390 protein-coding genes, 7 tRNA genes, 2 rRNA genes, 1 other RNA gene, 1 pseudogene and 1 riboswitch (2 of these 402 only partly in view) are annotated in these 460,209 nt (G+C 63.8%); of the genes and pseudogenes, 239 read left to right on the forward strand and 162 right to left on the reverse strand.

Features of this window, described 5'->3' with window-relative positions:
- From HA399_RS02885 to rlmM, 3 genes are all read left to right on the forward strand, one after another.
- Window positions 1-1,074 (forward strand): 23S ribosomal RNA (locus HA399_RS02885) (it extends 1,812 nt beyond the left edge of the window).
- A 136-nt stretch (window positions 1,075-1,210) separates the two neighbouring features.
- Window positions 1,211-1,326 (forward strand): 5S ribosomal RNA (gene rrf / locus HA399_RS02890).
- A gap of 210 nt (window positions 1,327-1,536) precedes the next feature.
- Window positions 1,537-2,610: a 23S rRNA (cytidine(2498)-2'-O)-methyltransferase RlmM gene (rlmM, locus tag HA399_RS02895; protein ID WP_043335379.1), complete on the forward strand. Its 1,074-nt coding sequence runs from the start codon at window positions 1,537-1,539 to the stop codon at window positions 2,608-2,610.
- A gap of 123 nt (window positions 2,611-2,733) precedes the next feature.
- On the opposite strand, the gene HA399_RS02900 is transcribed toward rlmM, so the two are convergent.
- Window positions 2,734-3,018, reverse strand: a complete 285-nt coding sequence (locus HA399_RS02900; RefSeq protein WP_043335322.1) for an antibiotic biosynthesis monooxygenase — start codon at window positions 3,016-3,018, stop codon at window positions 2,734-2,736.
- Between the two features lie 62 nt (window positions 3,019-3,080).
- On the opposite strand from HA399_RS02900, the gene tusA reads away from it, so the two are divergent.
- A complete protein-coding gene (gene tusA / locus HA399_RS02905) occupies window positions 3,081-3,326 on the forward strand; it encodes a sulfurtransferase TusA (protein ID WP_054555155.1) in 246 nt (81 codons plus the stop codon).
- A 35-nt stretch (window positions 3,327-3,361) separates the two neighbouring features.
- Here the strand turns inward: tusA and HA399_RS02910 are convergent, their stop codons facing one another.
- Window positions 3,362-4,096, reverse strand: a complete 735-nt coding sequence (locus HA399_RS02910) for a hypothetical protein (protein WP_052384769.1) — start codon at window positions 4,094-4,096, stop codon at window positions 3,362-3,364.
- 317 nt (window positions 4,097-4,413) lie between these two features.
- A complete protein-coding gene (locus tag HA399_RS02915; protein ID WP_404326895.1) occupies window positions 4,414-5,853 on the reverse strand; it encodes an MATE family efflux transporter in 1,440 nt (479 codons plus the stop codon).
- Window positions 5,854-6,231: 378 nt separating this feature from the next.
- Here HA399_RS02915 and HA399_RS02920 point away from each other — a divergent pair, with 378 nt between their 5' ends.
- The 5 genes from HA399_RS02920 to HA399_RS02940 all read left to right on the forward strand — a co-directional run bounded on the left by HA399_RS02920 (window position 6,232) and on the right by HA399_RS02940 (window position 12,645).
- On the forward strand, window positions 6,232-6,804 hold the full coding sequence (locus HA399_RS02920) for an elongation factor P hydroxylase (RefSeq protein ID WP_107335481.1): 573 nt from the start codon (window positions 6,232-6,234) through the stop codon (window positions 6,802-6,804).
- Between the two features lie 235 nt (window positions 6,805-7,039).
- Window positions 7,040-8,086 (forward strand): Fe(3+) ABC transporter substrate-binding protein, encoded by a 1,047-nt coding sequence (locus HA399_RS02925; protein ID WP_225347558.1) that lies wholly within the window; start codon window positions 7,040-7,042, stop codon window positions 8,084-8,086.
- 306 nt (window positions 8,087-8,392) lie between these two features.
- Window positions 8,393-10,036, forward strand: a complete 1,644-nt coding sequence (locus HA399_RS02930) for an iron ABC transporter permease (protein ID WP_107336652.1) — start codon at window positions 8,393-8,395, stop codon at window positions 10,034-10,036.
- A 113-nt stretch (window positions 10,037-10,149) separates the two neighbouring features.
- Complete coding sequence (locus HA399_RS02935) at window positions 10,150-10,686, forward strand: HPP family protein (protein WP_166019098.1); 537 nt, start codon at window positions 10,150-10,152, stop codon at window positions 10,684-10,686.
- Between the two features lie 216 nt (window positions 10,687-10,902).
- The gene (locus HA399_RS02940; protein WP_404325999.1) at window positions 10,903-12,645 is read left to right on the forward strand and encodes a DEAD/DEAH box helicase; all 1,743 of its coding nucleotides are present in this window, start codon (window positions 10,903-10,905) and stop codon (window positions 12,643-12,645) included.
- Window positions 12,646-12,736: 91 nt separating this feature from the next.
- Here the strand turns inward: HA399_RS02940 and HA399_RS02945 are convergent, their stop codons facing one another.
- Together HA399_RS02945 and HA399_RS02950 are read right to left on the reverse strand one after the other, a co-directional pair.
- A complete protein-coding gene (locus tag HA399_RS02945) occupies window positions 12,737-13,303 on the reverse strand; it encodes a hypothetical protein (protein WP_404326000.1) in 567 nt (188 codons plus the stop codon).
- Between the two features lie 48 nt (window positions 13,304-13,351).
- On the reverse strand, window positions 13,352-14,302 hold the full coding sequence (locus HA399_RS02950) for a TatD family hydrolase (protein WP_286989322.1): 951 nt from the start codon (window positions 14,300-14,302) through the stop codon (window positions 13,352-13,354).
- A gap of 326 nt (window positions 14,303-14,628) precedes the next feature.
- Between HA399_RS02950 and HA399_RS02955 the strand changes: the two genes are divergently transcribed.
- Entirely contained in the window at window positions 14,629-16,566 is a 1,938-nt protein-coding gene (locus HA399_RS02955; protein WP_404326002.1) for an ATP-binding cassette domain-containing protein, read from the forward strand.
- Window positions 16,567-16,745: 179 nt separating this feature from the next.
- Here HA399_RS02955 and HA399_RS02960 read toward each other — a convergent pair whose 3' ends face one another.
- Complete coding sequence (locus HA399_RS02960; protein WP_043335309.1) at window positions 16,746-17,198, reverse strand: universal stress protein; 453 nt, start codon at window positions 17,196-17,198, stop codon at window positions 16,746-16,748.
- Between the two features lie 209 nt (window positions 17,199-17,407).
- Between HA399_RS02960 and HA399_RS02965 the strand changes: the two genes are divergently transcribed.
- Window positions 17,408-17,956, forward strand: a complete 549-nt coding sequence (locus HA399_RS02965; protein WP_404326004.1) for a preprotein translocase subunit YajC — start codon at window positions 17,408-17,410, stop codon at window positions 17,954-17,956.
- A gap of 124 nt (window positions 17,957-18,080) precedes the next feature.
- Here HA399_RS02965 and slyA read toward each other — a convergent pair whose 3' ends face one another.
- Window positions 18,081-18,527, reverse strand: a complete 447-nt coding sequence (slyA, locus tag HA399_RS02970; RefSeq protein ID WP_043335305.1) for a transcriptional regulator SlyA — start codon at window positions 18,525-18,527, stop codon at window positions 18,081-18,083.
- Window positions 18,528-18,744: 217 nt separating this feature from the next.
- Window positions 18,745-19,857, reverse strand: a complete 1,113-nt coding sequence (locus HA399_RS02975; protein WP_043335301.1) for a DUF5924 family protein — start codon at window positions 19,855-19,857, stop codon at window positions 18,745-18,747.
- A gap of 426 nt (window positions 19,858-20,283) precedes the next feature.
- On the opposite strand from HA399_RS02975, the gene fadB reads away from it, so the two are divergent.
- The 3 genes from fadB to HA399_RS02990 all read left to right on the forward strand — a co-directional run bounded on the left by fadB (window position 20,284) and on the right by HA399_RS02990 (window position 24,843).
- Complete coding sequence (gene fadB, locus HA399_RS02980; RefSeq protein ID WP_404326005.1) at window positions 20,284-22,434, forward strand: fatty acid oxidation complex subunit alpha FadB; 2,151 nt, start codon at window positions 20,284-20,286, stop codon at window positions 22,432-22,434.
- Between the two features lie 93 nt (window positions 22,435-22,527).
- A complete protein-coding gene (gene fadA / locus HA399_RS02985; RefSeq protein WP_043335293.1) occupies window positions 22,528-23,706 on the forward strand; it encodes an acetyl-CoA C-acyltransferase FadA in 1,179 nt (392 codons plus the stop codon).
- Window positions 23,707-23,910: 204 nt separating this feature from the next.
- Entirely contained in the window at window positions 23,911-24,843 is a 933-nt protein-coding gene (locus tag HA399_RS02990) for an amidohydrolase (protein WP_107335475.1), read from the forward strand.
- Between the two features lie 194 nt (window positions 24,844-25,037).
- Here the strand turns inward: HA399_RS02990 and HA399_RS02995 are convergent, their stop codons facing one another.
- From HA399_RS02995 to leuS, 4 genes are all read right to left on the reverse strand, one after another.
- Entirely contained in the window at window positions 25,038-25,388 is a 351-nt protein-coding gene (locus HA399_RS02995; RefSeq protein WP_404326007.1) for a hypothetical protein, read from the reverse strand.
- A 21-nt stretch (window positions 25,389-25,409) separates the two neighbouring features.
- A complete protein-coding gene (holA, locus tag HA399_RS03000) occupies window positions 25,410-26,468 on the reverse strand; it encodes a DNA polymerase III subunit delta (RefSeq protein ID WP_043335288.1) in 1,059 nt (352 codons plus the stop codon).
- 315 nt (window positions 26,469-26,783) lie between these two features.
- The gene (lptE, locus tag HA399_RS03005) at window positions 26,784-27,329 is read right to left on the reverse strand and encodes an LPS assembly lipoprotein LptE (protein WP_404326009.1); all 546 of its coding nucleotides are present in this window, start codon (window positions 27,327-27,329) and stop codon (window positions 26,784-26,786) included.
- Window positions 27,330-27,514: 185 nt separating this feature from the next.
- Entirely contained in the window at window positions 27,515-30,115 is a 2,601-nt protein-coding gene (leuS, locus tag HA399_RS03010; protein WP_279837238.1) for a leucine--tRNA ligase, read from the reverse strand.
- A gap of 319 nt (window positions 30,116-30,434) precedes the next feature.
- On the opposite strand from leuS, the gene HA399_RS03015 reads away from it, so the two are divergent.
- Both HA399_RS03015 and HA399_RS03020 read left to right on the forward strand, forming a co-directional pair.
- Window positions 30,435-31,115, forward strand: coding sequence for a zinc ribbon-containing protein (locus tag HA399_RS03015; protein WP_404326010.1), 681 nt, complete (start codon window positions 30,435-30,437; stop codon window positions 31,113-31,115).
- Window positions 31,115-32,329 (forward strand): tetratricopeptide repeat protein, encoded by a 1,215-nt coding sequence (locus HA399_RS03020; protein ID WP_404326011.1) that lies wholly within the window; start codon window positions 31,115-31,117, stop codon window positions 32,327-32,329. The genes HA399_RS03015 and HA399_RS03020 overlap by 1 nt, the downstream gene beginning before the upstream one ends.
- 124 nt (window positions 32,330-32,453) lie before the next feature.
- Here the strand turns inward: HA399_RS03020 and HA399_RS03025 are convergent, their stop codons facing one another.
- The 6 genes from HA399_RS03025 to miaB form a co-directional block, all read right to left on the reverse strand.
- A complete protein-coding gene (locus tag HA399_RS03025) occupies window positions 32,454-33,206 on the reverse strand; it encodes a YdcF family protein (RefSeq protein WP_043335281.1) in 753 nt (250 codons plus the stop codon).
- Between the two features lie 103 nt (window positions 33,207-33,309).
- On the reverse strand, window positions 33,310-34,827 hold the full coding sequence (gene lnt / locus HA399_RS03030; protein ID WP_404326013.1) for an apolipoprotein N-acyltransferase: 1,518 nt from the start codon (window positions 34,825-34,827) through the stop codon (window positions 33,310-33,312).
- Window positions 34,828-34,912: 85 nt separating this feature from the next.
- Window positions 34,913-35,821 (reverse strand): HlyC/CorC family transporter, encoded by a 909-nt coding sequence (locus tag HA399_RS03035; RefSeq protein WP_052384764.1) that lies wholly within the window; start codon window positions 35,819-35,821, stop codon window positions 34,913-34,915.
- 128 nt (window positions 35,822-35,949) lie between these two features.
- Window positions 35,950-36,759 (reverse strand): rRNA maturation RNase YbeY, encoded by an 810-nt coding sequence (ybeY, locus tag HA399_RS03040; protein WP_404326016.1) that lies wholly within the window; start codon window positions 36,757-36,759, stop codon window positions 35,950-35,952.
- Window positions 36,756-37,865 carry a PhoH family protein gene (locus tag HA399_RS03045; protein ID WP_052384763.1) on the reverse strand — a complete coding sequence of 370 codons (1,110 nt, stop codon included), beginning with the start codon at window positions 37,863-37,865 and terminating at the stop codon, window positions 36,756-36,758. Before HA399_RS03045 ends, ybeY begins: the two co-directional genes overlap by 4 nt.
- A gap of 273 nt (window positions 37,866-38,138) precedes the next feature.
- Window positions 38,139-39,488, reverse strand: a complete 1,350-nt coding sequence (gene miaB, locus HA399_RS03050) for a tRNA (N6-isopentenyl adenosine(37)-C2)-methylthiotransferase MiaB (protein WP_043335279.1) — start codon at window positions 39,486-39,488, stop codon at window positions 38,139-38,141.
- A gap of 836 nt (window positions 39,489-40,324) precedes the next feature.
- On the opposite strand from miaB, the gene HA399_RS03055 reads away from it, so the two are divergent.
- Together HA399_RS03055 and tmpT are read left to right on the forward strand one after the other, a co-directional pair.
- On the forward strand, window positions 40,325-41,023 hold the full coding sequence (locus tag HA399_RS03055; RefSeq protein ID WP_082388145.1) for a TIGR04211 family SH3 domain-containing protein: 699 nt from the start codon (window positions 40,325-40,327) through the stop codon (window positions 41,021-41,023).
- 40 nt (window positions 41,024-41,063) lie between these two features.
- Window positions 41,064-41,735, forward strand: coding sequence for a thiopurine S-methyltransferase (gene tmpT, locus HA399_RS03060; protein WP_225996460.1), 672 nt, complete (start codon window positions 41,064-41,066; stop codon window positions 41,733-41,735).
- Between the two features lie 149 nt (window positions 41,736-41,884).
- Here the strand turns inward: tmpT and HA399_RS03065 are convergent, their stop codons facing one another.
- The 3 genes from HA399_RS03065 to ggt all read right to left on the reverse strand — a co-directional run bounded on the left by HA399_RS03065 (window position 41,885) and on the right by ggt (window position 45,902).
- Window positions 41,885-42,490 (reverse strand): YajG family lipoprotein, encoded by a 606-nt coding sequence (locus HA399_RS03065; protein WP_052384762.1) that lies wholly within the window; start codon window positions 42,488-42,490, stop codon window positions 41,885-41,887.
- A gap of 202 nt (window positions 42,491-42,692) precedes the next feature.
- Window positions 42,693-43,976, reverse strand: a complete 1,284-nt coding sequence (locus HA399_RS03070) for an MFS transporter (RefSeq protein ID WP_404326019.1) — start codon at window positions 43,974-43,976, stop codon at window positions 42,693-42,695.
- 165 nt (window positions 43,977-44,141) lie between these two features.
- Window positions 44,142-45,902 carry a gamma-glutamyltransferase gene (gene ggt / locus HA399_RS03075; RefSeq protein ID WP_404326021.1) on the reverse strand — a complete coding sequence of 587 codons (1,761 nt, stop codon included), beginning with the start codon at window positions 45,900-45,902 and terminating at the stop codon, window positions 44,142-44,144.
- Between the two features lie 338 nt (window positions 45,903-46,240).
- Between ggt and rpe the strand changes: the two genes are divergently transcribed.
- Entirely contained in the window at window positions 46,241-46,948 is a 708-nt protein-coding gene (gene rpe / locus HA399_RS03080) for a ribulose-phosphate 3-epimerase (protein ID WP_043335268.1), read from the forward strand.
- A gap of 7 nt (window positions 46,949-46,955) precedes the next feature.
- The gene (locus tag HA399_RS03085; RefSeq protein WP_404326897.1) at window positions 46,956-47,294 is read left to right on the forward strand and encodes a GIY-YIG nuclease family protein; all 339 of its coding nucleotides are present in this window, start codon (window positions 46,956-46,958) and stop codon (window positions 47,292-47,294) included.
- 100 nt (window positions 47,295-47,394) lie between these two features.
- Here the strand turns inward: HA399_RS03085 and HA399_RS03090 are convergent, their stop codons facing one another.
- Window positions 47,395-48,696 carry an NAD(P)/FAD-dependent oxidoreductase gene (locus HA399_RS03090; RefSeq protein ID WP_153635139.1) on the reverse strand — a complete coding sequence of 434 codons (1,302 nt, stop codon included), beginning with the start codon at window positions 48,694-48,696 and terminating at the stop codon, window positions 47,395-47,397.
- Window positions 48,697-48,947: 251 nt separating this feature from the next.
- On the opposite strand from HA399_RS03090, the gene HA399_RS03095 reads away from it, so the two are divergent.
- From HA399_RS03095 to trpC, 5 genes are all read left to right on the forward strand, one after another.
- A complete protein-coding gene (locus HA399_RS03095; protein WP_404326022.1) occupies window positions 48,948-49,652 on the forward strand; it encodes a phosphoglycolate phosphatase in 705 nt (234 codons plus the stop codon).
- A 201-nt stretch (window positions 49,653-49,853) separates the two neighbouring features.
- Window positions 49,854-51,341, forward strand: a complete 1,488-nt coding sequence (gene trpE / locus HA399_RS03100; RefSeq protein WP_043335326.1) for an anthranilate synthase component I — start codon at window positions 49,854-49,856, stop codon at window positions 51,339-51,341.
- A 321-nt stretch (window positions 51,342-51,662) separates the two neighbouring features.
- On the forward strand, window positions 51,663-52,298 hold the full coding sequence (locus HA399_RS03105; RefSeq protein WP_107336649.1) for an aminodeoxychorismate/anthranilate synthase component II: 636 nt from the start codon (window positions 51,663-51,665) through the stop codon (window positions 52,296-52,298).
- Between the two features lie 77 nt (window positions 52,299-52,375).
- The gene (gene trpD, locus HA399_RS03110; RefSeq protein ID WP_043335260.1) at window positions 52,376-53,422 is read left to right on the forward strand and encodes an anthranilate phosphoribosyltransferase; all 1,047 of its coding nucleotides are present in this window, start codon (window positions 52,376-52,378) and stop codon (window positions 53,420-53,422) included.
- Window positions 53,422-54,246, forward strand: coding sequence for an indole-3-glycerol phosphate synthase TrpC (gene trpC / locus HA399_RS03115; RefSeq protein WP_284727419.1), 825 nt, complete (start codon window positions 53,422-53,424; stop codon window positions 54,244-54,246). The genes trpD and trpC overlap by 1 nt, the downstream gene beginning before the upstream one ends.
- Window positions 54,247-54,413: 167 nt before the next feature.
- Here trpC and HA399_RS03120 read toward each other — a convergent pair whose 3' ends face one another.
- The 7 genes from HA399_RS03120 to ugpB form a co-directional block, all read right to left on the reverse strand.
- Window positions 54,414-55,232, reverse strand: a complete 819-nt coding sequence (locus tag HA399_RS03120; RefSeq protein WP_107335461.1) for an HAD-IIB family hydrolase — start codon at window positions 55,230-55,232, stop codon at window positions 54,414-54,416.
- Window positions 55,233-55,337: 105 nt separating this feature from the next.
- On the reverse strand, window positions 55,338-56,159 hold the full coding sequence (locus tag HA399_RS03125; protein WP_064503346.1) for a DeoR/GlpR family DNA-binding transcription regulator: 822 nt from the start codon (window positions 56,157-56,159) through the stop codon (window positions 55,338-55,340).
- The gene (locus HA399_RS03130; RefSeq protein ID WP_215823886.1) at window positions 56,156-56,983 is read right to left on the reverse strand and encodes a glycerophosphoryl diester phosphodiesterase; all 828 of its coding nucleotides are present in this window, start codon (window positions 56,981-56,983) and stop codon (window positions 56,156-56,158) included. The genes HA399_RS03125 and HA399_RS03130 overlap by 4 nt, the downstream gene beginning before the upstream one ends.
- Before the next feature lie 180 nt (window positions 56,984-57,163).
- On the reverse strand, window positions 57,164-58,285 hold the full coding sequence (locus HA399_RS03135) for a sn-glycerol-3-phosphate import ATP-binding protein UgpC (protein ID WP_404326025.1): 1,122 nt from the start codon (window positions 58,283-58,285) through the stop codon (window positions 57,164-57,166).
- A gap of 102 nt (window positions 58,286-58,387) precedes the next feature.
- Window positions 58,388-59,233, reverse strand: a complete 846-nt coding sequence (gene ugpE, locus HA399_RS03140) for a sn-glycerol-3-phosphate ABC transporter permease UgpE (RefSeq protein WP_404326026.1) — start codon at window positions 59,231-59,233, stop codon at window positions 58,388-58,390.
- The gene (ugpA, locus tag HA399_RS03145; RefSeq protein ID WP_404326027.1) at window positions 59,233-60,108 is read right to left on the reverse strand and encodes a sn-glycerol-3-phosphate ABC transporter permease UgpA; all 876 of its coding nucleotides are present in this window, start codon (window positions 60,106-60,108) and stop codon (window positions 59,233-59,235) included. Before ugpA ends, ugpE begins: the two co-directional genes overlap by 1 nt.
- A 200-nt stretch (window positions 60,109-60,308) precedes the next feature.
- Entirely contained in the window at window positions 60,309-61,679 is a 1,371-nt protein-coding gene (ugpB, locus tag HA399_RS03150) for a sn-glycerol-3-phosphate ABC transporter substrate-binding protein UgpB (protein WP_131431339.1), read from the reverse strand.
- A 388-nt stretch (window positions 61,680-62,067) separates the two neighbouring features.
- Here ugpB and HA399_RS03155 point away from each other — a divergent pair, with 388 nt between their 5' ends.
- Window positions 62,068-62,655 (forward strand): hypothetical protein, encoded by a 588-nt coding sequence (locus tag HA399_RS03155; protein WP_404326028.1) that lies wholly within the window; start codon window positions 62,068-62,070, stop codon window positions 62,653-62,655.
- Between the two features lie 140 nt (window positions 62,656-62,795).
- On the opposite strand, the gene HA399_RS03160 is transcribed toward HA399_RS03155, so the two are convergent.
- The 4 genes from HA399_RS03160 to betI all read right to left on the reverse strand — a co-directional run bounded on the left by HA399_RS03160 (window position 62,796) and on the right by betI (window position 69,851).
- Window positions 62,796-65,264, reverse strand: a complete 2,469-nt coding sequence (locus tag HA399_RS03160) for an acyl-CoA dehydrogenase (RefSeq protein WP_404326029.1) — start codon at window positions 65,262-65,264, stop codon at window positions 62,796-62,798.
- Window positions 65,265-65,643: 379 nt separating this feature from the next.
- Window positions 65,644-67,359, reverse strand: a complete 1,716-nt coding sequence (gene betA / locus HA399_RS03165; RefSeq protein WP_248379582.1) for a choline dehydrogenase — start codon at window positions 67,357-67,359, stop codon at window positions 65,644-65,646.
- A 361-nt stretch (window positions 67,360-67,720) separates the two neighbouring features.
- Complete coding sequence (gene betB, locus HA399_RS03170) at window positions 67,721-69,202, reverse strand: betaine-aldehyde dehydrogenase (protein WP_043335915.1); 1,482 nt, start codon at window positions 69,200-69,202, stop codon at window positions 67,721-67,723.
- Window positions 69,195-69,851: a transcriptional regulator BetI gene (gene betI, locus HA399_RS03175; protein WP_215823890.1), complete on the reverse strand. Its 657-nt coding sequence runs from the start codon at window positions 69,849-69,851 to the stop codon at window positions 69,195-69,197. Before betI ends, betB begins: the two co-directional genes overlap by 8 nt.
- Before the next feature lie 412 nt (window positions 69,852-70,263).
- On the opposite strand from betI, the gene HA399_RS03180 reads away from it, so the two are divergent.
- From HA399_RS03180 to HA399_RS03200, 5 genes are all read left to right on the forward strand, one after another.
- Window positions 70,264-71,217: a choline ABC transporter substrate-binding protein gene (locus HA399_RS03180; protein ID WP_054555132.1), complete on the forward strand. Its 954-nt coding sequence runs from the start codon at window positions 70,264-70,266 to the stop codon at window positions 71,215-71,217.
- Between the two features lie 86 nt (window positions 71,218-71,303).
- Window positions 71,304-71,380, forward strand: a tRNA-Met gene (locus HA399_RS03185).
- Between the two features lie 174 nt (window positions 71,381-71,554).
- Window positions 71,555-71,630 (forward strand) — tRNA-Asn (locus HA399_RS03190).
- A gap of 78 nt (window positions 71,631-71,708) precedes the next feature.
- Window positions 71,709-71,784: transfer RNA gene (locus HA399_RS03195), tRNA-Asn, on the forward strand.
- A 97-nt stretch (window positions 71,785-71,881) separates the two neighbouring features.
- Window positions 71,882-71,957: transfer RNA gene (locus HA399_RS03200), tRNA-Asn, on the forward strand.
- A gap of 510 nt (window positions 71,958-72,467) precedes the next feature.
- Here the strand turns inward: HA399_RS03200 and HA399_RS03205 are convergent.
- Window positions 72,468-74,576 (reverse strand): carboxy terminal-processing peptidase, encoded by a 2,109-nt coding sequence (locus HA399_RS03205; RefSeq protein WP_404326031.1) that lies wholly within the window; start codon window positions 74,574-74,576, stop codon window positions 72,468-72,470.
- Between the two features lie 293 nt (window positions 74,577-74,869).
- Between HA399_RS03205 and HA399_RS03210 the strand changes: the two genes are divergently transcribed.
- Complete coding sequence (locus HA399_RS03210; RefSeq protein WP_404326032.1) at window positions 74,870-76,198, forward strand: M18 family aminopeptidase; 1,329 nt, start codon at window positions 74,870-74,872, stop codon at window positions 76,196-76,198.
- A gap of 213 nt (window positions 76,199-76,411) precedes the next feature.
- Here HA399_RS03210 and HA399_RS03215 read toward each other — a convergent pair.
- Together HA399_RS03215 and HA399_RS03220 are read right to left on the reverse strand one after the other, a co-directional pair.
- Window positions 76,412-76,488 (reverse strand) — tRNA-Met (locus HA399_RS03215).
- A gap of 81 nt (window positions 76,489-76,569) precedes the next feature.
- Window positions 76,570-77,904, reverse strand: coding sequence for an FAD-dependent oxidoreductase (locus HA399_RS03220; RefSeq protein WP_404326033.1), 1,335 nt, complete (start codon window positions 77,902-77,904; stop codon window positions 76,570-76,572).
- A 177-nt stretch (window positions 77,905-78,081) separates the two neighbouring features.
- On the opposite strand from HA399_RS03220, the gene HA399_RS03225 reads away from it, so the two are divergent.
- Window positions 78,082-79,032 carry a LysR family transcriptional regulator gene (locus HA399_RS03225; protein ID WP_404326034.1) on the forward strand — a complete coding sequence of 317 codons (951 nt, stop codon included), beginning with the start codon at window positions 78,082-78,084 and terminating at the stop codon, window positions 79,030-79,032.
- A 185-nt stretch (window positions 79,033-79,217) separates the two neighbouring features.
- On the opposite strand, the gene ychF is transcribed toward HA399_RS03225, so the two are convergent.
- The 8 genes from ychF to HA399_RS03265 all read right to left on the reverse strand — a co-directional run bounded on the left by ychF (window position 79,218) and on the right by HA399_RS03265 (window position 86,597).
- A complete protein-coding gene (ychF, locus tag HA399_RS03230) occupies window positions 79,218-80,309 on the reverse strand; it encodes a redox-regulated ATPase YchF (RefSeq protein WP_043335902.1) in 1,092 nt (363 codons plus the stop codon).
- A 286-nt stretch (window positions 80,310-80,595) separates the two neighbouring features.
- Window positions 80,596-81,180 carry an aminoacyl-tRNA hydrolase gene (gene pth / locus HA399_RS03235; protein WP_043335900.1) on the reverse strand — a complete coding sequence of 195 codons (585 nt, stop codon included), beginning with the start codon at window positions 81,178-81,180 and terminating at the stop codon, window positions 80,596-80,598.
- Window positions 81,181-81,209: 29 nt separating this feature from the next.
- Window positions 81,210-81,845, reverse strand: coding sequence for a 50S ribosomal protein L25/general stress protein Ctc (locus HA399_RS03240; protein ID WP_043335898.1), 636 nt, complete (start codon window positions 81,843-81,845; stop codon window positions 81,210-81,212).
- Between the two features lie 179 nt (window positions 81,846-82,024).
- The gene (locus HA399_RS03245; RefSeq protein ID WP_172978614.1) at window positions 82,025-82,966 is read right to left on the reverse strand and encodes a ribose-phosphate pyrophosphokinase; all 942 of its coding nucleotides are present in this window, start codon (window positions 82,964-82,966) and stop codon (window positions 82,025-82,027) included.
- A 72-nt stretch (window positions 82,967-83,038) separates the two neighbouring features.
- Window positions 83,039-83,113: transfer RNA gene (locus HA399_RS03250), tRNA-Gln, on the reverse strand.
- Window positions 83,114-83,142: 29 nt separating this feature from the next.
- Window positions 83,143-84,015 (reverse strand): 4-(cytidine 5'-diphospho)-2-C-methyl-D-erythritol kinase, encoded by an 873-nt coding sequence (gene ispE, locus HA399_RS03255; protein ID WP_404326035.1) that lies wholly within the window; start codon window positions 84,013-84,015, stop codon window positions 83,143-83,145.
- A 56-nt stretch (window positions 84,016-84,071) separates the two neighbouring features.
- Window positions 84,072-84,716 (reverse strand): lipoprotein insertase outer membrane protein LolB, encoded by a 645-nt coding sequence (gene lolB, locus HA399_RS03260; protein WP_404326037.1) that lies wholly within the window; start codon window positions 84,714-84,716, stop codon window positions 84,072-84,074.
- A gap of 114 nt (window positions 84,717-84,830) precedes the next feature.
- Complete coding sequence (locus HA399_RS03265) at window positions 84,831-86,597, reverse strand: tetratricopeptide repeat protein (RefSeq protein WP_404326038.1); 1,767 nt, start codon at window positions 86,595-86,597, stop codon at window positions 84,831-84,833.
- Between the two features lie 598 nt (window positions 86,598-87,195).
- Between HA399_RS03265 and hemA the strand changes: the two genes are divergently transcribed.
- The 13 genes from hemA (at window position 87,196) to HA399_RS03330 (ending at window position 102,041) form a co-directional block, all read left to right on the forward strand.
- Window positions 87,196-88,467 carry a glutamyl-tRNA reductase gene (gene hemA / locus HA399_RS03270; RefSeq protein WP_043335883.1) on the forward strand — a complete coding sequence of 424 codons (1,272 nt, stop codon included), beginning with the start codon at window positions 87,196-87,198 and terminating at the stop codon, window positions 88,465-88,467.
- Window positions 88,464-89,549 (forward strand): peptide chain release factor 1, encoded by a 1,086-nt coding sequence (gene prfA, locus HA399_RS03275; protein WP_348473686.1) that lies wholly within the window; start codon window positions 88,464-88,466, stop codon window positions 89,547-89,549. The genes hemA and prfA overlap by 4 nt, the downstream gene beginning before the upstream one ends.
- A gap of 1 nt (window position 89,550) precedes the next feature.
- Window positions 89,551-90,399, forward strand: coding sequence for a peptide chain release factor N(5)-glutamine methyltransferase (gene prmC / locus HA399_RS03280; RefSeq protein ID WP_192838327.1), 849 nt, complete (start codon window positions 89,551-89,553; stop codon window positions 90,397-90,399).
- Window positions 90,400-90,686: 287 nt separating this feature from the next.
- Complete coding sequence (locus HA399_RS03285; RefSeq protein WP_043335877.1) at window positions 90,687-91,187, forward strand: Lrp/AsnC ligand binding domain-containing protein; 501 nt, start codon at window positions 90,687-90,689, stop codon at window positions 91,185-91,187.
- Between the two features lie 72 nt (window positions 91,188-91,259).
- Window positions 91,260-92,012 (forward strand): molybdopterin-synthase adenylyltransferase MoeB, encoded by a 753-nt coding sequence (locus tag HA399_RS03290; RefSeq protein WP_192838328.1) that lies wholly within the window; start codon window positions 91,260-91,262, stop codon window positions 92,010-92,012.
- Between the two features lie 267 nt (window positions 92,013-92,279).
- Window positions 92,280-93,617, forward strand: coding sequence for an NAD(P)/FAD-dependent oxidoreductase (locus HA399_RS03295; protein ID WP_404326040.1), 1,338 nt, complete (start codon window positions 92,280-92,282; stop codon window positions 93,615-93,617).
- 75 nt (window positions 93,618-93,692) lie between these two features.
- Window positions 93,693-95,021: an ABC transporter ATP-binding protein gene (locus HA399_RS03300; protein ID WP_404326041.1), complete on the forward strand. Its 1,329-nt coding sequence runs from the start codon at window positions 93,693-93,695 to the stop codon at window positions 95,019-95,021.
- A gap of 2 nt (window positions 95,022-95,023) precedes the next feature.
- On the forward strand, window positions 95,024-95,947 hold the full coding sequence (locus HA399_RS03305) for an ABC transporter permease (RefSeq protein WP_279838993.1): 924 nt from the start codon (window positions 95,024-95,026) through the stop codon (window positions 95,945-95,947).
- Window positions 95,944-96,744 (forward strand): ABC transporter permease, encoded by an 801-nt coding sequence (locus tag HA399_RS03310; RefSeq protein ID WP_404326043.1) that lies wholly within the window; start codon window positions 95,944-95,946, stop codon window positions 96,742-96,744. The genes HA399_RS03305 and HA399_RS03310 overlap by 4 nt, the downstream gene beginning before the upstream one ends.
- Before the next feature lie 112 nt (window positions 96,745-96,856).
- Window positions 96,857-97,921, forward strand: coding sequence for a spermidine/putrescine ABC transporter substrate-binding protein (locus HA399_RS03315; protein WP_279838995.1), 1,065 nt, complete (start codon window positions 96,857-96,859; stop codon window positions 97,919-97,921).
- Between the two features lie 69 nt (window positions 97,922-97,990).
- Window positions 97,991-99,055, forward strand: coding sequence for a PotD/PotF family extracellular solute-binding protein (locus HA399_RS03320; RefSeq protein WP_404326044.1), 1,065 nt, complete (start codon window positions 97,991-97,993; stop codon window positions 99,053-99,055).
- A gap of 73 nt (window positions 99,056-99,128) precedes the next feature.
- Window positions 99,129-100,511, forward strand: coding sequence for a glutamine synthetase family protein (locus HA399_RS03325; RefSeq protein WP_404326045.1), 1,383 nt, complete (start codon window positions 99,129-99,131; stop codon window positions 100,509-100,511).
- A 237-nt stretch (window positions 100,512-100,748) separates the two neighbouring features.
- Entirely contained in the window at window positions 100,749-102,041 is a 1,293-nt protein-coding gene (locus HA399_RS03330; protein WP_404326047.1) for an NAD(P)/FAD-dependent oxidoreductase, read from the forward strand.
- A 160-nt stretch (window positions 102,042-102,201) separates the two neighbouring features.
- Here the strand turns inward: HA399_RS03330 and HA399_RS03335 are convergent, their stop codons facing one another.
- A complete protein-coding gene (locus HA399_RS03335; protein WP_404326049.1) occupies window positions 102,202-103,701 on the reverse strand; it encodes a Na+/H+ antiporter NhaC family protein in 1,500 nt (499 codons plus the stop codon).
- Between the two features lie 214 nt (window positions 103,702-103,915).
- The gene (locus HA399_RS03340; protein WP_404326051.1) at window positions 103,916-105,292 is read right to left on the reverse strand and encodes a glutamine synthetase family protein; all 1,377 of its coding nucleotides are present in this window, start codon (window positions 105,290-105,292) and stop codon (window positions 103,916-103,918) included.
- 260 nt (window positions 105,293-105,552) lie between these two features.
- On the opposite strand from HA399_RS03340, the gene HA399_RS03345 reads away from it, so the two are divergent.
- Genes HA399_RS03345 through HA399_RS03355 form a run of 3 tightly spaced genes read left to right on the forward strand, consistent with a single transcriptional unit; the run spans window position 105,553 to window position 109,321 of the window.
- Window positions 105,553-106,341 carry a gamma-glutamyl-gamma-aminobutyrate hydrolase family protein gene (locus HA399_RS03345; RefSeq protein ID WP_404326052.1) on the forward strand — a complete coding sequence of 263 codons (789 nt, stop codon included), beginning with the start codon at window positions 105,553-105,555 and terminating at the stop codon, window positions 106,339-106,341.
- Window positions 106,342-106,343: 2 nt separating this feature from the next.
- On the forward strand, window positions 106,344-107,822 hold the full coding sequence (locus HA399_RS03350; protein ID WP_404326053.1) for an aspartate aminotransferase family protein: 1,479 nt from the start codon (window positions 106,344-106,346) through the stop codon (window positions 107,820-107,822).
- A 2-nt stretch (window positions 107,823-107,824) separates the two neighbouring features.
- Window positions 107,825-109,321 carry an aldehyde dehydrogenase gene (locus HA399_RS03355; RefSeq protein ID WP_404326055.1) on the forward strand — a complete coding sequence of 499 codons (1,497 nt, stop codon included), beginning with the start codon at window positions 107,825-107,827 and terminating at the stop codon, window positions 109,319-109,321.
- 122 nt (window positions 109,322-109,443) lie between these two features.
- On the opposite strand, the gene HA399_RS03360 is transcribed toward HA399_RS03355, so the two are convergent.
- From HA399_RS03360 to gatC, 4 genes are all read right to left on the reverse strand, one after another.
- Window positions 109,444-109,995 (reverse strand): cupin domain-containing protein, encoded by a 552-nt coding sequence (locus HA399_RS03360; protein WP_043332584.1) that lies wholly within the window; start codon window positions 109,993-109,995, stop codon window positions 109,444-109,446.
- Between the two features lie 165 nt (window positions 109,996-110,160).
- On the reverse strand, window positions 110,161-111,615 hold the full coding sequence (gene gatB / locus HA399_RS03365; protein ID WP_248379540.1) for an Asp-tRNA(Asn)/Glu-tRNA(Gln) amidotransferase subunit GatB: 1,455 nt from the start codon (window positions 111,613-111,615) through the stop codon (window positions 110,161-110,163).
- Window positions 111,615-113,093, reverse strand: a complete 1,479-nt coding sequence (gene gatA, locus HA399_RS03370) for an Asp-tRNA(Asn)/Glu-tRNA(Gln) amidotransferase subunit GatA (protein ID WP_153635165.1) — start codon at window positions 113,091-113,093, stop codon at window positions 111,615-111,617. Before gatA ends, gatB begins: the two co-directional genes overlap by 1 nt.
- Window positions 113,094-113,223: 130 nt before the next feature.
- Window positions 113,224-113,511 carry an Asp-tRNA(Asn)/Glu-tRNA(Gln) amidotransferase subunit GatC gene (gatC, locus tag HA399_RS03375; protein WP_054555110.1) on the reverse strand — a complete coding sequence of 96 codons (288 nt, stop codon included), beginning with the start codon at window positions 113,509-113,511 and terminating at the stop codon, window positions 113,224-113,226.
- A 329-nt stretch (window positions 113,512-113,840) separates the two neighbouring features.
- Here gatC and HA399_RS03380 point away from each other — a divergent pair, with 329 nt between their 5' ends.
- From HA399_RS03380 to tldD, 7 genes are all read left to right on the forward strand, one after another.
- Window positions 113,841-114,878, forward strand: coding sequence for a rod shape-determining protein (locus HA399_RS03380; protein WP_043332576.1), 1,038 nt, complete (start codon window positions 113,841-113,843; stop codon window positions 114,876-114,878).
- Between the two features lie 64 nt (window positions 114,879-114,942).
- A complete protein-coding gene (mreC, locus tag HA399_RS03385; RefSeq protein ID WP_404326899.1) occupies window positions 114,943-115,920 on the forward strand; it encodes a rod shape-determining protein MreC in 978 nt (325 codons plus the stop codon).
- Window positions 115,920-116,402: a rod shape-determining protein MreD gene (gene mreD, locus HA399_RS03390; RefSeq protein WP_043332574.1), complete on the forward strand. Its 483-nt coding sequence runs from the start codon at window positions 115,920-115,922 to the stop codon at window positions 116,400-116,402. The genes mreC and mreD overlap by 1 nt, the downstream gene beginning before the upstream one ends.
- 267 nt (window positions 116,403-116,669) lie before the next feature.
- Window positions 116,670-117,278 carry a Maf family protein gene (locus HA399_RS03395; RefSeq protein ID WP_404326057.1) on the forward strand — a complete coding sequence of 203 codons (609 nt, stop codon included), beginning with the start codon at window positions 116,670-116,672 and terminating at the stop codon, window positions 117,276-117,278.
- Window positions 117,279-117,463: 185 nt separating this feature from the next.
- On the forward strand, window positions 117,464-118,927 hold the full coding sequence (rng, locus tag HA399_RS03400) for a ribonuclease G (RefSeq protein ID WP_043332570.1): 1,464 nt from the start codon (window positions 117,464-117,466) through the stop codon (window positions 118,925-118,927).
- 80 nt (window positions 118,928-119,007) lie between these two features.
- Window positions 119,008-123,276 (forward strand): YhdP family protein, encoded by a 4,269-nt coding sequence (locus tag HA399_RS03405; protein ID WP_404326058.1) that lies wholly within the window; start codon window positions 119,008-119,010, stop codon window positions 123,274-123,276.
- Entirely contained in the window at window positions 123,273-124,733 is a 1,461-nt protein-coding gene (tldD, locus tag HA399_RS03410; protein WP_107335429.1) for a metalloprotease TldD, read from the forward strand. Before HA399_RS03405 ends, tldD begins: the two co-directional genes overlap by 4 nt.
- Before the next feature lie 136 nt (window positions 124,734-124,869).
- Here tldD and yjgA read toward each other — a convergent pair whose 3' ends face one another.
- The gene (gene yjgA, locus HA399_RS03415; RefSeq protein WP_043332563.1) at window positions 124,870-125,373 is read right to left on the reverse strand and encodes a ribosome biogenesis factor YjgA; all 504 of its coding nucleotides are present in this window, start codon (window positions 125,371-125,373) and stop codon (window positions 124,870-124,872) included.
- A 76-nt stretch (window positions 125,374-125,449) separates the two neighbouring features.
- On the opposite strand from yjgA, the gene pmbA reads away from it, so the two are divergent.
- Window positions 125,450-126,826, forward strand: a complete 1,377-nt coding sequence (pmbA, locus tag HA399_RS03420; protein ID WP_404326061.1) for a metalloprotease PmbA — start codon at window positions 125,450-125,452, stop codon at window positions 126,824-126,826.
- A gap of 105 nt (window positions 126,827-126,931) precedes the next feature.
- On the opposite strand, the gene mgtE is transcribed toward pmbA, so the two are convergent.
- The 12 genes from mgtE to HA399_RS03480 form a co-directional block, all read right to left on the reverse strand.
- Window positions 126,932-128,287, reverse strand: a complete 1,356-nt coding sequence (gene mgtE, locus HA399_RS03425) for a magnesium transporter (protein ID WP_404326063.1) — start codon at window positions 128,285-128,287, stop codon at window positions 126,932-126,934.
- 382 nt (window positions 128,288-128,669) lie between these two features.
- Window positions 128,670-128,939, reverse strand: coding sequence for an HPr family phosphocarrier protein (locus HA399_RS03430; RefSeq protein WP_404326064.1), 270 nt, complete (start codon window positions 128,937-128,939; stop codon window positions 128,670-128,672).
- Entirely contained in the window at window positions 128,926-129,873 is a 948-nt protein-coding gene (rapZ, locus tag HA399_RS03435) for an RNase adapter RapZ (RefSeq protein ID WP_404326065.1), read from the reverse strand. Before rapZ ends, HA399_RS03430 begins: the two co-directional genes overlap by 14 nt.
- Window positions 129,874-130,010: 137 nt before the next feature.
- Window positions 130,011-130,481 (reverse strand): PTS sugar transporter subunit IIA, encoded by a 471-nt coding sequence (locus HA399_RS03440; protein WP_404326066.1) that lies wholly within the window; start codon window positions 130,479-130,481, stop codon window positions 130,011-130,013.
- Window positions 130,482-130,490: 9 nt separating this feature from the next.
- Complete coding sequence (hpf, locus tag HA399_RS03445; RefSeq protein WP_043332555.1) at window positions 130,491-130,799, reverse strand: ribosome hibernation-promoting factor, HPF/YfiA family; 309 nt, start codon at window positions 130,797-130,799, stop codon at window positions 130,491-130,493.
- 660 nt (window positions 130,800-131,459) lie between these two features.
- Window positions 131,460-132,908, reverse strand: a complete 1,449-nt coding sequence (locus HA399_RS03450; protein ID WP_054555105.1) for an RNA polymerase factor sigma-54 — start codon at window positions 132,906-132,908, stop codon at window positions 131,460-131,462.
- Between the two features lie 233 nt (window positions 132,909-133,141).
- On the reverse strand, window positions 133,142-133,879 hold the full coding sequence (gene lptB, locus HA399_RS03455) for an LPS export ABC transporter ATP-binding protein (RefSeq protein ID WP_225347606.1): 738 nt from the start codon (window positions 133,877-133,879) through the stop codon (window positions 133,142-133,144).
- Window positions 133,880-133,882: 3 nt separating this feature from the next.
- Window positions 133,883-134,461: a lipopolysaccharide transport periplasmic protein LptA gene (lptA, locus tag HA399_RS03460; protein WP_225347607.1), complete on the reverse strand. Its 579-nt coding sequence runs from the start codon at window positions 134,459-134,461 to the stop codon at window positions 133,883-133,885.
- A 108-nt stretch (window positions 134,462-134,569) separates the two neighbouring features.
- A complete protein-coding gene (gene lptC / locus HA399_RS03465; protein ID WP_404326067.1) occupies window positions 134,570-135,253 on the reverse strand; it encodes an LPS export ABC transporter periplasmic protein LptC in 684 nt (227 codons plus the stop codon).
- A complete protein-coding gene (locus HA399_RS03470; RefSeq protein ID WP_052384400.1) occupies window positions 135,253-135,822 on the reverse strand; it encodes an HAD family hydrolase in 570 nt (189 codons plus the stop codon). Before HA399_RS03470 ends, lptC begins: the two co-directional genes overlap by 1 nt.
- Window positions 135,823-135,948: 126 nt before the next feature.
- Window positions 135,949-137,016: a KpsF/GutQ family sugar-phosphate isomerase gene (locus tag HA399_RS03475; RefSeq protein WP_404326068.1), complete on the reverse strand. Its 1,068-nt coding sequence runs from the start codon at window positions 137,014-137,016 to the stop codon at window positions 135,949-135,951.
- A 99-nt stretch (window positions 137,017-137,115) separates the two neighbouring features.
- Window positions 137,116-138,060, reverse strand: coding sequence for a calcium/sodium antiporter (locus HA399_RS03480; RefSeq protein WP_043332549.1), 945 nt, complete (start codon window positions 138,058-138,060; stop codon window positions 137,116-137,118).
- Between the two features lie 315 nt (window positions 138,061-138,375).
- Here HA399_RS03480 and HA399_RS03485 point away from each other — a divergent pair, with 315 nt between their 5' ends.
- From HA399_RS03485 to hisD, 9 genes are all read left to right on the forward strand, one after another.
- Window positions 138,376-139,296, forward strand: coding sequence for an ATP-binding cassette domain-containing protein (locus HA399_RS03485; RefSeq protein ID WP_284726413.1), 921 nt, complete (start codon window positions 138,376-138,378; stop codon window positions 139,294-139,296).
- Window positions 139,293-140,093 carry a lipid asymmetry maintenance ABC transporter permease subunit MlaE gene (mlaE, locus tag HA399_RS03490; protein ID WP_043332547.1) on the forward strand — a complete coding sequence of 267 codons (801 nt, stop codon included), beginning with the start codon at window positions 139,293-139,295 and terminating at the stop codon, window positions 140,091-140,093. Before HA399_RS03485 ends, mlaE begins: the two co-directional genes overlap by 4 nt.
- Window positions 140,093-140,557: an outer membrane lipid asymmetry maintenance protein MlaD gene (mlaD, locus tag HA399_RS03495; RefSeq protein ID WP_043332545.1), complete on the forward strand. Its 465-nt coding sequence runs from the start codon at window positions 140,093-140,095 to the stop codon at window positions 140,555-140,557. The genes mlaE and mlaD overlap by 1 nt, the downstream gene beginning before the upstream one ends.
- A 139-nt stretch (window positions 140,558-140,696) precedes the next feature.
- The gene (locus tag HA399_RS03500; protein ID WP_043332543.1) at window positions 140,697-141,359 is read left to right on the forward strand and encodes a phospholipid-binding protein MlaC; all 663 of its coding nucleotides are present in this window, start codon (window positions 140,697-140,699) and stop codon (window positions 141,357-141,359) included.
- A 14-nt stretch (window positions 141,360-141,373) separates the two neighbouring features.
- Window positions 141,374-141,745 carry a lipid asymmetry maintenance protein MlaB gene (locus tag HA399_RS03505; protein ID WP_054555102.1) on the forward strand — a complete coding sequence of 124 codons (372 nt, stop codon included), beginning with the start codon at window positions 141,374-141,376 and terminating at the stop codon, window positions 141,743-141,745.
- 223 nt (window positions 141,746-141,968) lie between these two features.
- Entirely contained in the window at window positions 141,969-142,223 is a 255-nt protein-coding gene (locus HA399_RS03510) for a BolA family protein (protein ID WP_043332541.1), read from the forward strand.
- Window positions 142,224-142,235: 12 nt separating this feature from the next.
- A complete protein-coding gene (murA, locus tag HA399_RS03515; RefSeq protein ID WP_043332539.1) occupies window positions 142,236-143,501 on the forward strand; it encodes a UDP-N-acetylglucosamine 1-carboxyvinyltransferase in 1,266 nt (421 codons plus the stop codon).
- Window positions 143,502-143,584: 83 nt separating this feature from the next.
- Window positions 143,585-144,229 carry an ATP phosphoribosyltransferase gene (gene hisG / locus HA399_RS03520; protein WP_131431369.1) on the forward strand — a complete coding sequence of 215 codons (645 nt, stop codon included), beginning with the start codon at window positions 143,585-143,587 and terminating at the stop codon, window positions 144,227-144,229.
- 226 nt (window positions 144,230-144,455) lie between these two features.
- Entirely contained in the window at window positions 144,456-145,760 is a 1,305-nt protein-coding gene (gene hisD, locus HA399_RS03525) for a histidinol dehydrogenase (RefSeq protein WP_107335420.1), read from the forward strand.
- A 135-nt stretch (window positions 145,761-145,895) separates the two neighbouring features.
- Here the strand turns inward: hisD and HA399_RS03530 are convergent, their stop codons facing one another.
- Window positions 145,896-147,212, reverse strand: coding sequence for a S1C family serine protease (locus HA399_RS03530; protein WP_404326069.1), 1,317 nt, complete (start codon window positions 147,210-147,212; stop codon window positions 145,896-145,898).
- 186 nt (window positions 147,213-147,398) lie between these two features.
- Here HA399_RS03530 and HA399_RS03535 point away from each other — a divergent pair, with 186 nt between their 5' ends.
- Window positions 147,399-148,166, forward strand: a complete 768-nt coding sequence (locus HA399_RS03535; protein ID WP_404326072.1) for a Nif3-like dinuclear metal center hexameric protein — start codon at window positions 147,399-147,401, stop codon at window positions 148,164-148,166.
- A gap of 100 nt (window positions 148,167-148,266) precedes the next feature.
- On the opposite strand, the gene HA399_RS03540 is transcribed toward HA399_RS03535, so the two are convergent.
- Window positions 148,267-148,719 carry a YhcB family protein gene (locus HA399_RS03540; RefSeq protein ID WP_043332529.1) on the reverse strand — a complete coding sequence of 151 codons (453 nt, stop codon included), beginning with the start codon at window positions 148,717-148,719 and terminating at the stop codon, window positions 148,267-148,269.
- Between the two features lie 498 nt (window positions 148,720-149,217).
- On the opposite strand from HA399_RS03540, the gene zapE reads away from it, so the two are divergent.
- The 8 genes from zapE (at window position 149,218) to HA399_RS03580 (ending at window position 155,949) form a co-directional block, all read left to right on the forward strand.
- The gene (gene zapE, locus HA399_RS03545) at window positions 149,218-150,375 is read left to right on the forward strand and encodes a cell division protein ZapE (protein ID WP_404326074.1); all 1,158 of its coding nucleotides are present in this window, start codon (window positions 149,218-149,220) and stop codon (window positions 150,373-150,375) included.
- Window positions 150,376-150,626: 251 nt separating this feature from the next.
- Entirely contained in the window at window positions 150,627-151,055 is a 429-nt protein-coding gene (gene rplM / locus HA399_RS03550) for a 50S ribosomal protein L13 (protein ID WP_043332524.1), read from the forward strand.
- A 13-nt stretch (window positions 151,056-151,068) separates the two neighbouring features.
- Complete coding sequence (rpsI, locus tag HA399_RS03555) at window positions 151,069-151,458, forward strand: 30S ribosomal protein S9 (RefSeq protein ID WP_043332522.1); 390 nt, start codon at window positions 151,069-151,071, stop codon at window positions 151,456-151,458.
- A 217-nt stretch (window positions 151,459-151,675) separates the two neighbouring features.
- Entirely contained in the window at window positions 151,676-152,272 is a 597-nt protein-coding gene (gene petA / locus HA399_RS03560; RefSeq protein ID WP_043332520.1) for a ubiquinol-cytochrome c reductase iron-sulfur subunit, read from the forward strand.
- The gene (locus tag HA399_RS03565; protein ID WP_216059708.1) at window positions 152,272-153,534 is read left to right on the forward strand and encodes a cytochrome bc complex cytochrome b subunit; all 1,263 of its coding nucleotides are present in this window, start codon (window positions 152,272-152,274) and stop codon (window positions 153,532-153,534) included. Before petA ends, HA399_RS03565 begins: the two co-directional genes overlap by 1 nt.
- The gene (locus tag HA399_RS03570) at window positions 153,531-154,343 is read left to right on the forward strand and encodes a cytochrome c1 (RefSeq protein WP_404326078.1); all 813 of its coding nucleotides are present in this window, start codon (window positions 153,531-153,533) and stop codon (window positions 154,341-154,343) included. Before HA399_RS03565 ends, HA399_RS03570 begins: the two co-directional genes overlap by 4 nt.
- A gap of 215 nt (window positions 154,344-154,558) precedes the next feature.
- Window positions 154,559-155,185, forward strand: coding sequence for a stringent starvation protein SspA (gene sspA / locus HA399_RS03575; protein ID WP_043332516.1), 627 nt, complete (start codon window positions 154,559-154,561; stop codon window positions 155,183-155,185).
- A gap of 167 nt (window positions 155,186-155,352) precedes the next feature.
- Entirely contained in the window at window positions 155,353-155,949 is a 597-nt protein-coding gene (locus tag HA399_RS03580) for a ClpXP protease specificity-enhancing factor (protein ID WP_404326079.1), read from the forward strand.
- A gap of 199 nt (window positions 155,950-156,148) precedes the next feature.
- Here HA399_RS03580 and HA399_RS03585 read toward each other — a convergent pair whose 3' ends face one another.
- From HA399_RS03585 to HA399_RS03600, 4 genes are read right to left on the reverse strand one after another with little or no spacing between them, the layout of a single operon-like run.
- Entirely contained in the window at window positions 156,149-156,727 is a 579-nt protein-coding gene (locus tag HA399_RS03585) for a BON domain-containing protein (RefSeq protein WP_404326081.1), read from the reverse strand.
- A 37-nt stretch (window positions 156,728-156,764) separates the two neighbouring features.
- Window positions 156,765-157,358 carry a phosphoheptose isomerase gene (locus tag HA399_RS03590; RefSeq protein ID WP_043332512.1) on the reverse strand — a complete coding sequence of 198 codons (594 nt, stop codon included), beginning with the start codon at window positions 157,356-157,358 and terminating at the stop codon, window positions 156,765-156,767.
- Window positions 157,359-157,379: 21 nt separating this feature from the next.
- Entirely contained in the window at window positions 157,380-157,781 is a 402-nt protein-coding gene (locus HA399_RS03595) for a YraN family protein (RefSeq protein WP_248379495.1), read from the reverse strand.
- Window position 157,782: 1 nt separating this feature from the next.
- Window positions 157,783-159,684 (reverse strand): penicillin-binding protein activator, encoded by a 1,902-nt coding sequence (locus tag HA399_RS03600; protein ID WP_404326082.1) that lies wholly within the window; start codon window positions 159,682-159,684, stop codon window positions 157,783-157,785.
- A 196-nt stretch (window positions 159,685-159,880) separates the two neighbouring features.
- Between HA399_RS03600 and rsmI the strand changes: the two genes are divergently transcribed.
- From rsmI to lpxC, 17 genes are all read left to right on the forward strand, one after another.
- Entirely contained in the window at window positions 159,881-160,744 is an 864-nt protein-coding gene (rsmI, locus tag HA399_RS03605; protein ID WP_404326083.1) for a 16S rRNA (cytidine(1402)-2'-O)-methyltransferase, read from the forward strand.
- 102 nt (window positions 160,745-160,846) lie between these two features.
- Window positions 160,847-161,199: RNase P RNA component class A (rnpB, locus tag HA399_RS03610), an RNA gene on the forward strand.
- A 285-nt stretch (window positions 161,200-161,484) separates the two neighbouring features.
- Entirely contained in the window at window positions 161,485-162,471 is a 987-nt protein-coding gene (gene rsmH, locus HA399_RS03615) for a 16S rRNA (cytosine(1402)-N(4))-methyltransferase RsmH (RefSeq protein ID WP_054555089.1), read from the forward strand.
- A 250-nt stretch (window positions 162,472-162,721) separates the two neighbouring features.
- On the forward strand, window positions 162,722-163,042 hold the full coding sequence (gene ftsL / locus HA399_RS03620) for a cell division protein FtsL (RefSeq protein WP_043332508.1): 321 nt from the start codon (window positions 162,722-162,724) through the stop codon (window positions 163,040-163,042).
- A 116-nt stretch (window positions 163,043-163,158) separates the two neighbouring features.
- Window positions 163,159-164,820, forward strand: coding sequence for a penicillin-binding protein 2 (locus tag HA399_RS03625; RefSeq protein WP_054555193.1), 1,662 nt, complete (start codon window positions 163,159-163,161; stop codon window positions 164,818-164,820).
- A 105-nt stretch (window positions 164,821-164,925) separates the two neighbouring features.
- Window positions 164,926-166,524: a UDP-N-acetylmuramoyl-L-alanyl-D-glutamate--2,6-diaminopimelate ligase gene (locus HA399_RS03630; protein ID WP_404326084.1), complete on the forward strand. Its 1,599-nt coding sequence runs from the start codon at window positions 164,926-164,928 to the stop codon at window positions 166,522-166,524.
- Window positions 166,521-167,972: a UDP-N-acetylmuramoyl-tripeptide--D-alanyl-D-alanine ligase gene (gene murF, locus HA399_RS03635; RefSeq protein WP_404326085.1), complete on the forward strand. Its 1,452-nt coding sequence runs from the start codon at window positions 166,521-166,523 to the stop codon at window positions 167,970-167,972. Before HA399_RS03630 ends, murF begins: the two co-directional genes overlap by 4 nt.
- Before the next feature lie 9 nt (window positions 167,973-167,981).
- Complete coding sequence (mraY, locus tag HA399_RS03640; RefSeq protein WP_043332504.1) at window positions 167,982-169,064, forward strand: phospho-N-acetylmuramoyl-pentapeptide-transferase; 1,083 nt, start codon at window positions 167,982-167,984, stop codon at window positions 169,062-169,064.
- A gap of 13 nt (window positions 169,065-169,077) precedes the next feature.
- Window positions 169,078-170,589: a UDP-N-acetylmuramoyl-L-alanine--D-glutamate ligase gene (murD, locus tag HA399_RS03645; protein ID WP_404326087.1), complete on the forward strand. Its 1,512-nt coding sequence runs from the start codon at window positions 169,078-169,080 to the stop codon at window positions 170,587-170,589.
- Window positions 170,582-171,811 (forward strand): putative lipid II flippase FtsW, encoded by a 1,230-nt coding sequence (ftsW, locus tag HA399_RS03650; RefSeq protein ID WP_248379489.1) that lies wholly within the window; start codon window positions 170,582-170,584, stop codon window positions 171,809-171,811. Before murD ends, ftsW begins: the two co-directional genes overlap by 8 nt.
- 77 nt (window positions 171,812-171,888) lie before the next feature.
- Window positions 171,889-172,965, forward strand: a complete 1,077-nt coding sequence (murG, locus tag HA399_RS03655; RefSeq protein WP_404326901.1) for an undecaprenyldiphospho-muramoylpentapeptide beta-N-acetylglucosaminyltransferase — start codon at window positions 171,889-171,891, stop codon at window positions 172,963-172,965.
- Window positions 172,966-172,987: 22 nt separating this feature from the next.
- The gene (murC, locus tag HA399_RS03660; protein WP_216059803.1) at window positions 172,988-174,400 is read left to right on the forward strand and encodes a UDP-N-acetylmuramate--L-alanine ligase; all 1,413 of its coding nucleotides are present in this window, start codon (window positions 172,988-172,990) and stop codon (window positions 174,398-174,400) included.
- Window positions 174,401-174,432: 32 nt separating this feature from the next.
- Window positions 174,433-175,398, forward strand: coding sequence for a D-alanine--D-alanine ligase (locus HA399_RS03665; protein WP_404326088.1), 966 nt, complete (start codon window positions 174,433-174,435; stop codon window positions 175,396-175,398).
- A gap of 3 nt (window positions 175,399-175,401) precedes the next feature.
- A complete protein-coding gene (locus HA399_RS03670; protein WP_286987197.1) occupies window positions 175,402-176,130 on the forward strand; it encodes a cell division protein FtsQ/DivIB in 729 nt (242 codons plus the stop codon).
- 289 nt (window positions 176,131-176,419) lie between these two features.
- Window positions 176,420-177,700 (forward strand): cell division protein FtsA, encoded by a 1,281-nt coding sequence (ftsA, locus tag HA399_RS03675; protein ID WP_043332496.1) that lies wholly within the window; start codon window positions 176,420-176,422, stop codon window positions 177,698-177,700.
- A gap of 40 nt (window positions 177,701-177,740) precedes the next feature.
- Window positions 177,741-178,907 carry a cell division protein FtsZ gene (gene ftsZ / locus HA399_RS03680; RefSeq protein ID WP_043332494.1) on the forward strand — a complete coding sequence of 389 codons (1,167 nt, stop codon included), beginning with the start codon at window positions 177,741-177,743 and terminating at the stop codon, window positions 178,905-178,907.
- Between the two features lie 451 nt (window positions 178,908-179,358).
- Window positions 179,359-180,270: a UDP-3-O-acyl-N-acetylglucosamine deacetylase gene (lpxC, locus tag HA399_RS03685; RefSeq protein WP_404326089.1), complete on the forward strand. Its 912-nt coding sequence runs from the start codon at window positions 179,359-179,361 to the stop codon at window positions 180,268-180,270.
- Window positions 180,271-180,484: 214 nt separating this feature from the next.
- Here lpxC and HA399_RS03690 read toward each other — a convergent pair whose 3' ends face one another.
- Complete coding sequence (locus tag HA399_RS03690; protein ID WP_404326090.1) at window positions 180,485-180,964, reverse strand: DUF721 domain-containing protein; 480 nt, start codon at window positions 180,962-180,964, stop codon at window positions 180,485-180,487.
- Window positions 180,965-181,026: 62 nt separating this feature from the next.
- On the opposite strand from HA399_RS03690, the gene HA399_RS03695 reads away from it, so the two are divergent.
- The 4 genes from HA399_RS03695 to HA399_RS03710 all read left to right on the forward strand — a co-directional run bounded on the left by HA399_RS03695 (window position 181,027) and on the right by HA399_RS03710 (window position 186,718).
- Window positions 181,027-181,407, forward strand: coding sequence for a hypothetical protein (locus HA399_RS03695; protein WP_043332488.1), 381 nt, complete (start codon window positions 181,027-181,029; stop codon window positions 181,405-181,407).
- Window positions 181,408-181,582: 175 nt separating this feature from the next.
- Entirely contained in the window at window positions 181,583-184,345 is a 2,763-nt protein-coding gene (gene secA, locus HA399_RS03700) for a preprotein translocase subunit SecA (protein ID WP_404326091.1), read from the forward strand.
- An 89-nt stretch (window positions 184,346-184,434) separates the two neighbouring features.
- Window positions 184,435-185,658, forward strand: coding sequence for a bifunctional glutamate N-acetyltransferase/amino-acid acetyltransferase ArgJ (argJ, locus tag HA399_RS03705; protein WP_404326092.1), 1,224 nt, complete (start codon window positions 184,435-184,437; stop codon window positions 185,656-185,658).
- A gap of 106 nt (window positions 185,659-185,764) precedes the next feature.
- The gene (locus HA399_RS03710) at window positions 185,765-186,718 is read left to right on the forward strand and encodes a Nudix family hydrolase (RefSeq protein WP_107335407.1); all 954 of its coding nucleotides are present in this window, start codon (window positions 185,765-185,767) and stop codon (window positions 186,716-186,718) included.
- A gap of 130 nt (window positions 186,719-186,848) precedes the next feature.
- Here HA399_RS03710 and yacG read toward each other — a convergent pair whose 3' ends face one another.
- From yacG to pilB, 5 genes are all read right to left on the reverse strand, one after another.
- Window positions 186,849-187,094, reverse strand: a complete 246-nt coding sequence (gene yacG / locus HA399_RS03715; RefSeq protein ID WP_043332481.1) for a DNA gyrase inhibitor YacG — start codon at window positions 187,092-187,094, stop codon at window positions 186,849-186,851.
- Entirely contained in the window at window positions 187,087-187,737 is a 651-nt protein-coding gene (gene coaE / locus HA399_RS03720; RefSeq protein ID WP_404326093.1) for a dephospho-CoA kinase, read from the reverse strand. Before coaE ends, yacG begins: the two co-directional genes overlap by 8 nt.
- The gene (locus tag HA399_RS03725) at window positions 187,734-188,594 is read right to left on the reverse strand and encodes an A24 family peptidase (protein WP_303568750.1); all 861 of its coding nucleotides are present in this window, start codon (window positions 188,592-188,594) and stop codon (window positions 187,734-187,736) included. Before HA399_RS03725 ends, coaE begins: the two co-directional genes overlap by 4 nt.
- A gap of 91 nt (window positions 188,595-188,685) precedes the next feature.
- A complete protein-coding gene (locus HA399_RS03730; protein WP_404326095.1) occupies window positions 188,686-189,924 on the reverse strand; it encodes a type II secretion system F family protein in 1,239 nt (412 codons plus the stop codon).
- Between the two features lie 174 nt (window positions 189,925-190,098).
- Window positions 190,099-191,835, reverse strand: a complete 1,737-nt coding sequence (gene pilB, locus HA399_RS03735) for a type IV-A pilus assembly ATPase PilB (protein ID WP_404326097.1) — start codon at window positions 191,833-191,835, stop codon at window positions 190,099-190,101.
- Between the two features lie 574 nt (window positions 191,836-192,409).
- On the opposite strand from pilB, the gene HA399_RS03740 reads away from it, so the two are divergent.
- Together HA399_RS03740 and HA399_RS03745 are read left to right on the forward strand one after the other, a co-directional pair.
- The gene (locus HA399_RS03740; protein WP_404326099.1) at window positions 192,410-192,856 is read left to right on the forward strand and encodes a pilin; all 447 of its coding nucleotides are present in this window, start codon (window positions 192,410-192,412) and stop codon (window positions 192,854-192,856) included.
- A 220-nt stretch (window positions 192,857-193,076) separates the two neighbouring features.
- The gene (locus HA399_RS03745; protein ID WP_404326101.1) at window positions 193,077-194,252 is read left to right on the forward strand and encodes an O-antigen ligase family protein; all 1,176 of its coding nucleotides are present in this window, start codon (window positions 193,077-193,079) and stop codon (window positions 194,250-194,252) included.
- 37 nt (window positions 194,253-194,289) lie between these two features.
- On the opposite strand, the gene HA399_RS03750 is transcribed toward HA399_RS03745, so the two are convergent.
- From HA399_RS03750 to HA399_RS03775, 6 genes are all read right to left on the reverse strand, one after another.
- Window positions 194,290-194,592 carry a hypothetical protein gene (locus tag HA399_RS03750; protein ID WP_043332474.1) on the reverse strand — a complete coding sequence of 101 codons (303 nt, stop codon included), beginning with the start codon at window positions 194,590-194,592 and terminating at the stop codon, window positions 194,290-194,292.
- A gap of 172 nt (window positions 194,593-194,764) precedes the next feature.
- Window positions 194,765-196,051, reverse strand: coding sequence for a cation diffusion facilitator family transporter (locus HA399_RS03755; protein ID WP_404326102.1), 1,287 nt, complete (start codon window positions 196,049-196,051; stop codon window positions 194,765-194,767).
- Window positions 196,052-196,120: 69 nt separating this feature from the next.
- On the reverse strand, window positions 196,121-197,680 hold the full coding sequence (locus HA399_RS03760) for an ABC transporter permease (RefSeq protein ID WP_404326103.1): 1,560 nt from the start codon (window positions 197,678-197,680) through the stop codon (window positions 196,121-196,123).
- Entirely contained in the window at window positions 197,670-198,398 is a 729-nt protein-coding gene (locus tag HA399_RS03765) for an ATP-binding cassette domain-containing protein (RefSeq protein WP_404326105.1), read from the reverse strand. Before HA399_RS03765 ends, HA399_RS03760 begins: the two co-directional genes overlap by 11 nt.
- 4 nt (window positions 198,399-198,402) lie before the next feature.
- Complete coding sequence (locus HA399_RS03770; RefSeq protein WP_199852379.1) at window positions 198,403-199,284, reverse strand: putative selenate ABC transporter substrate-binding protein; 882 nt, start codon at window positions 199,282-199,284, stop codon at window positions 198,403-198,405.
- 220 nt (window positions 199,285-199,504) lie between these two features.
- Window positions 199,505-200,362: a MurR/RpiR family transcriptional regulator gene (locus HA399_RS03775; RefSeq protein ID WP_043332471.1), complete on the reverse strand. Its 858-nt coding sequence runs from the start codon at window positions 200,360-200,362 to the stop codon at window positions 199,505-199,507.
- A gap of 390 nt (window positions 200,363-200,752) precedes the next feature.
- Here HA399_RS03775 and zwf point away from each other — a divergent pair, with 390 nt between their 5' ends.
- Genes zwf through HA399_RS03790 form a run of 3 tightly spaced genes read left to right on the forward strand, consistent with a single transcriptional unit; the run spans window position 200,753 to window position 203,656 of the window.
- Window positions 200,753-202,243: a glucose-6-phosphate dehydrogenase gene (zwf, locus tag HA399_RS03780; protein WP_043332469.1), complete on the forward strand. Its 1,491-nt coding sequence runs from the start codon at window positions 200,753-200,755 to the stop codon at window positions 202,241-202,243.
- 1 nt (window position 202,244) lies between these two features.
- The gene (gene pgl / locus HA399_RS03785; protein WP_054555072.1) at window positions 202,245-202,937 is read left to right on the forward strand and encodes a 6-phosphogluconolactonase; all 693 of its coding nucleotides are present in this window, start codon (window positions 202,245-202,247) and stop codon (window positions 202,935-202,937) included.
- Window positions 202,938-202,993: 56 nt separating this feature from the next.
- On the forward strand, window positions 202,994-203,656 hold the full coding sequence (locus tag HA399_RS03790) for a bifunctional 4-hydroxy-2-oxoglutarate aldolase/2-dehydro-3-deoxy-phosphogluconate aldolase (RefSeq protein WP_043332465.1): 663 nt from the start codon (window positions 202,994-202,996) through the stop codon (window positions 203,654-203,656).
- Between the two features lie 231 nt (window positions 203,657-203,887).
- On the opposite strand, the gene HA399_RS03795 is transcribed toward HA399_RS03790, so the two are convergent.
- The 3 genes from HA399_RS03795 to HA399_RS03805 all read right to left on the reverse strand — a co-directional run bounded on the left by HA399_RS03795 (window position 203,888) and on the right by HA399_RS03805 (window position 209,136).
- Window positions 203,888-204,934 (reverse strand): ketopantoate reductase family protein, encoded by a 1,047-nt coding sequence (locus HA399_RS03795; protein WP_404326106.1) that lies wholly within the window; start codon window positions 204,932-204,934, stop codon window positions 203,888-203,890.
- A 77-nt stretch (window positions 204,935-205,011) separates the two neighbouring features.
- A complete protein-coding gene (locus HA399_RS03800) occupies window positions 205,012-207,159 on the reverse strand; it encodes a DNA topoisomerase III (protein WP_404326107.1) in 2,148 nt (715 codons plus the stop codon).
- 69 nt (window positions 207,160-207,228) lie between these two features.
- Window positions 207,229-209,136 (reverse strand): hypothetical protein, encoded by a 1,908-nt coding sequence (locus HA399_RS03805; RefSeq protein WP_043332458.1) that lies wholly within the window; start codon window positions 209,134-209,136, stop codon window positions 207,229-207,231.
- A 267-nt stretch (window positions 209,137-209,403) separates the two neighbouring features.
- On the opposite strand from HA399_RS03805, the gene HA399_RS03810 reads away from it, so the two are divergent.
- Together HA399_RS03810 and HA399_RS03815 are read left to right on the forward strand one after the other, a co-directional pair.
- Window positions 209,404-210,342, forward strand: coding sequence for a homocysteine S-methyltransferase family protein (locus tag HA399_RS03810; protein WP_404326108.1), 939 nt, complete (start codon window positions 209,404-209,406; stop codon window positions 210,340-210,342).
- A gap of 143 nt (window positions 210,343-210,485) precedes the next feature.
- Window positions 210,486-212,312 carry an SEC-C domain-containing protein gene (locus HA399_RS03815; protein ID WP_153635197.1) on the forward strand — a complete coding sequence of 609 codons (1,827 nt, stop codon included), beginning with the start codon at window positions 210,486-210,488 and terminating at the stop codon, window positions 212,310-212,312.
- Between the two features lie 178 nt (window positions 212,313-212,490).
- Here the strand turns inward: HA399_RS03815 and HA399_RS03820 are convergent, their stop codons facing one another.
- The 9 genes from HA399_RS03820 to HA399_RS03860 all read right to left on the reverse strand — a co-directional run bounded on the left by HA399_RS03820 (window position 212,491) and on the right by HA399_RS03860 (window position 223,705).
- Window positions 212,491-213,735, reverse strand: a complete 1,245-nt coding sequence (locus HA399_RS03820; RefSeq protein ID WP_404326110.1) for a hypothetical protein — start codon at window positions 213,733-213,735, stop codon at window positions 212,491-212,493.
- Window positions 213,736-213,805: 70 nt separating this feature from the next.
- On the reverse strand, window positions 213,806-215,260 hold the full coding sequence (locus tag HA399_RS03825; protein ID WP_404326111.1) for a WecB/TagA/CpsF family glycosyltransferase: 1,455 nt from the start codon (window positions 215,258-215,260) through the stop codon (window positions 213,806-213,808).
- The gene (locus HA399_RS03830; RefSeq protein WP_404326112.1) at window positions 215,260-216,342 is read right to left on the reverse strand and encodes a glycosyltransferase family 2 protein; all 1,083 of its coding nucleotides are present in this window, start codon (window positions 216,340-216,342) and stop codon (window positions 215,260-215,262) included. Before HA399_RS03830 ends, HA399_RS03825 begins: the two co-directional genes overlap by 1 nt.
- Window positions 216,339-217,715, reverse strand: coding sequence for an oligosaccharide flippase family protein (locus HA399_RS03835; RefSeq protein ID WP_404326114.1), 1,377 nt, complete (start codon window positions 217,713-217,715; stop codon window positions 216,339-216,341). The genes HA399_RS03830 and HA399_RS03835 overlap by 4 nt, the downstream gene beginning before the upstream one ends.
- A 146-nt stretch (window positions 217,716-217,861) precedes the next feature.
- Window positions 217,862-219,241: an O-antigen ligase family protein gene (locus HA399_RS03840; protein ID WP_404326115.1), complete on the reverse strand. Its 1,380-nt coding sequence runs from the start codon at window positions 219,239-219,241 to the stop codon at window positions 217,862-217,864.
- A gap of 7 nt (window positions 219,242-219,248) precedes the next feature.
- Complete coding sequence (locus HA399_RS03845) at window positions 219,249-220,703, reverse strand: hypothetical protein (RefSeq protein WP_286987162.1); 1,455 nt, start codon at window positions 220,701-220,703, stop codon at window positions 219,249-219,251.
- Between the two features lie 58 nt (window positions 220,704-220,761).
- Window positions 220,762-221,934 carry a polysaccharide biosynthesis/export family protein gene (locus HA399_RS03850; protein ID WP_225347637.1) on the reverse strand — a complete coding sequence of 391 codons (1,173 nt, stop codon included), beginning with the start codon at window positions 221,932-221,934 and terminating at the stop codon, window positions 220,762-220,764.
- Entirely contained in the window at window positions 221,934-222,293 is a 360-nt protein-coding gene (locus HA399_RS03855; protein WP_404326117.1) for an STAS domain-containing protein, read from the reverse strand. The genes HA399_RS03850 and HA399_RS03855 overlap by 1 nt, the downstream gene beginning before the upstream one ends.
- A gap of 206 nt (window positions 222,294-222,499) precedes the next feature.
- The gene (locus tag HA399_RS03860) at window positions 222,500-223,705 is read right to left on the reverse strand and encodes an AmpG family muropeptide MFS transporter (protein ID WP_082388128.1); all 1,206 of its coding nucleotides are present in this window, start codon (window positions 223,703-223,705) and stop codon (window positions 222,500-222,502) included.
- A gap of 253 nt (window positions 223,706-223,958) precedes the next feature.
- Between HA399_RS03860 and rfaH the strand changes: the two genes are divergently transcribed.
- Window positions 223,959-224,486, forward strand: coding sequence for a transcription/translation regulatory transformer protein RfaH (rfaH, locus tag HA399_RS03865; RefSeq protein ID WP_176676340.1), 528 nt, complete (start codon window positions 223,959-223,961; stop codon window positions 224,484-224,486).
- 68 nt (window positions 224,487-224,554) lie between these two features.
- Window positions 224,555-225,061 (forward strand): peptidylprolyl isomerase, encoded by a 507-nt coding sequence (locus HA399_RS03870; protein WP_043332448.1) that lies wholly within the window; start codon window positions 224,555-224,557, stop codon window positions 225,059-225,061.
- Window positions 225,062-225,696: 635 nt separating this feature from the next.
- Here the strand turns inward: HA399_RS03870 and HA399_RS03875 are convergent.
- Complete coding sequence (locus HA399_RS03875; RefSeq protein WP_263643035.1) at window positions 225,697-226,161, reverse strand: helix-hairpin-helix domain-containing protein; 465 nt, start codon at window positions 226,159-226,161, stop codon at window positions 225,697-225,699.
- Window positions 226,162-226,455: 294 nt separating this feature from the next.
- Here HA399_RS03875 and pyrF point away from each other — a divergent pair, with 294 nt between their 5' ends.
- Window positions 226,456-227,157 (forward strand): orotidine-5'-phosphate decarboxylase, encoded by a 702-nt coding sequence (gene pyrF, locus HA399_RS03880; protein ID WP_153635206.1) that lies wholly within the window; start codon window positions 226,456-226,458, stop codon window positions 227,155-227,157.
- A gap of 120 nt (window positions 227,158-227,277) precedes the next feature.
- On the opposite strand, the gene HA399_RS03885 is transcribed toward pyrF, so the two are convergent.
- Window positions 227,278-228,102: an SIMPL domain-containing protein gene (locus HA399_RS03885; RefSeq protein WP_216059733.1), complete on the reverse strand. Its 825-nt coding sequence runs from the start codon at window positions 228,100-228,102 to the stop codon at window positions 227,278-227,280.
- Between the two features lie 166 nt (window positions 228,103-228,268).
- Here HA399_RS03885 and HA399_RS03890 point away from each other — a divergent pair, with 166 nt between their 5' ends.
- Window positions 228,269-229,117 (forward strand): helical backbone metal receptor, encoded by an 849-nt coding sequence (locus HA399_RS03890; RefSeq protein WP_404326119.1) that lies wholly within the window; start codon window positions 228,269-228,271, stop codon window positions 229,115-229,117.
- A 63-nt stretch (window positions 229,118-229,180) separates the two neighbouring features.
- Here the strand turns inward: HA399_RS03890 and cobO are convergent, their stop codons facing one another.
- The 5 genes from cobO to HA399_RS03915 all read right to left on the reverse strand — a co-directional run bounded on the left by cobO (window position 229,181) and on the right by HA399_RS03915 (window position 239,368).
- The gene (cobO, locus tag HA399_RS03895) at window positions 229,181-229,780 is read right to left on the reverse strand and encodes a cob(I)yrinic acid a,c-diamide adenosyltransferase (RefSeq protein ID WP_284892186.1); all 600 of its coding nucleotides are present in this window, start codon (window positions 229,778-229,780) and stop codon (window positions 229,181-229,183) included.
- Window positions 229,781-229,903: 123 nt separating this feature from the next.
- Window positions 229,904-231,787, reverse strand: a complete 1,884-nt coding sequence (locus HA399_RS03900) for a TonB-dependent receptor domain-containing protein (protein WP_404326121.1) — start codon at window positions 231,785-231,787, stop codon at window positions 229,904-229,906.
- Between the two features lie 131 nt (window positions 231,788-231,918).
- Window positions 231,919-232,190: riboswitch (cobalamin riboswitch) on the reverse strand.
- Window positions 232,191-232,423: 233 nt separating this feature from the next.
- A complete protein-coding gene (locus HA399_RS03905; protein WP_043332439.1) occupies window positions 232,424-233,665 on the reverse strand; it encodes a NupC/NupG family nucleoside CNT transporter in 1,242 nt (413 codons plus the stop codon).
- Window positions 233,666-233,915: 250 nt separating this feature from the next.
- Entirely contained in the window at window positions 233,916-235,853 is a 1,938-nt protein-coding gene (locus HA399_RS03910; protein ID WP_107335386.1) for a sodium:proton antiporter, read from the reverse strand.
- Between the two features lie 281 nt (window positions 235,854-236,134).
- The gene (locus HA399_RS03915; protein WP_404326123.1) at window positions 236,135-239,368 is read right to left on the reverse strand and encodes an FAD-binding and (Fe-S)-binding domain-containing protein; all 3,234 of its coding nucleotides are present in this window, start codon (window positions 239,366-239,368) and stop codon (window positions 236,135-236,137) included.
- Window positions 239,369-239,726: 358 nt separating this feature from the next.
- On the opposite strand from HA399_RS03915, the gene HA399_RS03920 reads away from it, so the two are divergent.
- The 5 genes from HA399_RS03920 (at window position 239,727) to HA399_RS03940 (ending at window position 246,258) form a co-directional block, all read left to right on the forward strand.
- Window positions 239,727-240,611, forward strand: coding sequence for a hypothetical protein (locus HA399_RS03920; protein ID WP_404326125.1), 885 nt, complete (start codon window positions 239,727-239,729; stop codon window positions 240,609-240,611).
- Window positions 240,612-240,865: 254 nt separating this feature from the next.
- Window positions 240,866-241,243, forward strand: a complete 378-nt coding sequence (crcB, locus tag HA399_RS03925; RefSeq protein ID WP_054555054.1) for a fluoride efflux transporter CrcB — start codon at window positions 240,866-240,868, stop codon at window positions 241,241-241,243.
- A 131-nt stretch (window positions 241,244-241,374) separates the two neighbouring features.
- On the forward strand, window positions 241,375-242,652 hold the full coding sequence (serS, locus tag HA399_RS03930) for a serine--tRNA ligase (protein WP_043332430.1): 1,278 nt from the start codon (window positions 241,375-241,377) through the stop codon (window positions 242,650-242,652).
- Window positions 242,653-242,915: 263 nt separating this feature from the next.
- Entirely contained in the window at window positions 242,916-244,121 is a 1,206-nt protein-coding gene (gene cobA / locus HA399_RS03935) for a uroporphyrinogen-III C-methyltransferase (RefSeq protein ID WP_404326127.1), read from the forward strand.
- A 307-nt stretch (window positions 244,122-244,428) separates the two neighbouring features.
- The gene (locus HA399_RS03940; RefSeq protein WP_404326128.1) at window positions 244,429-246,258 is read left to right on the forward strand and encodes an acyl-CoA dehydrogenase C-terminal domain-containing protein; all 1,830 of its coding nucleotides are present in this window, start codon (window positions 244,429-244,431) and stop codon (window positions 246,256-246,258) included.
- Between the two features lie 140 nt (window positions 246,259-246,398).
- Here the strand turns inward: HA399_RS03940 and HA399_RS03945 are convergent, their stop codons facing one another.
- From HA399_RS03945 to HA399_RS03955, 3 genes are all read right to left on the reverse strand, one after another.
- On the reverse strand, window positions 246,399-246,659 hold the full coding sequence (locus HA399_RS03945) for an Mpo1-like protein (protein WP_404326129.1): 261 nt from the start codon (window positions 246,657-246,659) through the stop codon (window positions 246,399-246,401).
- Entirely contained in the window at window positions 246,659-246,943 is a 285-nt protein-coding gene (locus HA399_RS03950; protein WP_404326130.1) for an Mpo1-like protein, read from the reverse strand. The genes HA399_RS03945 and HA399_RS03950 overlap by 1 nt, the downstream gene beginning before the upstream one ends.
- Window positions 246,944-247,164: 221 nt before the next feature.
- Window positions 247,165-247,617 (reverse strand): nucleoside diphosphate kinase regulator, encoded by a 453-nt coding sequence (locus HA399_RS03955; protein ID WP_404326132.1) that lies wholly within the window; start codon window positions 247,615-247,617, stop codon window positions 247,165-247,167.
- 171 nt (window positions 247,618-247,788) lie between these two features.
- Between HA399_RS03955 and HA399_RS03960 the strand changes: the two genes are divergently transcribed.
- Together HA399_RS03960 and HA399_RS03965 are read left to right on the forward strand one after the other, a co-directional pair.
- Complete coding sequence (locus HA399_RS03960; RefSeq protein ID WP_318527676.1) at window positions 247,789-248,175, forward strand: YnfA family protein; 387 nt, start codon at window positions 247,789-247,791, stop codon at window positions 248,173-248,175.
- Window positions 248,176-248,309: 134 nt separating this feature from the next.
- Window positions 248,310-248,681 (forward strand): hypothetical protein, encoded by a 372-nt coding sequence (locus tag HA399_RS03965; protein WP_404326134.1) that lies wholly within the window; start codon window positions 248,310-248,312, stop codon window positions 248,679-248,681.
- 238 nt (window positions 248,682-248,919) lie between these two features.
- Here HA399_RS03965 and HA399_RS03970 read toward each other — a convergent pair.
- From HA399_RS03970 to bioB, 6 genes are all read right to left on the reverse strand, one after another.
- A tRNA-Leu gene (locus tag HA399_RS03970) sits at window positions 248,920-249,004 on the reverse strand.
- Between the two features lie 99 nt (window positions 249,005-249,103).
- Window positions 249,104-249,892, reverse strand: coding sequence for a dethiobiotin synthase (gene bioD, locus HA399_RS03975; protein WP_279836437.1), 789 nt, complete (start codon window positions 249,890-249,892; stop codon window positions 249,104-249,106).
- 58 nt (window positions 249,893-249,950) lie between these two features.
- On the reverse strand, window positions 249,951-250,805 hold the full coding sequence (locus HA399_RS03980; protein ID WP_404326136.1) for a methyltransferase domain-containing protein: 855 nt from the start codon (window positions 250,803-250,805) through the stop codon (window positions 249,951-249,953).
- A gap of 1 nt (window position 250,806) precedes the next feature.
- Entirely contained in the window at window positions 250,807-251,634 is an 828-nt protein-coding gene (locus HA399_RS03985; protein ID WP_404326137.1) for a hypothetical protein, read from the reverse strand.
- Entirely contained in the window at window positions 251,631-252,983 is a 1,353-nt protein-coding gene (locus HA399_RS03990; protein WP_404326139.1) for an aminotransferase class I/II-fold pyridoxal phosphate-dependent enzyme, read from the reverse strand. Before HA399_RS03990 ends, HA399_RS03985 begins: the two co-directional genes overlap by 4 nt.
- Window positions 252,984-252,989: 6 nt before the next feature.
- Entirely contained in the window at window positions 252,990-254,168 is a 1,179-nt protein-coding gene (gene bioB / locus HA399_RS03995) for a biotin synthase BioB (protein ID WP_404326140.1), read from the reverse strand.
- Window positions 254,169-254,588: 420 nt separating this feature from the next.
- Between bioB and HA399_RS04000 the strand changes: the two genes are divergently transcribed.
- The 6 genes from HA399_RS04000 (at window position 254,589) to HA399_RS04025 (ending at window position 259,883) form a co-directional block, all read left to right on the forward strand.
- On the forward strand, window positions 254,589-255,200 hold the full coding sequence (locus tag HA399_RS04000; protein WP_404326141.1) for a ComF family protein: 612 nt from the start codon (window positions 254,589-254,591) through the stop codon (window positions 255,198-255,200).
- A 182-nt stretch (window positions 255,201-255,382) separates the two neighbouring features.
- The gene (locus HA399_RS04005; RefSeq protein ID WP_404326143.1) at window positions 255,383-256,480 is read left to right on the forward strand and encodes a serine/threonine protein kinase; all 1,098 of its coding nucleotides are present in this window, start codon (window positions 255,383-255,385) and stop codon (window positions 256,478-256,480) included.
- Window positions 256,481-256,814: 334 nt separating this feature from the next.
- Window positions 256,815-257,366: a GTP cyclohydrolase I FolE gene (folE, locus tag HA399_RS04010; RefSeq protein WP_043332418.1), complete on the forward strand. Its 552-nt coding sequence runs from the start codon at window positions 256,815-256,817 to the stop codon at window positions 257,364-257,366.
- A gap of 86 nt (window positions 257,367-257,452) precedes the next feature.
- Window positions 257,453-257,857 carry a dihydroneopterin triphosphate 2'-epimerase gene (folX, locus tag HA399_RS04015; RefSeq protein ID WP_043332416.1) on the forward strand — a complete coding sequence of 135 codons (405 nt, stop codon included), beginning with the start codon at window positions 257,453-257,455 and terminating at the stop codon, window positions 257,855-257,857.
- Between the two features lie 125 nt (window positions 257,858-257,982).
- A complete protein-coding gene (locus tag HA399_RS04020; protein WP_225347653.1) occupies window positions 257,983-258,327 on the forward strand; it encodes a hypothetical protein in 345 nt (114 codons plus the stop codon).
- 98 nt (window positions 258,328-258,425) lie between these two features.
- Window positions 258,426-259,883 carry an NAD-dependent succinate-semialdehyde dehydrogenase gene (locus tag HA399_RS04025; protein ID WP_043332412.1) on the forward strand — a complete coding sequence of 486 codons (1,458 nt, stop codon included), beginning with the start codon at window positions 258,426-258,428 and terminating at the stop codon, window positions 259,881-259,883.
- 697 nt (window positions 259,884-260,580) lie between these two features.
- On the opposite strand, the gene glsB is transcribed toward HA399_RS04025, so the two are convergent.
- A complete protein-coding gene (glsB, locus tag HA399_RS04030; protein ID WP_054555045.1) occupies window positions 260,581-261,522 on the reverse strand; it encodes a glutaminase B in 942 nt (313 codons plus the stop codon).
- Between the two features lie 350 nt (window positions 261,523-261,872).
- Here glsB and HA399_RS04035 point away from each other — a divergent pair, with 350 nt between their 5' ends.
- Window positions 261,873-262,112 (forward strand): DUF2061 domain-containing protein, encoded by a 240-nt coding sequence (locus HA399_RS04035; protein WP_043331997.1) that lies wholly within the window; start codon window positions 261,873-261,875, stop codon window positions 262,110-262,112.
- A 61-nt stretch (window positions 262,113-262,173) separates the two neighbouring features.
- The gene (locus HA399_RS04040) at window positions 262,174-263,283 is read left to right on the forward strand and encodes an amidohydrolase family protein (RefSeq protein WP_404326144.1); all 1,110 of its coding nucleotides are present in this window, start codon (window positions 262,174-262,176) and stop codon (window positions 263,281-263,283) included.
- Between the two features lie 118 nt (window positions 263,284-263,401).
- On the opposite strand, the gene purH is transcribed toward HA399_RS04040, so the two are convergent.
- The 8 genes from purH to dsbD form a co-directional block, all read right to left on the reverse strand.
- Window positions 263,402-264,979 carry a bifunctional phosphoribosylaminoimidazolecarboxamide formyltransferase/IMP cyclohydrolase gene (gene purH, locus HA399_RS04045; RefSeq protein ID WP_404326145.1) on the reverse strand — a complete coding sequence of 526 codons (1,578 nt, stop codon included), beginning with the start codon at window positions 264,977-264,979 and terminating at the stop codon, window positions 263,402-263,404.
- 62 nt (window positions 264,980-265,041) lie between these two features.
- Window positions 265,042-265,338: a DNA-binding transcriptional regulator Fis gene (fis, locus tag HA399_RS04050; protein WP_043331993.1), complete on the reverse strand. Its 297-nt coding sequence runs from the start codon at window positions 265,336-265,338 to the stop codon at window positions 265,042-265,044.
- Window positions 265,335-266,369 (reverse strand): tRNA dihydrouridine synthase DusB, encoded by a 1,035-nt coding sequence (dusB, locus tag HA399_RS04055; RefSeq protein WP_215823965.1) that lies wholly within the window; start codon window positions 266,367-266,369, stop codon window positions 265,335-265,337. Before dusB ends, fis begins: the two co-directional genes overlap by 4 nt.
- Window positions 266,370-266,535: 166 nt before the next feature.
- Window positions 266,536-267,450 carry a 50S ribosomal protein L11 methyltransferase gene (gene prmA, locus HA399_RS04060; protein ID WP_404326147.1) on the reverse strand — a complete coding sequence of 305 codons (915 nt, stop codon included), beginning with the start codon at window positions 267,448-267,450 and terminating at the stop codon, window positions 266,536-266,538.
- A gap of 124 nt (window positions 267,451-267,574) precedes the next feature.
- Window positions 267,575-268,915, reverse strand: a complete 1,341-nt coding sequence (gene accC / locus HA399_RS04065) for an acetyl-CoA carboxylase biotin carboxylase subunit (RefSeq protein ID WP_043331987.1) — start codon at window positions 268,913-268,915, stop codon at window positions 267,575-267,577.
- 19 nt (window positions 268,916-268,934) lie between these two features.
- On the reverse strand, window positions 268,935-269,408 hold the full coding sequence (gene accB / locus HA399_RS04070; protein WP_043331985.1) for an acetyl-CoA carboxylase biotin carboxyl carrier protein: 474 nt from the start codon (window positions 269,406-269,408) through the stop codon (window positions 268,935-268,937).
- Window positions 269,409-269,581: 173 nt separating this feature from the next.
- Window positions 269,582-270,022, reverse strand: a complete 441-nt coding sequence (aroQ, locus tag HA399_RS04075) for a type II 3-dehydroquinate dehydratase (RefSeq protein ID WP_043331983.1) — start codon at window positions 270,020-270,022, stop codon at window positions 269,582-269,584.
- A 256-nt stretch (window positions 270,023-270,278) separates the two neighbouring features.
- Window positions 270,279-272,312 (reverse strand): protein-disulfide reductase DsbD, encoded by a 2,034-nt coding sequence (gene dsbD, locus HA399_RS04080; RefSeq protein ID WP_404326148.1) that lies wholly within the window; start codon window positions 272,310-272,312, stop codon window positions 270,279-270,281.
- A 552-nt stretch (window positions 272,313-272,864) separates the two neighbouring features.
- Between dsbD and HA399_RS04085 the strand changes: the two genes are divergently transcribed.
- Entirely contained in the window at window positions 272,865-273,968 is a 1,104-nt protein-coding gene (locus HA399_RS04085; RefSeq protein WP_043331981.1) for a DUF2333 family protein, read from the forward strand.
- Window positions 273,969-274,102: 134 nt separating this feature from the next.
- Here HA399_RS04085 and ppa read toward each other — a convergent pair whose 3' ends face one another.
- The gene (gene ppa, locus HA399_RS04090; protein WP_043331979.1) at window positions 274,103-274,633 is read right to left on the reverse strand and encodes an inorganic diphosphatase; all 531 of its coding nucleotides are present in this window, start codon (window positions 274,631-274,633) and stop codon (window positions 274,103-274,105) included.
- Window positions 274,634-274,897: 264 nt separating this feature from the next.
- On the opposite strand from ppa, the gene HA399_RS04095 reads away from it, so the two are divergent.
- Complete coding sequence (locus HA399_RS04095; protein ID WP_043331977.1) at window positions 274,898-276,625, forward strand: bifunctional protein-serine/threonine kinase/phosphatase; 1,728 nt, start codon at window positions 274,898-274,900, stop codon at window positions 276,623-276,625.
- 47 nt (window positions 276,626-276,672) lie between these two features.
- Window positions 276,673-277,332 carry an NAD-dependent epimerase/dehydratase family protein gene (locus tag HA399_RS04100; RefSeq protein ID WP_404326150.1) on the forward strand — a complete coding sequence of 220 codons (660 nt, stop codon included), beginning with the start codon at window positions 276,673-276,675 and terminating at the stop codon, window positions 277,330-277,332.
- A 162-nt stretch (window positions 277,333-277,494) separates the two neighbouring features.
- Here HA399_RS04100 and HA399_RS04105 read toward each other — a convergent pair whose 3' ends face one another.
- Window positions 277,495-278,757 carry a 6-phosphofructokinase gene (locus HA399_RS04105; RefSeq protein WP_043331973.1) on the reverse strand — a complete coding sequence of 421 codons (1,263 nt, stop codon included), beginning with the start codon at window positions 278,755-278,757 and terminating at the stop codon, window positions 277,495-277,497.
- A gap of 194 nt (window positions 278,758-278,951) precedes the next feature.
- On the opposite strand from HA399_RS04105, the gene mpl reads away from it, so the two are divergent.
- The 3 genes from mpl to HA399_RS04120 all read left to right on the forward strand — a co-directional run bounded on the left by mpl (window position 278,952) and on the right by HA399_RS04120 (window position 281,759).
- A complete protein-coding gene (gene mpl / locus HA399_RS04110; RefSeq protein WP_404326152.1) occupies window positions 278,952-280,394 on the forward strand; it encodes a UDP-N-acetylmuramate:L-alanyl-gamma-D-glutamyl-meso-diaminopimelate ligase in 1,443 nt (480 codons plus the stop codon).
- Window positions 280,391-281,044: a flavin prenyltransferase UbiX gene (locus HA399_RS04115; RefSeq protein WP_215823969.1), complete on the forward strand. Its 654-nt coding sequence runs from the start codon at window positions 280,391-280,393 to the stop codon at window positions 281,042-281,044. Before mpl ends, HA399_RS04115 begins: the two co-directional genes overlap by 4 nt.
- Window positions 281,045-281,129: 85 nt before the next feature.
- On the forward strand, window positions 281,130-281,759 hold the full coding sequence (locus HA399_RS04120) for a LysE family translocator (RefSeq protein ID WP_192838401.1): 630 nt from the start codon (window positions 281,130-281,132) through the stop codon (window positions 281,757-281,759).
- A gap of 92 nt (window positions 281,760-281,851) precedes the next feature.
- Here the strand turns inward: HA399_RS04120 and HA399_RS04125 are convergent, their stop codons facing one another.
- The 4 genes from HA399_RS04125 to HA399_RS04140 all read right to left on the reverse strand — a co-directional run bounded on the left by HA399_RS04125 (window position 281,852) and on the right by HA399_RS04140 (window position 286,312).
- Window positions 281,852-282,730: a DMT family transporter gene (locus HA399_RS04125; RefSeq protein ID WP_404326153.1), complete on the reverse strand. Its 879-nt coding sequence runs from the start codon at window positions 282,728-282,730 to the stop codon at window positions 281,852-281,854.
- A 122-nt stretch (window positions 282,731-282,852) separates the two neighbouring features.
- Window positions 282,853-284,325, reverse strand: coding sequence for a bifunctional DedA family/phosphatase PAP2 family protein (locus HA399_RS04130; RefSeq protein WP_404326155.1), 1,473 nt, complete (start codon window positions 284,323-284,325; stop codon window positions 282,853-282,855).
- Window positions 284,322-285,281: a diguanylate cyclase domain-containing protein gene (locus tag HA399_RS04135; RefSeq protein ID WP_052384343.1), complete on the reverse strand. Its 960-nt coding sequence runs from the start codon at window positions 285,279-285,281 to the stop codon at window positions 284,322-284,324. The genes HA399_RS04130 and HA399_RS04135 overlap by 4 nt, the downstream gene beginning before the upstream one ends.
- Window positions 285,281-286,312: a hypothetical protein gene (locus tag HA399_RS04140; RefSeq protein WP_404326156.1), complete on the reverse strand. Its 1,032-nt coding sequence runs from the start codon at window positions 286,310-286,312 to the stop codon at window positions 285,281-285,283. Before HA399_RS04140 ends, HA399_RS04135 begins: the two co-directional genes overlap by 1 nt.
- A 336-nt stretch (window positions 286,313-286,648) precedes the next feature.
- Here HA399_RS04140 and HA399_RS04145 point away from each other — a divergent pair, with 336 nt between their 5' ends.
- The 12 genes from HA399_RS04145 to lipA all read left to right on the forward strand — a co-directional run bounded on the left by HA399_RS04145 (window position 286,649) and on the right by lipA (window position 298,815).
- On the forward strand, window positions 286,649-287,932 hold the full coding sequence (locus HA399_RS04145; protein WP_404326157.1) for a glutamate-5-semialdehyde dehydrogenase: 1,284 nt from the start codon (window positions 286,649-286,651) through the stop codon (window positions 287,930-287,932).
- A 239-nt stretch (window positions 287,933-288,171) separates the two neighbouring features.
- Window positions 288,172-288,807, forward strand: a complete 636-nt coding sequence (gene nadD, locus HA399_RS04150; RefSeq protein ID WP_107336631.1) for a nicotinate-nucleotide adenylyltransferase — start codon at window positions 288,172-288,174, stop codon at window positions 288,805-288,807.
- A gap of 196 nt (window positions 288,808-289,003) precedes the next feature.
- On the forward strand, window positions 289,004-289,363 hold the full coding sequence (gene rsfS, locus HA399_RS04155; RefSeq protein ID WP_043331961.1) for a ribosome silencing factor: 360 nt from the start codon (window positions 289,004-289,006) through the stop codon (window positions 289,361-289,363).
- A gap of 150 nt (window positions 289,364-289,513) precedes the next feature.
- Window positions 289,514-289,981 carry a 23S rRNA (pseudouridine(1915)-N(3))-methyltransferase RlmH gene (gene rlmH / locus HA399_RS04160; protein WP_043331959.1) on the forward strand — a complete coding sequence of 156 codons (468 nt, stop codon included), beginning with the start codon at window positions 289,514-289,516 and terminating at the stop codon, window positions 289,979-289,981.
- A gap of 42 nt (window positions 289,982-290,023) precedes the next feature.
- Window positions 290,024-291,970, forward strand: a complete 1,947-nt coding sequence (gene mrdA / locus HA399_RS04165) for a penicillin-binding protein 2 (protein WP_279836410.1) — start codon at window positions 290,024-290,026, stop codon at window positions 291,968-291,970.
- Window positions 291,960-293,108 (forward strand): rod shape-determining protein RodA, encoded by a 1,149-nt coding sequence (gene rodA / locus HA399_RS04170; protein WP_043331958.1) that lies wholly within the window; start codon window positions 291,960-291,962, stop codon window positions 293,106-293,108. The genes mrdA and rodA overlap by 11 nt, the downstream gene beginning before the upstream one ends.
- Before the next feature lie 71 nt (window positions 293,109-293,179).
- Window positions 293,180-294,223, forward strand: coding sequence for a lytic murein transglycosylase B (mltB, locus tag HA399_RS04175; protein WP_404326159.1), 1,044 nt, complete (start codon window positions 293,180-293,182; stop codon window positions 294,221-294,223).
- The gene (locus HA399_RS04180) at window positions 294,220-295,251 is read left to right on the forward strand and encodes a septal ring lytic transglycosylase RlpA family protein (protein WP_404326161.1); all 1,032 of its coding nucleotides are present in this window, start codon (window positions 294,220-294,222) and stop codon (window positions 295,249-295,251) included. Before mltB ends, HA399_RS04180 begins: the two co-directional genes overlap by 4 nt.
- 102 nt (window positions 295,252-295,353) lie before the next feature.
- Window positions 295,354-296,556: a D-alanyl-D-alanine carboxypeptidase family protein gene (locus HA399_RS04185; protein ID WP_225347667.1), complete on the forward strand. Its 1,203-nt coding sequence runs from the start codon at window positions 295,354-295,356 to the stop codon at window positions 296,554-296,556.
- A 196-nt stretch (window positions 296,557-296,752) separates the two neighbouring features.
- Window positions 296,753-297,040 carry a YbeD family protein gene (locus HA399_RS04190; RefSeq protein WP_043331948.1) on the forward strand — a complete coding sequence of 96 codons (288 nt, stop codon included), beginning with the start codon at window positions 296,753-296,755 and terminating at the stop codon, window positions 297,038-297,040.
- Window positions 297,041-297,097: 57 nt separating this feature from the next.
- A complete protein-coding gene (lipB, locus tag HA399_RS04195; protein ID WP_082388119.1) occupies window positions 297,098-297,823 on the forward strand; it encodes a lipoyl(octanoyl) transferase LipB in 726 nt (241 codons plus the stop codon).
- Window positions 297,823-298,815 (forward strand): lipoyl synthase, encoded by a 993-nt coding sequence (lipA, locus tag HA399_RS04200; RefSeq protein ID WP_052384342.1) that lies wholly within the window; start codon window positions 297,823-297,825, stop codon window positions 298,813-298,815. Before lipB ends, lipA begins: the two co-directional genes overlap by 1 nt.
- 104 nt (window positions 298,816-298,919) lie before the next feature.
- On the opposite strand, the gene HA399_RS04205 is transcribed toward lipA, so the two are convergent.
- Entirely contained in the window at window positions 298,920-299,909 is a 990-nt protein-coding gene (locus HA399_RS04205; RefSeq protein WP_404326162.1) for a LysR substrate-binding domain-containing protein, read from the reverse strand.
- Window positions 299,910-300,102: 193 nt separating this feature from the next.
- Here HA399_RS04205 and HA399_RS04210 point away from each other — a divergent pair, with 193 nt between their 5' ends.
- From HA399_RS04210 to HA399_RS04235, 6 genes are all read left to right on the forward strand, one after another.
- Window positions 300,103-301,518: an acetyl-CoA carboxylase biotin carboxylase subunit gene (locus HA399_RS04210; RefSeq protein WP_043331944.1), complete on the forward strand. Its 1,416-nt coding sequence runs from the start codon at window positions 300,103-300,105 to the stop codon at window positions 301,516-301,518.
- Between the two features lie 83 nt (window positions 301,519-301,601).
- Window positions 301,602-303,434 (forward strand): sodium-extruding oxaloacetate decarboxylase subunit alpha, encoded by a 1,833-nt coding sequence (gene oadA / locus HA399_RS04215; RefSeq protein ID WP_404326164.1) that lies wholly within the window; start codon window positions 301,602-301,604, stop codon window positions 303,432-303,434.
- 118 nt (window positions 303,435-303,552) lie between these two features.
- A complete protein-coding gene (gene gloA, locus HA399_RS04220; RefSeq protein ID WP_404326165.1) occupies window positions 303,553-304,104 on the forward strand; it encodes a lactoylglutathione lyase in 552 nt (183 codons plus the stop codon).
- 212 nt (window positions 304,105-304,316) lie between these two features.
- The gene (locus HA399_RS04225; protein WP_404326166.1) at window positions 304,317-305,069 is read left to right on the forward strand and encodes an SDR family oxidoreductase; all 753 of its coding nucleotides are present in this window, start codon (window positions 304,317-304,319) and stop codon (window positions 305,067-305,069) included.
- 95 nt (window positions 305,070-305,164) lie between these two features.
- Complete coding sequence (locus HA399_RS04230) at window positions 305,165-305,872, forward strand: prephenate dehydratase domain-containing protein (RefSeq protein WP_404326167.1); 708 nt, start codon at window positions 305,165-305,167, stop codon at window positions 305,870-305,872.
- A 63-nt stretch (window positions 305,873-305,935) separates the two neighbouring features.
- Entirely contained in the window at window positions 305,936-306,790 is an 855-nt protein-coding gene (locus tag HA399_RS04235; RefSeq protein WP_404326169.1) for an isochorismatase family protein, read from the forward strand.
- Window positions 306,791-307,047: 257 nt separating this feature from the next.
- Here the strand turns inward: HA399_RS04235 and HA399_RS04240 are convergent, their stop codons facing one another.
- Together HA399_RS04240 and pyk are read right to left on the reverse strand one after the other, a co-directional pair.
- Window positions 307,048-307,521, reverse strand: a complete 474-nt coding sequence (locus tag HA399_RS04240; RefSeq protein ID WP_054555025.1) for a methylglyoxal synthase — start codon at window positions 307,519-307,521, stop codon at window positions 307,048-307,050.
- A 79-nt stretch (window positions 307,522-307,600) separates the two neighbouring features.
- Entirely contained in the window at window positions 307,601-309,070 is a 1,470-nt protein-coding gene (gene pyk, locus HA399_RS04245; protein ID WP_043331933.1) for a pyruvate kinase, read from the reverse strand.
- A gap of 772 nt (window positions 309,071-309,842) precedes the next feature.
- On the opposite strand from pyk, the gene topA reads away from it, so the two are divergent.
- The 3 genes from topA to HA399_RS04260 all read left to right on the forward strand — a co-directional run bounded on the left by topA (window position 309,843) and on the right by HA399_RS04260 (window position 313,456).
- Entirely contained in the window at window positions 309,843-312,485 is a 2,643-nt protein-coding gene (gene topA / locus HA399_RS04250) for a type I DNA topoisomerase (protein WP_404326171.1), read from the forward strand.
- Window positions 312,485-312,964: a DUF6586 family protein gene (locus HA399_RS04255; RefSeq protein ID WP_288988838.1), complete on the forward strand. Its 480-nt coding sequence runs from the start codon at window positions 312,485-312,487 to the stop codon at window positions 312,962-312,964. The genes topA and HA399_RS04255 overlap by 1 nt, the downstream gene beginning before the upstream one ends.
- A 252-nt stretch (window positions 312,965-313,216) precedes the next feature.
- Window positions 313,217-313,456 (forward strand): hypothetical protein, encoded by a 240-nt coding sequence (locus HA399_RS04260; RefSeq protein ID WP_052384340.1) that lies wholly within the window; start codon window positions 313,217-313,219, stop codon window positions 313,454-313,456.
- Window positions 313,457-313,600: 144 nt separating this feature from the next.
- Here the strand turns inward: HA399_RS04260 and lexA are convergent, their stop codons facing one another.
- On the reverse strand, window positions 313,601-314,230 hold the full coding sequence (gene lexA, locus HA399_RS04265) for a transcriptional repressor LexA (RefSeq protein ID WP_043332079.1): 630 nt from the start codon (window positions 314,228-314,230) through the stop codon (window positions 313,601-313,603).
- Between the two features lie 566 nt (window positions 314,231-314,796).
- Between lexA and HA399_RS04270 the strand changes: the two genes are divergently transcribed.
- The 6 genes from HA399_RS04270 (at window position 314,797) to HA399_RS04295 (ending at window position 320,381) form a co-directional block, all read left to right on the forward strand.
- Window positions 314,797-315,474 carry a TetR/AcrR family transcriptional regulator gene (locus HA399_RS04270; RefSeq protein WP_043331928.1) on the forward strand — a complete coding sequence of 226 codons (678 nt, stop codon included), beginning with the start codon at window positions 314,797-314,799 and terminating at the stop codon, window positions 315,472-315,474.
- Entirely contained in the window at window positions 315,474-316,016 is a 543-nt protein-coding gene (locus HA399_RS04275) for a L,D-transpeptidase family protein (protein ID WP_404326172.1), read from the forward strand. The genes HA399_RS04270 and HA399_RS04275 overlap by 1 nt, the downstream gene beginning before the upstream one ends.
- 259 nt (window positions 316,017-316,275) lie before the next feature.
- Window positions 316,276-317,430, forward strand: a complete 1,155-nt coding sequence (gene nagZ / locus HA399_RS04280) for a beta-N-acetylhexosaminidase (RefSeq protein WP_404326173.1) — start codon at window positions 316,276-316,278, stop codon at window positions 317,428-317,430.
- A 48-nt stretch (window positions 317,431-317,478) separates the two neighbouring features.
- On the forward strand, window positions 317,479-318,825 hold the full coding sequence (locus HA399_RS04285) for a mechanosensitive ion channel family protein (protein ID WP_404326174.1): 1,347 nt from the start codon (window positions 317,479-317,481) through the stop codon (window positions 318,823-318,825).
- The gene (locus HA399_RS04290) at window positions 318,806-319,387 is read left to right on the forward strand and encodes a hypoxanthine-guanine phosphoribosyltransferase (protein WP_043331927.1); all 582 of its coding nucleotides are present in this window, start codon (window positions 318,806-318,808) and stop codon (window positions 319,385-319,387) included. The genes HA399_RS04285 and HA399_RS04290 overlap by 20 nt, the downstream gene beginning before the upstream one ends.
- A 256-nt stretch (window positions 319,388-319,643) precedes the next feature.
- A complete protein-coding gene (locus tag HA399_RS04295) occupies window positions 319,644-320,381 on the forward strand; it encodes an S-methyl-5'-thioinosine phosphorylase (RefSeq protein ID WP_404326175.1) in 738 nt (245 codons plus the stop codon).
- 220 nt (window positions 320,382-320,601) lie between these two features.
- On the opposite strand, the gene mfd is transcribed toward HA399_RS04295, so the two are convergent.
- Window positions 320,602-324,129, reverse strand: a complete 3,528-nt coding sequence (gene mfd, locus HA399_RS04300; protein ID WP_404326177.1) for a transcription-repair coupling factor — start codon at window positions 324,127-324,129, stop codon at window positions 320,602-320,604.
- A 555-nt stretch (window positions 324,130-324,684) separates the two neighbouring features.
- Here mfd and HA399_RS04305 point away from each other — a divergent pair.
- The 11 genes from HA399_RS04305 to HA399_RS04355 all read left to right on the forward strand — a co-directional run bounded on the left by HA399_RS04305 (window position 324,685) and on the right by HA399_RS04355 (window position 335,924).
- Window positions 324,685-326,133: a glyceraldehyde-3-phosphate dehydrogenase gene (locus HA399_RS04305; RefSeq protein WP_043331922.1), complete on the forward strand. Its 1,449-nt coding sequence runs from the start codon at window positions 324,685-324,687 to the stop codon at window positions 326,131-326,133.
- A gap of 341 nt (window positions 326,134-326,474) precedes the next feature.
- Window positions 326,475-327,824, forward strand: a complete 1,350-nt coding sequence (locus tag HA399_RS04310; protein WP_054555019.1) for a Na(+)-translocating NADH-quinone reductase subunit A — start codon at window positions 326,475-326,477, stop codon at window positions 327,822-327,824.
- Window positions 327,824-329,056, forward strand: coding sequence for an NADH:ubiquinone reductase (Na(+)-transporting) subunit B (locus HA399_RS04315; RefSeq protein ID WP_043331920.1), 1,233 nt, complete (start codon window positions 327,824-327,826; stop codon window positions 329,054-329,056). The genes HA399_RS04310 and HA399_RS04315 overlap by 1 nt, the downstream gene beginning before the upstream one ends.
- A 1-nt stretch (window position 329,057) precedes the next feature.
- On the forward strand, window positions 329,058-329,840 hold the full coding sequence (locus HA399_RS04320; protein ID WP_153635247.1) for a Na(+)-translocating NADH-quinone reductase subunit C: 783 nt from the start codon (window positions 329,058-329,060) through the stop codon (window positions 329,838-329,840).
- Between the two features lie 2 nt (window positions 329,841-329,842).
- Entirely contained in the window at window positions 329,843-330,511 is a 669-nt protein-coding gene (locus tag HA399_RS04325; RefSeq protein ID WP_043331917.1) for an NADH:ubiquinone reductase (Na(+)-transporting) subunit D, read from the forward strand.
- A 1-nt stretch (window position 330,512) separates the two neighbouring features.
- The gene (gene nqrE, locus HA399_RS04330) at window positions 330,513-331,133 is read left to right on the forward strand and encodes an NADH:ubiquinone reductase (Na(+)-transporting) subunit E (protein ID WP_043331916.1); all 621 of its coding nucleotides are present in this window, start codon (window positions 330,513-330,515) and stop codon (window positions 331,131-331,133) included.
- Window positions 331,134-331,158: 25 nt separating this feature from the next.
- A complete protein-coding gene (gene nqrF, locus HA399_RS04335) occupies window positions 331,159-332,391 on the forward strand; it encodes an NADH:ubiquinone reductase (Na(+)-transporting) subunit F (protein ID WP_043331915.1) in 1,233 nt (410 codons plus the stop codon).
- Window positions 332,392-332,394: 3 nt separating this feature from the next.
- On the forward strand, window positions 332,395-333,468 hold the full coding sequence (locus HA399_RS04340) for an FAD:protein FMN transferase (protein ID WP_404326179.1): 1,074 nt from the start codon (window positions 332,395-332,397) through the stop codon (window positions 333,466-333,468).
- Between the two features lie 218 nt (window positions 333,469-333,686).
- Entirely contained in the window at window positions 333,687-333,938 is a 252-nt protein-coding gene (nqrM, locus tag HA399_RS04345; protein WP_043331913.1) for a (Na+)-NQR maturation NqrM, read from the forward strand.
- 132 nt (window positions 333,939-334,070) lie between these two features.
- The gene (gene sthA, locus HA399_RS04350; RefSeq protein WP_404326180.1) at window positions 334,071-335,462 is read left to right on the forward strand and encodes a Si-specific NAD(P)(+) transhydrogenase; all 1,392 of its coding nucleotides are present in this window, start codon (window positions 334,071-334,073) and stop codon (window positions 335,460-335,462) included.
- Window positions 335,463-335,591: 129 nt separating this feature from the next.
- Window positions 335,592-335,924 (forward strand): YrhK family protein, encoded by a 333-nt coding sequence (locus HA399_RS04355; RefSeq protein ID WP_404326181.1) that lies wholly within the window; start codon window positions 335,592-335,594, stop codon window positions 335,922-335,924.
- Between the two features lie 73 nt (window positions 335,925-335,997).
- Here HA399_RS04355 and HA399_RS04360 read toward each other — a convergent pair whose 3' ends face one another.
- The 3 genes from HA399_RS04360 to HA399_RS04370 all read right to left on the reverse strand — a co-directional run bounded on the left by HA399_RS04360 (window position 335,998) and on the right by HA399_RS04370 (window position 339,142).
- Window positions 335,998-336,867, reverse strand: coding sequence for a DNA replication terminus site-binding protein (locus HA399_RS04360; protein ID WP_043331911.1), 870 nt, complete (start codon window positions 336,865-336,867; stop codon window positions 335,998-336,000).
- Window positions 336,868-337,160: 293 nt separating this feature from the next.
- Window positions 337,161-338,081 (reverse strand): carbon-nitrogen hydrolase, encoded by a 921-nt coding sequence (locus HA399_RS04365; RefSeq protein WP_054555016.1) that lies wholly within the window; start codon window positions 338,079-338,081, stop codon window positions 337,161-337,163.
- Window positions 338,081-339,142: an agmatine/peptidylarginine deiminase gene (locus HA399_RS04370; protein WP_107335343.1), complete on the reverse strand. Its 1,062-nt coding sequence runs from the start codon at window positions 339,140-339,142 to the stop codon at window positions 338,081-338,083. Before HA399_RS04370 ends, HA399_RS04365 begins: the two co-directional genes overlap by 1 nt.
- A gap of 253 nt (window positions 339,143-339,395) precedes the next feature.
- On the opposite strand from HA399_RS04370, the gene HA399_RS04375 reads away from it, so the two are divergent.
- Complete coding sequence (locus tag HA399_RS04375; RefSeq protein ID WP_043332064.1) at window positions 339,396-340,640, forward strand: lipoprotein-releasing ABC transporter permease subunit; 1,245 nt, start codon at window positions 339,396-339,398, stop codon at window positions 340,638-340,640.
- 52 nt (window positions 340,641-340,692) lie between these two features.
- The gene (locus tag HA399_RS04380) at window positions 340,693-341,415 is read left to right on the forward strand and encodes an ABC transporter ATP-binding protein (RefSeq protein WP_054555014.1); all 723 of its coding nucleotides are present in this window, start codon (window positions 340,693-340,695) and stop codon (window positions 341,413-341,415) included.
- A gap of 90 nt (window positions 341,416-341,505) precedes the next feature.
- Here HA399_RS04380 and HA399_RS04385 read toward each other — a convergent pair whose 3' ends face one another.
- The gene (locus tag HA399_RS04385; protein ID WP_404326184.1) at window positions 341,506-342,087 is read right to left on the reverse strand and encodes a DUF2062 domain-containing protein; all 582 of its coding nucleotides are present in this window, start codon (window positions 342,085-342,087) and stop codon (window positions 341,506-341,508) included.
- 201 nt (window positions 342,088-342,288) lie between these two features.
- Between HA399_RS04385 and HA399_RS04390 the strand changes: the two genes are divergently transcribed.
- From HA399_RS04390 to murB, 9 genes are all read left to right on the forward strand, one after another.
- A complete protein-coding gene (locus HA399_RS04390; RefSeq protein ID WP_404326185.1) occupies window positions 342,289-345,213 on the forward strand; it encodes a ComEC/Rec2 family competence protein in 2,925 nt (974 codons plus the stop codon).
- 107 nt (window positions 345,214-345,320) lie between these two features.
- Window positions 345,321-346,100: a MotA/TolQ/ExbB proton channel family protein gene (locus HA399_RS04395; RefSeq protein ID WP_082388116.1), complete on the forward strand. Its 780-nt coding sequence runs from the start codon at window positions 345,321-345,323 to the stop codon at window positions 346,098-346,100.
- Window positions 346,097-346,522 (forward strand): biopolymer transporter ExbD, encoded by a 426-nt coding sequence (locus HA399_RS04400; protein ID WP_153635253.1) that lies wholly within the window; start codon window positions 346,097-346,099, stop codon window positions 346,520-346,522. The genes HA399_RS04395 and HA399_RS04400 overlap by 4 nt, the downstream gene beginning before the upstream one ends.
- Before the next feature lie 28 nt (window positions 346,523-346,550).
- Window positions 346,551-348,299, forward strand: a complete 1,749-nt coding sequence (gene msbA / locus HA399_RS04405; RefSeq protein WP_225347686.1) for a lipid A export permease/ATP-binding protein MsbA — start codon at window positions 346,551-346,553, stop codon at window positions 348,297-348,299.
- Complete coding sequence (lpxK, locus tag HA399_RS04410; protein WP_054555010.1) at window positions 348,296-349,285, forward strand: tetraacyldisaccharide 4'-kinase; 990 nt, start codon at window positions 348,296-348,298, stop codon at window positions 349,283-349,285. The genes msbA and lpxK overlap by 4 nt, the downstream gene beginning before the upstream one ends.
- 54 nt (window positions 349,286-349,339) lie before the next feature.
- Window positions 349,340-349,534: a Trm112 family protein gene (locus tag HA399_RS04415; RefSeq protein ID WP_043331901.1), complete on the forward strand. Its 195-nt coding sequence runs from the start codon at window positions 349,340-349,342 to the stop codon at window positions 349,532-349,534.
- Window positions 349,534-350,373 carry a 3-deoxy-manno-octulosonate cytidylyltransferase gene (kdsB, locus tag HA399_RS04420; protein WP_216059770.1) on the forward strand — a complete coding sequence of 280 codons (840 nt, stop codon included), beginning with the start codon at window positions 349,534-349,536 and terminating at the stop codon, window positions 350,371-350,373. The genes HA399_RS04415 and kdsB overlap by 1 nt, the downstream gene beginning before the upstream one ends.
- Window positions 350,373-350,930: a low molecular weight protein-tyrosine-phosphatase gene (locus tag HA399_RS04425; RefSeq protein WP_404326187.1), complete on the forward strand. Its 558-nt coding sequence runs from the start codon at window positions 350,373-350,375 to the stop codon at window positions 350,928-350,930. Before kdsB ends, HA399_RS04425 begins: the two co-directional genes overlap by 1 nt.
- Window positions 350,927-352,006, forward strand: a complete 1,080-nt coding sequence (gene murB / locus HA399_RS04430) for a UDP-N-acetylmuramate dehydrogenase (protein WP_404326188.1) — start codon at window positions 350,927-350,929, stop codon at window positions 352,004-352,006. The genes HA399_RS04425 and murB overlap by 4 nt, the downstream gene beginning before the upstream one ends.
- 2,570 nt (window positions 352,007-354,576) lie before the next feature.
- Here murB and rne read toward each other — a convergent pair.
- Window positions 354,577-356,514: pseudogene (gene rne, locus HA399_RS04435) on the reverse strand (ribonuclease E); the annotation flags it as partial.
- 1,036 nt (window positions 356,515-357,550) lie between these two features.
- Here rne and HA399_RS04440 point away from each other — a divergent pair.
- The 3 genes from HA399_RS04440 to HA399_RS04450 are packed head-to-tail and all read left to right on the forward strand — an operon-like array spanning window position 357,551 to window position 360,327.
- Complete coding sequence (locus HA399_RS04440; RefSeq protein ID WP_054555007.1) at window positions 357,551-358,510, forward strand: RluA family pseudouridine synthase; 960 nt, start codon at window positions 357,551-357,553, stop codon at window positions 358,508-358,510.
- Entirely contained in the window at window positions 358,503-359,189 is a 687-nt protein-coding gene (locus HA399_RS04445; RefSeq protein WP_279831465.1) for an HAD-IA family hydrolase, read from the forward strand. The genes HA399_RS04440 and HA399_RS04445 overlap by 8 nt, the downstream gene beginning before the upstream one ends.
- A 34-nt stretch (window positions 359,190-359,223) precedes the next feature.
- Window positions 359,224-360,327 (forward strand): S49 family peptidase, encoded by a 1,104-nt coding sequence (locus HA399_RS04450; protein WP_404326189.1) that lies wholly within the window; start codon window positions 359,224-359,226, stop codon window positions 360,325-360,327.
- 45 nt (window positions 360,328-360,372) lie between these two features.
- Here the strand turns inward: HA399_RS04450 and HA399_RS04455 are convergent, their stop codons facing one another.
- Entirely contained in the window at window positions 360,373-360,969 is a 597-nt protein-coding gene (locus HA399_RS04455; protein ID WP_404326191.1) for a Maf family protein, read from the reverse strand.
- Window positions 360,970-361,182: 213 nt separating this feature from the next.
- On the opposite strand from HA399_RS04455, the gene HA399_RS04460 reads away from it, so the two are divergent.
- The 16 genes from HA399_RS04460 to HA399_RS04535 all read left to right on the forward strand — a co-directional run bounded on the left by HA399_RS04460 (window position 361,183) and on the right by HA399_RS04535 (window position 376,944).
- The gene (locus tag HA399_RS04460) at window positions 361,183-361,758 is read left to right on the forward strand and encodes a YceD family protein (RefSeq protein ID WP_346428200.1); all 576 of its coding nucleotides are present in this window, start codon (window positions 361,183-361,185) and stop codon (window positions 361,756-361,758) included.
- 33 nt (window positions 361,759-361,791) lie between these two features.
- Entirely contained in the window at window positions 361,792-361,962 is a 171-nt protein-coding gene (gene rpmF, locus HA399_RS04465) for a 50S ribosomal protein L32 (RefSeq protein ID WP_065392644.1), read from the forward strand.
- Between the two features lie 29 nt (window positions 361,963-361,991).
- On the forward strand, window positions 361,992-363,014 hold the full coding sequence (plsX, locus tag HA399_RS04470; RefSeq protein WP_404326192.1) for a phosphate acyltransferase PlsX: 1,023 nt from the start codon (window positions 361,992-361,994) through the stop codon (window positions 363,012-363,014).
- A 287-nt stretch (window positions 363,015-363,301) separates the two neighbouring features.
- The gene (gene fabD / locus HA399_RS04475) at window positions 363,302-364,264 is read left to right on the forward strand and encodes an ACP S-malonyltransferase (RefSeq protein WP_043331894.1); all 963 of its coding nucleotides are present in this window, start codon (window positions 363,302-363,304) and stop codon (window positions 364,262-364,264) included.
- 60 nt (window positions 364,265-364,324) lie between these two features.
- A complete protein-coding gene (fabG, locus tag HA399_RS04480) occupies window positions 364,325-365,068 on the forward strand; it encodes a 3-oxoacyl-ACP reductase FabG (protein ID WP_043331893.1) in 744 nt (247 codons plus the stop codon).
- Between the two features lie 100 nt (window positions 365,069-365,168).
- Entirely contained in the window at window positions 365,169-365,402 is a 234-nt protein-coding gene (gene acpP, locus HA399_RS04485; RefSeq protein ID WP_024950601.1) for an acyl carrier protein, read from the forward strand.
- A gap of 339 nt (window positions 365,403-365,741) precedes the next feature.
- A complete protein-coding gene (gene fabF, locus HA399_RS04490; RefSeq protein WP_043331892.1) occupies window positions 365,742-366,986 on the forward strand; it encodes a beta-ketoacyl-ACP synthase II in 1,245 nt (414 codons plus the stop codon).
- Between the two features lie 119 nt (window positions 366,987-367,105).
- Window positions 367,106-367,996, forward strand: coding sequence for an aminodeoxychorismate lyase (gene pabC / locus HA399_RS04495; RefSeq protein ID WP_404326195.1), 891 nt, complete (start codon window positions 367,106-367,108; stop codon window positions 367,994-367,996).
- A 71-nt stretch (window positions 367,997-368,067) separates the two neighbouring features.
- Window positions 368,068-369,069 (forward strand): endolytic transglycosylase MltG, encoded by a 1,002-nt coding sequence (gene mltG / locus HA399_RS04500; RefSeq protein WP_404326196.1) that lies wholly within the window; start codon window positions 368,068-368,070, stop codon window positions 369,067-369,069.
- A gap of 100 nt (window positions 369,070-369,169) precedes the next feature.
- Entirely contained in the window at window positions 369,170-369,919 is a 750-nt protein-coding gene (tmk, locus tag HA399_RS04505; protein WP_404326197.1) for a dTMP kinase, read from the forward strand.
- A complete protein-coding gene (locus HA399_RS04510; protein ID WP_404326198.1) occupies window positions 369,916-370,941 on the forward strand; it encodes a DNA polymerase III subunit delta' in 1,026 nt (341 codons plus the stop codon). Before tmk ends, HA399_RS04510 begins: the two co-directional genes overlap by 4 nt.
- Window positions 370,942-371,218: 277 nt before the next feature.
- A complete protein-coding gene (locus HA399_RS04515; RefSeq protein ID WP_215823996.1) occupies window positions 371,219-371,569 on the forward strand; it encodes a PilZ domain-containing protein in 351 nt (116 codons plus the stop codon).
- 110 nt (window positions 371,570-371,679) lie between these two features.
- The gene (locus HA399_RS04520; RefSeq protein WP_213113335.1) at window positions 371,680-372,513 is read left to right on the forward strand and encodes a TatD family hydrolase; all 834 of its coding nucleotides are present in this window, start codon (window positions 371,680-371,682) and stop codon (window positions 372,511-372,513) included.
- Window positions 372,514-372,555: 42 nt separating this feature from the next.
- Complete coding sequence (locus HA399_RS04525; protein ID WP_404326199.1) at window positions 372,556-373,215, forward strand: DUF1285 domain-containing protein; 660 nt, start codon at window positions 372,556-372,558, stop codon at window positions 373,213-373,215.
- A gap of 106 nt (window positions 373,216-373,321) precedes the next feature.
- Window positions 373,322-375,871 (forward strand): ATP-dependent helicase, encoded by a 2,550-nt coding sequence (locus tag HA399_RS04530; protein ID WP_404326201.1) that lies wholly within the window; start codon window positions 373,322-373,324, stop codon window positions 375,869-375,871.
- Between the two features lie 131 nt (window positions 375,872-376,002).
- The gene (locus HA399_RS04535; protein ID WP_404326202.1) at window positions 376,003-376,944 is read left to right on the forward strand and encodes a sulfurtransferase; all 942 of its coding nucleotides are present in this window, start codon (window positions 376,003-376,005) and stop codon (window positions 376,942-376,944) included.
- A 110-nt stretch (window positions 376,945-377,054) separates the two neighbouring features.
- On the opposite strand, the gene HA399_RS04540 is transcribed toward HA399_RS04535, so the two are convergent.
- Window positions 377,055-378,290 (reverse strand): dicarboxylate/amino acid:cation symporter, encoded by a 1,236-nt coding sequence (locus HA399_RS04540; RefSeq protein ID WP_404326203.1) that lies wholly within the window; start codon window positions 378,288-378,290, stop codon window positions 377,055-377,057.
- Between the two features lie 251 nt (window positions 378,291-378,541).
- Window positions 378,542-380,185, reverse strand: a complete 1,644-nt coding sequence (locus tag HA399_RS04545) for an electron transfer flavoprotein-ubiquinone oxidoreductase (protein ID WP_404326204.1) — start codon at window positions 380,183-380,185, stop codon at window positions 378,542-378,544.
- 593 nt (window positions 380,186-380,778) lie between these two features.
- Here HA399_RS04545 and HA399_RS04550 point away from each other — a divergent pair.
- The 8 genes from HA399_RS04550 to HA399_RS04585 all read left to right on the forward strand — a co-directional run bounded on the left by HA399_RS04550 (window position 380,779) and on the right by HA399_RS04585 (window position 388,370).
- Window positions 380,779-381,531 carry an electron transfer flavoprotein subunit beta/FixA family protein gene (locus HA399_RS04550; protein WP_404326205.1) on the forward strand — a complete coding sequence of 251 codons (753 nt, stop codon included), beginning with the start codon at window positions 380,779-380,781 and terminating at the stop codon, window positions 381,529-381,531.
- Window positions 381,528-382,454 (forward strand): electron transfer flavoprotein subunit alpha/FixB family protein, encoded by a 927-nt coding sequence (locus HA399_RS04555; protein WP_404326207.1) that lies wholly within the window; start codon window positions 381,528-381,530, stop codon window positions 382,452-382,454. Before HA399_RS04550 ends, HA399_RS04555 begins: the two co-directional genes overlap by 4 nt.
- 321 nt (window positions 382,455-382,775) lie before the next feature.
- Window positions 382,776-383,687, forward strand: coding sequence for a DUF3450 domain-containing protein (locus HA399_RS04560; RefSeq protein WP_235506905.1), 912 nt, complete (start codon window positions 382,776-382,778; stop codon window positions 383,685-383,687).
- Window positions 383,687-385,138: a MotA/TolQ/ExbB proton channel family protein gene (locus tag HA399_RS04565; protein WP_248379285.1), complete on the forward strand. Its 1,452-nt coding sequence runs from the start codon at window positions 383,687-383,689 to the stop codon at window positions 385,136-385,138. The genes HA399_RS04560 and HA399_RS04565 overlap by 1 nt, the downstream gene beginning before the upstream one ends.
- Window positions 385,131-385,754 carry a MotA/TolQ/ExbB proton channel family protein gene (locus HA399_RS04570; RefSeq protein ID WP_084589252.1) on the forward strand — a complete coding sequence of 208 codons (624 nt, stop codon included), beginning with the start codon at window positions 385,131-385,133 and terminating at the stop codon, window positions 385,752-385,754. Before HA399_RS04565 ends, HA399_RS04570 begins: the two co-directional genes overlap by 8 nt.
- Window positions 385,747-386,145 (forward strand): biopolymer transporter ExbD, encoded by a 399-nt coding sequence (locus tag HA399_RS04575; RefSeq protein ID WP_043331884.1) that lies wholly within the window; start codon window positions 385,747-385,749, stop codon window positions 386,143-386,145. Before HA399_RS04570 ends, HA399_RS04575 begins: the two co-directional genes overlap by 8 nt.
- 1 nt (window position 386,146) lies before the next feature.
- Window positions 386,147-386,941: a TonB family protein gene (locus tag HA399_RS04580; RefSeq protein WP_404326209.1), complete on the forward strand. Its 795-nt coding sequence runs from the start codon at window positions 386,147-386,149 to the stop codon at window positions 386,939-386,941.
- 133 nt (window positions 386,942-387,074) lie between these two features.
- Complete coding sequence (locus HA399_RS04585) at window positions 387,075-388,370, forward strand: hypothetical protein (RefSeq protein ID WP_404326210.1); 1,296 nt, start codon at window positions 387,075-387,077, stop codon at window positions 388,368-388,370.
- A 137-nt stretch (window positions 388,371-388,507) separates the two neighbouring features.
- On the opposite strand, the gene xthA is transcribed toward HA399_RS04585, so the two are convergent.
- Window positions 388,508-389,320 (reverse strand): exodeoxyribonuclease III, encoded by an 813-nt coding sequence (gene xthA, locus HA399_RS04590; protein WP_054554994.1) that lies wholly within the window; start codon window positions 389,318-389,320, stop codon window positions 388,508-388,510.
- Entirely contained in the window at window positions 389,320-389,586 is a 267-nt protein-coding gene (locus HA399_RS04595) for a hypothetical protein (protein ID WP_043331879.1), read from the reverse strand. Before HA399_RS04595 ends, xthA begins: the two co-directional genes overlap by 1 nt.
- Window positions 389,587-390,601: 1,015 nt before the next feature.
- On the opposite strand from HA399_RS04595, the gene HA399_RS04600 reads away from it, so the two are divergent.
- Both HA399_RS04600 and dinG read left to right on the forward strand, forming a co-directional pair.
- Entirely contained in the window at window positions 390,602-391,906 is a 1,305-nt protein-coding gene (locus HA399_RS04600) for a DEAD/DEAH box helicase (protein ID WP_248379281.1), read from the forward strand.
- A 217-nt stretch (window positions 391,907-392,123) separates the two neighbouring features.
- Entirely contained in the window at window positions 392,124-394,262 is a 2,139-nt protein-coding gene (gene dinG, locus HA399_RS04605; RefSeq protein ID WP_404326211.1) for an ATP-dependent DNA helicase DinG, read from the forward strand.
- A gap of 171 nt (window positions 394,263-394,433) precedes the next feature.
- Here the strand turns inward: dinG and HA399_RS04610 are convergent, their stop codons facing one another.
- A complete protein-coding gene (locus tag HA399_RS04610; protein ID WP_043331875.1) occupies window positions 394,434-395,522 on the reverse strand; it encodes a 3-deoxy-7-phosphoheptulonate synthase in 1,089 nt (362 codons plus the stop codon).
- 533 nt (window positions 395,523-396,055) lie between these two features.
- On the opposite strand from HA399_RS04610, the gene rpoE reads away from it, so the two are divergent.
- Complete coding sequence (gene rpoE / locus HA399_RS04615) at window positions 396,056-396,658, forward strand: RNA polymerase sigma factor RpoE (protein WP_404326212.1); 603 nt, start codon at window positions 396,056-396,058, stop codon at window positions 396,656-396,658.
- Between the two features lie 367 nt (window positions 396,659-397,025).
- Entirely contained in the window at window positions 397,026-397,763 is a 738-nt protein-coding gene (locus tag HA399_RS04620; RefSeq protein WP_404326213.1) for a sigma-E factor negative regulatory protein, read from the forward strand.
- A 186-nt stretch (window positions 397,764-397,949) separates the two neighbouring features.
- Here HA399_RS04620 and HA399_RS04625 read toward each other — a convergent pair whose 3' ends face one another.
- Entirely contained in the window at window positions 397,950-398,195 is a 246-nt protein-coding gene (locus tag HA399_RS04625; protein WP_043331871.1) for a VF530 family DNA-binding protein, read from the reverse strand.
- Between the two features lie 127 nt (window positions 398,196-398,322).
- Here HA399_RS04625 and HA399_RS04630 point away from each other — a divergent pair, with 127 nt between their 5' ends.
- The 9 genes from HA399_RS04630 to acpS all read left to right on the forward strand — a co-directional run bounded on the left by HA399_RS04630 (window position 398,323) and on the right by acpS (window position 407,845).
- On the forward strand, window positions 398,323-398,793 hold the full coding sequence (locus HA399_RS04630; protein WP_404326214.1) for a SoxR reducing system RseC family protein: 471 nt from the start codon (window positions 398,323-398,325) through the stop codon (window positions 398,791-398,793).
- A 317-nt stretch (window positions 398,794-399,110) separates the two neighbouring features.
- Window positions 399,111-400,526, forward strand: a complete 1,416-nt coding sequence (locus HA399_RS04635) for a DegQ family serine endoprotease (protein WP_404326215.1) — start codon at window positions 399,111-399,113, stop codon at window positions 400,524-400,526.
- A gap of 321 nt (window positions 400,527-400,847) precedes the next feature.
- Entirely contained in the window at window positions 400,848-402,668 is a 1,821-nt protein-coding gene (gene lepA / locus HA399_RS04640) for a translation elongation factor 4 (protein WP_043331869.1), read from the forward strand.
- A gap of 55 nt (window positions 402,669-402,723) precedes the next feature.
- Complete coding sequence (lepB, locus tag HA399_RS04645) at window positions 402,724-403,527, forward strand: signal peptidase I (protein WP_054554987.1); 804 nt, start codon at window positions 402,724-402,726, stop codon at window positions 403,525-403,527.
- Window positions 403,528-403,867: 340 nt separating this feature from the next.
- Window positions 403,868-404,560, forward strand: a complete 693-nt coding sequence (gene rnc, locus HA399_RS04650; RefSeq protein WP_043331866.1) for a ribonuclease III — start codon at window positions 403,868-403,870, stop codon at window positions 404,558-404,560.
- 92 nt (window positions 404,561-404,652) lie between these two features.
- The gene (era, locus tag HA399_RS04655) at window positions 404,653-405,597 is read left to right on the forward strand and encodes a GTPase Era (protein WP_052384345.1); all 945 of its coding nucleotides are present in this window, start codon (window positions 404,653-404,655) and stop codon (window positions 405,595-405,597) included.
- 203 nt (window positions 405,598-405,800) lie between these two features.
- Window positions 405,801-406,517, forward strand: coding sequence for a DNA repair protein RecO (gene recO / locus HA399_RS04660; RefSeq protein WP_404326217.1), 717 nt, complete (start codon window positions 405,801-405,803; stop codon window positions 406,515-406,517).
- Between the two features lie 123 nt (window positions 406,518-406,640).
- Window positions 406,641-407,471 carry a pyridoxine 5'-phosphate synthase gene (gene pdxJ, locus HA399_RS04665; RefSeq protein WP_054554985.1) on the forward strand — a complete coding sequence of 277 codons (831 nt, stop codon included), beginning with the start codon at window positions 406,641-406,643 and terminating at the stop codon, window positions 407,469-407,471.
- Window positions 407,468-407,845: a holo-ACP synthase gene (gene acpS, locus HA399_RS04670; protein ID WP_043331863.1), complete on the forward strand. Its 378-nt coding sequence runs from the start codon at window positions 407,468-407,470 to the stop codon at window positions 407,843-407,845. The genes pdxJ and acpS overlap by 4 nt, the downstream gene beginning before the upstream one ends.
- Before the next feature lie 111 nt (window positions 407,846-407,956).
- On the opposite strand, the gene HA399_RS04675 is transcribed toward acpS, so the two are convergent.
- Entirely contained in the window at window positions 407,957-411,199 is a 3,243-nt protein-coding gene (locus HA399_RS04675) for a response regulator (protein ID WP_404326219.1), read from the reverse strand.
- 221 nt (window positions 411,200-411,420) lie between these two features.
- On the opposite strand from HA399_RS04675, the gene cysM reads away from it, so the two are divergent.
- The 5 genes from cysM (at window position 411,421) to ppc (ending at window position 420,077) form a co-directional block, all read left to right on the forward strand.
- The gene (gene cysM, locus HA399_RS04680) at window positions 411,421-412,407 is read left to right on the forward strand and encodes a cysteine synthase CysM (protein ID WP_131431465.1); all 987 of its coding nucleotides are present in this window, start codon (window positions 411,421-411,423) and stop codon (window positions 412,405-412,407) included.
- On the forward strand, window positions 412,407-413,810 hold the full coding sequence (locus tag HA399_RS04685) for an RsmD family RNA methyltransferase (protein ID WP_404326221.1): 1,404 nt from the start codon (window positions 412,407-412,409) through the stop codon (window positions 413,808-413,810). The genes cysM and HA399_RS04685 overlap by 1 nt, the downstream gene beginning before the upstream one ends.
- 56 nt (window positions 413,811-413,866) lie before the next feature.
- Complete coding sequence (gene relA, locus HA399_RS04690; protein WP_404326222.1) at window positions 413,867-416,131, forward strand: GTP diphosphokinase; 2,265 nt, start codon at window positions 413,867-413,869, stop codon at window positions 416,129-416,131.
- Window positions 416,128-417,096: a nucleoside triphosphate pyrophosphohydrolase gene (gene mazG, locus HA399_RS04695; protein ID WP_404326224.1), complete on the forward strand. Its 969-nt coding sequence runs from the start codon at window positions 416,128-416,130 to the stop codon at window positions 417,094-417,096. The genes relA and mazG overlap by 4 nt, the downstream gene beginning before the upstream one ends.
- A 332-nt stretch (window positions 417,097-417,428) precedes the next feature.
- Window positions 417,429-420,077, forward strand: a complete 2,649-nt coding sequence (gene ppc / locus HA399_RS04700; RefSeq protein WP_404326225.1) for a phosphoenolpyruvate carboxylase — start codon at window positions 417,429-417,431, stop codon at window positions 420,075-420,077.
- A gap of 211 nt (window positions 420,078-420,288) precedes the next feature.
- Here ppc and HA399_RS04705 read toward each other — a convergent pair whose 3' ends face one another.
- The 8 genes from HA399_RS04705 to HA399_RS04740 all read right to left on the reverse strand — a co-directional run bounded on the left by HA399_RS04705 (window position 420,289) and on the right by HA399_RS04740 (window position 427,956).
- Window positions 420,289-421,335 (reverse strand): asparaginase, encoded by a 1,047-nt coding sequence (locus HA399_RS04705; protein WP_054554979.1) that lies wholly within the window; start codon window positions 421,333-421,335, stop codon window positions 420,289-420,291.
- A 102-nt stretch (window positions 421,336-421,437) separates the two neighbouring features.
- Window positions 421,438-422,097, reverse strand: coding sequence for a pyroglutamyl-peptidase I (gene pcp, locus HA399_RS04710; RefSeq protein ID WP_404326227.1), 660 nt, complete (start codon window positions 422,095-422,097; stop codon window positions 421,438-421,440).
- A gap of 76 nt (window positions 422,098-422,173) precedes the next feature.
- A complete protein-coding gene (locus HA399_RS04715) occupies window positions 422,174-423,085 on the reverse strand; it encodes a DUF979 domain-containing protein (protein ID WP_043331855.1) in 912 nt (303 codons plus the stop codon).
- Entirely contained in the window at window positions 423,082-423,855 is a 774-nt protein-coding gene (locus HA399_RS04720; protein ID WP_404326228.1) for a DUF969 domain-containing protein, read from the reverse strand. Before HA399_RS04720 ends, HA399_RS04715 begins: the two co-directional genes overlap by 4 nt.
- Before the next feature lie 367 nt (window positions 423,856-424,222).
- Complete coding sequence (locus HA399_RS04725) at window positions 424,223-425,413, reverse strand: MFS transporter (RefSeq protein ID WP_404326230.1); 1,191 nt, start codon at window positions 425,411-425,413, stop codon at window positions 424,223-424,225.
- A 222-nt stretch (window positions 425,414-425,635) separates the two neighbouring features.
- Window positions 425,636-426,250: a hypothetical protein gene (locus tag HA399_RS04730; protein ID WP_404326232.1), complete on the reverse strand. Its 615-nt coding sequence runs from the start codon at window positions 426,248-426,250 to the stop codon at window positions 425,636-425,638.
- Window positions 426,251-426,500: 250 nt separating this feature from the next.
- On the reverse strand, window positions 426,501-427,115 hold the full coding sequence (locus HA399_RS04735; RefSeq protein ID WP_043331851.1) for a CBS domain-containing protein: 615 nt from the start codon (window positions 427,113-427,115) through the stop codon (window positions 426,501-426,503).
- 340 nt (window positions 427,116-427,455) lie between these two features.
- Complete coding sequence (locus tag HA399_RS04740) at window positions 427,456-427,956, reverse strand: hypothetical protein (RefSeq protein WP_284726300.1); 501 nt, start codon at window positions 427,954-427,956, stop codon at window positions 427,456-427,458.
- A 707-nt stretch (window positions 427,957-428,663) separates the two neighbouring features.
- Here HA399_RS04740 and HA399_RS04745 point away from each other — a divergent pair.
- The 3 genes from HA399_RS04745 (at window position 428,664) to HA399_RS04755 (ending at window position 431,498) form a co-directional block, all read left to right on the forward strand.
- Window positions 428,664-429,866 carry a GGDEF domain-containing protein gene (locus tag HA399_RS04745; RefSeq protein WP_404326233.1) on the forward strand — a complete coding sequence of 401 codons (1,203 nt, stop codon included), beginning with the start codon at window positions 428,664-428,666 and terminating at the stop codon, window positions 429,864-429,866.
- 87 nt (window positions 429,867-429,953) lie between these two features.
- Window positions 429,954-430,589 (forward strand): hypothetical protein, encoded by a 636-nt coding sequence (locus tag HA399_RS04750; protein WP_404326234.1) that lies wholly within the window; start codon window positions 429,954-429,956, stop codon window positions 430,587-430,589.
- A gap of 369 nt (window positions 430,590-430,958) precedes the next feature.
- On the forward strand, window positions 430,959-431,498 hold the full coding sequence (locus tag HA399_RS04755; RefSeq protein ID WP_043331847.1) for a glycine zipper 2TM domain-containing protein: 540 nt from the start codon (window positions 430,959-430,961) through the stop codon (window positions 431,496-431,498).
- Window positions 431,499-431,616: 118 nt separating this feature from the next.
- Here HA399_RS04755 and HA399_RS04760 read toward each other — a convergent pair whose 3' ends face one another.
- The 8 genes from HA399_RS04760 to HA399_RS04795 all read right to left on the reverse strand — a co-directional run bounded on the left by HA399_RS04760 (window position 431,617) and on the right by HA399_RS04795 (window position 444,193).
- Complete coding sequence (locus HA399_RS04760) at window positions 431,617-432,327, reverse strand: membrane integrity-associated transporter subunit PqiC (RefSeq protein WP_404326236.1); 711 nt, start codon at window positions 432,325-432,327, stop codon at window positions 431,617-431,619.
- On the reverse strand, window positions 432,327-433,961 hold the full coding sequence (gene pqiB, locus HA399_RS04765) for an intermembrane transport protein PqiB (protein ID WP_054554969.1): 1,635 nt from the start codon (window positions 433,959-433,961) through the stop codon (window positions 432,327-432,329). The genes HA399_RS04760 and pqiB overlap by 1 nt, the downstream gene beginning before the upstream one ends.
- On the reverse strand, window positions 433,958-435,460 hold the full coding sequence (locus tag HA399_RS04770; RefSeq protein WP_279837964.1) for a paraquat-inducible protein A: 1,503 nt from the start codon (window positions 435,458-435,460) through the stop codon (window positions 433,958-433,960). The genes pqiB and HA399_RS04770 overlap by 4 nt, the downstream gene beginning before the upstream one ends.
- A gap of 389 nt (window positions 435,461-435,849) precedes the next feature.
- Window positions 435,850-438,981, reverse strand: coding sequence for an efflux RND transporter permease subunit (locus tag HA399_RS04775; RefSeq protein ID WP_404326238.1), 3,132 nt, complete (start codon window positions 438,979-438,981; stop codon window positions 435,850-435,852).
- 101 nt (window positions 438,982-439,082) lie between these two features.
- Window positions 439,083-440,381: an efflux RND transporter periplasmic adaptor subunit gene (locus tag HA399_RS04780; protein WP_404326239.1), complete on the reverse strand. Its 1,299-nt coding sequence runs from the start codon at window positions 440,379-440,381 to the stop codon at window positions 439,083-439,085.
- 557 nt (window positions 440,382-440,938) lie between these two features.
- Window positions 440,939-442,087 carry an ArsA family ATPase gene (locus HA399_RS04785; RefSeq protein ID WP_404326241.1) on the reverse strand — a complete coding sequence of 383 codons (1,149 nt, stop codon included), beginning with the start codon at window positions 442,085-442,087 and terminating at the stop codon, window positions 440,939-440,941.
- A gap of 47 nt (window positions 442,088-442,134) precedes the next feature.
- Complete coding sequence (locus tag HA399_RS04790; RefSeq protein WP_199852375.1) at window positions 442,135-442,455, reverse strand: cory-CC-star protein; 321 nt, start codon at window positions 442,453-442,455, stop codon at window positions 442,135-442,137.
- Entirely contained in the window at window positions 442,445-444,193 is a 1,749-nt protein-coding gene (locus tag HA399_RS04795; protein WP_284726292.1) for a carbon starvation protein A, read from the reverse strand. The genes HA399_RS04790 and HA399_RS04795 overlap by 11 nt, the downstream gene beginning before the upstream one ends.
- 490 nt (window positions 444,194-444,683) lie before the next feature.
- On the opposite strand from HA399_RS04795, the gene coxB reads away from it, so the two are divergent.
- From coxB to HA399_RS04815, 4 genes are read left to right on the forward strand one after another with little or no spacing between them, the layout of a single operon-like run.
- Window positions 444,684-445,859 (forward strand): cytochrome c oxidase subunit II, encoded by a 1,176-nt coding sequence (coxB, locus tag HA399_RS04800; protein ID WP_404326242.1) that lies wholly within the window; start codon window positions 444,684-444,686, stop codon window positions 445,857-445,859.
- Window positions 445,860-445,889: 30 nt separating this feature from the next.
- Window positions 445,890-447,542: a cytochrome c oxidase subunit I gene (gene ctaD, locus HA399_RS04805; protein WP_404326244.1), complete on the forward strand. Its 1,653-nt coding sequence runs from the start codon at window positions 445,890-445,892 to the stop codon at window positions 447,540-447,542.
- A gap of 27 nt (window positions 447,543-447,569) precedes the next feature.
- Complete coding sequence (locus tag HA399_RS04810; protein WP_192838461.1) at window positions 447,570-448,166, forward strand: cytochrome c oxidase assembly protein; 597 nt, start codon at window positions 447,570-447,572, stop codon at window positions 448,164-448,166.
- Window positions 448,163-449,023 (forward strand): cytochrome c oxidase subunit 3, encoded by an 861-nt coding sequence (locus tag HA399_RS04815; RefSeq protein ID WP_286987297.1) that lies wholly within the window; start codon window positions 448,163-448,165, stop codon window positions 449,021-449,023. The genes HA399_RS04810 and HA399_RS04815 overlap by 4 nt, the downstream gene beginning before the upstream one ends.
- Before the next feature lie 17 nt (window positions 449,024-449,040).
- Here HA399_RS04815 and HA399_RS04820 read toward each other — a convergent pair whose 3' ends face one another.
- On the reverse strand, window positions 449,041-449,232 hold the full coding sequence (locus tag HA399_RS04820) for a DUF2909 domain-containing protein (protein WP_043337068.1): 192 nt from the start codon (window positions 449,230-449,232) through the stop codon (window positions 449,041-449,043).
- Window positions 449,233-449,323: 91 nt separating this feature from the next.
- On the opposite strand from HA399_RS04820, the gene HA399_RS04825 reads away from it, so the two are divergent.
- From HA399_RS04825 to HA399_RS04835, 3 genes are all read left to right on the forward strand, one after another.
- Entirely contained in the window at window positions 449,324-450,055 is a 732-nt protein-coding gene (locus HA399_RS04825; protein WP_404326246.1) for an SURF1 family protein, read from the forward strand.
- Window positions 450,056-450,130: 75 nt separating this feature from the next.
- Window positions 450,131-450,772: a hypothetical protein gene (locus HA399_RS04830; protein ID WP_404326247.1), complete on the forward strand. Its 642-nt coding sequence runs from the start codon at window positions 450,131-450,133 to the stop codon at window positions 450,770-450,772.
- 362 nt (window positions 450,773-451,134) lie between these two features.
- Window positions 451,135-452,241 carry a heme A synthase gene (locus tag HA399_RS04835; protein ID WP_404326904.1) on the forward strand — a complete coding sequence of 369 codons (1,107 nt, stop codon included), beginning with the start codon at window positions 451,135-451,137 and terminating at the stop codon, window positions 452,239-452,241.
- A gap of 111 nt (window positions 452,242-452,352) precedes the next feature.
- On the opposite strand, the gene HA399_RS04840 is transcribed toward HA399_RS04835, so the two are convergent.
- Together HA399_RS04840 and HA399_RS04845 are read right to left on the reverse strand one after the other, a co-directional pair.
- Window positions 452,353-452,748, reverse strand: coding sequence for a glutathione S-transferase N-terminal domain-containing protein (locus HA399_RS04840; RefSeq protein ID WP_043337063.1), 396 nt, complete (start codon window positions 452,746-452,748; stop codon window positions 452,353-452,355).
- A 75-nt stretch (window positions 452,749-452,823) separates the two neighbouring features.
- Window positions 452,824-453,891, reverse strand: coding sequence for a LysR family transcriptional regulator (locus HA399_RS04845; RefSeq protein WP_404326249.1), 1,068 nt, complete (start codon window positions 453,889-453,891; stop codon window positions 452,824-452,826).
- Window positions 453,892-454,022: 131 nt separating this feature from the next.
- Between HA399_RS04845 and HA399_RS04850 the strand changes: the two genes are divergently transcribed.
- The 6 genes from HA399_RS04850 (at window position 454,023) to HA399_RS04875 (ending at window position 459,404) form a co-directional block, all read left to right on the forward strand.
- Window positions 454,023-455,228, forward strand: a complete 1,206-nt coding sequence (locus HA399_RS04850) for a multidrug effflux MFS transporter (protein WP_225347735.1) — start codon at window positions 454,023-454,025, stop codon at window positions 455,226-455,228.
- A gap of 198 nt (window positions 455,229-455,426) precedes the next feature.
- A complete protein-coding gene (gene yegS / locus HA399_RS04855) occupies window positions 455,427-456,335 on the forward strand; it encodes a lipid kinase YegS (protein WP_404326251.1) in 909 nt (302 codons plus the stop codon).
- Window positions 456,336-456,498: 163 nt separating this feature from the next.
- On the forward strand, window positions 456,499-456,975 hold the full coding sequence (locus HA399_RS04860) for an NfeD family protein (RefSeq protein WP_404326253.1): 477 nt from the start codon (window positions 456,499-456,501) through the stop codon (window positions 456,973-456,975).
- A gap of 102 nt (window positions 456,976-457,077) precedes the next feature.
- Window positions 457,078-458,103, forward strand: coding sequence for an SPFH domain-containing protein (locus tag HA399_RS04865; RefSeq protein WP_043337056.1), 1,026 nt, complete (start codon window positions 457,078-457,080; stop codon window positions 458,101-458,103).
- Window positions 458,104-458,176: 73 nt separating this feature from the next.
- A complete protein-coding gene (locus HA399_RS04870; RefSeq protein ID WP_373456560.1) occupies window positions 458,177-458,635 on the forward strand; it encodes a nucleoside deaminase in 459 nt (152 codons plus the stop codon).
- A gap of 220 nt (window positions 458,636-458,855) precedes the next feature.
- Complete coding sequence (locus tag HA399_RS04875; RefSeq protein ID WP_052384908.1) at window positions 458,856-459,404, forward strand: hypothetical protein; 549 nt, start codon at window positions 458,856-458,858, stop codon at window positions 459,402-459,404.
- A 259-nt stretch (window positions 459,405-459,663) separates the two neighbouring features.
- Here HA399_RS04875 and HA399_RS04880 read toward each other — a convergent pair whose 3' ends face one another.
- Complete coding sequence (locus tag HA399_RS04880; protein ID WP_043335501.1) at window positions 459,664-459,867, reverse strand: cold-shock protein; 204 nt, start codon at window positions 459,865-459,867, stop codon at window positions 459,664-459,666.
- Window positions 459,868-460,114: 247 nt separating this feature from the next.
- Here HA399_RS04880 and HA399_RS04885 point away from each other — a divergent pair, with 247 nt between their 5' ends.
- Window positions 460,115-460,209, forward strand: the beginning of a protein-coding gene (locus tag HA399_RS04885; RefSeq protein WP_043335503.1) for an isopenicillin N synthase family oxygenase. 745 nt of this gene lie beyond the right edge of the window; the window shows 95 of its 840 coding nt (coding positions 1-95); it begins with the start codon at window positions 460,115-460,117; its stop codon lies beyond the right edge, outside the window.

A 460,209-nucleotide genomic window follows, 5' to 3' on the forward strand; every position in this document is an offset into this window, starting at 1 on the left:
GCCTGCCCGGTGCCGGAAGGTTAATTGATGGGGTTAGCTCACGCGAAGCTCTTGATCGAAGCCCCGGTAAACGGCGGCCGTAACTATAACGGTCCTAAGGTAGCGAAATTCCTTGTCGGGTAAGTTCCGACCTGCACGAATGGCGTAATGATGGCCACGCTGTCTCCACCCGAGACTCAGTGAAATTGAAATCGCAGTGAAGATGCTGTGTACCCGCGGCTAGACGGAAAGACCCCGTGAACCTTTACTATAGCTTTACACTGGATGCTGATGTTGTCTGTGTAGGATAGCTGGGAGGCTTTGAAACCACGTCGCCAGATGCGGTGGAGCCAACCTTGAAATACCAGCCTGACATCATTGGCGTTCTAACTCAGGTCCGTTATCCGGATCGAGGACAGTGTATGGTGGGTAGTTTGACTGGGGCGGTCTCCTCCTAAAGAGTAACGGAGGAGCACGAAGGTACCCTCAGCACGGTTGGAAATCGTGCATTGAGTGCAAGAGCATAAGGGTGCTTGACTGCGAGACAGACACGTCGAGCAGGTACGAAAGTAGGTTCTAGTGATCCGGTGGTTCTGTATGGAAGGGCCATCGCTCAACGGATAAAAGGTACTCCGGGGATAACAGGCTGATACCGCCCAAGAGTTCACATCGACGGCGGTGTTTGGCACCTCGATGTCGGCTCATCACATCCTGGGGCTGAAGTCGGTCCCAAGGGTATGGCTGTTCGCCATTTAAAGTGGTACGCGAGCTGGGTTTAGAACGTCGTGAGACAGTTCGGTCCCTATCTGCCGTGGGCGTCGGAAGTTTGAGAAGAGCTGCTCCTAGTACGAGAGGACCGGAGTGGACGAACCTCTGGTGTTCGGGTTGTCATGCCAATGGCATTGCCCGGTAGCTACGTTCGGACGGGATAACCGCTGAAAGCATCTAAGCGGGAAGCCCCCTTCAAGATGAGACTTCCCTGAGGCCTTGCGCCTCCTGAAGGGCCCTTGAAGACTACAAGGTTGATAGGCTGGGTGTGGAAGCACAGCAATGTGTTGAGCTAACCAGTACTAATTGCCCGTGAGGCTTGACCATATAACACCCAAGGGGTTTGCTAAGGCAAACGCCGGGATTGCGACAGGATCGAGACATATCGGTCAGCATGATTCATATTGCGAGTCGCGAGGCCAAAAGCCTCGAGACTCAGGCATCGCAAGATGCCACCGTTTCGCCTGACGACCATAGCGAGCGTGAACCACCCGATCCCATGCCGAACTCGGAAGTGAAACCGCTTAGCGCCGATGGTAGTGTGGAGTTTCTCCATGTGAGAGTAGGTCATCGTCAGGCACTTATACTGAACCGCCCCTGTAGCCTTGCTGCAGGGGCGGTTCTCTTTGTGGTGAGAAAAGTTGCGCAAAGCAAGAGATGTACGCGCTTCGTGAGGCGTCTGCTGCGCCCATGACGACGGCCTGAGCGTTGTCACAGCCCCATCACGTACATGCACGCTTGTAGAAGGCAGCGGCGAGAAGCTAGACTCCCCAGCCTTCTGTATTGGAGATGATGATGCAACCTCAAGAACTGTTGCTGTATTGCCGCCCTGGCTTCGAGGCCGACCTGGCCTCAGAAGTCAGCGAGAAAGCGGCGTATATCGGCACGCCGGGTTATCCGATTGCGGCACGCGACAGTGGCTTCGTGCGTTATGTGGTGACGGGTGATGAGCCCGCCAACGCCCTGCATCGTGACATGCCGCTACAGGCGTTGGTCTTCGCTCGTCAGACCCTGGTGGCACTGGAGCCGCTGGTCGGCATGTCGCGGGAGAATCGTGTCTCGCCGATTCTGCAGCAGGTGGTCGATGCCGGCTGGAGCTTCGAGGAGATCCGCCACGAGATGCCGGATACCAATGATGGCAAGGCGCTGTCGGGGCTGGGCAAGGCCGTCGGTCGCCCGCTGGAATCTGCGCTCAAGAAGCGGGGCGCCCTGCGCCGCAAGGCCGGTGGTCGGGCGTTGCATGTCTTCTGGACGGATGGCGATGAAGTCCAGCTGGGCATGAGCTTCCCCGGCAACCGCAGCGAATATGCCAATGGCATTCGTCACCTGCGTTCGCCGAGTCGTGCGCCCAGCCGCTCCACGCTCAAGCTGGAAGAGGCGTGGCACGAATTCGTGCCGCGCGATCAGTGGGAGCGTCGCATCGCCACTGGCATGCAGGCAGCGGACCTCGGTGCCGCCCCGGGTGGCTGGACCTTCCAGCTTGTCGAGAAGGGCATGTTCGTGTTCGCGATCGACAATGGCCCGATGAACAAGGACCTGATGGCGACAGGGCAGGTCGAGCATCTCAAGGAAGATGGCTTCACCTGGGAGCCGCCGCTGCGCCTGGATTGGCTGGTCTGCGATATCGTCGACAAGCCGATTCGTGTGACCGAGATGGTCGAGCGCTGGCTGAAGAAGCGCTGGTGCAACGAGGCCGTCTTCAACCTCAAGCTGCCGATGAAGCAGCGCTGGAAGGAAGTCTCTCGCTGCCTCGACTATCTGGCCGCCAGTCTCGAGCGTTCCAACGTCGGTGCCGAGATTCGCTGTCGTCATCTGTATCACGACCGTGAAGAGGTCACTGTGCACGTGCGCATCACGCACTGATTGGCTGTTGCTCAATCAGCATGCACGAGTGGCACATGCCCCATACAAGAACCCCACGGCCTGCCCAGGTCGTGGGGTTCTTGTATGGGGCGCCTGATGCCTTCGCTCGCCGGAGAGATGCGCTCAGGTATGCTCCAGCAGGATTATCCGCTCCGGTTGGGATAGCATGGGCGCCAGGCGCGCCATCATGCGATCTCTGGCCGGACTGACCGACCATTCCTGCCACGCTCGTGCATCGCGCCATGAGGTGATCAGGATGCGGTGACCCGCGCGGCCGGTTTCCATCAGATTCTCGCCCGAGATGAAGCCCGGGACATGCGTGGCCTCGCGTACGACTTCACGCGAGGCCTGTTCGTAATCCTGTTCCAGTCCCGGCATGATATGCCGTTCGATCAGAACCTTGATCATGCCTGTCTCCCCTTTTTTGTACGTGCCGCCAGCCAGGGCGGCAGGATTGTCAGGAGTCTTCGATGACCGATATCACATTGCCCGAGGCCGATGCCGAGCTGGAAACCAGTGGCCTGTATTGCCCGGAACCCATCATGATGCTGCACAACAAGGTGCGTGAGCTTGCCTCGGGCGACCTGTTGCGGGTAGTGGCGACCGACCCTGCCACCACCCGTGATGTGCCCAAGTTCTGCGCCTTTCTCGGCCACACCCTGGAACTGAGCCACGAGACGCCGGAACAGTTCCTGTATTACATCCGCATCAGTTGAGCCGCATCCGCTGAGTCGTTGGCCATGACTGGCCCTCAGGCTTCACGGTCATGAACCTCGACGCAGACCTGGTCGCTCTCGCCGGTCATCATCAGCGCGAGAGCCTCCAGCGTCGCCGGGTCCTGCTCGCGAATCTGATTGGCGATGGCGCGCTGGAAGAAATAGACCACATCATGCCGGCTGCGCCCCGGGTACAGGCAGTCGTCGCCGGCCAGCACCGGTGTCTGGGTGACGCGAGCTTCATCGACCAGCAAGGCCTCGATGTTGCCATCGCTGTAGAGACGCCAGCCGAAGACCTGCTTGAGCTGCCACTGTGTCTCGCCGTTGGTCATGCACAGCGCATGGGTACCCAGCGTGTCCGGCAGTTGTTGCAGCAGCGTCGTCTTGTCCGAGACTTCATAGTCGTAATAGGCCGCGGCATGCTCGAGCTCGAACACCTTGTGGTCAGGCGCCAGCATGAAGACTTCGTCGGTTTCCGGGTCGCGATAGCCGACGAAATGCCCCTGCTGGGGGTCTTCCAGCTCGTGGCAGGGCATCAGCCCCTCCATCCACGGCACCATGCCGACGACTTCACCATCCTCGCGCAGCCCCCAGGCCAGCACCGGAATGCTGTAATAGCTGTCCGGATCGCTGTCGAGCTGATAGAGCATTTCCAACCCGTCGTGTTCCGGCGCCAGCCGGAGAATACGACGTCGTGCACGCATCCTGTCACGCATGACACTCAGGTCGATGACCTTGGCGGAGCGGGGGGAAGATACTGGTACGCCCATGACGAACCCTCCTCAGCAGCTTGTCGATCGTCCTCGGCGTGTGCTGGTGCGTTCTCTCGCTTCTGCCATGTGTGTCGTCAGCGAGAGAGCACTGCCTTGAATAACCATTAGCACAGCCAGAGCCCTGACGGTAACCCCTCCTTGGACGAAATGACCGTCTATCAGCTTTTTCGTGTTTAAACGCAAAAGCCCCGCGTCACCCTGTCGGGTGTCGCGGGGCTTGCTCATCAAGGCGACTCAGGCAGCTGTCAGCCCAGTATCCAGGCCGTGCTTCCTGTTGGGATGCAGGCTGAGATGCAGGCGCTATCCGCCAGGCGTCACTGGCTCGCCAATGCCTCGTCACGCACGCCACGGCGCGCGATGATCCACAGGCGCCAACCGAGCAGCAGCGCCGCCACGGTCAGACCGGCCACCATGCCGATCCAGTAGCCATAGACGCCCATCTGCTCGATGGACCAGGGCGAGATCGGGAAGGCCTCACTGCCGACGCCCAGCAGGTGTCCGCCTCCCAGCCCGACCACCCAGTAGGCGAACATGGTGATCAGCATGATGATGCGCGTGTCCTTGAAGCCGCGCAGTGCGCCTGCCATGGCGACCTGCAGGGAGTCCGAGACCTGATAGAGCATCGCCAGGGTAATCAGCGACATGGCCAGGGCCTGGACCTTGAGGTTGCTGGTGTAGAGCGCCACGGCCGGCTCGGCCAGTACCCAGATCACGATGTCATTCACCAGCGCGACCACCAGCGAGAAGGCCACGCCATTCCAGGCCACGAAACGTGCTTCGCGCATGTCGCCACGGCCGATGGTGTGGCCGACGCGCACGGTCAGGGCCATCGCCATCGACAGCGGCAGCATGAACAGCAGCGAGGTGAAGTTGAGCGCGACCTGGTGGGCCGCAACCTTGATCTCGCCGAAGCTGGCCACGAACAGGGCGATGACCGTGAACAGCGTGACCTCGAAGAAGATCGCGATCCCGATCGGCAGACCGACCTTGAGCAGTTCGCCCATCTGCTTGAACTGGGGGGCGCTGGGCTGGCACCACAACGCCACGGCGCGATACGCGCTGCTGTAACGCGTGTAGGCGAACATGCTAAGGCACATGATCCACATCGCAAGGCCGGTGGCGATACCGCAGCCGGCGGCGCCCATGGCCGGAATGTCGCCCAACAGTCCCGGCAAGGTGATCCCCAGCAGGTCATCCACGCCCGCAGACCCGTAGATCAGCACGTAATTGAGCGGGATGTTCGATATCAGGCCGATCAGGCTGATGATCAGTGCCGGGCGGGTATGGTTCATGCCGTCCGAGTAGGCGCGCAGGACCTGATAGAAGGCGGCACCCGGCATGCCCCAGGCGATGGCCATCAGGTAGAGGGTCGCCTGCTCGGCCACGGCCTCAGGCACCTCCATCAGCGTGAAGATCGGCGCGGCCAGATACCACAGCGCAAGCCCGGACAGGCTGCCGAGCACCAGCGAGATCCACAGCGATTGATGCACGTTGCCACGCACCTCACCGCTGCGATTGCCCCCCATCAATTGCGCGACCACCGGCGTCAGGCCCATCAGGGTGCCCGCCATCAGCAGCAGCAGAGGCACCCACAGGCTTGAGCCCACCGACACGGCTGCCAGGTCCGTGGCCGAGGAACGTCCCGTCATCAACACGTCCACGGCACTCATGCCTGCCTGTGCCAGCTGCGCGCCACAGATCGGCAGCGCCAGGGTCAGCAGGCGTGAGGTTTCCGCTCTGACGCGGGGAATCAGTGGCGGAGGCGGAGAACCGGGGGCCGTCTGAGGCTTGGAGGGGGTGGATGAATCGGCGGGGGGCACGGCAGGCTCCTGCTAGTAATCGAGAATCATTCTTGCTTGGCGCGCCATCCTAGCAGATAAGCAGGTTTCATGAACGCAAGCTGATGAATTATCACGGCTGTGAGCGACACTGTCAGCTGAAATGACGCGCTATACGCTAGCCACGTACAATGAGCCATCCGACTGAGCAGGGTTTCCTGCCGCCATCGAATGCCCACACACTGCCAGCGCTTGCCGAGAATTGCCGTGTCGTCCCATGAGTCCCTACCTGCCGCCCTTTCCTCTGATTCCGCCAGCGAAAGCCCCCTTCGTGCGCATGACCTCGCCACCTTGATGGCATTGTTTGACGGCCTGTTCGGCGACACCTTCAACACCTTGCTGCGCTGTGATCCTGAAGAGCCGCTGTATCTTCCGGCCGGCATGCAGGGGGAAGGCAGGCATGTCCCGGAATCAGAGCTTGGCTATCACCGCATCTATCTGGCACGTGGCTTCTTTTCCAGCGCGCTGCATGAGATCAGCCATTGGTGCATCGCAGGCGCTAGACGGCGGCTCGAGGAAGATTACGGCTACTGGTATGCGCCGGATGGTCGCGACGCCGAGCAGCAACGCGCCTTTGAGAGTGTCGAGGTCGCGCCGCAAGCGCTGGAGCTGCTGTTTCACCGGGCGGTGGGCAAGCCGTTTCATGTCAGCGTCGACAATCTTGAACTGGAGGTGGATCGAGACGCCTTCGCGCAACGTGTGATGCAGCGCGCCGCCGATGTCGAACAGCGCGGCCTGCCCGCCCGCGCCGCTGCCTTCCGCCACGCACTCGCCGGTGTCTGGCAGCAAGGGATGCCGCTTGAGCAGGCCATCGCCCATGCCAGGCCCCTGTTGCCTGCGGTGGGGGAGGACGGCCGGCTGGCGTGATGCCTTCCTGCATATGCCAGGCGGCAGTGGCGTCGCCCGCTGGGCTTGCCTCACGGATCTCACCTCCCTGAGCGGGATTGCATTATCTGCAAATCAGCGTTGCACTCACGTTGCAGGTGTCAGGGCTTTGTGATTAGAATGATTCGCATTGACACAATGGTTCCGCTTTTACTGGCCTGCAGGTCTGCTCATGGCAGTCCTCGTCAGGACAGGACACCTTGAACAGGGGTATTCGATGACTGCTGTATCCATGATTTCTGCATCCTCCGCTCGCAAACTGTTGTTGAGTGCGCTGGTCGGCGTGACGGCTGTCACGGCCATGCCGGCGCAAGCCCAGGAAGAGGTGAACGTCTACTCCTATCGTCAGGCCTATCTGATCGAGCCGTTCCTCAAGGAGTTCACCGAGGAGACCGGCGTCAAGGTCAACGTGGTATTCGCGAAGCAAGGTCTGGCCGAGCGTCTCAAGCGTGAGGGTCGCAACACGCCGGCTGACGTCCTGCTGACGGTGGATATCGGTCGCCTGCAGGAGCTGGTCGACGAAGAGCTGGTCAAGAGCGTCAATGACGACGTCATCGAAGCCAACCTGCCCGAGCAGTATCACGGTCCTGACAACCAGTGGTTCGGTATCACCACCCGTGCCCGCGTGCTCTACACCAGCGTCGAGCGTCTCGAGGCCGGTCAGGTCGCAAGCTATGACGACCTGGCGGACCCGAGCCTCAAGGGCCGTGTCTGTTCACGTGCCGGGGATCACCCCTACAACGTGGCGTTGATCGCCTCGCGTATCGCCCACAACGGCGAGGAAGCGACCCGCGAATGGCTGGAAGGCTTCAAGGACAACCTGGCGCGCAAGCCGCAGGGCGGGGACCGCGATCAGATCAAGGCGATTCGTGACAACGTCTGTGACGTGGCCATCGGCAACAGCTACTACTACGGCAAGATGCTCGACAACGACGAGCAGCGTCCGTGGGCCGAGAAGGCACGCATCGAGTTCCCGGACCAGAACGGTGTCGGCACGCACATGAACATCTCCGGCATGGCGATGACCAAGTACGCGCCGCACGAAGAGAATGCGCTCAAGCTGATGCGCTTCTTGACCGAGAAGACCGCCCAGCACATGTATGCCGAGGTCAATTTCGAGTACCCGGCCAACCCGGCTGCCGAAAGCTCGGAGCTGCTGACGTCCTGGGGCGAGTTCAAGCAGGATGACCTCTCGCTGACCGAGGTCGCCAAATACCGCAAGCGTGCTGCTCAGATGGTCAATGAAGTCGGCTTCAACCAGTAACGGCACTCACCGCTGGCGTAAGCCATCGGGTGGGATGTCATGAACGAAGAGGGGCTGTCGCGATGCGACAGCCCCTCTTCGTTTGAGTGAACAATGTAAAATAGACGCAATTGCAGTTGGCAGGTCAGTGAGGAAGAACAGATGACGCAAGGCAAGCGGCTGTTGGCAAAGCGAGGTGCGAGCCTTGAAGAGGAAGCCTGCACGGCAACCAGCGCGACGGAGCTCGCCCTGGAGCGCGCGACTCACAGCACGTCAGGCGCCGAAGACGCGGCGATAAGACGTCGTCAGCGGCGCCTGGGTACTCACATGGGGTGGTTCGCGACGGCCTGGGGGGTCGCCGCGCTGGTGGTGATGCCGGTGCTGGCCGTCATCTGGCTGGCGTTGTTCGGCGATGATGGCAGTGATCAGGCCGGTGACGGCATCTGGCCGCACCTCGTCTCCACCGTGCTGCCTGACTACGTCATGACGAGTCTGGCGCTGGTGGCCGGCGTGGCGGTGCTCAGCGGCAGCATGGGCGTGGTGTCGGCGTGGCTGACCACCATGTATCAGTTCCCGCTGCGGCGTACCTTCGAGTGGTCGTTGCTGCTGCCGTTCGCGATTCCCGCCAACGTCATCGCCTACATCTACACCGATGTCTTCGAATATGCCGGGCCCTTCCAGGGCGCGCTGCGTGCGCTGTTCGGCTGGGACTCGCCGCAGGATTACTACTTCCCCGAGATACGCAGTCTGGGCGGCGCCATCCTGATGCTGTCGCTGGTGCTGTTTCCGTATGTCTTCATGCTGGCGCGCTCGGCATTTCTCGATCAATCACCGTCACTGCGCGATGCCAGCCGCACCCTGGGCTGCAATGGCTGGCAGAGCTTCTGGCGCGTGGCGCTGCCCAGTGCACGCCCGGCGATCGCCGTCGGCCTGGCGCTGGCGATGATGGAGGCGCTCAACGACTTCGGCACCGTCGATTACTTCGCGGTGCGTTCGCTGACTGCCGGTATCTTCAATGTGTGGCTCAACATGGGCAGCCTGCGGGGCGCGGCCCAGATCGCGCTGTGTCTGATGATCTTCGTGGTCACGCTGATCTGGCTGGAGCGGCATGCCCGGCGCCGGCAGCGTCAGTTCGGCAAGGGCGATCGCTATCGTCGCTATCGTCGCCCGACCCTGCATGGCTGGCGCGCCGGACTGGCGACACTGGCCTGCCTGCTGCCGCTGCTGTTCGGCTTCCTGTTGCCGGTGGGGCTGCTGACGCGGCATGCCATTCGCTACTTCGAGGAGTCGTGGACGCCGGACTTCGCCGGTTACGCGCTCAATAGTCTGATGCTGTCGGTGAGTGCTGCCGTGCTGACGCTGATCATCGGGGTGCTGCTGGCCTACGCCAAGCGGCTGGATCGCACCGCAAGCGTACAGCAGGCGCTCAAGCTCTCGAGTCTCGGCTATGCCATGCCGGGCGCCGTGCTGGGGCTGGGCGTGCTGGTGCCGCTGTCCGGTTTCGACAACGCGCTGGACAGCTTCCTGCGCGCCAACTTCGGGTTCTCCAGCGGTCTGCTGCTGACGGGCACCATGGGCGCGATCATCATCGCCTATGTGGTGCGCTTCCTTGCCATCGCCGCGGGTTCCATCGAATCGAGCCTCGACAAGGTCACGCCCTCGATGGACATGGCGGCGCGTTCGCTGGGCGAGAACACCTTCTCGACATTGCGCCGGGTGCACCTGCCCTTGATCCGTCCCGGCTTGCTGACCGCGGCGCTGGTGGTGTTCGTCGATGCCATGAAGGAGCTGCCGGCCACCTTGCTGCTGCGGCCCTTCAACTTCGACACGCTCGCCACCCACGTCTATCAGTACGCCTCGGATGAAATGCTCGAGCAGGCGGCGCTGCCGGCGCTGGTGATCGTGGTGGTCGGCATCCTGCCGGTGATCGTGATCTCGCGCACCATCGTGGCCTCGCGCAGCGAGTCATGATGAAGACAGCGTCGGCATCAGCTTATTGCCAAACGGGAGTTGTTCCTCGTGTGGAGATCGCCTAGGGTGCAGCGCTCGACATTGACAGGACAACGCCGGAGATGGTTCGCACGATGCTCAAGCCTTACGTAGCCAAGATGCGTGGTGGCCCCCTGAAGCGGGGCAGGCCGCATGTTGCCGATGCCCTGTGGTCATGGCTCGGGGCCTTTCTGGGCATGGCGCTGATCGGCTGGCTGTCCTCGCACTATCTGGCGGTCAGCTCGCTGTTGCTGGTGGGGTCCTTCGGCGCGACCTCGGTGCTGCTCTACGGCGCGCCGCACAGTCCGCTGGCCCAGCCGCGCAATGTGCTGGGCGGCAACATGCTGTCGGCACTGGTCGGTGTCGCCTGCTATCACTGGCTGGGCGATGGCTGGCTGGCAGCGGCCATGGCGGTCTCGGTGGCACTTCTGGTCATGCAGCTGACGCACACCCTGCACCCGCCGGGCGGCGCCACGGCCTTGATCGCGGTGATCGGCGGTCAGCCACTGCACGAGCTGGGCTACTGGTACGCTCTGTTGCCGGTGGGGCTTGGCTGTGCGGCGATGCTGGTGCTGGCGGTATTGATCAACAATCTGGCGCGTCATCGCCGCTATCCGCTGCACTGGCATTGAACCCATCGGATGCGCGTTTCTGCAGGCGACGGCGGAAGATGGTAGACTGGGCCATCGCCTGACGCGAGCGACTGGCAGCAGCCGGATGAGGTCCCTCTGACCGACTCTTTCTTCTCTGCGCCTGATACGCCTCGCTCCCTCTCCCGGCACGTGCCCGGCCAGGCGCCATTCCTTAATGATCGACCAGCACGTGGCCGGTCAGCCGAAGAGATATTGATGACTGAGACTACTGCCAATTCCGTCCCGGCGTTTGCCTCCCTGGGGCTGTCCGCTCCTGTCCTGAAAGCGATCGCCGAGATGGGCTATTCAACGCCGTCTCCCGTCCAGGCAGGTGCGATTCCTGCCGTGCTGGAAGGCCGTGATGTGATGGCTGCCGCGCGCACCGGTACCGGCAAGACCGCCGGTTTCGCCCTGCCGCTGGTCGAGCGCCTCTCGCAGAGCGCTCCCGCGGGTGCCCGCAAGATCAAGGCCTTGATCGTCACGCCTACGCGTGAACTGGCCGCGCAGATCGACGAGAACGTCACTGCCTATTCCCGTCACCTGAAGCTGCGCAATGCCGTGGTATTCGGTGGCGTGAAGATCAACCCGCAGATCAGCCGCCTGTCCTCTGGCGTCGAGATCCTGACCGCCACGCCGGGCCGCCTGCTGGACCTGCACTCCCAGAAGGCCATCGATTTCTCCGATCTCGAGACGCTGGTGCTGGATGAAGCGGACCGCATGCTGGACATGGGCTTCATCCACGACATCCGCCGTCTGCTCAAGCTGCTGCCGACCAAGCGTCAGACGCTGCTGTTCTCCGCGACCTTCTCCGATGAGATTCGCGGCATGGCCAACAAGCTGCTGAATGACCCGGTGGCGGTGGAAGCCAGCCCGCGCAACACCACGGCCGAGAAGGTCGAGCAGCATATCCACACCGTGGAGAAAAGCCACAAGCCTTCGCTGCTCAAGCACCTGATCATCAAGGAAAACTGGCACCAGGTACTGGTCTTCACCCGTACCAAGCACGGTGCCAACCGTCTGGCGACCAAGCTCGAGAAGTCCGGCATCAGTGCTGCGGCGATTCACGGCAACAAGAGCCAGAATGCGCGTACCAAGGCACTGGCCGGCTTCAAGAACGGCGAAGTGCGCGTGCTGGTCGCGACGGACATCGCGGCGCGTGGTCTGGATATCGAGCAGCTGCCACAGGTCGTCAACTACGAACTGCCCAACGTGCCGGAAGACTACGTGCACCGCATCGGACGTACCGGCCGTGCCGGCGCCAGCGGGCGTGCCATCTCTCTGGTCTCCAGCGATGAGCGCAAGGAACTCGGCGGCATCGAGCGTCTGCTCAAGGGCAAGCTCAAGCGCGTCGAAGTGGAAGGTTTCGTGCCGGAAGTCGATGTCGAGCCGGAACGTGAGCCGCGTCAGCCGCGTGGTGGCCAGCGCTCGGGCGGCCAGCGTACTGGCGGCAAGCCTGCCGCTGAAGGCCGTGGCAATGGCGGCCAGCGTTCGGGCGGCGCGCGCTCTGAAGGTCAGCGTTCTGGCGGCCAGCGTACTGGCAGCAAGCCTGCCGGTGAAGGCCGTGGCAATGGCGGCCAGCGTTCTGAAGGTCAGCGTTCTGGCGGTCAGCGCACTGGCGGCAAGCCTGCTGGTGAAGGTCGTGGCAATGGCGGCCAGCGTTCTGGCGGTCAGCGCTCTGAAAGTCAGCGTTCTGGCGGCGCGCGCTCGGGCGGCCAGCGTACTGGCGGCCAGCGCACTGGCGGTCAGCCTCAGCAGACCGCGCGTGTCGATGATGATAACCGCGGCAACCGTGCGCCGGTGCAGCGTGAAGTCGATGGCAATCGCGTCGCGCCGCAGCCGGAGGTGAACGGCAACCGTGCGCCGAACGCGCCGAGCAATGATGAGCGTCCGCGTCGCCGCTCGCGTGGTGGTCGCAACCGCTCCAGCGGTGGCAACGGTGGTGGCCGCTCCAACGGCTGAGCCGCGTCGTAGAGGCCAAGGCTTGAACGCAAACGCCCCGACAACCGCAAGGTTGTCGGGGCGTTTGCGTGTCAGGAGCGAGAGCGTCTGATCAGACGTCTTCTTCCCAGTCGATCTCGTAATCCGGGCCAGTGCCCTGGATGTCTTGCTCACCACGCACGCCATCACCGCGCAGGCGGGTATGGATGGCCAGCATCACCAGCACCTCGTTGTCCGGGCGGAAGGGCTGCAGGCCCTGTTCGAACAGCATGTTGTTGCGCTCGCGCGCCCAGTCACCCAGGGCAAGCTCAGGGTAGAGGCCTTCCGCCGGCGCGAACTCGATGAAGGGGTCCATGTTGTAGGCGTCGAACAGGCGGGCCAGTGCCTGCTCGTCATCCATGACGCCGGTGGTATAGAGCGTGGTCTGGTAGTAGTCCTGCTCCAGCTCCTTGAGCACATCGAGGGGGCTGACGCCGAAGCTGCGCAGGTCGTCCAGGCTGTAGTCGCCCAGCTCCAGCATCTCGCCATCCAGCCATTCGTCATCCGGCTGGATCAGCACATGCTTCATCTGGCCATCGGGGAGCGCCCAGGCGATGGCCAGCGGCAGACTGGAGTCCTCGCCGGTCTCGACGGCGATGAAGGCGGGGAAGTCCCCTGTTTCGGGTTCATATTCGTGCATGGTGATGTCCAGAGCAGGGAAGCGTGCAGGGAAAGTCGTTGATGCCGATTACAGGCGGAAGAAGCGTGTGGCAGTGGCGGTGGTGGCCTCTGCGAGTTCTTCCATGTCGATACCGCGCAGCGCCGCGACCTCCGCCATGATCCACACCAGCAGTGAGGGTTCATGACGCCGCCCCTTGAGCTTGGCGGGCAGATTGCGCGGTACCAGGTAGGGGCAATCGGTTTCCAGCATCAGACGCTCGAGGGGAATCTCGCGGCACAGGCTGCGCAGGTGTTCGCCTCGGCGCTCATCACACAGCCAGCCGGTCAGGCCGATGTGCAGGTCGAGATCGAGATAGCCGTAGAGCGTCTCGCGCTCACCGGTGAAGCAGTGCACGACGGCGTGACTGATATCGTCGCGCCAGTGCTTGAGCATCTCGAGCATCTGGCGACCGGCGTCACGTTCATGCAGAAACAGCGGCAGGCCTGTCTCGGCGGCCAGCGTCAGCTGCGCTTCGAACGCCCGGGCCTGCTCGGCGGGCGTCGAGAAGTTGCGATTGAAGTCGAGGCCACATTCCCCCACCGCGACGACCTCCGGCTGCGCCAGTAGCTCCCGGATGCCGCGTTCGACGCCGTCGTTCCACTGGCTGGCATCATGTGGATGCACGCCGGCGGTGGCAGAAAGGCCACGATAGCGTGCCGCCAGCGCCTGGGCCTCACGCGAGCCATCCAGGCTGGTGCCGGTCAGGATCTGCCGGCTGACGCCCGCCGCGCGTGCTCGCAGCAAGGTGCCCTCGATGTCGCGCGCGTAGCTCTCATGCGTCAGGTTGACACCGATGTCGACCAGCGCAGAGGGGCTGGCGAAACGCAGCTCCGGTGCCAGCAGCGTCAGCGCGGCCGCGATATCGGCCTCGCCGAGTTCAAGGTCGTCACACAAGGCGGCAAGCGTCTCGTCGGACAGCCGCTCGCTATCATAGTAGGGCAGGGACGCAGGATCGGCATGCGGGGGAAGCGCGGACATCGGACACCCTTGGGATCGCGGGGAGGGAGAAGACACGTGACAGCGCAAGGCCGGGCAACAGCTCGTCGGCCTGGCACTCGATAGCGCTGCATGCCAGGCGGGTCTTGGCAGTGCAGGGCACGTGACGTGATTTCAAGCGGTCGGCCATTCTACCCAAGGCGCCGGCGTCTTTCAGCCCTTGCGGCGTCTTCCATCGCCTGCACGCTGCGCCTCGGGTAGAATGGCAGCATTCTCCGGCGCGCGTCGCTGGCGGCGGCCTGTCCGCCTGACTCCCACTTCCTCCGTGGCCTTCCCGGCCGTGGACCCGTCACGAGTTGCTGCTGCACATGGCATTGTTACGACTGGAAAATCTTCAGCTGGCCTATGGCCATCACGTCTTGCTCAACGGGGCGGACCTTGTCGTCGAGCGCGGCGAGCGTCTGGCGCTCGTCGGCCGCAACGGCACCGGCAAGTCGACCCTGCTCAAGCTGATCACCGGCGAATTCCAGGCCGATGCCGGTGAGCTGTGGAAGGCACCGGGCCTCAAGATCGGCGTGCTCTCGCAGGACTTGCCGGCCGCCGAAGGACGCACCATCTTCGATGTCGTCGCTGAAGGCCTGCCGAAGGCGGGCGCGCTGCTGGCGGAATATCATCACCTGATCAGCGACCCCGAGCCGGACCTCAAGCGTCTCGAGCATGTGCAGGTCGCGCTGGAAAGCGTCGATGGCTGGCAGTTCCAGCAGCGTATCGATACCGTGCTGACCCGCCTGGGCCTGCCGGAAGACACCATGATGGAAGACCTGTCCGGCGGCTGGCGCCGTCGTGTCGCACTGGCGCGTGCGCTGGTGTCCGACCCGGACCTGCTGCTGCTCGATGAGCCGACCAACCATCTGGATCTCGATACCATCGCCTGGCTGGAAGAGCAGGTCGCGGCCTTCTCCGGCGCCGTGCTGTTCATCACCCACGACAGGGCCTTCCTGAAGCGCCTCGCGACCCAGATTCTGGAGCTGGACCGTGGCCGTCTCGGGCGTTATCCGGGCGATTACGCGGCCTACCAGGCCCAGAAGCAGCACGAGATGGATGTCGAGGCCAAGGAGAACTCCGAGTTCGACAAGAGACTGGCCCAGGAAGAGACCTGGATCCGCCAGGGGGTCAAGGCGCGTCGTACCCGCAATGAAGGCCGTGTGCGTGCGCTGGAGAAGATGCGTGCCGAGCGTGGCCAGCGGCGTGAAGTGCAGGGTCGTGCGCGTATCGCCGTCGACTCCGCCGAGCGCAGCGGCAAGCGGGTCGTGGAGCTGGAGAACGTCAGCTATCGCTACGACGAGGCGCAGGAGCAGTGGGTCATCCGTGACTTGAGCGTCGAGATCCAGCGCGGCGACAAGGTCGGCCTGCTGGGGCGCAACGGCGCGGGCAAGACCACGCTGCTGCACATTCTGCTCGGTCAGCTGGAAGCCAGCGAAGGCAAGCGCATCGAAGGCACCAAGCTGCAGATCGCCTACTTCGATCAGCTGCGCAAGGGCCTCGACATGGAAGCCACCGTCTACGACAACGTGGCGCGCGGCAGCGACCGTGTCACGGTCGGCGGGCGTGACATGCACGTGATGAGCTACCTGCAGAATTTCCTGTTCACGCCGGACCGCGCGCGTCAGCCGGTACGTTCGCTGTCAGGGGGCGAGTCCAACCGTCTGCTGCTGGCGCGTCTGTTCACCATGCCGGCCAACGTGCTGGTGCTCGATGAGCCGACCAACGACCTGGATGTCGAGACGCTGGAGCTGCTCGAGGAGCTGTTGCTCGACTTCGATGGCACCGTGCTGCTGGTTTCCCACGACCGTGCCTTCATGGACAACGTGGTCACCAACATCCTCGCCTTCGAGGGGGACGGGGTCGTCAAGCCGTATGTCGGGGGTTACAGCGACTGGATACGTCAGGGCGGGCATCTGCCGCCGGCGCCGTGGGAAGTCGAGCGTGAGCGTGAGGAAAAGCACCGTCGTGATGCCCAGGCAGAAGACGAGCGCCGCAAGCGTGAGGCCGCCCAGGCGCAGCAGGCCAACAAGAAGGTCAAGCTGCCCTACAAGTTCCAGCGCGAGCTGGACCTGATTCCGGCGACCATCGAGAAGCTGGAAGCGGAGATCGCGACGCTGGAAGCCGAGATCGCAGCGCCGGAGTTCTACACCGGGGATGCCAAGACGGTGAAGAACACGCTGGAGAAGCTCAGCCACAAGCAGCAGGTGCTGGAAGAGACGATGGAGCGCTGGATGGAGCTTGAGGCCATGCAGGAAGGCTGAAGCCGCAAGTGACGGTCATGCACACGTACGGTCATGAACTACGGTCATGAGTGACGATGCTTGATGACCGTGCGGTGCAGAAAGTCCGTCAGCTGAACACACAAGAGGGCTGCCCATGGGCAGCCCTCTTGTCGTCCCTCACATGTCATCGACGTGAGGTGTCGTCTAGCCGGCCGCCATCATTCCTCGCTGTCATCCGCGCCGACGCGCACCGCCAGCACGTCACACTGGGCACCGTGCAGGACACCCGTGGAGGTGGAGCCCAGCAGCAGCGCAAAGCCATGTCGACCATGCGAGCCGACCACGATCAGGTCCACGTCGTGTTCGGCCGCGAAGCGATGAATCTCGCTGTCCGGCATGCCGACCACCACGTACTGGTCTTCGGCGGCGATATCATGAGGGGAGGCAATCTCGCCAAGCCGTTCACGGGCGTGGGAATCCAGCTGGTCCTGGATGCTGGTCAGGTCCATCGGGATATCACCGCCATAGGCAAAACCCAGCGGTTCCAGCGTATGGATGATGGAAATCTTGGCGCCGTTGCGCTTGGCGATCGGCAGTGCCCGCTCCAGCACCAGATGGGAATCCTTGGTCAGGTCGACAGCGACCAGTACATGCTTGTATTCGTTGCTCATCCTGAGGTCCTCCCGCAGAGGTTGGCCATTCGAGTGGCGTCGTGCACCTGCTTCCATGCTAGGCTTGCCGCCCCCTTGAACACAATGACTTACATCAACGTAATGGCAGTGCGTGATACGCAACACTGCGGGGCTGCATAGCCTATCCTGCGCTTTCACGCCACGTCCTGCTTGATGAAACCCTTGAATAGACAACCGTTGGATAGACGATGACGACTGCGCTGATCATCATTTTTGTCGTGCTGGCGATGCTGTCGCCGCTGACCTGGCTACGCCCCAGCAAACGCGAGACGCGCACTTCACTGGTCCGCAAGGCGGTGATCGCCGATGGCATGCGGGTGGATCTCAAGGCGCCGGCGCTTTCTGACGCGCCCAAGGGCATCGTCGGTTACCGCCGCCCCTGGCCGACCGAGCGCGATGTCACGCCCTTCATTCTGGTGCAGGATGAATGGGCCAGTGATGCCCTGCGTGAAGCGGTGCCGGGCTATCGCTGGCGCGAAGAGAGTCGCCTGGCGGATGACCCTGATGTCGCCGCGGCGCTGCTGCGCTTCACGCGCACGCTGCCGGAGGATGCCCTGATGCTGGAGTCGTCGCTCTCCGGCCTGACGCTGTGGTGGGGCGAGAGTCTGGATGTGGAGAGCTGCCACGACTGGCGGCGCGAATTCGAGGCCTTGCATGCGATGTTGATCGACAAGGCGCCTATCTCGCACAAGCGTCGTCCGCTGGTGGGCACCGAGCCGAAGATGCCGGACGCCTGACACGCGTAGCCTTCCTGCCCGCAGAAAAAAGCCCCCATCGAGTCACTCGATGGGGGCTTTTTCATGTTCCGCTTGCGCTCATGTCCTGCAGGCGCGGCCGGCCATTTCCGGTCGGCGTGTAGTCTCAGGCGCTCTCCGGCACCTTCTCGGAGATTTCCAGGCCATTGCGCTCCATGACGCGCAGGCATTCACAGAATTGATCGACCTGCGCCTCGCTCAGGCCCTCGAGCATCTCGATGCGAGTCTGCTCGGCGATGGCATCGATCTTCTCGATCAGTGGCAGCGCCTTGCGGGTCAGGAAGATGCGCTTGGTGCGGCGGTCTTCCTCACAGGCACGGCGCTCGACCAGGCCCTGTTCGGTCAGTTGGTCCAGGGTGCGAACCAGCGACGGGGCTTCGATACCGATGGAGCGAGCCAGATCACATTGGGGCTGACCATCGCCCATGCGCCACAGGTGTACCAGCGTCATCCAGCGAGTCTGGGTCAGCCCTAGTGGGGACAGTCGCTGGTCCAGAATGGCGCGCCACAGGCGCGGCAGGCGGGAAAGCTTGAGTCCGATATCTTCATGCATGGATAGGTCGTCCGCTGAGTGCAAATGTGAAGGGGCTTTTGTCATTGGCGCGCGTCCAGTATCACTCAAACCTGAATGAGACTGATTCCTTGTGCGCGCCGCCCTTCACATCAGCATGCTAGGCAGTCTGGATAATTACAAGCCTGCGAACGAATTTTACGTCCAAGGTCGAGTAACTCAGCGTTCCCGCTTGCAAAGTGACTCATGATGGCGACTGTCACAAACCCGGAATCAGGTTGGTGATACGCCAGCCGGGGATGCCGGGTGGCTGGCTGATGGTGCTGTCGGCCAGGGTCGCCTGCTGCGGATCATCGCTGACCACGAAGCGCAGACTGCCGATGCGCTGTCCGTTCATCGTCTCGACATCGATGCGCCACTCGCCCTCGCTGCCCTGCGGGAAGGCGGTCTTGTGCGTCCAGGCGCGGTAGCCTTCGCTGCGCCCGCCGTTGATGTTCAGGGCGATGCGATCGACGACTTCGCCGTCATGCCGCCAGACGTGATAGACCTTCTCCGATAGGCCGCGCGGCGCGCGGATGGCCGTGAAGGCGTAGAGGCCTCGGGCGGAGAGCTGCGCAGGCGTCAGCTGCATCTCGCCACGCGGTGCGCGCGCCGCGGTATCGAAGTCCGGCGACAGGCTGCTGGCATTGATCCACAGCGTGGCGGGCGGAATCCAGGCGCGTGCCCCCCATGCGCCTACCCCGAGCATCACGCTGATGCCGATCATCGCCAGCCCGCCGACCACCCCACGCGCGATGCGCAGGTTGGCGACGCTGGGCAGCGCGAACAGGCTCATGGCGGCACAGGCGGCCAGCAGGCTCTCGCCCGTGGTCAGCTCCAGCAGCAGGGGCAGGGTGACCAGTACCACCACGAACACGCACAGGGCGTGGAAGCCGAAGTACAGCCAGCGATGGCGCTCGGCCAGCCGGTAGTAGAAGGGATCGAGAATCGACAGCAGGGTCGCGCCGCACAGCAGCAGCGTGAAGCCCGCCTGGCCGCTGGCCCAGTCGGTGGTCGCCAGGAAGAACGGCAAGGTGAAACACAGTGTCTCCTGCTGGATCAGCTGGGCCACGAAGGTCGCCAGCTTGCGGGGCAGGGCATTCTGACCGCGATGGCGGCGCAGACGGCTCCACAGGCCTTCGGCGATCAGGATCAACCAGGCCAGCATCATGCCCAGCGCCAGCATGCCGCCCAGCCATTGCTGACGATTGACGAGGAAGAAACTGCAGATGCCGGCGGCGAAGCCGATGGGCGGCCATAGCCAGTGCCAGCGCTTGGTGCGTTCGACAAGGCCGGTCAGGCGCAGATACAGGGCGGTGAGAGTGCTGCTCATGAAAGCATGATATCGATGAGGCCTTTGAAAGCCTGCTGGCGCGCGAGGAGGTGTCGCGGCCAGCCTGCGGGTTGGGAAAGCGTTCAGGGTAACGCGGCTGCCTTGTGCGGTGTAGCGTCGATCTTTGCCTACATCGGCTGTCGATGGCGTGCGCCAGTCAGCCCGGGCCAGTATACAGACGGCCCGTGACCCCCGACCTTTCGCTAATGTCCGCAGGCTTGATCTTTGCCCGTCACTGGCCCAAGCTGGCTGTATTCAAACGCTTGTATGAAGCGCTGTGATGAGAGATGACTCTCGCGCGGTGCCTCAGCCAGCGGCGAGTCCGGCGAGGCCGGTTGCCAGCACCCTCATGGCCAACGCCCAAATGGCAGTGACCCTCGAGCGCCCGGCAGCCCCTTCACCTCTTTCTCTTGTGGAGATCCGTGGATGATCTATTCAGGCAAAACGCTAACCGTCGAGGCCAATCAGGACGCCATCGCCCTGTTGACCCTCGATCTTGAAGGCGAATCGGTCAACAAGCTGGCCAGCTACGTACTCAAGGAGCTGGGAGAGGCGGTCGAGGCCATCAAGGCGACGGCCGATCTCAAGGGGCTGGTCATCCGCTCCGCCAAGGAAGCGTTCGTGGTCGGTGCCGACATCACCGAGTTCCATCAGATGTTCGAGAAGGATGAAGCCTTCCTCATCGACATGAACATGAACATCCATGGCATCTTCAATGCCATCGAGGACCTGCCGTTCCCCACCGTCACTGCCATCAATGGGCTGGCGCTGGGCGGCGGCTGCGAGATCACCCTGACCACCGATTTTCGGGTCATGGCCGACAGCGCCAGGATCGGCCTGCCGGAAACCAAGCTCGGCATCATCCCGGGCTGGGCGGGCTGTGTACGACTGCCGCGGCTGATCGGGGCGGACAACGCCATCGAGTGGATCTGTGGTGGCACCGAGAACCGTGCCGACAAGGCGCTGGCAGTGGGCGCCGTCGATGCCGTCCTGCCGGTGGCCGAGCTGGATGCCGCGGCACTCGATATTCTGGCGCGTGCCAACGCCGGCGAGCTGGACTATCAGGCGCGTCGTCTCGAGAAGACCTCGCCACTCAAGCTCAATGCCATCGAGCAGATGATGGCCTTCGAGACCGCCAAGGGCTTCGTGGCCGGCAAGGCCGGTCCGCACTATCCGGCGCCGGTGGAGGCCATCAAGGTCATCCAGAAGGGCGCGGGGGAATCGCGTGAGCGTGCCCAGGCCATCGAGGCCAAGACCTTCGCCAGGATGGCGCTGACCGACGTGGCCTTCAATCTGGTCGGCCTGTTCATGAACGATCAGGTGGTCAAGAAGAAGGCCAAGGGTTACGAGAAGCAGGCCAGTGAGATCAAGCAGGCCGCCGTGCTGGGTGCCGGCATCATGGGTGGCGGCATCGCCTATCAGAGCGCCAGCAAGGGCACGCCGATCCTGATGAAGGACATCAACGGCGAGGCCATCGAACTGGGCCTCAAGGAGGCTCGCAAGCTGTTCGGCAAGGGCGTCGAGCGCGGCAAGCTGACCACCGAGAAGATGGCGCAGGGCCTGTCCAACATCCGCCCGACGCTGTCCTACGGTGACTTCGGCAATGTGGACCTGGTCGTCGAGGCGGTGGTCGAGAATCCCAAGGTCAAGGCCTCGGTGCTGGCCGAGCTCGAGGACAACGTCGCCGAGGACGCCATCCTGACCTCCAACACCTCGACCATCTCCATCACGCGGCTGGCCGAGTCGCTCAAGCGTCCCGAGAACTTCTGCGGCATGCACTTCTTCAATCCGGTGCACCGCATGCCGCTGGTCGAGGTCATCCGTGGCGAGAAGTCCAGCGATGCGGCCATCGCCGCGACCGTCGCCTATGCCCGCCAGATGGGCAAGACGCCGATCGTCGTCAACGATTGCCCGGGCTTTCTGGTCAACCGCGTGCTGTTCCCCTACTTCGGTGGCTTCAGCCTGCTGGTCGAGAAGGGCGCCGACTATCAGCGCGTCGACAAGGTGATGGAGAAGTTCGGCTGGCCGATGGGCCCGGCCTACCTGCTGGATGTGGTCGGCATGGATACCGCGGTGCACGCCAATGCCGTGATGGCGGAAGGCTTCCCGGACCGCATGGCGCGAGACGGCAAGACCGCCATCCAGGTGATGTACGACAACAAGCGCCTCGGCCAGAAGAACGATCTGGGCTTCTACCGCTACGAGGAGGACCGCAAGGGCAAGCCGAAGAAGCTGGCGGATGATGAAGCTCAGGCACTGGTGGCCCAGGTCGTCAGCGAGACGCGCGAGTTCTCCGATGAAGACATCATCGCGCGCATGATGGTGCCGCTGTGCATGGAAACCATCCGCTGCCTGGAAGACTACATCGTCGGCAGTCCGGCCGAGGCCGACATGGCCTTGATCTACGGCATCGGTTTCCCGCCGTTCCGTGGTGGCGCTCTGCGCTATGTCGATGCCATGGGCGTGGCCGAGTTCGTCGCGCTGGCCGACAGCCTGGCCGATGAGCTGGGGCCGCTGTATCGCCCGACCGAGGCGCTGCGCGAGCGCGCCAAGCGTGGCGAAGCCTTCTACTCCTGAGCCTTTGATGGCTGAGCGCCCGAGTGGCCGCCAGCACTATCCGACCAGAATTTTCGGCTCTCGCGACAGCGAGGGCCATGAGGGAGCCAGACAATGAATCTGAATCCGAGAGATGTGGTAATCGTCGATGGCGTGCGTACCGCCATGGCCAAGGCCAAGAACGGCGCCTTCCGGCACGTGCGCGCCGAGAATCTGTCCGCCGCGGTGATGCAGGCGCTGTTCGATCGTAATCCCGGCCTGGTGCCGGCCGAGGTCGACGACATCATCTGGGGCTGCGTCAACCAGACCCTGGAACAGTCCATGAACATCGCGCGCAACGCCGCCATCATGACTGGCATTCCGCGTACCGTGCCGGCGCAGACGGTCAACCGCCTGTGTGGTTCCTCGATGAGTGCCCTGCATATCGCCACCGCCAACATCAAGGCCGGCATGGGCGACTTCTATATCATCGGCGGTGTCGAGCACATGGAGCACGTGCCGATGGCACACGGGGTCGACGTCAATCCGGCGGCCAGCAAGCATGCGGCCAAGGCGGCGATGATGATGGGCCTGACCGCGGAACTGCTTGGCAAGATGCATGGCGTGAGTCGTGAGCAGCAGGATGAGTTCGGCGTGCGCTCTCATCAGCGTGCCCAGGCCGCCGCTGATGAAGGTCGCTTCGATGACGAGATCATCGGCGTCGAGGGCCATGATGCCGAGGGGCGTCGCGTGATGGTGACCCGCGATGAGGTCATCCGTGGCGATGCCAGCATGGAATCCATGGGCAACCTCAAGCCGGTGTTCGATCCCAAGGGCGGCAGCGTGACGGCGGGCACCTCCTCCGCGCTGTCGGTGGGCGCCTCGGGCATGGCGGTGATGAGTGCCGAGCGCGCCGAAGCGCTGGGCCTCAAGCCCATCGCTCGTGTGCTCTCTACTGGCGTTGCGGGCTGTGACGCCTCCATCATGGGTTACGGGCCGGTGCCGGCCTCCAAGCAGGCGCTCAAGGCGGCAGGCCTGACCATCGAAGATATCCAGACCGTCGAATTGAATGAGGCCTTCGCGGCGCAGTCGATTCCGGTACTCAAGGACCTTGGCCTGCTGGAGCGTGTCGATACGGCGGTCAATCTCAACGGCGGCGCCATCGCGCTGGGCCACCCGCTGGGTTGCTCCGGTTCGCGTATCTGCACCACGCTGCTCAACGTCATGAAGCAGCAGAACACGCGCCTGGGCCTGGCGACCATGTGCATCGGCATGGGCCAGGGCGTCGCGACCGTGTTCGAGCGACTCGACTGAGCGTCAGCGCCTTCCGTCAGCGTCTTCGATAAGCGATCAGGCCCCGCCTGATACCTCAAGCGGCATGTCTTCGGACATGCCGCTTTTTCGTTGGCAGGCTTTTGTCTGGAAACGAGAAGGGGGGCGCAGTATCGTGGCAGTGGGCGATCGAGCGTCACGTCGCCCCGGGCTTGATGATTGAGGTTACGCGAGGGAGTCGCATCGATGGACTGGAATCATGTCGAGCAGGATCTGCCGCGCGCCACGCCGCCCAGACCCTTGCCACACCCCCTGACCTTCCGGTTGCCGGCGGGCAGTATAGATTGTCACCTTCACCTGTTTGGTGACCCGGTGCGTTACCCATTGGCGGCGGACAGAACCTATGACCCGGCCCCCGTGGGGCTCAATGAAGCACTCGAGATGCATCATGCATTGGGCGCCAGCCATGGCGTGCTGATACAGCCCAGTGTCTATGGCTATGACAATCGCCTGTTGTGCGACAGCCTGCAGAGCTGTCGTGAGCGTGGGCTGGATTACCGTGGCGTGGCGGTTGTCACCCCCGACATCAGTGATGCCGAGCTTGAGCGGCTCTCCGAGCTGGGAGTCTGTGGCGTTCGCCTCAACCTGATCTTCGCCGGCGGGTTGCGCTGGCGTGATGTGGTGCTGCTGGCGGATCGCCTGGCACGCTTCAAGTGGCACCTGGAATGTCTGATCGATGTCTCGACCTTCCGTGACATGGAAGCGCGCCTCGGCAGCTTGCCGGTGCCGGTGGTGATCGACCACATGGGCCATCTGGCGGCCACGCGTGGCCCTGAATGTCCCGGCTTTGCCGCGCTGTGTCGACTGCTCAAGCAGGGGCGCACTTGGGTCAAGCTGTCGGCGCCTTACCGACTGACCACGCGTGGTCGCTTGCCTTACTCCGATGTCACGGCGCTGGTGCGGGCGCTGGTAGCGGCCAATCCGGAGCGCGTGGTGTGGGGCAGTGACTGGCCGCATCCCTATATCGGCGTCGAGATGCCGGAGGAGGACACCCTGGCCGAGCTGATGCAGCGCTGGTTACCGGAGCGCGAGATGCGCGAGAAGATCTTCCGCGACAATCCGCGCAAGCTTTATGGCTACAAGGCGTTCGTGAAGTCCAAGGCGGATGCGGCGCACTGAGCAAAGAGTTGCCACGCTTGCAGGGCGCAGTTGAGTGACGCGGCATCACTTGTATAAGCCGAAAAGCCGCATAAGGCAGAGAAGTCGAATGACAAGACGCCCCCATCAGCCTGCTGGTGGGGGCGTCTTGATGATTGGCGAAGAAAGACAAGCGAGGAGCAGGGGAGAAAGACAAGCGAGAAGGCGCGCAGCGTCTAGCGGGTCTGGAAGGCCACGCGGGTGCCATGGGCCAGCAGGCTGGCATTGTCGATCGGCGTCGTGGGCAGGCCGATCATCTCATTCTGTACTTCCGCCCAGGTCTGAACGCCGTGGGTCAGCCCCAGCGGCAACAGCAGGCGACTGACCCACTGGGTGCCGGTGAAACGCAGGGACTGGCCGCTGTCATCGACCAGACGACTGATGCCAGCGGCATGATGCAGGCGGACCACATGAAGCCCTTGATCCAGCGTCTGCACTTCCACTGTCAGGGTATTGCCTTCGGCGAGCCACAGCCGCAGGGTCTCGACGTCGACGGCTTCGCCAAGCGTGCTGGAGGAAGTCTGCATGCGTTCTCCCGGGTGTCTGAATCACACCACCTTGTAGGCGTGGGGCAGTTCGGCCAGTGGGCCGCGTCCGCCGGCGAGCGTCAGGGCGAGATCGACCATCCCGTCCCAGATGGGCAGCGTCATCCCGCCCTTGATCGCCATGTCGAGTCGCTGCGAGAACAGCAGCAGCTTGTGCAGGCGCTTGTGGGGCAGGCGGTTGAGCGCCTGTTGATAGAAGGGGCGACGCTTGTCGAAGATCATCGGCTTCTGCGCCTTGCAGGCATGCTCGAAGCTCTGGCCTTGATCGAGGTGCTGGCGCAGCGAGAGCAGGGTGCGCAGCTCGCGGGTCAGGGCCCACAGGATCACCGGCGGCTCGACGCCTTCTCCCCGCAGCCCGAGCACGATGCGGCCACTGCGCTCGACTTCCCCCTTCAGACACGCATCGGCCAGCGTGAAGACATCATAGCGGGCATTGTCCTCGACGCCCTGGACGATGGCATTGCCATCCAGGCGTGCGCCCGGCGGGTGCAGCAGCGCCAGCTTCTGCAGCTCCTGATCCGCGGCCAGCAGGTTGCCCTCGATGCGCTCGGCCAGCAGGCGAGCGGCGTCCTGATTCAGCTCGAGGCCGTGACGACGGGCGCGGTCGCGAATCCAGAAGCCGAGGCGGGAATGGTCCACCGGCCACACCGCGATGAAGACGCCGACCTTCTCCAATGCCTTGAACCACGCCGTCTGCTGCACCTTGCGATCGAGACGCGCTGCGGTGATCAGCAGGATGTCGCCATCCTTCTCGATGCGCTCGGCGTAGGCCTTGAGGACCTTGCTGCCTTCCTGGCCGGCACTCTGGGTGCCCATGCGCAGCTCGATCAGCTTGCGCGAGGCGAACAGTGACATGCTGGCGGCAGACTCGGTCAAACGGCCCCACTGAAAGCCGTTCTCGACATGCAGTACCTCACGCTCCTCGACACCGGCAGCGCGCGCCGCACGTCGGATGGCGTCGCAGCTTTCCTGGTGAATCAGCGGCTCATCACCGGCCACGATGTAGACGGGAGACAGGCGCTTGTTGAGCTGCTCGTCGAGCTTGTCGGGATAGACCTTCATGAATGTCCTTCGATACTGCGCGGGTCTGGTGGGCAAGTGCGCCTAAAGGCTCGGGCGGCCATTCACGAGCGGGGTGCTTAGCCCCGACGTGATGGTGGCCCTGAACAGGCACGGCCCCATGATGATCGGTTGCCCGATATCGTGGAGCCGTGCCTGGCGAACGTTGCGACTTCCAATCTCTACCAACTGCTGCCAGCTTTCTTCCACTTCTCCCGGCTTCGCCTGTCGTCAATCGTCTGGCCTTTCAGCACTCATGGATCACGATTCACGACTCATGACTTACGAACGGGGCGCCTCAGTGCGGGAGCGTGGAGCTCAGGGCTTGATCGCGCGCAGGCGCTCCAGCAACTGACGGCTCAGGTCACGATTGACTTCCCCGGCCGCACGCTCATGTACGTTGTCGGTGTTGAGCAGGTCATCATCGTTGGTATAGAAGAAGCTGCTGGCCTGCAGCTCCTGCTGGTTGGCCAGGTAGGCCCCATCGGACTTGCGCTGCAGCGAGTAGGTCAGGCGATAGGTCAGCTCACGCTTGATGCTGCCGGCATCGCCGTAGGTGATCTGCTGCACGTTCTCACGGACCTTGCCCAGGTTGAGGGTCAGCGGGGCGCTGTCGCTCAACCGGACGTCGGCACGCTCGAGAGCGTCGCGCAGGGCGTCGTGGGTCTTGGTGATCGGTGCCTGGACGTCCAGCTCGGTGATGGCCATCGGCGCATCGTTCACGCCGCGCAGCTGGAAGCCGCAGCCGCTCAGTGTCAGCGCCAGGCCGACGCCGAGGGCGGCCAGCACACGACGGCGGCCGAGGCCGCGGGATGCATGCTCTGATGTGTCTGCTGAAACACTGGAAGACTTCGCTTGCGTCACCGTGACCTCCTGTCATGAACGAGTGTCATGAATATTTTGCGAGAGCGCTGCGTGGGGCCTGTCAGCATCACGCAGCGCACGGAATATGGCCGTCAGAGACCGACATCCTTCCAGCTGCCTGTCGGGCTCTGACGGGACCGGCGACTCGGGCCGCCGGTATCTTGCTCGGTCTGGTCGGGTCGCTATCAGTTGGCGACGATATTGACCAGCTTGCCCGGCACCACGATCACCTTGCGCACCGTCTTGCCATCGGTGTGCTTGGTGACATTGGCATCTGCCAGCGCCGCGGCTTCGATGGCGTCGCGATCGGCATCGGCGGCGAAGGACAGACGCGCACGCAGCTTGCCGTTGACCTGCACGACCAGCTCGATGCTGTCCTTCTTCATCGCCTCGGCATCGGCGGCCGGCCAGCTGGCGTCGATCACGGCTTCGTCGTGGCCCAGTGTCGCCCACAGCGAGTGGCTGGCATGCGGGATGATCGGCGACAGCAGCAGCACGCAGGCCTCGACGGCTTCACGGCTGACGGCCAGACCCTGCTCGGAGGTGTCCTCGAAGCGGCTGATGGCGTTGACCAGCTCCATCACGGCCGCGATGGCGGTGTTGAAGGTGGTGCGGCGGCCGATGTCGTCGCTGCACTTGGCGATGGTCTCGTGTGTCTTGCGACGCAGTGCCTTCTGATCATCGTTCAGGGCGGTCACGTCCAGCGCGCCCGGAGTGCCGGCGGCGACATGCTCGTGGACCAGACGCCAGACGCGCTTGACGAAGCGGTGTGCGCCCTCGACACCGGAATCGGACCATTCCAGCGACTGCTCAGGCGGCGCGGCGAACATCATGAACAGGCGCACGGTGTCGGCGCCGAAGCGGTCGATCATCGACTGCGGGTCCACGCCGTTGTTCTTGGACTTGGACATCTTCTCGGTGCCACCGATTTCCACCGGCAGACCATCAGACTTCAGCACGGCCTTGATGGCGCGGCCCTTGTCGTCGGTCTCGACGTCCACGTCCAGCGGGTTGAACCAGTCGCGGCCGCCCTTGGCGTTGATGCGGTAGTAGGTGTCCGCGATCACCATGCCCTGGGTCAGCAGCTGCTTGAACGGCTCGTCGCTGTCGACCAGGCCGAAGTCACGCATCAGCTTGTGGAAGAAGCGCGAGTAGAGCAGGTGCAGGATGGCGTGCTCGATGCCGCCGATGTAGTAATCGACCGGCAGCCAGTAGTTGGCGCGCTCGTCGAGCATGGCATCGGCGTTGTCCGCACAGCAGAAGCGCGCGTAGTACCAGGAGGACTCCATGAAGGTGTCGAAGGTATCGGTCTCGCGCTGCCAGCCATCGCCCAGGTCACTGAAGGACGGCATCTTCTTGATCGGCGAGCCACCGGAGGCGTCGAATTCGACTTCCAGCGGCAGTGCGACCGGCAGTTCGTCGTCGGTCAGCGGGATGGATTCACCGTTCGGGCCATTCTTGACCGGGATCGGTGCGCCCCAGTAGCGCTGACGGGAGACGCCCCAGTCGCGCAGACGGAAGTTGGTCTTGACCTCACCACGGCCCTGCTCGACCAGGCGCGCGGCGATGGCATCGAAGGCGCTCTCGAAGTCGAGGCCATCGAAGTCACCGGAGTTGATCAGCACGCCGTGCTCGGTGAAGGCGGCTTCGCTGACGTCAGGCGCATTGCCGTCGGCATCGGCGATCACGGCTTCGATCGGCAGGTCGTACTTGGTGGCGAATTCGTGGTCACGCTCGTCGTGGGCCGGCACGGCCATCACGGCACCGGTGCCGTATTCCATCAGCACGAAGTTGGCGACGAAGACCGGCACTTCACGGCCGGTCAGCGGGTGGATGGCCTTGAAGCCGGTATCCATGCCGCGTTTTTCCATGGTCGCCATGTCGGCTTCGCTGGTGCCGCCACGCGCGCACTCGGCGTTGAACTCGGCAAGCTCGGCATTGTGCTCCGCCGCGGCCTTGGCCAGCGGGTGAGCGGCGGCGACGCCGACGTAGGTCACGCCCATCAGGGTGTCCGGACGGGTGGTGAAGACGGTCAGGGATTCCTGCACCTGGCTGGCCTTGGCATCGAGGCCGAAGCTCAATTCGACACCGCGCGACTTGCCGATCCAGTTGCGCTGCATGGTCTTGACCTGCTCCGGCCACTCGACCTTGTCGAGGTCGGCCAGCAGCTCTTCGGCATAATCGGTGATGCGCAGGAACCACTGCGGGATTTCCTTGCGCTCGATCAGCGCGCCGGAACGCCAGCCACGGCCGTCGATGACCTGCTCATTGGCGAGCACGGTCTGGTCTGCCGGGTCCCAGTTGACGATGGAACTCTTCTTGTAGACGACACCCTTCTCGACCAGCTTGGCGAAGAACCACTGCTCCCAGCGATAGTATTCCAGGTCGCAGGTGGCGAATTCACGGCTCCAGTCGTAGGCGAAGCCCAGCGCCTTGAGTTGATCGCGCATGTAGGCGATGTTCTCGTGGGTCCACTTGCCCGGCGCGACGTTGTTCTTCATCGCGGCGTTTTCCGCCGGCAGGCCGAAGGCGTCCCAGCCCATCGGCTGCATGACGTTCTTGCCCTGCATGCGCTGGAAGCGCGAGATCACGTCACCGATGGTGTAGTTGCGCACGTGACCCATGTGCAGCTTGCCGCTGGGGTAGGGGAACATCGACAGGCAGTAGAACTTCTCGCGGTTGGCATCTTCCACCGCCTTGAAACACTGATTTTTCTCCCAGTACTGCTGGGCAGCCTGTTCGATCTGATCGGGAGCGTACTGTTGAGAAGTATCCTGTGAATCCATCGGGTCCGTCACTACCTTGGCATTGGCCGCTACCCGTCACCAGGGACAGGCAGGGCGTGAAGAGGTGGGCGGTCACATCGGGATGGGCCGCCGCTGTCTGCGATGGGGTCAAGTCTACCCCAGACGCCAGGCCTCAGGTAGGGGAGGCGAGCCCTGTGGCGCCAGGCGAATGCGCTTCATGCTGCCAGTGTCACGCCCTTGATGCGTGTCAGGGAGTGGAAGAGTGTGGCTTGTGTCGCAACGCCAACGCCACCATGCTGAAGGTAGAGCGCCATGCCCTCCCGCAGTACGGGAGAAGGTGAAGACACAAGGAGAGTCCATGAGCCAACCACGTGAACCCCGCGATCCCCATGAGCCGATCAGCGCCACGGATCGTGATACGGCTGCCACGTCCTCGCACGACAGTGGCTTTGAAGATACGCCGATGCCCTCGCGCTCAGCCTCCAGTCAGCCACAGGGCGAAGGTGAAGGACGTCTCGGCGATGCCTATGGGCGAATCCTGACGCGGCTGGAAGACAGCAGCGGTGAGCTGTCGTGGGATGGCCTCAAGGCCGAGCTGGATGAAGCGGTCAAGTTCGAGGCCGAGGTCGAGGAATTCACGCTCGACGAGCTGGCGCTGCTGCGTGCCTGGGTCGAGCGTGACATGCGTGAATTCCGCCGCCACCTGGCGACCGGTGGAGAAGGGATCGCCAGTTGGCTGGGGATCGATCTCTCGGTGCTGTCGCGCAGTGTCAGTTCCGCGCTGATGTCGATCGCGGATCGCACCGTGGTGGATCGCGCCCACTTCGAGGAAGACCTCGAAGCCGCGCGCGCCGACTACACCAGCGGCGAGGTCATCGCGCCGGGGCTATTGCATTGCGTGCACTGCGAGTCGACCACCACGCTCACGCGGCCCAGCGTGCTGGAACCCTGCCATGCCTGTGGACATCGTTTCTTCTCGCGTGGCGCGCCGCCCGTCACTCGTCAGTCTCCCGCGGCCGATGAGAGTGATCAGGGCTGATGGCGACACCGTCAGACTGGTTCGCCCCGGCGCATGCCACCTGGAGCGCCGGTCAGCGCCACAAGGCATTGCAACAGCTGATCGATCACTTCAATCAGCGCCCGCGTCCACGTGAGGCGGGCCTCTTCAAGCAGATCTCCTATTACCTGTTTCTGCTCGCGGATTATCGCTCGGCCAGCCAGATTCTGGCCCAGGGGCATGTGGAGTGTCCGGCCGATGAAGAGATCGCGCTCAATCAGGTGGTGTGTCTATCGCGCGCCAATGATGCCGCCGGCTCGCTGGCGGCCGGTGAGGCATTGGCCGCACGAGGCTGTCTCAATCCGGTGCTGTTCGACTCGCTGGCCAGTAGCGCGGCCAGACTCAAGCGCCATGACGAGGCACGCGAGCATGGCAGTCGCGCCCTGGCGCTCAAGGACGAGCAGCATGGGGGCCTGGCGTTTGCGAAGAGCTGGCGGCTGCCCGCCGAATCCCCCTCGGCAGTCGCCGCCGGCAAGACGCGCGTGCTGTCCTTCGGCCTCTGGGGCAAGGGGCCGCGCTACTTGAACGGCATGCTGCATAACCTGCTGTTGGCACCGGTGCTGTATCCGGGGTGGCGGGTTCGGCTCTATCACGATGACAGCGTGCCCGATGATTTCCTGGCTCTGGCGCGGGAACTGGACGCCGAGCTGATCGAGCGTCCCTCCAGTGACACCCTGAGACAGCGGCTGTGTTGGCGCTTCGCGGTCGCCGATGACCCGGCGGTGGGCTACTTCGTGGTTCGCGACTGCGACAGCGTCATCAGCCTGCGCGAAGTGCGCGCGGTGCAGATGTGGCTGACGTCCGGGCGCTTCTTCCATGTCATGCGTGACTGGTGGAGTCATACCGATCTGGTGCTGGCGGGGCTGTGGGGCGGGGTGGCCGGAGTCCTGCCGCCACTCGAGACATTGCTGGCCCAGTGGCAGCCACAGCATGTCGAGACGCCGAATATCGATCAGTGGTTCATGAAGGAATGCGTGTGGCGCTACCTGCGCGAAAGCCTGGTCAGCCACGACCGGTGTTACTCGCTGCAGATCAAGGGTCGCGACAGCCTGAAGTTCCCGGACGACGTACTGGGAGAAGCACCTGGCGGCACGGCGCATGTCGGCAGTGACGAGTGGACGCGTGATCGCGCCTTCCAGCTCCGCCAGCTGGGGCCATGGCTCAAGGAGGCCAGCTGGATGCGTGACAGCGAATGAGCACAATCCTGCGATAAGCTCCCGATGAGCGGGTTATATAGACACACGAAGGGCTGCCCATGGGCAGCCCTTCGTGTGTCTTGCCAGCAGTCCTTTGCTTGTCTTGCCAACAGCGCTGTCGGGTCTAGCGACCCACCAGCCAGCCGATCCATTCGTGCAGTGCCCAGCGTGACTGGGTCAGCGCGGAGCTGTTGGGGATCCAGGCATCGATACCCAGTCCGGACACCGTGGTGTAGCCCACCGGCGCCGGGATGATGGTGCGGAAGCCCTGGTTCTGGAAATTGCGCATCGCGCGCGGCATGTGCCAGGCGCTGGTCACCAGCACGATCTTGTTGATGTCGTCCTGCTCGAGCATCTCGCGCGTGAAGAGCGCATTCTGCTGGGTGTTCTCGCTGCGGTTCTCCAGCCAGCGCGCCGGGTAGTCGAATTCATCGATCAGCGAGCGCTGCATCAGCTCGGCGAGGGTGCCGTCATCGGAGGACGATACCTTGCCACCGGTGAGCAGAATCGGCAGCTCCGCGTTGCGGGCCACGCGGACGCCTTCGTCCAGGCGGCTGAGCGTCTCGCCATTGATGCGATCGCGGCCCTGCAGCTCCGGGGCGTCGTAGTAGCGTCCGCCGGAAAGCACGACCACGGCCTGCGCCTGGATCCACTCTGCCGGCTCACTGGGCTGAATGCGCTCCAGCCCTGACATCAGGCGCGTGGAGACGACAGGCGAGGACAGCAGCCACATGCCCAGGATGGCCACGACCATCATGGCGCGTGCCAGGCCCGGCCAGCGCTTGAGCACGAGCATGGCCAGGAACAGCAGCAGGAGAGGCCCGCCGGGCGGCAATACCAGGTCCTTGATGATGCCGAGTAACTCGGTGATGCCCATTGTGGTCTCGCTTGTGCAGAGGCAGTGCCGGGCATCGGCCCGGCAACGGGTAAGGTTGAGCGTTCAAGCGTCTGAGGCCCTGGGGACTCACACGTTCTGGCCCTCAGGCGTCCTGCGGGCGTTGACGGCGCGCCTTGAGGCATTCGTTGATGCCCAGCACAAGGCCCGGCGCCAGCAGCAGCGCGATCAGGATCCACACCGGCAGCAGGCCGTAGTGCATCCAGGGCGTCATGCCCAGTTGCAGGCGGATATCGCCAGTGACGGTGGCCTCCTCGAACTGGGGTGCCTGGGCGATGATCTCACCCTGCGGCGAGATGATCGCCGTGACGCCATTGCTGGTGGCTCGCAGAAGATAGCGGCCGTTTTCCAGCGCGCGCAGCTGAGCCATCTGCAGGTGCTGCAGCGGCCCGATGGAGTGACCGAACCAGGTGTCATTGGAGACGGTCAGCAGCACGGTAGAGCTCAAGGCGCGCTGGCGGACCAGCTCTGGATAGACGATCTCATAGCAGATCGCCACGCCGATGCGCAGACCGCTGACCATCAGCGGCGGCTGCTGGCTGTCGCCCGACTGCATGCTCGACATCGGCAGGTCCAGGAAACCGATGATGCCCCGCAACCAGCTTTCCAGCGGCACATACTCGCCGAAGGGCACCAGATGTTCCTTGCGATACTGGGCCGACGGGTCATCGATGGGAATCACGCTGTTGTAGAAGCGATTGTCGGCGTCACGCTCGACGATCCCGGTAATCAGACCGGTCTTGGGCGGCAGAGTTGCCTGGATGCGCTCGAGGAAGGGCTCGGCCTGGTCGCGCAGCATCGGCAGTGCCGTCTCCGGCCACACGATCAGATCAGCATCGTCCTGCACGGCGCGCGTCATCGCGGCGTAGGTATTGGCCGCACGACGCTGCCCTTCGGCGCTCCACTTGATCAACTGCGGCAGGTTGCCTTGCAGCAGGGCGACGCGTGCCGGCTGGCCGCCGGACTGTGTCCAGCTGGTCGGCAGCAGCAGACCCGCGCTCCACAGCACGAGCAGCGGCGCGATCGCCCACCAGCGGCGGCGCAGCGCCAGATTCCACAGCAGCGCACCGGACAGCGCGATGATCAGCGAGATGCCGTAGACGCCAAGCACCGGCACCCAACTGGCCAGCGGTGAGCCCACGGCACTGTTGCCCAGCAGCAGCCACGGGAAGCCGGTGAAGGCCCAGGTACGGAACAGCTCGCTGAGCACGAACACCGCAGCGAATGACAGCACATCGAGCTTGCGTGAGCAGAAGCGCTGCCACAGGCCCATCCACAGCATCGGGAACAGCGCCATGCAGGCCACGAACAGCATCGTCAGCAGCACCGCCAGCGGCATGCCGGTATAGCCATAATCATGGATCGAGACGTAGACCCAGCTGGCCCCGCTGCCGAACAGGCCGACCCCGAACCACCAGGCGCGCAGGAAGCCACCGCCTTCCATGCGCAGCGCCCCGTAGAGCAGGCCTGCGCCGATCGGGCCCAGCCACCACTGCTCGAAGGGGGCAAAGCTCAGGGTGACCAGTACCCCGGCAATGATCGCCAGTACATTGGCCAGCAACGAGGCGCCCGGGAAGCTCCTCGCGCGGGGGGAATCTGACATGCCGCTCTCCTTGAAAATGCCAGACACATCGGCGGATGTGTCTGGCATTGTCCTCTATCGGGTCAGCCTGTGGTCAGGCCATGAATCACTCGCCGCTGATGTGCGCACGATGCTCGGCCGAGGGCGGCGCGTCACCGGTGGCATCTTCCAGACGGCATACCTGTACCTGACGAATGCGACGATTGTCCGCATTGAGCACCGTGAAACGCCAGCCGGCGAAATCGGTGGATTCCTGACGGCGCGGCATGTGACCGAAGCGCTGAATCATCAGACCGCCGATGGTGTCGAATTCCTCATCGGAGAAGTCGGTATCGAAGTGCTCGTTGAAGTCATCGATGGTGGTCAGCGCGCTGACGGCGAATTGGCCATCGCCCAGCTCGCGGATGTCCTCATCCTCATCGGTGTCGTGCTCATCCTCGATATCCCCGACGATCTGCTCGAGGATATCCTCGATGGTGACAAGGCCTGCCGTGCCGCCGTACTCGTCGATGACCACCGCCATGTGATTGCGGGTCTCGCGGAATTCCTTGAGCAGGCTGTTGAGGCGCTTGGATTCGGGGATGAACATCGCCGGACGGATCGCTTCGCGCAGATCGAAGCGCTTGCGCTCGCTGTCATTTTGCAGAATCAGCGGCAGCAGGTCCTTGGCCAGCAGGATGCCGAGCACCTCGTCGAGGTTCTCGTCGATGACGGGATAGCGGGAGTGAGCCGATTCGAGAATCAGCGGCAGGTACTCCTCCGGGCGCTGATCGACCTGAATGGCCTGCACCTGGGAGCGGGGGATCATCACCTCGCGCACCTGCTGGTCGCTGATTTCCAGCGCGCCTTCGATGATGGCGATGGCGTCCTGATCGAGGTTGAGGCGTGGGCCTACCTCAGCCAGAAACTGGAGCAGCTCGCTACGGGAGCTGGGTTCGTCGGTGTCGCTTGAGAAGGCGCCGAACAGCTTATCGAGCCAGGTTTTCGATTGGCTTCCCGATCGGTCTTCGCTCATGCGTTAGTTTCTCTTTTCCTCGGTGGCGATACCCCATCGTCGTGGTGGTATCGGGGCAGCCGAGTGACCCGGGGACAAGCCCCGAACCACCCGACGGCGGGTGCTGCCGATGCGCAGGGGCGCCGGCATCAGTGATTCTCTTCCCGGTAGGGGTCGGCGATGCCGAGCCCTGCCAGCACATGACGCTCGAGCGCTTCCATGCGTTCGGCTTCATCGTCCTCGATATGGTCATAGCCGAGCAAGTGCAAGGTGCCATGGACCAGCATGTGGGCGAAATGATTTTCCAGCGACTTGCCCTGTTCCCGCGCCTCGCGGGCGACGACATGCACGCTGATGATCAGGTCGCCCAGAAAGCGCTGCTCATCAAGAGCTTGCTCAGCCGCGGTCTCGGTAGCCGCAGAGCCGAGGGCAGAAGACGCGGCGCCAGAAGTCGAGAAGCCAGAAGACGCGGCGTCAGAGGCATCTGCCTCGTCAGCTTCGCTCATGGCGTCTGACGCCAGCATGACATCGTCGCTGTTGTGACCGTCGAGACCTTCCTCTTCGCCGGCGTCCAGGTCGCCCTCCGGCATGCCCGCAAGCGGCAGGCTGTCGTCATCGCCTTCCTCGGCGAAGCGCGCGGCCAGTTCCGGCGGCAGGGCGAAGTCGTCCAGATCCAGTGGCTCATGCGGGAAGGACAGCACGTTGGTCGGGGAGTCCTTGCCGCGATAATCGCGATTGAGGCCCTGACTCTCGGCTTCTTCCACCAGACGCACGGTCAGCTCGTACGGCGCCGCGGCGGCGCTGGCATCGCGCTCCAGCGCGCCATCTTCCGCGGCGGCCAGCAGCGCAGCCGCCACCCAGGCTTCCAGCTGATGGCTGGCCGGCAGCGGCTGGCCATCGAATTCACTCTCGCCGATGGCCAGTTGCAGGTCCACGACGACCGCAGGGGCTTCGCTCACTGGCTACCTCCCGTCGGGGTGCTGGCAGGCGGCACGTTGCTCTGGGCATTCAGCGCCGCCATGCGGGCTTCGCGCTCGGCCTGACGCTGCTCGCGACGCTCGCCTTCCTGCTGCTCTTCCGCGGCTTCGAAGGTGTCGTAGGCCTCGACGATGCGCTGCACCAGCGGGTGACGCACGACGTCCTTGGCCAGGAAACGCGTGATGCTGATCCCCGGGGTGTCCTTGAGGACCTCCATCACGTGCGCGAGACCTGACTGGGTGCCACGCGGCAGATCGACCTGTGAAACGTCACCGGTGATGACGGCGGTGGAGCCGAAACCGATGCGCGTCAGGAACATCTTCATCTGCTCGCGCGTGGTGTTCTGGGACTCATCGAGAATGATGTAGGCGTTGTTGAGCGTCCGGCCGCGCATGTAGGCCAACGGCGCGATCTCGATGATCTGGCGCTCGATCATCTTGTTGACGTGCTCGAAGCCGAGCATCTCGTACAGGGCGTCGTAGAGCGGGCGCAGGTAGGGGTCGATCTTCTGGGCCAGGTCCCCCGGCAGGAAGCCGAGCTTCTCGCCGGCCTCGACCGCCGGACGCACCAGCAGGATGCGTCGCACTTCGTTGTTGTTGAGCGCTTCCACGGCAGCGGCGACGGCAAGGTAGGTCTTGCCGGTACCGGCCGGGCCGATGCCGAAGTTGATGTCGTGATTGCGCATCTCGGTGACATAGCCCTGCTGGTTGAAGCCGCGCGGGCGCACCAGCACCTTGGGCGTGCGGATCACCACATCACCGTAGGTGGCGCCCTGGTCCTCGGCGGCCTCGACCAGTGCCTCGACGCCGGATTCCTGCAGGAACAGATGAACGGTCTCGGCATCGACTTCGCCGGCGCCAGTCTCGCGATACAGATGCTCCAGCACGTTGGCGGTCGCCTTCACGGCGGCCGCGGGGCCTGCGATCTGGAAGTCGTTGCCGCGATTGCGCAGGGTGACACCGAGCCGGGATTCGATCAGCTTGAGATGCTCGTCGCGCTGGCCGGTCAGGCTGGCCAGACGCTGCGGGTCTGCCGGCTCAAGCGTCATGTTGAGAATGCGATTGGCTTGCTGTGACTGGTGGCTCAAGGCGTCGAATATCCTGATAGTGATGAGTGACGATGATGCTTGGCGATGAGGGGCAGCCGCGATGGCAGATGCACGCGCGTGATGCACGGGGCGCTCTGCCCGCCACGGCGCATGACGGCGCCATTTCAGTGTCAATGGTGACGCGTTGCCGAAGTCTCAAGAGAGCTTAATGCGCGATGGCCGTACAGGGCAATTGTCCTGTACGGCCAGCGTGGCTATCTGCTTGATAGTGGGGGCTGATGGCGCCTCGTCAATGTCGTGAGCGACGAGCGATCAATAGCGGTAGGGCGAGCTGAGCTCACCGCGCAGCGAGTTGGGGTAGGCCTCGGTGATCTCGACATCCACCAGGTAGCCGATCAGCTCGGTCGGGTTGGCGGCGCGGAAGTTGACCACCCGATTGTTCTCGGTGCGCCCTGACAGCAGGCCCGGGTCACGCGGCGAGAAGCCGGAGACCAGGATGCGCTGGGTGGTGCCGACCATCTTGCGACCGATCTGCATCGCCTGCTGGTTGATGCGCTCCTGCAGGATGAGCAGGCGCTCCTTCTTCACCTCTTCCGGGGTGTCATCTTCCAGATTCGCCGCCGGGGTGCCCGGACGCGCGGAGTAGATGAAGCTGAAGGAGTGATCGAAGCCGATCTGGCCGATCAGGTCCATGGTGTCCATGAAGTCCTGATCGGTCTCGCCCGGGAAGCCGACGATGAAGTCGGAGGAGAAGCTGATGTCCGGGCGCAGCGCGCGGATGCGTTCGAGCTTGTCGATGTAGAGGTCACGCTCGTGGCCGCGCTTCATCGCCGCCAGGATGCGGTTGGAGCCCGACTGCACCGGCAGGTGCAGGTGGCTGACCAGCTCCGGGATCTCACCGAAGGCCTCGATCAGCGAGTCCTTGAACTCCAGCGGATGCGAGGTGGTGAAGCGGATGCGGTCGATGCCCTCGACCTGCGCCACGCAGCTGATCAGCTCGGCGAGGTCGATCTCCTCACCCAGCTGGTTGAGACCGGCGTAGGCGTTGACGTTCTGGCCCAGCAGGTTGATCTCGCGCACGCCCTGGTCGGCCAGGTGGATGACTTCATCCATCACCTTCTCGAAGGGACGCGAGACTTCCTCACCGCGGGTGTAAGGCACCACACAGAAGGTGCAGTACTTGGAGCAGCCTTCCATCACCGAGACGAAGGCGCTGGCACCGTCGCTCTTGGGCGCGGGCAGGTTGTCGAACTTCTCGATCTCGGGGAAGGTCACGTCGACCACGGAAATCTGCTTGAGGCTGTCGCGGCGGGTGTCGAGCATCTTCGGCACGCGGTGCAGAGTCTGCGGGCCGAACACCATGTCCACATGCGGGGCACGCTTGCGCAGGTTGTCGCCTTCCTGGCTGGCCACGCAGCCGCCGACGCCGATCACCAGCTCCGGGTTCTTTTCCTTGAGCTTCTTCCAGCGTCCCAGCTGGTGGAACACCTTTTCCTGCGCCTTCTCGCGGATGGAGCAGGTGTTGAGCAGGATGACGTCTGCTTCGGATTCGTCGCTGGTGACTTCCATCTGATGCGATTCGCCGAGCAGATCCGCCATGCGCGCGGAGTCATACTCGTTCATCTGGCAGCCGTGAGTCTTGATGAAGAGTTTCTTCGCCATTGCCTTGTGTGAACGCTCTGAGCTGCGCGCCGGGGCTTCATTCACTTCACGCTCGGACACTCAACACGGTGAGGGCAAGAGGAAGCGGTCAGGAGAAGCGGGCGCGACTTGTAATGAATGAGCCCCGGCGCCGATGGCTGGCCGGGAATCGAGGGCGCGACGATACTGTGCCAAGCGGCACGCTGATCGGGTCGAGGCCAAAATCGGGACGGCACAGTATAGGAGTCTGCCGGCCATGCGGCCAGCCCTGTCGCATCGCTGTCAGCAATGAGGAGGATGCCTGCCAACCACCGGTTCAGCCTGATGGTGGCTGTGGTATCCTCACGAGAAAGCCCGCGCATGCCCTGACGCTACAACAGGGGCTTGGCATGTTTCATAGTTATCAGGCAGGTGTTGCGCAACGCACATCAGGCTGTCAATGGCTTGATTTGTTGAGGTTTTCATGCCGATAGCCCGGCTGCCTGAGCTGGTTAAAATTTGATCGATTTGTTGGCGGGGCAGGCATTTCGCCGTGCGCAGACCTGCCCCTTTGAGGTTGTCCCAAGACTTATCCACAGAAAGTGTGGATGTCTGAAGACACTGAAATGACAGTCTCGGATTTTTCTCGCGGCAATTTCGTTACCGTACGTCCAAGCGCGACAGCGATGCCAGGCAGGACGCCTTGCATTGCGCAACCTGGCAGACACCGCATGGGCAGACAGGGCGAGGCTTCCTTCGCCCAAAAGCGGTCGATCATGTTCGGCATGTGGGGACGCAGGATTCAGCGCGCTTGCTCCTCATGCCCACACGCCTGACACGGTCGGCTTACGCCCTTAGACAGCCATGAAGAACACGATATGACGCGATTCTCCATTACCAGCACCCCTTCATCTTTCGGTCTCCTGTCACCCCGATCGCCGTGTTCGACGCTTGCGCGCTCACTGCGCCGTGTGGTGCTGGGGGCTGGCGTCGCCGGCAGCCTGCTGCTGGGCGCACCGCTGGCCAATGCGGCCACCGACCGCTGGGTCGCCGATGACCTCACCACCTTCGTGCGCAGTGGCCCGACGGATGGCTACCGCATCGTGGGCACGGTGGAAGCCGGCCAGCCGGTCGAGCTGCTCGAGGTCCAGAATGACTACAGCAAGATCCGCACCGCCAGCGGCGACGTGGTGTGGATTCCCTCCGCTGACCTGCAGGACACCCAGAGCGTCAATGCCCGGGTGCCCGAGCTGAGCGCCAGGGTCAAGGAATTGACTGCCAAGCTCGACGGCATCAATGAAGAGTGGGAAACCCGTGTCGAGGACATGAAGACCGGCCTCGAGACGCGTCAGGCGCGCATCGAGGAGCTTGAGCAGGCCAGCAACAGCCAGTCAGCCGAGCTTGCCCAGGCGCGCAGCAAGATGCAGGACATGGAAACCAAGCTCGATACCAAGAAGCAGGACCTGCTGATGCGCTACTTCATGTACGGCGGTGGCGTGGCGGGTGTCGGCCTGCTGGTCGGCCTGATCGTGCCGCACCTGCCGCGTCGCAAGAAGAAGCGTCACGGCTTCCTGTAAGGCATCCCGGTAACCGATAGCAGAGGGAGTGCGCCAGCTCATGTCGGCACAAGACACGACGATGGACGCGACGCCGGCCAGCGACCCCTGGCTGGCGCGATGGCAGGAAGGGCGGATCGGCTTTCATCTGCCCGCGACGCATTCGGCGCTGGAGCGCTGGTGGCCGCGGCTTGAGATCGCGGCGGGCGCCAAGGTGCTGGTGCCGTTGTGTGGCAAGAGTCTCGACATGCGCTGGCTGGCGGCGCAGGGCTATCCGGTGCTGGGCATCGAGCTTGCACGCCAGGCCTGTGAGCAGTTCGTCGCCGAAGGCGCCGGGGATGTCTCGCGCTATCGGCTGGAGCACTTCGAATGCTTCCGCCAGGGCATGGTCGAGCTGTGGTGCGGAGACTTCTTCCACTTCCATATCGACCATGTCGATCATCTCGACGCCTTCTATGATCGCGCCGCGCTGATCGCCTTGCCGCCGGCCACCCGGCAGCGTTACGCCTTCCATCTGGCGCAGCTGCTGCCCCCGGGCGCGCGTGGCCTGTTGATCAGTCTCGAGCGGCAGACGGAGCAGCATCAGGGCCCGCCGTTCCATGTCGCCGAAGACGAGATTCGTCAGCTGTTGAGCGCCAACTTCACGCTTGAGGTGCTGGAGCGTCGCGCCCCGGATGAGCGCGGGCTGCGTGAGACGGTATGGAGTCTGGTGCGCAAGGGACCGCGTCGCTGACGACTCAGGGGTGAACTTGTCAGTCAGGTCCAGTCTTCTTGAAAGTCCAGTCCTCATGAAAAACGCCACCGCCGCCCAATGGGCGGCGGTGGCGTTTTCGTTGGTGGCGAGCTGCTGTCGAACTTACTGATCGAGCTTGCTGATCAAGCCTACTGGTCGAGCTGGCGGATCAGCGTGGTGTCCTGGAAGGCGCGAGTCAGCGCATCGCCGATCACCTCAGAGACCATCTCGGTGTTCTTCTCCTGGCTCGGCTTGAGGGCATAGCCCTGATCACGCGTCGCGGTATAGCTGCCGGTATAGCGCTGCTTGCCGGACACGGCGACGGCCTTGATCACGCCATTGAGTGTCGCGGTATCGGTGATCAGGCCGCCACGCTTCACGCCATAGGCCAGCTCGGTCAGCGAGATGGTCAGCTCTGCTGCGCCCTGGTTGGCCTGCTCGGCGGACACCGGCACGAAGCCCATGCGGCGCAGGGCGCTGACGGTCTGGGCCTCAAGCTTGGGTGTCAGGTCGCCGGTCGGCACGACCAGATAGCTCGAGGCATTGGTGGCGCCATCGCGAGAGCCGATGCGCTCTGACGGACGCTCATCGAGCACGTCCACCACCACCTGTTGCCCGTGGCCGACCACGCCCATCTCGCCGACCTGCGGATTGACGTACAGGCGCTGCGGGCTGGTGCCGCAAGCGCTGAGAAGTGCCGCCGTGGCGATCAGTGCCACGCTCATGCAGGTGGTGCGCAACTTGTGCATCATCATCGGGGTTCCTGGGCCTGAGGCCGGTTGTCATGGGAGTCATCTCGGCCATCCGTTGCCAATATCTCGCCTGCAGCACGGGATGGCCGGAGCACAATGGCGCGAGTATAGGGCCAGAATGGCGCCCGAGCGTAGTGGAAATTCAGGCTCACGGCTGTCCTCTGCAAGCGACAGTGGTTGAGGTTCATGGCCCGTAGCCCATGGCTCATGCGCCGTCGACGCGTCTGCTCAAGGCCAGCAGGCCCAACAGCGGGCCGGGCAGCAAGGCCAGCAACAGCAGGCTGCCGTGGCCGGCGATCAGCGGCGTGAGCAAGGCGATCGAGACCAGTGACAGGCTGAAGCCGAAGGCATTCATCATCGCCAGGGCGCTGGCCTGCAGCTCGACCGGCGTGCCGCCCGCGGCGAGTGCCGAGAACTGTGGCGAGTCGATCACGGCCAGAAGGCTCCACAGCGCCAGCAGTGCCAGCAGCACGCCGTAACCGGCCTCAAGCTGCGTAGCAGCGACGAAGATCAACGTCAGCGTCACCGAGCCGGCGAGTCCGAGACGCGCCACCCACAGACTGCCTCGGCTGCGCGAGAGCCAGCCCCCGATGACGCAGCCGGGCGCGCCGATGGCGATGACGAGGAAGCTATGCCAGGCCAGGCTGGCAGGAGAGAGCGTCACGCCTGTCGCGCTGGCCATCTGGGTCAGCAGCAGAGGTGTCAGCGCCCACAGGGTGTACAGCTCCCACATGTGGCCGAAGTAGCCCAGTGCGCCGCGCACGAAGCCGGGATATTGCCAGGCCGCCAGGCCTCGTGTAGCACGTGCGAGAAAGGTGTTGCGGCCGTCTTTCGCCGCTGTTGCTTGGCGCGGGGCTGTGGCGGCTTTCGCCGCCGGTGGGGCCAGCATGGCGACCAGACCGGCACCGACGATGGCCAGCAGCGAGGCAGTGCTGATGGCTGCGCCCCATGGCAGCTGCATGCCTTCGCCCTGTTGCAGTGCGGCCAGTGCATGCGGCAGCCCGGTGCCAAGCACCAGCATGCCGACCAGCCAGGCGAGTGCGGCACCGGCACGGTCCGGTGCGGTCTGCACCATCAGCTTCAAGCCGATGGGGTAGATGCCGGCCAGTGCCAGCCCCGTCAGCACGCGCAAGCCTGAGGCGCTCAGCAGTCCCGGCGCGACCAACAACGCCAGATTGGTCAGCGCGCCCAGCACGCAGGAAGCCATGAACAGATGGCGCGCCGCGAAACGGTCCGCCAGGCCGGCAAGCCCCAGACCCAGGGTGCCGACGATGAAGCCGCCCTGCACCGAGGAAGTCAGCTGGCCGAGTGCCGCGGCGCTATCGCCGGTAAAGCCCCAGCTCGCCAGCATCGGCGTGAGTACTGCATTGGGGGTGAACCACAGGCTGGTGCCGAACAGCTGCGCCAGAGCGATCAAGGCGACCGGATAGCGGTTGGCCCATAGCCGCCAGCCAGAGATGGGCGGCGTGAGTGACTTGGTTGAGGACACGAGGGCACCTTGTAGGGCAGAGGGCGTGATGGCGCAGCAAGACGCGAACGGGCGACACCGAAGTGTCGCCCGTCACAGATAGCCCGCCCCATCAATGGGGTCAAGGCGTCATTGATGGGGCAGCTCGGCAACGCGGTGCAGAGGCTACCCCGTCGCAGCCGTCGTCTACAGCCCCATGGCCGAAGAGGTGGAGCGACGCGGGTCAGCACCGCCGTAGAAGGTGCCGTCGTCGATCATGATCGACTGGATGGCGCCCATGGCGTCCTTGGTCACCACCTTGTGGCCCATCGCCTCGAGCAGGCGGATGGTGTCCTTGCTGATGCCCGCCTCGATGCGAATCTCGTCCGGCAGCCACTGATGGTGGATGCGCGGTGCGCTGACCGCCGACTGGATGTTCATGCCGTGGTCGATCACGTTCATGATCACCTGCAGCGTGGTGGTGATGATGCGCGAGCCGCCGGGGCTACCGGTGACGAGGAAGTTCTTGCCATCCTTCATCACGATGGTCGGGCTCATGGAAGACAGCATGCGCTTGTTCGGCTCGATCTTGTTGGCGACGCCACCGATCAGGCCATAGGCATTCGGCACGCCCGGCTTGGCGGAGAAGTCATCCATCTCGTTGTTGAGCAGGAAACCTGCGCCATCGACCACGATGCCGGAGCCGTAGCTGAAGTTGATGGTGTAGGTATTGGAAACGGCCAGACCATTGCCATCGGCAATCGAGAAGTGGGTGGTCTGATTGGACTCATAGGGCTGCGGCTTGCCGGGCTTGACCTCGCTGGAAGGAGTGGCCTTGTTCATGTCGAACTGGGCGCGCAGCTCCTTGGCGTAGTCCTTGGAGATGATGCCCGACAGCGGCACATCGACGAAGTCGGTATCACCCAGATACTCCGAGCGGTCGGCGTAGGCACGGCGCATCGCTTCCGCCATCACGTGGATGGTGGCGGCGGAATTGAAGCCCATCGCCTGGATGTCATCGCCTTCGAGCATGTTGAGAATCTCGACGATGTGCGCGCCGCCGGAGGAGGGCGGGCTCATCGAGAAGATGTCATAGCCACGATAGGTACCGTGGACCGGCTCGCGGATGGCTGGCTCGTAGGCCTTCAGATCATCCAGCGTCATGATGCCGTCGTGGCGCTCCATCTCGGCCACGATCAGGCGGGCGGTCTCGCCCTCGTAGAACTCGCGCGGACCATTGGCGGCGATGCGCTTGAGGGTCGCGGCCAGTTCCGGCTGCTTGAACAGCTCACCGGCTTGATAGTTGCTGCCATCCGGCTTGTAGAACACCTTGGCGGTGCTGTCCCACTTGGCCAGGCGGTCCTTGGCATCGCTCAAGCCCTTGGCGAAGCGCGTCGGAATCACGAAGCCGTCTTCGGCCAGCTTGATGGCCGGGGCGAGCGCCTGCTCGAGACTCAGGGTGCCGTAGTCTTCCAGCGCCTTGGCCAGGCCGGCGACTGTGCCGGGCACGCCTGCCGCACGGTGGGTGAAGCGTGACCACTCGGAGACCGCCTCGCCATTCTCGTCCTGGAACATCGTCTCGCTGGCCGCCGCCGGGGCCTTCTCGCGGTAATCGATGGCCACCACTTCGCCGGTCTTCTCATCCGACACCAGCATGAAGCCGCCGCCACCGATGTTGCCGGAGCGCGGCTGGGTCACGGCCAGCGCGAAGCCTGCCACCACGGCGGCGTCGACGGCGTTGCCGCCATCGGCCAGCACATCGCGTGCGACCTGAGAGGCCAGATAGTGGCTGGTCGCGACCATGCCGTGCTGACCTTCCTGGGGGTGGAAGCGCTCGCCTTCCAGAATCGCGGAAGACTCGGCGAAGGCGGCGGGAATCGCCGTCGGTAGCAGACCGGCCAGCGGCAACAGTGCGGCGGCGGCCAGCGCCTTGAGATGTCTGCGGTTTGCGAGAGAGGTGTCGAACATGAGAGGTGTCGGTTCCTGTTATCGTTATAAGAGATGCGACATGACGCGTGCATTGCGAGGAACATGCGCAGAAGGCCAGCGAGCTGCTCACTGGGCCGAGAGAACAGCTTAACTATCAGTTGCTAATGCACCAATTTCAACTTTGCACGGCAATATTCTTGTTGGTGGCTGATTTGGAAAGATGATGTGGCGACTTTGGGGGGAGTGACTCTCAGTAGGGAGGCAGATGTAGGGCGGCGGCGGATCGGCAGGCTGGCGGTGCACATTCACACAGCGCCTGTCTTTTGTGAGAGGGTGGCGTAAAATGCCTCTTCCACTTCTCGCTGGCGCCTGATGACATGTCTGAACTACTGCCGAATGACTTCAAGATTGCCCCGTCGATCCTGTCCGCTGACTTCGCCCGCCTGGGGCAGGAGGTCGAGGATGTGCTGGCCTCCGGGGCCGATATCGTCCACTTCGACGTGATGGACAATCATTACGTGCCCAACCTGACCATCGGGCCGATGGTGTGCAAGGCGCTGCGTGACTACGGCATCAGCGCCGAGATCGATGCCCACCTGATGGTCACGCCGGTCGACCGCATGATCGGTGACTTCGCCGAGGCCGGTGCCAGCTACATCACCTTCCACCCGGAAGCCTCCGACCACGTCGATCGCTCGCTGCAGCTGATTCGTGATGCGGGCTGCAAGTCCGGTCTGGTATTCAATCCGGCCACGCCGCTTTCCTACCTCGACTACGTGATGGACAAGGTCGACATGATCCTGTTGATGAGCGTCAACCCGGGCTTCGGCGGCCAGTCGTTCATCCCCGGCACCCTCGACAAGCTGCGTGAAGCGCGTCGTCGCATCGATGCCTCCGGCTACAACATCCGCCTCGAGATCGATGGTGGCGTCAAGGTCGACAACATCGCCGAGATCGCGCGTGCCGGTGCCGACACCTTCGTGGCCGGTTCCGCCATCTTCAATGCGCGCAGTGACAGCGATGCCAACCGCTACGACAGCGTATTGGCGAAGTTGCGTGCCGAGCTTGCCAGCGTGCGCAGCTGATCGCGTGATGGATGACAGCGCGCGAGCTGGCGAGGCAGCCGACGGCTCGGTTCACGCCGCGGCGCTCAGCGAGTGGTCGCTGTATGTGCTCGAGACGGCCCAGGGGCGCCTCTACACCGGTATCAGTACCGATGTGGCGCGCCGCTTGAGCGAGCATGAGGGCGGCAAGCGCGGTGCGCGAGCGCTGCGCGGCAAGGGGCCGTTGACGCTGTGTTATCAACAGGTGGTCGGCGATCGCTCGCGGGCGCTCAAGCTCGAGTATCGCGTCAAGCAGTTGAGTGTGGCGGCCAAGCGTCGCTTGATCGCCGGTGAGATGACACTGGACAGCCTGCTCGGCGAGACCTGACGGTCTGCTTGATTGAATGCGTGAAATGAAAACGCCCCCGACGGATTCCGTCGGGGGCGTTTTGTTGACTGGCGACCCTGCCGGGCAGGCAGGCTCAGTCTCAGTGCAGTTTCATCTTCGGGCGCAGGTAGCGGTTCAGGCCATCGACCACCACCGTCATGCCGGTCTTGACCACGCCGTGGATCGCCATCTGGTGCATGCGATACAGCGAGGCGTAGAAGAACTTGGCCAGGCGGCCCTCGATGAACAGCGAACGCGCCGAGGCACCGCGCATCAGCGAGCCGACGGCATCGAAGTGCGCCAGCGAGATCAGCGAGCCGTGGTCCTTGAACACGAAGTCCTTGAGCGGCTTGTTGGCCATCGCGGCGCGCAGGTTCTTGACCATCAGGCTGGCCTGCTGGTGAGCGGCCTGGGCGCGCGGCGGGACGCGCTTGTCATCCGGCTGCGGGCAGCTGGCACAGTCACCGAGGGCAAAGATGAACTCATCATCGATGCTCTGCATGGTCTGGTGCACCTTGACCTGATGGTTGCGCTCGGTGGACAGACCCAGCTCGGACAGGAAGGCGGGCGCACGGATACCGGCGGCCCACACGCTCAGGTCGGCTTCGATCAGGGTGCCATCGGCAGTGGTGATGCCGCGTGAGTCGGCGCAGGTCACTCGGGTATCGACGTGGATATCGACGCCCAGCCTGGTCAGCTCCTTGGCGACCGGCTTGCCGATGCGTTCCGGCAGGGCGGGCAGGATGCGCGGTGCGGCCTCGATCAGGTGGACCTTGACCTGGCGGTCTTCCAGCGAGGAGAAACCGTAGCTGTGCAGCATCTTGGAGGCATCGAACAGCTCGGCGGAGAGCTCGACCCCGGTAGCACCGGCGCCGATGATGGCGACGTTGAGCTGCTGGCGTTCACATTCCTCGCCGTTGGCGCTGAAGCGCAGGAAGGTGTCGAGCATGTCGCGGCGGAATTTCTCGGCCTGCTGCGGGCTGTCCAGGAAGTGACAATGCTCGGCGACGCCTTCGGTGCCGAAATCATTGGATACGCTGCCCAGTGACAGTACCAGATAGTCATAGCTGAGCTGGCGGGCGGGCAGCAGCACGTTGCCCTTGGCATCGTGGATGGCGGCCAGGGTCAGCTGCTTCTCTTCACGCTCCAGGCTTTCCAGGGTGCCGCGCTGGAACTTGTAGCCGTGGGCCTTGGAATGGCCCTGGTAGGAGACTTCATCGAGACCGGAATCCAGCACGCCGGTGGCCACTTCGTGCAGCAGCGGCTTCCAGATGTGCGTGGAATTGCGGTCGATCAGAATGATCTCGGCTTTCTTCTTGCGGCCCAGCTTGTGGCCCAGTTTGGTGACGAGTTCCAGACCGCCGGCGCCTCCGCCAACGACTACGATGCGGGGAATGGCCATTGAGTGCTCCTCAGTGACAAGATTGATGGGAAGGTGTGAAAAGTGTCGGCCGGCTATCGAGTCAGAACATGCAAGGCCCGGAGTCGATAACTGGCGTCGCGATACCGCTATGATAACAAGATGATGAGCGTGCTAAATAGTGCTGCATGCGCGAGATGTCGTTATTTTACGTATATTCGCCATGAGCACGCGAGAACTCGGTGTTGCGCTTTTGGCACCTACACGAATTCTGTCGCTGAAAAGGAGCAAGGATGCACGATCATCCCACATTCACAGGTCCGGTACATCCGTCGCTCAGGGCGATCGAGATGGTCGCCTTCGACCTCGATGGCACCCTGATCGACTCGGTGCCGGACCTCGCCCATGCGATCGACTGCATGCTTGAGCAAGAGGGGCTGGCGGCGCTGGGCGAGGCGCGGGTGCGCGACTTTGTCGGCAATGGATCGCGGGTACTGGTAGAGCGCGCCCTGGCAGCACATGGCCTGGCGACCGATGACCTGGCGCGGGTCGAGCAGGCGCATCAGAGCTTTTTGGCACATTACGCCGCCGACCCCAGCTCGCGTACGCGACTCTATCCCGGCGTGCGGGAATGCCTGGAGGGTCTGCGCCAGGCCGGGATCCCGCTGGTGCTGATCACCAACAAGCCGGAAGCCTTCATCGAACCGCTGCTTTCGCACTTCGCGCTGAGCGAGCATTTCGCGCTGGCGCTGGGCGGCGATAGCCTGCCGACGCGCAAGCCGGACCCCGCGCCCCTGCTGTTCGCCGCCGAGCGTCTGGGAGTGTTGCCGCGTCAGGCCTTGATGGTCGGTGACTCGCGTCACGATATCGCGGCAGGCCGCGCCGCCGGCTTCCGCACCCTGGCGGTGCCTTACGGCTACAACCATGGCGAGCCGATCGCGCGCAGCCACCCGGACTACCTCGTCGACTCGCTCGCCGAGCTGGTCGTGGCTGGCTGAGTGACGCTGATTGATGGGAATTGATTGGAATTGATTGACAGAGCGAGGCTGGTGTCCCGCTTGGGCGCACAGTGAGGCATGAGATGGCAGAACTTGCCTCCACCAGCGCTGCCGCCAGCGACCCGCGATGATAGACTGAGTCCCAGACAAGCCGGCCCCGTGTCGGCAACGCACCCTCCGTGGAAGGAACTGCAGGTCATGATGACCCCACAACACTTCGCTGAACTGGCCGAAGCCGGTTACAACCGCATTCCCGTCACCCGTGACGTGCTGGCGGATCTCGACACGCCACTGTCTACCTATCTCAAGCTGGCCGACATGCCGTGGACCTTCCTGCTGGAGTCCGTGCAGGGCGGAGAGAAGTGGGGGCGCTACTCCATCATCGGCCTGCCGTGTCGTGAGCGCATCGAGGTGCGTGGCCAGGTGGTCTCGCATCTGATCAATGGCGAGCAGACCGGCATGACCGAGGTCGAGGACCCCCTCGACTGGATCGAGCAGTTCCAGACCCGTTTCCGTGTGCCGGTCATCGACGGTGCGCCACGCTTCAATGGCGGCCTGGTCGGCTACTTCGGCTATGACACCGTGCGCTATATCGAACCGCGCCTGCGCGGCGTCGAGAAGCCGGACCCGCTGGGCGTGCCGGACATCCTGCTGATGGTCGCCGACGAGCTGGTGATCTTCGACAACCTGTCCGGGCGTCTGACGCTGTTGACCCACGCCGACCCGGCAACGCCGAACGCCTACGAGGCCGCCTGCGAGCGTCTCGAGCGCCTCGAGATCCAGCTGCGCAGCGCGACGCTGAACACCGTCAGCCCGGGCACCGGCGGCGAGCCGGTCAAGGAGACCGACTTCACCTCCGGCTTCACCGAGGAAGGCTTCAAGGGCGCAGTGGAGAAGATCAAGGAATACGTGCTGGCCGGTGATGTCATGCAGTGCGTGCCGTCGCAGCGCATGTCGATTCCCTACCGCGCCGCGCCGCTGGATCTCTACCGTGCACTGCGCAGCCTGAATCCCTCGCCGTACATGTTCTTCTTCAATCTGGATGACCACCACGTCATCGGCTCGTCGCCGGAGATTCTCTCGCGTCTCGAGGATGGCGAGGTCGCGGTGCGCCCGATCGCCGGTACCCGCGTGCGCGGCGCCACCGAAGAGGAAGACCTGGCGCTGGAGAAGGACCTGCTGTCAGACCCGAAGGAGGTCGCCGAGCACCTGATGCTGATCGACCTGGGTCGCAACGACGCCGGTCGCATCAGCCAGACCGGCAGCGTCAAGGTGACGGACCAGATGGTGGTGGAGCGCTATTCCCACGTCATGCACATCGTCTCCAACGTCACCGGCAAGCTGAAGGAAGGCCTGGGGCCGATGGACGTGCTGCGGGCCACCTTCCCGGCAGGCACCCTGTCCGGCGCGCCGAAGATTCGCGCCATGGAGATCATCGACGAGGTGGAGCCGGTCAAGCGCGGCATCTATTCCGGCGCGGTGGGCTATCTCTCCTGGCACGGCAACATGGATACCGCCATCGCGATCCGAACCGCGGTGCTCAAGGACAAGGTGCTGCACGTCCAGGCCGGCGCCGGCATCGTGGCCGATTCCGTGCCGCAGTCCGAGTGGGACGAGACCCTCAACAAGGGGCGTGCCCTGTTCCGTGCCGTGGCGATGGCGGAGCGCGGTCTGGACAATCTGGACTGATCGGCGCGCCGTGCATTTAGGAGTGACTCGCCAGTGTTCGCGGGTCACTCCCTGCAACGGCGCATGTGATTGACACTCCTGGCAGCTCAACGCACTATTGACCCATGACGCTACGTAACCCGCACGACCTCAGCCAGCAGTGGTGGCGCTCCTGACAAGGGGGCGGCTTTCGCATGTCTGAAGTTCGAGGACGTACGACCAGAAGAATGCCGCCGACCAGGGCGGCATTTTTGTTGCTGGACGGCGGGAACGACACCACAGGAGAGCGGGCAGGCCGGTCAATCACGGCGCATGATCCGCTCCCGAGAATGGACACTGACCATGCAGACATTCACTTCGCAGGACGCCAGCACGCCACGCGTGCTGATGATCGACAACTTTGACAGCTTCACCTACAACATCGTCCAGTATCTGAGTGAGCTGGGCGCGGAAGTGCTGACCGTGCGCAATGACGCCATCACGCTCGAGCAGATCGAGGCGCTCGGCGCGTCACATCTGGTGCTGGGCCCGGGCCCGTGTACGCCCAACGAGGCCGGCATCACGCTGGAAACCATTCGCCACTTCGCCGGCAAGCTGCCGATTCTGGGCGTGTGCCTCGGTCACCAGGCCATCGGTCAGGTCTACGGCGGCAAGGTGGTACGTGCGCCCCAGGTGATGCATGGCAAGACCTCCGCCGTGCGTCACGACAACAGCGGTGTCTTCGCCGCGCTGGCCGAGCCGCTGGAAGTCACGCGTTATCACTCGCTGGTGGTCGATCGCGAAAGCCTGCCCGAGTGTCTGATCGTCACCAGCTGGACGGATGATGACGATGTCACGCCGCAGTTGATCATGGGCCTGCGCCATCGCGAGCTGGATGTCGAAGGCGTCCAGTTCCATCCTGAGTCGATCCTGACATTGCAGGGTCATGAGCTTCTGGCTAACTTCCTGCGTCGCGGCGAGGCTGCGAAAGCCGCCTGAACGGGCGTTGATCGCTAGAGTCACATCCTATTTTTTCATGCGTCAGCCGCCGAGGCTGGCGCCTGCGGAGACACAACATGCAGATGCGTGAGGCGATTGGCGCCGTGATGCGCCGCCAGCACCTGAGCTACGACGACACTCATGCGGTCATGACGGCCATCATGACCGGCGAGGCGACCCAGGCGCAGATCGGGGCCTTGCTGATGGCGCTGTCGATGAAGGGAGAGACCGTCGATGAGCTGGCCGCCGCCGCCCAGGTGATGCGTGAGCTGATGACGCGCGTCACGGTGCGCGCCACCGATGCAGTGGATATCGTCGGCACCGGCGGTGATGGTGCCAACCTGTTCAATGTCTCCACGGCGGCAAGCTTCGTGGTGGCGGCCGCTGGTGGCCATGTGGCCAAGCACGGCAACCGCAGTGTCTCGTCATCGTCCGGCAGTGCCGACCTGCTTGAGTCGGCCGGCATCAATCTGGCGCTGGACGCCGAGCAGGTCGCACGCTGCATCGATGATATCGGGGTCGGCTTCATGTTCGCGCCCAACCATCACGCCGCCATGAAGCACGTGATTGGCCCGCGCCGCGAGATGGGCGTGCGTACCATGTTCAACATCCTCGGTCCGCTGACCAATCCGGCCGGCGCCACCCGTCAGGTGCTGGGGGTCTATGACCCGGCGCTGGTACCGCTGATGGCCGAGGTGCTCAAGCGCCTCGGGGCCGAGCATGTGCTGGTGGTGCACAGCGATGATGGTCTGGACGAGATCTCGCTGGCGGCACCGACGCTGGTCAATGAGCTCAAGGATGGCGAGATCCGCGAATACCGTATCGCGCCGGAAGACTTCGGTATCGCGCGCCAGTCGCTGGAAAGTCTGGCAGTGGAGACCTCGGACGCCAGCCTCAAGCTGGTGCAGCAGGCGCTGCGCGGTGATGAAGGCCCGGCCAGCGACATCGTGGCACTCAATGCCGGTGCGGCCCTTTACGTGGCGGGCATCGCGGACAGTCTCAAGGAGGGTGTCAGCATTGCCGAGGACGTGCAGGCCAGCAAGCTGCCGTTCGAGAAGATGAAGGAATTGGCGGATTTCACCCGTGTCTACGCCCAGGTCAATGATGAAGGAGCGACCCGCTGATGAGCACCGAGCAGACGACTGACAAGGCATTGCCGACCATCCTGGCCAGGATTCTGGCGCGCAAGGAAGAAGAGATCGCCGAGCGCAGCGCCGCGGTGAGCGAGGCGGACCTGCAGACCCTGATCGAGAAGCAGAGCGCGCCACGCGGCTTCATCGAGGCGCTGACGTCGCGCATCGACCGTGGCGAGCCGGCCATCATCGCCGAGGTGAAGAAGGCGTCCCCCTCCAAGGGCGTGATCCGTGAAGACTTCGTGCCCGCCGAGATCGCCGTGGCCTACGAGCAGGCCGGCGCTGCCTGTCTGTCGGTGCTCACCGATGCCGACTTCTTCCAGGGGCACGAGGACTTCATGATCGAGGCGCGTGATGCCGTCTCGATTCCGGTGATTCGCAAGGACTTCATCATCCATCCGTATCAGGTGCTGGAAGCACGTGCCATCGGTGCCGACTGCATCCTGTTGATCGTCGCGGCGCTGGACGATGCGCGCCTGAGTGCTCTGTATCGTCAGGCGCGTGAGCTGGGCATGGATGTGCTGGTCGAGGTGCACGACGGCGAAGAACTCAAGCGTGCGCTGGCGCTGGGCATCGAACTGGTCGGCATCAACAACCGTGACCTGCGCACCTTCGAGACGTCGCTTGAGACGACGCTGGACCTGCTGACCGACATGCCGCAGGGCGTGCGTGTGGTCACCGAATCCGGCATCCATACCCGTGACGATGTGGCGAAGATGCGCGACGCTGGGGTCCATGGCTTCCTGGTAGGAGAGGCCTTCATGCGCTTTGATGATCCGGGTGAAGGTCTGCGGGGATTGTTCTTCGCGGATTGATGGCCGGTAGTTGGCGTTATTCGTTATCTTATGGATAACAAAAGCCCGTATGGTGATGCCATGCGGGTTTTTTCATGCCTGTCTTCTGTCTTCTGTCTTCTGTCTCCTGGCCAAAGGCGTGAGGCCGTAATCCGGCCGGAGGCCTGTGGCCGCCATCAGTCACAGGGTCAGGCGTCTGTCTTGACGCTCTCGACTCCCTTGCGTGCCGTGAGCAGAGCCTCGGCGATTTCCTCGACCCCGGCGCCATGACTGTGGCGCGTCACCCAGCTGGGCTCCCAGCCGAGTGCCGCGCGGTGCTGGATGATGTTGGCCACGCCCACGGTGTGGCGGAAGGTGGCGAACATCGGCGCATCATTGGGGGCATCGCCGACGTACATCACCTCCTGCTCCAGCTGCATGCGGTCCAGGCCGAAGGTCTCGGTGAGGACCCGCACCGCCATGCGCGCCTTGTCGAACTCGCCCTGCCACGCATTGATGTGGATGGAGCTGGCGCGCGCCTGAATACCGGCAGCCGTGAAGCCGGCGATGATGGCGCGAATCTCGCTCTGGGCCAGCGGGCCGACCGCCTGACAGTGGTCCACCGCGACATCGGCGAAGCGGAAGGGCTGGTCCTGGGCCAATGCTGCGCGTGGATGGTTGAGCAGCAGCTGGCGGGCGACGGTCATGACATGGCGCTGGCGAGCGCGCAGGCGCTGTTCGTCTTCCCACCAGGTGGTGAGGATGCGCTGCCCCTGGCGGCGGAAGGCAAAGGCACCGTTCTCACCGATCACGCTGGCGACCGGCCAGGCGCGTGCGATGTGATCGCACCACCCCGCACAGCCGCCCGTGACGGGGATGACCTTGATGCCGGCGGCATCCAGACGCTCCAGCGCCGCCAGCGTCGATGCCGCGAGACGCCCTTCATGGGTGAGGGTGTCATCGATATCGGTCAACAGATACCGGATACCCGACAGGGTGCTGGCAGGACAGTGGGCGAAGGCTTGCATGGTGATTCCAGAAATCCTCAGAAGGTAAGCGGGAGCGCGGCTGTCATCAGTCGCGTGTCCCTTCAGTATCGTCGATGCGTGCCGGCTTGCGCGCCGCGCCTCGGTTCAGGCAGTGAAGCGCACCGACAGGCTCTGCTGGCTGGCAGCCTCCAGCGCGCTGCGATAATCGGGCTGATGGGGCAGCTCATCGGTGACCAGCAGGTCGATCTCCTCGAGCGGGGCGATGCGGCACATGGCGGCGCGCCCCCATTTGCTGGCATCGGCGACCAGAATCCGGCGCTGGGCGTGATGGACCAGCGCACGGCTGACCGCGGCCTCTTCCGGGTCGAAGTCGAGCAGCCCACCGGCATCGAGACCGCCACAGCCGAGGACCGCGATATCGACCTGATGGCGCGCGAAGAAGGCCACGGTGGCACTGCCGACCACGTCGAGATCCTGCGGGCGCAGTTGTCCTTCCGCCAACTGGACGGCGACATCCGGGTGGGTCGAGAGCGCCTGCGCCACCTGCAGATTGTTGGTGATCACGCGCAGGCCGCGCCGGGCAAGCAAGGCTTCGGCGACCGCCACCACGCTGGTGCCGATGCCCAGCGCCAGGGTGGCACCATCGGGAATCTCGGCGACCACGCTGGCGGCCATGGCCTGCTTGGCGGTCCGCGCCAGCATGATGCGCTGGGAATGTCCCAGGTTGTAGCCGCCCGGCGGACGCTCGATGCCGCCGTGGCGCCGACGCGCCAGCCCGCGCTCACACAGCACGCCCAGGTCACGCCGGATGGTCTGGGGCGTGACGTCGAAGGCATGGGCCAGCGGGTCGACCGCCAACTGGCCCTCGCGGGCCAGTCGCTCGAGTATCTGTTGCTGGCGCGGCGTCAATGCATCATTGCTCGCGTGTTCGACGCTGCGACTGTCGCGCTCGATGCCCGGGGTCATGTCTGGGGTAGCCCTTGCGTGGTGGTGTCGTTCGGTAGAGTGGGCTCGCGATCCTCCTCGCTGAAGATGGCCGGGTCATCGCTGATGACGGCATCCACACCCCAGGCCCAGCGCGGCGCGAAGGCGGCTGCATCGTTGGGCGTGTAGCAGAGCAGCTTGTGGCCACGGCTGGTGATGTCACTGGCCGCGGCCCGCGTCAGGGCGCGCCAGTCGGCATGCACGGAACTTGCGTTCAGCTCATCGGCCAGGCTCTGCCAGTCGTCGGGGATGTCATCGTAGAGCAGGCCGATATGCACCTGCGGGTCGCGTTGACGCGTCAACCGCAGCGCCTGGGGATCAAACGACGAGATGATCAGGTGTGAGGCGGGCAGATGGGCGCTGGCCATCGGGATGGCAGCATCGACCAGCGCCTGGGCATCGTGGCCAGGGCTGAGCTTGAGCTCCAGATTCAGGCGCATGTCCAGGCGTGCGATCAGCTCCAGCGCCTGCTTGAGCGAGGCCATGCGCTCACCGGCAAAGCACGCATTGAACCAGCTGCCGACATCGAAGGTCTGCACGCTGTCCCAATCCAGATTCTTGAGCTTGCCACGCCCATCCGAGCAGCGATTCACGCCGGCGTCGTGCCAGATGACCGGCGTGCCATCGCCCAGCAACTGCACGTCCAGTTCCACCCATTGAAAGCCGGCCTCATGCGCCGCCTGAATGGCGGCCAGGGTGTTTTCCGGCGCATAGGCCGACAGGCCGCGATGTGCGATCGCCAGGGGCAGAGACAGGACGCTGTCAGTTGAATGTGATGCGTCGGCTGAATGTGACGATGAAACCATGGTGAATCCTCACAGAAAGAATGGCATGTCTGCCCGCCACGCAGCTGTGGCGCTGATCGGTCGAGGCGGATCACTGATGCTCAGACGCGAGACGGATCAGGGCAGGTCTCAAGCATTACCATCCAATGATGACGTTATCAGGGCAAGGGGTTCCGTCGGCCCGCGACAGGACGAAAGCGCTCATTCGATGGCCGCTGTCGCCTGCTCGCGGGTTGCCAGCCGCTTGCCGTCGGCGCCGAACAGATGGGCACGCGCCGGAAGGATGGCCAGGCGCAGCGTCTGTTCTTCCGCGACGGCGTGCTCGCCATCCAGTCTCACCACCAGCGGCTCGTTCTGGCCTTGCAGCCGGCAGTACGCCAGGGTGTCCGCGCCCAGCGGTTCGACCAGCTCGATGCGCGCCTCAAGCTCCGCGGCCCCTGCGGGCAGGGCATCGGTTGCCTCCAGTACCTGCAGGTGCTCGGGGCGAATGCCGAGGGTCAGCTCGGCGCCCGTGGCCAGACCTTCGCCCTCACCCTGCAGGGCAATGGTTGCGCCACACGGCAGCGCAAGGCCTGCCTGTGCCTGGGTGGCGCTCAGGAAGTTCATCGCCGGCGAGCCGATGAAGCCGGCGACGAACTGACTGGCGGGTTGATCGTAGAGCGCCATCGGCGTGCCGAACTGCTCGACATGGCCGCCATTCATCACCACCAGGCGATCCGCCAGGGTCATGGCCTCGGTCTGATCATGGGTCACGTAGACGGAAGTGACCTTGAGGCGCTTCTGCAGGCGACGGATCTCGAGACGCATCTGCACGCGCAGCTTGGCGTCCAGATTCGAGAGTGGCTCATCGAACAGGAAGACCTGCGGCTTGCGCACGATGGCGCGCCCCATGGCGACACGCTGGCGCTGGCCGCCGGAGAGCTGCTTGGGGCGGCGATCGAGCAGTTCGGTCAGGCCCAGCAGCTCGGCGGCCTCGCTGACGCGCTGCTGGATCTCATCCTTGGGCGTGCGCCGGTTCTTGAGGCCGTAGGCCATGTTGTCGAACACGCTCATGTGCGGGTAGAGCGCGTAGTTCTGGAACACCATCGCGATGTCGCGCTCGGCGGGTTCCAGCTCATTGACGCGCTTGCCGTTGATCTCCAGATCGCCCTCGGAGATGTCCTCCAGGCCCGCCAGGGTGCGCAGCAGGGTCGACTTGCCACAGCCGGACGGGCCGACGATGACGATCAGCTCGCCTTCGCCGAAGGCCAGGTCGATGCCATGCAGGGCCTTGTAGCCGTTGGGGTACTGCTTCTTGAGCTGCTTGAGCGCCAGTGTTGCCATGAGTTGTGTATCCAGAGCGGTGGCGTGACGGGCAAGTCTGTCCATCACGGCGTAACGGAATCAGGGGGCTTGGGGCGAGGTGTCGCGGGTCGGAGCGCGAGATCACTTCTCGCTGTCCACCAGGCCCTTGATGAAGTGGCGCTGCATGAACAGGATCACCAGCACCGGCGGGCCCATGGCCAGCAGCGTGGTGGCGGTGACGTCCTGCCACGGCACCAGGCCATCACCGGTGGTCAGCATGCGCTTGAGGCTGACGACGATGGTCAGGTAGTCGGCATCGGTCGTGATCAACAGCGGCCACAGATACTGATTCCAGCCGTAGATGAACATGATCACGAACAGTGCCGCGATGTTGGTCTTCGACAGCGGCAGCAGGATGTCCTTGAGAAAGCGCCACGGCCCGGCGCCATCGATGCGCGCGGCCTCGACCAGTTCCGCCGGAATGGTCAGGTAGAACTGACGCAGCAGGAAGGTCGCGGTGGCGCTGGCGATCAGCGGCAGGATCAGGCCGGCGTAGCTGTCCAGCATGTTGAGGTCGGCCACCACCTTGAAGGTCGGCAGGATACGCACCTCCACCGGCAGCATCAGGGTGATGAAGATCAGCCAGAAGCACAGCTTGCGGAAGCGGAACTCGAAGAAGACGATCGCGTAGGCGGCCAGCACCGAGATGATGATCTTGCCGATGGCGATGCCCAGTGCCATCAGCATCGAGTTGAACAGCAGGGTCATCACGTCGGCGCCGAGACTGCTGACCGGGTCTGCCAGCAGCTGGCGGTAGTTGTCCAGGCCAGCCTCGCCGATCCAGACGGGGGCGACGTTGGAGTAGAGGTCACCCATCTCGTGGGTACTGGCGCTGAAGGCGATCCAGACCGGCAGGAAGAACAGTGCGCAGCCGACGATCAGCAGGGCATGGCTTGCGATATCAAGCCCGGGGCGGTTGTAGCGCATCAGTACTGCACCTTCTTCTCGACATACTTGAACTGGATCAGCGTCAGCACGCCGACGATGACCATCAACAGCACGGACTGGGCAGCACTCGAGCCCAGGTCCTGCCCGACGAAACCATCTTCATAGACCTTGTAGACCAGGGTGCGCGTCGAGCCGGCCGGACCGCCCTGGGTGGTGGCATCGATGGTGCCGAAGGTCTCGAAGAAGGCGTAGACCACGTTCATCACCAGCAGGAAGAAGCTGGTCGGCGAGAGCAGCGGGAAGGTGATGGTCCAGAAGCGCCGCCAAGGGCCGGCGCGGTCCATCGCGGCCGCTTCCAGCAGGCTCTTGGGGATCGCCTGGAGGCCGGCGAGGAAGAACACGAAGTTGTAGCTCATCTGCTTCCAGATCGAGGCCAGCACCACCAGCAACATGGCCTGATCGCCATTGAGCTTGTGATTCCAGTCGATGCCGATGGCGGACAGCAGCTCCGGCAGAATGCCCAGCGTCGGGTCGAACAGGAACAGCCACAGCACCCCGGCCACGGCGGGCGCCACGGCGTAGGGCCAGATCAGCAGGGTCTTGTAGGCGTGTGCGCCGCGCAGCACGCGGTCCGCCAGTACGGCCAGCCCCAGCGCCAATGCCATGGCGCCGAAGGCCACCGCAAAGGAGAAATAGGTGGTCGTCCATAGTGTCGTGAGATATTCCGGCTCGCTCAGCACGCTGACGAAGTTGCTCAGCCCGGTGAATTCCCGCGAGAGCCCGAAGGCATCCTCGACATAGAAGGCCTGTTCGATGGCCTGGTAGGCCGGCCAGAAGAAGAACACGGCCACGATCAGCATCTGAGGCGCCAGCAGTATCCAGGGCGTGATGGGGTGTCGATTGAAATGGGCCATGCAGCAGGGGGCTCGCAAGCAAGGAGGGACTGGGTGGTTCCGTCGGTAGCACGGAGTCGGCAAGCCTCGGCCGCTCCTGCGCCATCAAGCCGTGAGAGAAGGGAAAGGACACCGGATGTCGGATGCGCTTTCCGCTCTCTGGCTGGAGAAAATAGCGGGAGGGCGAGCCCGGTATGGGCCCGCCCCCGGTGTGGCGATGATCAGCCGTTGGCGCGTTCGAACTTCTCGAGCAGCGAATCGCCGCGCTTGACGGCGTTGTCGAGACCGTCCTGCACGCTTTCCTTGCCGGAGAAGATCTTCTCCAGTTCTTCATTGATCACGTCACGAATCTGCACCATGTTGCCCAGGCGCAGGCCCTTGGAGTTCTCGGTCGGCGTCGCGGAGGTCATCTGGGTGATGGCGACGTCGGTGCCCGGGTTCTCGGCGTAGAAGCCCTGTTCGCGCGTCAGTTCTGCCGCGGCAGTCGTGATCGGCAGATAGCCGGTGAACTGGTGCCAGTCGGCCTGCACTTCAGGCTTTGAGAGGTACTGGAAGAACTTGGCGACGCCCTGGTATTCCTCATCGCTGTGACCGGACAGCACCCACAGCGAGGCGCCACCGATGATGGAATTCTGCGGCGTCTCGATCACGTCGCTGTCATAGGGCAGCGGTGCCACGCCGAACTCGAAGCCCTTGGCGCTTTCCTTGACGCCGGCATAGCTGGCGGAAGAGCCCATCATCATCGCGCACTCGCCGGAGTAGAACTTGGGCGCCGCGTCATCGAAGCGACCGCCGAACACGAAGCGCTTGTCGGCCTGCCAGTCATCGAGACGCTGGATGTGATCGACCACGGCGGTCGTGTTGAATTCAAGGCGGGTATCGGTGCCGGCGAAGCCATTGGCCTGGCTGGCGAAGGGCACGTCATTGCGCGCCGAGAAGTTCTCCAGCATCACCCAGGACGGCCAGGTGGTGGTCAGGCCACAGCTGGCGGCGCCGGAATCGACGACCTTCTTGAGCGCGGCGCCCATTTCCTGCCAGGTCTGCGGGAGGGAGTCGACGCCCGCCTTGGCCAGCACGTCCTTGTTGTAGTAGGTCACCGGCGTGGAGGAGTTGAACGGCATCGACAGCATCTTGCCGTCGGTGTCGGTGTAATAGCCGGTGACGGCAGACAGGTAGGCGTTCGGGTCGAAGGCGGTGCCTTCCTTAGGCGCGAAGTCTGCCATCAGCTGATGCACCGGGACGATCGCGCCCTTGGCGCTCATCATGGTGGCGGTGCCGACCTCGAAGATCTGCACGATGTCCGGGCCCTTGCCGGCGCGGAAGGCGGCGATGGCGGAGGTCATGGTCTCGGAGTAGTTGCCCTTGAAGACCGGCTTGACGACGTAGTCGTCCTGGCTTGCGTTGAAGTCGGCCGCGATCTCGTCGACCTTCTTGCCGAGCCCGCCCCCCATGGCGTGCCACCATTCCACCTCGGTGGCGGCGAGGGCGCTGGCTGAGGCGGAGGCGAAACCGATGGCCAGCGCGAGGCTGGCGAGGCGACGAGTCGCGGTGGCAGTCGTGCGGGTGCTTGCGTGATGAGTCGGGCGGCGCATGGTCAAACTCCTGAGAGGTTCCCCTGGCCAGCTTCCGCAACAAAGAAGAAGGACGCTGGCCGCTGACGATCGATGGCGACGATCAAGTGAACATTTTCTTGTTCTTTTGATGATCGTCCGAAAAGCGTAGACGACTCTATAGCGCCCGCCTTACAACTTTGTGACAGGAAGATGTTCATTCGAGCGAGGCTGAGCTTATGGCTGAACTTATGGCTGAACTTATGGCTGAGCTGCTGGATGAACCTGGTCTGAGCAGCGAGAGTGTGGCGCCGCCAGCTCGGCTCAGGCTGGCAAGTGAGGCGCCGGGGGCAACTCAAGTCCGGAATAAGCGGCCGGCGAGCGAGTGTGCTAGTCTTGCGCGCTGAAAATGCCTGTGGCGGAGAACGCGATGAAAGTGGTTGAAGTGAGTGCCGGTGCCCGACGTGATGCCTGTCTGGCGATGCTGTGCGCCGAAGTCCATGGCCGCGAAGGGGGTCTGGATGCGCTGGTGAGTTACGCCGGCGTGCGTGGGGTGTGGTTCGAGAATGAGATGGCGCGCCTGTTCGCGCTGGTCGACGATGCCGAGCGCATCCACTCTGCCGCGCTGCTGGTACTCGACGAGAACGCACGTGGCCTGAATCTGGCGCTATGGGCGACGCCGACGGTGCATCGCGGTCACGACCACGGCATCGCGCTGGTCTCCCAGCTGTCCGATCACGGCCGCCTGCAGGTGCGCATCACCGACAGCTCACTGGTCAGCGTGCTGCGTCGCGCCGGCATCAACGACTGGCTGGAGGCCGAGGCCCAAGGCGATCAGCCGCGCGAGCTGGTCGGCATGAATCCGGCGGCGCGTGTCGGCAACCTGGCGGCCCTCGACGCGCCGCTGCGCCTGGACCGCGAGCGCATCAAGCGCTCCTTAAAGGCGCGCCCGAAGGACTTCGAGACCTACAAGAACGCCTTCGTGCGTGACCTGGAGCACTTCGCGCGTCATATCTGAGGATGAAATGACGCAAGCGAACGGCATGCTCTGCCAAGACAAAGGCCCCGCTCATTGAGCGGGGCCTTTGTGGTTCTGCGATCGCTGATCAGTGATCAGCGATCAATTCCTGCGCCGATCAAGCGGGCGTCGGCCAGTCATCAGGCGGCGTCCTGCTGCGGGTTGGAGGCGGTGCCGTCACTCGCCATCGGCTTGCGCACGAAGGCGTCGAATTCGAAGTGGTCGACGGTCAGCATGTCGAGTACCTCGGCTTCGAAGACGCGCATGAAGTCGCCATCCTCGGCTGACAGGATGCCTGCCTCGACCGCCGCTTCGATACGCGCTTCCGGTGACAGTGCGTCGGCCGGAATCTCGCCCTTGTGGTAGGCCTTGGCCAGCGCCTTGTAGATCGGCTCGGCGCGCGGGTAGTCCTTGAGCAGCGCGTTGTAGCGGGCGAGGGCGTTGTCCTGCTGGCCTTCGTCCTGGGCGTCCCAGGTGTTGTCGGTCAGCTTGGCACGCAGTGCAGTGTCGGTGGAGACGGCACGGGCGATCTCGCGGGTCAGGCTGTCCCTGGGCATGGCGAACTGACGGCCACGCGGCAGGGCGATCACGCGCAGGGCAGTGCCCAGCGCACGGTTGGGCAGGTTGGCGAACAGCTCATCCAGTGCCTTTTCCGCGCGGTGCAGCAGCCACTGCATGCTGTAGTGGAACAGCGCCTCTTCGTGTTCGCAGGCCTCGGATTCGTGCCACTGCTTGAGCGTCAGTGACGCCAAGTAGAGGTTGGAGAGCACGTCGCCCAGGCGTGCCGACAGCATCTCGCGCGCCTTGAGGCTGGAGCCGAGGCTTGCCATGGCCGCATCGGCGGACAGCGAGAAGGCGGCGCTGAAGCGGTTGATGTGGCTGGCGTAGGGCGTGGCGACGGCGTCGAAGCCGGTGGCCTTGCCGCCGATGCCGAAGCTCTGGGTGAAGGCGCGTGCCGCGTTGCCGAAGATCAGGCCGGCATGGCGGAAGAAGGCCTTGTCGAAGGCGTTCAGGTCATCGGCGTCCTTGGCGGCCAGCTCTTCGAGCACGTAAGGATGGCAGCGGATCGCGCCCTGACCGAAGATCATCAGGTTGCGGGTCATGATGTTGGCGCCTTCCACCGTGATCGAGACCGGAGTGCCGGCGTAGGCCACGCCGATGTAGTTGCGCGGGCCAAGCGTCACGCCGCGTCCGCCGTGGATGTCCATGCCGTCGGCCAGCAGCGAGCGGGCCATCTCGGTCAGCTGGCTCTTGAGGATGGCGGAGGGCACCGCCGGCTTGTGACCGTTATCGATCATGTTGGCGGTGTGCAGCACGGACGCCTGGCTGATGTAGTTCATCGCGGCCATGCGTGCCAGTGGCTCCTGTACGCCTTCCATTTCGGCCACCGGCAGATTGAACTGGCGACGGATGCGCGCAAAGCCGGCGCTCCAGCCCAGTGCGTAGCGCGAGATTCCCGCGGAGCCGGACGGCAGGGTGATGCAGCGGCCCACCGACAGACACTCGACCAGCATCTTCCAGCCCTGGCCGGCCATCTGCTCGCCGCCGATCAGGTAGCTGAGCGGAATGAAGACGTCCTTGCCGAAGATCGGGCCATTCATGAACGGCGCGCCGATCGGGTGGTGACGACGGCCGATGTCCATGCCGTCGGTGTCACGCGGAATCAGGGCGCAGGTGATGCCGATGTCTTCCTCGTCACCCAGCAGGTGCTCGGGGTCGAACATGCGGAAGGCCAGGCCGACCACGGTGGCGACCGGCGCCAGGGTGATCCAGCGCTTCTCGAAGTTCAGGCGAATACCGACGACTTCCTCGCCGTCATGCATGCCGCGACACACGATGCCGGTGTCCGGGATGGAGGTCGCGTCACTGCCGGCACGCGGGCCGGTCAGACCGAAACACGGAATCTCGCGGCCATCGGCCAGACGCGGCAGGTAGTAGTTCTTCTGTTTTTCGCTGCCGTACTTGAGCAGCAGCTCGCCCGGGCCGAGGGAGTTGGGCACGCCGACGGTGACCATCAGCGTCTCGTTGACCGCCAGCTTCTGCAGCACCAGCGACTGCGCCTTGGCCGAGAAGCCCAGGCCGCCATATTCCTTGGGAATGATCATGCCGAAGAACTTCTCGCGCTTGAGGTATTCCCACAGCGCTTCGGGAAGATCGGCACGCTCACGCGCGATCTCCCAGCTGTTGGTCATGCCGCAGGCGACAGAGCATTGATCGTCGATGAAGGCCTGCTCTTCGCTGGAGATGCCATCGTTGCGCTGTGCGGTCAGGGTGTCCCACTGCGGCTTGCCGGAAAAGAGCTCGGCGTCCCAGAACACGGTGCCGGCTTCCAGCGCCACCTTCTCGGTGTCCGAGACCTTGGGGGAGACCTTCTTGAACATCGCGAACAGACGCGGGCTGAGCCACTTGCTGCGCAGGGCCGGCAGGCCACACACCGCGACCAGTGCCGCACCGATCAGCAGCAGGCAACCCAGTACCGGCGCGTCGACCGCCAGGCCGACGATACCGATGATGGCGAGAACGCCGATGGCCGCGAGGGCCCCGGCTTCGCGTGCCATGACGGCCAACAGACCGGCAACGGCGACAAGGATGAGGATGAGCTGCGTCATGGCAGGATCTCCGGGTGGCGAGGGATGGTGTCTTTGCATGGCGTTTCTACAGCGTAGCAGCCATGCGTTTAGAACAGTTGTTTGAATTCTCTTCAGCGTATCCCATGTTGCTCGACCCTGCAGTACGTCCAAGGTCTAAGGTGTGCGGATTCATTCTCGAAAAGGGCAGTCGCCCGGGGGAGGCAGTCGGCGAGCGCCAGACCGGGCTGAGTGAAAGCTGTCTGGCAGGCATGAAAAAGGCCCCGCAATGCGGGGCCTTGGACGATCGATAGCGCTTGCGTGCGTGAGGTCAGACTACCTCTCTCAGGCGTTGACTCGCACGGGCTCTGGCGTTGATCAGTGCTAGGTCAATGACCAGTGCTCAGTCATTGATCAGTGCTCAGCCATTGATCGGAGCGGAGTCGATCTTGCGCTTGGCGGGCTTCCTGGCCGGCGTGCCGGGTTCGATCACGAAGTAATCGGCGTCGGACGGCGGCAGCGGCGCGCGGCCACGAATCTTGTCGGCCATCTTCTCGGCCAGCATGATCGTCGGCGCATTCAGGTTGCCGGTCGGGATGACCGGGAACAGCGAGGCATCGACGACGCGCAGGTTGTCGAGGCCATGTACGCGACCGGCACCATCGACCACTGAAGTCTCGTCACTGCCCATGCGGCAGCTGCCACACGGGTGGTAGGCGGTCTCGGCGTGGTTGCGCACGTACTCGTCGAGCTCGGCGTCGGTCTGCGCCTGGGCGCCCGGTGCCAGCTCGCGGCCGCGGTAGGGGTCCAGCGCGGGCTGGGCGATGATCTCGCGGGTCAGGCGGATGGCGGCGCGGAACTCTTCCCAGTCACGCTCCTCGGCCATGTAGTTGAAGAAGATCGACGGCGCGGCCTTGGGATCGAGTGAGGTCAGGCGTACGCGGCCCTTGCTCTGGGAGCGCATCGACCCGACGTGCGCCTGGAAGCCGTGGCCCTGCACTGCGCTCTTGCCGTTGTAGCTGATCGCGATCGGCAGGAAGTGATACTGCAGGTTCGGCCAGGCCTCGTTGTCATCGCTGCGAATGAAGCCGGCGGCCTCGAACTGGTTGCTGGCGCCGACACCGGTGCCCTTGAGCATCCATTCCAGACCGATGGGCGGCTGGTTGTACCACTTGAGGGACGGATACAGCGAGATCGGCTGGGTGCACTCGTACTGGATGTAGAGCTCCAGGTGGTCCTGCAGGTTCTCGCCCACGCCCGGCAGGTGGTGGACCATCTTCACGCCCAGCGGCTCGAGATGTTCACGGTTGCCGACGCCGGAGCGCTGCAGGATCTGCGGCGAGGCGATGGCGCCGGCGCACAGCAGCACTTCCTTGCGCGCACGCACGCGGTGGTCCTGGCCCTTGCGCTCGTACTTCACGCCGACCGCCGTCTTGCCTTCAAACAGGATGACGTCGGTGGTGGCACGCGTCTCGATGGTCACGTTGGAGCGCTTCTTGGCGGTATCCAGATAGCCGCGCGCGGTGGAGGCGCGACGGCCTTCCCTGGTCACGAAGCGGTCCATCGGGCCGAAGCCTTCCTGCTGGTAGCCGTTGACGTCTTCGGTGGCCGGGTAGCCTGCCTCGATGCCTGCCGCGATGAAGGCGTGATAGAGCTCGTTGTTGCCCTGCTTGGGCGTGGTGACCGACACCGGGCCGTCGCCGCCATGGTAGTCATTCGGGCCGATATCGCGCGTTTCGCACTTGCGGAAGTAGGGCAGGCACTCACGATAGTTCCAATCGGCCAGGATGGGGTCCTTGGCCCAGTTGTCGTAATCCAGCGCGTTGCCGCGGATGTAGCACATGCCATTGATCAACGAGGAGCCGCCCAGGCCCTTGCCGCGGCCACATTCCATGCGACGGTTGTTCATGTGCGGCTCGGGATCGGTCTTGAAGTCCCAGTTGTAGCGCTGACCCTGCAGCGGGTACGCCAGCGCTGCGGGCATCTGGGTGCGGAAGTCGAAGCGGTGGTCGCGGCCACCGGCTTCCAGCAACAGCACGCTGACGTCGGCGTCTTCGCTCAGGCGGGTGGCCAGCACGTTGCCGGCGCTGCCGGCGCCGATGATGACGTAGTCGTATTCACGCTCGAATTGGCTCATGGAAGGTCCTCTCGTATCGGGTGCCACATGCGGGCACATGACGCCCCGTTCACGACGGGGAGTGGCCACTGCCGGGCTGCTGGATATGTTTGCTTGTCTGTGGTGAGTCGTCGGGGCACCGCATGACAGCAAGCTGCCATCGGGGGCTCAACGACTCATCGGGATTCGGGCACTGCGCGCGGCGCTGGCGAGCGACGCGGCGTGCAGCCGGCATGGCGAGTGTTCGACATGCCGGCAGGTGGGCATCTGGCGCTTGGTCGTGCTTGAGGCCCGGTGCTTGAGGCCCGGTCTTTAGGGCCGGTACTTCAGCCTCTGGCGCCAGAGGGTGCTGCTGTCATCAGGCCTTGCGGCCAGTGATGGCTCAGAAGGCGGACTCGAACGGGCCCATCTCGATCAGCACGGACTTGGTCTGGGTGTAGTGAGACAGCGTCTCGACACCGTTCTCGCGACCGATACCGGACTGCTTGTAGCCGCCGACCGGCATTTCGGACGGCGACTCGCCCCAGGTGTTGACCCAGCAGATGCCGGCTTCGAGCTGGTGAATCACGCGATGCGCGCGGTTCAGGCTCTCGGTGAACAGGCCAGCCGCCAGGCCATAGGTGGTGTCGTTGGCGCGACGGATGACTTCCTCTTCACTGTCGAAGGACAGGATGGACATCACCGGACCGAAGATCTCTTCCTGCACGATGCGCATGTCATCGCTGCAGTCGGTGTAGACGGTCGGTGCGACCCAGGCGCCCTTGGCGAAGTCGCCTTCGCTCATGCGCTCACCGCCGACCAGCAGACGTGCGCCGTCCTGCTTGGCGATCTCCAGATAGGAGACGACCTTGTCCAGGTGCTCGAAGCTGACCAGCGGGCCGAAGGTGGTGGCGCGGTCCTGCGGGTCGCCGGCCTTGATGCGCGCGACGCGCTCGACGATCTTGGCTTCGAAGGCGTCCTTGACGCTGGCTTCGACGAACACGCGGGTGCCGTTGGTGCACACCTGACCGGAGCTGTAGAAGTTGGCCATCATGGCGCCGTCGGCGGCACGGTCGAGATCGGAGTCGGCGAACACCAGCAGCGGGGACTTGCCGCCCAGCTCCATGGTGACTTCCTTGAGGCTGGAAGAGGCGGACGCGGACATGACCTTCTTGCCGGTGCCGGCTTCCCCGGTGAAGGAGATCTTGGCGATATCCGGGTGCTCGGTGAGCATCACGCCGACGCGGGCATCGCCCTGCACGACGTTGAACACGCCGTCCGGCAGGCCGGCTTCGGTGAAGATCTCGGCCAGCTTCAGTGCGCTCAGCGGAGTGACTTCGCTGGGCTTGAAGACCATGGCGTTGCCGGCGGCGAGGGCCGGGGCAGACTTCCAGCAGGCGATCTGGATCGGGTAGTTCCAGGCACCGATGGCACCGATGACGCCCAGCGGCTCCTTGCGGGTATAGACGAAGGCTTCCTGACGCAGCGGCATCTGGCTGCCTTCGATGGCCGGCGCGAGGCCCGCGTAGTACTCGAGTGCATCGGCACCGGTGACGATGTCGACTGCTTCGGTCTCGGACAGCGGCTTGCCGGTGTCGAGTGTCTCGAGCAGCGCCAGTTCATCGTTGCGCTCGCGCAGCAGGTCCACGGCGCGACGCAGGATGCGTGAACGCTCCATGCCGGTCATCGCGGCCCACACCTTCTGACCCTGCAGGGCGCTTTCGACGGCGGTATCGACGTCGGCACCGCTGGCCTGCTGGATCTCGGCGATGACTTCGCCGGTGGCCGGATTGACGGTCTCGAAGGTCTCGCCGGAGGTAGCCTCGACCCGACGGCCACCGATGTAGAGGGTCTGGGTCGGGAAGCTTGCGTTGCCGTTAGCCATGCGTGCGCTCCTTACTGGGTTCAGGGGAAGTGGGGGAGTCTGTCGCGTTCAGGGATGCTGCCATGTGACGTGTCAGCTGGTAGTCAGCGTATTCGTAGGCGAGGCGGCGTGCGCGCTCGACATCGAGGCCGGTCGGGTCCAGCGTGCCGCGCAACCACAGGCCGTCGATCAAGGCGGCCAGTCCGGCCGCGGCATCACGTGCCTCGTTCAGCGGCATGCAGCGGCGGAACAGGGCACACAGATTGGAGATCAGCCGCCTGTCGTTGACCCGCTGCAGGCGTTCCAGCGGAATGCGGTGCATGCTGGAGGCCCAGAAGGCCAGCCAGGTCTTGGAGACGCTCTGGCTGACCTGGCTGCGGTCAAAGTTGCCGTCGATCACCGCGCGCAGATGGCTGCGGACGTCATCGTCGGCCAGTGCGGCGCGACGTTCACTGACGGCGCTGCGCAGGTCAGTGAGAATCTGGCGCATGGTGGCTTCCATCAAGCCATCCTTGCCGCCGAAATAGTGGCTGATGATGCCAGTGGACACACCTGCGTGACGGGCGATACGGGCCACGGTCGCGTCGGCGAGTCCTGCCTCATCGATGGCTTGCATGGTGGCCTGGATCAACTGGCGGCGGCGGATAGGTTCCATTCCCACTTTGGGCATCAACGGAGTCCTTTTCGTATATCGGGTCGGTGTGACACTTGGTGTGGCCATGGTACTGGATCATCACCGGTTTGCCGCGAGCGCTGCACCATGCTGTCGTGTGCAAGGTTTTTATTGAACGTTCAATTAACAAAAAGTGTAGAGGCTGGTTCCCGATGCGTCAAGTTGAGGCAAGGCGGGGCAGCCGGAAGCAGTCAGGGATGGTCAGGAGGGGGAGGCGGGCGAGGCATCGAGGGCCGGTGGCGGCCAGCGATAGGCGGGCGTTCAAGACTGTGGGTTGGCGAGGCCGGTTGGTAAAAGCGCTACAGTGCGGTAGAACATGGAGGGGCAGCATGTCGATCTCAACGTAGGTTGAACGTTGCGCCGATGGTCGAGAGTTGAATGACAACGAACAATAAAACAAGGGGTTAGCATGAAACGATCACCTGGTAAGGTGCTGTTGGCACTGGGCGTCATCGCCGTGCCGGTCATGGCGAATCAGGCCCAGGCCGCCGTGACGGAAGAATGTCGTACGGTGCGTTTCGCCGAAGTCGGCTGGACGGACATCACGGCCACCACCGCCCTGACGCGTGCCGTGCTGGAGGGGCTGGGCTATGAGACGACGTCTGACACCATCTCGGTGCCGATCGCCTATGCCGGCATGAAGAATGATGACTTCGATGTCTTCCTGGGCAACTGGATGCCGTCGATGGCCTCCATCAGTGACCCCTACATCGACAAGGGGCAGGTCGATCGCCCGCGCGCCAATCTCCAGGGCGCGAAATACACCCTGGCGGTGCCGCAGTATGTGCTGGATGCCGGCGTGACCTCGGTGGCGGACCTTGCCGACAATCTCGAGAAGTTCGATGGTCGCATCTACGGGATAGAGGCGGGCAACGACGGCAACATGATCATTGCCGACATGATCGATGACGACGCCTTCGGCATGGGCGAGTTCGAGATGATCGACTCCTCGGAAGCCGGCATGCTGGCGGAAGTGAAGTCGAAGATTGCCGCCGAGGAGTGGGTCGTGTTCCTCGGCTGGGAACCGCACCCGATGAATACCCGCTTCGAGATGGGCTATCTGGAAGGGGCCGATGATTACTTCGGGCCGAATCTGGGTGGTGCGACGGTGTATACCAATACTCGCGCGGGCTATAGCGAGGCATGCACCAACGTCGGGGCCCTGCTTTCCAATCTCGAGTTCACCCTGGAGATGGAAAACCAGCTGATGGGCGACATCATGGATGGCGGCGAAGACCCGGATGATGCGGCGGCCAGTTGGCTCAAGCAGAACCCGCAGGTGCTGGAGGCCTGGCTCAAGGGAGTCGAGACCGTGGAGGGTCAGCCTGGCCTTGCCGCGGTGAAGACATCGCTGGGTATCTGATCGGCCCGTCGGGCTCGTCTGTTGAGCTTTTGATAAAAAGTGCTTGCAATTCAGCAGCCTGACCTGCAATATACGCCTCGTCGTGTGGCTACATAGCTCAGCTGGTTAGAGCACATCACTCATAATGATGGGGTCCCCTGTTCAAATCAGGGTGTAGCCACCAGTGATTCCAAGGCCTGCATCCGTGCGGGCCTTGTCACATCTGGATGTCGCTTCGTGCGCTTTCGGAGGTGGATCCGGCAGGAGGAATCGAACGAGTTCTGCGGTGGTCTGAATGGCCGAAGGTGGTTGACGCCATTGAGTATTTCCGTATAATTCGTCGCGTGTTCAAGGTTGTTCCTCGATAGCTCAGTTGGTAGAGCAAATGACTGTTAATCATTGGGTCACAGGTTCGAGTCCTGTTCGAGGAGCCAATAGCACATGCAGCATGCTTGAAATGTCAGCCTGATAGCATCCATGATGATGTCACTGACAGATGGATTTCCGGTCGTTCCTCGATAGCTCAGTTGGTAGAGCAAATGACTGTTAATCATTGGGTCACAGGTTCGAGTCCTGTTCGAGGAGCCAATCCAAGGCTTCCTGCCAATGCCGGAAATGACGCTGATAGATGAGTTCCTCGTCGTCAGCTTCGATATCGCCCTGATATCGATCGATATTTTGTTGTTCCTCGATAGCTCAGTTGGTAGAGCAAATGACTGTTAATCATTGGGTCACAGGTTCGAGTCCTGTTCGAGGAGCCAATATCACTTCCCTGCTTTCCCTCGTGTTCTCTGCTGGTCGCATCATCGCTACCTGAGCTTTGCTTGTTGGCTCTGCGCCTGAGCCCTATTCGCAAGCCCTGTTCATCAGTTCTGCGCCTGAGCGCTGCTCGCAATCCTTGCTTGTCGGTTCTGCTCGCCAGTCCGCTCCTGTTCCACACCCTGCTTCGGCATTTCGTGCTTTCTGCCTCGAGAGCGTGTTCCCGTGTCGCCAGCATTCTGCTGTCATCCTCTGCGCGGCAGCTGCCTGGCGTTGCGATGCATGCCATTCCGCTTCTGCTGCTACGTTTTCTGTCCTGTCGTTGCTTCGTATGTGTTGCTGCCTGTGCGTTGTTGTGCGCGCGTTGCTGCCTCGCGCGGCCGTGATGCTGCGTGCCACAGGCTTTCTTTGTGGCACGAAAAAAGCCCCTGCGCTCGGTGTTGCATGAGAGCAGGGGCCTTGGCGGTCGACCAGCTTCGTCAGACGGTGGTCGTGGTGTGAGTCACGAGAGTCTAGCGATCACCGGTGAGGTGGGCGTAGTCGAGCAGGATCTCGGCACTTTCCTGAAGCTGGGCCTGATCGATCGGGTCCTTGGCTTCCTTGTCGCTGCTGCCTTCTTCGATATCGGCTTCCTGCTCGGGATCACTCTCGGGGGAAGAGATGTGGTCGCTGGCGGCATCGAGTTCGGCAAAGCTTGTCAGTGGCTCGAGGTTGAGGGCACGACGGCGCTTGTTTTCCAGTGCCAGCTGCTCGGCTTCCTGGGCATCCATCTCGCGTTTGCGCTGCTCACGATTGAGGCTGATGCTGGTCTGCTGCGCGCGCAGTGCCTTTGACAGCGCGACTTCGCTCTTCAGGTAGCTGAAGTTGGGGTCCTGTTCGACGCGGCTCTGGTGGCGGGCGCGCAATGCGGCCAGATAGCGTGCCGGATCACCGTAGCGGCGATACTTCACCGGGCGTACCTGATCCCAGGGCAGTGCGTAGTCGAGGCTGGATTCGCCGATCTCCTGCGGGTCGATGACGCTGGGGAAGGCGATGTCCGGCTTCACACCTTTGTTCTGGGTCGAGTCGCCGGAGATGCGATAGAACTTGGCGCGGGTCAGCTTGATCTCGCCTTCGCTCAGCGAGGAGATGGTCTGCACCGTGCCCTTGCCGAAGGTCTGGCTGCCGAGTATCGGGCCGCGGCCGTAGTCCTGGATCGCACCGGCGAAGATTTCGGATGCCGAGGCCGAGAGGCGGTTGACCAGCACGGTCAGCGGGCCGTCATAGTGGGTGCCGGCGTCGGTATCGCCGTAGAGGCTGATACGGCCGCGTGCATCACGCACCTGCACGGTGGGGCCGCGATCGATGAACAGGCCGATCATCGAATTGGCTTCCTGCAGGGCGCCGCCGCCGTTGTTGCGCAGATCGAGAATGATGCCTTCCACCTGCTTGGCCTTCAGTTCGTCGATCAGGCGCGCCACGTCGCGGGTGGTGCTGCGATAGTCGTCTTCACCGGCCTGCCAGGCATCGAAATCGACATAGAAGGCGGGCACGTGAATGACGCCGATCCTGTGGACGCCATCATCGCGCTTGACGTCGATGACCTTGGCATTGGCGGCCTGGTCCTCGAGCTTGACGGTGTCGCGGGTGATGTCCAGTTCACGCGTCTTGGTGACATCCAGCGACTGGGCCGGAATCACTTCCAGGCGCACGACGGAGCCCTTCGGGCCGCGGATCAGGTCCACGACGTCATCCAGGCGCATGCCGACCACGTTGGTCCACTCGCTGTCGCCCTGACCCTGGCCGACGGCCACGATGCGATCGGCCGGCTTGAGCTCGCCATCCTTCTCGGCAGGGCCGCCGGGCACTAGGCTCGAGACCTTGACGTATTCACCTTCGGATTGCAGCAGGGCGCCGATGCCATCCAGCGACAGCTTCATCTGGATATCGAAGGATTCGCCCTGGCGCGGCGAGAAGTATTCGCTGTGCGGATCGATGCTGCCGGTTACGGCATGCATCACCAGCGTCAGGATATCTTCATCGTTGGTCCGCTTGATGCGCTTGAGTTGGTTGGAATAACGCTCGCTGAGCGTCTTGGCGATCTCGTCATCGCTCTTGTCGGACAGTGACATCGATAGCCAAGCGTTCTTGAGGCGCTTGCGCCACAGCTCGTCGAGCTCCTGCTCGCTATCGGCCCACGGGCTGTCCTTGCGGTCCAGCGCCAGGCGATCATCCTTGTCGAAATCGAAGCTCGGCTTGGCGTCCAGCGTCTTCACCAGCCAGGTGAGGCGTGCGGTGAGGCGTTGCTGATAGCGCTCGTAGAGGCCATAGATACGCTCGAGATCACCATCGATCATGGCGTCGTCGAAATCGTGACGCAGGTCGCTGAACTCGCTGATGTCCGCATCCAGCAGATAGGCTTTCTGGGGGTCGAGAGTCTTGAGGTATTGCGTAAAGGCGCGGTTGGCCCAGTGGTCATCCAGGGTCACATCTTCGTAATGCCCATAGCGCAAAGACTCGGCAACTTCGCGAGCAGCCTGTGCATCGGCGTCAGTAGGGGTGACCGCGGCACTGGCAGGGCCGGCCATGGCAAGACACAGGGCAACGAATGCCGTGCGCCGGACGTTTGCGAACAGGCTCATCAATGAAGCACTCCCGATTCATGTACACTCTGCTCCCTGAACGACCTCCCCGCAGGGGGTCGAGCGGGCATTGTAGCAGTCTCACGCACCATACACAGTTGTCTGGCGTTGATGCGTTGGGGTTGTGAAAACTCTGTCAGCGCAGGGCTTTGGCTGGCATGCCGCGCTTCTCGACGCCCCGCTGAATGGTGACTGGATGGCAGTCATGTCATCGAAGGGTCGTCACAGGTTTTCCCCATCATGTTTCTTCTTATACAGTGCCTTGCATATATCTTCGAGGACCAGACGCCATCATGACTCATGCGATTGCGGATTCCCGCGTTCCCGCACTGCTCGACTTCCTGTCTTCTTCTCCCACGCCGTGGCACGCGACGGCTTCCATGGCGCAGCGTCTTGAACAGGCGGGCTATCGTCGCCTCAGCGAGACGTCTTCCTGGCAGCTGGCGCCCGGTGAGCGCGCCTATGTCACGCGCAATGATTCCTCGTTGATTGCCTTTCAGCTCCCCAAGGGTGATACGTCGCTGAGCTCGCTTCGGATGATCGGTGCGCACACCGATTCGCCCTGTCTGCGTCTGAAGCCCAATCCGGCACAGGCCAGTCAGGGCTGGTTGACGCTGGGGGTCGAGACCTATGGCGGCGTGTTGCTGAGCACCTGGTTCGATCGCGATCTGGGGCTTGCGGGCCGTGTCCAGGTGCGGCATGCGGACGGTCGTCGCGAGACACTGCTGCTGACGGTCATGCGTCCGTTTGCCTGCGTGCCGAGCCTGGCGATCCATCTGGATCGTGACGTCAACAGCGGGCGTGCCATCAATGCCCAGACCCAGATGTCAGCCGTGGTCATGCAGCTTGGGGAAGAGGCCGGGACGCCCGCGGAGGCCTTCAATGCGCTGTTGATCGAGCTGATCGAGGAGCAGCACGGCGTGCGGGTCGCGGATGTCGTCGACTTCGAGTTGGGCCTGCACGATCTGCAGCCGGCGGCGCAGTCGGGGCTGAAAGGCGAGTTGATCACCAGTGCGCGCCTCGACAATCTGCTGTCCTGTTTCGTCGGTCTCGAGGCACTGCTGGAGGCCGATGGCAGCCAGGGGGCGCTGTTCGTCACTACCGATCATGAAGAAGTCGGCAGTGCCAGCGCCTGTGGTGCCCAGGGGCCCTTCCTGGCCGATGTGCTCAAGCGCATCAATTACTACGTCGGCTTGGACAGCGAAGAAGGCTATCAGTGCCTCGTGCAGCGCTCCTTGATGATTTCTTGCGATAATGCCCACGCCGTGCACCCCAATTTCGCGGACAAGCATGATGCGGGGCATGGGCCGAAGTTGAATGCCGGGCCGGTCATCAAGGTCAATGCCAATCAGCGTTACGCCACCAACAGCACCACGGCCGGGCTGTTCCGTGAGATGTGTCGCGAGCAGGATGTGCCGGTGCAGACCTTCGTCAGTCGTGCCGACATGGGCTGTGGCAGCACCATCGGGCCGATCACCGCCAGTGAGGTAGGGGTGCCGACTCTGGATGTGGGGCTGCCGCAGTGGGGCATGCACTCGATTCGTGAGACATCTGGCAGTGCCGATGTCGCCATGCTGATCAAGGTGCTGGTAGCCTTCTGCAATCGCGAGCAGCTGGACTGAGTCGAGCCGGATTGTGCTGAGAGAGCGGGCGCGTAGCGTAATATCGTAAAAAGACGAGCCTGGAAAAAGGGCGGCCTGCGGGTCGCCCTTTTTGATGCCTGTGACCTGGCTCGAGGGCTACGCAGCAGGGCGCCGGATGCGCGAGTCTTGCGTATAGATCGCGCACAACGAAAAAGGCCTGACTGCTTGCAGTCAGGCCTTTCGAATCTTGGTTGGTGGCTACACCCTGATTTGAACAGGGGACCCCATCATTATGAGTGATGTGCTCTAACCAGCTGAGCTATGTAGCCGTCCAACGGAGGCGAATATTACGGATTGTCCGCGATGTTGTCAACGCATCAGCGCGAAAAAGTGGCAGGGAATTCATCAGGCTAGCGTCCCGGCCGCGCAGCGAGGGCATCAGGTAGGCTGTCGGAGAGAGAGCCGGGGAGAGCCTCTCGCGAGATGGCGCGTGCGATGAGGTCGCCACTGGCGCAGGCCAGCGTGAAACCCAGGCTGCCATGGCCGACGTTCAGCCACAGATTGTCCGGGCTGTTCGCTTGCCGGGGACGGCCGAGGATCGGCGGCCCCTTGGGCGTGCTGGGGCGCAGTCCGGCCCAGGGAGTGGCCTGCGCGAAATCGCCGGCTGCGGGGAAGGTATCGCTGGCCAGCTCGCGCAGGGCGGCAATGCGCTGCTCATCCAGTTCGGGGTGGAAGCTATCGCGCTCCCGCTGGCCGATATCCACCATCGCCGCGACGCGCAGCTGGCGTGATGCCGACGACTCCAGGTCGGCATAGACCACCTTGCGTGCCGAGTCGGTAACGCTGATGCGCGGTGCGGCCGTCTCCGGGGTGTCAGCTGTCAGCGCCAAGGTGAGGCTATAGCCCTTGAGCGGCTGCAGGGGCAGGTGGATGCCCAGGGGCTGTACCAGCTCGGCGGCATGATTGCCGGCCGCGATGACGACCTCTTCGACGGCGAGGCATTCTCGGCGGTTATCAAGGTGTCTGAGCTCGAGCTGCTCGATGCGCCCGTTGCGTGCGCTCAGCGGGGCGACGCGCGTGTTGGCGATGCGCGTATAGCGCCCGGAGGCCTGCAGCTTGCGCTCCAGCGCCTGACAGAAGGCATGGCAATCCGCCGTCTCGTCCGAGGCGCTGAAGATGCCGCCTGACAGGTGGGCTTGCTGATGGGCCATTGAGGGCTCCAGCGCGATGCATTGGCGCGCATCGAGCACCTGTTGGTCCTGCGGGGCGACACGTTCGGCGGCCGCCTTGTCGAGCGCCATCGGGTCACGATGGATCACCAGCTTGCCGCGCTGCTGCCAGGCGAAGTCGCCGAGCGCATCTCGAGTGCGCCACTCGCTCATGATCGCCTGGCTGTGCAGCGCCAGCGAGAGCATCTGCGCAGCGCTGGCCTGATGCGTGCGGTGATTGCAGGCGGCCACAAAGCGGGCCATCCAGCGCCATTGTGCGGGGTCCAGATTCGGGCGCAGTTTCAGCGGTGCCTCATTGCCTGCCAAAAGCCACTTGATGGCCTGGCGGGGTACGCCGCTATCGGCCAATGGCGCCACATAGCGATAGCTCAGCTGGCCGCCATTGGCGTGGCTGGTCTCGCTGGCGACCTCGGCATGGGCGTCGATCAGGGTCACGCAGTGGCCGGCGCGCACCAGGGCGTGGGCACTGGCGAGGCCGATCACGCCGCCTCCGATGACGGTCACGTGGCGTTGCATGCTGGGCTCCCGGTTCGTGAAGGTCGTGTCGTGCTCGAGCTTGCCGGTCGCTGGCGTAAGTGGCGAATGAAAAGGATGTGCCGCGCCATAACCCGAGGTTATGGGGTAACCTGATGCGCAGGCGCTCAAGTGCGCCCTCAAGTAAGCCCTCTAGACAACCGGACAGGGAGATAGCGCATGCGGCTCAGGGACCTGGAGATCTTTCACGCCGTCCTGCAGGCCGGTAGCGTGACCGGCGCGGCGCGGTTGCTGCATATCTCTCAACCGGCGGCGAGCAAGGCGCTGCAGCAGGTCGAGCACCAGTGGGGAATCACGCTGTTCACGCGCAGTGCAGGGCAGCTGCATCCCACCGAGGAGGCACGCAAGCTGGAAGCGGCCAGTCAGGGAATGCTCGGTCAGCTGGACGATGTGAGACGGCTGGTCGATGGCTTGCGTGAGGGCGAGGCACGCACGCTCAAGGTGGTGGCAACGCCTGCCATCGCTCAGCAATTGTTGCCGCAGGCGCTGGGTCAGTGGCGCCGGCGTCAGCCGCGAGTCAGCTGTGAGCTGGCGACCCAGCATACCCGCGAGATCGTCGATGCCCTGTTGCTGCATGAGGTCGATATCGCCTTCACGCTGAGTGCGCCGACGCATCCTGCGCTGATGACGCGTCCGCTGGTGCGCATGCCGCTACTGGTGCTCGGGTCCGCAGGGTATTGGGCACAGGAATGTCAGCAGGCGCCGATGACGGTGGCGGAGCTTGCCGGTCAGCGCCTGATCGCGCTGGGAGCGCACGACCCGCTGGCGCGGCGACTCGATGGTCTGCTGGCGAGCGTGGCGCAGGAAGCTTCAAGCGCTTTGCCATCTTCACCGCGTATCGTGACGCGTGTGCAGACCTATCCACTGGCGGCGGCGCTGGTTCAGGCGGGGGAGGGGCTGGCGGTGGTCGATGCGCTCACGGCGCATGCCGCCACTACGGAGCGCGGCTTGAGCGCGCGTCAGCTGCCCCAGGCGGGTGAGCTGGTGCTGAGTGCCGTGTGGCGACGCGAGGCGGGGCGTTCGCGGCTGGCGCAGTCACTGGCGGACCAGCTCGCCAGACAGGCCGCGCAGTGGCTGCAGGTGCCGCTGGCAGAGCCCGCAGCGATCTGAGCCCTTCGCTGGTTGAGGTCTCCACTGGTTGAGACCTCCACGCCTTGATCTGTGTTCCTGCTTGAGCAGTTTTCCGTGCCACAACGCAGAACGCCCCTGACCTCGTGAGAGATCAGGGGCGTTCTGTCAGGACAGGCTGTCAGGGCGTCAGCTGGGCCCAGGCGTCGCCGGGCACCGATGAGCCATCAGACATTGAAGCGGTAGTGCACCACGTCGCCATCCTTGAGGATGTAGTCCTTGCCTTCCAGGCGCCACTTGCCGGCATCCTTGGCGCCTTGCTCGCCCTTGTAGGCGATGAAGTCGTCATAGGAAACGACTTCGGCACGGATGAAGCCTTTCTGGAAGTCGGTGTGGATGACGCCAGCGCCTTCCGGTGCGGTAGCGCCGATCTTGACGGTCCAGGCACGCACTTCCTTCACGCCAGCGGTGAAGTAGGTCTGCAGGCCCAGCAGCTCGTAACCGGCGCGGATGACGCGGTCCAGGCCCGGCTCTTCCATGCCCAGCTCGTCGAGGAACATCTCGCGCTCTTCCTCGTCCAGCTCGGCGATCTCGGCTTCGATCTTGTTGCATACCGGCACGACGCTGGCGCCTTCGTTGGCGGCAATGCCGCGCACGATATCGAGGTAGGGATTGTTCTCGAAGCCTTCCTCGCTGACGTTGGCGATGTACATGGTTGGCTTGAGGGTCAGGAAGCCGAAGCCGCGCACGATCTTCAGGTCGTCATCGCTGAGGCCGAAGCTGCGCAGCGGCTGGCCTTCGGCCAGGTGCGGCTGGATGCGTTCCAGCACGGCCTTGGTGGCGATGGCTTCCTTGTCGCCGCCCTTGGCGACGCGGGCCAGACGCTGGATGCTGCGCTCGACGCTGTCGAGATCGGCCAGGGCCAGCTCGATGTTGATGGTCTCGATGTCGGCGGCCGGGTCGACGTGGTTGGCGACGTGGATGACGTTGTCATCCTCGAAGCAACGCACCACGTGCGCGATGGCGTCGGTCTCACGGATGTTGGCCAGGAACTTGTTGCCCAGACCTTCGCCCTTGGAAGCGCCCGCGACCAGACCCGCGATGTCGACGAATTCCATGGTGGTCGGAATCACCTTCTCCGGCTTGACGATCTCGGCCAGCGCGTTCAGGCGAGGGTCAGGCATCGGCACGATACCGGTGTTCGGCTCGATGGTGCAGAAGGGGAAGTTCTCGGCGTCAATGCCAGACTTGGTCAGTGCATTGAAGAGAGTGGACTTGCCGACGTTCGGCAGGCCGACGATGCCGCAATTGAAACCCATGGCGCTAGATCCTGGTGTGACGTATCGAATGGGGCGTGGCACTGGCAGTCGTCTCGACCAGCAGGCTCTGAGTGCACAGGCACTGGGCATGCGGGGAAACGAGTGGGCAGGCACGGAATGAAGACAGGCGGGAAGTGTAAGGCCTCATGCCGCCGAGGTCATCCATTGGGCGCATGTCGCGCGACAAATGATGCCTTTTGCTGCTGATCGCGTGGCGAGACGCGCACGCAAGCGAGGTGATGCGCTGAGCGAATCACCGAAATTCGGAGAGGGGTGATGCAGGGGTTCAGCTCTTGAAGGAATGCAGGCGATTCATGGCCCGTGCCCATTCGCCACTGATGGCGTCGGGGAGGGTCATCACCACTTCGTCGATGGCGTCGTCGATGGCCTGGCGTTCAGCCTTGCCGGGACGTCCGAGCACGAAGTTGGTCACCAGCTTGGCATTGCCGGGGTGGCCGATGCCGATGCGGGCACGATGGAACGACTTGTCGTTGCCCAGTGCACTGATGATGTCGCGCAACCCGTTGTGACCGCCATGGCCGCCACCCTGCTTGTAGCGGGCGGTGCCGGGGTCGATGTCCAGCTCATCGTGGGCGACGAGCAGTTCATCCGGGGCGAGCTTGTAGAAGTTGCACAATGCGGCCACGGCCTGACCGCTGCGATTCATGAACGTCGATGGGAACAGCAAATGCAGATCCTGACCGGCGAAGTGGACCTTCGCGTATTGGCCATGGAACTTGCGTTCCGGACGCAACGTGGTGTGACCGTGGCGCGCAAGAGCGTCAAGGAGCCAGACGCCGGCATTGTGACGGGTGTCTTCGTATTCGTTCCCCGGGTTACCGAGGCCGATGATCGCTTTCACTCGTGACATGCGCTGTCTGGCTCCTTGATCAGGCTGCGTTATTCTGCAGCAGGTGCTTCTTCGCCTTCAGCAGCATCTTCTGCGTCAGCAGAGATGTTCGGACGAGTGACGTTGACCACAGCGGTGTCGTGATCGGCACCGTGGGACAGGGCAACGGACTCGGCGCCTTCCGGCAGAGCGATGTCGGACAGGTGCAGGGTGTGGCCAACTTCCAGCTTGGACACGTCCAGCTCTAGGTATTCCGGCAGGGCTTCCGGCAGGCAGCTGATTTCGACGTCAGTCGCCAGGACGTGCAGGACGCCGTCCTGGTCCTTGACACCGACACAGGCTTCCTGACCAGTGATGTGCAGCGGCACGTTCATGGTCAGTTTGTGGGTCGGATCGATGCGCAGGAAGTCGACGTGAGTCAGCAGCGGCTTGAACGGGTGACGCTGCAGGTCACGGATGACGACTTTCTCGGTCTTGCCCGCAACATTCAGGGTGATGATGGAGGAGTAGAACGCCTCATCGTCAACCGCCTTGTACAGGCTCGGCTTGTCGATCATGACCGGAGTCGGGGCCTGGTCGGCACCGTAGATGATGGCCGGCACGAAGTCGTTCGTACGACGCAGGCGGCGGCTCGCACCTTTCCCCAGGTCTTCACGAACTTCAGCATTCAGTTTGAACAGTTTCATTTTGCAGATACCTCAAGGGTCTAATGAGAATCCGGTAGCCCCCGCGACCAGAGCGCTACCGGATCCATGAGGCCGGCCCGGAGATTTCCGGGCCGGCCGCTTGTCGGCAGATGACGGATCATCTGCCGTTGTCAGTGCCTCTTCCCCGAGCAGCGGCGAGCAGGGCCCGCCGACAGGACTCAGTGGAACATGGCGCTGACGGATTCTTCATTGCTGACGCGACGGATCGCCTCGGCGATCAGGCCAGCGACTGTCAGCTGGCGGATCTTGCCGGAACGACGCGCGGCGTCGGACAGCGGGATGGTGTCGGCAACCACCACTTCGTCGAGGACGGAGTTGGTGATGTTGTCGACCGCCGGGCCGGACAGGATCGCGTGGGACGCATAGGCCACGACGCGGTTGGCGCCATGATCCTTGAGTGCCTCGCCCGCCTTGCACAGTGTGCCGGCGGTATCGATCATGTCATCGACCAGCACGCAGGTGCGGTCCTTGATATCACCGATGATGTTCATCACCTGGGCCTGGTTGGCCTGGGGACGACGCTTGTCGATGATGGCCAGCTCGCAGTTGAGCTGCTTGGCGATGGCACGGGCACGTACCACGCCGCCCACATCCGGGGAGACGACGATCAGGTTGTCATAGTTTTGACGTTCGATGTCGTCGAGCAGGATCGGTGAGCCGTAGACGTTGTCCACCGGCACATCGAAGAAGCCCTGGATCTGATCGGCATGCAGGTCCATGGTCATGACGCGATTGACGCCAGCCTTGACCATCATGTCCGCGACCACCTTCGCCGAGATCGGCACGCGAGCAGAGCGCACGCGGCGGTCCTGACGGGCGTAACCGAAGTAGGGAACGACCGCAGTGATACGCGCCGCAGACGCACGACGCAACGCGTCCACCATCAGGATCAGCTCCATCAGGTTGTCGTTGGTCGGTGCGCAGGTGGACTGCATGATGAAGACGTCCTTGCCGCGAACGTTTTCGTTGATTTCTACCGCAATCTCGCCATCGCTGAACTGACCGACGGTTGCATGGCCCAGGCGGGTATCGAGGGCTTCAGCTACCTTGCGGGCGAGAGCGGGATTGGCATTCCCCGCGAATACCATCAGTTTTGACACGCGCAGCCACCTTTGGAGTCTTGTGGGATCTCGGGAGTGGAGAATTCCGGGTTGACCGGGAACGGCCAGGATTGGCTGGGGTACCAGGATTCGAACCTGGGAATGTCGGTACCAGAAACCGGTGCCTTACCACTTGGCGATACCCCAGCAACGTTCACTTCAACCAGTTGCTGTGCTCAGGCCGAAGCCAGAGCGGCATGTAGAGGGGAGATATTGCAACCGCGTGCCGAGAAGGCGTGCCACATCGGGCGCTCGAGTTCGAGTCGACCCAGCACCTCGCTGGCCTGTCGTGCGTCGTCAAACGCACAGAACACACAGGCGCCGGTGCCCGTCAGTCTGGCGGTGCCGAACTGGTCCAGCCAGTCCAGGGCGTCGGCGACTGCCGGGTACAAAGTGCGCACCACGACTTCACAGTCGTTGCGGCCCCCCTGCAGTGCGCGCGCCATACTAATCGCGAGGCTGGAACGTGTCAATTGCGGGTGGCCGAACACGGCGGGTGTCGCGACCTCGACGCCGGGGTGGATCACCACGAACCATGGGGTGTCCAGTGGGGCTGGCACCAGGTGTTCGCCGATGCCTTCGGCCCAGGCGGCGAAGCCGCGCACGAACACCGGCACATCCGCGCCAAGCGACAGGCCGAGCTCGGCAAGGGCGTCTTCGCCAAGCTCCAGGCCCCAGAGTCTGTCCAGTGCCAGCAGGGTCGTGGCGGCGTCGCTGCTGCCGCCCCCCAGGCCGCCACCCATCGGCAGCACTTTCTCCAGCGTGATATCGACACCGGGCAATGCGGTGGGTGACGCGACCTTGCCCTGCGCGTGTGCGGCTTCTCGCAGCAGGCGCGCGGCGCGCACGATCAGGTTGGCCTCTTCGGGCACACCTTCAATAGGCGGCGAGAGGCGGATGGCCTCATCGTCGCGCAGCGTGAAGCTGAGGCTGTCGCCGTGCTCGAGAAACTGGAACAGCGTCTGCAGCTCGTGATAGCCATCGGCACGCTGGCCCGTGATATGCAGCATGCGATTGAGCTTGGCCGGAGCGGGCAGGGTGAGAGTCATGGTCGATGCGGATGCGGCTGTCGGGGTCGTCATGGAAGAAGGAGAAGGTGTCACGATCACAGCGCCTGCCACTGGTTGACGATGAGAGTGGCGGTGAGGTCGCCGTAGTAGAGCTTCATCTTACGCGGCAGCCACAGGCCTTCGGCGCGGGTCCAATCCTGATAGTCCACTTCCCAGCCGTCCTGGTAGAGGGTGGTCGGGAAGCCAAGTTGATCTGTCTCGATGTCATGCTCGCCAGCGGCCGGTACGCCGCGCACCCAGTTGTCGAGGGCACCCAGCGGCAATGACCAGCCCAGTTGCGCCAGCATCAGGCTCTCGGCATCCGGGGCCTCGAAGTCACCCTCGGAGGAGGAGAGGCGCACACCATCGGCGTCGCGCACCAGGGTCGTGCGCCCCGCACCCAGCGGACCGGTGATCAACATGTGGTAGTCATCGCCGTCCTGCTGCCAGTCGAGGTTGGCGCTGTGGCCTTCCTCGGGAGTGCGAATGCCGACCTTGCCTGCCAGCTGCCAGTGGGTCAGGGCGGCAAGTTGCGCGTCCTGTTGCTGCCAGTCGCCGCCGCTGCGCGTCAGATCACCGGCATTGTCGCTGGCCATCTGGCTGGCGCAGCCGCTGAGCACCAGTGTCATGGCCAGAAACGCTGGCCCGAGCAGACGGCGTGCCTGGCTCAGCAGGGGGAGTGACAGGGAATCAGTGATCATGACGCGAAAGCCTTCCGGATGGCGTGGTGAGTGTGGACAGATGACGATGGGGAATCGGCGAGTCAGGATAATGGACTCGCCGATCGACAGAAAGTGCCAGCCCGGCCGGTGGCTTCAGGGCGCGTCGACGACCGGGCGCAGCTCGGGGATATGCTGGAACAGGGCTTCGAGCTCGCTGGCTTCTTCAAAGCGCTCGCTCAGCTCTACCGCCAGACCACGGGCTTCATCCTCGCGGCCCAGCGCCCACAGCACTTCGATGAGATGAGCGCCGATCTCGGCATCCTGCTGCTGGGCCCAGGCGGCTTCCAGCGGTGCCAGCGCATTGTCGAGGTCGTCGGTCAGATAGCGGCCCCAGCCGAGGCTATCCAGAATGGCCGCGTCGTCGGGCGACAGCGCATGGGCGCGCTCGATCAAGGCCAGTGCTTCCTCGAGGCGGTCCGTCTCCACCAGCAGGGTGTAGCCGAGCGCGTTGTAGGCGCTGGCGTTGTCGGGCTCCAGCGCGATGACTTCCCGCAGGTCTTCTTCCATGCCGCCCAGCTGATCATCTTCCAGACGACGGATGCCACGCAGGAACAACAGGTTGCCCAGCTCGCTTTCCAGCGTGTTGCGCGTGTCGGCCTCCTGGGCGGCGATGGCTTGCTTGAGCGCCTTGCGGCGCGTGGTGATGCTACTGCTCAGCAGGGCGTCGGCCTCGGCATGCGCCTGCTGGGAGTCGAGCAGGTCGATCTCGAAGCTGAGCAGCGTCATGGCATGACGCGGATGGCGCAGGCGTTCCACGGCCAGAAACTGACGGGCCTCGTCCGTGCGTTCATGTTCGACCAGCAACTGGGCGGCACGGGCGCGGCTGGAAATGTAGCGCTCGCCGTCCGGCACCTGACGGTAGTAAAGGATGGCGTTGTCGACGTCGCCGCTGGACTCGGCGGCCAGCCCCAGCAGGGCGTAGGCGGCGTCCGGCACCGGGTCTTCATCAAGCAGCGGCAGTAGCAGGCGATGGGCGTCCTCGGGGGAATCGGCATCAAGATAGAGGCTGGCCAGCGCCAGGCGCAGGCGTGGCGCGTTGGGATGGCGGGTGATGAGGCTGTCGATGCGCTCGCGTGCCGCGTCCAGATCGCCGCTGGCCAGTTCGGTCTGCGCGGCGCTCAGGATCAGGCGACTGTCATCGGGGGCGATCTCAAGGCCTCGGGCCACCGCGCGCCGCGCCGCCTCGAGACGCCCCGCGCTGCGTTCGATCTCGCTGCGCGCCAGCCATAGCTCCGCCAATGTGGCGTGAGCGCTTTCCAGGCGCACCAGGCGTGCACGCGCGGCTGTCTCATCGCCCAGCGCTGCCTCGAACAGTGCCGCGGCAATCTCGGGCATCGGCTGCTCGGGATGCTGGGCGATATGCGTCTCCAGCATCGCGAGCAGGGGGTCGAGTTCGGCGCCGGCATCGATCGCCTGCTCGGCCAGGGTCGCCAGATTGCCATTGCCGCCACTGGCGGTGAGCATCAGGCGCTGCTCGAGCGCGGCCTGCCAGTCGCCTCGCTCGACCGCCAGGCGGGCGCGGATGATGCCGGGCTCGCTGGCGGACTCATCGAGTTGCTGCCAGCGTTCGGCGGCGCGCTCCAGCAGAGCCGGGTTGTCGGCGAAACGGGCCGCGAGCACGGCGCGGCGCGCCAGTTCCGGGTCATCGAAGTGACGGCTGGCGGCCAGATAGCCATTGGCGGCGCGGGGATAGTCACCGCGCTGTCCGGCGAGTTCGGCGCTCAGCAGCTGATTGAGGCTGTCGGCATCCAGGCCCTGCTGGATGGGCGGCGCCGTGGCCAGCGGGTCGGGCTGCGCCATCAGGGGCGCGGAGTCGCTCATCGACTGACAGCCGGTCATGCCCAGCAGCAATCCGCCCACGACGCAGGACTTCCACCCGGCGCGCGGGCGACGGGGGGCATCAAGGCAGGCGTGCGCGTGCGGGGGGCTATGTTCAGCGGCAGTCGAAGCGTGCATGCAACCTCGCGTTTGTCAGTGGGAGCAGGATGAGGGAACGGGGCGGTCGAGCCGCAGGCCGGGTCATGCGCGCAGCGTGGCGCTGACGAAGGCGTCGTGTCTCGCAGCATAACGGCTGGCGGCGAGCGGGGATAGCGTTGCCGATGCAAGCAAGTGGCATGACCCACCGGATGCCTCGTATGCCGACAGATACGCCGCGCGGGCTGATAGCGATAGCCTGCCAGCATCATGGAAAATCCTCATCGGCTGCGACATGCTGCGGGGTCGCGTGGTACAGACGCTGTGGTAGAATGAGCGCGCTAATATTACGATCTCAGCCGCTTCGGCAGCCCTGTGTGCCTTTATGCCAGCCGCCTTTGTCCCCATTGAGTCGACAGGTGTAAAGGCACCGAGCCTGCGCGGATTACCTGCTGCCCTGGCCTTGGCCGCGCGGCAGGCCAGCACCGAGAGCCGCCTGACATTGACGCCGATTCCTGCCGGCCAGACCCTGACGACTGACTCCATGACCCTTCTTGCCCTTGGCATCAATCACCGCACCGCCGCCGTTGACGTGCGCGAGCGCGTTGCTTTCACGCCCGCGCAGCTCGATGCCGCGCTGGGCGAATTGAAGCGCCTGCCGGCGGTCTCCGAAGCGGCGGTGCTGTCGACCTGCAACCGTACCGAGCTCTACTGCGTGACCAGCGATGGCGCCAAGTCGGTGCTCGAGTGGCTGGGGCGTTTTCACCGCCTGCCGGTGGAGGAGCTGTCGCGTTGCAGCTATCAGCACCTGGGAGAAGAGGCGGTACGCCACCTGATCCGTGTCGCGGTGGGGCTGGACTCGATGGTACTGGGCGAGCCGCAGATTCTGGGCCAGCTCAAGGACGCCTATCAGTTCGCGCGCAACTCGGTGGGGCTGGGCGGTGAGCTCGAGCAGCTCTTCCAGCATATCTTCCAGGTCGCCAAGCAGGTACGTACCGAGACCGGTATCGGCGAGAACCCCGTCTCGGTGGCCTACGCCGCCGTCAGCATGGCCAGCCACATCTTCGATGATTTCTCGCGGGCCAATGCCCTGTTGATCGGTGCCGGCGAGACCATCGAACTCGTCGCGCGCCATCTCAAGGAAGCGGGCATCGCCAACCTGTGCATCGCCAACCGCACCGTGTCGCGCGCCGAGCGTCTGGCCGATGAGCTGGGCGGGACCGCCATCGGCCTGGAAGGCATTCCGCATGCCCTCGAGAATGCCGATATCGTGATAGCCTCCACCGCTTCCCAACTGCCGATTCTCGGCAAGGGCATGGTGGAACGCGCGCTCAAGAAGCGCCGCTACAAGCCGGTGTTCATGGTCGACATCGCCGTGCCGCGCGATATCGAGCCGCAGGTCGGTGACCTCGACGACGTCTTCCTCTATACGGTCGATGACCTGCAGGAAGTGATCGACGAGAATCGTCGCCACCGCGAGCTGGCCGCTGCCCAGGCAGAAGAGCTGATTCGCCAGGGCGTCAACGCCTGGTTGCATCTCAAGCGGGTGCGCAGTGGCGGCGAAGTCATCAAGCGCTACCGCAGCCATGGCGAGCAACTGCGCGCCGAATGCGAGGCGCAGGCGCTGGCGGAGCTCGATCAGGGACGCGACCCCCAGGAAGTGGTCGCGCAGCTGGCACGCCAGCTGGCCAATCGCTTCATGCATCACCCGACGCTGGCACTGCGCCAGGCCTCGGGAGACGATCGCCAGGATATTCTTCAGACGGCCCAGACGCTTCTGCTCGCGCCGGCTGATTCATCACAGGACCCTTCATGAAAGACAGCCTCATCACCAAGCTCGACACCTTCCATGACCGCTTCGAGGAGATCTCCGCACTGTTGTCGGAGCCCGAAGTGATCGGGAACCAGGCCAGGTTCCGCGACCTGTCGCGGGAGTATGCCGAGCTTGAGCCATTGATCGAGGCATGGCGCCGCCATCGCGGCCTGAACGAAGACCGTGACGCCGCGCTGGCGATGGCGGAGGACAGTGATCCCGAGATGCGCGACATGGCGCGTGAGGAAGTCCGCGATACCGATGCGGCGCTCGAGACGCTGGAAGCCGAGATCACCCAGCTGCTGATTCCGCGTGACCCGGACGACGGTGCCAATGTCTTCCTCGAGGTGCGTGCCGGCACGGGCGGTGACGAGGCGGCGCTGTTCGCCGGTGACCTGTTCAAGATGTATTCGCGCTACGCCGAGCTCAAGGGCTGGAAGGTCGAGACCATCAGCGCCAGCCACGGCGAGCACGGCGGCTTCAAGGAAGTCATCGCCCGCGTGAAGGGCGAGGGCGTCTACTCCCGCCTCAAGTTCGAGTCCGGCGCGCACCGCGTACAGCGTGTGCCCGCCACCGAATCCCAGGGGCGTATCCATACCTCGGCCTGCACCGTGGCGGTGATGCCCGAGGCCGATGAAGTCGGTGACGTCGACATCAATCCGGCCGATCTGCGCGTGGATACCTATCGCAGCTCCGGCGCCGGTGGTCAGCACGTCAACACTACCGATTCCGCGATTCGCATCACCCACCTGCCCACCGGCGTGGTGGTGGAGTGTCAGGATGAGCGCAGCCAGCACAAGAACCGTGCGCGCGCCATGTCACTGCTGGCGGCGCGCCTCAAGCAGGCCGCGGTGGACACCCAGGCACAGGCCACCTCCGATGCCCGTCGCAAGCTGGTCGGCTCGGGTGATCGCTCCGAGCGCATCCGTACCTACAACTTCCCGCAGGGGCGTCTGACCGATCACCGCATCAACCTGACGCTCTACAAGCTCAATGAAGTGATCGCCGGCCAGCTGGACGAAGTGATCGAGCCGCTGGTGGTGGAATACCAGGCCGATCAGCTGACCGCACTGCAGGAGCAATAAGGTGAGAATCGATGTCACCCTGGCAGCCGCGACTGCCCGTCTGAGCGAGGCGGGCAGCGATTCTCCGCGTCTGGATGCCGAGTTGCTGCTGGGCGAGGTAATGGGACGAGAGCGCACCTGGTTCTACACCTGGGGCGATCGGGATCTCGAGAGCGAGGCCGGCGCCGAGGGCGTGGCACGTTTCGAGGCGCTGCTGGCGCGTCGCGCCGAGGGCCATCCCGTGGCGCATCTGCTCGGGCGGCGTGAATTCTATGGCCTGACGCTGGCCTGTTCACCGGCCACGCTGATTCCGCGCCCGGACACCGAGGTCATGGTGGAGTGCGCGCTGGAACTGGCCGAGGCCACCAGCGGCAAGCTGCTGGATCTCGGCACCGGCACCGGCGCCATCGCGCTGGCCTTTGCGCGTCATCGCCCGCAGTGGCAGGTGCTGGGGGTCGATCTCATCGAGGAAGCCGTGCAGCTTGCCCGCGGCAATGCCGAGCGTCTGGCGATCGCCAATGCCGAATTCCGCCAAAGTGACTGGTTCAGTGCCGTCACCGAGAGCGGCTTTGCGCTGATTACCGCCAACCCCCCTTATCTGGCCGATGATGACCCACATCTCGCGCTGGGCGATGTGCGCTTCGAGCCGCGCTCGGCGCTGGTCGCGGCCGAGGCAGGGCTGGCGGACTTCCTGCATCTGATCGCCACTGCGCCGCAGCACCTGGCCGCAGGCGGTCACCTGATGCTGGAGCATGGCCTCACCCAGGGCAATGAAGTGCGCGAGGCACTGCGTGCCGGCGGCTTCGTCGACGTCGAGACCCTGGAAGACCTGGGCGGGCGCGAACGCATCACGCTGGGCAAGCTGGCCTGATGCTCGCCGGGCGCCGTCTAGCGGTGCCCGTGCGTGGTCCCCGCTGACATCCTCGCGCTTGGCACCCCTGTAGTGCATTCCACCGTTTTCAGTGGAGTCTGCGTGGAATCCTCGTCACAGTACCGCCAGTGAAGGCGTATCCCCTGTTGGCCGGGTATGATAGTAATAAACCTGCATGATTGGCATGGTCATCTGATAACCCCCTTGTTATCCGACGGCCTGACTGCACGGAAGCCAGGAGCACGGATGATCCTGCTGCAAGTCACCCTGCTGGGAAAACTATTACAATGAAAGCAAAATCACGCTCTCTGGACCGCATCGACCTCAAGATTCTGCGTTGCCTGCAAGAGAATGCCCGTATCTCCTATGTCGACCTCGCCTCGGAAGTCGGCCTTTCCACCACGCCGTGCCTGGAGCGCGTCAAACGCCTCGAGCGTGCCGGCGTCATCCGCGGTTACAAGGCGGTGCTCGACCCCAAGGCGCTCAAGGCCAATCTGTTGGTCTTCGTCGAGATCAGTCTCGAGACGCAGTCGCCGTCGGTGTTCGATGAATTCCGCCGCGCCGTCTCCAAGCTGCCGCAGATCCAGGAATGTCATCTGGTCTCCGGTCAGTTCGACTACATCCTCAAGTGCCGGATTCCGGAAATGTCCGCCTATCGTCAGCTGCTCGGCGATGTGGTGCTGACGCTGCCCGGCGTCAAGGAATCCAAGAGTTATGTGGTGATGGAAGAGGTCAAGGAGCAGTTCTCGCTGCATGTGCCCGATATCGAGGAGCTGGATGCCAAGTAATGGCAAGCCCTGTTGTTGTCGGGCAGGGCTCATGGCTTCTCACTTCATTTACCGATAGGCGGCTTTTCTCCCATGCAAGATTCGCAATTGCTGCGCTACTCGCGCCAGATCCTGCTCCCTCAGGTCGACATCGCCGGGCAGCAGCGCCTGTTGGCGGCGCGGGTTCTGGTGATCGGGGCGGGTGGCCTGGGCTGCCCGGCAGCGCTCTATCTGGCAGCCGCGGGCATCGGCACCCTGGTGGTGGCCGATGATGACCACGTCGAGCTGTCCAATCTGCAGCGCCAGATCGCCCATGGTGACGCCGACATCGATCAGCCCAAGGCGCAATCACTCGCCGCCTCGCTGTTGGCGATCAATCCCGATACCGAGGTGATCGCGTTGTCAGAGCGGCTGCAGGGTGAGGCGCTGTCCGAGCAGGTGGCCGCCGCAGACGTGGTGCTCGATTGCACCGATCGCTTCAGCTCGCGCTTCCCGATCAACGCCGCCTGCGTGGCAGCGGGCACCCCGCTGGTGTCCGGCGCCGCGATACGCTTCTCCGGCCAGCTGGCGGTGTTCGATCGCCGTGAGCCACAGGCGCCGTGTTATGGCTGTCTGTATCCGCCGGATGAGCTGGGCGATGAAGAGCTGACCTGTGCCGAGAGCGGGGTCATCGCGCCGCTGGTCGGCATCATCGGCGCCTTCCAGGCGCTGGAAGCGCTCAAGCTGATCAGCGGTGCCGGCAGCGTGCATCGCGGCCTGGCGACCTTCGATGGCCTGAGCGGTGAATGGCGACGCATGGGCCTCAAGCGCGACCCCGGCTGCCAGGTGTGTGGTCAAGCGTCATGATGTAGCCGGTCAAATCGACGGCATATCTCTAAAAAGCCCCGCAGCCTTTCTGGCTGGCGGGGCTTTTTTGTCGCATGTTGTGGTGGAGCGGCCGGCGCTGCGCATGCCGGGTGTGCGCACCACCAGGGTGCGCCAATGCCGTGGGGTGTTGAAGATTTCTCCCATGCAGCGCAATCAACATGCAGCATTCCAGCGAAACGTGTGGTAAATATCGAAAATATTCCAGTCGATGGTGAATAAACTCAACAAGAGCGGATGAGGAGGTGCATGGGCGGCTTCAGATCAGGCACGCAGAGCGAGTGTGCTGGCTCGTATTCCTACTACCAGGCCAGCCAGCGTGTGACGCTTGACCCATGCCCGCCTCTAGCTGGTGAGCAGCGTGCCGATGTCTGCGTGATCGGCGGTGGTGTCACGGGCTGCTCCGCTGCGCTGCATCTCGCCGAGCGTGGCTATTCGGTCATTCTGCTGGAAGCGCAGACCATAGGTTTCGGGGCCTCCGGGCGCAGTGGTGGCCAGATCCTGCCGGGGCTCGGTACCGATATCGCGACGGTCGAGAAGGCGCTGGGGCGCGAGCAGGCACGCGCCATCTGGGAGATGAGTCGCGAGTCCGTGCGCCTGACCGCCGAGCTGGTTGCCCGGCATCAGATTCCCTGCGATTTCACCCAGGGCTACCTGCATGCCGCGGTCAAGCCGCGTCATGTGCGCGAACTGCAGGAGTTCCAGGCGCGCATGGCACGCGATTACGACTATCACGCGCTGCAGTGGCTGCAGGGCGATGCGCTGCGCGAGCGGGTCGTCACCGACGCCTATCCGGGCGCGTTGCATGATGGTGAGGGCGGTCATCTGCATCCGCTTAACTATACCCTCGGACTTGCGCGAGCTGCCCAGCAGGCCGGCGTCACGCTCTGCGAACAGAGCCGGGTGCGTCAGCTCGACCACGGCCAGAGCGGCGATACACCCGATGGCACCTCACGGCGTGCTCGTATCCATACCGAGCATGGCTGCGTGAGCGCCGAATTCGTGGTCGTGGCCACCAATGCCTACCTCAATGGCCTCGTCGCCTCGCTGGAAGAGCGCATCATGCGCGTCGCCAATTACATCGTCGCCACCGAACCGCTCAGCGAGGCTCAGGTCGCGCAGGTCCTGCCGCAGGATGACGCGCTTTCCGATGCCAACTTCGTGCTCGACTACTACAGTCTTTCTGCCGACAGGCGCCTGCTGTATGGCGGTGAGGTGAGCTATACCGGTCAGGAGCCGCGTGGCCTCAAGGCGCGCATGGACAGCAAGATTCTCCGCCTGTTTCCGGTGCTCGATGGCGTGGCGATCGATTACCGCTGGGGCGGTGACGTGGCCATCACCATGAATCGCGCGCCGGACTTCGGGCGTCTCGCGCCGAATGTCTATTACGCCCAGGGCTACTCGGGACATGGCATGTCGCTTGCAGGATTGGCGGGCAAGCTGGTCGCCGAGACCATCGCCGGTCAGGCAGAACGTTTCGATATCTTTGCCGCCATGCCGCACCGCCCCTTCGTGGGTGGGCGCTGGCTGCGAACTCCTCTGCTGGTCCTGGCGACCAGCTTCTACACGTTGCGTGATCGGCTATAGGCCGAGGCCATGATGAAGGTGCTGCACATTTGACACTGTTGAACATCCCGACAGCCCAAGAGCTGGAAACGACTGGTGAGTAATCGCAAGGGAGGCGCGATGAGCGCGGTGGATGGCAAGGACGCTGGTACGCCCGAGCAGCACACGACGAGAAAGCCTGCCGGCGCGCGGGCGCCTGGCGGCACGCACGCCAGCGAGAGCGTCAGTGAGCATGTCGGTGAGAGCTTCGACGATAACGCCGGTGAGAACCTTGGCGATACCGTCAATGAGAGCGTCGGCGAGAGCCACGGCGCCAATGCGGATCAGCCCGCGCTGCCGCGACGCGCGGCATCCTCCATCCAGCTCAAGGGGCTGCACAAGCGCTTCGGCAATGAGGTGGCGGCGCTGGATGGCGTGGACCTGAGCATCCAGCCCGGCGAGTTCTTCACGCTGCTGGGGCCTTCGGGCTGTGGCAAGACGACACTGTTGCGGATTCTGGCCGGTCTCGAGGCGCTGGATGAAGGTCAGGTGGTGATCGGCGGGCGGGATGTCACCGAGGTGCCGCCGCATCAGCGCAGCGTCAACACGGTCTTCCAGTCCTATGCGCTGTTTCCGCATCTGTCGGTGCGCGACAACCTGGCATTCGGCCTGAAGATGCGCGGTGTCGCCCCCCGGGAGCGCGAGGCCAGGGTTGCCGAGATGGCGGAGTTCATCAAGCTGGGCAGCCTGATCGATCGCCGGGTCGACCAGCTCTCCGGTGGTCAGCGTCAGCGCATCGCGCTGGCGCGGGCGCTGGTCTGCGAGCCGGATGTGCTGCTGCTGGATGAGCCGCTGTCGGCGCTGGATGCCGGCCTGCGCAGCCAGATCCAGATCGAGCTGCTGCGCCTGCAGAAGCGCCTGGGCATGACCTTCGTCTTCGTTACCCATGATCAGCAGGAAGCGATGGTGATGTCGGACCGCATTGCGGTGCTCGACAGCGGCAGCCTCCAGCAGGTGGGCTCGCCGCGTGAGATCTACGAGCGTCCGGCCAATGCCTTCGTGGCGCGCTTCATGGGCCATGCCAATCTGTTCGACGTCACGGCTCGCGATGACAGCCGCAGTGACGCCATCCGACTGATCACGCCGCTGGGCGTACTGACCGCACAGGCGCCGGGCACTGGCAGTCTACTGCTGTTGCGTCCCGAGACGCTGGACCTGCGCCGGCGACCCGCCAGCGAGTTCGAGCGTCACGACGTACTGGAAAATCACTTGCCGGGCCGAGTGCAGGAGCGACTCTACCGCGGCAGCCACGCCGAATATCGTGTCGAGGTAGCGGGTGTCAGCGTGCAGGTGGTGGTCAACAACCGGGGTGGCCAGTTGCCGGAAGTCGGCGACCAGGTCGATGTGGTGGTCGCCGCGCAAGACCTGATCACGCTGGGGGAATGACGATGGCCTATCACGCAACCCTGGCCACTGCGCGCAGCCGCGCGGTGGTCGCCGAGTCACGCCACCTGTTGCTGACGGTCGCGCCCGGTGCACTGTGGATCATCGTCTTTCTGGTGCTGCCCAGTCTCTATCTGATGAGTGTGGCCTTCATGACCAACGGCCCCTATGGGCTGCCGGAAATGCCGTTGTCATTGACCTCGTTTCAGCAGCTGGCCGGACAGGGCTTTCTCGGCTGGAGCCCGGGCAACCTGATGACGCTGGGGCGCTCGCTGTGGCAGACCGTGCTTTCCACTGTGCTGGTGGTGCTGGTGGCCTATCCGATCGCCTATTACATCTCGCAGGCAGACCAGCGCTGGCGGCCGATCATGCTGTTGGCGATAGTGGTGCCGTCTTGGACCAATCAGGTCATTCGCACCTTCGGCTGGATGAATCTGCTGGCGCCGGGCACGCCGCTGGCGGAGCTGGCGGAAGCCATGGGCATGATCGCGCCCAACATGGGGCTCTATCCGTCCAATTTCGCGGTCACTCTGGGGCTGGTCTACAACTTCCTGCCGTTCATGGTGCTGCCGCTGTACGCCGCCTTCGAGAAGTTGAATCTTTCACTGGTGGAGGCGGCGCAGGACCTCTACGCCTCGCCGCTCAAGGCCTTCTGGCACGCGGTTTTCCCCCAGACGCTGCCGGGGCTGTTGGCGGGTGTCGTGCTGGTGGCGATTCCGGCCTTCGGCATGTACGTGATTCCGGAGTTGCTGGGCGGCGGCAAGGGCATGATGCTGGGCAATCTGGTCGCCAATCAGTTTGCTGGCAGCGCCAACTGGCCGCTGGGTGCGGCGGGCGCGATCCTGATGCTGATCGCCACTTTCATTGGACTGTATGCGATGCGCCGTATCGGCAAGCGGCTGGGCGGCGGTGAAGAGGTGGTGATATGAAGCGCGGGAGCTTTCACAAGGGATTGCGGGGCTTCTGGTGGCTGACGCTCGGTTTTCTGTATCTGCCGCTGATCGTGGTGATGCTGTTTTCCTTCAATGCCTCCAACAGTGCCGCCAGCTTCACTGGCGTGTCGCTGCGCTGGTATTGGCGCCTGCTGGGCAATGACGCGATTCTGTCGGCGCTGGGCAATTCGCTGCTGCTGGCGGTGGTGTCGTCATTGCTGGCGCTGATGATCGGCACGCTGATCGGGTATGGCATGTATCGCCATCGTCACCGCAAGCTGGGCTGGCTGATCGTGCTGATCTATCTGCCCATCGTGCTGCCGGACATCGTGTTCGGGATCTCGGAAATGACCTTTTTCGTCAAGATCAATGAGCTGACCGGTCTGCTGTCGCCGGGACTGGCCACCATGACCATTGCACACGTCACCTTCCAGGTGCCGTTCGTGGCGTTGATCGTCTACTCGCGCTTCGTCGGGCTGGACCCGACGCTGTTCGAGGCGGCCAAGGACCTCTACGCGACACCGCGGCAGCGTGTGCAGTTCTTCATGTTGCCGACACTCAAGCCGGCATTGATCTCGGGCTTCCTGCTTTCCTTCACGCTGTCGCTGGATGATTTCGTGATCAGTTTCTTCACCGCCGGACCGGAGAGCGCCACCTTGCCCATTTACATCTGGAGCGCGATACGCAAGGGCGTGACTCCTGAAATCAATGCCATCGCCACGTTGATGATGGCGGCGGTCGCCCTGGCGGCGCTCATGAGTCTGGTGCTGTCGCGCCGGCGCGCGGCGTCGTGAGCATACGCAATATCCACAGGCGGTCTGACACTGCTGTCCTTGCCGACGTCGGGTCTGATCATTCATCACGCACACCCCATCATTTCTCAAGCACGTTGAGCGGAGCATCACAATGACAAACAACACGCTGCGTTTCGCTGTCGCCATCGGCAGTCTGCTGCTGGCAGGTGCCGTCCAGGCCGAAGACAAGAAGCTGTATCTCTTCAACTGGACCCAGTACATGGATCCGGAAATCATCACCGCCTTCGAGGAGAAGTTCGGCGTCGAGGTAGTCGAGAACTACTACAACTCGCTGCCGGAAATGCTGGCCAAGCTCAACGCGGGCGGCGTCTCCCAGTACGACATCATCGTGCCGTCCAACTATTACGTGCCGCGTCTGATCGAAACCGGCCTGGTGCAGAAGATCGACAAGGCCAAGGTCCCGAACCTGGCCAATGTCGCCGAGCAGTTCAGTGACCCGAATTTCGATCCGGGCGCCGAATATACCGCTCCCTATCAGTGGGGCGTGACGGGACTGGTCTACAACGCCAGCACCTTCAAAGAGGCGCCCAAGAGCTGGTCCTTGCTGTTTGATCCCGCCGTCAATGGCGATTACCCCTTCAGCCTGATGGGCGATGGTCAGGTCAGCATGGGGTCTGCCTGTGCCTATCTGGGGCACGGCTACGACTGCACCGACCTGGATGACTGGCGCGAAGCCGCCAGGCTACTGATCGAGACCAAGCACCGCGACAACTTCAGCGGCTTCTCCGATGGCACGCCGGCGCTTCAGCAGCTGGCGCGCAAGGTCACCCATGGCGCGTTGTCCTACAACGGCGACTACCTGTTCTATCTGGAGGAAAACCCGGAGTCCTTCGCTGACATCAAGTTCGTGATTCCTGACGAAGGTGCCGAGAAGTGGGTGGATTCGATGATGATTCCGGCCAAGGCACCGCACCCGGAGCTGGCGAACGCCTTCATCAACTTCATTCTGGATGCCAAGGTCGGCGCGCAGCTCTCCAACTACAACTACTACGCCAGCCCCAACGCCGCCGCGGCGCCGTATCTGGATGAGGTGCTGACTCAGCCACCGATTCAGCCCTCTGAGGATGACATGGCGCGCCTGCGTTTCTCACCGAGTCTCTCCGGCCAGCAACTGCAGGTATTTCAGCAGCTGTGGTCTGAGGTGCAGTCGCGCTGAACCGAGGGAGCTCTGAACCGAAGGAGCTCTGATTGATGTCTGAGTCGAAGCCACGCATGGAGCATCACGATGACAACTGACACGCTGCGTTTCGCTGCGGCCATCACCAGCCTGTTGCTGGCCGGTGGCGTCCAGGCCGAAGACAGGAAGCTGTATCTCTTCAACTGGACCCAGTACATGGACCCGGAAATCATCACCGCCTTCGAGGAGAAGTTCGGCGTCGAGGTGGTCGAGAACTACTACAACTCGCAGCCGGAAATGGTCGCCAAGTTGAATGCCGGGGGTGTCTCCCAGTACGACATCATCGTGCCCTCCAGCTACTACGTACCGCGCCTGATCGAGATGGGCCTGGTACAGAAGCTCGACAAGGACAAGGTGCCGAATCTGGCCAATCTCGCCGAGCAGTTCCGTGATCCGGTGCTGGGGGAGGGGCTCGACTATGCCGCGCCCTATCAGTGGGGTGTCACCGGGCTTGTCTACAACGCCAGCACCTTCAAGGAAGCGCCCAAGAGCTGGTCGATGGTGTTTGATCCGACCGTCAATGATGCCTGGCCGTTCGGCTTGATGACCGGTGGTCAGGTCAGCATGGGCATCGCCTGTGCCTATCTCGGCCATGGCTATGACTGCACGGATCTTGACGACTGGCGCGAGGCCGCCAGGTTGCTGATCGAGACCAAGCATCGCGGCAATTTCAGTGGCTTCTCCGACGGCACGCCCGCACTTCAGCAGTTGGCGCGCAAGGTCACGCATGCCGGGCTGTCCTTCAATGGCGACTACCTGTTCTATCGTGAGGAAAATCCGGAGTCCTTCGCTGATATCAAGTTCGTCATCCCCGATGAGGGCACCGAGAAGTGGGTGGATTCGATGATGATTCCCGCCAGGGCGCCACACCCGGAGCTGGCGAATGCCTTCATCAACTTCATTCTCGATGCCCGGGTCGGCGCGCAGCTCTCCAACTACAACTACTACGCCAGCCCCAATGCCGCGGCAGAGCCGTATCTGGATGAGGTGCTGACTCAGCCACCGATTCAGCCCTCCGAAGAGGACATGGCGCGACTGCGTTTCTCACCGAGTCTCTCCGGCGAGCAGCTGCAGATCTTCCAGCAGCTGTGGTCCGAGGTGAAGGCGCGCTGAGCGCTGGCAATCGGGTCTATCGAAGCAGGCTGCCGAGCGCGTGGCCTGCCCTGTAGCGTTCAAGGAAGGTGTCATGAAGTACGAACCCACTGGTCGCGAAGACGACGAAGCCGTGCTGCAGGAATGGTTCACGGCACATGGCATCACCGAGGTGGAATGTCTGGTCACCGACCTGACCGGCATTCTCAAGGGCAAGATCATGCCGGCACGCAAGTACCTCAATGGTGGGCGACCGCGCCTGCCGGACTCCATCTTCACCCAGACCGTCACCGGCGGGTATCCGGATGATGAAGACAGCCGCTTCTGGAATCCGGCCGAGCAGGACATGCAGCTGATCCCGGATACCAGTGCCGTCTATCTGGTGCCGTGGGCGGAAGACCCCACCGCGCAGATCATCCATGACTGCTATTACCTCAATGGTGATCCGGTGGAGCTGTCGCCGCGCTATGTGCTCAAGCGAGTGCTGGCACTGTATGCCGCACGCGGCTGGAAGCCGGTGGTGGCCCCCGAAGCCGAGTTCTATCTCGTCAAGACCAACAAGGACTCCGACTATCCGCTGGAGCCGCCCATCGGACGCAGCGGTCGTCAGGAGAGCAGCCGTCAGTCCTATTCCATCGATGCGGTCAATGAGTTCGATCCGCTCTTCGAGGAGATGTATGACTACTGCGAGGCCATGGGGCTGGATCTCGATACCCTGATCCATGAAGAGGGTGCCGGGCAGATGGAAGTCAATTTCGAGCATGGTGACCCGCTGGCGCTGGCCGATCAGGTCGTGATGTTCAAGCGCACGCTGCGCGAGACGGCATTGCGCCACGGCATGTACGGTACCTTCATGGCCAAGCCGATGGCCTATCAGCCGGGCAGCTCGATGCATATCCATCAGAGCCTGGTGGATGTCGCGACCGGCAGGAACCTGTTCGCGGATGATGAAGGGCGGGCCAGCACCCTGTTTCGCAACTTCATCGGCGGCTTGCAGACCTACATGCCGTCCGCGATGCCGTTCTTCGCGCCCAACGTCAATTCCTATCGCCGCCTGATGCGCAGCGAGACCAGTGGCTCCGCGCCGATCAACGTCGAATGGGGCTTTGACAACCGCACCGTCGGTTTGCGGGTGCCGGTGTCAGATGCCGAGGGGACGCGGGTCGAGAACCGTCTGGCCGGCGCCGACGCCAATCCCTATCTGGTGATGGCTGCCTCGCTGGCCTGCGGCTATCTGGGCATGATGGCGCAGATCGAGCCGCGTCCGCCGGCCGTGGGCTCTGCCTGGGAGGGCGGCAATTCCTTGCCGGACGATATCGGGCCGGCACTGAATGCGCTGCACTCCTGCAAGCCGTTGGCGGATATTCTCGGCGAGCGCTTCGTGAAGAGCTATCTGGCCGTCAAGCGCGCCGAGCATCGTGAGTACTTCCAGGTCATCAGCTCGTGGGAGCGGGAGCACCTGCTGCTGCGTGTCTAGCCCTTCGGAACATGTCCTGTGTGTCTAGCACTGTATGTCTCACCCTGCGGGGCAAGCCCATGAGGGAGCCGAGAGGTCGTGACAGTCGTCACGGCCTCTCGGCGTTTCAGGTGGGGCACTCTGTGTTGGCAGGATGCTACTTGTGGTGATTATTGCATGTCAAAGTCGGCGTGATTGGCTCTATGATCCGTGATATCGTGCTTTCATGTTGATTAAAATAACCACAAGGAAATTGTCATGAGTGCCTCTCTGCCCTTGGAACATGCTGCCTCCTGGTATGCCGCCTCAGCCAATGCCGTGCCCGAACGGCCCCCGCTAGCGGGAGATGTCAGCTGTGATGTCTGCGTCGTCGGGGCTGGCTTCACCGGCATCTCGGCGGCGCTGCACCTGGCCGAGCAGGGCCTCAAGGTGATGGTGCTGGAGGCCGCCCGCGTGGGTTACGGCGCATCCGGTCGCAATGGCGGGCAGATCGTCAACAGCTACAGCCGCGACATGGATGTGATCGAGGAGCGTTTCGGCGCCCAGACGGCACGTGCGCTGGGCGACATGGCCTTTGAAGGCAACCGCATCATTCGTGAGCGTATCGCCGGTTATGGCATCGATTGTGACCTGCGCGAAGGCAATCTGTTTGCCGCCCGCAATGCGCGTCAGCTCAAGGGGCTCAAGGAGCACAAGGCGCTGTGGGAGCGCTATGGCAACACCAGCCTCGAATTGCTGGAAGGCGATGCCTACAAGCGTGAAGTGAGTGCCGAAGGCTATACGGGCGCTCTGGTCGATCACTCCGGTGGCCATATTCATCCGCTCAATCTGGTGTTGGGCGAAGCCGCAGCCTTCGAGTCACTGGGCGGCGTGATCTTCGAGCACAGCCCGTTGCTGAGTCTCGAGCATGGCAGCCCCGTCGTGCTCAAGACCGCGGGCGGCACCCTGCGGGCCGACCGCGTCGTGATGGCGGGCAACGCCTACCTCAATGGCGTGCTGCCGGAGCTTGAAGGCAAGTCGATGCCCTGTGGTACCCAGATCATCACCACCGAACCGCTGGCGGAGGATGTGGCGCGTAGTCTGCTGCCCAACAACATGGCGGTGGAAGACTGCAATTACCTGCTCGATTACTACCGCCTGACCCGTGACAACCGACTCATCTTCGGTGGCGGCGTCAACTATGGCGGCGAAGACCCCAGCAATATCGAAGCCTTGATTCGCCCCAAGATGCTCAAGGCCTTCCCGCAACTGGCCAACGTCAAGATCGACTACGCCTGGAGCGGTACCTTCCTGATGACGCTCAATCGTCTGCCTCAGTTCGGCGTGCTCAATGACAACGTCTACTACGCCCAGGGCTATTCCGGGCATGGCGTGACCTGCAGCCATCTGGCAGGGCGCTTGATCAGTGAGGTGATGACCGGCCGTGATGGCCGCTTCGATGCCTTCGCCGGCCTGCCGCACCTGCCGTTCCCCGGTGGCCGCATGCTGCGGGTGCCGCTGTCTGCCGTGGGTGCCTGGTACTACCAGACCCGCGACAAGCTCGGTATCTGATCAGCCTGTTCTCCAGAATGCCCCAAGCCGCCTTCCTTATCGGGAGGCGGCTTTTTCATGGGCTGGAAAGTACGCCTGACCTGGCCCGAAACGCACTGCGCCCCGCCTGTGAAGGCGGGGCGCAGTGCATGTCTTGCCGATTCATGGCGTGAGCGCTGGGTCAGCCGGCGATCCAGAACCCCATCAGCAGGAAGCCCAGCGTCGTGACCAGCGCACCGATCAAGGTGTAGGGCAGTTGCGTCAGCGCATGCTGCATCGGCTGGACCCCGCAACCCTGTGAGGACAGTACCGAAGAGTCCGAGAAGAAGCAGGCGTGGCTACCGAAGCTGGAGGCTGACAGCAGGGCGCCGACGATCAGCGGCAGCGAGGCATCCATGTGCAGTGCGATGGGAATCACGATCGGGATCGAGATCACGAACACGCCCCAGGAGGAGCCGGTCGCGAAGACCACGACGGCCATGCTGACGAACACGATGGCCGGCAGGATCGCCGGAGTCAGGTAGGGTGTCAGGCTCTCGATCATGAAGGTGGTCATGCCTAGCTGGTCATTGACCTCGCGCAGCACGAACCCGACCGCCACGATGGCCAGGGGCAGCATCATGGTGCGAAAGCCGTCCATCACCGCGTCCATCAGCGAGGAAAACGACACCAGGCGCTGGGCAAGATACAGCAGGATGGTGAACAGCGTAGCGACGATCACGCCCTTGAGCAGGTCGATCTCGAACCAGGCGCTGGCGCCGATCAGCACGGCCATTGGCAGCACGAAGTTCATCAGCCCGATCCAGGGGCTGGATTTCGGCGCTTCTGCTTCCGGCAGGGGCTCCGGGGCGCCGTCAGGAATCGGCTGGCCGGCCTTGGCGCGTCGCTCGGCGGCCTTCATCGGTCCGATGTCCGGCATCAGGCCAATGGCGACCAGCATGGCCAGCGCCATCGCGATCCAGCCATACAGCATGTAGGGAATCGCCTGGATATAGAGCGACATGCCGCTTTCGGTGGCACCGCCTTCCTCGAGCAGCTGGGAGAAGTACACCGCCCAGGTCGAGAGGGGCACCAGAATGCAGATGGGCGCGGCAGTCGAGTCGACGATATAGGCCAGCTTCTCACGCGAGACCCCGAAGCGGTCCGTCAGGCGTTTCATCGCCGCTGGCGTCGCCAGGGCATTCAGATAGTCATCGATGAAGATGAGGATGCCGAGGATCACGGTGCCGATCAGCGACTGACGGCGTGTCTTGAGCAGGCGACCGATCATGTTGCTGAAACTCAGCGTGCAGCCGGACTTCTCCATCATGGCGATGAAGCCGCCCATCAGCCCACAGACCAGAATCAGCCAGGCGATGGTCTCGTTCATCATCACGCCCAGCGAGATATCGGCCAGTTCTCCGATGTAGTCGTCAGGCTGCAGTATCAGCAGACCCGCGAGCGCGCCGATGGCCAGGGCTTCCAGGGTGCGATGGGTCGCGATGGCGACCACCAGCACGATCAGCGATGGCACGAGGCTGATCCAGCCGAACGGCGTGCCGGCCTCATGGGTAAAGGTGATGCCCAGCACCAGTGCCAGGATGACGCCGAACATGGCAATGCTGCGCCCCTTGCCACGGACGCTGACGGAGGGAGCGAAGGGATGTGGGGGCGCTGGAGGGACGGGAGAGGCCTGATTCATGCTCGGGCCTCCCATGCAGCGAGGAAGTGCTCGGTGCTGACTTGCTCGGTACTGACTTGCTCGGTACTGAGTTGGTCAGCGCAGCAGCGCTCTGCGGGGAGCCGGTCTGCAAAGCCGTGGCCATGCAGCGAGTGACCAACGAAGTCGCGGGCAGCGACGGTTTTTATGATTGTCATGTCCTGAGCCCTGGAGTTGGTGGAGAGGTCGGTGTGGATCAGATGTTGCGCAGGTACCAGTCGTATTCCAGACGGCTGATGATCTGCATGGCCGCTTCACGCTCCGCGCGACGGCCAGCAATGAAGACGTTCAGGAAGCGCTCGCTGAAGGCGTGGGCCAATGCTTCACTCTCCTCCAGCAGCGTCAGCGCCTCGGGCCAGCTGTTGGTCAGGCTCGGCTCGAACTGGTCATAGGCATTGCCGGTGACCGGCTCGCCCGGCGAGACCTGATGCGTGATGCCGTGGATCACCGAGGCCAGCAAGGTGGCCAGCAGCAGGTAGGGATTGACGTCGGCCCCGGCGACGCGGTGCTCGAGACGACGTGCCTCGTTGGGGCCGGAGGGGATGCGGATGGCGACCGAGCGATTGTCGAAGCCCCAGGTCGGTGCCATCGGCACGTACAGGCCCTGCTGGAAGCGGCGATAGGAATTCAGGTTGGGCGCAAACAGCGCCATCGAGGCGGGCATCAGTTCCAGCAGGCCGCCGATGGCGTGACGCAGGGTCTCGGTGCCCAGCGGATTCTCGTCCTGCGCGGCGAAGACATTGTTGCCGTGCTGGTCCACCAGGCTCATGTGCGCATGCATGCCGTTGCCGGCCTCGTCGCCATACGGCTTGGCCATGAAGGTGGCATCGAAGCCGTGGCGCAGGGCGACGCCCTTGATCAGACGCTTGAGCAGGACAGCGCTGTCACAGGCCTTCATGACATCGTCGAGATGGATCAGGTTGATCTCGAACTGGCCCGGCGCACATTCCTTGAGCGCGGTATCCAGCGGCAGCTGTTGGATGCGCGCGGCAGTCTGGATCTCGTCGAGGAAGTCGGCGTACTCATCCAGCTCGCCGATCGAATAGAGCTGGCTTTCACTGGCGCGCTCGCCTGTCAGCGGGGAGCACGGCGGCTGCACCATGCCCAGGTCATCGCGCTCGCGATCGACCAGATAGAACTCCAGTTCCAGCGCGACGACCGCCGTCAGGTCCATGTCGGCAAGAATATCGACCTGTTTCTGCAGCTGATTGCGCGGGTCGGCAAAGAAGGGGCCATCCTTGTCATCACGCATGTTCATCAGCAGTTGCCCCTGCTTGCCGTTGCGTAGCCAGGGGGCTGCCATCAGGGTGCCGGGGATGGGGCGGCAGACCTGATCACTGTCACCGCTGCTGAGCCCCAGCCCGGTTTCCTCGATGGTGTTGCCGGCGATATCCAGTGCGAAGACGGAGCCTGGCAGGTTGATGCCATTCTCATAGGCCTTTTCCAGATTCTCGCGCGGGATTCGCTTGCCGCGCTGGATACCGCTGATGTCACTGATCAGCAGATCGATGTTCTCGATTTCCGGATGACGGTCCAGAAATTCTCTGGCCTCATCGACGGGGAGGCTGTACATGGATATCACCTGTGGGCATGGGATGTTGTGGTTTATATATCGTCATCATGGCCATTGTTGTCAAATACTTTACAACACGTGACGGTTTTAGTTGCTGGATGGTTTTGGTGTTATGGTGATAAATTGTTTTTAAACAGTGCTTTATGTTGATTTCTGTGAAATCGTCGTTTCGTCGGGTTGGCAAGGAAAGGCGTTCAGTCTATGTTGATTAAAACATACCAATCATCCAAGGCCTGCTTGTTCGCCTCAAAGGAGATCCCATGCCACCTCGTCCCCTGGTGGGCGTCATTGCCTGCCGTCGCACCGTAGAAGGTCATCCGGCGCATATGGTGACCGACAAGTACGTCAGCGCTCTGCGTGAATTCGGACTGGATCCGGTGGTCATTCCGGTCTGGGAGGATGTCGAGCCCGGCGCCGCCAGCGCCCTGCTGGCACGCCTGGATGGTCTGCTGCTGACTGGCAGCTATTCCAACATGCACCCCTCACGCTACGGCGAGACCAGCGCGCCGGAGAACACCTATGAAGACCCGGCCCGCGACGCTGCGGTGCTCTGCTGGGTGCCGCTGGCGCTTGAGTTGCGACTGCCGCTGCTGGGGATCTGCCGCGGGTTTCAGGAGCTGAACGTTGCCTTCGGCGGCAGCTTGCACCAGGCGGTGCAGAAGGTGGCAGGCCTGATGGATCATCGTGAGCCCAAGGGCGATCTCGAGGCGCAGTTCGCGCCGTCGCATGCCATCAGCATCTCGCCCGGCGGAGTGCTGGCAGGGCTTTACGCCGTGCCCGAGGCGCAGGTCAATTCCTTGCATCAGCAGGGGATCGCCCGTCTTGGTGAGGGCCTGAATATCGAAGCGGTTGCCCCGGATGGGCTAATCGAGGCGGTCTCGGTCAGTGGTGCGGCGTCCTTCACGCTGGCGGTGCAGTGGCACCCGGAATGGAAGCCGCGTGAGCACGCCTTGTATCAGGCGATTCTGGAAGGCTTTGCCGCGGCCTGTCGTGACAAGGCCGAGGGTGGCACCTTGCCGACCTGTCACCCGACTCGCGAGGAGGCGTGAAGATGGCAATGAATGACGCTGGCGAACGCCTGAAGGCGCTGGATGCGCGCCACCACCTGCACCCCTTCACCGACTTCAAGCAGCTGGGCGAGCAGGGCAGTCGAATCATCACCGGTGCCAGCGGCGTCTATATCCATGACGCCGATGGCCAGCGGATTCTCGATGGCATGGCGGGGCTGTGGTGCGTGAACCTCGGCTATGACCAGCCGGAACTGGTCGCGGCGGCCAGCCAGCAGATGACGCAGCTGCCGTACTACAACACCTTCTTCAAGACCGCCCACCCGCCGGCGATCGAGCTGGCGGCCGAGCTGTGTCGTCTCGCGCCAGAGCATATCAATCATGTCTTCTTCACCGGCTCCGGCTCTGAAGCCAACGACAGCATGCTGCGCATGGTTCGGCGGTTCTGGGCGCTCAAGGGCAAGCCGGAAAAGCAGTGGATCATCGCGCGCGAGAATGGCTATCACGGCTCGACCGTCGCGGGTATGAGCCTGGGCGGCATGGCACCGATGCATGCCCAGGGCGGCCCCTGTGTGCCCGGCATCACGCATATCCGCCAGCCTTACTGGTTCGCGGAAGGTCGTGGAAAGGGGAGTGAAAGCCCGGCATCTGAACCACATAGCCGAGATGATTTCGGGCGACTGTGTGCCGAGGCGCTGGATGCGCGCATCCAGGAACTGGGCCCGGACAATGTGGCCGCCTTCCTGGCGGAGCCCGTGCAGGGTGCCGGCGGTGCGATCATGCCGCCTGACAGCTACTGGCCTGCCATCAAGGCCGTGCTGGCGAAATATGACATCCTGCTGGTGGTGGATGAGGTCATCTGCGGCTTCGGTCGTCTCGGCGAATGGTTCGGCAGTCAGCATTACGACCTGAAGCCCGATCTGATGCCCATCGCCAAGGGGTTGTCCTCTGGTTACCTGCCGATCGGCGGTGTGCTGGGCGGCGAGTTCTTCCATGGCTTCACCTATTCCGGACACCCGGTGTGTGCCGCCGTGGCGCTCAAGACCCTCGAGATCATGCAGCGCGAGGATATCGTCACCCGGGTGCGTGACGACCTGGGGCCGTATCTCGCCAGTCGCTGGGCCACGCTTGCAGACCACCCGCTGGTCGGCGAGGCGCGTTCGCTTGGCCTGATGGGGGCGCTGGAGCTGGTGGCCGACAAGGCCAGTGGCGAGCGTTTCGATTCTTCCCAGGCCGTCGGCAACCTGTGTCGTGATATCTGTTTCGAGACGGGACTGGTGATGCGCTCGGTGGGCGACACCATGATCATCTCGCCGCCGCTGGTGATCACGCATGAGCAGATCGATGCGCTGGTCAGTCTGGCGCGCGCGGCACTGGATGAAACGGCGCGCCAGCTGGCGAGTCACGCCGCCACTTGCTCTTCCGCTGCGCTGAAGGCCACTTCGCCCTCGTCCTCGCTGCCTTCTTCACTCTCCTTTACTCCATCCTCTGAACCTTCCTCTTCCCTGACCTCGGAATCCTGATCATGAGCCGTCCTCAGACATTGGCCGAATGGCAGGCGCTGGCCGCTCGCCTGACCCCGCAGTTGCAAGGCAATGCCTTCATCAATGACGAATTCGTGCCGGCGGTCAGCGGCGAGACCTTCGAGAGCCTCAACCCGGCCACCGGTGAGCGGCTGGCGATGGTCGCCAGCTGTGACAGCGCCGATGCCGAGATCGCCATTCGTCATGCGCGTGCCGCCTTCAAGAGCGGTGTCTGGTCGCGCATGGCCCCGACCCGGCGCAAACAGGTGTTGCTCAGACTCGCCGAGCTGATGGAAGCCCATCAGGATGAGCTGGCGTTGCTGGATAGCCTCGACATGGGCAAGCCGGTCACCAGCGCGCTGAACGACATGGCCGGGGCGATCGGCTCGATCCGCCACCAGGCCGAGTCCATCGACAAGCTTTACGGTGAGGTCGCCCCGACCGGTCAGCAGACGCTGGGCATGGTGCTGCGCGAACCGCTGGGCGTGGTGGCCTCCATCGTGCCGTGGAACTTCCCGCTGATGATGACGGCGTGGAAGATCGCCCCGGCGCTGGCGGCGGGCAACAGCGTCATCCTCAAACCGTCGGAGAAGTCACCGCTGTCGGCGCTGCGTCTGGCGCAGCTGGCGCGTGAGGCCGGTATCCCGAGCGGCGTCTTCCAGGTGCTGCCGGGCTTCGGGCATACCGTCGGGCGTGCACTGGCGCTGTCGATGGACGTCGAATGCCTGGCCTTCACCGGCTCCACCGCCGTTGGCAAGCAATTGATGCAGTATGCCGGGCAGTCGAATCTGAAGCGGGTGTTCCTGGAGTGTGGCGGCAAGAGCCCCAACATCGTCTTCGCCGATTGCGCCAATCTGGATCGCGTCGCCGAAAGTGCCGCTGCCGCCATCTTCTACAACCAGGGTGAGGTCTGCATCGCGGGTTCCCGTCTGCTGGTGGAGAACTCGATCCGTGATGCCTTCGTCGCCAAGGTGGTCGCGGCTGCCGAGCGCATGCAGCCGGGCGACCCGCTGGACCCGGCAAGCTTCATGGGCGCGATGGTCGACAGCACCCAGTATGAGCGCGTGATGGGCTATATCCGTCAGGGTGTCGAGGAGGGCGCGGCACTGCGCGCCGGCGGTGAGGAGGTCGAAGGGCCCGGACTCTTCATTCGTCCTGTGGTCTTCGATGGCGTCACGCCACAGATGGCGATCGGCTGCGAGGAAATCTTCGGCCCGGTGCTGTCCGTGTTCGGCTTCGAGACCGAAGACGAGGCGCTGGCGTTGGCCAATGACAGTGACTTCGGGCTGGCGGCAGGGGTGTGGAGTCAGGACATCGATCGCATCATGCGCGTGACGCATCGTCTCGAATCCGGTCAGGTCTTCGTCAACAACTGGGCGGGGGGCGATCAGACCATGCCCTTCGGTGGGGTGAAGCAGTCCGGCAACGGCCGTGACAAGTCACATCACTCGCTGGCCGAATACACCCAGCTCAAGAGTGTCTGGATCGAGCTGAGCTGAACCGGAATGAGCTGAACTGAAACGAAATGAGCTGTGTAGGTCTCCGTGAATTCAGAGGCTTGCGAAGAAAGAAGAGGCCACGCGATTGCGTGGCCTCTTCTTTCTTGCCTTCGCCGCAGAGGCTAGAACATCCGCGCCGGCGTCGCGCAGCTGACCAGGCGACACTCGACATCACCGATGTTGCGGAAGCGATGCGGCACGTTGGTATCGAAGTAGTAGGCGTCGCCCGCCTTCAATACCCGCGTGTCGCCACCGATGGTGATCTCTATCTCGCCCTCGATGACCACGCCCGCTTCCTCACCCTGATGGGTGATCATCTCGCGGCCAGTGTCAGTGACGGGCGGGTAGGTCTCGATCATGAACGACAGGGCGCGGTCACGCCGCTTGGCGCCCACCAGCTTGAAGATGACATCGCCGCTGCCGACGTTGATCAGCTCCTCCTCGCTGTAGAACACCTTGGCGGTGTTCTCGAGCTCCATGGTGAAGAAGTCGCCGACACTCATGGGAATGGCGGCGAGAATCTTCGACAGTGAACTCACCGACGGGCTGACCTTGCCCTGTTCGATCAGTGACAGGCTCGAGTGTGTCACACCGCAGCGCTTGGCCAGCTCGCGTTGCGAGATGCCACGCAAGGTACGCAATGCCCGCAGGCGGGCACCGACATCATCTGCCATCAGAACATCCTTCATGTCGCGACGAGTTGAGGAGAGGGGCAAGCCCTTCCAGACCGACGACGGCCAGCCACGGAGCTCCGCGACTGGCCGTCGTTCACGTGCTGGTGGTCAAGATCAGGGGCATCGGCATCAGAGCCGGCGCTGTCCTGATCATCGACCACGCGATCAGCTGAGGCTATCCAGCTTGTCTTTCAGCACCTTGTTGACCTGTTGCGGATTGGCGGTGCCGCGTGAGGCCTTCATCACCTGGCCGACGAAGAAGCCGATCATCTTGCCACGCTTGTCCGGTTCGGCTTCCTGATACTGGGTCACCTGGGCCGGGTTGTCGGCGATCACCTGATCGACCACGGCTTCGATGGCACCGGTGTCGGTGACCTGCTTGAGGCCGCGCGACTCGATGATCTCGTCGGCGCTCTCGCCTTCGCCATCCCACAGCGCGGCGAACACCTGCTTGGCGGCCTTGCCGTTGATGGTCTCATCGACGATGCGCTTGATCAGGCCACCCAGCTGGGCCGCGGAGACCGGGCTGACGGTGATGTCGAGGTTTTCCTTGTTGAGACGACCGGCCAGTTCGCCCTGCACCCAGTTGGCGGCCTGCTTGGCGTCGCCGCAGACATCCTTCACTTCCTCGAAGAAGTCGGCCATCTCGCGGCTGGCGGACAGCACGCTGGCGTCATAGGCGGACAGGCCCAGTTCGCTTTCGAAACGGGCGCGTTTCTCGGCCGGCAGTTCCGGCAGGGTCTGGCGCAGGTGTTCGATGTAGGCCTCGTCCACTTCCACCGGCAGCAGGTCCGGGCACGGGAAGTAGCGGTAATCGTTGGCTTCTTCCTTGGTGCGCATGCTGCGCGTCTCGTCGGCGTCCGGATCATACAGGCGGGTTTCCTGCACGACCTTGCCGCCGTCCTCGATCAGCTCGATCTGACGCTCCACCTCGAAGTGGATGGCACGCTCGATGAAGCGGAAGGAGTTGACGTTCTTGATCTCCGCGCGGGTGCCGAAGGCTTCCTGACCCTTGGGGCGCACCGAGACGTTGACGTCGCAACGCAGGGAACCTTCGGCCATGTTGCCGTCGGAGATGCCCAGGTAGGTGACGATGGCGTGGATCGCCTTCACGTAGGCCACCGCTTCCTTGGCGGAACGCATGTCCGGCTCGGAGACGATTTCCAGCAGCGGTGTGCCGGCACGGTTGAGGTCGATACCGGTCATGCCCTGGAAGTCTTCATGCAGCGACTTGCCGGCATCTTCCTCGAGGTGGGCGTGGTGGATGCGGATCGATTTACGCGTGCCATCTTCCAACAGGATCTCGAGCACGCCAGGGCCGACGATGGGCTGATCCATCTGGCTGGTCTGGTAGCCCTTGGGCAGATCCGGGTAGAAGTAGTTCTTGCGTTCGAACACCGAACGGCCGGCAACGGCGGCATCGACGGCGAGGCCGAAGCGCACGGCCATGGCCACGGCCTGCTCGTTGAGCACCGGCAGGGTGCCCGGCAGGCCGAGGTCCACGGCGCTGGCCTGGGTGTTGGGCTCGGCACCGTAGGTGGTGGATGAGCCGGAGAAGATCTTTGACTGGGTGGCGAGCTGAGCGTGAACCTCAAGCCCGATTACGACTTCCCATTGCATCAGGCTTGCTCCTGTCCGAATTCCGGGCGCTGGCGGTGCCAGTCGGTGATTTGCTGGAACTGGTGCGCGACGCCCAGCAGGGTCTGCTCACCGAAGTGCGGGCCGAGGATCTGCAGTCCCACCGGACGCTTGCCTGCCAGGCCAGCCGGCACGCTGATGCCCGGAATGCCCGCCAGGTTGATGGCGATGGTGTAGAGATCCTGCAGGTACATGGACAGCGGGTCCTTGTGCGCGCCGAGATCGAACGCCGGGGTCGGTGCCGCCGGGCCCATCAGCACATCGACCTGGTCGAAGGCATCGAGGAAGTCCTGGCGGATCAGGCGACGCACCTTCTGGGCCTTGATGTAGTAGGCATCGAAGAAGCCTTCGGACAGGGTGTGCGTACCGATGATGATGCGACGCTTCACCTCGTCGCCGAAGCCTTCTTCCCGCGTGCGCTTGTAGAGGTCTTCCAGGTCCTGCGGGTCCTTGCAGCGATGGCCGAAGCGCACGCCGTCGTAACGTGACAGGTTGGAGGAGGCCTCGGCCGGCGCGATCACGTAGTAGGTCGGGATGGCCAGGTGGGTATGCGGCAGCGAGATTTCCTGCACGCTGGCACCGGCATCCTCGAAGACCTTGATCGCGGCACGCACGGAAGCTTCGACTTCCTCGGACAGGCCTTCGCCGAAGTATTCCTTCGGCAGGCCGATCTTCAGGCCCTTGAGGTTGTAGTCCAGCCCTTCGACGTAATCCGGCACGCCACGCACCACGCTGGTGGAGTCGCGCGGGTCGGCACCGGCGATCACGTTCATCAGGCGCGCGCAGTCCTCGGCGGAGCGGGCCATCGGGCCGCCCTGATCGAGACTGGAGGCGTAGGCGATCATGCCGTAGCGCGAGACGCGACCGTAGGTCGGCTTGAGGCCGGTGATGCCACAGAAGGCGGCCGGCTGGCGGATGGAACCGCCGGTGTCGGTGCCCAGGGCGGCCGGCGCAAGGCCTGCGGCGACGGCGGCGGCACTGCCACCGGAGCTGCCACCCGGCACGGCGGACAGATCCCACGGGTTCTTGACGGCGCCGTAGTGGCTGTTCTCGTTCGAGGAGCCCATCGCGAACTCATCGAGGTTGGTCTTGCCGAGAATCACCACGCCTTCGGCCTTGAGCTTCTCGATCACGGTGGCGTCGTAGGGCGCGACGAAGTTGTCGAGCATCTTCGAACCGCAGCTGGTGCGCACACCTTCTGTGCAGAAGATGTCCTTGATGGCCATCGGCACGCCGGTCAGCGCGGCGGCATTGCCAGCGGCACGGCGTGCATCGGCGGCATCCGCATCACGCAGCGCGTCTTCGCGGCACAGGGTGATGTAGCTGTTGAGCTCGCCGTCGAGGCGTTCGATACGGGCCAGGAAGGCTTCCGTCAGCTCGCGGCTGGTGTATTCGCCGGCCTCCAGGCCTTGCGCCAGCTCACTGAGCGTCTTGTCATGTAGTGCAATGGACGATGACATGTTCGATTCCATCAGTGCAGACGATGCGCCGGGCATCGTCCGCAGAAATTCCGGGGCGGACGGGGCGTGCCGCGTGACGTGGTATCCGATGGCAGCCGGTCACGATGCGTGAGCGACCTGCCAGGCGAGATCACTCGACGACGCGCGGAACCAGATACAGACCCTGCTCTGTGGCCGGGGCCACCTGCTGAAAACGCTCGCGCTGATTCGATTCGGTGACTTCGTCCGCGCGCAGGCGTTGCGTGGCTTCCAGCGGGTGTGCCAGCGGTGCGACGCCGTCGGTATCGACCTGTTGCAGCTGGTCGACCATGGCGAGAATCCGGTCGAGATCCTCGACGTAGGCTTCGGCATCCTGCGAGGCAAGACCCAGGCGTGCGAGGTGAGCGGCACGCAGCACATCTGAATGTTCAAGGGCCATTGAAGTTTCCCTGTCTTGGCTTCGAGAGGCTTGAGGTGACGGCAGGAGTCGGAGACGACCACACGGAATCGGGCTGGCGCAAGGTACGCGAAAAGCCGAATTCGAAAATTGTGGTGTCCCGGCAAACCCGATGCCCGTTACCCTGTAAAACAGCGCGCTTGGCAGCGATGGAGCAATCTGTCGCCGAATGCGCCGTTACAGTGTGATTCGGCGTGAAATGTACCACATCTGCGTCGCTCTGGCAGGCGTGTCAGCTTGCCGCCATGGGGTGGCAATGGTACCGTTCGCGTCTGCACAGGGTTCCGGTCTGGACTAGGTGATCAACTTCCATGTTTAAACGTTTACGTGGGCTGTTCTCGAGCGATCTGTCGATCGATCTGGGTACTGCCAACACGCTTATTTATGTGCGCGGTCGCGGTATCGTGCTCGACGAGCCCTCAGTCGTGGCCATTCGCCAGTCCGGGAATGCCCGCAGTGTGGCGGCCGTCGGTGCCGATGCCAAGCGCATGCTGGGGCGTACCCCCGGCAATATCACGGCCATCCGTCCGATGAAGGACGGCGTCATCGCCGACTTCACCGTTACCGAACAGATGCTCCAGCATTTCATCCGCAAGGTGCATCAGAGCACCTTCCTGACACCCAGCCCTCGTGTGCTGGTGTGTGTGCCGTGCATGTCGACCCAGGTCGAGCGTCGCGCCATCAAGGAGTCGGCCGAAGGGGCCGGCGCGCGTGAGGTCTACCTGATCGAGGAGCCGATGGCTGCCGCGATCGGTGCGGGCCTGCCGGTGGAAGAGGCGATGGGCTCCATGGTGGTCGATATCGGTGGTGGTACCACTGAAATCGCCATCATCTCGCTCAACGGCGTGGTCTATTCCGAATCCGTGCGTATCGGCGGTGACCGCTTCGACGAAGCCATCACCTCCTATGTGCGTCGCCATTATGGCAGCCTGATCGGCGAGGCGACGGCCGAGCGCATCAAGGAAGAGATCGGTTGTGCCTACCCGGGTGGCGAGCTGCGCGAGATCGACGTGCGCGGTCGCAACCTGGCCGAGGGCATTCCGCGTTCCTTCACGCTCAACTCCCACGAGATCCTCGATGCGCTGCAGGAACCGCTGGCGGCCATCGTCTCGGTGGTCAAGAGCGCGCTCGAGCAGTCTCCGCCGGAGCTGGCCTCCGACATCGCCGAGCGCGGCCTGGTGCTGACCGGTGGTGGTGCGCTGCTGCGTGACATCGACAAGCTGATCGCGGAAGAGACGGGCCTGCCGGTGATCATCGCCGAAGACCCGCTGACCTGCGTGGCGCGTGGCGGTGGCAAGGCGCTGGAAATGATCGATCAGCACACCTTCGAGCTGCTGTCGAGCGATTGACCTCGTCCGGGGCCGGGCATGCTGTGTGCTGTACGGCTGGTCCCGGCCTGTCGGAGGAAGTGCTATCAAACCCCTGTTCACGCGTGGCCCCGTGCCCGGCTACCGCATGCTGTTGTGCGCGGTGCTGTCACTCGCGCTGATGTTTGCCGAAGATCGCTTCAGCTGGATGGTCGATGTGCGCGCCAGCATGGCGACGCTGGTATCGCCCGTGCAGTGGGTCGTCAGCTTGCCGACGGAAGGCATCAGCTGGGGCGCGCTGGTGTTTGCCGACCAGCAGGAGCTGGCCGACGAGAATCGCGCGCTGCGCGAACAGCTGCTCAATCTGTCCAGCCGTGTGCAACGCATGGCGAGCCTGACCTCCGAGAATACGCGCCTGCGCGAATTGCTCAATGCCGGGCAGCGTAGCGACATCCCCTATATCACCTCCCAGTTGCTGACCCTCGATGCTGACCCGTTCTCCCACCGCATGGTGGTGGACCGCGGCGAGCAGGATGGCGTGCGCATCGGCTTGCCGGTGCTCGATGCCTATGGCCTCGTCGGGCAGGTCATCTCCACCTCGGCCTACAACAGTCGCGTGCTGATGATCAGTGATGCCAGCCACGCCGTGCCGGTGGAGATCAATCGCAATGGCCTGCGCTTCATCGCCCAGGGCAGCGGCAAGATCGACCAGGTCGATGTGCTGCATGTGCCGGACACCGCCGACATTCGTGTCGGTGATCTGCTGGTGACTTCCGGGCTGGCGCTGCGCTTTCCGCGCGGCCTGCCGGTGGCACGTGTCACCGAGGTCTATCATGATCCCGGCAAGCCGTTCGCCCGCGTGAGTGCCGAGCCCATCGCGCAGCTGGAGCGCTCGCGCAACTTCCTGATCCAGATGCCGCCGCCGGTGGATACCGACAACCTGTATGTCGATGACAGCCTCGATGAGTTGCCGCGTGACAACCTGGCGGCGCCCAAACCTGAAGGTGACGACGCCGCACAAGGCTCCGCCGAGGATGCGGTAGACGCACAGGCACCCACCGACGCTGCCGGGGAGAACAATTGATGGCCTTTCGTCCCCAGACCACCTTGCTGTGCTGGTTCTCGCTGCTGCTGGCGCTGTGTCTGCAGGTCATGCCATTGCCGGATGTATGGCTGATCTGGCGGCCCCAGTGGCTGGGCCTGATGCTGGTCTACTGGTGCATCGTCTCGCCGCAGAGTGTCGGAGTCTTCCACGGCTTCCTGTTCGGGCTGGCGCTGGATGTCCTGCAGGGCGCACCGCTGGGGCACAACGCCCTGGTGCTGTCGCTGACAGCCTTCATGGGTGTGCTGCTCTATCAGCGCATTCGCGCCTACTCGCTGTTGCAGCAGGCGTTGCTGGTGATCGTGGTGCTGGGCATCGCGCAGTTGCTGGATCAATGGCTGCGCAGTCTGTTCGGTGCCGGCCCCGTCAGCCTGTCGTTCCTGCTCTCGGCGGTCATCGGCGGCGCACTGTGGCCGTGGCTCTATACTCTGCTGCAGATGCTGCGTCGGCGGGTCGCGGCCTGAGTGCCACTGGCATGTCGCTAGCGCTTCTTGCCAGCTTCCAAAAGCCGCCTACGGGCGGCTTTCTGGTACTTGTCAGCCATGTTTCTCTTCACGAGGTCTTCCATGTCATCCAGTTCAAGGTCATCCACTTCCAGGCCATCCACACCTGACACCGAAAGCCCCACTTCCTCACTCTTTGCGAACTCTGACGCCGCGACGCAGCGCAAAGTAAGGTCTCAGGACGTTGTTCAACAGGGCGTTGCTCAACAGGGCGCTGCTCAAGCGGAATTGATTCTGGCCTCGGGGTCGCCGCGTCGCCGCGACCTGCTGGCCAGTATCGGCATCCAATGTGAGGTGGCGCCGGTGGATATCGATGAGATGCCGCAGGCCAATGAGTCGCCGGAGCATTATGTGCTGCGTCTGGCGCGGGAAAAGGCGCAGGCCGGCTTCGCGGCCCTGGCGCAGCGGACGGCAGGCCAGACGGCGGGGCGGCGAGTGCTCGGCGCGGATACCGCGCTGGCACTGGATGGACGCATTCTCGGCAAGCCGCGCGATGAGGCCGATGCGCGCGAGATGCTGCTCAGTCTGTCGGGGCGCAGCCATCAGGTACTCAGTGGCGTGGCGCTGTGTCATGGCGACGCCGGGCGCGACATGCGCTGCGCGAGCGAGCTGGTCGAGAGCCGCGTGACTTTCCGCACCATCACCCCAGAGGAGGCCGCGCGCTACTGGGCGACCGGTGAGCCGGCTGACAAGGCGGGTGGCTACGCCATCCAGGGGCTCGGCGCTGTCTTCGTCAGTCATCTCGAGGGCAGTTACAGCGCCGTGGTCGGGCTGCCGCTGCATGAGACCGCACAGATGTTGAGCAAGGCGGGCGTTCAGCCGTGGCAACCGCTCTGACGGGCGATGTTCTGCACTGCGTCAGTCGGGTGTCGAGACAGCACTCCAGCGGCATCGTGAAGGACGATGGCTTGCGTGCGTGGCACAAAATACCCGTTGCAGGAAATCCTTAGTCGATAGATCACAGCCGGGGGCTCCCTTGCTATGTCATAATCGCAAGCAACGACTTTACAAGGACTTGCGCTATGAGCGGCGAGGTATTGATCAACCTGACACCGATGGAGACCCGCGTGGCGGTGGTCGAGAACGGTGTCCTGCAGGAAGCCTTCATCGAACGCAGCGGGCGACGCGGCATCGTCGGCAACATCTACCGTGGCAAGGTGGTGAGAGTGTTGCCTGGCATGCAGGCGGCCTTCATCGACATCGGTCTCGAACGGGCCGCCTTCATCCATGCCCAGGAAGTCATGCCGGCGCACACGCCGCATGATGAGCAGCTCTCGATCCGCGAGCTGCTCAGCGAAGGCCAGCCACTGGTGGTGCAGGTCACCAAGGACCCCATCGGCACCAAGGGCGCCCGGCTGACCACGCATCTGTCGGTGCCGTCACGCTATCTGGTCTACATGCCGGACTCGCCGCATACCGGCGTATCGCAGCGCATCGAGAGCGATGCCGAGCGTGACCGCCTCAAGGAGCTCACCGAGCAGTGCCTGACGGCGCTGGATCCGGAAGCGCCCGGCGGCTTCATTCTGCGCACGGCGGCCGAAGGCATCAGCGAGGCCGAGCTCAAGCAGGACATGCACTTCCTGCTGCGCCTGTGGCGCAAGGTCAGCGAGCGTCGCCTGACCGCCGCCGTGCCCAGCGTGATCTATGATGATCTGCCGCTGTTCATGCGCACGCTGCGCGACGTGATGCGTGACGAGATCGAGCGCGTGCGCATCGACTCGCGCGAGAACTTCATTCGGCTCAAGGAGTTCGCCAGCGAGTTCATGCCGGACATGGAAGGGCGCATCGAGTATTACCCCGGCGAGCGGCCGATCTTCGATCTGTTCAGTGTCGAGGATGAGCTGCACAAGGCGATGGGCCGCAAGGTGCAGCTCAAGAGTGGCGGCTATCTGGTGATCGACCAGACCGAGGCGATGACCACCATCGACGTCAACACCGGTGGTTTCGTCGGTCATCGCAACCTCGAAGAGACCATCTTCAAGACCAATCTCGAGGCGGCGACCGCCATCGCGCGCCAGCTGCGGCTGCGCAATCTCGGCGGCATCATCATCATCGACTTCATCGACATGGAAGAGACCGAGCACCAGCGCCAGGTGCTGCGCGTGCTCGAGAAGTCGCTGGAGCGTGATCATGCCAAGAACAAGATGACCGGCGTGACCGAACTGGGCCTGGTGCAGCTGACGCGCAAGCGCACGCGCGAGAGTCTGGAGCAGGTACTGTGCGAGGCCTGCCCTACCTGTCAGGGGCGCGGCACCCTCAAGACGCCGGAGACGGTCTGCTACGAGATCTTCCGCGAGATCATGCGCGAAGAACGCGCCTACAGCCCGGATACCTACATGGTGCTGGCCTCACAGAACGTGGTCGATCGCCTGCTGGACGAGGAATCTGCAGCTGTGGCGGACCTCGAGAGCTTCATCGGCAAGACCATCCGCTTCCAGGTCGAGGCGCATTACACCCAGGAGCAGTACGATATTGTGCTCATGTGATCTGTCAGCCGCCGCGCCTGCGATGATGCCGGGAGTCGCGTTATCCACATCGTGAGTCTGTCCTGTTCGGAGAACCACCAGTGACCCGTTCTACCTCACCAGAGGCGGCACGTTCTACCTCGCAAGAGGCGGCGCAGGAGGGCGTCGAAGACGCCCCGTCTTCGTCAGCTGCGACGCCAGCGCCACCCTCGCGTGGGCGGCGCTGGGCGCGCGGGCTGCTGATGGCGCTCGCGGTGTTGCTGGCGTTGCTGGCCATCCTGATCGGGGGCCTGCGCTGGTGGTTGACCACGCTGGATTCGCGCAGTGAGTCCATCAGTGACTTCATTGCCACCCAGACCCACTCCAATGTGGGGATGTCATCGCTTGAAGGCCGCATGGATCACCTTGATCCGGCCATCAAGCTGTCGGGCCTGAACCTCTTTCGACCCAACAAGATGCAGGCGGCGCCGCTGTTGAGCGTGTCGCATTTGGAAACTCGTCTCGATGTACTTTCCTCCCTGCGCCATCTGGCGCCTGTCTTTGATCGCGCCACTGCCACCGGCGTCATCGTGCACCTGTATCAGCGCGAAGATGGCAGTTGGGGCTGGCCGGGGCCGCCGCGTCCTCCCGAAGCGCTCGAACCCGAAGGACAGATGAGCCTTGCGCAGACGGAGCAGGGGCTGGCGCTTTTGGCGCGTCAGCGTGTGCGGCTCGAGGACGTGCGTCTGGTGCTGCATGGTCGCAACGATACCCTCAATCTGAATGCCGCCGAGCTGTTGCTGTCGGGAGAAGGCGATCGCGCGCACCTGGAAGGCCAGTTGCGGGTCGGGGAATCGCCTCAGGCCGGTGTCAGCGCCGTGCTGGAGGTGCTGCCGGGAGATGACGGCCTCGCCGACTACTCGGCCCAGCTGCAGGTGGAGCTGGACGCCGGTGCGCTGGCGAGTGTCGGGCGTCTGATGGGCGAGCGCGACAGCCTGATGCTGCGCGACGCCGATGGCAACGCGACGCTGTGGGCGCGCTGGCGTGACGCGCGACTGGAAGATGCTCGTCTGCGTCTCGATCTCAATCGCCTGACGCTGGATCACCATGGCGCCCAGCTGGCGCTCAAGGACATTCATGCGCGTGGCCAGTGGCTGCGCGACCTGGCGGGCAGTGATCGCTGGCAGGCCTGGCTCAATCAGATCTCGGTCGGCGCCTCGCAACTCGATGACGCCCCGGTGGCCGGCACTCCGGCGGCTGACAGTGACGACCAGACGCTGCAAGCGGCGTCATCGCCAGAAGTCTCCGCAGCGCTTGCCAGTCTGCCCGAGCGTATTTCGCTGTCGGGGGATCTCGCCGAGGGCAGCGTGTCGCTGGTCGCCAGCAGTTTCGATCTGGAGAAGGTGGCACGTTGGCGCAATGTGCTGGCGCTCGGCGAGCTGGGCAATGTGCTCGAGTCTCTCGATCCGCGTGGCACGGCCACCGGCCTCTCCCTGTCGCTGGCCGGGATCGGCCTCGATGCCCCGCTGACCATGAAGCTGGCGCTGGGCCTGACCGGCGCCGAGGTGGAACCCTGGCAGGGCGCTCCGGGACTCGGGCCCCTGGCGGCCTGGGTCACCGCGCAGAGCCTTGATGAAGGCGGCATCGCGAGCCGGATCGCGTTTCGTGGCGACCCGGGCATGCGCTTTCACTTCCCCGAGGTCTTCGGCGACGGCTGGCAGCTCGAGGCCGCCGACGGGGTGGTCGAGGTCAAGGTCGATGACAGTGGCAGCAGCGTCTCGGGGCATGACCTGCATATCCAGCGCGCTGGCGCCGATGTGACGGGTGGCTTCGGCCTGCAGATTCCCGCTCAGGACCATGATCGCTTCCAGCTGGATCTCGAGATGCGTGATGTGGATGCCCGCAGCATTCCGCTGGCCTCCTGGTTGCCGATGAAGGTACTGGACCCGGCGCTGAGCGAGTGGTTGACGCGCGATGTCGCGGGGCAGGTCCCCGAGGGCAGCCTGCATCTCACCCAGGTGTGGGATGACGACAATGGCGAAAATGGCTATGGCCCCGGCGATTCGATGGACCTTGAGCTGGCCATCGAGGACGGGCGACTTGGTTATGCCGAGGGCTGGCCTGCGCTGGAGGGCGTGAAGGGCAACCTCGCGCTGCATGACAATACGCTGAGTGCCACGGTCGCGGCGGCGCGCTCTCAGCCGGCCACGGCGCTGGGCAGTGCAGCGCCCCTGGCGGTGCGTCAGGCCGACGTCGACATGCAGGACAACACCTTGAAGATTCAGGGTGACGTGACCGGCAGCGTCGAAGCGCTGTTCGATCTGCTCTCGCATGCGCCGCTCGAGGATACCGCAGCGCTGATCGCCGAATGGCAGGGCAAGGGCTCGGTGGATGCGACGATGGACATTCGCGTGCCGCTGGAGGACGCCGAGCAGACGCGCATCACGGCGGCGGGCAAGGTCGGCGAGCGCCAGGCGGCGACGCTGGCCTTCCCGGGGCCGGGCATCGAGGTTGACGGCATTCGCGGGCCGCTCGAGTTCGTGCATGACCTATCCCGCCCCGAGGGGCGGCGTGAGCAGTTGACCGGCAATCTCTCCGGCAAGCTGTTCGGTGGTGCGGTCAAGGCGGCGCTCAACATCGGGCAGGCAGATTCAAGCAGCAAGGGCGCGATCATCTTCGACGGCAAGGCGCCATTGGCGCCGGTGCTGGGCTGGCTGGGCGCGCCCGAGCACCTGATCGGCGATGCCGCCGAGAGCACCCGGGCCGCCTTGCAGGACGGCGAGAGCCCGAGTGCGCTGGGCGGGGAGTTCAACTACCAGGCGCGCATGATGCTGCCGGATGACGGCGCCAGTCTGGCGCTCTCGAGTGACCTCAAGGGAGTCGCCATCAATCTGCCGGCACCCTTTGGCAAGGCGCGAGAGGAGGCGGCACCGCTGGCGGTGGATATCGGGCTCGCGGAGGGTGGCGGCGATGTGCGCCTAGACAATCGCGCCCGTGCACGCTGGAAAGGCGGCAATACGCGTGACGATGGCAGCACGGTGCCGATGACGGGACAGCTGTGGCTGGAGCGTTGGCCGAGTGACCCGCAGTGGCCCACCCAGACGGGCTGGGACATCGCCTGGCGCACACCGACCCTCGCCCCCGAGCTCTGGAAGCCGTGGGCGGGAGCGCTCTCCGGTGAAGGTGGCGCGAGTGGAGAGGGCAGCGCGAGTGGTGGGGGCAGCGACGCTGAGCAGAGCGACCCCCTGCGTGCCTTGTCACGCCTGCGCGTTGCCACCGATTGCCTGATGATCCAGTCCCGGTGTACGGGGCCGATGACGCTGGAGGCCGCGCCGCGCCAGAGCTCGCAGCAGCAAGGGCTGGGGCTGGCCGCGACGCTGGATGGTCAGCTCGCCAGTGGCGAGCTGGTGTGGCAGTCAGGCGCCGCGCGACCGCTGATTCTGGACCTGGATACCCTGAATCTCGATGCCCTGTGGCCCGCGGATGCCGAGCAGGAGACGCAGACCGCCAGTGCGCCAGGCAACTTTACCGAGGCTATCGATGTCGGCATCGAGCCGACGCCGTATCCCGCTGAGCTTGCCGACTTGCCCGCGGGCAGTCTGCGTCTGGCACACCTCATCTGGCGCGACCAGCAGCTGGGGCCGATCAGTGCCGACTGGACCGCCGACAGCCAGCAGCTGGTGGTGTTGCCGCTCTCCATCACGCTGGGCAAGATCACCGCGGTGGGCAACATCACCTGGGAGGATGCCGGCACCAACAGTCTGACGCGCGCTCGCCTGTCCGCCGATGGCAGTGACCTGGGCGGGTTGCTCGAGCGTCTCTCCCAGCCGCGCGGCATCGAGGCGGACCGTGCCCGGGCCGAGGTCAAGCTGGCCTGGCCCGGCGCGCCGCAGGACTTTGCCCTGTCGCGCTCCAATGGTCGCGTCGAGATCAAGCTGGATGATGGACGCTTCCTGAATCTGGGCTCGACCTCCGCCCGCCTGCTGGGGCTGGTCAATGTGGATAACCTGCTGCGCCGGCTGTCGCTGGACTTCTCTGATGTCACCGACAAGGGGACGGCCTTCGACAAGGTGCGCGGCGCAGCGACGCTCTTCGATGGGCGGCTGGAAAGCGATGGCCCCTTGCGTATCGAGGCGCCGTCCACCACCGTGACACTCAACGGGCAGGTCGATCTGCTTCGCGGTACCCTTGATCAACGCATGGCCATCACGGTGCCGGTCAGCCAGAACCTTCCGCTGGCCGCCGTGCTGGCAGGCGCACCCGCCGTGGGCGGGGCGCTGTTCGTGGCCGACAAGATCTTCGGCCGCTTCATCGACAAGGTGACGCAAATTCACTATCGGGTATCAGGCCCCTGGGGCGACCCGAACATTACTCTGGAAAGTGCCGAATGACGCAAAATGCGAGTTCCGGTCGCGTGCTCGACGATGCCGCGGCCCTGTTGCTGACCCCGGGCGGGCTCAGCCTGGATGATCTGGATGCTGGCCTGGCACATGCCATGGGCCCGGGCACCGACTATGCCGACCTCTACTTCCAGCGTATCTGGCAGGAGAGCTGGGTGCTGGAAGACGGCGTCGTCAAGGACGCCAGCTACAACATCGATGGTGGCGTGGGCGTACGCTCACTGGCGGGGGAAAAGACCGGCTTCGCGTACTCCAATCAGATCGATGCCGCCGCGCTTGCCGACACTGGCCGCACTGCGGCGGGTATCTCGCGCAGCGGCAGCAGCGGCACGGTCGCAAGCTCGATCATCACCGAGGCGCCGTCCTTCTATGCGGGCATCGACCCGCTGAATGGCCTGAGCGCCGAGGACAAGGTCGCGATGCTCAAGGAGGCGGACCGCATCGCGCGCAGCCTTGACCCGTCCATCAGTCAGGTGTCGGCCTCGCTGTCGGCGCTTTACGAGGTGGTGATGGTGCGTGCCAGCGATGGCACCCTCGCCGCGGACCTGCGTCCGCTGGTGCGTTTCAACATCAGCGTGATCGCGGTGCGCAATGGCCGTCGCGAGCGTGGCAGTGCCGGTGGCGGTGGTCGTTTCCCGCTGACCCGTCTGCGCGATGAGAATGTCGCCGAGCGTTACGCGCGTGAAGCCGTGCGTCAGGCGCTGGTCAATCTCGAGGCCATCGATGCACCGGCCGGCCAGATGCCGGTGGTGCTGGGCAATGGCTGGCCGGGCGTGCTGCTGCACGAGGCGGTCGGTCATGGTCTGGAAGGTGACTTCAACCGCAAGGGCAGCTCTGCCTTCTCGGGCCGCATGGGCGAGCAGGTCGCGGCACGCGGCGTCACCGTGGTCGATGATGCGACCCTGGCCGATCGCCGTGGCTCGCTGTCCGTCGATGACGAAGGCACTCCGGGGCAGTACACGCCACTGATCGAGGACGGCATCCTCACCGGCTACATGCAGGACAAGCTCAATGCCCGCCTGATGGGCATGGCGCCGACGGGCAATGCGCGCCGTGAGTCCTTCGCGCACCTGCCGATGCCGCGCATGACCAATACCTACATGCTGGGTGGCGATCGCGATCCGCAGGAGATCATCAAGAGCGTCAAGCGTGGCATATACGCGGTCAGCTTCGGCGGTGGCCAGGTCGACATCACCTCCGGGCGCTTCGTGTTCTCCGCCAGCGAAGCCTATCTGATTGAAGACGGCAAGGTGACCACGCCGGTCAAGGGCGCGACCCTGATCGGCAACGGGCCGGAAGCCATGGGCCGCGTCTCGATGATCGGCAACGACCTGGAGCTGGATACCGGTGTCGGCGTGTGTGGCAAGGACGGCCAGTCCGTGCCCGTGGGTGTCGGTCAGCCGACGCTGAAGCTCGATGAGCTGACGGTCGGCGGCACGCAATCCTGAGCGGGTCGCGTTCACAATGAAGCGATGAATACGACGACACCGCCGTGGCAGGGCCATGGCGGTGTCGAGGAAGCGCTTGAGAATCAGCGCGTGAGGCGTAGTACGTCAGGAAAGCGCGTGAGCGGCAGGACCCGTGTCAGAGGTCGAGTTCGGCGCGCAGCAGCTTGAAGAGCTTCTTGGCACTGTTGGGCTGTTTGCCGGCGTCACGTTCGGCACGCGCATTGCGGATCAGCTGACGCAGGGCCTGACGGTCCACGTGAGGATAATCCTCGACGAAGATCACGAAGGCTTCATCGTCGTCCAGCAGGCGATCGCGCCAGCGTTCGAGACGCTGGAAGGAAGCATCGCGACGCACGTTCTGCTGCTCCATGGCTTCGAAGACGGCACGCACGGCGTCCAGGTCTTCCTTGCGCATCAGCTTGCCGACGTACTGCATGTGGCGACGCAGGCCTTCGTGACTACGAATGCGATGGGTCTCCTCGATGGCGGCCAGCATGTCGTCAGAGAGCGGGAACTTGGCGCGCTGGCCTTCCGGCAGATCGATGATCTTCTTGCCCAGCGCCTGCAGCTCGATCATCTCGCGCTTCAACTGGGACTTGCTGGGGCGCTCGACGAGCTCCTCGGGTCTTTCTTTACGCATGCCAATTCCAATGAGTCGGGGAAATTTGCGGCAGTATAGCACTGCCGGGCCCCCGTCTCCTCAGAAGGAGAACAACATGAGCCAGGCCTTTGATGCCGTTGCTCAGCAACAACTGCTCGAGCGTCGCGTCAGCGAAGCTCTCGAGCTTGCCCGCAGCCTGGGTGCCGACGCCTGTGAGGTCGGTGCCAGCGTCGATCAGGGCGTCAGCATCTCGGTACGTGACGGCGAAGTCGAGACGGTCGAACTGTCGCGTGACCAGGGCATCGGCGTGACCGTCTATCTCGGCAATCGCAAGGGCAGCGCGACATCTTCCGATGCCGGCAGCGACTCGATTCGTGCCGCGGTCGAGAAGGCGGTCTCCATCGCGCACTATACCGGCGAAGACAGCTTTGCCGGTCTGGCACCGGCCGAGCTGATGGCCACCGACTTCCCTGACCTCAAGGCGCATCATCCCTGGGCGATCAGCGTCGATGAAGCGACTGACCTGGCACTGGCCTGTGAGCGTGCCGGGCTGGAAGTGGAGGGCATCGCGCAGTCCGAGGGCGCCAGCTTCTCCAGCGGTGAAGGCGTGCAGGTCTATGGCAACAGCCATGGTTTCCTGGCCAGCCAGTGCGGCAGCCGTCACTCGATGTCATGCATGTTGATCGCCAAGGATGCACAGGGCATGCAGCGTGACTATGACTACACCAGCGTGCGCAATCCGGCAGACCTGCGCTCTCCTGAGTCGGTGGGGCGTGAAGCCGCGCGCCGTACGCTGGCGCGTCTGAATGCGCGCAAGGTGGCGACGGGCCGCATGCCGGTGCTGTTCGACCCGCAGATGTCAGCCGGGCTGGTCGGTCACTACCTGTCTGCCATCGCCGGCGGCTCGCTGTACCGTGAGTCCAGCTTCCTGTGCGATAGCCTGGGTCAGCCGCTGTTCCCCGACTGGTTCACGCTGGGCGAGAAGCCGCGGGAAGTCGGTGGCATGTCCAGCGCCGCCTTCGACAACGATGGCGTCGCGACGCGTGACAATGTCTACTTTGCCGACGGCAAGGTGCAGAGCTACATGCTGAGCGCCTACAGCGCCCGTCGTCTGAACATGCAGACCACCGGCAACGCCGGCGGCGCGCGCAACGTGCGCATCACCGCGCCGCTGACCTCGCTTGATGAGATGCTCAAGCAGATGGGCACCGGCGTGCTGGTGACCGAGCTGATGGGCCAGGGCGTCAACGGCGTCACCGGTGACTACTCTCGCGGCGCCTCCGGTTTCTGGGTCGAGAACGGCGAGATCCAGCATGCGGTCGAGGAATTCACCATCGCCGGCAACCTGCGCGACATGGCGGCCAATCTGCTGGCGGTCGGCGATGATGTCGATACGCGTGGCAGCATCCACAGCGGTAGCTGGCTGATCGATGGCATGACCGTCGCCGGCATGACCCAAGGCGAAGGCGAAGACGAAGAGCTGGAAGGCTGATCGCTGACGCTTCTCTGATCGTAAGACAGGCGAGAAACAACACGGCCGCTCCCTTGGGAGCGGCCGTGTTGTTTTTGGAGCAGTCACTGGAACCCGTCGGGCGTATTACAGGTAGAGCCAGGTCGCCAGCCCCAGGAAGGCCATGAAGCCGATCACGTCGGTCACGGTGGTCAATATCACGCTGCCGGAGAGGGCAGGGTCGATATTGAGCTTCTTGAGCAGCACCGGCAGCAGCGTGCCCGTCACGGCGGCGATCAACAGATTGATCATGATCGCGGCGCCGATGATGGCCCCCAGCTGGACATCCCCGAACCACACGATGGCGATGCCTGCCACCACCACGGCCCATAACAGGCCGTTGAGCCCCGCGACGATGACCTCGCGCTTGAGTAGCCAGCGGACATTGCCGCTCTTGACGTGCCCCAGCGCGATACCACGAATCAGGACGGTGAGTGCCTGCGAGCCCGCGATGCCGCCCATGCTGGCGACGATGGGCATCAGCACGGCCAGCGCGGTGATCTTCTGGATGGTGCCTTCGAACATGCCGATCACGGCGGAGGCCATGAAGGCGGTCAGCAGGTTGATGCCGAGCCAGACGGCGCGGCGCCACGAGGTTCGCATCACGGGAGAGAAGGTGTCTTCGTCCTCATCCATCCCCGCCATCGACATCACCTGGTGCTCGGCGTCGCCACGGATGACGTCGACCACGTCATCGATGGTGATACGGCCCAACAGGTTGCCATCGCCGCCGACCACGGGTGCCGAGATCAGGTCGTGCTTCTCGAACAGCGAGGCGACTTCGGTTTCCGGCATCAGGGCCGGAATCACCACGCTGTCGGTGTCCATCACTTCGCGCACCGTGACGCTGGGGTCCGAGACCAGCAGGCGATTGATGGGCAGCGCACCAATGAATTCATCGCGACGCGAGACGACCAGCAGGGTATCGGTGGAGTCGGGCAGGCGCTCGTGGCGGCGAATGTAGCGCAGCACCACGTCCAGGGTGATGTCCGGACGAATGGTGATGGTGTCCGTGTTCATCAGGCCGCCGGCGGTGTCCTCCGGGAAGGACAGTACCGTTTCGACGCGCAGGCGCTCCTGCGCCTCCATGGAGTCGAGGACTTCGAGAATCACCGCATTCGGCAGGCGCTGCAGAATGTCGGCGACATCATCCGGTTCCAGGTTCTCGGTGGCGGCGAGAACGTCGACGGCGTCCATGTCCTTGAGGAAGTCGGTCTGGATGTCTTCGCCGAGGTATTGAAGGACATCGCCCTGCAGCTCGGCATCGACCAGCTCCCAGAGCAGATTACGCTCCTTGGGGGGCGAGGATTCCAGCAGGTGGGCCACGTCCACTGGTGCGAGGCCGCGATTGAGCATGCGTCTTGCCTGTTCCAGCTCGCCGCTTTCCAGCGCCTGTGACAGGCGATCAAGTCTTGGCTTGAGTTTACGAGACGTCTTGCTCATCTGTCGGCTTCCCCTGTCGACATGAAGGACAGCGCTGATTCTACCATTGGCGTAGGGGGGCGCGTCGACAAAAGAAAACAGTGTTTCTTATCGAAAGGACAATCCGCGTCCCGCCACTGGCACAAAAGCAGCGTCGCATGGCTGCCAGGCGCAAGGATAGGTGCAGAGATAGGTATAAGGGTAGGTGCAAGGACAGGTGCAGGAACCGGTGCAGGAACAGGCGCTAGGCATCCTGCATGAGCAGTTAATGGTGTTGCCAGTGGGCCGCCAGAGGGGGGCTGGCCGATAAGCGAGCGGGCCGAAAAGATAGTTGACCAAGAGGCGAGCTGGCTGAGGAAGGAAGGCTGAGCACAGCGCAAATGTACAGCGCTGTCAGTGGCGGTTATTCGTCTTCCTCGAAGCGCGCCTCGAACAGCGCCTCGATGGCCAGCATCGCCTCATCGGCCTGCTCACCCTCGACATCGATCAGCAGCGTGGTGCCGCAGGGCGCGGCCAGCATCAGCAATGCCATCACATTGGCTGCATTGGCGCGTCGCTCGCCATGGCTGACCATCACCGTCGCGCAATAGGGCGCACAGCAATTGACCAGCTTGGTGGCAGCGCGGGCGTGCAGCCCGCGGCGGTTGGTCAGCGTCAGCTCATGAGAGGCCATCGCGATGCTCCTGCTGAGGCTCTTGCTGATGCTCTTGCTGATCACATGTCTCACCCGCGTTGCTCAGCGCGGTATGAATGCCCAGCTCGCGGTGACGCAGGCGCACCTCAGGCAGGCGCTCGGCGAAGTAGCTCGCCAGCTGCTCGCACAGGTAGACGCTGCGATGCTGGCCGCCGGTGCAGCCCACGGACACCGTCAGGTAGCTGCGATTGCTGTCCTGATAGGCGGGCAGCCAGCGTTCCAGCCAGCCGGCGATATCGTCATGCATCGCCTGGACGGTGGGGTAGCGCTGCAGGAATTCGGCCACGCTGTCATCGCGACCGGTATCGCCGCGCAGATTGATGTCCCAGTACGGGTTGGGCAGGCAGCGGGCATCGAACACCATGTCGGCGTCGGTCGGCACGCCATGCTTGAAGCCGAAGGATTCAAAGGTCAGCGTCAGGTGGCGGGAGCTGTGCTGGGCGACCTGCTCGGTGATGCGCGAGCGCAGGTCGTGCACGCTCAGGTTGGTCGAGTCGATGACCAGATCGGCCTTCTGGCGGATGGGAGCGAGCGTCTTCTGCTCGATCTCGATGGCCTCGGCCAGGGTGTGGTCGTTGTCGCGCGTCAGAGGGTGACGACGACGGGTCGCCGAGTAGCGTTCCAGCAGCACTCGCGAATCGGTGGTCAGGTAGACGACCTGCACGTCCATGCCGCTCTGGCGGACGTTGTCGAGCAATTCGGGGAAGCGGGTCAAGGCTTCCGGCAGGTTGCGGGCATCGATGGAGACCGCGATGCGCCGACGCGCCGGGCTGTCCTTTTCGAGCTGATCGACCAGTGGCGCCAGCAGCATGCCGGGCAGATTGTCGATGGCGTAGTAGCCAATATCTTCCAGCGCCTGGAGAGCGATGGATTTCCCGGAGCCGGAGCGGCCGCTGATGATCACGATCTTCATGAAGTGCTCTCCAAGGGCGAGGTCAACGTCGAAAGAATGCAGGGGTGGGGCAGAAGGCTGCCCGCTATCAGTGCGCTGTACGTCGGCCGATGGAAGGCCAGCAAGACGAAAGCCCGGACGATGTCCGGGCCTGTCATTCAGCGCGCCGGTAATTCGGCGATGGCTTGGGTCAATGCCTCAAAGAGTGCACGCTGGCTGTCTGCCTGGCGCAGGGCCGAGCGATTGGTCGGGGAATTGAGCAATTCCGCAACCTGCCCGAGCAGCGTCAGATGGGTCTCATCCGCTTCCTCAGGCACCAGCAGCACGAACAGCAGATCGATGGGTTCTCCGTCGATGGCATCGAAGTCGATGGATTCACCGAGCTTCAGAAACGCAGCGATTGGCGTCTTGCAATGCGGGCTGCGTGCATGGGGCACGGCCACACCGTGGCCAATGCCGGTCGACCCCAGTCTCTCGCGCCCGATCAGGCGCGAGAAGACTTCCTGGCTATCCAGGCTGGGAATGTTCTGTGCGATGAAGGTACTGAAGAATTCAAGCACCCGCTTCTTGCTCCCCCCGGGGACACCGTACAGCGTGCGCTCGGGGGGAAGGATCTGATCAAGTGTCATGGCTGAAGGTCAACGGGTCCCGGTGCCCTGAGAGCGAGCCTGGGACTTTTCCTTGTGTTTGACCAGCTGGCGATCCAGCTTGTCGGCGAGCGCGTCGATGGCAGCGTACATGTTGGGGTCTTCTGCCAGGGCGTGGAGGTCAGCGCCTGCCGCGTGCAAGGTGCAGGCAGCCTGCTGGCGCTCCTTCTCGATCGACAGTGTCACCTGAACATTGGTGATGTTGTCGTAATGCCGTTCGAGGCGAGCGAGCTTCTCGTTGACGTAATCGCGGAGAGGATCGGTAAGTTCCACATGATGCCCGGTGATATTCACTTGCATGGACACGCTCCTTTATCCAGCGGGTTGCCATTCAATTGTAACCCTTTTTGACTACGAGCAAACCCTGATCGGACGCTCTGCAACAGGCTTGACGGCCACCGTCTGGCGATGTTTTCGCACCCTTGCCAGTGGCGTCAGATGTCGTGAGCGTCTGTACCGACAATGCCCAAGCTTTGCGCAAAGATCAACGCTGCGCTGCATCGTGGCTCAGTGCTTGTCTTCAACTCAGTGAGGGGTAACGGAGTGGACTTCAAGGGCACGTCTGGTGGGTGGTGCGTGAAAGACGCGCAAGAAGGCGGGTTTTCGTCGCCAATCCCTGCATGTACGTCGCCTTTCAGGCGCTTCGATTGCGTGGGACAAGCGGCGTTCCGGGAGGTTCTTCGGGTGTCATCCAGGTGCAATACGCGCAAAAGTGACTTTAAAAACATGCGATTGACGGTAAATGACGCTGCCGGAACGGCGGTTTTTTGCCGTCATTCTGCGCGCTGTCATGGGCCATGACGGGCAATTGACGAGCGGTTGACGGGATGACAGAGCGCGCGACAGGCGTACCGCTACTCGCGAAGTCAGAGGCTGATGAGCGGAAAATCCAACGCTTGAGGTTGGTGGCGGCTGCCATTGTGGAGGTGAAAGCAGGGCATGGCAGCCGCAGGTGACGCGTCAGGCCAGACGCTTGCGCTCGCTTGAGGACGGAATGCCCATCGCTTCGCGGTACTTGGCCACGGTACGACGTGCGACCTCGATGCCATCGCTGGCAAGCAGATCGACCAGGCGCGAGTCAGAGAGAGGCTTGCGGGCCGGCTCTTCCGCGATCAGCTTGCGGATGCGGGCACGAATGGCGGTGCTTGAGTGGGCGTCGCCACTGCCGCTGCCACCGACCTGGCTCGAGAAGAAGAACTTGAGCTCGAAGACGCCGCGCGGGGTGTGGATGTACTTCTGGGTCGTGACCCGCGAGATGGTCGATTCGTGCATCTCGACCACTTCGGCGATGTTGGCCAGAATCAACGGCTTCATCCCTTCCTCGCCTTGCTCGAGGAAGTCGATCTGACGCGCCATGATCTCGCGGCCGACCTTGAGCAGGGTGTCATTGCGCGATGACAGGCTCTTCATCAGCCAGCGCGCTTCCTGCAGGTTGTCCTTGAGGAAGGTGTTGTCGGCGGACTTGTCGGCACGCTTGATCAGCGCGGCGTATTCCGGCTGGATGCGCAGCTTGGGCAGCGCTTCCGGGTTGAGCTCGACCTGCCAGCCATGGCGGGTATGGCGCACCAGCAGATCAGGGATCACGTAATCGCTGGCGGGCTCGCCCCAGGCGGATGCCGGACGCGGATCGAGCGCGCGTACCAGGCGGATGACGTGATCCAGCTCGTCATCGTCAAGGCTCAGGCGGCGCTTGAGCAGCTTGCGGTCATCGTTGCCCAGTGCCTCGAGGAATTGACGTACCAGGCGGCGCGCCTGCGCCAGCAGCGGCAGATCATCCGGCAACAGTGCCAGTTGCAGCAGCAGGCATTCGCGCAGATCACGGGCGAAGACGCCGGTCGGGTCGAACTGTTGCAGACGCAGCAATACCTGCTCGAGCTCGGAGGCCTTGAGGCCGGGCAGGCCCTGGCCGCGCAGGCCATCGACCAGCTCGTCGAGTGACAGGCTCAGATAGCCGGCACCGTCGACGGCATCGATCAGGCTCTCCGCCATCTGGCGTTCACGGCCATCGAGGTCGGTCATCGCCAGCTGCCAGCGCAGGTGGTCCTGCAGGCTCTCGACGCTGGTATTGCGATCGAAGTCCGGCCCTTCTTCACTCCCGCTGCCACTGCCGGAGCTGGTCAGGCTACCGGCGTGGTCCTGGTAGAGGTCCGACCAGTCACTGTCGAGGGGGTATTCCTCGGGAATCTCGCTCGAGGAGTCGGCAGTGGAGATCTCGCTCGAATCCTGTGTCTCGACGACATCCAGCGACTCGTAGTCCTCGTCGAGCTCCAACATGGGGTTGGACTCGAGGGCTTGCTGAATCTCCTGACGCAGGTCGAGCGTCGACAGCTGCAGCAGCTGGATCGCTTGCTGGAGCTGCGGCGTCATGGTCAGCGAGGTGCCGAGGCGGAGTTGCAGGGTGGGTTTCATGGAGTCAGTCAATTCACGGCAAAGGAACGTGCTTACTACGCTATACCGTGACTCGGGGCACTGACAAGTGGTTGCCGTGAATATTCAAGCAACTTGCATGCCATGTTTCCACCAAGGTGGTATGGACGTCATGCATGCGTCTGATGTCAGACATGAAAAAGCCGCTACGCGATAAAATCACGCAGCGGCTTTCGAAGCTTTTACCTCGCGAGGACTCAGCGCAGGCGCTGACCCTAGAGCGTGAACTCGTGGCCCAGGTAGACGTCGCGCACCTGCTGGTTGGCCAGGATGGAGTCCGCATCACCGTGGGCGATGATCTGGCCATCGCCGACGATATAGGCGGTGTCACAGATATCGAGTGTCTCGCGCACGTTGTGGTCGGTGATCAGCACGCCGATGCCTCGGTCGCGCAGTTGACGCACGATGCTCTTGATCTCGCCCACCGAGATGGGGTCGACGCCGGCGAAGGGCTCATCGAGCAGCACGAAGTCCGGCTCGGTGGCCAGTGCACGGGCGATCTCGACCCGACGACGCTCGCCGCCGGACAGGCTCATGCCGGCGCTGGCGCGGATGTGCGTGATGCTGAATTCCTCGAGCAACTCTTCAAGGCGTGCCTTGCGGCCATTGCGATCCAGGTCCTTGCGGGTCTCCAGGATCGCCATGATGTTGTCGGCCACCGACAGCTTGCGGAAGATCGACGCTTCCTGCGGCAGATAGCCGATGCCGGCACGTGCACGCTGGTGCATGGCGGCAGCGGAGAGGTCCTTGTCATCGATGGAGACGTTGCCGGCATCGGCGCGCACCAGCCCGACGATCATGTAGAACGAGGTCGTCTTGCCGGCGCCATTGGGGCCCAGCAGGCCGACGATGTCGCCTTGGCGGATCTCCAGCGAGATGTCCTTGACCACCTTGCGGCCCTTGTAGGCCTTGGCCAGATGGCGAGCGCTCAGCGTACGCGGAGTAGCAGTCATGACTCAGTTTTCCTTGCTGGCATTGGCGCCGCGCGGCGTCAGAGTCATGTGCACGCGACCGCCTTCGGTCTGCTGTGCCGTCTTGCTGTTGTTGGCGTTCACCTGGCGCTTGTCGAGGAAGTACTCCACGTAGCCGCCTTCGAAGGTGTCATCACCTTTCTCGAGACGCGCGTTGCCGACCAGCTCCACGCGGCGCTCCAGTGCATGGTAGCGGATGGTGTCGGCCCAGCCCTTGACCAGCTTCTCGTCGGGCGCCGGTTGCTGTTCCAGGTAGGCACGCTTGCCGGTGGCCTTGACCAGCGAGATCTCGCCGCTGCCGGCGCGGCTGATATCGACACGGCTGGCATCGAGTTTCATGCTGCCCTGGCGCATCTCCACCTGGCCGGTGTAGGTGGCGGTACCGGCCTTGTCATCGAGCGACAGGGCGTCCGCGGCGATGTTGATCGGCTGACTGGCATCGCTGTCCAGCGCCATGGCGGCCGGGGCGAAGGTGGACATGCCCAGTGCCAGGCAGAGCGCCATGACACCGCTGTTGAGGGTCTGGCGACAGGCCGTCAAGGGCTTGCGAGTCGTGGAAGTCATGGTGGCTCCTTGGCATGACGGGGTCGCCGCCCGAGCAATGATGCCATCGAGCGGCAGAGAAGAAGGTGGTGCGGCGCGGGTCATGGCGTGACGGCCAGCCCGGCGGGTTCATTCACCGCTGGCAGGCGCTGCCTCGAAGGTGCTGTTGACGCGCCCATCATCGGAGGTGGTGCTGTCGGTGCCCGAGTCGATGCGCTCGGCTTCCTTGCTGGCCTCGCTCTGGCCCGTGCCGGGTTGCAGGACGCTGCGAACACGGCCCTGCAGCACGGCGGAATCCTGTGAGAGGTCGGCGCTGAAGCTGTCGCTTTCGACATGCTGGCCATTCTGGGTGATCACGACCGGTACGTCACTCCAGGCGCGATTCTGATCACGGCTGTAGTGCAGGACATCGGTATCGAGGGTCCAGCGGTCATCGGGCTGGCGCAGTCTGGCATTGCCCTCGAGGGTGAAGGTGTCGCCGCCGGCGCTCAACACGCCACTGTCACCCGTGGCATACCAGCGGCGGTCTTCACTGTCGTTGGTGCGAATCTTCGGGGTCTGCGCCCGGGTCACGTCATCGCCTGGCGTATGCTCGATATGCGGCGAGGTCATGGACTGGATCGCCACGCCGCGCGCATCGAAGCGTGTCATGTCTGCCCCGTCGAGATAGTAATCCGGCTCACTGCTGTCGACCTCGACATTGACGGTCGATTCCAGGCTGTTGCGCTGCTCGATCAGCGCCAGCACGCCACCGACGAGCAGCAACAGCAGCATCAGCCAGAGGCGCGGAGAAGGGCGGGGCAGACGTAACATCAGGGGCGCGACTCCTGCAGGTAGGTATCCAGCACCGAGGCCCAGTGGCCCTGGGCCTTGAGCAGCAGATCACAGAGCTCGCGCACGGCGCCATCGCCGCCCTGGCGTGAGGTGACCCAGTTGGCCTCGCTCATCACGTAGGCCATGGCGTTGGGCACGCTGACGCCGAGACCGACACGACGAATGGCTTCGCGGTCCGGCAGGTCATCGCCGCAATAGGCGACTTCTTCCAGCTCGATCCCGTGCTCGCGGCACAGGTCGGTCAGCGCGACCAGCTTGTCTTCACGGCCCTGGATGACATCCTGAATGCCCAGTTCCTTGGCGCGACGCTCGACCATCGGCGAGCTGCGGCCGGTGATCAGCGCGACGCGAACGCCACTGCGCAGCACCAGCTTGAGGCCATGGCCATCCTGGACGTGGAAGGACTTGGTCTCGACACCGTTGGCATCGTAGTGCAGGCGGTTGTCGGTGAGCACGCCATCGACATCCAGCGCCAGCAGACGCACGCGGCGTGCGCGGTCGATGATGTCCTGCGGATATTCTTCGCTCAGGGAATTCGTGTCGCTCATGGTCTTTCTCCTCGCACTCCGTGCATGCTTGACGCTGTCCTGTGAACGGCGCTGATGGGCGTTGAGCGGTGGCGTCTTGCCGGGACGATCTGCCGTCGAACAGAGACAGCGAACGCCCGCGGGAGTTCAGATCACGCCGCTGGCCAGCAGGCCGTGCATATGGATGGCTCCGATGGGGTGCTCATCCTCGTCACAGACTACCAGAACGCTGATGCGGTTTTCTTCCATGATGCGCACCGCTTCGGCGGCCAGCATGCTGGCGCGCACGGTCTTGCCGCCACGGGTCATGACATCATCGACCTTCAGCGCGCGCAGATCGCCGTGCTGGTCGAGGGTGCGGCGCAGGTCACCATCGGTATAGACGCCGACCAGGTGGTCGTCATCATCGATCACGCAGGTGAAGCCCATACCCTGACGCGTGATCTCGAGCAGTGCATCGCGCAGCGGGCTGCCGAGTGTCACGCGCGGCAGGGCGTCGCCATGATGCATCACGTCCTGGACACGCAGCAGCAGGCGTCGACCCAGGCTGCCGCCCGGGTGGGAAAGCGCGAATTCCTCGGCAGTGAAGCCGCGGGCCTCCAGCAGTGCCACCGCCAGGGCGTCGCCCATCACCAGCGCGGCGGTGGTCGAGGCGGTCGGTGCCAGATTCAGCGGGCAGGCTTCCTGGGCGACGCTGGTGTCCAGATGTGCATCGGCGTCACGCGCCAGGGTCGAGCCGGGTTTGCCGGTCATCGAGACCAGCGGGGTGCCCATGCGCTTCAAGAGCGGCAGCAGCGCCGTGACCTCGGCGGTCTCTCCGGAATTGGACAGCGCCAGTACCACATCGGCCGGCGTGATCATGCCCAGGTCGCCATGGCTGGCTTCACCGGGGTGGACGAAGAAGGCCGGCGTGCCGGTGCTGGCCAGGGTGGCGGCGATCTTGCTGGCGACATGGCCGGATTTGCCCATGCCGGTCACGATGACGCGGCCCTTGGTGGCCAGCATCAGCTGACAGGCGCGGTCGAAGTCGTCATCGAGATGGCTTTCGAGCGCGGCGATGGCCGCTTCCTCAATGGCGAAGGTACGGCGGGCGCTGGCGCGAAAATCCGCCTGGCTGGCCGGAGTCTCATCGGCGGCGGACTGGCTGGCGGCGGTCTGACTTGAAGCAGAGGCGCCAGGCGCGGTGGCGTGCGGGGTGCTGGAAGGCTCGGTCATGATCGAATTGTTGCCTGTGGTTGGCCAGGGCTCAAACCGCGCGGAAAGGGCGTGTCATCCCGCGCGGCGGCGTGGCGAACGATGATGAAGACGCTGCCGTCAGCGAGTCAGGCTGATGGCAAGCCAGGCCGTGTAGGCCAGATAGCAGGCGAGCAGGATAACACCTGGGCCGCGACCGATGCGCCCACGGCGCTGCCAGATGAGCAGCGCGGCCAGCAGCAGCGTCAGCCCCAGCATCACCGGATAGTCACGGCTTATGGCGCTGCCATCCACCGGACCCGGTGCCAGCAGGCCCGGCACGGGCAGCACGGCGAGGATGTTGAACAGGTTGGAACCGATGACGTTGCCGATGGCGATGTCGTGGTGGCGCTTGAGGGCGCTGGCCACGCTGGCGGCCAGTTCCGGTAGGCTGGTGCCGATGGCGATCACGGTCAGGCCGATGATCAATTCCGGCACGCCGAGTGCCTGGGCGATGTCTGTCGCCCCCCACACCAACGCACGCGAGCTGGCGATCAGCACCGCCAGCCCGACCAGCAGCCAGAAGATGGCGCGCCCGGTGCTCATCTCGGGCACGTCATCCTGGCTTTCCGCCTCGCTCGGCGAGTCGACCTTGAACAGCCACACCAGCGTGAAGACCAGCAGGGCCAGCAACAGGATGCCATCGAGACGCTCGAGCCCGCTGTTGGACAGCGCATAACCGCCCAGTGCCGTGGCCGCCAGCAGCAGCGGCAGCTCGCGACGCACCAGCCCGAAATGCACCGGAATCGGGGCGATCAGCGCCGTGACGCCGAGCACCAGGCCGATATTGGCGATGTTGGAGCCCAGCGCATTGCCGGTCGCGATATCCGGAGTGCCATCAAGAGAGGCCATGATGGAGACGACGATCTCGGGGGCAGAGGTGCCGACGGAGACGATCGTCATCCCGATCAGCAGTTTGCTCATCCCGGCGCGCCACGCAGTGGCCGCGGCTCCTTCGACGAAGCGATCAGCACTCCAGACAAGACCAATCAGGCCGATGACGACTGCAAGGATGGGATATAGCATCAGAACTCTCGGGGCAGGGGGCAGGGCGGTGGCGTATCGCCGGGAACCGCGCCATTAAACGCATCCCCCCAATCCTTTGCAAGACAGTGGCCATGTTCCCATTGTCGAGCCTCTTGCCGAGCGCTTTGTTGAGCGCGTCACCACCCGCGGCACGGCTCTGTTGCCTTGATGAGACTGGCGGCACAGGGGTGGGTTCGGATACGATGTTCGCTAACTAACTTGATCCTTGGATCCCATGACTCGGACATTCGACCTGTTCGCGAGCCGACAGCGTGTGGCTCGTCACGGCGAAGGTCCCTCACAGCGGATGCTTCTATGACTGATTTGCCCGGTCAGACCGCTACCCGGACGGGTGCGGACGGCCAGGAGGCGCAGGCTTCTTCACGCGGCGCGGCAGGCGAGATCAACCTCGATGACGCCCTGATTCGTGTCGAAGGCCTGCGGTTCACCCGTGGAGAACGCGAGATATTCTCCGGCATCGACCTCAAGATCCCGCGCGGCAAGATAACCGCCATCATGGGGCCTTCCGGTACCGGCAAGACGACACTGCTCAAGTTGATCGGCGGCCAGCTGACGCCCTCGGCGGGGCGCGTCGAGATCGCCGGGTTGCACGTGCATGGCCTGTCGCGGCGCGAGCTGTTTCGCATGCGCCGTCGCATGGGCATGCTGTTTCAGAGTGGTGCCCTGTTCTCCGATCTGAGCGTGTTCGAGAACGTCGCCTTCCCGCTGCGCGTCCACACCGATCTCCCCGATGCGATGATTCGTGACATCGTGCTGATCAAGCTCGAGTCCGTCGGGCTGCGCGGCGCGCGTGAATTGATGCCGGCCGAACTCTCCGGCGGCATGACGCGGCGTGTGGCGCTGGCGCGAGCCATCGCACTGGACCCGGACCTCATCATGTACGACGAGCCCTTTGCCGGGCAGGACCCCATCTCGATGGGCGTGCTGGTCAATCTGATCCGGCGCCTCAATGATGCGCTGGGCATGACGGCGCTGGTGGTCTCGCACGACATCAAGGAAACGCTGACCATCGCCGATTACGTCTATGTGATCGCCGATGGCAAGGTGATGGCGCAGGGCACCCCCGAGGCGCTGAACGCCGAGTCGGACCCGCGCGTGGCCCAGTTCATCCACGGCAAGCCGGATGGCCCGGTGCCCTTCCATTATCCCGCCCCGGACTTCGCCGGCGACATTCTCGATGGTCGCGAATCGGCAACCCGCAGGAGAGAGTCATGAGTGGTCTGAATCGTGGCCCGCTCGGGGCCATCACGTCACTGGGCCGCAGCAGCATCGACGTGATCGCGGCCATCGGGCGTGCCGGCATGCTGCTGGTGCAGGCCGGTATCGGCATCCCGTCCCGTGAGGGCATCGGCCTGTGGGTGCGACAGATGCACTTCGTCGGTGTGCTGTCGCTGGCCATCGTGCTGGTCTCGGGGCTGTTCATCGGCATGGTGCTGGCGCTGCAGGGCTACACCATTCTGGTCGGTTTCGGTGCCGAGGAGGCGCTGGGGCAGATGGTGTCGCTGTCACTGCTGCGCGAGTTGGCACCTGTGGTCGCGGCCTTGCTGTTTGCCGGGCGTGCGGGGTCGGCGCTGACGGCGGAGATCGGCCTGATGAAGGCCACCGAGCAGTTGACCAGCATGGAGATGATCGGCGTCGATCCACTCAAGCGCATCGTCGCGCCGCGTCTGTGGGCCGGTTTCGTCTCGCTGCCGCTGCTGACCATCGGCTTCAGTGTCGTCGGCATCTGGGGCGGCAAGCTGGTGGGGGTCGACTGGCTGGGCATCTACGAGGGCGCCTACTGGAGCAGCATGCAGTCGAACGTCGATTTCATCGGTGATGTCATGAACGGCGTCATCAAGTCACTGGTCTTCGGGCTGGTGGTCAGCTGGATCGCCGTCTTCCAGGGCTATGACCTGATCCCGACCTCGGAAGGCATTTCGCGCGCCACCACACGTACCGTGGTTTATTCATCTTTGGCGGTGCTGGGACTCGACTTTGTCCTCACGGCCGTCATGTTCGGAGAGATTTGATGAAACGTACCCGCATGCTCGAGTTCGGCGTGGGCCTGTTCATACTCGCTGGTTTCCTGGGAATGGTCTTCCTGGGACTGCGTGTCAGCGGCGTCACTTTCCAGCAGGCCGATGACACCTTCGTGCTCAATGCCAACTTCTCAGGGATCGGAAGCCTCAAGGCGCGGTCAAAGGTCACGATGGCAGGTGTTGCCGTCGGCAGCGTCGAGAAGATCGAGCTGGACCCGAAGTGGTTTGACGCCCGTGTCACGATGAAGTTGGACAGCAGCCTGCGTGGCAAGCTGAGCAAGGACACCACCGCCGCCATCCTGACGTCCGGCCTGCTGGGCGAGCAGTACATCGGCCTGAGCACCGGGGGAGACCCGGACGTGCTGGAGGACGGCGATACCATTCGCGATACCCAGTCTGCACTGGTGCTGGAAGAGTTGATCCAGCAGTTCGTGTCCAATTTTTCGAAGAGCTGACTCTCGAAGCGTTGATTCTCGATGCGCTGTTCATCGAAGTGCAGGCACCCGGCGCACGCGTGTGATGCACCGACAGACCTGACTCGGTGCCTGCGGTTTCACGTTCGAGCACGATGTACATTTTCAAGGAGCAACCCCGATGACCTCTAGCCTCAAGAAGCTGATTCGTCCGTTGAGCGTGCTGAGCCTGTCCGCCCTGATGGCGCTGAGCCCGCTGGCCATGGCCGCCCCGCAGGAGCCGGACGTGCTGCTGCGCGACACGGTCGAGGGCCTGACCACCAAGATCGATAGCCGCGAGAGCTACTACAAGGACAACGTCGACGAGCTGGAAACCCTGGTGGATTCCGCGCTGAAGCCGGTGGTGGATTATCGCTACATCGCCGCCAGCGTGATGGGCAAGTACTTCAAGGGCGCCTCTCCTGAGCAGCGCACCGAATTCTCCAAGGTCTTCCATGACACCCTGATCGGTACCTACGCCAAGGGTCTGGTGAGCTTCGATTACGCCAGGCTGGACGTGAAGGACAGCGAAGGCGAGCGTCGCTATGAAGACCAGGACACCGTCTACATGGACGTGGTCGATACCAAGGGCAAGGTCTACCCGGTGGCGTATTCCATGCGTCTGCGCAACGACGAGTGGAAGGTGGTCAACGTGATCGTCAACGGCGTCAACCTGGGCCTGACCTTCCGCAACCAGTTCGATCAGGCCATGCGTGACAACGGCCGCGACATCGATGCCGTTATCAAGGGCTGGCAGCCGGATGTCGACCTCGAGAAGGGTGAGGGGGATCAGGGCAACAGCTGAGCCCTGTCGTCGCCATGACCATGAAAACTCTCTTCGATCGCGAGGGCGTCACGCTGGAAGCCGGTGACGCACGGCTGAGCCTGAGTGGCCAGCCGGATTTCGACAATGCCGCAGAGCTGGCGGATTCCGGCAGGAAATGGCTGGGGCGCCGCGAGGATGGGGTTTCCATCGATCTGTGCGGCGTGGATAGCGCCAGTACCGCCACCCTGAGCGTGCTGCTCGAGTGGCAGCGCCATCTGGCGGAGCATGGTGGGCATGTCGCTCACCTCGCGCTGTCTCCCGCATTGAGCCGACTGGCGGCAGTCTCCGGACTGGAAAACCTGCTGCCGGGGCTGAATGTTGCTGAGATCAGCGCCGAGCCCCCGCTGTCACTCGAGACGTCCTGAGTCAACGGCGGCCTGACCGCCTGTCAGGCCGCACCGCTTTGCTGGAGGCTCGAGGCTTGTTCGTATCGCCATTCATGCGCGCGGCAACGTGGAGGCAGCGATTGACTGCCAATCGCGTTCCCGCGCGCTTTTGATTACCATGTGCGGTCATATCGCATCGATCGTCGCGCAAGGATTCCCTGCCACGATCCCGACATGTACCGCGAAGGAGTCACCGCCCGTCATGCAACCGAATGATGTCAAGGCCCTGCTCGAGGCTCGTATCGAGAACGTCGATTTTCATATCCAGGGTGAGGGCTGCAATTTCCAGGTCGTCGCCGTGGGGGATGTCTTTGCCGAGCTGAGCCGCGTCAAGGCCCAGCAGCTGGTCTACTCCGCACTCAATGACGAGATCCGCTCTGGCGCGCTGCATGCCATCAGCATTCGTACCTATACCCCGGCGCAGTTCGAAGCTGCCGCCGGCAACGCTCAGGGTTGACCGGAACATTTCATGGATAAGCTGATCATCACTGGCAACGGGCCGGTCAACGGGGAAGTCTGGGCCAGCGGCGCCAAGAATTCGGCACTGCCCATTCTGGCAGCCACGCTGCTGTCGGAAGGTCCCGTGACCATCAGCAACCTGCCGCATCTGCAGGACATCACGACCAGCCTCGAGCTGCTCGGGCGCATGGGCGTCGAGCCGGTGATGGGCGACAACATGACCGTGCAGCTGGATGGCTCCAAGGTCGAGCATTGTCACGCGCCCTATGACCTGGTCAAGAAGATGCGTGCCTCGATTCTGGTGCTGGGCCCGCTGCTGGCGCACTTCGGCAGTGCCGAAGTCTCGCTGCCGGGTGGCTGCGCCATCGGCTCGCGTCCGGTGGATCTGCACATTCGTGGCCTGGAGGCGATGGGGGCCGAGATCACGGTCGAGAATGGCTACATCCGCGCCAAGGCGCCGGGTGGCCGCCTGAAGGGCGCGCGCATCGTCTTTGACGTCGTGACCGTCACCGGCACCGAGAACCTGCTGATGGCCGCGACCCTGGCCGATGGTCGCACCGTGCTCGAAAACGCCGCGCGTGAGCCGGAAGTCGTCGATCTGGCCGAGTGCCTGATCGCGATGGGCGCCAGGATCACGGGCCAGGGCTCCGACACCATCGTCATCGACGGTGTCGAGAAGCTGCACGGCTGTGAATACTCCGTCATGCCGGACCGCATCGAGACCGGTACCTTCCTGGTCGCGGCGGCCGCCTCGCGCGGCAAGGTGCGTGTCACGCGTACGCGTGCCGATACCCTGGACGCCGTACTGGCCAAGCTGGAAGAAGCCGGCGCCACCATCACCACCGGTGATGACTGGATCGAGCTGGACATGCACGGCAAGCGCCCGAAGGCAGTCAATATCCGCACGGCGCCGTACCCGGCATTCCCCACCGACATGCAGGCCCAGTTCGTGGCGATGAATGCGGTCGCGGAAGGCACCAGCACCGTGATCGAGACCATCTTCGAGAACCGCTTCATGCACGTGCAGGAGCTCAACCGCATGGGCGCCCACATCGCGCTCGAGGGCAACACCGCAGTCGTGACCGGCACCGAGCGCCTGTCCGGTGCGCCGGTGATGGCAACCGACCTGCGCGCCTCTGCCTCGCTGGTGATCGCGGCGATCGTCGCCGACGGCGAGACCATGGTCGACCGCATCTATCACATCGACCGCGGTTACGAGTGCATCGAAGAGAAGCTGTCCGGGCTGAATGTGATCATCCGTCGCTCCGCCGGCTGATCAGTGCCCCACCTCGCGCTGTCGGTCTTGATTGACCGGCAGCGCGTGCCGAATTCCTACGTACAAGCACGGGCGAATACCCCATGAGCAAGCAACTGGTCGTCGCCCTCTCCAAGGGGCGTATTCTCAAGGAAACCCTGCCGCTGCTGGCTGACGCTGGCATCGAGCCGCTGGAAGATCTCGACAAGAGCCGCAAGCTGCTCTTCGATACCAATCTGCCGGACGTCAAGCTGGTCATCATCCGTGCCACCGACGTGCCGACCTACGTGCAGCTGGGCGCCGCCGATCTCGGTATCGCCGGCAAGGACGTGCTGCTCGAGCATGGTGCCGAAGGCCTGTACGAGCCGCTGGACCTGGAAATCGCCAAGTGCCGCCTGATGACCGCCGGTGTCGTCGGTCAGCAGCAGCAGGGCGCTCGCCGCCGTGTCGCGACCAAGTTCGTCGATGTCGCGCGTCGCTATTACGCCGAGCAGGGCATCCAGGCCGAAGTCATCAAGCTCTACGGCGCGATGGAACTGGCCCCGCTGATGAATCTGGCCGACGAGATCGTCGATATCGTCGACACCGGCAACACCCTGCGCGCCAATGGCATGGAGCCGCGCGAGCTGATCACCGACATCAGCACGCGTCTGGTGGTCAACAAGGCCGCCATGACCATGAAGCACGATCGCCTCAAGCCGCTGATCGATCGCCTGCGTCAGGCCGTGGAAGTCCGCCGCGAGGCGTGATGGCCGCGTGCTGTCGGCATCGACCCGCTGGATACCCAAGGTCGCATAGATGACCGTGGCAGAAGATGACTCTCGAAACACCAGCTGCCGCCCCTGCTCGTCACGATGATCGTCGCGGTGCTCATCAAGAGTTCATCACGATGCTTATCAAGATGATGCGGGCAGGCGCTGGACAGAGCCCGTCCGGTTCAGCCTTCTCTGCCAAGCAATGAGAAAAGAGGTTCGCATGGATACCTTGATCAACCGGCTTGATAGCCGTGATACCGATTTTACTGCCCGCCTGGACCGCTTGCTGTCATGGGAGGGCGTGTCCGATGCCGAGGTACAGCATCGTGTCACCGACATCCTCGCGCGCGTCAAGCAGGAAGGCGATGCGGCGCTGGTGGAGTTCTCCAACCGCTTCGACCGCCTGAATGTCTCGAGCATGGCCGAGCTGGTCATCGGTGCCGAGCGTCTGGCCCAGGCCTATGCCGACCTGCCGGCGGATCAGCGCGAGGCGCTGGCCGTGGCTGCCGAGCGTGTGCGCGTCTATCACGAGCATCAGAAGCCGGAAAGCTGGTCTTTCAAGGACGAGCACGGCAGCCTGCTGGGCCAGAAGGTCACGCCGCTGGACCGCGCCGGGATCTACGTGCCGGGCGGCAAGGCGGCCTATCCGTCTTCCGTGCTGATGAACGCGATTCCGGCGCATGTCGCGGGCGTGCGCGAGATCATCATGGTCGTGCCGACGCCGGACGGCGTGGTCAATGAGCTGGTGCTGGCCGCGGCGCATCTGGCGGGCATCGATCGTGTCTTCACCATCGGCGGCGCCCAGGCCGTGGCGGCACTGGCCTATGGCACCGAGACCGTGCCGCGCGTCGACAAGATCGTCGGCCCCGGCAACATCTACGTGGCGACTGCCAAGCGTGCGGTGTTCGGTCAGGTCGGTATCGACATGATCGCCGGGCCGTCCGAGATTCTGGTGGTCAGCGATGGCGTGACCGACCCGGACTGGCTGGCGATGGACCTGTTCTCCCAGGCCGAGCACGACGAAGATGCCCAGGCGATCCTGATCGGGTGGGATGACGAGCACCTGGCCGCCGTCGAGGCCTCCATCGAGCGCCTGGCGCCGACCATGGAGCGTGCCGAGATCATCCTGACCTCGCTGCGTGAGCGCGGTGCCCTGATTCGCGTCAGCGGGCCGGAGCAGGCGCTGGAGCTGACCAACCGCATCGCGCCGGAGCACCTGGAGCTCTCGGTGGCGAATCCGGAGGAGTGGGTCGAGGGCGTGCGTCACGCCGGCGCCATTTTCATGGGTTCGCACACCTCCGAGGCGCTGGGCGATTACTGCGCCGGGCCGAACCACGTGCTGCCGACTTCCGGCACCGCGCGCTTCTCCTCGCCGCTGGGCGTCTATGACTTCCAGAAGCGCTCCTCGCTGATCCAGTGCTCGCCGGAAGGCGCGTCGGTGCTTGGGCGTACCGCCTCGGTGCTGGCGCGCGGCGAGTCGCTGACGGCGCACGCGCGCAGTGCCGAGAATCGCATTCTCGACTGAGCCTGAGCCAGAAACTGAGACTGAGACTGAGCCTTGTCTGGTCAGTCAAAAAAGCCCCGCGACGGTCTCCGTCGCGGGGCTTTTGTCATCATGGGGCGGGTGTTCTACTCAAGGCGTCGTGCCGATGGCTCCGCTTCAGCCCTTGTCCTGCAAGGATGGCTCGACGGCCGTCGGCGTGTTGTCGGGAATCGGGCGCTCGCCGACCTTGACGTCGATGTCCAGCGTCTTGCCGTCACGCAGCAGGCGCAACTCCAGCGCATTGCCGGGTTTGACGGCGGCGATGTCGGCCATGGCCAGGCGAGCATCCAGCAGGCGCTTGCCGCCGATGGCGGTCAGGATATCGCCCGGGCGCAGACCGGCGCGCGCGGCAGGGCCATCACGCAGCACGGCGGCCACCACCACGCCTTGCGGGGCGCTCAGGCCGAAGGAGTGCGCCAGCGACGGCGTCAGCTCCTGCACTTCCAGTCCCAGCCAGCCACGAATCACGCGCCCGTGGTCGACCAGCGATTCGAGGATGTCGCGCGCCAGGTTGGCGGGGATGGCGAAGCCGATGCCCTGCGAACCGCCGGAGCGCGAATAGATGGCGGTATTGATGCCGACCAGTGAGCCGTCGGTGTTGATCAGCGCGCCGCCGGAATTGCCGGGGTTGATCGCGGCATCGGTCTGGATGAAGTCTTCATAGGCGTTCAGACCAAGGTGGTTGCGTCCGGTGGCCGAGATGATGCCCATGGTGACCGTCTGGCCGACCCCGAAGGGGTTGCCGATCGCCAGCGAGACATCGCCGACGTGGACCTGGGTGGAATCGGCAATCGCCACGGTGGGCAGGTTGTCGAGGTCGATCTTGAGCGCCGCGAGGTCGGATTCCGGGTCCACACCCACGACCTTGGCGAATGTCTCGCGGCCATCGCGCAGGGCGACCTGAATCTGGTCGGCGCCCTGGATGACGTGGTTGTTGGTCAGGATATAGCCGTCACTGGAGAGAATGACCCCAGAGCCCAGGCTCGACAGCATGCGCTGGCTGCGCAGGGCGTCTTCGCCGTAGAACTGGTTGAAGAAGGGGTCGGACATCAGCGGATGCTTGCTGTCGTCCTTGATCTCGCGCGAGGAGTAGATGTTGACCACCGCCGGTGCGGCGGCGTCCACCGCGGCCTGATAGCTGGCCGGGCCGCTGTTGCGCTGCAGCGGCGGTGCTTCACGCAGTACCGGGTCTGCCGACTCCTCGCGCTGCGCCGCTGACAGCGTCAGGCTCGGAGGCGGCAGCACCTGCTGATTGGCGGCAGAGTTCTGAGATGGGCTCGGGTAGGGGGTGTTGCCGGCCTGCTCGTTCTGCTGCGGGGCGGGCTCGCCCAGACCCAGCGTCGGAAAGCGGTCCAGCACGACGACGGCCAGCAGGACGCCGGTGACGACGGGCCACAGTAGCGGGAGCAGTGTGCTGCGAAGAGAACGGGGCATCGGATTACCTGATAAAAAGTCCGCGCACCGACGCGATGCTGCGGACATGAAGATGAATAGCCTGAAGATCCACGTGTCACGCGAAGGGATGGCCCCGGTCAAGGCTCGACACGCTTACATGGCGCCGATGCGCCGTTACAATGCTCGCCAGTGTAACACTCGATGACTCTGACTGCTGGAGGCCCAATGGCTGATCGTGACACGCTGATGAAGGCGCTGGATGGATGTCTGGAGGTGCAGGCCTTCAAGGACTATACCGTCAATGGCTTGCAGGTGGAGGGGCGCCGTGAGGTGCGCCGCGTGATGACCGGCGTGACGGCCAGTCAGGCGCTGCTCGATGAGGCGCTCGCCTGGCAGGCCGACCTGGTGCTGGTGCACCACGGTTACTTCTGGAAGAACGAGCCGGCCCAGATCACCGGCATGAAGCGTCGGCGCCTCAAGACCTTGCTGGCCAATGACATCAATCTGGCGGCCTATCACCTGCCGTTGGATGCGCATCCGACACTTGGCAACAATGCCCAGCTGGCCGAGCGTCTGGGGCTGATCAGTGAAGGCTGTCTGGATGGCGTGCCCGGGCGTGGCCTGGTGCATGTCGGGCGTCTGGCCGCTGAGGTGGAAGGGCTGGACAGCACCGCGCTGGGGGCCGAGTTCAGTCGGCGTCTCGGGCGTGAGGTGCTGGTCGTGGCCGGCCATGATCGCCCCATCAAGCGCATTGCCTGGTGCACCGGCGGCGCTCAGGACTATATCGGTCTGGCCATCGAGGCCGGTGTCGATGCCTTCCTCTCGGGCGAGATCTCCGAGCGCACCACCCATAGCGCCCGCGAAGAGGGAGTGACCTACTTCGCGGCGGGCCATCATGCGACCGAGCGTGACGGTGTGCGGGCCCTCGGCGAGTGGCTGGCCGCCGAGCATGGTGTAGAGCACCGCTTCGTGGATATCGACAATCCGGCGTGACATCTGATGCCGGAAACGACAACGGCCACCTCGAGAGGTGGCCGTTGTCGTTGTCGCTGTCGTTTTCAGATGCCGTGAGAGGTCCACGACAGCAGGGCGATCAGATACGCGGCGGGTTGGTGGCCGGTGTCTCGCCTTCACTCGGTTGCGGCTTGAGGCCGAAGTCCTCTGACAGGGTGCCACGGTTGTCGGCGTAATCACGCGGCAGGTCGACCTTGTCGGTCTCGCTGTCGTCCGGCGTGGTGTCAGTGTCCAGCAGGCGGCGCTTGAGCTGGCTGTCATCGCACAGCGCGGTGGCGCCAGTGGCCAGATGCTGGCGCAGCTCATTGCCGGCGCGCTGGATCTGGTCGGTCAGGTCGCTGGCCTTGGAGAAGTGGTCGTTGAGGGCATCGCGGAACTGGGTCAGCTCCAGCTCGCGCTCAGCCAGCTTCTGGCGGGTCTTCTGGTTGCGGGCCACGTTGGCATTCAGCAGGTGGTAGCACAAGGCGCCGATACCGATGCCAGCCAGAAAACAGGCAATGGCCAGGATCCAGTCAATGTTGCTCTCGTTCACGTCGCTCTCCTTGTGTCACGACTGCGGTGATCGTCACCGCTGGGGCATGGTAGCGCTGAGATACGATGCCGGTATTCAATGATGTTCCATCACGCCGATCTCGGGATCGGTCTGGTGTCCAGCAGGTCAGCGCCGCTTGCCGCTGTCCTTCTTGCGTCAGTCTGTCGTGCCGCTTGCGTTTCAAAAGCGTCCACGCGCCATTATATCGGTGTGGTGCAGCGATGCGTCAATTCACGCGGCGCGCGACCTTGGTCGCCTGTCGGCGCAGCCGGCGGGGTGTGGGCGGATGCCAGCTCACGCCCTGCGAGCAATGCGCGCGGCGAAAGTCACGTCGTGCAGCCGATTGCTGGTCGGTGAGTGGGTAAAGTGGCCATCAAGGCGTATAATGCCGCGCAATTTCGTCCTTGCCTGCCCGCCGTGTCGGGTCAGGCGTGATCTTGTTCCTTTCATGTCAGGCGTGCGCCAGTGCGTGGCGCCTGACCTGCAGCGGGTTTCTCAATGCCAGCACCGACGCCTCTCGAGAAGTACCAGGCAGACCTCAAGCGTGATGACTTTGCCTACGATGCCGCCCAGGAAGATGCGGTCCGCCATCTGCAGCGTCTCTACGACGACCTCGTGCGCATGCCGCGTCAGACGCCCGACAAGGTGTCCGACGCGACGGGTGGCGGCGGGCTGGGCTCCAAGGTGCGTCGTCTGTTCGGCAAGCCGTCACGCACGGCGCCTGTCGATGAAGCGCCCGAGATCATGGGCCTCTACTTCTGGGGCGGCGTGGGGCGCGGCAAGACCTACCTCGTCGATACCTTCTACGAGAGCCTGCCGTTTGCCGACAAGATGCGCACGCACTTCCACCGCTTCATGCAGCGTGTCCACAATGAACTCGGCCACTACAAGGGCGAGAAGAACCCGCTGACTCTGGTGGCGGCCAAGTTCGCCGTCGAGGCGCGCGTGATCTGTTTTGACGAATTCTTCGTCAAGGACATCACCGATGCGATGATTCTCGCCACCCTGTTCGAAGAGCTGTTCAAGCAGGGCGTGGTGCTGGTCGCGACCTCCAATATCGTGCCGGATGACCTCTACAAGGACGGCCTGCAGCGGGCGCGCTTCCTGCCGGCGATCGACCTGGTCAAGCGTCACTGCACGGTGGTCAACGTCGATTCCGGCATCGACTACCGCCTGCGCGCGCTGGAGCACGCCGAGCTCTTCCATAGCCCGCTGGGCGACGACAGTGCCGCGCGGCTGGCGCGGGAATTCCGCTCCATCGCCGGTGCCGAAGGCCATGCCGATGAAGGTCTGAGCATCAATCATCGCGTGCTGCACGCCCTGCGTCGCCATGAGGACGTGGTGTGGTTCCACTTCGATGAGCTGTGTGATGGCCCGCGTAGCCAGAATGACTACATTGAGCTTGCGCGTGAGTTCCACACCGTGCTGGTGTCCGAGGTGCCGCAGATGGGGCGCGACAGCGACGACCAGGTGCGTCGCTTCATCAACATGGTCGATGAGTTCTATGACCGTGGCGTCAAGCTGTTGATGAGCGCCGCGACGCCCGTCGAGGACCTCTATACCGGCGGCAACCTGGATTTCGAATTCCAGCGCACGCTGTCACGTCTGCAGGAAATGCAATCGCGTGAGTATCTCGCGCTGCCGCACAAGCCGTGAGACCCGCGGCAAGGGCAAAATAGCCTTTGTGGTAGGCGGGCATGGCATGTACAATGCGCGCTCGCTCGAACTGTTGACCGGTTCTCGAGCCATCCTGAGTCATTCACTCCTGATGGGCGAGGGCAGTCTGGAGATGAGAGGACAGTGACTGCGCAAGCAGCACGCCGCTCGCTGCCAGACGTCGGACAACCAAGAAAAATAGGGATTGGTCGCGCACACAAGTGCAAGACCCGACTATAGGTGATTCATCCATGAAGACGTTTACTGCTAAGCCGCAGTCCGTCCAGCGTGACTGGTTCGTCGTCGACGCAGCCGGCAAGACGCTGGGCCGTATGGCTACCGAAATTGCTCGTCGCCTGCGCGGCAAGCATAAAGCCGAGTACACTCCGCACGTTGATACTGGCGATTACATCGTCGTCATCAATGCCGAGAAAGTCGCTGTGACAGGTCGCAAGGCAGAAGCCAAGACCTACTACCGTCACACCGGTTACCCGGGCGGCCTGCGCTCCATGAACTTCAACCAGATGATCGAGCACAAGCCTGAGCGCGTGATCGAACTGGCTGTCAAGGGCATGCTGCCGAAGGGCCCGCTGGGTCGTGCCATGCAGTCCAAGCTGAAAGTCTATGCTGGCTCCGAGCATCCGCACGCTGCGCAGCAGCCGCAAGAACTGAACATCTGAGGGAAGCATCGCCATGACACAGCAGCACTACGGTACCGGGCGCCGCAAGACTTCTACCGCGCGCGTCTTCCTGAAGCCGGGCACCGGCAAAATCACCGTCAACCAGCGTGACCTGAACGACTACTTCGGTCGTGTGACAGGCCGCATGGTTGTCCGTCAGCCGCTCGAGCTGACCGAAACTACCGAACAGTTCGACGTCTACGTCACTGTTGCTGGTGGTGGTGGTTCTGCTCAAGCCGGCGCTATCCGTCACGGCATCACTCGTGCCCTGATGGCTTACAACGAAGACTTCCGTCCGGCCCTCCGCGCCGCCGGTTACGTCACTCGTGACGCTCGTGAAGTCGAGCGTAAGAAAGTCGGCCTGCGCAAGGCCCGTCGTCGTCCGCAGTTCTCCAAGCGTTAAGAGAACTCGCGTCGACCACAAGAACGTCCAGTGCCCGCAAGGGTGCTGGACGTTTTTTTTGCGGTCTCGCTGCACGATTGACGAAAGCGGCTTTGGTCAAGGTGGCTTTCTTGAGTTGTGAGCGCTCTGTTCTTGCCCTTTAATACAAGCAAGCATCAAGTGCTCGGCAAGTGGATGGCCCAGCATCAAGCGGTAGTGTTTGGGAGATAACAATAAAATGTCAGATCAAGCTGTGAACCGAGGGCGACGCCGCTTCCTCGTCAGCGCAACCACCGTGGTCGGGGCGGTAGGGGTGGTCGGTATCGCAACGCCCTTCCTGGCGTCCTGGCAGCCAAGTGCGCGTGCCCGTGCGGCAGGCGCGCCTGTCACGGCGGATATCTCGCGGCTGGCACCCGGCCAGCAGATGACCATCGAGTGGCGCGGCAAGCCGGTGTGGGTGGTGCGTCGCACCCCCGAGATGATCGCCGATATCCGCGCCATCCCCCCCGCAGAGCTGCAGGACCCCGAGTCACTGCGTCCCCAGCAGCCCCCTTATGTCGATGCCGTGCTGCGTTCCATCAAGCCGGAATATGTGGTGTTGGTGGGTATCTGCACGCACCTGGGCTGCTCGCCTGGCTATCGTCCCGAGATCGGCGCGGCGGATCTCGGTGCGGACTGGCCGGGCGGCTATCTGTGTGCCTGTCATGGGTCCAAGTTCGATCTCGCCGGGCGAGTCTTCACCGGAGTGCCGGCGCCTTCGAATCTTGAGGTGCCGCCGCATCGCTACGAGAGTGAGCAGGTGCTGGTGGTGGGTGTCGACGAGGAGGCTGCCTGATGGGGAATCCAAACCGTGCCAAGGCGCCACGCGGCATCATGCGCTGGATCGATGACCGCCTGCCGGCCACCCAGTTTCTGCAGGACCATCTGACCGGCTACTACGCGCCGAAGAACTTCAACTTCTTCTACTTCTTCGGCTCGCTGGCCTTGCTGGTGCTGGTCAATCAGATATTGACCGGCATCTGGCTGACGATGAGCTATACGCCGAGCGCCGAGGAGGCCTTTGCCTCCATCGAGTACATCATGCGCGATGTGGAGTACGGCTGGCTGATCCGCTACATGCATTCCACCGGCGCCTCGGCCTTCTTTGTTGTCATCTATCTGCACATGTTCCGTGGCCTGCTGTATGGCTCCTACCGTGCGCCTCGCGAGCTGGTATGGATCTTCGGCATGTGCATCTATCTGGCGCTGATGGCCGAGGCCTTCATGGGCTATCTGCTGCCCTGGGGGCAGATGTCCTACTGGGGCGCGCAGGTGATCATCTCGCTGTTCACGGCGATTCCGGTCATCGGGGCAGACCTGGCGCAGATGATACGTGGCGACTACCTGATCTCGGGAATCACCCTGAACCGCTTCTTTGCGCTGCATGTCATTGCCTTGCCGCTGGTGATCGTCGGGCTGGTGGTGCTGCATCTGGTGGCGTTGCACGAGGTGGGCTCGAACAACCCCGATGGCATCGAGATCAAGGACAGGAAGGATGAGGCGGGGCAGCCGCTGGATGGCATTCCCTTCCATCCCTATTACACGGTGAAGGACCTCGTCGGCGTCGGCGTCTTCCTGTTCGTGTTCTGTGCGGTGATCTTCTACTTCCCCGAAGGCGGCGGCTACTTCCTGGAGACGCCGAACTTCGAGCCGGCCAATTCGCTGAAGACGCCCGAGCACATCGCGCCGGTGTGGTACTTCACGCCGTTCTACGCCATGTTGCGCGCGGTCAATTACCCGCTGTTCGGCGTGGATGCCAAGTTCTGGGGCGTGGTGGTCATGGGACTGGCGATCGCCATCCTGTTCGTGCTGCCGTGGCTGGATCGCTCGGCGGTGCGCTCGATCCGCTACAAGGGCTGGCTGTCGCGTATCGCCATCGTCATCTTCGTGGTCAGTTTCGTGACGCTGGGCGTGCTGGGGGTGATGCCGCCCACGCAGGAGCGCACGATCATCGCGCAGCTGGCGACCGTGGCATATTTCGCCTTCTTCATATTGATGCCGCTGTATACGCGCTTCGAGACGACGCGAGCGGTGCCTGACAGGGTGGCGGGCCGATGAGCGCGCTGATGGGTGGGTCAAGGAAGTGGCTCAAACGCGGGCTGGCAGCAGGGTTGCTGGCCGTAGTGAGCCTGATGGGGGCGGGCATGGTGAGCGCGGCGAGCAGCGCGGTGCCGCTGGAGACGATGCAGCCGGATCTGCATGATCAGCCCTCGCTGCAGCGAGGCATGCAGCTTTACACCAATTACTGCCTCGGCTGTCATAGTCTGCAGTATCAGCGTTACTCGCGTGCCGCAGAGGACCTGGGGATGCCCGAGGACCTGGTCGAGCAATATCTGATTCTCTCGCCAGCGCTCAAGATCAATGACACCATGCGCACGGGCATGCAGAAAGATGACGCGGCCGGCTGGTTCGGCACGCCGCCACCGGATCTGTCGCTCGAGGCGCGTCTGCGCGGCACGGACTGGATCTACACCTATCTGAAGAGCTTCTATCGCGATGCGTCACGGCCGTGGGGCGTGAACAATGCGGTCTTCCCCCAGGTCGGCATGCCGCATGTGCTGGAATCGCTGCAGGGCGTGCAGGAAAAGGTCTGTGGGCAGAGTGACCTGGCGGTAGCGGGGGCGGAGATCGATCCCGACACGGGGCGTTATGCGTCCTGTGATATTCTAGAGATCACCCAGCCTGGCAGCATGACGGCAGGGGAGTTTGATCAAGCGATGTGGGATCTGACCAATTTTCTGGCCTATGTCGGCGAGCCTTCGCGGCTCAAGGCTGAGAGCATGGCCCCCAAGGTGTTAATATTCATTCTGATCTTTACCTTGCTGGCGTATCTTCTCAAGAAGGAATACTGGCGCGACATTCATTGATGGCCCCCGGGGCGGGGTCTCAGTGATAATGGCGAGCCGGCAGTGACGGGCGCGCGGCTGATCAGTCGCGCGCCCGCTTGCGTCGCCTTGAGGTGGCGCAGGCTGACCCTCTGGCAGGGCCCGTTGTGACAAGGGCAGGCCAGAGGAAACTTATCCCCGTTTGTCAGGCCAAAAGCTGACACGGGCATGTCTCGAACAGATGCGAGGACAGTTTCATGGGTGTTGTGGCCAAGCGTTCATCGATGACCTTCTACTCCGGTGGTGACGACCACTTCAGCCACCGTGTACGGATCGTGCTGGCCGAGAAGGGTGTGGCAGTCGATATCATTGATGTGGATGATGACAGCCGTCCGGCCGAACTGGCCGACCTGAACCCGTACAACAGTGTGCCGACGCTGCTGGATCGCGACCTGGTGCTCTACGAGTCCAAGGTCATGATGGAATATCTGGACGAGCGTTTCCCGCATCCGCCGCTGTTGCCGGTGTATCCGGTGGCGCGCGCCCAGAGCCGTCTGTGGATGCATCGCATCGAGCGCGAATGGGTGCCGATGATGGAAACCATCCAGACAGGCACCAAGAAGGAAGCCGACAAGGCGCGCAAGGAATTGCGTGAAAGCCTGATCGGCATTTCCCCGATCTTCGACGACATGCCGTTCTTCATGAGCGACGAGTTCTCGCTGGTGGACACCTGCATTGCCCCGATCCTGTGGCGCTTGCCGACACTGGGAATCGAGCTGCCGGAGAAGCAGGTCAAGCCGCTGCTGACCTACATGGAGCGGTTGTTCGGGCGTGATGCCTTCAAGGCGTCGCTGTCCGAGGCCGAGCGCGAGATGCGCATCTGATCCGTGCGTGATCCTTCGGTCGCTGATCGATCGGTCACGCATTCGGGCTTTCGTCCTCGCTCATCAGTCTGTGGATGATGGATGTGAGCGATGTGCGGGGCGTTGGCCCGTTGGCGGAATGGACTTCGGTCGTCGCTGACACTCATTGCAGTTCAAGAGGTTCTCCCATGCTTTCCAGTCGCCCTTATCTGGCACGCGCACTCTACGAGTGGCTGCTGGATAACGACAATACGCCGTACATCGTGGTGGACGCCGAGCAGGAAGGTGTCCAGGTGCCGCGTCAACACGTCCAGAACGGCCAGATCGTGCTCAATATCGCACCCGGTGCGGTGCGTGATCTGTTGATCGCCAATGAGGGGGTCAGCTTCAATGCCCGCTTCGGTGGTCAGCCGATGCACGTCAGCGTGCCGACGGCGGCCCTGGTCGCGCTGTATTCGCGTGAAAACGGTGTCGGTATGGTCTTCGGTCACGAGCCGGTGATGCCGGGTGCCGATGAGATGACATTCGGTGAAGCCGCGCCAGATGCCGAGCCGGCCGCCGCAGCGCGCCCGACGCTGGCCAGTGTCGGCAGTGCGCCCGTCGAGGAAGAGGCGTCTGCCTCGGAATCAGCGGATGCGCCCGTCGAGACAAGTCCAGGCGCTGATGCCGAAGTCGCCGGTGAAGAGCAGGCGTCCGACTCGGCCAGTGACGAGCAGGGGGCTGATGACAATGATCAGCCCAAGCCGCCGCGCAAGGGGCGTCCTTCGCTGCGCGTGATCAAGTAATCACGTCGGCAGGTGGGGGCGATGGATGAGGGTTGGTCATTGTCCGCCTGATGTCGCTTCTGTCATGAAAAATGCCCCGCAGGCTTCGGCCTGCGGGGCATTTTTCATCCTGGGCACTATTTAATCAGGGTACGTTTCGTTCAGGACACTTTTCGTTCAGCGCACTTTGCATGTCAGGCATGCAAGCGCGCCACCTCGATCAGTCGAGGTACTCGAAGACCTTGGCGATACGCTGGATGCCGCCGACTTCAGAGACCTTGCTGACGATCTGGTCGGCTTCGGCGCGGGTCACGATACCCATCAGGTAGACGCTGGCATTCTCGGTTAGTACCAGGATGCGGCCGGAGTCGATGTTGGCATCCGCCGCCAGTGTGGCCTTGACGCGCGTGGTCAGCCAGGTGTCCTGCACGCGCTGGCTGGCCGGGGCATTGGCGCTGATTTCCAGCGCATTGTGCACTTGGCGCACGCGACGCACATCCTTGGCGATGTCCGTGGCCTTCTGCTTCAGCTCGTCGCTGGCGACCTGGCCGGTCAGCAGTACCATGCCGTTGTAGGAGTTCACGTTGACGTGGGCATCATTGAAGCGGGCATCGGTCTTGCCGAGATTGACCTCGATCTTGGTCTCGATGCTCTCGTCTTCCACCTGGGCGCCCAGGGTGCGATCGCCATAGTCTTCGTCGATCGGGCCGCTGTTGGTCAGGTCGGCGACGGTGGTGCAGCCGGCTAGCGTCAGGAAGCCGGCGGTGGCCATGAGGGGAAGCAGATTCTTGGGCGTCATGCCGTTTTCTCCTGGTGAATGCCGTGGGGCGCGCGGATTACTCGTTGCTGCCGAACAGCTGATGATCAATCAGGTCGCACAGGCAGTGGATGGCCAGCAGATGGACTTCCTGGATGCGTGCCGTAGAGGTGGCGGGGACACGAATCTCGCAGTCTTCACTGCCCAGCAGTGACGCCATGTCGCCACCGTCGCGGCCGGTCAAGGCGACGACGCGCATGTCACGGTCGTGAGCCGCCTGGATGGCCTGCACCACATTGGCGGAGTTGCCGCTGGTGGAGATGGCCAGCAGAATGTCGCCGGGCTGACCCAGGGCGCGGATCTGCTTGGAAAACACCTCGTTGTAGCTGTAGTCGTTGGCGATGGACGTCAGCGTGGAGGTGTCGGTGGTCAGTGCGATGGCCGGCAGACTCGGGCGCTCACGCTCGAAGCGGTTGAGCAGCTCGGAGGAGAAATGCTGGCTGTCGCCGGCGCTGCCGCCGTTGCCGCAGGCCAGGATCTTGCCGTCATTGACCAGGCTCTGGACCATCATCTGGCTGGCCGCTTCGATGAAGGGCGGCAGCACTTCGCTGGCGTAGGTCTTGGTGTCAATGCTGGCGTTGAAGTGGCCGAGAATACGCGATTGGAAATCCATGATGGCTCTTGGTCGTTGGCTTCAGAACGCTTCGAAGGCGTGGCGAATCCAGTGAATGGAACGAGGGGAGGTCCCCTCCACGCCTACCACGTCGAAGCGGCAGGAACATGATAGCCCGTGCTGGGCCAGATAAAAACGCGCGGCAGTGATCAGCCGGCGTTGCTTGGTATGGGTCACGCTTTCCAGCGCGCTGCCGAAGCGGGAGTTGGCCCGGTAGCGCACCTCGATGAAGACCAGGGTTTCGGCGTCACGCATGATCAGGTCGATCTCGCCGCCCTTGGCATGCTGGTTGCGCGTGACGGGTGTCAGGCCACGCGCTGCCAGCCATTGTTCTACCTCCGCCTCGATGACGGCGCCGCGCGCTCGGGCGCGACGCTGGGGAGGCGGGTGCGCCTTGCCTGAGGGCGAGTCGGCGCGTGCCATGTCAGGGCGTGTAGGCTTCGACGGTGCGGCTGTTGGCGCCTTTCAGTGGCGGACGCGGTACGCCGCCTCTGAATTCAGCCCAGGGCAGCGTGCGCTCGATGCGGCCATCGTGACGCGGGAAGAGGCTGCCGGTGGCGCCGAAGAGTTCGCCGCCCGCACCGGCCAGCATCAGCGGTACGCGCTGGGCCAGACGATAGGCATCGACCCCCATGGCGTTGAGCTTGAGCATGCGCGGTGAAGCATCGGACAGAGCGCGGTAGGTGTCGACTTCCGGCAGGGACGCCTTGCCGCCGGAGGAGGCCTCCGGCACTTCCCAGGGGATGTCCACGAAGTCGACGCCATTGAGGTCGCCATCCTGATCGGGCTGCGGTGCGCCGTCATAGAGATGGGAGGTGCCGTAGATCGGCAGGTCGCCCGCGTAGTAGAAGTCCAGCATCGGCGGCACCTGACGCGCATAGCTCGGCAGCGCCAGCAGGAAGATCATGTCGATGTTGCCGGAGTGCGCGCGGCCGTATTTGCTGCCGGATTTCTTGGCTGACTTCATGCGCGCCTGGTCCTGGCTCGAGACCGACAGCAGGTCCTTGACGGCTGCGCTGACGGCGCCCTTGGGGTTGTAGCGCTCGACGGAGACGATGTCGCCGCCCTCCTGCTCGAAGCGGTCGCGGAAGGCGCTGTAGACGCGCTGGCCCCAGGCATTGTTGGGCACCAGAGCGGCGGCGCCACGATGGCCGTCGAGTGCGGCGCGCATGGCGACCTGGCGGGCTTCGTCCTCGGCGGACAGGCCGTACTGGAACAGGTTGTCGGCACGGTTGCTGTCATGGGTGCCGTAGTTGAGGGCCAGTGTCGGCAGCGGCAGGCTGTTCTGGGTCTCGAGCTGACTGACCAGCTTCTTGTCCAGCGGGCCGAGCACGACCTGGGCGCCATCCATGGTGGCACGGGCATACAGGGTCTTGAGGTCCGCGCTCGAGGTGTCATAGAAGCTCAGCTGCGGGGTGGCCTCGGCATTGTCGATGGCGCTGCGATGGCGCGCCTCGATGCCTTCACGGATGGCCTGGGCGATCCGCTTGAGTGAGCCGGACTCGGGCAGGAAGACGGCAATCTTGCGCACTTCCTGGCCGGAGAGCTCGCGCAGGTCGAGGATGCCCTGCGGCATCTGGCGTGCGGCGGGATGCTGCGGGTTGGCGTCCGACCAGTCGTTGATGGCAGAGAACATCTGGTCGATGTTGCCACCGAAGCGACGCTGCAGGCGCAGCAGGTCCGTCCAGCCACTGGCGGTGGGGCTGGCACTGGCCAGCTCATTGAGCTGACTGGGCGAGAGGCGCGTGAGCTGCTCCCACAGGGTGTCGTTGATGCTCAGGTCATTGCTGTCGGCCTGCAGGGCGATCAGGGTCTGGGCACTGGCCAGGGGTTCGCCGACCATGCCGAGCGCCAGGCCGCGACGCTTGCGCAGCGTGCGCTGGTCATCGCCGGACATCTGGATGCCGTCCTCGAGCACCGAGGTGGCCAGGATCGTGTTCCAGCCGTCCTGCTGCTCAAGCGCGATGCGCGACAGCAGCAGGGCCCATTGCACGCGTTCCTGCGGCTCGAGGCTTGCCGGATCGATGTCGGATGCGATGGTGATCGCCTGCGCGTTGTCGCCGCTGCGTGCTAGGATGTCCGCAGCTTGCAGGCGCGTACTGGCCGCTTGCTGACCCTGTTGCTGCTCGGCCTGAGCGAGCAGGGCATCGGCCCCGGGGCCGCTGGAAAGCGGTGACTGTCCGGCACACCCTGCCAGCAGCAGGGCGGAGGCGGCGAGGCCCGCCAGCGTGCGCAGGCCGGAACGTGAACGGCGCGCGGCCTCCTGCCGGATGGCTGACGAAGTGCCCAGCGTATTGGCTGATGCACGATTCCATGTCTGGCGCATGTACGACGGTCCCTTGGCTGATGGGCGATGTGGTCAGGACTGCATCGCCGCCTACTGTGATGAAGGGTGAAAGGCATCATGGCACTCGGTCGATCAGGGCCACGCATGCAGCGTCCTTCGGATGAAATGTCCCAAGGCAATCTGCCTGTGTCTGACGACCATTTCTACCATTGAGTTCAACGAGTCGAAGCATTGAATGTCCGAGTCTTCTGAAGGCGTATTGTACGTGGTCGCCACGCCGATTGGTAACCTCGATGATCTCAGTCCCCGCGCCGCGCGGGTGCTGGGAGAAGTGGACCTGATCGCAGCCGAGGATACCCGCCACAGCGTGCGGTTGCTGCGTCACCTGGGCCTGGAAGTGCCCATGATGTCCCTGCACGATCACAATGAACGTGGTCGTGTCGACCAGCTGTGTCAGGCGCTGGAGGCAGGCCGACGCGTCGCGCTGGTCTCCGATGCCGGCACGCCGCTGATCTCCGATCCCGGCTTCATCGTCGTGCGCGCCCTGCGCGAGCGTGGCTTCAAGGTAGTGCCGCTGCCGGGGCCGTGCGCGTTGATCACCGCCCTCAGTGCGGCGGGTCTGCCGACGGATCGCTTCACCTTCGAAGGCTTTCTGGCCCACAAGGGCGGCCCGCGTCAGGCACGCCTTGCCGCGCTGCGCGACGATAGCGCCACCCATGTGCTGTACGAGTCTCCGCACCGCATCCAGGCGCTGCTCGGCGATATCCGCGAGGTGCTGGGCGAGCGCCGGGTCGTGCTGGCCCGTGAGCTGACCAAGACCTTCGAGACCTTCCTCGATGGTACGGCGGCCGAGCTGCTGGCGCAGATGGACGCTGACAGTGATCAGACCCGCGGTGAGTTCGTGGTCATGATCGAAGGAGCGCCAACACGTGACGGCGACGAGGCGGCCAGTGTCGAAGGCGACGCCCTGTTGCAGGTGCTGTTCGAGGAGGGGGTCGGCGTCAAGCAGATGGCCGCCATCGCCACGCGTCTGGTGGGCGGGCGCAAGAAAGCCTGGTATGCCAAGGCGCAAGCCATGAAGGACGCGGCAGAGGAATAAGCAAACCTCTGTCACGCCAGACTTTTTTGCCGCTGCCATTGTTCGGCCTGCGCGGGCTTCGTCTTGTGAAAGGCCCATGACACTGGTAGTCTTGCGCGCTTGGGAGACGGCCAGACAGTCGCCGCCAGCGCAAGCTGGGGGAGGAAAGTCCGGGCTCCATAGGGCAAGGTGCCAGATAACGTCTGGGCGGCGCGAGCCGACGGCAAGTGCAGCAGAGAGAAGACCGCCTACGTCAGCTTCGGCTGACCGGTAAGGGTGAAAGGGTGCGGTAAGAGCGCACCGCGCGGCTGGTAACAGTTCGCGGCGAGGTAAACCCCACCTGGAGCAAGACCAAATAGGCCCCCTATGCTGCTGCCCGCAGTGGGGGCGGGTTGGTTGCTTGAGCCCTGAAGTGATTCAGGGCCTAGATGAATGACTGTCCACGACAAGACCCGGCTTATCGGCCATCTCCCGCCTTATAACGTCAGTGTGCTGCCAGCCTTCGCGATGCGAGCGATGGCAGCACACCTTGAATTCGCATGACCGGCGCCGTCCGCTGCGTGTTTCGTGTATGACCATTGCAGTTGGATGGCAACGAACACGCTGCCGTGACAGGCGCCGGTTGTCGGTTATGGCACTTGAATTCGTGTTTCAGCCGCTTGCCTGCTGCACGCAGGCGCTGTTTCCGCTCTTATGCTGTCGGTGTCCTTTGCCACCGGCTTTCACTGCTCGCATCGCGTGCCAAGGTCCAGAGTTTCGTCATGTCCAAGCCCAGCGCTCCTTCCGTTACCGAGTCTGCCGATACCGAGTCCGTCGAAGTGGCTGATCGCTTCGCGCATGTCAGTGTCATGCTCGACGGCGCGGTCGATGGCCTGATTCAGGACACGGCCGGCGTCTACTTCGACGGCACCTTCGGTCGCGGTGGCCATTCGCGTCTGATCCTGTCGCGTCTGGCGCCCGAGGGGCGTCTGATTGCCTGTGATCGTGACCCCCAGGCGCTGGCGGAAGCCGCGACCATCGATGATGAGCGCTTCAGTATCCATGCCGGTGAATTCGCGCGTCTTGGCGAGTATGCCGAGCGTGAGGGCGTGCATGGCCAGCTGGATGGCATCCTGCTCGACATCGGCGTGTCATCCCCGCAGCTGGATGATGCCGAGCGTGGCTTCAGCTTCATGAATGATGGCCCGCTGGACATGCGCATGGACCCCACCAGTGGCGAGAGCGCCGCCGAGTGGCTGTCGCGTGCCAGTGCCGAGGACATGGCCTGGGTCTTCAAGACCTATGGTGAGGAGCGTTATGCCAAGCGTCTGGCGCGTGCCGTGGTGGAGCGTCGCGCCGAGCGACCCATCACGCGCACCGGCGACTTCGCCAGCCTGATCAAGGATGCTCACCCCAACTGGGAGAAGCACAAGCACCCGGCGACGCGTGTCTTCCAGGCGATCCGCATTCACATCAATGGTGAGCTGGATGAGCTGACCCGCGCGCTGGATGCCGGTCTCGAGGCGCTCAAGCCCGGCGGTCGTCTGGTCGTGATCAGCTTCCACTCGCTGGAAGACCGCATCGTCAAGCGCTTCATGCGTGACAAGGCGCGGGGGGATCAGGCGCCGCGTGGCATGCCGATCCGCGAAGACCAGCTCAACAAGCGTCTCAAGCTGGTGGGCAAGGCGCAGAAGGCCTCGCAAAGCGAAGTCGATGCCAATGTCCGTTCGCGCAGTGCCGTGATGCGCATTGCCGAAAAGCTCAAATAGCGTCAGTGCTCCCTCCGGGGAATCGTGCCTCTTTCTGCGCCTGCCTACCGGCAGGCGCGCGCGCAAGTGGGCTGTGGTGAAAGGACGACACAAGTGTTGCCGTGCTGCAACTCTTAGCGGCTAACGCCACTTGCTGACATAATGCGCCGGGCGCTTCAAACAAGTGAGCGAACATCGCGCCTGCACGTTGGCAGTCTGCAAGGATATTCGTGATGCGGGGCATCACGTTCAGAGTGATTAGGGAGTCGGCATGGCGGGACGGAGACAGGATGGCTGGACGGGTAACTGGCCGATCAAGGTGCAGATGCGTTGGCGTCACCTGTGTTTCGCGGTGCTGATGCTCAGTCTGCTCGGCTCTGCCGCTGCTGTCGTGATCAGCTCCCACCTCTCGCGCGGCCAATATGCCCAGCTGCAGAAGCTGGAAGCGGCGCGCGATGATGCGCGTGCACGCTGGGGCCGCCTGCTGCTGGAAGAAAGCGCCTGGTCGGCGCCGGCGCGTATCGAAAGCATCAGCATCGAGCGACTCGAGATGCGCGTCCCGGATGTCCACGATGTCGAGGTCATTCGCTGATGGCCACGCGTCGCCCGCCTTCGTCTCGCCCGCGCAACCCGCGCAAAGCCGCCAGCGCTGAGACGCCCGCTCGTACCAAGGCCGCCAGCGGTGCCCGCAAGAGCGCGCGCGCGGCCATGGGGCCAGCCCGCTATCGCATCATGCTCTTCATCGTGCTGGCCGGGCTTGTCGCTCTGGTCGGCCGCATCGGCTATCTCCAGCTCTTCGATCAGCAGTTCCTGCAGGATCAGGGCGACGCACGCACCCTGCGTGTCGACAGCATCAATGCTCACCGCGGCATGATCACCGATCGCACAGGTGAGCCGCTGGCGATCTCCACGCCGGTCATCACCCTATGGGCCGACCCGCGCAAGGTGCCCGACGACCCCGTGCGGCTGTCATTGCTGGCGCGCGCGCTGGGACAGAAGCCGGATGATCTGATCGCACGCGTCCGCCGCTATCGTGATGCCGGCAAGGGCTTCATGTACATCAAGCGCCAGATGACCCCGCCGCAGGCCCAGCCTGCCATTGACCTCGATATTCCGGGCGTCAGCCACAAGCAGGAATACAAGCGCTATTACCCCTCCGGAGAAGTCTCCGCCCAGTTGATCGGCGTGACCAACGTCGATGACAAGGGCCAGGAGGGGCTCGAGCTTGCCTACAATTCCTACCTTTCCGGTACGCCGGGCAAGCGACGCGTGCTCAAGGACCGCAAGGGGCGCCTGGTGCGTGACCTGCATCTGATCAGCGAAGCCAAGCCCGGTGGCGACCTGACCCTTTCCATCGACCTGCGTCTGCAATACATGGCCTACCGTGAGCTCAAGGCGGCCGTGGCGGAGCACCGCGCAGATGGCGGCACCCTGGTGATGATGGATGCGCGCACCGGCGAAGTGCTGGCGATGGTCAATCAGAAGTCCTATAACCCGAACAACCGTGCCGGGCTTGATCCCGCCGGGCTGCGTAACCGCGCGATCACCGATGCCTTCGAGCCCGGCTCGGTGATGAAGCCGCTGTCGATGAGCGCCGGCCTTGCCTCCAGCAAGTATCAGCCGGACTCGGTGATCGATACCACGCCGGGTTACATGCGGGTCGATCAGTTCACCATTCGTGACTTCCGCAACTACGGCAAGCTCGACATGGCGGGCATTCTCTATCACTCCTCGAATATCGGCATGAGCCGCATGGCGCTGAGTCTCGAGGATGATGCGGTCTGGAATCGCTACTATGAGCTGGGCCTCGGTCAGGCGCCGGGCACCGGCTTCCCGGGCGAGACGACCGGCGTGCTGCCGCCGCCGACCAACTGGTCGCGCAGCAAGCGGGCCTCCATCTCCTACGGTTACGGTATCAGCGTCTCGGCGCTGCAGCTGGCCAGCGCCTACACCGCGCTCGCCAACGACGGCCGTCGTGTGCCGCCGTCGCTGCTCAAGGTCAAGACGCCGCCGGTCGGTGACCAGGTGATCTCATCGGACAACGCGCACGCCTTGCTCGGCATGATGGAGAAGATCGTGCAGCCCAACGGGCCTGCCAAGCGGGCGGTGGTCGAAGGCTATCGCATCGCCGGCAAGACCGGCACCGTGCGCAAGGTGACGGCCGGTGGCTATCAGAAGACCGCGTATCGTTCGTTGTTCGCGGGTGTGGCACCGGTGTCTGATCCGCGTATCGTGACCGTGGTGATGATCGAGAACCCCAAAGGGGAAGAATATTACGGCGGTCTGGTGGCGGCGCCCGTGTTCGGGCGCGTGGTGGGCAAGGCTTTGCGCTTGCTGGATGTGCCGCCGGACAGCAAGGTCGGTGAGTAACGCTTTTCATGTGGCACGGTCGTCGGCCTCGGGCGGGCGACTGCGTCTTTTTTCTCATGTAGTGAATACGTTCCGGGACATCGGGAACAAGGAAGGTCTTCCGACATGACTTCACCGCACGATTCCAGGCGCCTGGGCGAGTTTCTGGCGCGCCCGTTGGCCACGGCGACAGACATGCTGGCAGCATTGCTGGCGCTGTGGCCAGGCGCCCTCAATGACGATTGCCGTGCACGGCTTGCCGCGCGCGATGACTGGCACCTGACGATCGACAGTCGCAGTGCCGCGCAGGGCTCCCTCTTCATCGCCATCCCCGGCATCGCCAGCGATGGCCGCGACTATATCGCCGCGGCGCTTGAGGGCGGTGCCGAGCTGGTGCTGGCCGAAAGACCCGCAGGCGGGGATGCGCGTCTCGCACTTCATTCAGACGATGCCAGAGTCGTCTGGCTCGAGAACCTGGGCGAGCAGCTCGGTGAGCTGGGCCGCCAGGCCTTCCGCGTGCCCGAGTCGCTGACGCTGGTCGGGGTCACGGGCACCAATGGCAAGTCTTCCGTCACCCATTACATCGCCGAGCTGGCCGAAGCGATGGGCACGCCCGCCGGCATGATCGGCACGCTCGGCATCGGGCGTCCCGGCGCGCTGGTCGCGGGCGAGCGCACCACGCCTGATGCCCTGGCCGTGCAGGCGGCGCTCAAGGGGCTTAGCCTGGCCGGTGCCGAGCTGATCGCGATGGAAGTCTCCTCTCATGCGCTCGATCAAGGGCGCGTCAATGGCTGTCGCTTCACCGTCGCGGGCTATACCAATCTTTCGCGAGACCACCTCGACTATCACGGCAGCATGGCGGCCTATGCGGCGGCCAAGGCGAAGCTGTTCAAGCGTCCCGAACTCAAGCTTGCGGTGCTCAATGCCGACGATGCGCTGGCGCGTCTGATGCTGGCCGGCATGCAGCGCGGCGTGCGCGTGCTGGCAATGGGGCGTGATGATGTCGCGACCCTGCGCGTGCTGGATGTCTTCCCCGAGCCGCTGGGCCAGGTTGCCGTGATCGCGACGCCGGATGGCGAGCGCGAGCTGGGCCTCAATCTGATGGGGCGCTTCAATCTCGACAACGCCTTGCTGGCAATGCTGATCCTGCATGGCCTCGACTATTCGTTCGAGGGGCTGTTTGCCGCCGCGCCGCGTCTGACGCCGGTGCCGGGCCGCATGCAGCGCCTGAGTCGTGATGGCGCGCCGGTGGTGGTGGTCGACTATGCCCACACGCCGGAGGCCGTCGAGACGGCACTGACCGCGCTGCGTGCCCACCTGCCGGCGCGGGATGATGCGCGCCTGTGGTGTGTACTTGGCTGTGGTGGCGATCGCGACAGCGGCAAGCGCCCGCTGATGGCCACGGCCGCCGAACAGGGCGCCGACCGTGTCGTGATCACCGATGACAATCCGCGTAGCGAGGATGCCGCCGCCATCCGTCAGCAGATGATGACCGGCATCCATGCCCGCGAGCGCGTGCTGGATATCGCCGAACGTGGCGAAGCCATTGCCCAGGTCATCCGCGATGCCGGCGAGCATGATGTCATCCTGATCGCCGGCAAGGGGCACGAGGACTATCAGGAGATCGACGGTCAGCGACTGCCGTTTTCCGATGTAGCCCATGCGGTCGCGGCGCTGGAGCGTCGTGAGCTCTCGATGCTGGAAGGTCAGGAGCGTGACGCATGAGTGCGCCTGAACAGCCCGTCGCTCTGGGCACCTTCGAGGAACTGACCGCGGTGCTCGGGGCGCAGCTGCCACAGGCATTGCGCGGTCAGGTGCTGGGCGCCATCGAGACGGACACCCGCAAGCTTGGCGAGCAGGCCGCCCCGCTGTTCGTGGCCCTGAAGGGTGAGCGCTTCGATGCCCATGACTTCCTCGCCCAGGCTCGCGCCAATGGCGCCGTCGCGGCGCTGGTCGAGCGGGCAGTGGATGATCCGCTGCCGCAGATCGTCGTCGCGGATACCCGCCTGGCCTTCGGGCTGCTGGCGGCGGCGCGTCGTCGTGCCTGGGGGAGGCCGCTGATCGCGGTGACCGGCAACAGCGGCAAGACCAGCGTCAAGGGCCTGGTGCATGCCATCCTTGTGCGGGATGCCGCGCGTTTCGAGGCCGAAAGCCTCGCCAATCACGGCAACCTCAACAACGATTTCGGCCTGCCGATGACGTTGCTGCGCTTGAGCAACGCCCACCGGCACGGCGTGGTCGAACTGGGCGCCAATCATCTCGGCGAGATCGCCTGGACGACGGCCCTGGCGCGCCCGCAAGTGGCGGTGATCACCAATGTCACCGGCGCCCATGTCGGCGAATTCGGCGGCATGGGGCAGATCGCCCAGGCCAAGGGCGAGATTCTGGCGGGCTTGAGCCCGCTGGGAGGGCGACGTCCGGTCGCGGTGCTCAACCGTGATGACGCCTACTTCTCGCTATGGCAGGCGCTGGCCGCAACCGGCCAGGCGGTCGATGTCATCGACTTCAGTGTTGCGGATGGCGGCGTGGATAGCGTTGATCGCCCGGCACGCCTGCAGGCACGTGAGCTAGGCGCGGATGAGCTCGGGCGTTATGCTTTCGAACTGACGTTTGATGGCCGCTCGCTCGGTCGTGTCCAGCTGGCGTTGCTGGGGCGTCACAACGTGGCCAATGCGCTGGCGGCTGCCGCGGCGTGCCTGGCACTGGGCATCGACAGTGATCTGGTGATCGCCGGACTCGAGAGCGCCGAGAGCGTGCCCGGCAGGCTGGGGGTCGTGGCGGGCATCAACGGTTCGCGTCTGCTGGATGACAGCTACAACGCCAACCCCGGTGCCATGCTGGCGGCGCTGGATCTGCTGGCGACACTGCCTGCGCCGCGCTGGTGCCTGATGGGCGCCATGGGCGAACTCGGAGCAGACGCTGAACGTCTGCATGCCGAGGTGGGCGACCACGCCCGCAAGCTGGGCATAGATTTCATTGCCACCTGCGGCGAGGGCGCCCAGGCGACTGCCGAGGCCTTCGGGGCCGGTGGCAAGCACTTTATCGAGCGGGCAGAGCTGGAAGCTTACGCCCGTAACCATCTACCCACCGGGGCCAGTGTTCTGGTCAAGGGGTCTCGCAGCGCTGGCATGGAGAATGTCGTTGCCGCGCTCAAGGTCGACGCATCAAGGTGAATGTGAGTCATGCTGCTGCTGCTTGCTGAGTTTCTGGCCCAATTCAATGGCGCCTTTACGGTTTTCAATTATCTGACCCTGCGCGTGGTATTGGCCACGTTGACGGCATTGTTGCTGTGTCTGTGGCTGGGTCCCTGGGTCATACGCAAGCTCGTCGATGGCCAGATCGGCCAGGCCGTGCGCGACGATGGCCCCAAGTCTCACCTTTCCAAGGCCGGCACCCCGACCATGGGCGGCGTGATGATCCTGCTGTCGATGGCCGTCTCCACCCTGCTGTGGGGCGACCTGACCAACCTGTATGTCTGGGTGGTGCTGGCCGTCACGCTGGGCTTCGGCGCCGTCGGCTGGGTCGATGACTACCGCAAGGTGGTGGAGAAGAATCCGCGTGGCCTGCCGGCGCGCTGGAAGTACTTCTGGCAGTCGGTGGTGGGCATCGGCGCCGCCGTGGTGCTGTACCTGACGGCGAGTACGCCGGCCGAGACAGGCCTGCTGGTGCCGTTCTTCAAGGACGTCGTCATCCCGCTGGGCGTGTTCTACATGGTGCTGACCTACTTCGTGATTGTCGGCAGCTCCAATGCGGTCAACCTGACCGATGGCCTCGATGGTCTGGCGATCATGCCGACCGTGCTGGTCGCCATGGGCCTGGCCATCTTCGCCTACGCCTCTGGCAACCTGAAGTTCGCCGAGTATCTGCACATTCCGTTCATCGCCGGTTCCGGCGAGCTGGCCGTGTTCTGCGCCACCATCGCGGGTGCCGGCCTCGGTTTCCTGTGGTTCAACACCTATCCCGCCCAGGTCTTCATGGGCGATGTGGGCGCGCTGGCACTCGGCGCGGCACTGGGGGTCGTGGCGGTCATCGTGCGTCAGGAAATCGTGCTGTTCATCATGGGTGGCGTCTTCGTGATGGAAACCGTCTCGGTGATCCTGCAGGTCGGCTCCTACAAGCTGACCGGGCGACGCATCTTCCGCATGGCGCCGCTGCATCACCACTTCGAGCTGAAAGGCTGGCCGGAGCCGCGCGTCATCGTGCGCTTCTGGATCATCACCGTCGTGCTGGTGCTGCTTGGCCTGGCCACACTCAAGGTTCGCTGAGGACGCATTCGCGATGACCCTCTCTGTCACCTCTCAAGCACCGGCCTCGCCGGTGCCTGCCAAAGGACCGACCCTGGTGGTCGGTCTTGGTGTCTCCGGACAGGCGATCGCTCGCCATCTGAGTGATCGCGGCATCGACTTTGCCGTCGCCGATACCCGTAGCGCACCGCCGGGCCTCGAGAGCCTGCGCGAGCATGCGCCGCAGGCCGAGGTACATCTCGGCCCACTGGAAGCGCTGGATCTGTCACGCTTCGGCGAGGTGGTGCTCAGTCCAGGCATCGACCCGCGTCAGGCGGTGTTCGATGGGGTTCGCGAGCGACTGGTCGGCGAGATCGCACTTTTCGTGCGCGCGCTGGATGAGCGCCAGGCCCGCGACGCGCAGGGCAAGCGGCCCACGCTGGTCGCGATCACCGGCTCGAACGCCAAGTCCACCGTGACCACGCTGATCGCGCAGATGGCCGCGCGTGCCGGCCGTGACGTGGCGGTTGGCGGCAATCTGGGCACCGCCGCGCTGACATTGTTGCGTGAGCAGCCTGATGCCGAACTCTACGTGCTGGAGCTGTCTTCCTTCCAGCTCGAGACCACGCCTGAGCTCAAGGCCGATGTCGCCTGCTTCCTGAATCTCTCCGAAGATCACCTCGATCGCCACGATGGCATGCGCGGCTATCAGGCCGCCAAGCGCGGCATCTTCCGCGGCGCAGGCCTTGCGGTCATCAATGCCGATGACGCCTGGAGCTGGCCGGCCGAGAATGATGCGGTGGCGCGAGTCAGCTTCAGCGTGCAGCTCGATGGGTCGGCCGATAAGTCGGCCGATGAGGCTATCAGTCAGGCAGATTGGTGCCTGGCGGAGCAGGGCGGCACGCTGTCGCTGTGTCATGTCGAGTCTGGCCAGCTGCGCGGCGTGATGCCTGCTGCGGAGGTGCGTCTTGCAGGCCGCCACAATCAGGCCAATGCGCTGGCGGCACTCGCGATGGGCACCGCGATCGGCCTCGACGAGACGGCGATGGTCGCCGAGCTTGCAAGCTTCGCGGGCTTGCCGCATCGCGGCGAGCTGATCGCCGAGGTGGCGGGCGTGCGCTGGATCAATGATTCCAAGGGCACCAATGTCGGGGCGACGCTGGCGGCGATTGCCGGTCTCGGCCCGACGCTTGAGGGCAAGCTGATATTGCTGGCCGGCGGCCAGGGCAAGGGCGCGGATTTTACGCCGCTGGCGGCGCCATTGGCCCGTTACGCCCGTGAGGCGGTGGTGTTCGGACAGGATGCGCCGCTATTGACGCAAGCCCTGGCCGATGACGTCTCCGTGACGCCAGTCATGACGCTGTTGGAGGCCATGCGTCATGCTCGACAGATCGCTCAGGCGGGGGACTGCGTGCTGCTGTCACCGGCCTGCGCCAGTCTCGATCAGTTCCCCAATTACATGGCGCGCGGCGACGCGTTTCGTGACTGGGTCACGCAGCACATCATGCCCGGTGCTGACCGTAATTCTGGCCCTGGCGGCAGCGACAAGGAAGCCTGCGATGCGTAACAAGGCCCGGCGAGTCCATGACACCCTGACGGCAGAGCGTCAGCCCGTCGACGGCTGGCTGCTGTTCTGCGCTTTGGCGATCCTGTGTATCGGCTGGGTGATGGTGACCTCTGCCTCCAGCGAGATCTCGAGCGAGCGCTTCGATGGCAATGCCTTCTACTACAGCATGCGTCACGGCATCTTCATCGTGATCGGCCTGGTGGCCGCCTTCTGTACGCTGCGCGTGCCGATGTCCGCCTGGCAGCAGCGCAGCTTCGCGATGCTGATGCTGGGCTTCGTGCTGCTGGTGGTCGTGTTGGTGGTCGGGCGTGAGATCAACGGCGCCAAGCGCTGGATACCGCTGCCATTGGTCGGCGGGGTGCAGGCCTCCGAGATCGCCAAGCTGTGCCTGATGATCTGGCTGGCCGGCTACCTGGACCGCCGCCTCGACAAGGTGCGCGCCAGCGTCGTCAACGGCCTCATTCTGCCCTGCGTCCCCTTGTTGCTGATGATCGTGCTGCTGGCACTGGAGCCTGACTTTGGCTCCATCGTGGTCATGGGCGGTGCCGTGATGGGCATGCTGCTGATGGCGGGCGTCGCCTGGTGGGGCTTCATCGTCTTGCTGGGCCTGGCCGGCGGCGGTGGTTGGCTGTTGGCGATCGCCGAACCCTATCGCTGGGAGCGTCTGACCACCTATACCGACCCGTGGGCCAACATGTATGACAGTGGCTACCAGCTGACCCAGGCGTTGATCGCCTTCGGTCGTGGCCACCTGAGCGGCATGGGGCTGGGCAACAGCGTGCAGAAGCTGTTCTATTTACCCGAAGCGCATACCGATTTCGTGTTCGCCGTGCTGGCTGAAGAGCTGGGCTTGATCGGGGCGACGGCCGTGGTGGCGCTGTTCGGACTGCTGATCTACCGCGCCTTCAAGATCGGTCGCCGCGCTGAACTCGCCGGCTTGCCGTTCAGCGCCTACCTCGGCTACGGTATCGCCCTCGTGCTGGGGGCGCAGGCCTTCATCAACATCGGTGTGGCCAGCGGACTGCTGCCCACCAAGGGGCTGACTCTGCCCTTGATGAGTTATGGCGGTTCCAGCCTGATCGTCAGTTGCGTGCAGATCGCGATACTGCTGCGTATCGATGCCGAGACCCGCAAGCTGACCCGCACACCGACAGGAAATACCGCCGCGCCCCGGCGCAAGGCCAAGAAGCCGACCGAGACACCGCAAGGAGCACAGGCATGACGTCATCTTCTTCTACCATCGCTCCCGAGGGGGCGGTCGACTCGGTAGACACTGTCTCCAAAGGCGTCGTGCTGATGATGGCCGGCGGCACGGGAGGGCATGTGATCCCGGCGCTGTCGCTGGCGCGTGCCCTCGCGGCGGCCGGTCACGAGATTCATTGGCTGGGCAGCCCGCGCGGCATCGAGAATCGCCTGGTGCCCGACGCCGGCTACCCGCTGCATCGGGTCGAGGTCGCAGGCCTGCGCGGCAAGGGGCTGGCGGGCTATGCGGCGATCCCGTTTCGTCTCGCGCGCGCCGTCCTGCAGGCACGGCGCGTGATTCGTGAGCTCAAGCCGGTGCTGGTGGTAGGCCTCGGTGGCTTCGCCAGTGGTCCGGGCGGGCTCGCGGCGCGCCTTGAAGGCATTCCACTGATCATTCATGAGCAGAACGCCATCGCGGGCCTGACCAACAAGGTGCTGGCGCGAATGGCGACGCGTGTCTACGCCGCCTTCCCGGGCGCCTTCCCGCCGGCCCTCGGGGCTCAGGTGGTGGGCAATCCGGTGCGTGATGAGATCGCCGGCGTTGGTGCCGCCGGGCATGTGACCGAACCTGCTGTCGAGACGGCAGGCGAGGCGCGTGCGTTGCATCTGCTGGTGATGGGCGGCTCGCTGGGCGCTCAGGCGCTCAACGAGACGCTCGCGCCGGCGCTGGCTCTGCTGCCGGAAGCCTCGCGCCCCGTGGTGCGCCATCAGGCCGGACGTGACAAGCAGGAGGCGACCCTTGCCGCCTATCAGGCAGCCGGCGTCACGGCTGAGGTCAGCGAGTTCATCGGTGACATGGCCGAGGCCTATGCCTGGGCAGACCTCGTGGTCTGTCGCGCTGGCGCCCTGACCGTGGCCGAGCTGGCCGCGGCAGGTCGCCCTGCGGTGCTGGTGCCGTTCCCCCACGCCGTGGATGACCACCAGACCGTCAATGCCGCGGTATTGGTCAAGGCGGATGCCGCGCGCCTGATTCCCCAGAATACGTTGACTGCCGAGCGCCTCGCCGAGACGCTTGCAGAATTGCTCGACCCCAAGATACTCACTGGCATGGCCGCTCGCGCCCGCAATAGTGCGGAACTCGATGCGGTAGCGACCATGCTGGCAGGCTGCATGGAGACTCGCCTTGAACGCTAGCAATTCTGATCGCGGTGCAGGTATGCGCCGCATCCGTCGTATCCACTTCGTCGGCATCGGCGGTGTGGGCATGTGTGGTATCGCCGAAGTACTGGGCAACATGGGCTATGAGGTCAGCGGCAGTGACCTCAAGGAATCCGCCGTCACGGCGCATCTGCGTGAGTGCGGTGTGCGTGTCGCCATCGGTCATGCGGCCATCAATGCCGAAGGCGCGGATGTGGTCGTGGTCTCGACGGCAGTGGACACCACCAACCCGGAAGTGGCCTGGGCGCGGGAGCATCGCATCCCCGTCGTGCGTCGCGCCGAGATGCTCGCCGAGCTGATGCGCTTCCGCCAGGGCATCGCGATTGCCGGCACCCACGGCAAGACCACCACCACCAGCCTGACCGCGACCCTGCTCGCGGAAGGTGGCATGGACCCGACCTTCGTCATCGGCGGCAAGCTGACCAGCGCGGGCACCAACGCCCGTCTGGGCGAGGGCGAGTATCTGGTCGCCGAGGCGGATGAGTCCGATGCCTCCTTCCTGCATCTGCAGCCGTTGATCTCGGTGGTAACCAACGTCGATGCCGATCACATGGCCACCTATGAGGGCGACTTCAATCGCCTCAAGGACACCTTCATCGAATTCCTGCACAACCTGCCGTTCTACGGTCTGGCGGTGCTGTGTATCGATGATGCCAACGTACGTGAGCTGCTGCCCCGTGTTCAGCGTCAGTTCGTGACCTACGGCTTCAGCGACGATGCCGATTACCGCATCAGCGATTTCCGCCAGGGTGGCGGTCAGCTCAGCTTCACGGCGCTGCGTCCGGAAGGCCATGCACCGCTCGAGATTACCCTGGCGATGCCGGGTGAGCACAATGCGCTCAACGCCCTGGCGGCGATCGCCATCGCCACCGATGTCGGTGTCAGCGATGAGGCCATCGCCCGCGCACTGGCAAGCTTTGCCGGTGTCGGTCGTCGCTTCCAGGTGCACGGAGAATTCGCGGCACCCAATGGTGAGCAGAGCGTGATGCTGGTGGACGATTATGGCCACCACCCGCGCGAAGTGGAGATGGTGATTCGCGCCGTGCGCGCCGGCTGGCCGCAGCGCCGTCTGGTGATGGCCTACCAGCCGCACCGTTATTCGCGCACCCATGATCTCTATGAAGACTTCGTGCGTGTGCTGTCCGAAGTCGACACCCTGTTGCTGCTGGATGTCTACAGCGCCGGGGAAGCGATGATTCCGGGCGCCGATGGCCGCTCGCTGGCGGGCTCGATCCGTCAGCGCGGTCAGGTGGACCCGCTGTTCGTCGAGCACAAGCGTGCCTTGCCGGACTTGCTCAAGAACGTGCTGCGTCCGGGCGATATCCTGATTACCCAGGGGGCGGGCGATGTCGGTGGCATTGCGCTGGCACTGGCGGGGGCCGACCTCAAGCTTGACGAGGTGACGCTATGACCGTCTCTTCCTCCCCATCCGGGTCGACAGGCGTGAATCCTGAACTGGCCACGCGCTATGGACGTGTCGTGGTGCTGTTCGGTGGCCTGAGCGCCGAGCGCGAGGTGTCGCTCAAGAGCGGTGAGGCGGTGCTGGCGGCCCTGCAGGGCGCAGGTGTCGATGTGCAGGGCTATGACATGGCGCATGGGCTGGCCGGTCTCGAGGCATTGCGCCCCGACCGTGTCTTCATCGCCATGCATGGTCGCGGCGGCGAAGATGGCACCTTGCAGGGGGCGCTGGAATTGCTGGGCATCCCCTACACCGGCAGCGGCGTGCTGGCCTCGGCGCTGGGCATGGACAAGCTGCGTACCAAGAAGCTCTGGGATATCGAAGGCTTGCCGACGCCGCGTTCCTGTCGCCTGGCGGCGGACACGGACTGGCAGTCGGTGCTCGAGACGCTCGGGACGCCGGTGGTGGTCAAGCCGGTGCATGAGGGGTCGACGCTCGGCATCCATATCGTCGAGGACGCCCAGGCGCTCCAGGATGCCTGGACGGATGCCAGTCGCTTCGATGCGGTGGTGATGGCCGAGCGTTTCATCAAGGGCCCGGAATACACGGTGTCGGTATTGGACGGCGAAGTTCTGCCGGCCATTCGCATCGAAGCCGATAGCGGGTTCTATGATTACGATGCCAAATACATCGCCAATACTACGCGCTATCTTCTGCCTTGTGGTCTGAGCGCTGCGCGCGAGTCGGAATTGGCCGAGATCTCGCTCAAGGCATTCAACGTGCTGGGCTGCGAGGGTTGGGGCCGTGTCGATGTGATGGAAGATGCGGACGGCGCCTTCTGGCTGCTGGAAGTCAACACCTCACCGGGCATGACCGATCACAGCCTGGTGCCGCAGTCCGCGGCGCATGTCGGGCTCGATTTCGCCACCCTGGTGCTGCGCATTCTCGACACGACTCTCGCCGAGCGGGACGCAAACGACGCGTCAGTCGCTCAGCAGAGTGGTCATTGATTGATGGCGGCGCGTAGCACTACCGGCGCAATCTTCGGCCTCGTTCTCGGTCTTGCGCTGCTGGTCGCGGGCGGACAGGCATTGTGGACCTGGCTTGACCGTCCCATTGAGCGAGTCACCATCAAGGGTGACTTCGATCATGTCAGTGCTGCCTACCTTCAGCGCCATATCGCGCCGTTGATTCGTGGCCAGAGCTGGCTCTCCGTCCCATTGGGCGAGGTTCGGCGTCGCGCGTTGGCGATCGATTGGCTGAGTGAGGTCAGCATCTCGCGTCGCTGGCCGGATACACTCGAATTCGAGCTGTTTGAACAGCAGCCGGTGGCCTACTGGAATGATGGCGAATTGCTCAATGTGCGCGGTGATGCCTTCCAGGCGGGCCCGGTCACACAGCTGGGCAATCTGCCCAATCTGGCGGGGCCCAAGGGCAGTGGATCCGAAGTGCTGGCCGAGCTTGACGCGCTGCAGAGCCAGTTGGGCGGGCTGGGGCTCAATGTCTCCCAGTTGCGATTGGAGCCACGCGGCGCCTGGCGCTTTCAGGTCAATGATTCGGTGTGGGTAATGCTGGGTCGCAATGATCGAGAGGCACGTCTGGCGCGTTTCATGGCGGCCTGGCAGCGGCGTCTGGGTGATGAGGCGTCGCAGATCCGCTACATTGATCTGCGTTACCCCAACGGAGTGGCAGTGGCGTGGCATGGGGAGACGACGGCACCCGAAGAAGGCAAGGGCAGTTGAGGCAAATGGCGACACTCACTACATGCTTCATTTGCGTGTGAGTATTAGCAAAATGGCGATATCGCCAGTTTCATTTGTCGTCAATCCCGCCTATTCTAGCGGGGATTTGCGCCCCTCGGTATTTTAGGCTGGTATGCCCCAAGTGGCTGCTCCTATACTGGGAAGTCAAATCCCTCTGTACGGGTTAAACGGAACGTAAACCCGTTTTGGGTGGTGCGGCAGACATGTTGTCTGTCAAAGCGCGCAATTATTTTCATGATGAACCAGAATCAAGGAGCTGGCCCGACCTATGGCAGGACATTCCAAATCACAGGATATGGTGGTCGGGCTGGACATCGGAACCTCCAAGGTAGTCGCGATCGTGGGTCAGCCGACCGATGATGGCGGTATCGAAATTGCGGGAATTGGCTCCCACCCTTCACGTGGCATGAAGAAGGGTGTGGTGATCAACATCGAATCGACCGTACAGTCGATCCAGCGCGCAGTGGAGGAGGCTGAGTTGATGGCCGGCTGCGATATCCACTCGGTATATGTGGGCATCGCCGGCAGTCATATCAGTTCGATGAATTCCGATGGTGTCGTGGCGATCAAGGATCGCGAAGTGACGCCGTCTGATATCGAACGCGTGATCGACTCGGCGCGCGCTCGAGCGATTTCTGAAGGTCAGCGCATTCTTCACGTGCTGCCGCAGGAATATGCCATTGACCGTCAGGAAGGTATTCGCGAGCCGTTGGGCATGTCCGGGGTGCGTCTTGAGGCGCGCGTTCACCTGGTCACTGCCGCACTGAATGCCGTGCAGAATATCGAGAAGTGCGTGCGTCGCTGCGGGCTCGAAGTCGACGACATCATTCTCGAGCAGCTCGCCTCGAGTCATGCGGTTCTGACCGAGGATGAGCGTGAATTGGGTGTGTGCATGGTGGATATCGGCGGTGGTACCACGGATATCGCCGTCTTCACCGAAGGTGCCATTCGTCATACGGCTGTGATCCCCATCGCGGGTGATCAGGTCACGAATGACATCGCCATGGCGCTGCGCACACCGACGCAATATGCAGAAGAAATCAAGGTCAAGTATGCCTGTGCTCTGACCCAGCTGGCCTCCAGCGACGAGACGATCAAGGTGCCGAGTGTCGGTGACCGACCGGCACGTGATCTGTCCCGTCAAGCGTTGGCCGAAGTGGTCGAGCCCAGGTATGAGGAACTGTTCACCCTGGTCCGCGATGAATTGCGTCGCAGTGGCTATGAAGATCTCGTGGCTGCGGGCGTGGTTCTGACGGGTGGAACGTCACGCATGGAAGGTGTCGTTGAGCTGGCGGAGGAGATCTTCCACATGCCGGTTCGCATCGCTTGCCCGCAAAATGTGCGTGGACTGGCGGATGTGGTCCGCAATCCGATTTATTCCACGGGTGTGGGTTTGCTACATTATGGGATGAAACAGGAGCGGCACACGCCATCGTCGACGACCGTCGCGGTGCGCAGAGAGGAATCTGCCGCGCGACGCGTTCACGGCCAAGAGCACGACACCTCCACGCTGGAGCGGATCAAGGGCTGGTTCAAGGGAAATTTCTGACAGGGATTACAGAAAGACTGTGATCCAGGAGACAGGGCATATGTTCGAACTGGTAGATAACGCACCCTCCAGCAGCGCGGTCATCAAGGTGATCGGTGTTGGCGGCGGCGGTGGTAACGCCGTCAATCACATGGTCGAGAGCAACATCGAAGGCGTCGAGTTCATCTGCGCCAACACCGATGCTCAGGCGCTCAAGCGCGTGGCCGCCAAGACTGTCCTGCAGCTGGGCAGTGAAATCACCAAGGGGCTTGGCGCTGGCGCCAACCCGGAAGTGGGCCGTCAGGCGGCGATGGAAGACCGTGAGCGTATCGTCGAGCTGCTGCAAGGCGCCGACATGGTCTTCATCACCGCTGGCATGGGGGGTGGTACCGGTACCGGCGGTGCTCCTGTCGTGGCGCAGGTCGCCAAGGAACTGGGTATCCTGACCGTGGCTGTCGTCACGCGTCCGTTCCCGTTCGAAGGACCGCGTCGTCAGAAGGCGGCAGAGCAGGGCATGAAGGAGCTCTCCGAGCACGTCGACTCCCTGATCACCATCCCCAACGAGAAGCTGTTGTCTGTGCTGGGCAAGAGCGCCAGCCTGCTGAGCGCCTTCAGCGCCGCCAACGACGTGTTGCTGGGTGCTGTGCAGGGGATCGCGGAGCTGATCACCAGCCCGGGCATCATCAACGTCGATTTCGCCGACGTGCGCACTGTCATGTCCGAGATGGGCATGGCGATGATGGGGACCGGTGACGCCATCGGCGAGAACCGTGCTCGTGAAGCCGCCGAGAAGGCCATTCGCAGCCCGCTGCTCGAAGACATCGATCTGCACGGCGCGCGCGGTATCCTGGTCAACATCACGGCGGGCCCGGACCTCTCCATCGGTGAATTCAACGATGTGGGTGCCACCGTGCAGGAGTTCGCTTCTCCGGACGCCACCATCGTGGTCGGGACGTCCATCGACATGGACATGACCGACGAGCTGCGTGTCACTGTCGTGGCGGCGGGTCTCGACGGTCGCGTCGAGAAGCCGGCGGCGCGTGAAACGGCACCGGCCAAGCGTACCGTCGAGAAGCCGGCGGACTACCGCAGCCTGCAGACGCCGACGGTCACCCGTCAGGCCAAGGAAGAGCAGGAAGCGGCAGCCAAGAAGTCTGAGCCGCGCAAGTCGCGTGATATGGATGACTATCTCGATATCCCGGCCTTCCTGCGTCGCCAGGCTGACTGATGCGCACTGACTGACACGTCATTGACGCTCATGCGCCAGTCGGCACGAGGCTGAGATGACACGGCTCATCGTGAGTCTGACTTCACCCATCCGGGGCTTCCCGGGTGGGTGAAGTCGTTTCCGGGGCAGACAAAAGGGGCTTTCGCCGCCGGCGCGGGGCGCTGCCTGTGCGTCACGTGTGCATCCGCCAGTGCCGTGGGCGCGTAAGGAAGGGAGGACTTCAAGCTGTCTTGCACATTGATTATCGTTTTATGGCAGTGCGAGTGAGAACTGTTTGGTGATTGCGTGTTCATACTCAGCACGAGGCCAGCAGGCGCGCGGGTCAGCCTCAATGGTGCTCGAAAGGCAATGTTGAATTTCCCTAACAGCGGCAGGTGACAATTTGTTGAATTCCTGCATTGCTGTTATCATGAACACTGTTTCCAAATTCAGGCTGACTGGCTATCTCCCTATGATTCGACAAAAAACACTCCAGAATACGATCCGCGCCACAGGCGTTGGTCTGCACTCAGGTGACAAGGTTTACCTGACGCTGCGTCCCGCTCCGGTCAACACCGGCATCGTCTTCATCCGTACCGATCTCGAGCCGCAGGCTCATATCCGTGCCGATGCGATGAGCGTCCGTGACACCACCATGTGCACCGCCGTCTCCAACGGTGAAGCCAAGGTGACGACCGTCGAGCACCTGATGTCCGCCTTCGCAGGCCTGGGCATCGACAACTGCTTCGTCGAGTTGTCCGCGCCGGAAGTGCCGATCATGGACGGCAGCGCCGGTCCGTTCGTCTTCCTGATCCAGTCCGCTGGTATCCAGGAGCAGTCGTCGCTCAAGAAGTTCATCCGCATCAAGCGCGAGATCGAAGTGCGTGATGGTGACAAGGTCGCGACCTTTCTGCCGCACAACGGCTTCAAGGTGTCCTTCGCCATCGACTTCGATCACCCGGTGTTCGAGCAGCAGAAGCAGACCACCACGGTCGACTTCTCTACCACCTCCTTCGTCAAGGAAGTGTCTCGCGCGCGTACTTTCGGTTTCATGCGTGATCTCGAGTTCCTGCGCTCCCAGAACCTCGCGCTGGGCGGAAGCCTCGACAACGCCATCGTCGTCGATGACTATCGCATCCTCAACGATGAAGGCCTGCGTTACGACGATGAGTTCGTCAAGCACAAGGTGCTGGACGCCATCGGCGACCTCTACCAGCTGGGTCACAGCATCATCGGTGAGTTCCGTGGCTACAAGTCCGGTCATGGCCTCAACAACATGCTGTGCCGCGCGCTGCTGGAAAATGCCGACAGCTACGAGGTCGTCACCTTCGAGAACTCCGATGCGATGCCGATTTCCTATGCCTCTCCGGCGCTTGCCGTCTGAGTCGAGGTCAATGACAGCAGCGAAAGCTGCAAGACGAGGTATTTCAGAAGAAAAGCACTCAGAGACAGTACGAGCAGAACACTGTGACCTAGCCCGTCCAGCCTGACAGCACTGCTCCGGCCTTAGCCAGCCGGAGATGGGAACGACAACAGCCGCGCCGCCCTTCTGGGCGGCGCGGCTGTTTGCATGCCAGACAAGAAATGCTTGAGTTGGCTCAGGGCGTCTCGGTGTCGTCGCTCGAATCCGATGCGTGAGCTGCCAGTCGCTCCAGGGCGAGGCGCAGACGCTCGTCCCGGGTATGGGAGGCGCAATCCAGCAGATGTTCCGCGGCAGCCTCTGGCAGGTGGCGTGGTTGGCGTGCGGGCACGAAGGCCGGGCGGATCGGGCGGACCTTGAAGGCCAGGCGGGCGAGGGTGGCGAGTTCTGGCAGCTCGCGCAGCACACTGGTCAGGCGACGCTGCTCATAGCGCAGCCAGGTCAGCCAGGAGGCGCGGCTGGTGATCAGCGTCAAGGTGTCATCGTGATAGCCGCCGACGAAGACCTGTTCCTGCATGTCCTTGGGCAGTGCGGCACGCAGGTGCAGCTGGGCCTGCTCGAGCATGCGCGCCTGGCGCATGACGCTGCCAAGTTGCCCCTTGCCGTTCAACAGGCGCGCCGCGGGCTGGGCGCGGAAACGCTTAGCCTTTATACTCATGGGCTTGCATGCCGGTTCAGTGATTTCCGGCAATCTATCATGAGCGGGAGTCCGGCAACAGCATGAGCCCTGTCGATGCCACAGCACGCCCTCGTGCGTTACCGGATTCCGGTAGCGGCGCTTCGCGTCGCTGGTCGGTACGCACGGCGCCACGCTGGCTGCTGGCAGGCCTGCTGCTCAGCTGTCTGTTCCCCGCTGGACTGAGCGCGGCGCAGGTCGAGCGCGTCAATCTGACGCTGGCCAGCATTCAGTTGCTGGCACCCGCGGTGATTCGTGCCGAGAGTCGCCGTCAGGGGCTACGCTGCCTGCGCAAGCGGGTGCGTCGTGCGCCCCAGGCCAGTCCCAACCTCCCGCGCCAGCGCTCCTTCGTTTCCTGCACCCGCGTTCTGCTGCGTGGCCTCGTCAATGCCATCGCGCCGCGTGCGCCGCCCATTCTGTCCTGACACCCCGTTCATCGTTCGCGCCGCGGATGATGAGGTTCGTTTTCTCTTTCGAGCGTAATGCCTGATGGGCCCCGGGCCACATCGAGCTGCCCTGTCATCGCGTTTGGCGGCAGCGCTTGAGTGTCATGATATGTGAAGGCGTGACCCGACCCCGGGTCACGTACAAGGACAGAATATGCTGGGTAAATTCCTGACCAAGGTAGTGGGTTCCAAGAATGATCGCGAAGTGAAGCGCCTGCGCAAGCGGGTCAACGCGATCAATGCGCTCGAGAGCGAGCTTGAGCCGCTCTCCGATGAGGCGCTGACAGCCAAGACCGCGGAATTCCGCGAGCGTCTCGCGCAAGGGGAACACCTCGACAAGCTGCTGCCGGAAGCCTTCGCGACCGTGCGTGAGGCCAGCAAGCGCATCATGGGCATGCGTCACTTCGATACCCAGATGGTCGGTGGCATGGCGCTGCACGAAGGTCGCATCGCCGAGATGAAGACCGGTGAGGGCAAGACGCTGGTGGGGACGCTGGCGGTCTACCTGAACGCACTGACCGGCGAAGGCGTCCACGTGGTGACGGTCAACGACTATCTGGCAACCCGTGATGCCAACTGGATGCGTCCGCTGTATGAATTCCTCGGCCTGAGTGTCGGTGTCATCTACTCCGGCCAGCCCAATGAAGACAAGCGCGCCTCCTATCAGGCCGATATCACCTACGGCACCAACAACGAATACGGTTTCGATTACCTGCGCGACAACATGGCCTTCTCGCTGGAAGACAAGGTCCAGCGCAAGCTGCACTTCGCCATCATCGATGAGGTCGACTCCATCCTGATCGATGAGGCGCGCACGCCGCTGATCATCTCCGGTCCGGTGGAAGAGAATACCGACCTCTACAAGATCATCGATCGCATGGCGCGCGAGCTCGAGCAGTGCAGCGATGAGGAAGACCCGGAAAGCGGCGACTTCACCCTCGATGAGAAGCAGAAGCAGGTCGAGCTGACCGAGTTCGGCCACCAGAAGGTCGAGGCGCTGCTGCGTGCCCAGGAGCTGCTCGGGGAGGAGGATTCCCTGTATGCAGCCCAGAACCTGAGCCTGCTGCACCACGTGCACTCTGCGCTGCGTGCCCAGAACCTGTTCGTGCGTGACGTGGATTACATCGTCAACAACGGTGAAGTGGTCATCGTCGATGAGCACACCGGGCGTACCATGGTCGGTCGTCGCTGGTCTGAAGGCCTGCACCAGGCGGTCGAGGCCAAGGAAGGCGTTGCCATCCAGAAGGAAAGCCAGACGCTGGCATCCACGACCTTCCAGAATTACTTCCGTCTCTACGACAAGCTGTCCGGCATGACCGGTACGGCCGATACCGAGGCCTTCGAATTCCGTCAGATCTACAACCTCGACGTGATGGTCATCCCGACCAACAAGCCCATCGCGCGCAAGGACATGAATGATCTGGTCTATCTGACCGCGGAAGAGAAGTTCAACGCCATCATCGAGGATGCCCGCGAGAAGGTCGCGGAAGGTCGTCCGGTGCTGGTGGGTACCGCTTCGGTCGAGACCTCCGAGCTGCTGTCACAGATGATGCACAAGGCGGGCGTCAAGCATCACGTCCTGAACGCCAAGCAGCACGTCAGCGAGGCTGCCATCATCGCCCAGGCGGGTCGTCCGGGTGCCGTGACCATCGCGACCAACATGGCCGGTCGTGGTACCGACATCATGCTGGGCGGCAACTGGGAAGCCGAGCTTGCCGAGCTGGAAGCGCCGACCGAAGAGCAGATCAACGAGATCAAGCATGGCTGGCAGGAGCGTCACGAAGCCGTGCTGGCCGCGGGCGGTCTGCACGTGATCGGCTCCGAGCGTCACGAATCACGCCGTATCGACAACCAGCTGCGCGGTCGTGCCGGTCGCCAGGGTGACCCGGGCTCCACGCGCTTCTTCCTGTCGCTGGAAGACAGCCTGATGCGCCTGTTCGGCTCTGACCGCGTGCAGCGTCTGATGGGCGCGCTGGGGCTCGAGAAGGGCGAAGCCATCGAGCACAAGATGGTCTCCAATGCTGTCGAGCGCGCGCAGAAGAAGGTCGAGGGTCGCAACTTCGACGTGCGCAAGCAGCTGCTCGAGTACGATGATGTCGCCAACGACCAGCGCAGCGTGATCTATGAGCAGCGCAACGACATCCTCGAAGCCGACGAGATCGCCGAGAACATCGCCGGCATCCGTCGCGAGGTGCTCGATGACGCCATCTCCCTGCGTGTGCCGCCGCAGAGCCTGCCGGAACAGTGGGACCTGCCGAGCCTCGAGAACGACCTCAAGACCGACTTCAACCTCGACCTGCCGCTGGTGCAGTGGGCGGAAGAGGACGAGCACTTCCATGAGGAAACGCTGCGTGAACGTCTGCAGGCCGCCCATGAAGCGCTTTATGCCGACAAGGTCGAGGCCGTTGGCCCTGAGCTGATGCGCCGCTTCGAGAAGCAGGTCATGCTTCAGGTGCTGGACACGCGCTGGAAGGAGCACCTGCAGGCGATGGACAACCTGCGTCGCGGTATCCACCTGCGCGGCTATGCCCAGAAGAACCCGAAGCAGGAATACAAGCGCGAAGCGTTCGAGCAGTTCCAGACGCTGCTGGTTAACATCAAGTCCGACGTGGTGCGCATTCTCAGCCACGTGCAGGTGCGTCGCCAGGAAGAGGTCGACACGCTGGAAGAAGAGCGTCGTGCCAACCTCGAGCGCGAGCAGGCCAGCGCCGAAACGCGCCGTGTCGATGAAGATGCGGTCAGTGAAGACGGCGTTCAGGCGGCCGAAGAGGTCGTCGAGGCACAATACGGTGCGCAGCCTCAGGCCCAGGGCGATGGCGAGCCGATGCGCCGCGATGTGCCCAAGGTCGGCCGCAACGACCCGTGCCCGTGCGGTTCCGGCAAGAAATACAAGCAGTGCCACGGCAAGCTGAGCTGACACTGCGCCAAACAGTCTCCCTGCGCGTCACGTCGATTCGGCTCGCAGGGGGCAGTTGTCACAGAACACCATGATTGGAGACGTGAGCGATGGCGGTAGGGCCTTCCACTTTTCCCGCTGACATGCCGGCGATTGCCGGCTTTCAGATCGGGGTTGCTGAAGCCGGTATCAAGAAGCCGGGTCGTCGTGATCTGGTGATCATGGCCCTCGAGGCAGGGTCGCGTCTTGCAGGCACTTTTACCCGCAACGCCTTCTGTGCGGCACCGGTCCACGTCGCACGTGAGCACCTCACGGCAGGCGTCGAAGGGCCGCGTTATCTGGTGATCAACACCGGCAATGCCAATGCGGGGACTGGCGAGCAGGGCATGACCGATGCTCGCGCGACCTGCCAGGCATTGGCGGAGATCGCCGGCTGTGATGCAAAGGCAGTATTGCCGTTCTCGACCGGCGTGATCGGTGAACCGCTGCCGATGGATCGCCTGACGGCGGCGTTGCCGACAGCCTTTGCCGACCTGGGCGAGGGCGACTGGTCTGCCGCGGCGCATGGCATCATGACCACCGATACGCGGCCCAAGGGCAGCTGGCGGACGCTTGCGCTGAGCAATGGCGAGAGCGTGACGCTGGCGGGTGTCTCCAAGGGCTCCGGCATGATCTGCCCGAACATGGCGACCATGCTGGGCTTCGTGACCACCGATGCTGATCTCGCCATCGATCAGTCGGCGCTCGATGCCATGCTGCGCCGGGTGGTGGTCAAGAGCTTCAACAGCATCACCGTCGATTCCGATACCTCCACCAATGACGCCTGCATGCTGGCTGTCACGGGGCAGGCCGGGCGTGTCGAGGGTGAAGACCTGATCGCGTTCGAGGCCGCCCTGGCGGAGGTCATGCTCGAGCTGGCTCAGGCCATCATTCGTGATGGCGAGGGGGCGACCAAGTTCGTCACCATCGAGGTCAGCGAGGCGCGTTCACAGGAAGAGGCGCGTGCCGTCGGCTTTACCGTCGCGCACTCGCCTCTGGTCAAGACAGCGCTCTATGCCAGCGACGCCAACTGGGGGCGCATTCTGGCGGCCGTCGGACGTGCGCCGCTGGAAGAGCTGGACGTTACGGGTGTCGCGATCACGCTCAATGGCGTCACCATCGTCGAACAGGGCGGTCGTGCCGACAGCTACACCGAAGCCGCCGGCAGTGCCGCCATGGCCGAGGAGGAGCTGGTGATCGGCATCCGCTTGGGACGTGGACGGCAGGAAGCTCGCATCTGGACATCGGATCTGTCCCACGATTACGTCTCGATCAACGCTGATTATCGTAGCTGACGCCCCAGGGCGGAGGCTTACGCTGAACGGTAATGCAATATCTCCCGCAGGCTTCGCCTCTCGAGGCGGAGTCGGATGTACAACGCGAGTCAAAGGTACAGGCATCATGCCGAAGCGAAGGGTTCACGTGGCGGCTGCCGCCATCTTAAACGAACAGGGCCAGGTCCTGATTGCACGTCGTCCCTCGACGGTGGATCAGGGCGGCTTGTGGGAGTTTCCGGGTGGCAAGCTGGCGCCTTACGAAACCGGTCTGGAAGCGCTCAAGCGTGAGCTGTGCGAAGAGCTGGGCATCGAGATCATTCGTGCTCAGCCGCTGATCCGTATTCATCACGAATACCCGGACAAGCACATCCTGCTGGATGTGTGGGAAACGCGTCAGTTCACTGGCGAGCCCTTTGGTCGTGAAGGGCAGGCAGTGCGCTGGGTCGAGATCGAGGACCTCTACAAATACGCCTTCCCGGCGGCGAATCTGCCGATTCTGCGGGCGGTCTCGCTGCCGCGCGAGTATCTGATCACGCCGGAAGAGGCCGATGAGGACGTCTTCGAGACGCGTCTGACGCGTGCGCTGGATGAAGACGGGGTGCGTCTGGTCCAGCTGCGCGCCAAGGAGCTGGATGAGGCGGCCTATATCGCGCGTGCCGAGAAGGCGCTGGCGATCTGTCATGCGCGTGGTGCCCGTCTGCTGCTCAACGCCGAACCGTCCATGCTCGACAAGGTCGATGCGGATGGTATCCACCTGACCAGCGTGCGTCTGGCGGAGCTGGCGGAAAAGGGCGAGCGTCCGATTGCCGCCAACAAGTGGTTGTCTGCCTCTACCCACGATCAGCAGCAGCTGGATCAGGCCGGTCGTGTGGCGTGTGACTTCGTGTCGCTGTCGCCGCTGCGTGTGACGCCATCGCACCCTGAGCGTCCGCCACTGGGCTGGCATGACTTCCAGGGGCTGGTCGAGCAGGCGTGCATGCCGGTCTATGCGCTGGGTGGCATGTCCCGCTATGACAGCGATCACGCACGCGCCGTCGGCGCCCAGGGTATCGCATCGATCCGTGATTTCTGGAAGTGATGATCGCGCGTTGATGGCAGCTGCCTGAACGAAAAAGACCCTCGAGGCTAGCCTCGAGGGTCTTTTTTATGCCCAGCATCTTGAGTGTCGAGCTTTGTATCGGTCTGAACCAGCAGGGCTCTCTCGAGCGCTACTGCTGATGCATGTCGCGCTCCATGCGCGCCACCATCTCGTCGATGCTGGTCTCATCCATGGCGGGCTCACCGGCGATGCTGTGGGATTCGTCAGCCCAGGCGCCAAGATCGAGCAGTTGGCAGCGCTTGCTGCAGAAGGGGCGAAACTCGCTGGCGGCACTCCATACCACGTCGGTACGGCATTGCGGGCAAGCGACGGTCAATGGTGTCTTGCCATTGTGGGAAGCGGTGGCATCAGACATGAGGGGTGTCCTGAAACGGTGTATGGGGGGCGCTCAGTGATCGATAGTAGGCATCCATGGCCGCTACCTGTTCACGAAGATGCGCCTGGCTTCCGTCATTGTCGATGACATCGTCGGCCTTGGCCAGTCGTGTCTCACGTGGCAGCTGGGCCGCGAGGATGGCGCGCACCTGCGCTTCGCTGACACCATCGCGGCTCAGTGTGCGCGCCAGCTGAACATCCTGGCTGACATCCACCACCAGGGTGCGTGAGGCGAGGCTGTCCTGGCCGGACTCGAACAACAGCGGAGAGACCAGCAGGCGATAGGGGCTGGTCATGGCCGCCAGGTGCTGCACGATCCGCTCCCGGATACGCGGATGGGTGCAGCGCTCCAGCCACTGGCGCTCCTCGGGGGCAGCGAAGATCCGCTCGCGCAGCGCGGCGCGATCAAGCTCGCCCTGCGCCGTGACGATCGACTCGCCGAAGTGGGCGATGATCTCGGCCAGTGCGGTCTCGCCGGGGCGCACGATTTCGCGCGAGACATCATCGGCATCCACCCATTGGATGCCAAGCTCGCCGAATAGCCGCGCGACGCTCGATTTACCGCTGCCGATGCCGCCGGTGACACCGATGATGGGGCCTTGGGTTGGAGAGGACGTCGTCATGCGCCGATCACGCTCAGGTAGAGGCTCATCAAGGGCGTGCCAAACAGCAGGGCGATCCAGCCGGCAACCGCCAGGTAAGGGCCGAAGGGCATCGGGGCGCCGCGCAGACGCGGTACCAGCAGTTGCAGCAGGATGCCCAGAACGGCCCCGAGACCAGCGGACAGAATCAGCAGCAGCGGCAACCACTGCCAGCCGAGCCAGGCACCCAGCGCGGCGAGCAGCTTGAAGTCACCGTAGCCCATGCCTTCCTTGCCGGTGATCAGCTTGAATAGCCAGTAGAAGCTCCACAGCACCAGATAACCCGCCATCGCGCCGATGACAGCACTGGGCAGCATCAGAGGCTGGAACAGCAGCTGATAGGCGAGGCCTGCCCACAGCAGTGGCAGGGTGATGGCATCTGGCAGCAGCTGGGTGCGGAAGTCGATGACTGACAGCACCAGCAGAGTCAGGCAGGCGCCGAAGATCCACAGGCTCTGTGCCTCCAGGCCATAGATCAACGCGATGGAAGCGCCGAGCGCGCCACCGGCAAGTTCCACCAGCGGGTACTGCGCGCTGATGCGCGTATTGCAGCTGGCGCAGCGACCACGCCGCTTCAGCCAGCCGAGAATGGGGAGGTTGTCGTGCCACTTGATCGGCGTGTCACAGCCCGGGCAGCGTGATGCGGGCACCAGCAGATTGAAGCGCGGCGTGTCTTCGGCTTCCAGCTCCAATGCCTCGCGGGCCTCCGCGCGCCATTGGCGCATCATCATCACGGGCAGGCGGGTGATGACGACATTCAGAAAGCTGCCGATCAGCAAACCGAATATACCGGCCAGGCAGGCTTGCAGTGTGGGGGAGAGTTGGGCGAGTGATTCCACGAGTCGTCCTTGTCAGTAAATGACACGGCCGCGTCCCTGAGGTGGCGCGGCCGCTTGGCATGAAAACTTCTTCCGAGATACTGGCCGCGTGCTAGATCGCGTTGCCCAGCTCGAAGATGGGAAGATACATCGAGACCACAAGCCCGCCCACCAGGGTGCCTAGCACCACGATGATCAAGGGCTCCAGCAATGAGGTCAGCGCATCTACCTTGTTGTCGACATCTTCTTCGTAGAAATCCGCCACCTTGTTGAGCATGGCATCCAGTGAGCCGGATTCCTCGCCAATCGCCACCATTTGCACCGCCAGTGTCGGGAACAATTGCGTATTGCGCATGGCGAAGTTCAGCTGCTGGCCTGTAGAGACATCTTCCTTGATCTGGGCAATGGCACGCTCGTAGACCTTGTTGCCTGAGGCGCCGGCGGCAGTATCAAGCGATTCCACTAACGGAACACCCGCCTGGAAGGTGGTGGCCAATGTGCGTGAGTAACGAGCGACAGACGATTTATCCAGAATATCGCCGAGCACGGGTACCTTGAGCATGAAGCGGTGACAGCCATAAGCAAATTTTTCAGATCGTTTCATGCCTTGAGCAATAAGCATTCCAGTAAGCACTACTATGCCAAGGGCTACATACCAGTAGTTTTGAGCGTACTCAGACAGATTAATAGTCAATTGAGTAAATGCTGGGAGTTCTGCGCCAAAGCCTTGAAAAAGAGTTTCAAATTGTGGGACTACCTTGATCAACAGAATAGCTGTTACCCCGATCCCGACGCCGATCACGGCGATAGGGTAATAAAGGGCTTTCTTGACGCGCGCCTTGAGTGAATCAATCTTTTCTTTATAAGTTGCGACACGGTCGAGCATCTTGTCCAAGGCGCCAGCTTGTTCGCCAGCTTCAACCAGATTGGCAAACAGGTTATCAAAATGCTGGGGGTGTTTGCGCAAGGCTTCCGAAAAGCTGGCGCCTGCTCCCACCTGATTCATCATGTCTTCGACCAGATGACGCATGCCTGGACTCTTCATGCTTTCAGCCACGATGCCAAATGCCTGAAGTACCGGTACGCCAGCACGGATCATGGTCGCCATCTGACGGGCGAACATGGTGACATCCTTGCCACTGACCTTCTTGCTGCCGCCAAACAGGGAGGACTTCTTGCGCAGGCGCTTGAGCACGATCCCCTGGCTGACCAGCGTGCTCTTGACCTGATCGACGTTGGCCGACATCAGCTCGCCCTTGACGTTTTCACCGCGCGAGTTCTTGCCCGACCATTGCCAAGTTTCAATGCCCGCTTTTTTCTTGTCTTTCTTGGCAGTTCTGGGAGTTGCCATGTCAGTTATCGTTCCCTGATAAATGGGGAGCAGGCATTGAAGGTCTAGCCATGATCAATGCCTGGGTCATCTTGTCTACAATGTGCCTGATGACTGAGCAAAAGTCAGCTATCTGGCGTATTGATCGCTGTCGCCAGCATGGACAACATTTCATGCTTGGCCTGCAGCAGCGACTCAGTCCTTGGTGATGCGATTGACTTCTTCCAGCGAGGTCATGCCCGACATCACCTTGCGCAAGCCGCTACGCCTCAGGTCTGAAAGCCCTTCCTTGCGCGCCTGGTCTGCCAGCTCGATGGCGGTGCCCTCACGCATGATCAAGCGGCTCATCTCATCCGAGATCGGCATGACTTCATAGATGCCGACTCGCCCCTTGTAACCCAGCGTGCACTGGCTGCAACCGACGGGGCGGAATATGGTTGCGGCCGCGAGTTCTGCTGCACTGAAGCCATTGTCTTCACTGAAGCCCATCGAGGCCATCGCCTCGGGCGGAATCTCCGCGGGCTGTCGGCAGTGGGTACACAGGCGGCGAGCAAGGCGCTGAGCGATGATCAACGAGACGGAACTCGCGATATTGAAGGGGGCAATTCCCATGTTGCTCAGGCGTGTCAGTGTCTCGGGCGCCGAGTTGGTGTGCAAGGTAGAAAGTACCAGGTGACCGGTCTGTGCCGCCTTGACGGCAATCTCGGCGGTTTCCTTGTCACGAATTTCCCCGACCATCACCACATCGGGATCCTGGCGCAGGAAGGCGCGCAGGGCCGAAGCGAAGTCCAGGCCGATCTTGGGCAGCACGTTGACCTGGTTGACGCCTTCTACCTTGAGCTCGACCGGATCTTCCGCCGTCGAGATATTGCGCTCCGGTGTATTGAGGATATTCAAGCCGGTGTAGAGCGTCACGGTCTTGCCGCTACCGGTCGGGCCAGTGACCAGAATCATGCCCTGTGGCTGATCCAGCGTCTTCTCGAACATGGCGCGTTGCTCGGGTTCAAATCCCAGCGCCTCGATGCCCATCTTGGCCGAGCTGGGGTCGAGGATACGCAGCACCAGCTTCTCGCCGTACACGGTGGGCAGTGTATTGACACGGAAGTCGATGGAGCGGGACTTGGACAGACGCAATTTGATTGCACCATCCTGCGGCAAACGGCGCTCGGAAATATCCATGCGCGACATGACTTTCAGGCGCGCCGAGATACGATTGCGCATATTGAAGGGCGGGCGAGTATTCTCGATCAACATGCCATCGATACGAAAACGAATGCGATAGGTGGATTCGTAGGGCTCGAAGTGGATATCCGAGGCGCCACGCTTGATGGCATCCAGCAGCACCTTGTGAACGAAGCGCACCACCGGTGCATCGTCACTGCTGGCCGTGATCGCCATGTCATGGTTGTTATCTTCTTCGCCCTCGAAATCCAGCCCATCAAGCGCTTCGCCATCTTCGCTCAGCATGTCCATGGCGCTTTCTTCGCCGGCCTCCAGGTACTGCTCCAATGCCGGCGTCAGCTGGTCGGCGGCGACTAGGACACTCTCGATCGACAAGCCGGTGGCAAATTGCAGTTCATCAAGATGCGTGAGCGTCGATGGGGAGGGCACACCGACGGTCAGGCGATGCTCGCGGCGATAGAGTGGCAATACTCCCAGCTTGCGCAAGACTTTCTCGGGCAGCTCATCAATGGAAGGCAGCGAGTCGATACGAAGGGCATCGAGATCCACATACGGTAAGCCGTATTCCCAGGCGGCCGCCAATGTCGCGTCACGTGCCGTCACCAGGCCGTGCGCGATGATATGCAGCAACAGGCTTTCTCCGGCCTCATTGGCTTCCTGTTCAGCCAGCTGTGCTGCCTGTGGTTCGAGCAGGCCAGAGTCGACCAGTCGTGCAGCAAATCCTTTTAGCGTGTGTTCTGACTGGGGCATGACACTCTTCCTGTTGCAGTTGCCAATGGGCCTACTTTGACTGCTTCAAACGTGAAGCAGGCGCTGATGCGCTGTGCGTGAACTCTGGTGCGGTAAGCCATCGTATTACAAACATCGTCTTGCAGAAGAGTGTAGCTGGATTGCCCAGCGCTAGGAATGGCGCATTCATGACATGAAAGGAGGATAGGGTTTGTGGAGGGGAGCTAGCCAAACGCTGCTGGGTTGGGAGTAACGTTGAAGAGCGCCTGAGTCTCGAGCACAAAGTTTTTGTGTTCGTTGCTTGCAATGTCACCGAGTGTAATCTATTGTAACAACCAAGCAGCCGTCAGCGCCGCCAAGCAAGCGTCTTGCGACATGGCAATGGCACCTGAACTGTGGCTGTGGTATCACTCGTCCCGTCCGGTCGACACCCCGTGATATCAAGATGTTATGCTGGTGAAGATGTTGTTGGGAATAATTAGAAGCATACGCCCATACTGACATTCTTCTGTAACATCCTGCTGGTCAGGGAAGGTAACCGGGGTTTCAGGACGTACGACCTGATCTCACTACGCAAATGCAAGGGAGTCACACCATGACACGCAAGCAACAAGCTGGTTTTACACTGATCGAGCTGATGATCGTTATTGCCATAATTGGAATTTTGGCTGCTATAGCCATTCCGCGTTACCAGGATTACACTAAGCGGGCTAATGTCTCAGAAGGTTTGCAGCTGGCGGCTGCAGCAAAGACAGCTGTTACCGAGGTGTATTCTACTTCAAGTAATTTCCCAACATCTAATGACGCGGCAGGCTTGCAAGCAGCAAATAAAATCACAGGTAATGCAGTTGACTCTGTAACTGTTGGTACTGGCGGTGTAATTACTGTTAATTATAATGCTACAGTTGCAGATACGGCCGAACTGACTCTTACTCCTGACTCAGCAACTGATGGCGGTAGTATTACTTGGTCTTGCACTCGTAATGATGCTATGGATGCAGCATGGGTTCCGGCGGACTGCCGATCCACAACCTCTACCTAATTAAAGTCAAGTGCCATTGATTTTAATTAGTAAATTAAAAAAACTAACAGCGAGCGATAAGTTCGCTGTTAGTTTTATGTTTTTAACTTTTCTTCTTGCTTGTGTTTTTTTGCTTTCGAATAGCTATAATTATAATCGGTCTGTCCAGTTTCTTGTTTTTGGAACACTCGTCTTGCTTTTTGTTCATTCTCTTACCTTATGGCAGTATCTTGTGTTTGATGTGTCTGTGCTGCTTTTTTTGCTTATAAATTGGTGTGTAAGCAGCGCCATTCTTGGTCAGGTAGATTGGCTTGATCCATATATTATGTATTTGGCTTTATATCTTTTTATAGCTATTTTTATCTATAAGGTTAGATGCTTTGTTTCTGAAAGAGTAGCTTTATTGTGTGTAGTAATTTTTGTAAGCGTTTTTATAGTTGTGAATAGTTTGCTCTATGTAATATTCATGGCAGAAGTTGCATGTGGAGAGCTGCATAAATACGACACTTTAGTAGGTTTTTCTAATCCTAGATTTTACGGGCATATACAATTAATTTACATTTTATTGGTGATTTGTATGTTTGCGGATAATAAGCTATGTCTTCGCTCCATACTAGGTTTTATGATTTTCTTATCAGGTTGCTTTGTGTTTTTTCATGTATTAATACTTGGCAGTAGGGGTGTTGTTCTGTCTGTTATATTATCATTTTTGTTTCTGATCTTTCTCGCATCCAACAGGAAATATATTACTTTTTTAATCATATTTTTTTTTGTAGTTGTCGCTTGTATTGTTGTAAGCTATAAATGGTGGTTCGGTGGGGCTCTTGGCGAAGGTTTTGTTGATCGAGGTGGTAGCGGTAGATTAGTTTTATGGGCTTTGGCTATCGAGGGCATTTTTGAAGATTGGTCTAGTGTATTAATCGGCCATAACTTTTTTTCATTTCAAAATGCTGCTAAACTAATTGGGCGATCTGAGCAGCATCCGCATAATTTTATTTTAGATATGACTTATAGATTCGGGCTTGCTTTTGGGTTTAGCTTGCTATTAGCTGTTTTTGTATTGCTTTATTTTATGGTTAGAAAGCGCCTAGATGGATGTTGTATAGTCACTTCAAAAGCTATTCCACCTTTCTCGATATTTATGCTGTCTAACTTTAGTGCGATCTACGCACCAGCAATATCACAGTTCATGATATCTCTTGTGTTGATATATAGCTTGTCGGGAGATGATAGATTGCAACTTCTCGCAAGTTATTCAGAGAAGTTTTCTAGAATGCGATATTTTACATTGGCAATAGTAGTTGGTATTGTTCTTATTGGGCTTTTATTAATTTCTGGCTTTAAGGCTTCTATAGTTGCCTATAATCATGAGCAGATATCCTATAATAGATTATATCCGTATTTTCTTGCAGAGTGAGGCGTGCACGATAGTGCACGCCTTCGTAAGTTGAATTTCAATAAAGCGCTTCTTCTTCTTCCACCACATCCTTCAGCAGCTCCAGGAACAGCTTGTCTGCATCGGAGTGTTCTGCGGGATCTTCCGGGATATGGATGCTGGTAGTGTCAGAAATCTCGTTGGCGATGATAGCCAGCACTGCTTGCTCATTCTTTCCTTGTTCCGCCCCTTCCTTGAGGCGCGCTCGCGCCACGACCAGTGACTGTTCGAGAATCTTCGGGTCTTGCAGCAGCTTGCGGATGAAACCTTTCAGCTCGCTGATGATGCGTGTCTTGTGCATTTCGCCGGATGCGTTGCTCATGGCGTGCTCCTTGTCTGGTGGATGTCTGTCTTTGAGTTCGAGGGTGAATTCTGGTCTTGATGACGATACCTGGAACGCCTTTGAGCGCTTTTGAACGATGAGGGATCAACCCAAGCCTGCCTCTGAAGTGCAGGATGCCATGCCTGCCTTTGCCTGCAGTGTAACCCACACGTCAGCGCTGGTGGATATGTGACATCACACCGATCTCCAGCTTGCCGAACCACTTTAGGGCCGCTGCAAGGCGTTCCATCTCGACGATTGATGCGTTGCGTGAGTCAGCGTCGTGGTTACATTGCAGAGCCGTTTCTGAGGCGGCTTCCATAGCACAACCCGGCAACTCCAGCAGGATATCTACATGCGGGGCCGACGAGTCGGTGCCAGCAGGGGTGGTGGCATGGTTGACATAATGCAGTGTGAGGCCGCTGCGCGCCTGCCAGAGGGGTGACTGCTGCCAGCATTCATCGAGTGCGGCGATGATGTCGCTGCGCAGGGGCAGGGGCTGCTGTAGCGTGGGCTGCGCTAGGCTAGCCTGGCCGAGATGCGAGTCATCTTCGGGGTCGATGTGATAGAGCACATCACTGAGCTGGGGGAATTCGGCCTTGAGGCGAGCCACTGCGTGGTGGCCGATGGCATGGCCTTCCGAGACGCTGATGCGTGGCGCGACCAGCAGGTGGACTTCCAGCACGATACGGCCGGCCAGAGTACGGCTGCGCAGGTCATGGGCACCACGCACCTCCGGCAGTGACAGCAAGCACTCACGCATGGCGTGTTGCTGTTCGCGTGGCAGGGCGGTGTCGATCAGTTCGCGCGAGGCCTCCCAGGCCAAGGAGGCGCCGATCTTGCCCACCATCACACCAACGACGACCGCCGCGATGCCATCCAGCCAGCTGGCCCCCAGCTGGGTACCGATCAGGCCTATCAGCACCGCCACGGTGGAGAGCGCATCACTGCGCGAGTGCCAGGCATTGGCTTCCAGCAGCTTGGATTTCTGCTTGCGCGCGACCTTCAGCGTGGCGCGAAAGATACCTTCCTTGCCGAGCAGAGAGAGGATCGCGATGCCGATACCCAGAGCACCGGGTAGCGGAATGGTCAGTGAGCCGAACATCAGCTCCCAGCTGCGCAAAATGCCTTCCCAGCCAATGGCGCCCGCCACGGCCAGCAGCAGACTGCCGAGTACCAGGGTGCCGAGCGTCTCGATGCGCTCATGCCCCCACGGATGTGAGCGATCCGGCGCCTGGCGGCCGTAGTGAGTCGCCACCAACACGAAGGCATCCGTCACCAGGTCTGACAGGGAATGGATGCCATCGGCGATCAGTGCCTGTGAGCCGACCAGCTTGCCGACGATGAGCTTCGCGACACCCAGCACGCCATCCAGCGCCGCGCCGATCAAGGTGATGCGCTGCGCTTCACGCTTGGCGCTTGCCGTGCTGGCAGCACCTGCGGGTGACGATTGAGGCATGGGAAGGCTCGCTCAAAGGGGAGTCGGGTGCGTCATGAAGTCAGCGCCTACTCCTGCGTAGGGCAGGAGTCAGCGCACGCAGCTGTCTTCAGAGATCTCGCCGCTGGGGCGCAGGCGCCGCGCGAGGCTATCAACGCCGATATTGAGTATGGCGGTGAGCACCAGCAAGGCAAATGCCTGATCAAACATCAGGTATTCGAAGCTCGAGTCGATATGGAAGCCCAGCGTCACCACCCCCAGCATGCCGAGAATGGCCGTCTCGCGAATGATGGTCTCGGCGCGGTAGAGCAGCAATGCGAACATGCCGGGGGCGACACGCGGGTTGAGCTCATAGAGCCAGCATTCGAACTTGCCCTGCGGGCGACTGGGCGGCAGCTGAATCTGGTTGGCATGGCGAGCACACAGGAAGGCGATGATCGCGCCGTTGTGCAGCGCTAGCGCCAGCCAGGCGGGCAGCAGCGAGGGCCCCAGCAGCAACAGCAGGATGAAGGCCAGAATCAGCTCCGGCGTGGTGCGCAGGAAGATCAGCAGGCCGTTGGCCGAGTGTTGCGAGAGGCGGTTGCCCACATGGCGGCTGGCCAGCGGCCATAGCAGCATGGCGATCAGCAGACTACCGGCGGTGCCCAGCAGGCCGAGCAGCAAGGTATTGCCGATGGCGGGCAGCAGATCGGGCAGGTGACTGGCCCATTGCAGCAGGCCTGTCGCGAGCTCGCCCGAGGTCAGTGACTCGAATGATGCATTGACCAGCGGCGCCGGCCAGATGTCATGGCTGATGAAGCGCCACAGCAGGGTCGGGCTGACATCGGGCCATGGCCCCAGCCACCAGAGGCTGGCGATGGCCAGTACCGGCAACGCCCGACGGTGCCCCCACCATGGGAGCGTGGCGATCAGCAGATAGAAGATCCACAGCAGGGCGCCCGCCTCGGCGTAACGGCCCTCGCGAAAGGCGCTTTCCAGATAGAAGCCCAGCGTGGGCAAGCCGACGAAACCGAGCAGGACGCTGGCGCGCAGTCCGCATTCGAAGCGATAGCGGGTGTAGCTGGCCATGCGCCGCCACGCCATCGGCAGTTCTGCATACACAAAGCGCATCGCGCGCGAGCTGGCATAGGGCAGTGCCTTGAGTGGCGCCTGCGGCAGTTGTTCGAGAATCTCGGCATAGACCTTGGCGAAGGTCGCCGCATAGGGAATCGTGATCGCCGCCAGCGCCGTGGCGGCCGATAGCCCGAACACCTGCAGCAACAGCAGCGCCCAGAACAGCTCATGCACCGCACGCAGCCCGGCGCAGATGCCCCGCAGCAGGCGCGAGCGAGAGTAGACCAATGCCAGTGGCAGCCCGATCAACGCGCCCAGCAGGGTGCCCCACAGCGCGAAGGCGATGGTCAGGATCAGAGCGTGCAGCGGTGATTCCAGTGCGCCGGGAGCTGGCGACGCCAGACCCGCCAGCATGCGGCCCAGTTCCTGCCAGGGATCGCGCGAGGTAACGGAGAGATGGGCGAAGGGCACCAGCACCAGCATCGCGATGACCAGACCACCACCGAGGCGCAACAGACGCGCGCCATCACTGCGTGCCTGCCACCAGCGAGGGGGATGGCGCAGCTCTGCCGTCATGGTGGAAGGGTCAGCTGACATCGGATGACTCGCGGGTCGCCGCAGCGGGGTACAGGAAATCCAGGTCGCCGGGCGTCAGTCCGTCGGTCGTGACATCCAGCAGCACGCGCCCCTGGCCGTCAGCCTGTTTGCCAAGCCCGATCACGCGCGTGAAGTGAGTGAGTGCCAACTCACGCTGATGAAGCGCTACCACGCTGGTAGCGTGGCGGGCGTGAATCAGCTGGATCAACTGGCTGGCCTGATGTGGGTCCACGCTTGCGACGGGCTCGTCACCGAGGAACAGATCATGGCCCTGATAGAGCGCGCGTGCGATGGCGACACGCTGGCGCTGACCGCCGGAAAGCGCCTCGACGGAGCGCTCCATCAGGCCGGCGATACCCAGCGGTTCGCACAATGTGGCGACCGCCTGCCAGTGAGCAGGTTTCGGGCGCAGCAGATTGAGCAGGTTGGTCAGCCGTGAGTGCTGGTCCAACCGGCCCATGAAGATGTTGTGGTAGACCGACAATTGCGGCACCAGCCCCTGGCGTTGAGGGCACCAGGCGGCCGCTACGTCGCGCTGTTGCAGCGCGGCGCGCAGGGCTTCCAGCAGCGTGGACTTGCCTGCGCCACTTGCACCGAGCAGGGCGATGCGCTCGCCCGGCAGGAGGCGAATATCCAGATCACGCAAGACCACCTCGGCGCCATGGCCGAGGTGATCCTGCGAAAGGTGCAGCAGTGGAGAGGGTGTTTCCTGGGTCATGAGCTCAGCGCAGCAGACCGAGCTGTTCACCGACGGTCTTGATCGGCGCGTAGTCATCGTTGCTGGCCGGAATGAAGCCGGAGCGCGGGAAGCTCTCGAGCAGGTCCGGGTCCTTCATGTCCAGCAGGGCCGTGGTGACATGGGCAGTGAAGTCCGCGCCGAAGTGGCTGTCGGCATCGCCACGAATGGTCCACTGATAATCCGGGTAGGCCGGCGTCTGCCACAGCACCTGCACCTTGCTCGGGTCGACCTTGCCGTCCTTGACTGCCGCTTCCCACACCGCGAAGTTGACTGCGCCCACGTCATAGGTGCCGGCGGCGACCAGTGCGATGGTGCGTGAGTGGTCGCCGGAAAAACCGACGCGGCTGAACAGGGCGTCCGGCGCCTGCTGGAACTGCTCGCGCAGATAGTATTCCGGCATCAGGCGGCCTGAAGTGGAGGTCTTGGCGCCGAAGGTGAAGGAGTGGCCTTCGAGGGAGTCGGGCAAGGCGTCCAGCGGCTCGGCGGCATCGCCGGCCAGCTTGAGGTCGCGACGTGCGATGAAGTAGCTGCGGAAGGCGGCATCTTCCACGCCCTGGGCGATGGCGACGGAGCCCGGCACCATCTGACGTGCCTGAACGCCTGTCAGGCCGCCGAACCAGGCCATCTGGATCTGATCATTGCGGAAGGCGCTGACGGCGGCGCTGTAGGATTTGACCGGCACATACTCGACATCGACGCCCAGCTTCTCTTCCAGATAGTCGGCGACCTTGTCGAAACGCTCCACCAGGCGTGACTCGTCTTCATCCGGAATCGCCGTGAACTTGAAGGTGTCGGCCTGAGCCAGACTCATGGTCACGGGAAGGGCGGAAATCAGGGTCAGAGCAGCAGTGGCCAGCCAGCGCATGGGAAGCATCCTCAGCATTCACGACATGAGACATCATGCGGCGAGCACCGCATGTCAGGGGGTATGGCGCGTATTGTTGTGTCTTGATCACGCGGGTGCAAGCCCCGCGCCATGCCTGAAGGATCGCTCAAGTGACGCTGAAGCGTCAGTAGCGCGTTGAATGGCTGCGCAGGAAGAGCTCATTTGCCGTAGCTGGGGCTGATGACTTGGTGGCTAGTGCTCAAGACTCCGGTGGGAAACGGGTGTCCTTCAAGCTGTCCTTGATCTTCTTGAGGTGCTGTTGGAAGTCTTCTCCGCGGCGCAGCGTCACGCCGGTGGCCAGCACGTCGATCAGGGCCAGGTGGATCATGCGTGAGGTCATCGGCATATAGATATCGGTGTCTTCCGGTGCCATGACTTCCAGCACCTCGGTGCACTCGCGCGCCAGCGGAGAGTCCGGAGCGGTGATGCCCAGTACCGCAGCGCCATTGCTGCGTGCGAGCTTGGCGATATCGACCAGCTCGCGGGTGCGCCCGGTGTAGGAGATGATCACGATCACGTCGCCGGTATGGCAGGCGGCGGCCACCATGCGCTGCATGAGCACGTCTTCATAGGCCATGACCGGCAGGTTGAAGCGGAAGAACTTGTGCTGGGCATCCGCCGCGACCGGGCCTGAGGCGCCAAGGCCGAAGAAGCAGATCTGCTTGGCCTGGCTCAGGTAGTCGACGGCGCGTTCGATGCGTCTGGGGTCCAGTGCGCGACGGGCATCGTCGAGCGCGGCCACGGTGGCGCCGAGAATCTTGTCGCCATAGGCCGCGGCATCATCGTTCTGATCGACACTGCGCGACACGTAGGGCGTGCCGCCGGCCAGACTCTGGGCCAGCTTGATCTTGAAGTCGGGGAAGCCCTTGGCATCGAAGTTGCGACAGAAGCGGTTGACGGTCGGCTCACTGACCAGCGAGGCCTGAGCGAGCGCCGCGATGCTCATGCCGGTGGCCGCAGCCGGGTCCGCCAGAATGACGTCGGCGACCTTGCGCTCGGAGCGATTGAGCTCGTCGAGACGTTCACGGATGCGATTGATGAGGTCGTGTACTGCCATTCGCCTGTTACCCTGCCATTGTGTAGTGAAATAACTACGTAATCTGGGCATCCTAGCCTCACTCGTCTGGTAGGCCAAGCATCTCTTTGGGTCACTTGCTGATCCAGGGGCGCGAAGGACGAGGTGAAAGCGAAAGCGCCGCTGACTACCACTTTTAGGTAAGTTTACCTATTTGTGGGGCGAATTGTCTTGAGTGACAGCGGCGTTATCGCTACATTTGTTGTTAATATAACCAGCCATGTATCGCCAACGCCTTCCCGGTGCCGTGTGTCATTCGAGCCTCTCCTCGCCGCGCCAGCCTGCGCAGCCTTCCAGGAAGCGGGTTCGAAGTCGCCCACCTTGTCGGTCATTTCGGCATACAGGGCAGTTTCGACGGGAGAAATCGGCGGCATGAGTTCCGACATCATTCCGGGCGTGGATATTGCCCTGTTCGGCGCCTTGGGCGACCTCGCCAAGCGCAAGCTATATCCAGCCCTCTATCACCTCGACCGTGACGGTCTGCTCGAGAAGGCAACTCGCCTGATCGGTCTGGCGCGTCAGGATGTCAGCCTCGAATCCTTCAAGGACACCGTGCAGGCGGCGCTCAAGGAGCGCGTCAAGCCGGAACACCTCGAGAAGGAATGCATCGAGCGCTTCCTCTCTCGCATCAGCTATGCGGCGCTGGACTTCAGCACCGTGGAAGGCTATTCCGCAATTGCCGATTGGCGTGTGGATGCTAAGGGCAAGCCGTCGCCGCGCCCGCTGATGATCTATCTTTCCGTACCGTCGCGTATCTACGGCGACATCAGCAGCAATCTGCAGGCGGCGGGCTGCCTCGACGAGCACTCACGTGTCGTGGTCGAGAAGCCGATCGGCTCTGATCTGGAGAGCTCGCGCGTCGTCAACGACGCGATCGGCGCCGTCTTCCACGAATCCCAGATCTATCGTATCGATCACTATCTGGGCAAGGAAACCGTCCAGAACCTGATCGCGCTGCGCTTCGCCAACCCGATGTTCGGCAACCAGTGGAATCAGAACCAGATTTCCCACGTCGAGATCACCGTGGCGGAGAAGGTCGGCATCGAAGGGCGCTGGGGCTACTTCGATCAGGCCGGTCAGCTGCGTGACATGGTGCAGAACCACCTGCTGCAGCTGCTGTGTCTGATCGCGATGGACCCGCCGTCCAACCTGGACGCAGACGCCATTCGTGACGAGAAGGTCAAGGTGCTCAAGGCGTTGCGCCCGATCACCGGCGAGCGTCTCAACACGGATCTGGTGCGTGGTCAGTACATCGCGGGTGCCGTCGATGGCCAGCACGTGCCGGGCTACCTCGAGGAAGAGGGTGCCAACACCGAATCCCAGACCGAGACCTTCGTGGCCTTCAAGACCGAAGTCTCCAACTGGCGCTGGGCCGGTGTGCCGTTCTACCTGCGGACCGGCAAGCGCATGCCGGAGAAGCTGTCACAGATCGTGATCCACTTCCGTCAGCAGCCGCACTACATCTTCGATCCGGACCAGCGCTCGCTGGCGGCCAACAAGCTGATCATTCGTCTTCAGCCGTCCGAAGGCATCTCCCTGCAGGTGCTGACCAAGGACTCCGGTCTCGACAAGGGCATGCGTCTGCGTCCGGGCCCGCTGGACCTCGACTTCAACAGCGCCTTCCCCAAGCGCCGTATTCCGGAAGCTTACGAACGTCTGCTGCTTGAGGTCATCAAGGGCCAGCAGTATCTGTTCGTGCGTCGTGACGAGATCGAACACGCCTGGCGCTGGGTCGATACCCTCATCGATGGCTGGGAATCCCGCGCCGCCACACCGCGCCGTTATCCGGCCGGCTCCTGGGGCCCCGTCTCCTCGATCGCGATGATCACGCGCGACGGTCGCAGCTGGTATGAGGAGTATTGAGATGAGCGCCACCGTGACTGAGCAGGACCCGCGCGTACAGACCGCACACTCTCTCGCCGAGTATCTGGCCGCCGCCTTGCGTGCTGATCTCGACGTTGATCCGTCAGCGCGTGCGCTGCTGGTGGTTTCCGGCGGCTCCACGCCCAAGCCGCTGTTTGCCGCGCTGCGCGACAAGCCGCTGGACTGGTCGCGGGTCGATATCACCCTCGCCGATGAGCGTTGGGTGAGCGAAGACGCCGATGACAGCAATGCACGCTTCGTGCGTGAGCACCTGCTGAGCGGTGCGGCCAGTGCCGCCACCTTCCATCCGCTGACCAACGCCGAGGCAGAGCCGGAGGACGGTTGCGCAGAAGTGAGTGCTCGCATCGCGGCGCTCCCCTGGCCGGCCTCCGCACTGATTCTCGGCATGGGCGGCGATGGCCATACGGCCTCGCTGTTCCCGGATGGTGACCGTCTGCAGGAAGCGCTGACCAGTGCGGATTGCTGTGTGCCGATGCGTGCACCCAGCGTGCCGCAGGCGCGTATCACGCTGTCTCTCGAGCGTCTGCGCCAGACGCGTCGTACCGTGCTTCATCTCACGGGGACCGACAAGCAGGCCGTGCTGTCGCGCGCGCTGAGCGACGTCGAGGCGGTCAGTGAACTGCCGATTCGTGCCTTCCTGTCCGCGCCGCTGGCGCTTTACTGGGCCCCCTGATCACATCGGCCGCGGCCAGCCACAAGGGAGGCTGGCCGCGGCACAAGGAGAACGCCATGAGCTTTGAAAAACAGCTTCCGTCGACTCGTACCACCGAGATCGACAGCATCTGCCAGAAAGCCTCCGTGCTGCCGGTGATCGCCGTCGAGCGCATCGAGGACGCCGTACCGCTGGGCAAGGCCCTCTACGAAGGTGGCCTGACCGTACTGGAAGTCACGCTGCGTACCGACTGCGCGCTGGAAGCCATCCGCCTGATGCGTGAAGCGCTGCCCAACGCCAGCATCGGTGCCGGCACCGTGCTGACGCCGGAACAGTATCGCCAGGTGGAAGAGCTGGGCGTCGACTTCATCGTCACGCCGGGCACCACCGAAGCGCTGTACCAGTACGGCGTGACCAGCAGCGTACCGATGCTGCCGGGTGTCGCGACCGTCTCGGAGCTGATGACGGGCTGGCAGTACGGTTACCGTCGCTTCAAGTTCTTCCCGGCGGAAGCCGCGGGCGGCGTCAATGCGATCAAGTCCTTCGGTGGCCCGATCAGCGAAGCTCGCTTCTGCCCGACTGGCGGCATTTCCCTGAGCAACGCCGCTGACTACCTCGCGCTCAAGAACGTGATGTGTGTCGGTGGTAGCTGGGTCGCGCCGCAGAAACTGATCGATGCGGGTGACTGGGATGGTATCCGCGAGCTGGCGCGTGAAGCCTCAGAGCGTTTCCACCGCTGAAGCCTGATATCTGGATGAGTGCTGGCCACTGATCCAGCGGTTGCCTGCCAACGTCATGCACGCCGTCGTGCTTGAGGCTGACAGGCTGCCAGTACTGCTCTCTCTCGACAGCTTGGCTGTTGCTTGTGACCCGTCTCTCGCGAGGCGGGTCTTTTTTATGCGCGTCATCTGGGGAGAGAGGCGAGGCTAAGTTGTCTGGCTGGAGTCGCTGGGCTGGTTGTGATCCCGGTCTCAGCGCTGCGGCGTGCTCAGCTGACAGTAGAGGTCATCCAGCAAGGGAAGGGCCAGCCCATGTCGGGCGGCAGTGCGGCGCAATGGGCCAAGGATCGCCTCGACCTCGGTAGGGCGACCGGCGAGCACATCCTGCAGCATCGAGGCGCGATTGTTGGCGGTCGCGCGGATGACCTGCTCGACCAGCGCCTGCCAGCCTTCCCCCGGGGCAGGGATGCCTTCGCTATTCAGTACCGCGCTGATCTCCTCGACCGCCTGGCGCACCATCGGGGCAAATGGCCGGTCGCGCAGCTGGCCATTGCGAATGCGATAGCGTGCCACCAGGGGATTGATCGCCGCATTGATCGCCAGCTTGTGCCACAGGCGAGTCTGGATATCCGGTGTCGATTCGCACGCAAACTCTGCTGCCCTGAGCCAGTCACATTGCACGAGAGTGGCCTGGTTGGACTGGCTGTCGGGATCGCCGTCACCGCCACTCTGCCATGCGCCCAGCCAAGTGTGACCGCGCCCGGCGTGTTGCACGCCAAGGTGTTGGAGTTCATCCGCTGTCGAGCCAGTGTCAGGTGTCGCGTTTGCACCAGTCTCGGCTGGCAGCCAGGCGCCTTCGGTGGTGCTGGCGCATATCAGGTTGGCGTGGCGTTCGGCCAGCCACGGCTGAGCGCTCAGGCCATTCTGCCAGCAGGTCACGGAAGTCTCGGGCGTGATATGTGGTGCCAGTTGCTGCCAGACGCCGGGTACGCCATGGGCCTTGGTCGTCAGCCAGATGGCAGAAGGCTTTTTAGATGGAGAGCCTTGCGGTGTGTCAATTGTTGAATAATTTATCTTTGCGCTAACAGAGTGTGATTCCGGCGTGGTCATGTTGAGCACGACTGCTTGCCCCGCCATTGCCTGACGCCCCAGTAGCAGGACACGCGGTAGCGTGGATACTCCCTGCTCACGAAGCTCTCGCTGGCGTGCTGCCATCAGCGAAGCCGCCAACAGACGCCCGATGGCCCCCGGGCCGATGATCCACAGCCAGTTATCTTCCGGATCAGTCATTGAGTGCATATTTGTCATCTTGTCATGGAGAGCAGAGCAGTGCGTCAGTGCAGGAGGGGGCCGGTTGTATTTCACCTGACCCGCTGTCAGCTATCGGGCTTGCGCCGTGACGCAGTCGCTCGCTTGCGTGGGCTCCTGGTGGAAGCACTTTTACGAGAAGCGCCGTCAGTAGTGCTGCCAGAAGCGCCCTTGCCTGAAGAGCTGCCAGAGGCGCGCTTCTTGTAGGACGTTGCCTTGCGACGCGAGCCGCCCTTGCCGCCGCCCTTGCGCGGCGCGGGTGTCGCACCGCCGACGCTGGCCAGTGCCGTGCTCAAGCGGCTGGCGGAGCTATCGGCGAGCAGCGCACGCAGATCCACGATCAGATCGCTCAGGAAGGGCGCCGCCGGGTCGCCTTGTTCGTGGATCATGCTCAGGCGTTGCTCCCACTGTGCGGTGCGCTCCGGGCGCGACACGGCGGGCGGCAGGGCATGAATCAGCGCGCGGCCGATACGCGTGGAGCGCATCGCCTGGCCTTCGCGCACCAGATAGCCGCGATTGATCAGTGTCTCGAGCATGCCGGCGCGTGTCGCCTCGGTGCCCAGGCCATCCACATCGCGCAGCGTGCGACGCACCGCTTCATCCTCGACGTAGCGCGCGATGTTCATCATCGCCTGAATCAGGCTGGCGTCATTGAAGGGTTCCGGCGGGCGGGTCTCTTTCTCCTCGATACCACAGTCGAGCACGCAGGCCGGTTCGCCTTCCGTCAGGGCGGGCAGTGGCGGCGGGGTCTTGTCATCGGCGGCTGCGTTCTTGTCTGAGGCCTTCTTGTCAGAGTCTTGCTTATCAGCTGTCTCCCCGGCCCCCGCAGCGCGCTGGAACAGCACCTTCCAACCCTCGTCGATGACGCTGCGGCCGCTGGCGCGGAAGGGCTCCTTGGCGAAGCGCAGCTCGACCTTGACCTCGCGATAGCGATAGGCCGGGTAGAACTGGGCCAGCACGTTGCGCGTGATCATGCGGTAGAGATTGGCTTCATCGCGCGACAGGCGTGCATAGTCCGGCTCGCGTCCGGTCGGCGCCAAGGCGTGGTGCGCGCTGACCTTGCTGTCATTGAAGGCGCGCGAGCGCAGGCTGAAATCGGCGCCGCCACTGTAGCGTTCAAGCTCGCGGTCACCCACGCAGGCGCTGATCATCAGATTGGCCATGCCGGCGTGATGTTCGCGCGGCAGGTAGCGACAGTCGGAGCGCGGATAGGTGATCAGCTGATGACGCTCGTAAAGCGCCTGACAGGTGTCGAGGACCTTCTGGGCGGGCAGGCGAAAACGGCGCGCGGCATCGACCTGCAGCGCCGAGAGCGAATAGGGCAGCGGCGCGGGCTGTGACTTGTCGCTGGCCTCGACACTTTCGACATGGCCATCGCCGAGGGTGGTCAAGGTCGCGAGATGGCGGGCGAGGCGCTCGGCGGGACGGCTATCCAGCAGGCGACCCTTGTCATCGAGTGGCAGCGGGGTGCCCTTGTCCGCCAGGCGTTGCAGCCAGGGCGAGCTGGGCGCATGCCACCAGGCCTTGAAGCTGCCCGCCGCCACGCCAGCCTCTATCCACAGCGGGAAGAAGGCGCGGGGCTCGAAGGCCTCGATTTCCTCGTCACGGCGCACCACCAGCCCCAGCAGCGGCGTCTGCACACGGCCTACCGACAATACGCCGTCGTGGCCGGCCTGACGCCCGGTCAATGTCCAGGCGCGGGTCAGGTTCATGCCATACAGCCAGTCGGCGCGCTGGCGCGCCAGCGCGGCTTCATAGAGCGGCTGCCAGCGCTGATTGTCGTCCAGCTTGTTGAGGGCACGGCTGACGGCGGGGCGATTCATGTCACTGATCAGCAGGCGTTTGACCGGCCCGCGCCAGCGCATGTGCTCCAGCACTTCCTGTACCAGCAGCTGGCCTTCACGGTCGGGGTCGCCGGCATGCACGACCTCATCGGCCAGCTTGAGCTGCTCGCGGATGGTCTTGAGCTGACCGCGCGCCTGGCTGCGCGGCTTGAGCTTCCATTGCTCGGGGATGATCGGCAGGTGATCCAGCGACCAGCGCTTGAAGCGCTCGTCGTAGTCATCCGGCGGGGCCTGCTCCAGCAGGTGGCCGATGCACCAGGTGACACGGGTGTCACCGGCATCGATATAGCCGTCGCGCTTGCTTGAGCGTCCGGGCAGCGCCTCGGCAATGGCGCGGGCGAGGCTGGGCTTTTCGGCGATGATCAGGCGCATCGGGCATCCTGCGGTCAAAGGCTGTCGATATGATGATCCATACAGTATGCCGCTGGCCCGAGGCGGGGATCAATCGTCGTCGAGCGCGCGGCGCGCCTGGACGAGGGCGCGATACCAGTCGCGGTTGGCGGTCTGGATCAGCGGGGGGCGATTGGAGAGATAGCTGACCGGGTGGTGGTCGGCGGGCTGATAGTTGCTGAGCATGTTGAGCGTCGCTTCACGGGCGCCGAAGGTATCGCGCAGGAACTCGATGGCCAGCGGCTCCAGCTCGACGCGGTAGTGGCGCACCAGCGCGATGGCCAGGGATTCGGCGGTGCGTGACAGGTCATCGTCGATCTCGCGCACCATGGCGCTGCCCAGGGCCGCCTTGGCCGCCGCGGACTGATTGGGCTCCAGCTGGCCGAAATAGGCGGCGTTGGAGCCATTGATGGCGCGCTGCACGGCCGGGCGTGACAGGTGTATGTGGGGCTCCAGTGCGAGGGCGATCTCGACCGCCATCGCCTTGGCCTTGTCGACACCGACGCGTAGCACCGTCTCGCGCGCCTGGTAGGCGATCTCGCTGTCGACGCGCTTGATGCGGCTCTCGTTCAAGTGATCGGCCAGATGCTTGCAGACCTCCGCCTTGGCTTCATCGTCCAGCGCGATGGTCTTTTCCTGGATGCGCAGACCACGACGGCCCGGGCCGACCCGCAGGCGGGTGGCGTCATCGGACATCTGCGAGGCGATGTTTTCCCAGCGCTTGGACATCTTGAGGAAGACGGCGTGGCTGCGCCCGACCTGCTCGTAGGCATTGGTCACCGTCTTGTAGAGGCGGATGGCGTTGGTGAGGATGTCGGCGCGCGAGCGCAGCGCGGCGCGGTGTTCACGATCGCCCTCATTGACCGCGATCGCCAGATGCGTCACCTGTTCGGCAAGGGCGTCCATCGCCTGGGTGGAGCGCTCCAGCAGTACCTCGGCGCGCAGGCCGGAGGCGGCATCCTCTACCAGGGTGCCGGACTGCTCGGCCAGATAGACCGTCAGCGCCTTGAGGCGTGACAGGCCGGTGGCCTGACGAATGCGATAACGCGAGCGGGCATGCTCGAGGTTGTCCAGCGCGCGCGCCAGCTTCCAGCGGCCACGGTATTCGAAGGTCAGCAGCGGAATCTTGCGCCCGCTGATCAGCTCGAAGGCCAGAATCAGCATCTCCTCCACGTCCTGCAGGGTCATCAGCAGGTCGTTGTCCTGCTCGATGGCCGCCAGCACACGCTCGATGAAGTTCTCGTCACGCGGCACGCCGCTGTGCAGATCCGGCGCGCGCCCTTCGAAGCGCTCACGCAGCAGGCCGATGGCCTCGGGGGCCAGCTCGGCCAGTTCATTGAACTGGGGCTCGAGCCATTCGCGGTTGAGGCTGTTCATGTCGCGGATACGCGCATGCAGGCCCACGCGACGGTAGACGTCGATCTGGCTGATGATGCGCGCGGCATCACGGTCATCGAGCAGCTCCAGCGCCGCCAGCTCGACCCCCTCCGGCGCCAGATCCTGCTTGCGCAGCAGCATGGCCGCCGCTTCACGCCGGCGGGCATCGCCTTCCAGGCTCTCGACGATCAGGTTGCGCGTGGCGAGGATCAGCTCCGGCACGGTGTCGATGACGCGTTCGATCTTGGCTTCGGTGCGGTCATAGCGCCGTGAGCTGGTCAGGTTGTGGGCGATATTGGCCACGATGCCCGCGACACCGGTGATGACGGTGTAGGAGATGAAGAAGATGTAGTTCTCGAAGGTCGGTTCCTTGCCGTAACCGAGCAGATAGCCGCCCCAGGCGCCGATCAGCGTCACCGGGCCTGCGGTCCACAGGATCTGCATCAGGCTCACCGACCAGGGCACACGCTCCACGGCCTGGGTAATGCGGCGAATCTCGTCGCGGCCCTCACGCTCAAGACGCACCTGGGGCGCGTCATTGGCAGTGTTGGCTCGGGGACGAAAGGGGCTCGGCAACAGCAAGGCAGGCTTCCTTGATTGAACGGGGTGGGGCATCTGGCGCGACATGGGCTGCCGAGAGGTTCGTGAGCACGAGCCTCGAGCGCAGCGCGGGGCAAAGGGTGTCGTCAACAGTAGCATTGGGCAGCCTTTTGGCTCCAGTGAGCAAGGGCCGCAAGCGGGTCGAGCGTGGTAGAATTTCGCCCGCCACTGACTGGCCAGCGGGTCTCGCCAGGTCGTCAGGCTCACGCTAGGACATCAAAAAGCTCTGGAGGTTGTGTGGAACGAGACTTGGAAGCAGGAAAGGGTGCAGGTGACGGGGCTGAAGTCGTGCTGCTGGACGGCGGCATGGGCCAGGAACTGGTGCGTCGTAGCGGTCGTGAGCCGACGCCGCTGTGGTCGTCTCAGGTGATGCTGGACCAGCCTGAGCTGGTGCGTGACCTGCACCTGGATTTCATTCGTGCCGGCGCGCGCGTCATCACGCTCAATACCTACACGGCCACGCCGCAGCGTCTGGGCCTGGCGGGTGTCGGCGAGTCGATCGCGGCCATTCATGCCGCCGCTGGCAAGGCCGCGCGGGATGCCATCGCCCTGAGTGGCGAGGCGGATGTGCGCGTGGCAGGCTGCCTGCCGCCGCTGGTCGCCACCTATCGCCCCGATGTCGCGCCGAGTGCTGACGAATCCCTGGCCAGCTATCGCCGGCTGGTGGAATTGCAGGCACCGCTGGTCGATGTCCTGCTGTGTGAGGCGCTGTCTTCCTGCGTCGAGGCTCGCGCCGCTGCCACCGCCGCACTCGAGAGCGGCTTGCCGGTGTGGGTCTCGCTGACGGTGAAGGATGATCTGACCGCGACCCTGCGCAGCGGTGAGCCGCTGGCCGACGCGATCAGCATGCTGCAAGCGATGGGCGTGGACGCGATCCTGATCAATTGCAGCGCGCCGGAAGCCATTCAGGGTAGTCTGGAATATCTGCTGGCCAGCCCGCTGCCGACCGGTGCCTATGCCAACGGCTTCACCTCCATCGCGGAGCTCAATCCCGGCGGCACCGTCAAGGACCTCAAGGCACGCGAAGACCTGGGGCCGGAGCAGTACGCGGCGCATGCCCTGGGGTGGGTCAATGCCGGCATTCGTATCGTCGGCGGTTGCTGCGAAGTGGGCCCGGCGCATATCGCCTGCCTGGCCGAACAGCTCAGGTCAGCAGGTTATCGCTGCGTCAGCCGCTTGAGTGAGTGAACGATGAGGGGCGAGGCTTCCTCGTGATAGACTTCGCCCCTTGATTCGCAGGTTCTGACGGGCATCGCGCCTGAGGATACGCCGAGGCGACGACCGGGATGCGGTGCCTGCAGGGCTGTGAAACGCTTTTTTAGGGAGATGCCATGCTTGCCGAGTGGGTCGAACGGCTCTTGAGTTACGCCAGTGGGGCACTTGATGCCATCCGCGCCGATGAATCCTTTCCTGCCTTCATGCAGTGGGCGCATTCGGAGGGCGTGAACTACAGCGGTGGCGACGAAGCGCTGGCGGTAGCGCTGGCGCCGGTGCTGTGGAGCCAGACTCCGCTGGTGCGACTCGATTTCGCGCGCGAGTCGTTGGCACCGCCCGGACGCAACGAGCCTTGCTGGTGTGACTCGGGTCGCAAGTACAAGCAATGCTGCGACAAGGTGCAGCTGCCGGCGATACCAGACCACCTGATGTGGATGCTGTCGCTGCGCGAGTTCAAGGGTGAACAGCTCAAGGCGGCGCTGGCCTCTGGTCTCGCGCCGGCGCAGGCGCTGCTCGAGGCGGGGCTGATCAGCGCCGAGAGCGGCAATCGCGGTCGGGCTCAGCAGATCATGGAGGCGCTGTTCGATACCAGCGACTGGTCGCGTCTGCCCGAGCAGGCCGAGCCTGGCTTCGAGCTGCTGCTGGATCTCTATCAGGAGCGCGGCTTCACCCGCAAGAAGGCGCTGCTGCTCGATGAGGTGCTGGAGCGTGGCCCTGCCTTCCTGCGCGGCGTCGCCCTGGAGCATCAATGTCTGCTGCATCTGGACAGCGATGATCTGGGCTCGGCGCGCGCCGCCTTCATTCGTGCCCAGCAGACGCTGCCCGATTCGCCGACGCTGGCGTATATCGAAGCCATGCTGCTGCTGCACGAAGGCCAGCCGGAAGAGGCGCAGGATCGTGCGCGCTTCTGGTGGCGTCGTCTGTCCAAGCAGAAGGACATCGAGCCCGGTCAGCTGGAATTCCTGGCGGATCTGGCCGAAAACCCGCGTGCCACGCTCGCCGAGCAGATGGTAAATTCCGATGAGTCGCTGTCGGATTCACTGGCTGCCCTGCAGGCGCTGTTCGAGGTGATCGAGCATCCGCCGCGTCTGGCGCTGGAAACGCAGGAAGATGGCAGTCTGCTGTTCCGTCAGAATGCGGAGCAGGCCGTGACACTCGGGCTCTGGGAGGCGGTCTTCCCGGCGCGCATCGAGGAAGAGGCGGCACTGGCGCTGGATATCGATCCCTGGGATGTCCAGGACCCCAATGAGTGGCTGCAGCAGCTGTGCGCCAGCCCCGAATGGCTTGACGTTCCGGCGGTGTGTCAGGGGCTGATCCTGGCACTGGCCAGTCGCTTCGGTAGCCTGCCGTGGATGTCGGATACCTTCTTCGTGCCGCTGGCACAGCGCTTCGATCGCTGGCTCGATCAGATCGAACAGGCCGGCGGCCTGTTGCGCTGGGAAGATGGCGACAACGCCCAGTTGCTGCGCTGTGGGCTGGGGCTGGTGATCGGCATGGAACGCGGTGAGCGCGAGCGTTCGCGCCAGCTGGCGGAGCGCCTGCTCAAGCTCGACGAGGAAGACAGCCTCGGCCTGCGTGAGCTGGTGCTGGATCAGCTGCTGCGCGAAGGTCGCAACGACGAGGCCGTGACCCTCGCCGAGCATGATATCGAGCGACGCGCCGTCGATGAGGAAATGCCGCTGTTGGGCATCCTGATGGGCCAGGTGCTGGCGCTCTATCGACTGGGGCGCGACAAGGACGCCGAGCAGGCACTCGAGATCGTGCGGGAAGCCAATTCGCATCTGATCAGCCTGCTGCTGGCGGAGCATCCGCGGCCGGTGAGTCTGGCGGTGGAAGCGCCGGAACCCGGCACGCGTGGTGAGGCCTGGCAGTACCGCACCCTGATGCGGGACCAGTGGAAGCGCAGCGAAGGCGCGCTTGCCTGGCTGGCCAAGCATCGCTGAGCCGGTGTCAAAGGCCGCTCATGCTGCCTGACGAGTGATCGCAAGCGCTCGCATGACAAGACCTCGTGTGACAGGGCCCCGTATGAAAAACCCCGCAGTGCCATGGCACTGCGGGGTTTTTTCGTGTCTTGCCTTGCATCGCGAGGCGGACTCAGGGGGGAAGCGCGAACAGGTGCGATCACTGCTGCTTGCCTTGCTGGCGCAGTCGCCAGGCTTCTCGAAGCGCACCGCGTAGCCCCGGCGTCTGGCCGACCTGGATGGCCTCCAGCGTCGCGGCGAAGGCATCCGGTGTGGCGCGCCAATCCGGGGGCTGGATGGCGCCCGCACTGCTGATGCCGACCCTGTCCAGTGGCGGTGGCGAGCGCTCGGGCAGTGCCCCGAAAAGCCGCATGCGGCTGTCCTGCACCTGGCGCAGGCGATGGCGAAGCTTCTTGTAGCGCGAGCCGAAGGGGCGTGTGGCCAGGGTGATCAGGGCCGCCAGAATCCGTTCTTGCCACTCGGGGCGTGCCGGGTTGCGATAGGCGACGCCGCGTTGCGAGGCGGCACCTGCCTGACGGCGGTCCTTGAGCCAGTGCGGGGCCGTCCTGTCGAGCGCCTCGCCTTCGAACAGGATGCCGGCGTTGATCTGCTGGCCCCCGTGCACGCGGGTGAAGGGCAGGATGACGCAGTCCTCGAGCATGGCGCCTTCTTCCACGTAACTGCCCTGTTCGAGGCAGCAATGTCCCTTGAGCAGCACGCCGGGCTCCACATGGGTGGTGATGCCGGCGAAGCCACCGGTGAGGCGCGATTCATCCAGGCGGGTCGCGCCGGCGGCGTAGTAGACGTGGTGCAGGTCCTGCTCGCCGGGCAATACTCCGCGCTCGCCATGTGGTGTCAGGCCTGAGTCATCGGCATCCAGTGCCTGCATCACCAGGGCGTGATAGTGCGACAGCGAGGCCAGCAGGGCCGGCCCAAGCCCGGGATTGTCGCGCAGCTCCGGCCAGTGCAGGCGAGCGAGCGACGGGTCTGCCACGCTGGCCGGATGGCAGACCGGCGCACCCGACGCCATGGCCTGCTCGCTGATCGCGAGGCTGTCATCCTTGAACCACTCCGGCATCAGCAGCACATCGGCGCGCAGCACCGGGGCGGGCAGGGCAGCCATGGCGCCGAGGCGCTTGATCTGCTCGCGCGGGTCTCGCTCGCCGGGCATCGGCAGAATGTCGAGATCGATGCCCCAGCGTGAGCCATCGGCGATACGCGCCCGGAACCACTCGGGGTCACGGGCGATGATCAGGCTGATATGCGTCACGCCTCGCCCGACCAGCAGGTCGAGATTGCGCTCCAGCACGCTGCGTCCGGCGATCGGCAGCAGCGCCGGCGAGTAACGGCGGTCAATCGGCGCGACTTCCTGGCCGAGGCGGTCCGCCAACAGGATCACATGCATTGCACACCTCCTTGGCATGAGTCGTGATATTGGCGCAGCGCTGCACAAATGAGAGAGGGAGTCTCGCGCATCAGTAGGCTCCACGGCTGGTCAGAACGGCAGGAATCGTGCGCAACAGCAGCTTGATGTCTTCCTTGATGCCCTGACGATGCAGGTAGAAGAGATCCAGATGGATCTGTTGCTCGAAGGACAGGTCCGAGCGGCCCGACACCTGCCACAGCCCGGTCAGCCCCGGGGTGGCATCCAGACGCATGCGCGCGCGCGCCTCGTAGAGCGCCACCTCGCGGGCGAGGGCGGGGCGCGGCCCGACCAGCGCCATCTCGCCGCGCAGCACGTTCCACAGCTGCGGCAATTCATCGATGGATAGCTTGCGGATGATACGACCCACGCGCGTGATGCGCGGGTCCTGCTTCATCTTGAACAGCACGCCACCCTCGCTCTCGTTGGCGGCCTGCAGTTCGCGCAGACGCTCTTCGGCGTCGATGTACATGGAGCGGAACTTCCACAGCTTGAACGGCTTGCCGTGACGCCCGATACGCTCCTGGCCGAACAGCACCGGGCCTGGCGATTCCAGGCGGATGGCCAGCACGGTGCCCAGCAGCAGCGGTGACAGCACCAGCAGCACGCCGCTGGCACCGACGATATCCATGGCCCGGCGCGCGCGCGGGGTCAGCCAGTTGCTCACTCGCCATCGAAAGTGGCGCCAGTTGGAGCGTGACTTCATCCACAGGCCGCGGCCGGGAATCGCCTCTTCCCCATACTTGCGCACGCTCATCAGAAAGCTCGGGTTGCCAAGCACGTAGCGCTTGAACATGCGGCGTGGCTCCATCAGCAGCCGCCAGGCCCATTCCATGCCCAGTCTGCGCACGACGCCCGGCGCACGCGGGATGCGCTGGGAATAGAAGTCGAACAGCCCGCCGACGCCCATGACCACCGGCACCTCGAGTCGCTCACGGTAGGTCGAGATCCACTTCTCCTGGGCCGGCACGCCCATCGCCACCAGCAACAGGTCAGTGCCCTGATTGATCTGCGCCAGCACGTCGTCGATGATTTCCGGGCCGATGAAGCCGTGATGCACGCCACTGATCTCGAGCGTCGGCCATTGCTCGCGGAGCTTGGCGGCCATCCTGTCGGCCACGCCCGGCGCGGCGCCGAGCAGGAACAGGCGCTTGTTCTCCGCCACCAGCATGTCGCACAGGTGGGGCAGCAGATCGGTGCCATTGAGGTTGGCCTCAAGCTCCTGGCCAAGCATGCGGCAGGCCATCTTGACGCCACTGCCATCGGGCAGCAGCAGGTCGCTGTCATGCAGTACCTGCATGTAATAGCGATCGACCTGGGCCACGTTCAGGCAGTGTGCATTGATGAAATTGACGGTGCGCGGCTGCGGGTCGCTGATCCAGCTCTTGAGCAGGCTCAGGCAGGTGTCGAGACTGGTATTGACGAAGGGCACCCCCAGCACCTTGACGTGAGGCAGCGTCTTGACGCGCTCAGTGGTGAAGAGGGCTTGATCCAATGGCTGGCTCATCATGGCGACTCCACTTCATGAGCGTCCTGCTGTTGATTCGGTCTGGCCGACTGCGGGCGCGGCGCATTGTCGATCTTCTTCTTCTGCGCCTTGCCGATGACCCCCTGGGCGAGCCCTTCACAGCGTAGATAGAGACTCTTGGGCATCACGCGCAACATCAGGGCGGCCCCTGCCGTGGCAGCGGTGCGCCCGAATTCCGCCTTCCAGATGCCCGGCCATGCCTTGACGGCGCGGCGGCAATACGCCCAGGCAGCATCCCCGTCACGCAGGCGAATCGCCTGACGAGACAGGTAGCGCAGTTGGTAGGCCTGGGCGCGGGGATACCATTGCTCGATGAAGTCAGGCGCGTAGGCGCGCGTCAGCTCGACGATCGCAAGCCAGCTCTGGTACTGGCGCTCCAGTTGTGCCGAAAGCCCGCCTTCATTGAGTCGGTAGCGGGTCAGCGGCTCGGGAATGCCTTCCACCGTGGTGCCGGTCTTGAGGGCGATGCGTGTCCAGCATTCGATATCTTCGCTCTGGCGCAGACTCTCATCGAAATAACAGGGCAGCACGCCGCCCCCCTTGACCTCACAGTCGAAGGCGATGGCCTCGAGAATCTCGCGGCGGATGACCGGCGCCGAGCCATTGCCCACCGGGTTGCGACAGAACAGCAGCCCCGGCGTGATGTCGGTCAGGCTCGGCATCTGGTAGTAGTCCAGCGGTTCGCCGTCGGCATCGATGAAGGCCGAGCGCGAGAAGGACAGACCTACCTCGGGGCGTGCCTCGAGGTGCTCGCGGTGGCGCGCCAGCTTGGCGGGCTCCCAGATGTCATCGGAGTCCAGAAAGGCCAGATAGCGGCCCTGAGCGGCACGCACGCCCGTGTTGCGAGCCCCGGCCAGGCCGCGATTGACCGGATGCGTGATCAGCGTGAGGCGCGGGTCGTCGTAGGCCTCGCAGATCGCCCGGCTGCCATCGGGGGAGCAGTCGTCGACGACCAGCAGTTCGAAGTCGCCATCCTCTTGCGCCAGCACGCTGTCGATGGCGGCCGCGACGAATCGTTCGACGTTGTAGATCGGCATGATGACCGAAAAGGTCGGGGTCATGGTCTGGCCTCCTGGACGTCCCTGTCTGGGGAAAGCGATGCGGTGGATGCTGCGTGAGGTGTGTCTGGTGTGTCTGGTGGCGGCGCATGTGTCACGCGGCCGTCCTGAGCGAGGATCAGCCGGCGTGTCCACAGGTAGCCGGGCAGGGCGGCCAGGCTGATGCCGACCAGAATGCCGGCCGCGACGCCATTGATGCCGAAGGGCACGCCGGCGAACATGCCGGCGCCGAGCATCAGCGTCATGAAGATCTGCAGCTTGAGGTCTGCCCCGGGCATGCCCTGGGCGCGCAGCAACTGGCCGCAACTGTCGAGCAGGATGCGCGGCAGGGCGGAGAGGCAGATCAGGATCAGGATCGGCAGGGCGCCACGCTCGACCCAGGCCTCCCCGAACAGGATCGGCACATACCAGGGCGCCAGCAGGCTCTGGGCGATGATGGCGGGCACGGCGACCAGCGCGAACAGACGCATGCCGTGGTGCATGCGTGCCAGTCGTTCGCGAGACGTCATGTCGCCGCACAGCTGCGGGAAGATGGCGGTGGAGTAGGCGCGCAAGAGGCCAAGGCTGATGCCGAGTCCGGCATTGAAGGCAAAGAAGTAGACGCCGAGCACGTCCATGGCGAACAGGGCGCCGACCAGCAGGTAATCCATCTGCTGACGCAGCACCGAGACCACCTCGACGCCCATCATCGGGCGCGCGAAGCTCATCAGCGGCCGCGACCAAAGCGTGGAGGGGCGCTCATCGATGCGCCATGACTCGCACCAGCGGTAGGTCAGGGTCCAGATGGGCGTCACGATCAGCTTGGGCAGGATCAAGGCCCAGAACCCGGCACCCATGGCGGCCAGCAGCATCACACCGACGGCCTCGCCGATGCTCTGGCCCATCTCGATGCGCGCCGTGATGTGCAGGCGGTTGCTGCGCAGAATTCGCGCCGCGTTGATGGCGGCGGGGGGCAGCATCGGGAAGATCAGCGCCAGCGCCATCAGCGGCAGGGTCAGATCGGGAGCGTCATAGAGGTAGGCCAGCAGCGGGGCCAGTGCCATCTGCAGCACCATCAGGCCAAGACACACCACCCAATTGAACCAGTAGGCATCGCGGCACAGGCGTTCATATCCCTCGCGGCCGGCCTGCACCAGGGCGGGTACCACGGCGGCATTGGAGATGGCGTGCATGATCTCGTGCGCGGTGAGCACGATGGCGGCGATACCGAAGGACTCCGGCGCGATCATGCGCGCCGCCACCAGGGTCGCGCCCAATCGCGCGATGCGGTGCACCCCTTGCGACATGCCCATCCAGGCCAGATTGCGGATCAGACGGCCATTGCCACCGTCTCCGCCACCTGTCAGACGTGTCTTGAGTCGCGTGATCACACCCATCGCCTGGCTCCCTGGCTTGTCGTGCCTTTCCAGGCATCTGGTCTTGTCAGTCATGCTTTTGAACGGCTGGTGTAGCCACTCTAGCGCAATGTACTGATGAATTGGCGTGATCTGGCGCAGCCTTGTTCCACTATCCCGTGATCGGGCTAGGTTGCCGTGTCGCTGCTGCCGGTATCGGCGGAGGTGGGCGCCGCCGCTGTCCTTGAGGGCGGCTTCTCCACATCCACCGGTCCCATGTTGTGGATATGCCCTTCGCTGGCGGGCAGGCCCGCCAGCTGGTGCGCCTTGCCGATCAGGATCAGTCCCGGCCAGATCAGGTAGGCCAGAATCTCCAGATTCTCACCGAAGGAGTAGACGAACAGCAGGCCGACCATGATCAAGCCCAGCTGCACGACAGGGCGGCCGACCACGAAGCGCAGCAGATGCAGCAGGCTGACCAGCATCGGCACCAACAGCGCGAACAGGCCGAAGATGCCCTTGACGAACAGCAGCCCATACCAGCTGTGATGCGAGCCGATCGGCATGTACTCCACCAGGTGCGGGCCGCGTTCGACGATGCCGTGGCCGAACCACGGTGCCTCGTTGCGCCAGCGATCCACCGCGATGCGCCCCAGCGCGGCGCGCACGCGGGTCGAGTCCGCTCGCGAGCCCTTGAAGGCGGCGATGAAGTTGTCGATGGCCTCCAGGATCGGCGCGCCGAGAAAGCCACCGATCAGGCTGACGCCGGAAAAGCTGAACCACAGCCACGGCTTGTGCAGACGCTTGAGCAGGAACATCCCGGCGCTGATCAACACCAGCGACACCAGCGCCATGCGCGAGCCGGACATCAGGATCATCAGCACGCTGCCGCCGATGCCGATCGCCTTCCACAAGGGATGTTTCTCGAGCAGGGCGCAGGCGAAATAGATGCTGGCGACAAAGCCCACCGCCGGCGCCCAGGGCGTGAACAGGCGCCAGCGCGGCATGCCGCTGCCGGGGTCGATCTCATAGAGCGAGACGGCGAAGAATTCCGGTCCCGGCCCACCGATGGCCTGCAGCGGCGAGACGAAGGGCACCTGGGGCAGTCCCGCCAGCCAGGCGCCGACGAATACCGGCAGCAACAGCATGGTGTGCAGGCAGACATGCATGGCCGCGCGGATGATCACCGCCGGGCGGATCGCCAGACAGCCGATGATCGGGAAGACCGCCAGCAGCGCCCAGCCCTTGGCCCAGCCGATGGAGGACTTGATCAGCTTGCCGGTGCCGAGGTTCTCGATCAGGTGGCCGGCCAGCAGCGAGAACTCCATCACGATCATGCCGATGATCCACACCCACAGTGGCCAGGGCAGGCGCGGAAAACGCTGGCGGCCCTTGAGGTGCAACCAGGCGGCACGCATCACCAGCGACCATGCCAGCACCGGTGCCAGCACGTAGAGGCCGCCGACCAGATAGAACAGATAGGTCGCGGTGATCGAGAACCAGATGATGCGTTCTTCCGGGGTCTCGGGGCGGACATCCGCCTCTGGCCCCGCCTTCAGGGAAAACATCGGCGGCTCACACGCTTTGCTGCAGACGCAGCAGGTAGGGTTTTCTGATCCACAGGAGAATCAGGCCGATGATGCTGAAGACGCTCGCGGCGAGCGCGCCGACGATGGCCAGCTTGATGCCCAGCGAATCCGCCTTCTCGGGCAATGGCGGCGGATCGAGAATCTGCAGCATCGGGTAGCTGGCGAAGGGGTCGATCTGACCGATGTCGATCTTGGCCAGCGCCGTGGTGTAGACCGCCGTGGCGACCTGTTGCTCGCGCAGCAGGTCCTGCAGCTGGGCGGCCTTGGCGACGCTGTTGTCCAGCCGCTGCTGGCGGGCCGCCAGATTGGCCCGCCCGGTGGCAAGCTCGCTGATCACGCCGCGCCGCTGGGTATCCAGGGTGATCAGCTCGCCGACCAGGGTGTCCTGATTGGCATGGCCGGACGCGGCACGCAGGGCATTCTGGTTGCGCGAGGACTGACGGGGCAGCAACTGGCGCATGCGTGAGGCCAGCGAGCGCTCGAGGGAATCAAGCCCCGCGGCCAGATTGATGACTTCCGGATTGCGCTCGCCCCATTTGCCACGCGCTTCATCGAGACTGGCTGCCTGTTCCGCGGCTTGAGTCAGCAGCGCCTGATAGCGGGCGTCGCGCTGCAGGGCGATCACGCCACCGGCCTGGCCGGCGTCCAGTCCCAGGCGACTGGACAGGGTGGCGAGACGGGCGTTGAGGGCCGACAGCTCGCCATCACGCGTTTCGAGTGTGTCCTTGAGCGCCTCGACACTCAGCGTCAACTCCTTGAACTGCTCCATGGAAACCAGCCCTGAGGTGGACTGGAACTCGAGCAGCTTGCGCTGGGTTTCCTTGAGCGTGCGATCGTAGGTCTCGAGCGAGCGGCGGATGACGGCTTCGCGGCGCGCCTGCTCATCATTGCGCAGCTGTTCGATCACCTCATTGAAGGCATCGATGTGCGCATTGGCGCGTGCAAGCGCGGCCTTGGCGCTCGGCGCGCTGGTCTGGAAGCCGATCAGGGCGGTCTGGTCGGTCAGCTTGATCTTGGGCTTGCCGTAATCGTCGGGATGCATGTCGACCGTGCTGGCGGCACGCTCGAGCACGGCGGGACTCTCGGCGATGGCGCGGTAGTTGACCTTGGGGTCCAGCGAGGAGCTGGAGTAGGAAGAGTTGGCGCTGGTGCTGGCCTGGCCGATGCTCTCGAAGTTTACCGACAGGCCGGAGCCGGTACCCGGCAGGATCATCGTCCAGCTGGTGGTGTAGGTGACTGGTGCCACGGCGATGAAGGCGATGGTCAACCCCCAGATGACACTCAGGATGGCGGTCGCCAGCAACAGGTAGGCCGCGCGGCGGGTGCGCGGGCGCATGCTGGAGCCACGCGCCGCCCAGCCCAGCAGGACGCCCAGGAGTCGGCGCCCCAGTGAGGGCTTGGCTGCGTCTTGTGGTGTGTCGGGTGAGCGGGACTCTGTCATGCACATCCTTGTCGCGTGGTAGTGATCAGTCGCATTCCATCAACGGACAGGCGATGGGTTACAGCAGAGTGGCCGGCGTCAGCAGGTCAGTCAGCGTGCGGGCGATATCACGGATGTTGGTGACACCGGAGTCATAGCAGCCGACCACATCTTCGGGCATCAGATAGGGATTGACGCCCACATCCGCCGGATTGGCCAGCAGGGCATCGATACCGCGATCGACCACGACCGGCTGATGCGTCATCGGGTTGGTACTGATCAGCACCGCGCGGCGCGAACCGGAGGTCGCCTGGATACCGCCGACGCAGTTGGCATTGATCACGCCCTGCAGCATGCGCACGCCGTAGGGCACCTGCGAGCGCAACACCGTGTAATTGCTGACGTTGTTGTTGTTGGCAGGGGTGGTCAGGTTGGAGGCATAGATGACGATGCCCGGCGCGGTGAGCGGCGAGGGGCGCATCAGCGCGGCCTGGAAGGCGCCGCTGGAGGGCACGTGGATGCGGTCCCCCACGCGCAGCCAGGGATTGGCGGCATACTCGCCGTCGATCAGGCCGCGCATGTCGAGAATCTGTGTCTGGCCGTCGCGAATCAGCTCGATATGGCTCAGGTCCGCGTCGGGGCGGATGCCGCCGGCCGTGGTCAAGGCCGCCGACAGACGACGCTGTTGACTGGCATCGCCGCCGGCGAAATCGCGGCGCACCATGCGCTCTTCGGGCAGGCGGGTATTGATGACCGCCTCGCCCGGGAAGAACACCGCGCCGGACACCGCAACGGCCAACGGCGCCCATTCCTCGAGCCGGATGCTGACATGCGCCAGACCCGGGCGAATCAGCTCTTCCTGCACCAGACGCCGGGTGATCTCATCCGCCAGGGCGTCGATGGTCTTGTTGGAGGCCTCGACCGGCGAGAGCCACGGCAGGCGCAGGCGTCCGTCATGATCCACCTCGTAGCTGCCATCAAAGAGTTCGCTGCCGGCGACCCTGACGCTCAGACGATCGCCCGCCGCCAGCCGCTGGTCATCGCCCGCGGGCAGTTGCATGAAGCGATCATCGGCATGAGGGGCAGGCAGTTCCAGCGGCCAGTGGGTCGCCTGTTGCCAGTGATCTTCGGCGGGAGTGTCGTCCAGCATGATCGGCGTACAGCCGCCCATCAGGCCGGCCGTGATCGCGACACCCAGCAGGCGTCGAAGAGAGCAGACAAGGGAGCTGGGCCGAGTCAGGTCGCGTTTCATCAGGCTACCTCACGAGAAGGCCCTGTCCGGGTGTCACCGCTCGACTCCAGCAGCGGGTCGCGCTGATAGTAGATATCGAAGAGCTCGAACAGGCGCACGCGCTCCAGCTCTGTCTGCATGACCGGCGAGGGTTCGACCACCACCAGCGCCGCCGGGGACAGTGCATCATGCAGACTGACCAGCACCGAGAGCCCATCGGCATCGATGGCCTCGACATGGCTGAGGTCCACCGCCAGCGTGCCGGTGTGCTCAGGAATCATCGCCAGTATCTCCTGGCGGAAATAGCGCGCGAGCTCGCCTGTCAGCTGGGCAGGCGGCGTGATCATGATGCCTTCGTGAATCCGGGTGGTGATGGGCATGACGGGCTCCCTGTGCTTGATGTCACCGCCTGGCGCCAGCTGGGCCTGCGGTGCAGCTTGTTATCTTTATGCACTATGCCGCATAAGCATCGTTTACCTGCTGTTACAGTGTCAACGACGCCGACTGACTTGCCTCATTCTTTCTTGCTGGGTTTCGTGGTGCTACCTGCTGTTTTCGGACTGTCCAGGTTGCCTGCGCGGCGTTGTCACTCGCCCGACATGGCAGGTGACTTGTGTGGCGTGGCCAGCATCGCGCCCCAGTGGCGGAAGCGCAGCAACAACAACAGGCCCGGTATGGCGGCCAGCGTGCAGATCCAGAAGAAGCTGTCCCAGCCGGCCGCATCGGCCAGATAGCCGGAGGGCGCGGCGATCACCACGCGCGGCAGGCCCATGATCGATGAGAGCATCGCGTACTGGCCGGCGGTGAAGCGCTTGTCGGTCAGCGCGCCCATGAAGGCGATGAAGGCGGCGCTTCCCATGCCGGCCGCCAGATTCTCGAAGGCGACCACCGCCGCGAGCCACGCCAGCGAATCACCGACGTGATGCAGCCAGACGAAGCCGGCAGTCGACACCATCTGCAGGATGCCGAACCACCAGAGCGCCCGATAGATGCCGATGCGCATGATCATCAGGCCGCCGAAGAAGGTGCCGGCCAGCAACGGCCACAGGCCGAACAGCTTCACGGTCGCGCCGATCTGCGAATTGCTGAAGCCGATGTCCTTGTAGAAGGGCGTGGTCAGATTGCCTGCCACGGAATCGCCCAGCTTGTAGAGCAGGATGAACAGCAGCAGCCAGATGGCGCCATCGCGCTTCATGAAGTGGCGGATGGGGTCCCACAGGATCTCATGCAGATGATGGGCGCGCGGCGCGGCCTGAGCCTCGGGTTCCGGTGCCAGCAGGGTCACCAGCATGCAGGCGCCCAGGGTCGCGGCCATGATCAGGTAGGTCACGCGGAAGCCGATCATGTCGGCCAGCACCAGGCCACCGGCCGAGGCCATCAGCATGCCGATGCGGTAGCCATAGACATAGAAGCTGGAGCCCAGCCCCAGCTCGTTGTCCGGCAGATGCTCGCGCCGATAGGCGTCGATCACGATGTCCTGGGTGGCGCTGAAGAAGCTGACCGCCAGCGCGATGGCGCCCATGGTCAGCGGCGACATGTGCGGGTCCTGCAAGGCAAGCAACGCGATCAGTGCGGTCAGGGCCAGCTGGGCGATCATCAGCCAACCACGGCGCCGACCGAGCACCGGCGGCATGATGCGGTCCAGCAATGGCGCCCACAGAAACTTGAGGGTGTAGGGCAGGCCGACGAGCGCGAGCAGGCCCACGGCGTCCAGTGAGACACCGGCATCCGTCATCCAGGCCTGCAGCACGCTGCCAGTCAGCAGCAGTGGCAGCCCGGAGGCGAAGCCCATCAGGAACGTGATACCATGACGGCCAACGAGTAAGCGTAAATCCTTTGAAGTCAAAGCCTTGCCTGTCCATGCAGAGGGTGTGGCCGCGCGTGTCACACGCACGGTGAGCGGCTATCTGCCGCTTGCGTCATTCATGGCCGGATTGTCGCACTGCCTGAGGGCAAGAGCCATGCATTGTCCTGCCGGTCAGCCGACAGGCATGATGCAGGTCGAGACACGCATGAGTGGGGCAGGCAGGCAATGAGAGGTCATCATGAGTGAAGCCCGAGAAGCTGCCAAGGCGCATTGGTATCTGATCCAGTGCAAGGGCGGGGAATCCTTCCGTGCGGCGGAGAACCTCACCAATCAGGGATTTCACGTCTTCCACCCCCTGTTGGAGGTGGAAAAGAAGCGCGGCGGCAAGCTGCGTTGGGTCGAAGAGCCGCTCTTCCCCTATTACCTGTTCATACGCCTTGATCAGATGGATGACAACTGGCGGCCGATTCGCTCGACCCGTGGCGTGCTCAAGCTGGTCAGCTTCGGCAACACGCCGACGGCGGTGCCGACGCCTCTGGTGGAAGCCCTGATCGCCAGCGGCGAACAACGCCAGGAGCAACCGCCAGAGAATGTCTATTTCCGGGCCGGCGAGCAGGTCGAGATCATCGATGGCCCCTTGAGTTCGCTCAGTGGCGTCTTCGAGAGCGCGAAGGGCGATGAGCGCGTCATCGTGCTGCTCAATCTGATCAATCAGCAACAGCGTGTCGAGCTGTCCAGTCGTCAGCTGCGGCGTAGCGAAAGCTGAGCTGGCGACCTGTCTCACCCGTCTTGATCCGCGAGACCGCATTGCACCTTTCTTCTGGAGTGGTTCCCATGGCGATTACTTCCCAGCAGGTCGTCAGCCTGCATTACACCCTGCGCACCGCTGATGGCACTGTGCTGGATAGCTCCCTTGAGCGTGAGCCGATGGATTACCTGCATGGCCACGACAATATTCTGGCAGCGCTCGAGAGCGCGCTTGAGGGCTGCGATGTCGGCGACCGCAAGGTCGTCAATCTGACGCCAGCCGAAGGCTTCGGTGAGCGGGATGAAGGCCTGGTGCAGTACTTCGGGCGTGATGCCTTCGGCCCGGGCGAGATCAACGCCGGCATGCGCTTTCAGGCCCGCACCCCGGAAGGCCAGCGGTCGGTCACGGTGCTGGAAGTCGGTGAGCAGCAGGTCAAGGTCGATGCCAATCATCCACTGGCAGGTCAGGCGCTGAGTTGGGAGGTCGAGGTGCTGGAAGTGCGCGATGCCACGCGTGCCGAACTCTCGGCCGGTCATCCGCTCGGTCTCGATGTCAGCCATACCGAGATCGAAGACAAGAAGGTGCGTCGCTGAAGTAGGCATTGCGGATGGGTGTGACGCTCAAGCGCCTCGTTGCAGCCCCTCTTCAACAACAGACAGCCCCGCTGCCGGTATCCTCGGCAGCGGGGCTGTCTGTTGTTGAGGTCTGTAGCGATGGAGAAAATTGATATGGATCAGTCGTCTGCGCGCCAGCCGCACGGATCGAGCCGGGAAGCCTTCAGGACTTGATGCAGATCAGATTCGCGCGGGGCGTGGCGGGGTAGAGTGTCCTTGTCGAGGCCGCAGCAGGCCGACACAGGCGGAAGAGCTATCGATGTCGGAGCTATTGATATCAGAGCTATCGATGTCAGAAGCAGAGGTGTCAGCTGCCGACAGAGGCTGGCATTCAGGGAGCCCCTTGGGGAAGGGGCAGGCCAGGATGGCCGCTGTCAGAATCGGGCTATTTGCAGGTGCCGATTCGCCGTCAGGGGAGGGGGAAACCCCGCTAGCCGACCTTCGGGTCGGCTTTTTTGGTTGTGGGGTTCAGTGGGGGAATGGCTAACTGCGTTTGCATGACGCTGGCTTGTCTGCGGGCTGCTTGAAAGATTTTGCCAGTTCTCTGAGAGGAAGAGAGTCGCTGGACAGGCAACCCCGCAACTGGCACGAGGTTGCCTGCCCGGCGAGACGGCTCAACTATTGTTGCTGGCAGTCTTGAGGCTCTCGACTTCCTTGTGGGAGTCGACGGCCTTCCCGGTGGTGGTCTTGTCGATGCTCTGACTTTTCTTGACAGCCTGGCTTTTCTTGACAGTCTGGCTCTTCTGGATAGCCCCGTCTTGCTTGACCGACGGGCTCTTCGTGTTGATGGCCGAGGTCTTCTTGCTTGGCTTGCCCGGCTCGCCCAGCGTCAATGTCGTGTTCATTCGCTTGAGCGTATTGGGGCCGATTCCCTTGATTTCGGTCAACTGTGCCACGTCGGTGAAGGGCCCGTTCGCCTTGCGCCATTCGATGATGGCCTGGGCCTTCTTGCCACCGATGCCCTTGAGCTCGGTCAGTTGTGCGGCAGTGGCGGTGTTGATGTTCATGTCTGCGGCCTGGCTGGTCGGTGACAGTACCAGCAGGCTGGTCACGAGAAGTGTTCCTAGCAGGGTTTTCATGGTCGCTTCCTATGCTCACATCAGGGCGGTCGATTGGAAGTGCGCGGGGCGACCACCCGAGGCCCTGCGCGAGAAATACTCTGGCTCAGGTATTGGATTTGTAGTCATTTAGATTTAAACGATTTCTCATCCTTGCGCGGCTTTCTGCGCTCAACGCAAGAAAGCACTAAGAGCGTTAGCCTGCTGATTCGATTCGTCTTTCCCTGGGCATACAACGACAGAGCCGAGCGCTATAATGTTGCCCCGAGCCCATGACCTCCTGTCATTGCGCCTGCCACATCGCCTGGAGCCCGGATGCCTGCCACGACTTCCCCCCTGATCATCGCCCTCGACTACCCGGACATGAGTGCTGCGCTTGCCATGGCAGACCAGCTGGATCCTGCGCGCTGTCGCGTCAAGGTAGGCAAGGAGCTGTTCACGCGTGTGGGTCCCGAGATTCTCAAGGCATTGCATCAACGCGGCTTCGAGGTCTTTCTCGATCTCAAATTCCATGACATCCCCAACACCACCGCCCAGGCCGTGCTGGCGGCAGCGGAGCACGGCGTGTGGATGACCAATGTCCACGCCTCTGGTGGTGCGCGCATGATGCAGGCCGCCGCCGAGGCCCTTTCGACTCGCGGCCTCGATACCCAGCTGATCGCCGTGACGGTGCTGACCAGCATGGAACAGGCCGATCTGGCCGGTATCGGATTGGATGTCACGCCGCTTGCGCAGGTCGAGCGGCTGGCGGCCCTCGCCCAGCAGAGCGGCATGCACGGTGTGGTGTGCTCCGCACGTGAGACCCCGAGTCTCAAGGCGCTGTGTGGTCCGGAGTTCCTGAAGGTGACACCGGGTATTCGCCCGAGCTTCGCGCAGGCCGGTGATCAGCGGCGCACCATGACGCCCGGTGAAGCCATGGCGGCCGGTAGCACCCATCTGGTGATCGGGCGTCCTGTCACCCAGGCGGAGGATCCGCTGGCGGCGCTGGCGCTGATCGAGCAGGAGCTGGGCGCCTGATCGGCTGATTGTCTGCCTCATGGGCAAAAAAAGACGCCAGTCGCAGACTCTGCGACTGGCGTCTTTTTCATGGCAGTGATCACTGCTGCTGATCACTCGCTCACGCTTTGCGCGACTGCCTCAATCGGCAGACTTGATATGCCAGCTGACCTGAACGCTGCTCTCGAGGCTCAGCTCGCCGGGGCGGTATTCGCTGCCGCTGCTCTTGGCCTCTGCCATGTCGGCACGCATTGCCATCATCTGCGGGCGCGGGCTGTGTGAGGACTCATTGATCGACTGCACGCTGCCCAGGGTCGCGCCGAGGGTCTCGGCCATCAGTTGTGCCTTGTGGCGTGCCTTGGTCAAGGCTTCCTGCAATACCTTGTCTTCCAGGGCATCCCGTTCACTGATCTGATACTGCACACCGGCCAGTTGATTGACGCCAGCGCCCAGCAGCAGGTCGATGACTTCCGGTACCTTGTCCAGGTCATCGAGAGCGAGGCTGATCGGGCGTTCGAGGTGTGTACGGCGCCATTGCTGGGGCTGCTGCTGACCATTGTTGCGCTCGTAGTACTGTTCAGGGCGCAGGTTGAGGCTGCCGGCGCTGATCTGACGGCTGTCGATGCCCGCTTTCTCCAGTGCCTGAATCAGTGTCGTCATGCGTGATTCCAGTGACTCGCGTGCCTTGCGGGCTGCCTGACCCTCGGCCTTGCTGTCCGGAGCCTTGTCATCCACCTTGCGCGCGGGCGTCTTCTCCCACAGGCGTGCCTGGATGGTTGCCTTGTCGGGCGCCGCCTCCAGGCTGGCGCTGGCGCTGACATGCACCAGAGCCGGTGCGGGCGTCTGGTCGGCGCGGGCCATGTGCGTGGCGCCGGCGGTGCAGAGCGCCAGGCCGCATAGCATGGCGGTACGACGCAGGCGCTGGGCGAGGGGGGCGGGGCCTCTGGTGGCGTGGTTCATCAGCATGGGAATTCCCTTGTATAAAGTGGCAACATTGTTGCCTGGCGCTTGGTGAGGGGCATGAATGCGGGCGCGATAGGCTTGAAAGTATCAGCAATGAGGGTGATGCGTGAAGGTACACGAGAGACTGCGCTCTATACGTGGCGCTGCACTGGTAGTGTCGGTGCTCGTCATGTCATCACTGATGGCGCTGCCTGCCTTGGCCGCAGAGCGTGAGGTGATCGATGATGCAGGCGACGTCGTGGCACTGTCACAGCCGGCGCAGCGGGTGGTCACGCTGGCCCCGCACGCGGCGGAGCTGGTGGCGGCGGCGGGAGGCTTGCCGGCCTTGATCGGCGTGAGCCAGGGCAGCGATCATCCCCCTGCGGTCAGCGAGCTGCCGCGCCTGGCCAGCTATCACGGGCCCAACCTGGAGGCGCTGCTCAGTGCACGGCCTGATCTGATCGTGGCATGGGGCAGCGGGCTTTCCGATGAGATGCATGCGCGTCTGACAACGTTGGGGATGCCCGTCTTCGTCAGCGAGCCCGCCACACTCGACGACGTGCTGTCCAATATCGCTCGGCTTGGCACCTTGCTGGGCACCCGCGATATCGCGGATACGCGTGTGGCGGTGCTCGCAGCGCGAATCGGGCAGCTGGAGCGCGCGCGCGACAGCGCCCCCTTGCCGGTCTTCTTCCAGCTGGGGGAGAGCCCGATGACGACATTGGGTGGCAATCACCTGGTCAATGAGCTGATTCGGCGATGCGGTGGTGAGCCGCTGCTGACGGACTCACCCGCGGTGGTACCGCAGATCAATCGGGAAGCCTTGTGGCTGGCCCGACCGCACCTGATTCTGCATCCGGTCGCGAAGGGGCCGGCGCGCAGGGACTGGATTGCCGCCTGGCGCGCGGATGAAGGGCCACTTTCCGAGGTGGCACTGGCGGGTCTGACTCCTGACCTGATCAGTCGTCCCGGCCCGCGCAGTGTCGAGGCGATGGCAGAGGTCTGCGCTGCCATCACGAAGGTGCAGGCGTCGGACTGAGGGCGTCAGAGTAAGCGCGTCGGATTGAGGGCGGCGGAGTCAGGGCGGCTTCGTGCAGCACGCTCAGAAATCGATGCCACGCCGCGCCTTGAGGCCATGATTGAAGCCGTGGCGAATCTCGGTCATCTCGGTGACGGTATCGGCACAGGCGACGATTTCACGATTGGCATTGCGCCCGGTGATGATGACGGTCTGTTCTGCTGGGCGATTCTCGAGTGCTGTCATCACCTCCTCCAGCGGCAGATAGCCGAACTTGACCATGTAGGTCAGCTCGTCGAGCACCACCAGATAGACGCTGTCATCGCGCATCAGGCGCTGCGCTTGCTGCCACACGGCCTGACAGGCAGCGGTATCGGCGTCACGATTCTGGGTGTCCCAGGTGAAGCCGGTGGTCATGGCATGCACTTCGAGATTGGCATCCTCGGCGAGCCGTTCGCGCTCGCCGCATTCCCACAGCCCCTTGATGAACTGGATGACACCGACCTTGTAGCCATAGCCCAGCGCGCGGGTGATGGTGCCCCAGGCGGCCGTCGTCTTGCCCTTGCCATTGCCGGTGAACACCAGCAGCTGGCCGCGCTCCTCAGTGGCCTGCGCCACCTTGTCATCGACATGCGACTTGAGTTTTTCCATCGCGGCCTTGTGGCGGGTATTGCGGTCCGTCATGCGTATGCTCCGTGAGTCAAAGGCACAGCACCGACCCGGGGGACGGTGCTGTGATCGGTGCTGTGGTATGTGTGGCTGGTTGTCGCCCGAGGCTCTTCAAAAGAGGCACCCCGGGAAAGCCGATCAGAAGAAGAAGGTGACGCCGCCTTCCACATAACGGCCCTGGGTGTTGTAGCCATTGACCAGTTGGTATTCGCGATCGAAGACGTTATCCAGCTTGGCGCTCAACTTGACGTTCGGCATCACCTGCCAGCTGGTGCGCAGATCGACCACGCCATAGCCAGCGGTGCGTGTGTCGGTGTAGGTATCTGCGTCAGTATCACTGCGGCTGGCGCTGCCACGCAGCGTGGCACCGAAGCTCCAGTCGTCGAGTGCGTAATCGGCGTCCAGACGCGCAAAGCGCTGGGCGCGGCGCTTCAATTGCTCACCGGTATCGCGGTCCTCCGGGTCCTGCCAGGTCATGGCAAGGTTCACGCTCAGTGCCTCGCCTTGCCAGCCACTGCTCAGCTCGACGCCACGGATGCGTGAGCGATCGATATTGATCGGTAAGAAGTCGGCTCCCTCGTAGCTGATCAGATTGTCGATATCGGTCTGGAAGGCATTCAGGCCCAGATGCCAGTGATGTTGCTGCAGGCGCCAGAACAGCTCGGCCGTGGTGGAGGTCTCGGCATCGAGATCCGGATTGCCGGAGCCGTAGGGGCTGTAGAGGTCGATCAGGTTCGGTGCCTTGAATGCGCTGGAATAGCTGGCACCGAGCTGTTGCGCGGCCGTCAGATCATAGGCGTAGCTGGAGCCGCCCGTCATCTGATGGCCATAACGATTGTCGTCGTCATAACGCAGGCTGGTCGTGACGTGGTGACGCTGTTGCTGAAGATGCCAGCTGCCGTAGACACCGGTGGCATAGCGGCTATCGACGCTGTAGCCCTCGGCGGTGAAGTAGGGGCCATCGGCATCCAGGCTTTCCTCGCGATGGTCCACCCCCAGGCTGAGCGTGCCGAGATCGGTGTAGAAGTCGTGGCGCAGGCCGACCTCGTTGCGGGTGCTGGCGACACGTCCGGCATCGCTGCCGGCTTCGGTGTTCTCGTACTCATCCCGCGTGCGCGCCACGCTGACCGTCATGTCCCAGTTCGGGTTCAGGTGCGTCAGCAGGCTGGCATCCAATACCATCTGGCTGCCTTCGCCGTGGCAGTCTTCCGAGGCACTGAAGCTGCTGTCGTAGCAGTCGTCATAGTCGTAATCGGTCTCGGTGTTGGCGACGCCGAGGCTGAGCGTGGCCTGCTGACCGAAGTCGTGGCCAAGACGCAGTTCGGCGCCCGTGGCCTCGTAGCCATCATCTTCACTGCCGGTATCGCGGGCCGAGAAACCATCGCTCTCATCATGATGGAGATTGGCCGAGAGGCGCGTGTCGTCTTCCACCGAGCTGAACTGGGCGTTCTGGCGGAAGGTGCCATCGCTGCCGGCACGCAGGGTAACTTCTGCATGCTGACCGACTTCGCTGCCGCCACGCGTGATCAGGTTGATCACACCGCCGATGGCATCGGCGCCGTAGACGCTGGCGCGCGGGCCACGCACGATCTCGACACGCTCGACGGCGGCGAGTGGCAGGAATTCGAAATGCGCCAGGCCATCGGCACTGTTGGCGACACGCTGGCCATTGACCAGAATCAAGGTGTGGTCGGACTCGGTACCGCGCATGAAGAGGCTGGTCTGGCTGCCCATCGGGCCGCTGCGGGCGACCTCGATACCATTGCGTGATTGCAGCAGATCGACCAGCGAATTGGCCTGCAGGCGATCGATCTCGTCACGCGTGATGACGTCGGTGCTGGCCAGCACGTCATTCTGCAGCTGCGGAATGCGATTGGCGGTGACCTGGACGGTGTCCAGGTCCTCGGATGAATCGGTGGTCAGCGCATCAGCAGCGACGGCGGGCGGGGTCAGCAGCAGGCTACCGACGAGGGTGAAGCTGGCCTGCGCAGATGCGCGACCACGAGTGTTGTTGTGTTTCATGAATGATCCTCAAGCGTCAGACGCAATGAGGAGGACAGCGTGACAGGGTGCGCGAGCACACGTCCCCCGCACGCGCCCTGATCAAGCAGGCCCGTCGCGGGAGACTTGCCACTGGTGAGGCCCTCCGCATCAACCAGTGTGGAAGCGAGGGCCGGTCTCCGGACTGACGCCTGGTGGACTCCAATGGCAGGAGTCTCACCCTCTCATGCGCCTTCCCACCTCCTTCCCTTGGGGGAGGCCTGAATGACAGGACCTCCCGGAGGCAGTGGCTGGCCGTGTCGATCTTGTCGATCGTGGTCGACCTGCATGAGCGTTGCGATCACCGTTGCGGGGGCAGTACGGGGGTTTCACCCGTTTCCCGAACACCCTGGCTTCAACGCGAACCATTGTCTGGGGCGGGGGGGGGGGAGTCAATCGGCAAACCGGCGTTGCGCTGGCTGCCACCGAGGGCCTCTCAGGTGCGGTCATTCAGGGGGAGAAGTCAGAGGGTAAGTCTTCGGTTGTGCCAGATACGACAACGCCCGCACGGGGCGGGCGTTGTCGAGGTGACGGTCTGGCCAGTTGGCGGTGTCTGCTCCATGGAAGCTCGTGCTACAGAAGCCAGTTCTCTGGAGACTGGCTCACCAGCGAGCGTCTCTAGAGAGACAGGAACAGACCGGCGAGACTCGCTGACATCAGGTTGGAGAGGGTGCCGGCGAGAATCGCCTTCATGCCCATCTGCGCGATATCACCGCGACGGTTCGGTGCCATCAACCCCAGGCCGCCCATCAGGATGGCGACGGAGGACAGGTTGGCGAAGCCGCACAGTGCGAAGATGATGATGGCTTCAGAGTGCTCGGACAGCTTGATCTGGTGGCTGGCGAGGTCGGCGAAGGCGACGAACTCGTTGAGCACCAGCTTCTGACCGATGAAGCTACCCGCCTGGATGGCTTCGTGCCACGGCACGCCGATGACCCAGGCCACCGGGGCGAAGGCATAGCCCAGCAGCAGCTGCAGCGTGATGTCTTCATAGCCGAACAGGCCGCTGACCCAGCCGACGATGATGTTGCCCAGCGCGATCAACGCGATGAAGGCCAGCAGCATGCCGCCGACATTGATCGCCAGCTGCACGCCAGAGGCCGCGCCGGAGGCGGCGGCATCGATGACGTTGGTCGGGCGATCGATGTCCTTGCCCAGCGCTTCTTCGACGCTCTGGGTCTTGGTCTCGGTCTCCGGAATCAGCATCTTGGCCATCAGCAGGCCACCCGGCGCCGCCATGAAGGAGGCTGCCAGCAGGTACTTGAGGTCGATGCCCAGCGAGGCATAGCCCACCAGTACGGAACCGGCCACCGAGGCCAGGCCACCGGTCATCACGGCGAACAGCTCCGAGCGGGTCATGCCGGCGATGAACGGGCGCACGACCAGCGGGGCTTCGGTCTGGCCGACGAAGATGTTGGCGGCCGCGGACAGGGACTCCGGACGGCTGGTGCCGAGCACCTTCGACAGGCCGCCGCCGAGCACGCTGATCACGACGTTCATCACGCGCAGGTGATAGAGCACCGCGATCAGTGACGAGAAGAACACGATGATCGGCAGTACGCGCAGCGCGAACACGAAGCCGCCGCCGCCGAAGACTTCGAACATCTTGTCGCTGACCAGGCCGCCGAACAGGAAGTCCATGCCGACGTTGGCACTGGACATTACGGCCTGTACACCTTCGCTGAGCCCAAGCAGCATGCTCTTGCCGGCAGGCACGTAGAGCACGAAGATCCCCAGCATCGCCTGGATGGCAAAGGCACCCAGTACGGTGCGCAGGCTGATGGCGCGTCGGTTTTCAGAGAGAAGGAAGGCAATCCCCAGCAGGGCGAAGACGCCCACCAGGCCCATGACGATCTGCATCAAGCAGCTCCTGAATGCGTAGGTGTTACGTTGAGGACAAGGCAATAGCGCTGGCCACAGGACGGTATGGCCAAAACTGGCGCGTACTCTACCAGTATTTTTGCCCTCTGTCGGAGTCTGCCACTAACGTTTGACGCATTTTTTGTGAATCGCGCGAGGCGTGCCTGCGTCAACACGCACGAGGCCCGCCATGGGCGAGCCTCATGCTTGCCGTCGTGATATTCCGACGTGATGCTGAGTCTGCCCGCTGTCAGGTGCCGGCGCCCGGCAGACGACTGGCCGGCAGGGGGCCTGAACCCGAGCCCGGCGGCGTCTGTGATGACTTGCTGCCCGCGCCCTTGTCGGCCTGGGGAGCTTCGGCCTTGTCGGTCCTGGGCTGGGAAGACTTGTTCAGCTCCGGCGAGTCGGCATGGATCAGGCTGATCAGCGTCTCGCCGGCCTTGGGCTCCAGCGCCACGGCCGTGTTGGCGATCCGGATGCGGCCCTGACTGCTGATGCAGAACAGCGGCAGCAGGCGCTCTTCATGAATCCTGCGGTAATCCTCGAGGCTGAAACTCTCGGTGATGCGGGCGCGTCGGAACTGTGCGCCCTGAGAGAGCAGGCTCGCCAGCTTGGCATAGGTGATCTTGCCATCGAACAGCAGCGGCAGATGCCCCAGCGCCTGGTCCTGCTGGCGCTTGGCGTTCTTGCCGTTGTCCTCGGCGAGCCGGAAGACACGCCCATGGCCCAGGATGTGCTCGAAGTGCAGCGCGGCCAGGCTATTGAGTTCGCGATAGGGCGACAGCGGCATCAGGTGGCCGATACCGGTCAGCTCGAGATGCTGGGCGGCATGTTCAGACAGCGGATTGCCGTAGTAGACCGGCAGGCCCGCCATGCGCGCTTCCTGCACGGCGTCCCAGTTGGTGTCGGTCAGGCGCACCGAGAAGCCGGCATCGACCAGTTCACGGGCGACCTGGCGCGACACCGAGTTGGCGCCCAGGATCAGGAACCCCGAGGGCGGCGGCTCGCCGACGCCCAGTACCTTGACGATGGGACGCGACAGCAGGCTCTGGACCACCACGGTGCCGATGATGACCAGGAAGGTCATCGGTACCAGCATCTCGGCGCCTTCGATGCCCTGGGATTCGAGCTTGAGGGCGAACAGCGAGGCGACTGCCGCCGCGACGATGCCGCGCGGCGAGAGCCAGGCCAGCAGGGCCTTCTCGCGCAGCGTCAGCCCGCTGCCCAGGGTGCACAGCCAGACCGTCAGGGGGCGTGCGACCCACATCAATACCGCCAGGAAGATCCACGCCGGCCACGACAGCAGGGACAGCTGCTCGACGGTCAGGCGCCCCGCCAGCAGCAGGAACAGTCCCGAGATCAGCAGAACCGTCAGGGTCTCCTTGAACTCGATGATCTGCTGGGTCGGCACGCCGCGCATGTTGGCCAGCCACACGCCCATCACGGTGACGGTCAGCAGGCCGGATTCATGGAACAGGGTGTTGGAGATGGCGAACAGCCCCAGCATCACCATCAGGGTGCCGAAGTTGTGCAGCTTCTGCGGCAGCCAGAAATGACGCAGCACCAGCCCCCAGCACCAGCCACCCAGTGCCCCCATGCCGAGCCCGAGGCCCACCGTCTGGGCGAACAGCAACAGGGTATGTGAGGCCGCATTGCCGGTCATGCCGAGCGCGACGTACTCATAGACCAGTACCGCCAGCAGCGCGCCGACCGGGTCGATCATGATGCCTTCCCAGCGCAGGATCTGGGTCAGGTTGCCGCGCGCGCGCAGCGTCTGCAGCAATGGCATCACCACTGTCGGGCCTGTCACCACCAGCAGGGCGCCGAGCACGGCGGCCATCTCCCAGCGCATGTCGAGCAGATAGTGGGCGGCCACGGTGCCGATCACGCCGGTGATCACCACGCCGGTGGTGACCAGCCGCCTGACGATATGGCCATGGCCGCGCAGGTCCTTGAAGTCCAGCGTCAGGCTGCCCTCGAACAGGATGACCGCCACCGCCAGCGAGACCAGCGGGAACAAGAGATCGCCGAGCAGCTCATCCGGCTTCAGCCAGCCCGTGACGGGGCCGGCGAGGATGCCGACGATCAACAGCGGCAGGATGGCGGGCAGACGCATGCGCCAGGCCAGCCACTGGCAGCCGAGGGCCATCAGACCGATCAGGGTCAGGGCCAGAGCAGGTTCGGTCATCGGGTGTCTTCCTTGGAGTCAGCGAAAATGAGCGGTGCCACTGTTGCGGTCACCGCTCATCGTTTCGTTGTGTCTCAGCCGTCTGTCAGTGGCCCTTGCCCCTGCTGGTCTGTACAGGCTTGAAGCAGGGGGCAGGCGCCACTCAGCTGCCGCGCGGCAGGCCGAAAGGGCGCAGCCTAGCGATTGATTCCGTGGTATGCAACGTCGCGTTGCCTTATCGCGCTCTCCTCATTTCCTTTCTCTGTCGTGCCCACGTGATGGCGTCGGACAGATGCGATCACTCATTGGGCGCGACGCAGCAGCGGCAGCAATGCCTGCAGCGGATGCGGCAACTGGCTGCCGGAGAAACGCTTGCTCTGACTGCGGCACGAATAGCCACTGGCGACCAGCTTGCCCTGATTGGCGTCGTCTTCGACCACGGCCTTCCACGACAGGTCATAGATGGCACGCGAGGTCTCGAGATTGCGCGCTTCGTGGCCGTAGGTACCGGACATGCCGCAGCAGCCGGTGGCGATGGTCTCGAGCTTGAGGCCGAAGGCGGAGTAGACCTGCTGCCAGGCCTTGGCCGAGCCCGGGGCATTGGTGCTCTCGGTACAGTGGCTCAGAAGCTTCATGCCCGGGTCCATCGTGCCCAGCACCGTCTTGGTGACGCCGACCGGCAGCAGCTTGCGCAGGCTGATCAGCCATTCCTGCAGCAGCAGGACATCGGGCACCGCGTCCGGGCCGAGGGTCTTCACGTACTCCTGACGATAGGTCAGGGTCATCGCCGGGTCGATGCCGACCAGCGGCACGCCGAAGTCGGCAATCGCCTTGAGGCGCTCGGCCTGGGCACGCGCGGTACGCTGGAAGGCGCCGGTGAAGCCCTGCACCTGCAGCGGCTTGCCGTTGGGGGCAAAGGGCGCGACGAAGACATGGATGTCGAGTCGCGACAGCAGCTCGATGATGTCGATCACCAGCTGGGCCTCGAAGTGGCTGGTGAAGGCGTCCTGCACCAGGATCACGCTTCTGGCCTTCTGGGATTCGGTCAGACGGCCCAGCTGGGTCGGCGTCGCCTCGGACACGCCCCAGCTCTTGAGCTGTCTGCGCAGGCTGGCGCGTGACAGGCGCGGCGCATCGACCATGCCGATCGGGCCTTCCAGCAGACGGCTGACCAGCTTGTTGGTCAATAGGCCGTTATAGAGCGGCGTGACGCGCTCGGCCCACGGCAGCACGAATTCGAGGCTGCCGATCAGGTAATCGCGCAGCGGACGCTGATAACGATGGTGATAGACCTCGAGGAAGCGGCTGCGGAAATCGGGCACGTTGACCTTGATCGGGCACTGGCCCGCGCAGGACTTGCACGCCAGGCAGCCGGACATGGCGTCGTAGACCTGCTGGTCGAAGTTGGCGTCAGACTGACCCTCCGCCTGTGCGGTGCCGGCACGCCGCGCCTTGAGCGAGGCGCTGATGCGCGCCGGCAGACGCGCCAGCCACATGCCGGTGCCCTTGAGGCCCGGGGTACGCGCGGCCTGGGCTTCGGCGATCACGTCGCGTCCGGCGTTGCCTTCCAGGCGCAGCCATTCACGCATCAGGCTGGCACGCCCCTTGGGCGAGTGGATGCGCTGGCGAGTCGCCTTCCACGACGGGCACATGGCGTCGTTGGGGTCGTAGTTGTAGCAGGCGCCATTGCCGTTACAGTAGACGGCGCTGGCGTATTCCTGCCACACGCGCTCATCGATCTGGCGGTCGAGATCGCCGCGCATGGTCACGTCATCGATGCGCATCAGGCGGGGATCGAAGGCCTCGACGGCGCTGTCAGCGTGATCACGCTTGCCGCTCTCGCTGCTCCCTTCGCTGGCGCCAGCGTCACGCGTGCCAGCGTCGTCGACCAGCGCCACTGACAGGCGCGGGGAGGCGATCTTGCCCGGATTTAGCTGGTTGTGCGGGTCAAAGGCCGCCTTCACGTCCTGCAGCGCGCCGTAGAGGCTGCCGAAGAAGCGTGGCGAGTACTCGGAGCGCACGCCCTTGCCGTGCTCGCCCCACAGCAGGCCACCGTACTTGTGGGTGAGGGCGGCGACCTCATCGGAGATCTCGCGGATCATCGCCTGCTGGGCGGGGTCCTTCATGTCCAACGCCGGGCGCACGTGCAGCACGCCGGCATCGACATGACCGAACATGCCATAGCGCAGGCCACGGGCATCCAGCGCGGCGCGGAATTCGGCGATGTAATCGGCCAGATGCTCCGGCGGGACGGCGGTGTCCTCGACGAAGGGCAGCGGGCGGGCTTCGCCGTCGACATTGCCCAGCAGGCCCACCGAGCGCTTGCGCATGCCATAGACACGACCGATCTGCGCGCGACCGCGGGCTTCGGTGAAGCCGAGACGCTCGACGCTGGTATCGCTGGCCAGGTGCTCGCTGAAGGCGCGGACCTTGGCGTCCAGCACCTCTTCGCTGTCGGCATTGAATTCGATCAGGTTGATCCCGCCGATGGCCGGGGTGCCTTCGGCGCTGGCCGGGAAGAATTCCTCGACGCTGTCCCACACGAAGTCCTGCATGGCAAGGTTGAGCACGGTGTCATCCACCGTCTCGATGGAGGTCGGGCGATTGCCCTCGACCGCCATCAGCGCCTTGGCGTCGCGCAGTGCATCCATGAAGCTTGCGTAGCGCAGGTTGATCAGCGTCGAGCAGGGCGCGATGGGCAGCGCATTCAGCTCGGCCTCGACCACGAAGCCCAGCGTGCCCTCGGCGCCGCACAGCAGGCTGTTGAGGTTGAAACGCCCATCGGCCTCGCGCAGGTGGGCGAGGTCGTAGCCGGTCAGGCAGCGGTTGAGCGGCGGGAAGATGTCGGCGATTTCCTCGGCGCGCTCATCGGCGATCGCGCGTGCGTTGCGGTAGACCTCACCGACGCGATCCTCACGTGCGCACAGTGTCTCGAGCTCGGCATCATCGATGGCATGGCTCGACAGCCGTGTCCCGTCGAGCAGGACGCTGTCGAGCGCCAGCACGTGGTCACGTGTCTTGCCGTATTCGCAGCTGCCCTGACCGGAGGCATCGGTATTGATCATGCCGCCAATGGTGGCGCGGTTGGAGGTCGAGAGCTCCGGGGCGAAGAACAGGCCATGCGGCTTGAGCGCGGCATTCAGCTGGTCCTTCACCACGCCGGCCTCGACGCGCACGCGACGGTTCTCGACATCGATCTCGAGAATGCGGTTCATGTGCCGCGAGACATCCACCAGCACGCCGTCATTGAGTGACTGGCCATTGGTGCCGGTACCGCCGCCGCGTGGCGCCAGGGTGACGCTCGAAAAGCGTGGCTCGTGGGAGAGGCGCGCGATGCGCTGGACATCCTCGGCATGGCGCGGGTAGACCACGGCCTGAGGCAGCACCTGATAGAGCGAGTTGTCGGTCGACAACACGGTGCGGTTGGCGTAGTCCGGACTGATGTCACCGGCAAAGCCTGCATCTCGCAGGGCGGCCAGGAAGTCCAGATAGAGGGAATCGACGGGGGCGGGCATATCCAGCAGGCGTTCGGTCATGATCTCGCTCGGGCAGTGAGTCGCGTCAGGCAGGCATCCAGGGCCAATGGGCCTAAGCTTACCTGAGCTGGGCGTGTGGCCCCAGCCCAGCGCGGCATTGCGTCACTCGCGAGACGGGAATTCAGGTGAAAGGAGTGAGGAATGACTACGCTGTGAGGAGTCATCAAACCAAGGCGTGTGCGCTCGAATGCAAGCAACAAGGGGGATGATGTGCACATGCTGCGGGCGATTGTCAGGCGTCAGTCGCCGCTTCAGTGGTACCGTCAGCCATCGCAAGGCAGGCCGTCATGGCGTATCCCCTCCGTTTCTTCCCTTGAAGCTGTCTTCCCTCTTCCGCTGAGTCATCAGGAGTTAGCTCATGGCATCGTCCACCTATTCCTCGACCTCCACCTGTCATCGCGAGTCTCGCCAGCCGCCCACGCGATTGGGAGTGCTGGGGGTGGGGGAGTTGGCGGAGTCATTGCTGGTCGCGTTGGCGCGCGGTTGTCAGCGCGAAGGCCGCTCGCGGCATGATCTGGAATTTCATCTCTCGCCGCGCAACGACGTGCGCAGTCACCGTCTGGGCTGGCGTTTCGGTGCCATCCGCCACGTAAGCAACGTCGCGGTGTGTGAATCGAGCCTGTGCATGCTGGTCGGGGTGCGACCAGAGCAGCTCGAGGCGCTGGCAAGTGAGCTGCGTGAAAGCCACGCACTGAGCAAGGACCATCACCTGATGGTGCTGGCGGCCGGGGTGCCACTGCAGCAGCTGCAGCGCTGGTTCGCGCCGGCGCGAGTGGTGCGGGTGATGACGGGGCTGGCGGTCTGTGAGGGGCAGAGCGCCCTCACGCTCTATCCGGAAGACCCGCTGACGCGCGACCTGCTCGGGCCGGCGGTCCGGCAGATCATCGCCTTCGATGATGAAGCGGCCTTCGAGGCCAGCATGCTGGCGGTCTGCGTGAATGCCTGGCAGATGGCGCAGCAGCAGGCGTTGCTCGACTGGTTCCAGACGGTGCCCGGCATGAGCGGCCCTCAGGCGCGTCTGTTGCTGATGGCGCAGTTGCGTGATGCGCTGGCCTTGATGGAAGCCCACCCCGATACCCCGCCCGGCGAGCTTGCCTCGCGTATCGGCACCCCCGGCACCTGGACGGCACGGGGTCTGGAGCAGCTGGGGGGCAAGGAGGGCGCACACCGCCAATGGCAGCATGTGCTGGAGCAACTGCGCGCGGAGATCGAGCAGGGCAGTGTGTCCCCCGGCAGTGAATGAGTCGCTCTGACGCCTGATGCCTTCCGCTCTCAGCCACCCTCAGACACCCGCGATGCCCATTGGTCAGAAGGCGCATCGCGGGTGTCGTGCTTTGTTCAACCTGCCTTTCGTGAGTCGTGGATTCCCCGTGGCTGGCGATTTTCCTACAATGGAGCGCTAGGCGGCACCCTCGGGTGCCAGAGTGGCTGGCGGCCGATCCATGGCGTTGCCCAGCGCTCACTCGCAATGAATCGAGCACGGGGCATACAAGGCACATGGGAACCTGGTTGGCAGTAGCAGCGGGCGGCGCCATCGGGGCGCTGGGACGGTATCTTGTGAGTGGCTGGATCGTCGGCGCCGCCGGGCGTGGTTTCCCGTGGGGGACCCTCGGCGTCAATCTGATCGGCAGCTGCCTGATGGGGTTCCTGTTCATCTGGGTGACCCAGGAGCTCAAGCTGGCCCCCGTCTGGCAGGCGATCATGGTGGCCGGCTTCACCGGTGCCTTCACCACCTTCTCCACCTTTGCCCTCGAGGCGCTCAACCTGATGATGAGCGGACGCATGCTGGCGGGGCTGGTCTATGTCGCCGTCAGTGTGGTGGCGTGTCTGGGCATGGTCGCGCTGGGCATGAAGATCGCACGCGTCCTGCTGTGATTCCCGTGCCCGGGCACGCCCTCCTGTCGCCTGGGCGGCTGCGAAGCAGGGCATGGCTGAGGTAGACTAGTGCGCATAACCTTTCCGCGCCGCGATGCGGCCTGAGTGATCCGACGAGAGAGCCTTCCCACATGCTGGACCCGAAACTTCTGCGCGCTGATCTTGAAGCGACTGCCGAGCGCCTCGCACGTCGTGGCTATCAGCTGGATACCGAAGCCTTTGCCGCGCTGGAAGCGCGTCGCCGTGACCTGCAGGTCGAGACGGAATCCCTGCAGAACGAGCGCAACACCCGCTCCAAGTCCATCGGTAATGCCAAGGCACGTGGCGAAGACATCGCACCGCTGCTGGCAGAAGTCAGTGATCTGGGCGAGCGTCTCGACGCCGCCAAGTCCGAGCTCAATGAGCTGCAGGCCAAGGCCGACGCCATGGCGGCCAGCCTACCGAACCTGCCGGACGCCGAAGTGCCGGAAGGCGCTGATGAAAGCGACAACGTCGAGCTGCACCGCTGGGGCACGCCGCGTGAGTTCGATTTCGACGTGCGCGACCACGTCGACCTCGGTGAGCTCAAGGGCCAGCTGGACTTCGAACTGGCGGTCAAGATCACCGGTTCACGCTTCGCCGTGATGCATGGCTCCATCGCGCGCCTGCACCGTGCGCTGGTGCAGTTCATGCTCGACAAGCAGACGCTGGAGCATGGCTACGAAGAATATTACGTACCCTATATCGTCAACCGCGATTCCCTGATGGGTACCAGCCAGTTGCCCAAGTTCGAGGAAGACCTGTTCAAGCTCAACGACGATCGTGATTTCTTCCTGATCCCGACCGCCGAAGTGCCGCTGACCAACATGGTGCGCGACGAGATCATCGACGCCGGCAGTCTGCCGCTCAAGTTCACCGCCCATACCCCGTGCTTCCGCAGTGAAGCCGGTGCCTATGGCCGTGATACCCGCGGCATGATTCGCCAGCACCAGTTCGACAAGGTCGAGATGGTGCAGGTAGTCGCGGCGGAGAAGAGCGACGAAGCCCTCGAAGAGATGCGCGGCCACGCCGAAGCCATCCTGCAGGCGCTGGAACTGCCGTACCGTGCTGTGACCCTGTGCACCGGCGACATGGGCTTTGCCGCCGCCAAGACCTATGACCTGGAAGTCTGGCTGCCGAGTCAGGCGACCTACCGCGAGATCTCCTCCATCTCCAACTGCCGTGACTTCCAGGCGCGCCGCATGCAGGCGCGTGTGCGTGTCGAAGGTCAGAAGAAGCCGCAGCTGGTGCATACCCTGAATGGGTCCGGTCTGGCCGTGGGCCGCTGCCTGGTCGCCGTGCTGGAAAACCATCAGAACGCCGATGGCTCCATCACTGTGCCGCAGGCGCTGCGTGGCTACATGGGCGGAGTGGAAACCATCAACGTCTGAGGTGCGTGAATCGCCGTAGTGGATTCGCGTAGTCAAGGCCCCCGCTTTCCCATGGAAGCGGGGGCCTTCGTTTATCGCGGAGACAGAGGCCTCGCCCGATCGCACCACTCGTTATTCCCTCACTCGTTATTTCCTCTGCGTGACTACAACGTAGCGCCAGGGTTGTTATTCTTATTGGTTATTTTAGAGAGTGGTTCTTATGCTCTAAAATGCGACCCATCGAAGGCTGCTCCCCAGCCTCGCCGCGTTTGTGGATGTGCCCCATGGAATTTCTCAATCTCTCCTGTGACCCCTCACGACTCCAGCTGTGCCTGATCGGTGGCGGCCAGGAGGCTGTCGCTCTGGCCGAGCGTTTCGCCGGCCTCGGTGCAGACCTGTGTGTCTACGGCGATGCCCGCATGCCGATGCTGGAGACCCTGTGTGGTCGTGAAGGTTGGGAGGTTGCCGATACCCTGTTGCCCGTGCCGGCCCCCGGCCAGCTATGGCTGGTCGCCACCGGCAGCGAAGGGCGCGATCGCGGCATCCTGCGTCATGCGCGCGAGCAGCACGTGATGGTGTTCGCGCCGAGCCACCCCCGGGACTCCAGCGTGCGTCTGCCGCCGCGCCTGGTGGCCGGCGAGGCGGTGTTGCCCGTGAAGGAGGAGGATCGCTTCACGGGCACGCAGGGCCAGGTGGCGTTGGTCAGCGCGGGGCCGGGCGATCCGGAGCTGCTGACGCTCAAGGCGCTGCGCCATCTGCAGCAGGCCGATGTCATCATTCACGATCGCCTGGTCAGTCACGAGATTCTGGCGCTGGCCAATCCGGAGGCGCGTCGCCTGTATGTCGGCAAGGCGCGCAGCGATCACAGCGTGCCCCAGGAAGGCATCAATCAGGCGCTGGTGGATTACGCCCGTGCCGGGCATCGCGTGGTGCGCTTGAAGGGCGGTGACGCCTTCATCTTCGGGCGCGGCGGGGAAGAGCTCGAGACCCTGGCCGGCGCCGGCATCAGCTTCGAGGTCGTGCCGGGCATCACGGCAGCTTCCGGTTGCGCGGCTTACGCGGGGATCCCGCTGACCCATCGCGACCACGCCCAGTCGGTACGCTTCGTCACCGGCCACTTGAAGGATGGCAGCTGTGACCTGGATTGGGAGGCGCTGGCGCGTCCGGCCCAGACGCTGGTCTTCTACATGGGGCTCGGCAGCCTGGGGCTGATCTGCGAGCAGTTGATCGCCAATGGTCTGGCGGCGTCCACGCCGATCGCGCTGGTCGAGCAGGGCACCACCGCACGTCAGCGTGTGCATGTGGCAACGCTGGTCGACATGCCGGCGCAGATCGCCGGTCAGGGCCTCAAGCCGCCGACGCTGATCATCGTCGGGGATGTGGTCAAGCTGCACGATTCGCTCAAGTGGTTCTCGCCGAATGCCAACAGCAGCCTGGGATGGGAAGATGGCAAGCACCCGACGCCGCTGGCCAATGTGGTATCGGTATAGAGTGACCGTCGTAGAAACGAAAGCGTAGAAGCGCTAAAAGCAGCGACATGAGCAGTGACAAGACGCCGCCTCGGTAACCCCGGGGCGGCGTCTTGCGTTGTCGGACTGGTTATCGCGGGCCTGATCATCGTGCTGGCGCATGGCTGGGCGGCTCTTGGGCCAAGGTCGAGATGACGTGGCATCTGATTGCGCCTATTGTTTCAAGCAATCGTTTGAATTCTGCTGAGCGAAGCCCGTCGTTCATCACGGGGTGAGAGGCAAGTCTTTCGCGAAAGCCCTAAGCACATGAGTCAGTGAGGACAGTGATATGGCCAAGTATCAGGCGCCACTCAAGGATGCACGCTTCATTCTCGATGAGGTGTTCGCCGCCGAGCAGGAATGGGCGGACATGGCAGCCACCGAAGAGGTGAATGTCGAGCTGGCCGAGGCGATTCTCGAGGAAGGTGCGCGCGTGACCCAGGCCGAGCTGCTGCCGCTCAACCTGAGCGGTGACGCCGAGGGTGCGCGTTTCGAGAATGGCCACGTCACGACGCCCAAGGGCTTCAAGGAGGCCTATCGGGTGCTCGCCGAAGGCGGCTGGATGGGACTGGGCGGCAATCCTGAATACGGTGGCCAGGGCATGCCCAAGATGCTCACCGTGGCCTTTGAAGAGATGCTCTACGCCACCAATACCAGCTTCGCGCTCTATCCGGCACTGAATGCCGGTGCCTGTCTGGCGGTGGACAGCCACGCGCCGGAGTCCGTCAAGCAGGTGTTTCTGCCGCGCATGTATGCCGGCGACTGGCTGGGCACCATGTGTCTGACCGAGCCCCATTGCGGCACGGATCTCGGCTTGATTCGCACCCGTGCCGAACCTCTCGAGGGCGATGACCCGCTGCTGGGGCTGCCGCGCTATCGTCTCACCGGCACCAAGATCTGGATCACCGGCGGCGAGCACGACATGGTCGACAACATCGTGCATCTGGTGCTCGCCAAGCTGCCGGATGCGCCGCCGGGGACACGTGGCATCTCGCTGTTTCTGGTCTCCAAGCACCTGCTTGATGCCGATGGCCAGCCGGCGACACCGAATGCGGTCAGCTGTGGCTCCATCGAACACAAGATGGGCATCAAGGGCAGCGCGACCTGCGTGATGAACTTCGACGGTGCCGAAGGCGTGCTGATCGGCGATCCGCATCAGGGGCTGGCGGCGATGTTCACCATGATGAACTACGAGCGTCTCTCCATTGGCCTGCAGGGGCTGGGGCTGGGCGAGGTGGCCTATCAGAGCGCGATGGACTTCGCCGCCGAGCGTCTGCAGAGCCGGGCACCGACTGGGGCCAAGGCGCCTGACAAGCCGGCCGACCCGATTCTGGTGCATCCTGACGTGCGGCGCATGGCGCTTGAGGTGCGCGTCTGGAACGAGACCGGGCGCGCCTTTGCCGTCTTCGTGGGCCAGCAGCTGGACCGCGTCAAATATCACGCCGATGACACGGTGAAGGCCGATGCGGATGGGCTGGTGCAATTCATGACGCCGATCGCCAAGGCGCTGCTGACCGACCGTGGCTTCGATGCCACCGTCATGGCGCAGCAGCTCTATGGTGGCAATGGCTACTGCGTGGAGTGGGGCGCCGAGCAGTACGTGCGCGATGCACGCATCGCGATGATCTACGAAGGCACCAACGGCATTCAGGCGATGGATCTGGTCGGGCGCAAGCTCTACCGCAACCGTGGTGCCCATGTGGCGAGCTTTGCCGCCCTGGTGCGAGCCGAGCTTGATCATCAGGCCGACGACGCCCAGACCCGTCCGTTCGCCGAGGCCTGCAAGACGGAGCTTGCGCGCCTGGAGCGAGTGTCGGAGCAGTTGCTGGCCCGCGCCGATGACAACCCGGAAGAGCTGGGCGCGGCGGCCTGTGACTACCTCAATCTGGCAGGGCTGTGTGTCTACAGCTATCTGTGGCTGCGCATGGCGCGTGCTGCGGCGCGTGGACTGGCGCAAGCAGGTGTCAGTGGTGAGGGCTTCTATCGCCGCAAGCTGGCGCTCGGGGAGTACTACGTGGCACGCGTGCTGCCGCGCGCCATCGCTCTGGAAGCCCAGATCAGTGCTGGCGCAGCGCCATTGATGGCCTTCAGCCTCGAGGATTTCGCGTCGGAGCAATGACGCAAGCCACAAGATACCGTGACCGTCAGTAGCGCCATATGAAAAGCCCAGCGACCGTGTCAGGTCGCTGGGCTTTTTTGTGTTGTCGGGATCCCTGTCCATCGGGCCGTGTCGGCAAGCTTGCATGCTTACAGGCCCGCTCATGACCGCTCGGTCGGCTCATCCTGCTTCAGCAGCCAGTCACGCATGGCGGGGAACAGCTCGACCAGCACGAACAGCGGGCCGATCAGCAGCTGACGCAGATCATCGAGGAAGGCCGGTTTGCGGCCCTCGATACGATGGCCGACGACCTGACCGAGCCAGGCAACCACGAAGGCTGCCAGCATCATCGGTGTCACCGGCCAGTTGAGCCCGAGCATCACGAACATCAGCGCCAGGCTTGCCAGGGCCCAGACGGCCATCACGCCAAGTACCCTGGGGAGAAGCGCGCATAGACGGCCAGGACCGCCAGGGTGACCACGCCCCCGGGCAGCATCCACACACCCAGCCCCGGTTCACTCGATAGCCCCTGCCCCCCGAGCAGTCTCCACAGCAGGATCAAGCTGGCAGTGAAGATGACAGGCACGCAGACAAGATGCATGCGGATGTTCTCACGATGCTGATGACTGGCTGCGTAGTGCTCGAGAGCTTCATGCAGGCGCCGGTGAGCGGCTGTCTTGACATGAGGGTGCGATAATATACCCATGAGGCATTCTCCAGACAGACATTGAAAATGCCCGCATGCGCAGGTGCGCAGCGGGATCGATGGCGTGTTATGTCAAGGAGCAATGGCGTGAGCCAGCAGGGTCCGGCAACCCTGCTGGCTCCCGTCAGCGTAGCGTATTGCCGCGCTGCCAGCCTGTGTCAGCACAGGGCTGACTGTCGAACCCGGCACTTTTCAGGCGTGAATCAAGTGGCCCTGGCCCTTCAGAGATGGAACTGACCGCAGGCTTCCGGCTGATGCAGGATGGCTTCCAGGCGGATGATGTCACTCTGGCCATCTTCCCGGGGCAGCGTGATCTGCTCGCCGACCGCCATTCCCAGCAGCGCGATGCCCAGTGGCGACATGATGCACAGCGCCAGTGAGGTCTCTTGCTCTTCGGGTTGCGGCAGGTGGCTGCGCAGCGACATGCACTCATCATCCTCCGGGGTAGGGTAGTGCAGTGTCAGCTCGCTATCGCCGGAGCGCGACCCCTTGAGGCGCAGGCGGCTGCGCATGCTGACGCGGTCTTCGGGGAAGTCATCGGGGGGCACGATCTCTGCCTGGATCAGGCGGCTTTCGAGGCGAAGGGACAGCTCATCATCGTGTTGCTGAGCGTCGATCAGGCGCTGGAGGCGGTCAGCATCCAGGCGGTTGATGATCAGTCGTTGCCGAGTCATCGTGGGGTTCCTTGTTATCGAGTCACTGCGCGATATCATGCGCAGCAAGACGGCGCCAATCCTGGCTTGGTCAATACGGAGAGACGGACAGGGAATCCATCGGCCGTGATTGTCCATGGATTGTCCGCTAATTAATCCTAGCGGCTTTTGACGGGGTGCGGGAGTCGTCTGATGCCGACAACTTTCATGGCGCTGTCACCCAGGGCTGCCAATCTCACGCGAGACTCATCGATGTCGATTCTCTGGATATATCCGCTGGCGGCGCTCGCCGAGATCGCCGGCTGCTTCAGTTTCTGGGCCTGGTGGAAACTGGAACGCAGCCCCGGCTGGCTGATTCCCGGCATGCTCAGCCTGGCGCTGTTCGCCTGGCTGCTTTCACTGGTCGACGTCAGTCACGCCGGGCGCGCCTTTGCCGTCTATGGCGGTGTCTATATCGCCGCGTCAGTGGCCTGGCTGTGGCTGGTCGAGCAGCAGTTGCCCAGTCGCTGGGACCTGCTGGGGACACTGGTCTGCCTGGCGGGCAGCGCCATCATCGTGCTGGGCGCCCGTGCGCAATGAGCGCAAATGTCTTGTTTATTAGTATTTTATTAAATATGTCGGGCGTTGAGCATGAGAGCGCTCATTGTTGGGTATACTGCGCCAGGATGAGGCAATGACCCTCGGGATTCGATCTGACGCAATGAGGCACCAGCATGCAGTGGGAATGGTTATGGGGGCTGGGCGGCCTTGGCATCGGCGGTTTCATCGGCTTCTGGCTCGGTCGCTGGCGGCCGCGCAGAGAGGAATGGAATCAGGCCGTGCAACCACTGCTATCGGCATTGGTGGAGGCGGAGCCAGGCGTTGTGCGTGGTGAGCGACTGGCGCTTGATCCCTCGCTGCTCGACGCCTTTCGCCAGGTGGCCTCGCGTCGCGAGTTCTATCGCTTCACCAGCGGAATCGAATACGTGAACCTGCAACTCGCCGCGGCGCATGCCGCGCATCATGACCGTGAAGAGCGCCAGCTGTTGCTGGATCAGGCGCGTGTCAGCCTGGCCAATCTGCAGGACAGCCTAAGACGACGCTGAGGTTCGTCCAGACGCGCGAATGCCGCACCGCAGATAGTCCGGGGGCGCAAAGCAGGTTGTTTGCAAAGCAGAGTAACGCAGAGAGAGGGCGTGAAACGGGTATAGCAACCGACGGAAAGGCACCGACGACGATTGGTGCAGAAGGCATCAGATGACACGACGCATGCACGACAGACAAAAGCGAGAGGACTTGCTGACTGCGCGAGGCAGCTGGGGAGCATCAGCAAAGGCTTGCTGATGGTGCGGAAGGGGGGACTCGAACCCCCACACCTTGCGGCACCAGAACCTAAATCTGGCGTGTCTACCAATTCCACCACTTCCGCGAGAAGCAGGGCTGCATTTTACCTGTGACGCCTTTCAAGTCAATCGCTTGTGTCGATTATCCCCTGAATTTTCCCGCCTTGTGCTGCGCCTTCAGCGCCTCACTCCTGTACGACATGCACGCTACGTGATTCCAGCCCGCAGGGCAGTTGCAGATAGCTGGCGGCGCGCTCGGCGGCGTGGCGTGTATTGGAAAGATCTTCATCGCACATCCACGGTACGACGCCCAGGCAGGGGGCCCGCAGCGTGCGTGACAACGTCGCCATGTTGTCTTCGCTGACCTCGATATCCGCTTCCAGATGGTTGATGACATAGCCGGCGATCTCCAGCCCATCGCGCTCGATGGCCTCAAGCGTCAGGCGCGCATGATTGATGCAGCCCAGGCGCAGCCCGACGACCAGAATCACCGGCAAGCCCAGCTCGATGGCCAGGTCCGAGAAATCCTCATCGTCATTCAGCGGTACCCGCCAGCCGCCAGCGCCTTCCACCAGCAGCAGGTCGCGCGGTGCGCTTGTCTGCTGGCCCCGCACATGCGCCGCGATTTTCGCCACCTCGAGATTGACGCCCACCTGACGCGCGGCAATGTGCGGCGCGATGGCCGGCGCGAAGCGCCAGGGATTGATGCTTTCATAATCCGCTTCCGGTTCGCACTGCGCCTGCAATGACAGGGCGTCGGCGTTGACCAGACCATCGTGATTCTCGAAGCAGTCAGAGGCCACGGGCTTGAGGCCCAGCGTGGTCAGGCCGCGCAGGCGAGCACGTGCCAGCAGGGCGCTGGCGATGAAGGTCTTGCCGATTTCGGTATCGGTACCGGTCACGAAGGCGGCGATGCCATGTTCGGCTCGCGCAGGCAAAGCAGTGTCCCGTGACGAGCTGTCCGCGGTTTTCATATCAGTTTTCATTATATCCGAGCGAGGCAAGTAATTGCCCTCAAGCAAAGTATCAGTGTTATCCGTACGCAATTCTGAGCGGTTTTTCGAGCACAAGTTCAATGACTTGATAGCTTACAGGCAATCCCTTCGCGGTACGCAACGTTTCATGTCGCGCCTTGGCCTGCTGCACCTCGGCGCGTGTCAGGCGCCGGCCACTGGCGGTCTGTGCCCCGATGCCCTTGATCGAGGCCATGACCGCGGCGACATCGGGATAGTGAAATACCCGCGGGCGTAACTGCCAGTGGCAGCGCAACCCGGCGGCTTCTGCATGGCGTGCAAGATGGGTGGCGCTAGGGAAGTGACGCACGGAATCATCCGCGCGCTGCCAGGCATGGCGTACTTCCTTGAGGGTGCCGGGCCCCAAGGTGTTGATGTGCGCTCGAGCGCCGGGTTTCAAGGTGCGTGACAGTTCCGCGAGCCATTGCCGAGGGCTGTCGCACCATTGCACGGCGAGGCTCGAGAACACCAGGTCCAGACTCGCATCGGCCAGTGGCAGGCGCTCGGCATCGGCGCGTAGCCAGTGCAGGCGTTCAGGGCTGCCACTCGCAAGCTCGCTCGTCTGGTGTGCGGCTTCACGCAGCATCTCAAGCGAAAGATCCAGCCCCATGCAGCAAGCCCCAGAGTAGCGCTGCGCCAGTTCGAGGGTCCAATGTCCGGGCCCACAACCGAGATCGAGCACACGGGCATCGGCCGGCAGCCGCTCAGGGAGCGAGGCGAACAGGGTGGCCGCCATGGCGTGCTGCGCCTGCGCCAGCGTGAGGTAGTCGGCAGCGCCGCGATCAAAGGCGCGGGCAACCTGCTGACGGCTCGTGGCAGGCGTGAGCGGGGGCGTTGCAAGCTCTGCAGGCGGCACGCTGACGGCAATCGACATCTCAGGCCTCCTCGCTGATGTGCGTGACGTGGGTGGCGAGGCCCATGCGCGCGAGCAGGGCATCGGCAAGCGCCTCGGTCGCGCTCAATGGCAGGCAGTGGCCACCCTCGAATTCGGCAACCACCTGGCCCTGCGCGCGCAGCGCCGCACTCAGGCCCGGTGCCAGCAGCGGGTCCTGCTTGCCGAGCCAGAACTCGAGCGGTAACTCTGATTGAGGTGCCAGCGACATCCGACGGCTGGCCAGTTCCGACAGTCCTGCCGCCAGCACCGCTTCGCGACTGACGGGGTGGTGACCGATTAGTTCGCGCAATTGCCTGAGGCAATCACGCGCAGAGGCCTCACCACTGGCCTGCCAGCGCAGAAAGTGTTGCCAGCTGGCGGTGGGGTTGCGCGCGAAGGCTTTACGGAAGGTGTCCAACACCTCTGGTGCCAGGGCGGGAATCTTCTGCTCCGCTGCGGCCTGGTCGATGAAGCTTGGCCCCATGGCCAGCGAGACAAGGGCGGCCGGTGCCTGATCCTTCGCCAGCGCCTCGGCCCGCAGGGCGCCCAGCGACCAGCCCAGCCACAGGGTATCGGCGCCGCCCAGTGAGGCTCGCGAGGCAGTCGGTTCTGAGCCTGCCTGTGACTCGGCTTGCGGGCCTTCTTCTGGCCAATCCGGCGCGATAATCTCCAGCGGGCGACTCCTTGCCTCGTCAGCTGCCTGCTTATCTGCCTGCTCATCCGTCTCAGTGACGTGAGCGAGGCGTGCATGCAGGCAGGCGATCAGGGGCTGCCAGATGCGCGCATCGATGCCCCAGCCGCTGAACAGCACCAGACGAGTCAATGTCATGGCGTGACTCCTTCTGAGCTGATGGTTGGGGAAACCGAGCGGGGCTGGGTCTTTTCCGCTGCCAGTACCGCTTCGAGAGCGTCGAGCAGTACCGCGATATCCTCGGCCGTGTGCTCGGCGGAGAAGGTGAAGCGCAGGCGCGAGCTGCCGGCGGGCACCGTGGGCGGGCGGATGGCCGAGACCAGCACGCCGCGCTCGCGCAGTGCCGCGCTCCAGGCCAAGGCCCGCGCTTCGCTGCCCAGAATCAGTGGCTGAATCGGGGTCAGCGGGGCAGATGTTGCATCCCTGTCGGTTGACGACAGCCCGAGCGCGAGCCCACTGCCCGCCAGCAGATGCGTACAACCCTCACGGAACTGCTGCACGCGGGCCTGCAACTGCTCACGACGCTGCGGCTCGCGCGCGACGATCTCCAGCGCCGCCAGGGTAGCGGCGGCGATATGCGGCGGTTGCGCGGTGGTGTAGATGTAGGGGCGCGCCAGCTGGATCAGACTCTCGATCAGCGCATCGCTGCCGGCGACGAAGGCGCCGCTGCTGCCGAGCGCCTTGCCCAGGGTGCCGACCAATACCGGCACGTCAGCCAGCGGTGTATCGCGCCCGACCAGTCCTTCGCCATGCTCGCCCAGCACACCCAGTCCGTGGGCATCGTCGATCATCAGCCAGGCGCCGTGCCGGGCGCAGGCCTGGCTCAGGCCCGCGATATCGGCGCAGTCGCCATCCATGCTGAACACGCCATCGCTGATCACCAGCTTGTCGTCGGCCGGGGAGCGCGCCAGCTGGCGCTCGAGGTCTTCAAGATCGCGGTGGTGGAAGCGACGCGAGCGCACGGCAGTGGTGCCGGAGGATGCCAGGCGCGCGCCGTCGAGGAGGCTGGCGTGATTGAGGCGATCATGGAAGATCTCGAGGCTGCGACCGGCCTCGCGCGAGGCGCTCGCCAGCGCATCGATCACGCCCAGATTGGCCATGAAACCGGTGGAGAACAGCAACGCGCGTGGCCGCCCGGTCAGCTCGGCCAGACGAGCCTCCAGCTGGTGGTGAGCGCGCTGGTGGCCATTGACCAGATGAGCGCTGCCGCTGCCGACACCGAATTCACGCGCCGCGCGACAGCCGGCCTCGACCAGTGCCGGGTGGTTGGCCAGCCCCAGATAGTCGTTGGCGGTGAAGTTGAGCAGCGGGCACGCCTCTGCATCGGCTGCCTGCCCAGCGAGGCTGACGTGGGGGCCCTGGGGGGAATCCAGCGTCAGGCGCCGGCGATAGCGGCCGACCCGCTCACGCTGAGTGAGCAGGTCCTCCAGATGCGTGAAGCTGGCGTTGGTCTGGGAGCTGGAGCGCGCGGGCGTATCGGTGGCCACGAGCGATCAGACCACCAGGCCGCAGGGCTTGCGTTCGCGCACCTGGCCTTCGCTGCTGGCGGGCGTCGCCTCGCGCGTGGCGTCATAGAACAGGCTGCCCTCGACATTGGCACGTGCCTGTTCTTCCATGGCAGCCTTCAGGGCGGCTTCGCGCACTTCGTCGCTGGCGACTTCCTGGCGGGTCTCCGGGTGCAGGCCGAGGCGTTCGAACAGCTCGCGGTCACGGTTGGCCTGCGGGTTGCCGGTGGTCAGCAGGCGCTCGCCATAGAAGATGGAGTTGGCACCGGCGAGGAAGGCCAGTGCCTGGGTGGAATCGTCCATCTGCTCGCGGCCGGCGGACAGGCGCACGTGGCTCTTCGGCATCATGATGCGCGCCACGGCGATGGCGCGGATGAACTCGATGGGATCGAGATCATCGACATTCTCCAGCGGCGTGCCCGCTACCTTGACCAGCATATTGATCGGCACCGATTCCGGCTGCGGCTCCAGATTGGCCAGCTGAAGCAGCAGGCCGGCACGGTCGGTGGTGGTCTCGCCCATGCCGAGGATGCCGCCGGAGCACACCTTCATGCCGGCTTCGCGCACGCTGGCCAGGGTGTCCAGGCGCTCGCTGTAGCTGCGCGTGGTGATGATCTCGCCGTAGTACTCCGGTGAGGTGTCCAGATTGTGGTTGTAGTAGTCGAGCCCGGCATCCGCGAGCTTTCTGGCCTGATCGGTATCGACCATGCCCAGCGTCATGCAGGTCTCGAGTCCCAGTGACTTCACCTGACGCACCATCTCGGTGACCACTTCGAGGTCGCGCTCACGCGGGCTCTTCCAGGCCGCGCCCATGCAGAAGCGGCTGGCGCCGGCGTCCTTGGCGGCACGCGCCTGCTCGACCACCTTCTCGATCTCCATCAGCTTTTCCTTGCCAAGGCCGGTGTTGTAGTGGCCGGACTGCGGGCAGTACTTGCAGTCTTCCGGGCAGGCGCCGGTCTTGATCGACAGCAGGGTGGAGACCTGTACCGCATTCGGATCGAAGTGCTGGCGGTGCACCTGCTGGGCACGGAACAGCAGGTCATTGAAGGGCAGGGCGAACAGCGCCTCGATTTCCGCGACGCTCCAGTCATGGCGTACCACGCTGTCATCGGCAGGCGCAGGGATATTCGTGGCTTGTGTGGTCACGCGGGAGGCTTCTACGGTCATGAGCTTGAGGTCCTTCATCAGGCGGGCAGAGCGAGAGCGCGCTGAGCCGGTCATCCGTGGGTGAGTCCGGGAGTCGGCAGCCGAGCTGGCGAACAGCAAGTCAACGCATCGAGTAAGGTCAGGTTAACTGAGATGATAGAGTTTCCGCGGGCGCTGTCAACGATGAGAACTCTGCTGGTTGACCACTGGCAGCTGTCGCGACCCTGCGCATTCTGTCAGCGTCAGCTGACGACAGCCATGTCCGGCGCGACCGAACGGCAGAGCGCTTCAGTTTCACCTCCCCATTCACTTTCCTCTCTAGCGACACGCTCGCCTGATGAGCGAGAGCAGTCATCGCGCCGCGAGTGGTGCGACGCCTGCGAGGCGAGAATCGCGCGCAATCAGCATGCCTGCCCGCGCTGTGCTGAGCCTGTCGCCTCATTGGCCTTGAGTCAGCAGGCCTGTGCGCGGTGCCTGTCGTCACCGCCTGCCTTTGCGCGCTGCTTTGCGCCGTTGCGTTATGAAGGGTTGCTGGCGGGGCTGTTCCAGCGCTACAAGGACCAGCATCAGCGCCGCGCCGGGCGACTGTTGCGCCAGCTCATGCAGCGGGAGCTGGCGCACTTCTGCCGCGAGTGGCGCCAGGCGCATCCTCACGGCGCAGTGTTGCTGGTACCGGCAGATGCCTATCGTCGTCGCCAGCGCGGCCATGATGCGCTGGCAGAGCTGTGTCGCGGGCTGGGCCCCGCCCTCGCCGGCCATCAGCGGGATATGGCGCGGGTGCGCGGCAGGCGCATGCCGCACGAGGCGTCAGCCGCGGTAGTCAGGGCAGCGCCGGATCAGCGCCTGCGGGACCGGCGCGGGCGTCTGAAAGCGCAACGTGGGCGTTATGACATTGACGGCCTCTTGCCCGAGCACGTGCTGCTGATCGATGACGTCATGACCAGCGGTGCGACGCTCGACAGCCTTGCTCAGGCCTGCCTGCGAGCCGGTGCCCGTGAGGTCGATGCCTGCGTGCTGGCGCGGACTCCCCTGGCCTTGCGCGGGGCGCTGTGACCCGCAAACGCGACACGAAGTAGAGCTGCCCGACACATGCCGCCGGGGCTGAGCCTCGAAACGGGCGTTGAGCTCAGCGGGCAGGCGGGGTCAATCAGGGAGAAGACTGGCGTGCAGAGGGTCTAATCTCATAGCATGCAAGGTCCGGCAGCCGTTTGCTGGTCCATGCCCGAGGAATTGCCATGCCTATTGATCCTGTTTCCCCCGATGACTCGCAATCTTCCGGCACCTCGCGCGAGTTGGATGCGCGCTCCAATGGCAACACCTGGTCGACGACATCCGCGCCAGAGGGCCATGGAGACACGCGTTTTCATCCCTTCGATGCTCTCGCGCCGGACCGTGTCGTGGCCGCTGTCGAATCGCTGGGCTTCTGGTTGCCCGGCGAGCCGTTCGCGCTGAACAGTTACGAGAATCGTGTCTACCATCTCGCCGATGATGACCGACGTCGCTGGGTGGCCAAGTTCTATCGCCCCGAGCGCTGGAGCCGTGCCCAGATTCTCGAGGAGCACGCCTTCCTGGCCGAGCTGGATGAGGCCGGTGTCCCCGGCGCCCCCGCGTGGGCGAACGAGGCCGGCGAGACGCTGCATCGATTCGAAGGCTTCGACTTCGCTCTCTTCCCGCATGTGGTGGGGCGCGCCCCGGAGCTTGAATCTGCCGAGCACCTCTATCAGCTGGGTGAGCTGATCGGTCGCGTGCACGAGGTGGGGCGCAAGAGCGCGTTTCGCGAGCGGGAGACGCTCTCGCCGCTGCGGATTCTGGAAGAGAGCTGCGCCAGCGTGCTGGCCTCCGACTGGCTGAGTGGGCGCCAGCGCGACAGCTACCAGCGCGTCATCGAGGCACTGCGCCCGTTGGTCGCGGAGCAAAGCTGGCCGGAAAGCGCCCTGATTCGTACCCACGGCGACTGCCACATCGGCAACATGCTGGGGCGTGATGACAGCTTCGCGCTGGTCGACTTCGATGACTGCCTGAGCGCCCCGGCGGTGCAGGACCTGTGGATGCTGTTGACCGGTCAGAGCGACCCGGAGCTGCACATGCAGCTGTCCGAGGTGCTGGAGGGCTACGAGCAGCATTGTGAGTTCAATCGCAGTGAGCTCAAGTGGATCGAGACCCTGCGCACACTACGCATGGTGCGTCACAGCGCCTGGGTGGTGCGGCGCTGGTCGGACCCCGCCTTCCCGCAGGCCTTCTCGCACGTGGCGAGCCTGGGCTACTGGGATGACCACATTCGCAGCCTGGAACAGCAGCGCGTCGCGCTGTCTGCGCCGCGTTGGCTGGCCTAGCGATCGCGACATGGCCTGGCAGTCGTGACATGAGCTGGTAGTCGTGACATGACCTGAAGGTCGTCGCGAGGCCTGAGCCCCTTTGGCGAAGTGAGTGACATCGCCCCTTCATGCGCCCCCATCGGTTACCGATGGGGGCGCATGTGTTGCATGGATACGACAATCGCGTGAACAGACCTGCGTTGACGGCATGCCTGAGGTAGAATCTGGCCCTGACATTGAACACGAAGTTATACGATTTCTTGCCATCTGATCGCTTGTGTATGACTTTTGTGCTTTACCCCTGCTATGCGTGCGCTAGTGCGCGCCCCTGACCGATACCATAGGCAGACGGATGACCGAAGAGATTGCCAACCACTACCGCCAGATCATCACCGCGTTGGGTGAGGATCCAGAGCGTGAGGGCCTGCTGGATACGCCCAAGCGCGCGGCCAAGGCCATGCAGTACCTGACTCATGGCTATCAACAGTCGTTGGAGGAGATCGTCAACGGCGCTGTCTTCACCTCCGATACGGACGAGATGGTACTGGTCAAGGACATCGAGCTTTACTCGATGTGCGAGCATCACCTGCTGCCGTTCATCGGCAAGTGCCACATCGCCTATCTGCCGTCTGGCAAGGTGCTCGGTCTGTCCAAGTTCGCGCGTATCGTCGACATGTATTCGCGGCGCATGCAGATCCAGGAAAACCTCACCAAGCAGATCGCCGAGGCCGTTCAGCAGGTCACCGGTGCACGTGGTGTGGCCGTCGTGGTCGAAGCGCGTCACATGTGCATGATGATGCGTGGGGTGGAAAAGCAGAATTCCAGCATGAAGACGTCCGTGATGCTGGGCGCCTTCCGCGACAATCAGCCGACCCGTCAGGAATTCCTGACGCTGATCAGCTGACAGCAGAGTGAAGACGCCGCCTTTCGAGGCGGCGTTCTTGTCTGGGAGTCATCTCGCGCGTTTCCCTTGATCAGGAGTCCCTGCCGATGCCGATGCATGCCTTGCACGATGAACATCTCGATCACGATCTCGCCACCATTCGCATCAAGAATCTGCGCCTGAGAACCTATATCGGGATCAATGAAGACGAGATCCAGAACCGCCAGGATGTCGTGATCAACGTGGTGATCCGCTATCGCGCGGCACGCGCCGTGCAGTTCAATCACATCAGTGAAGCGCTCAATTACCGCACCATCACCAAGCAGTTGATCCGTCATGTCGAGGAAGGGCGCTTCGCGCTGCTCGAACGCATGACCCGTGAGGTGCTGGATATCGTGATGGCGCACGAACAGGTGCTGACGGCGCAGGTCGAGATCGACAAGCCGCATGCCTTGCGCTTCTCTGACTCGGTGTCTATCACCTTGTCGGACAGTCGTGAAGCACATGACTAGTCGGCCCGTGCAGGCGTTGAGAAGCTCAGGTGTCGAGAAAGTCAGATGTCGAGAAGATCAGATATCGAGAAGCTCAGATGTCGAGAAGATCAGGCGCAAAAGCCTGAAGAGTCGGGAGACATGATGTGATCGGGGAAATCATCCATTTCGATGATGCAGAACAGCAGGGCACCATTCGGGACGAGAAGGGCGGTGAGCACGCCTTCGATCTGGTCGGCTGGCGCGGGCGTGGCTTGCCGGGGCCGGGGCTGGCGGTGGACTTCGAGCTTCGCGACGGGCGTGCAGTGCAGGTCTTCAATGCGCGGATCAAGCAGCAGAAGGCGCGGCGAGTCGTCTCGATGCCGCCCGAGAGCGAGGCTGGCGAGGCGCCCGGGCCTACGGCTGACGCCGCCAGGCCTGCGACGCGCAAGCGCTGGTGGCTCGCCGGGCTGGCCATCGTGGTACTAGTACTGGCAGGGTTGTGGATCTAGCGCCACGCCCGCATCTAGGCTATATCAGGTTAGTCTTGAGTAGTCTCGGTTAGCCGGGAATCACTGCCTTGACCCACAAGCACGCCTCGGGAGTCTTCATGGAACATCTCAACGATACCAGTCTGTTTCGTCCATTTGCCTATATCGACGGTGGCTGGGTAGCCGCGGATTCCGGCGAGCAGATCGAGGTCGACAATCCTGCCACCGGCGAGATCATCGGCCGCGTGCCTCGGCTGGGTTACGCCGAGACCGAACGCGCCATCGAGGCGGCGCAGCACTCCTTCGCGGACTGGAAGGAGACGCCGGCGCTGGAGCGCGCTGACATCCTGATGAAGTGGTACGCCTTGATGCTGGAGCACAAGGATGATCTGGCGCAGATCATGACGCTGGAGCAGGGCAAGCCCCTCGCCGAAGCCGCCGGTGAAATCCAGTACGCGGCCAGCTTCCTGCGCTGGTTTGCCGAAGAAGGTCAGCGCGTGTATGGCGATACTATCCCGGCCGCCAAGCGTGACCAGCGTATCCTGGTGCTCAAGCAGCCGGTCGGGGTGGTGGGGGCGATCACGCCGTGGAACTTCCCGGCCTCGATGATTACCCGCAAGGCGGGCGCCGCGCTGGCCGCGGGCTGCCCGATCGTGGTCAAGCCTGCCAGCCAGACGCCGTTCTCGGCGCTGGCGCTGGCGGTGCTGGCGGAACGCGCTGGCGTGCCGCGCGGCGTCTTCAATGTCGTGCCGGGCTCGGCCAAGGACATCGCCAAGGCGATGACCGATTCCAGCATCGTGCGCAAGGTGACCTTCACCGGCTCCACGGAAGTCGGGCGAGGCCTGATGGCAAATGCCGCGCAGCATATCCAGAAGATCTCGCTGGAACTTGGCGGCAACGCGCCCTTCCTGGTGTTCGAAGACGCCGATCTCGATGCGGCGGTGGAAGGCGCGATGGCGGCCAAGTTCCGCAATGCCGGTCAGACCTGCGTCTGCACCAATCGCTTCCTGGTGCAGTCCAGCGTGGTCAATGCCTTCAGCGAGAAGCTGGCCGCCGCCATGAACGCCGAGCTGACCGTGGGCAATGGCCTGGAAGAGGGCGTCAAGGTCGGTCCGTTGATCGATGGCGACGCCGTCGAGAAGGTCACCGAGCACGTGCAGGATGCCCTCGACAAGGGTGCCGAACTGCTGCTGGGCGGCCATCCGCATCCGCTGGGGGGCAGCTTCTTCACGCCGACCCTGATCTCGCAGGTGACGCCGGAGATGAAGGTCGCCCGTGAGGAAACCTTCGGTCCGCTGGCGGCGATCTTCCCCTTCGAGAGCGAGGAAGAGGCGATCGAGATGGCCAACGACACCGAATTCGGCCTGGCCAGTTACTTCTACAGCAGCGACCTCAAGCGTGTCTGGCGCGTCTCGGAAGGTCTGGACTACGGGATGGTCGGTATCAATACCGGGCTGATCTCCAACGCCGCGGCGCCCTTCGGCGGCACCAAGGCATCGGGGCTGGGCCGTGAAGGCTCCAAGTATGGCCTCGAGGAATACATGGAAACCAAGTATCTGTGTCTCTCACTTGGCTGATGCATCGTCATCGGGTCTACGCTGACGATCCCTGCTTGAGCCTTGCATCCTTGAGTCTTGCCTCCTGGAACTTTGCATCGCTGATTGATGGCCAGCGCTCAATGCAATGATCGGACACACCATCAGCTGGCAAAAAGCCCGCCCGGGAAACCGGGCGGGCTTTTTCATGCCATGCATTTATTCCACCTGTCTGCGCCGAGTGTGCCTGCTATCCCACCTGTCTGCGCCGAGTGTGCCTGCAACTTGGTCAAGGAATTTTCGCTGCTGATGAGAGCGATCTTTCGTTGCTGATGAGAGAACGGCATGCGCGTCGCGACAAGAGGCGCATGAGTCATTGGTCGTAGAGATGGAGAGTCTCGGAGATTGATGGCGCTGCACGTGTCAGACCAAAGCGGTATGCCGCGGTCTTTTTCCGCAGATCAGGGCCAAAGACAGGCGTGCTTTGTCGGCATTCTCTTACTTGTGCATATGCTTATTTACGCTATAGTCAAAGAGCGGGACCTGTGGTGATAGTCTTCAAGGATTGAAGACAGGGCGAGTGGCGTGGCGGACGCGACTCGCCCTTTTTTATTGCCGGAACTCTTATCTCTGATCTCGGGTTCGGATCTCGGATCTTGGCTCTCGTGCCGCAATCCTGATGCCGCAACGCTCACTTCTCAACCCTCCCATCTCAGCCTCTCTTCTCGGCTCGCAGGTCTCACCCCAGTGGCGAAAGCCCCATGCCCGCCACCAGGCCTTCCAGTGCATGCCGCCCGGCAATCGAGTTGCCGTAGCCGTCCAGGCGTGGTGACCAGACGCAGATGCTCATCTGTCCCGGCAGGATGGCGATGATGCCACCGCCGACACCACTCTTGCCCGGCAGTCCCACTCGCCAGGCGAAGTCGCCTGCCGCGTCGTAAAGCCCGCAGGTCAGCAACAAGGCATTAAGCTGGCGTGTCTCCAGCGGCGAGACCACTTCCTTGCCATCCAGCGGATTGACGCCACGATTGGCGAGGAAGGCGAAGCTGCGCGCAAGTTCCACGCAGTTCATCGACACCGAGCAGCTGTGGAAGTAGGTATCCAGCAGGTCATCCACATCGGAATGCACATTGCCGTAGGCCTGCATCAGGTAGGCCAGCGAGGCATTGCGTGCCTTGTGGTCCATTTCCGAGCGCGCGACCTTTTCATCGAAGCCGATATCGTCGCTGCCGGACAGACGCCTGAGCTGCTCACGCAGGGTGTTCTGGATCGAGACGATACGCGACACCAGCAGGTCGGTGATCAGTAAAGCACCGGCATTGATGAAGGGATTGCGCGGAATGCCGTTCTCGACCTCCAGCTGCATGATCGAATTGAAGGCCTGGCCGGAAGGCTCACGGCCGACACGCGACCAGATCTCGTCGCTCTCAAGACGCTGCATCGCCAGTACCAGCGCATGCACCTTGGAGATCGACTGGATCGAGAAGCGAGTATGCGCGCTGCCGGCGTACTGTACACGGCCATCCACATGGCAGACGGCGATGCCGAACTGGTCAGGGTCGACCTGCGCCAGTGCCGGGATATAGTCCGCGACCTTGCCTTCGTTGAAGCAGCGGCTGGCATCATCGGACAGGCGTTCGAGCAGTGTCTGGAGAGCATCGGGGTCGAGTGGCGGCGTCATGGCAACCTTGAAGCAGCGGTGGAGGGAAAAGGGCGCGAAGCTGGCCGGGCTCTCGTGACAACGGCGCCATCGGGCATCAGGTCGAGAGTGGCGCGAGGGGCCGGCAGGGCATTCTAGCGGATATGACCGCAGCTGGCGCGCTCGAAGCCGCTGGCAGGGCGTGCCATCAGGTCGGCTCAATCGCGTGATAGTTGACGCTTATCAGCCAGGTAGTGCAAAGTGATTTCTACATGCAGTTGAGAATCGTTATTATTGGTTCATCAAGGCAGCACGCAGTTGCCTGACCCCATGACATGCGACGCGCTGAGGCTCAGCGTCTCGCTGAGTAGACCACCCGGAGGGCAGCCAACATGATCAAGACATTGACCTTTGCCAGCATGCACTTCTCCATCGCCTTCGGCGTCACCTACCTGCTGACCGGCGATATCGTGGTCGGCGGCCTGGTCGCCATCGTCGAGCCGGCGGTCAACACCGTCGCCTTCTTCTTCCATGAAAAGGTCTGGAACCGTGTCACCGCGCGCCGCCAGCAGGCTGCTGAGAGCGAGGCGAATTCGCGAAACGCCATGAGCGGGGCGGCGCTGGCGGGCTGAGGCTGCTTGCGCGTGGCAGGGATGCGCCGCAGAATCGAGCGACCTTTTCCCGGAGCTCCCCATGCTGAAGCTTGCCCCTCGCGCCGCCCGTGCCTCTCTTCCTGCCCAGCCATCTTGTCCTGCCCGCGCCCGCCAACGTCCTCTCGTCCAGGGGGCGTTGGCGTTGCTGCTGGGGCTTGCCGGCAGCCTAGCTGGCCTCGAATCCGTGTCAGCCGACGAGACGCGTGATTATCACTACAGCGACGCCCACCTGCACTTCGTGGACTTCTTTCAGCAGGGTGATGGTCTGGGGGCCTTGCTGGATGCCATGGACGAGGCGCAGGTCGATCACGCCCTGGTTACGGGCATCGGCGTTGCCAAGAAATGGCAGCAGGACGCGCCCAAGAAGCCACGTTACTATATGGGCGATGATGCGCCGGTCTACTGGTATTCCGGTACCGACTACATCCTGGCCGAGGCGCTGACTCGCGCGCCCGAGCCGGTACAGGCGCGTTTCTCGCCGTTCATCACCGGCTTCAACCCCACCGATCTGAACGCTGCCGACGAGATTCGCCAGCTGATGGCGATCTATCCCGGCTTCTGGAAGGGCATCGGGGAGGTCTTCACGCGCCATGACGACCTGACGCGCCTGACCGAAGGCGAGACGCCGCGCGCCAATCATCCGGCCTTGATGAAGGTCTATGCGCTGGCGGCGGAGAAGGGGCTGGCGGTGATGGTGCATTCCAACATCACCAGCAAGCGGGAAGGGCATGAGGGCCTGTATCTCGAGGAATTCGAGAGTGCGGTGCGCGACAATCCGGACACGACCTTCATCTGGGCACACGCCGGGACCAGTGCCGAGCTCAATCGCCGTCTGGGGCGCATGACCTGGCTGCACGGCGAGATCGAGCGCATGCTGGAAACCTATCCCAACCTGAATATCGACCTGTCCTGGTCGGTGCTGGAACCCTACCTGCTGGATGATGAAGGGCAGCCGCGCTCGCGTTGGGTGGCGCTGGTCGAGCGCTTCCCGCAGCGCTTCGTGCTCGGCAGTGATGTGGTAGGGCGCTTCGGCTCGGTGGGCGATATCCTCGCCAGCTATACGCCCTTCCTCGATGCGCTGTCGCCACAGGCGGCGCGCAATGTGGCGCGCGACAACTTCCTGCGCTGGGTCGACCTGCCGGTCAAATGACCGCGTTTCTTGTCAGGTGCGCATGAAAAAGCCCCCGCCAGCATGTCGCTGGCGGGGGCTTCTGCGTGAGCGCTACTCTAGACACCTCCGCAGGGCAGCGATGTCCGGCGATCTCTGATCAGTGACGGAAGTGACGCATGCCGGTGAAGACCATGGCGATGCCGGCTTCGTTGGCCGCATCGATGACTTCCTGATCGCGCATGGAGCCACCCGGCTGGATGACGGCAGTGATGCCAGCCGCCGCAGCGGCGTCGATGCCGTCGCGGAACGGGAAGAAGGCATCGGAGGCCATCACGGAGCCCGGCACTTCCAGCCCTTCATCGGCGGCCTTGATGCCGGCGATCTTGGCAGAATAGACGCGGCTCATCTGGCCGGCGCCCACACCGATGGTCTGGCCATCCTTGATGTAGACGATGGCGTTGGACTTGACGAACTTGGCCACTTTCCAGGCGAAGGTCAGGTCGTTGAGTTCCTGCTCGCTCGGTGCACGCTCGGTGACGACCTTGAGCTCATCGCGGCCGACCATGCCCTGGTCGCGGTCCTGAACCAGCAGGCCGCCGGTGACACGCTTGAAGTCGTGACCGCCGGTACGTTCGGCCGCCCAGGCATCCGCGACGTCGAGCAGGCGCACATTGGCCTTGGTGGCGACGATGGCAGCCGCTTCTTCGCTGATGCCCGGGGCGATGATCACCTCGACGAACTGACGTGAGACGATGGCCTGCGCGGTCTCGGCGTCCAGCGGCACGTTGAAGGCGATGATGCCGCCGAAGGCGCTGGTCGGGTCGGTCTGGAAGGCACGCTCGTAGGCGGCCAGGGCAGACTCGCCGATGGCGACGCCACACGGGTTGGCGTGCTTGACGATGACACAGGCGGTCTCGTCGAAGGCCTTGACGCACTCGAAGGCGGCATCGGTGTCGGCGACGTTGTTGTAGGACAACGCCTTGCCCTGCACCTGCACGGCCGTGGCGACGCTGGCCTCGGTGGCACCATCCTCGACGTAGAAGGCCGCCTTCTGGTGCGGGTTCTCGCCGTAACGCATGTCCTGCTTCTTGCTCAGGCTGACGTTGTATTGACGCGGCAGGCCTTCGCTGCCGCCTTCGACACGCTGGCCCAGCCAGTTGGCGATGGCGCCATCGTAGGCGGCGGTGTGCTCGAAGGCAGCCACGGCCAGATCGAAGCGCGCGTCATCGCTGACGGCGTTGTCGTTGGCATCCATCTCGGCGATCACGCGGTCATAGTCCGAGGCGTTGACGACGATGGTGGTGTGGGCGTGGTTCTTGGCGCAGGAACGCACCATGGTCGGGCCGCCGATATCGATGTTCTCGATGGCGTCTTCCAGCGAGCAATCCGGGTTGGCCACGGTAGCGGCGAACGGGTACAGATTGACGATGACCATATCGATGGGGTCGATGCCGTGCTCGGCCATCACCGCATCATCCTGGCCGCGACGGCCGAGAATGCCACCGTGGATCTTCGGGTGCAGGGTCTTGACCCGGCCATCCATCATTTCCGGGAAACCGGTGTGCTCGGACACTTCCGTGACGGCAAGGCCGTTGTCCTTGAGCAGGCGGAAGGTACCGCCAGTGGACAGCAGGGCGACGCCGCGGGCGTCCAGGGCACGAGCGAATTCGACGATTCCAGTCTTGTCGGAAACACTCAGGAGGGCGCGACGGATGGCTTGGGGCTTGGCTTGCATGATGCTCCACTCGTGGATCAACAAAAAGACGCCGGGGCACCTGTAAAGGTGCCCCGGCGGGGTCAGATCAGATCAAACTGCTTGAGCTTCTTGCGCAGTGTGCCTCGGTTGAGGCCCAGCATGTCGGCGGCGCGGGTCTGGTTGCCCTGCGCGTGGGCCATCACCGCCTCCAGCAGCGGCGCCTCGACCTCGGCCATCACCATGGCATGCAGGTCGGTGACCTGCTCGCCATCCAGGTGGGCGAAGTAGCGCGCCATGGAGTGCTCGACCGCCTCGCGCAGGGTCTGATGGTGCCGCACGGGCGTCATCAGGGTGGCCTGGCTTGCGTCGTCGGGTGAAAGAGGGTGCCTGCTGGTCATGCTGCGTGACTTCCTTGCGTCTCGGTGCGGGCGATGCCTTCCGGCTCGCCGAACAGGCGGGTCAGGAACTGGCGCTGTTGTTCCGGCTCCTCGAGGGGATTGAAGTGGCGCTTGAGCTCACTGCCATCCTCCCGCGTCGCCAGATACCAGCCCACATGCTTGCGCGCGATGCGCGTTCCCATGTAGTCACCGTAGAATTCGTACAGGGCCTCGAGGTGGGTGCGCATCACGAGGGCGCGCTCCGCATCGCTCGGGCCACAGGCTACCTGGCCGGTGGCCAGGTAGTGATTGATCTCGCGGAAGATCCAGGGATTGCCCTGGGCCGCACGGCCGATCATCACGGCGTCGGCGCCCGTATAGTCAAGCACATGTCGCGCCTTCTCGCCGCTGTCGATATCGCCATTGGCGAAGACCGGAATCGACACCGCGGCCTTCACGGCGGCGATGGTGTCGTATTCGGCCTCGCCGGTATATTTCTGCTGGCGAGTGCGACCATGCACGGACAGCGCCTGGATGCCGGCGTTCTCGGCCATGCGCGCGATGGCGATGGCGTTGCGCGTCTCTTCGCACCAGCCGGTGCGCATCTTGAGCGTGACCGGCACGTCCACGGCGCGCACTACGGCATCGAGAATCTCGCCGACGAGCTTCTCGTCGCGCATCAGGGCAGAGCCGGCGGCCTTGTTGCAGACCTTCTTGGCCGGGCAGCCCATGTTGATGTCGATGATCTCGGCACCCATCTCGGCGTTGAGCGCCGCGGCCTCGGCCAGCATGGCGGCATCACCGCCGGCGATCTGCACGGCACGCGGGCCGGGTTCGCCGGCATGGTTCATGCGCGTGCGGGACTTGACGGTATTCCACAGCCGCTTGTCACTGGTCACCATCTCCGATACCACCAGCCCGGCGCCCAGCTCACGACATTGCTGTCGGAACGGGCGATCGGTGACACCGGCCATCGGGGCCAGAATCACGCGATTGGGAAGCTGATGTACGCCGATGCGGGGCAGGTCGGCGGGAAGCGGGGTATCGGTCATGGGTCTCGTGTCATGCGAGTGGTGTCAGGCGCGCGAGCCGCTGTCGTGTCAGGGATTCGCGGGGGCGTCATGATACCTAGAGCGCCGCAGGGTTTGAAGGGCTATTTCATCCACAATGCATCGCGGATGCGTTCTCCCTGCGCGGCTGCGGCGCTCATGGCGTGGCTCAGCCCATCAGTGGACGCTGACCATTGAGGCGTACCCAGCCATCGCGCTCGGTGGGTTCTTCCATGATCAGGCCAGCTTCACGATAGGCGTCGAGCACCTCTCCCGCCTGGGGCGCGAGAATGCCGGAGAGCGCCAGCAGGCCACCCGGGGCGACGCTGCCCGCGATCTGCGGAGTCAGTTCGACCAGCGGGCCGGCCAGGATGTTGGCGACCACGATCTGATAGCCCGCGTCCGGCAGGCGGTCCGGGTAGCACAGGGTCAGCTGGTCGCTGACGTCATTGCGCTGGGCGTTCTCACGTGAGGCCTGCAGCGCCTGCGGGTCGATATCGGTGCCCAGCGCATCCACCGCGCCGAGCTTGAGCGCGGCGATGGCAAGAATGCCGGAGCCGCAACCGAAGTCGAGCACGCTGTGCTGGGCGAGCTTGCCATCGACGGCCAGCCCATCGAGCCATTCCAGGCACAGGGCGGTGGTCGGATGGGTGCCGGTGCCGAAGGCCAGGCCCGGATCGAGCATCAGGTTGACGGCGTCCTGCTCCGGCGCATCGTGCCAGCTCGGCACGATCCACAGGCGCTGGCCCATCTTGAGCGGCTCGAAACCGTCCATCCATTCACGGGCCCAGTCACGGTCCTCGAGGATCTCGACCTCGATCTCCGGGCAGGGCTCATCGGGAATCAGTGCCGCCCAGCCGGCCTTGACCCGCTCGCGCATGGCCTCGATGCCTTCGGTGCCATCCCACAGGCCAGTGAGGACAGTCTCGCTCCATAGCGGCGTGCTGCCGAGGTCCGGTTCGAACAGCGGTTGGTCTTCTGCATCCTGGAGCGTGATGGCGCAGGCGCCTTCTTCCATCAGCAGATGCTCGAGAATCTCGGCGTGGTCGGGGGCGATACGCGCCTTGAGTTGCAGCCAGGACATGGTGACTCCTGTCGATGGGCGATAAGAAAGGGGAGGAGGGCACAGACGACAGAAGGGCAGCCGAGGCCACCCTTCTGTCGTGCGTCTATCGGCAACACGCGTCACCGATCTCAAGCGGGGCGTCTTACAGGCCCAGCTTCTTCTCCAGATAATGGATGTTGACGCCACCTTCCTGGAAGCCGGCATCACGCACCAGATCCTTCTGCAGGTCAGTGTTGGTCTTGATACCTTCCACCAGCAGCTCGTCGAGGGCATTGCGCATGCGCGTCAGTGCGATCTCGCGGCTCTCGCCCCAGGTGATCAGCTTGCCGATCAGGGAGTCGTAGTGCGGCGGAACGGTGTAGCCGGAGTACAGGTGCGAGTCCATGCGCACGCCCAGACCGCCCGGCGCGTGATAGAGCTCGACCTTGCCCGGAGACGGCATGAAGGTGCGCGAATCCTCGGCATTGATACGGCACTCGAAGGCGTGACCGCGCAGCTCGATATCTTCCTGTTTCACGGACAGCGGCAGGCCGGAGGCGATGCGCAGCTGTTCCTTGACGATATCGATGCCAGTGACCATTTCGGTCACCGGGTGCTCGACCTGAACACGAGTGTTCATCTCGATGAAGTAGAAGCCGCCGTTCTCGTACAGGAACTCGAAGGTGCCGGCGCCACGGTAGCCGATCTCGATGCAGGCATCGGTGCACGACTTGAGTACCTTGGCACGCGCTTCTTCGTCCAGCTGCGGCGCCGGTGCTTCTTCCAGCACCTTCTGGTGACGACGCTGCAGGGAGCAGTCGCGGTCATACAGATGGATGGCGTTGCCCTGGCCATCGGCCAGTACCTGGACTTCGACGTGACGCGGGTTCTGGAGGAATTTCTCCATGTACACCGTGCCGTCGCCGAAGGCCGCGGCCGCTTCACCCTGGGTGATGCTCACCGAGGACAGCAGGCTGGCCTTGGAGTGCACCACGCGCATGCCGCGACCACCACCGCCAGCGGCGGCCTTGATGATCACCGGATAGCCGATGCGCTCGGCGATGGCGTACATCTCGTCTTCGTCTTCCGGCACCGGGCCGTCGGAACCCGGCACGGTCGGAACGCCGGCCAGCTTCATCGCCTCGATGGCCGCGACCTTGTCACCCATCATGCGGATGGTGTCAGCGCGCGGGCCGATGAAGGCGAAGCCGGAACGTTCGACCTGTTCGGCGAAGTTGGCATTTTCCGACAGGAAGCCGTAGCCCGGGTGGATGGCGTCGGCGTCCGTCACCTCGGCGGCTGCGATCAGCGCCGGGATGTGGAGATAGGATTTGGCAGAGGAGGCCGGGCCGATGCACACAGCTTCATCCGCCAGGCGGACGTGCATCAGGTCGCGGTCGGCCTTGGAGTGCACCGCTACCGTCTTGATGCCCAGTTCCTTGCAGGCGCGAAGGATGCGAAGGGCGATCTCGCCGCGGTTGGCAATCAGTACCTTGTCGAGCATGGTGACGTGTCCGTTGGGATCAGGAAATGACGATCATGGGCTGGTCGAATTCAACCGGCTCGCCGTCTTCGATCAGAATGGCTTCGACGACGCCATCCTTGTCGGCTTCGATCTGGTTCATCATCTTCATGGCTTCGACGATGCAGACGGTATCACCTTTCTTGACGCTCTGGCCGACTTCGATGAAGGCCTTGGAGCCCGGCGCCGGAGAACGGTAGAAGGAGCCGACCATCGGGGAATTGATGGTGTGACCCTGCGGCGCTGCCGGTGCTGCCGGAGCGGCCGGTGCTTCAGCGGCGCCAGCGGCTGCCGGAGCGGCCTGCTGCATCGGCTGCTGCTGCATCATCATCGGGGCCTGCATCATCGGCTGCTGGGCGAAGCCCTGCGGATGGCGGCTGATGCGAACGGACTCTTCGCCTTCCTGGATCTCGATTTCGCTGATGTTGGACTCTTCGAGCAGCTCGATCAGCTTCTTGACCTTGCGGATATCCATGAAATTAATCCCGATGTAAATGTGGCTGGAAATGGGGGTGTGCAGCCGTGATAGCGGCGGCTGCGGGCGACAGCCCCGACGGCTGTCCCGACCATGGCGATGGCCGGTGAATCCTGGTATCAGGCAGTGATGAGGCCTGATGGCGGTGCGTGAACACCGCTCTGGACGTGCCCTTACTGCGCGAGATCGTCCAGGGCGGCGTCAAGCGCCATGTCATAGCTTCGAGCGCCAAAGCCCATGATCACGCCACGTGCCACATCGGAAAGATACGAATGGTGGCGGAACGGCTCGCGGGCATGGGTGTTGGAAAGGTGCAGCTCGATGAACGGGAGTGCGACGCCGAGTAGCGCATCGCGCAGCGCAACGCTGGTATGGGTAAAGGCCGCCGGATTGATCAGGATGATGGCGGTGCCATCTTCACGGGCAAGGTGGATACGCTCGATCAGCACATGCTCGGCATTGGACTGCAGCCAGTCCAGCTGATGGCCGGCCGCGCTGGCGCGCTGGACCAGACGCTGGTGGATATCCTCCAGCGTGGTGGTGCCATACACCTCGGGTTCACGGGTCCCCAGCAGATTGAGATTGGGGCCGTTGAGTACCAGGATGCGCGCCATGAAAGTCCCTTGTGTCAGCCGTGCTCGAGCACCAGGCTCATTGAGCTGTTAACCCATGAAGAAAATGCAAAGATACCGTCACTATCCACGACGTTTACCTATTGAGCGTAGGCTGTTGCCGTAGTGACGCGGATTCTGCCGAAATTCTCGAACGCTGTCCAGTTTGGCACTGAACCGAAGATTTTGCCGCATTCTTCGTCCTCGCATGCGTCTCGGCAGCAGCTGCGCCGCGCCGGGCCTGTGACAGGCACACCTTTCAGTTGGCGCGCTGCGAGGTGCCGCGCAGCTGATCCAGCACCGCCGTCAGGTGCTGACCGAGCTGACTGGCGTTGACCTCCCCCTGGATGCGCGCCGCCGTGAGCTCGCGTTCATCGGCAAAGAACAGCAGGCTAGGAGGGCCGAACAGGCCGAATTGCTTGAGCAGTGCCTGGGTCGCGGCCCCGGTACTGGTGACGTCGGCGCGAATCAGGTGGAACTGGCGCAACTGGCTGGCGACTTTGGGGAAGACCTCGCGCTCCATCACCTTGCACGAGATGCACCAGTCGGCGTAGTAGTCGACGAAGACCGGCTGGCCGCGGCTGGCGGCCAGTGCCAGCTCATGTTCGAGCTCGCTCATGTCGCTGACGGTGGTGAAGTCCAGTGACGTCTCGGTAGCCTGCCCGGATGATGTGCCGCCAGTGAAGGGGGCCAGCGGGCGCAGCGGGTCGCTTGCGCCGCCTGCCACGCCCAGCAGGCTGATCATGCCCCAGCCCAGCGCGACCAGTCCCAGTGCCTGACGGGCACGCGCCCAGCCTCGGGTCTGTGCGCTGAGCGCCCCCAGCGCCACGCCGGTGCCGATGGCCAGAATGGCCCAGCCCAGCACTGCCAGCGAGGCCGGCAGCAAGCGCTCCACCAGCCACAGCGCCACCCCCAGCAGCAGGATGCCGAAGGCCTGCTTGATGCCCTCCATCCAGCCGCCGGCCCTGGGCAGCAGGCTGGCGCCGAAGGTGCCGACCAGAATCAACGGCACGCCCATGCCGAGTCCCAGCGCGAAGAGTGCCAGCCCGCCGGTCATGGCATCGCCACTGGCGGAAAGATAGACCAGCGCACCGGCCAGAGGTGCCGAGACGCAGGGCGATACCACGAGTACCGATAACGCGCCTGCCAGCGCCAGGCCACCGGGGCCGGCGTTCATCAGGCGCCCTTGCAGCGCGTCGAGGCGTGAGTGCATGCCGCTGGGCAGGCGCAGATTGAAGGCACCGAACATGGCCAGCGCGAACAGCACGAACAAGGCAGCGAAGGGAATCAACACGGCAGGCGCCTGCAGATGCGCCTGCAGGTTGAGCCCCGCGCCGAACAGGCCCATCAAGGTGCCGGCCGCGGCGTAGGTCAGGGCCATGCCCAGGGCGTAGCTCGTGGAGAGCAGCAAGGCGCGCGGGCGGCTGGGGCGCTGGCCGACGATGATCGAGCTAAGGATCGGAATCATCGGCAGCACGCAGGGCGTGAAGGTCAGCCCGAGACCGGCGAGGAAGAACAGCCCCAGAGCCGTCAGCAGGCTGGCATCCGCGAACAGTGCGCTGAAGCCGGCATCGGTGCCGCTGATCGGGGCTGTTGTGGTGCGACTTTCCGTCGACGCCGTCTTATCGCTCGGCTGGCTGGCGGACGGCATCAGCTGCGCGAAGGGGGCAGGGGCACTCTGCTCACCGGCCTGCAGCGTGACGGTCTCCGGCGGATAGCAGAGCCCGGCATCGGCGCAGCCCTGGAAGGTGATGGAGAGCGGGACCGGGCCGCTGGCCGGTGTGTCGTCACGCAGTGCCTTGCCAGAGGAGGCGCTCATAAGTGGGATGCGAATGACCAGCGCATCGTGGAAGACATGCACCTCGCCCATGTAGGGGTCGTTCTTCAGCTCTCCCGGCGGCAGGTCGGCGTCGCCCAGCACGACCTGGTCGCTGGTGGTCGAGAAGCTGAACTGATGACGATAGAGGTAATAGCCTTCGGCACTGGTGAAGCCGACATACAGGGTGTCGCCCTCGCGCCAGCTGCGCGGCGTGAAGGCTTCACTGACCGGCAGGAAATCGCCCTGATTGCCGCCGCCGAACAGGCTGGACGCCGCACTGCTGGAGCCGCTGCTGGCGTTTGAACTTGAGCCTGAACTTGAGCCTGAGTCTGAGCTGAACAGGCCGGCATTGGCGGGCAGCGCCGTCATTGCCTGCGCGACCACCAGCGCGACCGCCAGCAGGGTTGCCAGCAACTCAGGGCCCAGCAGGCGTGATAACGCGGAGGGGCGTGCGCGGCCCGTTGGCAGCGCCATGCTGACTTTCAAGAACGAACGAAGCACGAAAGCATCCTTATACAGTGCCGAAAGAACATCCTGCAGGCCTCAAGGCACTGCAGTGTCGCGCCGCCATCATCCTGCTCGGGGGCGAGCGTTGGATCGTGAGCCAGCCCATCATCGCCGCGCACGACTTGCACGCGGATGAATGTGCCACCATGTAGCAGACATCCCGCTCGTGTGAGGGCGTGTGAGAACGTATCGGGCTCGAGTGGTGAAGCCGCCTGCGCGGGTGGCAGTCTGGCCCTCGGCTCGTACCGCGACTCAGCCCGCGACTCGGTCCTCGCCCCGCCTGCGGCTCGGTCCACGACCAGGCCCGTGGCCCAGCCCGCAATCCGGAGCGCATCGCACCTTGTCACAGAACCGGCACTTCACCGAGTGCGACTGGCACGTGCAGGGGCGCATGATAGGATAGGACGTACGTCATGAGTACCGGCGCTGGATGCATCGGCGCGGCTCACATCCGTTCAGGCAGGTCTGACTCGTCTCTCACACGGCTTTTTCTACAAGGCTTCATACAAGGAAGAACGCATGGCCCTATTCGGTAAAGGCAGCAAGCGCGGCGCCAATCGCGATGTGCTGGAAACGCCTCAGTATGGCTGGATCTGGAAACCACTGATCGGGCTGTTCGTCATTTACCTGCTGGTCTGCGTTGGCCTTGGTATCTACTGGAGCAGTGAACCGGACGAGTTCAACATCGATCAGGCCACGCGCACCGAACTGGCTCGCGTGCATGGTCTGGCCGCACCGGTGGCCAAGGTCGAGGGCGAAGAGCCGGCACCGGCTTTCGAGACCCTGCCGACAGGCACCGCGACCGTCGCCACCCTGATGAAGCTCAACGACACCCTGCTGCACAAGCCGGGCGGTTATCTCAAGAATGATGTGGCGCCGCCGGGGCTGATGCTCGACAACATGCCCAACTGGGAATATGGCGTGTTGGTACAGGTGCGTGACATGACGCGTGAGCTGCGCAAGGAATTCAGCCGCTCGCAGTCTCAGTCCAGCGATGACAAGGCACTGGGCAAGGCCGAATCCCTGCTGTTCATCGATGCCAATGCCTGGATGCTGCCGGAAGCCGAGCATGAATATGCCGACGCCAACCGTGAGCTGGGCGACTACCTCAAGCGTCTGAGCGATGACACCCAGAACAACGGCCAGTTCTACGCGCGTGCCGACAACCTGGTGGCCTGGCTGTCGGATGTCGAGAATCGCCTCGGTTCCCTGTCCCAGCGTCTGTCGGCCAGTGTCGGCAAGTCGCAGCTCAACCTGAGCCTGGCCGGCGACAAGAGCGCCACCTCGGCCAAGAGCACCCAGACGGAAGAAGAGATCAAGACGCCGTGGCTCGAGATCGACGATGTCTTCTATCAGGCACGCGGCACCTCCTGGGCGCTGATCCATCTGCTCAAGGCTGTGCGTCATGACTTCCAGGGCGTGCTGGAAGACAAGAACGCGCTGACCTCCATCGACCAGATCATCCGTGAGCTGGAAGCGACCCAGACCGATATCGGCAGCCCGATCATCCTCAATGGCTCCGGCTTCGGCTTCTTCGCCAACCATTCGCTGGTGATGGCCAACTACGTCGCGCGTGCCAACTCCGCGATCAGTGACCTGCGCAGCCTGCTCGAGAAGGGCTGATCCCGTGACGCCCGATGCCGCCTGAGGGTTCTCCTCACCGGTGTCGGGCGTGAGCCGGAAACGAAAAAGCCCCCGTCAATGACGGGGGCTTTTTTGCATCGTGATGCCTGAATCGCGCATCACTTCAGAAGGACTCAGTCCTTCTGGTAGGCAGCGGCTGCCTTCTCGATCGCGGCACGGGCGGCATCAGCACCGTCCCAGGAGTCGATCTTGACCCACTTGCCTTTCTCGAGATCCTTGTAGTTCTCGAAGAAGTGCGCGATCTGCTGACGCAGCAGTTCCGGCAGATCAGTGACTTCCTGGACGTCGTCGTACAGGGAGGTCAGCTTCTGGTGCGGGACGCAGACCAGCTTGGCGTCTTCACCGGCTTCGTCGCTCATGTTGAGCACGCCGACCGGACGCGCACGGATGACGCTGCCCGGTGCGACCGGATACGGGGTCACGACCAGCGCGTCGAGGGCATCGCCATCGTCGGCCAGGGTGTTCGGGATGTAGCCGTAGTTGGCCGGGTAGAACATCGGGGTGGCCATGAAACGATCCACCATGAGCGCATCGATGTCCTTGTCGATCTCGTACTTGATCGGCGCGTGATTGGCCGGAATCTCGATCGCTACGTAGACGTCGTTCGGCAATTCCTTGCCAGCGGGGATCTTGTCGAAACTCATTGTCGAGTCCTTGGGTTTGCGGGTTGAAGGCCTGCGGGTCAAAATTCCGCTGAATTATACGAACTGGCAGACCGTTTTGCCATTATGCCACGCTCGATCGCCTTGCGTTGCACCAACGAGTGGTGGCACTGCAGGCTGACTCGGGTAACACTTGGGGCCGTCCAGCGCGGCGCAACGGCGATTGTGCGTTCAGCATCGGCTGGCGCTGCGTCACCACCGCATGCATGAAACGTAACGGCAGGATCGAGACGCAAGGAGACCGCCTTGGCGGATGCAGAGCTTTCACTCAGTTACGGTCAGGCCTTCGTGGCTCCCGACCGCAAGCGTCATCGCAGCTCGATGTCGCTGGAGATACCGCTGGAGCGCGGCCCGCTGGCGGCCAAGGGCGGCTGTGCGCTGATCGCCGACACCACCAGCAAGAACGCGATTGCCAAGCAGGCCGGCGACCTTGCCGTGCGTGGCTTTCTGGCCGATTACTTCGCCACGCCCGACAACTGGAGCGTCAAGTATTCCGCGACCCGCGTGCTGCGGGCGCTGAACAGCTGGTGTTACAGCCAGAGCCGCTTCGTGCGGGGCGGCAGTTACGTGACCTCGATTTCCGCCGTCGTCTTCCGGGGCCAGTCGGCGCATCTGTTCCATGCCGGCGACACGGTGGTCTTCCGGCTGCGTGGCGGCGAGTTCGAGCAGATCTCGCGTGACCATGTCACCGATCTCGGCGGCTATCGATATCCGTCGCGGGCGCTGGGCATGGATGTCAGCCTCGACATCGACTACATCGAGCTGCCGCTCAAGCAGGGCGATATCTTCCTGTTCACCACCCAGGCGGTGCGCGGCACCTTGCTGCCTTCCGATTTCGTGTCACTGATTCGCGATGACGTCTCGGATCTCGATGCCGCCAGTGAGCGGCTGGCGCATGCCGCGGCGGACCGCGCCGATGAGCGCGGCTACACGGCCGACCAGTTCTGCTTCCAGCTGGTGCGCATCGATCGCCTGGCGACTGCCTCTGACGATACGCCGGGGCGCGTCTATGGCGACCTGCCGGTACCGCGTGAACTGGAGCCGGGCGACCGCATCGATGGCCTGGAAGTGATGGAAGTCATGTCACGCAGCGCGCGGGTACGCGTCTACAAGGTGCGTGACCTCAAGAGCCGGCGCGTGATGGTGATGAAGGCGCCCAGCCCGGAGCTGTCGCTCAAGAACGCCTATCTCGAGCACTTCCTGCTCCAGCAGTGGGTGGTGGACCGCGTCAGCTCGCCCTTCGTGGTCAAGGTGGTGGAGCCGTCACGCCCGCGTGATCACCTCTACTATCTGCTCGAGCATCTGGAGGCGCAGACACTGACCGAATGGGCGCGCATGCACCCGCAGGCCAATCTCGAGCAGCGTCTCGATATCGCGCGCCAGCTTGGCAAGGCGGTGCATGCTCTGAATCGTCGTGAGGTGCTGCACCAGCTGATCCACCCCGACAACGTGATGATCGATCGTCATGGCAAGGTGGTGCTGGTCGATTTCGGCGCCTGCCATCTGCGTGAGGGGGATGGCCACGAGAGCGCCGGTCCGCTGGCGCGTCAGGTCGGCCTCACCGAACACAGCGCGCCGGAATATGCGCTTGGTGCCGATGTCAGTCGTCGCAGCGATCAATACGGCCTGGCCTCGGTGATCTACTGGCTGCTGACCGGCATGCAGCCCTATGCCCAGTCGATGGAGCAGCTGCGCACCCACACCGATCTCGAGCTGCTGGAGTATCAGCCAGCCCGGATGCGCAATCCCCAGGTGCCACAGATACTGGACGACGCCCTCAGGCGCGCCCTGGACCCGCAACGCACCCTGCGCTATCGCCGCCTGTCTGAGCTGCTTTACGCGCTGCGCCTGCCGCAGCAGGACCCCGGCAAGGCGCTGACGCCCTCGGAGGCGATACGTGAACCGGCCAATTTCTGGCAGGGCGTCGCCGGTATCCTGCTGTTGCTGCTGGTGCTCTCCTGGCTGCTGAAGTGAGCGCAGAGCCTGATGGGGCTCAAGGCCATGGTGGAGGGAAGAGATGTATGGGACAGACCGCGATCGTGATCGGGGCGACCGGCGTGGTGGGGCGCGAGGTGGTGGCTGAGCTCATCACCTGCGAGGCCATCGCCCGAGTCATCACGCTGACGCGCCGGCCGGCGCCTGGCGACTCTGACAAGGTCGAGAACCATGTGGTCGACTTCGCGCGCCTGGAAGACTGGGGCCACTGTTTCCAGGCGGACCTGCTGTTCTCGTGCCTGGGCACCACGCTCAAGCAGGCGGGGTCGCTCGAGGCCCAGCGGCGTGTCGATATCGATCATCAACTGAGCGCCGCCCGGCTGGCGGCCGCCCAGGGAGTGACGCACTACCTGCTGGTTTCCTCCAGCGGCGCCAATCACGCGAGCCGCAATGGCTATCTCAGGATGAAGGGCGAGCTGGAAGTGGCCATCAAGGCGCTACCCTTTGCGCGTATCAGTATCTTCCAGCCGTCATTGCTGGTGGGGGAGCGCAGCGAGTTCCGCCTGGGCGAGACGCTGGGTCGCTATCTGTTGCCGGTGCTCACCCGCTTGCCGGGCCTGCAGCGCTATCGCCCGATCCGTGGCGCTCAGGTGGCGGCGCGTATGGTCGAGGTCAGCCAGCGTCAGCAGCAGGCGCATGCGGTGTACCGGCTGGAGGAGGTATTCCCCTCTCTGCATGACAACTGACAGCCATCAAAAAGCCCCGCACAGTCGCCTGTGCGGGGCTTTTTTACACTCGCTTCACTGTCTACTACCAGCTCTGTCAACGACCGGGACAGTCAGCTACCGGGTCAGTCAGCAACTGGCCGTATCAGCGACGGATCGCTCAGGCGCGTCAACGCCAGGTGATCAGATCGTGAACGGTGTCAGCTTCTTCTCGACCTTGGCCAGCGTGAGCCTGGCGACCGCCGGCAGACCATTGACGAACGGCGGGAAGTCCTCGCCCTGGATCAGCGGCGACAGATATTCGCGGCAGGCGTCGGTGATGTAGAAGCCATCTTCGGTGATGAACTCCAGCGGCATGAACTTCTCGTGGTTGGCGATCTGCTCCAGCGGCGCCTCGATGATGTCCCAGGCGTAGTCAGCGCCATCGCCGAGGCGACGGATCGCCGGCATCACGGCATTCTTGCCGGCCAGCGCCATCTCGACGGCGGCACGGCCAGTGGCGTAGGCCTGCTCGACGTCGGTCCTGGAGGCGATGTGACGCGCTGCGCGCTGCAGGTAATCGGCCACCGCCCAGTGGTACTTGTAGCCCAGGTCCTGCTTGACCATACCGGCCAGTGTCGGCGCGACGCCGCCCAGCTGACGGTGGCCGAAGGCATCGGTGTTGCCGGCATCGGCCAGGAAGGTGCCATCTTCGTAACGCGCACCTTCGGAGACCACTACCACGCAGTAGCCGTGTTCCTTGACGCAGGCATCGACGCGCGCCATGAATTCCTTGCGGTGGAAGGCGACTTCCGGGAAGACGACGATGTGCGGCGGCTGGGTGGCATCCTCACCGGCCAGGGCACCGGCAGCGGCGATCCAGCCCGCGTGGCGACCCATGACTTCCAGGATGAACACCTTGGTGGAGGTGGCGCACATGGAGGCGATGTCGAGACCGGCTTCACGGGTGGAGGTGGCGATGTACTTGGCCACGCTGCCGAAGCCCGGCGAGTTGTCGGTGATCGGCAGGTCGTTGTCCACGGTCTTCGGTACGTGGATGGCCTGGATCGGGTAGCCCATGGTCTCGGCCAGCTGGGAGACCTTCAGGCAGGTATCGGCGCTGTCGCCGCCACCGTTGTAGAAGAAGTAACGGATGTCGTGGGCCTTGAACACCTCGATCAGACGCTCGTACTGGGTACGGTGGTCCTCGATGCTCTTGAGCTTGTAGCGGCAGGAGCCGAAGGCACCGCCCGGCGTGTGGCGCAGCGCGGCGATGTTCTCGTCGCTTTCCTGGCTGACATCGATCAGGTCTTCGGTCAGGGCACCGATGATGCCGTTGTGACCGGCATACAGCTTGCCGATCTGGTCGCCGTTTTCACGAGCGGCTTCGATGACGCCACAGGCACTGGCGTTGATGACGGCGGTAACGCCACCGGACTGGGCGTAGAAGGCATTGTGCTGGGGCATGGGCTTCTCGTCTCTGCTTCCTTGTCATGGTCTTGAACGGGCTGGCGCTTACCCGCCGCATCATATCCGAAAGACATGACCCCTGCACGACGCCCGAATGCCACTGGGGGTGTCGTCCATCCCTGACAGGCCGCGCGCTACTCGCCGCCTGACGGGCATGCTAGGCTGCTCGGGCTTCCGGATTGGAGAAACAGATGCACCTTCACGTCATCGGTATTTGCGGTACCTTCATGGGCTCTCTGGCGCTTCTGGCGCGCGCACGCGGTCATCGCGTCACGGGGAGCGATGCCAACGTCTATCCGCCCATGAGCACACAGCTGGCCGAGGCCGGTATCACCCTGATGGAAGGCTATGCGGCCGACAATCTCGTCCCCGCGCCTGATCTTGCGGTGGTCGGCAATGCCGTCTCGCGCGGCAACCCCGAAGTCGAGGCACTGCTCGAGCGTGGGCTGGCCTATACCTCCGGCCCGCAATGGCTGTGTGACGAGGTGCTGACCGGCCGTCCGGTGATCGCCATCGCCGGCACCCACGGCAAGACCACCACCGCGACCATGACCGCCTGGATTCTCGAATGCGCGGGCCTCGCGCCGGGCTATCTGATCGGTGGCGTGCCGCCGCAGCTGGGCGATTCCGCGCGTATCGGCGACCCCCGGGCGCCCTTCGTGGTCGAGGCCGATGAATACGACACGGCCTTCTTCGACAAGCGTTCCAAGTTCGTGCATTACCGTCCGCGCATCGCCGTGCTCAACAATCTCGAGTTCGATCACGCCGACATCTTCCCGGATCTCGCCGCCATCGAGCGTCAGTTCCACCACCTGGTGCGCACCGTGCCGGCAGGCGGCAAGCTGGTGGTCGCGGCGGACGCCGTCGCCGGTGCCGAGGCGCTGGAGCGCGTGCTGGATCAAGGCTGCTGGACGCCGGTGACGCGCTTCGGCGATGAGAGCGGCATCGAGAATGCCGGTGGCGACTGGCGCTATCGTCTGATCAGTGCCGACGGCAGTCACTTCGCACTGGCACCGCCGGCCGGTGACTCAGGCGAGGTGGATCGCTTCGTCGAGTGCCAGTGGGCGATGCGCGGGCGCCACAACGTGGCCAATGCCTGCGCCGCCGTGGCCGCGGCCGTCGAATGCGGCGTGAGTCTCGAGGTGGCACTGGAGGCGCTCGCGCGTTTCGCGCCGCCCAGACGTCGCCAGGAGCTGCGCGGTGAGGTGGCAGGCGTCAAGGTCATCGATGACTTCGCGCACCACCCGACCGCCATCGCCACCACGCTCGAGGGTCTGGCGCCGGGCGTGGCGGCCGAAGGGCAGGGCGGTCGCCTGTGGGCGGTGATCGAACCGCGCTCCAATACCATGAAGCTCGGCACCATGAAGGCGCGTCTGCCGGCTTCAGTGACCGCGGCCGACCGCGTCAGCTGGTTTGCGGGCCCCAGCCTTGGCTGGTCATTGGAGGAGACGGTCAGCGAGTGCCGCGCGCTCGGCGTGGAAGCGGAGGTCGAGCAGGACCTCGACGCCCTGATCGCGAAGATCGCCAATCAATCCCGCGCCGGCGACTGGGTGGTGGTGATGTCCAATGGCGGCTTCGGCGGTATCCACGAGCGCCTTCTGGCGGCGCTGGCAGCACGTGAAGGTGAAGCATGAAGACGCAAGCGACAGCCCCAGAGGGCGAGTTCAAGTCGGCGGTCACCGTCGCGCTGACCGGGGCCTCCGGTGCCCAGTACGGCCTGCGCCTGATCGAGTGTCTGGTCGCGGCCGGTCATGAAGTGATGGTGATGGTCTCCAAGGCGGCGCACATGGTGATCGCCACCGAGACCGACGAGGAGCTGCCGGCGCGCCCGGCGCGTCTCACCGAGGTGCTCACGCAGCGCTACGCCGCCAGGCCCGGCCAGATTCGCTGCTTCGGACGCGAGGACTGGATGGCCCCGGTGGCTTCCGGCTCCGGCGCGCCGAGCGCCATGGTGGTGTGTCCGTGTTCCACCGGCTCGCTGTCCGCGATCGCGACAGGGGCCAGCAACAACCTGATCGAGCGCGCCGCCGACGTGGCCCTCAAGGAGCGCCGCACGCTGATTCTGGTGCCGCGCGAGACGCCGTTCTCGGCCATCCATCTCGAACACATGCTGAGTCTGACGCGCATGGGCGCCGTCATCCTGCCCGCCGCGCCCGGTTTCTATCATCGCCCGCAGACCCTCGATGACATGATCGATTTCATCGTCGCGCGCATTCTCAACCAGCTGGGAATCTCGCATACGCTGATGCCGCGCTGGGGCGAGGGACATGTCAGCGGCGATTGAAGGGCGGTCAGTCGAACCGCTCGGGTGAGAGCTTGTCAGAGGCATCCCTCTGGCACTGCATCAGACTGTGCAAGGAGAGCAGGGAATGCTGAATTGGTCATTGTTGTCGGTGTTCGTGCCGACGTTCTTTCTGGTCTCGCTGACGCCGGGCATGTGCATGACGCTGGCGATGACCCTGGGCATGACCCAGGGCGTCAAGCGCACCCTGTGGATGATGGTGGGCGAACTGCTGGGCGTCGGGCTGGTGGCGGTGTCGGCGGTGATCGGCGTCGCGACCATCATGCTGCGCTATCCGATGGTGTTCTCGGCCTTCAAGCTGGCGGGGGGCGCCTATCTGGCCTGGCTGGGGATCCAGATGTGGCGCTCACGCGGCCGTCTGGCCCTGGGGGTAGCAGGGGAGGATGCGGCGGCACCGCGCGCCTCGCGGCGCGCACTGGCCGCACAGGGCTTCGTGACGGCGATCGCCAACCCCAAGGGCTGGGCGTTCTTCATTGCCCTGTTGCCGCCGTTTCTGGATGCCAGCCTGCCGCTGGCGCCGCAGTTGATCGCGCTGGTCGGCATCATCCTGACGCTTGAATTTACCTGCCTGCTGCTCTACGCCGGCGGTGGCAGCAGCCTGGCGCGCTGGCTGGGGCGTGGCTCGCGTGTGCGCCTGATGAACCGCGTGGCCGGTACGCTGATGATCGGTGTGGGAATCTGGCTCGCGACCGGTTGATCTCGGCATGACTGGGCCAGGCATTGCAGCTTGTGAACACATCAAGGCCCGCCATTGGCGGGCCTTGATGTGTTCAGGGGCGCGGCTTTGGTTCAGCTGCGGCGCAGGGTCTCAAGTGCTGCCGCCGCCACGATGAAGCTGCCGCCGACCAGCGTCAGCCAGGTGGGCACCTCGCCGAGAATCAACCACGCCAGCAGCACGCCGTAGACGGGTTGCAGGCAGCCGATCATGCCGACGGTCTTGGCCTTGAGGCCGCCGAGGGCGAAGGTCATCAGCGCATGCGGTGCTGCCGTGAAGACGATGGCCAGCACCAGCATGGCGATCCCCGTCGAGGGGCTGGCATCCATGATCTCGCCGGAGACGAACGGCAGCGTCAGCGCCACGACGCCCAGCGCCTGCAGGCTCATCGACAGCACCGGGTTGAGGTGGCTGAGACGGTAGCGCACCAGCAGATTGCGCGCCGCGAACAACAGGCCCGAGAACACACCCCACAACACTCCCGCCAGGCTGTCGCCCTGCGCGCTGCTGTCGCCGCCGGGGACGAGCAGCCAGACGCCGATGCAGACCAGCCCAGCTGCCGCCAGGTCCTTCGCTTTCAGGCGCGTGCCTTCCACCCAGGGCTCCAGCAGCACGATGAAGATGGGATAGGTGAACAGCGCCAGCATGCCGGTGGCCACGGAAGACACCTGCATCGAGTGAAAGTAGCTCACCCAGTGCGCGGCCATCAGCGCGGCGGCGGTGCCCAGCAAGGCCCAGTCGCGCCCGCTCAGACGCAGCGAGACATGCCATTTCAGGCGCGCCAGCCACAGCAGGAACAGCCCCGCCAGCAGGCTGCGCCAGGTGGTGATATCGAGCGCCGAGAGAGGCACGCCTTTCGAGAACAGCGCCGTACCGCCGAGCAGCGCGATGCCGAGATGAATCGACATCAGCGCCTGGGGCTGGTTGGAGGGAGGGGCAGCAGGGCCGGGCATGAGGTTCCTCGTCATCAGGGGGTAGTGAAAAAGCCGCCATCTCAGGCGGCTCATCGGTTTACAGCGTTATCACGGCAACGTTATCGCGACGGCCTGAGCGGCAGCAGTCTGATCGCGACAGACTAGAGCGGCAGCCAGACGAAGCGTGCCGCCAACAGCAGCAGGCTCGCCATGCTCAACCACAGCAGCGGAGCTGGCGAGTCGAGGGGGGCAGAGGGCTGGCGCACGAAGGCGGGATAGCTGATGCGCACCAGCGCACAGACCAGCAGCCCCAGACAGGCACCGCCCAGCACATCGCTGAGGTAATGGACCCCAAGCGTGATGCGTGACAGTCCGACGAGCGTACAGGCGGCGATGGCTGCCCAGTAGATCCAGCGACGTCGCGAGGAGGGCTGGCGCTCGGCGATGAAGGCGGCGGCCAGCCCGAATACTGCCACGCTGCCGGCGGCATGGGCGCTGGGAAACGACATCGATCCTTCCAGGAAGGCGGGGGTATCCGGACGCGGGCGCTGGATCAGGTGCTTGAGCACGGTATTGGCGCTGGCGATGCAAAGCCAGGCGGCCGTCAGATGCAACCACACCGCATGGCGACCCTTGAGCAGCAGCCATACCAGCCACGGAGCCACGAGTGCCGCCAGGCCGGTGCCATCGGCGAGACGAGACAGCACGAGGCTTGCCTCGCGCAGCCAGTCCTCGGGCATCAGTGAGGTGAGGCTTGCGGCCAGCGAGGCGGCCACGCGGTCGATCCACCACGGCTCGGGATGGGCCAGCACCGCCAGGCTCATGGCGGGCACGCTGATCACCGCGAAGATCAGCAGCGCCATCGAGGCGAGCGGAAACTCGCCCTCGGGGTCGGGATGACGCAGCTGCCACCACAGACGCCGTCCGGAAGGGCTGCGACGCATGCGACGAGCCAGCCAATGATAGAGGCGGCCCTCGCGGCCCAGCTGACGACGCAGGAAGGAAAAGGCGAAGGCACAGGCGATCAGGCCGCTGGCCAGGCCGACCAGCAGGCCATCGGCCCCTTCCGGCAGGGTGAACAGTGACTGCCAGGTCTGGCCCAGCAGATAGCCCGGCAGCAGGTAGGCCGGTGCCCAGGCCAGCGCCGAGAGGCCATTGACCAGGAAGAAGCGCGCCGGCGGCATGTCGAGCATGCCGGCGACCAGCGGGATGATCGGGCGCACCGGGCCGACGAAGCGCCCGAAGGCGATCGACCAGCTGCCGTGGCGATGAAAGAACTGCTGACCGTGCTCGATCCACTCGGGATGGCGCGAGAAGGGCCAGCGGCCGGGCAGTTGATCGCGATAGCGGATGCCCAGCCAGAAGCTCACGCCATCGCCGATGATGGCGCCCAGCGCACCGGCGGCCAGCAGTATCGGCAGCGAGAGTTCGAGATGGCCGGCCAGGGAGGCGCCGGCGGTGAGAATGACCACGCCCGGCACCAGCAGGCCGATGATGGCGAGAGATTCAAGCAGTGAGACCAGGCCGATGACGGCGACAAGGGCTGCCGGGTGATCGCTCAGCGTGGTCATCAGGGTATCGATCATCACACTGGGGTTCAGCCAATGCAGCAGTGACGCAAGGGTGTCGCTCATTCATTGAGATCCATCAGGGCAAGCTGGCTGGCCAGCAGGCGTTGCTCGAGTTTCTGGGTGGTGTCATCGGCCTTGTACGTCACCAGGCGCGCGCGGGCAATGATGGAGCCGGTTTCCGGCTGTGTGGCCGCTGCCAGCGCCGCGGTCAGGCGCTCGCGCATGATCAGCGCTCCCGCCTCGCCGGTATTGGGCAGCATCAGCCAGAAGGACGACTTGTCGCTTCGACAGAGCAGGTCGCCCTGGCGCGAGACCTCCTGCATCACGTCGCAGGCCATCGCCAGGCATTCGACGCGCCTGTCTTCGCCGAACTGCTCGCCGAGCATGTCCAGTTGCGGCAGATAGACGACCAGAATGCTGAACGGTTGGTCCAGTGCCCGCGCACGCGCCGCCTCACTGATCAGTCGTTGCTGACCGGTGCGGGCGTTGAAGGCGTTGCACTCGGTTTCCTCGCTGGCGGTCAGGCTCATGACACCCGCCTGCAGGCTGTTGATGACGAACGGCTGGCTGGCCACCAGCAGCAGACACAGGTAGCGCAGTATCTCGCCGAAGTTGTCTTCCTGCTGGCCCAATAGCCATAGCCACAGCGGTGCCAGCACCAGATTGAGCAGCATCGCCGGTGCCAGGGGCAACAGCAGCAATGTCAGCACGCTGGGCAGTCCCAGCCACAGCGACATGCCCGGATAGGTGCCCGGCGCCTCGAGTGCCAGCATCAGGTAGCTGGCGATCAGCGTCAGATAGGAAGGCAGCGGCTGCTCATCATCGAGGTGATTGAGGCCGGCGGCAATCGCCATCAGCAAGGTGGCCAGCACCGGCGTCAGGATATGCTCGAAATCGCCCACCAGATAGCGCCACAGGGCATAGGTGGCGATCACCGCGGCGGCCAGCAGCATGATCAGTGTCTTGCGATTGGCGAGTTCGCGACGCTCGCGATGGGCCAGGCTGTGCAGAGGAGACATCAGTGATCATTCCCCCGCGACGGTGCCACGGCGACCTTGTCTGCCGCGCTGGCCGGTTTGAGGGTGTCTCGCCCATGGTCTGACGGGGCGTTGTCTGTCGAGGTTTCGTCTGACGAGGCATCGGCGTCGGCAGGCTTGCGAGGCAGTGGCGGCAGCAGGGTGATCGGCTGCGGTTCATCGCTCAGGTGGGCGCTGAGGCGCTTGAGGTCCAGCGCACTGGGGTCACTGTCGTTGAGAGGCTGCACGCGAGCGCGAATCGGCATCGCGAGATGCTCGATCAACTGACGACGGCGCAGGCTGGCCATGCGCTCGCCGCGGGTGACCAGCAGGACGGCCAGTGCCCCGTCATCGAGCTGGTAGCGGGTCTCATGTGGTAGCGCGGCACTGTCAAGGGTGTTCATCAGGCGACGATTGGCCAGACGACCGGTCTTGACCGGTGCGAGCAGGATCAATTCGATATGGATGTCCTCGCGATCGGCACGGGCAATTTCCCGCGGCAGGTCGCGCATCAGCTGGTATTGTGACCAGATCGCGCGGTTGGAATCACGCCGACCACGCCGCTCCAGCTGCATCCAGACCTGCTGCTGGCGCCGTCCACCGATGGCACCGAGCGCCATCAGGGTCGCGGTGATGCCGATGCCCAGGCTCAGCCAGTCGCTGCCCAGCTGAGCGAGCGCCAGCCAGGTGGTGACCAGCCCGATCAGTGCACAGGCCGGTGCCAGCCAGCGCGGGCGCGGGTAGAGCAGCAGGACGGCAAAGCCCCACAGCCACATCAGGTGTTGCTGCGGGGCCAGCAGTACCAGCGCACTCATGATCAGCGCGACGCTGAGCATCACCAGCGTGCGGAACCAGCGCAGGGTGAACAGCTCGTGGGCGAGAGAGACCACCAACAACATCGTGCCGCCCACCGCCAGCAACAGGGCAGTGAGCGTCAGGCCGATACTGATCTGTCGTGCCGCTTCCAGCAGCAGCAATACAGAGCCGAGCAGACAGACGAACTGACTGAGACGGACTTTGAACTTGATCTCCATGGTGACTTATATTGGCACCTTTGCCGTGGATGGCGCGAAATCGGCCGAATTCCCTGGCCGAACGGTCTGTGACGTGGGCATTGCCTGCACGTTTGCAAGATGCGACGGTGCTCCGATCATGCAACGTCGTCTGCAATAATGGCAGCATACCCCAAACGGCGAGTGACAAAAGTGTCTACGCCTCTGAGGCCTTCACATCAGACCACCACGTCTGGCCTTTACATCAGGCCTTCACGTCAGGGCTGCACGTCAGGGCTTCTCTGGGGAATGCCCACGCGGGGCCCGGCCGATGATGAAATGAGCACGTGGACACTGACAACCAGCGAGATTAGGCACATGAGTGAGCAGGGCAAGCACGACACCACGGACGTCGTGGCGTACATGAATCGTCTGGGGCACGCAGCGCGCGCGGCAAGCGTCGTGATGCGTCGCGTCGACAGCGGCATCAAGAATCGTGCTCTGCAGACCATGGCGCGTCTGATCGATGAGCGTCGCGAGACACTGGCAGAGGCCAATGCCGAGGACCTGACGCGTGCACGCGCCAATGGGCTCTCGGAGGCGATGGTCGATCGTCTTGCGCTGACGCCGGCGCGTATCGACGGCATGATCGAAGGGCTCGAGCAGGTCGCGGCGCTGCCGGACCCGGTCGGCGAGGTCGATGGGCTGCGCTCGCGTCCGAGCGGCATTCAGGTCGGCCACATGCGCGTGCCGTTGGGCGTGATCGGCATCATCTTCGAGTCACGCCCCAATGTGACCATCGAGGCGGCCAGCCTGTGCCTGAAGTCCGGCAATGCCTGCATCCTGCGCGGTGGCTCCGAGGCCGCGTCCAGCAATCGTGCGCTGAGCGAGATCATCAGCGAGGCGTTGGTGCTCTCCGAGCTGCCGGCCACGGCAGTGCAGGTCGTCGCCACCACGGATCGCGCCGCGGTCGGTGAGCTGATCGCGATGCCCGAGTTCGTCGACGTCATCATTCCGCGCGGTGGCAAGAGCCTCATCTCGCGTATCTCGCGTGATGCGCGCGTGCCGGTCATCAAGCACCTCGATGGCATCTGCCACGTCTATATCGATGCCACGGCTGACCTGGCGATGGCGGTCCGGATCGCCGAGAACGCCAAGACCCACCGCTACGGCACCTGCAACACCATGGAGACTCTGTTGGTCGATGCGCCGGTTGCCGCCGAGGTCCTGCCGCGTATCGCCGAGCGTCTGGCGGCACATGAGGTCGAGATTCGCGGTTGCGAGCGCACCTGCGAAGTGCTGCCGCAGGCCGTGGCCGCCACTGCGGAAGACTGGGACACCGAATACCTGGCGCCGATTCTGGCGATTCGCGTCGTGGATGGCGTCGATGAGGCGATGGCGCATATCGAACGTCACAGCTCCGGGCACACCGAGGCCATCATCACCGAGAACTATGCGCTGGCGCGCCGCTTCATGGCGGAAGTCGATTCCAGCTCGGTGATGGTCAACGCCTCCACCCGCTTCGCCGATGGCTTCGAATATGGCCTGGGTGCCGAGATCGGCATCTCCACCGACAAGCTGCATGCGCGTGGTCCGGTCGGGCTTGAGGGACTGACGACCCGCAAGTACATCGTGTTCGGTGATGGGCAGATTCGCCAGTGAAGGACCAGGTCTCACCCGCTGATGGTCAGGTTGCGTCCGCGCAGACCTTGACGAACGAGCAGGCCCTGTCGCCCGAGGCGCTGGAGGATACCCAGCGCCCCTTGAATGCCGATGGTCTCGCGCAGGAGCGTGAGGCCGTGCATCACGGCACCGAGTCGGCACATGACTCGCGTTCAAGGGCTGACACGGCAGCGGAGCCGGGCTTCGAGGGCTGCCTCGGCCCGGTACCGCGTGTCGCCATGCTCGGCGGTACCTTCGATCCCATCCATCACGGCCATCTGCGCAGTGCCATCGAGCTGCGCGAAGCGCTGGGGCTGGACCATGTGCTGCTGGTGCCTTCGCATCAGCCGCCGCATCGCGCCGCGCCCGGCGTCAGCAGTGACCAGCGGCTGGCGATGCTGGAAGCCGCGATAGAGGCAGAGCCGGGCCTCAAGGCCGATGGGCGTGAGCTGCTGCGCGATGGTCCCTCCTACAGTGCCGACACCCTGGCCAGTCTGCGCGCCGAATATGGCCCGCAGGCGCGGCTGGTGATGGCCATCGGCCATGACGCCTTCCTCAAGCTCGGGGAGTGGCATGCCGCCGATCGTCTGTTCGATGATGCCCATGTGGTGGTGATCGAGCGGCCGGACCATGATGCACCGCTGCCCCGGGCGCTCGAAGCGTTGATCCAGGGGCGCGAGGTCGACTCGGTGGCGGCCTTGATGGCGCGCCCGGGTGGCCACCTGTTGCGCCTGTCGCTGCCGACACGCATGGCCATCAGTGCCACCTTCGTGCGCGAGCGCCTCGCGCTGGGTGACAGCGTGCGCTATCTGCTGCCGGAAGCGGTAATCCGTCATATCGAGGCGCATGGCCTCTATTGTCCGTCATCGACCTGAGCTCATCATCGAGCTGAGCGTTGTGGCTCTGAACGTCTTGTCGCGTGCGAGCGTGGCATCATGAGAGGGGCGTCACTGCCGCGATCCCGCATCGCCGTGCGTGGCGCCCCTTTGGCGAGTAAATGACGATGCCCATAGGCGCGCGCATCGCCAACGGGTAGAATGCGCCCCCTGCCGAACAAACTCCCGAGGAATCATGCAGACCGAAGCTCTTAAAAACCTGGTTGTCGACGCCCTTGAAGAACTCAAGGCCCAGGAAATCAGCGAGATCAATGTCTCCAAGCTGACCAGCGTCACCGATGTGATGGTGATCGCGACCGGTACGTCCAGCCGCCATATCTCCGCGCTGGCCAACAACGTGCAGGTCACCGTGAAAGAAGCCGGCGTCAAGCCGCTGGGCTGTGAAGGCGACAACGGCTCCGATTGGGTGCTGCTGGATCTGGGCGATGTCGTCGTCCACGTCATGCTGGCCGAAACCCGTGCCCTGTACGACCTCGAGCGCCTGTGGAGCGATCTGCCCCGCGAAACGCGTGAAGAGTACGAGCAGAGCCACTGATCCTGCCAGCCTGACCCGACGGGTTGCTCGTCGGGGCATGCCAACCGCGCGTTACGTCCTTGCCGGTCGCGATGTCGCGGGCAGGGAGTATCCGATGGAAGGACTGCGGGCTTGCCCGTCGTTCTGACACAGCACGGGACAGGACAGGACATGAAGATCCGAGTTTTGGCGGTCGGGCAGAAGATGCCGGACTGGGTGGAGAAGGGTAGCCGGGAATATCTCAAGCGCATGCCGCGGGATTTTTCGCTTGAGTTCATCGAGCTGGCACCCGGCAATCGCGGCAAGAATGCGGACATCGCCCGTGCCATGGCCAGTGAAGGCGACCGGATGCTTGAAAAACTCAAGGGAAATGAACATGTTGTCGCCCTTGATGTCCTAGGTAAGGCCTGGAGTACCGAGCAGCTTGCCCAGCATGCCGATGATTGGCGGCTGGGAGGGCGAGACGTGGCCATCCTCATCGGTGGTCCGGATGGGCTCGACCCACGCCTGCTGGCACGTGCCGATCAGCGCTGGTCGCTCTCGGCACTGACGCTGCCGCACCCCCTGGTGCGCATCGTGCTGGCGGAACAGCTTTACCGCGCCTGGACATTGCTGGTCGGGCACCCCTATCACCGGTAAGCGCCTGCCGCTTGCGACACGACACTGGTTGCGAGACCCGCCATGCGCCAACGCCGGGCGACGATAAAGAATCCTCAACAGGAAGTGCGGATCTTTCGCCTTCGCAGCATCGTGGCTGCCGGCCTTGTGCTGGTGCTGGCCGGGTGTCTGCTGGCGCGGCTGCTCTTCCTGCAGGTCGTGGAACACGACATCTATACGACGCGCTCGGACAAGAACCGTGTGCGTGTCGAGCCCTTGCCGCCCACGCGCGGCTTGATCTATGACCGCAATGGTCAGCTGCTCGCCGAAAATCGTCCCAACTACAATCTCACCATCGTGCGCGAACGCGCCGGTGATCTCGAGACGACGCTTGAGCGCCTGGTCGAGATTCTCGATCTGCCGCCCGATGAAGTCGAAGACTTCAAGGAACGCTCGCGTCAGCGTCAACGCCCCTATCAGCCCGCCCTGTTGATGAGTGAATTGAGCCAGGAGCAGATCGCGCGTCTGGCCGTCAATCGCTATCGCCTGCCCGGCGTCGAGGTCGAGGCGCAGCTGCTGCGCTACTACCCGGACGCCAAGCCGCTGTCGCATACCCTGGGGTATGTGGGGCGCATCAATCAGGCCGAGCTCAAGACCCTCGACAAGGGCAACTATTCGGGCACCCACTTCATCGGCAAGACCGGTATCGAGCGCTTCTATGAAGAGGAGCTGCACGGTCAGGCGGGCCTGCGCAAGGTAGAAACCAATGCACGGGGCCGCGTGCTGCGTGAGCTGTCGCGGATCGATCCGGTGCCGGGCAAGGACCTGACGCTGACCATCGACCGCGGCCTGCAGGATCTCGCCTATCGGCTGCTCAAGGGGCGACGTGGTGCCATCGTGGCCATCGAGCCTAAGACGGGCGACATCCTGGCGATGGCCTCCGTGCCGGGCTTCAACTCCAATGAGTTCGTCACCGGCATCAGCGTCAAGAGCTATCGCGCGCTGCAGAATGATATCGACCTGCCGCTGTTCAATCGTGCCATTCGCGGCCAGTACCCGCCGGCCTCGACCGTGAAGCCCTTCATGTCGCTGGCGGGGCTGGAGAACGGTGCCATCACCACCAGCACCACCTTCTACGACCCCGGCTATTTCCAGCTGCCCAATGACAGCCACAAGTATCGCAACTGGCTGCGCTGGGGGCATGGGCGCGTCAACATGCGGCGTGGCATTGCGGTGTCCAATGACACCTTCTTCTACAACGTCGCCTACCGCCTGGGGATCGACCGCATCAGCGAGTACATGCACAAGTTCGGCTTCGGTGAGCAGACGGCGCTGGACGTGCAGGGCGCGCTGCCCGGCCTGATGCCGTCCAAGGAATGGAAGCGCAATCGCTACGACAAGCCCTGGTACCCCGGCGAGACCATCTCCATCGGTATCGGTCAGGGCTACTGGCTTGCCACGCCGTTGCAGCTTGCCTCGGCGGAGGCCGTGCTGGCCAATCGCGGCAGGCACGTGACGCCTCACCTGGCCAAGCGCATCGGTGACGAGACGGTGTTGCTGCCCCGAAGCGAGGAAAAGCCGGATGTGGTGCTGGACAATCCGGCGTGGTGGGACGATGTCATCGCAGCGTTGGAAGACGTGGTCAGCGGGCGAGAAGGCACGGCGCGCAAGTATGTCGGGCCCGGCCTCAAGTACCGCATGGCCGGCAAGTCCGGTACCGCCCAGGTCTTCACCCTCGGACAGGACCAGAAATACAACGGCAAGGAGCTCGCGGAGCGTCTGCGTGACCACGCCCTGTTCGCTGCCTTTGCGCCGGTCGAACACCCGGAGATTGCTGTCTCCGTGGTGATCGAGAACGGCCAGGGCGGCAGCTCCGTGGCGGGCCCGATGGCACGCGCCGTCACCGATTACTGGCTGTTGCCGCGCATTGACCCGGAGGCGCGTGAGGCGGCGCTCACGCTGGCTGCCGCTCTGGCACCCCCGGAGGCACCGGCGGGCGAGGGTGAGCAAGGAGAGAACGATGCCGACTGATTATCAGCGCTCGATGCGTGGTGTAGGCGGCGATCTCAGTCATCGCCGCCGCACCAGCCTGTGGGAGCGTATCCACCTCGACCCCTGGCTGTTGCTGTTGCTGCTGGCCGTGCTCGGCTGCGGGCTGATCGTGCTCTACAGCGCCAGCGGCCAGGATATCGATTTCACGCTGCGCCAGGCCTCACGCCAGGCGCTGGCACTGGTGATCATGATCGGGCTCGCCCAGCTGTCACCCGCGACCCTTTACCGCTGGGCGCCGGTCGCCTACGGCGCCGGCTTCCTGATGCTGGTGGCGGTGGAGGTGCTGGGGGATGTCGGCATGGGAGCCCAGCGCTGGCTGGTCATCCCCGGGGTGGTGCGCTTTCAGCCCTCTGAGCTGATGAAGCTGGCGATGCCGATGATGGTCGCCTGCTGGCTCGGGCAGCGCCCGCTGCCCCCTCGCTGGCGAGACTTGGCCATCTGCGCCGTGATCATCGTCGCGCCGGTGCTGCTGATCGCGCGCCAGCCGGACCTCGGCACCTCGTTGCTGGTCGCCGCGGCGGGCGTGTTCGTGATCCTGCTGGCGGGGCTTTCCTGGAAGCTGATCGCCTTCTTCGGCGCCTTGATCGCCTCGGCATTGCCGCTTCTGTGGATGGTGATGCACGACTATCAACGCCGCCGTGTGCTGACATTCCTCAATCCGGAGTCTGACCCGCTCGGTGCGGGCTGGAACATCATCCAGTCCAAGACCGCCATCGGCTCGGGCGGCATCTTCGGCAAGGGCTATACCCTGGGGACCCAGTCCCAGCTCGAGTTTCTGCCGGAGCGCCATACCGACTTCATCGTCGCGGTCATCGGGGAGGAATTCGGCCTGATCGGCATGAGCTTCTTCCTGGGGCTCTATGTGCTGATCGTGCTGCGCGGGCTGGTGATGTCCAACAATGGCCAGGACAGTTTTGCACGGCTGACGGGGGGCGCGATCATCCTGACGTTCTTCGTCTACGTCTTCGTCAACATCGGCATGGTATCGGGTATCTTGCCGGTCGTTGGCGTCCCGTTGCCGCTGGTCAGTTATGGTGGGACCTCCAGCGTGACCTTGCTGGCAGGCTTCGGTATTCTCATGAGCATTCATACCCACCGGCGCCTATTGTCGCGATGACGTGGCGGCCAGTTGCCGAGTGGCAAGGACATTCGCGAGCCCAAGCTCGCAGACAGGCAAGGAGAGAGTCGATGACGGTGATCAATGCGCGTGGGCGACGTCTAAAGCACTGGGGCGCAGCCCTGGTGATGGTGGCACCGCTGCTGGGAATGTCAGGCGTGGCCAAGGCGGCGCCTGATGGCTTCGCCCCGGCGACTCACCCGGAAACGGCCAAGCTGGTCGACGAGCTGGTGGCCAAGGGGCTGGATCGCGATCGCGTGACCGAGCTGATGAACCAGGCCGATTACAGCCAGAAGGTGCTGGATGCCATGTCGCGTCCGGCGGAAGGTCATCTGCGCTGGGACCAGTACCGCGCCATCTTCATGAAGCAATCACGCATCGAAGCCGGTGTGAAGTTCATCGCCGAGCATCGTGAGACCTTCGATCGCGCCCAGGCCGAGTATGGCGTGCCGCCGGAAGTCATCGCCGCCATCATCGGTGTCGAGACCTTCTTCGGCAAGCACACCGGCACTCACCGCGTGATCGATTCACTGTCCACGCTGGCCTTCGATCACCCGCGTCGCGGCAAGTTCTTCCGTGGCGAGCTGGCGGCCTTCCTGCAGCTGACGATTGAGCAGGGCATCGACCCGCTCTCCATCAAGGGCTCCTACGCCGGCGCGATGGGCTATCCGCAGTTCATCCCGACCAGCTATCAGGCCTATGCGGTCGATTTCGATGGCGATGGCGTGCGTGATCTGTGGCACAACCCGGTCGATGCCATCGGCAGCGTCGGCAACTACTTCGCGCGTCATGGCTGGAAGGCCGGTGCGCCGGTGGTCAGCGCCGCGGATGGCCCCGGGACGCCGCCGTCCTCCGTCAACTTCAACAAGACGAAAAAGCCGTACATGAGCGTTTCCGCGCTCGAGGCGGCCGGTGTCCAGGTGGCAGACGACGTGGCCGGTAATACCCAGGTGATTCCGTTGGCGCTGGACCTGAAACAGGGCTATCGCTACGCCGTCGGCTTCGACAACTTCTACGTCATCACGCGCTACAACCACAGTCACATGTATGCGATGGCCGTGGATGAGCTCTCCCGGGCGATCAAGCGTCGTCTCGAGGACGGAGGTGCGGGATGAGCTGGTCACGCGCGCTACCGCTGACCCTCGCGCTTGCCCTGCTGGCCGGCTGTGCCAGCAGTGGGGGTGGCACCCAGGTCAGTGATGGTGCCTCGGCGAGCACCGGCAAGAAGGCGGGCAAGAACAGCCGCTACGAGATGGACAGCGATGCCTATCCCGATGATGCGCCGGATGTCTCGGCGGTGCCCGATGAGGTGCCACGTGTCGAACCCTATACCCGCAGCGGCAATCGCAGCGAGTACGAGGTATGGGGCAAGACCTATCACGTGATGGATGATCCGCGCGGTTACGTGGCCGAGGGCACTGCTTCCTGGTATGGCAAGAAGTTTCATGGCTACGCCACCGCCAGTGGCGAGATCTATGACATGTACACCATGACGGCGGCCCACAAGTCGCTGCCATTGCCGACCTATGCGCGTGTCACCAATCTGGACAACGGCAAGCAGGTCATCGTCAAGGTCAACGACCGCGGCCCCTTCCATGAAGACCGCCTGATCGACCTGTCCTACAGCGCGGCGTGGCGACTGGACATGCTGGGCCATGGCACCGGGCATGTGCGTGTCGAGACCCTCGACGCCACGACCTGGAAGCCGGGCCCGAGTCCGACCCAGGGCACGGCAGAGTCCGAGCGTCTGCTGGCGCGCAGCCAGGCGGTACGCCGCGAGCAGGGCATTGCCGGGCTTGACGCGATGCAGGCAACCAGCGGTTCCGTGGCCTCGAGCGCTTCCGGCGCGAGCGTTGCCGCCAAGCCCGTGGTAGCCTCTGCTGCGCCGAGCAGCACGTCCTCCGTGGCGAACGGGGAAGCTGCCTTCCTGCAGGTCGCGGCGGTCAGTGATCTGAGCAAGGCCGACAGCATTCGTGCCAGTGTCAGCTCCCGTCTGGGACGACCGACTCGCGTGCTGGGCAGCGGCGACCTCTACAAGGTTCAGGTCGGCCCGCTGGAAGACAATGTCCGTATTGAATCGCTCAAGTCGGCGCTGGCCGATGCTGGCTATGCCGGGGCCTTCAGCGTCACGGCAGAGCGATAAGGGCCGCAGGCCCGTTTTCATCCATCATGCGCTTCGTGAAGAGGCGCAACCTGGCCGAGGCGTAAGCCTCGGCTTATGCATGAGTGTCAAAGAGATTCCAACATGTCCCTGAAAGCCCGACTTCTTCCTCTTCGGCGTCGATTCTCCGCGCTGATGGCGGCCAGCGGCATTGCGCTGTTCGCAGGCGTTGCCGCCACCCCGGCCCAAGCCATCGAGACGGATACCCTGATACCGGCGGCGCCGCAGCTGGCGGCATCTTCCTGGATCCTGATGGACGCCAATTCCGGGCGCATCCTGGTCGAGCACAATGCCGACAAGCGCCTGCCGCCGGCCAGTCTGACCAAGATGATGACGGCCTATCTGGTCGAGAGCGAGATGGACGACGGCAAGCTGAGCCCGGACGAGAAGGTCCGTATCAGCGTCAATGCCTGGAAGACGGGTGGCTCGCGCATGTTCATCCGCGAAGGCACCAGTGTCACCGTCGATGACCTGCTGCACGGTGTCATCATCCAGTCCGGCAATGATGCCAGCGTCGCGCTGGCCGAGCGTATCGGCGGCAGCGAAGGTTCCTTCGCCGACTTGATGAACCAGCACGCCAAGCGTCTGGGCATGAAGAACACCCACTACATGAACGCCACTGGCCTGCCGCACGCGGAGCATTACTCCACGGCGCACGACCTGGCGATTCTGGCGCGTCGCATCATCAAGGACTACCCGGATCACTACGAGATCTATTCCCAGAAGTACTTCACCTGGAATGGCATCAAGCAGCCGAACCGCAACAAGCTGCTGTGGCGTGACAAGGATGTCGATGGCCTGAAGACCGGCCACACCGAAGAAGCCGGCTACTGCCTGGTGGCATCCGCCAAGAAGGAAGATACCCGCCTGATCAGTGTCGTGATGGGTACCAAGTCCGAAGAGGCGCGTGCGCAGGAATCCCAGAAGCTGTTGACCTATGGCTTCCGCTATTTCGAGAGCAAGAAGCTCTATGACAAGGGCGCGGTGCTCAACCAGGCGCGTGTCTGGGGTGGCGAGAAGGACCAGGTGCGTCTGGGCATGGCTCAGGACGTCTTCCTGACCGTGCCGAGTGGTCAGGCTGACAAGCTGACCGCGCGTCTTGATCTCAAGGACACCATCAAGGCCCCGGTTCAGGCCGGCGAGCAGTACGGTACCCTGCAGATCAAGCTGGACGACAAGGTGCTGGCCGAAGAACCTCTGGTCGCACTGGAGCCGGTGGAGCAGGGCGGCCTGTTCAAGCGTCTGTGGGATGCCCTGATGCTGTTCTTCCACGGCCTGTTCAACTGAGTCAGTCGTCTGGCTGTGCGAAGTGACGCGGCCGATGACATGATTCAGTGATGGCAGTGGGGCGCGCGTGCTGGCGGTGCCAGGCGCGCGCCCCTGAATATCGCGGTCGTGTACTCAACAAAGGGCGATCCGGCTGACGGATCGCCCTTTGTTGAGTAGAATGGTCGGAAATAGAGTTACCTGAAGGGCTATCCCCATGGCCAAGACGCCAGCAGCTGGTGGGCAGACGCCCCCGAAGATTGAATTCCCGTGTGATTTCTCCCTCAAGATCGTCGGCACCGCCGCAGAAGATCTCGTCGAAGTGGTCTGCAATATCCTGGAAGTGCATGCGCCGGGCTTCGATGCGACGGCCATCACCTGGCAGGACAGCAAGAACGGCAACTACCGCAGCATCCGTGTGGTGATCCGTGCTACCGGTACCGATCAGCTGGATGCGCTGCACCGTGACCTCAAGGCCACCGGTCGCATCCATATGGTGCTGTGATCCAGGCATGAAACGCTGGATTTCCTTGTCTTGCGCCTTGATGACAGGAGCGCATGCATGAACACGATTCACGTCTACCACCTCGGCCTCAAGGCCTATGATGAGGTGTGGTCGGCCATGCGCCACTTCACCGATACGCGTGCGGCCGATGCGCCGGACGAGCTGTGGGTGGTGGAGCACCCGCCGGTCTTTACCCAGGGCCAGGCGGGCAAGCCGGAGCATCTGTTGATGCCGGGCGACATTCCGGTGGTGCAGACCGACCGTGGCGGCCAGGTGACCTATCATGGGCCCGGCCAGCTGGTGCTCTACCCGCTGCTCAACGTCAAGCGAGGCGGCATCGGCGTTCGCCAACTGGTGACGGCGCTGGAAGAGACGGTGGTGGCGGCGATGGCCGAGCATGGCATCGAGGCCTATCCGCGTCCGGACGCGCCTGGCGTCTATGTGAAGAAGTCGGCGCAGCGTGGCGATGACCCGCGTCGTTCGATGGAAGAGGCCAAGATCGCCTCGCTGGGACTGCGCATCCGGCGTGGTTGCAGTTTCCATGGTGTGGCGATCAATCTGGACATGGACCTCGCGCCCTTCGGGCGCATCAATCCCTGCGGCTATGCCGGCATGGCGATGACCCAGCTGCGCGATCTCGTTCGCGCACCGGTGGATCTTGCCAGCGAGCGTGACCGCCTGGTGCGTTGTCTGGGCGCAAGCCTGGGCGATGTGACCCTGACTCCGGTGAGCGGCCTGCCCGCGGCACTGGCTGACATTTCTCGAACAGCAGGACAGAACTGATGACCGAGACCATCGCTACCACGAAGCCCGCTCCCTCCGCTGCTCCTGCCCGCAAGGAGCGTGGCGTGAAGCTGCGCGGCGCCGAGAAGGTTGCCCGCATTCCGGTCAAGGTGATTCCCACCGAGACCTTGCCCAAGAAGCCGGACTGGCTGCGTGTGCGCATGCCGGCCTCGCCGGAAGTCACGCGCATCAAGCAGACGCTGCGCAAGCACGGCCTGCACACGGTCTGTGAAGAAGCCTCCTGCCCGAACCTGGGTGAGTGCTTCAGCGGCGGCACCGCGACCTTCATGATCATGGGTGACATCTGCACCCGTCGTTGCCCGTTCTGCGACGTGGCGCACGGTCGCCCCAACGCGCTGAACGCCGACGAGCCGCGCGAGCTGGCCGAGGCCATCGCCGAGATGCGCCTGAATTACGTCGTCGTGACCTCCGTCGACCGTGATGACCTGCGCGACGGTGGCTCCAACCACATCGCCGAGTGCATCCGCGAGATTCGCGAGAAGTGCGACGGCACCGAGATCGAAGTGCTGGTACCGGACTTCCGTGGCCGCATGCAGGTCGCGCTGGACGTGCTCGAGCAGACGCCGCCGGACGTCTTCAACCACAACCTGGAAACCGTGCCGAGCCTTTACCGTCGCGTGCGTCCGGGTGCCGACTACCAGTGGTCACTTGATCTGCTCAAGGGCTACAAGGAGCGTCGTCCGGAAGTGAAGACCAAGTCCGGTCTGATGCTGGGTGTCGGCGAGACTGACGAGCAGGTGCTCGAAGTCATGCAGGACCTGCGCAACCACGGTGTCGACATGCTGACCCTGGGTCAGTACATGCAGCCGTCGCGCAACCACCTGCCCATCGACCGCTGGGTGCACCCGGACACCTTCGATTGGCTCGGCCAGAAGGCGCGCGAGATGGGCTTCTCGCATGTCGCCTCCGGCCCGCTGGTGCGCTCTTCCTACCACGCCGACAAGCAGGCGCACGGTGTGGAAGTGAAGTAAGCTGCACTGCTGACATGCCGTCAGTTGCCTGAACGAAAAAACCGCCATGGAGCTTGTCTCCATGGCGGTTTTTTCATGTGGCTTGCGCCATCAGGTCGCTATGTTCATTGCTCGGTCGCCAGCGGCAGGCAGGCCACGCTGTGCCCGGGGATGGGCTCCATCGGCGCGCTGAAGTGAGCATTGAGCTCCGGCAGCAGCTCGCGCACGAAGCGCAGGAACAGCTCGGTGACCGGCGTGGGGTAGCGGTCCTTGGGGTAGACGGTGCACCAGCTGCGCCGGAGCGGGAAGCCCGGCAGCGAAGGCGAGGCCAGCAGTCCCGAGGCCAGCTCGAGCTGCACCGCCAGCCTCGGCAGTATCGCCACGCCAAGATGTGCCATCACTCCCTGCTTGATGGCTTCGTTGGAGCCGAGCTCCAGCGTATGTGGCAGTGAGACGCGCTCACGGGCAGCAAACTCCTCGAAGGCGGTGCGTGTGCCGGAACCGGGTTCACGCATCAGCATGTAGTACTGCGCGAGGTCTTCCAGCGTGATGCCCTTGACCTCCAGCAGCGGATGACCGGGCCAGACGACGGGGATCAGCTCGTTGTCGAGAATCGGCATGAAGGCGAGGTTGGCGTCATCCGGCACCATGCCCATGATCACCAGATCATCGCGCCGCTCGGCGAGGCGCTCGAGCGCCTGACCGCGATTGCAGACGCGCAGGCGCACCGAGACTTCCGGATACCGCGCTCGAAAGCGCGCCAGAATATGCGGCACCACGTACTGAGCGGTGGACACGGCGGCCAGATTGAGCTCACCGCGGATGGTGCCGGCGATCTCCGACAGCTCCATCTGCAGGCTCGAGACCTCGCCGAAGATCGACTGCACCGAGTTCGCCAGGGCGTCAGCCGCCGGCAGGATATGCAGCGTCTTGCCGGCATATTTGAACAGCGATTGCTCGAGTGCCTGCTCCAATTGACGAATCTGGGCACTGACGGCGGGTTGCGTCAGGCCAAGTTGCTCGGCCGCACGGGAGTAGGACTGTTGGCGATGAACCGCTTGGAACACCTGTAACTGTCTGAAAGTTAAGCGATTCAACAAGTTTGGACGCGACATGACACACCCAGTCATAAGGTTTTACTTATAGATTGGCAAAAAAATATCAACTTTTCTATTGGTCTCTCGCTGGGTAGCGTGGAACGCATGCTACCTCGTGTCTGTCAGCGCCGTTGTCGCGTCTGGCGGTCAATGACAAGCGCACGACCAGAGCACCACAACAAGATCACGCGTCACGTCCGGGAGAGTCACCATGTTTCGCAAGTTGCTGATTGCCAACCGAGGGGAAATCGCAGTGCGCATTGTACGCGCCTGTGCCGAGATGGACATCCGCTCAGTCGCTGTCTACACCGAACCTGATCGTTTCTCCTTGCACGTCAAACGCGCCGATGAAGCGCATTTCATCGGCGAAGACCCGCTGGCCGGCTATCTGGATGCCCGCCGCCTGGTCGATCTCGCGCGCGAGACCGGCTGTGACGCCATCCATCCGGGTTACGGATTCCTGTCGGAGAACGCCGAATTCGCGGCCATCTGTGAAGCGGCGGGAATCGCCTTCGTGGGGCCTGCCAGCAGTGTCATCGCCCGCATGGGTGACAAGACCCAGGCCCGCGATGCCATGAAGGCGGCCGGCGTGCCGGTGACGCCGGGCTCGGCCGGCAATCTGGCCGATGTCGAGGAAGCGCTGAGTGTCGCCGAGCAGGTCGGCTACCCCGTCATGCTCAAGGCTACCTCAGGCGGTGGGGGGCGCGGTATCCGGCGTTGTGATGATGCTCATCAGCTCGAGCAGGCCTGGGGGCGCGTGATCTCGGAAGCCACCAAGGCCTTCGGCAGTGCCGATGTGTTCCTCGAGCGTTGCGTGGTCGACCCGCTGCATATCGAGGTGCAGATCCTGGCCGACAATCACGACAACGTGATTCATCTGTTCGAGCGTGACTGCTCCATCCAGCGTCGCAACCAGAAGCTGATCGAGATCGCCCCCAGTCCGCAACTGACACCGGAGCAGCGCTCCTACGTCGGTGAGATGGCGGTTCGCGCCGCCCGCGCCGTCGGCTATCGCAACGCCGGTACCGTGGAGTTTCTGGTCAAGGGCAACGAGATCTACTTCATGGAGATGAACACTCGCGTGCAGGTGGAGCACACCATCAGCGAGGCCATCACCGGCGTGGACATCGTGCGCGAGCAGATCCGCATCGCCTGGGGCCACAAGCTGGCCTTTCGCCAGGAAGACATTCGCCATCACGGCTATGCGATCCAGTTCCGCATCAACGCCGAGGACCCCAAGAACGACTTCCTGCCAAGCTTCGGACGCATCACGCGCTACTACGCGCCGGGCGGGCCTGGCGTGCGTACCGATACCGCGATCTATACCGGCTACACCATCCCGCCGTATTTCGATTCCATGTGTCTGAAGCTCATCGTGTGGGGGCTGACCTGGGAAGAGGTCATCAATCGTGGTTCACGTGCCCTCAATGACATGCGTCTGCAGGGCGTCAAGACCACGGCGCCTTACTATCAGGAAATCCTCAAGCACCCTGATTTCCGCAACGCGCACTTCGATACCGGCTTCGTGGCCGCCCACCCGGAATTGACCCAGTACTCGGTCAAGCGCCTGCCGGAACAGACAGCGCTGGCGATCGCGGCGGCCATCGCGGCCCACGCCGGTCTCTGATGCGCACCTGATGCCCCTGATGTCGTGAATCTTCCCTGAGCTTCCCCCGGTTCACGTAGCCAACAATTAGAAGGACCCCAGACATGACAGCTGCAACCCCCAACACCCCCGCCGTCGATCACGCCGAGCGCGTCAAGGTCACCGAAGTCGTGCTGCGCGATGGCCACCAGTCGTTGATCGCGACCCGCATGCGCACCGAGGACATGCTGCCGATTGCCGCGCGCCTCGATCAGGCCGGTTTCTACAGTCTCGAAGTGTGGGGCGGCGCGACCTTCGATGCCTGCGTGCGTTTTTTGAAGGAAGACCCCTGGGCGCGTCTGAAGGCGCTCAAGGAAGCCATGCCCAATACCCCGCTGCAGATGCTGCTGCGCGGCCAGAACCTGCTCGGCTATCGTCACTACGCCGATGATGTGGTGGAGGCCTTCGTCGAGCGCGCCGCGGCAGGTGGCATCGATATCTTCCGTGTCTTCGATGCCCTGAATGACCTGCGCAACATGGAAACCGCCATGCGTGCGGTCAAGAAGGCCGGCAAGCACGCCCAGGGCACCATCTGCTACACCGTAAGCCCGGTGCATACGCTGGAGATGTACGTCGAGCAGGCGCGCAAGCTGGTCGAGATGGGGGCCGATTCCATCGCCATCAAGGACATGGCTGGCCTGCTGACGCCGTATGCCACCTACGACCTGGTCAGCGCGCTGGTCGAGGCGGTCGAGGTGCCGGTCCACCTGCACAGTCACGCCACGGCGGGCCTGGCGCCGCAATGCCAGATCAAGGCCGTCGAGGCGGGCTGTCGCCATATCGATACCTGTATCTCGGCCTTCGCCGGCGGCACCAGCCATCCGGCCACCGAATCCTTCGTGGCCTCGCTGCGCGGCACCCAGTGGGATACCGGCCTTGAGCTGGAGTCGCTGCGCGAGATCGGCGATTACTTCCACGAGGTGCGCAGCAAGTATGCGGCCTTCGAGAGTGAATTCACCCGTGAGGATGTCTCGGTCCAGATCAGTCAGATCCCCGGCGGCATGATGTCCAATCTGGCCAGCCAGCTGAAGGAGCAGAACGCCCTGGAGCGCATCCGCGAGGTGTTCGATGAGATTCCGCGTGTGCGTGCCGATCTCGGCTATCCGCCGCTGGTCACCCCGACCTCGCAGATCGTCGGCACCCAGGCGGTACTCAACGTGCTGACCGGCGAGCGCTACAAGAGCATCACCAACGAGGTGAAGCGCTATCTGCAGGGCGGCTATGGTCAGGCGCCGGCACCGGTCAATGAAGAGGTGCGCTCGCGTGCCATCGGCAACGCGCCGGTGGAAGTCGGGCGCCCGGCCGACCTGCTCACCCCGGAGATGACGCGTCTCACCGAGGAGCTGGGCGAGCTGGCCGAGTCCCCCGAGGACGTGCTGACCTTCGCCATGTTCCCGGAGCTGGGGCGTGACTTCCTCAACGAGCGCCGCGCCGGCACGCTCACACCGGAAATCATCCCCCAGGGCGAGGCGGAACGCCCGGTGACCTCTGGCGTGCCGACCGAATTCGTCATCGACGTGCACGGTGAGTCCTACGCGGTGCAGATCACCGGCGTCGGCGGCGCCAAGGGCAGCAAGCGTCACGTCTATCTGACCCTGGACGGCATGCCGGAAGAGGTGGTGTTCGAGGCCAAGGACGATTACGTGGCGGGCGGCCAGAGCGGCGGACGTGCCAGCGCCTCTGCGCCGGGCCATGTCACCACCGCGATGCCGGGCAACATCGTCGAGGTGCTGGTCGCGGTCGGTGACAGCGTCACCGCGGGCCAGTCGGTGCTGATCAGTGAGGCGATGAAGATGGAGACCGAGATCGCCGCGCGTGTCGACGGTACCGTCAAGGCCATTCATGTCGCGCGTGGCGATCGTGTCACGCCGGGGGAAGTGCTGATCGAGATCGCGTGATGCCAGCGGCGGCGAGGTTGCAAAATCTGGCCGCCGTCACCATCTGACAGCTATACGATCACCAGGGGCGGCCGGGCATCTTCGAGGCTCTGCCGTCCTTTCCTGTGGAAGGACCAACATGGCAACACATTTCGAGCAGGTTCCCGGCCTGAGTGAGCAGATCGACCCGGCCACCCGTGGTTACGTCTTCAATCAGACCATGCTGCGCATCAAGGACCCCGAGCGTAGCCTGGATTTCTACACCCGCGTGCTGGGCATGCGTCTGGTACGCAAGCTCGACTTCCCGGAAATGCAGTTCAGCCTCTATTTCCTCGCCTATCTGGATGACGACCAGGCCAGTGAAGTGCCCAGTGATGACCTGAAGCGCACTACCTACACCTTCGGGCGTGAGGCGATGCTGGAGCTGACCCATAACTGGGGCACCGAGAATGACTCGGACTTCGCCTACCATGACGGCAACGCCCAACCGCAGGGCTTCGGCCATATCGGGGTCAGCGTGCCGGATGTCTATGCGGCTGCCGAGCGTTTCGAGTCGCTGGACGTCGAGTTCGTCAAGCGCCCCGACGATGGCAAGATGAAGGGTCTGGCCTTCGTGAAGGACCCCGATGGTTACTGGATCGAGATCCTGCGCGCCGATACCTTCGAGCGTCAGGCCAACGGCGAAGCCTGAGGCAGGCCGCCGCTGTAAAAGAACCGCCACCGCCGGCATGCCCGGGGTGGCGGTTTTTCGTTTATGCGAAACCCCGCGTTGCAGGGGTGTCAGCGGCATTCGCTTGCTGCAATGATGATGTCTGACTGACACTCGCAAGGCGCTCATTATTGATCGCCCTTGAGATGGATGGCCCTTGAGATCGATCGCCCATGACGAAAGAGGAGACAGCTATGTCGGAGAATGCACAGCGGTTGAGCGGCAAGGTGGCGGTAGTCAGTGGGGCTTCACGCGGGATCGGCGCCGGGATCGCGCAGCGCCTGGCGGCGGACGGCGCTCACGTCGTCGTCAACTATCGCAGCGACAGTGATGGTGCCTTGCAGGTCGTGACGGATATCGAGTCGCGGGGCGGCAAGGCGATCGCCGTTCAGACCGATGTCGGTGTCAGCAGCGACGCGGCACAATTGTTCACCGAAGCCCGGCGCGTGTACGGCGGGGTGGATATCCTGGTCAACAATGCCGGCATGAGCATCTACAAGCCCATCGCCGATTTCACGGATGACGACTTCGCCAACCTGATGCAGGCCAATATGACCGGCTCCTTCAATCTGATGCGTGAGGCGGCGCGGCATCTGCGCGATGGCGGACGCGTGATCAACATGTCCACCTCGGTGACGCGGCAGATGTTCGCGACCTACGGGCCCTATGCGGCTTCCAAGGCCGCGGTGGACCAGCTGACGCGGGTGCTGGCCAAGGAAGTCGGCGAGCGAGGCATCACGGTCAATGCCGTGGCGCCGGGCCCGACGGACACCGGCCTGTTTCGTCACGGCAAGAGTGAAGAGACCATCGAGCGCCTCAAGGGCATGGCGGCGCTGGGGCGCATTGCGGACCCGCAGGATGTCGCAGCCGTGGTGGCCTGGCTTGCCAGCGAAGATGCCGGCTGGGTGAGTGGCCAGGTCATCGGTGCCAATGGCGGCTTTGCCTGAGGTCACCGAGGTGGGTTTTGCCTAACAACGCCCATGTTTGCGGCTATGCTGTTGTCAGGATGAGGTTTGTTCAGACATTGGCATGAGGGGCTGGTATGAAGGTGACAGCTAGCGAAGTCCACGGCGATATCTCGCCGCAGGGCGTGATCCCGGCTCCCGATGGTTTGCGCGTGGGCTATCCCGGGCACCTTGGGGGGTACTCGCGCGAGTGCGCGCTCAAGCTCTATGCCAACGACGCCCAGCTCAAGGCTTACGCAGGCATCGACGAGGTCATCAGGGCGCTGGCGGAAGGCGAGATCGATACCGCCGTGGTGCCCTGGTCGCGTGGGCATCAGCGTCCGGTGCGCACCACGCATCAGGCGCTGGCCTTCTGGACGGGCATCTGCGTCGAGCGGCGCGTATTCCGTGCCATCAGTCTCAGTCTGCTGGGGCCGCCCGGGGCTTCGCCGTCGGCGGTGAGGCGTATCGTGGCACGCGAGGCCCTGTTCGAAGAGTGCGATGCCTGGCTGCAGCAGAACCTGCCGGAGGTCGAGCGGGTGGAGTGTCTGCACATGGCGGATGCGCTGGACATGGCAGAGAGTCGCAGCGATACGCTGGCCATCGCGCCGCCATCGCTGGCGCGCCGCCCGGGGCTTGTGTGCCTCGCGCAGCGCATCGAGGATGACCCCGGGCGTGTGGCGCAATTCGCGGTGCTGAGGCGTGATCACGCGCGGGTGCGCGGCCAATGCTTTTCCTGTGATGCCACGGTGGATGAAGGGCCGGGAAACGCCGTGCTGTCCGGTGCCAGCGAGCCCACCGGGTGAGGCTCGCCGCTCGGCCCTGAGTTCCGTTATGCTGAAGGCCATTCGTCATCAGAGGCCTTTTGCATGGTGTCTTCCGACCAGCGCTCATCCGCTCCCTCCGTATCCTCTACACCAGAGACGCAGGACGCCGCGACTTCATCCGATGTCGCGGCGTCCTGCGTGGTGCAACGCATTCCTGCCACTCCCGCCGAGTGGAAGACCCCCGGCGAGCTTGATGCCCGCCTGCCGGTGCGGCCGGCCGTGGTGCCGGTCTCGCTGCCGACGGCCGGGCTGATCATCGTCGATGAGATCAACGGCTTCTGTCAGGTCGCTGGCGGTGCGCTGGCGCCTCAGGCGCCCAATGCCCAGGTCAGCAGGATGATTGCCCTCAGCGATACGCTGGCGCGGACCTTCAGTGAGCGCAATCGCCCCTTGCTGGCCTTCATTGATTCCCATGCGCCGGGCAAGCCGGAGCCGCCTTATCCCGCCCATTGTGAGCAGGGCAGCGGCGAGGATGAGCTGGTGGCGGAACTTGCCTGGCTGGAGGAGGAGCCGCAGGCCACGCTGGTGCGCAAGGACTGCATCAATGGCTACGTCGGCGCGATTGATCCCCATACCCAGGTCAATGCGCTGCAGGAGTGGGTGAGCGACGAAGGGCTGGAAACCCTGCTCGTGGTAGGCATCTGTACCGATATCTGCGTGATGGACCTGGTATTGACGTTGCTGTCGGCGCGCAATCACGGCCTGCTGGGCAAGGTGCGTGACATCGTGGTGCTGGAGCCCGGCTGTGCCACCTACGACCTGCCGGCCGAGGTGGTCGCGCAGCTGGGGCTCCCCGATACGGCGACGCATCCCCAGGCAGACAGTCATCACATCGGTCTTTACTGCATGGCGGCGCGTGGTGCGGTGATCGCCAGTCAGCTTGAGCTGACTTCTTGAACAGATCTTGTGAGCTACTGTTATGGATTGAGCTGCGTCTCTCGAATAGCGTCGCCGGATAGAGGGATAGCGGGATAGCGGGGAAGTGGAGAGAGAAAGAGCTGGGAAGGTGGCAGGAAGGCAGCAATTTCGTCAGATGCCGCGCCGGCAATACTGCCCGTCTGCGCAAAAGGTAGTTTGATTACAACATCTGGCCATGAAAACGCCGCCTCTCTTGCGAGCAGGCGGCGTTTTCATGGGGCGACATCCAGCGTCATTCAGGCGCGGGTGCTGACCCAGTCATTGGCGTCCGGCACGGCCACTTCGACTTCCTCGGAGATCAACTTCGAGTGGAAGAGGAAGTCCGCGCTGGCCGCATTGCTGGCGACCGGCACGTTCCACAATGCTGCCAGGCGCAGCAGCGCCTTGACGTCAGGATCGTGCGGCATCGGCGCGAACGGATCCCACAGGAAGACCAGCAGGTCCAGATTGCCTTCGGCGATGCGCGCGCCGATCTGCTGATCACCGCCCAGCGGGCCGCTCAGCAAGCCCTCGACCTCGAGGCCCAGCTCCTTGCTGATGCGGCGGGCTGTGGTGCCCGTGCCCAGTAGCTGGTGGCGGGACAGCTCATCGCGCCAGCGATTGGCCCACGCCAGCATTTCATCCTTCTTGCCATCGTGCGCCACCAGCGCAATGCGCTTGCGTGCTGGCAGGGTGCGCCGTGCCTGGCGCTTGGGTCGTTGTTCGCTCATTCCCTGACCTCCTGAGGATGGGGCAATGTCGCTGGCCTCCCGCCCTGAAAGGCCCGGGGCGGGAGGCCAGCGAGGCCGATCAGTCGATGGTGCTGCCGACAGTGACGATCTTCATGGTGTTGGTGCCGCCATGTGCGTTCATCTGGTCGCCACGGGTCAGGATCACCAGGTCACCGCGAGTCGCGATGCCACGGGCTTCCAGTTCCGCGATGGCGCGGCGGTTGATTTCCGCCGCCGGCAATTCGCTGGAATCGAAGGGCAGTGACACCACACCACGGTAGAGCGCCATGCGACGCTGGGTCTTCTGGTCCTGCGCCAGGCCGACGATGGGCAGACCGGAGCGGATGCGCGAGGCGATCAGCGGGGTATAGCCGGATTCCGTCATGCACACGATGGCCACGACACCGGTCAGGTGGTTGGCGGCATACATCGCGGACAGCGCGATGGTCTCGTCGGTCTTGCTGAAGCCTTCGTGGATGCGGTGCTGGGATTCCTGCGCGGCACGCTCACGTTCGGCGCCCAGGCAGACGCGATCCATGGTCTCGATGGTCTCGACCGGGAAGTCGCCGGCGGCGGTCTCGGCCGACAGCATCACGGCGTCGGTGCCGTCGAGCACGGCATTGGCGACGTCGAAGACTTCGGCGCGGGTCGGCAGCGGCGCGCTGATCATGGATTCCATCATCTGGGTGGCCGTGATGACCACGCGGTTGAGGCTGCGCGCGCGGCGGATCATGCGCTTCTGCACGCCGATCAGCTGGGCATCGCCAATCTCGACGCCTAGGTCGCCACGCGCCACCATCACGCCTTCACTGGCGAGGATGATGCCATCCAGCACGGCGTCGTCGGCCACGGCTTCGGCGCGCTCGACCTTGGCGATCAGGCCGATGTCACGACCTTCCTCGCCCAGCAGTTCACGTGCCAGCTGCATGTCGGCGCCGCTGCGCGGGAAGGACACGGCCAGATAGTCGACGCCGATATCGATGGCGGTCTTCAGGTCAGCCTTGTCCTTGTCGGTCAGGGCTTCGGCAGACAGGCCGCCGCCTTGCTTGTTGATGCCCTTGTTGTTGGACAGCTTGCCGCCGACCTTGACGGTGGTGTGGATCTCGTTGCCCTTGAGCTCATTGACCTCAAGCACCACACGGCCATCGTCGAGCAGCAGCACGTCGCCCGCGACCACGTCATCGGCCAGTTCCTGGTAGTCACAGCCGACACGCTCGACGGTACCTTCATCACGGCCCAGGCCGATATCGAGAATGAACGGCTGGCCTTCGCTCAGCTTGACGGCGGTATCCTTGAAGCGCGCGATGCGGATCTTCGGACCCTGCAGGTCGCCCAGCACGGCGACGCTGCGGCCCTGGGCGGCGGCGGCCTGACGTACGGCCTCGGCGCGCATGCGGTGATCTTCGGGGCTACCGTGGGAGAAGTTGAGGCGTACCACATCGACTCCGGCACGAATCATCGCGTCGAGCACACCCGGCTTGTCACTGGCAGGGCCGAGAGTGGCGACAATCTTGGTGCGGCGGATCGGGCCGTTGAACGCGTGCGGCATGAAAGCATACTCCTTGAACACTGGCGTGATGGACTGGCTGGTAACGCAAACCAGGTTGTTGTCATTTTACTACATTGAAGGCTGAAAGGGAGCCTGTCGAGTATCGTCGGCTGTCGTTGTCCATTCTCGTGATCACGATCGGGACTGCAAGGGGTGACGTGAAGTATGCCGAGCGATTGTTGCGAATACGTTGTCGCGGGTACGCGGACATGGGCTGGGGCGCTAGGGTATGCCGCGCTGCGCCATGCGGGCGCGGCCCGTCATTTCGACGCCTGACGGCCAAGCGTCGCATGCTCTCTGCGGCAGCGTCGTGGTGACTGCCCCGTCACGTTAATGTCCGCCGGCTGGCTTTCACTGACAGCCATTCCAGTGCTACCTATATAGTGGCAATACCCTGCTGAGCGAAATTTCCGCTCATCGGCCCAGCGCAGACCCTGTACCGGCCGCGTGTATCGGGCCCGTTGACCGCTGCCATGCGCTGATGACCTATGCTCAAACCCGGCTCGGATGCCGGATTGCCACGACCACATGCCTGATGGCTGTCGATGTCATTCGGCGCAAGCCGCACGCTGACATGGCGGGTGGCATGGCATGTCTCGAGGCTGTCGCAGAGGCGACCTGTCGAGCCGCCCTGACGAGGCGTCAGTCTCAACATTGCTGGTCAGCGCTGAAATGCTGGGGTAGGGTAGGCGCATTTTTCGGCTGGGACAAAACCCAGCGCGACGAGTCATTCGCCGGCGCAATCAGCGCCGGCCAGGAGATGCGAGCAACCATGGGCAAGTCACTGGTGATCGTCGAGTCGCCCGCCAAGGCCAAGACCATCAACAAGTATCTCGGCAACGACTTCGTGGTGAAGTCGAGTGTCGGGCACATCCGCGACCTGCCGACCAGCGGTAGCGGCAAGCAGGCCACCGACCCCAAGGAACGTGCCCGTCAGGCGGCGGAGACTCGCAAGATGTCGCCCGAGGTCAAGGCGGCTCACAAGGCGGAGAAGGCCAAGACCCAGTTGATCCGCCGCATGGGGGTCGACCCGGAAAATGGCTGGGAGGCGCATTACGAGATCCTGCCCGGCAAGGAAAAGGTCGTTTCCGAGCTGACGCGTCTGGCCGAGAAAGCCGACACCATCTATCTCGCGACGGATCTGGACCGCGAAGGTGAGGCGATTGCCTGGCACCTGCGCGAGACCATCGGTGGCGACGATTCGCGTTACAAGCGCGTGGTGTTCAACGAGATCACCAAAAAGGCGATCACGGCGGCCTTCGATGAGCCGGGCGAGCTGAAGATGGATCGCGTGCATGCCCAGCAGGCACGCCGCTATCTGGATCGCGTCGTCGGCTTCATGGTCTCGCCGCTGCTGTGGGCCAAGGTCGCTCGTGGCCTGTCCGCTGGTCGTGTGCAGTCGGTTGCCGTGCGTCTGATCGTCGAGCGTGAGCGCGAGATCCGCGCCTTCATCCCCGAAGAGTTCTGGGATGTCCACGCTGAGCTGGCAGCCGCCAGTGGTGAAGCGATCCGTTTCGAGCTGGCGCGTCAGGATGGCAAGGCCTTCCGTCCGACCAGCGAGAAGGAGACGATGGATCGCATCGCGGCGCTGCGCACGGCCAAGCTCGCGATCACCAATCGTGAAGACAAGCCGACGCGCTCCAAGCCGAACGCGCCGTTCATCACCTCGACCCTGCAGCAGGCGGCCAGTGGTCGTCTCGGCTTCTCGGTCAAGAAGACCATGATGATGGCCCAGCGTCTCTACGAGGCGGGTTACATCACCTACATGCGTACCGACTCGACCAATCTGTCGGCGGACGCGGTGGCTACGGCACGCGACTTCATCAGCGAAGAATACGGCAGCAACTACCTGCCGGAAGCGGCCAACGTCTACTCCAGCAAGGAAGGCGCCCAGGAAGCGCACGAAGCGATTCGTCCTTCCGAAGTGTCGCGCCGCGCCACCGATCTCGCCGGCATGGAGCGTGACGCCGAGCGCCTGTATGAGCTGATCTGGCGTCAGTTCGTGGCCTGTCAGATGCTGCCGGCCGAATACCTGTCCTCCACGCTGACCATCGAAGTGGATGGCTACGAGCTGCGCGCCAAGGGTCGTGTGCTCAAGTTCGACGGTTACACGCGTGTCATGAAGCCGATGGGCAAGAAGGAAGAGGACCAGTCGCTGCCGGACCTCGCCATCGGCGAGAAGCTGGACCTGGTCGAGCTGCAGCCGCTGCAGCACTTCACCAAGCCCACGGCGCGTTACACCGAGGCCAGTCTGGTCAAGGAGCTGGAGAAGCGCGGTATCGGTCGTCCGTCCACCTATGCCGCCATCATCTCCACCATCCAGGACCGTGGCTACGTGGCGCTGGAAAACCGTCGCTTCTATGCCGAGAAGCTGGGCGATATCGTCACCGATCGCCTCAGCGAGTCCTTCAAGGACCTGATGGACTTCGGCTTCACGGCGCGCATGGAAGACTATCTCGATGAGGTGGCCAACGGCGGGCGCAACTGGCGCGAGCTGCTGGACACCTTCTACGCCGAGTTCAAGGCCGAGCTGGACCACGCCCAGTCCGAAGAGGGCATGCGTCCCAACCAGCCGGTGCCGACGGACATCGCCTGCCCGACCTGTGGGCGTGAGATGCAGATTCGTACCGCCTCGACCGGGGTCTTCCTGGGCTGTTCCGGCTACAACCTGCCGCCCAAGGAGCGCTGCAAGACCACCATCGATCTGCTGCCGGGCGATGAAGCCGTGGCGGCCGATGCCGGTGAAGATGCCGAGACGGATGCGCTGCGCGCCAAGCGTCGCTGCCCGATCTGCGCCACCGCGATGGACAGCTACCTGATCGATGAGCAGCGCAAGCTGCACGTCTGCGGCAATAGCCCGGACTGTGTCGGTCATGAGGTCGAGGAAGGTCAGTTCCGCATCAAGGGTTACGATGGCCCGGTGATCGAGTGCGACAAGTGCGGCTCCGACATGCAGCTCAAGACCGGGCGTTTCGGCAAGTACTTCGGCTGTACCAACGAGAATTGCAAGAACACCCGCAAGCTGCTCAAGTCCGGTGAGGTGGCGCCGCCGAAGATGGACCCGATTCCGATGCCGGAACTTGCCTGCGTCAAGGTCGAGGACCACTACGTGCTGCGCGATGGCGCCAGTGGCCTGTTCCTGGCGGCCAGTCAGTTCCCCAAGAATCGCGAGACGCGTCCGCCGCTGGTCAAGGAGCTCAAGGCGCATGCCGACGAGCTGCCGGAGAAGTATCACTTCATTCTCGAGGCCCCGGATCAGGACCCGGATGGACGTCCGGCGCAGATTCGCTTCTCGCGCAAGGTCAAGGCTCAGTACGTCATGACCGATGAGGAAGGCAAGGCGACCGGTTGGAAGGCGACCTACGACAACGGCCGCTGGGTCGTCGAGGACAAGCGCAAGGGAGCCAAGAGCTGATGAGTCAGCGTGCCCGTACCAATCAGCTGCTGTATCAGGCCGAGTTGCTGCTGGCCCAGTCAGCAGCCTCTGGCGACGATGAGCATGCCGTGGCGCGTCGCATGGCCGGTGAAGAGGGCGCGCTCGCCCTGCTGGAGCTGGCGCTGGCGTCATTGCTGGAAGAATGTGCCGTGACGGCGCGCTGGCCAGAGGGTAGCTGGCGCGAGCGCCTGGCGTCGCCGCCGACGCCCATCGCCGAGGTCGAGCAGCTGCGCAGCCTGCTGGAGCGTTCCGATAGCTGGTTGTCTGAGCTGGTCGCGGATGTGACCCGCCTGCATGAAGAGGGCGGCGTCGCGCGCCGCGAGGAATCGCGTTCGCGGGGTGATGGTCTGATCATCGCGGCAGCCTCGAGCGCCTCGCTGGCCGAGCGTCTCAGCGCCGCCATCACGGCATTCAAGGCGCTGCTGCCGCAGCTGCGTGAGTCGAGTGTCGAGTGGTAGGTCAAGGCGTTGATCTGGTGCTGCACGCTGGTGATGACTGGCGCATGGCAATCGGGTGACGTTTCGCCTTCACGGGTGCTAGACTGATCGCATTGTGGCAAGCCCTGCATTCTCCGGTACGACCATGGCTCTGGCTGTGGTCGTACTTTTTTCTGCGTCGCTGATGGCAACGCGGTGCCGGGCTTGCCAGCCGTCGCGCTGACGATTACAACGACGCCGGTATCTCGCGAGATGCCGTGCAGGAGGAATGACGTGTCCGATCCCGCCGTACTTGAAATTGTGCAAATGGAAGATGGTGAAGTGATTCTGCGCGCCGCGGAAAGCGAAGGTGAGCCGCTGCTCAGCATTCGCATTTCGGACGAGGCCGCCGATCTGCTGCGTGACAATCGTTTCGAGGTCGCGCGTGAGATGATCGACCACGCCATCACCCGGACTCGCCTCTGGGATGGCGAAGAAGACGAGGACGAGCAGTCAGAAGGCATCGTGCACTGATTCATCGCTCGCGCTTCGCGCACAAAAAACCCGCCTCGAGGCGGGTTTTTTGTGCAATGCGTGCGGCTTTTCTGTTGCTCAGAGCTCTGCGAGAAAGGTGCTGCTGGGCATAGCTCGTTGCTCAAAGCGCTGCTGGTCAAGGCCTCAGTGCAGGCCGCCATCGCGGATGACGCCCACCCCGAGACCTTCGATCTCCAGGCTGTCCGTGCGCAGGTCGACCTTGATCGGCGAGAAGTCCTCGTTCTCGGCTTCCAGCCACACGTAGTGCCCGTCACGGCGGAAGCGCTTGACGGTAACTTCATCCCCCAGACGTGCCACCACGATCTGTCCGTCACGCACGCTGCTGGTGCGGTGCACGGCCAGCAGGTCGCCTTCCAGAATTCCCACGTCCTTCATCGACACGCCGCGCACGCGCAACAGGTAGTCGGCAGCCGGCGAGAAGTAGTCGCTCGGCAGCGGGCAGTGACGGTCGATATGCTCGCTGGCAAGAATCGGACTGCCGGCGGCCACTTCCCCGATCACCGGCAGACCATCGTTGGCGCTGTCGTCGACGTCAGCCAGCGACGGCACGCGAATGCCGCGAGAGGTGCCCGGCACCATCTCGATGGCGCCCTTGCGCTTGAGGGCACGCAGATGCTCCTCGGCAGCATTCGGTGAGCGGAAGCCCAGCGCCTGGGCGATTTCGGCCCGCGTCGGCGGGTAGCCAGAGGACTTGATGGTCTTGATGATGAAGTCGAAGACATCCTGCTGGCGCGGAGTAAGCGGCTGGGTCATGGCATTGCCTTTGGCCTGGGCGGCATCTTGAGCTGACGGCACGGGGTGTGCATCCATACAACTGTCATTGTATCCAGTCATGGCGGTCATGCAAGGCATCGTGGCTTGCGTGGTGGCCTCAAAGGGCAGGTAGTCGCCGAGATATCGCTGTCTGGCGACTTTTCGTGCCGATATCCGAGGCATTCTTTCTTGATGGGAATGTCTGGAAGTGAATGCCTGGAGGTGAATGTCTGGTGGTGAATGTCTGGAAGTGAACCCGGCCTGGCTCTGGCGGGGTGGTCAGTCACCGAGCTAGGCGAGCCCTTGAATCGGCACGGTCAGCGTTGAGGGAATATCAGGCTTGGCTAAACCTCTGGCGTTTGAAACGCGAGAGAATTGTCAGTCATGGCATGGCGCGCTAGAATCAAAGTGTTTCAAACGAATGTTCGCCGATGGCGGTGCTCACGGGTGCCATGATCGAACGCGCCTTGCGGTGAACCTGCACCACCTCATGAGAGAGTCGCCGCGCGGGGCTTGCACCGTGACCTACGACTCCAGTCCTTTTCTACCTGACAAGGGTTCCGCCCATGGCCCAGACCGATACCGTTACCCGCATCCTCGATACTGCCGAGGTGCTGTTCGCCGAGCGCGGCTTCGCCGAGACCTCACTGCGCAACATCACCAGCAAGGCCAAGGTCAATCTGGCGGCGGTGAACTACCACTTCGGCTCCAAGAAATCGCTGATCCAGGCGGTCTTCGCGCGCTATCTCGACCCTTTCAGTGAGCGTTTCCACGCGGCACTCGACAGCGTCGAGCAGCAATACGCCGGGCGTCAGGTGCCGCTGGAGGTCCTGCTGGAGGTGATGGCGCGTACCGTGCTGGAGGTGCCGGCCGAGCGCAACAGCCTGCGTACCTTCATGCGCCTGCTCGGGCTTGCCTATACCCAGGGTCAGGGCCACATGCGGCGCTATATCCGCGAGCATTACGGCACGGTCTTCAGTCGCTTCGCCGAGCTTCTGAAGCTGGCGACGCCTGATCTGCCGGACAACGAGCGCTTCTGGCGTCTGCACTTCATGCTCGGCAGCGTGATCTTCACCTTCTCGGGCCTGGATGCGCTGCGCGATATCGAGGAGGCCGAGTACGGCCATCACACCACGGTGCGCGAGCTGATCCAGCACATGCGTCCGGTGGTGGTCGCGGCGATGGCAGCGCCGTTGCCTGCCTCGCTCGGGGATGGTGAGGCGGTCACCCAGGCGGCCAGCTGATGGCCTGCTGGGTAGCGGTGGACCTCTCGCGCCAAAGCCTTGAGATACGTAGTGACGCGCCGAGTGGCAGTCGTGATGCGCCGCCCCCCGCGGCTGACCCTGACGCGCTGGTGCATGCCTGCGCGATCTCCAGCGGCCTCAACGGTATCGGCGAGCTCGACGGCAGCGGTTGCACGCCAACCGGCTGGCATGTGATTCGTGCCGCCATCGGGGCGGGCAATCCGCGTGGCGCCGTCTATCGCGGACGGCGCTTCACGGGCGAGGTGTTCACGCCCGAGCTTGCCGCGGAGCATCCTGAGCGAGACTGGATCCTGACGCGCATTCTGTGGCTCAGCGGCCGCGAGCCCGGTGTCAATCGTGGTCGCAATGCCCGCGGCGAGCGGGTCGATAGCCTGCGTCGCTACATCTATTTTCATGGCACGCCCAGTACGGAGCCCATGGGGGTAGCGGCGTCCCACGGCTGCATTCGCATGCGTGATGACGACCTGCTGCGACTCTTTGCCGAGGCTGTGCCCGGCACCCCGGTGCTGCTGCATGCCTGAAGGCGCTGGTGCCCGAGTCTGATACCCTCCATGAGCTGTCACCGGAATCTAGGTAACAGTCCCTTGCCGGGGCGCAGCTGGCCGCGACTGTTCGATAGGGGTTCAGTCGGCTAGAATTGCGCCTTTCCTCGCGCTGGCAGCCTGATTCATCACGTTTCTTCCAGGCTGCCGAGCCCCGTAAAAGACATGAAGTCCTGGCGGTCGTGATTCCTCTCTTCACGGGACATCACTGCCGCAGGCCATGGACAGGAAGGATGACATGACACAGCCACTGGGCTCCGTAATGGTCGATGTTGCGGGGCTGACCCTCGCCCGCGACGAACGTGAACTGCTGGCACGCCCTGCCGTCGGGGGCGTCATCCTGTTTGCGCGCAATTGCGCCTCTCCCGAGCAGGTGTTGGAGCTGAGCCGCGAGATTCGCAGCGTCAATCCGCACCTGTTGATCGCCATCGATCAGGAAGGCGGGCGCGTCCAGCGTCTGCGCGAGGGTGTGACACGCCTGCCATCGATGCGCAGCCTGGCACAGTGCTGCCTCGGCCGTGACTGTGAGGGTTGCGGCGAAGACGCCCAGGCCGCAGGCCTGGGACTGGCACGCGATGCCGGCTGGCTGCTGGGCATGGAAATGGCAGCCATCGGCTGTGATATCACCTTTGCGCCGGTACTGGATATCGATGTGGCGGGCTCGACCATCATTGGCGATCGCAGCTTCGGCGCCACGCCGGAAGACGTCATCGCGGTGGGCGGCGCCTTCATCGACGGGCTGCAGGAGGCGGGCATGTCCGCCGTCGGCAAGCATTACCCGGGGCATGGTGGCATCTCGGCAGATACCCATCTGGAACGCGTGGTCGATCCGCGGCCGTTCCGCGAGCTGCGCGAGCATGACCTCAAGCCCTTCGCGGCCCTCGCCGAGCGTCTGGGCGGCGTGATGCCGGCGCATGTGATCTATCCGGATTTCGATGCTCGTCCCGCGGGCTTCTCGCCCAGCTGGTTGGGTCTGCTGCGCGAAGAGTTCGGCTTCAAGGGCGCCATCTTCTCCGATGATCTCGGCATGGCGGCGGCCGTCGCGGAAGGTGGCCCGGCAGAGCGTGCACGCCTGGCGCTGGACGCCGGCTGTGACATGGCGCTGGTCTGCAATGACCCGGCCGCCGCGCGCGAAGTGCTCGACAGCCTCGATGACGATGAGCAGCGCCACCGTGGCAAGCGCCAGGCGCGGCTACGCTATGCGCGAGCTCGCCCGACGCTGGATGGCCTGGTGGGGCTGGCGCGCTGGCGGCGCACCCACGCGCGGCTCGAATCGATGGCGGCCAGTCAGGCATCACGGCAGGCTGCCATGCCCTCGGGCACGCTAGGCGCTGTCGAGGCGTCTGACGCGTCTGACGCACGGTCGGCCTCTGAGTCCGGTAGCGCGCAATAATCAGGCACGCGGTGCCTTTTTCGAGTCGAAGACTGGCAAGGAATTCCCATGGCTGAGCAATCCGCCACCGAGGCTGCTGCCGACAAGCTGGCAGCGCCTGCCGAAGAGATGATCAATCAATGGGTCGAGCCGCTGCGCCACTGGGTCGAGCAGACCTTTGGTCTGCCGCTGTGGGGCATCAATCTCGCTCTGCTGCTGCTGGCGGTGCTGTTGCTGCACCTCATCGAGCGAGTGGTGCTCAGCCGCCTGGCGACGCATGCCGAGAAGAGTCGCAACCTGTGGGATGACGCCCTGGTGCATGGCCTGCGTCATCCCTTGTCATTCTGGCTCTACAGCATGGGGGTGTTGCTGGCGCTCGGCATCATCGCCAGCCAGTTCAGCCTCGGCGGGGCCGAGAAGTACCTGGGCACGGCGCGCCAAATCGTGACACTGCTGGCGCTGGCCTGGGCGTTGATCCGCATGGTCAAGCGCTTCGAGGCGCTGCGCACCATGCCGCCGCCTGGCACCAACGTCAACGCGATGGATGCCACTACGGCCTCGGCGATCAGCAAGCTGCTGCGGGCGGTCGTGGTCGTGCTGGTGGGGCTGGCCATCCTGCAGAATCTCGGCGTCTCGTTGTCCGGGGTGCTGGCCTTCGGGGGTGTCGGCGGTATCGCGGTCGGCTTTGCGGCGCGGGATCTGCTGGCCAACTTCTTCGGCGCCCTGATGATCCATCTCGACCGGCCCTTCAAGGTCGGCGACTGGATCCGCTCACCGGACCGCGAGATCGAGGGCACCGTCGAGGATATCGGTTGGCGCCTGACGCGCATCCGCACCTTCGACATGCGGCCCCTCTACGTGCCGAACGCCATCTTCACCAGCATCTCGGTGGAGAATCCGTCGCGCATGTACAATCGCCGTATCTTCGAGACCGTGGGGCTGCGCTATGAGGATGCCGCCCAGGTCGGCCCCATCGTTGCCGCGGTACGCGAGATGCTGGAAGGCCATGACGAGATCGACCAGACGCGCACCCAGATCGTGAACTTCACCACCTACGGTGAGCATTCGCTGAACTTCTTCGTCTATGTCTTCACGCGCACCACCGACTGGGTGAAGTACCACGCGATCAAGCAGGATGTCCTGCTCAAGGTGCACGACATCATCCGTGAGCATGATGCCCAGGTGGCGCTGCCGGGGCAGCGTCTGCACTTTGCCGATGTGCTGTCCTTTGAAGGACGCCACCATGAACACGACGCCGAGGCTGAGAATGCCGCGGCGTCATCAGACACGCAGACGCGCGGGTCCCGCCGCCGTTCTGATTCAACCGCCGCTGCTACATCCTCCTCTGCGCCCGTCCGGCGTGGAGATGAGGCCAGTGACACCCAGGAAACTCCCGATGCTGACTCCGACGCCTGAGACCCTCACCGCCCTGCATGACGAAATGCGTGAGGTGATGGACAACGCCGATTGCCTGATCCCGCAAGCTGACCTTGAAGTGGCACTCGACCGCATGGCCGTTGAGCTGACGGAACGCCTCGGCGATCGCATGCCGATCTTCTATTGCGTGATGAACGGCGGCCTGATCACCGCCGGCCAGCTGCTGACCCGCCTCGACTTCCCGCTGGAAGTCGATTATCTGCACGCCACTCGCTACCGTGGCGCGATGCGCGGCGGCGAGCTGTTCTGGCGCGTCAACCCGGAGCTGCCGATGGCCGGTCGCGACGTGGTGATCGTTGATGACATTCTCGATGAGGGTGGCACCCTGGCCGCGATCCTCGAGTACTGTCGTGAAGCCGGTGCGCGCAGCGTATCCAGCTGTGTGCTGGTCGACAAGAAGCATGACCGCAAGGCCTATCCGGGCTTCAAGGCCGATTTCTGTGGTCTCGACGTCGAAGACCGCTTCCTGTTCGGCTTCGGCATGGACTACAAGGGCTATTGGCGTAACGCGCCAGGCATCTACGCGCCCAAGGGGCTGTAACCCAAGTGTCTGTGACATGAGCCGCCGGATGGCAGTCGCCATCGCGTGCGATAGCCATCGTCAACGCTGGCATTCGTTCACCACCCGCCCGGGCAACCGCGGCGGGTGGTGTCGTTTTCGGGGCCTTTTCTGTTCTCCTGGCGCAGAGCGTGACGATTGTGCTTGTCGTTGCCGGTTGGCTCGGAGTAGCGTTCGCTGAGGATCGGGGTGTCCGGTCCCGAGAGATTCCTGCACATGGGTGGCAAGGAGGCGGGCGATGCTGGCGGTGATCGGTGGGACGGGGTTCGGCAGTTGGTCAGGCATGGAAGTGCTCAGGCGCGGCGGGCAGGAAACGCCCCTGGGGGCGGCCTCCTGTGGCGTCGTGGAAGGGCGTCTGAATGGGCAGCCGCTGCTGTTTCTGGCCCGTCATGGCCAGCCGCACAAGGTGCCGCCGCATCGCATCAACTATCGCGCCAATCTATGGGCGCTCAAGCAGGCGGGCGCGACCCATGTGGTGGGGGTCAATTGCGTGTCCGGCATCGACCCGACGCTGGCCCCGGGCACGCTGGTGGTACCGGACCAGTTGATCGATTACACCGCCGGTCGCGAGGGCTCGTTCTTCGATGGGCGTTTCAAGCCGTTCCAGCATGTGTCGTTCGCCTGGCCGTATCACCGGGTCTGGCGTGAGGAGCTGCATGCGGCGGCCGCCGAGGCGGGGCTACCCCTTACGGCCGGCGGGGTGCTGGGCGTGGTGCAGGGGCCGCGGCTGGAGACGGCCGCCGAGATCCGCCTGATGGCGCGCGATGGCAATACGCTGGTCGGCATGACGGGCATGCCCGAGGCCGTGCTGGCCCGTGAGCTCGAGATGGAATACGCCAGCCTGTGTCTGGTGATCAGCCATGCCGCGGGCGTCGGCGAAGAGGAGCCGACCCGCGCAGGCACGGAATTCGTGATCGAGGCCGGCATGCCCAGGGTGCAGCGCTTGCTGGCGACGCTGTTGGCACGCCGTGCCTGAGCTGCCTGACTTCAGGAGGAGAGTGGGGGAGGCGATGGTTGTAGGTAGGCGGTGGTGTAGGTAGGGCGTGTAGAGGGTGTAGAGCGTGTAGAGGGTATGCCCGCACGAAAAAACGGCCTGCATCCGCGATGCAGGCCGTTTTCATTTTTCGTTCAAGCTCACGCTCACGCTCAAGTTCATGCCCAAGTTCGAACCCAGGCGCCTGGCAGCGCAGGGCGCGTCAGGCCGCCTTGGTCTTGGCGTTGAGCAGGTCCAGCAAGGTCTCGCAGAAGCTGAAGCGCGCCTCGGCGTCGTCCATGTCGGTGGCGAAACGCAGCGTGTCGGCACCTTCCAGCTTGTAGACATCCGACTGGCGCTGGATCAGGTTGACCAGCGTCAGCGGATCGACCGGCGTCTGGGCGCCGAAGATGATGCGACCACGTCCGGTGCCGGCCTCCAGCTTGATGATGCCCAATGCCTGGGCGCGCTGGCGCAGCTGGGTCTGGCGGAACAGCGTCTTGACCGGCTCCGGCAGCAGGCCGAAGCGGTCGATCATCTCGACCTGCAGTTCGCGCAGGTCGCTTGCGTTCTCGGCGTTGCTGATGCGCTTGTACATCATCAGGCGTTGCTGGACGTCGTGCAGATAATCGGCCGGAATCAGTGCCGGCAGATTCAGGCTGACCTCGACGCCTTCATCCAGCGGCGACTCGATATTGGGCGTCTTGCCCGCCTTGATGGCCTTCACGGCGCGATCGAGCATCTCCATGTACAGCGAGTAGCCGATGGTTTCCATCTGGCCGGACTGCTCGTCACCCAACAGCTCACCCGCGCCGCGGATCTCCATGTCATGGGAGGCCAGCGTGAAGCCTGCACCGAGGTCCTGGGATTCGCTGATCGCTTCCAGGCGCTTGACCGCATCGCGGGTCATCGCCTTGGGGTGCGGGGTCAGCAGGTAGGCGTAGGCCTGGTGATGCGAGCGCCCGACGCGGCCACGCAGCTGGTGCAGCTGGGCCAGGCCGAACTTGTCGGCGCGCTCGATGATGATGGTGTTGGCGCTCGGGATGTCGATGCCGGTCTCGATGATGGTCGAGCACACCAGCACGTTGAAGCGCTTGTGATAGAAGTCCGACATGCGCCGCTCCAGGCTGCGTTCCGGCAGCTGGCCGTGGGCGACGCCGACATTGGCCTCCGGCACCAGCTCCGCGATGCGCGCGGCGCTCTCCTCGATGGTCTTGACCTCATTGTGCAGCACGTAGACCTGCCCGCCGCGCAGCAGCTCGCGCAGGATGGCTTCCTTGACCACGCCGTCGTTGCGCTGCTGGACGAAGGTCTTCACCGACAGGCGGCGCGCCGGTGGCGTGGCGATGATGGACAGGTCGCGGATGCCGCTCATCGCCATGTTCAGCGTGCGCGGAATCGGCGTGGCGGTCAGGGTCAGGATGTCGACCTCGGCGCGCAGGCTCTTGAGGCGCTCCTTCTGGGAGACGCCGAAGCGGTGCTCCTCATCGATGATCAGCAGCCCCATGTTTGGCAGCTCCAGCGATTTGGAGAGCAGCTTGTGAGTGCCGATCACGATATCGGCCTGGCCGTTCCTGATGCGCTCGAGCGAGGCTTCCTGGCCCTTGCCGCTGGTGAAGCGCGACAGCAGGGCGATCTCCACCGCGGTGTCGGCGAAGCGATCGCGGAAGTTGTCGTAGTGCTGCTGGGCGAGCAGGGTGGTGGGCACCAGCACCACCACCTGACGGCCGGAGTTGACGGCGAGGAAGGCGGCGCGCATCGCGACCTCGGTCTTGCCGAAGCCGACATCGCCACATACCACGCGGTCCATCGGCTGGGGCGCGCACATGTCCTGGATCACCGCGCCGATGGTCTGCGCCTGGTCCGGCGTTTCCTCGAAGGGGAAGCTGGCCGCGAAGCGTGCGTAATCCTCGGCGGGGAAGTCGCAGGCATGGCCGACACGCGCCTCGCGGCGTGCATAGACATCCAGCAGCTCGGCGGCGGTATCGCGAATCTTCTCGGCGGCCTTGCGCTTGGCCTTCTCCCACTGCTCGGAGCCCAGCTTGTGCAGCGGCGCCAGCTCGTCACTGGCCCCGGAATAGCGCGAGATCAGATGCAGGCTGTCCACCGGCACGTAGAGCTTGGCGCCATCGGCGTATTCGAGCGCGAGGAACTCGGCCTCCTGCCCCCCGGCGTTGATGGTCTCCAGCCCCAGATAGCGGCCGACGCCGTGGGTGTGGTGTACCACCGGCGCACCTTCACGCAGCTCCGAGAGGTGGCGCACGGCCAGCTCGTTGTCATCGGTGGCGCGCGCCTGGCGGCGGCTCTGACGTACCACTTCGCCGTAGAGCTCGGTCTCGGTGATGACCACCAGCCCCTTGTGGCTGTCGGTGTCATCGCTGGACAGCGCATCTTCTGTCTGCGCGCTGGCCACCCAGGTGCCATGCGTCAGGCCACCGACGGTCAGGCCGACGGCGGCTGGGCTATCCACGAAGTGCTCGAAGCTTGCGAAGTCATCCAGGCTGCGCAGCCCGAAGCCGCGCAGCAGCGGGGTGAGCTGCTCCTCGACGACTTCGCGGCGGCCCTGGGTCTCGGCGACGAACAGCACACGCTGGGCATGTTCGCCGTTCAGGCGTTGTTTCAGGAAGCTGGCCAGGGCCTGGGTCGGGTCGGCGCTGCGCGCATCGATGGCCAGGCTTGGCAGTGTCTGGTGGCCGAACTCGATGGCGTGGGCATTGGGCTCACGCACCAGCTCGATGCGCTCGTGCTGCTTGATCAGGCCCAGCAGCTCATTGACCGGCACGAAGGCGCGGTGCGGTGGCAGCAGCGGGCGTGTCGGGTCGACGCCCAGATTGGCGTAGCGGGTGGTGATGGCGTCCCAGTGGCTCTCGGCCGCCTCGCGCACGCCGGGCAGCATGGCGATGCGCAGCTCGTCGCCCATGTGATCGAAGAGCGTCGCGGTATCGTCGAAGAACAGTGGCAAGTACTGCTCGAGCCCCGGCGAGGGAATGCCCTTGATGGCGTCGTTGTAGAGAATGCACTGGCGCGGGTCGACATCGAACAGCGTCTCGAAACCCTCGCGGAAGCAGGCGATGGCGCCACGCGTCAGCGGGTATTCATGCGCAGGCAGAATCTCGATCGCCTCGACCTTGTCGCCACTGCGCTGGGTGTCAGGGTCGAAGGCACGCAGGGTGTCGATCTCGTCATCGAACAGGTCGATGCGCAGCGGCTGCTCGCTGCCCATGGGGAACAGGTCGATCAATGCGCCGCGCAGGGCGTATTCGCCCGGCTCGTAGACCGTCTCCACCGCGCGGTAACCGGCTCGCGACAGGCGTGAGCGGAAGTCCTCGCGATTGAGGATGTCGCCCTTGGCGAGACTGAAGACCTGGCCTGCGATGTAATCCACTGGCGCGAGGCGCTGCATCAGGGTGTTGACCGGCACCGGCACGATGGCGCGGCGGCTGGTCTGCAGGGTGCGCAGGGTGCGCAGACGCTCCGAGACGATGTCCTGGTGCGGCGAGAAGCTGTCGTAGGGCAGCGTTTCCCAATCGGGGAAGGGTAGCAGGCGCTCGGGATGGCGCGTATAGAAGCGCAGGTCGGCTTCCAGGCGCTGGGCGCTGGCGGTGTCCGGGGTGATGACCATCAGCGGCGCTTCATCGGCATCGGCCAGGCGCGCCAGCGCCAGCGCCGCGGCGCTGGGGTCATTGAGCATCCAGAAGGTGGTTTCGCGGCGCGAGCGCGGCAACGGGGGCGTCAGCGGAGTCTCGAACATGGGCTCTGGTGTCTTGTGTCCTGGGCTTGGGCGCAACGCCTTGCGGCGTTCACGGCACGGGATGACGTCACGGGCAGGGCCCGAGTGAATAAGGTGCTGGGTCAGTCGCTCGCGGTGAGCGGCCCACACATGCAGATGACGCTGAGCGACTCATGGGCGCAAGGCAGTCTATTGAGTGCACGGCACATTGGTGAGCGCACGGCACACTCAGGAGAGCAACAAGGCAGGCGCGCTTCAACGCAAGCTGTCGCAGCGCAAGGGGCTGCAACGTCAGTCGCCGCCATGAAAGGAGTCGCGCTTGATCATAGCAAGTCAGTCGCTATATGGGGGCAAGTGATGCGCTTTTCAGCACCGTGGACACAGATGGCCGAGCGCGGGATGGGGGAAACGCTTTTGTAGTCAAATCGTTGATTCTGTAGCACTACTACCCTGCGTGCGACCATCCTTTCATTGTGGTGCATAGCCGCGTTACGCATACTCAGCTGGCCTTGTCCGGCGTCGCCAAGCGCTCGGTGACGACCATCATTATTTGCCCGCACGTGAGAGGATGCACCCGTGAGCCAAGAGAATCTCGAAGCCTGTTTCAAGCAGTGGCAGGACAATGAAGCCCTCGCGGAGCAGATGATCCCGCTGTTGGGAGATCTCTACCGCCGCTTCAACGTCGTGCCCTCCATCTACGGGCGTTCGCTGATCAATCGCTCGATGGTGCGCATCCTCAAGAACCACCGTTGGGTGCGCAAGGCCGAAGGCGTCGAGCTGTCAGTGGAAGACACCTTCCCGCTGGTGCGCGCCATGATCGAGCTCAACCTGGGCCCGGCCCACGTGGACATCGGCAAGCTGGCCGTCGCCTTCAAGCGCTCTGACGAGACGGACATCACCGCCTTCCTCAAGCGTGAGCTGGCCGACATCGTCGGTGGCTACGTCGAAGGCGGCATGGGCGGCGACCCGAAGGATGTCGTCCTGTATGGCTTCGGGCGTATCGGTCGCCTGTTGGCGCGCATCATGATCGAGAAGGCTGGCGGCGGTAACCTGCTGCGTCTGCGCGCCATCGTGGTGCGTGGCAGCAAGGATGACTTGGAAAAGCGGGCCAGCCTGCTGCGTCGCGACTCGGTGCACGGCCCCTTCGAGGGCAGCATCACCGTCGATGAAGAAAACTCGGCGCTGATCGTCAACGGCAACTACATCAAGATCATCTACGCCAACTCGCCCACCGAGATCGATTACACCGCACACGGCATCGACAACGCCATCGTGGTCGACAACACCGGCAAGTGGCGTGACGAAGCGGGCCTGGGTCAGCACCTGGAGTGCAAGGGCGTGGCCAAGGTGCTGCTGACGGCACCGGGCAAGGGCGATCTGAAGAACATCGTCTACGGCGTCAACCACACCGACATCAGCGATGATGACCGCATCATCTCCGCGGCCTCCTGTACCACCAACGCCATCGTGCCGGTGCTGAAGGTGCTGCACGACGAGTACGGTGTCAGCCAGGGTCACGTCGAGACGGTGCACTCCTACACCAACGACCAGAACCTGATCGACAACTTCCACAGTGGTGATCGTCGTGGCCGTGCCGCGGCCCTCAACATGGTGTTGACCGAGACCGGTGCCGCCAAGGCCGTCGCCAAGGCGCTGCCGGAGCTTTCCGGCAAGCTGACCGGCAACGCGATCCGCGTGCCGACGCCCAATGTCTCGATGGCGATCCTCAACCTGACCCTGAACACCGCAAGCGACGCTGAGCGCATGAACGACTTCCTGCGCACCGCCTCGCTGCATTCCTCGCTGCAGAAGCAGATCGACTACGTCGATTCCTGTGAAGTGGTGTCCTCGGACTTCGTCGGCAACCGCCATTCCGGCATCGTCGATGGCCAGGCGACCATCGTCACCGACAAGCAGGCCGTCGTGTACGTGTGGTACGACAACGAGTTTGGTTACAGCTGTCAGGTGGTGCGTATTCTGCAGCACATGTCCAACGTGCGTTTCAGCTACTTCCCGACGCGCTGAGTCAATGCGCCGCGTCTGTGGCGTGACTTGTGAAAAATTGAAATAAATACCTGCTGTTACAACGCCCCTGCCCTCAATGATGGCGGGGGCGTTGGCGTTTTCGGCGTGTGCACCACTTTAGTGTCGTATGGTCTTTCCGGTCTCGCATCTTTATAATGAGCCGGATTTTTTTGGGCCGGTCCAATCTCTGGGCTACACCTCCAACCGTCTGATAAGAAAAGCATTCACATTGCCTGATACGCGAAAATCGCGAGGTTGCCTGGTCAATTATCGGCCTCGAGGCGTATCTACGATGGGTGATCTTTCCTGAACAACATCAGATCCGACAATTGGGCGAGTCTATGATCGAAGTCAAACGTGGCCTGGATCTCCCCATCGCCGGGGCGCCGGAGCAGCGTATCGAGGATGCGCAGCCCGTTCGTCGCGTAGCGATCCTGGGTGTTGACTACGTCGGCATGAAGCCGACGATGGAAGTCCGTGAAGGGGACAAGGTGAAGCAGGGGCAACTCCTGTTCACTGACAAGAAGACCCCGGGCGTCCGTTACACCGCGCCTGCTGCCGGTACTGTGGTCGAGATCAATCGTGGCGAGAAGCGCAAGCTTCTGTCCGTGGTCATCGAGATCGACGCGCAGGGCGAAGCTGTGGAATTCACTGCACATGGCGACGCCGCCATTGCAGGTCTCGAACGTCAGGTCGTGGTCGACCAGCTGGTCGAGTCCGGCCTGTGGACGGCGCTGCGTACCCGCCCGTTCTCGCGCGTGCCGGCGCTGGATGCCAAGCCGGCAGCCATCTTCGTCACCGCCATCGATACCCATCCGCTGTCCGCGGATCCGGCCGTGGTGCTCAAGGGCCAGGAAGCCGCTTTCCGTCAGGGTCTCGTCGCACTGACGCGTCTGACCGAAGGCAAGGTGTTCCTGTGCCAGGCACCGGGTGCTGATATCCCGGGTGGCGACGTCTCCGGTGTGGTCAGCGAGTCCTTCAAGGGCCCGCACCCGGCGGGTCTGCCGGGCACGCACATCCATCACCTCGCACCGGTCAGCCTGCAGCGTCAGGTTTGGCATGTCGGTTATCAGGATGTGGTCGCCATCGGTACGCTGCTGGCGGAAGGTCGCCTGGACACCACGCGCGTCATCGCCGTCGGTGGCCCGCGTGCCACCAAGCCGCGTCTGCTGCGCACCCGTCTGGGCGCCAGCACCGAAGAGCTGCTCAAGGGCGAAGTCGAGCAGCCGGAAGACACGCGTGTCATCTCCGGTTCGGTGTTCTCCGGCCTGACCTGTGAAGGGGCGCTGCGTTTCGTCAGCCGCTACCACAATCAGGTGAGCCTGCTCGAGGAAGGCAACAAGCGTGCCTTCATGGGCTGGCTGTCGATGGGCGCCAAGCGTCACTCGGTGCTGGGTATCTACCTGTCGAAGCTGACCGGTCTGACCGACTACCGCCCGAACACCTCCACCAACGGCTCCGAGCGTGCCATGGTGCCTGTGGGCGCGTACGAGGCGGTCATGCCGCTGGACATTCTGCCGACGCAGCTGCTGCGTTCGCTGATCGTGGGTGATATCGAGACCGGCATGCAGCTTGGCTGCCTGGAGCTTGATGAAGAGGACCTCGCGCTGTGCACCTACGTGTGCCCGGGCAAGTACGAGTACGGTCCCATCCTGCGTGACAACCTCACCACGATCGAGAAAGAGGTCTGATGATGGGCATTCGACAGACTCTGGATAACCTGGAGCCGCACTTCCACAAAGGTGGCAAGTACGAGAAGTTCTACGCGCTCTACGAAGCCGTGGACACCATTTTCTATGCGCCGGCGAGCGTCACGCGCAGCACCACCCACGTGCGTGATGGCATCGACCTGAAGCGCATCATGATCACGGTCTGGATGTGTACCTTCCCGGCCATGTTCTTCGGCATGTACAACGCCGGTCTGCAGGCCAACGAGGCCATCGCTGGCGGTTACAGCGCACTGGGCGGCTGGCGTGAAGCCATCGTCATGCTGCTGGCGGGCAGCCACGATGCCGGCAGCGTGTGGGCCAACTTCATTCTGGGGGCCACCTACTTCCTGCCCATCTATCTGGTGACCTTCGCGGTCGGCGGGTTCTGGGAAGTGCTGTTCGCGATGCGTCGCGGCCACGAGGTCAACGAAGGCTTCTTCGTCACCTCGGTGCTGTTCGCCCTGACACTGCCGGCGACCATTCCGCTGTGGCAGGTCGCGCTCGGTATCACCTTCGGTGTGGTGATCGGCAAGGAGGTCTTCGGCGGTACCGGCAAGAACTTCCTCAACCCGGCACTGTCCGGCCGTGCCTTCCTGTACTTCGCCTACCCGGCCAGCATTTCCGGCGACGCGGTATGGGTGCCGGCAGACGGCTTCACCGGTGCGACCGCGCTCTCCACTGCCGCGCAGGACGGCATGGGTGCCCTGATGCAGCAGATGAGCTGGACCGACGCCTTCCTCGGCTTCATTCCGGGCTCGGTGGGTGAGGTCTCCACACTGGCGATCTTCCTCGGTGCCGCAGTGTTGCTGTGGACGCGTATCGCCTCGTGGCGAATCATGCTGGGCGTCCTGCTGGGCATGATCGCGACCTCGGCGCTGTTCAATGCCATCGGCAGCGACACCAATGCCATGTTCGAGATGCCGTGGTACTGGCACATGGTCATCGGCGGCTTCGCCTTCGGTATGGTCTTCATGGCCACCGACCCGGTCTCCGCGTCCATGACCAACAAGGGCAAGCTGGTATTCGGTGCACTGATCGGCGTGATGACCGTGCTGATCCGTGTCGCCAACCCGGCCTTCCCGGAGGGCATCATGCTGGCGATCCTGTTCGCCAACCTGTTCGCTCCGCTGATCGACCACTTCGTCGTGCAGGCCAACATCAAGCGCCGCGTCAAGCGCGAGACTGCCGGCATCGCGAACGAGGAGACCGTCTGACATGGCCAGCAACAACTCCATCAAGAAAACCCTCGGCGTCGCGCTCGGGCTGTGTATCGTCTGCTCGGTGGTGGTTTCCACCGCAGCGGTCGTGCTGCGTCCGATGCAGCTGACCAATGCCGAGCTGGACCGCAAGAGCAACATCCTCGCGGTCGCCGAGCTGCTGCAGCCAGGTGAGGACATCGGTCAGCAGTTCCGTGACAAGGTCACCGCCAAGGTGGTGGACCTGGATTCCGGTGAATACGTCGACGACATCGACCCGGAGAAGTACGACCAGGCCAAGATGTCCAAGGACCCGGCCACCTCACGCACCCTGTCTGGCGACGAAGACCTGCCGGGCATCAAGCGTCGTGAGCAGTACTCCGTGGTCTATCTGGTCGGCGATGTCGAGCAGCCGGATGAGATCATCGTCCCGGTGCGCGGCAACGGCCTGTGGTCAATGATGTACGGCTACCTGGCACTGAAGGGTGACGGCAACACCGTGGTCGGTCTCTCCTTCTACCAGCAGGGCGAAACTCCGGGGCTTGGCGGCGAAGTCGACAACCCGAAGTGGAAGGCCCAGTGGGATGGCAAGAAGATCTATCCCGAAGGCAGCATGGACCCGGAAGTGCACCTGAAGAAGGGCGGCGTGAATCCGTCTTCTCCGGATGCCAAGTACCAGGTCGATGCGCTGTCAGGGGCTACCCTGACCAGCAACGGCGTGACCAACCTGTTGCAGTTCTGGATGGGTGAGAATGGCTTCGCCAAGTACCTGACCCAGTTCCGTGACGTCAAAGGAGCGTAATGATGGCAGCCGAAACTCCTAAAGGTGTCCTGACGACGCCGATCTTCAAGAACAACCCCATCGCGCTGCAGATCCTCGGTATCTGCTCCGCGCTGGCGGTGACCAACTCGATGAACACCGCCCTGATCATGGGTATCGCGGTGTGCCTGGTGACAGCGTTCTCCAGCATGTTCATCTCGTTGATCCGCAATCACATCCCGTCGTCCATCCGCATCATCGTGCAGATGACGATCATTGCCTCGCTGGTCATCGTGGTCGACCAGTCGCTGAAAGCCTTCGCCTTCGAGACGTCCAAGCAGCTGTCGGTCTTCGTCGGTCTGATCATCACCAACTGCATCGTCATGGGTCGCGCTGAAGCCTACGCCATGCAGAATGGCCCGACGATGAGCTTCATCGACGGTATCGGCAATGGTCTCGGCTACACCGTGATCCTGCTGGTGGTCGGCTTCGTGCGTGAGCTGTTCGGTTCCGGCTCCCTGTTCGGCGTGACCATCCTGCAGACCGTCAACGACGGTGGCTGGTACATCCCGAACGGCCTGATGCTGCTGCCGCCGTCCGCGTTCTTCGTCATCGGTTTGTTCATCTGGGTGCTGCGCAGCATCTACCCGGAGCAGGTCGAGAAGGCGGAGTACAAGATTACCGCCAACACCAAGATCAAGGAGGCTGTGTAACATGTTCGAACACTATCTGAGCCTGTTCATCAAGGCCGTGTTCGTCGAGAACATGGCACTGGCCTTCTTCCTGGGTATGTGTACCTTCCTGGCGGTGTCCAAGAAGATCCAGTCCGCGATCGGTCTGGGCGTGGCCGTCATCGTCGTGCTGGCGGTGACCGTTCCGGTCAACAACCTGATCCTGAACTACCTGCTGCGTGAAGGCGCACTGACCTGGACGGGTCTGGAAGGGGCGGAGAGCATCGACCTGTCCTTCCTGGGCTACCTGTCCTACATCGGCGTCATCGCGGCGATCGTCCAGATCCTCGAGATGTTCCTCGACAAGTTCGTGCCGGCGCTCTACAACGCGCTGGGCGTGTTCCTGCCGCTGATCACGGTCAACTGCGCCATCCTCGGTGCGGCCCTGTTCATGGTGCAGCGTGACTACACCTTCGGTGAGTCCGTCATCTATGGCGTGGGTGCCGGCTTCGGTTGGGCACTGGCCATCGCTGCACTGGCCGGTATCCGCGAGAAGCTCAAGTACTCTGACGTGCCGGCTGGCCTGCAGGGTCTGGGCATCACCTTCATCACCGTTGGCCTGATGTCGCTGGGCTTCATGTCCTTCTCCGGCGTCCAGCTGTAACGCAACCGAGCATAAGGAAATCGAAATGGTAGATACCTCCATCATCGTGCTCGGCGTCGTCATGTTCACCGTGGTCGTTATCGGCCTGGTGCTCGTGATTCTCGCGGCACGCAGCAAGCTGGTCTCGAGTGGTGACGTCCAGATCGAGATCAACAACGACCCCGCCAACACCCTGACGACCCAGGCCGGCGGCAAGCTGCTGCAGACCCTGGCCGCCAACGGCATCTTCCTGTCCTCCGCCTGTGGTGGCGGTGGCTCCTGTGCCCAGTGCAAGTGCCGGATCTCGGAAGGCGGCGGTTCCATCCTGCCGACCGAAGAATCCCACTTCACCATGGGTGAGAAGAAGGAAGGCTGGCGCCTGTCGTGCCAGGTCCCGGTCAAGCAGGACATGAAGATCGAAGTGCCGGAAGAGATCTTCGGCGTGAAGAAGTGGGAAACCACTGTCACCGCCAACCCGAACGTCGCGACCTTCATCAAGGAGCTGAACCTGCAGCTGCCGGAAGGCGAGGAAGTCAACTTCCGCGCCGGTGGTTACGTGCAGCTGGAAGCGCCGGCCTACGACATCAAGTTCTCCGACTTCGACATTGAAGAAGAGTATCGTGGTGACTGGGAGAAGTTCGGTCTGTTCAACGTTCAGCACAAGAACGAAGAGCCGGTCATCCGCGCTTACTCCATGGCGAACTATCCGGAAGAGTACGGCATCCTGAAGTTCAACATCCGTATCGCCACTCCGCCGCCGAATTCCCAGCATCCGCCGGGTCTGATGTCCACCTACGTCTTCTCTCTGAAGCCGGGTGACAAGGTGACCGTGATGGGGCCGTTCGGTGAGTTCTTCGCCAAGGACACCGACGCCGAGATGGTCTTCATCGGTGGTGGTGCCGGCATGGCGCCGATGCGCAGCCATATCTTCGATCAGCTCAAGCGTCTGAATTCCAAGCGCAAGATGTCGTTCTGGTACGGTGCGCGCTCCATGCGCGAGTCGTTCTACAACGAGGAATACGACAAGCTGGCCGAAGAGAATGAGAACTTCGAATGGCACCTGGCGCTGTCCGATCCGCAGCCTGAGGACAACTGGGAAGGCCCGACGGGCTTCATCCACAATGTCCTGTACGAAAACTACCTCAAGGACCACCCGGCGCCTGAGGATTGCGAGTACTACATGTGCGGGCCGCCCATGATGAACGCCGCCGTCGTCAAGATGCTTACCGACATGGGTGTAGAGCCGGAGAACATCCTGCTCGATGACTTCGGTGGTTGATCGATGATGTCACGCGTCGCAAGACGACTGGCAGGGCCGGCCCTCATGGGGCTGGCCCTGCTGGTTGCAGGCTGTGAAAATTCCAGCAACCCTGAGTTGCATCGCTTCGCCGGCCCCATCTTCGGCACCGGGTTCCATGTCACGGTGGCTGCGGACCTGGACGCCGATGAGGTGGCGTCGCTCAAGCAGGCGAGTCTCGAGGCGCTCGACAAGGTCGACTGGCAGATGTCGACCTACAAGGACGCCTCGGAGCTCTCGAAGCTCAATCAGGCGCCGCTGGATACGCCGATCACGCTGTCGGATGGCCTGGCGCAGGTGCTGGCCGAAGCGCAGGATATCGGCAAGCGCTCCGACGGGGCCTTCGATATCACCGTCGGCCCGGCCGTCAATCTGTGGGGCTTCGGCCCGGATGAGCGTCTCGACAAGGCGCCGAGCGATGAACAGATCGCGCAGGCGCTCGAGAAGGTCGATCATCTGGCGCTGGAGCTCGATGGCAATACGGTGATCAAGCGCAAGCCGGTGTATGCCGACCTGTCGGGGATCGCCAAGGGTTATGGGGTGGACAGAGTCGCCGATGTGCTCGAGGCCAATGGCATCGAGAACTATCTGGTCGAAGTCGGTGGCGAGATCCGCGTCAAGGGTGAGAAGCCCGGCCACAAGCCGTGGCGTATCGCCATCGAAGCGCCGAAGTCCTTCGAGCGCTCGGTGCAGCGCATCATCGATCCCGGCAATGCCGCGGTTGCCACCTCCGGTGATTACCGCAACTATTTCGAGCAGGACGGCGTACGTTACTCGCACACGATCGATCCGCGTACCGGTCGACCGATCCAGCACAGTCTGGCCTCGGTCACCGTGATCACGCCGGATTGCGCGAGTGCGGACGCCTGGGCCACGGCACTCAACGTGCTGGGCGCCGAGAAGGCAATGACGATCGCAGATCGCGAGAACATTGCCGCCTATTTCATTGTCAAAACGGATGATGGCTTCAAACAGTCCTGGAGTCCGGCATTTGCGCCCTACCTGAAGGACGCGCCGGCGACAGGCGACACGAAGCCCGCAGATGAAGCCGGCGCCTGATACCGGTCTATCGAGAGCCGGTCTGCCGAGAGGCAGCCGGCCGGGCTTTCTCATCTGCCATCTGTCGAGACACGCCTCCGACAGGGTCGGGTGCTTAGATTGCATGGCATCTTCTGGATGCTGTCCTGAATGATCCACAGGATCGACAGGGTGCAAGCTGCGCTGGAGCCGACCCGCGCGAGAGGTTCACAATGGGGCCATGCCCCGGGAGGAATGACATGACGATCTGGTTACTGGTATTCGCCGCGATGTTGCTGCTGATTGGCGTGATGGCCGTCGGTGTCCTGATGGGCCGCAAGCCGATCGCCGGCTCCTGCGGTGGTCTCAACAACCTCGGGCTCAAGGATGGCTGTGACATCTGTGGCGGCAAGGACGAGGAGTGCGAGAAGGAGCAGGATCGCCAGCGTCTGATGGCAGAGAGTGGCGGCAAGCCGGCCAGCGATCTGGCCTACGACGCCGCACGTCGCTGATTTCTGCTCTGATGGCTCAGAGCCCGCCGGCCGCAAGGCCTGCTACCGGCCCTGACATGGCAGTGTCACCGCGAGGTGAGACCGTACGTGTCAGGGCCGGTCTACGAACAATCAAGGAGCAAAGCGAGTCTCATGGCAGTCTATAACTACGATGTCGTCGTGATCGGTACCGGTCCGGCAGGGGAAAGCGCGGCAGTCAACGCGGCCAAGCATGGCAAGCGTGTCGCCGTGATCGAGGCTCAGTCTTCCGTGGGCGGCAACTGCACCCACAAGGGCACCATCCCTTCCAAGGCGCTGCGCCACGCGGTCAAGCAGATCATCGAGTTCAACACCAATCGCATGTTCCGCGATATCGGCGAGCCGCGCTGGTTCTCCTTCCCCAAGGTGCTGGAGCGTTCACGCCGCACCATCGAGCAGCAGGTCGAGATGCGCACGCGCTTCTACGCCCGCAATCGCATCGATGTATTCTTCGGTACCGCGCGCTTCAAGGACGAGCACACCGTCGTGGTACGCGATGCCCATGAAGGGGTCGAGGAGCTGCACGTGGAGAAGGTCGTGATCGCCACCGGCTCGCGTCCCTACCGCCCGGCCGACGTCAACTTCCGCCACCCGCGCATCTACTGCTCCGATACCATCCTGGGGCTATCACACACGCCGCGCACGCTGATCATCTACGGCGCCGGTGTCATCGGCTCCGAGTATGCCTCGATCTTCTCCGGCCTTGGCGTCAAGGTCGACCTGATCGATACGCGTGATCGTCTGCTGTCGTTTTTGGATAACGAGATTTCCGACGCGCTGTCCTATCACCTGCGCAATAACGGCGTGCTGGTGCGTCACAACGAGGAATACGATCGCATCGAGGGCGATGAGTCCGGCGTGGTCGTGCACCTCAAGTCCGGCAAGAAGCTGCGTGCTGACGCCTTCCTGTGGGCCAACGGCCGCACCGGCAACACCGACAGCCTCGGTCTCGAGAATGTCGGCCTGCAGGCCAACGGCCGCGGTCAGCTGACTGTCGATGATCAGTATCGCACCGAGCTGGACCACGTCTATGCGGTGGGTGATGTGATCGGCTGGCCGAGCCTGGCATCCGCCGCCTACGATCAGGGCCGCTTCGCCTCAGCCAACCTGCTGGGGGAAGAGTTCAAGTTCGTCAATGAGGTGCCGACTGGCATCTATACCATCCCCGAGATCAGCTCGGTGGGGCGTGGCGAGTCCGAACTGACCGAGGCGCGCATCCCCTACGAAGTGGGGCAGGCGTTCTTCAAGGACACCGCCCGCGCCCAGATCACCGGCGATACCGTCGGCATGCTCAAGATCCTGTTCCATCGCGATACGCTGGAAATTCTCGGCATCCACTGCTTCGGTGACCAGGCGTCCGAGATCGTGCACATCGGTCAGGCCATCATGCAGCAGAAGGGTGAGGCGAATACCCTCAAGTACTTCGTCAACACCACCTTCAACTACCCGACCATGGCGGAAGCCTACCGGGTCGCGGCCATGAATGGACTCAACCGTCTGTTCTGAGTGGCGCGGGCCTCGCGCCCGCTGACTTGAAGGCACACCACAAGGCCCCGACATCATTGATGTCGGGGCCTTGTGGTTGTCGGGCTCCCGACTGGGAAACCTTGTTGATGAGCCTTGAGGAAATCACGCATGCAGGATGATTTGCAGCAACACGACACTCGCCACTCGGGCACGCAGTCACGCGAGCCACTGCAGGATGATCCGACCTCGGACCTCACGCTGCGGCTGGGCCATGAGGAGCTGATCATCCATCGCCGTTATGAGCTGGCCAGCATCATCAATGAGCTGGTGCTGGGCCTGCTGTTCACGATCGGCAGCGTGTGCTTCTTCTGGGAAGAGTGGATGACACTGGGAATCTGGCTGTTCGTGATCGGCTCGCTGCAGCTGACGCTCAAGCCGGTGATTCGCCTGGCGCGCCGCATGCACCTCAAGCGGATGCCGGAATCGGCGCTGGACCTCTAGCAGGCGGCTTCACGGGCGGTCTGTCTCTTCGGCTCACCGGCTCACCGGCTTTCTGGCTCTCTTGCTCTGGAGATCAGCGATAGCGATGCACGCGCAGACTCTTGAGGAAGGGCGTGTCCTCGATGCGCACGTCGCCGCGGCGGGCGCGGGTGCGCTCGGTGGGCGGCGTCGGGCTTGGCTGGTTGAGAGCGGGCAGGCGCAGGTCATCATGCGGCAGGAACAGCGGCAGTGAGACATTCAGCGCGCGGCGCGTGCGTAGCTCGCCGTCTTCGCGCATCACCGGCTCACGGTAGAACAGGTTGGCGCGCATCAGCGGCGCCTGGGGCTGGATGCGGGCCAGAATCTCATCCGATGGCAAGCCAGCGAGCAGCTTGAGCTGCAGGCGGACGTGCTCGGCCTCGGTATCCAGCTTCATCAGCAAGGCTTCACACTCCGCCACGCTGACGCGCTGGATCGAGCGCCCGGAGCTGTACCAGGCGAAGCGCACCCGCGCCACCGGCGCTTCGGCCACCGGCACCCGCCGCCAGCACTGCTTGAGATGCAGCCGCGCCAGTCCATCGCCCCTCAGGTGCTGATTCAGCCCCGGATGGCGGAAGGGCAGAATCGCCTTCAGCTCGGCCAGTTGGTCGGGATACTTCTCGCGCAGCTCGGCGAAGAGCTCCGCCAGCTGCTCCTTGGCGGCGTTGAGCGCCGCGACGCGCTCGATCACCGTCGGGCCTGCGGCGACCACGCCCAGATAGGGGCGGGTGACTCGGCCGTCCTGGCCATCCTGATACCACACGTCCTGCAACGCCTGGCTGAGCCATTCGCTATCGGCACTGACGCCATCCAGCCGCCAGAGTGGCGAATTCTCTTCTCTGACCGCGGTGATGACCTGATCGGCGGCACTGATCTGCGTATCGAAGGCCGCTTCTATTCTGGCCATCAACTGGTATTCGGGCATGCTCTGCGTCCTGATTGCAGCAAGGGAGACGTGATTTTTTATCGCGTTATCTTGTTTAGCCTAGCGTGACCGGGATGGCAAGTCAGACCATGGCGGCATGCGCGGACAGAAGAAGGGCTGCGAGAGGATGAATCACCCGGAATGGAGTGACGGGATAGGTCGGCTGCGCCGGCGCCGAAAGATCGAAACAGAAGAGGGCGCCACGCTGGGCGCCCTCTTCTGTTTCTGCGGGGGGCTGTGTGATCTCGACAGGGCGCTGTTGTCAGGCCGGCACCTGCAAAAGCCCGATGGGCTCAGCGGTCGCGATAGCGCTCGGTGAGATCACCATAGGCATCGATGCGACGATCGCGCAGGTAAGGCCAGATGCGGCGCACATCTTCGCCGCGCGCCAGGTCCACCTCGACCAGCAGCTCTTCGGGCTCGGTGCCGCCATGCGCCAGCAGCTCGCCCTGGGGGCCGCAGATGAAGCTGCCGCCCCAGAACTGGATGCCTTCGCTGGCAGGCGTCGGGTCCGCTTCGTGACCGACCCGGTTGGCGACGATCACCGGCACGCCATTGGCGACGCCGTGGCTGCGCTGGATCAGGGTCCAGGCATCCTTCTGGCGCGTCTGCTCGGCTTCATCGTCACGCGGGTCCCAGCCGATGGCGGTGGGGTAGAGCAGCATCTCGGCACCGGCCAGCGCCATCAGGCGTGCGCCTTCGGGATACCACTGGTCCCAGCAGACCTGCACGCCCAGACGGCCGACCGAGGTGTCGATGGGCTCGAAGCCGCGGCGCGGGGACTGTGCGCTGGGTGCATCGCCCGGCGTGAAGTAGAACTTCTCATAGAAGCCGGGATCATCCGGAATGTGCATCTTGCGGAAGGTGCCGACCAGGCCAGCGGCCTTGTCGAGCACCACGGCGGTGTTGTGATACACGCCCGCCGCGCGACGCTCGAAGATGGAGCCGACGATCACCAGGCCGAGTTCGGCGGCCAGACCGGCCAGACGCTGGGTGGTCGGACCTTCGAGGGGCTCGGCGAGATCGAAGATCTCGGTGTCTTCGGTCTGGCAGAAGTAGTGGCTGGCATGCAGCTCCTGCAGCATCACCAGCTCAGCGCCATCGGCGGCAAGGCGACGAATGGCGGCTTCGCTGGCCGCCAGGCTTGTGTCCTTGTCGGGCCAGCCCTGTTGCTGGACGACACCGACCTTGAGTGTACGGCGGGAAGCAGTCATCACAGTGCTCCTTGAGAGGTGTTCGAGGTGGCCAGCGTGCCCTTGGGCAGTTGCATGGTCATGCAGTGCAGGCTGCCATGCTGGCGAATCACGGCGCGGCAATCGACCGGAATGATGTCACGCTTGGGGAAGGCGCTGGCGAGGGCCTTGAGGGCGATCATGTCGTGACGATCGGCGTAGGTCGGCACCAGCACGGCCCCGTTGATGATCAGGAAGTTGGCGTAGGTCGCCGGCAGGCGATGGCTGTCGTCCGGATCGAAGCAGGCATCCGGCCACGGCAGCGGCACCAGGAAGTACGGGTCGCCGTTGGCATCGCGCAGGGCTTCAAGCTCGGCTTCCATCGCCTTGAGCGCCGGGTAATGCGGGTCGTCGCGATCATCGCAGCGGACATAGGCGATGGTGCGTGGGTCGCAGAAGCGCGCCAGGGTGTCGACATGGCTGTCGGTGTCATCGCCTTCCAGATGACCATTGGCGAGCCACAGCACGCGTTTGACCCCGAAATCGGCCTTGAGTTGCGCCTCGACCTGGGCGCGGCTCAGGCCGGCATTGCGGTTGTCGTTGAGCAGGCAGGCCTCGGTGGTCAGCAGGGTGCCCTGGCCGTCGCTTTCGATGCCGCCGCCTTCCAGAATGAAGTCACGGCTTTCCACCGGGCTTGCGTAAGCCCCCTGCGCGGCGAGGGCGCGGGTCAGGGCGTTGTCGCGGGCGGCCTCGAACTTGCCGCCCCAGCCGGTGAAGGTGTAGTCGAGCAGCACCGGCTGGCCATCACGTTCGATGGTGATGGGGCCATGGTCGCGCGTCCAGGTGTCATCCAGCGGCGCCACGAAAAGATGCAGGCGCTCGGCGGGCACGCCGAAACCGGCGAAGCGCGCGGCGAGGCGCTCGCGGGTGGCGTCATCGCTGACGCTGATCAGTACGTGCTGATAGCGGCTGATGGCGATCACCATGGCCTCGCAGGTGGCTTCGATGCTCTCGAGCATCTCGCTCCAGTCACTGTGCGGGCTGGGCCAGCTGAGCTGGATGGCGTCCTGCGGGTGCCATTCGGCGAGCAGACGGGTGGCCATGGGCATCTCCCTGATGAAGAGGTAACGATAAAGGCGCAAGCCGCAATGCCGCGGACTCGGCGCGCGATGATAGCAGAGCCATGCGCCGACGCTAGCCCTGTGGTGTCTGACGTGCACATGTCTTGCCATGCTGGCGGTTCATGTTGGCCACAGACGAAGGCTGGCAAACTGCGTTCGAATATGGCTCCATGCGCCGAGCCTGCGGAATGCGTATCATGGCCCGCGACCCTGACCCAAGGAATCGACTTCGATGCTGCTGGATCGCCTACCCTTTCTGATCGGCCTGCGCTATACCCGCGCCAAGCGCCGTAACCATTTCATTTCCTTCATTTCCTTGACCTCGATGCTGGGGCTGTCGCTGGGCGTCGCCGTGCTGATTCTGGTGCTGTCGGTGATGAACGGCTTCGACCACGAGCTGCGCACCCGCGTGCTGGGCATGGTGCCGCATGTGCGCGTCGAGGCGCGTGACAGCGTCACCGACTGGGAGACGCTGGCCGGCAAGCTGCGCGAGAAGCCGCATGTCGTCGGTGCGGCGCCCTATATCGAGCAGCAGGGCATGTTCACCACCAACGGCCGCAACAAGGGCGCGTTGGTCACCGGCATCGATCCGTCCGCGGAGGACCAGGTCTCGATCATCAGCGAGCACATGGTGCAGGGCAGCCTGGCGGATCTCACGCCCGGCAGCTGGGGCATCGTGATGGGCGAGCTGCTGGCGCGCAACCTGGGCGTCGGCGTGGGGGATCGCGTCACGCTATTGGTGCCCGAGGCCTCCATCACGCCCGGGGGCATCTTCCCGCGTCTCAAGCGCTTCACGGTGACCGGTATCTTCAAGGTCGGCGCGGACGTCGATGCCAGCCTTGCCTACACCGATATCTCGGACATGGCCAAGCTGGCACGCTTCAAGGAAGGCGACGTCCAGGGGGTGCGCCTGAAGCTCGATGACCTGTTCAGCGCCGATCAGGTCACCCGTGACATCGTCAGCCAGCTGGGGCCGCAGTATCGCGGCATGGACTGGAAGCGCACCCACGGCAACCTGTTCGCCGCCATCCAGATGGAGAAGAACATGATCGGCCTGCTGCTGATGGTGATCGTCGCCGTCGCGGCCTTCAACATCGTCTCGACGCTGGTGATGATGGTGACGGACAAGCACGCCGACATCGCCATCCTGCGCACCCTCGGGGCCAGGCCCGGTTCCATCATGGGCATCTTCATCGTGCAGGGGCTGACCATCGGCGTGATGGGCATCATCATCGGCGCCATCGCCGGTGTGGCGCTGGCGTTGAGCGTCTCCGACATCATCGCCTGGGTGCAGTCGACCTTCGGTATCCAGTTCCTGGACCCCAACGTCTACTTCATCAGCTATCTGCCGTCGCGCCTCGAGATGAGCGACATGGGCATCATCATCGGCTCCGCGCTGGTGCTGAGCTTCCTGTCGACGCTGTATCCGGCCTGGCGCGCCTCGCGCATCCAGCCGGCGGAGGTACTGCGCTATGAGTAATCCGTCGACACCGTCTGATGCATCCATCCGTTCTGCTGCTGGAGACACCGCCATGCCGACGCCGGCTTCTGACACTCACGCGCCGGGTCAGGCCCACGGCAAGCCGATGCTGATCTGTGAGCGCCTGAGTCGCAGTTACGATGAGGGCCCGCAAGAGGTGCAGGTGCTCGACGAGCTGGAGCTGCGCGTGCATGCCGGTGAGCGAGTCGCCGTCGTCGGCAGCTCCGGCTCCGGCAAGACCACGCTGCTCAACCTGCTCGGCGGGCTGGACCATCCCAGTCAGGGCATCGTGAAAGTGGCCGGCCAGCGCCTGTCCGAACTCAGCGAGTCGGCGCTGGGCAGCTTCCGCAATCAGCACATCGGCTTCGTGTATCAGTTCCACCATCTGCTGGCGGAATTCAGTGCCGAAGAGAACGTGGCGATGCCGTTGATCATCCGTGGCCACAAGCGCGCCGAGGCTGCCGTCAAGGCGCGCAAGCTGCTGGAGCGGGTCGGCATGGCGCCGCGTGCCGACCACAAGCCGGGCGAGCTGTCCGGGGGCGAGCGTCAGCGCGTCGCCATCGCGCGTGCGCTGGTGACGGACCCGAGCCTGGTGCTGATGGATGAGCCGACCGGCAACCTGGATCAGACCACGGCAGCACGCATTCTCGAGCTGATGGATGACATCGCGCGTGAAGCGCAGGCAGCCTTCATCATCGTGACCCACGACAACGGTCTGGCCGCGCACCAGCACCGTGTGCTGCGTCTGGACGGTGGCAAGCTGCACGAGGATTGAGGCGAGTCGCTGTTACGCCATGCCAGAAAGCCAAACGCCCCGCCATCGAGAGATGGCGGGGCGTTTTTCATGCGCGTCTGTCGGCAGCGTTCAGAGCTTGTCGGTGTCCTGCTCAGCATTCTGGCGTGACGACTGCTCCTTGCTGCAACGTCTGGCGGCCAGGCGCGCCTTGCGGCGGCTGCGCCAGTTGCGCACCACCTGATAGCGCCACAATAGGCGGACCAGCATGTTGGCCAGCAGTGCGAGGACGACGGCGCTGACCAGCGAACCCAGCGCCAGGGCGGGCAGGATGTCTTCCAGCTGATTGGCGAACCAGGCTGCGGAGACCTGGTCCGGCATCACGCGTGCGGGCGTGTCCAGCATCCAGGCACCCACGCGGTAAGTGGCGTAGTAGACCACCGGCATGGTCAGCGGGTTGGTCACCCACACCAGACCCACCGACAGCGCGAGGTTGCAGCGCAGTGCCCAGGCACCGAAGGCGGCCACCACCATCTGGAAGGGAATCGGCAGCAGCGCACAGAACAGCCCCACCATGCAGGCATTGGCCACAGTGCGTCGCGACAACGCCCACAGTGCGGGATCGACGATCAGGTGATGCATGAAGCGCAGCGACTTCTTGCGCTTGAGTGCATCCGGTTCCGGCATGAGCCGCTTGAGTAGACGACGAGGCATGACTTGGCCATTTGGCATTCAACGCCGGCCATTATCCATACATGGCTGCAGGACTGCCATGCTGACTGCGCAGTTATCCGGTTCGTGATCTGCAACCCGCGTGTCTCGATTCGGCACTGAGTACAGCAAAGCCCGCGCCATGCCTGACGGGCTGCGTCACGGGTGACCTTGCAAGAGGCCAGCAACATGTCAGGCGCCACCGTGAATAAATCGTCCCATCCCGCTCGATTCTGGCTGTCACCGGCCTCGCTGGCCCAGCTGCTGGCGGGGCTGGTGGTGGGCATCTGGCTGTCACGCCAGGGCGAGTGGTGCGCGGATTGGCAGTCACGCTCATCGGCAGGGCTCGGCGCGCAAGAGGGTGGGGCGCATGGCTGGGCCGCCTTCATGACGCTGAGCGACAACCTGATGTTGGCCGCCTTGCTGCTCTGCTGGCTGATGGTGGCGGGGGGCTTGGCCGCCATTCCCGCCCGTGCTTTCGCGCACTCTGCTCCCGACGCTGAGTCACGCCGCTCTCGGCTCGGAGCCTTGAGCCTGCGACTCTCGGCAGCGCTGGGATTCGGGCTGGTGATCGGCCTTCTGCAGCAGCCGCTCGTGATGGCGGAGGCGCTGACGCGCCAGGAGCTGTGGCTGGAAGGCCGAGTCGAGCAGGTCAACCGCGCGCTGCCGACCCCTGATGAATCGGTGCGCCTGGTGCTGCGTGTCTCGCGCTGTGATCTCTTCCAGCCGACGGGGGAGTCCGCCGCTGATGCCGGTCGCCAGGCTGCCTGTCAGCGGCTGCTGGATCAGCGGGTCCAGCTTCGGCGCTACTGGCCACGCAAGCTGACCCGCGATGTTGCGACACGCGAGGCGCTGGCGACTCCCTGGCAGGCCGGTGAGCGCTGGCGCATGGTCGTGCGTCTGGTGCCGCCTTATGGCGCCAGCAACCCGGCCTTCGGGCGCTCAGCGAGCCCAGCGGAGTTTGACCGTGTCGCCTGGCTATGGCGTGAAGGTATCGTCGCCACGGGTTACGTGCGCCAACTGTCCCTTGCGCAGCACTTGGCGCCGCCAGGCGGGCTGGCAGCACTGCGCCTGCATGCCGAGCAGGCTCTGTGGCAGCGCTGTGGCGAAGGCGAGGGCGAGGGCGAGGGCGAGGATAAAGGTGGAGGCGAGGCACTGGTCGACTGGCCGGGGTCGCCCTGTCGCTGGCTGGCAGCATTGACGCTGGGCAAGGTCTCGGCACTGACCCATGACGACTGGGACACGCTGAACGCCACCGGATTGACGCATCTGGCAGTGGTGTCGGGGCTGCATGTCGGCCTGATGGCAAGCCTGGTGCTGGGGCTGAGTTTCGGTGTGCTGCGTCTCTGGCGTCCGGGCGGGTGGCGATTCAGCGTCGCGCCCTGGTGGCTTGCCTGTCTGGCGGCCTGGAGTTTCGCCTTGCTGGCAGGCCTGGCGCCGCCGGCCCTGCGCGCCGCCTTGATGGTGACGGTCGGGCTTTGGATGGCGAGTGGCCGCAGCGGCCTGGGTGTCTGGCAGGTCTGGATGCTGGCGCTGATTCTGGTGCTGGGGCTGGACCCGCTGGCGCTGTGGCGCCCGGGCACCTGGTTGTCATTCATCGCCGTGGCGGTGTTGCTGTTGGCCTGGCAGGGCCGCTCGCGACCGCGGGGGATGCGCGGCTGGTGTCTGGCCACGTTGCGCAGCCAGTGGTTGCTGACGCTGGTCATGGGTGCGGCCCTGCTGCTTTCGCGCGGCCAGCTGTCCTGGTTGTCGCTGCCGATGAATCTGCTGATGGCGCCCTTGGTGACGCTATTGATCGTGCCGCTTGGCATGCTGGGCTGGGGGCTTGCGGGGCTCGAGCAGCTGTTGCTGTTCACGGGACTCGTCCCGTCACGGACCGCGGCGATGCTCGCTGACGGTGTGTTCAGCGGCGGTCTATGGCAGCTGCTGGCACAGGGCATGGCGCAGACGATGGATGCCTTGTCTTCGCTTGCGTCGACGCAGGGGCGCTGGCCGCAGACGCCAATGGCGGCGGGGCTGTCGGACGCCACTCCCTCGGCCTTGATCCTGACGCTCGCGGTCATGGCCCTGCTGGGTGCCTGGCTGGCGGAGGGGGTGCCGGGCCTCGATGGCCGTCTGAAGCGCCTGTGTGGCAGCGTGGCACTCTGCTGGGGGCTGTCGCTGGCGGTGCTGGCCTTGCCGTGGTCACCGGCGGCGCTGGCCACCGTCGGGCGGGACGCCGGCACGCGCGTGACAGCCGCCGCCTCGTTCTCGCCCCGGGCGCCCGCGCTCAGTCTGACGGTGCACGATGTCGGGCAGGGGCTGGCGCTGTCGCTGCACAGTCATCTGGCGCCGAGCGCGAGTGACTCGACTGACGCGTCACGGCAGGTGCCGAGGTACTGGCGTTACGACCTGGGGGCGGCGTCACGCAATGCCAGCGCCCGCTTGCCGGGGGCGCCATCCGTTGCGGGAGAGCCTATCGGCGTGATCATGAGTCACGGGGATGGCGATCACGCCGGCGGTCTGCAGGCCCTGTCTGCCGAGGAGATCGCCGCCTTGTGGGTGCCGGCCGGGCAGCGGGCGCGACTGGAGCGTCAGGTAAGCTGGCTCGATGAGGTGGCAATGCGGGAGTGTGTCGCCGGGCGCAGCATCACCCTCGGTCAGCTGCAGGGCCACCCCGTGCGCCTTGAGATGCTGTGGCCGCCAGCAGGGTTGAAGGCCCGACGTGACAACGCGCACTCCTGTGTGGTCTTGATAGCACATGGCGCGCGCCCGCTGGCGTTGCTGACCGGCGATATCGGCCAGCAGCAGGAGCGCGAGTTGCAGGCGACGCTGCGCCAGCGCCTGGCCGGGCGCGGCTTGCCGTTGCTGGTGGTCGCCCATCACGGCAGCCGCTCCAGCAGTGGTGATGCCTGGCTTGAGAGCCTGGCGGCGCGTCACGCGATTGTCAGCGCCGGTCGCTACAATCCGCATGGTCATCCGCATCCGGACGTGGTGGAGCGTCTGGCGCGTCATGTCGAGTGTCTCTGGCATGTCGGGCTGGATGGTGCCTTGCACTGGGAGTGGTCGCCGCAGGGGGAGCGGCTGCAACCAGCGCGCAGGGCTGGCGGTATCGGAGTGAGGTGCCTTGGGGTAAAATCCGCTGAATGATCAGATGCATGGCGGATTCATACGGCCTGCGCGACAGGGATGGCGCGTGACATCTGACACGACAACAATGGTGCCCGCACAGGCATCGAGACCAAGGGAGAGGTCACATGCTGGAAGCCTTGTACGCAGGGGGAGTCTTGATGCTCCCCATCCTCGGATGTTCCGTCGTGGCACTGGCCATCATCCTCGAGCGCCTGTGGACGCTGCGTCGTCGACGCATCGCGCCGAAGGGCCTGGGACAGCAGGTGTGTGAACTGATCAGCCAGGGACAGGTCAATGTCTACTGGCTGGAGAGTCATTCGCCGCTGGGCAACGTGCTGGCGGCGGGGCTGCGCAATGCGCGCCTGGGCAATGAGCAGGTACGCGCGCGCATGCAGGAATCGGCCGTGGCCGTCATCCATGACATGGAACGCTTCCTGAGTCCGCTGGGCACCATCGCCGCCATCACGCCGCTTTTGGGGCTGCTGGGCACGGTGGTCGGCATGATCGACGTCTTCGCCGTGATCGTCGATGCGGGCAGCGCTGAGCGCGCCCAGGAGCTGGCCGGCGGGATTTCCCAGGCGCTGGTGACGACGGCGTCCGGTTTGACGGTGGCGATTCCGGCACTGATGTTCCATCGCTATTTCCAGCGCTGTGTCGAGGACATCACCGTCAACATGGAGGAGCAGGCAGGGCAGGTGGTGGAGTATATCTCGCACCATCAGGGCGAGCTCGGGCTGGCCGAAAGTCATGACGGCATCGACCGTCGCCCGGGCCAGCGCCCCGGCCAGGTGCCGGAGCCCCATGAGCGCCTGCCGGAAGACCTGCCGGCCTACATGCGTCGTGACGCCGATGACCCCTATGGTGGCGATGATGGCAAGGGGGCAGGTGCCGGGAGGCCGTCATGAGGTTTCCGCGTCGCCAGCGTGAGTCGGTGGAGGTCAATCTCACCCCGCTGATCGACGTGGTGTTTCTGCTGCTGATCTTCTTCATGGTCTCGACGACCTTCGATAGCCGTCGAGCGCTGGACCTCATCCTGCCGCAGTCCAGTCAGGCCAGCGCGGTAGAGCAGGCGCCCTTGATCCTGAGCATCGGGGCGGCAGGTGATTTTACGCTCGGCGAGGCAAGCCTCGGCGAGGATGAACTGGGAGCGCAACTTGCGCAGTACAAGGACCAGGCAGATCGCTTCGGGTTGATCCTCGAAGCCGATGGCCGCACGCCCCACGCCAAGGTGGTCACGGCGCTGGACGCCGCCGCTGAAGTGGGTATCACCCGTGTGCGCATCAGTACGCGTATCGGGACGGAATCATCATCACCGGATGCCCCATGAGGGCGCCGCCCAAGTCTATGGAGACCCCGTGAGTCGCGACTCCACCTGGATTCATTACCGCCGCTTGCTCGGCTATGTTCGCCCGTACTGGAAGATGTTTCTGGCCGCCGTCGTCGGCTACATCATCTACGGTGCCTCGAGTACGGCGCTGGCCGAGATGATGAAGCGCCTGATCGACGGCATTCAGAATCCTGACGCCCAGTTCAGACTGTTCCTGCCGCTGTTCGTGATCGGCATGTTCGCCGTGCGCGGCGTCGGCACCTTCCTGGGCACCTACTGCATGAGCGATGTGGCGCGCAACGTGGTGCACACCCTGCGCACTACGGTGTTCAACCACATGCTGCACTTGCCGGGGCGCTATTTCGACGAGAACTCCACCGGCCATCTCATCACGCGCGTCACCTACCATGTCGAGCAGATCACCGGCGCGGCTACCAAGGCGCTGACCATCATCCTGCGCGAAGGCTTCTTCGTGCTCGGCCTGCTGGGCTATCTGTTCTGGACCAACTGGAAGCTGACGCTGGTGTTCATCGCGGTCACGCCGCTGATCGGCTGGGTGGTCAGCTATGCCAGCAAGCGCTTCCGCAAGCTCTCCAAGCGTATCCAGGGCTCGATGGGCGAGGTGACCCACGTCGCCTCCGAGGCGCTGTCCGGCCATCGTGTCGTGCGTACCCACGGTGCCGAGGATTACGAGAAGGCACGCTTCGCGGCGGTCAGTGAGTACAACCGCGAGCAGAAGATGAAGGAAGCGCTGACCAAGGCCACCGCCACGCCGGTCATCCAGCTGTTGATCGCCGTGGCGCTGGCCACGCTGGTGTGGCTGGCGATGGCGCCGGAACTGATGGCCGGCATGAGCGCCGGCGAGTTCGTCGGCTTCATCACCGCCGCTTCGATGATGGCCAAGCCGGTGCGCCAGTTGACCGAAGTCAACGGCGAGATCCAGAAGGGCATGGCGGCCTCGGAAGAACTGTTCGGTCTGCTGGATACGCCGGCAGAGCCGGACAACGGCACCCTGGTGCCCGAGGGTCGCCTCGAGGGCCGTGTACGCTTCGACAATGTCCACTTCCGCTATGCAGACCATCAGCCGGAGGTGCTCAAGGGCATCGATCTGGAGGTGAAGCCGGGGCAGATGGTCGCCATCGTCGGGCGTTCGGGGTCGGGCAAGTCGACATTGATGAGCCTGTTGCCGCGCTTCTATGCACCGACCACCGGCCGCATCCTGATCGATGATGTCGCCATCGAGGACTACAAGCTGCGTCCGATGCGTCAGCAGATCGCGCTGGTCTCGCAGAATGTCACCCTGTTCAATGCCGACCTGACCGCCAACATCGCCTACGGCACCGGTGAGGTCGACAAGGCGCGGGTGGAAGAGGCGGCGCGTGCGGCCTATGCCCACGAATTCATCGAACGCATGAGCGAAGGCTACGACACCATCGTCGGCGACAATGGCGTGATGCTCTCCGGTGGTCAGCGTCAGCGTATCGCCATCGCACGTGCCATCTACAAGGACTCGCCGATTCTGGTGCTGGACGAGGCCACCTCGGCGCTGGATACCGAATCCGAACGTTATATCCAGCGCGCGCTGGAGGAAGTGTGTCAGGGCCGGACGACCTTCGTGATCGCCCACCGTCTGTCCACCATCGAGAAGGCGGACCGCATCCTGGTGATGGATGATGGCGAGATCATCGAAGACGGCACCCACGAATCATTGATTGCTCAGGAAGGTGCTTATGCCGCGCTGCATCGCATCCAGTTCCGGGAGACGGCGGACGCATGAGTGAACGACTGGTAGACGCCTGGTATCGCGGCGCCGGCTGGCTGCACCTGCTGCGCCCGCTGGAACATGTCTACAAGAATGTGGTGGCGCGCAAGCGCAATGCCTATCTCACCGGCAAGCGTGAGGTCTGGAAGGCGCCGGTGCCGGTAATCGTGATCGGCAACATCACCGTCGGCGGAACCGGCAAGTCGCCGCTGGTCGCCTGGCTGGGACGCTGGTTGAGCGAGCAGGGCTGGCGCCCGGGCATCATCTCGCGCGGCTACGGTGGGCATTCACCGCGCTATCCCCTCTACGTGCAGGCCGATACCGATCCTCAGCATGCCGGCGATGAGCCGGTGATGCTGGCCCAGCAGACCGGTCTGCCGGTGGCGGTCGACCCGGATCGCCCGAGCGCGGCGCGGCGCCTGATTGCCGCCGGCTGCGACATTCTGCTCTCCGATGATGGTCTGCAGCATCATGCGCTGGGGCGCGATATCGAGCTGGTGGTCGTGGACGGTGAGCGTGCCTTCGGCAATCAGCGTTGCCTGCCCGCCGGGCCGCTGCGCGAGCCGTTGTCGCGCCTCGCCAGTGTCGATGCGGTGATCTCCAACGGTGTCATCGACTGCTCGCGCCTGCCGGTGGAATCGCATTGCATGAAGCTGACGCCGGTCCACTGGCGCCACCTTATCGACGACGTGCGCTATCCTGCCCACCAGCTGCCGTTCAGCGGTCAGGTGCATGCGTTGGCCGGTATCGGCAATCCGCAGCGCTTCTTCCGCACCCTGACCAACCTCGGGGTCGAGCATCTGCCGCGTCCGCTGGCGGACCACCATCGTTTCACGCCGACGGATCTGCGCTTTTCCGACAATCTGCCCGTGGTGATGACCGCCAAGGACGCCGTCAAGTGTCGCAGCTTCGCCAATGAGCGCTGCTGGGCGCTGGATGTCGAGGCGCGTCCGGACCAGGCGCTGGTGGACTGGCTCGCCAAACGCCTTGAGGCGCTCTGAGTGCTTGATCGCTGAATTTTCTTTCTTTTCTGCTGTTATTCCGGAGATGTCTCGATGGACAAGGAACTGCTCGCGCTACTGGTTTGCCCGCTGTGTCAGGCCAAGCTGACCTATGATGCGGCGAACGCCGAGCTCAAGTGCTTCTACGATGGCCTCGCCTATCCGGTACGCGACGGCATTCCCGTCATGCTGGAAGAAGAAGCGCGCCAGATGGATGCCGACGAGAAGCTCAAGGGGAGCCGCGGCTGATGAGTGACCTTCTGCAGCAGGGGCAGGCAGACGACAGCCGTTCAGAGGGGGAGTCCGGCTTCGTGGTCGTGATTCCGGCGCGCTTCAACTCCTCACGCCTGCCGGGCAAGCCCCTGGCGGACATTCATGGCCAGCCGATGATCGAGCACGTCTGGCGCAATGCCTGCGCCAGTCAGGCCAGTCGGGTCGTGATCGCCACCGATGACGAGCGCATCCGTGAGGCCTGTGAAGGCTTCGGGGCCGAGGTCGTGATGACGCGTGCCGATCATCCCAGCGGGACGGACCGCCTTGCCGAGGTGGTCACGCTGTTGGCGCTGGCCCCCGAGACCCTGGTGGTCAACGTCCAGGGCGACGAGCCGCTGCTGCCGGCGGCGCTGATCGATCAGGTGGCGGTGCGTCTCGAGGAAGACGCGGGTGCCTCGATCGCCACGCTGGCGGAGTCGATCGCCAGTGTCGACAGCCTGTTCAATCCCAATGTGGTCAAGGTGGTGCGAGACCTGCGTGGGCGTGCCCTGTACTTCTCGCGCGCGCCTATCCCGTGGGACCGCGAGCACTTCACCACGCCACCGGACATGCTGGCCACCGATTCCTGGCTTCGCCATATCGGCCTCTACGCCTATCGTGCCAGCTTCCTGACCGATTACGTCGACTGGCTGCCGGCCCCGCTGGAGCAGCTCGAACAGCTCGAGCAGCTGCGCGCGCTGCATCATGGTCATGCCATCCAGGTGGCCATTGCCTGCACGGCGCATCCGGCCGGTGTCGATACGCCGGAGGATCTCGAGCGCGTGCGCGACTGGCTGGCGCAAGCAGCGGCAGGCAGCGAGAGCGGAGAGGCCTGATGAGCGAGCTTCTTGAGCAACTGGCCCAGCGTCAGGCGCCATTGGAGCGCATCCTGATGGTGTGCCTGGGCAATATCTGCCGCTCGCCGAGTGCCGAAGGCGTGTTGCGTGCGGCGCTGACGCGCCATGGTCTGGAGCAGGTCGTCACGGTGGACAGTTGCGGCACCAGTGACTGGCATGTCGGCGGTCAGCCTGATTCGCGGGCCATCGCGCATGCGGCGAAGCGCGGGCACGACATCAGCACGCTGCGTGCCCGTCAGTTGTGCGAGCAGGACTTTCACGACTTCGATCTGATTCTGGTGATGGACGACGCCAATCTTGCCGATACCCGTGCCGTGGCTGCACGCAGCAACAGTGGTGATCAGGCGCTGATCGGTCGCCTGCTGGACCTGCTGCCGACCCCGCTGCCCGCGCTGGCAGCGGGCAGTCGTGAGGTGCCGGACCCCTACACCGGGGGCCCCGATGCCTTCGAGCGTGTGCTGGATCTGATCGATGTGGCCTGCGAGGCGCTCATTGCGGCACTGCCTGCGGCGACCACGGCGCGGGCGCGCTCATGACACAGGTCTCCAGTGATCAGAACGCTGGCGACACCTCGCAACGTGAGGGGGTGGCGCTGGATGGCTGCAATACGCTGGGCTTCTCGGCGCGTGCCCGCGCCCTGAGTGAGCCACACACCGTCGAGGCGGCCAGGGCGCAGGTGCTGGCCTCCCGGCAGGCTGGAGAGCGTCTGGTGGTGATCGGCGGCGGCAGCAATCTGGTATTGCTGCCGTGGCTGGATGCCCATGTCATGCGCCCAGCCTTTGATGAGTTCACCATCACGCCGGCAGAAGACGGCCTGACAGCCACGGTCTCCGTAGAGGCCGGCAAGCGCTGGCATGCCCTGGTGATGGAGCTGGCCGCCGCCGGCTGGTGGGGCTATGAAAATCTGGCGCTGATTCCCGGGTGCTGCGGTGCGGCGCCTATCCAGAATATCGGCGCCTATGGCGTCGAGCTGGCAGACCATCTGCTGCGCTTGGAAGTCATGTCGCTGGAAGATGGCAGCTGCCGCTGGATGAATCGCGAGGAATGCGGCTTCGGTTATCGCGACAGCATCTTCAAGGGCGCGCTTGAGCATCGCGTGCTGATCACGCGTCTGGAGTTGCAGGTATCGCGCCAGGCGTCGCCCCGGCTCGGTTATGGTGATCTCGCCCAGCGCGTCAGCGCGGCGCTGCCGCAAGGGGAGGAGGTGACGCCGTTGCAGGTCGCCCAGGCGGTGATTGCCACGCGCAGTGAGAAGTTGCCCGACCCCGCGCAACTCGGCAATGCCGGCAGTTTCTTCAAGAATCCACAGCTTCCCCAGGCTGAGGCCCAGGCGCTGCTGACCCGCTTCCCGAGCTTGCCGCATTACCCGCAGGCCGATGGCAGCATCAAGCTGGCAGCAGGCTGGCTGATCGATCAATGTGGTCTCAAGGGCGCGCGCAGAGGCCATGTCGGCGTGCATGCTCAGCAGGCGCTGGTGCTGGTGCACTTCGGCGAGGGTGCCGTCACGGAGCTGCTGGCACTGGCGCAGGAGGTGCGTGAGGCCGTCCACACCCGCTTCGGGGTCTGGCTCGAGCAGGAGCCGCGCGAGCTTGGGATGATGCCTGAAGGGTGAGGCACGAGGGCTGAGGCCCAGAGTCGTGCACATGAGACCTGCGCTGAAGTGAAGGCACGCACACAAGGCGCTGAAAATAGCATGCACTGAAAACAAGAACGCCCCGCAGGCTTGCCTGCGGGGCGTTCTTGTTTTCAGTGCTTGGTTCTGACTTGCTGCTCAACGAGAGCGGCTGGCAGACCCTGGCATAGACCCTGTCTTGCTGCCTTTCTGGCGCCCCCTTCAGCGCTGGTGGCTGAAAGGGGCGGCAGAGCGACGGCAGGGCAGGGCGCCAGCCTCAGGACTCAGTGAGACGTGTTGCTGTCATCCTGAGCGGTCGTGTCCTGAGTCTCTGCGCTGGCCTGTTGTGCAGCAGCACGTTCGGCAGCTTCACGCTCACGACGACGCACTTCGCGCGGATCGTTGTAGGCGCGTTCGCCACGGCGACGGCGGGTCTCGGTGGCTGGCTGCGTGCTGTCCTGCTGCACGCCTTCTGCCGCTGTCGTCTCGCCCTGCTCGCTCGGTGCCTGCTTCTGCTCGCTGTCAGCGACTTCCCCTGTGTGGGAGTCGTCGCTCACGGCTTGCGCCACGGCGACATTGTCGTGACGTTCGGCAGTCGCGAACTCTGCCTCGGCCGGCGCATTCTCGACGCTGGCGCTGACGTTGACGGCGCTTTCGGCACCTTCAGCAGTAGCATCAGAGCCTTCAGCAGAATCAGAGCCTTCAGCTGATTGAGCGCCTTCCGCAGCTTCAGCGACAGTATCTGCGGTGCGCTCAGTGCTGACAGCAGGCTCAATCTCAGTGCTGGCCACGTCAGCGCTTTGCGTCACCTTCACCTCGCTGGTCTCAGTCTGCTGAGGAGCCTCTTCGTGCGCGATCTGCTGTAAAGGCTGTTCAGCGGCAGCGTCTTCCACGGCAGGTTCTTCCGCCACAGGCTGCGCAGGCTGGCTGGCAGTGTCGGCTTCAGCGGCGATCGCTTCCTCTTCTTCAGCGACAGGTGCCTTAGCTTCGGTCTGCTCGGTAGCTTGCGCTTCGGCGGCCGGTGCCTGGACGCTTTGCTCGGCGACGGCTGGCGCTTCAGGCGCAGCGGCTTCGCCGGTCACGCTTTCCTTCAGCGACTGCTCATCGGCCGCGGCTTCCGGCGCGACTTCTGCAGCGGTGACGGCCGGCGTGTCGACGGCGTCAGCTGCGCTGGCCTGCGGCTGGTGCACGCTTGGCTGCTGGACGGCGTGCTGCTCAGTGCGCTGGGCGGCGTGTTGCTCAGTCTTCTGCGCCTGGTGAGCGCCAGTGACAGGCGCTTCCGACGCCTTTTCGACAGGTGCTTCGATCGGCGCTTCGACGACCGGCTCGGGCACTTCCGCTGTCGCTGGCTCAGACTCAAACGCTTGCGCGTCGGATGGCGCTGACTCAGGCGCTACCGTCTCTTTCAGCGTCTCGTTGCTCGGCTCGCTGACTTCCGGTGCAACGGCTGCCGCGGGGTCTGCGCTGGCAGACTGCTCGGCGCTGGCCGGCGCGTCCTGTGCAGCGATGCTGTTTTCACCCTGCGGAGCACTGGTTTCAGCCTGCGGGGCGCTTTCCTTGCCTTGCGGGGCATTGGCTGCGCCCTGCGGAGCAGCGGTGGTGGCGCTGACGGCTTCGGCACCTTCCTCAGCAATGGCCGGCACCGCAGCGGCTGCCGAAGTAGCGGCTGCCGAAGCAGCGGCTGCCGAAGTAGCGGCTGCCTGCGGGCCTGCCAGCGTCATGGCCTTGAGCGACTTCTGTTCTTCGACCGCCTGCGGGTTCAGAGCATGCTGACGGCTGCGCACACGCGGATTGTTGCGGGTCTGCTGGTCTTCGTTGCTGACCTGCTGTTCCACCTGCTCGGCCTGTTCGGCTGCCTTGATGGACTCGCGTGCCTGCTTGCTGTCGACCTGCTCGGCCTTGTCAGTCTTGGCCGGCTTTTCACCACGCGCCGGCTTGTCGCTGCGCTTGCCGGAATCGCGCTTGCTGGCGTTGTCGGCCTTGGCGTTCTGGCTGTCGCTGCTCCTGGCTTCGGCTTTCGGGCTGTTGTCAGCCTGCGGCGTCTGCTCCGGTTCGGCCTGCGGCTTGCTGTCGTTGGTGACGATTTCCTGCTGGCTGTCCTGACGCGACTCGTTGGACTTGCGACGGTTGCCACGGTCGTTGCGCTGACGACGCTTGTTGTTGCTGCGGCCATCGTTCTGGCTGTTGCTGTCAGCGTCGCTGCCGCGGGAATCGTTGCCGCTGTTGCGTGACTCGCCGTCGTTGTTGCGTGACGCGTTGTCATTGCGACGACGGGAGTCCTTGCGGTTGTCATCACGCTCGTTGCTACGGCCGTCATTGCTACGATCATTGCTGCGGTCGTTGCTGCGTTCAGCGTTGCGGCCATTGCGGGAGTCGTTGCGAGCCGCTGCCGGAGCGCTGGCTTCACTGACGGTCTCGCGACGCTCGCGGGCCTTTTCCAGTGCCTTGCGGGCTTCGCTGGACTTGGCCGGCACGGCGGTGTCGCTGTCATTGCCCAGCAGGCGGCTGAAGCCTCGGGCCAGGCGCGACAGCAGGCCGCCACCGGCGGCCGGAGCGGCAGTCCTGGCGGGAGTCTGGGCTGACGACTGCGCCACGACTTCCTGCTTGCTGGCCTGAGCGCGGGTGTCATTGCCCTGGCTCGAGCGGTTGCCCTGACGGTTGTCATTGCGCGAGCTCTGACGGCTGTCGTTGCGGCCTTCGCTGCGAGTGTCATTACGAGACTCGTTGCGCGACTCCTGGCGGTTGCGACCGTTGCTGCTGCCGTTGCCGTTGCGACGACGATTGCCGTTGTTCTTGCCGTTGCCGTTGCCGTTACGGCTATCGCTATCATTGCTGCTGTCAGCGCTCTCTGCCACGGCGGCGGGCGCTGCGGCAGGCGCTTCCGGTGCGGCAACCGGGGCAGGCGTGGTGTGGGACACGCTCTTGACGGCCGCTTCAGTGCGCGCCGGCGGCTTGTCGAAGTTCGGATCCGGTTCCTTGCCGACTTCGGTCTCGACGGACAGCTCGAAGCTGGACTTGTCGGCACCGTCTTCATCGACGTGGTCGTCACGCAGACGCACGACTTCGTAGTGCGGCGTGTCGAGCTCCGGGTTCGGCAGCAGCACGACATTCACGCCCTGACGACGTTCGATGTCGAACAGCGTGGCGCGCTTCTCGTTGAGCAGGTAGGTCGCGACCGGCACCGGCAGGATGGCGCGGATCTGCGAGCTGCGCTCCTTCATGGCCTCTTCTTCGATCAGACGCATTATGGAGAGCGCCATGGAGCGCACGTCACGGATGGTGCCCTGGCCGTCACAACGCGGGCAGACCACGCCGCTGGTCTCGCCCAGTGAGGGGCGCAGACGCTGACGCGACATTTCCATCAGGCCGAAGCGTGAGATGCGACCGATCTGGACACGAGCGCGGTCGATCTTGAGCGCGTCGCGCACACGATTCTCGACTTCACGCTGGTTGCGTGCCGGCGTCATGTCGATGAAATCGATCACCACCAGGCCGCCGATGTCGCGCAGACGCAGCTGGCGGGCGATCTCATCGGAGGCCTCCAGGTTGGTCTGCAGCGCGGTTTCCTCGATATCACTGCCGCGGGTGGCGCGAGCGGAGTTGATGTCGATGGAGACGAGGGCTTCGGTGTGGTCGATGACGATGGCGCCACCGGAGGGCAGCTTCACTTCACGCTGGTAGGCGGTCTCGATCTGGGATTCGATCTGGAAGCGCGAGAACAGCGGCACGTCGTCTTCGTAGAGCTTGATCTTCTGCTGATAGCTCGGCATCACCTGACGCACGAAGGACAGCGCTTCTTCCTGGACTTCCGGAGAATCGATCAGCACCTCGCCGATGTCATTGCGCAGGTAGTCGCGCATGGCACGGATGATGACGTTGGATTCACGGTAGATCAGGAAGGGGGCGGGGCGGCTGGAGGCGGCCTTGGTCACCGCGTCCCACACCTGGGCCAGGTAGTCGAGGTCCCACTGCAGCTCTTCGGCGCTCTTGCCGATGCCGGCGGTGCGCACGATGACGCCCATCTTGTCCGGCAGGGTCAGGCTGTTCATCGCTTCCTTCAGCTGAGCGCGCTCTTCCCCCTCGATGCGGCGGGAGATACCACCGGCACGCGGGTTGTTGGGCATCAGCACGAGGAAGCGGCCGGCCAGACTGATGAAGGTGGTCAGGGCGGCGCCCTTGTTGCCACGTTCTTCCTTGTCGACCTGGACGATGACTTCCTGGCCTTCCTTGAGCACTTCACGAATGTTGGGACGGCCCTGGCCGGGGTCCTTGGAGAAGTACTCGCGGGAGATTTCCTTGAGCGGCAGGAAGCCGTGGCGCTCGGCGCCGAAGTCGACGAAGCAGGCTTCGAGGCTGGGCTCGATGCGGGTGATCTTGCCGCGGTAGATGTTGGCTTTCTTCTGTTCGCGGGCGCCGGACTCGATGTCGAGATCGTAAAGGCGTTGTCCGTCGACCAGTGCGACGCGCAGCTCTTCCGGCTGGGTCGCGTTGATGAGCATCCGTTTCATGTCGTCTCGCTAGACTGGGCGTGCCGAAGGGCAGCCGCATTGTGCGTCGGCGACGAGGAACCGTTTTCCGCTTCGTGTTGTGCTCAGCGCATGTCGTGGAATGCGTTTTTCGCATGCAGGCAAGTCCGTGGACGGGCCACATGCGGCATGATCATGTTGAGTACTTGGAAGAGGCAGGACGTGTTGCGGGGATTTGTACTCCTCCGGCCCTGCGGTCTCTTCCCTAACACCTGGCATTTGCCGATTCATCGACGCCGGCCTTCGGCACGGATATCGAATGATTACCCGGGCTTCATGCCCGAGCGGTCTTGTGTCGTTGGCCCATGAATGACTGGGCGTCTTGCTGTCTTGCCTGCGCAGGCGGCTTTCGGGCTCCCGCGACATCATCTCGTGGAGTCTGCAACGAAGGCTCGAAGGGCGATTGCGCTGCGGCGCGCGGCGTCATGCGTTCCGCGCCCGCTGATATCGTCATCAGGTCCTGTGAGATCTGAGCGACATCGATGTTTTGCGTCAGCTGTTGGTCTGGCCACTGGCCGCGAATGACTGTCCTTGGGGCGGCCTTCGCTGCCTGTGATTGACAGGTGCGATGCGCGGGACAGCACGCTACCGACAGGGTAGATGACAACAGGGTGCTTGCGTGACCTGCACGGTGCTGATGTCGGTGCGCGTTGCTTCATTGCGGGCCATCTGACCCTCTCCGCCGGCGTGAAGCACCTTGTTGAAGTGCCGGGTGCGCCGTTTTTCCGGCCGCTGTGACAGGGCTGCGGAGACGATGATCGGGCATATAGAGAAGGCCCATCTCACTGCGCTCGAATATACCAGTAAAGGTATGTACCAGCAATTCAGCTGCCAGATCAAACGCTTCGCTACATCGCCCGAGATACGAGGCCCGGCGAGCCGCGGATGAGAGCGGCATATGGCACGATGATTCCCCATTGGTCGCATGACACCGTAGAATGACCGGTCTGAGTGCGCCCAGGCGCACGGCAACAAGATGAGCAGGCCGCGCGAAGGCGGGGCCGGAAAGGAGTGCGACATGGCCGAAGGCCAATCAGTCCAGTGGATCGAGGTTGCCCCGGAATTGGCCGGGCAGCGCATCGACAACTTTCTGCGTACCCGCCTCAAGGGCGCACCCAAGGCGTTGATCTATCGCATCGTGCGCAAGGGTGAAGTGCGCGTGAACAAGAAGCGCATCAAGGTCGATTACCGCCTGCAGGCGGGCGATCTGGTGCGGGTGCCGCCACTGCGCCTCTCGCCGGAAGCCGCCGTGCAGGAAGTCAGTGACAACCTGCGCGAGGTGCTGGCGGGCTGCATCGTGCGCGAGACGGATGACTTCATGGTCATCAACAAGCCCTCGGGGCTTGCCGTGCACGGCGGCAGCGGCGTCAAGATCGGCCTGATCGAGGCCATGCGCCAGATTCGCGCCGACCTGCCGTTCCTGGAGCTGGTGCACCGCCTGGACCGTGATACCTCCGGTTGCATTCTGCTGGCCAAGTCGCGGGCTGCGCTGTTGCAGCTCAATGCCGACCTCAAGGCCCACAAGATGACCAAGCTGTATCTGGCGCTGGTCGAGGGGCGCTGGGATTCACGTCGCGATTACGTCAATGCGCCGCTGGAGCGCTACGACGGTGGCAATGGTGAGCGGCGGGTGCGCGTCGATGAGGCCGGCAAGACGGCCAGCACCCGCTACGCGGTGCGTGAGGCCTATCCGAGCATGACGCTGGTCGAGGCCGAGCCGATTACCGGGCGTACCCACCAGATTCGCGTGCACTCGGTGCATGCCGGGCATCCGCTGCTCGGCGATACCAAGTACGGCACCGAGCGCGGCAATGCCCTGGCGAAGAAGGTCGGGCTGGAACGCCTGTTCCTGCATGCCGCCCAACTCAGCTTTCCTGATCCGATCGACGGGCGAACCGTCACCGTGCGCGCGCCGCTGGACAAGCGGATGAAGCGCGTTCTCGCCACTGCCAGAGAGCTGGGAGCTCGTCATGACTGATCTCGCTGCAGGACTGCCGCAACCGCGCTATCGCCTGGTCATCTTCGACTGGGATGGCACCTTGATGGATTCCGAGGCGCGTATCGTCGACTGCCTGCAGGCGGCCTCGTTGGCGACGGGCATGGGCGAGCTGCCTGCCCATGCGGCGCGCGACATCATCGGACTCGGGCTGCCCGAAGCCATGGAGCGCCTGTTCCCGGGGGCGACGGCCGAGCAGTGCGAGGCGCTGGTCGCGGCCTACAAGGCGCATTTCGTGGCGGTCGATACCACGCCGCTGGACTTCTTCCCCGGTGTCGAGGCTGGCATCCAGCGTCTGCGTCGCCATCCCGAGCAGCTGCTGGCCGTCGCGACGGGCAAGAGCCGCCGCGGGCTGGACCGCATGTTCACGGCCCATGACTGCGGTGACTGGTTCCATGCCTCGCGCACCGCGGACCTGACGCTGTCCAAGCCGCACCCTCGCATGCTCGAGGAGTTGCTGGCCGAGCTGAACGTTGAGGCGCATGAGGCGCTGATGGTCGGCGATACCGAATATGATCTGGAAATGGCGCGTGCCCTGGGCATGCACAGTGTCGGTGTCGACTACGGCGTACACAGTGTGCCGCGCCTTGAGGCCTGTGCGCCGCAGCGCATCGTCTCGCATTTCGATGAATTGATGGATTGGCTGTACGTGGCCAGGTAACGGCCGCGATCGCCCAGCACAGGAGCAGCAATCGATGAGTGACAGGCCGCATGATCCCTGGCGTGAAGGCGCGGGTGGCAAGGACGAGAGCGAAGCGGGTTTGAGCGGGCCGGGCATGAGTGGACAGGGCATGAGTGGGCAGGGCGCGGCGGCTGCCTCCGAGCGAGAGATGGACTGGCAGGCGCGCGAGCGCACCGCGCAGCTCGAGATGATGGACCGCTGGGTGCAGGGCGTGGTCACCGAGCAGCGTCGTTCGCGGCGCTGGAAGCTGTTCTTCCGCTTCCTGTTCGCGTTGCTGTTCATCGCCTCGATCGCGACCTCGGTGACCCTGTTCACGCTCGGCAGCCAGCCAGCGGCGCTGCCCGGCGAGCAGCATCTGGGCGTGGTGCGCGTGAAGGGCGTGATCGAAGCGGACGGTGAAGCCAATGCCGAGCGCATCATCAAGGGGCTGCGCGCGGCCTGGGAGTCACCGGCCTCCGTGGCGGTGGTGCTCGACATCAACTCGCCCGGTGGCAGCCCGGTGCAGTCCCAGCGCGTCTATGACGAGCTGATGCGGCTGCGCGAGCGGGGCGACAAGCCGGTGATCGCGGTGATTGAAGACCTGGGCGCCAGTGGTGCCTATTACATGGCGGCCGGCGCCGGCGAGATCATCGCGGCACCCTCGAGCCTGGTGGGCTCCATCGGCGTGATTTCCTCAAGCTTCGGGCTCAAGGGGCCGATGGAAAAGCTGGATATCGAGCGTCGCGTGTTCACGGCGGGAGACAACAAGGCGTTCCTTGATCCGTTCTCGGAAATCTCGCCGGACCAGCGTGCCTTCTGGCAGAGCGTGCTGGCCACGACGCACCAGCAGTTCATCGCGGCGGTCAAGGCCGGGCGCGGTGAGCGCCTCAAGGATGACCCCGAGCTGTTCTCGGGGCTGATCTGGACCGGCGAGCAGGCGCGGGGGCTGGGGCTGGTCGATCGTACCGGTACGCTGGAAGAGCTGGCGACGGAGCTGACGCCAGAGGCGGAGCTGCACGATTACACGCCGCGTCAGGACCCCTTCGAGCGCTTCACGCGGCGCTTCGCCGGTGTGATGGCCAGTGCGATGGGGCTCGAGACGACGGTGTCGCCGGTCAGCTACCGCCTGCCCTGGTAGGCGAGTCAGGGCCGCGGCCCTCGTCGCTCAGGGCTGGGGTGTCTCTCAGGAGCGCGGAGCACCCAGCAGAGGGTCGACGCCTGCCTCGCGCAGCAGTTCGCACAGGCGAATCAGTGGCAGACCGATCAGGCTGTTGGGGTCACGCCCTTCGAGACGCTCGAAGAGCGTGATGCCCAGCCCTTCCATGCGGAAGCTGCCGGCACTGTCGAGGGGGCGTTCGCGCTCGACGTAGCGTTCGATCTCGGCGCTGGTCAGGGAGCGGAAGACGACCTCGTGGTCTTCATGACAGACCCAGTGACGCGCGGACCGGGTGTCGATCAGCGCCAGGCCGGTCACGAAGCGCACGCGACGTCCGGAGAAGCGCGCCAGCTGGGCGCGTGCGGCTGGCAGATTCGCCGGCTTGCCCAGTATCTCGCCCTCGAAGACGGCGACCTGATCGCTGCCGATGATCAGGTGCTGGGAGTAGGCGTCCGCCACGGCGTTGGCCTTGCCGAGTGCCAGACGATGGACCAGTGTCTCGGCACTTTCTGCGCGCCGCGGCGTCTCATCGATACTGGGGGCTGTCCAGGTGAAGGGCAGCCCGAGGCGTTCAAGCAGTTCACGACGCCAGCGTGAGCTGGACGCCAGGACCAGTGGAGTCATCATGGCTCTCCCGTCGGGGCGCGTTGCGGGCATTGGCTGGGCGGCGCGCGGCAAGTAATTGAAAAACAAGGGCTGCAGGATGCCGTAAATCCTCTCGGCATTGAAGCGTCAGGCGCGTACAATCGCGCGCTGGACGTGTAGCCCAGTGTCAGTTGTCGCATATCGACGTGAAAGCGTGATGGTGAGGGGGCTGGCAAAAGCAACAAGTTGCTCATGCATTTTGACACCGGGAGGGGGAATCCCTATTATGGCGCGCCTATGTTGACCACAAGACTGCCGACCAAGGTCGAGCCCTACCGGCTGGCGTCAGCGGGTAAACGCCTTGAAGGCGTGATTCCACTGGCGAACATGCCCCGTGTTGTTGAGGCCATCGGTGCTCAGGAAGGGGACGTCAGCGTTTCCATGACCTTTGATATCGACACTCAACGTCGCAGCTTCATCGAAGGCTCCATCGCCTTCGAGGCAAGTCTGCTATGTCAGCGTTGTCTGGGACCCACCGAGCCGGAGCCGCTTTCCAGCGAGTTCCTGTTGGGTCTGGTGACCAGCGATGCGCTGGCGGCGCAGCTGCCCGGTGAGTACGAGCCGGTAGTGGTGGAAAACGAACAGCTGGATCTCCTGACAGTGATCGAGGATGAAGTGCTCCTGGTCCTGCCGCAGGTGGTCTACCACGAGGAGGCCGATTGTGCCGTCTCTCGCGACCAGCTGGCCAGCGGTGTGGAACCCGAGGCCTCGGACGCACCCGCTGTGAATCCATTCAGTGTGCTTCGCACCCTGAAGGACAAGCACTGAACTCAATTTGTCGACAAGATTGGAGTAATCCCCATGGCAGTTCAGCAGAACCGCAAAACTCGTTCCAAGCGTGGCATGCGTCGTAGCCACGATGCCCTGACTGCACCGACCCTGTCCCAGGACAAGGAAACCGGTACAGTTCACCTGCGTCACCACGTCTCTGCCGACGGTTTCTACCGTGGCCGCAAAGTCGTTGATGCATAAGGCATTGATGCAGCGCGCGGCGTAACGCCGTGCGTATCGCCATCGATACGATGGGCGGGGACTTCGGTCCCCGCGCTACGTTACGGGGCACGGCCAGTGCGCTGTTGCGAGACTCGCAACTCAGCGCCATCTTGGTCGGCCCGCAGCATCTACTGGATGCCGAGTTAGACTCCCTCCCTGCTTCACTCTCCCGTGTTCGTGATCGCCTTCAGACACTCGCTGTCGACGGCATTGTCGCGTCTGATGCTCGCCCGTCCCGCGTCCTGCGCAGCCGCGAGCCCAGCAGCATGTCTCAGGCCCTGGGCCTGGTGGCGAACGGCCAGGCGGATGCCTGTGTCAGTGCCGGCAATACCGGCGCCTTGATGGCGCTGGGCATGCGCGAAGTGGGAAGAGTGAAAGGGGTGGAGCGACCTGCCATCTGTGCCGCGGTGCCCACGCGCGGCGCGCGCGCCTGCAGCCTGCTGGATCTCGGCGCCAACGTCGATGTCGCACCGCACCATCTGCTGGCGTTCGCCCGCATGGGCGCGATGCGCAGCCGCCTCATCGACGCGGTCGAGCGTCCACGAGTGGGGCTGCTCAACGTGGGGGTCGAGTCGGTCAAGGGGACTGCGCAGGTGCAGGAAGCGCACGCCCTGCTGGCTGGCAGCGAGTCGGATTTCGACTACCTTGGCTTTGTCGAGGGTGGCGACCTCTTCTCCGGCAAGGTAGATGTGGTGGTCTGTGATGGCTTCGTCGGCAATGTCGTGCTCAAGAGCAGTGAAGGGCTTGCGCAGATGCTGTCGGCGCAGCTGGGGGCGACCCTGGCGACCAGCTGGCGCACGCGCCTGATGGCCTGGCTGGCGCGCCCGGCGCTGACGCGACTCTCGCGTGAACTGGACCCGGTGCGCTACAACGGCGCCAGCCTGCTGGGCCTGGCGAGCGTGGTGGTGAAGAGCCACGGCGGCGCGGCGGCGGAAGGCTTTGCTTTTGCCGTCACGCGCGCGGCCAGCGAGGCTCGCGAGCAGTTGCCCTCGCGCCTGGCGCAGGCCCTGGAAGACACATACTCACGCTGAATGAGTAAATTGGTCTGATTTGTTCCTGTTGGGGTCGAGCTTCGGCGCACACGGTGCGACAATGCCAGCGCTTCGCGGCCGGGCGGTGAAGGCGGACGCGAATCCGGGGCAGGCAACTCCTACAGGAAGCCCCCGCAGGACAGCAGCATGACGTAAATGACAGGAAGCAGGCTTTCCCCTGGCAGAAGCGTGAGACACGACAGTGGTCGTCTCGCTTGCGAGCCAGTGGAAATCGGGTTTCTTGACCCGTGTCAGTCCCACCTGAACAGATGGAAATGGTGACAGCAATGACAGATTCCCTGGCCCTCATCTTCCCGGGACAGGGCTCCCAGCAGGTCGGCATGCTGCGGGAGCTGGCGGAGCGCTATAGCGTGGTCCGCACTACCTTCGAGGAAGCCTCTGACGCGCTGGGGCGCGATCTCTGGCACCTGACGCAGGAAGGCCCGGCGGAGGAGCTCAATCGTACCGAGCTGACCCAGCCGGCGCTTCTGACCGCCAGTGTCGCCATCTGGCGCGTCTGGCAGGAGCTGGAAGGCCCGCGCCCGGCGCGCATGGCCGGTCACTCCCTGGGTGAATACAGCGCCATGGTCTGCGCTGGCGTGATCGGTTTCGCCGAGGGCGTCAAGCTGGTCAATCTGCGCGGCGAAGCCATGCAGACTGCCGTGCCGCAGGGCCAGGGCGCGATGGCGGCCATTCTCGGTCTCGAGAATGCCCAGGTCGAAGCCGCCTGTGCCAGTGCGGCACAGGGTGAAGTGGTCGCGGCAGTCAACTACAATGCGCCGGGACAGGTCGTCATCGCCGGTGGCACCGCTGCCGTCGAGCGTGCCATCGCGGCATGTCAGGAAGCGGGTGCCAAGCGCGCCATGCCGCTGCCGGTGTCGGTGCCGTCGCATTGTGATCTGATGCGTCCGGCGGCCGACAAGCTGGCCGAGGCGATGAATGCCATCGATTTCCGTGCGCCGCGCTATACCGTCATCCAGAATGTCGATGCCAAGGCGCATGACGATGTCGAGACACTGCGTCAGCGTCTGATCGAGCAGCTCTATCAGCCGGTGCGCTGGACCGACTGCGTCAATGCCATGTTCGACAGTGGCGCGCGCAGCTTCATCGAATGCGGCCCGGGCAAGGTGTTGACCGGCCTTGGCAAGCGCATTCAGCGTCAGGCACGTGGCCTGGCCGTGAATGATCCGGATAGCCTGGAAGCGGCGCTGGAACTTGCCCGCGAGACCGCTGCCGAACAGAATCAGTAAGCTCGTGGCTGGCCCATCTGGCCGGCCATGTGACTTGGATCAGCCAACTCAGGACTCAAGATGACGAGCGAACGCAGAATCGCACTGGTGACCGGTGCCAGTCGTGGCATCGGCCAAGCCATCTCCCGTGAACTCGGCCGTCAGGGCCGTATCGTGATCGGTACTGCCACCAGCGAGAAAGGGGCAGCGGCCATCGGCGCTGACCTCGAGGCGCACGGTATCGAAGGCGCGGGCATGCTGCTCAACGTCACCGATCAGGCCAGCGTCGACGCCGTGCTCAAGGAAATCGGCGAGCGCTTCGGCGCCCCGACCATCCTGGTCAACAATGCCGGCATCACGCGTGACAACCTGTTGATGCGCTTGAAGGAAGACGATTGGGACGCGGTGCTCGACACCAATCTCAAGTCGGTCTTCCGTGTCAGCAAGAGCTGCCTGCGCGGCATGACCAAGGCGCGCTTCGGCCGCATCGTCAACATCTCGTCCGTGGTCGCGACCATGGGCAACCTCGGTCAGGTCAACTATGCTGCCGCCAAGGCAGGCATGGAAGGCTTTGCCCGCTCGCTGGCGCGCGAAGTCGCGTCACGCAATATTACCGTCAACTCAGTGGCGCCGGGCTTCATTGCCACTGACATGACTGAAGCATTGCCGGAAGCGCAGCACGAAGCGTTGCTCGGCAACATCCCGCTGGCGCGCCTTGGCCAGCCGGAAGAGATTGCTGCGGCAGTCGGCTTCCTGACCAGTGATGCAGCAGGCTACATTACCGGTGAGACGTTGCAGGTGAACGGTGGCATGAACATGCGCTGAACCCCACGCAGGGACGTGGTTGCGTCCTTTTGGGGTGGCCTATAAACTACGCCCAGCTTTTTCGAGCTGCGGATTCCGTACCACTAGGAGTGATTGTTAAATGAGCACCATTGAAGAACGCGTCAAGAAGGTTGTGGCTGAGCGCCTGAACGCCAAAGAAGAAGAAATCCAGAACTCTTCCTCTTTCACTGAAGACCTGGGCGCCGATTCCCTGGACACCGTCGAGCTGGTGATGGCTCTTGAAGAGGAATTCGATACTGAAATTCCTGACGAAGAAGCAGAGAAGATCACCACCGTGCAGGAAGCTATCGATTACATCGTCAACCACCAGTAAGGTGTGTTGAAGCGATCACGGAGCAACCTGTTGCTCATGGTCGTGATGCAATTGTCTGTACGTTCAAGAGCCGCACTGTTCCTCAGTGCGGCTCTTGTCGTTCAGGGATGTGCTGCGCAATGCCGCGCCGACAGGGCGCGTATTGCATGGTGGTAGGCGGTGGGCTTCGTGACAAATGTCCCCTTGTGGCAAGTGTCGGAATTCCTTCGTGAAAGTGGCCAGAAAAGCGCTTGAAAACCGACTGCCCACGCATGGCCAGGTTTCTGTATAATGCGCTCAATTACCGTCCGGGCGTCCATGGCCCAGGCGTGCCAATTCGATAGTTTTGGAGGAGACACGATGCCTCGCAGAAGGGTAGTGGTAACAGGTCTTGGCCTGGTAACCCCGGTCGGGAATACCGTCGAGGAAAGCTGGAGCAACATCAAGGCGGGCAAGAGTGGCATCGCGGCCATCGAGCATTTCGATGTCAGCGGTTTCAATACCCGTTTCGGTGGCTCCATCAAGGACTTCGATGTGGGTCAGTACCTGAACCCGAAAGAGGCCCGCAAGATGGACCTCTTCATCCAATACGGTATCGCGGCGGCCCACCAGGCCATCACCGACTCCGGCATTGAATGCACCGAAGACAACGCCGAGCGCATCGGTGTCGCCATCGGTTCCGGTATCGGCGGCCTGCCGATGATCGAGCACAACCACAAGGCGCTGGAGAAGGGCGGTGCACGTCGCATCTCGCCGTTCTTCGTGCCGGGCTCCATCATCAACATGATCTCCGGCAATCTGGCGATCCAGTTCGGTTATCGTGGTCCGAACATCGCGATCACCACCGCCTGTACCACCGGGACGCACAACATCGGTTACAGCGCACGTACCATCGCCTATGGCGATGCCGACGTGATGGTGGCCGGTGGCGCCGAGATGGCGACCACGCCGCTGGGCCTGGGTGGCTTCTCCGCGGCGCGTGCGCTGTCGACCCGCAACGATGATCCGCAGGCGGCCAGCCGTCCGTGGGACCGCGACCGCGATGGCTTCGTGCTGTCCGACGGCGCCGGTGTCGTCGTGCTGGAAGAGTACGAGCACGCCAAGGCGCGTGGCGCGACCATCTACGCCGAGGTGCTCGGGTTCGGCATGTCCGACGACGCTCACCACATGACGGCGCCGCCCGAAGACGGCCGTGGTGCGGCCGCCGCGATGCGCAACGCCATCCGTGACGCCAAGCTCGAGCCGAGCCAGATCGACTACATCAATGCCCACGGCACCTCCACCAATGCCGGCGACAAGGCGGAAAGCCTCGCCGTCGAATCGGTGTTGGGTGATGCGGCACGTGATGTGGCGGTCAGCTCCACCAAGTCGATGATCGGTCACCTGCTGGGCGCTGCCGGTGCGGTCGAGGCCGTGTTCTGCGTGCTGGCGATGCGTGACCAGATCGCGCCGCCGACCATCAACCTGGACAACCCGGCCGAGGGCTGCAATCTCGATTACGTGCCGAACGTCGCACGTGACATGAAGATCGAGTATACCCTGTCCAACTCGTTCGGCTTCGGTGGCACCAACGGCTCGCTGGTGTTCGGCAAGCTCAAGGACTGATCACACGCTTTCGTGTTCTCTCTCCTCAAACGCGCTCCCATCCGGGGGCGCGTTTGTCTGTGGGGCGTCACCTGCTTTTGCGTGTCGTGCCCGCAACCGTTCTTTGGAGGGCTGTATCGATGACGACTGATGCCTCTGGCAGCAAGAGCTCAGATGACCGGGCCTCTGATGAAAGGAGCGCTGACGACAAGCGCTCTCTTGAGGCGCTCGCCGCCGATCTGCCCAGTGATGACCGTGGCCTCGCCTATGGCGAGGGCGTGTTCGAGACGATTCTGGTGCGTGAGGGCCAGCCGCAGCTGTGGTCCTGGCACGAGGCGCGCCTGACGCGCGGTTGTCAGCGTCTGGGGATTGCGGCGCCTTCGTCAGCTGAGCTGTCTGGCTGTCTGGCGGTCTGTCAGGGCGAGGGGCTTGAAGTGCTCAAGCTGATCGTCACAGGCGGCTCCGGCGGGCGGGGCTACAGGGCACCTGAGACACCGGAGACGCGCTTGCGGGCACGCGCGACGCCTTTTGCGGTCAATCAGCAGGCGCGGCGTGGCATCACGGCGCGGGTCTGCGAGCTGCGTGTGGCCGAGCAACCGGCACTGGCGGGGCTCAAGCACCTCAACCGGCTCGAGAACGTGCTGGCGCGCCGCGAATGGAGCGACACGGCGATCAGTGAGGGCCTGTTGCTCAATGCGCAGGGCGAACTGATCGAGGCCACCAGCATGAATCTGGCCTGGTATCGTGACGGGCGCTGGTTCACGCCGTGTCTTGATCGTGCCGGGGTCGAGGGTACGCTGCTGGCGGCGCTTGAGGTCGAGATGGTGTTCGAGCGAGTGCGTGAGGGGCTTGAGTCACTCGCGTGGGCCGAGCAGGTCGTCGTCATGAATTCCGTGCAGGGCGTCTGGCCGCTGCGCACCCTGCTCAAGCCCGATGGCGCGATTCTGGCTGAGTGGAAGGATGAGGCGCATCCGGCGCTGGACGAGTTGAATCACACTGTCGCGCGCTTGCTGGGCGAGCCCGCGAACTGACGGAAGACGACGAGCGTCAGCAGGCATACCTGTGCGGTCGTCGCCTTCGCCATGAAGACTGGAAACCGATTATGCGAGTGTTCAAGATCCTCCTGATGCTGGTAGTGCTGGCCGTGGCTGCGGGTGTGGTGGGCTTTCGTTATTGGCAGGCGCAGTTGCTGTCACCGTTGGCGATCGAGAAGGAACAGCTGTTCGAGGTGCCCAAGGGCGCCAGCCTGACCAGGGTGGTGAGCGAGCTCGAGTCACAGGGCATCATCGAGGCGAGCTGGCCGTACAAGGTGTGGTCGCGCCTCGAGCCTGAGGCCGTCAATGGCCTGCGCGCCGGTGAATTCCGACTCGCGCCGGGCTTGAACGGCCGTGAGCTGGTGGCGCTGCTGTCCAGTGACGATGTGGTCAGCTATACCTTGACCGTGCCGGAGGGCTGGACCTTCGCCCAGATGCGCACTGCCATGGATGCCTCGCCCAAGCTTGAGCACACGACTCGCGACATGAGCGATGAAGAGTTGATGGCGGCCGTCGGTGCAGAGGGCGAGAAGCCGGAAGGGCGCTTCTTCCCGGACACCTACCGCTATCACAAGGGCGTCAGCGACCTCTCGCTCTACAAGCAGGCCTATAGCCGCATGAGCAAGACGCTGGAGGAAGTCTGGGCCGGGCGAGACGACGACCTGCCGATCACCAGCGCCTACGAGGCGCTGATCATGGCGTCATTGATCGAGCGCGAGACCGGCGCCCCGGAAGAGCGCGACGAGATCGCCGGTGTCTTCAAGCGTCGCATGGAGCGCGGCATGCGCTTGCAGACTGACCCGACCGTCATCTATGGCCTGGGCAAGGACTATGATGGCTCGTTGTCGCGCGCCGACCTGCGCAAGCCGACGCCCTGGAATACCTACGTGATCACCGGCTTGCCGCCGACGCCGATCGCGATGCCCGGGCGCGCCGCGCTGGAAGCGGCGGTGCACCCCAAGGAAGGCGATACCTACTACTTCGTCGCCAAGGGTGAGGGCAAGCATCACTTCTCGCGCACGCTGCGCGAGCACAACAATGCCGTGCGTCGTTATATTCTCAATCGGTAATGCGTGGCGAATGAGTTGAAACCCGTGTGGCGAACAGGGTCTGCCATGCTGCACGGGGGCTTTCGTCGCGAGTCATCTGCTGTCTGAATCAGGAAACATCATGTCTTCACGTCCGAGCGCATCAAGCACGACGTCTTCTCGCCACGCCGCCAGCGCGGCGGCCACTCAGGCTTCGCCCGCTGGTCGCTTCATCACGCTGGAAGGCGGTGAAGGCGTCGGCAAGAGCACCAATGTCGCCTTCGTGGTCGCCGAGCTCGAGGCGCATGGCCTAGAGGTCGTGCGCACGCGTGAGCCGGGTGGCAGCGAGCGGGCGGAAGCCATTCGCCAGTTGCTGCTGGACCCGGCGCCGGCCGAGTCGCTGAGTGATGATGCCGAACTGCTGTTGATGTTCGCCGCGCGTGCCCAGCATCTGGCCGCGACCATTCGTCCGGCGTTGGCGCGCGGTGCCTGGGTGGTGTGCGATCGATTCACCGATGCGACCTTTGCCTACCAGGGCGGTGGCCGCAACCTGCCGCTGGGCGATATCTCGGCGCTGGAATCCCTGGTGCAGAAAGGCTTGCAGCCGGATCTGACCCTGCTGCTGGACATGCCGGTCGCGGCGGCACGTGGCCGTCTGGCCGCTCGCCGCGCCGAGACCGGCGAAGGCGCCGACCGCATCGAGCAGGAAGCCGAGCAGTTCTTCGAGGCGGTGCGTGTCGGCTATCACATGCGTCGTGATGCCGACCCCGAGCGCTTTGCCACCATCGATGCCGGTCAGTCGCTTGAAGCCGTGCAAGCCGATATCGCGGCGGTACTTGCGGCTCGCGTGACGGCCTGGCAGGCGAACACTCACACGGATGAGCAGCCATGAGTGCTTCAGACGTCAGCAGTGGTGTCACGCTTTCGAGCTTCTCGCCGCTGCCGTGGCAGCATTCGCTGTGGCAACACTTCACTGCGGTACACGACAACGGTCGCCTGCCGCATGCGGTGATGCTCAGCGGGCCATCGGGGCTTGGCAAGCATGAGCTGGCCGATGCGATGATCGCCCGCGTGCTGTGTCGCACCGCCCAGGGCAAGCCCGGCGCGGCGGCCTGTGGTGAATGTCATGGCTGTCATATGCTGGCGGCGGGGCATCACCCTGATCTGATGGCGGTCGCGCCGCAGGATGTCGGCAAGATGATCCGCATCGACCCGATCCGTGAGGTCAATCGCTTCGTCTCCCAGACGGCCCAGCAGGGCGGCTACCGCGTCATCCGGCTGCAACCGGCGGAGTCGATGAACATCGCCTCGGCCAACGCCTTGCTCAAGAGTCTCGAGGAACCCGGCGCCAATACGCTGTTCATTCTGCTCAGCGACATGCCGTCACGGGTGCTGCCGACCATCCGCTCGCGCTGTCAGCAATGGCCGCTGGTGATTCCGCCGGCCGAAGAGAGCCTGCCGTGGCTCACGCAGCAGCTGGGCGAGGATGCTCAGGCCCTGCTGCGCATGGCGGGCGGACTGCCGCAGCTGGCGGTGCGTCTTGGCGAGGCGGAGCAGCGTCAGCTGCGTCAGGCCTTGCGCGAGCTGTTCGATGCGCTGGTGCGCGGTGGTGAGCCGGTGGCCGAGGCGTGGCGACTGGAGCGCCAACCGCTGGCGCAGGTGCTGTGGTACGGTATTGCCTGGCTGGAAGACCTGATTCGCATGGGCCTGTCCGGCAACCCCAGCGACCTGCGTGACCCCAGTCTTGAGCCGCTGCTGAGACAGGCGGTCAAGAACGGGCGCACCCAGGACTGGTTCAAGCTGCTGGATTTCGCCCGCGAGCAGCGTCGTCTGCTGGCCGCGGGCGGCAACCCCAACCCACAGCTGGTGCTGGAAGCCTGGCTGGTGCGTTGGGCCGCCTTGCTGCGCTCCTGAGTGCGCAGCTGTCTTTTTCTGGCGTGAAGGCCCGAGTGAAGGTCTGAGCGAAGAGCTGAGGGTATGGCTGAGCGATGCCCGCGTGGAAAGCCACGAGGCTGCGCGAGGCAAGGCGGGCAGGCTAGACTGAAGCCAGCCAGGCCGCTTGCTCGCCTTGCGTCAGATAACAGCAGGCAATGGCCGAAGAATACGCATTGATACGCAGCGTGAGCCCTCATGTGAGCGCTGACGCTCGTCACGGGACTGCATGTGCCGGGAGACCGGCCGGAGGTGAAGGATGGATACCGCTCCACAGCAAGGCCAGAAGGCGCTCTCGCTGACCATTCGTGATCAGAAGACCCTGTTGGCCGCCTACATGTCGACCCTCGTGCGCGGCGGCATCTTCGTGCCGACCACCGAGCGCTACACCATGGGCCAGGAAGTCTATCTGCTGCTGACCTTGCCTGAGGAAACCGAGCGCATTCCGGTCACCGGGCGCGTGGTATGGATCTCCCCGCAGGGCGTCAGTGGCCGGCGCACTGCCGGGATCGGCATCCACTTCAGTGAAGAGGACCGCCAGGTGCGCGATCATATCGAGAACCACTTGGCCGGCATGCTCGGCAAGGGTCACGCGACCTATACGCTGTAGCGCGAGCGCAGCGTCGCTTCATCATCTCGACCGGCAGTGCCATGGGCGCCCGCCGGTCGAGCACGTTTTTCGCCGCGCAGCGCGTGGCCATCAGTAGTGAGAGTTTCCGGATGTTTGTCGATTCGCATTGCCACCTTGATCGTCTGAAACTGGAAGAGCACGGCGGCAGCCTCGAGGCCGTGCTGGACGCCGCGCGCGCCCGTCACGTGCACCAGTTTCTCGCCATTGCCGTCACGCTCGACGATGTGCCCGAGATCTCGGCCATCGCCCAGCAGCATGAGGATGTGGTGATTTCCGCCGGTGTGCATCCGCTGCATCAGGTCGACCCGGAACCCACGGTCGAGGACATCAAGAAGTGCGCCGAGCGCTTCGGCGCGGTGGCCATCGGCGAGACCGGCCTCGATTATCACTACGAGAGCGTCAGCCGCGAGCTGCAGTACGAGCGCTTCACGCGCCACCTGATCGCCGCGCGTGAGCTCGAGCTGCCGGTGATCATCCACACCCGTGAGGCACGGGAAGACACCCTGGCGCTGATCAAGCAGCACACGGATCCCGCTGTCGGTGGCGTGCTGCACTGCTTCACCGAAGATCTGGACATGGCGCGCGTCGCGGTGGGCCACGGCTTCATGGTCTCCATCTCCGGTATCGTCACCTTCCGCAACGCCGAACACGTCCGCGAGCTGGCGCGCGCCATCCCGCTGGACCGCCTGCTGATCGAGACCGATAGCCCCTATCTGGCGCCGGTGCCGTACCGTGGCACCTCCAATGTGCCGGGCAATGTGGTCGAGGTCGCCGAATGTATCGCCGCCGAGCGCGGCATCACCGTCGATGAGCTGGCGATGCAGACCACCGCCAACTTCTATCGCCTGTTCCGCGCCGCCGCGCCGGAAGCGCCGGACAATGTTCGCGAAGCGCTGGCCAGCAGCGGTATGCTCATCGATTGAGCGTGGTACCCCGCATGATCTGACCACCAGGGAGGGAACGTCATGAATCCAGCCGCCATCCTCACCCAGCTGGGCGACAAGGCCACCAGCGGCAAGGCATTGCCGCCAGTGGATCAATGGCACCCGGCGCATTGTGGCGAAATGGACCTCGTCATCTGTGCCGATGGGCGCTGGATGCACGAGGGCACGCCCATCGGCCGTGCGCGACTGGTGCATATGCTGTCGCGTGTCCTGCGCCGCGAGCCCGATGGCAGCTACTGCCTGGTCACGCCGGCGGAGAAGGTCACCATCCAGGTCGAGGACCGCCCCTTCCTGGCGGTGGACTGCTCCCGCGTCGAGAGCGATTCTGCGCCGGCTGAGCTTGGAGAGGCCGAGCCCGGACAGACAGAGCCCGGACAGACAGAGCCCGGACAGACAGAGCCTCGGCCGGACGTCTGGCAGCTGGTCACCGATCAGGGCGATGTCGTGCGACTGGAAGGGGAGACCTGCCTGACGCTGAGCGAGACGCCGGACGGCCTGTGGCTACCGGAAGTGCCGGTGCGCTTCGGCCTTGCCGCGCGCCTGCACCGCAATCTCTACTATCGGCTGCTCGAGAGCGCCGAGACGCATGAGCAGGAAGACGGCAGCCTGACACTCGGCTTCATGAGCGGCGGGCGCTTCCAGATTCTGGGACAGCTGGCGGCCGATGAGGTCGAGGTCTGAGCTTGTCTGAACTTGTTTGAACTTGCCGCCTTCTGCTCTCTCTTCCGTATGCCCCTCGCGTTCTGCTTCGCCCCTTTTCTCTCGCCGTCAGCCATTGCAGGTCTTCATGTCGTCACCACTTCCTCCCATCGAGCCCGACAGCACCGCAGCCTCCGGGCCAGACGTTGCAGCATCGCCACTGGCGCTGGCCGTCGATCAGCTGACGCAACGGCTGACGGATCAGCAGCGCGCCGTGGTGGCGCATCGTGGGAGGCATGCGCGGGTAGCGGCGGTGGCGGGCTCGGGCAAGACCACCACGCTGGTGGCGCGGGTGCTGAGCCTGCTGGCGGAAGGCATTGCGGCTCAGCGGATTCTGGTGCTGATGTTCAACCGCTCGGCGCGTGAGGACTTCGTCGCCAAGCTGGCGCAGTCGGCCCCGCCGGGCACTCGGCTGCCCGACATCCGCACCTTCCACTCCATCGGCCATCGCCTGACCACCACCCTGGTGCGCTGGGGCAGCCTCGAGCCGCGTGAACTCATCCAGCAGGACTGGGCGTTGGAACGTCTGCTCAAGCAGGCCGCCCAACGTGCGCTGGGCGATGCCGATCGCGCCGATCGTGAGGCAGCGCTGGAAGGCGAGCGCCTCGAAGCGCTCGCCCAGTTCTGTGATCTGGTCAAGGCCGAGATGTGCGAGCCGACGCTGCTGTATGAGCGCATGAATCTCGGCGAGCACACCGGCCACTTCGTCGAGTCCTTCGCTCAGCTTGAGCAGCTGCTCGAGCAGTACGGTCAGATGACCTATGCCGATCTGCTCTACCGGCCGCTGCGCCAGCTGGAGAAGGAGCCCGAGACCCGCGCGCGCATCCAGGGGCATCTGCAGCACGTCATCATCGATGAGTATCAGGACATCAATGAGGCGCAGCAGCGCATGCTGGCACTGCTGGCGGGTGCGCCATCCGGCGAGGCCTCGCCCGATCAAGCTGCCTCGCCCGGCGAAGCGTCGCCCGCAGCCTCCGGCGCCATGGCAGAAGTCATGGCCGTGGGGGATGCCAACCAGTGTATCTACGAGTGGCGTGGCGCGCGGCCTGACTACATGCTGACGCGCTTTGCCGAGAGCTTTGCCGCGCCGCTGGATTTCCCGCTCAGCTACACCTTCCGCCACGGTCATCGTCTGGCGCTGGCGGCCAATCACGCCATCGCCGCCAATGCGCGCCGTCCGGACCAGCTGTGTCTGGCTGCGCCCGGCACGCCGGCGACGCGCTTGTTCGAAGGCCAGGGTGCCGCCAGTCTGGTCGCGGCGCTCATGGCCTGGCGAGAGTCGGGACGCAGTGGCGCCGAGGCCGCCGTGCTGGTGCGCAGCTGGGCGCTGTCGGTGCCGGTGCAGTTGCAGCTGCTCAAGGCCGGCATTCCCTTCCGGTTGGGGCAGGGGGATCGCTTCGTGTTCCGTCTGCCGCTGGTGCAGGCGCTGGCGGGCTATCTGGAGCTGGCGCGTGATGCCACGCGTCTGCGCGACCCGGCGCACCTGCTGCTGCTGTTCACTCAGCCCACCGCCTTCGTCGCGCGCGAACGCCTTGAGCGCCTGTGTCAGCAGCTGGCCGACAGCCAGCGCTGGCCACGCAAGGAAGACCCTATCCTCGAGGGGCTCAAGCCGCTGCAACGCCGCAACCTGCACAAGCGCTGGAAGCTGTTGTGCGATCTGCCCTCGCTGGGCGATTGGGCGCCCGCGAGGCTGCTGCGCCATGTGGTCGATGAGCTGGAGGCTGACAAGGTGCTGCGCCGCGCCGCGGCCCGGCGTGACAAGGGCGAGGAGGATGTGCGCCTGCTGGATGTACTGATCGAGCAGGCAGGGGAGCTGGCCAATGACCCCGACGCCTTCATCAATCTGCTGCGCAATCCGGTCGAGGACGCCGCCGACGGCGTTCTGATCACCACGGTGCACGGGGCCAAGGGGCTGGAGTGGCCGCTGGTGGGGCTGTGGGGCATGAACGAGGAAGACTTCCCGGCCTACTCGCGTGACAATCCGCTGTCGCCGGAGCGCCTCGAGGAGGAGCGTCGGCTGTGCTACGTCGGCGTGACGCGTGCCCGCGAGCAGCTGCACCTGTGGCGTGACGGCGGCACGCATACGCCAAGCCGCTTCCTCGCGGAGCTGTGCGTGGAGGACTGCACCCGCCTCGGCGACTGGATTCACGGTGCCGGCAAGCGCGCCAAGCTCGCCCGTCTGCAGGCCGAGGACGGCGATGAGGCCGCCCGTGAGTCAGCGGACGGAAGCGACGAGCGCCTGCGTGTGGCAGCGCCGGCGCTTGGCGAGGCCTATCTGGCGCGGCTGCCTCTGGCACGTCACGGCATCACGCCGCCGACGCTGGAAGCGCTGCCGAAGAAGGTCGCCAAGTCCTCGGGCAAGCCGGCCAGCAAGTCGGCTGCGCAAGGCCAGTCCAGCTCGGGCGGCACCTATGCTCGCGGCGCTCGACAGGGCAATCGCACTCCACGCGGCGAGCCGGCGGTGCTGCGACGCGTCGGTGATTGGGAGGTCGGTCAGCGCTTGCGTCACGAGAGCTTCGGTGAGGGGGTGATCGAAGAGGTCTCCGGCAATGAGGCCAATCCGCTGATCGAGGTGCGCTTCGCCGATGGCAACAAGCGCCGCCTGATCGCCACGCGTGCCCCGCTGACCGCCTTGTGACCCTTGTGTCCCTTGTGACCCTTGTAACAATGGGCTTGAGGCTCGGGCGACAAGGCAGCGCGATTGCCAAGCCTTGCGCCGAGCACCATCATGCCTGCAGCGCATCTTCGTCTGCCCGAAAAGGAGTTCCCATGGCTCAGTATCCCGATCCTGCCGCATTGGCGGCAGCCTCCGTCTCCGCCTCATCGCTGCTGGTACCGGACCAGCGCCAGGCGCCCCTGATCGATGCCAGCCAGCTGGTGACCCAGCTGGCGATGGCGGGCCTCAAGTCCCCCGTGGTGCTGGATTGCCGTGCGCGTCTCGACGATGGGGAAGCCGGCGAGCGTCTGTGGCGTGAAGGCCATCTGCCGGGTGCCATCCATGTCGATATGGACCGCGATCTGTCGGCCGCCGTGCGTGAGGACGGCGTGGGCGGGCGGCATCCTCTGCCGTCACATCAGGCGACGGCCGAGCTGTTCCGCCGCCTCGGCATCACGCCCGAGCAGCAGGTGGTGGTCTATGACGACATGGGCGGGCAGATGGCGGCGGCGCGGTTGTGGTGGATGCTGACCTGGGCCGGGCATCCGGATGTGCGCGTGCTGGATGGCGGCATCCAGGCCTGGAATCAGGCCATGGGCGAGCTCAAGCGTGCGCCTGCTCAGCCGGTGAGCCCCACACCCAGCGACTGGCAGCCGAGCTTTGATGACAGCCTGCTGGTCAGCGCCCAGGAGGTGGCCGCCACGGATGACAGCTTGCTGGATGCCCGCGGCGAGGCGCGTTTTCGCGGTGAGCAGGAGCCGGTCGATCCGGTGGCAGGCCATATCCCCGGCGCATTCTGCCGGCCGACCCCCAGCAATCTGGAAGCCAATGGCCGCTTCAAGGACCGCATGGGCCTGATGCGTGAGCTGCGCAGCCTGTTGCCGGCGCAGGGTGAGGTGATCGCCTATTGCGGTTCCGGTATCAGTGCCTGCCAGAACATCCTGGCCTTCGCGATCGCGGGGCTGCCGCTGCCGCGCCTGTATGCCGGCTCCTGGAGTGACTGGATCAGTGATCCCGAGCGCCCGGTCGCCACCGGAGAGGCCAGCGAGAAGTAGCCGCACGCGCCAGTGCGATGACGGCTCCACAAATGACAACGCCCGCCAGAGGTTTCTCTGGCGGGCGTTGTCATTTGTGGGGCGCTTTACCTGACTCTTTGCGTGCGTGCTTACGCTTGCGACTTGGGCTCAGCAGCGGGCTTGCGCGAATCGAAGCGTTCCAGCAAGGCGGCGTTGGCGCAGTTGCCCATCACGTTGAGGGCGGTGCGCAGGCCATCGGTGAAGCGGTCCACCCCGGCGACCACGGCCACGCCTTCCAGCGGCAGCCCTGCCGCGCCCAGCACGGTGGTCATCGCGACCAGCCCCGCACCCGGCACGCCAGCCGTCGAGAAGCTGACCAGCAGGCCGGTGGTGAACACGGTGATCACCAGCGAGGTGGTGACATCGATGCCGAACAGCTGGGCCACGAACAGCGCATTGAAGCCCTGCAGCACGGCGGCGCCGTCACGCTTGAGCGCCGTGCCGAAGGGCAGCGCGAAGCTGGCCAGGGATTCATTCATGCCGTAGTCGCGGGCATTGCCCAGCGCCAGCGGCAGGGTCGCACCGGAGCTTGCGGTACCGAAGGCGAAGCCCAGGCTCTGGCCGAAGTGGCGCACGAAGGCCAGCGGGCGGGCACCGGTGACGGCCAGCAGCACCAGATAGAGCAGTGCCATCAGCGCCAGCGCGATGATCAGGCCGATCACGTACATGCCCAGGCGCATCAGCAGGTCCAGCCCCTGGGTGGCGATCACCGAGGTGATCAACGCGAAGACCCCCACCGGCGCCAGCTTGAGCACGAAGGACAGCACCTTGAGGCTGACGGTGTAACCGCTCTCGATCACGCGATGCAGCGGCGCGCTTTCCTTTGGCAGGGCGCGCATCGCCAGCCCGATCAGGGCGGCCGCGAAGATGACCTGCAGCAGGCCGCCGCCGCCCAGGGCGGTGAAGGGGTTGTTGGGCACCAGGCCCACCAGCCACTGGGCGATGCTGTCGGCGTTGCGACCTTCAGGTGCTGAATCCACCAGGCTCTCGGCGCCGCTGCCCGGCGTCAGCCAATGCGCGACCAGCATGCCCAGTGTCAGTGCCACGGCGCTGGTGACCACGTAACTGCCCAGCAGGCGGCCGGCATGGCGACCGACGTCGGCGCCGCCTTCGCGGTTGGTCAGGCTCATGATCAGGGCGCCGAACACCATCGGCACCACCACGAATTGCAGCAGGCGCAGGAAGATCTGGCCCACCGGTGTCAGCAGGTGGCTGTCGAGCCAAGCGACGCTGCCCTCGGGCAGAGCGCCTGCCCCGGCGTTCAGGGCAAGGCCGCTGAGAATGCCCAGCCCCAGGGCGAGCAGTATCTGGCGTGTGACGGACATGGTGGCTCCGAAGCGATGGCGTGAGTCTGAATTCGAGGGAGGCTAATGTGCTACCGGGAAGCTGTTATATCAACAATCGCTTTGAGATTGTTTTGGAATAAAACAAGAAGCACTTACGGGGCGCAAGGTGTCCGCACGCGCGATGTTGAGGGAAGAAGAGGGGGCAGACACGACAACGCCGCCACGGCAGGGCCGCGGCGGCGTTGTCAGCTGGCGGGCAGCAGGGGCTTACATGTTGGGGCAGCAGGGGCTTACATGTTGGGGTAGTTGGGGCCACCGCCGCCTTCCGGCGCGACCCAGGTGATGTTCTGCGCCGGGTCCTTGATGTCACAGGTCTTGCAGTGCACGCAGTTCTGGAAGTTGATCTGGAACTGCGGCTCACCGGCCTCCTCGACGATCTCGTAGACACCGGCCGGGCAGTAGCGCTGGGCGGGCTCGGCGTAGCGCGGCAGGTTGTCACGCACCGGCAGTTCCGGGTCGGACAGGCGCAGGTGGCACGGCTGGTCTTCCTCGTGATTGGTGTTGGAGAGGAACACCGAGGACAGCTTGTCGAAGGACAGCTTGCCGTCCGGCTTGGGGTACTCGATCTTCGTGCATTCAGCCGCCGGGCGCATGCGCGCGTAATCCGGCGTGGTGTCATGCAGGGTCGGCAGGCGGCCGCCCGTCAGCTGGTCGAGGAAGTTGTAGGCGCCGCCGAGGAAGGTGCCGTACTTGTGCATGGCCGGGCCGAAGCTGCGCGAGGCGTCCAGTTCCTCATAGGCCCAGCTGTCCTTGAAGCGCTTGCCGAAGTCGACCAGGTCTTCACCGCCGTCGTCACCGCCCTTGATGGCGTCGAACACGCTTTCCGCCGCCAGCATGCCGGACTTCATCGCGGTGTGCAGACCCTTGATCTTGGCGAAGTTGAGGGTGCCGGCGTCACAGCCGATCAGCAGACCGCCCGGGAAGCTCATCTTGGGCAGGCAGTTGAGGCCGCCCTTGGCGATGGCGCGCGCCCCGTAGGAGACCCGCTTGCCGCCCTCGAGATGGCGGGCCAGGGTCGGGTGCTGCTTCATGCGCTGGAATTCATCGAAGGGCGACAGGTACGGATTGTCGTAGGCGAGATCGACGATCAGGCCCACCACCACCTGCTGGTCATCGGTGTGATAGAGGAAGAAGCCGCCTTCGGCGTTGCCCTTGAGCGGCCAGCCGCTGCCATGCACCACCAGCCCCGGCTGGTGCTGTTCGGCGGGCACATCCCACAGCTCCTTCAAGCCGATGCCGTAGTGCTGGGCGTCCGCTTCGCTGTCGAGCGAGAAGCGCGAGATCAGCTGCTTGCCCAGGTGGCCACGGCAGCCCTCGGCGAACAGGGTGTACTTGCCGCGCAGCTCCATGCCCGGCATGTGGCCGTCCTTCTCGCTGCCATCGGCGGCCACGCCCATGTCACCGACCACGATGCCGCGCACCGTGCCATCCTCGCCATGCAGCACTTCCTGGGCGGCGAAGCCCGGGAAGATCTCGACGCCCAGCTCCTCGGCCTGCTCGCCCAGCCAGCGCGTCAGGTTGCCGGCGCTGATGATGTAGTTGCCGTCGTTGTGCATGGTCCTGGGGACCAGTGCATTGGGGATGACCTGCGCTTTCTGGTCATCCTTGAGCAGCACGACCTCGTCACGGGTGACGGCCGTCTTGAGCGGTGCGCCGCGCTCGGCCCAGTCGGGGAACAGCTCGGTCAGTGCACGCGGTTCGAGCACGGCGCCGGACAGGATGTGCGCGCCGACTTCAGAACCTTTCTCGACCACGCAGACCGTCAGCTCCTTCTCGGCCGCATTGGCCTGCTGCATCAGTCGGCAGGCCGCCGCCAGGCCGGAAGGGCCGGCACCGACGATGACCACGTCGAAATCCATGAATTCGCGTTCCATGACCCGTCTCCTCAATCTTTGCGCCGTCAGGGCCCCGCGGATCCGGCGGGGCGGGCGTGTCACGAACGACCATGGCCGTTCGCTGGACAGTGGACCTCCGGCGTGGCATGCGTCAGGGCACGACTCGTCGGAGTGAAAATAGGGGTGCGACTCACGCTGGTACGCCATGTCCTGCACGGACGATCGGCCGCTCGACACAGGGCGCTGGCGCGAAGCAGCCGCATAGCATGCCGCAACAGTAGCATTTAAAACGACCGTTTGTTTATTATGCTTGGGTCTGACGTAATAGCCACCGGGGGCGTTGCAGGAAATCGCCCGATGGGTTTCACGCTCGGGCGTGTTGAGAGTGATTGTCAGGTTTGACCCCGGCAACCAATTCTGCGCAAGATGCCCGCATGAGAATGGCGGCGCCCGGACAGTGAAAACCACGCCGGTCTGGCTGACTTCATCCGTCGGGTGCCAGCGGATATCGTGGCGAGACACTTGTCATCACGGTCATCTGTGGAAGATATTCACCTATCAAACGCTTGCATGAATCGAGCGCTGGCGGCCTCACGGTCACTGGTACTCCATGAGAAATCAGCGAGGACACCATGAAAGTACTCGTCGCGGTGAAACGCGTCATCGATTACAACGTCAAGATTCGCGTCAAGGCTGACCAGTCTGACGTCGATCTGACCAACGTCAAGATGGCCATGAACCCCTTCTGCGAGATCGCCGTGGAAGAAGCGGTGCGCCTGAAGGAAAAGGGTGTGGCGACCGAAGTCGTGGCCGTCACCATCGGCCCGAAGGCCGCCCAGGAACAGCTGCGTACCGCGCTGGCGCTGGGTGCCGATCGCGCCGTGCAGGTGATGACCGATGACGCCGTCGACTCGCTGGCCGTGGCCAAGCTGCTGGCCAGGGTGGTCGAGGAAGAACAGCCCGGGCTGGTGATTCTCGGCAAGCAGTCCATCGATGCCGACAACAACCAGACCGGTCAGATGCTGGCGGCACTCACCGGCATGGGGCAGGGTACCTTCGCTTCCGAAGTGGCGGTCGATGGCGAGAGTGTCAACGTCACCCGCGAGATCGATGGTGGTCTGCAGACCGTCAAGCTGAGCCTGCCGGCGGTGGTCACCACTGACCTGCGCCTCAACGAGCCGCGCTACGCCAAGCTGCCGGACATCATGAAGGCCAAGAAGAAGCCGCTGGACGTCAAGACGCCGGAAGAGCTGGGTGTCTCCACGGCCTCCAAGGTGTCGCTGGTCAAGGTCACGCCGCCGGCCGAGCGTCAGGGCGGCATCAAGGTCGGCTCCGTCGATGAGCTGGTGGACAAACTCAAGAACGAAGCAAAGGTGATCTCATGAGCATTCTCGTCATTGCCGATCATCATGATGGCCAGCTGACCAGCAGCACCGCGAGTGTCGTGGCAGCCGCAACCGCCATCGGTGGCGATATCGACGTGCTGGTCGCCGGTGAGGGCGTAGGCGCCGTCGCCGAGCAGGCCGCCAGGCTTGCCGGTATCGCGCGTGTGCGTGTCGCCGACAATGCCGTCTACGCCCATCAGCTGGCCGAGAACCTGTCGGCACTGGTCGTGGCGTTGGCCGATGACTACAGCCACGTGCTGTCCAGCGCCTCTACCACCGCCAAGAACTTCATGCCGCGTGTCGCGGCGCTGAAGGACGTGGCGCAGATCTCCGAGATCATCGCCGTCGAGAGCGCCGATACCTTCCAGCGCCCGATCTACGCCGGCAACGCCATCGCCACCGTCAAGAGCGACGATGTGCTCAAGGTCATCACCGTGCGTGCCACCGGCTTCGATCCGGTCGCGCTCGACGGACAGGCGGCCATCGAGGCCGTGGATGTGGTCGAGGATACCGGTGTCTCGAGCTTCGTCGAGGAAACCCTGGCCGAAAGCGAGCGCCCTGAGCTGGGCTCCGCCAAGGTGGTGATCTCCGGTGGCCGCGGCATGGGCAACGGTGAGAACTTCGCGCTGCTCAACGGTATCGCCGACAAGCTGGGCGCCGCCATCGGTGCCTCACGCGCTGCCGTCGACGCCGGCTTCGTGCCCAACGACATGCAGGTCGGCCAGACCGGCAAGATCGTCGCGCCGGATCTCTACATCGCCGTCGGCATCTCCGGGGCGATCCAGCACCTGGCGGGCATGAAGGACTCCAAGGTCATCGTCGCGATCAACAAGGACGACGAAGCGCCGATCTTCCAGGTCGCGGATTACGGCCTGGTCGGGGATCTGTTCGAGGTGCTGCCGGAGCTCGAAGGCAAGCTCTGAGCAACGCCCCGCAAGGCTGAGGCCGAGACACCGTAAGGTGGCCTGGCCAACCAACGCGACCCGCTTCGGCGGGTCGCGTTTTTTTGTGTCTGCGGGCAAGGGTAGGGGCGAGGGCAGGGGAGAGAGCGTCAGGAGAAAAGTGCAACGCTGCATTGCAGGTTTCAGGGCCTGCTGATGGGGCAGAGCGAGGCAAGATCAATTGATAATTGTTCTTGTTTGTAATACCGTCCATGCCAGTGATTTGCATTTCCACTCGGAAGCCACTAGCGGCCTGGCAGGCGACCGAGGATGCAACCAAGCCTAGTTCTTCAGGAGATGTCCGTGCGGCGTTCGACTTCTTTCCCCTTCCCGTGCGTGCGAGCCCTTGGCGGCCTGCTCCCGGCGCTGGTGCTGCTTGCACCGCTGACAGCCACCGCATTGCCGGCGCATGCCGAGACACTGCGTGACAGTGCCGCCACTCATCAGGAAACCCAGCGTGAGCTGCAGGCGCGCATCGACGCCGCCGATGACGAGACGCGTGCGTTGCTGGTGCGCCTGCGTGAAGCGCGTCAGGAAGCCGCGCGTCTGGAAAGCTATACCGCGGAACTGACGCCGCTGAATGCTGACCGGGCGGCGCGTATCGAGCGCCAGCGCACGGCGCTGGAGAATCTCGAGGCCACGCGCGAGTCGCTGCCGGGCCTGCTGCGTCAGCAGGTCGAGGAGCTGGCGGACTTCATCGAGCAGGATCTGCCGTTTCTCAAGGACGAGCGCCTCGCGCGCGTCCAGCGTCTGCGTGACAACCTCTCCAATGCCAGCCTGAGCAATGACGAGCGCCTCGATCAGCTGCTCAACGCCTGGCAGCAGGAGCTGAGCTACGGTCAGGGCTTCGATACCTGGCGTGCTGGGCTGGTCGGTGGGGAAGACACCGAGGTGCAGTATCTGCGAGTCGGCCGCGTCGGCCTCTATTACCTGACGCTGGATGGTCAGCATGGTGGCGCCTGGCAGGCCAGAAATGGCAGCTGGCAGGTACTGGATGACAGCGGCCTGGAAGCGCTGCGCAAGGGCATCAGCATGGCGCGAGATCAGCAGGCACCGTCACTGGTGACCCTGCCGCTGTCGGTGCCGGTCGAGGACGTCGAGCTGGCTCCGAAGGGGCGCTTGTCGCAGTCCGCGCTCGAGAGCGCCGATCAGGCTGCCGCGGCAGTCACCAGCACACGTACCACCACTACCCGTACCGCGCAGGAGTCCAGCTGATGGCGACGAATTCACAAGCGCCATGCGCGTCTCTGTCACGCCTGTTGCTGACGGCCGGCACCCTGGGGCTGCTGACGTTGTCATCTCCCGCCGTGCTGGCGGCGACCGGCAGTGCCGAGCAGTCATTGAGCGTCGAGCAGTTCGAACAGGCCGCCAGTCAGGCCGAAGGCCGCGACCAGGCGCGTCTCGACACCCTCTTGTCGGATCGCGAGGCACTGCAAGCGGCGGTCAGCGAGGCCGAGGCGCGGCGTGACAGCCTGCGCGAGACGCGCGCGACCCTCGAGGCCGAGGCGCAGGAACAACAGGCGACCCTCAGCGGTCTGGACGAAGAGCGTCAGGCCCAGCAGGGCGATCTCGGTCAGGTGTTCGAGGTGGCGCGCAAGCATGCCCGCGAGACGCGTGAAGCCCTGGCGGGCAACTGGCTGCTGGTCGGCGGCCAGGCACGTCTGCCGGACCTGGGGCCGCGCGATGAGGTGCCGGGCCGCGAGCGACTCGCCGCCCTGACCGCGGACATCCGCAGCATCGCCACCGAAAGCGGTCGCGCACTGCGCTTCCAGGCACCGCTGGCCGGGCCTGATGGCAGCATCAAGCCGCGTGAGATCGTGCGCGTCGGCGAGCAGATGGCATTCAGTGGTCGCCACCTGCTGGCGCCGCTGTCGGAAGACAAGGCCGTGGATGGCCCCTCGGCGCTGGACACCCTCGGCCTTGCGGGTACCACGCCGCTGCGCATTCGCAAGCAGCTGGCGGCCTTCGATGCCGGCGACAGTGATCGTCTGAGCTTCGACCCCACCGGTGGCGATGTCACCCAGGCACTGGCGCGGGCGCCGCGTCTCGGCGAGCGCCTCAAGCAGGGCGGTGCCGTCGGTTATGTCATCGTCGGTCTGGGCGTGCTGGGCCTGATCATCGCGCTGATCCAGCTGGTACGTCTGTCGCTGACCCGCCGGGCGGTCAAGCGTCAGGAAGCCGACCTGAGCCAGCTCAGTGACGACAACCCGCTGGGCCGTGTGCTGCATCGCTTTGAAGGCATGCGCCATGATCACGAGCCGGAAGCGCTCGAAGCCCGTCTCGACGAGGCATTGCTGGCCGAGCAGCCCAGGCTCGAGCGTGGCCAGGCGCTGGTCAAGCTGCTGGCTGCCATCGCGCCGCTGCTGGGGCTGTTGGGCACCGTGACCGGCATGATCGGCACCTTCCAGTCGATCACCGTCTTCGGGACCGGCGATCCCAAATTGATGGCCGGCGGTATCTCCCAGGCGCTGGTGACCACCGTGCTGGGTCTGGTGACCGCCGTGCCGCTGCTGTTCGCCCAGACCGGACTTTCCAGTCTGTCCAAGGGCCTGATGGGCCGCCTCGAGGGCCGCGCCAGTGCACGTCTGGCCGACCACCTCGAGAAGCGCGCTCCGAGCAAGGCTGCCAGCGCGGCGGCGCGTCAGCGGGATACCGAGCATGCCTGATTCGTTGGCCGCCTCTTCCTTGCTGAGCGGTGGCTTCGCGCCAGTGATGCGGCTGGTGGAAAGCGGTGGCCCGCTGATCGTGGTGATCTGCCTGATCGCCATGGTGCTGTTCGGGCTGGCGCTGGAACGCGGCCTCTACTGGCGGCTCGTGCATCGTCCGGCACGTCAGCAGTTGATTCGCGACTGGGTAGCGCGCAGCGAGCACCACAGCTGGTCGGCGCTCACCCATCGCGAAGTGCTGACCCGTGAGCTGCTGTCACGCCTGCGCGCGCCGCTGCCGTGGCTCAAGCTGCTGGTGCTGATCTGTCCGCTGGCAGGCCTGTTGGGCACCGTGACCGGCATGATCCATGTCTTCGATTCGTTGGCGATCGCAGGCACCGGCCAGGCGCGTGCCATGGCCGATGGTGTGGCACGCGCCACGCTGCCGACGCTGGCCGGCATGGCGGTCGCGGTGGTGGGCCTGATGTTCGTCACGCGTTTCGAGCGCGTGGTGCGTCGTGAAGACCAGCGCCTGCATGACCGTCTGGCGCGCGCCGTCGACGATGCACGTTCCGGCATGTCCGCTGCGAACGGCTTTGATTCCTCCTCTGATACAAGCGAGACACCACATGCGTAGACGTCGCATGGAGGCCGCGGAAGACAGCGGCGAGATCAATCTGACGCCGATGCTGGATGTCGTCTTCATCATGCTGATCTTCTTCATCGTCACCACCAGCTTCGTCAAGGAATCCGGGGTCGAGATCCAGCGTCCGGAAGCCTCCAACGCCACGGCGCGCCCTGACGCGGCGGTCATGGTCGCCATCACCGCCGAAGGCGCGGTGTGGGTCGACGGCAAGCCGGTGGATGCCCATCGCGTCGGCGACGCCGTGGCCGATCTTGCCGATGGTCAGCCGGTGGTGATCCAGGCCGACAGTCGCTCACAGACCGGTCTGCTGGTCGAGACGATGGATGCGCTGCGCAACGCGGGTGTGCAGGACATCGCGGTCGCCGCCTCGAAGGGCGAATGACATGATGCGACGCCTGTATGCCAATCGACTCGTTGGGCTTGTCGGTGGTGCCTTGCTGGCGCTGGTGCTGTTCTATGCGCTGGCCTTGCTGGTCGCGCCGCCGGTGAACGACACGCCGCCACCGGAGCCGCTGTCGGTCTCCACCGTTCAGGCGCCTGAAGAGGCACCGGTGCCCGCGCCGGCGGCGAGTGAAAGTCTGCCCACGCCGCCGGCCGAGCCACCGCCGCCACCCAAGGCAGCGCCGATGCCGGCACCCAAGGCGACAAGCCCGGTGGCGATTCCCGAGGTCAAGACACCATTGCCGCCGACGCCAGAGCTGACCATGGATGACAGCCTGCCGCCGCTGGAAGTCGAGCGTCCGCCCAAACCGACCCCGAAGCCGAAACCGACGCCGAAACCGGCACCCAAGGCCAAGCCGGAACCCAAGGCGGTCGCCAGGCAGGCCGAGGCCGCTTCATCTGCGCAGTCGGCGTCTGATGCGTCATCACAGGCCGCGGCGAAGCCGTCCAAGCCCAAGGCGGCCCCGGCGGCGCAGGGTGGTTCACCGCGGCCCACCGTGCGCACTGCTCCCGAATATCCGAGTCGTGCGCGTCGCCGCGGCATCGAGGGCTTCGTCGAGGTGGCCTTCGTGATTCGTCCGGACGGCAATGTCGATGGCGGCTCGCTGCGGGTGGTGCGTGCCGAGCCGTCGGGCGTGTTTGACCGGGCGGCGATGAAGGCGATCGCGCGCTGGGAATTCCCGGCCGCGGGCAATGCGCGCCAGGCGCGCCAGCGGCTCGAGTTCCAGTTGCGTTGAGGCAACCCATGACCCCATGGCGCGGGCTTTCATCGGGTGTCTGATGTGTGTCATATGTCGTCATCTCTGATGCCGTGGACTTATCGGCAATGCGCCGGGTCATGGCAGCGGATGAACGCAAGAGGAAAGACTCATGGTAGCGAAATCCACACCGCCGCAGGACGCCGACAGCGCTGAGCGATCGCGAGGCCTGATGGCGCGGGCGCGCCAGCTGCTGACCCGCGGCGGGCGCCGACTCACCCGCGTGACGCTGGTCTCGACCTGCCTGATGCTGATGATGGAAGTCGGTGGCATCAGTGCGGCCCATGCGGCGACGCGCGTCTCCGCCGAAGTGGCGGGGCAGTTGCGCACGCTGCAGTCACGGCTGGATGAAGGCGATTATGACGCGGTCGGGGAGCGCGCCGAACGTGAGGCCAAGCGCCAGCGTGGCGAGGTACGTGCACTGTATCTGTCATTGGCGGCCAGTGCGCGAGCGCGTCAGGGCGATCAGGCCCAGGCGGCACGTCTGTATGCCGAGGCGCGTCGCCTGCCGGGCGTCAATGCCTCCCAGGCTCGCGAGTGGCTGCGTCGTGAAGCGATGCTGCGCCTGCGCGCCGGTGAGCGCGATAGCGGTATCGCTCGTCTGGCGGAATATCTGCACGGCGGCTCGGCGAGTGCCGATGACCTGTGGCTAGCGGTCAGCCTGGAGGCCAATCGAGGTGACTGGGCGCGCGCCGAGGACTGGCTGGAGCGTGCCAGCAAGGCGAGTGCGCCGAGCGGCGATCGCCTGAAGCTGGCCGTCAGCGTCTATCAGCAGACCGGCCGCCATGGCGCGGCGGTGGCGCTGGTCGAGCAGGGACTGGGCGAGTCACGTGACCCACAGGACTGGCAGCGTGCCGTGGCGCTCTATCAGCGCCTCAATCAGAACACCCGCGCCGCCAGCACCTGGGAAGCGGCGTGGGCGGCGGGGATCGTCAGTGGCAGTGACGCCTACCAGCAGCGAGTCGACCTGCAGCTGGCGGCCGGTGCGCCGGCGCGGGCGGCGGAGCTGATCGAGGCGGGGCTCTCGAAATCCGCGACACCCGAGGGGAAGCCGCTGCTTGACGATACCCCGGCGCTGCGTCGCCAGCTGGCACAGGCCTGGACGGCGGCACGCGATGTCGAGCATGCGCTCAAGGCGTGGGCAGCCGTCTCGCAGCAGAGCCAGTCACTCGAGGATGCCCGGCAGTATGCCGAGCTTGCCTATGATTGGGGCCGCTGGGAAACGGCGCAGCAGGCGCTGGCCGCGGCCGGTGAGCGTGGCGATGACTCGGCGCGTCATTGGCTGCTCTCCGGCGTGGTCGCCAGTCAGCTGGAGCAGTTCGACCCTGCGCGTGAAGCCTTCAAGAAGGCTCAGGCGCGTGGCGCCGAAGGGGCCGATGCCTGGTTGAAATCCGTCGCGCAGCGCTGATGACGTGAGACGCTTACGATCCAGCGCTGTCTGAGCATCACTGCAACGCAAACGCCGCCTTTCCTGATCGTCCTGAGACGGGAAAGGCGGCGTTTGTGTGTCTGGCGATCGTGTTCGCGCTGGCGTTGCTCAGCGTATCAGCCGATATCGGTCCATACCGGGGCGTGATCCGACGGCTTTTCCATGCCGCGCAGCGCGTAGTCGACACCGGAATCCTTGATCAGCGGAGTCAGGCCGGGGCTGGTCATGATCAGGTCGATGCGCAGACCGCGCCTGGGCTCACGCTCGAAGCCGCGCGAGCGGTAGTCGAACCAGCTGAACTGGTCATCGACTTCCGGGTGCACGTGGCGGAAGCTGTCGGTCAGGCCCCAGGCGTAGAGGCGCTCCATCCACTCGCGCTCGATGGGCTGGAAGCTGGTCTTGCCTTCGCGCAGCCAGCGCTTGCGGTTGGGCTCGCCGATGCCGATGTCGCGGTCGGTGGCCGAGATGTTGTAGTCGCCCATCACCACCACATGCTGCTCGGGCTGGTGGTCTTCTTCCAGCAGGCGGAACAGCTGCTGATAGAAGCGCGTCTTGTAGGGGAACTTCACCGGGTGCTCGATATTCTCGCCCTGGGGGAAGTAGCCGTTGTAGACGATCAGCGGCTCGCCGTTCGGGCCGTCGATCTCGACGCCGATCATGCGCTTCTGGGCATCCTCGTCGTCATCCGGCATGCCGTAGTGCACCTTCTTCGGCACTTGACGGGTCAGCATCGCGACGCCGTAGTGGCCCTTCTGGCCGTGCCACACCACGTGATAGCCCAGCGCCTCGATGTGCGCGTGGGGGAATTCACTGTCCTGCACCTTGGTTTCCTGCAGGCCAATGACTTCCGGCTGATGCGTCTCGATCAGCGCTTCCAGCTGATGCGGACGCGCACGGATGCCGTTGATGTTGAAGGAAATCAGACGCATCACGCTTCGCCTCCACCATCATCCTTGGAGGAGCTGTCTTCCTTGGCCGGCGCATCAGGGTGCAGCGGCAACAGCGGCGCGGCGTTCATGCGTTCCAGCTTGGCGGCAGCCTGGGACTTGCGCTGGTCCTTCTTCTTGGCCACGTAACGCGGCCCGGAATGCACCTGGTCCGGGTTCTCGGCGCGCCACTTCTTGAAGTCCTTGCGGCGGCCGGTACGAATCTGCACCTTGTCGGCGATGGAGCGGCTCTTCTTTCTACGTGTCATCTTCGGGCTTTCCTGTTCGGTGTCGGCAGTCGCCAGCCTTGAGTCGCACGGCAAGGCCGCGGCACGCGGGCAACCGCATCAGTTGTCGTGCATTCTACCAGCCTGCATGGGGCGGGTGCCATGAGGGGCGTCGTGGTGAGAAGCATCGCGTGTCGTGCACGCGAGGATGTCGCGCGCCGAGTGCGTCATGATGCAGGGGCGCGAAGACGCCGGCGGGCTGGTACAATATGTCGGCGTTATCGTCGCTGCCCGCAGGTGAGGTGCGTGACTGGCCGCTTGAATCGGCGCCTTGTGTCTCATGCACGATGGCGGGTCGCCTGCCCCTCGGGGCGCGCTTCCCCTCACGCATGTCAGAGACAACGGCTTGCCGGACGCGCCAGTCTTGCTGCCATTGCCCGTGCCAGCGACATGCAATATGCAATATGCAATATATGAGTGTTACCTGAATGACCCTGGCAGGTACGCCGCCCCGGCCCACACAGCAAGACAGATAGACAGACGGGCGGCGAACTGTCCCGTGGCGTGGCCAAGGTCGCCCGGCAGCCTGATGCCCGCCCGATGAAGAAGCCCTTTCGACCGACACGCAGTATCGGCCGTCCTTGTGGCGACCCATGAGCCTGTCCGTTGCGTGAGCCCGGCGATGACATGACCGGTGCCACGTGAGCAGACCCTCATGGCAGACGTCCGCTCCAGTCCCTTGCCGAACATTCGGGCAGGGGAGCGCTGGATGCGTGAATCCGTCAAGAACAGGTGAGAGCATTCGTGTCCTTCTGCACCCGAGGCCTGCGTGGCCCCGGAGACGCACACCCAGGGGGTGTTGCCGCAGAAGGGCAGGGGATGGCTCCCAATCCGGTAAAGGCGCATGCAGCCCGAGACTACCGCGCATCAGGCGCGAGTCAGGCGAACCAGGTGAGACGACTGGGCATGACGAACCAACCGGGTGTGGCCTGTCACGGCGAGATTCCGAGAACGACCCGCGCCTGTCGCATATGAACCCTTGAAAAGAACGGATTACATGAGCGAGACGGATCAGACCCAGCCAGCCGCTGAGCAGACTCAGCAAGAGCCGCAGGACCCGAACCAGAAGCCGAGAAAGCCCAAGCGTCGTCGTCGCAAGCCGCGTCGCTCCCAGTCCAAGTGGAACCTCGAACAGTTCCCGGTCGCGCCGGTCGCCGGTCAGTGGCGCTTCCATGATTTCGATCTGCCGCTGCCGCTGATGCGTGCCATCCAGAAGGCCGGCTTTGAATACTGCACCCCGATCCAGGCCCAGACCTTCGAGAAGGCGCTGCTGGGTGGTGACGTAGTCGGTCGTGCCCAGACCGGCAGCGGCAAGACCGCCGCCTTCCTGATCGCCACCCTGGCCTACTTCCTGGAAGAGAAGGCGCCGGAAGGCCAGAAGCCGGGCGCGCCGCGTGCCGTCATCATCGCGCCGACCCGTGAGCTTGCGCTGCAGATCGAGAAGGACGCCAAGGCGTTCTCCGAATTCGCGCGCATCTCGGTGGCCTGCGTGGTGGGTGGCATGGACTACCAGAAGCAGCGTGAACGCCTCGAGCGCAAGGTCGACCTGCTGGTCGCCACGCCAGGCCGTCTGCTTGATTTCCACACCAAGCGCGATGTCGATCTCTCCGAGACCGAGGTGCTGGTGGTCGACGAAGCGGACCGCATGCTGTCGATGGGCTTCATCCCCGACGTCAAGCGCATCATCCGCGCCACGCCGCGTCCCGAAGAGCGCCAGACGCTGCTGTTCTCTGCCGAGCTGTCTTCCGACGTGCTGGGGCTGGCCGAGCAGTGGACGCATGAGGCGACTCAGGTTGCGGTCGAGCACGAAGCGACGGCTGCCATCGCGGCGGACAACGACGCCGTGCAGACCTACACCGTGAGCGATGATGACAAGCTGCGTCTGTTGATCAATCTGGTGAAGCAGGGCGAGATGGAGCGCTCCGTGGTCTTCGGCAACAGCCGTGGGCTGGTGCGCAAGATCAACGCCGCGCTCAAGGAAGCCGGCATCGAGTCGGCGGTGATGTCCGGCGCCGAGACCCAGACCGAGCGCCTGGAAGCCCATGAGGCCTTCCGCAACGGCAAGCTCAAGGTGCTGGTGGTCAGCGATGTCGCCGGACGTGGTTTCGCACTCGAGGACGCGACCCATGCGATCAACTTCACGCTGCCGGAAGTGCCGGAAGACTACGTTCACCGTGCAAGCTTCAGCGATGTGACCTTGATCAGCTTCGTCGGTGAGGAAGATGTCTTCTCACTGCCGGAAATCGAAGACTACCTGCAGGAAACGCTGCCGCGTCAGCAGCCGCCCCAGGGCCTGCTGTAACGCTCGCTTGCCTCCGGCCGGTCACAGAAAGGTGACCGGCCGCGCAGGGCAGTCGAGGTAGATGGCAGTAGCACGCAAAGACGGCGGACAGCTCAGGCTGTTCGCCGTCTTGCGCTCCATGAGCCGCAGGTTTGACGACAAGCAGCCAGTCGCCAGTTGCTGTTGAACGGATGTCGTGGGTCAGGGGTGGATGGCCAGTTGAGGAGAGAGACACGCAATGCTGGAAGATAGCCTCAAGGGCGAGATTCAGGGCGCCTATCGCAAGTTGCTCGAGGGTCTTGAACTGACGCCGCGCTATGGGCAGCGGCTGATGATCGCCGAGATCGCGCGCACCCTGGGCAACATCGAGCAGAATCCGGAAGGCTATCGCCTCGGCAACGAGCATGTCTGCGTGCTGGAGGCCGGTACCGGCACCGGCAAGACGCTGGCCTATCTGCTCTCCGCGCTGCCGGTGGCCAAGGCGCGCGGCAAGCGGCTGGTGGTCTCGACCGCGACCATCGCGCTGCAGGAGCAGGTCATGCATCAGGACCTGCCGGCGCTCAAGAAGCATTCGGGGCTGAGCTTCGACTATGCGCTGGCCAAGGGCCGTCGCCGTTACCTGTGCGTGCAGAAGCTGGATCAGGCGCTGGAGGGTGTCGAGGACAACCCGACCATGGCGCTGTTCGAGCGCGACATGATCGCCAGCGACGGCGGCAGCTTCGTGGAGCTGGCCGGCAAGATGGCCGAGGACTATGCCAGCGGCGAATGGGCAGGGGACCGCGACAGCTGGCCGCTGCAGGTCGAGGACCGTGATTGGGCGCGTCTGACCACGGACCATCGTCAGTGCACCAATCGCCGCTGCAGCCACTTCTCGGCGTGTGCCTTCTTCCGTGCCCGTCGTCAGCTGGAGCAGGCCGACATCATCGTCGCCAACCATGACCTGGTGCTGGCGGATCTCTCGCTGGGCGGCGGGCTGGTGTTGCCATCGCCCAGTGACTGCATCTACGTCTTCGATGAGGCGCACCATCTGCCCGACAAGGCGCTGGATCACTTCCATCACCGCACGCCGATCAATCAGACGCTGCGCTGGCTGGGCAACCTCAAGAAGTCGCTCACCGAGCTGAATGCGGCGCTGGGCAGTCAGCCGACCATCGGCCGTCTGCTGGCGCGCATGCCCGAGTTGCTGGCGGATATCGAACCGCGTCTGGGCGAGGTGTTCGGGCTGGGGCATCAGCTGGCGGAACTGCCCAATGGGGCCGGCGAGGACGTCACCAATCATCGCTTCGAGCGCGGTCAGGCGCCGGAGGCGCTCAAGGAGTTGGGCCACAACCTGCTCAAGGGCTTCGCGGAGCTGTCGCGGGCGCTGGAGCAGATCGCCGACATCCTGCGTGAGAGCCTGGACCCGGAGAAGGCCACCGGTCTGCCCAAGGAGAGTGCCGAGGACTGGCTGCCGCTGGTGGCCCTGCTGCACGGGCGTGCGCTGGAGGCCCATGCGCTGTGGGAGGCCATCGGCCTGAGCGATCCTGCCGATGGGCCGCCGCATGCGCGCTGGCTGACCTTCGAGCGCTTCAACGGCGAGCCGGAGATGACCGTCTCGGCAAGTCCGGTGTCCGCCGCGGAAACGCTGGCGCGTCATCTGTGGGGCGCCTGTTTCGGTGCGGTGCTGACGTCGGCGACCCTGACCGCGCTCAATCGCTTCGAACGCCTGCAGGAGCGCGCAGGCCTGGCCAATCGCTATCGCTATCAGCGTCTGCCCAGTCCGTTCGATTATGGCAAGGCGGTGCTGGCCATTCCGCGCGAGGCGGTGGAGCCGTCGCCGCCCGGCCCGCATGAGCAGGCGATCGTCGACTTCGTCAATGCGCTGGATGTGCGCGAGGCGGTGCTGGTGCTGTTCAGTTCGCGCAAGCAGCTGGCGGCGGTCAACAAGGCGCTGGACAGCGAGACCCGCAAGCGGGTGCTGGCGCAGAGTCGTCTGCCCAAGCATGAGCTGCTCAGTCAGCATCGCAAGGCGGTGGATGGCGGGCGCGGCAGCATCATCTTCGGGCTGGCGAGCTTCGCCGAGGGCATCGACTTGCCCGGCAAGTATCTGACCCACGTGGTGATCACGCGGCTGCCGTTCGCGGTGCCGGATGACCCCGTCGGTGCGACGCTGGCGGAGTGGATCGAGTCTCGGGGCGGCAACCCGTTCATGCGTATCGCGGTGCCGGATGTCTCGATCAAGCTGGTGCAGGCCTGTGGGCGCCTGATCCGCAAGGAAGCCGATGAAGGGCGTATCACGATTCTGGATCGACGCATCCTGACCAAGCGTTACGGTCAGCAGTTGATCGAGGCACTGCCGCCCTTCGTGCGCGAGATCGATGGTGTGCGCCAGAACTGATGGGGCAGAAGTGAGGGGCCAGAACTGATGGGGCAGGGCTGAACGGTCAGGGCTGAACGGCCAGAGCTGGCCCGTCAGCTGTCGACCCAGCGGCCACAAAAAAAGCCCCGCCAATCGGCGGGGCTTTTTCATTCATCCAATGCTGCCGCTCTGAAGCCAGTGGCTTCTGGCTCAGGCTTCGGCAGGCTGCTCGAGGCGAGCGCGCAGCGCATCCTTGAGCTTGGCATCCATGGTCTTGAAGGTGTCTTCGGTGGTGGCCCAGTCGATGCAGGCATCGGTGATGGAAACGCCGTATTCCATCTTGCTGCGGTCGGCATTGATCTTCTGCGCGCCCCAGTTGATGTGCGACTCGACCATCAGGCCCATGATGGAGCGATTGCCCTCGAGGATCTGCTGGGTGACGTTCTCCAGCACCAGCGGCTGCAGGCCCGGGTCCTTGTTGGAGTTGGCGTGGGAGCAGTCGACCATCAGGTTGGCGGTGACGCCGGCCTTGGCCAGTTCCTGCTCGGCCAGCGCGACGCTGACGCTGTCGTAGTTCGGCTTGCCGTTGCCGCCACGCAGCACGACATGGCCATAGGCGTTGCCACGCGTGCGGATGATCGCGACCTGACCGGCCTGGTTGATGCCCAGGAAGTTGTGGCCGTGGGACACGGACTGCAGGGCGTTGACGGCGACATCCAGCGAGCCGTCGGTGCCGTTCTTGAAGCCGACCGGGCACGACAGGCCAGAGGCCATCTCGCGGTGGGTCTGGGATTCGGTGGTGCGGGCGCCGATGGCGGACCAGCTGATGCAGTCCTGCAGGTACTGCGGGGAGATCGGGTCGAGGGCTTCGGTGGCCAGCGGCAGGCCCATCTCGGCCAGTTCGACCAGCAGGCCGCGCGCGATGTGCAGGCCTTCCTCGATCTCGAAGGTGTCATTGAGGTGCGGGTCGTTGATCAGGCCTTTCCAGCCGACGGTGGTACGCGGCTTCTCGAAGTAGACGCGCATCACGATGTAGAGGCTGTCCTTCACTTCCTCGGCCAGTACCTTCAGGCGGCGTGCGTAGTCACGGGCGGCGTCCAGGTCATGGATGGAGCAGGGGCCGACCACGACCAGCAGGCGCGGGTCTTCACCGTCCAGAATGCGCTGGATGGTGCGACGGCCTTCGATGACGGTCTCTTCGGCCTTGGCGGTCAGCGGGATGTCCTGCTTGAGCGCTTCGGGGGTGATCAGCACGTCCTGTGACAGGACGTTGAGGTTGTTGACGTGTTGTTCTGACATGACAGTGTCCTGAGCGGTGTGCGGTCTGCATGGCTGCTAGCAGAGTCAGACGGGCGTCTTCGCGCCCGCCATCCGTGTTGTGCGTACTGAATGATGTCCATGGTATCTGCTGCATGCCGGCTTGTCAGCGCCCTTGGGTCAAATTTAATCAACTGTCAAGCTGGCTGGCGCTGACTTGAGGCTCGTGTGACTCAAGATAAGCGTAAATCGTAAAGAAATCGTTACGCTTTGACGTGTCAGCGTCGCCAAACGCTGTCATGACGGGAGTGAACACGCAAAACCTGAGGCTTTGACGGCATGGCGTCTTGCCGTACAAATGATAAACAGGAACACTGTGCGTTGATTTTGGTCGCGTCAGCGGGCCGCCGGGCGCTTTTTCGCCCCGCGCCAGGCATCGCATCCATCACAACGAATATCAAAGGGGCCGGATAACGCATGCGCGAGTCGCAATTCCTGTCAGGTGCTGATGCCCCGGGGATTCCTGATGTGGAGTCCGCAAGCGGTGCCTCCACTCCCGCGGAGGGAGCGAGTGAATGAGTGTCAATGAAACGGACCAGCAGTTGGTCGAGCGCGCCCAGAAAGGGGATAACCGCGCCTTCGATCTGCTGGTCAGGAAATATCAGCACAAGATTCTCGGCCTGATCAGCCGTTACGTACACGATCATTCAGAAGTGCAGGATGTCGCCCAGGAAGCCTTCATCAAGGCCTATCGTGCGTTGCCCAATTTCCGGGCCGAGAGCGCCTTCTATACCTGGATGTACCGGATCGCCATCAATACGGCCAAGAATCATCTGGTCTCGCGGGGCCGTCGTCCGCCGGGCACCGACATGGATATCGGCGATGCCGAGGTGGTCGATCAATCCGGTCGCCTGTCGGACATCGAGACGCCGGAAGCCGCCATGGCGCGCGATGAGCTGGAGAAGGTCGTCTTCGAGGCCATCGAGAAGCTGCCCGAAGATCTGCGCACCGCCATCACGCTGCGCGAATTCGATGGCCTGTCCTATGAGGATATCGCCGAGGTGATGCAGTGCCCGGTGGGCACGGTGCGTTCGCGTATCTTCCGCGCACGTGAAGCGGTCGACAAGGCGATCCAGGGGCTGGTCAGCCCCGCCTCGGCGGTGTCTGCCATCGAGTGACGTCGCTGTTCTGCGTCGCCCCTGTGAGAGAAGAGCCACAAAAATTTTGTTGGTTAAATTCAATCAACTCAGTGGCTTGGCGAAATCTTGCAGCTAAAGTGAATGTTTTCTGAACGAATGGCGGAACAATCCGTGCGGCGCGTGTTCTTACTGTTCAGTAGTCATGTAGCTCAGCGACTGCGTGCATGAGCGCTGGAAAGTTGAGTGGTGAGGGGCAGGGCACGAAAGCCCCTCTTCCACGGCGCAGTAACGCTGTTTGCCGTTGGCCCGCTCGGGCCATCAGCCGCCATGGTGAATGACGCCATTTGTTGCCAGGAGTGCAGATTGAAGTCGTCGTTCAATCTGACGAGTGTGAGGGTATTTACGCATGAATCTGAAGACCACCGAATCCGTGAAGGAGTCGCTGTCCGCGCTGATGGATGCGGAGGGTGACGAGCTGGATCTGCGTCGTGTCCTCAAGGGGCTCGATGAGTCTCCTGAGGCTGCAGACACCTGGCGCCGCTACCACCTGGCGCGCAGTGCCATGCATCGCGAGCGTGAAAGCACCTTCACTCTGGATATCGCGTCGGCAGTCAGCGCCGAGGTCGAGCTGATCTCCCGCGAGGCTCCCGCGAGCGCACCGCCCGTGACCGAGCGCCGCAGCCTGTTCTCCTTTGCCGGCTCCGCGGCCATCGCGGCAGGCGTCGCGGTGATGGTGATCACCGGCGTGCAGGTCTTCAATGGCGGTGACAATGGGGTGCCCGGCGGCGTGAACAGCGGTGCAGAGCTTGCCAGCGGTTCTTCCGTCAACCAAGGTGGTTCAGCCATCCAGGGCGGCACCGTGCGTCAGGTCAGCCAGCCGTCGGTGAACGCCGAGGCGTCTCAGTGGGTACAGCCCGGCGCCAACAGCGGCTTGATGCAGGTCGGCGTGACGCCCTCAAGCTCACGTCCGATGTTCATGGCGCCGCAAAGTGGCAGCTATGATGCCGGCATGTCGTCCAGCAATGTCGCCGCGGCGGATCTCGCCCAGCGGCGTCTGCTCGAGGCCTACCTGAGCCAGCATTCCTCGCGTGGCCCGGTGCCGGAGCGCAGCGAGTGGATCAGCCTGCAGGATGTTGCCCAGTAACATTCGCTGGATGACGGGCTTGCGCTGGCGTCGCTGCCAAGGCAGATGAAAGCGGCATGGACAGACAAGAAAAGAGGGGCAGCCAATGGCTGCCCCTCTTTTCTTGTCTGTATGTCCTGATTGCGCCCACATGACCTGGTCGCATCCGGCCAGCGCCGTCACTTGCCGGTGTGGCCACGCTCGGCCTCAGTCATGCAGATAGCGATCTGCCGTCTGGATGTAGAGTGCCTCGACCTTGGCGCGCGCCCAGGGCGTGCGGCGCAGAAACTTGAGGCTCGAGTTGATGCTCGGGTCGCTGAGGAAGCAGTTGATGGGAATCAGCTCGCCCAGGGTCTCGAAGCCGTAGTGGTCCACCAGCCAGGTCAGCAGTGCCTTGAGGGTGACGCCGTGCAACGGGTCCAGGCGGGAAGTGGATGGGGGTGCGTCGCTCATGCGGGCTCCTGTTGATGGTATCGTGGGCGCTTGTCGGGCCTGAGGCGCGTGAAGTGCCGCCGTGAATGACGCTATTCTACGCGTATGTGTCGCCAGTGCGCGGCGAGTTTTTGCAGGAGTCAGCAAGATGATGCAGGAAGAGGGGCAGGTCACGGGGCATGGCAAGGAAGGCGTCTGGGTCGAGACCCAGCGTCGCTCCACCTGTGGTGCCTGCAATGCGCGCAGTAGCTGTGGCAGCGGCCTGTTGAGCCAGTTTTCGCGTCGCAAGCCGCATCGCGTGCTGATCCATGTGCCGGCAGGCGAAGACTTGCCGATGGTGGGCGAGCGGGTGGTGATCGGCATCGATGAGTCGGCGTTTCTGCGCAGTGCGGGCCTGCTGTATGGCCTGCCGCTGGTCAGCGGCATGCTGGGGGGTGTCGTTGCCGAGCAGCTGGCGGGCGCTGGCACCCTGGCGGTGCCGTTGGGCTTCGCGCTCTCGTTGGCGGCGGGCCTGATGGCCGTGCGCTGGCATGCCGCGCGTCCTGAGCGCCAGGCACTCTATCGGCCGCGCTTGATGCGTCGTCTCGGCATGGACGCGATGGCGATCAAGGCGCTGTAGCCTTCGTGCTCAAATGATGATGTGCTCAAGTGATGACGCGCTCAAGTGATAGCGGTAGTCGACTCTCTCGGCAGATAGGGGGAGTGGCTTGCGTAGTCGGCAGGTGGCGTCGTCAGTCTGCATCGGGCTGGCATCGGCACCTGTCGGATGTTGGCGACGCATGGTTGCGTCCAGCGCGGCACCAATCGCTGAACTTCAACGACGCTTCGACGTCAATGAGAAGGACGCCGCCAGCGATGTGACGCTGCCATCGTCAGTAGTTGCGTGATTGCACGCCTGATAACAAGTGATGACAGGACGTACCAGGAGCCGCACTGATGAAATCCCTTTCCCGCCTGATGGTACCTGCCTTGGCCATGGCTGCCCTGATGGGCTCCCAGCTGGTTCAGGCTCGTGAATTGCCCGACTTCACCCAGCTGGTCAAGGACTCGGCACCCGCGGTGGTCAATATCGCGACCACCACCGAGATCCAGCGCAGCTCGGGGCCGGTGTTCCGTGGGCCCAATGGCGAAGAGATGCCCGAATTCTTCAAGCGCTTCTTCGGTGATCAGCTGCCTGGCCCGGGCCGTGGGGGCGTCGAGAAGCGCTCCAGTCTCGGGTCTGGCTTCATCATCTCCGATGATGGCTACATCATGACCAATGCCCACGTCATCGACGGTGCCGATGAGGTGATGGTGCGCCTCAACGACCGTCGCGAACTCAAGGCGCAGGTGGTCGGTGAGGACAAGAAGACCGATATCGCGCTGCTCAAGGTCAAGGCGGAAGACCTGCCGACCTTGCCGATGGGCGACAGTGATGCGCTGGAAGTCGGCGAATGGGTGGCCGCGATCGGCTCACCGTTCGGCTTCGATCATTCCGTCACCGCCGGTATCGTCAGCGCCATCGATCGTACTCTGCCGTCGGACGCCTATGTGCCGTTCATCCAGACCGATGTGGCGATCAATCCGGGCAACTCCGGTGGGCCGCTGTTCGATCTCGATGGCGATGTGGTGGGCATCAACTCCCAGATCTATACCCGCTCCGGCGGCTTCATGGGCGTGAGCTTCGCGATTCCGATCAATGTGGCGATGGATGTCGCCGACAAGCTCAAGACCGATGGGCGCGTGGATCGCGGCTGGCTGGGCGTCGTCATTCAGCCGGTCTCCAAGGACCTGGCCGAATCCTTCGGGCTGGACCGTGCACGCGGTGCGCTGATCGCCGATCTTGACCCGGACGGCCCTGCCGCCGCCGCTGGCCTCAAGAGTGGCGACATCATCACCGCCGTGGATGGCAAGGCGGTCGAGAGCTCGGCGTACCTGCCGCGCATGGTCGGCGCCAGCTCGCCGGGCGATTCGCTCAAGCTCTCCATCCTGCGCGATGGCAAGAGCCAGACGCTGGCCGCCAAGGTCGGCCATTGGCCGGGCAGTGAGCAGGCGCATGCCACCAAGGCCAGTGACGACAAGCAGGGGCTGGGTGTCGCGGTGGCAGAGCTCGACAAGGCCAGCTTGAACGAGCTCAACCTCGATCACGGGGTGCGCGTGATGGAAGTCGACCCGCAGGGCGTGGCTGCCGAGGCAGGCATCAGCGCTGGCGATGTGCTGGTCGAACTCAATCAGCAGCCGTTGACCAGCGTGCAGGCGCTGCGCGATGTGGTCGCCAAGCTGCCGACCAACCGTCCGGTCTCGCTGCGCCTGGTGCGCAATGGTCGCCCGCTGTACATCGCACTGCGCATGCGTGCCGACAACGACAAGTGATCCCGCCAGCGCCTGACGCAAGCGTCAAGAACTTGGGCGACGAGCGCGCAGGCAACAGAGAGTGACCGCCACCAGCAGGACGGCGGTCACTCCGGTAGCAGACGGGGCGCACGGGCGACTGTGCGCCCCGTCTGCTACCGGGCGGCCCTGCGGTTCACCCGAGTTCAGGCGGGTTGTGACAGGGCCGGAGGGGCGCAAAAGGCAACGCCTTCTATCATCGCTTGTGGTCGGACTGTACAATGCGTGCAATTCGATTTCCGTCGTCTCCCGTGTTGGCCGTGTGATTTCACGGAGACGGGCACAAATACAGAGCAGTGATCCATGACCGAACGCGTAACGCCGCCGTCCTTGAAGCATATCCGCAACTTCTCAATCATCGCCCACATTGACCACGGCAAGTCCACGCTGGCTGACCGCATCATCCAGCTGTGCGAAGGCTTGAGCGACCGTGAGCTCAAGGAGCAGGTGCTTGACTCGATGGACATCGAGCGTGAGCGCGGCATCACCATCAAGGCGCAGTCGGTGACCCTCGACTACCACGCTGACGATGGCAATACCTATCAGCTGAACTTCATCGATACGCCGGGGCACGTCGACTTCTCCTATGAAGTCTCGCGCTCGCTGTATGCCTGTGAAGGGGCGCTGCTGGTGGTCGATGCCGGCCAGGGCGTCGAAGCCCAGTCGGTGGCCAACTGCTACACCGCCATCGAGCAGGGCCTCGAGGTGCTGCCGGTCCTCAACAAGATGGATCTGCCGCAGGCGGACCCGGAAAAGGTCTCCCAGGAGATCGAGGAGATCATCGGCCTGGACGCGACGGATGCCTGTCAGGTGTCGGCCAAGTCCGGCATGGGCATGGAAGCGCTGCTCGAGCGTCTGGTGCGTGACATTCCGCCGCCCAAGGGCGATCCGGAGGCACCGCTGCAGGCGCTGATCATCGATTCCTGGTTCGACAACTACCTCGGCGTCGTCTCGCTGGTGCGTATCTTCGACGGTACCCTGAAGAAGGGCGAGAAGATCCGTCTGAAGTCCACCGGCCGTGACTGGGAAACCGGCGCGATCGGTATCTTCACGCCCAAGCGCAAGGAAACCGGCGTGCTGCGCGCCGGTGAGGTCGGCTTCATCGTCGCCGGTATCAAGGACATCATGGGCGCGCCGGTGGGTGACACCATCGTGCACACCAAGACCGCCGACAAGGTCGAGCGTCTGCCTGGCTTCCAGAAGGTCAAGCCGCAGGTCTATGCCGGCATGTTCCCGATCAGCTCCGATGACTACGAGGACTTCCGTGACGCGCTGCAGAAGCTGGCGCTCAATGATGCCTCGCTGGACTACGAGCCGGAGAACTCCGACGCGCTGGGCTTCGGTTTCCGTGTCGGCTTCCTCGGCACCCTGCACATGGAGATCATCCAGGAGCGTCTGGAGCGTGAGTACAATCTCGATCTGCTGACCACCGCGCCGACGGTGATCTATGAGGTGCTGATGGACAACGGCGATGTGCTGCCGGTGTCCAACCCGTCCAAGCTTCCGGACATGGCCAACGTCGATGAGCTGCGCGAGCCGATCTGCCGCGCTACCATCCTCGTGCCGCAGGAATACGTCGGCAACGTCATCACCGAGTGCGTCAATCGTCGTGGCGTTCAGCTCGACATGCAGTTCCTGGGTAGCCAGATCCAGCTGATCTATGAACTGCCGATGGCGGAAGTGGTGATGGACTTCTTCGATCGCCTCAAGTCCATCTCCAAGGGCTATGCGTCACTGGATTACAGCTTCGAGCGCTTCGAGGCGGCCAAGCTGGTGCGTCTGGACGTGCTGATCAACGGCGATCGCGTCGATGCACTGGCGGCGATCATCCACCGTGATCACGCACATGGCCGCGGCCGTCTGCTGGTCGAGAAGATGAAAGAGCTGATTCCGCGTCAGATGTTCGATGTGGCGATCCAGGCTGCCGTCGGTGGCCAGGTCGTGGCACGCTCCACCGTCAAGGCGCTGCGCAAGAACGTGACCGCCAAATGTTACGGCGGCGACGTCAGCCGCAAGAAGAAACTGCTCGAGAAGCAGAAAGCGGGCAAGAAGCGCATGAAGCAGGTCGGCCGGGTGGAAATTCCCCAGGACGCCTTCCTTGCCGTGCTCAAGATGAACGACTGAGGCAGGCCGCCGACTGGCGGCTTGCCACCAAGACCCAGGGCAGACAGGGACAACGATGGATTTCTCGCTAGTATTGGTGATTGCCGTAGCGGTAGCCGGCGTGGTGTGGTTGATAGACCTGGTTGCCCTGCGCAGTGCGCGCAAGGCGCGTGTGGCCAAGGCCGAGGCCTCCGTCGAAGGAGAACTGGACGCTGGCACGCGTGAGAAGCTGGCGCGCGACCCGTGGCCGGTGGACTATGCCAAGTCCTTCTTCCCGGTACTGCTGCTGGTGCTGGTGGTGCGTTCCTTCGCGTTCGAGCCGTTCCAGATTCCGTCCGGCTCGATGTTGCCGACGCTCAAGATCGGCGACTTCATCCTGGTCAACAAGTATGACTATGGCCTGCGCCTGCCGGTGGTCGACACCAAGGTGCTGGAAGTCGGCGAGCCGGAGCGTGGCGATGTGATGGTGTTCCGTTTCCCGGAGGATCCGTCCACCAACTTCATCAAGCGCGTCGTCGGCCTGCCGGGCGATACCATTCGCTACGAAGGCAAGCAGCTCTACGTGAATGGTGAGGCCATCGACAAGACATTGAATGCGCGCAACTCCAGTGAACAATCCGGTGAAGACCTGCTGGATGAGACACTGGGGAAACACGCCCATCAAATCTACAATAACCCTCAGGACCCCGGCCCGCAGATGCGCGAGATCCGGGTGCCGGAAGGCATGTACTTCGTGATGGGTGACAACCGTGATCACTCCAACGACAGCCGCTACTGGGGCTTCGTGCCGGAAGAGAACATCGTCGGCAAGGCGGTGGCGGTATGGATGCACTGGAAAGAAGGGTTCCCGGACTTTTCCTCGGTACGCCTGATTCATTGATCAGTGCATTGACCGGGCCGCCGAGAGGCGGCCCGGTCGTGTCTGGCAGGGCCACATTGGCCCGCCGGCCTTATCAGTGCGGATTTTCGACATGGGACGATGCGTCGTGCCTGCCATGTCAACCTGCTGTTCATCATGTCGGACCCGTGGCCACAAGCTTGCGGGCAGCGCGGCTGACGAATATCGGATTGGGATGGTGGCAATCGGCAACTCCTCAAGCCGCGTAGGCTTCGGGCATCGCGAGACATGTCGAAGACGACAGGCATCAGCCAGCATGACTGATGCACCATTCGACAGGACGCCCGCGGGCGTCAGCGACAAAAAGAGAGTAGGGAGACCTGTGAGTAGCCCGCTGAATGCCTTTGTAAAGCGTATCGGCCACACCTTCGAGGATGCGAGCCTGCTGGAACTGGCTCTGACCCATCGAAGCTATGGTGGCCAGAACAATGAGCGTCTCGAATTTCTTGGCGATTCCATCGTCAACTTCGTGATCGCCGAAGCGCTGTTCCTGCGCTTCCCCCAGGCCCGTGAAGGCCAGCTGTCACGCCTGCGTGCGCGCCTGGTCAAGGGCCAGACCCTCGCGGAGCTGGCGCGTGAATTCAATCTCGGCGAGAACCTGCGTCTGGGCTCCGGCGAGATGAAAAGCGGCGGTCACCGTCGCGAGTCCATTCTGGCCGATGCCGTGGAAGCCGTGATCGGCGCCATCTATCTGGACGCCGGTATGCAGGTGGCGCGTGAACACGTGCTGCGCTGGTACGCCACCCGTCTTGAAGCGCTGAATCTTCAGGACACCCAGAAAGACCCCAAGACGCGTCTGCAGGAATTCCTGCAATCGCGTCAGGCGGCACTGCCGCGTTATGAGGTGACCAGCGTCGAAGGCGAAGCGCATTCGCAGACCTTCAGCGTCGATTGCCACGTCGAGATGATCGACACCAAGACCACAGGCGTCGGCTCCAGCCGTCGTCATGCTGAACAGCAGGCGGCCGAGTTCGCGCTGCAACTGCTCGAACCTGCCCGCGGAGGCCGCTCATGAGCCATACCCCAGAAGACAACGTCACCCCGAGCGGCGACGCCCCTGATCACTCCACTGATAACGGCGTCGGCACGCCGGATGCCCTCGAGGGCATGCTGGCCGCCGCCGGTGTCAGCGATCAGCCGCTGCCGGACACCCGCTGTGGCTTCGTCGCCATCGTCGGTCGCCCGAATGTCGGCAAGTCGACGCTGATGAACCACATCCTGGGCCAGAAGGTCTCGATCACCTCGCGTCGTCCGCAGACCACGCGTCACCAGGTGATGGGTATCCACACCGAAGAGGGCACCCAGTGCGTCTTCGTCGATACCCCGGGGATCCACATCATGCAGCGCGATCGCAACAAGGCGATCAACCGCTTCATGAACCAGGCCGCCACCCAGGCGCTGCGTGATGTCGATGCCGTCGTCTTCATCGTCGACCGCACCCGCTGGATGGAAGAAGACCAGATCGTGCTCGAGAAGCTGGCCCACGTGAAGGCGCCGGTGATTCTGGTGGTCAACAAGATCGATTGGCTCAAGGACAAGACCACCCTCGCGCCCTGGCTGCAGAGCCTGCAGGAGCGTCGTGACTTCGCGGCCATCATTCCGATGTCGGCCAAGAACGGCACCAACATCGATCTGCTGCTCGAGAACGTGATGAAGCGTCTGCCGCAGGGCGAGCACATGTTCGCGGACGACCAGATCACCAACAAGAGCTCTCGCTTCCTGGCCTCCGAGCTGGTGCGCGAGAAGGTGATGCGTCAGCTGGGCGACGAACTGCCCTACCAGATGACCGTCGAGATCGAGGAATTCAAGACCGATCAGCGCGGCACCCTGCACATCAGCGCGTTGATGATGGTCGAGCGTCAGGGGCAGAAGAAGATCCTGATCGGCGAGAACGGTGAGCGCATCAAGAACATCGGCCGTGAAGCGCGTCTCGAGATGGAGCGTGCCTTCGACGCCAAGGTCATGCTGAACCTGTGGGTCAAGGTCAAGCGTGGCTGGTCGGATGACGAGCGTGCCCTGAAGAGTCTGGGTTACACCCACGACAAGGACTGACGACGCCGCGCGAGCGGTGCAGGACGGTGGCGATCCCAATGGGTCGCGACTGCCGTGTGCCGCCCGTCGCTGATCCGATGTTCTCGCGGCCTCTGCCGCGCACCGCCTGGCCTTGCCCAGGCGGTCTCGTTTCTTGCCAGCCCCTCTGCCAGTCCTTCTGCCAGCTTTTTTTGCCAAGCCACCGTCTGACGTGAGCCTGCCTGATGACGCCGCAACCGGCCTTCCTGCTGCATCGCAAGCCTTACCGTGAAACCAGTGCCATCATCGAATTGCTGACCCTCGAACACGGACGGGTGCGCGCGGTGGCGCGTGGCGTTCAGCGCCCGGGCAGCAAGGGGCGTGCACGACTGCAGCCGTTCACGCCCCTGCATGTCACCTGGCGAGGCGAGAGCGATCTCAAGACTCTCAACCTGATGGAGACTGGCGGCAGCGCCAGTCTGCTGGCGGGCGAGGGACTGCTGTGCGGGTTCTACGCCAATGAGCTTTTGACCCGCACGCTGCCGGTGGAAATGCCGGTGCCGGAGCTGTTCGCGCTCTACTCGCTGACATTGGATGAGGTGGCACTGCCCGCCAGACGCGCCCCCGCGCTCAGGCGGCTCGAATACAGCCTGCTGGAAGCGCTGGAGCAACTGCCGCAATTTCGCGCTCTGGATGACAGCCCGCTGATGCCGGACGTGCGCTATGACTATGTGGTCAGTGAGCGACGCTTTCAGGCGCAGCCGCCAGGCGCGGCGGGCATCGAAGGGCGGGCCCTGAAGTTGCTGGCCAGCGAAGACTGGGGGCATGCAGGGCTTGCCCGCGAGAGCTTGTGGCTGGCGCGGCGTGCGCTGGCGCCGCTGCTAGGGGACCGTCCGCTGCGTTCGCGCGAGTTGATGATGCAGCTGACGGCCAGGCGGCGTCAGAGTCGCCAGTCCGACTGACGCCGTCAGGCGTGGCGACACTGTCCGGCTGCGGCGTGACGCATGATAGTATTGCGCGACCTGTCTTCGGCATGGCCCTCGTCGCCATGCCTGTTCTCTCTTGTTCATCGTTAGGAGCTGATCATGCATCCGCTGCGCATCCTGCTCGGGGTCAACATCGACCACATCGCCACACTGCGTCAGGCGCGTGGTACCCGCTATCCGGACCCGGTCCAGGCCGCGCTGGTCGCGGAAGAGGCGGGTGCCGACGGTATCACCGTGCACCTGCGTGAAGACCGTCGCCACATCCAGGAGCGCGACGTGCGCATTCTGGCCGAGGTGCTCAACACGCGCATGAACCTCGAGATGGCCGTCAGTGAAGAGATGCTGGCGCTGGCCGAGGAAGTCCAGCCGGCCAACGTGTGTCTGGTGCCGGAAAAGCGCGAAGAGCTGACCACTGAAGGCGGACTGGATGTCGCCGGTGATCTGGCGCGTATCACTGCCGCCTGCGAGCGTCTGGCAGCGGCGGGCTGTGAAGTCTCGCTGTTCATCGACCCAGAGCCGGAGCAGATCCGTGCCGCCTTCGAGGCCGGTGCGCCGGTCATCGAGCTGCATACCGGTGCCTATGCCGATGCCACGGGCGAGACGGCGCGTGTCGAGTTCGAGCGCATCGCGGCCGCCGCGGAGCTGGCCAACGAGCTGGGGCTGGTGGTCAATGCCGGTCACGGCCTCAACTATCACAACGTCGAGGCGATCGCGGGTATCTCCGGGCTCAACGAGCTGAACATCGGTCACGCGATCATCGCGCGCGCCATGTTCGTCGGCCTGAAGGAGGCCGTCATCGAGATGAAGCGTCTGTGCATCGCAGGCCAGGAAGCGGGCCTGATGGCCGCGCTGGATGCGCACGATCATGACCATGACCACGAACACGGTGATGACCATGAGCATGTGCAGGGCTCAGGCTGCTGCGGATGATCGTCGGCATAGGCACGGACATCGCGCGTATCGAGCGCTTCGAGGCAGGCATGGCGCGCCACGGCGAGCGCTTTGCGCGCCGACTGCTGGGGGAAGAGGAGTTGGCGCGCTTTGCCGATCACCCTCAGCCGGCGGCCTTTCTGGCCAAGCGTTTCGCGGCCAAGGAAGCCTTCGTCAAGGCGCTGGGCACCGGCCTGCGTCAGGGCATGCGCTTCACCCAGATTCAGGTGGTCAACGACGCCCTGGGCAAGCCCTCGCTCAAGCTGTCTGACGAGGCGGAAGCCCTGACCGCGCGGGCGGGTATCCGCCATCTGCACCTGTCGATCAGTGATGAGCGTGATCAGGCCATCGCCTTCGTGGTGCTGGAGCGTTAGCCCTATTCGGTCTGGCGCTGGATCGCGTCTCTGAACACGGCGCTCGAAACGACAACGCCACCCCTGCCTTGCGGCAGCGGGTGGCGTTGTCGTTTGTGAAGGGCTGGTCTTTCAGGGCTGGTTTTTGGACTGTGGCTCGCTCGTCTGTGGCTTGCTCGTCTGTGGCGAGCCTGTGTCGGAGGGCTCAGCGGGTGCGTCCGAGGGCGCGGTGGCGGCCGATGAAGAGGTCTCGACAGAGGATGCTGTCGGCGTCTCAGGCGCCTCAGCCGTCTCACCGTCGGGGCTAGCCGGCTCAAGCGGCGCGGCGAGCAGGGCCTTGGCCTCATCGCTGTGCGACCACTGGATCAGGCTGTCGATGGCCGCGAACAGGGCATCGACATCCTCTTCCAGCTGCGACAAGCCGCTGACGCGGATGCGGGTCTCCAGTGCCTCCACCAGCAGTGCCAGACGCGGCACGCCACAGTAGCGGCAGGCGCCGTTGAGATAATGCACGCCATCGAGCATCGCCTCGTTGTCACGCGCCTGCCAGGCGCGGCGGATCCTGGCCTCGCTCTCCGGCAGGCTCTCGATCAGCAGCCCCAGCATCTCCAGAGCCAGGGCCTCGCGGCCACCGGCCATCTCCACGCCCAGCGCCATGTCGACCACCGGCAGGTCGGCGTCCTGCTCCAGACTGAGCTGACTCTTCGCGGCAGAGCGGGGCAGTGGCGCTGCCGGCGACGAGGACTCGGCCTGGCTGGCAGCGTCTTTCACTCCCGGCGGCAAGGCAGACGTCGCCTGACTGCGAGCAGGGCTGCGCGCTTGGTTGCGTTCTGGGCTTCGCGATTGGCTGCGGGCAGGGCTGCGCGATTGGCTGGATGACCGCGCGGCCTGCGGTGGCGGGTCCAGCGAAATGCCCAGATGACGGCTGAGCAGGTTGGCCAGCAGGCCCTCGTCGATGGGCTTGATCAGGTAATCATCCATGCCTTCCGCCAGCAGCTCTCGCCGTTCATGCGCCAGTGCATGGGCGGTGAGGGCGATCACCGGCAGGTGGCGGTTGCCCTCGCGATGTTGATGACGCAGCGCCTTGGTGGCTTCCAGCCCGTTCATGCCCGGCATCTGGATATCCATCAGGACGGCATCCACGACCTGCTCCTGAGCCAAGGCCAGCGCCTCTTCGCCACTCTGGGCGGCCAGGGTGTCCAGCCCCATGTCGGTCAACAGCTCCTCGGCCAACAGGCGGTTGGAGGGGTTGTCGTCGACCACCATCACGCACTTGCGAGGCTGCGCAGGCGTTTCCTGACTCGCAGGCTGGGCGGTGAGCTCAGGCCGCGGGCCGGCCGGTGGCGTCTTGGCAGGCGTGGTGCTCGCGGCAGGCGTGCTGGCTGGCTTGGCGCTCGCATCAGGCGTGGCGATCGGCTTGGCGGCCAGCGCCGTGCTTGCGTCCTGCTCGCGTGTGGCCGGCTCGAACGAGGTGAAGGAGGCGCTGCGCGGTGCCTGAGTCGGGTCGCGGTGAGGTGAATGCAGCAGATTGGCCAGCTTGTGACGCATCTGCAGGCGTGTGACCGGCTTGCTGACCACTTCGTCGATGCCGTACTGCTGCAGGTTCTCGGCATCAGCGGGCAGGGGCGCGTTCAGCAGGCCCAGCACGCGACACGGCAGATGCTTGAGGCGCGCGCCCCATTCATCCAGCCGCTTGAGGTCGCGGCTCTCCAGCGCGACCACCACCAGGTCCGGCTGCTCTTCGATGCCGACCAGCGTCAGTGACCAGCGGGTCAGCAGGTAACTCAGGGCGCGACGGGTGGCCGAGTGCGGCTCGATCAGGCAGATGCGTTGATGATCGAACACGACTTCGCGCGGGCGCTCCTCGATGCTGCTCACCGCCACCGGCACGCTGAACAGGAAGGTGGAGCCGTGGCCGGGCAGGCTGTCGACCTGGATCTCGCCGCCCATCTGCTCGACCAGTCGCTTGGAGATCATCAGCCCCAGGCCGGTGCCGCCGAACTGACGGGCCCGTGACGGGTCTCCCTGCGAGAAGGCCTGGAACAGACGATTGCGCTGGGCGCTGTCCATGCCGATGCCGGTGTCTGCCACCGCGATCTTGAGGCGGGTGTTGCTGCCGGACAGATCATCCACCATCACGCGCACGATGACTTCGCCGCGCTCGGTGAACTTGACGGCATTGGCGACCAGATTCGTCACCACCTGCTTGATACGCAGCGGGTCGCCCTCGAAGCGCTGCGGCACGTCGTCATAGACAAGCCCGAGCAGATGCAGATGCTTGCGATGGGCCTCCGGGGCATGCATGGCGAGCACTTCCTCGATCAGCGGCTCGATGTCCATCTGCACCTTCTCGAGCTCGAGCTTGCCGGCTTCGATCTTGGAGAAGTCGAGAATGTCGTTGATCAGTGACATCAGGCTCGAGGAGGCATTCTGCATGTGGCCCAGCCAGTCGCGCTGGCGGTTGTCCAGATCGCTGCGCCCCAGCAGGTTGCTGAAGCCGATGATGCCGTTGAGCGGCGTGCGGATCTCATGGCTCATGTTGGCCAGGAATTCCGACTTGATGCGGTTGGCTTCCAGCGCCTTGCGGCGCGCCATGTCGAGCTCGATGTTCTTGATCTCGACGGTTTCCATCGACTCGTGCAGGTCCTGGGTGGTCTGTTCGATCTGGTCCTGCATGTCCTCGCGGGCGCGCTTGAGCTGCTCGACGCTGCGGTTGTAGTTCTCGGCCAGCTCGCTGAGGTCGTCATTGCCTGCCACCGGCAGCTGGCGGTGTGTCTCGCCGCGCGCCAGGCAGGTGAGGGCCTCGCCCAGCTCATGCAGCGGCTGCAGCATGCGGCGCGAGCCATGGAAAGCCAGCAGCAGCAGCGCCAGACCGAAGACCAGATTGGCCAGCCCGTAGCCGACCAGCAGCTGGTAGCGATGCAGCACAAGGCGGGTGTCGGAGGCCTCCAGCACCAGCCATGACATCTGCTCGCCGCGCTGCGTCTCGCGCCACGGGTCGATGACCGGCATCACCATCACCAGTGAGTCCGGGTCCGAGGGGTAGGCCTGACTCTCGACCAGCGTGCTGGTTTCCGGGCGCTGGCTGGGGCCGAGGTGCAACAGGGCGCCGCCGTTGGCGGTGCGCAGCGTCAGGGCGCGCACGTCGCGCTGGTCGATCAGCATCTGGGCCTGCTCGTGCAGGCGCTGGTCGTCAGCGGCGAGGGCGGCGTTGGCCATGCCCGGCATGATGGCCTGCATGCTGGCCTGCAGGCGCTCCATCATGGCCAGGCGCTCACCGCTGATCTCGCGGTCCACCGCATACAGGCTGAACATCAGGCTGGTGGCGAGGGGCAGCAGCAAGAGGGCAAGCTGGAATCGGGTACGAAGCAGCATGGCAATCCATCGTCAAAGGGCGAACGAGCATCAGCGGCAAGCATACCTCGCGCTCTTGAGCGAAGCGATGGCGAGCGCCCTGACAGGGCTGGGCGGGAGCGATATACTGCGCGCATCATCTACACCCCGACGCGGCCCCCCGTTCGTCCTTGGTCCCGATGCCAGCGCCTGACCGCTGTCATTCGGCTGTCCGGGCGCGGCGTCTCTGGAGTCTGCCTCTCATGTCTCATCTCAGCGAAACCCCCGGTGACGCCATCCCTGGCGCGTCCGATTATCCCAGTCTTGCAGATGTCGTCGGCAACACGCCGCTGGTGCGCCTGACGCGCATCACCGCGGGCCGCAACAATGTGCTGCTGGCCAAGCTGGAGGGTCACAACCCCGCCGGTTCGGTCAAGGATCGTCCGGCGCTTTCCATGTTCCAGGAGGCGGAAGCGCGCGGCGAGATCTCTCCCGGCGATACCCTGATCGAAGCGACCTCCGGCAATACCGGCATCGCGCTGGCCATGACGGCAGCCATCAAGGGCTACCGCATGGTGCTGGTGATGCCGGCCAGTGCCTCCAGCGAGCGCAAGCAGGCGATGGGTGCCTACGGGGCCACGCTGATCGAAGCCGATGGCATGGAGCACGCGCGGGACCTGGCCGAGGCGATGATCGCGCGTGGCGAGGGCAAGGCGCTGGATCAGTTCGCCAATCAGGACAATCCGCTGTCGCATTACCGCACCACCGGGCCGGAGCTCTGGCAGCAGACCCACGGACGCATCACGCACTTCGTGTCCTCGATGGGCACCACCGGCACCATCATGGGCACCTCGCGCTATCTGAAGGAGCAGAATCCGGCCATCGAGATCGTCGGTCTGCAACCTGCCGAAGGCGCCAGCATCGCGGGTATCCGCCGCTGGCCTGCTGAATATCTGCCGCGGATCTTCGATGCCTCACGCATCGACCGCACGCTGGATATCGGCCAGCACGAAGCCGAAGTCTGCATGCGCCGTCTGGCGCGCGAAGAAGGCATTCTGGCCGGTGTCTCCTCCGGCGGTGCGCTGGCGGGCGCGCTCAAGCTCGCCGAGCAGGTCGAGAATGCGGTCATCGTGTTCATCGTCTGTGATCGGGGAGACCGCTATCTCTCGACAGGCCTCTATACCCAGGACGACGACATGACTCAGCAGGACACGCCCCACAATGAAGCCGTCGCAGGGGAGCGTTCCTGATGGCGCTGCTCGGACAGAAGCGACCGGCGCGCAAGCCGACCCGTCGCGAGAAGGAAGTGGCCAGTCGTGGCACCCGCAATGCCAGCGACGCCGACAGCCAGTGGCTGACGGTCGACCGCCTGGCCCATGATGGGCGCGGCATCGCCCATGACGAGAGCGGCAAGACCCAGTTCATCGATCAGGCCCTGCCCGGCGAGCGCGTGACGCTGGCCATCCACCGCACGCACAAGCGCTTCAATGAGGCGCATGTGCGTGCACGTGACAACGCGGCTGACAGTCGCGTGACGCCGCCCTGTGCCTATTTCGGCAGCTGTGGCGGCTGTGATCTGCAGCATATGGCGCTGGATGCCCAACGCACCCATAAGGTGCAGGTGCTGGGCGAACATGCGACACGCAATGGCGTGACGCTGCCCGAGATTCAGCCGCTGGGCGAAGATGAAAGCCGTTATCGCCGTCGCGCGCGTATCGGCGTACGCGTGACCGATGCCGGTGAGTTGCAGTTCGGCTTCCGGGGGCGCGGCAGCAACCAGCTGGTCGATATCACCACCTGCAGCGTGCTGGTGCCGGAGCTGGACCGCCTGCTCGCGCCGCTGCGTGAGCTGATCGAAAGCCTCGAGGCGCCCAAGCGTCTGGGCCATCTGGAGCTGACCGCTGCCGAAGGGCAGGTCATCGTGGTAGTGCGCCAGCTCAAGGCGGTGCCGCGTGATGCGCAGCGCTGGCAGGCCTTCGCCGAGCAGCACGGCCTGGTGGTCGGCTGGCGGGTCGGGCGTGATCCGGTGGTGCTGGAATGGCTGTCGGGCACGCCGAACGCCGCGTATTCGCTGAATATCGGCGCAACGACGCTGCGTTTTGCCTTCTCGCCGGGCGACTTCGTGCAGGTCAATGCGGCGCTCAATCAGCGCCTGATCGACACCGCCTTCGAATGGCTGGGCGACGTCAGTGGACTCAAGGTGATGGACCTCTACGCCGGTGTCGGCAATCTGACCCTGGCGGCTGCCGCGGCCGGCGCCAGTGAGGTGACGGGCATCGAGGGCAGTCAGGGCATGGTCGATCAGCTGATGGTCAACGCCGAAGCCAACGGACTGGCGCAGGTGAGTGCACGTCGAGCGGACCTGAGCAAGGCCCTGCCGTCACTCGAGGGTATCGACCTTCTGGTACTAGACCCGCCGCGTGATGGCGCTCAGCCTCTCTGCGAGGAGCTGGCACGTGATCTGCATGCTGGGAGGGTCAGCCGAGTGCCGCAGCGTGTGCTGTACATCGCCTGTGACCCGACCACGTTGATGCGTGATGCACGGCTGTTGCAGGACGCCGGTTATCGCGTCACGCGTGCCCTGATGGCGGACATGTTCGTTCACACGGCACATCTGGAATCGATGTTGCTGCTGGAGCGGGCGGAAGACTGAGGCGGTGCCCTCGGGCACTGTCATCAAGATGGCAAGATATTCAAGGACATAGGGTCATGGTCAAGGTGCGCGAAGATCAGCCGCTGACCGATAGCGGTGGTGTGGACATCCCGGTGTGGGTCGCGCGACTGCGCGAGGAAGTCCCGTCGGTGAATGCCGAGGTCATGGTGCAGGCCTGTGAAGTGGCGCTCAAGGTGGCGCGCGAGGCGGACGCCCGCGGTGACAAGCCGTGGCGCGAGCCGCTGCGCAGTTTCCGTTTCAGTCTCGAGATGGCCGACATCCTGTCGGAACTCAAGCTTGACCAACCGGCGCTGGTCGCGGCCGTGCTCTATCGCGCGGTGCGTGAAGGGCATCTGGGGCTTGAGGCCATCGAGAAGCATTTCGGCAAGGAAGTGGCCCGCCTGATCGAAGGCGTGCTCAACATGGCCGCCATCAGTCAGCTGCAGGCGCCGAGTCATGGCATGGCGCAGCATGACCAGCAGGACAACCTGCGCAAGATGCTGGTGTCGATGATCGATGACGTGCGCATCGCGCTGATCAAGATCGCCGAACGTACCGTCGCCCTGCGTCACGTCAAGGATGCCCCGCGCGAGAAGCGCATGCGCGTGGCCAGCGAAGTCTTCGATATCTACGGGCCGCTGGCGCACCGCCTGGGCATCGGTCAGCTCAAGTGGGAGCTGGAGGACCTGTCCTTCCGCTACCGCGAGGAGGATGAATACAAGACCATCGCCAAGCAGCTGTCCGAGAAGCGTCTGGAGCGTGAGCACTACATCGCCGACCTGCTGGTCGAGATGCGCACTCTGATGAGCGAGCAGGGCATCAAGCACTTCGATGTCGCGGGCCGCGCCAAGCACATCTACTCCATCTGGCGGAAGATGAAGATCAAGCGCATCGCCTTCTCCCAGGTGTATGACGTGCGCGCGGTACGGATTCTGGTCGGCACCGTCAGCGATTGCTACACGGCGCTGGGGATCGTCCACTCGCGCTGGCACCACGTGCCGCATGAGTTTGATGACTACATCGCCAACCCCAAGAAGAATGGCTACCAGTCGCTGCACACTGCGGTGGTGGGGCCGAGCAACAAGGTCATCGAGATCCAGATCCGCACCTTCGACATGCACGAGGAGGCGGAGCTGGGCGTGTGTGCCCACTGGCGTTACAAGGGCCACGATGTCGGTCACAAGAGTCGCAGCTACGAGGACAAGATCGCCTGGTTGCGTCAGGTGCTCGAATGGCAGGATGAAGTCGGCGAGAACGGCGGCCAGGAAGCGATCCGTCAGGGGCTGAGCTCCGACGTCGCGCCTGACCGCATCTACGTCTTCACGCCGGAGGGGCATGTCATCGACCTGCCCAAGATCGCCACGCCGATCGACTTCGCCTACCGCGTGCACACCGAGGTCGGCCATCGCTGCCGGGGTGCCAAGGTCGACGGGCGCATCGTGCCGCTGACCTACAAGCTCAAGACCGGCCAGCAGGTCGAGATCCTGACCGCCACCAAGGGCGGCCCGAGCCGCGACTGGCTCAACCCGAATCTGGGCTATGTACGCACCTCTCGGGCCCGCGCCAAGATCCAGACCTGGTTCAAGCTGCAGGCACGTGACCAGAACGTCGATGAGGGCAAGGCGCTGCTCGAGAAGGAATTCTCGCGGCTGGCGCTGGAGAATCTCGACCGCGACAAGCTGGCCAACGCCGTCAATTACCCGACGCGTGATGATATGTACGCCGCCATCGGCGCGGGCGATCTGCGCGTCGGCCAGGTGCTGCACCAGGCCCAGCAGCTGTTCGGCGATACCGATGATCAGGAGCAGCTCGAGCGTCTGCTGCGCCAGCGCAAGCCGCAGGGCAAGGAAAAGCCCGACGCCGTCATGGTGCTGGGGGTCGGCAATCTGAAGACCACCATGGCCAACTGCTGTCACCCGGTGCCGGGCGATCAGATCGCCGGTTTCATCACCCAGGGGCGCGGCGTGACCGTGCACCGTCAGGACTGCCCGAACCTGATCCAGCTGCGCTCGGACGAGCCGCGTCGCATCGTCGATGTCGACTGGGGCCAGCGCTCGCGCAATCAGTATCCGGTCGATATCGAGATCCAGGCCTGGGACCGCTCCGGTCTGCTGCGCGATGTCACCAACGTGCTGAGCGGCGACAAGGTCAATGTGCTGTCGGTGAACACGCGCACCGATCAGCTCGACAACATCGCCACGCTCAAGATCACGCTGGAAGTCGAGAATCTCGATGTGCTGGGGCGCGTGTTCGCCCGCATCCAGCAGCTGCCCAACATCATCGACGTCAAGCGCCTGCGGGTCGGGGGCGACAAGGCATGAGTCGCCGATTCGATGCCAGCGTCGATGTCGATGCAGGCAGGCAAGCCGATACGCGCTACACCCTCGATGACCTGCTGACCCTGATGGCCGTGCTGCGTGACCCGCAGTACGGCTGCCCCTGGGACAGCCGCCAGGATTACGCGAGTCTGGTGCCGCACACCCTGGAGGAGGCCTATGAGGTCGCCGATGTCATCGAGCGCGCCGCGGCCGATGCCAGCGTGCTCGAGGAGCTGCCGGCGGAACTGGGAGACCTGCTGTTTCAGGGTGTCTTCTACGCCCAGATCGCCAGTGAGCAGCAACGCTTCGATTTCCACGACGTGATCCATGTGCTGACCGAGAAGATGCTGCACCGCCATCCGCATGTCTTCCCGGATGGCACCCTCGCGTCGCGCCGTGAGGGCATCGCCACTCATGAGGTCGACGAAGGCTCGCTCAACGCCCAGTGGGAGTCGCTCAAGCAGCAGGAGACCGCTGACGCGCCTGCCAGCCAGACTGCCGGCGACAGCGTGCTGGATGGCGTGCCACTTGGCCTGCCGGCGCTGACGCGGGCGGCCAAGCTCTCGAAGAAGGCCGCGCGTTCGGGCTTTGACTGGCCCGACACGAGAGGCGTGCTGGCCAAGATTCGTGAGGAGCTCGGCGAAGTCGAGGAAGCTCTGGCCGAGGGCGATACGGCCCATGCGCGCGAGGAAGTCGGTGACCTGCTGTTCGCGGTGGTCAATCTCGCGCGCACCCTCAAGGCGGACCCGGAGCAGATGCTGCGCGCCACCAATGCGCGCTTCGAATCACGCTTCCGCCATGTGGAAGCCGCGATCGCCGGGCAAGGGCGCACGCTGGATGAGGCGTCGCTTGCCGAGATGGATGCGCATTGGGATGAGGCCAAGCGCCGGGAGCGTGCGGCTGAGCAGGCGCGACAGGGCGAGGGTGCGACGTCAGCAGCGCGTCCGGTGACGCCGCTGGTTCGGTGAGGGAGCGTCGTCGCAGCGTATTTGGTAAAGGGCATTTGGAAAAATGTAGTAAGTTTACGCGATAGTCGGATTGTGGAGCCGAGGCCCGCGGTCGTATGCTGAGGGGAAGCGATCAGGACGCGAGTCTTGTCCTGCTTTCCGGTCTGCTGCGCCGCGGGTCTTTCCGTTTCGCGCCAGTGTCTTCACCAGCGCCAGACCGGTGTCTTCCCTCAGCCGGTTGTCATCAGGTGTCTTTGCGCAATGAGGGAATCTGTTGTCAGCTATCTGACTGTGTGCCCCTGGTGACAGGGGAAGATGACCGCGGCAGCACCGTCACTCCCAAGGAGGGTTTCATGAGTCACGACTTGCATGAATCGTTGCGCGATAACGTGCGTATTCTCGGTGACAACCTCGGCCAGACCATCGCGGCCGACCTCGGCGATGACTTCGTCGCACGCATCGAGCGCATCCGCGCCCTGGCCAAACAGGGCCAGCAGGGCGATCAGGCCGCCCGTCATGAGCTGATCGACTATCTGCGTGATCTGCCGGATGGTGATCTGCTGCCGGTCACCCGGGCGTTCAACCAGTTTCTGAATCTTTCCAACATCGCCGAGCAGCACTACCGTGGCCGCTTCAAGCGCGTCGAGGATTATCGTCCCGGCAGCCAGCCGGACCTCGGCGAGCTGATCACGCGCATTCGCGAGCGTGGTTTCAGCGCGCAGAAGATCGTCGAGGAGCTCTCGGCAATGCGTGTCGAGCTGGTATTGACGGCGCACCCGACGGAAGTCATCCGCCGCACCCTGATCCAGAAATACGATGCCATCGAGGGCTGTCTGACCCAGATGGAAGGCGCCTGTGATCGCCCGGAACAGGCGACCCTCGCGCGTGCACGCCTGACCGAGCTGATCAGCCAGGCCTGGCACACCGACGAGATTCGCCACGAGCGTCCGACGCCGGTGGATGAGGCCAAGTGGGGCTTTGCCACCATCGAGAACTCACTGTGGCAAGCGGTACCGGACTTCCACCGTCAGCTTGACGAGATGACGCTGGAAGCCGCCGGCGAGCGTCTGCCGCTGGACGCCGCGCCGATCTGCTTCGCCTCCTGGATGGGCGGTGACCGCGACGGCAACCCCAATGTCACCGCCAGCGTGACGCGGACCGTGTTGCTGCTGGGACGCTGGATGGCGGCGGATCTCTACCTTCGCGACCTCGAACAGCTCAAGTCGGAGCTGTCGATGTGGAAGTGCACGGCCGCCCTGCGTGCCGAGGCCGGCGATGTGGCCGAACCCTATCGCGAGATCCTGCGCCGCCTGATCCTGCGCATGGAAAGCACGCGTGACTGGGCCAAGGCGGGCCTGGACGGCAAGCGCCACGAAGGTGTCGATATCATCGAGACCCGCGAGCAGCTGTATACGCCGCTGCTGGCTTGCTACCGCTCGCTGTGCGATGTGGGGCTGGACACCATCGCCAACGGCGCACTGCTCGACACCCTGCGTCGCGTGGCCTGTTTCGGTGTCACCCTGACCAAGCTCGATATCCGCCAGGAAAGCACGCGTCACGCGCAGGTCTTCGATGAACTGAGCCAGACGCTGGGGCTGGGCAGCTATTTCGAGTGGGACGAGCAGCAGCGCTGTGACTTCCTCACCAAGGAGTTGGCTGGCCGTCGCCCGCTGATCCCGCGCCATTGGGAATGCTCCACCGACACGCGCGAGGTGCTGGATACCTTCAAGGTCATCGCGCGCGAGCATCGCGAGGCATTGGGCACCTACATCATCTCGATGGCCGGTCAGGCCTCCGATGTGCTGGCGGTGGCACTGTTGATGAAGGAGATCGGCGGTGATGTGCGCCTGCCGATCGCGCCGCTGTTCGAGACGCTGGATGATCTGGACCGCTCAGGCCCCGTCATCGACACGCTGCTGGGCATGCCGATCTATCGCGAGCAGGCCGGTGATCGTCAGGAAGTGATGATCGGTTACTCCGACTCCGCCAAGGACGCTGGCCAGCTGGCGGCTGCCTGGGCACAGTACCGCGCTCAGGAAACGCTGGTGGAAGTCACCAAGCGCCACGGCGTCGAACTGACCCTGTTCCACGGCCGTGGTGGTACGGTCGGTCGTGGCGGCGGCCCGGCGCATGCGGCGATCCTCTCCCAGCCGCCGGGCTCGGTGACCGGCTCGCTGCGCGTCACCGAGCAGGGCGAGATGATTCGCTTCAAGTTCGGTCTGCCGGACATCGCCAGCCGCTCGATGGAGATCTATGTCTGCGCGGTGCTGGAAGCCAGCATGCTGCCGCCGCCGGCGCCCAGGCAGCAATGGCGAGACGAGATGGACCGCCTGGCCGGTATCGCGCACAAGGCCTATGTCGGCGTGGTGCGTGAAGACCCGAACTTCGTGCCGTACTTCCGCTCGGTAACACCGGAAACCGCACTGGCACGCCTGCCGCTGGGCTCCCGCCCCGCCAAGCGTCGTCAGGATGGTGGCGTCGAGACGCTGCGCGCGATCCCGTGGATCTTCGCCTGGACCCAGATTCGTCTGATGCTGCCCGCCTGGCTCGGCAGTGGCGAGGCCTTCGCCACGCGCATGCAGGAAGAGGGCGGCCTGGAAGTGCTACGCGAGATGATGAACGACTGGCCGTTCTTCTCCACCTACGTCGACATGCTGGAGATGCTGCTCTCCAAGGCTGATCTTTCGACGGCGGCCTACTACGAGCAGCGTCTGGTCGATGAGCCGGCCCTGAAGGCGCTGGGGCAATCGCTGCGAGATCGTCTCGAGCGTCTGGAGAAGGTGGTGCTGGAGATCCGCGATCAACAGGCACTGCTTGAGCATATGCCGTTGATCCGTCAGGCCATCGATGTGCGAAACCCTTACATCGACCCGCTGCATGGTCTGCAGGCCGAGCTGCTGCAGCGTAACCGCGACGCCGATGGCGCCATCTCCGCCGAGCTGTCACGCGCGCTGATGGTGACCATGGCTGGTATCTCCGCCGGTCTGCGCAACACCGGTTGATCCGGCTGGCTCTGCCGATTAGCGCCTTGGCGTGAAGGATTAGCCAAGGCCTATCAGCGAAACTAGAAAGCCCCCGTCAGGCATGCCTGGCGGGGGCTTTCTGTTATCTATCGGTCAACGCTGAAGGCTGGTTTACGCCCTGATCAGCGACCAGAGTTCAGCGCTCAGCGACTTGAGTTCAGCAGTCAGCGACACGCGGGGCTGCCAGGACTCACAGCAGGCCGCTGGCGCGCTCGCCCACCAAGGGCATCAGGAAGCGTTCCCGCTGCCAGTCTTCGTCCTGATCGAGCGCCACCAGATGCAGCAGTTTGGTGAAGGCCGCTTCCAGCGTCATGTCATCGCCGGACAGCACGCCGACGGTGGCTAGGCCTGCGCCGGCCGCATAGTGACCGATGGTGACCGGCCCGTGCGGACATTGGCTGATACCGGCCAGCAGCTTGCCTTCGCCACGCGCATCGGCCAACACCCCCAAAAGCTCGCTGTCTTCCGGCAGATTGCCGCTGCCCCACAGCTCCAGCACGGCGCCCTTGACCTCGGGGCGCATCAACTGCACACGCACGCTCTCGGCGCTGATGCCGGGGTAGAGCGGCAGGCGAATGATGCTGTCCTTGCCGAGGCGAGCATAGTCGGGCAGCTCGAAAGCGGGGCCTTGGTCATCCATCAGGCGGCCGGGGTAGAGCACGACGCGGTCATCGACCCATTCGCCCAGCAGCGGCGCATTGGGCGTGGTGAAGCCGCGGTGGTCCTGGGTGTACCACTTGCGGGTGCACACGCCACGCAGCAACTGTCCGCCGAAGGCGACCACGACTTCATTGAGGGTCGGCTGGGCGGCGGCGGTGAGTGCCAGCTCGACATTGCCCAGCGCGTCACTGTGCTCGGCTTCCAGCGGCAACTGTGCACCACTGACTATCACTGGGCGCGCGGTACCCTTGAGCTGGAAGGCGAGGCTGGAGGCGGTCCAGGCCAGGGTGTCGGTGCCTTGCAGGACGACGAAGCCATCGAAGCTGTCGTAGGCGTCCGCGATCTGGCTGGCGATGGTGTGCCAGTCCGCCGGTGTCGCGGAGGAGGAGTCGATCAGCTGCGGAAACTCGCGCAGGGTGAAGGCGGGCAGACGGCCACGACGGCTGGGGGGCAGTTGCTCCAGTGCTGCGCGCAGACGTGCATCGAAGTCACCGGCAGGTACCAGTCCTTGTTCACTTTCCACCATGCCCAGCGTGCCGCCGGTATACAGTACCAGGATGTGCGTCTCGGGAGTCATCGTGTCCACCTGCCAGAAATGGGAAAGCCGGCATTGTAACGCATGCCGGCTTGCAGGGGAGCTGTCGGAGTCGGGCGTTCAGCCGCGACGAGATGGGGGCGCTCAGCTGATATTGCCACCGCCGATGCGCGCATCCTCCTGATGGGACATGGCGCTGATGCACATCACCCGTACGCCTTCGAGCATGCTTTCAAGACTCATGGTCGGCAGACGGCCATCGACACTCTGCTCGGGCAGCGCCGGGATATGCACGAAGCCGGAGCGGATGGGGCTATCCGCCAGATGACGCTGCACCCCATAGAACAGGTGGTTGCAGACGAAGGTGCCTGCCGTGTAGGAGACGCTGGCGGGAAGGCCTGCCGCCTGGAGGTCGTTGACCATTGCCTTGATCGGCAGGGTGGTGAAGCAGCCATCCGGGCCATCGGCCTCGATGGGCTCATCCACCGGCTGGTGGCCGCCGTTGTCCCTGATGCGATAGTCATCCAGGTTGATGGCGACCCGCTCCGGCGTGATGGCGCTGCGACCGCTGGCCTGACCGAGCATGATCACGGTGTCAGGGGCGTGCTGGCCGATGGCCTCGATGACGCTGTCAATCGCGGCGTAGCGTGTCACCGGCACCCGGCAGGTGATGATCTCGAAGCGCTCATCGGGCTGGTCGTGCATGGCCAGTCTCTGGCCGTCCAGTTGTTCGATGATCTTGAGGGCGGGATTGACGCTATCCGTGCCGAAGGGCTCGAAGCCGCAGAGTAGCAGACGACGCATGATGACATTCCTTGGCTGGCAGCGATCACCGCGGGTCACTGCTGGCGGTGATCGATGCGCGGGTAAGAGTGGGAGATCAGAAGGCCAGCAGCAACATCAGGCTGATATTGGCGGCCAGCATGACCAGCGCAGGCAGTATCTGTGCGCGAATGATGTGGTAGCGGTCATCCAGTTCCAGCAGGGCGGCCGGCACGATGTTGAAGTTGGCGGCCATCGGCGTCATCAGCGTGCCGCAGTAGCCGGACAGCATGCCCAGCACGCCGACGATGGCCGGGTTGCCGCCATGCAGCGCGATGACCAGCGGATAGCCGATTCCGGAGGTGATGACCGCAAAGGCCGCGAAGCCGTTGCCCATCAGCATGGTGAACACGGCCATGCCGACGCAGTAGGCAATCACGCAGGCGATCAGGCTGGTATCCGGCACCACGCTCGAGACCAGCCCGGCGATGGTCTGGCCGACGCCGGCCTGATCGAACAGCAGGCCAAGGGCGGCCAGGAATTGCGGCAGGATGGCGGCCCAGCCGATGGCATCGGCCAGACGACGACCTTCCTGCATGCCGGTCGCCGGGCTCTCGCGCAGCAGCAGCAGCGCCACGGCAAAGGCCAGTACCGTTGCGACGCCCAGGCCGACCAGCGCACTCTGACCTGTCGTGAGGGTGTAAAGGAAGGTGCCGACCGGAATCACCAGCGCGGGGATGAACAGGCGCGACCCCAGGCGCTTGCGGCGCGCCTGACGCGCCTCATCGCTCAACTGGCCGTAGTTGCCGAACCCGAGCTGGCCGGTGGCGGCCAGCAGCGCCAGCGCGAGCATGGCAAGACCGACCACGACATCGGGCAGCCATTGTCCAAATGCCAGGCTGATGCCGAAGATCATCCAGAAGGCGCTGGTGCCGAGTCTGCGCGGATGATCACGATCGGTGAGCGTCAGGACGGCAAAGGCCATGATGGCGAAGCCGGTAATCAGGTAGAGAGCGTCGATACCGTTCATGAGTGGCTCTCCGTCGCAGAAGTGGTGAAGGTGTCCTTGCCCGGTGTCGCGTTGGTCTGGCCGGAGGGCTGGGGGTATTCCTCGCGCAGCAGCAGATGTTCACGGCGAATGCGTGCATCCAGCCGGCGGCAGAGCACGAATACCACCACCAGTGACACCAGCGCGGTGGGAATGGCATACAGCGCCATGTCGGCCAGGCTGACGCTGGCGCCACTCTTGTCGAGCACGCTCTTGATCAGCAACAACCCGCCGGAAGCCACGAAGATCAGCTGGCTGAAGAAGTTGCCGAAGTTCTCGCTGACGGCATTCAGAACGCGGATGCGTTGGCTCAGGGCCTTGAAGCGTGGCGAGTTCAGCGCCTCTTCGGGGAGATCACGTTCGGCGGCGCCGACTGACATCGGGGCGACCAGCGGTCGGATCATCGCCGGGTGACCACCGAGCTGCAGACCGAAGGCATTGGTCGCCTTGCGCAGCACCAGGTAGCTGAAGGAGATGCGCCCGGCGCTGGCGGCCCGCAGTTTCTGGACCAGATGTTCGGCCTGATCGCGCAGTCCATTGCGTTCGAGCAGTCCGATCACCGGCAGGGTGATGATGAACAGCGAGACGGCGCGGTTGTCGGTAAAGGCCTGACCGAGCGCGGCGAGAATTTCCGTGGGTGACATGCCGGCCACCAGGCCGGAGGAGAAACCTGCCACCAGCACCACCAGCAGCGCATTGAGGCGCAGTGCCAGGCCGATGACGATGATGGCTACGCCGATCAATGACAGCATGAGGTGTCTCCCGAGCCGGGGGAGGACAATCGAATCCTTTCGAAGGGCATGAGCATGTGCCTCTGGGTGTGAGATTGTTGTTATGAGGGTCTCGTTGCGAAGCAGGTCGAACATTGTCTGGCTGGTTGACCATGGCCGAGCAGTTCGAACATTGCCGAGGCGTTCGAACATGGCAGGGCGCAATGTTCGTTGCTTTACAACGAGAACTCAGAGGGTAGAGCGACACCAGAGGAATCCAAATGAGACATTCGGAATATATAAATTTCAACGACAAGTAGTATCGGCAAAATCTATCATTCAAGCATGAATGACAGATAATTTTGATACCTTGGTGGGGCCTTGCCTCACCTAATGGGGGGAGAAGGTGTCAGCCGTCGACCACTTCGGTGCTGCCATCCTCGCGCAGGCAGATACGGCGACGCCTGCCGACCTGGAAGCCAAGCATGGCGGCGCTCAGCAGGATCAGCGCGAACAGCGACGCGATCACGCGCAGGTCGGCCGTGATTTCCAGCAGAATGCCGACGGCGAGTGGCCCGAGGGCGGCCAGCATGTAGCCGGTGCCTTGTGCCATGCCGGAGAGGGCGCCCGCCAGACGTGCATCGGAGGTGCGCAGCACCAGCAGCGTCAATGCCATCGAGAAGCTGCCCCCCTGGCCGAAACCGAGCAGCACGGCGAACAGCCAGCGCAGGGACAGTGGCCCGATCATCAGTCCCAGCAGGCCGATGGCGGTACAGGACAGCAGCAGCAGGATGGCGGGGCGCTGGTCGCGCCCCATGCGGCCGATCACGGGGGCCAACAGGGCGGTGAGCACCTGTGCCATCACCGAGGCGGCCATCAGCCAGCCGGATTCGATATCGCTCAGGCCGCGTTGCTGGAGCAGGAAAGGCAGCCAGCCAAAGACGATATAGGCCAGGGAAGACTGGCAGCCCATGAAGAAGGTGACCTGGCGGGCCAGCGGCAGGTGCCACAGGCGGGGGGTGGCCTGCTGTTGGCTGGTCATCTTCTCTGGCCACGGGTGGGGCATGCTCAGGCGCCAGGCGGGAAGCGCGATCACCACAAGCAGCGCCCAGCAGGCCAATGAGGCTTGCCAGCTGTCGAGAAGGTTGGCCAGTGGCACGCTGAGTCCCGCGGCCAGCGCCGCACCAAGACATAGCGCCATGGTGTAAACGCCGGTGAACAGGTCGGCTCGCTCAGGATGCTCACGCTTGACGATGGCGGGCAGCAGGGTGCCGGCGACGCCGATGCTGCCGCCACATAACAGAGTGCAGAGATACAGCAGCAGTGCCATGTCACTGGCCCGCAACCACAGGGCGATGCCGAGAGTGATCAGGGCAAGGCTGAGGGTGCGCTCTACCCCCAGGCGGCGGGCCAGGCGCGGCGCCAGTGGGGCGAACAGTCCCAGGCAGACGACGGGCAGTGTGGTGAGAAGGCCCGCTGCCAGCGTGCTCAGGCCCAGGTCCTGGGTGATGCGATCCAGCAGGGGCGCCAGGGATGACAGCGCCGGACGCAGGTTCAGGGCGACCAGAATCAGGATGAGCAGGAATAGGGATGCTGGCATTCGGCGCATGAGGAAACCTGAACGAGAGGACAGGTCTGTGAGAATACCGGCATATGCTCAAGCTGTCTTGCCGCGAGCTGTCTTGCCGCGAGCCGTTCTTCCTCGAACCGGGCCCTGGACAGCAGAACGCTCGGCAATTGCCGAGCGTTCTGTCTCTATGCGCCTTTCTCAACACATCTGTCTTGGCTCAATGTCCCCGTTGCGATTCGCCGCTCCTGTGCCTCAGTACTTGGGCTCAAGCTCCAGCTCGCGTGTAGGGCTGTCGATTCTGCGAGCTGCCGCGCGTTGACGCGTCGTGGCGCCGTCGGCATGCACGTCATGACCGCGTGGAGCGACATTGCGCCATGCGGGCGTCTTCTGCAGGCGCTCGGCATTGGCGCGTGCCGTATTGGAGACTGGCTGGCGACTCGCCTTGGCGCGAATCAGGGTCATGTCCTCGGTGCTCAGCAGCATGCCCTGGGGCGTGCGCTCCAGCACGAGGTGGCCGCGGAAGTGCCAGCAGCGCATGGGGGTATGCGCGACACGATAGCGATGGCCAGCCACCTCCAGCGAGATGGCTTCCTTCGGCTGGCAGCCAAGGGGATGCAGAGTCACTTCCTCCAGCAGCACCAGACGATTGAAGTCGTCTGGCTGAAGTATCTGATTGCCATCATGCATGCGCACCGGGAAGGCATGGTTGTCACGCTGCAGCTCACGTCGCTTGTGACTGACGCTGCCGTTGCCTTCCACGATGCCGGCACCACACACATGCACGAGCTCGCCATCAATCTGTTTGATGACGAGCACCTCGACGTGGCGCTGCTTGAAAAGATGATCACGCAGTGAGCGTAATGGCATGGCTGAAATCCTCATCTACACCATCCGTTGGCTGAGTATATCCGTCAGAGCCCGAGTCATCTCTCTGACCGACAAGCGCTTCCATGCTGCCTGCCAAGTGATATCTCGCGCTGATAGCCACATCATACGCCGTTTGTGAGCATTTTTCCCGAATCAAGCACCAGTCTGGGGATAAACCATCTTGTCAGGACGCGGCTTCATGACGCCTCTGTCAGCCAGATGACTGAAGATACTGCCTACCCTTGCCGGGTCACTCGTACTTGCCCAGCACGGCCCGGCAGATATCAGCGAAATTGCGTGCTTCCGGCGGGTGCTCCAGGTCGAGCCCCAAGGCCTTGCCGACGCGGGAGGCGGCGACCAGACCGCGCACGCTGGGTTTGCCATCATCGCCCTGCTCGGTCACCAGCAGGTGGGATTCGCCACTCTGACGCAGCGTCTCGACCAGGTCCCCGACGCGGGCGCGCTTGAGCACGGCGAGAGGAATGCCCTGCAGCTCCGCGCGGGGTATCTGCACCATGTCGGTAGTGACTTCATCACGCTGAACATTGAAGCGGGTCATGGCACGCATCACGACTCGGCCACCCTGCAGCTCACGCGAGGTCACCACGCCGGTGAAGGTGCCATCATGATCGTGGACCAGCAGCAGACGCACCCCTGCCTGTTTCATGGTCGCCAGTGCCTGACCGATGGAGGCGCTGCCCTGAATGCTGCGACCGGCGGTGACGGCAAAGTCCGTCACCAGCTCACTGGCCGGGCTATCCATGGTGATGTCGCCGATCGGCTGCAAAGGCAGGCGAGCGGAGGTGACATGAGAGAGCGTTTCGACGTCGAGGGTGTGGTAAGCCGACGGTGCAATGGCATTCATGGACTGACTCCTGTAATCAGATGACGAGCATGTTCTGCGTACTATGAGTCAGGCGAGGGCCAGGAGTTTCCTGCACGATGGGTAACCTCAGGTTGCTACTGTCGCAACAGTGACAGGAATTTCGGTCTATCAGGTCAATCTTCGTCGCTATCTGTGCGAGATGGGAAATGGATAGATTCCATTTCGGAAACAAAGGCCCCGGCAGGCCGGTACTGGCATGAGCCAGCAGTTTTCTTGCCCCTGACAGCAATGATGCCCACTGCACGAGGCGAGTGGGCATCATTGAGCCGATTCAGGGAGTCATCCCTTCATCAGGGGTTGGCGTACACGCCTGGGCGCATCACACCCACTGCTTGAGGTCGCCGCGTACGGCATCCAGGAAGGTGATGAAGTCCGTCTGGTCATCGGCGTCGCAACGGTCCACCTTGCAGGCCAGCTTCATCTTGGTGCCGGCGACGATTTCGTCATACACCTCGAGCGTGAGTTTCTCGACGCTGGCATCGGCGGGCTCCTGCTCGCCATCCAGCAGGCTGAACGTCGTCATCAGCGTGCCGCGAAGACGCGTGGTGCCGCCTTCCGCGACCACACGACGCACCTTGAGCCAGCCTTCGCACACCATGATCTCACCCTGCGCATCGCGTTGCTTGTAGATGGTGCGATAGCATGCATTCTCGGAGACGCCCTTGGCGGCCATGCTTTCATAGGCCTTGATCATGCGCGTCGCCATGGTGCCAGCTTCGGCGATCTTGCGGCGGGCAGCACGATGTTCACGTTCCAGGCGGTCTTGCTTGGAGAAACGCTGCCACAGGTGGAAGTCGCGTGTCAGAGTGGTCGCGTCCATTACAGTCTCTCTTCTCTAAAGCGGCGGGGAAAAGTGGGTGACGGCTACTGCCATGTCCAGGCGCTGATGGTGTCACGAAGGCGGGCGATTGTCTGCCCGGTTCTTGTCTCAGACGTCGAGGAGGGCCCGAGTGTCAGGTGGTCCGGGTCATGCAGGCTGGCGATGAGATGTCAGCATTGCCATGCTCAAGAGTACCATTGACTGGTCACGGACTTTTTCCAGCCCGGTCATCATCACGACTGAATCTAGGGCTTAAATCTTCTCTGAACTACTCTGCAAGTCACCCACAAGGCCCACTTTGTGAGAATCTTCGACTGCTGATCCTCGAGATAGCTGATGCTTCACGCTCAGGCTCCTGCTACGTGAGCCACGCCGCTGTGATGGGATTGCCAGTCTCGCAGGGGAGGGCGCCTGGTACACGTGAGTCACATGCCTGACTGCGCTGCATGCCTTGAAGGATGCGCACTGGTTAGGGCTGTCACGTTTCATACAGCAGCGTGAGATAGAATAGGCAGGTAAAATCATCAGGTAGCGCGCAGCGGAGGCACACGGGAAGTGCCGTAAATGAGGAAGGAATCATGGCGAAAGCAGATCGCCGTCGCAAACCGGGAAGTCGGCAGGGTGTCTTGCGCACGGTAAACATGAAGTGGCGGTGGCCAGCTCCGGCGGGGCTGGCTGAGCGGCACCTCGCGCTTTATCAGTTGTTCATGTGGATCTATATCAGTGCGCTCGGCTGCCAGCTGGGCTACTTCGCTCTGCTGAGCCTGCAGCCTTATCCGCAGCCGGTGGTGATCAATGTCATCGGCGTCCTGCTCAACGTCTTGGCCATCATGTTCCACCGCAAGGGGTACATGAATTCCGCGTTGCTGTTGCTGGTGGTGCCGATGTCGGCCAAGGCGGCATGGTGGGAATATCAGTTCGGCGCCGAGGGTGGCTTCGAGTATTTCCATATCGTCGCCATCTTCTTCATCTGTATCGCGTCCCTGTCACGCATTCAACGGCTATTGTTCAGTGGTGTCCTGCTGCTGTTCTATATCGGCGCCCAATACCTCACCAGCCCGGTTTATATCGTCTCCTACGAGTTCATGTCGTTGGCCAGTGTCGTCAACCTGGTGATTTCCGTCACCTTCATCGCGGTGGTGGCGGTGCAGATCGGGTGGGAGGCTGAGCAGCGCGAGAAGCGCTACCGTCGAGACTTGCGCCATGACCAGCTGACGGGGGCGCTGTCTCGTTTTGCCTTGCTGGAAGAGGGGCCGCGTCTGCTGAGTCGTGGTGGCCTGGGAGTGCTGATGATCGATGTCGATCACTTCAAGGCCATCAATGATACCCAAGGGCATGCGATTGGCGATGAGGTGCTGATAGAGTTGACGCAACGACTGCGTCACCATCTGCGCGGCAGTGATCAGTTGTGCCGCCAGGGGGGAGAAGAGTTCGTGGCCCTGTGTCCGACGGAGGACAGAGAAGGGCTCCAGCACGCAGCCGAACGCTTGCTGCTCTCGATCAACAGTCGTGCCTTCACGCTGAGCAACGGCCAGCTGCTGCGGGTCACCATCAGTATCGGGGTGGCCCAGGGCGGACCGGCCGCTTGCGCGGAATCACTGCTGCCGGACCTTCTGCAGCGTGCCGATCAGGCCATGTACCGTGCCAAGCGCGAAGGGCGCAATCGGGTGGTCACCGTCTGGGATACGCCCGATCACGGTGCAGCCAGTCTCGATCAGATCGAGCCGTCTGATCACGACCACCGCCCCGATCACGGCTACAGCCACGACAGGCTGGCCATGCCAGGCATGCCGCCACTGGACACTCCGGGCGATGGGTCAGGCGAAGCGGCCTCGACCCCCAGTCGCTCTGATGTCAGTCACCATGACGATGTGCAGACCGCCGATGAGGTCTATCAGTGGAAGCGCTGACGCAAGGATGATGGCTTTGCCATTTCACCTCATTGGGCGTGATATCCGTGCGTGATCCACGCTCTCACCAAGCGGAGAGACAAGTTGATGATGGATTCCTGTGGCAGCGTTTCACGCCAGGTGTCGCGCCGGCTCTTGCGGGGACTGCTGGTGGCGACGCTGGTCAGTGGTATGCCGCTTGCGGCGGTTCAGGCGGAGGAGTCGCCGAATGCTGCAGCGTCTTCGAGTGACGGGCAGGCGCCCCGGGCGCAAGTGATTGCCGACCCGGCGACACCCTCTCTGCCGCCTGCCGCCAAGGCCAACAACAGCATCTTTCGCTGCTTGAAGTCGGGGGTGCCCACCTGGCAGCAGCAGCCTTGCCAGCAGGGTGATACCCCCGTCACGCTGGATGATTCGCTGACGGTGGTGCCCGCCGCTGACGTGATAGAAGAGACTTCAGGCGAAGACCCGACCGCACAGCGTCTGGCGCGTGAGAAGGAGCGTGCCTTGGCCGCACGTGAGGAGAGTCAGCGCCAGTACCGCATTCGTTCAGCGCTGGATGATGGCTATCTGGTGCAGGGCATGAGTGAGGCACAGGCCATCTCGTTGCTGGGCAAGCCCAGTGATATCAGTGAGACGATTGCCGATGACACGTCCTGCCGTCTATTGAACTGGTGGGAAGATGTCCGCGTGCAGTTCTGCAACGATGAAGCCGTGTCCATCACGGCCAATCAGCTGGACTGAGTGACTCGCGGTCAGCGCTATCAAGGCAAGGGCCGGTACGAGCTGAGGCGCTCGCACCGGCCCTGTTTGTGCTGTCCGACTCGTACAGCCCGCGTCAGCGCCATGACGATGAGCGGGGTTTTCTGGCCGCAAGCCTGATTGCCAAGAAATTGCTAATATAAGGCATGATCTAGCGTAGAACCCGTCTTTTCCATGTCCGATGTTGCGAAATGGCGACGGCCGGGTGGTGAAGTTGCCACATTACCGAGTTTATCGAACAGTGTTAGATTACTCTCCGAACGCAGCGGCAAGCCCCTCAAGTGTCATCCAGGGGCATGGCTGACTGGCCGACGAGCCAGGCTGCAACACTATTCGGTGAGGAGAACACGCATGAACAAGTCTATCCTGATTGGCGCGATCGTTGCTGCACTGGGCATTGGCGGTGGAGTGGCGATCGGCAGCTATACGGCCAGCAACTCAGGCCCTGAATATGCCGATATCGTGGCGGTGGATGCCGTGACGGAAACCGTGACCACCCCGCGCGAGGTCTGTCACAACGAGACCGTGACGCATCAGGCGCCCAGCAAGGACACCCACAATGTCGTCGGCACGGCCGTCGGCGCGATCGTCGGCGGTGTGGTGGGCAATCAGTTTGGCGGTGGCAATGGCAAGAAGGTGCTGACAGCCGCGGGTGCCGTGGGTGGCGGTTATGCCGGCAACCAGATCCAGGGCCAGATGAAGAAGGGCGACACCTACACCACGACCGAGCAGCGCTGCGAAACGGTGCAGGACGCGTCAGACAAGGTGGTCGGCTACGACGTCAAGGTCGACATGGGTGACGAGACCCGCACCGTGCGTCTCGAGGACAAGCCGGACGTGAAGCGTTTCGAGATCCGTGACGGTGAGCTGGTGTTGCCCCAGCAGGGCTGAGGCCAGCTAGTCGCCAAAAAAGAAGACCCCCGACGGATTCCGTCGGGGGTCTTCTTTTTTTGGACATCCAGCTTTCTGGGCATCCAGTCGCGCCCTGTTCTGTCAGACCGTCAGGTCATCAGCTGGCATCCGCCGTGGCCGGCAATGACTTGGCGATCTCACGTGCCAACTGCTCGCCGGTCACACGCCAGCCTTCGCCCAGGCTATTGACCAGCGCCGGATAGCCGTCATCCGTCAGGGGAGTCAGCGTCTGGATGTCGCCTTCCTCCAGCACGCTGCCATCCACGCCGCGCAGGCGCCAGCGACCGGTGATGACGGACTGGCCATCGTGGCGGCCGATGAAGCGATCCAGGCTTACGCTCAGGCGTGCGCCCTTGAGGCCGCTCAGGCTGGTATCTGCGATACGGTACTGGCTCAGCGGCTGGGCGGGGCTGGCCTTGAGCTGCGTCAGCAGCTGGCGGGTCAGCATGTCCTGCAGGTCATCGGCCCACAGGTTCTGGCTGGCCTGTACCAGCGTGATGTCGTCCGTCTGATAGACCAGGCTGCCGCCTTCCAGATAGCTGGCCAGTTGCACTGGCATCACTTCCAGCAGAGGGGCCTCGGCGGCAACGCTGCGCTGGGCGGCGCCAGCCTGTGTCGTTTGCGGCAGCAGGTAGGCGCCACCGGTGGCGGCAGTCGTGCAGCCCGCCAGTGTGCCGAGCATCAGCAAGCCTGCCATCAGGCCGCCGAAGCGGCCCTTGTGCGACGTGGAAGTGCGCGGTGAGGCAGACGCGCTGCACGCTTGCGGCATGGCGGCTGTGCGGGTCGAGAGACTCTTGGCTGTCGTCATCATTGGGCCCTTGGAATCGGATCGCGAGTGGTCGGCTTGTCGAAGATCAGGCTGGAGGGATTCTTCTCCAGCGTATCGAGCAGCGGTTCCGCCTTCTTGAGCACGCGGTCCAGTCGTTCGAGATCGCCTTCCAGCTTGCGGTAGGCGGAAGAATCCGGTGTTAGACCATCCAGGGTGCGATTGAGGTTGTCGATGCTGGTGCTGATATCGCCCGGCAGTTTCTGTACCGCCTCGGAACCCAGCAGGCTATCGACATGACCGGCCGTCTTGTCGAGGCGCTTGACCAGACTCTCGGAGGCCGACAGCGTCTTGTTCAGGTTGCTCAGGACCGGCTCGACATCGAGCGCATTGAGCTTGTCGAGCAGGGCATTGAGCTTGGCTTCCATCTGCGCCAGGCCTCCCGAGACGCTGGGCATGACCTCGATATCATCGAAGGTATCGGCCTTGTAGGGCGGCGGGTTGTCATAGAAGTCGAGATCGACGAACAGGGCGCCGGTCAGCAGGTTGCCGGATTTCAGCGTCGCGCGCATGCCGCGCTTGAAGAGGCGCTCGAGGCGCTTCTTCCACTGCGCCACGCCTTCATCATCCACTTGCCCCTCGAGGCGTTCGGGCTCGATGCGAATCAGCACCGGAATCTCGAAGCTCGACAGCGTCCGCACGCGCTGGTGGGTCAGGCGATAGGGCACGCTGACCACGGTGCCGAGACGGACGCCGCGAAATTCCACCGGCGCGCCGCGCGACAGGCCACGCACGGTATCGTCGACCATGATCACGTAGTCGATGGCCTGGTGGAAGCTGCCCTCACGGGCCTCTTCCTGGTCGGAATACAGCGTGAAGGAGGTGTTCTCGACCACCGGACGGCCACGCGGCAGGTCTTCGGGAATGCCGAAGGCCACCCCGCCGCTCAGTACGCTTTCCAGTGACCCGACATCGACCTGCAGGCCCTGGGAATCCAGGCGCAGGCTGACCCCGCTGGTGGACCAGAAGCGCGTGGTGGAGGTCACCAGCTCATGGTAGGGCGAGTCGATATACAGGGTGTAGTGCATTTCCTTCTCGCTGGGGCGGAACTCGCTGGATTCCACGCGCCCGACCACGAAGCCTTCGTAGGTGACGGGGTCGCCGTCGGAGAGCACGCTGCCATCGTTGCTGGTGAGGTCGATGCGCAGTCCCTTGGCGTCCTGCGTCGTCACCGGCGGTTGCTCCAGCGCCACGAAGTGGTCCTCCTCATCGCGGCTGTCGCCGGGCTGAAGCTGGATATAGGCCCCCGACAGCACGGTGTTGAGGCCACTGATGCCCTCACGACCGATGCGCGGCTTCACGACCCAGAGCCGCGAGTCGGCATTGAGCATGCGCTCGCTGTCCTTGGACATGCGCGCGGTGACGATGGTCTTGTCGAGGTTGTCCGACAGACGCACGGATTCGACCTTGCCGACCTCGACGTTGCGGGTCTTGATCAGGGTCTTGCCCGCCTCGATACCTTCCGCTGTCTCCATTTCGATCGTGATCAGCGGGCCACGGCTGGCGTAGTTGTGCCACACCATCCAGGCGCCGATCAGCAGGGCCACGATCGGGACTATCCAGATCGGCGAAAGGCGGCGTCGACTTTCACGACGTGCGCGAGAATCATCACTCATAAGTCATCCTGTGAGGCGGCAGCGGAAGGGGGATTGCGGGAAGCATTCGGGGTCGTGAATGGCGTCGTGAACGGAGGCGTGGCCTGCGAGGACGCGGCAAGAGACGCGGAGCCCGTCAGCGGGGTCAGCGGCAGATCACCGAACAGCGTGTTCGCCATCATCGTCTTCTCCGTCTCGGTGTCCCAGACAAGGCGTGGGTCGAAGCTCAACGCCGACAGCATCGTCAGCACCACCACGCAGGCAAAGGACAGCGCCGCGGGCCCCGGGTGGACCGACATCAGCGCGCCCAGCTGGATCAACGCGGCCAGCAGCGCCACCACGAAGACATCGACCATCGACCATCGCCCGACATATTCGGTGATGCGGTACAGGGTCACCCGCGCCCGCGCATGCTGCACCTCGGGGCGCTGGGCGCTGATGCACAGCCAGGCGATGGCGATCATCTTCGAGGCCGGCACCAGGATGCTGGCGATGAAGATGACCATCGCGATGGGCCAGTCACCATGTGACCAGAGCACCACGATGCCACCGGCAATCGTCTGCGGGTCATTCTCCCCGAGGCTGACCGTGGTCATGATCGGGAAGAGGTTGGCGGGGATGTACAGAATCGCCGCCGCGATCAGCCACGCCCAGGTGCGCTGCAGGCTCTGCGTCTTGCGCTGATGGACAGGGTCGCCACAGCGGCGGCAGTGGGTGTGCGCCTCCCGTTCGCCGCAGGCGTTGATCAGGCCGCAGCTATGGCAACTGGCCAGTCCCTGCAAGGCGGCGCCGATGCCCGGCAACGTCCCGCTGGGGGCGGCTGGCTCGCCCGCCAGCGCGAACCACATGCGATCCCCATCGATGCTGGCCAGCGTCTTGGTCATCAGCAGGGCGAAGGCGCAGAACGCCCAGAAGGAAGGGCCGAAACTGATATCGGCCATGCCGGCGATCTTGACCAGGCTCACCATCACGCCGACCAGAAACACATCCGCCATCATCCACGGGCGCAGGTGGCTCAGGGTGCGCGCAATGCCGCGAATGCCCGGCAAGGGCAGTTTCAGCCCGATGGCCGCATGCGTATAGATGACGCCCAGCAGGTAGAGCGCCGGCAGCATCACGATGGTCAGAATCAGCAGCACGGCCAGGGAAGGATAGGACTCGGCCGTCAGGGCGGCTGGCGTATCGATCAGGCTGAGGCTCGCCGAGATGCCACTGGTGGCAAAGGCGATGAACTCGAAGGGCAGCGTCAGCACCAGCATCACCAGGCACGCCATCGCCAGTGCCAGGGTGCGTTGCACGGCATGGGCATGGCGCTGGGCGAACAGATGATCGCAACGCGGGCAGCGGGCGCGCTCGCCGGCCTTGAGCGCCGGCAGTGCCACGACGAGGTCGCAGCACTCGCAGGCACGCATCCGCCGCCGTGACACGCCTGACGTGACAGGCGCGAACACCTGCGGCGGATCACGGGTTTCAAAGGTGCGCCGGGTGTAGCGGCGCAGGGCAGCAAGGGGACGAGGCATGTCGCTCCAGCGGGATCGGGTGATGTATCGCCGTGCCGCGCGTGTTCGGGGCATGCGCAGAGGCGTTGTCAGCCGCGGCTTGAACACGCCTGCGGCTGTGCTCTCGGGGATGCGCTCTCGAGGATGCGCTCTCGGGGATGCGCCGTCAGCGGCCTGGCCCCATGCACACGCGGCCCTGCGAAGGTATGGGAGCCGTGGAAGCACCAGGCCTGCGCAGGCAAACAGTGTTCGATAGTAGCATGATGCCGCAAAAGGCTGATGGCACTCAATGCCTGCCGCGTGAGCGCGCCTTTTATTGCCAGCCTGCAAACAGGCACGCCGCCCGGGAGGGCGGCGTGCAGGGCCGTCACGCAATGTGACAGCAATGAGGCTTCTGTCGTGATCAGAGATCAGACAAGGTCATCCTCCTGGCGGGCCGCTTCGTGGGCTCGCTTGAGGTCCTTCGGCTCACCGAAGAGGCGGCGCACGACCACATAGCAGACCGGCACCAGGAAGATCGCCAGCACCGTGGCCGAGATCATCCCGCCGATCACGCCGTTGCCGATGGCATGACGGCTGGCGGCACCCGCACCCGTCGAGATGGCCAGTGGCACGGCACCCAGGGTGAAGGCCAGCGAGGTCATCAGGATCGGGCGCAGACGCATGCGCACGGCTTCCATGGTGGCATCGATCAGCGAACGACCTTGCACTTCAAGGTCCTTGGCGAACTCGACGATCAGGATCGCGTTCTTGGCCGAGAGCCCGATGGTCGTCACCAGGCCGACCTGGAAGTAGACGTCATTGTCGAGTCCGCGCATCCAGGTGGCGAGCAGGGCACCCAGCACCCCCAGCGGTACCACCAGCATGACGGAGAACGGAATGCTCCAGCTCTCATACAGCGCGGCCAGACACAGGAAGACGAAGACCAGCGAGATGGCATACAGATACGGTGCCATGCCGCCACTCTGGGATTCCTGCAGCGAGATGCCGGTCCATTCCAGCGCGACGCCATTGTTGAGCTGGCTGACCATCTCTTCCATGGCCTGCATGGCCTCACCGGTGGAGTAACCCGGTGCCGCCTGTCCCAGCAGTTCCATCGAGGAGACGCCGTTGTAGCGTTCCAGCTGCGGCGACCCGTAGGTCCACTCGCCGTTGATGAAGGCGCTCAGCGGCACCATCTCGCCGGAGGTGTTGCGTACGTACCACTTCTTGAGGTCTTCCGGTTGCATGCGGGCACTGGCTTCCGCCTGCACATAGACCTTCTTGGTACGACCCTCGTCGAGGAAGTCATTGACGTAGGTCGAGCCCCACGCCGTGGAAAGCGTCGAGTAGACCTCTGACAGCGAGACGCCCATCGCCGTCGCCTTGAGTTCATCGATATTGAGCGTGAACTGCGGGCTGTCTTCCAGACCATTGGGGCGCAGGCCGGTCACGGCCGGGTTCTGGCCCGCCATGCCCAGCAGCTGGTTGCGCGCGTCGGTCAGTGCCTTGTGGCCGATGCCGCCACGGTCGACCAGCATCATGTCGAAGCCGCTGGCGTTGCCCAGTTCCATGATCGGCGGCGGGTTGATGGCGAAGACCAGGGCTTCCTTCAAGGTGCCGAAGTAGCTCTGTGCTTCACTGACCACGCTGAAGGAATCGCGCTCGCGCTCATCCCACGGCTTCAGGTTGATGAAGGCCAGGCCCATGTTCTGACCGCGACCGGCGAAGCTGAAGCCGGCGACGTCGAACATTTCCTGAACCGCATCTTCCTGATCGACCAGGAAGTGATGCTCGACCTTTTCCAGCGTCTCGAGGGTCTGCTCCTGAGTGGAGCCCACCGGCAGGATGACCTGGTTGAACAGATAGCCCTGATCCTCATCCGGCAGGAAGCCGGTCGAGATGCGCGTGAATACCACGCCACAGCCGATGACGATCAATGCATAGACCAGCATCGAGCGACCGGTGCGCTTGAGCATGCCGCCAACGCCTTTCTGGTAGCGCGCGTTGGAGCGATCGAAGACCCGGTTGAAGAGGCCGAAGAAGCCGGTGGTCTTCTCCTTGGTCGGCTTGAGCAGGGTGGCGCACAGGGCCGGCGTCAGGATCAATGCCACCAGTACGGACAGCGTCATCGCCGAGACGATGGTCACCGAGAACTGACGGAAGATCGCGCCGGTGGTGCCGGGGAAGAAGGCCATCGGAATGAACACGGATGACAGCACCAGGCCGATACCCACCAGTGCGCCGGTGATCTGGCCCATCGACTTGCGGGTCGCTTCCAGTGGCGAGAGCCTCTCTTCGTGCATGACGCGTTCGACGTTTTCCACCACCACGATCGCATCGTCGACCAATAGCCCGATGGCGAGCACCATGGCGAACATCGTCAGGGTATTGATGGAGAAGCCCAGCACTTCCAGCACCCCGAAGGTGCCCAGCAGCACGACCGGCACCGCGATGGTCGGAATCAGGGTGGCGCGGAAGTTCTGCAGGAACAGCAGCATCACCAGGAAGACCAGTGCCACGGCTTCCAGCAGTGTCATCACCACTTCTTCAATGGAAATCTTGACGAAGGGCGAGGTGTCGTAAGGGACCTTGAAGCTCATGCCCGGCGGGAAGTAGGCGGACAGCTCATCGAGGCGGTCCTTGACGGCCTGGACGGTGTCCAGCGCGTTGGCGCCCGAGGCCAGCTTGATCCCCAGGCCAGCAGCAGGCTTGCCGTTGTAGCGGCTGACGGTGCTGTAGGTCTCGGCGCCTTTCTCGGCGCGACCGACGTCACGCAGATAGACCTGAGAGCCATCTTCCTGGGTCTTGAGCAGGATGTTGCCGAACTGCTCCGGCGTTTCAAACAGGGTCTGCGCCACGATGGTGGCGTTGAGCTGCTGGCCTTCTTCCGCCGGCAGATTGCCCAGCTGGCCCGAGGCGATCTGGTTGTTCTGCGTGCTGATGGCCGTGGTGACGTCGCTGGTGGTCAGCTTGAAGTTGTTGAGCTTCTGCGGGTCGAGCCAGACACGCATGGCCCCCGGCGCGCCGAACAGCTGGGTCTCGCCGACGCCCTGGACACGCGCGACCTCATCCTGGATGTCGGAGGCGACATAGTCGGTCAATTGCTGCTTGGTCATGCTGCCATCGTCAGAGACGAAGGCCGCGACCATCAGGAAGCTGCCGGAGGACTTGGTGACCGAGACACCCTGGTTCTGTACGGATTGCGGCAGGCGCGGAGTGGCCAGCTGCAGCTTGTTCTGTACCTGAACCTGGGCGATGTCGGGATCGGTGCCGGTGTCAAAGCTCAGCTCGATGCTGGCGTTGCCCTGGGAGTCCGAGGTCGAGCTCATGTACAGCAGATTGTCGATGCCGTTCATCTGCTGCTCGATGACCTGGGTCACCGTGTCTTCCACCGTCTGGGCGGAGGCACCGGAGTAGGTGGCCTGGATGGTGATGCTGGTAGGGGCCAGCGAGGGGTACTGCTCGATCGGCAGCTTGAGGATACTGAAGATACCCCCCAGCATCACGATGATGGCGAGCACCCAGGCAAAGATAGGGCGATCGATGAAGAATCTGGCCATGACGTTTGAGGCTCCTGGAACGTCGTTCGGGACGGTCGCCAGTCACACGAGAAGCGTCTCTCGTCTGGCTGGCGACAGTGGCGCGAAAAGCGGGGGCAGGCTTACTGGCTATCGCCGGTCTTGGCCTGTTCACTTTCCGAGGAGTCGCTGCTGGCAGCAGTCCGCGACTGAGGTGCGGCGTTCTGGTCAGTGCCTGTCTCGTCCGAGGCGATCTCGACCGTGGCACCCGGCTTGATCTTCTGCAGACCGCTGACGATGACCTTGTCATTGCTGTCGAGGCCGCTGGTCACCAGCCACTGATTGTCGATGGCCTGACCGATCACGACCTGCTTGGCCTCGACCTTGTTCTCGGCATTGACCGTCATCACGCTGGCCTGGCCCGTGCTGTCACGGCTCACGGCCTTCTGCGGAATCAGGATGGCATCCTTGGCGACGGCTTCGGTCAGGCGGGCACGCACGAACATGCCCGGCAACAGCAGCTCATCTTCGTTGGGGAACAGTGCGCGCAGTGTGACCATGCCGGTCCCCTGGTCGACAGTGACATCCGCGAACTGCAGCTTGCCCTTGGCGCCATAGACGCTGCCGTCTTCCATCACCAGCTCGACTTCCGTCTGGACCGGGGCGGTGGCGGCATCGCGATTCTCGCCCAGCTCACGCTTGAGACGCAGCACCTCGGTGGCGGACTGGGTCAGGTCGACATAGATGGGGTCCAGCTGCTGGACGGTGGCCAGGCTGGTTTCCTGACTGGCCGTGACCAGTGCGCCCTTGGTGACGCTGGACTTGCCGATACGACCACTGATCGGTGAGGTGACCTTGGTGTAATCCAGGTTGATCTGCGCGCTGGATACCGCGGCCTTGGCCGAGGCGACATCGGCACGGTCTTCGCCGACGGTGGCCACGGCATCATCATAATCCTGCTGGCTGACCATCTTGCGCGCGACGAGGTTCTTGTAGCGCTTGGCCTTGAGGCTCGAGGTGTTGAGACTCGCCTCGGCACGCGCCAGGCTCGCCTTGGCGCTCTCGACATCGGCGCGATAGGTGCGCGAATCGATGTGATAGAGCACCTGACCTTCCTCGACGTCACTGCCTTCGGTGAAGTCGCGCGATTCGATGATGCCGCCGACCTGCGGACGCACTTCCGCGATCTGATAGGCACGCGTGCGGCCCGGAAGCTCGCTGGTGAGCGGTACATCCTGGGCAGTGACGGTGACGACATCGACCTGAGCGGCCTGGCTGGCGCCTGCGGCGGGGCCTTGGCCAGCCTCCTCCTTGTCGCCGCTACAGCCGGCCAGCAGGGCACCGACCAGCAGCAGGCTTGCCGGAAGCAGGCCGAGGCGGCGGGCATTGAAAGCCAATGGGTGTCTCTGCAAGCGGGATTGACTGGGGGAAGTCGGGGCCATGGAGCGTCCTTTACGAAGTTCAGGGGCTGAAGTGCGTCATCATCGCCACATTGTGACTCACCGCCGGCGCGGCAGGCCAAAGCAACGATGTCATGATGAGGAAGATATTTAGCCCGCTATTCTATCGGAATGGCGAGGCGACTGTATGGTTGTTTTGTGCAGTTATTGCGCACCCTGTTGCAACAGATTGTTGCCATGTGAGCAGCACTCTGAACGTCATGGAGGGGGATGCAAGACAATGCAATTCGCTTGCCATGCCCGCAGGCGTGCACATGCCTCGCCTAACTCAAGGTGCGTGCACAAGTCAGGTGAGGCCAGGGCAGTGATGGTGCATCAATATGCGCAAATTCTGAATAAGTTATCAGATCGAAGTGTCTGAATGATGAACTCCCCCGCCCTGTACGCGAATGCATGTCGTCAGCACATGACGGATCAGCGGATCAGCGTGAGGTCCGGAGAGCGGGAGAGCGGGAGAGCGGGAGAGCGGGAGAGCGGGAGGGCGAAAGAGCTCGAGCGCTGAGGGGCTGAAGAGCTGAAACGCAGGGCAACCTCTTGAGTCATCTGGCGGGAGCAGCGCAACCGCAAGAGGACGCGGCAGGGGCGGGTGACCAGGGGCGGAACGCCGCGAATTGCGCCACCAGCGGGGCAAGGCTTGCGCGGTCCTCCGGCAGCTGTGGTTGGCGCAGCAGACGCAGGCGCGGGCGATCAGCGAAGGCCTCCTCCAGTCTGGCGGCCCAGTGCCGTTGCTGTTCTCGCCAGGTCGCGACCCAGTCAGCCTGCGGCTCGTGGGGCGTTGAGGGGGGCTTGCCAGCCTCTTGCGCGGCGGGCTCCGGCAGGCACTGATTGATGATCAAGCCGCCGACGGCCAGGCCATGAGCTTCCAGCGCCTCTCGTGTTCGAGTTGTCTCCAGACACGGCAGCTTCTCTGGCGTGCTGACCAGAATCACGCGCGCCCGGCGGGTATCGCTCAAGCGCTGACGCAATGCTGCGTAGCGCGTACGGCGTTGCTCCAGCGCCTCGCTGATCGGGTCTTCCGGCGCTTCTTCGCCTGGCGTCTCTGATGCCTGCTGACTGTCCAGCCACAGGCTGCGTTCGGCGACGGCGCGCCTGCGCTGACCCAGCATGCCCTCCAGCCAGCCGCCCAGCACTTCGGGCAGACTGAGCAGGCGAATGGTGTGCCCGCTGGGGGCCGTATCGAACAGGATGTGGCGATAGTGTGAAGCTTCATTTTCCAGCGGGGCTGGCGGAGTCAGGATGATTTCCACCAGCGCATCGAAGAGGGCCGCTTCACTGGTGCCGGGGGCGTGGCGTGACAGTTCGAGCTGGCGCATCACGGTGGCGCTGCGCTCGCCACTTACCAGGGGGGCGATCCGCTGGCGGACCGCCTCCAGGTAGCGGCCGCATTCCCGCTCGGGGTCCAGTTCCATCACGTCGAGGCGCGGCGCGATGTTGCAGGGCTTGCCACCGATCGCACCGAACAGGTCGCCCAGATTGTGCGCGGGGTCTGTCGATACCAGCAGGGTCGCTTCGCCTTTCTCCGCCAGTGCCAGCGCCTGGGCCGCCGCGCAGCTGGTCTTGCCGACACCGCCCTTGCCACCGAAGAACCAGATCTCGGGGAGCTCCGATTTCCCGGCTTGCCCCGGCGCTCGGCCAGACTGATGAGTGTGAGTCTCGTGAGCCGCTGACGGCTGAGTGCCTTCCGGCACAGTCGTATCTTTCGCCTTGCGGGATGCCGCGCGTTTCCAGAGCCTGCTCAACAGCACTTGATGCCCTCCAGCGGTGAATGCTCAAGCCCCTGACGCAGGTGCCAGTCATGCATGCGTTCCAGCATCAGCGGCAGCATCTCCAGCGAGACGGCAGGTGCCGGATTGGGGATGCCCATCAGCTCCGCGAAGCTCATCATCATGAAGATGTCCTCCTCCTCACGGGCAAGCTGCGCCAGATCGCGCTGCTGGTTGACGCGCAGCATGGCCTCCCAGCCATCCCGCAGCTGAATGGCGCCTGTCAGCAGGCGCCTTGTCAGTCCCGGCTGGCGTGGTGATGACGCCAACCGGGTATCGTCATCAGCTCTCATGAGCGCTCACTCGGGCGGGAGACTTCAGACTGCGGCTGGCTTCGAGCAGAATCCACAGCGCAAACACCATGATCAGGCTGCCGAAGGTGAACAACAGCCATTGCGGGTCGTTGCTGCCCATGCCCGACCAATCCAGCACCACCTGCTGCACCATCGCCCACAGCGTCATGATCATCAAAAAGACCATCGGGGCCAGGGTATAGATGACAGGGCGGCCCTGACGCTTGAGCCACACCGAGACCAGCATCAGCGAGATACCCGCCAGCAGCTGATTGCTGGTGCCGAACAACGGCCACAGCAGGTAGCCGCCGGAACCGAAGCCCTTGGGCCCCTGCGGCAGGATGACCAGCGCGGCACTGGCGATGACGGCGATGCTGGTGGCGACGTGCTTGTGGCTGAGCGCTGGCATGCCGTATTCGCTGCCCAGTTCCGCGATGATGTAGCGCATCAGGCGCACGGCGGAGTCCAGCGTGGTCGCTGCGAAGCTGACCACGATGACCGCGACCAGCGTACTGCCGACGTTGGCGGGCAGGCCGAGGTGCGAGATCAGCTGACCGGACCCCTGAACGAAGCTCGAGAGGCCATTGGCACCCGCCGCGGCGAAGCTTGAATAGGTTGCGGTGAAGTCGGCCTGGGTTGCGAACAGGGTCGCCACCGCGATGATGGAAATCAGCGCCAGCATGCCTTCGCCCAGCGCGCCGGAGTAACCGATCAGGCGCGCATCCGGTTCATGGGACAGCTGCTTGGAGGTGGTGCCGGAGGCGACCAGACCGTGGAAGCCCGAGATGGCGCCGCAGGCAATGGTGATGAACAGCAGCGGGTAGAAGGACATCTCGGCATCGGCGTTGAAGGCCGGCGCCGTCAGCTGCGGGCCACCTACGGCCAGTCCCAGATACAGCAGCACCAGCCCGACCACCAGCTGGTGAGAGTTGATGGTGTCGCGTGGCTGCAGCAGCTTCCAGACCGGCAATACCGAGGCGATGTAGACATAGCTCATCAGCGCGATGATCCATACCAAGAAGGCGCTGGAGATGGGCGAAAGGCCGAACAGCAGGGTGGCATCCTCGCCACCGGCCATGGCGGTGAAGGCACCGGCCAGATCGATCTGCAGGAATTCGAACTGACCCGCCAGCAGGGCGGCGGCATACATCACCATCAGTGCGAGCAGTGAGGGAATCAGCATCTTGCCGCCGCGACGATAGACGCGATGGCCGATCCATACCGCCAGCGGAATCTGGATCAGCACCGACAGCACGCTGGCCGGGAAGTTGATGAACAGATTGGCGATCACCCAGGCGAACACCGCGTTCAGCATCAAGACCAGAATCAGGATGATGAACAGAAACAGCAGCTTGGCACGCTTGCCGATCAGCTTGTCCGCCAGGGTGCCCACCGACTGGCCGCGATGGCGCGCCGATAGCGTCAAGGTGCCGAAATCATGCACGCCTGCCGCGAACAGACTGCCCAGTACGACCCACAACACGGCCGGCAGCCAGCCCCAGTAGACGGCGATCGCCGGACCGACGATGGGGGCTGCGCCCGCCACCGAGGTGAAATGGTGACCCCACAGCACCCAACGATTGGTCGGCAGGTAGTCGGTGTCATCGCGCAGCGCGTGGGCTGGCGTCACGAAATTCGGGTCGAGGCGGAAGATGCGTTCGGCCAGGAAGCGGGAATAGAAGCGATAGCCGATGGCGAAGGCAACGCAGCCGAACAGGGCAAGCCAGATGGCGTTCATGGCAGATTCCGAGTGGCGTGGTGATGGATTGAGTAGGGCGTGCTGGCGTGTGCTGGTTGTCAGGTCGATATGCCGCTGTCGAGCGTCCGCCGAGCAAGACCTTCCGTCAGGGCTTTCAAGCAAGACTTTCAACACACTGGTGCAGATCGGCGTGACGCTAACATCGATAAATGCGCATATAACTTCGCCATTGGTCGCCCCGCCGCGCGCCGGCATGTCGCCAGCCGACTTCTTGGCAATGACTCAATCGCCGCCTTCATGCGTGGACTGAACGCAGAAGCGCGCCACCGCCTTGTGCTCAGGCGGCATCACGCGCGGGGTAGCCGTTTTTGCCTCGCTCTGCCTTGCGACCAAGGAGTATCAGTGGGTTGATCCACGCGACCTTGTGTTCCGCCAAGCTCTTCTATACTCGAAGCAAGTCGGAGCACGGGGAGCCGCTCAGCGCCGTCATCTGGGTGAGGCTCTCGATAACAATGACAAGGAGGCGCCGATGTCATGGATCGCGGAATGCCTTTCCCGTGTCACCAGGCCAATGCGTCTGCGCTTGCGACGCGCAGTGACGACTCTGTCACTGACGACCCTGTCACTGACAGTCCTTTCCCCTTCGGTGCTGGCAGTCGAATACAACATGCCGGTCGGGGTCACCGCGGTCAGTCGCGAGATCCACTCGCTGCACATGATCATCTTCTGGATCTGTGTGGTCATCGGCATCGTGGTATTCGGTGTGATGGGCTACGCGATGATCAAGCACCGCAAGTCACGCGGTGCGGTATCGGCAAGCTTTCATGAAAACACCCGTATCGAGATTCTGTGGACCGCCATCCCGCTGTTGATTCTGGTGGTGATGGCGGTGCCTGCCACCGCCACGCTCAAGGACATGTACGACGCCTCCGAGTCGGCGCTGGACGTGAAGATCACCGGCCATCAGTGGCGCTGGCAGTACGAGTATCTGGGCGAGGATGTCGCCTTCACCTCAAGCCTCGCGACCCCGCGCGAGCAGATCAACAACACCGCCGCCAAGGGCGAGCATTACCTGCTGGAAGTCGACAACCCGCTGGTGTTGCCCATCAATCGCAAGGTGCGCTTCCTGACCACCTCCGCCGACGTCATCCACTCCTGGTGGGTGCCGGACTTCGGCGTCAAGAAGGACGCCATTCCCGGCTTCATCAATGAGGCCTGGACGCGTATCGAGACCCCCGGCACCTATCGTGGCCAGTGCACCGAGCTGTGTGGCAAGGACCACGGCTTCATGCCGGTGGTGGTCGAGGCGTTGCCGGAGGCCGAGTTCGATGAGTGGCTGATCGCGCGCAAGGCCGAAGCCGAGGCCGCGCTCAACGATGCCGGTCGTGACTGGAGTCTCGAGGAGCTGATGGAGAAGGGCGAGAAGACCTACGCCACCATCTGTGCCTCCTGTCATCAGCCGGATGGCCAGGGCATGCCGCCGGCGTTCCCCTCGCTGGTGGGCAGCGCCATCGTCACCCAGGACATGCAGGCGCACATCGATATCGTGGTCAACGGCAAGGCGGGCACGCCCATGGCGGCCTTCGCCGATGTGCTGAGCCCGGTCGAGCTGGCGGCTGTCATCACCTATGAGCGCAACGCCTGGGGCAACGATACCGGCGAGCTGGTGCAGCCAGCCGTCATCAAGGAACAGCTGTCTCAATAGCGTGCAAGCGACGCATTCAGGAGGCGTGTCATGGCCAGTGAACAGCCACGCAAGGCGGTACTTCAGGCCAGCGAGAGCGAGGGTGCCACCGCAGGCGGCGCTCATGTGGGCGAGGGCCACGGCAGCGCGCCGCGCGGCATGCTGCGCTGGCTGCTGACCACCAATCACAAGGATATCGGCACCCTCTATCTGATCTTCTCGCTGAGCATGCTGTTCATCGGCGGCATCATGGCGCTGGTGATCCGCACCGAGCTGTTCCAGCCCGGCCTGCAGATGGTGCAGCCGGAGTTCTTCAACCAGATGACCACCATGCACGGGCTGGTCATGGTGTTCGGCGCCATCATGCCGGCCTTCACCGGGCTGGCCAACTGGATGATTCCGCTGCAGATCGGCGCGCCCGACATGGCGCTGCCGCGCCTCAACAACTTCAGCTTCTGGCTGTTGCCGGTCGCCTTCCTGTTGCTGCTTTCCACCCTGCTGATGGAGGGCGGTGGCCCCAACTTCGGCTGGACCTTCTACGCGCCGCTGTCCACCACCTATGCGCCGCCCTCGACCAGCTTCTTCATCTTCTCGCTGCACATCGCCGGCATCAGCTCGATTCTCGGCGCCATCAACATCATCGCCACCATCCTCAATCTGCGTGCCCCGGGCATGCGCCTGATGGACATGCCGCTGTTCGTCTGGACCTGGCTGATCACCGCCTTCCTGCTGATCGCGGTGATGCCGGTGCTGGCGGGCGCCATCACGATGATGCTGTTCGACATCAACTTCGGCACCAGCTACTTCAATGCCGCCGGTGGCGGCGACCCGGTGCTGTTCCAGCATCTGTTCTGGTTCTTCGGGCATCCCGAGGTCTACATCATGATCCTGCCGGCCTTCGGCATCGTGTCCGCCATCGTGCCGACCTTCTCGCGCAAGCGACTGTTCGGTTATGCCTCGATGGTCTATGCCACCGGCTCCATCGCGATCATGTCCTTCCTGGTCTGGGCACATCACATGTTCGCCGTCGGCCTGCCATTGGTGGCGGAACTGTTCTTCATGTACACGACGATGCTGATCGCGGTGCCGACCGGCGTGAAGGTCTTCAACTGGATCGCCACCATGTTCCGCGGCTCCATCAGCTTCGAGCCCCCGATGCTGTTTGCGATCGCCTTCATCGTCCAGTTCACCATCGGCGGCTTCTCGGGCCTGATGCTGGCCATCGCCCCGGCGGATTTCCAGTACCACGACACCTACTTCGTGGTGGCGCATTTCCACTATGTGCTGGTGCCCGGCGCGCTGTTCGCGATTCTCGCCGGAGCCTACTACTGGCTGCCCAAGTGGACCGGCTTCTATCCCCACGAGGGGCTCTCGAAGTGGCATTTCTGGCTGTCGGTCATCGGCGTCAACCTGACCTTCTTCCCGATGCACTTCTCGGGGCTGGCCGGCATGCCGCGCCGCATCCCGGATTACGCGCTGCAATTCGCCGACTTCAACATGCTGTCCAGCATCGGCGCCTTCCTGTTCGGTATCTCGCAGCTGCTGTTCCTGGTCGTGATCGTCAAGTGCGCGCGCGGCGGTGTCAGAGCGCCGGCGTGTGCCTGGGAGGGCGCGGTGGACCTGGAGTGGAGCGTGCCGAGCCCGGCGCCGCTGCATACCTTCGAGATTCCTCCGCAGACCCGCGATGGCCAGATCATCCGCTGAGCGATGGACAGCGGCCAGGAGAGTGACATGCCCTCACGCGATCACGCAGCACAACAGCAACAGGCAGTGGCACGCACCGTGCGGCGCACGCTGCTGGCGCTGGTCGCGATGCTGGGCTTCGCCTTCGCGCTGGTGCCGCTCTATGACGTCTTCTGCAATCTCACCGGCCTGAATGGCAAGGCCGCCAGTCAGGCCAGGGCCGCGGTGGCCATGGAGATCGACGAGAGCCGCTGGGTCTCGGTGCGCTTCATCACCCAGCAGGGGCAGGGCCTGCCGTGGACACTCGAGGCGCTGGATGAACAGTTCCGCATCCATCCCGGTGGCCAGTACAGCGCGCGTTTCGTGTTCACCAATCACGCCGATTACCCGGTGCGTGGCCGCGCGGTCCCCAGTGTCAGTCCTGCCGAGGGCTCACTGCATCTGCGCAAGATCATGTGCTTCTGCTTCCAGGAGCAGACGCTGGCAGCAGGCGAGCGGCGCGAGCTGCCGCTGGTCTTTCAGGTCGACCCTGACCTTCCGGAGGGCATTCGTGATCTGACCCTGGCGTACACGCTCTATCCGGTCACGACGCCGTCATCCGCGGGGGACGATGGTGCAGAGCATTCTGCAGGAGGTGAAACATGAGCAGTGGCAGCTATTACGTCCCGGCCCACAGTGCCTGGCCCATCTTCGGCGTGCTGGCGGTGGGCGGCATGATGATCGGGACCGGAATCTGGATGGTGCACGGCAGCGCCGCCTGGTTGTCAGGCATCGGTCTGCTGGCCGTGGTGCTGGTGATGGCAGGCTGGTTTCGGGATGTGGTGCGCGAGTCGATGGGCGGCCTCTACGATGACCAGATGGACCGCTCGTTCCGCTGGGGCATGGCCTGGTTCATCTTCTCGGAATTGATGTTCTTCGCGGCCTTCTTCGGGGCGCTGTTCTATCTGCGAACCTTCGCGCTGCCCTGGCTCGATGGTGAGGGCGCCAAGGGAGTGACAGCGCTGCTGTGGCCTGACTTCACCGCCAGCTGGCCCCTGATGACGCCGCCGGATGCCAGCATCGCCGGACCCAGAGAGCTGCTGTCGCCCTGGCAGCTGCCGCTGGCCAATACGCTGTTGCTGGTCAGTTCCAGCGTCACCCTGACGGTGGCGCATGAAGCGCTGAAGATGGAGTTTCGGCGCACGGCGCGCAACTGGCTGGCGGGCACCGTGGTGCTGGGGCTGTGCTTTCTGTCCCTGCAGGGCATCGAATACTACGAGGCCTGGCACCACCTGGGGCTGACGCTGCAGGCGGGAGTCTATGGCGGCACCTTCTTCCTGCTGACCGGTTTTCATGGTCTGCACGTCACCATCGGCACCCTGATTCTGATCGTGATGCTGGTGCGCGTGATACGCGGCCACTTCTCGAGTGAACGTCACTTCGCCTTCGAAGCGGCTGCCTGGTACTGGCACTTCGTCGATGCGGTGTGGATCGGTCTGTTCCTGTTCGTCTATGTGTTCTGACAGCACGCGGCGTGATGTCAGTCCAGCATTCCGGTGGAGAAGCCAATGACCAGCAGAATCACCAGACACACTGCCAGGCCAACCCGCCATTTGAGAGAGGTCAGCAGGCGTCGACTGCGGCTGCCATCGCGCAGCAGAAAACCGGCGCCGGCGACCAGGCTTGCCAGCATGCCGATAAAGACCAGTGCGATCAGCGATTTGAGCAGCATGTCACCTCCCGGGGCGCAGACAGTGGCGGGTGAGCACAGCGCGGCACTCGCTTGTGACAGTCGAGCTCATTCGGCTGACAAGCGCAAGTCAGTGCCAGCGGCGCAGGCGTCTTCAACGGCGGCGACGCAGGAGCACCAGGTCGGACGCGGCTGGTGGCTGTTCTGGGGATGCCTGATCGTGCTCGGCCTGTGTCTGTGCAGCTGGCAGGTGATGCGTGGCCAGGCGCGTGCCCAGCATCTGGAGGATACCGCCAGCGCGCCGGAGCTGGTGATGCCGACGGCACCGCCCGCCAGTGCCAGCCTGATCGAGCTGCGCGGCGAGTGGCTCGCGGAGCACAGCCTGCTGCTGGACAACCGCACGCTGGACAAGCGCCATGGCGTGGCGGTGCTCACGCCCTTTCGAACGCTGGATGGCCGCTGGTGGCTGGTGGAGCGCGGCTTCGTGGCATCGCCGGCCCCGCGCAGCGACCCGGAGTTCACGACCCCGACAGGCTCTGGGGTGATCAGTGGTCGCTGGCAGTGGTTGAACGGCCAGGGCACCAGCGGTGGACCACTGTTCGGCCCCAATCGCGAGGGGCAGCGCCTGCAGCAGGTCGATCTGAGCGCCTGGCAGGCGCTGGGCACACCGGCCTTTGCGGGTGTCCTGCACCAGACGAGCGGGGAGGGGCGATTCCTGCCCTGGTGGCAGCCGAGCAACATGACGCCGGAGCGCCATTACGCCTATGCGCTGCAGTGGCTGGGGCTCAGCCTGGGAGCGGCGGTGGTCATGATTCTGGGTGCGCGCCGTCAACGTCAGTCCGCGCTACGTCAGCGCCAGGCCTAGCGCCCGGTGCTTGTGTCTTGAGTCTGTTGTCCGCACGCCCGGACATGCAGGGAAGCCGTCGTCAGGAGGAGAGCGATGACACACGTGATGCGACAGCGTCTGAAACTCGTGGCCTTGCTGGGGCTGTTGTCCGCCCCGCTGCCCTTGGCGTGGGCCATGCTGAGCGCACAGGTAGGGATTCCCGAGGGGCGGGTGGCAAATGGTGCCCTGTTGCCAAAGGTCAAGCCGCTCACGGACTGGTCGCTCGACTACCTCGTGACAGAGAACGCCACTGACAACGTCACCGAAAACGCCACAGGAAACGCGACTGGCGGCGCTGTTGGCGCGAAGGAGGCCCCCGGCATGCCGCCGCTGGCCGCGCGAGGCGCGGATGAGCAGCGTTTCTGGCTCAGCTGGCCGGAGCCGAACCAGCCGCAGCTGGCCGCGGCGCAGGCCGAGCGCTGGTGGCGCCTGCATCGCGCACTTGGCAAGGAGGCGCCACGCCTGGGCCGGCTGGTGGTGGCTGAAAAGGCCTTTGTGCACCCCCGGGTGCCGGGCGAACAACGGGCGCTCGGGCGCTGGCCAGCGCCCAACGACACCACTTCCGCGCCGCACCAGTTACGCCTGATCGACCCTCACGGGCAGGTCGTGGTCGCCTACGGGCCCGAGATCACGCCGCAGGCCGTGATGAAGGATGTGCGCCGGCTGCTCAAGCGTAATCCGGTCGCGCCTCGCTAGGCCGGGCCTCGATAGGTCGCGCCTCGTTAGGCCGGACCTCGATAGGTCGCGCCTCGCCAGGCCGGGAGTGATCTTCTTTCGCTTCACCAGGGAGATATGCCATGTCTCGCCTCGCCATACAGAAGCGCTATCCACCGCGGGCCTGCGCCGTCTCGCGGGCTCGCCAACGAGGGGCGGCGTTGCTGCCTCGCCCGCCATTTCTGCGTCACGCCACCACTGATGAAGCTGCCGCCGCGCAGGCCTTCTCGATGGCGACGCCTGAGCAGTCGTCTGATCTGGTGCATGGCTCTGCCGCCCGGCAGGCGGCGAGCCGACGGGTGACGTCACGCCTGTGGCGCAGCAGTCAGCGACTGGTCGCCAGCATGCTGGGACTGGTCATTCTGGTGATCGGGCTGGGAGCCTGGACGCGGCTGGTGGACGCCGGTCTGGGGTGCCCCGACTGGCCGGGCTGTTATGGCGCTCTGGTCGTGCCGGATGCCCAGACCGCGAGTCTGCATAGCCCGCACCATCCGCTTGAAGGCTACAAGGCGTGGGCGGAGATGATCCATCGCTATGCGGCGAGTCTGCTCGGGCTTGCGGCAATCGCTTTGCTCGCGCTGGGCTGGCGGATACGCCGTCGGGAGGCTCATCAGTCGCAGGCCTTCGAGGGTGGCAGCGGCGAGGCAAAGGTGACTGATCACTGGGGCGCGGAGGCGCGCACGCGTTTTCCCCTGGCCGGCTGCTGGCTGTTGTTGGGCATGCTGTTGGTCCAGGGCGCGTTCGGGGCCTTTACCGTGACGCTGAAGCTGTGGCCGCAGGTGGTGACGCTGCATCTGCTGGGCGGCCTGAGCGTATTGAGCCTGCTGCTGTTGCTGTGGCTATCACTCAGACGGCGGGCGGCGCACCTCAAGGTGACAGATGAGCAACACAAGGCGGGCGCTGATGAAGCGCACATCCGGCGTCAGCCCTGGCTGGCCACTCTGGCCGCGGTTCTGCTGCTGGGGCAGCTGGCCCTGGGGGGCTGGACCTCGAGCAATTATGCCGGGCTTGCCTGTGAGGGTTTCCCGGCCTGCAATGGGGCCGCATGGCCGGCGATGGACTGGGGGGAGGGCTTCCACCTGACCCAGGATGTCGGCCCCAGCTACCTGCACGGGCAGCTGCATGGTGAGGCGCGCACGGCCATCCACATGGCGCACCGTGGCGGGGCCGTGCTGCTGGGGGCGGTGCTGTTGGCGCTGTATTGGCGCCAGCGCCGCCACTTGCCGGCGCGGACGGCGGCGCCTGACAACCCCTGGCGCTGGGCGCTGGGGTGTTGGCTGGTGCAGGCAGGCTTGGGGATCGCCAATGTGCTGTGGTGGTTGCCGCTGGATCTGGCGCTGGCGCATACCCTGGGGGCCGTCGCGCTGACGTTGGCGATGGTGTGGGCGATGGATCAGATGCGCCAGGCGGCTCGTCTCAAGCGGGCATCCGCCTCGCAGGCGCTGGCCTGATGAGAGGCAGAAGAGAGACACCCAAGCGCGCGTGATCGCGCTCACCAGACCGCAAGAGGCCGCTCATGAGAGCGGCCTCTTGCGGTCTGCGTCGTATCAGCCGGTATCCTGTCAGGCCGCGCTACCGAAGCGCTCCTGCAGGTAGGCATTGATGGTGTCGGATTCGTACATCCACTCTTCGCGACCATCGTCATGGGTGATCAGCAGGCACGGCACCTTGACGCGACCGCCACCCTGTTCGAGGGCCTGGCGGTGAGTGGCGTTGTGCTGGGTGTCGCGCTGCTCGACGTTCAGATTCAGCTGATGCATGCGCTTGCGCACCTTGATGCAGAACGGGCAGGTCGAGAACTGATACAGCGCCAGCTTGGCCGTCTCGGCGTCCACCTCGGCCTGCTGGGCGGGGCTGCGCTCGAGCGCGCTGCCGCGGGTCAGCTTCTCGCTGAGCAGCATGAAGGGAGCCAGCACCAGACGCAGGGTGCGGAAGAACAGGCGGATGATGGAGCGCATGGCAGAACCTCATGGGACGTGCGGGTATCGGCGCCAGTGCCGCAGGGCGGGTGGCGAATTCACAATGGGGCCATTCTAGAGCTCAGCGGCCTCGGCGTCTTCCCCATGCGCGTTGCGGATATGCGTCAACAGGGACTGTCGCAACCAGCGGTGCCCGGGGTCCTGCTCGTGGCTGGCATGCCAGATCAAGCGGTAGCTGAGCGCGGGCAGGCGCATCGGTAGCTCAAGGATCGCCAGTCCATGCAGCTCGCTGCTGGCCTGGGCAAAGCTTCTGGGGGCGCAGAACACCAGCTCGCTGTGCGCGACGATGCTCAGGGCATCGCGGAAATCCGGCACCAGTACGCTGATGCGGCGTGGTGCGCCGTGCTGCTCCAACCGCTCATCCAGCGACCAGCGTGAGCGCCCCTCGCAGGTGGCCTGGACATGACTCAAGGCCGCGAATTCGCTCAGCGTCATCGGTGTCTGGCGCCGCGTGAGCGGATGATCACGCCGTACCAGAATCACATGGTCGTCGCGCCACAGCAGGCGCGACTGGAAACCAGCGGGGAGGGCAGGCGGCTCGCCCGGGGTCTCGGCACTGTGATCGTGTCCGGCAAGCCCGATATCCAGCTGGCCCTTTTCCATCAGGCTCAGGCAATCGGCTTGCCAGCGGCTGATCTCGAGGCTGCCATGCGGCAGCGCATCGGTCAGTGCGCGCGTGCAGGACGGCATCAGGGTCGCCCAGGCGCTTTCCAGCACCGCCAGCTGAAAGCGCCGCTGGCTGGTGGCGGGGGTGAAGGTGGCAGGGGCGCTCAGGTTCTCGAGACGCGAGAGCAGCTCGGCCAGTTCACCACGCAATGACAGGGCCCGCGCCGTGGGACGCAGACCATGGCGTTCGCGAATGAAAAGGGCGTCATCAAACATCACGCGCAGGCGTGCCAGACTCTTGCTGACGGCAGACTGCGAGAGGTGCAGACGACCCGCCGCGCGCGTCACGCTGCATTCTTCCAGCAGCACCTGCAGCACCTGCAGCAGATTGAGATCGATGCGCGTGTTGAAGGGCGTGGTCGCTGGCGCTGAGCCCGAAGACGCAGGCAGTGAAGACGCGGCTGGAGACTGGGCGGCAACCGGCCTTGCGGGTGTCTGCGGGGCTGTCGCGCTCATGAGTTTCTCCAGTGGAATATCAGGCCTGAAATAATATCATTTTGCTTCATAAGTCGCAGGCGCTAGGCTCTGCGGATTCTTGATGGCCCCTCTGTCGGGCCGCCCTTGGCTTCTGACTCTCGAGATTATCCATGTCCGTGTCTTCCTCTGCTGCCGCAAGGCCCATGCCCAACGCACGACTATTGCTGTTGCTGCTGGTCGGCTGCGTGATGTTCTCGCCGCTGGCGATCGATATCTATCTGCCCTCACTGCCGGCGATGGCGCGCGAATTCGCCCAGCCCACCGATGTGATGCAGATGACGGTGACGCTGTTTCTGGGCGCTGTGGGTGTCGGGCAGATTCTGGTCGGCCCGTTGACCGACCTCTACGGACGGCGTCCGGCGCTGTTGGGTGGCGCGACGGTCTATCTCGTCGGCGCGATGGTCGCCGTGCTGGCACAGGACATCAGCATGCTGTATCTCGGGCGTATCCTGCAGGGGCTGGGAGCGTGCGCCACGGTGACGGTGGCCTTCGCGGCCGTGCGTGACTGCTACACGCCGGAGCAGGGTGCCAGGATGTACAGCTATCTGAATGGTGCGCTGTGCATCATTCCGGCGCTGGCACCGGTGCTGGGCGGCCTGCTGGCGGTGCAGTTCGGCTGGCGCTCCAACTTCCTGTTCATGGCCGCCTTCGCGCTGTGCGTAGGCCTGATGGCGTGGAAGAGCTTTGGCGAGACGCGTCCTGCCACGACGGTCGTGGAGCGTCCGCTGTACAACTGGGCGCGCTACCGCCCCGTACTGACCAGCTGGCGCTTCCTGTATCAAGCGCTGGTCGCGATGGCCGCGATGAGCGCCATCCTGCTGTATGTGTCGTCGTCCTCCGAGCTGCTGGTCGAGCGCCTCGGTCACTCCGAGCTGGTCTTCAGTGCCCTGTTCGGCGGCAATGCCGTGATCAATATCATCACCTTCTTCTTCGCACCGCGCGTGATCACGCGCCTTGGCCGTCAGCCCACCGTGCGCCTGGGGCTGGCGATCATCCTGCTCTCCGGCCTGATGCAGGGCGCCGCCTTCGCCTGGCTGCCACTGTCGGCCGCTGCCTTCATGGTGCCGGTGGCAGTGCTGTCGGTCGGCTTCTCGCTGGCGCTCGGCGCGGCATCAAGCCTGGCGCTGGAGGCCTTCGCTGAGCGTGCCGGCACTGCGGCGGCGCTGCTCGGCAGCATCCAGCTCGGCGGTTCGGCAGTGGTGGCAACGGCGTTGCTCAATACGCCGCTCGCCCCCCAGCAGGGCCTGCTGCTCATCAGCGTGGTGATGGTGCTGCCGTTGCTGCTGTTGGGCGCGCGACGTCAGCCGGGCGTCTAGTCGGTATGACTGGCCGGTGAGACTGCGCGGTGCGACTGCGCGGTGCGACTGCGCGGTGCGACTGCGCGGTGCGACTGGCTGGGCATGGAGAATTCTCTGGCTGGCGCCAGCGGCGGGCCGCGGGGCAGAGATGGTTCATTGAAGGCCCCCGACCAGAGTATGCTTGACGCTCGATCCGCATGTCGCCAAGGAGGCACCATGGAATCAGCGGCGCGTGTGCGCGTGATACTCAACGGGGACAAGGCTCAGCAGCCGGAGCTGCGTGAGGCCATCTTCGCTCAGCGTGAGCGTATGGCAGGGCTTGAAGTGCGGTTGACCTTCGAGGGTGATGATGTCGCGAGGCTGGTGAGCGAGGCGGTCGATGAAGGCGTCACGCGGCTGGTCGTTGGCGGCGGTGACGGCACCCTCAATCTTATCGCCAATGCATTGATGCAGCATCCACTCGCGAAGCGTCCGGAAGTCGCTATCCTGCCGTTGGGCACCGCCAATGACCTGGCGACCTCGCTCGGCATCCCCGAGCCGGTGACGGAATCGCTGGCGCTGGCCTGCGAAGGGGCGGCGCGAGCCGTGGATGTGGTGCAGCTGGATGATGCCTACTTCCTCAACATGGCCTCGGCAGGTTTCGGCGCCGAGGTGACGCGCTCGACGCCCGGTGGCCTCAAGAAGCTGTTTGGTGGTGGGGCCTATTCGCTGATGGGCGTGCTCAAGGCGTGGGACTTCCGCCCCTATCGTGGCAGCGTGACCCTCAACGGGGTGGAGGAGGAGCTGGCGTTGTTCGTGCTGGCGATCGGCAATGGTCGTCAGGCGGGCGGCGGTCAGGAGCTGGCACCTCGGGCGCTGCTCGATGATGGCTGCTTCGATGTGCTGGTGATCCGCGACTTCCCCATCGCGCGGGTGGGTGAGGTGATCGAGGAGCTGGAGTCGCTTCCCGACAACGGCCATTTCGTGCGTTATGTGCGCACTGACTCGTTGCACTATCGTGGTGAGTCGCTGCCGGTGAATCTCGATGGCGAGAGCTACCTGATCGAGAACAGTGAATTCCAGCTGATTCCCGGCGCTCTGCGTCTGGTCGCCCCGCAGGACGCCGCCCTGCTGACACACTCATGAGCCCGCAGATGGGCCATTGAGCGCTGGCTGAGCCATGAGAGCTGGCTGGTACACGAGCGCAGTCTGAGGTTTACTCAGGCTGCGCTCGTTGCGTTGGTGGCAGCGTATTCTTCCAATCTCTCGGCCGCGCAGGGCGGGAGTCAGGACTTCAGGGAGTGATTGCATGGTCGGTTTGGCGGCGTGGCATATCTGGGTCATCCTCGCGTTGATTCTGGCGGGGCTTGAGTTGCTGGGTGCGCAGTTCGTGCTGCTGGCGCTGGGCGTCAGTGCCCTCGGGGGCGCTCTGGCGGCAGGGCTGGGGGCGGGGCTCAACCTCCAGTTGATCAGCGTCGCGATCACGGCCCTGGTGTTGGTGCCGCTGTTCGTGCGCAAGATCCATCCCTATCTGTTGCCCAGGACGCCCTACGGTACCCTGGGCAGCGGCGCGGAGACCGGGCAGCTGGCCAAGGTGATCATCGGCAACGGCGGCAAACCTGCCGTGCGCGTGTCAGGCAATGAGTATCCGCTACGCTGGGAGGGGGAGACGCCGCCGGCAGCAGGGGACACGGTCAGGATCGTCAGCGTCGAAGGCATCACCGTCTGTGTCGAGCCTGTCTCGAAGGAGACTGTCTCGAAAGGAAGTGACACAAAGACGCCATGAGATCGCGGCTCGACGGCGCGGTCGTGGTGGCAGCGGGTCAAGCGTGATCGGATATCTCACAAGGGCTTGCGGATACGGCCCAGTTCAAGGGAGTTGAGCAATATGATTATCAGTCCGGGACTCATCATCATTCTTTTCATACTGGCGCTGGTGGTAATCCTGCTGGCCAAGGGATTGATGATCGTCCAGCAGTCAGAAGCCGTCGTCATCGAACGCCTCGGCAGCTACAGCCGCACACTGGAATCCGGCGTGAACCTGGTGATTCCGTTCATCGACAAGCCGCGCTCGATCACCATTCGCCGTTATCGTGAGGTCAAGGGCGACAATCTGCCCTTGGTGGTGGAGGAGACGCGCATCGATCGCCGCGAGACGGTGATGGACTTCCCCGGCCAGAGCGTGGTGACGACGGACAACGTCACCGTGACCGTCAATGGCGCGCTCTACTTCCAGATCGTCGATCCCAAGCGCGCCGTCTATGAAGTCGAGAACTTCACCCAGGCCGTCGAAGTCCTGGCCAAGACCAGCCTGCGCTCCGAGATCGGTCGCATGGAGCTCGACAAGCTCTTCGAGAGCCGCAAGGAGGTCAACGACGCCTTGCAGATCACCATGGATGAAGTCGGAGACAAGTGGGGCGTCAAGGTGACGCGCGTCGAGATCCAGGACATCAGCATGCCCGAGGAAGTCGAGGACGCCATGCGGCTGCAGATGGCGGCCGAGCGCAAGCGTCGCGCCACGGTGACCGAGGCCAATGGCCAGCGCGAAGCTGCCATCGCGACCGCCGAGGGCGAGAAGCAGTCTTCGGTACTGCGCGCCGAGGGTGACAAGCAGGCCGCGATTCTGCGCGCCGAAGGTGAGCGTCAGGCCATCTATCAGCTGCGCGATGCCATCGGTGCGGAAGACCCGCAGCTGGTGGTCGGCTACATGCTGGGCCAGAAATATCTGCAGGTGCTGCCGGACATGGCGCGCGAAGGTGATCGCGTCTTCATTCCCTACGAGGCCTCTGCCTTGCTGGGTGCCATGGGCAGTTTCCGCGAGCTTGCCACTGAAGTCGGCGAGCCCACCAATGCCAGCAATGAAGGGCTGAGACGCGCCCGTCAGATGATGACTGGCGAAGCGGGCCTGGGCTGAGTGTATTGTGCCGAGCAGTGAGTGGCAGTAGGCTGCCGCTCCACTGAATATTCACCGCATCTGGAGCAAGACGATGACAGCAATGACTACCGATCATGAGCGCTTCCTGCAGGCCGCCATTGAAGAGGCGGAAAAGGGCTATGCGGCTGGCGGCGTGCCGATCGGCTCGGTACTCGTCCATGATGGCAAGATCATCGGTCGTGGCCACAATCAGCGCCAGCAGAAGGGCAGCACGGTGTTGCATGGTGAAATGGATGCACTGGAAAACGCCGGTCGCCTGCCGGCCAGCGTCTATCGTGAATCCGTGCTCTACACCACGCTGTCACCGTGCCCGATGTGCAGTGGTGCCATCCAGCTCTACGGTATCCCGCATGTCGTGGTCGGTGAGAACCACACCTTCATGGGCGCGGAAGACCACCTGCGTGGCCTGGGCGTCAAGGTCGATGTGGTCGACAACGCGCGCTGCCGCGAGCTGATGGCGACCTTCATTCGCGAGCAGCCGGACGTCTGGAACGAAGATATCGGTGAGTGATCGCGGCGCGGTTGTTAGTGGTGGCTGATGGAAAATGGTGTTCGTTAACACTATTCTGCTGTGAAAAGGGCGGAATGCTTGAAAAGCTGTCGGTCTGGCACCATGTCTTGGGTATCAGGCGCCAAGCCACGCTTTCGCTTGCATGACTACACGACCTTTGTTGCAATGCCACTTGCAGGAAACAGGGGCTGGCAACTCCCCACCTATCATGGAGAAGACGATGAAACTCAAGCAATGGATGATTCCCGCACTGGCCGCTGGCCTGTCTCTGGCCATCGCTGGTTGCGATAATGGCGATACTGACAAAGCTGCCCAGAACGCCGAGACCTCTGCCGAGCAGAGCGCCGAGCAGGCTGAACAGAGCGCCGATCAAGCGACTGACGCCGCTGCCGAGAAGATGGACCAGGCAGCTGACGAAGCGGCCGCAGAGATGGATGACGCTGCTGACAAGGCCGACAACATGGCTGACGACGCTGCCGAATCTGCCGATGCCATGGGCGATGAAGCTGCCGCCGAGAGCGAAAGTGCCCTCGACGCGACCAAGAACGCTGCTTCCGAGACCTATGAGTCCGCCAAGGAAGGTGTCAACGATGCTGCTGACGCCACTGCCGATGCTGCCAAGAACGCCTATGACTCCACCAAGGAGCAGGCTGCCGAGCTGACCGACTCCGCTGAGCAGTCTGGCGACAACGCTGCTGCCGAAGCGAACGAGAAGATCAACGCTGCGCAGCAGGATGCCAACGAGTCCATCGACGAAGCGCAGCAGTAATCACTGGCCAGCGAATGCTGGCGTGATGCCTGTCGCAAGCCATGTCACTGGCTGAGTACGAGTGACATGGCCGCCGATACAAGAACGCCGCGCCCCTTTGGGTCGCGGCGTTCTTGTTGCTGGTGATTCTTCGTGAAGCGTGAGTCAGGCCAAGGCCTGGCCACAAAAAAGCCCGCCGGAAGGCGGGCTTTTCCATAACTGTCTTGCTGCCATCATCAGAGCGCCGGTGAAGGCGGCCTGACCAGGCTGATCGAGAAGATCAGACCGGCTTGATGTTTGCGGCCTGAAGGCCTTTCTTGCCCTGGGTGACGTCGAAGGAAACCTTCTGACCGTCTTGCAGGGACTTGAAGCCTTCTGCCTGAATTTCAGAGAAGTGCGCGAACAGGTCGTCGCCGCCGTCGTCCGGAGAAATGAAGCCGAAACCTTTGGTGTCGTTAAACCACTTGACTGTGCCAGTTGCCATGATTCTTTCCTTGCTTACGAGATGATGTTGGTGGTCTGCCCATCAGACCAGAGTGCGTTGGTGCGGCTAGGGGGAATTCCACCAGAGAGACGCGTTGCGTCCAGCGACGACATCCTTTCCTGCTTGACCTACGCATGCAGCCTAGGCTGCACGTGCTCACTTCCATTCGAACAGAAAGTTGTCGTATTGGCGACTCCTTCCGGCTCAAGTAGGATGCTCACACAGAGCCAACATAGATGGAAATGCCATGAAGGTCCAGAACGTAGATTACCGCTCGGCCGATGCGGCCGAAAAATTTGTCGAATCCCTGCGCACGACGGGCTTCGGTGTCATCCGCAATCA

The sequence above is a fragment of the Cobetia sp. UIB-001 genome (genome assembly GCF_044789135.1).
GTDB classification, from domain to species: domain Bacteria; phylum Pseudomonadota; class Gammaproteobacteria; order Pseudomonadales; family Halomonadaceae; genus Cobetia; species Cobetia amphilecti.

Excerpts from the sequence above, each read along its gene's own strand:
- rsmH (WP_054555089.1), top strand. The coding sequence starts at position 161,485 with ATGTCCAAGCCCAGCGCTCCTTCCGTTACCGAGTCTGCCGATACCGAG.
- HA399_RS04865 (WP_043337056.1), top strand. The coding sequence starts at position 457,078 with ATGATTATCAGTCCGGGACTCATCATCATTCTTTTCATACTGGCGCTG.
- HA399_RS02950 (WP_286989322.1), bottom strand. The coding sequence starts at position 14,302 with ATGTCCGCGCTTCCCCCGCATGCCGATCCTGCGTCCCTGCCCTACTAT.
- prfA (WP_348473686.1), top strand. The coding sequence starts at position 88,464 with ATGAAAGACAGCCTCATCACCAAGCTCGACACCTTCCATGACCGCTTC.
- lpxC (WP_404326089.1), top strand. The coding sequence starts at position 179,359 with ATGATTCGACAAAAAACACTCCAGAATACGATCCGCGCCACAGGCGTT.
- HA399_RS02900 (WP_043335322.1), bottom strand. The coding sequence starts at position 3,018 with ATGATCAAGGTTCTGATCGAACGGCATATCATGCCGGGACTGGAACAG.
- HA399_RS04535 (WP_404326202.1), top strand. The coding sequence starts at position 376,003 with ATGGCTCAGTATCCCGATCCTGCCGCATTGGCGGCAGCCTCCGTCTCC.
- rsfS (WP_043331961.1), top strand. The coding sequence starts at position 289,004 with ATGCAGACCGAAGCTCTTAAAAACCTGGTTGTCGACGCCCTTGAAGAA.
- mltB (WP_404326159.1), top strand. The coding sequence starts at position 293,180 with ATGACGGTGATCAATGCGCGTGGGCGACGTCTAAAGCACTGGGGCGCA.
- HA399_RS04520 (WP_213113335.1), top strand. The coding sequence starts at position 371,680 with ATGTTTGTCGATTCGCATTGCCACCTTGATCGTCTGAAACTGGAAGAG.
- era (WP_052384345.1), top strand. The coding sequence starts at position 404,653 with ATGCTGGCCGCCGCCGGTGTCAGCGATCAGCCGCTGCCGGACACCCGC.
- HA399_RS03740 (WP_404326099.1), top strand. The coding sequence starts at position 192,410 with ATGACACGCAAGCAACAAGCTGGTTTTACACTGATCGAGCTGATGATC.
- HA399_RS03160 (WP_404326029.1), bottom strand. The coding sequence starts at position 65,264 with ATGACGCAGCTCATCCTCATCCTTGTCGCCGTTGCCGGTCTGTTGGCC.
- HA399_RS03500 (WP_043332543.1), top strand. The coding sequence starts at position 140,697 with ATGACCTCTAGCCTCAAGAAGCTGATTCGTCCGTTGAGCGTGCTGAGC.
- HA399_RS03590 (WP_043332512.1), bottom strand. The coding sequence starts at position 157,358 with ATGGATTTCCAATCGCGTATTCTCGGCCACTTCAACGCCAGCATTGAC.
- HA399_RS03180 (WP_054555132.1), top strand. The coding sequence starts at position 70,264 with ATGAAACGATCACCTGGTAAGGTGCTGTTGGCACTGGGCGTCATCGCC.
- rodA (WP_043331958.1), top strand. The coding sequence starts at position 291,960 with ATGCCGACTGATTATCAGCGCTCGATGCGTGGTGTAGGCGGCGATCTC.
- HA399_RS04740 (WP_284726300.1), bottom strand. The coding sequence starts at position 427,956 with ATGGACGCGACCACTCTGACACGCGACTTCCACCTGTGGCAGCGTTTC.
- HA399_RS04880 (WP_043335501.1), bottom strand. The coding sequence starts at position 459,867 with ATGGCAACTGGCACAGTCAAGTGGTTTAACGACACCAAAGGTTTCGGC.
- pmbA (WP_404326061.1), top strand. The coding sequence starts at position 125,450 with ATGAGCCAGGCCTTTGATGCCGTTGCTCAGCAACAACTGCTCGAGCGT.
- HA399_RS03800 (WP_404326107.1), bottom strand. The coding sequence starts at position 207,159 with ATGCGCCTGATCATCGCCGAAAAGCCCAGCCTCGCCCGCGCCATTGCC.
- HA399_RS04630 (WP_404326214.1), top strand. The coding sequence starts at position 398,323 with ATGATGCAGGAAGAGGGGCAGGTCACGGGGCATGGCAAGGAAGGCGTC.
- kdsB (WP_216059770.1), top strand. The coding sequence starts at position 349,534 with ATGAGTGACCTTCTGCAGCAGGGGCAGGCAGACGACAGCCGTTCAGAG.
- betI (WP_215823890.1), bottom strand. The coding sequence starts at position 69,851 with ATGCCCAAAGTGGGAATGGAACCTATCCGCCGCCGCCAGTTGATCCAG.
- murF (WP_404326085.1), top strand. The coding sequence starts at position 166,521 with ATGAGTGCGCCTGAACAGCCCGTCGCTCTGGGCACCTTCGAGGAACTG.
- HA399_RS04720 (WP_404326228.1), bottom strand. The coding sequence starts at position 423,855 with ATGCTGTCATTGATCGGCGTAGCCATCATCGTCATCGGCCTGGCACTG.
- lipA (WP_052384342.1), top strand. The coding sequence starts at position 297,823 with ATGACCGAGACCATCGCTACCACGAAGCCCGCTCCCTCCGCTGCTCCT.
- yegS (WP_404326251.1), top strand. The coding sequence starts at position 455,427 with ATGGAATCAGCGGCGCGTGTGCGCGTGATACTCAACGGGGACAAGGCT.
- HA399_RS03355 (WP_404326055.1), top strand. The coding sequence starts at position 107,825 with ATGAGCCGTCCTCAGACATTGGCCGAATGGCAGGCGCTGGCCGCTCGC.
- HA399_RS03860 (WP_082388128.1), bottom strand. The coding sequence starts at position 223,705 with ATGGGCTTCGCCTCCGGGCTGCCACTGCTGCTGACTGGCAGCGTGCTG.
- HA399_RS03225 (WP_404326034.1), top strand. The coding sequence starts at position 78,082 with ATGCGGCTCAGGGACCTGGAGATCTTTCACGCCGTCCTGCAGGCCGGT.
- HA399_RS04820 (WP_043337068.1), bottom strand. The coding sequence starts at position 449,232 with ATGCTGCTCAAATCGCTGATCGCACTGGTCTTTATCGGCATGCTGGCA.
- HA399_RS03480 (WP_043332549.1), bottom strand. The coding sequence starts at position 138,060 with ATGCTATATCCCATCCTTGCAGTCGTCATCGGCCTGATTGGTCTTGTC.
- rpe (WP_043335268.1), top strand. The coding sequence starts at position 46,241 with ATGTCTGAACTACTGCCGAATGACTTCAAGATTGCCCCGTCGATCCTG.
- HA399_RS03125 (WP_064503346.1), bottom strand. The coding sequence starts at position 56,159 with ATGACCCCGGGCATCGAGCGCGACAGTCGCAGCGTCGAACACGCGAGC.
- trpE (WP_043335326.1), top strand. The coding sequence starts at position 49,854 with ATGACCCCACAACACTTCGCTGAACTGGCCGAAGCCGGTTACAACCGC.
- mpl (WP_404326152.1), top strand. The coding sequence starts at position 278,952 with ATGCACCTTCACGTCATCGGTATTTGCGGTACCTTCATGGGCTCTCTG.
- mfd (WP_404326177.1), bottom strand. The coding sequence starts at position 324,129 with ATGTTCGAGACTCCGCTGACGCCCCCGTTGCCGCGCTCGCGCCGCGAA.
- HA399_RS04185 (WP_225347667.1), top strand. The coding sequence starts at position 295,354 with ATGTCCCTGAAAGCCCGACTTCTTCCTCTTCGGCGTCGATTCTCCGCG.
- coxB (WP_404326242.1), top strand. The coding sequence starts at position 444,684 with ATGTCATGGATCGCGGAATGCCTTTCCCGTGTCACCAGGCCAATGCGT.
- hpf (WP_043332555.1), bottom strand. The coding sequence starts at position 130,799 with ATGCAAGTGAATATCACCGGGCATCATGTGGAACTTACCGATCCTCTC.
- dsbD (WP_404326148.1), bottom strand. The coding sequence starts at position 272,312 with ATGGCGCTGCCAACGGGCCGCGCACGCCCCTCCGCGTTATCACGCCTG.
- HA399_RS04840 (WP_043337063.1), bottom strand. The coding sequence starts at position 452,748 with ATGCGCTCCATCATCCGCCTGTTCTTCCGCACCCTGCGTCTGGTGCTG.
- HA399_RS03320 (WP_404326044.1), top strand. The coding sequence starts at position 97,991 with ATGACAACTGACACGCTGCGTTTCGCTGCGGCCATCACCAGCCTGTTG.
- pyrF (WP_153635206.1), top strand. The coding sequence starts at position 226,456 with ATGCCTGCCACGACTTCCCCCCTGATCATCGCCCTCGACTACCCGGAC.
- HA399_RS04745 (WP_404326233.1), top strand. The coding sequence starts at position 428,664 with ATGTGGATCTATATCAGTGCGCTCGGCTGCCAGCTGGGCTACTTCGCT.
- zapE (WP_404326074.1), top strand. The coding sequence starts at position 149,218 with ATGCCAGCACCGACGCCTCTCGAGAAGTACCAGGCAGACCTCAAGCGT.
- lptC (WP_404326067.1), bottom strand. The coding sequence starts at position 135,253 with ATGTTACGTCTGCCCCGCCCTTCTCCGCGCCTCTGGCTGATGCTGCTG.
- rlmH (WP_043331959.1), top strand. The coding sequence starts at position 289,514 with ATGAAGATCCGAGTTTTGGCGGTCGGGCAGAAGATGCCGGACTGGGTG.
- dinG (WP_404326211.1), top strand. The coding sequence starts at position 392,124 with ATGCTGGAAGATAGCCTCAAGGGCGAGATTCAGGGCGCCTATCGCAAG.
- HA399_RS03020 (WP_404326011.1), top strand. The coding sequence starts at position 31,115 with ATGGCGACACCGTCAGACTGGTTCGCCCCGGCGCATGCCACCTGGAGC.
- acpS (WP_043331863.1), top strand. The coding sequence starts at position 407,468 with ATGATCGTCGGCATAGGCACGGACATCGCGCGTATCGAGCGCTTCGAG.
- HA399_RS04240 (WP_054555025.1), bottom strand. The coding sequence starts at position 307,521 with ATGAGCGAACAACGACCCAAGCGCCAGGCACGGCGCACCCTGCCAGCA.
- tldD (WP_107335429.1), top strand. The coding sequence starts at position 123,273 with ATGACGCAAAATGCGAGTTCCGGTCGCGTGCTCGACGATGCCGCGGCC.
- ctaD (WP_404326244.1), top strand. The coding sequence starts at position 445,890 with ATGGCCAGTGAACAGCCACGCAAGGCGGTACTTCAGGCCAGCGAGAGC.
- HA399_RS03065 (WP_052384762.1), bottom strand. The coding sequence starts at position 42,490 with ATGATGATGCACAAGTTGCGCACCACCTGCATGAGCGTGGCACTGATC.
- ychF (WP_043335902.1), bottom strand. The coding sequence starts at position 80,309 with ATGGGTTTCAATTGCGGCATCGTCGGCCTGCCGAACGTCGGCAAGTCC.
- HA399_RS04830 (WP_404326247.1), top strand. The coding sequence starts at position 450,131 with ATGACACACGTGATGCGACAGCGTCTGAAACTCGTGGCCTTGCTGGGG.
- HA399_RS04540 (WP_404326203.1), bottom strand. The coding sequence starts at position 378,290 with ATGTCCGTCACACGCCAGATACTGCTCGCCCTGGGGCTGGGCATTCTC.
- HA399_RS02945 (WP_404326000.1), bottom strand. The coding sequence starts at position 13,303 with ATGCACGAATATGAACCCGAAACAGGGGACTTCCCCGCCTTCATCGCC.
- holA (WP_043335288.1), bottom strand. The coding sequence starts at position 26,468 with ATGAAGGTCTATCCCGACAAGCTCGACGAGCAGCTCAACAAGCGCCTG.
- HA399_RS04370 (WP_107335343.1), bottom strand. The coding sequence starts at position 339,142 with ATGGCCACCCGTCTGCTCGCCGAATGGCACCCGCAGGACGCCATCCAG.
- HA399_RS03770 (WP_199852379.1), bottom strand. The coding sequence starts at position 199,284 with ATGCGCTGGCTGGCCACTGCTGCTCTGACCCTGATTTCCGCCCTTCCC.
- HA399_RS03240 (WP_043335898.1), bottom strand. The coding sequence starts at position 81,845 with ATGAAACTGTTCAAACTGAATGCTGAAGTTCGTGAAGACCTGGGGAAA.
- cobO (WP_284892186.1), bottom strand. The coding sequence starts at position 229,780 with ATGACGGACCGCAATACCCGCCACAAGGCCGCGATGGAAAAACTCAAG.
- HA399_RS03105 (WP_107336649.1), top strand. The coding sequence starts at position 51,663 with ATGCAGACATTCACTTCGCAGGACGCCAGCACGCCACGCGTGCTGATG.
- HA399_RS03915 (WP_404326123.1), bottom strand. The coding sequence starts at position 239,368 with ATGACCGAACGCCTGCTGGATATGCCCGCCCCCGTCGATTCCCTCTAT.
- ispE (WP_404326035.1), bottom strand. The coding sequence starts at position 84,015 with ATGACTCTCACCCTGCCCGCTCCGGCCAAGCTCAATCGCATGCTGCAT.
- rplM (WP_043332524.1), top strand. The coding sequence starts at position 150,627 with ATGAAGACGTTTACTGCTAAGCCGCAGTCCGTCCAGCGTGACTGGTTC.
- HA399_RS04625 (WP_043331871.1), bottom strand. The coding sequence starts at position 398,195 with ATGAGCGACGCACCCCCATCCACTTCCCGCCTGGACCCGTTGCACGGC.
- ppa (WP_043331979.1), bottom strand. The coding sequence starts at position 274,633 with ATGAGTTTCGACAAGATCCCCGCTGGCAAGGAATTGCCGAACGACGTC.
- topA (WP_404326171.1), top strand. The coding sequence starts at position 309,843 with ATGGGCAAGTCACTGGTGATCGTCGAGTCGCCCGCCAAGGCCAAGACC.
- HA399_RS04555 (WP_404326207.1), top strand. The coding sequence starts at position 381,528 with ATGAGCATTCTCGTCATTGCCGATCATCATGATGGCCAGCTGACCAGC.
- ftsA (WP_043332496.1), top strand. The coding sequence starts at position 176,420 with ATGGCAGGACATTCCAAATCACAGGATATGGTGGTCGGGCTGGACATC.
- HA399_RS04575 (WP_043331884.1), top strand. The coding sequence starts at position 385,747 with ATGCGTAGACGTCGCATGGAGGCCGCGGAAGACAGCGGCGAGATCAAT.
- HA399_RS04815 (WP_286987297.1), top strand. The coding sequence starts at position 448,163 with ATGAGCAGTGGCAGCTATTACGTCCCGGCCCACAGTGCCTGGCCCATC.
- HA399_RS04425 (WP_404326187.1), top strand. The coding sequence starts at position 350,373 with ATGAGCGAGCTTCTTGAGCAACTGGCCCAGCGTCAGGCGCCATTGGAG.
- aroQ (WP_043331983.1), bottom strand. The coding sequence starts at position 270,022 with ATGGCGCGCATCCTGGTACTCAACGGCCCCAATCTCAATCTGCTGGGG.
- HA399_RS03840 (WP_404326115.1), bottom strand. The coding sequence starts at position 219,241 with ATGTTTTCCCTGAAGGCGGGGCCAGAGGCGGATGTCCGCCCCGAGACC.
- betA (WP_248379582.1), bottom strand. The coding sequence starts at position 67,359 with ATGAGCCAATTCGAGCGTGAATACGACTACGTCATCATCGGCGCCGGC.
- HA399_RS03380 (WP_043332576.1), top strand. The coding sequence starts at position 113,841 with ATGTTTAAACGTTTACGTGGGCTGTTCTCGAGCGATCTGTCGATCGAT.
- HA399_RS04035 (WP_043331997.1), top strand. The coding sequence starts at position 261,873 with ATGATCAAGACATTGACCTTTGCCAGCATGCACTTCTCCATCGCCTTC.
- HA399_RS04145 (WP_404326157.1), top strand. The coding sequence starts at position 286,649 with ATGAGTGAGCAGGGCAAGCACGACACCACGGACGTCGTGGCGTACATG.
- HA399_RS03095 (WP_404326022.1), top strand. The coding sequence starts at position 48,948 with ATGCACGATCATCCCACATTCACAGGTCCGGTACATCCGTCGCTCAGG.
- HA399_RS03830 (WP_404326112.1), bottom strand. The coding sequence starts at position 216,342 with ATGACCCCGACCTTTTCGGTCATCATGCCGATCTACAACGTCGAACGA.
- HA399_RS02930 (WP_107336652.1), top strand. The coding sequence starts at position 8,393 with ATGGGGTGGTTCGCGACGGCCTGGGGGGTCGCCGCGCTGGTGGTGATG.
- HA399_RS03870 (WP_043332448.1), top strand. The coding sequence starts at position 224,555 with ATGGCGATTACTTCCCAGCAGGTCGTCAGCCTGCATTACACCCTGCGC.
- murC (WP_216059803.1), top strand. The coding sequence starts at position 172,988 with ATGCGCCGCATCCGTCGTATCCACTTCGTCGGCATCGGCGGTGTGGGC.
- HA399_RS03440 (WP_404326066.1), bottom strand. The coding sequence starts at position 130,481 with ATGACACTTGATCAGATCCTTCCCCCCGAGCGCACGCTGTACGGTGTC.
- HA399_RS03310 (WP_404326043.1), top strand. The coding sequence starts at position 95,944 with ATGAAGCGCGGGAGCTTTCACAAGGGATTGCGGGGCTTCTGGTGGCTG.
- HA399_RS04795 (WP_284726292.1), bottom strand. The coding sequence starts at position 444,193 with ATGAACGCCATCTGGCTTGCCCTGTTCGGCTGCGTTGCCTTCGCCATC.
- ftsL (WP_043332508.1), top strand. The coding sequence starts at position 162,722 with ATGGCGGGACGGAGACAGGATGGCTGGACGGGTAACTGGCCGATCAAG.
- trpC (WP_284727419.1), top strand. The coding sequence starts at position 53,422 with ATGAGCACCGAGCAGACGACTGACAAGGCATTGCCGACCATCCTGGCC.
- lptB (WP_225347606.1), bottom strand. The coding sequence starts at position 133,879 with ATGACTGCTACTCCGCGTACGCTGAGCGCTCGCCATCTGGCCAAGGCC.
- HA399_RS03450 (WP_054555105.1), bottom strand. The coding sequence starts at position 132,908 with ATGAAACCCACCCTGCAACTCCGCCTCGGCACCTCGCTGACCATGACG.
- HA399_RS03795 (WP_404326106.1), bottom strand. The coding sequence starts at position 204,934 with ATGCACTCAATGACTGATCCGGAAGATAACTGGCTGTGGATCATCGGC.
- HA399_RS04230 (WP_404326167.1), top strand. The coding sequence starts at position 305,165 with ATGAAGGTGACAGCTAGCGAAGTCCACGGCGATATCTCGCCGCAGGGC.
- HA399_RS04255 (WP_288988838.1), top strand. The coding sequence starts at position 312,485 with ATGAGTCAGCGTGCCCGTACCAATCAGCTGCTGTATCAGGCCGAGTTG.
- HA399_RS04620 (WP_404326213.1), top strand. The coding sequence starts at position 397,026 with ATGAATCTGAAGACCACCGAATCCGTGAAGGAGTCGCTGTCCGCGCTG.
- HA399_RS04845 (WP_404326249.1), bottom strand. The coding sequence starts at position 453,891 with ATGAGCGCGACAGCCCCGCAGACACCCGCAAGGCCGGTTGCCGCCCAG.
- pilB (WP_404326097.1), bottom strand. The coding sequence starts at position 191,835 with ATGCCCCAGTCAGAACACACGCTAAAAGGATTTGCTGCACGACTGGTC.
- HA399_RS02975 (WP_043335301.1), bottom strand. The coding sequence starts at position 19,857 with ATGAGCAGCACTCTCACCGCCCTGTATCTGCGCCTGACCGGCCTTGTC.
- HA399_RS02940 (WP_404325999.1), top strand. The coding sequence starts at position 10,903 with ATGACTGAGACTACTGCCAATTCCGTCCCGGCGTTTGCCTCCCTGGGG.
- pgl (WP_054555072.1), top strand. The coding sequence starts at position 202,245 with ATGAGCGCCACCGTGACTGAGCAGGACCCGCGCGTACAGACCGCACAC.
- hemA (WP_043335883.1), top strand. The coding sequence starts at position 87,196 with ATGACCCTTCTTGCCCTTGGCATCAATCACCGCACCGCCGCCGTTGAC.
- HA399_RS03470 (WP_052384400.1), bottom strand. The coding sequence starts at position 135,822 with ATGAGCGACACGAATTCCCTGAGCGAAGAATATCCGCAGGACATCATC.
- HA399_RS04635 (WP_404326215.1), top strand. The coding sequence starts at position 399,111 with ATGAAATCCCTTTCCCGCCTGATGGTACCTGCCTTGGCCATGGCTGCC.
- murB (WP_404326188.1), top strand. The coding sequence starts at position 350,927 with ATGACACAGGTCTCCAGTGATCAGAACGCTGGCGACACCTCGCAACGT.
- HA399_RS03210 (WP_404326032.1), top strand. The coding sequence starts at position 74,870 with ATGACTCATGCGATTGCGGATTCCCGCGTTCCCGCACTGCTCGACTTC.
- bioD (WP_279836437.1), bottom strand. The coding sequence starts at position 249,892 with ATGAAAACCGCGGACAGCTCGTCACGGGACACTGCTTTGCCTGCGCGA.
- HA399_RS03985 (WP_404326137.1), bottom strand. The coding sequence starts at position 251,634 with ATGACATTGACTCGTCTGGTGCTGTTCAGCGGCTGGGGCATCGATGCG.
- HA399_RS03765 (WP_404326105.1), bottom strand. The coding sequence starts at position 198,398 with ATGACCCAGGAAACACCCTCTCCACTGCTGCACCTTTCGCAGGATCAC.
- miaB (WP_043335279.1), bottom strand. The coding sequence starts at position 39,488 with ATGGCGAAGAAACTCTTCATCAAGACTCACGGCTGCCAGATGAACGAG.
- HA399_RS03285 (WP_043335877.1), top strand. The coding sequence starts at position 90,687 with ATGAAAGCAAAATCACGCTCTCTGGACCGCATCGACCTCAAGATTCTG.
- HA399_RS03130 (WP_215823886.1), bottom strand. The coding sequence starts at position 56,983 with ATGGTTTCATCGTCACATTCAGCCGACGCATCACATTCAACTGACAGC.
- sspA (WP_043332516.1), top strand. The coding sequence starts at position 154,559 with ATGGGTGTTGTGGCCAAGCGTTCATCGATGACCTTCTACTCCGGTGGT.
- HA399_RS04340 (WP_404326179.1), top strand. The coding sequence starts at position 332,395 with ATGATGTCACGCGTCGCAAGACGACTGGCAGGGCCGGCCCTCATGGGG.
- lepA (WP_043331869.1), top strand. The coding sequence starts at position 400,848 with ATGACCGAACGCGTAACGCCGCCGTCCTTGAAGCATATCCGCAACTTC.
- petA (WP_043332520.1), top strand. The coding sequence starts at position 151,676 with ATGTCAGATCAAGCTGTGAACCGAGGGCGACGCCGCTTCCTCGTCAGC.
- coaE (WP_404326093.1), bottom strand. The coding sequence starts at position 187,737 with ATGACGACGTCCTCTCCAACCCAAGGCCCCATCATCGGTGTCACCGGC.
- tmpT (WP_225996460.1), top strand. The coding sequence starts at position 41,064 with ATGTCGGCACAAGACACGACGATGGACGCGACGCCGGCCAGCGACCCC.
- nagZ (WP_404326173.1), top strand. The coding sequence starts at position 316,276 with ATGACACAGCCACTGGGCTCCGTAATGGTCGATGTTGCGGGGCTGACC.
- HA399_RS04850 (WP_225347735.1), top strand. The coding sequence starts at position 454,023 with ATGTCCGTGTCTTCCTCTGCTGCCGCAAGGCCCATGCCCAACGCACGA.
- HA399_RS04600 (WP_248379281.1), top strand. The coding sequence starts at position 390,602 with ATGAGCGAGACGGATCAGACCCAGCCAGCCGCTGAGCAGACTCAGCAA.
- HA399_RS04115 (WP_215823969.1), top strand. The coding sequence starts at position 280,391 with ATGAAGACGCAAGCGACAGCCCCAGAGGGCGAGTTCAAGTCGGCGGTC.
- HA399_RS04760 (WP_404326236.1), bottom strand. The coding sequence starts at position 432,327 with ATGACGACAGCCAAGAGTCTCTCGACCCGCACAGCCGCCATGCCGCAA.
- folX (WP_043332416.1), top strand. The coding sequence starts at position 257,453 with ATGCCGATGCATGCCTTGCACGATGAACATCTCGATCACGATCTCGCC.
- mraY (WP_043332504.1), top strand. The coding sequence starts at position 167,982 with ATGCTGCTGCTGCTTGCTGAGTTTCTGGCCCAATTCAATGGCGCCTTT.
- rsmI (WP_404326083.1), top strand. The coding sequence starts at position 159,881 with ATGTCCGAGTCTTCTGAAGGCGTATTGTACGTGGTCGCCACGCCGATT.
- HA399_RS04775 (WP_404326238.1), bottom strand. The coding sequence starts at position 438,981 with ATGGCCAGATTCTTCATCGATCGCCCTATCTTTGCCTGGGTGCTCGCC.
- secA (WP_404326091.1), top strand. The coding sequence starts at position 181,583 with ATGCTGGGTAAATTCCTGACCAAGGTAGTGGGTTCCAAGAATGATCGC.
- HA399_RS04105 (WP_043331973.1), bottom strand. The coding sequence starts at position 278,757 with ATGCCCCAGCACAATGCCTTCTACGCCCAGTCCGGTGGCGTTACCGCC.
- HA399_RS04400 (WP_153635253.1), top strand. The coding sequence starts at position 346,097 with ATGAGGTTTCCGCGTCGCCAGCGTGAGTCGGTGGAGGTCAATCTCACC.
- yacG (WP_043332481.1), bottom strand. The coding sequence starts at position 187,094 with ATGTCTGATGCCACCGCTTCCCACAATGGCAAGACACCATTGACCGTC.
- dusB (WP_215823965.1), bottom strand. The coding sequence starts at position 266,369 with ATGACCGATACCCCGCTTCCCGCCGACCTGCCCCGCATCGGCGTACAT.
- HA399_RS04565 (WP_248379285.1), top strand. The coding sequence starts at position 383,687 with ATGGCGACGAATTCACAAGCGCCATGCGCGTCTCTGTCACGCCTGTTG.
- HA399_RS03350 (WP_404326053.1), top strand. The coding sequence starts at position 106,344 with ATGGCAATGAATGACGCTGGCGAACGCCTGAAGGCGCTGGATGCGCGC.
- HA399_RS03775 (WP_043332471.1), bottom strand. The coding sequence starts at position 200,362 with ATGGCAGTACACGACCTCATCAATCGCATCCGTGAACGTCTCGACGAG.
- HA399_RS04870 (WP_373456560.1), top strand. The coding sequence starts at position 458,177 with ATGACAGCAATGACTACCGATCATGAGCGCTTCCTGCAGGCCGCCATT.
- HA399_RS03340 (WP_404326051.1), bottom strand. The coding sequence starts at position 105,292 with ATGTACAGCCTCCCCGTCGATGAGGCCAGAGAATTTCTGGACCGTCAT.
- HA399_RS03360 (WP_043332584.1), bottom strand. The coding sequence starts at position 109,995 with ATGGCAGATGATGTCGGTGCCCGCCTGCGGGCATTGCGTACCTTGCGT.
- HA399_RS03530 (WP_404326069.1), bottom strand. The coding sequence starts at position 147,212 with ATGCCCCGTTCTCTTCGCAGCACACTGCTCCCGCTACTGTGGCCCGTC.
- HA399_RS04385 (WP_404326184.1), bottom strand. The coding sequence starts at position 342,087 with ATGCCTCGTCGTCTACTCAAGCGGCTCATGCCGGAACCGGATGCACTC.
- HA399_RS04770 (WP_279837964.1), bottom strand. The coding sequence starts at position 435,460 with ATGCCTCGTCCCCTTGCTGCCCTGCGCCGCTACACCCGGCGCACCTTT.
- rpmF (WP_065392644.1), top strand. The coding sequence starts at position 361,792 with ATGGCAGTTCAGCAGAACCGCAAAACTCGTTCCAAGCGTGGCATGCGT.
- HA399_RS04285 (WP_404326174.1), top strand. The coding sequence starts at position 317,479 with ATGGCTGAGCAATCCGCCACCGAGGCTGCTGCCGACAAGCTGGCAGCG.
- HA399_RS04235 (WP_404326169.1), top strand. The coding sequence starts at position 305,936 with ATGGTGTCTTCCGACCAGCGCTCATCCGCTCCCTCCGTATCCTCTACA.
- ftsZ (WP_043332494.1), top strand. The coding sequence starts at position 177,741 with ATGTTCGAACTGGTAGATAACGCACCCTCCAGCAGCGCGGTCATCAAG.
- HA399_RS03790 (WP_043332465.1), top strand. The coding sequence starts at position 202,994 with ATGAGCTTTGAAAAACAGCTTCCGTCGACTCGTACCACCGAGATCGAC.
- pdxJ (WP_054554985.1), top strand. The coding sequence starts at position 406,641 with ATGCATCCGCTGCGCATCCTGCTCGGGGTCAACATCGACCACATCGCC.
- HA399_RS03315 (WP_279838995.1), top strand. The coding sequence starts at position 96,857 with ATGACAAACAACACGCTGCGTTTCGCTGTCGCCATCGGCAGTCTGCTG.
- mazG (WP_404326224.1), top strand. The coding sequence starts at position 416,128 with ATGAGTCGCCGATTCGATGCCAGCGTCGATGTCGATGCAGGCAGGCAA.
- HA399_RS03565 (WP_216059708.1), top strand. The coding sequence starts at position 152,272 with ATGGGGAATCCAAACCGTGCCAAGGCGCCACGCGGCATCATGCGCTGG.
- rlmM (WP_043335379.1), top strand. The coding sequence starts at position 1,537 with ATGATGATGCAACCTCAAGAACTGTTGCTGTATTGCCGCCCTGGCTTC.
- HA399_RS03960 (WP_318527676.1), top strand. The coding sequence starts at position 247,789 with ATGCCGACAACTTTCATGGCGCTGTCACCCAGGGCTGCCAATCTCACG.
- sthA (WP_404326180.1), top strand. The coding sequence starts at position 334,071 with ATGGCAGTCTATAACTACGATGTCGTCGTGATCGGTACCGGTCCGGCA.
- HA399_RS03120 (WP_107335461.1), bottom strand. The coding sequence starts at position 55,232 with ATGCAAGCCTTCGCCCACTGTCCTGCCAGCACCCTGTCGGGTATCCGG.
- relA (WP_404326222.1), top strand. The coding sequence starts at position 413,867 with ATGGTCAAGGTGCGCGAAGATCAGCCGCTGACCGATAGCGGTGGTGTG.
- hisD (WP_107335420.1), top strand. The coding sequence starts at position 144,456 with ATGGATACCTTGATCAACCGGCTTGATAGCCGTGATACCGATTTTACT.
- acpP (WP_024950601.1), top strand. The coding sequence starts at position 365,169 with ATGAGCACCATTGAAGAACGCGTCAAGAAGGTTGTGGCTGAGCGCCTG.
- HA399_RS04190 (WP_043331948.1), top strand. The coding sequence starts at position 296,753 with ATGGCCAAGACGCCAGCAGCTGGTGGGCAGACGCCCCCGAAGATTGAA.
- yjgA (WP_043332563.1), bottom strand. The coding sequence starts at position 125,373 with ATGCGTAAAGAAAGACCCGAGGAGCTCGTCGAGCGCCCCAGCAAGTCC.
- HA399_RS04005 (WP_404326143.1), top strand. The coding sequence starts at position 255,383 with ATGCCTATTGATCCTGTTTCCCCCGATGACTCGCAATCTTCCGGCACC.
- HA399_RS03055 (WP_082388145.1), top strand. The coding sequence starts at position 40,325 with ATGACGCGATTCTCCATTACCAGCACCCCTTCATCTTTCGGTCTCCTG.
- HA399_RS03290 (WP_192838328.1), top strand. The coding sequence starts at position 91,260 with ATGCAAGATTCGCAATTGCTGCGCTACTCGCGCCAGATCCTGCTCCCT.
- HA399_RS04325 (WP_043331917.1), top strand. The coding sequence starts at position 329,843 with ATGGCAGCCGAAACTCCTAAAGGTGTCCTGACGACGCCGATCTTCAAG.
- HA399_RS04610 (WP_043331875.1), bottom strand. The coding sequence starts at position 395,522 with ATGTCAGAACAACACGTCAACAACCTCAACGTCCTGTCACAGGACGTG.
- HA399_RS04380 (WP_054555014.1), top strand. The coding sequence starts at position 340,693 with ATGCCGACGCCGGCTTCTGACACTCACGCGCCGGGTCAGGCCCACGGC.
- murG (WP_404326901.1), top strand. The coding sequence starts at position 171,889 with ATGGCCGGCGGCACGGGAGGGCATGTGATCCCGGCGCTGTCGCTGGCG.
- HA399_RS04310 (WP_054555019.1), top strand. The coding sequence starts at position 326,475 with ATGATCGAAGTCAAACGTGGCCTGGATCTCCCCATCGCCGGGGCGCCG.
- lpxK (WP_054555010.1), top strand. The coding sequence starts at position 348,296 with ATGAGTGAACGACTGGTAGACGCCTGGTATCGCGGCGCCGGCTGGCTG.
- HA399_RS04595 (WP_043331879.1), bottom strand. The coding sequence starts at position 389,586 with ATGACACGTAGAAAGAAGAGCCGCTCCATCGCCGACAAGGTGCAGATT.
- HA399_RS03580 (WP_404326079.1), top strand. The coding sequence starts at position 155,353 with ATGCTTTCCAGTCGCCCTTATCTGGCACGCGCACTCTACGAGTGGCTG.
- HA399_RS03670 (WP_286987197.1), top strand. The coding sequence starts at position 175,402 with ATGGCGGCGCGTAGCACTACCGGCGCAATCTTCGGCCTCGTTCTCGGT.
- accC (WP_043331987.1), bottom strand. The coding sequence starts at position 268,915 with ATGCTCGACAAGGTACTGATTGCCAACCGCGGCGAGATCGCCCTTCGC.
- crcB (WP_054555054.1), top strand. The coding sequence starts at position 240,866 with ATGGGAACCTGGTTGGCAGTAGCAGCGGGCGGCGCCATCGGGGCGCTG.
- HA399_RS04875 (WP_052384908.1), top strand. The coding sequence starts at position 458,856 with ATGAAACTCAAGCAATGGATGATTCCCGCACTGGCCGCTGGCCTGTCT.
- HA399_RS03485 (WP_284726413.1), top strand. The coding sequence starts at position 138,376 with ATGACTGATTTGCCCGGTCAGACCGCTACCCGGACGGGTGCGGACGGC.
- HA399_RS04275 (WP_404326172.1), top strand. The coding sequence starts at position 315,474 with ATGGCCTGCTGGGTAGCGGTGGACCTCTCGCGCCAAAGCCTTGAGATA.
- HA399_RS04270 (WP_043331928.1), top strand. The coding sequence starts at position 314,797 with ATGGCCCAGACCGATACCGTTACCCGCATCCTCGATACTGCCGAGGTG.
- HA399_RS02925 (WP_225347558.1), top strand. The coding sequence starts at position 7,040 with ATGACTGCTGTATCCATGATTTCTGCATCCTCCGCTCGCAAACTGTTG.
- ugpE (WP_404326026.1), bottom strand. The coding sequence starts at position 59,233 with ATGCGCTACAACCGCCCCGGGCTTGATATCGCAAGCCATGCCCTGCTG.
- ugpB (WP_131431339.1), bottom strand. The coding sequence starts at position 61,679 with ATGCGCCGCCCGACTCATCACGCAAGCACCCGCACGACTGCCACCGCG.
- HA399_RS04450 (WP_404326189.1), top strand. The coding sequence starts at position 359,224 with ATGAGTGACAGGCCGCATGATCCCTGGCGTGAAGGCGCGGGTGGCAAG.
- HA399_RS03885 (WP_216059733.1), bottom strand. The coding sequence starts at position 228,102 with ATGCTGATGAACCACGCCACCAGAGGCCCCGCCCCCCTCGCCCAGCGC.
- pyk (WP_043331933.1), bottom strand. The coding sequence starts at position 309,070 with ATGCCGCACGCGTTCAACGGCCCGATCCGCCGCACCAAGATTGTCGCC.
- HA399_RS04365 (WP_054555016.1), bottom strand. The coding sequence starts at position 338,081 with ATGACTGCTTCCCGCCGTACACTCAAGGTCGGTGTCGTCCAGCAACAG.
- tmk (WP_404326197.1), top strand. The coding sequence starts at position 369,170 with ATGTCTTCACGTCCGAGCGCATCAAGCACGACGTCTTCTCGCCACGCC.
- serS (WP_043332430.1), top strand. The coding sequence starts at position 241,375 with ATGCTGGACCCGAAACTTCTGCGCGCTGATCTTGAAGCGACTGCCGAG.
- HA399_RS04140 (WP_404326156.1), bottom strand. The coding sequence starts at position 286,312 with ATGGAGATCAAGTTCAAAGTCCGTCTCAGTCAGTTCGTCTGTCTGCTC.
- HA399_RS03025 (WP_043335281.1), bottom strand. The coding sequence starts at position 33,206 with ATGGGCATCACCGAGTTACTCGGCATCATCAAGGACCTGGTATTGCCG.
- accB (WP_043331985.1), bottom strand. The coding sequence starts at position 269,408 with ATGGATATCCGCAAGGTCAAGAAGCTGATCGAGCTGCTCGAAGAGTCC.
- HA399_RS02935 (WP_166019098.1), top strand. The coding sequence starts at position 10,150 with ATGCTCAAGCCTTACGTAGCCAAGATGCGTGGTGGCCCCCTGAAGCGG.
- HA399_RS04290 (WP_043331927.1), top strand. The coding sequence starts at position 318,806 with ATGCTGACTCCGACGCCTGAGACCCTCACCGCCCTGCATGACGAAATG.
- HA399_RS04125 (WP_404326153.1), bottom strand. The coding sequence starts at position 282,730 with ATGCCCGGCCCTGCTGCCCCTCCCTCCAACCAGCCCCAGGCGCTGATG.
- cobA (WP_404326127.1), top strand. The coding sequence starts at position 242,916 with ATGGAATTTCTCAATCTCTCCTGTGACCCCTCACGACTCCAGCTGTGC.
- mrdA (WP_279836410.1), top strand. The coding sequence starts at position 290,024 with ATGCGCCAACGCCGGGCGACGATAAAGAATCCTCAACAGGAAGTGCGG.
- HA399_RS02920 (WP_107335481.1), top strand. The coding sequence starts at position 6,232 with ATGGCATTGTTTGACGGCCTGTTCGGCGACACCTTCAACACCTTGCTG.
- mlaE (WP_043332547.1), top strand. The coding sequence starts at position 139,293 with ATGAGTGGTCTGAATCGTGGCCCGCTCGGGGCCATCACGTCACTGGGC.
- HA399_RS04755 (WP_043331847.1), top strand. The coding sequence starts at position 430,959 with ATGAACAAGTCTATCCTGATTGGCGCGATCGTTGCTGCACTGGGCATT.
- HA399_RS04320 (WP_153635247.1), top strand. The coding sequence starts at position 329,058 with ATGGCCAGCAACAACTCCATCAAGAAAACCCTCGGCGTCGCGCTCGGG.
- gatB (WP_248379540.1), bottom strand. The coding sequence starts at position 111,615 with ATGCAATGGGAAGTCGTAATCGGGCTTGAGGTTCACGCTCAGCTCGCC.
- fadB (WP_404326005.1), top strand. The coding sequence starts at position 20,284 with ATGATCTATTCAGGCAAAACGCTAACCGTCGAGGCCAATCAGGACGCC.
- HA399_RS04395 (WP_082388116.1), top strand. The coding sequence starts at position 345,321 with ATGCTGGAAGCCTTGTACGCAGGGGGAGTCTTGATGCTCCCCATCCTC.
- HA399_RS03945 (WP_404326129.1), bottom strand. The coding sequence starts at position 246,659 with ATGGCCGTCTGGGCCCTGGCAAGCCTGGCGCTGATGTTCGTGATGCTC.
- HA399_RS03475 (WP_404326068.1), bottom strand. The coding sequence starts at position 137,016 with ATGACCGAGCCTTCCAGCACCCCGCACGCCACCGCGCCTGGCGCCTCT.
- nqrE (WP_043331916.1), top strand. The coding sequence starts at position 330,513 with ATGTTCGAACACTATCTGAGCCTGTTCATCAAGGCCGTGTTCGTCGAG.
- HA399_RS03570 (WP_404326078.1), top strand. The coding sequence starts at position 153,531 with ATGAGCGCGCTGATGGGTGGGTCAAGGAAGTGGCTCAAACGCGGGCTG.
- HA399_RS03910 (WP_107335386.1), bottom strand. The coding sequence starts at position 235,853 with ATGACCGAACCTGCTCTGGCCCTGACCCTGATCGGTCTGATGGCCCTC.
- HA399_RS03330 (WP_404326047.1), top strand. The coding sequence starts at position 100,749 with ATGAGTGCCTCTCTGCCCTTGGAACATGCTGCCTCCTGGTATGCCGCC.
- HA399_RS04580 (WP_404326209.1), top strand. The coding sequence starts at position 386,147 with ATGATGCGACGCCTGTATGCCAATCGACTCGTTGGGCTTGTCGGTGGT.
- HA399_RS03335 (WP_404326049.1), bottom strand. The coding sequence starts at position 103,701 with ATGAATCAGGCCTCTCCCGTCCCTCCAGCGCCCCCACATCCCTTCGCT.
- HA399_RS03875 (WP_263643035.1), bottom strand. The coding sequence starts at position 226,161 with ATGAAAACCCTGCTAGGAACACTTCTCGTGACCAGCCTGCTGGTACTG.
- HA399_RS04585 (WP_404326210.1), top strand. The coding sequence starts at position 387,075 with ATGGTAGCGAAATCCACACCGCCGCAGGACGCCGACAGCGCTGAGCGA.
- HA399_RS03940 (WP_404326128.1), top strand. The coding sequence starts at position 244,429 with ATGGCCAAGTATCAGGCGCCACTCAAGGATGCACGCTTCATTCTCGAT.
- purH (WP_404326145.1), bottom strand. The coding sequence starts at position 264,979 with ATGCAAGCCAAGCCCCAAGCCATCCGTCGCGCCCTCCTGAGTGTTTCC.
- rpoE (WP_404326212.1), top strand. The coding sequence starts at position 396,056 with ATGAGTGTCAATGAAACGGACCAGCAGTTGGTCGAGCGCGCCCAGAAA.
- HA399_RS02995 (WP_404326007.1), bottom strand. The coding sequence starts at position 25,388 with ATGCAGACTTCCTCCAGCACGCTTGGCGAAGCCGTCGACGTCGAGACC.
- HA399_RS03920 (WP_404326125.1), top strand. The coding sequence starts at position 239,727 with ATGGCATCGTCCACCTATTCCTCGACCTCCACCTGTCATCGCGAGTCT.
- HA399_RS04135 (WP_052384343.1), bottom strand. The coding sequence starts at position 285,281 with ATGTCTCCTCTGCACAGCCTGGCCCATCGCGAGCGTCGCGAACTCGCC.
- HA399_RS03630 (WP_404326084.1), top strand. The coding sequence starts at position 164,926 with ATGACTTCACCGCACGATTCCAGGCGCCTGGGCGAGTTTCTGGCGCGC.
- HA399_RS04685 (WP_404326221.1), top strand. The coding sequence starts at position 412,407 with ATGGCGCTGCTCGGACAGAAGCGACCGGCGCGCAAGCCGACCCGTCGC.
- nadD (WP_107336631.1), top strand. The coding sequence starts at position 288,172 with ATGCTCGGCGGTACCTTCGATCCCATCCATCACGGCCATCTGCGCAGT.
- hisG (WP_131431369.1), top strand. The coding sequence starts at position 143,585 with ATGAGCAAGCAACTGGTCGTCGCCCTCTCCAAGGGGCGTATTCTCAAG.
- HA399_RS03295 (WP_404326040.1), top strand. The coding sequence starts at position 92,280 with ATGGGCGGCTTCAGATCAGGCACGCAGAGCGAGTGTGCTGGCTCGTAT.
- ppc (WP_404326225.1), top strand. The coding sequence starts at position 417,429 with ATGAGTCACGACTTGCATGAATCGTTGCGCGATAACGTGCGTATTCTC.
- HA399_RS04445 (WP_279831465.1), top strand. The coding sequence starts at position 358,503 with ATGACTGATCTCGCTGCAGGACTGCCGCAACCGCGCTATCGCCTGGTC.
- HA399_RS04730 (WP_404326232.1), bottom strand. The coding sequence starts at position 426,250 with ATGCCATTACGCTCACTGCGTGATCATCTTTTCAAGCAGCGCCACGTC.
- HA399_RS03980 (WP_404326136.1), bottom strand. The coding sequence starts at position 250,805 with ATGTCGATTGCCGTCAGCGTGCCGCCTGCAGAGCTTGCAACGCCCCCG.
- HA399_RS04355 (WP_404326181.1), top strand. The coding sequence starts at position 335,592 with ATGCAGGATGATTTGCAGCAACACGACACTCGCCACTCGGGCACGCAG.
- rfaH (WP_176676340.1), top strand. The coding sequence starts at position 223,959 with ATGAGTGAAGCCCGAGAAGCTGCCAAGGCGCATTGGTATCTGATCCAG.
- mltG (WP_404326196.1), top strand. The coding sequence starts at position 368,068 with ATGCGAGTGTTCAAGATCCTCCTGATGCTGGTAGTGCTGGCCGTGGCT.
- pqiB (WP_054554969.1), bottom strand. The coding sequence starts at position 433,961 with ATGAGTGATGATTCTCGCGCACGTCGTGAAAGTCGACGCCGCCTTTCG.
- fabF (WP_043331892.1), top strand. The coding sequence starts at position 365,742 with ATGCCTCGCAGAAGGGTAGTGGTAACAGGTCTTGGCCTGGTAACCCCG.
- HA399_RS04100 (WP_404326150.1), top strand. The coding sequence starts at position 276,673 with ATGGGACAGACCGCGATCGTGATCGGGGCGACCGGCGTGGTGGGGCGC.
- HA399_RS04120 (WP_192838401.1), top strand. The coding sequence starts at position 281,130 with ATGCTGAATTGGTCATTGTTGTCGGTGTTCGTGCCGACGTTCTTTCTG.
- HA399_RS04205 (WP_404326162.1), bottom strand. The coding sequence starts at position 299,909 with ATGTCGCGTCCAAACTTGTTGAATCGCTTAACTTTCAGACAGTTACAG.
- HA399_RS04750 (WP_404326234.1), top strand. The coding sequence starts at position 429,954 with ATGATGGATTCCTGTGGCAGCGTTTCACGCCAGGTGTCGCGCCGGCTC.
- cysM (WP_131431465.1), top strand. The coding sequence starts at position 411,421 with ATGTCTCATCTCAGCGAAACCCCCGGTGACGCCATCCCTGGCGCGTCC.
- HA399_RS03090 (WP_153635139.1), bottom strand. The coding sequence starts at position 48,696 with ATGGCCATTCCCCGCATCGTAGTCGTTGGCGGAGGCGCCGGCGGTCTG.
- xthA (WP_054554994.1), bottom strand. The coding sequence starts at position 389,320 with ATGCGTCTGATTTCCTTCAACATCAACGGCATCCGTGCGCGTCCGCAT.
- HA399_RS03535 (WP_404326072.1), top strand. The coding sequence starts at position 147,399 with ATGGCTGATCGTGACACGCTGATGAAGGCGCTGGATGGATGTCTGGAG.
- HA399_RS03085 (WP_404326897.1), top strand. The coding sequence starts at position 46,956 with ATGGATGACAGCGCGCGAGCTGGCGAGGCAGCCGACGGCTCGGTTCAC.
- HA399_RS04225 (WP_404326166.1), top strand. The coding sequence starts at position 304,317 with ATGTCGGAGAATGCACAGCGGTTGAGCGGCAAGGTGGCGGTAGTCAGT.
- HA399_RS04790 (WP_199852375.1), bottom strand. The coding sequence starts at position 442,455 with ATGAGAGCTGATGACGATACCCGGTTGGCGTCATCACCACGCCAGCCG.
- HA399_RS03595 (WP_248379495.1), bottom strand. The coding sequence starts at position 157,781 with ATGGCACGCGCCGACTCGCCCTCAGGCAAGGCGCACCCGCCTCCCCAG.
- HA399_RS03585 (WP_404326081.1), bottom strand. The coding sequence starts at position 156,727 with ATGACGCCCAAGAATCTGCTTCCCCTCATGGCCACCGCCGGCTTCCTG.
- HA399_RS03510 (WP_043332541.1), top strand. The coding sequence starts at position 141,969 with ATGCAACCGAATGATGTCAAGGCCCTGCTCGAGGCTCGTATCGAGAAC.
- HA399_RS03205 (WP_404326031.1), bottom strand. The coding sequence starts at position 74,576 with ATGAGCCTGTTCGCAAACGTCCGGCGCACGGCATTCGTTGCCCTGTGT.
- HA399_RS04210 (WP_043331944.1), top strand. The coding sequence starts at position 300,103 with ATGTTTCGCAAGTTGCTGATTGCCAACCGAGGGGAAATCGCAGTGCGC.
- HA399_RS03950 (WP_404326130.1), bottom strand. The coding sequence starts at position 246,943 with ATGGGTATATTATCGCACCCTCATGTCAAGACAGCCGCTCACCGGCGC.
- HA399_RS03815 (WP_153635197.1), top strand. The coding sequence starts at position 210,486 with ATGCTTGCCGAGTGGGTCGAACGGCTCTTGAGTTACGCCAGTGGGGCA.
- HA399_RS04570 (WP_084589252.1), top strand. The coding sequence starts at position 385,131 with ATGCCTGATTCGTTGGCCGCCTCTTCCTTGCTGAGCGGTGGCTTCGCG.
- HA399_RS04510 (WP_404326198.1), top strand. The coding sequence starts at position 369,916 with ATGAGTGCTTCAGACGTCAGCAGTGGTGTCACGCTTTCGAGCTTCTCG.
- recO (WP_404326217.1), top strand. The coding sequence starts at position 405,801 with ATGACGCCGCAACCGGCCTTCCTGCTGCATCGCAAGCCTTACCGTGAA.
- mlaD (WP_043332545.1), top strand. The coding sequence starts at position 140,093 with ATGAAACGTACCCGCATGCTCGAGTTCGGCGTGGGCCTGTTCATACTC.
- HA399_RS03695 (WP_043332488.1), top strand. The coding sequence starts at position 181,027 with ATGAGCCCTGTCGATGCCACAGCACGCCCTCGTGCGTTACCGGATTCC.
- HA399_RS03750 (WP_043332474.1), bottom strand. The coding sequence starts at position 194,592 with ATGAGCAACGCATCCGGCGAAATGCACAAGACACGCATCATCAGCGAG.
- HA399_RS03965 (WP_404326134.1), top strand. The coding sequence starts at position 248,310 with ATGCAGTGGGAATGGTTATGGGGGCTGGGCGGCCTTGGCATCGGCGGT.
- gatC (WP_054555110.1), bottom strand. The coding sequence starts at position 113,511 with ATGGCCCTTGAACATTCAGATGTGCTGCGTGCCGCTCACCTCGCACGC.
- HA399_RS04040 (WP_404326144.1), top strand. The coding sequence starts at position 262,174 with ATGCTGAAGCTTGCCCCTCGCGCCGCCCGTGCCTCTCTTCCTGCCCAG.
- ggt (WP_404326021.1), bottom strand. The coding sequence starts at position 45,902 with ATGTTCGACACCTCTCTCGCAAACCGCAGACATCTCAAGGCGCTGGCC.
- nqrF (WP_043331915.1), top strand. The coding sequence starts at position 331,159 with ATGGTAGATACCTCCATCATCGTGCTCGGCGTCGTCATGTTCACCGTG.
- HA399_RS04550 (WP_404326205.1), top strand. The coding sequence starts at position 380,779 with ATGAAAGTACTCGTCGCGGTGAAACGCGTCATCGATTACAACGTCAAG.
- lptA (WP_225347607.1), bottom strand. The coding sequence starts at position 134,461 with ATGACTTCCACGACTCGCAAGCCCTTGACGGCCTGTCGCCAGACCCTC.
- HA399_RS04455 (WP_404326191.1), bottom strand. The coding sequence starts at position 360,969 with ATGACTCCACTGGTCCTGGCGTCCAGCTCACGCTGGCGTCGTGAACTG.
- tusA (WP_054555155.1), top strand. The coding sequence starts at position 3,081 with ATGACCGATATCACATTGCCCGAGGCCGATGCCGAGCTGGAAACCAGT.
- HA399_RS04715 (WP_043331855.1), bottom strand. The coding sequence starts at position 423,085 with ATGAACGGTATCGACGCTCTCTACCTGATTACCGGCTTCGCCATCATG.
- nqrM (WP_043331913.1), top strand. The coding sequence starts at position 333,687 with ATGACGATCTGGTTACTGGTATTCGCCGCGATGTTGCTGCTGATTGGC.
- HA399_RS04860 (WP_404326253.1), top strand. The coding sequence starts at position 456,499 with ATGGTCGGTTTGGCGGCGTGGCATATCTGGGTCATCCTCGCGTTGATT.
- HA399_RS03760 (WP_404326103.1), bottom strand. The coding sequence starts at position 197,680 with ATGTCAGCTGACCCTTCCACCATGACGGCAGAGCTGCGCCATCCCCCT.
- HA399_RS04530 (WP_404326201.1), top strand. The coding sequence starts at position 373,322 with ATGTCGTCACCACTTCCTCCCATCGAGCCCGACAGCACCGCAGCCTCC.
- zwf (WP_043332469.1), top strand. The coding sequence starts at position 200,753 with ATGAGTTCCGACATCATTCCGGGCGTGGATATTGCCCTGTTCGGCGCC.
- betB (WP_043335915.1), bottom strand. The coding sequence starts at position 69,202 with ATGGCTAACGGCAACGCAAGCTTCCCGACCCAGACCCTCTACATCGGT.
- mgtE (WP_404326063.1), bottom strand. The coding sequence starts at position 128,287 with ATGAGCAAGACGTCTCGTAAACTCAAGCCAAGACTTGATCGCCTGTCA.
- HA399_RS04725 (WP_404326230.1), bottom strand. The coding sequence starts at position 425,413 with ATGCCAGCATCCCTATTCCTGCTCATCCTGATTCTGGTCGCCCTGAAC.
- HA399_RS02965 (WP_404326004.1), top strand. The coding sequence starts at position 17,408 with ATGACGACTGCGCTGATCATCATTTTTGTCGTGCTGGCGATGCTGTCG.
- pth (WP_043335900.1), bottom strand. The coding sequence starts at position 81,180 with ATGTCACGAGTGAAAGCGATCATCGGCCTCGGTAACCCGGGGAACGAA.
- lepB (WP_054554987.1), top strand. The coding sequence starts at position 402,724 with ATGGATTTCTCGCTAGTATTGGTGATTGCCGTAGCGGTAGCCGGCGTG.
- lnt (WP_404326013.1), bottom strand. The coding sequence starts at position 34,827 with ATGTCAGATTCCCCCCGCGCGAGGAGCTTCCCGGGCGCCTCGTTGCTG.
- folE (WP_043332418.1), top strand. The coding sequence starts at position 256,815 with ATGACCGAAGAGATTGCCAACCACTACCGCCAGATCATCACCGCGTTG.
- HA399_RS04025 (WP_043332412.1), top strand. The coding sequence starts at position 258,426 with ATGGAACATCTCAACGATACCAGTCTGTTTCGTCCATTTGCCTATATC.
- slyA (WP_043335305.1), bottom strand. The coding sequence starts at position 18,527 with ATGCATGAAGATATCGGACTCAAGCTTTCCCGCCTGCCGCGCCTGTGG.
- HA399_RS03835 (WP_404326114.1), bottom strand. The coding sequence starts at position 217,715 with ATGGGTGTGATCACGCGACTCAAGACACGTCTGACAGGTGGCGGAGAC.
- oadA (WP_404326164.1), top strand. The coding sequence starts at position 301,602 with ATGACAGCTGCAACCCCCAACACCCCCGCCGTCGATCACGCCGAGCGC.
- HA399_RS03820 (WP_404326110.1), bottom strand. The coding sequence starts at position 213,735 with ATGCATGTGATCCTGTTGGCGGACCGCCTCGGCCAGGAAGTCGCGCCG.
- HA399_RS03890 (WP_404326119.1), top strand. The coding sequence starts at position 228,269 with ATGTCATCACTGATGGCGCTGCCTGCCTTGGCCGCAGAGCGTGAGGTG.
- murA (WP_043332539.1), top strand. The coding sequence starts at position 142,236 with ATGGATAAGCTGATCATCACTGGCAACGGGCCGGTCAACGGGGAAGTC.
- HA399_RS03730 (WP_404326095.1), bottom strand. The coding sequence starts at position 189,924 with ATGGCAACTCCCAGAACTGCCAAGAAAGACAAGAAAAAAGCGGGCATT.
- HA399_RS03625 (WP_054555193.1), top strand. The coding sequence starts at position 163,159 with ATGGGGCCAGCCCGCTATCGCATCATGCTCTTCATCGTGCTGGCCGGG.
- HA399_RS04415 (WP_043331901.1), top strand. The coding sequence starts at position 349,340 with ATGGACAAGGAACTGCTCGCGCTACTGGTTTGCCCGCTGTGTCAGGCC.
- pabC (WP_404326195.1), top strand. The coding sequence starts at position 367,106 with ATGACGACTGATGCCTCTGGCAGCAAGAGCTCAGATGACCGGGCCTCT.
- HA399_RS04180 (WP_404326161.1), top strand. The coding sequence starts at position 294,220 with ATGAGCTGGTCACGCGCGCTACCGCTGACCCTCGCGCTTGCCCTGCTG.
- argJ (WP_404326092.1), top strand. The coding sequence starts at position 184,435 with ATGGCGGTAGGGCCTTCCACTTTTCCCGCTGACATGCCGGCGATTGCC.
- HA399_RS03710 (WP_107335407.1), top strand. The coding sequence starts at position 185,765 with ATGCCGAAGCGAAGGGTTCACGTGGCGGCTGCCGCCATCTTAAACGAA.
- HA399_RS02910 (WP_052384769.1), bottom strand. The coding sequence starts at position 4,096 with ATGGGCGTACCAGTATCTTCCCCCCGCTCCGCCAAGGTCATCGACCTG.
- rng (WP_043332570.1), top strand. The coding sequence starts at position 117,464 with ATGAGCGGCGAGGTATTGATCAACCTGACACCGATGGAGACCCGCGTG.
- HA399_RS03600 (WP_404326082.1), bottom strand. The coding sequence starts at position 159,684 with ATGCGCCAGACATGGAATCGTGCATCAGCCAATACGCTGGGCACTTCG.
- lipB (WP_082388119.1), top strand. The coding sequence starts at position 297,098 with ATGAACACGATTCACGTCTACCACCTCGGCCTCAAGGCCTATGATGAG.
- HA399_RS04360 (WP_043331911.1), bottom strand. The coding sequence starts at position 336,867 with ATGCCCGAATACCAGTTGATGGCCAGAATAGAAGCGGCCTTCGATACG.
- HA399_RS03015 (WP_404326010.1), top strand. The coding sequence starts at position 30,435 with ATGAGCCAACCACGTGAACCCCGCGATCCCCATGAGCCGATCAGCGCC.
- HA399_RS03035 (WP_052384764.1), bottom strand. The coding sequence starts at position 35,821 with ATGAGCGAAGACCGATCGGGAAGCCAATCGAAAACCTGGCTCGATAAG.
- trpD (WP_043335260.1), top strand. The coding sequence starts at position 52,376 with ATGCAGATGCGTGAGGCGATTGGCGCCGTGATGCGCCGCCAGCACCTG.
- HA399_RS03690 (WP_404326090.1), bottom strand. The coding sequence starts at position 180,964 with ATGAGTATAAAGGCTAAGCGTTTCCGCGCCCAGCCCGCGGCGCGCCTG.
- HA399_RS04315 (WP_043331920.1), top strand. The coding sequence starts at position 327,824 with ATGATGGGCATTCGACAGACTCTGGATAACCTGGAGCCGCACTTCCAC.
- ugpA (WP_404326027.1), bottom strand. The coding sequence starts at position 60,108 with ATGGCCCATTTCAATCGACACCCCATCACGCCCTGGATACTGCTGGCG.
- HA399_RS04460 (WP_346428200.1), top strand. The coding sequence starts at position 361,183 with ATGCATTTTGACACCGGGAGGGGGAATCCCTATTATGGCGCGCCTATG.
- HA399_RS04780 (WP_404326239.1), bottom strand. The coding sequence starts at position 440,381 with ATGGCCCCGACTTCCCCCAGTCAATCCCGCTTGCAGAGACACCCATTG.
- mreD (WP_043332574.1), top strand. The coding sequence starts at position 115,920 with ATGGCCTTTCGTCCCCAGACCACCTTGCTGTGCTGGTTCTCGCTGCTG.
- HA399_RS03905 (WP_043332439.1), bottom strand. The coding sequence starts at position 233,665 with ATGCAGATCGTCATGGGCCTGGTGGGCGTCTTCGCCCTGCTGGGGATT.
- HA399_RS03505 (WP_054555102.1), top strand. The coding sequence starts at position 141,374 with ATGACCATGAAAACTCTCTTCGATCGCGAGGGCGTCACGCTGGAAGCC.
- HA399_RS03325 (WP_404326045.1), top strand. The coding sequence starts at position 99,129 with ATGAAGTACGAACCCACTGGTCGCGAAGACGACGAAGCCGTGCTGCAG.
- HA399_RS04440 (WP_054555007.1), top strand. The coding sequence starts at position 357,551 with ATGGCCGAAGGCCAATCAGTCCAGTGGATCGAGGTTGCCCCGGAATTG.
- HA399_RS03755 (WP_404326102.1), bottom strand. The coding sequence starts at position 196,051 with ATGCCTCAATCGTCACCCGCAGGTGCTGCCAGCACGGCAAGCGCCAAG.
- HA399_RS03855 (WP_404326117.1), bottom strand. The coding sequence starts at position 222,293 with ATGCCCATCACCACCCGGATTCACGAAGGCATCATGATCACGCCGCCT.
- HA399_RS03155 (WP_404326028.1), top strand. The coding sequence starts at position 62,068 with ATGAAAGTGGTTGAAGTGAGTGCCGGTGCCCGACGTGATGCCTGTCTG.
- fabG (WP_043331893.1), top strand. The coding sequence starts at position 364,325 with ATGACGAGCGAACGCAGAATCGCACTGGTGACCGGTGCCAGTCGTGGC.
- murD (WP_404326087.1), top strand. The coding sequence starts at position 169,078 with ATGACCCTCTCTGTCACCTCTCAAGCACCGGCCTCGCCGGTGCCTGCC.
- bioB (WP_404326140.1), bottom strand. The coding sequence starts at position 254,168 with ATGACCGTAGAAGCCTCCCGCGTGACCACACAAGCCACGAATATCCCT.
- HA399_RS04835 (WP_404326904.1), top strand. The coding sequence starts at position 451,135 with ATGCTGGGACTGGTCATTCTGGTGATCGGGCTGGGAGCCTGGACGCGG.
- HA399_RS03955 (WP_404326132.1), bottom strand. The coding sequence starts at position 247,617 with ATGACTCGGCAACGACTGATCATCAACCGCCTGGATGCTGACCGCCTC.
- HA399_RS04130 (WP_404326155.1), bottom strand. The coding sequence starts at position 284,325 with ATGAGCGACACCCTTGCGTCACTGCTGCATTGGCTGAACCCCAGTGTG.
- HA399_RS03825 (WP_404326111.1), bottom strand. The coding sequence starts at position 215,260 with ATGAGCCAGCCATTGGATCAAGCCCTCTTCACCACTGAGCGCGTCAAG.
- HA399_RS04810 (WP_192838461.1), top strand. The coding sequence starts at position 447,570 with ATGCCCTCACGCGATCACGCAGCACAACAGCAACAGGCAGTGGCACGC.
- HA399_RS04295 (WP_404326175.1), top strand. The coding sequence starts at position 319,644 with ATGCTGGCGGTGATCGGTGGGACGGGGTTCGGCAGTTGGTCAGGCATG.
- prmA (WP_404326147.1), bottom strand. The coding sequence starts at position 267,450 with ATGTCCTGGCTGCAACTCAAGGCGCGTATCGCCCCCGACCACGCCGAG.
- HA399_RS03845 (WP_286987162.1), bottom strand. The coding sequence starts at position 220,703 with ATGACAGAGTCCCGCTCACCCGACACACCACAAGACGCAGCCAAGCCC.
- HA399_RS02955 (WP_404326002.1), top strand. The coding sequence starts at position 14,629 with ATGGCATTGTTACGACTGGAAAATCTTCAGCTGGCCTATGGCCATCAC.
- ftsW (WP_248379489.1), top strand. The coding sequence starts at position 170,582 with ATGCGTAACAAGGCCCGGCGAGTCCATGACACCCTGACGGCAGAGCGT.
- rapZ (WP_404326065.1), bottom strand. The coding sequence starts at position 129,873 with ATGAAGATCGTGATCATCAGCGGCCGCTCCGGCTCCGGGAAATCCATC.
- fabD (WP_043331894.1), top strand. The coding sequence starts at position 363,302 with ATGACAGATTCCCTGGCCCTCATCTTCCCGGGACAGGGCTCCCAGCAG.
- HA399_RS04525 (WP_404326199.1), top strand. The coding sequence starts at position 372,556 with ATGAATCCAGCCGCCATCCTCACCCAGCTGGGCGACAAGGCCACCAGC.
- HA399_RS04735 (WP_043331851.1), bottom strand. The coding sequence starts at position 427,115 with ATGAATGCCATTGCACCGTCGGCTTACCACACCCTCGACGTCGAAACG.
- HA399_RS04705 (WP_054554979.1), bottom strand. The coding sequence starts at position 421,335 with ATGACTCCCGAGACGCACATCCTGGTACTGTATACCGGCGGCACGCTG.
- fis (WP_043331993.1), bottom strand. The coding sequence starts at position 265,338 with ATGACCAGCAGGCACCCTCTTTCACCCGACGACGCAAGCCAGGCCACC.
- glsB (WP_054555045.1), bottom strand. The coding sequence starts at position 261,522 with ATGACGCCGCCACTCGACCCCGATGCTCTCCAGACACTGCTCGAACGC.
- HA399_RS03305 (WP_279838993.1), top strand. The coding sequence starts at position 95,024 with ATGGCCTATCACGCAACCCTGGCCACTGCGCGCAGCCGCGCGGTGGTC.
- HA399_RS03850 (WP_225347637.1), bottom strand. The coding sequence starts at position 221,934 with ATGAAACGCGACCTGACTCGGCCCAGCTCCCTTGTCTGCTCTCTTCGA.
- fadA (WP_043335293.1), top strand. The coding sequence starts at position 22,528 with ATGAATCTGAATCCGAGAGATGTGGTAATCGTCGATGGCGTGCGTACC.
- HA399_RS03345 (WP_404326052.1), top strand. The coding sequence starts at position 105,553 with ATGCCACCTCGTCCCCTGGTGGGCGTCATTGCCTGCCGTCGCACCGTA.
- HA399_RS02990 (WP_107335475.1), top strand. The coding sequence starts at position 23,911 with ATGGACTGGAATCATGTCGAGCAGGATCTGCCGCGCGCCACGCCGCCC.
- pcp (WP_404326227.1), bottom strand. The coding sequence starts at position 422,097 with ATGCGTCGTCTGCTACTCTGCGGCTTCGAGCCCTTCGGCACGGATAGC.
- HA399_RS03135 (WP_404326025.1), bottom strand. The coding sequence starts at position 58,285 with ATGGCAACACTGGCGCTCAAGCAGCTCAAGAAGCAGTACCCCAACGGC.
- HA399_RS04085 (WP_043331981.1), top strand. The coding sequence starts at position 272,865 with ATGGCCCTATTCGGTAAAGGCAGCAAGCGCGGCGCCAATCGCGATGTG.
- lexA (WP_043332079.1), bottom strand. The coding sequence starts at position 314,230 with ATGACCCAGCCGCTTACTCCGCGCCAGCAGGATGTCTTCGACTTCATC.
- HA399_RS04515 (WP_215823996.1), top strand. The coding sequence starts at position 371,219 with ATGGATACCGCTCCACAGCAAGGCCAGAAGGCGCTCTCGCTGACCATT.
- gloA (WP_404326165.1), top strand. The coding sequence starts at position 303,553 with ATGGCAACACATTTCGAGCAGGTTCCCGGCCTGAGTGAGCAGATCGAC.
- HA399_RS03430 (WP_404326064.1), bottom strand. The coding sequence starts at position 128,939 with ATGGCCTCTCATGAGCTGACGCTGACCAACCGCCGCGGGCTGCACGCC.
- gatA (WP_153635165.1), bottom strand. The coding sequence starts at position 113,093 with ATGTCATCGTCCATTGCACTACATGACAAGACGCTCAGTGAGCTGGCG.
- rpsI (WP_043332522.1), top strand. The coding sequence starts at position 151,069 with ATGACACAGCAGCACTACGGTACCGGGCGCCGCAAGACTTCTACCGCG.
- HA399_RS02960 (WP_043335309.1), bottom strand. The coding sequence starts at position 17,198 with ATGAGCAACGAATACAAGCATGTACTGGTCGCTGTCGACCTGACCAAG.
- HA399_RS03220 (WP_404326033.1), bottom strand. The coding sequence starts at position 77,904 with ATGCAACGCCACGTGACCGTCATCGGAGGCGGCGTGATCGGCCTCGCC.
- lolB (WP_404326037.1), bottom strand. The coding sequence starts at position 84,716 with ATGATCACTGATTCCCTGTCACTCCCCCTGCTGAGCCAGGCACGCCGT.
- HA399_RS03900 (WP_404326121.1), bottom strand. The coding sequence starts at position 231,787 with ATGAAACACAACAACACTCGTGGTCGCGCATCTGCGCAGGCCAGCTTC.
- HA399_RS04675 (WP_404326219.1), bottom strand. The coding sequence starts at position 411,199 with ATGCTGCTTCGTACCCGATTCCAGCTTGCCCTCTTGCTGCTGCCCCTC.
- HA399_RS04545 (WP_404326204.1), bottom strand. The coding sequence starts at position 380,185 with ATGGAACGCGAATTCATGGATTTCGACGTGGTCATCGTCGGTGCCGGC.
- leuS (WP_279837238.1), bottom strand. The coding sequence starts at position 30,115 with ATGGATTCACAGGATACTTCTCAACAGTACGCTCCCGATCAGATCGAA.